Here is a 461,373-nt window from a genome sequence, read left to right on the forward strand (position 1 = left end):
TTCACAGCACGCCGAACCAGGACTCGCCACTGATGGAAGGCAAGACTCCGATCCTGGGTCTCGACGTCTGGGAACACGCCTACTACCTGAACTACCAGAACAAGCGTCCAGACTACATCTCGGCGTTCTTCAACGTCATCAACTGGGATGAAGTCGCTTCGCGTTACGCTGCTGCCAAAGGCTAGTCGCAACGCCGGCAATGCCAACGCTGCCGCAGATAACGCAGCAACGGTAAGCCGCGCCTGATAGCAGAGCCATCATCGAAAGGCCTGTTCCCCAAGTCGGGATCAGGCCTTTTTTCGTCGCATTCCCCTTTCCCACCGACACTGGCATTGACCCGGTTGAAAGGCGTTACTACGATCCGCCACGCTTTCCGAAATCTGAGGTCAGATTAGGGGGAGTTTTCTGAAATTTCACGTCGGATTGTCTGAAGGAGTTCTCTTCGACTTCCGATCTGAAACTAAAGGTAGGGACATGCCGGGCCGGCGCAGGACTCACCCCCTGTAGGAATGAGCTGCCGCCACCATGTCCGAACAAGAAACATCAACGAATGAGCTGGCTTGCGAAGAATGACTCTTTGCTGCCACCTCGTGCACATCCGAAGGCAAGGACGCCATGCGAATGCACACCAAACATTGGTCGCTATTTTTTGCCGTAGCCGTTTCCGTTACTTCCGTGGCAGCCACGGGGTGCAAGTCGATGCCAGGCTACGGTTACATGGCTCGCTGGGGTGCTCCTGAAAGCAAGGCTGCTGGCGCCTCGGAAGCTCCGAAGTACGCGGCGAACACGCCTTCTTCGACTTCAACCCCGACCCCTTCTTCGGCCCAGATGGCAAGCCGTACGGCTGTCACGCCGAATTACCTGGCCGGTGCGACGCCTTCGTCCGCTCCGACGGCCACCAGCCCATACAACTATCAGCAAGCCGCTGCCGGCGCTGCTCAAACGGCCCAGGCCTCGATGCAGCCACAACGCGGCTTCTACTCGGCAAGCCCAAGCCCGAGCCCATCGGCTCAGATGGCCAGCACCGCCGGTCCACAGTCGAGCTACAGCAACGGTGGCTATAGCCCAGCACCTCCGACCAGCAGCTATGGTACCTCGCCAGCCGCTTACACCGCCAGTGCCAACTCGGCCGCCGGTTACAACAGCACCGCTCCGGTTGGTTACTCGGCTCCACCTACCTCGTACACCCAGCCTGGCGGATCCACTTCGCAGTACAGCGGTGGTTCGAGCTACACCGGTGGACCGGCTTACCCAGCCACGCAGCCATCGAGCTACAGCGGAAGCCCAACTAGCCCAGCCGCTTCGACGGGCACCAGTGCTTATCCATCGACCTCGAGCCCTTCGGCCACTGGTTACCCAACCACCTCGACTCCACAGTCGAGCTACCCGTCGACCTCGACGCCGCAGTCGACCTATCCATCGACCAGCACTCCGACCGGTTCGGCTTACCCATCAACCAGCGGTAGCCAGTCGAGCAGTTCGTATCCTTCGACCAGCAGCTACTCCAGCACCGCTGCCCCGAATCCAAACAACTATCAGTCGATGACCAGCCCAAGCTACCAGACTGCTTCGGCAACTTCGGCTGCGGGCGCCGATTCGCACTATCGCCCAGGTGGCACTGCTGACTACAGCGGAAGCTCTTCCAGCGGCACTACTTCGCGTTACGGCAGCACCGACTCGTATCCTTCGACGTCGACATACACTCGCTAGTCTGCCGGCGAAGCTCATCGAACAACACCACGGGGGAGCGATTCATGATCGCTCCCTTTTTTTATGCGCACAGATCTCGCGATGAAGACAAGTGGTTTGGCGACTTTCGCAGGGGAACCGATCGTCCGCGTGGCGACCCAAGAAGTCTTGCCGCGCGATCCCAGGGTGGACTTACCCTGGGATTGGTCGCGGTAAGATCGAAAGCCAGACTCCGAAGAAACCTGGCTCCTTGCCCAAGACGGTTTACCGTCCGGTAGGACAAAACGACTGCTGAATCACACGGGAAAGAGTTCCCTTAATCTTCAGTGCAGTCATCTCTTTTTCAGCGGCAGCACGATCTGCGAAGGTGCCAACGCGTTTCCAGGCATGTTCCGTCGCATCAAAGACGTCGACAAAAACCTGCCTCGCCATCCCTCCCGGGGCACTCACGGAAATCCATTTTTCCGTTGCTCGGTGAATGGATTGATTCATAGCTCAATCTCCCAAGAAAATAGATGCGGTTCCTTTTCCATCGAACCGTTTCCTCCTGGCAGATCACTCAATTTCAATGAATTGAGATGGAGGTGAAAGATTTGCGGAGACCTGCAACGTAATTCCCGCACGAAACCAGCCTAAGTGCCCGGATTTTTCCCTTCAGAATGCCGATAACGGCAAACCCTCATCCGGGTAAAGTCCGTCGACCGCAGGGGGACCATCCGCGGCGACATATATCGCTCGCCGCACCTTGGCCGGACGGTCCCCACGGATCGGACAGATCCAGATATCAAAGCTGGTTGCTGGGTTTCGTTACCAGCCCAATACCATGTTAGATTCAATGGCGCGGCGGGCCTGATTCAGGTCGTTTCCGGTTTCGTTCATATACAACCGGATCGCGTGGACCTTGTCTCCTTCCGCTTTCGACAAGCACTCGCGAGCGACTACGCATGGATCGAGCGGCCCTGTTGTGAGGCCGAGTGCCGCCTTCGAGATCACCCACGACATGCGTGGACGCTTCGAGATGCGGATAATGTCATCACCGGGGTAGTTGTCGTAGACCTGGCCTTTGGCTTGGTTCTCGTCATCCGCCCAGGTGATGACGATATGTGCATTCGTTTCGACCTCGAAAAGCGCCATGGGTAAATCTCCTTTCAACGAAGATTCAAGAGAAAGAGCGAGCAGGAAAAGAACTCGGACCCCATCGTCGCCTGGTCCGACACTCGCCCTCGTCACCCATGCAGCCATTCCGCTACGACATCGCGGACCACTGGGGCGCGACTGCCGATACCAATCGGTAAGTTGTCGTGGCAGAAAGAATCATTAGCGAGGGGGACCGAAGAAGACAAAATGAGGTGGTTTCCGGCGAATTTAAAACTTCGTCGGGAAAGCGTCAAACAAATTTTGACACGGTGTTTCTCGGGAAAAAGTCTCGCAATTGCCTAGTGGTTAACTCTCTGCCGTTGTTCTCGCGAGCGGGCACATTCTGGTAGAATGGAGGCGAACAGCCTTTTGCTGGCATCCTCTGACTTTCTTTCTGCCCAATCACCTGAATCCCGAATGACCGAGCCGACTTCGCCCGAGACTCCCTCCCCTGCTCCAACGCCAACCGTTGCTCCGGCCCCGCCGCGCGAACGCCGCGTGCCGATTGCATCGATGCTGTTGATCGCGGTGCTGCTGTTTACCTTCTATGGAGTCTTCTCGTTCTTTACCAGCGACTCCGCCGCTCAGTGGAAATGGGCGGAAGTGGTCGAAGCTTTAGAGAACGACCAGAACGACCAGGCCAAGCAACTCGCCACCGAAGCCCTCGAACTGGAACCGGAAGATCCGCAGCTCCGCTTGAACGCTGCCGAGATGTACTTCCGCCTCGACGACGAGACCGAAGCTCGCAAGCAAATCGAAGAAGCGATCGCCCTCGGCAAAGAGAAACCTCAGGTCCTGCATCAGGCCGCCTTCATCCTGTCGCGTATGGGCCAACACGATGGTGCCCTCTTCCTGGCAGACAAGGTGGTTGACCTGGCAGAAACCAAGAAGACCATCCATCTGCATCAGGCTCTCAATCAGCGTGCCTACACCATCGCCATGGCGGCCGGTGACGACGAAGCTACGCCAGAGCAAATCGAACAGGGGATGAAAGACATCACACGTGCCATCGACATGTATGGCCACGAGGCGACCTATATCGACACGCTGGGCTACTTGAAGGTGTTTGCCGGTGATCCTGAAGGAGGCCTGCACGACCTGGACACGGCCATCGAGTTCTACGAGTCACGCCGCACGAAGATGCTGCAAGACCTGACTCCAGAACAGATCGAGAACATGCCCAAGAATGTTGCTTCGCTCGACAAACAGTTGAAGCAAGTTCTGTCGGTGCTCTATTCGCACCGGGCTACCGCTTATGAAAAGCTGGAAGAGCCAGAGAAGGCCCAAGAAGATCGCGACCGAGCCGACGCGTACGGGCTCGATCGCAAACGAGGCTTTTGGTAAACGAGCGTCTTAGACCGCTTCTGGCTGACGCTGTTCGATACGCTGCGTTCCGACCTGATTGTCCAACTGCATACCGAGCGTTCGTTCCAACGAGCGAACTTCTTCGAGCAGGTTATCTTCGTCTTCGGGTCGACTCGGCACCGAGAATTGCCCTGGCAGCGGATGGGGCAAGACGGCATCGCCGTTGTGGAAATAGATGCAGTTGCGACCGTTCGCTTTGGCGCGGTAAAGGGCCGCGTCAGCACGGGCCAGCAACGTTTGAGGTTCGTCTGATTCGCTGGCCTGGGCGACGCCACCACTAACGGTGACCTTCATGTCCTGCTGGACGGCCGCACGAACACGTTCGGCAAAGATCAAGGCACCGGCCAACGTGGTTGAAGGCATCAGCACGACAAATTCTTCGCCACCATACCGTGTCACCACGTCGGTTTCGCGAACGCAGTTGTCGATCAGGCTGGCGACCGCCTGCAGCACGCGATCTCCTTCCAGGTGACCGTACTCGTCGTTGATTTTCTTGAAGTGATCGACGTCGATAATGCAGAGCGAGAAGGTCAGCTCGTAGCGATCTTTCATCGCGAACAGGCTCTCCAGACTATCGTCGAGAGCCCGGCGATTGCTGAGACCGGTGAGTGGATCGGTGCGAGACTCGGTAAACGTCATCAGCAAGTTGGCTTGCTGTCGCACTTCGTCGTAGGCGTTAGCGATTTGAGCCGAGAGTCGAATCGTCGGACTGAGCATGCGCTCGGCTTCTTCGCACAGAGTTTGCCACGATTCTCCAGGCTGATCCTCGTTAGAACTCATCATGGTAATGCGTTCTTTGAAATGAGCGATGCTCGACTGGTGTGCCGACAGGTTGCGACGTACCTCCCGCGAGATTTCTTCCAATTGGCGTACGATCGCCTTGGCGCGTTTCAGTTCGCGCCGGGCGTAAGCTTGATCGGTCGATTCAGGTTTCTGATTTCGTTTGCCAAGGAAGTATCCGATCAGGGCGATTAATGCCATCGCCACTGGGGTCGGTATTCCCATAATCCAGTCTTCCATCCTGGCCTGTCCTGCACACGTTAAAGTTGGATCGAGTGATTGCTCATACTCTGTTTCTGTTCCCGCTTACTGGCGTCCTACGACCTGGTCTTTTTGCCCACCCCCTGCATGCAGAGGAAACCAAAGCCGACGACAACTGCAAACGCGATGGTCCATTCCACACTTCCCATATGCACGACAAAGTCTTCGATTTCGCGGATGACCTGAAATACGAGCTGGCGCATGGCCGAATCCCTGAGACTTGGTAACAAATAGGAAGGCAGAACGTGGTTCCACTTTTCAACGCTAGGTCACAAACGAGAGGAATGTGGAGAAAACAGCTCAGAATGCTCGGTTTAGGAAGTCCCTTTTGGGGGAGAACCAGGCAATACAAACGGCAAAACTGGCATTTCCCGCCTCGATAAGATTTTGGGCAAAAAAGCGGTTAAGAAATTGCCAGGGGGGCCTTGAGTTTCAGAACGATGGGCCTATATTTACTTATCTCAACGCGAGACAAGTTGGGGCCGTAGCTCAATTGGTTAGAGTACCGGACTGTCGATCCGGTGGTTGCGGGTTCGATCCCCGTCGGCCTCGCTTCTCTGATTTCGATCAGAAGCGAATTAAAAAAGGCAGTTGCTAAGCATTTAGCGACTGCCTTTTTTTGTGCGCGGATTGAACGTCTTCGGCACTTTCAGACCGGATAAAAACGGCGGGGGAATCGTGAAGCCCAACGACGCGGAACCGATACTACGGCGGATACTTATCGAGGCAGGCTTCGATTTCTCGAACCCTCAGTTGGCATTGGCCTGGGATGCCTTCAAGTCGTTCGCGGATTAGTCGGTCGAATGTGCATCGGATGGCCTGCTGTTCCAACGTGGGGAGTACGACGATCTAGAGCAACTGCACTGCCGATTCACCTGCGAACCGACTGATTTACTGGAGCCACTCAAGACCAATTTCTGATCTTTCGGTTTCCCAACCTTGGCCGACTACTTCGACGCCATTGAGAACCTTCACGAATTCAAGACGGCGGCTACCCACCCGACCTGGCAGTACGATCTCGAGCAACACATCGTCTCAATAGAATCACCACCTGGCGACTTCTTTTTTTTCTGCCCGTTGCGAGCCGAGGTGGCAGTCTCTTGATTCTCTCTGTAGACGACTGCTGACCAAAGTAAAGCTCCACGATGCCATTTGCTCGACTTGGGATTTGCTCCGATCCGCGTTATCGAACTCCGGCGATGGCGGTTCGATGGGATGCCGTTAAATCGTTTCAGATCCGTAGGTTGGCCCCAGAAGTGGGCTGATTATCGATCGAGTAACTCGTCGCTAGTTGGATGCTATATTCTGGAAAACAGCCGGCAATACAGCGTCCTGCCCCCTGGATCATCAATGCTACGGGTTGCCGCCATAGATTTTTTCTATGGATTGGTTCGAATTAATACCATCTATTCTGCCCGACCCTTGGAACGATAATTACTGGTGAGAAACGCGTATTCCGCAGCCTTTAACCTGAGCAGAAAAGCAGCCGATGCCCCAGGGACAGCCAACTGACTGGGAAGACCTAGCCGTTCGCGGAGCGACCGATGTCCTGGCTACCTTTGCGTCGACTGCCAGGGTGACGTTCGACCGTGGTCAGGCTCGTCGGCTATTGCATGAAGCGAAGCGAGCGATCCCAGGCACCGATCAATCGGCCTGGAGTAGCCGACTGGTTGAGGTTGGCGAGAGTGTCAATCTGAAGGTCCGAACGCTCGACGCTAGCATCGAGCGGATCATTGAGTTTGTCTACGATGGCACGCCGGTCGCTCACGGTTCGACCGACGACTCCGGCGACGTTCATTGGCGGGTCTTGATCCAGGCCAAACGTAATAAAGTCTTGATTCTTGATCCAGTAACCGACACGAAACGCTGGGTCTCGATATCGGGCCTGAAGAAGGAACTTTCGCTTACTGGCCTGGATGCGAAGTGCCGTTGGACCGTCGGACAGCCAGCCCTCGGTTGTCAGGCGGCAAATCGCCCGACCGACATTCCATCATCCGATCACGATGTCCGACCGTTCGATCGATTAGTATCGCTGTTCATTCCGGAACGCCGCGACCTTTGGATTCTGTTGATATTCTCGGCCATTGTCGGACTGCTGGCTTTGGCAACGCCAGTCGCCGTCGAAGTGCTGGTGAACACCGTGGCGTTCGGTCGCTATTTGCAGCCAGTCGTTGTTCTGGCGTTGATGCTGTTTGTGTTCCTTGCGTTCGCTGCCGCCATGCGAGCCTTGATCATCTTTGTGGCGGAAGTGTTGCAGCGTCGAATTTTCATCCGTGTTGTCGAAGACCTTGCCTATCGCCTGCCACGAGTTCAGCAAAGTGAATTCGATCACCAACACGGGCCTGAATTGACCAATCGATTTTTCGATGTCGTCACCGTTCAGAAGGCGACCTCCACCTTGCTGCTCGATGGGGTGGCGATTGTTCTGCAGACGATCATTGGGATGGCAGTTCTGGCGTTTTATCACCCGTTCCTGCTGGGGTTCGATATTGTCCTGCTCCTGCTGATCACCTTAGCCGTCTTTGGCTTGGGACGGGGTGCGGTTAAGACTTCGATCAAAGAATCGAAAGCCAAGTATGCGGTTGCGGCCTGGCTTCAGGAACTCGCACGGCATACCACCGCGTTCAAAATGAATGGTGGTCAGGCCTATGCCTTGGAGCGCGCCGACGATCTGGCGGTGCACTGGCTCGATGCTCGTAGAAATCACTTCCGCATCATCATGCGGCAGATTTTGTTTGTGCTGGGCCTGCAAGCCGTGGCGGCAACTTCGCTGCTGGGGCTGGGTGGCTGGCTGGTGATCTCTGGCGAAATGACGCTCGGGCAATTGGTCGCATCTGAACTGATCGTCATGATGATTTTGAGCTCGTTCGCCAAGCTCGGCAAGCATCTCGAGAACTTCTATGACCTGTTGGCATCGATCGACAAACTGGGGAATTTGTTTGATCTGAGTGTCGAACAGCACGATCGGCTGTTTCATCTGCGGGAAGGAGAACCAGCGAGCATGCGGTTCCGTAACATTTCCCTTTCACATAATAATCGCTCGGTGTTCTCGGACTTAAACCTGGAGATCAAGGCGGGTAGTTCCACCGCAGTTTTAGGAGACTCAGGCGTCGGCAAGTCGACCTTCCTCAGCTTGCTTTGCGGACTGCAACAGCCGAACAAAGGGGTCGTCGAGCTCGATGACATCGATATCCGCGAACTTCGCCCTGACTCGCTACGGGAGCATATATCGCTGGCGGGTGAGATTGGCATCTTCCATGGCACGATCCTCGAGAACATTCACCTGAATCGATCCCACATCAATGCCAAAGATGTGCGCGATGCATTAACCACCGTTGAACTGCTCGACGAATTCCAAGACTTGGCAGATGGCCTGAACACGATGCTGCAGACGCATGGCCGGCGACTTTCTCGCAGCCAGGCTTCGCGTTTGATGCTGGCTCGTGCGATCGTGGGACGCCCCCGAATGTTGCTCCTCGATGGAATCCTCGACGGGCTATCGGACGAGATGGCGAGCCGCATCTTTCAGCGATTGATCGGGCAAAAGAACTGGACGGTGATCGTAGGGACATCGCGAAAACGCCTGGCGGAGCAGTGTGACCAAACGATCCCCCTGGGCGATGCCAACTTTTTAAAGAATACATCGCGAAGTCCCCAGTAACATGAATCGATTCTAAGGGTTAGGTCTAGGAGTTTCCGATGAATACAAGGGGAGTTGAAGCCAAATGTCGGCCGTAGCGGAATCACGCCACGATAACTTGCCAGCACTCAAGTTGGTGCAATCGTCCCGTTGGGTTTGGCGATTGGCCAACGTCTTGCTAGCCATGCTTCTATTGAGCATCGTCGGCATGATCTTTGTGCCCTGGCAACAATCGGCGCGCGGTACCGGTCAGGTCATTGCCTATGCTCCCCAGGAACGCCAACAGGCGATCACGGCTCCGACGAAAGGAATCGTGGCTGTCATTGCTCCGGAACTTCGCGAAGGTTCGCAAGTGAAGAAGGGTGACTTGATCCTTGAAATGGAGCCCAGCGCGGCGAACCTGGTCGAGCAGTTAGAAGCTTCACTTCGCGATTTGGATGCCAAGGTCGATACGGCCGAGGTAAAGGCGGAAGTATACGGCCGAAACATTGTCGACTTCACCGAAGCGAAAGCAGCTGCCGTTTCGGCGGCCGATCAACTGGTGGAAGCGGCCAAAGCAAAGTGGGACTCCAAACGGAAGCAAGTGCCGGCCTACGAAGCGAAACGGCTTCAAGCCGAGCTGAACCTGGAACGCCAGACCAAACTGTTTGAAAGTGGTCTTCAGTCCGAGAAAGAGCTTGAGAAGCTTCAGAAAGACCTGAACGTTGCCGAGGCGGAACTGCTGTCAGTGCAGTTAGATGTCGAAGCGGCTGCAGGAGAGTTGGAAGCGAAGAAGAACGAGCGAATTCAGAAGGAACGCGAAGCGCAAACCAAAGTCGACTATGCCCATGCGATGCAGCAGGAAGCGTTGGGCCAGGTCGCAACCGCAACGAAGGAACGCCGAGATATCCAAATCAAGCTTTCCGAGTTGCAGCGATTGAACATTCGCGCCCCGCGTGACGGAACCTTGTATCGTGTGCAAGTTTTCGAGCAAGGTCAGATGTTGAAGGAAGGAGATCCGCTGTTCACGATTGTCCCGGAAACAACCCAACGGGCAGTCGAACTTTGGATATCTGGCAACGATATTCCACTGGTGCAAACCGCCGATCATGTGCGACTGCAGTTCGAGGGATGGCCGGCGGTTCAATTCGCTGGCTGGCCTTCGGTGGCAGTCGGAACGTTCGGCGGAACAGTCGCGACGGTCGATGCCACTGACGATGGAATGGGTAATTTTCGAGTACTGGTCGTGCCTGACAAGGACAGTGCCTGGCCGTCGGACCTCTACCTGAGGCAAGGCGTTCAAGCAAACGGCTGGGTCATGCTAAACCAAGTTCCCGTAGGCTATGAGATATGGCGACAACTGAACGGATTCCCTCCGACGGCCGCAGGAAGCAAGAAGGCCGACAACAAGAAGCCTCCGAAACCCAAAGTGAAGCTGCCCAAGTAGCCCGAACCGCTCGTATCGCAGGCGTCGTTACTTTGTCGCTGGCAATGCTTGCCACGGGATGCCGCTCGACCACGCCTGCCGTACCAACCTACACTGAAGCGCCGCCGACAACTGCTTCAACCGTGGCATCGCCATCTCAATCCAGCGTTTCAGCCAATTCGGTCGAGCCGCCCGATCTGCGGACGGTTTCGTTCGATGAAGAACTGAAGCCGCCGACCAATGACGCTTCTCAGCTCGAAGCGGTCCCGCTAGAAGAAATTGAACCGGCTCCGCTGAGCATGCAAGACGTGCTGATGGCGGTCGAAGCCTCGTATCCGCTGCTGACCAGTGCTTACCTTAGCCGAGACGTTGCCGCAGGCGAAAACATCGCGGCTTGGGGTGACTTCGACTTGCTGCTGAAGGCATCTTCGGAATCGCGTCCGGAAGGTTACTATCAAACCTATCGTCAGAAGGTCTCGATGGAGAAGCCGCTGTTCTCGGGCGGTTACCTGTATGGTGGTTATCGCCTGGGAGAAGGTTACTTCCCGGCCTGGTATGGTGGTCGAGAGACGAACGGCGGTGGCGAGTTCGCCGCGGGCATCGGCATTCCGTTGCTCAAAGGTCGAGCGATCGATCAACGACGTGCGCAATTATTTCAAGCCGAGATGGAGCGACAACGGGTCGAACCCGAGATACGTGCTCAGTTGATTGAGTTTACGCGTGTCGCCAGTATCTATTATTGGGATTGGGTCGCCGCTGGGATGGCTCGCGATGCCCAGCGTGGGCTGCTGGAACTCGCCCAAGAACGCGTGCAGAACATTCAGAGACGAATCGAACTTGGCGACCTGAAGTCGATTACCCGCATCACCAACGAGCAGTTGATTGCGGCTCGCGAAACGAAGCTGATCGAATCGGAACGCAAGCTGCAAAGCTCTGCGATCAAGCTTTCTCTCTTCTTCCGCGATCCTGCCGGTCAACCACTCTTGCCACACGAATCGCTGCTGCCGAATCACTTTCCGGATGAGGCCCTTCCTGCGACTCAAGAACTGGCCGAAGCAGCGGACACCGCCGTTGCCGCTTCGCCGCTGTTGGCCGACCTCGACTGGAAGATCCGCCAGGTCCGCGTCGATCTGCAGCAAGCCGAGAACTCTCTGCTGCCGAAGCTCGACGCGCAGCTTTATGCCTCGAAAGACATCGGCGAGCCAACCAGTCCCCAGGGCGAGAAAACGCCGTTCGAGTTGGAAGCCGGTATCTTTGGCGAAGTCCCTTTGCAACGTCGCGCGGCGATCGGCAAGGTGACGGCGACCGAAGCCAAGCTTCAACAGCTGTCCGCCAAACGCCAATACACGGCCGAAAAGACCGTTGCGACCGTGCAAGATGCGATCTCGGCCCTGTTGAATGCGGAAGAGAGAACCAAGCGAGCCGAACAAAACGTGCAACTTGCCGAAGAAGCCCTTCGACTGGCACGTATTCAATTCAATGCTGGCGATATCGATGTGGTCGAATTGAATATCTACGAGCAATCCGCCACCGATGCCCAACTGATCGATATTTCAGCTCAGGCGGACTTCTTCAAAGCGATCGCCGACTATCGCGCCGCATTGAACATCACCCCTTAGCAGCGAACGGCTTCACTTGAATGTGTCGTTTTCTCCCCATCCATGTTGAATTGCGTTCAGCGATTTTTGTAATCAGGACCGTTTGATTAGCGTTCCTGAAATCGTCGAAGCTTCTGTGTAGAATCTATTTGCTTCGCTGTTTTGGCTTCGATCTACCAACGATTGCTGCAGCGATGACCTGCCCATTTCTCTCCGTTGAAACGGAAAATCGCCTGCCCTATTTCTTCCGGTTCGCCATGTTGGAAGTCGACGATATGAGTGCTCGCCTATTGGCCCGGAACAATTGCCCCGGGACAGGTCAGCGAAGGCCTGTTCGATCTGTGCGACATGTCCAACACGCCACTAGGTATCGGAGGCATCACCGATAAGATCCCGACGGAACGCTTCATCGATGGGATCGGTCAGACCTCGTTCTTATTAACCGATGGAGGTCACTCCAAGCGAGACGCGGTGTTCACCTATGCCGAGAACATGCTGATGGCAATTCGCTGGATGGAGTACAAAGTTCACTTCAAAGTGTTCAAAAATGAATTCCCGCGACGCAACCTCGACCAGAGCACCGTCCATGAACTGGGCAATGAGTCCGTGGGGCTTCAACCTTTACATGGATCCATAAGAGCAAGGCAGTACTGGCCACTCTCGGTTTGAATGGGGCTTGCGTCAGGCGATGCAGAAAGCAGGCCGCCATAATGCCACGTTCGAGAAATACCCGCGCAAAGATATCGGTCTGCAAAAACCAAGTCAGGAACGCCTAGGCCTCTTCAACCGACTCGTCGACGGCTTCGTTCTTGAAGGCATCGACCGCCGTATAAATCTGGTTGATCAAAAGCTTCCGCTGCAGCGGCTTCGTCGCGAAGTCGCTGCAACCGGCCGACAAACACGACTCGCGATCGCCTGGCATAGCGTGCGCTGTCAGGGCGATGATGGGATAGGCAAAACCAAGTTTTCGCAGGTGCTCCGTGGCAGCATAACCATCCATCAGCGGCATCTGCATATCCATCAGCACCAGGTCGAAAGGCCGATCCTCTTGCAAGGCGGTCATTGCCTCGTCGATGGCCTTCTGGCCGTTTTCGACCAGGCTCACCTGACCGCCCGCTTTCTCCAGAAAATACCGGATCAGTTTTTGGTTATCCGCTCCATCTTCGGCGACCAGGACATGGATTCCGGCAAGCGGATTCTCTTGGTCCGCAACGTCGATCAACTCCCTCGGACGCGCGACTTGAATCCCTGCTTCCAGGCTCTTCCACGGTCCCTTCGGTAGTCGATCCGCTTTGCCTACCGGCAAGCGAACCGTAAAAGCGCTGCCCACGCCAAACTCGGAAGTTACTTCCAGTGTGCCACCCAGCAAGTTGGCCAGAGCATGCGAGATGCTGAGTCCCAGACCGGTGCCACCGAACTTGCGTGTCATCCCGGCACTGGCCTGCGTGAACGAGTTAAATTCTTCGATCAGCTGAAGTTGGTTCTCGTCCATGCCAATGCCGGTATCGACAACGACGAACTCGATAACCTGGGCCAGGCCATCGTACGAGACATCGAGCGCGACGCTGCCGGTCTCAGTAAACTTGATCGCATTGCCCACCAGGTTAATCAAAATCTGCCGCAGTCGCGTTGGGTCAGTCAGAATCGTCGGCGGCAGCACCGACTTGAAATGCAAATTGAACTCAAGTCCCTTGCTGCTGGCACGTTCTTCCAACGCGGTCACGACATCGTTAACGAGTTGACGTGGTTCGGCTTGAATACGTTCAATGACCATCTTGCCTGCTTCGATCTTCGACATATCGAGGATGTCGTTGATGACCGACAGTAAGTGGTTGCCATTGCGTCGGATCGACTCAAAAGCCGTTCGCCGCTGGGGTGGTGCTTTGTCGAGGCCGTCTTCGCCGAGTAATAGATCGGTGTACCCAAGGATCGCCGTCATTGGCGTGCGGATCTCGTGGCTCATGTTCGCCAGGAAGTCGCTTTTCTGGCGATTGGCCGCGTTGGCTTCTTCCGCCAGTTTCTCAGCCTTCGCGCGTTCAATCTTCAACTCGGCGACGGTCTTGCGAAGCTCTTCTTCTGCTCGCTTTTGATCGTCGATTTCCGTCAATGAACCCGCCATCCGGATTGGTCGCCCCTGTTTGTCACGAGTCGCCAGACCTCGCGTGCGGAACCAACCATACTCGCCAGATTCCTTCTTCACGCGGACCTGGATATCAAATCGTTCCCCCATTTTCAGATGCCGCTCCAATGCGGCCATGCCTTCGTCGACATCATCGGGGTGCACACGCTGGACAAAGGCCTGCAAACTAGGTTCCAGACAATCGAATTTTTCAGCCTTCAATCCGAGCAACCGTTTAAACTGATCGGAATACCAGACCACCTTGGTTTCAGGATAGAGGTCCCACAGTCCGTCCGAGGTTCCCCGGATCGCTCGTTCGAAACGGTCTTGTTGTTCGACCAGTTGTTTACGGGCTTTGTCGACTTCGGCTTGGGCTTTGACGCGTTCCGTGATGTCAAACCGCAACGAAACAAAGCCGGTGATCTTTCCGGCGGGATTCGTCAGCGGCAGCATCATCGCATCGACCCAATACAACGATCCATCTTTGGCTCGATTGCATACCTCGCCACGCCAGGTCTTTCCTGAGGCGATCGTCCGCCACATGCCGATCCAGAACTCTTTAGGATGATGGCCAGAGTTGATGATGCGATGATTTTTGCCCAGCAATTCGGCACGCGTATATTGGCTTAGCGCGCAGAAACCTTCGTTCACATCAACAATCTTCCCTGACCGGTCGGTAACCGAGATCAACATGTAAAGATCAATGATCTTCCGCCACGACTGCTTCTCTTCAATCGCTTCAAGGGCGCGTCGCTGGGCATCGATGACCGCTTGTTGAAGTTCCAGGCGATGTCGCATCACTTCGTTTTGCAAAGAGAGCATCGAATCGACCGCGAAGCCCATCGCGACCCCATAGGCCGCTAGACGCAGGACATGACAACACCACCAGGACGATTCCCAGAGTGTGGTTTGTTCCATCAACAAGTTCGCCGCACCCAGCAGCAGACAGTGCACCATAAATAACAAATCGTCGCGTTGGCGATACTTGCGAAACGCACCCCATAGCCGAAACGCTGCCAGCAGTATCAACGCGCCGCCAGCGATATTCAGCCAGATCGCGATCGGCGAAAACATTCCGTCATTCAGCATCCGAGGAACGGCGTTCGGCAGCAGGAATCCCAGCACCCCCATGGCCACCACGATGGTCGCCATTGAAAAGCAGATCGTCTTCAGGCGGCGACTCTCTTGCGGCTTATACCAGACCATTGCATACAGAGCCCCTCCGGCGAATGCACCGATCGAGTGAAGCCATACAAACGCATCACCCGACGGCAGAATGCTGTGGAGGCCATCCAGGATCGACATTGCCATCAAGCCATAAGCCAATGGCAAACTAAACGTCGTCCCACGACCCAGGCGGCGATTGATCAAAATCAACCCACTCACCATGACTCCGATGCTGGCGCCGACGGTTTCCATGACGGCATGCAGAGAGGGGTTGTAGTAAACCCAGCTTGCCATCGAAGAACTAATCGCAATGCCTAGCAGGTGAATCAACACGCTCGCGCCCAGGCACAGCAATATCCACCATACCGTTCGCCGGCGATTGGGAGGCGTGCGTTCCGGCAGACCGGTAGGAACTCCGGCTTGCTCGGCGTCAGGCCTCGGCGAGCCTACGGGCTCGGGCTGGCTGGGAAGGGTCGACATCTCTACAGGCCTACTGGTGATTCACGTCGGCGCGCTTTGGGGATCAGAAAATGGTTCCTGGTAAGCCTCAGACACCCTTGATGCCATGCGCGAAAGGGGGCCTGAATTTGTTGTTAACCGCAGTTCTCTCTACCCTGCCTCATCGGAAAGATTGTTACAAAGTGCATAGAAAGTCCGGATAACCAGAACTGCTTTCAGGCCAATATCCACCCACAGACTGTCATTTAATTCGCTCAGCCAGCTTTGCGCCAGCTTCCACCCGATCCAAGGACATAGAGCCTCCCATCGAGGCTAGCCAAGCCGGTTATCAAACGTCCGCTTCTACAGCCGGAGGCCTTCATCTGAGACAGAAGTTATCAATTCAACAACAACTTTCCCTACCTTCCCTCGCCCGTACAATCATTGCAAGCATTTACAGCATAAAGACTTAAGCTCTTTTCGATCCTTTTTGGCATGGGTCGTGCATTTCTATTGAAGTGCGTAAGCAAAGGAGACGCAGCCAGGAGAACAGGGGGTTTTCCTCTGCGAACTCATACACGAAGAGGAGAAGAATGATGAAGTCCTACATGATTGCTGCCATCGTCGCTGTCGGTTTGATTTTCGGTGTGAGCTCGTCTGCCTATGCAGGCGGACCTCACGGCGGCCACCATGGGCACCATGGCCACCACGGCGGCTATTACCAGCACGGGAACCATGTCCATCATCGTGGACATATCCACTATGCCCCCCGTCAGTCCTACTACCGATCGTATTACGCTCCGCGTTACGGCTATGGCTACGGGAATCCTTACTACTACCGCGGTAGTGGCTTCTATTACGGAAGTCCAGGTTTCTCGGTTGGCGTTCGCTTCTAATCGATAGAGACGACACACGAACTCCAACCGCTTTGAGCCCCTGGCAATACACCGCCAGGGGCTTGTTGCTGCGCGGTCCGAACTCGCTCACCCCTCGTTTTTCCGAGCTTTGGGCACTAAATTGGGATGCTTACTCGAATACGGAAGTCTGACAGATGCTGCATCTCCAATCCGAGTCGGGCCAACGGTGGCTCGACCAGGTCGAGAAGAACACCGACGTGGTGTTGATCGACCATGCCCATTGCGAAAAGAAAGCGGCCGGTACCGCACTGAATCTCATCTTTGCTTATGTCGAAGATGAAGAGCTTTGCCGCGAGATGACCTTAATCGTGAACGAAGAACTCGAGCACTTTAACATGGTGCGCGATCTCTTGAAGCGACGTGGCATTCCGTTTCGCCGTTTGAAGCCCTGTAACTACGGAGCACAGTTGCATGACCTGATTCGCAATCAGGAACCGCAACGAGCCGTCGACCGGTTGCTGGTCGCTGGCCTGATCGAAGCCCGCAGTTGCGAGCGATTCGGTTTGCTTCGCAAGCATTTACCTGACGCGGAACTGCGAGACTTCTACGACAGCTTGTTCGAGTCAGAAGCACGCCATCATGCGGTTTATGTCCGTCTGGCGAAGCATTTTGCTCCGGAAGCGGAAGTCATGCAGCGCCTCGATGAGTTGGCAGCTGCCGAAGCGGCCATCATTGCCACTGGTGACGAAAACGCCAGGGTGCATAGTTAGGCTTTTCTTCCCTAATTTACCAGCGAGTTGAAGCCGATCCCCGATTTGCTAAACTCACAATTTTTGGCCCCACCTTCGGTCGACCATTGGCAGAATGCCACGAACTAGCAGTCGCCAGGAAAGAATCCAGACTCCTCATGAGCACCGATACTGAACCTAAGTGTTCTCCTACCCATCCGGCCTTGAGCGGCTCTGAAAAAGCCATTCAGGGGCTTCGCGAGACGGGGCAGTACTTCTTTCAACGCGGTTGGTCGGTCGGCACCAGCAGCAACTACAGCGTGGTCGTCAATCGCAGCCCGCTGCAGTTGATGGTTACGGCCAGCGGCATGGACAAAGGCCGCTTGAAGCCGAACGACTTCGTTCGTTGCAACTACGACGGTAACCAGGTCGACGGCTCGAACATGCCTACCACCGATCAGCCACGCTCGTCGGCCGAAACGCTGCTGCATGTCGTGATCGCTCGTATGGAAGAAGTTGGCTCGGTGCTGCATACGCACTCGGTCTGGGGCACGCTGTTGTCGGATCACTTCGGCGCCAAAGGGGGCTTCGAGATCGAAGACTACGAAATGCTGAAGGGCCTGGCTGGCGTCAAGACCCATCAGCACGTCGAACATGTTCCAATCTTCGAGAACACCCAAGACATTCCGAAGCTGTCCGAAAAAGTCGAGAAGCGTCTGCACGACGAGTCGCAGCCACCGATCCACGGCTTTTTGATTCGGAACCATGGCCTCTATACGTGGGGTGAAGACCTGGACGAAGCTCGTCGTCATATCGAGATCTACGAGTTTCTTTTCGAGGTCCTCGGGCGTAAACTGGCAGCACAAGGCAAGCTTTGCCAATCGGTCTAAGGTTCCCGCCAAACCACTTTTCGCACACGTCACATTCATCTGAGATTCGCCTGATTGGCGAAGGGAGAGAACGGCACTATGGCCAGCATTTCCATTCCTGACGAAAACCGCACTATCACCGACGTCCAGGAAATCTGCGACTTCCTCAAGCCGTTCGGAATCTGGTACGAAAAGTGGGAAGTCGCCGGACGCATCGGCGAGAAGGCCACCAACGAAGAGATCCTGGAAGCATACAGCCCCGAGATCGAACGCCTGAAACAACAAGGCGGTTTCGTCACGGCTGACGTGATCAACGTTTCGCCAGAAACGCCGAACCTGGATGCCATGCTCGAGAAGTTCAACAAAGAACATACCCACAGTGAAGACGAAGTCCGCTTCACGGTGGAAGGCCGCGGCGTGTTCCACATCAATCCGGAAAATGGTCCGGTCTTCGCTGTCCAAGTCGAAACAGGCGACCTGATCAACGTGCCACGCGATACCCAGCACTGGTTCAACCTGTGCACTGATCGCCACATCCGCTGCATCCGTCTGTTTGAAGATCCTACCGGCTGGACTCCGCATTACATGGAAGATGGCGTGCACATCAAGTACTCGCCACTTTGCTGGGGACCAGACTACCTGGCCAAGGCCGACGATATCGATCCTGTGGTGAACGTCTAATGGCGGCACCCTGGAATGTCATCCTGCTGGATATCGAAGGAACGACTTCGAGCGTTCGCTTCGTTTACGATGTGATGTTTCCTTACGTCCTCAAGGGGCTGGACAGCTTCCTGGTGCAATCCTGGAACGATCCAGCCTTGGCACCGGTCCTCGATCAGATCGCTCAGGACGCCGGCCGCGAGAGCTTCCTCGCTTGGACGGCCGATCTGACCGACGAAGAGCAGCGCCGCGAGAAAGTCGCCACCGAGATTCGCCGCCTGATGGATGGCGACGTCAAGGCAACTGGCCTGAAGGCGTTGCAGGGCATGATCTGGAAAGATGGCTTCGAGCGGGGCGAAATGATCGCCCAGGTCTACGACGACGTCCCCCCTGCCCTGGAAACATGGACTAAGGCGGGCATGCGCGTCTACATCTATTCGTCCGGCAGCATCGCGGCCCAGAAACTGTTCTTTGGTCACAGCGAAGCAGGCAACCTGCTCCCTTACTTCTCCGGGCACTTCGATACGACCACTGGTCCGAAGAAGGAAACCAAGAGCTACGACACGATCGCCGCGGAAGTGGGCGAGGCTGCCGAGAAGATTCTGTTTATCAGCGATATCGTCACTGAACTGGATGCCGCCAAAGAAGCTGGCATGGACACTCGTCTGAGCATCCGACCTGGCAACAAACCGGTCGAAGATGGGCACACCCACGAGCCGATCGCGAGCTTTGCCCAGGTTTCCATTGGCTAGCGTTGCAGTCTCAGCAGCCTGATAATTCCGCAAATCTTGCCATGTTTTTTCGCGATCGCGGCCAACACTTGCCGCGGTCGATGCGTATCGTAGCATGACACCGCTCGACATGCGTGGGCTGATTGGGAAACAGGAACAGCCCAGGCCGCATGTCGCCAGCATCCCGGCAAGCACGGAAGAATAGGATTCTCTCTTTCGCAACGAATGCGACCTGCTTTGACGCCGCGACGACCTCTTTTGGACTCGCATCGGAAAGGCCAGCACTTATGGTTCGCTTTGTTTGCACGCTGATGGCATTCAGCCTGATCACTACGACTTCGACTCCCTCGTGGGCCGCATCGCCGGTTCAATTCGATGTCGGTTACCTAACTGCCGCTCGTGATGTTACCTCCCCCGAGTTCAAGCACGCTCGCCCAGGCTATCGCCTGCTGCAGATGGACGTGCTGATCTCGACAATGGTCGACTCCCGTATTTCGGAAGACCTGGTCGAAACGACCTTCTTCATCGAACCGCACAATCCACGGATTCAAATCGAAGACTTCTCGCCGCAGACCACGCTGCAAAGTCCCTACGCCGGCAATATCTCGACCGAGAACCGCACCGAGTTGGAACTCAACGGAAAGGTCTCGGCAAAAGACGCCATCACCCCAACGCTCGGAGGCGATGCTTCCGTCGGTGTAACCCGGAAACACTCTTCGGTCGAAAAGGTCGATGTGTTGCCGGAACTCAAACTGGTGGCCGCCAGCGGAACGATCCATCGCGGTCGGGGCGTTTTCTTTCGCTTCAATCGATCAAAGCAAACGAGCCTGGAAGGTACCACCGCGCTCGGGATCGTCGTCGCCGTGCCCGAGAACTGGTCGGCCGATACGATGACCGTTCGTTGCCGAGCGAAGATTCGCCAGCCGGTTGTCCCTGGCGGTCCGACGAAAGAGGTCGACCTGCCAGAGATTCGCTATACCGTTGCCACCTATCAAAGTGGTGACCGCTACGCTTCCCAGGTCGCCGATCGCTACATCCAGGAAGAAGCCCGTTGGCAAAGCATTCAGCGGGAATACGCCGACGAGATTCGCAATCGCCGCCACGACTCGCCGCTCGACTACCTGACTTCCATCGTGCGTCCAGACAGAGCATCCGGCAGCATTGCCGAACGGATGCAGCGTTCGCCCGAGAAGGCCTCGCGGGAACTCCCTTCGGCGGTGGTCGACGCCTACTATCGCTACCAGGAAGCGAAGTCGCTGCTCGACAGTTGCAATGGGCTCCGCCCTCTCGTCCGAGCCCAGGTCACCGACGAAACGGCGGTCGCCAACTCATCTGTTTCGATCGATACCCAAGAGAAGTAAGACACACCTTCGCGTTTCAACAGCAAAGGCCCGGCGAAGTCGATGCTTCACCGGGCCCTTCATGTTTCTTGATAGTCGTCAGCCGTTGACTTAGCTGGTGGTTTCCAGATCGAGGTACTCGACCGGAATGTTCTTGAACACCTCTTCCATGCTGGTGACGCCTTGGGCCACTTTCAGCATCGCTGCTTTACGGAAGGTGATCATGCCCATCTCTTCGGCCATCTTCTCCAACTCGTGGGTTGGATGCCGGGCAACGATCGCTTCTCGCAGCCCACGATTGACGGTCACCATCTCGAAGATCGCCGTTCGGCCGCAGTAGCCTTCATTCTCGGCCGATGGGTCAGGGCCATAGAAGTGGGTCCCCTCGCCTGGTTCAAGCAAGGATTCGATATCGGCGAACGTGTTGCCGGTCGAACCAAGCTCGTACTTCATCCGCGTTTCAGGATCGAGCGTTCGCACCAATCGCTGAGCGATCACCCCTCGTAGACAGCTTGCCAGGAAGTAAGGGTGAATGTCGAACGAAAGCATGCTTTGCACCGCACCAGTGGCGACCGGGGCATGCAGCGTGGCGAAGACCAGGTGCCCGCTGTTGGCCGCGCGAACGGCGGTGACGGCAGTCTCTTTATCGCGTATCTCGCCGACCATGATGATATCTGGCTGCTGACGAATCACGCCGCGAAGTAGTTCCGGGAAGTCGAGGCCGACCTTCGTGTTCACTTGCGACTGGCGAATGCCTGGCAGCGAGAACTCGATCGGGTCTTCCAGCGTGTTGATCTTACGACTTCCATCGTTCAGATGCTGAAGACAAGCATAAAGCGTCGTTGTCTTACCGGTGCCGGTCGGGCCAGTCACCAGGACCAATCCCGATTCCGACTGCAACATTTCCATCAACGCGTTGCGGTCGTGACGACCGAGGCCGATCTGATCGATCGACAGCAGATTGTTGGCCCGATCGAGCAAGCGGATCGTCAGGTCTTCCCCTTCCCGGGTAGGGATCAGGTTCAATCGCAGGTCGATCACCTTTTCATCGTCGCGATAGATCCAGCGTCCATCTTGCGGACGGCGACGTTCGGTGATGTCGATGCCGGCCAATGCCTTCACGTAGTTCAACAGTTGGCGACCTTCACTAGCGGCCAGCGTTGTGATGTTCTTCATCCGTCCCCACAACCGCATAGCGATCTGGTAGTGCGGTTCGCCGGCGAAGATAAACAAGTCACTGGCGCCCACCATTGCACAGTGCTCGATCAGCAACCGCATCTGGGCTTCTGGTTCGAGGTTGTCGCTGTCGATCTGGGCGAAGTCGATTCCGTGGGAGTTCTTATTGTGAGTTGACACCAGCTAGTTTCTCCGCTTCCGCAGCATTGGCCGCGCTATCAAAGACAAGATCCATACGCATCAGTTTGAAGACGTTCGCCACCGCTGGCGGAGCCGAATAGCAAACCATGCGGCCGCCATTTTCCGCGAATCGCTTATGGCAGGTCAGCAGCCAACCGATTCCGCTGGAATCGATCACCTCAGTACCTCCCAGATCGAGAAGAACGGTCAGCGTGTAGGCCTCGGGACCAAGCAGCGTCGCGATCGGTTCTTGATCGCGGGACATGCCGTCCTGGCTGACTCGTCCAGAAACGGCGATGTGTACGTGGCTGTCTTTCGTGGAAACGATCTGTAGATTCATGAGCAAGCCAAGTCTCGCTTCACCGAGTGCGAAGCGATTCGTCTAAAGGTGGTCACGTCTTGAATTCGACCAGCCTCGACAAGGCGTCAACAAGCGATCCGCGAAGATTGGCTCTTGGCGGATTCAGCACATCACGCAAGGCTTAGTCGAACGTTCGGCAAATGAGGCCACCATCGGCAAGGATGGTGGTACCTGTAATGTAGGCTCCCGCATCACTACCTAGCAACAAGGCGGGACCTACCATATCCATCGTCTCACCCCACCTCTTGACGGCGGTTCGCTCGGCGAAACGCTGTTTTTGCTCGTCGTTTAACAAGCTCATCGGCAGGTCGGTAGCAATCGGGCCAGGACAAATGCAATTCACGGTGATTCCGTAAGGCCCTAGTTCCAACGCGTGTGCTCTGGCCATACCAATGAGTGCCGCTTTCGTTCCGGAATAGAGTCCTCGCCCCGGATTCGAGGCTAGCGCCATGACACTCGAGAGATGGATGATTCGGCCCCAGTTCTTTTCCTTCATCCCCGGAACAACATGGCGGGCTAAACGCATGCACGCGGTGAAGTTGAGTTCTAACACTTCGTCCCAAACATCGTCGGTAGTTTCGGTTAAGATTTCAGGTTTGTTCGTCCCGGCATTGTTCACCAGAATGTCGATCCCCTGCAGCGATTGCAGCACGTCGATCGACATCGCATCGACCGCCGCGCGGTCTCCCATATCGCAAACGCGATACTCGATTCGGCCGCTCAGCCCCTGGGCGATCTCTTTCGCGGCGGCTTGCAGTTCCTCTTCGTGACGAGCCGTGATGCAAACATCGGCGCCGCATTCGGCAAAGGCTCGGGCAATCGCTTTACCGATCCCTTTGCTGCCTCCCGTTATCAATGCCTTGCGACCGGTCAAATCGAACAGACTTTTCACCGACATGATGCTCGCTCCTTGAAGGGCTAGGGGATGGCTTGCAGAAACTAACGTGGGTGCATGCAACGAGGTGGCTGGAAATCGCGATCAACACGACTTCCAGCCACCTCGAAGTGGATTTTCGATTCGCCAGCGATAGGCCACAAGTTCGGGCCTATCGTGGGCGAGTGGTCGTTGGGAACTACGATCCCAAAGCTTCGACGACCAGGTCGCCGACTTCGGTGGTGCTGTAGCCCATCTTGCCAGCGCTCTGGCTCTTCATCTTGGTGCCAGTCACCGTTTGAATGGCCTGCATAACGCGAGCACCAGCAGCGGGCTGACCGGTATGTTCCAGCAGCATCGCGGCAGCGCTGATCGCAGCGATTGGGTTGATCACATTCTTACCGGTGTACTTCGGTGCACTTCCACCCATCGGTTCGTACATGCTGGTACCACCGGCGTCAGGATTGATGTTACCACCAGCAGCAACCCCCATGCCACCCTGCAGGATTCCTGCCAGGTCGGTGATGATGTCGCCGAACATGTTGGTGGTGGCGATCACGTCGTAGTATTCCGGATTCTTGACCATCCACATGCAGCAAGCATCGACGTGGTTGTAATCTGGTTCGACGTCTGGATAGTCCTTGGCGACTTCCTGGAACGTGCGCCAGATCAGGTCGTGACCGAAGGTCAGCACGTTGGTCTTGGCGACCAGCGTCAGCTTCTTGCCTTTTGGGTTGTTTCGCTTTTGGGTGTATTCGAAGGCCCAACGCAACCAGCGTTCGCAACCCTTACGGGTATACATGGCGGTTTGGGTCGCTACTTCGTCCGCGGTGCCCTTCTTCAGGAAACCACCCACACCGGCGTAGAGGTCTTCGGTGTTTTCACGGACCACGACGAAGTCGATTTCCTTCGGGCCTTTGTCCTTCAAAGGCGTTTCAACGCCTGGGTACAGCTTCACAGGACGCAGGTTGATGTACTGGTCCAACTGGAAGCGGAGTTGCAGTAACAGGCCCTTTTCCAAGATGCCTGGTGCAACGTCTGGGTGACCGATCGCACCCAGGAAGATGGCGTCGAACTTCTTCAGCTCGTCGACAGCACCTTCTGGCAAGATTTCGCCCGTCTTCAGGTAATGGTCACCACCAAAGCCGAAATCGGTCTTCTCGATGGTAAATCCTTCCAGTTTGGCGACCGCGTCCATCACTTTCAGGGCTTCTGCGGTGACTTCGGGGCCGGTTCCATCTCCACCAATAACGGCAATTTTCATGTTCGGTGTCTTTTCGGTAGGTGAGGTGCTGAAGGGTTAACACGCGTCGCGTGGGGAGTCCAAAGCCCCAGTAAAGCTGGCTCTGGCGCGACCAAACCCCCAGTTTATCCGTCAATTGGAGGTGTCACAACGGGCCAAACGATTGAGCGCCGCTTAGGCAAACTGCTGCTTTCGATCGATTGGACCGCCTGGTCGACCACGCCAAAACCTGGCCTTCCCCCCCTTCTGCAAGGGTATCGATTGATCATTGACGATCCTCCACCAAAGGTCGGGGGTGAAGAACCAATGAAGAAAGAATGATTTCTGTGTTTCCTGTCAGTCAACTTTGTTGCACTGGAGTACCTGGCGCGTTTAGATTCAACGTACCCGGGCTGACGAGCCTGCCGGCCCATTCTTCCGAGCATCTTCCTTCTTTCGATCCCTTGGAGAGATCCATGAAACCTGCCCAAACGAAGACTGGCTTCACGCTGGTCGAACTGCTGGTGGTTATTGCAATCATCGGAGTCTTGATCGCCTTGCTGCTGCCTGCCGTACAACAGGCTCGAGAAGCAGCCCGTCGGATGCAGTGCACCAACCATCTCAAGCAACTTGGCCTTGCCTTGCACAACTATCACGATACGCATGGCAACTTTCCGTATGGCTATCGCCTGGGAAAGATCGGCAATCGTGACTGCTGGTTCCAGCGTCTACTTCCGTTTGTCGAGCAAAGTGCCCTGCAAGAGGTTTACGAGACTTGCATCCGCACGCCAACTGCCAGCGGCGGAAATCTCGATTCCTCAGGCTACTCGTACGTCTACACCGTTCCGGCAACCTTTCAGGGTGGACCACTCGGTTCGGCCGTGATCGATACATTTACTTGCCCGTCCGAACCAGAGAACCCGGCGTTCTGCCGAGGCAGCCAGGTCGGCAACTATGTGTTGTGCAACGGCAGCGACTTCTTCAAACGCACCAACGCCGTGCCCATTAGCACCAAGGGAATGTTCTTCCGCGAGTCGTCGGTCGGCTTTAACGACCTGATCGATGGTAGCTCGAACACGGTCATGGGAAGCGAAGCGATCATTCGCGGTGGCAATCGCCCAAACCATGTCTACGACGCCGGCGCGTACTGGCAAGGTTCTAACCATGGCGAAGGCTTCTTTTCGACGCAGCAGTCGCCGAATACCTCGCTGCCTGACTTGATCGTCCGCAGCGACACCAACAACAACGAATGCACCAGCGGCGAGTGGGACAAGATTGCTCCGTGCGAAGATGTTGGCTACGACGACGGCAACTCGAGTGGTGGCTATCGCAACTCGGCTCGAAGTTATCACCCAGGAGGCGTGAACACGGTGCTTGGTGACGGTTCGGTCCGATTCGTTCCAGAAACGATCGACCTTGGAACGTGGCGAGCCTTAGGCACCGTGAACAACGGCGAAGTCCCCGGCGATTTCTAAGCGTCACGCGTCTTTGCAAATCGAGCCGTGCGACCGCCAGCGATCAGGTACGGCTTACTGGCCTTCAATCCATTTCCCACGTCGAATACGAGAAGAGATGCTATATGTCGACCGAACCGAGAACCTCGATCGTAACGTTCCTGTTGATCGTCGCTGCCGCGATGACTGTTCATACCTCAGGCTGTTCCAGCCATGGCGATCCGAACTCGGTCCTTGTGAGCGGAACGGTCACCTTTGATGGCGAGCCGGTTTCGATCGGCAAGGTGATCCTGGAAGATGCCACCAATCCTAATGGCAAGCCGTACGCCGCTTCCATTCACGACGGCAAGTTTCAAATGACGACCAGCCCAGGCAAGAAGACAGTCCGCATCACCGCGACACGGTATGAGTCGCCTGGGAAGGTTTCCGCCACGACGCGACGCACCATCGAATCCGGAGTTCCGGGCACGATGCCGATTCAGTACGTGCCCGAGCAATACAATCGCAAGTCAGAGCTCTCGGTCCATATCACCGAGACAGGGAATGCCCCTTTGACGTTCGACCTGCAACCGTAGGTCCGTCGTTGGGGGAGGATCATAAGAGTAGCGTCCCAGCGAATTAGTTATCGCTGAAGGATATCGAAGCAGCGGTCGATTCGCGTCCGATCGGATCTTTCATGAACTGCTGGTAGCAGTCACGACAGAGCCGATAGTCGCGTTCGGCTTGATCTTCGTGCAAGGTTGGATCGGCAATGGGGTAGACGCGTTCTAACGTATCGGCGAGCGCCGAGAGGTTATCGCGATCGGTATCGTTGTAGTCGTCTTCGTCGAAGCAAGGCTCAATTTCCAAGAACGCAGTGACACGTACGACAAAGCACGGGTCACTGCTTTTGTCAAAAACTTGCTGGCAGCACTGGCAAGTAAATTGACTCATTAGAAAGGTCCTTCCGTTTTGCAGTCGAGAAGACCGCGGCAGTCGCGGCATGTTAGCATGATTTCATCCTAACCTTGGCTCAGAACGGGAAGCAATACGAGTCTGACGAATAAGCGTCATCGCCAGGCAAGCGACAAAAATCAGTTGGGAATCGACTTGACATGCTCTCCCTCAGGAGGTTCGTTTCGTGACAGCCATCGGAGCGTCGACTTGCCATCGGCGCATGAAAAAAGGCCACGGCAAATCTGCCATGGCCTTCTTTGACGATGCGAGACGCAAAGTCCGCGGCGCGACTTAATCTTCGGCCAGCGGCTCTTTCTTTTCGGTGATCGATTCGCACTGAGGAGCCATTTCGGCATTCAGTTCGATGAAGCCTTGCCATTCTTCTGGCACGTTGTCTTCGTGGAAGATCGCTTCGACCGGGCATTCCGGCACGCAAGCTTCGCAGTCGATACATTCTTCGGGATGGATGTACAGAATCTTATCCCCTTCGTAGAAGCACTCGACGGGGCACACAACAACGCAATCCGTGTACTTGCAGTTAAAGCACGGTTCGCAGACTACGTGAGTCATCCTATGTATCTCCTGGCCACTGTGGGCACTGTTGAAAACAAGTGTATCAGATCGGGGCGATTGACTTGGGGTTGCCCCGAATCGCAAGTCGCGTCTATGAAAGGTATTCGATGTCCGACCTTTCCTCCGTTTTTTATTCCTGTCTCAATAAGGTGTCAAGGCAACCCAGGCCCATTTCCCCCTTTATCCGAACGTAAAACCTGTATTGAGCTTAAGTCTCAAGTTGTTTAGATTTCCCCAGTCTCATTTGAGCATGTTTTTGACCGTTGGAGCGTCCCCAAGATGAACCCCTCTTCGACCGATTTGCAGTTGATTCGTGACTTGCTTGCGGCCCCTGCCCTGCACTGGCGAACGTTCGTCGATCGTTATGCCAGCACGGTGATTCAGGTCGTTCAGCAGTGCCGACAGTCGCAAAAGTGGACGTTAACCGCAAAAGAGATCGATCAAGTCGTTGTTGCCACGTTCGAACGATTGGCCGAAAACGACTTGGAGGTGATCCGCCGGTTCGACGGTGCCGGCAGTTTCAACACATTTCTGACGATCGCAGCGCGACGGATCATCATCCAGGAATTGCAAGATCGCGGGACCGAACAGCGTCTGCAATCGGCCCTGCGGGATGCTTCTTCCGAACGCCTGCAGATTCCCGGCGTTTCTTAGATCGAACCGAAGGCTCTCAGTGCAAGCCGCGGATCGGGGGGGACTGGTACTCGTTTCGGGCAGCCGTTTCGTACACCGAGCGATTCGGATCGTTGGCACCTGTCGGCTGATTGCTTCCCAGCGGATAGTTACTGTGCGCTGGGTACTGCGGCGATTGATACGACGGAGTCTGATACTGCGGAGTACCACTCGGATAGCCAGCCGGCGCCTGCTGAACCGGAGCATAGTTGTTCCCCGGCAAAGGCTGACCTGAAGGTAACATCTGACCGTTGACCGTAGCCGGCTGCTGATAAGGCTGCCCGGTCGGTAACGGCTGACTGCCTGGCAGAGGCTGGCCAGTTGGCAGAGGCTGTCCCGTCGGAAGGGGCTGCCCGGTCGGCATGCTCTGGCCTGCCGCACCTGCGACAAGGTTAATCTCGGGCACGTCAGGGCGATGAGGCCGTCGGAACGTTCCGGTCCCTTCGGTTAACTGATTGATGCGATAGCCAATGATCGAAACCGAGAAGTCGATTCCCGACTTCGGCAAACGGATGTCGACCTTGTAAGGAAGTGACACACCGAAGCTTGGATCGTACCGATGATTCGAGGCCAACGCCGAAGCGATCGGCTGACCGGCGGCATCGTACATATGCTGTTCAAGCACGTAGCCATACTGCTTGTCGATGACCGTAACCTTGGTGAGCTGCCCCGAGTTGGAACGAATCGTGGTGCGGATCTCGTAGTTGCCGGTCGCTGTAGGGTATGGCCCCTGGTGGAAATCGTTGGGATCGAAGTAAGCGAGCCCCATGGCCTGGGCCACCCAGCTTGGTTCGACCGGCAGCATCGTTTTGGCCGGCGAATACTGGAACTCGTCGTGGCGGGCATACATGAGGCCCGGCGAATTGAATCCGCGTCCCCAGACCCAGAACTCTTCTTCATTGCTACCGATATCGAGCAGTTGCCCCGTCAATGCGGTCTCGCCAATCATGCGAAACTTATTCGGAGGCATCATATAGATTTGGGCACGGATCGAAGGGAAGCCACTCAAACCGAGCGACGCGCCATCCGATTCCAGCGACTGGACTCGCTGGGTGTTCGTGTTGACCTGAGCCATCAACTGTTCCATCGTCGGCGGCGCATTGAAGACGACCGGCGATTGGTACAGCGGATCGATCGGTTGAACGAAACGAGGGCAGCCGGCACCACAGGCGAAGCCGACCAGCAAGATCGCGGCGATCCACTGCAGATTGAATTGTGTCACAGGCGCATCCTTGCGTTGCGTGGTTACTCGGCCGCGGGCGGATCCCCGGTTTGCAGCAGCGATGTCAACTCGTTTTGAATTTCAGCAATCCGTTGGGCGGTTGGTTCGACGACAGGAATCTTGTAGTTCCCTTCGCGTTTCAACCCGACCAGCACCAGGCGTTCGACGCCGTCGTCTCCCTTTTCGGTATCATCCAGACGCACAATCTTCCGGCGAACCATCAACAAGCCAACGACATAAGCCGCATCTTGTTGCTGTGGATCTTGCAGCAGCCGCTCGAAGTAATCGAGCATGATGTCGTGCGGAGCCCAACTGACCTTGTTCGATTGTGGATCGGGAATGGTCGCCTTCCACCAGCAGATGGCATTCTCCGGCGGACCTTCCCACGACTCTTTGCTGAAGTCGAGCCGAACGACCTCCGATCCTTCCGGAACGAGGACAGAGAAGTACAAGTCGCCCGGTCGCAGTTCGCGCTCGGTCGCGTGGCACTTTCGGGTACAGCGTTGAATGTCGAAGTCGATCATGGCAGCCATCCTGGATATAAGGGGCGGCAGATCGTACGGAAAACGTCGAGAAGACTCAAGATGGACGTCCCCGGCGTGCTATCACCTTACGATAGCACCTTTGGGTCGCCAGAGGCCTCATATTATCTAGAAGGCGGTGAAGAAGCGGTTGTCGCTGCCGCCATGGCCGATCCGCACTCGGATCTGCTTGGCACACTTGGGACAGTTTCCCACGTAGTGCGTTGCCTTCTTGTTTTGATAGATCCGGGAATAGATCCCGCAACAATCAAATTTCACCCCCAGAAAGGGGCGAGGCTTTCGGCCCTGGTCCGAATCATCGCGCGAGGGACCAGACTCAGGCTCGCTACTGATATCCAAGCGATCGTTCATGGCTTGGTTCCGTCAGTGCTCCGGGGAAATAGGCAGAGAATTCGACGCCGTTTTCTTCATCGGTCGAACGTTCATGTGGTTTTGGCTGTTTTCGTATGAACGTCCGTGGAAACTCAATCTTCGGGAATCACCACGGCTTGACCGAACCAAACCACAGTAGTAGAGTCATTCATAGCAAATACATCCCATTGCGAGCAAGATTTCCATGATTCAAAACCTTCTACTGCTGCAACTGCTGCTAAGCACCCCAGGGTGTTAGGGAAGGTTTCACGTTCGCACTACAACGAGATTACCAAAAGCCCTAAGGCCCAACGCCTTAGGGCTTTTTTTGTTGGTCTCGAGCTCAAATAATACCATGTCGATGTTTCTTCAATTCGTTCTCTTGGGAGTGGTCAGCGTGCCATGCCTCCTCCTAGTCGGGCCGGCTTGCGGCCGGCTCGTAGGACTTTTCGTTCGTTAAACCACTACCGTTCCCACAGCAAATCTAGAACAAAACCTGATCACCCATGAACGATAAATCGATCAAAATCTTCGACACGACTCTCCGCGACGGCGAACAATCTCCTGGTGCCAGCATGAACCTGGCCGAGAAGATGGAAATCGCTCAGGCCCTGGTCGACTTGGGCGTCGACATCATTGAAGCTGGTTTTCCCATCGCATCGCCAGGCGACTTTGAAGCAGTTAAAGAGATCGCCTCGAACATTCGCGGAGCCAGCATCTGCGGTCTGGCTCGCTGCAATCCCAAAGACATCGAACGTGCCTGGGAAGCTTTGAAGCATTCCAGCCAGCCGCGCATTCACGTCTTCCTGGCGACCAGCGCTATCCATCGCGAGTTCAAGTTGAAGATGACACCTGACGAAATCATCCGTCGCGGTGTCGAAGGTGTTCAGTTGGCCGCATCATTCTGCGATGACATCGAGTTCTCGCCGGAAGATGCTTCGCGTACCGAGCCTGACTTCTTGTGCCGCGTTGTCGAAGCGGCCATCGACGCTGGTGCCACCACGGTCAACATTCCCGACACCGTCGGTTACGCCACGCCAAACCACATGCACAAGATCATCACCGATCTGAAGAACCGTGTTCCGAACATCGACAAGGCGGTCATCAGCGTTCATTGCCACGACGACTTGGGCATGGCGGTCGCCAACAGCCTGGCAGCGGTCGAAGCAGGTGCCGGTCAGGTCGAATGCACGATCAACGGGATCGGCGAACGTGCCGGTAACGCTTCGCTGGAAGAGGTTGTCATGGCCTTGCGAACTCGTCACGACTATTACAACGTCAACACCGGCATCAATACGCGTCGCCTGGTTCCGACCAGCCGGTTGCTCTCGAACATCACTGGCCTTCAAGTTCAGCGAAACAAAGCGATCGTCGGTCGCAATGCATTCGCACACGAGTCCGGCATCCATCAGGATGGCATGCTGAAAGAACCAACCACCTACGAAATCATGCGTCCTGAAGACGTCGGCCTCGAAAAGACCGACCTGGTTCTCGGCAAACATAGCGGACGCGCGGCGTTGTCCGATCGAGCCAAGGCTTTGGGCTACCACCTTTCGGCCGAGCAACTTCAGATTGTCTTCGACGAGTTCAAGAAGTTGGCCGACAAGAAGAAAGACATCTACGACGGAGACATCGCGGCCTTGTGCGATCAGCAGATCCGCGGCGAAGTGCGGCAGGGCTGGGCTCTGCACAGCCTCGATGTTGCCCACGGCACCGGCAAGGCTCCCTTCGTAAAGATGACCCTGCAGCGTGGCGACGATATGAAGTCGGCTGAGATCTCGGAAGGTGACGGCCCGATCGATGCCGCTTTCTGGGCGATCGAACGGATCACCGGCGTTCCGATTACCTGCAAAGACTTCCAGGTCCGCAGTGCCACCTTGGGCCGCGATGCTCTCGGGGAAGTGACCGTCGAAATTCAGTCGGACAAGAAGATCGCGCGCGGTCGTGGCACCTCGACCGATACCGTCGAAGCAACCGTGCACGCGATTCTGGATGCCGTGAATCGAATCTGCATGACCTAACGGAACATTCGATCAACCTGCCATCGAAATGAAAACGAGCCAGACTCCAAGCAGTCCGGCTCGTTTTTTTATTGCGCACTCTAGCGCTTTCGTTGCCGAATATCGACATGCCGATGGTATCGATTATGCCGGCTATCAGTTGCCAGCGAGGGCAGAGATCCCTTACGAGCGTGTGGATCTCCGTAATCAAAGTGGTTGTTCCCAGGGCAGTGCCGTCGGACCCTAAACTTTCAATGTCTCACTATGCACCCAATTGTCAGGAGTGCTGTAGACATGGCGGAATCACCCCTGAACTTTGCACGAACCTGGTACCGGCGATGGACGAACTGAAAACGATCGTTCTCGTAGAAGACAACGAGGCAGAAGCTCGGCTCACGATGAAGTGTTTGCGTCGATCTGCGGAACTACCTATCACAATTCACCATGTCACGACGCTCGCCGAGGCGATCAAGTACTCGCGTGAAGTGACCGTCGATGCGTTCATTCTGGATCTCGGTCTGCCCGACAGTAGTGGGCTGGATGGGATCGTGCGTTTAAAGATCGCTGCGCCAGAGCCTGCGATCGTGGTGCTCACCGCTCACGATGACGAAAACGATGCACTGCGATCGGTGCGAATGGGCGCTCAGCTATTCGTACCCAAGCATGAAATCGCCGGACATATGCATGTCATGCTGCGACTGGTGCGTCAGGCAGTCGCCCGACAGAAGCAGCTTCTTGATGCGCTTGCCCAGGCCCACATCGATCCGCTGACAGCCATTGCCAATCGTCGTGGGCTCGACTCGGAGCTGGAACGCCGAATGGCGGATTTTCAGCGGCATAAAACGCCATTGTGTCTGGCGATGATTGACGTCGACCATTTCAAGCAATTCAACGATCGCTTCGGACACGAGATGGGCGATCACATCCTGAAGAAGTTGGCCGCGCAGTTGGTGAACCAGACCCGCAAGTCCGATCTTTGTACACGGTTCGGCGGCGAAGAGTTTGCGATTGTCATGCCGATGACCAAACTGGATGAAGCATTGGAGATTTCAAAACGAATCGTCCAATGCATTCCAAAGACTTTTGCCCAAGACCTGCCAGAAGATACCCAGGTGACCGTGAGCTGCGGTGTGGCCGAGTTCTTGCCTGGGGATGAGATTCGAACTCTCGTTCAACGGGCCGACACCGCGCTTTATGCCGCCAAGCAACAAGGTCGAAACCAGGTGCAACGTTATCGCTCGAACCTCGAAGTGCTCGAAGTTCCGGTGCACGTGTAACGCTAAGGCTTGCTACTTAGTTCGACCACCGCCAGGTCGGTCGAACCATCGGCTACCGTCAACGACAACGGTGTCTTTTCCTTGTAGCGATATAGATCAGGCACTTCGCTCTTGCCCCCCATCTCGGTCGGAACTTTGTCGACGACCACCGTATACTCGCCAGGGGTTATCGGATTGGTGTCGTCTTCCGTAATCGTGAAGAGTCCTTCGGCGTTGGTTGTGCCGTAATGAACTCCGGTCGCTCCTCCTTCTTTCGGACGGAGTTCGATACCCGCTTGCTCGAGCGGAATACCATCAAGAGTTACTTTGCCGGTGTACGTTTGCGAAGGTGCTTTGCCGCAACCAATCATCAGCAACGCCACCGAAGCGCATAACAACGCGCTGACTTGAGCCAACTTCATACCGATACCTTGGGGAAAGAAGAGATGGGGCGACCGCAGCTGCCATCCAGCCGCGGTAAAGGTTTACCTACGGATGCGTGTCACATACGGCTTAGTATTCGCCGATCACGTTGCCGTCGATTGGGTTGGTGAGATTGGCCCAGACCGAAGCTTCGATCGTTCCACTCACCTTCGTGACACTTCCATCCCCCAGCCCGACATTCATCGCCCCAGGATGTGGCGAACTACCGCCGCTGCTCGAGTCCCCAGCGCTGGTGTAGATCGGCGTGATCTGTGGTACCGAACAAGTTCCGGTCTTTGGATTCACCCCACGGCAAATTTGCGGTGCCCATGTTCCAGACGAGTTCGCCCAGAGGCTTGACTTGTTCGAGGTACACTGACCGTAACGTTCGCCAAAGAAGACCGTATTCGTCAGACCGTCGGTCACCATCGCAATGTTGGTGGCCCCTTCCTGATTGTTGGAAGAGACGTCGCAGAATGCCATGTAGTTCACGCCGTAGTTGCAGACGGCATGTGTCTTGTCGGGGCCGGTTGGATAGCCATAGCCCGAAGCGCCGGCGGGGCTACGCTCGGATGGGCAGCGATACGCTTCGATGATGTAGTTGTAAACTTGTCGCCCATCGACACTACTGTCCATATTGCCGCCGGCACCAACCGCCTTGTCGTAAAGCGAGTTTTGTTCCATGTAAGGCAGCAGGTGGAAGAAGAACGAGCCTGCCAGGTTATAGAACGGACCTTTCCGCTGAACGCGAGCATTCCAACCATTCGACTTGCCGCCGGCTGGTGGAAAGATTCCATAGGTATCGTGCACGTTGTGCGAAGCGATGATCAACTGCTTTACTTTGTTCGTGCACTGCATCCGCCGAGCTGCTTCACGTGCCTGTTGAACGGCAGGCAAGAGCAAGGCAATCAAGACACCGATGATGGCAATCACCACCAGAAGCTCGACGAGTGTAAAACCTCCGCGCCGGGTCATAGCAAGTCCCTTCCAAATTGTGAGAAATGAGATGAGTCGATGAGAGGGCTTTGCCTGATTTGGGCAGCAAAACCCTGAGAAGAGAAAAAGGAAAAGGGGTGCGGCTCGCGATCACGGCTACCGCACACAAGGATTTTTACACAATTCGCATTTTTTGTCGCTATACATTTCTTAGTTTCCGAGAAATGTTCGAGATACCAGCCTTTCAGAAGGGATGATAGACAACCTGAGAAGGCTAGGTGACGAAGTAGTTCCCTCCCTACGTGCTAGCACCATCTGCCATATCATCCAGCGACATACTACGTACAGAGAGTCGCCGGCAGTCATAGAAATTCGTTTCCAGTCGACGATTGCGTTTTCGTTCGGCTCCCCCTATACCTAGCAATTCGGGGCATCAATGCACTCCACTACCTCGGTATTCGGAAGTCCTTATGACAGCGTCTCCGGCCTTGTTCCAAGAGTCGATTCCTGCGGACGAGCCAGCAAAAATCGCCAAGCTCATCGAACTTCAACAGGCACTCCATCAGCGAAGCGGTGCCCCAACCAAACGTGCCCAACATCCCAAGCACCATGGGCTGTTGCATGGCGAAATGATTGTGTCCGATGCGTTTGATTCCGATCTGAAGGTGGGCCTTTTCGCACTACCGGGTCGCTATCCGATTGTCGCCCGATGCTCTAATGGACTCGCCTTCGACGACAGCCAGAAAGATGTACACGGCCTGGCGATTCGGATTCGCGGTTTGGAAAACGGACAGATTCAAGATCTGCTTGCCATCGACCAAAGCGAGTTCTTCATTCGCAACCTCGACGTCTATCAGGCACTGCTGGAAGCGAAGCTGAATGGTGGTGGCCGAGCAGGCACCTTAGGTCGGTACCTGATGGCGAGTTGGAATCCGCTTCAGTGGCGTTTTCATGACGCGAGTCTCTTGCTGAAGATTGGGCAGACGCTCGAGAGCTTTTTGGCAACCGACTATTTCAGTACAACCCCGTACCGACTCGGCCCATTGGCGGTGAAGTTCCGCATCAAGTTCGTGGTTCCGGGCGGCTTGATTATGCAAGGTGGAAGCCAGGAAGATAAACTTGGGGTTCGGTTGGCCGCTCAACTTCAGCGTGGCCCGGTCGTAGCGACGCTTTCGTTTCAGAAGCAGCAAGATCCCAAGACCGAACCAACCGAAGATCCGACCGTTCCGTGGAAGACTCCCTGGCGCGAAGTTGCCACGTTGAACTTTCATCAGGGTCAAGTTCCCAACGCAGTCGAAAACATGCAAGAGGCCGAAGAACTGGAGTTCAATCCTTGGCATTGCCTGGACGAACATCAGCCGCTGGGCGCGATCAATCGTGCACGAAAACCGATCTACGAGGCGTTGGTGAAACAGCGTAAGTCTTCGCAGCCAACTTCCTGAGATTGTCTGCGACTAGAATTCTCCCATCGAGCGGATGCAGTCCTGAACCGCCTCGGCGGAGTGACGAAACAGATGCTGCTCTTCTTCCGACAATGGCGGCCTCAAAACGCGCGTGATGCCCGCACGACCGATTACCGAGGGGAGTGACAAACAGACATCTTTTACGTCAAAGTAATCTTCGATCAATACGCTCACCGGCATCGTGTGCCGCAGGTCATAGATAATACTGTCGAGGATCATCATCGTGGCGAGGGCGATCCCATAGCTGGTGTGCCCTTTCAGCCGCGAGACTTCGTAGCCCACGTTGACCGTCTTCTGAAAGAGTTGCCGCGACGTATCGCTTGGGTAGAAGCGTTCGCCACCGGTTACCGACAAAGAGTGGGCCGCGAACTGTGTATCGCCATGTTCGCCGAGAATGTACGCACGAATATCGTCCGAATGAATTTCAAGTTCGGCCGAGAGCATCGAACGATACCGCACACTATCGAGCAGCGTGCCAGTTCCGATCACCCGATGCGGCGGAAAGCCGGAGATCTTCAGCGCGGCGTAAGTCAACGCATCGACCGGATTGCTCACGATAATCAAAATGGCATCCGGGCTCGCTTCCACCAAAGGCGGAATCCATTCTTGCAGCACGTGGAGATTGTCGGCAGCCAGTTCCGAGCGTTTCCGCGATGGGTCGCCGTAAGGTACCGACGCGGTAAAGACGATGATGTCGGAACCCTTCGAGTCAGGAATATCGCCGGCACGAATCCGCATGTTGGTATTTCGTACCGCACTGGCGTGCAAGAGATCGATCGCTTCCCCTTCCGCCTTGTCACGCGTGCGGTTCAGCAGCAAAAGCTCGCTGGCCAAAGGATTGATCGTGGCGGCAAAGGCAATCGCGGCCCCGACGCGTCCAGTACCCACTATCGTGATCTTCATAAGTCGTCATCATTTCTACGGCTCGGTGCCGAAAGTCGCTATCGCTTCGCCTCTGAAAGCACTGTTTGCTCGACGAAGGCTCGCTGAACATGCTGCACAGTTCAGTATGAGGCGGGACCTGAAATCGAACCAGGGCGACCTTGGGATTCGGGAGATGAAGATTCAGTTGCCACAAAATCGCCCCCAAGAAACATCCTCTTTCGAGCCAACGAACACTACCCCACAGAGGTACACGACATTACAATGCCGTCTGACCTGTGGAATTCGACCGGAAGGGAAGGAGAAAAGAGATGAATCTGGGAACGATGATTGTTTACGCAACGCTGTTTTTGGTGGGCAACTTCATCAGCGTGTTCTTTCTGCGGGCAGCGGTGACCGTTTTCAATAAGTTCGTGGGGGAAGCTCCCGAGAGCGAACTCGAAGTGGCGGCCGAACATGGTTTTCGAGGAGTGATCCCGAACTATGGCCGCATCGAAGAGCCGACATTCATCCCTGCGTTCGCCTTTCTCGTGACGGTCAACGTGATTCTAAACGTGGTCTGGTACATGCTAATGCCGGCGGTCCTGGCCATGCTGGATGTCGAGCGGCTGCAGGGAACGCTTTTACTGCTGGTTTACTGCGGGATCGTTTCGGCCAACATCTTGTTGTCGTCGATCCTGCTTGCTCGCTTCTTAGATACCACCGTGCCTCGCGCGCTGGCCATTTCGATCATCCAGATCGTGTTGAGCGTAGTGTTCTTCCTCATTGCAGGTACATTGGTCCTGCTGGCGATGGGCTCGTTCGGTTAAGCCTCGAACGAGCAAAGCTTGATCGCGAACGATCTTTGCCAACCAGCGACGACCGCTTAGGCAACGAAGGCTGCGTAGTAGAAGATCCAGCCAGTGACGGCGGTCAGCAGCATGCCGATCGCAGCGATGCGGCCCCAAAGGATATGCGTTTTGCTATGAGGACCGGGCAGAGGCGGACTTGGAAACTTGGCCAGGCCATGCCAGATGACATAGATCCAGAGAAACGGGGTCGGCACGGCGAACAGCAAATGAAAGTACAAAAGTCCATTGACTGTGGGCATGCCGAAGCTGGATGGTGCCGCCAGTTCTTGCCAGTCGGTGAAGAACCGCATGTCGATTTCAAACGCCAAGACCGCCAGCAAGAGCACGCTGCCGGTGACAATCTGGATCCACTTGTGCAGTTGAAACAGGCGGCGGTAGCGCACCAGATAGATGCTGACCCCCAGAATCAAAATGATGCCGAACATCGCCAGAAAGACGAAGTCGATCATCACCGATCCACGGGTTGGCAGAAACCCAGCGTTTTGAGCAAGTAGCGTCCAGACGTTCATCAATTCGCCCCGTTGCGAGCACGGAAGTAGTCAATCGAGTCGGCCGCCCGCTTTCGATTACTATCGTCACCCCGTGATGATACCACCGCAGAATTTCTTTCCCAGACCGCTTGAACTCTAAGTTTCTTGCGGAGTTACGCCAATCCGCAGCCGCTCTGCTAGCAGCCGGAATCTTGTTTTGAAAACTGACCTGTCGGCGGATAGGCCGTTTTGACATACTCTCGCCCGATTATTTCCCTGGATTTGCTTCAGCTTGAGGATGTCCATGCGCGAGTTGTCCCTATTCATTCCCTTCGCCGACTGGAACGAATCGATCCGTCAGCAGGTGGAAACGATGGCGGACGTGCTATGCGCGTTGGATCTGAAGGGTGAAGTGATCTTGCTTTCTCTCTCCGCCGACAGCCAGGACACCCCGCGGTCGCTTGACCAGCGGGAGGGCATCCGACGGGTAGAGATTCGCCGGCCAAGGACCTATTCATCGGCCCTGTTTTGCGGGACTCAGGTAGCCGAAGGCGAATTGGTCATCCACTTGCCGGCCGAGCTCAGTATTCCGGGCGTTGTGCTTCAAGGAATGCTGCAGCAGCTGATCCAGCAAGATTTAGTCATTGTTTCGACAAGTCAGAATCATGTTTCGAGAATGTCAGTCGTTTCGGACTGGCTCACTCGGCGCATGGGAGGAGCGGCACGATTGGATGTTTCGCGGTTGGTGTGGGGAGCACGCCGTGAAGCGTTAGTCCGTTTGCCACAGATTCAAGGGCTTAGCCGCGGCTTACCCTTACTGGTTGGCATGCAAGGATACCGCGTCGCCATTTGCCCTTCGAACTCGATCGGTGGCCAGCCGACTGAATCCTCCCCACTTCCCGATTGTTGGTCCTGGAAAGATTGGGCCGGGCACCGCTGGTTACAACAGCGATGGACCCAAGTCGATTTCAGCGAAGCAAGTCGTTCGCCAGATCTAATCCCTGATCTGCGTGTTGCTTTCTTCGAAGACGAATCACGACGCAAGGCGGGCTAAAAAGGTTGACGGAACCGATGGAGATTTTTTTCAGCGTCGGCGAACCGAGCGGCGATTTACATGGCGCGAATCTAATTCGTGCGTTGAAATCGCGCCGACCAGACATACAATGCGTTGGTTATGGCGGGCCGAAGATGGCCGAAGCCGGATGCCAACTGCATGAAGATCTTACGCGCTGGGCCATTATGTGGGTCCTGCGGGTGATCTTGAATTTACACAACTTCATTGGCCTCCTACTGCGGGCCAATCGATACTTTCGCGATCACAAGCCAGACGCGGTGGTGCTGATCGACTACCCTGGTTTCAACTGGTGGATTGCCCGGCGTGCCAAGGCGCACGGCATCCCGGTTTTCTATTACGGAACCCCTCAGCTATGGGCTTGGGCCGAATGGCGTGTCGGCAAGATGCGCCGCCTGGTCGACCATGCCCTGTGCAAGCTTCCGTTTGAAGAGCCTTGGTACCAGGAGCGCGATTGCAATGCGACCTATGTGGGCCATCCTTACTTCGACGAACTCGAGAATCAGCATCTCGATACTGACTTCGTTCGTCAGCAAAGCGAAAACCCACGACCGCTGGTAACGCTGCTGCCTGGTTCGCGGAGCCAGGAAGTCACGTCGAATCTGCCAATCTTCCTGGAAACGGCGAAGAAGATTCGGGCCGAGGTTCCTGGCGTGCGTTTCGCGATTGCGGCCTTTAGCGACAAGCACGCAGCCCTGGCCTTCGAACATGTTCTGGCTTCCGGAGTGGAAGCGGAAGTGCATGTCGATCTCACGCCAGAGCTGATCCATAGTGCGACTTGCTGCCTGGCTTGTAGCGGATCGGTCTCGCTGGAACTTCTTTATCACGAGAAGCCAGCGGTCATCCACTACAAGATCAGCCGATTTGCCCATTGGGTGCAAAGCCATTTCCGTAAGGTGAAATACATCACGCTGGTCAATCTGCTTTCGCGGAACGACTTGTTTTACGAAAACGGCTACTACACCTACGACCCCGATGCCGAAGGGGCCGAGCAAGTGGTCTACCCTGAGTACCTCACCTATCGCAATCGCAGCGACGACATGGCAAAGCGAATTGCGAATTGGTTGAAGGAACCAGAATCGACACGGAACACGGTCGAACAACTGCGAGCTTTAAAGCAGCGCGTCGTCGGCCAAGGTGCTTCCAGTCGTGGCGCGGACTACATCCTGTCGCATATCGAACAGGGTCAGCAATCGCCAGCTGAGAAAGCGGCCTGACTCGCAGGCCGCTGAGCCATTGGCGGAATCAAGTTAACCAATCACGAACGTCTCGCCCGGCTTCAAGATATGCGGCGTGGCGTTTGTTTCGTGGCGAATCTTGGAAGCCCATTCGACAGCATCTTGTTCGATGGGTGGCCACGTGTTGTAGTGCCCTGGAATCACGTTCTTGGGCTGCAGCATCTTCACCGCGCGGATCGAATCGGCCGGGCCCATCGTATAGAAATCGCCGATCGGCAAAACGACCGCATCGAGCGTCATATCGCCGATCAGTTTCATATCACTGAACAATGCCGTGTCGCCGGCGAAGTAAACTTTGCGATCGGCCATCTCGACGACAAAGCCGGCTGGCATGCCGCCGTAGGTTCCGTCCGGCAAGCCATTACTGTGCAGTGCCAAGGTCATGTGCACCGAACCAAACGGCATCTTCAGCGTTCCGCCCAGGTTCATTCCGATCGCTTCTTTCACTCCCTTGCCCGACAACCACGAAGCAGTCTCGACCATCGTGACGACCGGAGCGCCGGTTCGCTGCGCGACCGAGACCACGTCAAGCGTGCCATCTTCGTTCGCACCAACATGGTCCCCATGACCATGGGTCAGCAGGATGGTGTCGGCTTCGACCTTATCGGCGGCGATATCGGCGGCCGGGTTACTGGTGAAGAAGGGATCGACCAGAATCTTGTGATCCGCCGAATGGAGCGACCAGGTGCCGTGTCCGTGCCAGGTTAGCTTCAATGCCATATGAGGGTTTCTCCTTTAGAAACGGATCGCAGATTCGTACATGGCGACTTCTTGGGTACGCCCGCTGGTCTCACCACCATAGCGGACCTGACTTAAGGATGCCAAGTCCCAACCTTGTTAAGCTTTAGTGGCTTTTGCCCTACCCGCCTACGTGGTTGTGAAATAGCTGAAAAAGCTGATAATTGACCACATACCAATCATTGCACTTTACCCACCCATCACCTGAAAAGATTCCAGAGAGAGCAACGCCATGGACCAAATTGATCTGGTTCGCAGCCTGAAGTCGAAGAACAACACCAAGATCGTCATGTTTGTTGGCGATGGCCTGGGTGGGCTGCCTCACGAGCCAGGCGGCAAGACCGAACTGGAAGCTGCCCAAACGCCCAATCTCGATGCACTCGCCGCGAAAAGCGTCCAGGGCGCCAGCATCCCAGTGAAGCCAGGCATCAGCCCCGGTAGTGGCCCTGGTCACTTGGGCCTGTTCGGTTACGACCCATTGAAATTCCTGATCGGTCGTGGTGCCTTGGAAGCCACCGGCATCGGTCTGCCACTGCAAGATGGCGACGTGGCCGTTCGCTGTAACTTCTGCACCGTCGATGCCGACGGCAAGATCACCGATCGCCGCGCCGGTCGTATCCCGACCGAAGAAAGTGCTCCGCTGGCCGAAAGCCTCAACGCCATCAAGATCCCCGGCGTCGAAGTGATCGTGAAGCCAGTGAAGGAACACCGCTTCGTGGTCGTCTTCCGTGGCGGCGAAGGCCTGGGCGGTCACGTTGCCGACACCGACCCACAAGCAACCGGCGTTCTGCCGTTGGATCCAGTCGGTGCCGACGAAGCGAGCCAGAAGACGGCTGCCATCGCCAAGCAGTTCTTCGAAGAAGCGAAGAAGATGCTGAAGGATGAAAAGAAGGCTAACTGCTTGACCATGCGTGGCTTCTCGGCCAAGCCTTCGATTCCAACCTACGAAGAAGTCTACGGCCTGAAGGCGGGGGCCATCGCCGTCTATCCAATGTACAAGGGCCTGGCGAGCCTGGTCGGCATGGACATCCTGGGCAACGCTCAGTCGCTGGACGACGAACTGGAAGTCCTGAAGCAGCACTGGGAAGAGTACGACTTCTTCTTCATCCACTTCAAGTACACCGACTCGAGTGGTGAAGATGGTGATTTCGATGCCAAGGTCAAACGCACCGAAGAGTTCGATGCCCAGATTCCCAAGATCCTGGCTCTGAACCCAGACGTCTTGATCGTCACCGGCGACCACAGCACCCCATCGTTCCTGGCAAGCCATAGCTGGCATCCAGTTCCGACCATGCTGTACTCGAACTGCTGCCGTCCAGATGGTCACACAACCTTCGGCGAATCGACCGCAGCTCGTGGCGGATTGGGACACTTTGAAGCTCAGTACTTGATGACCCTGGCCATGGCCAACGCCGGTCGTCTGCAGAAGTACGGCGCGTAAGTAATTCGCAACCGCCAGCCAATCCAAGAAGGGGACGGGGAAAACCTCGTCCCTTTTTTGTGCCCTTACTCAGGCTCGAATCGAGCATCCAGCCAGTTGGCGTGATCGAGCACATCGGCACCATCGGCGAACTCGACGACCAGGGCGATACCCTTCATACCCTTCACCGAAACATCGACGTCTTTCGGAGCCTCGCCTCCGCGGACGATCGGGCTCTCGTAAGCGACCTTCCAGTCTTTTCCGGTCTGGCTGGTATAGACCTTGAAGACCACACTGCCGGCACCCTTGGTATCGTCGTCGACACCCACCTTCGCTTTGAACCGTGAATCGTCTGGTTCGACCTTGTAGGCCAATCGCGATGTCGCATGCATGCCGATCCCTTTCTGGCTGACGTAGCGATCCGACTTCAGGGTTCCCCCTTGGACGTTGCGATCCTTCTTGTAATCCCACTGGGTACTCAGGAACCCGAGATTCTTGAACCCAATCGCTTCGAGATCGCTTAGATATCGCACCCCAGAGCCAACGGGACGCAAATAGGTCACAAACATGTAAGCGTTTTCGAGCACCGATGATTTCAGTGAGACACCGCTCGGCAAGCGAACTTGCAGTCGTTCGTCGTGCAGCTTCATTTGATCGACCAGCAGCAGCGAGCCATCGCGTAGCCCGACCCAGACCCCCTGCCCTGTCAGCGGAAGATTGCCAGCCGTCTTCGCGAAAAGGATTTCACCCACACGACTCCGCTCTAAGGTCAGCAGTTTCTTGCCGACTTGAAACTCGACATCCAACGCGGTCAGCCGACGAAATGTCCCTTCAACATGATCGCCGTTGATCAGTGCCAATCGATCCCGAGTCCCTTCGTAGGCCTGAATCCGATCGAGTGCCAGTTGGGTTTGATCGACTTCAGGATGGGCCCGCAACAAGATGCCTCGCAGCGGCCGTAGCGGCAACGTGATTTCGTCCCACAGCCGAGTGTAGCCATGCAGCAAGTTCCCTTGCGTGTGCAACTCCTTCGCAACGATCCGGGTGCCATCGTCAAACAACACGACACCGTCATCTTCGATCAGTTCGGGATTACCAAAGCGGACGACCTGGCCGACATCGATCGTCGACTCGCCGTTCCAATGTTCAAGATCGGCGATCTCGCGGATGGCGACGTTGGCCGTTGGCTTTCCGATGGTAACCAGAGGTCCGGTGACAACCGATTGGGCATGGCATACCGAAGCTGCCAATACCAGACAGCACCACAACATTGTGCGAACAATCACCAGCATCACTTTTGAAAGATCGGAAGATAGTTGTTGGGAAGTTGCAGCACGATACACGCCATCGCCGTCCCATATTCAGGACAGATAAAGTCGGTCCAGAAACCTTGGGCCGTCTGTCGATCTTGCAGGACCTCGCGGATCATTCGGTAATAGCGTTCCCACCGTTGCGTGCCGACATGCCAGAAGGCCTGGGCCGCGTAGTACTGGCCATAGAAGAAGTGATTGTTACCTCGGAAGGTACTTTCCTGCGGCAGGTTGTCATCGAGGTACTTCAGGGCACGCTCGATGATTTCTCCTTCGTACAAACCGGCACTGTAAAGAGCGACCACGCCTGCGGCCGAACGTGGGAAGGCACTCGGGCCGCCGGTCAACATGTAGCTGAACCCGCCATCCGGATTCTGGCTGCGGGTGACATAGTCGACGCAGCGATCGACCGTTTCGTTCGGTACGAAGATGCCTGCGTTGCGTGCTGCGCGTAGAGCCATCATCTGGCAGACCGTGACGGAAATATCGGCTTCGCTTCGGACCGGCTGATAACGCCAACCGCCGTCGGCATTCTGCGTATCGACAATTAGCTTGATTGCCGCTCGTACCGTATCACGAAGTTCCGGCACCCCGGTCATCCCGTAGACCTCCGCCAGAAACAATGTCGCGAAACCATGGCCATACATCGGACCATGCGTTCGGGCATTAGGCAACGCAACAAAGCCGCCGCTTTGCGTATTGGCCAGCAAGTAATCGAGGCATGCAGAGATGTTGGCACCGTACGGTCCGCGATTAGGCGAACTGCCGGATGCCATGAAGGCGAGACCGGCCAGCCCGACGACCGCCGTGTTCGCCCGATAGCCATCGGAACCGAACGCTCCGCGCTGCTGCCCTTGCGTCGTCTGCCGTTCCGCCAGGTACTGCAGACCTTGGTTGATACTCAATTGAATGTCGGGCGTGATGAGTCCGCTGGAAGCACGCCGCGAAGTGCCACGCCATTCCTGGGCGGCGAGCATTGAACCAATGCTCCCGGTGCCAGCGGCAGCCAAGGCGGACTTCAACATCGTTCTGCGTGAATAGTGATCCATGGTCGCGTTGGCTTACTCCTCAAGTTCCGCCAGCTTGCGGAAATATTCCTGAGTCAGCCGTTCGTACTTCGGCAGGAACCGTTCCATCGAACTGTTCGAGATCTGTTTTCGCAAATGGGTCGGCAAGTTACCCCACGCCTTCTTGACCAGGGCGTCTTGTTCTTCCGGCGAGATCGGCATCACCTTGCGATCGCGAAGCTTGTCGGTACTGTTGCTGGAATCGTTGCTTTCTTCCTCGCCTGGCTCACCATTGCCTTCACTTGGCTGCGGCTCGCCACCGGTTTGCCCTTCCTGCATCGACTGCTGCTGCCCTTGCTGTTGGCCCTGTTGTTGACCTTGCTGCTGTCCTTGTTGTTGCTGTTGCTGGCCACCCTGCTGTTGCTGTTGGTTTTGCTGCTGGCCGCCCGACTGGCTCTGCTGCTGATTCTGCTGCTGATTCTGTTGTTGATCCTGGTTTTGGTTCTGATTCTGATTTTGCGAGTTGCTGTTGGATTGGTTCTGGTTGTTTTGCTGATCCTGTTGCTCCAGCAGCTTTTCGATCTCTTCAATGATCTTCTGCTGCATGGCAACCGTTTGCGATTCAGCCTGACCGTCGGAGATGCGTTTCTGAACTTCGCGCATCAAACCGCCGATCTTGGTCAGCGGGTCTTCTTGAACCATCTGATCGGTGCGTTCGATTCCCATGCCGCGCGGGCCGGTATTCTCATCGTCAGAAGTATCTTTCGGCTTCCCTTCTTCGCCAGTCGCCGGCTTCTCCATTTCTGGAGCTTCCTTCGCTTCGGCAGGCAAATCGAGATCGCCGAATAAGTCACTTCCCAGATCGTTGAACAACTCTTCATCCAGCGAAGACATCGCTGGATCTTCGTCGCCCGCATCCTGGGCCGAGACCGGCATACACCAGCCGCCTAGCACCAGACCTAGCACGACGACACCATAGGCGAATGGATACTTAAAGTTCATTGCCTTCCTCCTCTCCAGGAACGGTTGGCTCGAGATCGGGCAGACTGTCCGGGTCGAACATTTCTTCTTCCGTGTTCTTGATCAGGTTCAGCGTCATCTCGGAAAGACGTCCCTGCTCCGATGCCAGGCGAGCCAGTTCGGCCTGATCGTTGGCGTTCGGATTCTCGGCCATGCGTTTCCCGGCTTTTTCGGTGCGACCTTTGAGCGACTGCTGCATCAGCTTCAACAATCGCAACTGGGCCGTCTGGCTAATGCCGTCCTGACTTCCTTGTTGCTGCTGTTGATTCTGCTGGCCTTGATCTTGTTGATCCTGATTTTGTTGTTGCTGCTCGCCCTTTTTTTGCTGCTGCTCTTCTTCCATCGCAGCGACCAGTTGTTCCAACCGCTCGACCGCTTCGTCCGCCAGTGCCAAGGCCTGCCGGTCGACCTTGCTGGTGTCTAAGATCCGGGCCAGGTCGGTCGTCACCTCGGCGGTAAGCAGCAGCGAGAGGTGATACACCTCCGCCTTGGCGATCGCTTCGGCGAACGAACGAATCTCGTCGGTAATCGCTGCTTGTTCGAGCGACAGTCCCAGAATCGTTTGCTGCTGAGCCGGCGTGAGCTGACCGTCGACCGACTGGGCTTTTTCCAATCGTGTCAATTCATCGCGAATCCGCGTCTGGCGAATGATCAACAGATCGATCGACTGCTTCAGTTTGGCCGCTTGTTCGTCGGCCAGGTCTTTCTCGACTTGCTCTTGCTGCTCTTCCAATTCCTGTTGCGCATCTTCCAAGTCTTGCTGGGCCTGATCGATCTCTTCCTGCAACTGTTCTGGATCCATGTTCTGAGCATTCTTGGCTGCCTCTTCCAAACGCTCGGCAGCATCGCGAACCTTCTCGGCAGCTTTCCGCGCCGAGAGCCGTTCCAGCTTGCGTGCCAGGCGTTCGGCTTGCTGTTGCATCTGTTGGGCTTGTTCCTTCAGACGCTCGAGCTGCTTTTGCCGCGATTGCTGGCCCATCGGCGAAGCATCGTTGCGATCGGCCTGATTCTTCGCTTCAGTCGCTTTCTGCTTCAATTCCTTTTGCTGCTCTTGAAGCTCTTCCAATTCCTGCTTCGCTTCATCGAGCTTTCGCTTCAGCTCTTTCTTGTCGATCTCGCGACGGTTTTGCAGCGTGTCGAGCACATCTTCCAGCGATTTCTGGACCTGGTCTTGCGAGTCCTTGGCGGAAGACAATTTGTTTTGTTCGATCCGCTGGCCTGCTTGTCGCATTCGCTGCGAAACGGCCGAGTCACGATTTTCAGCGATGGCATCTTTCAGCGTATTCGAGACATCTTCGCTGTCTGGTTTGTTCTGCAGCATGTCTCGCATGCGTGACTGGATCTGATCCAGTTCGCCCGCGAGCCCCGTTTGCTGTTCGGCCATTTGCTTCAGGTCGGCACGTTCCTCAGGGGTCATCCGCTCGACATCTTTGCCGATCATGTCGGCCTGTTTCTCGTCAACGGCTCGCGAAAGATCTTCCTGACGATTCGCCAGTTCCCGAACATCCATCGCGAAACGGCGGAACGTATCCCACTTGTTCAAATCATTCTGCCAGTCTTGCAGTTGCCCGGCGACGTTCTCTTGTCGATCGCCCACTTCCTTGAGCTTTTCTTGGGTCTGCTGCTGCAACTTTTGCTGCTGCTCGGCTTCCTTCTCACCCGATTGGTCCGCGTCTGGTTCGGTGGCACCTTCTTCCTTCGGCTGATCCGGTTGTTCGCCGGAAGGTTCGCCTTCGCCGTTTGGCGACGAATTTTGGCCCGTTTGAGCCGTTTGGCGACGAAGCTGCGTCATCTCGTTTTCGATCGGCGTGAGTTCCTGATTGGCGATCCCTTCGATCTTCCGCTTCAGGTCCTCCAACATTTCCGTCGCATCGTGATCAGGCTTCCGGTTCTGCTTCAGCTCGTTGAGCAATTGATCGATCTTGGCCAAAGCACTTTCTTTGCCGCCGACCAGCTTGTCGCGAACGTTCTTCTGGTTCTGCTCGCCGTTCTGCAGATTCGCCATCTCTGCCGGGCCAAGCTTGGAGCCTTCGTTTAGTTGAATCTCGACACTGCGTGTCTGCTGGCGAGCGTCCTGCTGTAAGCGTCGAGCATCGGCGATCTTCGAGATGATGTCGCGTTGTTGACGATTGACGCGTTGGTCGAGTTGTTCATCGGAAATGATCGTGATCACGCGTGGCAGGCTTTTGCCAGACTGCGGACGATAGTCACTGGCCGAAACGATCAGCTCGAGCACGGTCCCTGGTACCAGCCCATCCAGCTTCGCGAAGTCGAGCGAATAGACGATCTCCAGGTCTTCGCCCTGCCCCATCGCCAGGTTACTCGGGGCCGTCTCAAACGGGATCTCTTCCGGGCCTGTATAGACCGACTCGTCGACCAGCACCGTTGCATCGGCGGGACGGGTCACCGCCAGCTTCACATCCTCGGTTCGCAAATCGTCACGAACGCCTGCCGATAGATCGAGCATCGCCGACGCGGTTAACGAAAGGTTGCGATCAGGAGCAATCCACGAGACGATCGGCGTTTTGTCAGGAATGACGCGAACTGGAAAGCGTTGCCCTTCCCCTTTCTTGAGGCCTGAATCGACCGTGACTTCGATCCAATAGTTGCCACTCTTTTCCAGAACCGGACCAACAGCAGGTTCGCTTTCCGAGCCGGGCGGCGTCGAGAAGCTCTTGCCATCTTCACCGATCACCAAGGGGAATGCCTGCGTCTCGCCGGCAGCGTCGAAGACGAACTCCGCCTGAGTGATTGTTTGATCGACCTTTCCGCGAAGCTGGAGCGAGGTTCCTGCCAAGGCGATGATGGAACGTGGCGATTCGCTTGGCAGCCAACGAGTGTACTCCGGCGGCACGAGCGTCACTTGAATGTCGGTGAACTTCGGTGGCTTGACCACATCGACCGAATACCAGGCCATCGTGTCGTCATCGCCCCCTTCGACACGGAACTCGAACGGCCGTTGGATGCCATCCAGTTGGTAAACCATCTGGTTGCTTTCCAGGTCGAGCTGCATCGGGTGAACCATCGGGCGTTCGTCCGGCTGGTAACGGACCTGAAGCTCTAACTGTTCTGGCATTCGACCATTGATGTCTTCGACCATGATGGTAGCTCGGCCACCCATCGGCACGACCAGCGGCGGGTCGACCAAGGCGAGGTTGTTATGCCGCGGCCATTCGATTGTCTTCCATGGCATCGCCAGTCGAGCGACCGCCGTCGACAACTGCCGCGGTGAAAAGAACATCACCGACAGCAACACCAAGGTCATGCCGATCGTCGCGTAGACAGCCCGCGTTGCCAGGTTGCGGTTCAAGGCAACCGACAAGTCGGTATAGGTTAGCGTGGCTGCCGTTTCATTGATTTGCTTGTGCCGAAAATAGGTCGAGCTGCCCGAGGCGTCTTGTTCGTCCTGCCCCAGAAAGAAGAGCGCACTCGAAATTCGATCGCGCATCTCTGGAAAGAACTGTTCGATCCGCTGAGCAATCTGCTGCAGCGAAGGAGCCCAACGCCAGGCCGGCAGTAGCCAAAAGTATCCGCAGAATAAGACACCGCCGAGCGTGATCAGCGAGAGAAACCAGCGTGTGCCAATATCGTCCTGGCGAAGCAGGTAATCGAACAACGCCATTCCCAACAGGAAGGCCACCGCCGCCACCACTGCCCATGCCGTCCCGCGCACGCGAACGCGCCGCATCGCCCCTCGGCGAGCTTCTTCCACGCGACGTACCACAATGTGGTCGCCAGCGGACGCGTTGGATTTAGAGGTTTCGGAAGCCATCCGTCAGTTCCTTCGGGACAAACTAGAGCAGACCCATGCGTTTTCGCAGGACCCACTCTCCAACTAATAGTGTGACGAACAACAGGGCAAGTTTCCAGGAATTCCACAGCGGCTCTGGCGGCAAAGTCTGAATCCGGACCTGCCTACCCCGCGGGAGGACATCCAACAGCTTCCCCGAGTCGAGGAACGAGAAATACTGCCCTCTCGTCGACGAGGCGGTCTGCCGAAGTTCGTCTAAGTCCATATCTAGCCGCGTCATTTCGCCTGCGACTGGTTCGACCGAAAATTGGGTCGAGGGTGGTTCGGTTTCGCCAGATTCGCCCCGCAGCAGCGGTTGAACGATCCATAGCCGATGGTCACCGGCGGTCAGGCCTGGAATGGTTGCCTCGAACAGGTCTCGATTACCCGAGACTCGCGACATCGTGATCGTCCGCGTGCGGCCGTCCGGCTTCTCGAGCGTCAACTGGACGCCGTCGTCGGCAGGCGGGGCCTGACCTTCGTCAAAGAAACGAACGCGAGCGGTGGCCGATTCTCCGGTGCGATAGTTCGAACGATCGACCGTGATTTCGACCGAGCCGTCCGAACCTAACAAGCTCGATCGCGCCAAATAGCGAATCGTCTGCATCCAGAACTCGTCGTGATAATCCCATCGCCACAGGTCATCGCTTCCCAGGAACATTACCTTGCCGCGACCAATGAACTGCTGCGTGAGAAGCGGCTGTCTTTCGCCATCGGGCCGGGTGACCTGAGCCAAGGTTTGAGCCCCCGGCTTGAGCCGCTGAATCGGCACATTCCAATAGACCTGGTCCATTCCCTGCCAAGCTGCGATCGACTCCGCAGGGGTCTGGGTGACTTGCAGTGGCAACGTGTTGAGTCCCAGTTCCGATAGCTCGACACGCAGCCGATCGGGGTAGGCCTGATCGGGATCGGAACGAGGCACATCATCCAAAGCGAACGGAAACAACGCATCGATCGGCGTTGCCCGGTAATCCCATGGCAGGAAGTACTGGCCACCCACAAAGATCAGCCCGCCCCCTTTGACTTCGACGAAGTCTCGCAGGTTCTGCAGTTGCTCGCGGCTTAGGAACGCCGAGTTCACATCTCCGACGATCACCACATCGTAAGCGAACAACTGGTCGCGCGTCGCAGGGAACGCAACTTCAGCGGTTTCGTCCTGATCGGCATACGACTGATCGGCATCTTGCAGGATGGTGGTCAGGTCGAAGGCACGTTCTGGTTCCGACAGTCCCTCATTCCGTTTTAACTGCCGCTCGAGCAACATTTTCAAATAACGGAACTGAAAGCGAGGATACGCCTGGACGTAGAGAACGCGAATCGTCGCATCGAGCACTTTGACCTTTCGTGTGACCGAAGTCTCTTCGCCGGTCATATCGCCGCTGGCCGTATCGACCTTCACGACATAATGAAAGTCGCCAATCTTGTCCGGTCGGAACTGCAACCGAACTTCGCGAGTCACACGCTCTGTGGGAAGTGTCAGATCGAATTCGTTTAGCACGACGCTGGGATTGTCCCGATCGGCAACCGACAAACGAACCGATTCTCCCTCCATCCCTTGAGCCGAAAGACGAATCGTGAAGGTTAGCGTATCGCCTACGAAGGCGACCGGATCGACGACCACTTCTTCGAGGCGAAGTTCCCGCGAAAGCTGCTGGCTACCGATTCCAATTGGGAAGACTGGAATGCCACGCAGTGCTGCCTGCTGGGCTCCTTCGGAAAGGCTAGAGCCTTCGATGGTCACGCCGTCGGAAAGAAGCACAACCGCAGCTGTCGGTCGGCCACGCTGTTGTTCCAGAATTTGTGAAAGGCTCGTTCCCAGTCGACTCACTTCGCCGGAAGGAGTGGAAGTTCGGAGGGCATCGCCGAACTGATCGTCCGGTACCGTCAGTGCGCGGCCGGAGTCACCCAGCCAATAGGATCGAACGTTATAGCGTTCACGAAGCTTCTTGAGCAGCGACTCGTTCTCTTCCAGCAGCACGGTCCGGGCTTGGTTCCACCGTGTCGGTTCGCCCAGGTTCGCCGCTTCGACGCGCGAGCGAATCAACGACTCTTCGCCTTCCGCGAAGCTATCTTGATGCGACATGCTTTGTGTGTCGTCGATCGCGATGACCAGGTCTGGCGCGTCGGTCTGGAATGGCTGCTGCTGAAGACCATACAGCATGAACAGCACGATACCGATCAGCGTCAGGCGGCCAGCCAACAGGAACGCCCATTTAGGAATCGCTCGCTGACGGTTTTCACGGCGATAAATCCAGCCGAAGAACAACACCGCCGAGATCACAATCAGCAGCGTTACCCATGCCGCCCACGGTGGTGCCCACTGCAAGGTCACTTCCATCGTGGCATCGGTTACCGGGCTCTCATCGGCCAGGGTCCACCGAACGAATTGTCGCCATGCGTCATTCATCGTGCGGCGGCCCCAAATCGAAAGGCCAGAAAACTTTCTACGAATAACAAACCGAGCACCAGAATCAACGCGTAGCGAAACAGATCGATCGACGAGGCAGCCGCGACCATCGGACTTCCGCCGGCCACGTCTGCTCCATGCTCGCCAGGCTGCAAACCAGGCGGCACGTTCTCCATGGCAACGCGACTCAGATCGCTTTCACGCGGATCTGGGTTCACAGCGAACTCGACCTGCGAGGTCGCTCCGTCCGACAGAGACTTCGAGCGATAAATCCCGACCTGATCGGTTCGATCAAACGCCCAGAATAAACGGTCGTCGCGGGCAACGGCTTCGATACGGCTCGACTGATCGTCAGGCAATGTCACTTCGATCAAGGTCGCACCCAAATTGCCTTCGACAATCCCTTCAAACACTTCGCCCAGTTGGCGATTGCGGCGATCGAACTGCGAGGCGACCGCCATGGCCAGCGACTCTTGCACCAGCGGCGGGAAGCTCGGCCACGTTGGAAACACGGTCCACGCTTCGGGCGGATCGAGCGAACGGTCGACGCTATCGGTACTGGCCGGCAAACAGAACAAAAGCACGTTGCCTCCCAACCGTGAGACCAGTTCGTCCTCCTTCAGCGCCGGATGGTATTGGCCTGAAACGATCGCCGGGTCGCCGCTGCCAAACCACAAATCGGTCCTCGCCGACGAACCTTCCGGCAGGTTGACCTGGAAATAATTCCAGACCGGCGTCGTCAACAAACCACCGGCTTGTTGGCCGCGGAATGGCTCGAGAATCGGACTTTCGTACTGGCGTGGGTCGAGGAAGTACTCGCCCCGCTTCGACGGCTGATCGAGATGCACGCCGAGCAGCGGAGCAGGATTCTCGCCAGTTGGCTGGAAAGCGGCGTTGTAACTGTCGGCCCGAACTTTATCGCCAAGGAAGATCACCAGCCCGCCCCCTCGTTCGACATAGCCTCGCAAGACGGCCGCTTCTTCTGGAGCAATTTGCGGTACGTTCGAAAGGTAGACTGCATCGTACGCCAGCAGGTCGATGTCGAGCAGCGCCGAAGCGTTCATCGTTTCGACTTTGATCGCTGAATCGATTTCACCCGAAGGATCGAGAGCCAGCTTCAAGAACTTGAGCGAAGGAACATCGCTTGCCAGGCAAAGCACACGTAGCTGTGGCTTCACTTCGACAACCACGTAGCGGTGGTTGTCGACCTTCAACAGGTCGTCTTCCAATCGGAACTCGATGGCGTGCGTTCCAGGCTTGGTGAAGACCGTGTTCATCTCGACCGATACGATTTGGTTGTCGACAAAAGGAACCATCTTCTGCGAAACCAGCCGACCATCGACGACCATTTGCAGAACCTGGCTGGGCAATTGCGAGGCGTTATCGCAGGTAATATCGACCCGGAATCGGGCTGGCTGGTTTGGCGTGAGGTAGGGCGTGACTTGTTCCGCACCAACGATCGCACTGTTGGTCGTTTGAGGCTGACCGACGTCGAGGGTTCGCATGACTGCGAGTTCCTGAATCTTCGCCAGTAGTTGTTCGCTCGACTGCGACGCCGAATCTTTCCAGGTCACGTCTCCATAGTCGGTCAGGATACAAACCTGAGATCGTCGCAGGCGTGGGAAGTCGCGGGCAGCGACACGCAGCACACCTTCGATTTCAGCCAGAGTCAGATCAAGCACAGCAACGCCAGGGTCGATATCGATCTGATCGATTTCGCGAAGGACGTCGCCTGGGTCGAACGCCGGTTCAGAGATCACGCCGCGGGCCGTTCGCCCCATGGTGATCAATGTGAACCCGTCACCTTCGCTTGCTTCGTTAACCAATTGTCGGGCCAGATCTTTTGCCCGATCGAGTCGCGTCTGACCATCTTCGCCGTACGCCATGCTGTACGACTGGTCGATCACCAGGACGGTATGCGTTGCTGAACCGGGTCCGCCGAAACCGGCAATTCCCGAGCCGCCGACGCACGACATGTCTGCCAAAGCGATCGCGAAGAAGAGCAAGATTGCACAGCGAACCAGCAACAGAAGCAGATGCTCGACCTGGATGCGGCGACGATTCTTCTTCATCGCGGCCAGCAGGAACTTCATCGCGGCCCAGTCGGTTTCACGGTAGCGACGACGATTCCACAGATGAATGAGAATCGGCGCTACGGCAGCCAATCCCCACAGAAGCATCGTCGCACTGGAAAACGCAAAAGGATTCACGAGGTTAAAACTGTTCCTGGCTAGCGCCGTTCTAAACTAAACGGGCGTTGCGGTGGTTCAAGTAATTACGCAGTACCGCATCGAACGGCATGTCGGTTCGGACCTGGGCATAGTCCATCTGGTTAGCCAACGTCTGGCTTCGCAGATCGTTCACGAACGCTTCGATTTCTTGGCGATATGCTTTGCGGACCGAGATCGGGTCGGCCAGCAGTTCCGGGAACTGTTCGAGGCCATGAAACATCGTGGGACGATCGAAGGGAAAATCGAGTTCGGCCGGGTCGAGCACATGCATCAAAATGATGTCGTGCTTGCGGAAACGGAGGTGCTTGAGGCCTGCCATGATCGAGTCGACATCGTCAAAGAAATCGCTCAGCACAATCACCAGACCACGGCGGTTCAACCGCCCGGAAAGCTCGTGCAATAGCGGACCGATCTCGGTTTTCTCTTTCGATTCGGCCGACTGCAGCACGTCGATCACTTGCTGCAATTGCACCGGGCTGCCGCTGGGTGGCACCAGCGATCGCACCTGCTGATCGAACGTCACCAGGCCGACCGCATCTTGTTGCTGCAGAATCAGCCAGGCAAACGTCGCGGCCAATGCCTGGGCGTATTCCAGCTTCGACATCGCCGCGTCAGGCCCGCGGTAACGCATGCTTTCGCTGACATCGACCACCAGATTGCAGATCAAATTCGTTTCGTCTTCGAACTGCTTGATGTAGTACTTGTCGGTTCGGCCGAGCACTTTCCAGTCGAGGTAGCGCAGATCGTCCCCCGGTGCGTAGTCGCGATGTTCGGCGAATTCGATCGAAAACCCTCGATGCGGGCTACGGTGCGAACCGGCGATCAACCCTTCCACAATATGCTTGGCCCGCAACCGCAGGCCCTGGACTTTAGCCAGCGTCTGAGGATCTAAAAGCGTCGACAAATTGGCGGTCCTCTATCGTGGTGGGCAAGTGATCGAGAAGCTGCTGCACGACGTGGTCGGTCGTGATACCTTCCGCATCGGCATTGAAACTAGTTCGGATACGATGTCGCAGAACCGGCAACGCGACCGCTTTCACGTCGTCGGTCGTCGCGAACTGGCGACCATGCAAAATGGCACGTGCCTTCGCCCCGAGCACCAGAAACTGGCTGGCACGAGGACCGGCTCCCCATTGGATATAAGGTTCCATCTTCGAGGGGACATCGTTTCCACGACGCGTCATCCGTACCAGGCGAATCGCGTACTGGGCGACCGGATCGGCGACCGGCACGCGGCGAACCACCTGCGAAAGCTCCAGGATTTCGTCACCGGTCAAAAGTGGCGAGATCTCGGTATTAATGTCGGCCGTCGTCCGCTTGACGATCTCTAACTCTTCCATTTCGGAAGGGTAATCGATCCGCACATTGAACATGAAACGGTCCAACTGCGCTTCGGGCAGCGGGTAGGTCCCCTCTTGTTCAATTGGGTTCTGCGTGGCGAGCACGAAGAAAGGTCGCGGCAACGCATGCTTGCTGCCACCGGCGGTGACCTGCTTTTCCTGCATCGATTCGAGCAGGGCCGCTTGCGTCTTCGGTGGCGTACGGTTGATTTCGTCCGCCAGGATCACATTGCTGAAGATCGGCCCCGGAATGAAACGGTAAGCCCGCTCGCCGGTCGAGCGATTCTCTTGAATGATTTCCGTTCCGGTAATATCGGAAGGCATCAAGTCGGGCGTGAACTGAATGCGATTGAAGTCGAGATGCAGCGCACTGGCCAGCGAACGCACCATCAACGTCTTCGCCAGCCCAGGCACCCCTTCCAACAAACAGTGACCGCCGGCGAAGAGGGCGATCAGAAGCTGTTCGACCACTTGCTGTTGCCCGACGATGACGCGGCCTACTTCGCGCTGCAGAAGCTCGTAAGCCTCTGCCAGTCTCGCCGCCGCGGCGGCATCGTTTTCGCTACTCATCGGTTCGTTATCCGTTTACGGTGCATCGTGGATGAATTGGTTCGTCGCAGGCTCTCATTCCTGAGAGGGCGACGCGGCTGGCGGAGGCTTGTCGTCGACAACCGGTGTGTAAACCGTCAACCTCGACGGCCCAGCAACAATCAGTTGACCGTCGCTGTAAACCAGGTTGCCACCTTCCTCGCCAAATTGACTTAAATCGATAGGTTCGGCCGCTGGAACAATGGAACCATCGTCGGCCAGTTTTGTTTCGAGTCGATAGACTTTATCGCGAGTGGGCCAATAGACCTGATCTCCAACCAGGGTGCCTCGGCCAAAGCCTCGATCGAGGTGGGCCTGATCGACCGAAGGGAACTCGGCTCGGATACGACCGGAGTCGACATGTACCCAGAAAAGCTGCTCGCCACTGACCAGCACGTCTTCGCCGGAGATACCAATCAAGTGCGTCGGGTCGAGCCCACCTGGAACGGTTTGCCAAACGAGTTGGCCGGTCGCGGCATCGAGGGCAAACAGTCGTTCGCAATCGAGCGGCATCGAAATCACCAGGCCACGCTCGACGATGCATGGATTTACATTCCGTTGCACCTGAGGATGAGCCCGTTCGAGCGATCGAGGCACCATTTCCATGCGTGGGTAACGTGTCAGCCAGAGCATTCGTCCCCGGTCGGCATTGAGCGCGGCGATCACACCGTTGTTGGTGTTGTAGTACAGTACACCGTCGACCATGGTCAGCAGATTGTGCGAGCGATGGCCGAACTCGCCATCCGCGACCAGACCGCTACCGTAAGGCTGCACCGTGCAAATCTTCTTTCGCCAAATCAGCTGTGAAGTAGTCCAGTCGAAGCAGCCGACCGCCAGTTCATCGCGGACGCCAGACTTGACCATCCCGCAGTAAAGCCGATTGCCTTGCACGATCGCTGTTCCTTCAAACGACCAGGGACCGGAAAGCTCGGTCACCGGCGGGACGCGTGCCTCGATCTTCCCTTCCTTCCGCATGTCAAACACGACCATGTCGGCAGGATTTTGGAATTGAGCTTGAACGTAGGGGACGCCGATCGCTGTTGTCCCGATCCGCGCGACCAGCTTCGTCTGATCGGAAGAGAGCGTGAAACGTGCTGGCCCTAATGCGTGAAGGAATCGCAACGCCATCCCCCGCAGCGGCGAACCTCGACGCATCCGGTCAGGCCCGAAATTGAAATCGACGCGGCGACCGGTCGTCAGGAACGCGCCATAGTCGAGATCGTTTCGCTTGAAGACCTGATTTCCGGCGACCGGAAACGATGGCAAGCCGCTATGAAGCTGAAATGCCCGAACACGGTTCTCATCGGCGACAATGACCTGATCCCCCATCACAACCGGGAAGGTACTCAGCAGCGCGTCGCCATCTTCCGCGATCAAAGGAATATCTTCCAGGGTGCGAACATCTCCGAAGCCGTTGTTGCCTGGGGCCCGCGAAAGCGACTGCACATCGAGCGTGACACTCCAGGCCGGTTCGTAGTCAGAAACCTTACGCTCCTGCATCGCTTTGGCCGTTCGGCTGTACGCACCGGCGAAGGTTGGCCAGCCGCTGCTTGGTGAAATCGCGGTCGAACCAGGATTCGTTTCAATCAGCTTCGCCAGGAATTGAGCGTAGTTGGTATTTCGTCCGCCGAGATAACCTTCCGCGGCAGGATGCAGTTGCTGCAGGAGTTCCAGTTCGACGGCGGCCCGCTGCTGGCTACCTTCCAGCCACGAGGTCAAACAAAGGCGAGCCCAGACGGCGGCCGGGTCGACATCGGTATCAGGGATGGTCGCCAGCGAGGCGGAACTGGCCGCTTCGTTGAGCAGTGCCGCGACGTGATCGCGATGTTGTTTCCAGTCGATACCACCGACAGCGACCCACATCGGTTGCCCTGCCATGGCCAGCAAGACGCCACGAGGATCTTCCGGCGTGCGAAAGCGGGGCGAGATTCGTTCCCAGGCAGTGCGTGCTTCGTTAAAACGTCCTCGTTCCAGCAGCAGGTCTCCCAGGACCAGCAAGGCCTCGTCAGTGTGGCTGCTGAGAAAGTAGTCGTTGATGGTCGCGGCGAGCACTTCTGGATCGGCGGTAGCCTTGGCGGCGTCGAGATCTTCTTTGGCAAGCGGATCGATCCGGTCGCGATACGCTTCCAGGAACTCCGGCGTCTGTCGCGAGAACTCCGCGATGCGGCGTTGCAGATATGTTTTCAGTTCGTCGTAATAGACATACTCGCTTCCCAGATCGACCTGATCTTTACCTTGCGAGATGAATTCGCTGCCGTGGCGGCTAGAGAGCCGCTCGAGCGTGTCGATCGCGTCTTGCCACTTCGCTTGTTGAAGTTGCTGATCGACTTGCGACAGAAGATTGTTGGTGTCGTTCTTCGTCTCAGGCAGTTCGACCGTCAGAGAGAACTCCGGCCGAGCGAGTAAATCGCGAACCTGCCCCGTGGCCTGCGATGCATCCAGGAGCAATAAGGGAAGGACCCAAACCAGTCCTGCGGTTCGCAATGTAAGCCACGGCCTAAAAATCATGCACTCGCTTTTCCTGACGACGGCGCTGCCATTTGTCTATCCAGTATAGAAGGCGGCATCCCCCCGGAAAAGCAAACTGCAGGCATAGTATCTCGGAAACCACCGCCAGCAGGGGGACAAGTAACGATTAGATCGACCCCACAGAGCCACTTCAGGCCGGGAAAGCTCGGAAAACTAGTCCCAAGCAGGTGGCTGGGTCGGAATTCCTTGTTCCGCCTTTTTCAGCGCGATTTCGGTCAATTGCTCAGCAGACAGTTCTTTCCGCTCGGCTGCTGGCTTCCGCAAATAGGCAACCACGATGTAAGCGAAAAATCCTGCCAAAAGAAGATATGGGACCGACATCATGAACATGATGCTGTAGGCATACGCGCTGACGTAGTTGTCGCTCAAACCATCCTTACAGGTCGGACAGGCCCAAACTATCGACGGGATCTCCCACACCGCCAGCAAAGCCGCGGCCGCGAAAGCTTTCGTCAAGTTGGATGGCAACACGTTCATCGATCAGGCAGCCGCTTCGGCAGGAAAGAACTGATATAGGAAAAGATACACCAACACCCCGGTCACGGAAACATAAAGCCAGATCGGAAAGGTCCATTTCGCGAATTTCCGATGCGCTTCGCGGCGATCTTTTAGGCCCAGGTAAATCGTGATGACAGCCAGAAACGGCACCGCGGCTGCCAGCACGACGTGCGTCAGCAGCATCGCATAGTATCCATAGCGAACGGCCGCCGGCGGATACGCAGGGAAGGTCTTGCTGTGTCCCTGCATCAAGCCGTGATAAACGAGGTAGCAGACCAGGAAGACCACCGAGACCCCAAAGCAACCCAGCATGGTCCACTTGTGCGCTTCGACCTTCCCCTGCTTGATCAGGATAAAGCCCAGCACCAATAGCAGCGTGGCGAGACCATTCAGCGACGCATTCACATGCGGCAAGATAGTTACCAGATCCACGCGTTAGTCCTTCTTCTCGTTGTCACTGCTGGGTTGTTCTGCGGACTCGGCTTTGGGCAGCATCTCGTCCAGCTTCTTTTGAAGCTCTTCCATCTGATCTTTCTGGGTGGTGCGGTAAGAACCAATCACTTTGCCTTCGCGATTCACCAGGAAGACTCGGTCGCTGTGATACTGCTCGGCGACTTCGATGTTGAAGAACTCGTCGCCGATTTGCTTGACCTTGGCGAACTCGCCTCGCAGGAAGTACCAGCGACTAGGATCGGCTTCAAAGCGTTCGGCATAACCGGCCAGTGCCGCAGGAGTATCGTTCTCTGGGTCGCATGTGATGCTGACGAGCTTCAAACCACGATCTTTGAATTCATTCCGCAGCTTGGCCTTCTCCATGTTCTGCAGAATGCAGGTGCCTGGGCACGACGTATAGAAGAAGCTCCCCAGCCAGATGTCGCCGTTAAGCGACTTGGAATTGAACGGCAGATCGAGGCTATCGCTCAGCTGAAAGCTGTCCATCGTCTGCTTCGGTTCGTCCTTCTTGGCGACCTCTTTCTCGACCGGCTCTTTTTTCGCTTCGTAAGGTTCGGCGAGAAGTTCTTTGATCATCTTCTGACAGCGGCGGAAGTCGGTGTCGTCGGTAGCCCGAAACGAACCACGCAGTTTGCCTTGCTTGTCGATCACCATCAAGCGATCGCTGTGGGTCTGTGTTTCAAACATCACCAGAAACGACTCTTCAACGATCTTCTTTAGCTTGTCCATGTCGCCGGTCAGAAAGGTCCACACGTCAGGCTCGGCCTGGAACGATTCGGCATATTGACGCAGCACCTCAGGCGTGTCGGTATCGGGATCGCAGGTAATGCTGACGAACTTCAAACCGTCGTCGGCGAACTCTTCCTGTAAGATCGCGATTTGCTGGTTCTGCATTTTGCAGATCGAAGGACACGTGGTGAAGAAAAAGCTGGCGATCCAGACGTCTCCTTCCAGCGACGTCGTATCGAACGTTTCTTCTTCCGCCGAAGTCAACTGAAAGGGTGGGATCTCGCGATCGAGCTCGACCGACGTGGTGTCGCCTGCGTGGTCGTCGACTGGAAGGTTCACCCCGCCGGGAGATCGATTCATGGCGGCCCACACCATGGTGAGTCCGAGCAGGATCAACAGGATCGCACTAACAAAAATTCCGGTTGCCGGTTTCATATCCAATCTCCTCGCCTGGTCTTCTTCGCTGCCTGGCAGGCCAAGGCGAACATCACAACAGCAAACAACACGGTAATCGTTACTCCCAGCCCCACGCCAGGCAACCAATAGTCACCCGTCGCTTCGCCACCGAGAAAACTCGGAGCGGTCTCGGCGTGCATAATCCGGCGGATCGCGCCGAGGGCATACGTCACCGGATTCAGCGTCATCACCCAGCTCAGCACCCATTGGCCCGTCGAGGTGATCGCATCGTTGGCCGGAATCGGGAAGAACGCCCCCGACAGCAGCCACATTGGCATCAGCAGCAAATTCATCACGGCATGAAAGCCTTGCGTCGAATCCATCCGCCAGGCCAACCAGAACCCGAGCGACGTCAAACCGACAGCCGCTACGACCAGGATCGCAAAGATAGCCAGGAACTGACCAACAGAAAGCGTGATGCCGACGAAGAAGCTAAGCAGCAAAAACAACATTGCCTGGCCGACCGCCAAAATCGTGCCGCCAAGCACTTTCCCCAAGACCATCGACCAGCGAGGTATGGGCGAAACCAGGACCGACTGCAGGAACCCTTCGTTGCGATCTTCAATGATCGAGATCGTTGCGAAGATCGCCGTGAACAGAACGATCAGTAAAAGAGTGCCTGGGAAGAAATAGACGGTGAAGCTTTCGTCACCTCCACCCTGCCCCGACGCTTTGAAGACGCCTGACAAACCGGTACCGAACAACAGCCAGAAAATGATCGGCTGCCCGATCGCTCCGATGATGCGATTGCGTTGTCGCAGGAAGCGAACAATTTCGCGGCGGCACAGCGACATCGCCGCGGCCACAGGACTAGGATGAGGCATCGCTTCCGAAGTCATGGTTTCACCTCTTCGGTAAACTGCCGTCCGGTCATGTGAATGAAAACATCTTCCAACGAAGGCTTGGCCAGTGTGATGGCGTCGACCTGATCGCTGGCGACCTGCATGATCGCCCGAATTGTCCCAGGCCCATCTTCGGTTTCAAGACGGACGAACTCGCTAACTTCGGTCGCAGCCAGATTTAGTTCGGTTTGGAGCCGCTCGATCAAGCCTTGCGGTTGCCGGGTTCGGATCGTGATGGTGTCCCCGCCAATCGATTCTTTTAGCGCGTCCGGTGTATCCAAGGCGACGAGCTTGCCTTGATCGAGAATCGCGATGCGGTCTGCCTTCTCTGCTTCTTCCAGCAAGTGCGATGTCAGCACGACGGTTACACCTTGATCGCTGCGAAGGAATTCGAGGTATCGCCACATCGCCTGACGCGCGGCCGGATCGAGCCCGGTGCTTGGTTCGTCGAGCAGCAGAACCTTCGGCGAATGCAGCATCCCTTTGGCCAGTTCGACGCGGCGACGCAGTCCGCCGGAAAGATCTTCGACGATGTCATGGCGACGGTCGGCAAGTTCCAACTTGCTCAGTAGCAGTTCGGTGCGATCGTGCAGCGTTTGCCCCGTCACTCCGTACAGGGCCGCTTGCTGATAAATGTTCTCTAGCACGGTCAGCTTCTTATCGAGACTCGGCATCTGAAAGACGACGCCAAGCTGCTGCCGCACTTGCTGTTTATGAGAGCGGACGCCATGCCCTAGGATGCTAATCTCGCCCTGCTGCAGCGACATTAAGGTCGACAGCAGACGAAACAACGTCGACTTACCACCGCCGTTGGGGCCGAGAAACACGAAGATCTCGCCTGGATCGATGGCCAGCGAGACCTGGTCGAGTGCCTGCCGTTTTCCATAGCGATGGGAAACGTTTTCGATGGATACGGCGCGGGGAGAGATCATTCGCAGTTCAACTTAGTGAGCAGCCGAGTCCACAGCCTGATCCGCTTCGACGTGCGGAACCGGGGCATGCAGCCAGCGGGCTTGCGAGTAATAGTCGGTGCGAAGACCGATATCCGGAATCAACATGCAGGCCAAAAACACGGCCATCATGCTGGCCGGTACCGTGAGCACCCACTTCCAGTTGGCTTCCCACAAGAGATGCATGAAGAACAGCATCACGAGTAGTGCCTTGCCGCACGAAACAGCCATCATGAAGGCCATGCTGACGTGCGGAGGAATGCTGGTTCGCCACCAATCGAAGTAAGTCAGAAACGAGCACATCGTCAGCAAGCACAAGGCCACAAAGACAATCCAGTACTTGGTATTGCCTGAGGTGGCGTGCAAGGTTTCGTCGTTGTGCAGATGCTGATCGTGCGTCGGCGGATGGGAGTGTGAATCGCTCACGGCTTCAATCTTTAAAACAGGTACAGCATCGGGAACAGGAAAATCCACACCAGGTCGACAAAGTGCCAATACAGCCCGGCGTTCTCCAGGTAATTGGCTTTTGTCGCATCGAGCGTGCCAAACAGCACGATGGCGAAGATGATCAATCCAACGATTACGTGAATGGCATGGAAGCCGGTCAGCAGGAAGTACGTGCTGGCCCACATGTTGCCGCTGGGAATGACGAACGGCAGCTTCATCCAATCCATTTCGTGGCTGATGCCATGGTTCAGCAGATGTGCATCATCGGCCAGAACGACATCCAGGAAAGCCTTCCGTTCGCGAAGTGGCTTGGCGTCGACTTCGGTCTTGGCGACGTCCTGCATCAAAGTTCCCAGCTCGACGCGTAGTTCGGTCATCTGCTCGTCGGTCAGCTTGTCGTCCCCTTCGCCTGGGTTGGTCAGCTTGCCGTTGATCTCGGCCTTTTTCGCGTCGAGCGACTTGAGCGTCTCTTCCAGCTTGGCCAGGGGAGCTTCGATTGACTTCTGTTCATTGCGAAGTCGCGTCACTTGATATTCAGACGGAGCATGATGCCAGACGGCGTAGGCCAACGAATCGAGAATGGCCTGGGCTTCCAGTGGGTTGTCGGTCTGCGTGGCCGCGCGGGCCGCATGCTGAGCGCCGCCGGTCATCATCACGTCGATGAATTGCCCGCGTGTCATGCCGTGGCCGACTTCTTCTTCCTTTTGCTCGTCGGTCAGTCCCGACTTCAATTCTTCCAGGCGAACCTTTACCGCCGAGACGTAATAGACGTCGGGCTGGTCGTAGAGACGACGATGCTCTTTGGTCGGAAAGATACCGTGGGCAAACTTCTGCTGATACTCGAAGGCCTTCACCCCAAGAAAAACACAACCCAGCGTGAACGTCACGATCAGCCACTTCTTAGCGCTGTCGGCTTGATTCTTTCGGGCCGCCTCCAGGCACAGCACAATCGCCAGGCTACTGCAGATCAGCACGAAGGTATTCAAAGCACCTAGTGGTTCGCTGAGGTAGACATCGTGCGGAGCCGGCCACGTTCCTGTTGGTGCACCAAATCGCAGCACCACGTAGGCCCCGATCAGGCCGGCGAAGAACATGATTTCGGTCGACAGAAACAACCACAAGCAAAGCTTACCCAGCGGCAATGGCAGCGCCGGATGGTACTCCAACTTGATGTGGCCGTCATGTTCGTGATGGGAGTCAGACATGCGATGTCAGTTCTTGGTTTCGAGAAACTTGTACGTTAAACGTGGGCTGGCAGCAGGACCAGCAGCGTCAATTGGATCGGCAGATAGATCAGCGAAGCGAACAGCAGTCGCCGTGCGGACTTCTCATCACGAATCACAAAGAAACGCCACGAAGCGAGCAGCATGAACGTACCGCCCAGCAGCGACAGTAGCATGTAGAGCACGTTGCCCATCGCAATCTGGCCGACGCCCGGCACGACGCTCACCAGCAGCAAGGCCATCGCACCGGAGACTGCTTGGATGCCAGCCTTCGTTCCGGTTCGATCGACGACTGACCACATCTGCATACCCCCTTGGGCATAATCTTCACGATAGAGCCAGGCGATCGCCATGAAGTGCGGGAACTGCCAGAAGAACAGAATCGCGAACAACGCCACCGCTCGAATATCGAGCACTGGATTGACGGCCAACCATCCCATGAACATCGGCAACGCACCGGCAATCGCGCCGATGGTGGTATTCCAGGGAGTCATCTGCTTCATCGGCGTGTAAATGCAGACATACAGCAGCCAGGTCAACGCACCAATCAAGGCAGGCATCAAGCCGACCGTGGCCAGCAAATACGAAACGCCAACCGAACCCAAAAAGGTTCCGAACATCGCGCTCGAATAACGTGACAACCGACCACTGGGAATCGGCCGCTGGGCGGTGCGATTCATCTGACGATCGGCGTGAACTTCCAGACACTGGTTCCACACGCAGCTACTGGCGGCGACCAACGCGGTGCCGACAATCACGTGAATCAACTTCAGAATGTCAGGCTGGCCATTGCTGGCACAGAATGCGGCGATGGTCACACAGACCAACAGCAGCACGGCAATCTTCGGCTTAGTCAGCTCGAGGTAATCGCTGAGTTGTTGACGTACCGGCGACTTGCGCTGGGTCAAAGTGGCAGGACCGCTGCTCATGCCATGGCCTCCGTGCTAGAAGAGCCTGCGACGTTGGCAGGCGACGAATTGGTTCGGCTGAAAGCCATCGGGTAACACCGTGTGCAATAGGCCAGCAAAATGACGCTGGACGCCAGGATTAACGATCCGACCGCGACGTGGCCCGTCACGATGATCGATTGCAAACCACTTTCCCACTGAACGACATAGCTGGCAAAAAGACTTCCGCCAGGCAGGAATGTCGGCCAGCCATATTTCACCGTATAGGCGGCGATGCCGAGCATGATCTGAGCGACGATCAGCAGTGCCGAAAAGCTCGCCACAAAGCGAATCCGCCGATTGGCTTCCGCGTCACGCCAGGCAACCCAGCAAAGGGTGATCGCGCTGACCGCGACCAGAAATGCCGTGATCACGTGGAAGATCAACGAGGCACGGAACGAACCATGCGTCATACCGGCCGACACATGCCGAATCAGTGACCCCAACACAATCTGCAAAAACGCGACCGCAACGAAGCCGATCGAAAGCTGCCAGTAGATCGCACTTCGCGAACCGCCGATGGGCTTCATCGCCTGGAAACGTTTCGAGGTGAAGCATTCCAGGTAAACCAGAAAGCCGAAGAACAACGGCCCCACGCAGCCATGCACACGGGCAATGGTGGTCTTATCCCAAACCACGCGGAGCCCACCCAGCACACCTTGGCTTAGGACCAGAACCAAGGCAACAATCCCCAGCAGGATCAGCGAGCGATCTCTTCGCCAGATTGCCAACACCAGGAAAGCGATGCACAACAAACCGACGGTCGAAGCCAACAGGCGATGGCCATGCTCGAGGAACAAATCGTACGGCCCGAACACCCAGGTCTGCCACGGATACAAAAACATGTTGTATCCATAGGTCGACGGCCAATCAGGCACCGCCATGCCGCTTTTGGTAGTGGTCACCAGACCGCCGATCCAGATCAGCGGAAAGGTCGCGCACACCAGCAGCAATGCCAGTCGATGTGGCCAGGGAGATTCGAGTTGCGATGGATTCGCCATGATCCTTAATGTGCCCCCGCCGTTCCCGCGTCGCCTTCTTGGGGAGGCTGCGTTTGTGGACAGAAGTCATCCGAGGCACCCGGGGTTCCGTACTCGTAAGGACCACGGTAAACGATCGGCTGGAAGTCGAAGTTACCATGTCCGGGAGGGCTTGGTGCCTGCCATTCGAGACCATTGGCTCGCCAAGGATTACGACCAGCCTTCGGTCCGAAGAAAATGCTGTAGAAGAAGTTCAGGATGAAGAAGATCTGCGAGGCGACCATCAAGATCGCACAGATCGTCATGAACTGGTTCATCGGCAGCAGCGGACGGAACGTTTCGTAGTGATACGGATCGGCCAGACGACGTGGGAAGCCCGCCGCCCCGAGGATATGCATCGTAAAGAACGTGCCGTTGAGGAAGATGAACGTGAGCAGGAAGTGCAACTTGCCCAGCGGTTCGTTCATCATGCGGCCGAACATCTTGGGGAACCAGAAATAGATTGCCCCGAACACTGCCATCGCCGTGCCGCCAAACAGCACATAGTGGAAGTGAGCCACGATGAAGTAGGTGTCGTGAATAAACACGTCGACCGGCGTGGCCGCCATGAAGATGCCCGACAGACCGCCCAGCACAAACATCGACACGAACGCCAAAGCGAACAGCATCGGCGTGGTGAACTGAATCTTGCCGCCGTAGATCGTACCGAGCCAGTTGAATGTCTTCACGGCACTTGGCAAGGCAATCATCATCGTGGCGACCATGAACGTCATACCGAGACCTGGATTCATGCCCGAGACGAACATATGGTGCCCCCACACGATAAAGCCAAGACCGGCGATACCGCAGATGGCATAGATCATCGGCTTGTAACCGAACAATGGCTTACGAGCGAAGCAGCACAGAATCTCCGAGACCATACCCATCGCCGGCAGAATCATGATGTACACCGCCGGGTGCGAATAGAACCAGAACAAGTGCTGCCACAACAGCGGCTGGCCACCACCGGCAGCCATCGCCGAGTTATTCACAACCAAACCTTCAGGAGCGAAGAAGCCGGTTCCGACCGTTCGATCCATCAACTGCATGAACCCAGCCGCGGTCAGCACTGGCAGGGCGAACGCTTGCAGCAAGGCGGTGATGAACATTCCCCAGATCGTCATCGGCAGACGCATCATCGTCATACCTGGGGCACGCATCTGAATGATGGTGGTCATGTAGTTGACCGAGCCCATCATCGAGCTGATCCCGACGCAGGTAAGCCCTAGCAGCCACATCGTCTGCGCAGGTCCACTACCGGGTGCGGACTCGGTCATCGTCGATAACGGCGGATAACTGGTCCATCCACTCGAGGCCCCGTTCCCGGCAACGAAGAAGCTTGCTCCGAAGAAGAAAAAGGCGGGCCACATGACCCAATAGCTGAGCATGTTCAGCGTTGGGAATGCCATGTCGTCGGCACCGATCATCAGCGGGATCAGGTAATTGCCGAACGCCCCGGCCAGGATCGGAATGATCACGAGGAAGGTCATCACCGTGGCATGCATGGTGAAGAGCATCGTGTAGAACTCTGGCGAGATCTGGCCACCTTCGGCCGAAAACAACATCGGCCCGATCACCGGCATGTCGCTCCAAGGCCACGCCAATTGCCAGCGAATGCCGAGCGCCAAAAGGCCGCCGATCAGGAACCAAAGCAAGGTGGAAAACAGGAACTGAATCCCGATCACCTTGTGGTCGCGCGAGAACACGTAGGTCGAAATGAATTCGCCCAGGCCGAATTCGTGCGACGAGTGCGAATGAGTTGCTTGTCCATCTGCGGTGATGCTGCTCATGTTGTGTTACTCCGCCTCCGCCAGCGTAAACTCGGACAACTCTTGATCGTCGTAGGCCTTCTTCAGCCAGGCATCGTAATCACTGCGCGACTCGACGGTGATTTGCCCCTTCATCTTGTAGTGCCCCCAGCCGCAAAGCTCGGCACACACGATGTCGAACTTGCCATCCTTCACCGGCTTGAACCAGACGTACTGCTTCATGCCAGGGACCACGTCCTGCTTTTCGCGGAAGTTCGGAAGAAAGAAGCTGTGCAGCACGTCTTCGGCGGTGATCTCGAGGACGATCTCTTCGTCACGAGGCACGTGCAATTCATTCACCAGGTAGATATCGTCTGCCGTATCGAGCTTCTGATCCGCACCTGGGTATTGGATCTTCCATTCAAACTGACGCCCCGTCACGCGGGCGATCGGCGGCTTCGGCTGCCCATTCTCGAGCATTGGTCGACGCATACGAGCCCCCGCCCAGGCATCCATCTGATAGATCGCCAGGAACAGCAGCAGGATCGCCGGAATCACCGACCACAGCACTTCCAAGTAGTGGCTACCGTGCGAGTAGAAGACCGGGCCTTCGTGATGCTTGCCGTCGTACTTCCACAGGAACCAGAACATCAAAAGACCGGTCCCAATGAACACGATGCCCGTCAATGCCAGGATGACATAGAACAGGTGGTCGATGCTCGAATTGGCGACGACGCGTTCAGGAAACCAATGACCTTCCAGCGGATACCAACCCATGGCGGACCATATAAAAATGGCCACCCCCAGGATCGGGATGCTGAGAAAAACAAGACTCCAGAATCTTCCCACCAGGGACTCTCCTACTTTCAGCCGTGGCTGACGCGTATGTCGGGCGGACCAGGCCACCCCATGCCAATCGGGTATGCGGTACTAGTTTCGGACCCGGACGTTTTCCTGCTCGTGCTCCGGCGGTTGGCTCAGGCTATCGTAAGGCAAGCCTCTGCGAACGTAATCGACAACGTGCCAGATTTCTTCTTCGCTCAACTGCTGAGCGGCAGGCATCTTGGCACCTTCGATCCCGTTACGAATTCGCCAGTAAACATCGACCGGCCGACGCCCACCGCGGAAGTTGCCCAGACGCAAGTTACGTGGGTCCAGCTTGCGTGGCGGCAATGCTCCCAAAGCCAGAAAACCTTCTAGCTGGGAGGGGTCTTTCGGGTCGTAATACTCTTCGGTCCAGTCGTCGTAGAAGTTCTCGGCGGTCTGCCCATCCCCCAGTGCCGACTGACCGTGGCACGTGGCACAGCCACCTTTGTTGAAGAACAGATCGCGACCAACAGCCAACGACTCCTTCAATTCTGATTCCGGTTTCTCGGGGACTTCGGTGACGTCTTCAAAGGCGTAGGCCCAGCCTTCGACCAAGGGAGCGAGGAAGTCTTCGTTAACCACTTCCGGATCGGTCAATTCTTCGACCGCCGAATTGAGATCGTCGGTTTCCTCTTGGATTTCTTCCGGCGACAAGCTGGCGACGTATTCTTGTTCTTCTTTGGTTCGCTGGTCGGCTGGCTTCACGACCGAGCAGTCGAGGTCCGAGAACTCCAGCAGCAAATTGCGTTCGAGTTCACCTCGCAGCGACAGGTATTTCACGTATTGCGTGAGGGCTTCGATTTCTTCTGCCGGTAGCAGTTTGAAGCTAGGCATCGCGGTACCCGGAACACCGTCCGAGATCACTCGTCTCAGATCGTCGTGGGTCGGTGGCGTGCCGGTCTTGGTCGACTTCCACTTGTACTTGCCCATGCGGAAGTCGCGTGGGTAAGGGTTGAGAAAGGCAGCCGTCGGGCCGCGACCATTGCCGGTGATGCCATGGCAATGCACACAATGCTGTCGATACAGACCACGCGGCGTGCCATCTTCTTCACTGCCGTAAGGGCCAGCCGCCATCTTGAGATGTTCGAGATCGAAAACCTGATCGATGTCTTCCACTTCCGGCACGATCGGTTCGTCCGGGGTACCAAACGAATCGGACAGAATCTTCGCGATCGGCTCGACCTGGTACTTGGGGTCCAGCGTGATGCCGAGCGTGATCTCTGCCTTGTGCATGGCGATCCGGTTCGGCTCGAACTTGGCTGGCTCGGAAGAGCATCCGACGATAACCCCGATCAGTGCGGTAAGCACCAGGCCTCCCGCCCAGTGTCGTCCGCCAAACTCAGGGGCCTGGCTGATGTGCATTGTGAGTTCCAGTTCACCGCCAGGGAATCGAGGCGGTCTCGCTGACAAAAATGGAATGTTGAAAGGTGCCTGACGCCGCTGTACCTAGTTCATTAGGTCAACCGTCAGGCGGAATTCAAATAAACGAGCGCGGTCCCAATCGAGGGCCGCGCTCCGCATGGTTTGCCTGGCAAGTTACTTCTGGAGCAACGCGAAATCGACTTCAATATCCCCCAGGTCATTCAGGCCTGGCTTGACGTCAATTTCGATCAGCCCCTTCTTATCTTTGACAACCTCGCCGCCGATTTTCATCTGCTTCAGGCTGCCGGGATTGCCGTGCCAGACCTGGAAGGTGTGCTTCCCGACTGGCAGCTTCTCGATTTTAAATTTTCCGTCTTCTCCGCTGACCGCCATGTAAGGCGATTCACGGATCACGATAAATGCATCCATCCAGGGATGAATATTGCATCCGGCACTCATCGGGTAGCGTTCTTCATCGGCGAACGTCTCTACCTGTGACTTGCCTGCCGCCAGCAAAAAATTAATGCCGGCGTTCTGGAATCCTTCGACTTTAAAGTTGTGGGGTATCGGGTCGGCGTTGACGAACTCGATCTTCTGACCTGGACGGACCAGCGACATGATCGGATCGTACAAACAGCCGGCGTTGCGGATCACAACTTTGTTCGCCCGAAGCTTTTCGTACATTGGATGAGGCTTAGGAGCCTCTTCATTGCGGCCAACGTACAGCCACAAAGCGACGTCTTGCAGTTCGCCTTTATTGCCAATCCGTAAGGCCGGATTCGCAATGGCAGCCCCACCGCAAAAACCAGCGAGTGCTGCTGGAATTGCCAGCCCAGGTGCCGGGACTGGCTTGCCTTGAACGATGAAACGTCCTTGGACGTCTCCCCATTCTTCCGCCATCAGGCCCTGAGCGAATCCGCTCAGGACCAACATGACCAATAGACTGAATCTCGCTGTCTTCATCGGGGAACTCTCCCGCGAAAGGGCTGCGTTACTTCAGGTCCCCAGCGTCAATCACCAGGTTGCCCAGATCGTTCTGGCCAGCCTTGACTTCGATTTCCAACAGACCCTTACGGTCTTTGACCTTCTTGCCACCGACCTGCATTTCCTTGACGGTGCCAGGAATCTCGTGCCAGACCTGCAGTTTGTGCTTACCGACGGGCAGGTTTTCGATGGTGAACGTACCGTCTTCCGCGCTGACAGCCATGTAAGGCAGTTCGCGAACGACGATCTTGGCGGTCATCCAAGGGTGGATCGAGCAGCTGGCATTCATTGGGTAACGTTCTTCGCTGTCGAACTTGTGTTCGAAAACGCCACCAACAGGAACCAGGTTGTTCATGCCAGCGTTGGCGAAGCCTTCCACCTTGAAGTTATGTGGAATTGGGTCCGAGTTCTTGAACTCGACTGGCTGACCAACCACGACGGCCGAGATGTGTGGTTCGTACAAGCAAGCCTTGTTGTCGATCACGACAGGCTTCTTGGTGGCTTCGGCGTACGATGGGTGAACGGCTGGAGCGTCTTGACCACGATCAAGGTAGAGCCAAACGGCAACGTTCTTCAGGCCACCATCTTCGCTGACGGTCAGCGTTTGATTGGGAAGTTTAGCGCCACAGAAACCAGCGTCCTTGGTGACTTCGTCAGCAGGGAGTGTAGCGACTTTGCCATCAACGATGAAACGGCCGGTGACCGTTCCCCATTCTTGGGCGGCGGCAGTCTGGGCCGACAACCCGATGGCAGCCAACAACATCAATCCCAGTTGCGTCGACTTCATGTGAACTCCTTTAGTTGCTTTGATTTTCTTAGTAGGTGGGGGGAAGTGAAGGCAGGCTGCGAAAAGCAAAGGAAATAGAGCGAAATTTAGTCGCTTTACGTCACATCACATTATAAACATCCGCACTGATCGTGCCCGCGATTTATGTCGCACCCGAATGAGGGGAGCGCAATCCGTTTACTTTACGCCTCTTACAGTTCCAATTCCACCCCCTTGGTGATGGTTTCAGACGGCTGTAAAAGTTCTCAAAAGCTGATAGATCCGCAGGCGACCTCAACGTGGGGCAGGAACCGCGAAGCGGCGATTAGGCAGGATATCTTCGCAGTTTGCCTGTTTTACCAGACGATCCGGCGGAAACAAGCATCACGATCTTTCATATACCGTCACTTTTTGGTCATTCCTGCCCCGAAAAACGATCAAGATGTCGGATTTCTTCCAGGATGTCCGAAATCGACGAGGTGGTGAGCAGAGTTTCTTAATTTTGGTACACTGCGTGATCCTTCCTTCCGATTGTTTTAACGCCCTAGAAGTGGCAACAGTCCTATGAACGTATTGGTCCTCGGTTCTGGCGGTCGCGAACACGCCCTGGCTTGGAAATTGTCGCAAAGCTCGCGCGTCCGCAACGTCTTCGTTGCCCCAGGGAACGCCGGTACCCAGATCGATGCCGAAAACATTGCGATTCCTGAGACCGACTTCCCTGCCCTGGTTGCGTTTGCCAAGCGAAACGACGTCGGGCTAACGGTTGTCGGACCGGAAGCTCCTCTGGTTGCCGGTGCGGTCGATTACTTCCGCGAACAAGGTCTGAAGATCTTCGGACCTAACAAAGCCGCCGCCCAGCTCGAAGGAAGCAAGGCGTTCTGCAAGCAAACCCTTCGCAGTGCCGACGTCCCGACCGCCGACTATCGCGTCTTCCGCGAAGCCGATGCGGCTGCCCGCTACATCAAAGACCGCTTCCCCCATGAAGGGGAGGATGTCAATGTGGTGATCAAGGCAGACGGCCTGGCCGCTGGCAAGGGCGTGACCGTCTGCGATACGGCGGACGAAGCCCTCGAAGCGATCGATCAGATCGGCCGCCAACGCGTCTTCGGCGATGCCGGTGCCCAGATCATTATCGAAGAACGTCTCGATGGCGAAGAAGCGAGCGTGCTGGCGATCACTGACGGCAAGACCATCCTGACGCTGCCACCAGCCCAGGACCATAAGCCAGCCTACGATGACGACCAGGGACCGAACACCGGTGGCATGGGTGCCTACTCACCGACACCACTGGTGACCCCGCAGGTCATGCAGATGCTGGAAGAGAAGGTTCTGGTTCCGACCGTGCATGGGATGAAGCGGGCCCGTAACCCATTCCAAGGCGTCCTATATGCCGGCCTGATGATGACCAACCAAGGTCCGAAGGTTCTGGAATACAACGTTCGTTTCGGCGATCCTGAATGCCAGCCGATCTTGATGCGTCTAAAGTCGGACCTGGCCGACATTCTGGAAGCCTGTGCGGAAGGTCGCCTCGATTCGATCGATCCTCCGGAATGGGATACCCGTCCGGCGGTCTGCGTGGTGATGGCCTCGGAAGGCTACCCAGGCAACTACGAAAAAGGGAAGCCAATCCGCGGTCTCGAAGAAGCAGCCAAGCTGGAAGACGTCAAAGTGTTCCATGCCGGCACCAAGTTCGAGGGGGAACAGATCGTCACCAATGGTGGCCGCGTCCTCGGCGTAACGGCGATCGGCGATACCATCTCGGCCGCCAAGCTGAAGGCCTACACCGCCGTGAAGTGCATCCGCTGGGATGGTGCCTGGTGCCGCAAAGACATCTCGGACAAGGCGCTGCGTCACTCGTAATCGAGCGCAGATAGCTCGCTGCCAAATAACCAAGGCAACGTGATTCGTCGCGTTGCCTTTTTTTGCAGGCGTTCGTCGCGACCAAACAGAGCGTCAGGTATCGCCAAAAAATTCCTGAGCGATCTTCTTGAGATAGGCGTCGTCGAACACGCCCAAGGCCCCCTCCTTCGATTCTCCTGGCTGCTGCTTCTTGCGTCCTGGCTTGGCAGACTTCGTAGGAACATCTTCGACCGGCGAAGGAGTACTCCGCTTGGTGGGCGATTCCTTCGGTGCCAATTCGTCGACATCAATATCGCCAAAGAACTCCAGCCATTCATTCACTTCCGAATCTGGAATGGCTGGTGCGGTCGGCTGCTTGGGAGGTGGCGGCTTGAGGGCTTCCTGCTGACGAATCCGCTGCCGCGTCTGCCGCATCAAGCGATACCAGCTATCGCTATCGATCGCTGTGGCTCGGCGTCTGCGAGCTGCCCGTTGCACGCGATGATCACTGGAAACAACCGTTAGCCGCTTGGGAGCATGATGATCGCGAATCAGCTCTTCGATCATTTCGTCCGCATCGGTATAGCCACTGGCAAACCGCACGGTGATCTGCTGATGGTTATAGACTCGCGGTAGGCCGGGCGGAGCTTTCGCCGAGTCGAAGACGACCACGGTCTGGGTCAGCTCTTTCGGATCGATCACGCGCAATAGCGCGTCGAGGAGTGCCCTGCGTTCCCCTTCAAAGGAACCTTCTCCATCGACAGACCCTACCAGCCCAGCGGCGAAAAGCAGATTGTATCCGTCGATAATGAGCGGCATGACAGCGGAAGCTTCTCGGCTGCAAAGGAATGGCCCTGGAAAGCACCGCGAAGTGCACTACGTTCCATCGTATCGGAACTTGGTGATTCCGCCTACGATCGTTTCGACCGCGCGTCCTGTCAGCATGACGCCTTGGAACGGGCAATTGAAGCTCTTCGAGCGATAAGCCGACGTATCGACCTTCCACGCCAGGTCAGGGTCGATGATGGTCACGTCCGCATCGGCACCTACCTGAAGCGTTCCCTTTTCGATACCCAGCACCTTCGCGGCGTTGGTCGACATGGCTCGCACGACGGTCGGCCAATCGACTTTGCCACTCTTCACCAGGTGCGTCCCAACCAGACCCAGCGCGGTCTCGAGACCAACCATCCCGAAAGGTGCTTCGGTGATCGCACACATCTTCTTTTCCGAAGAGCGGGGAGCATGCCCACTGGCGATTACGTCGATCGTGCCATCGTTCAAGCCGGCGATGCAGGCGTCGATATGGTCTTGCGAACGAAGCGGTGGATTCAGCTTCAAACTGGTGTCGAAGCCTCGCATCGCTTCGTCGGTCAATGCGAACTGATAGGCACAGATACTGGCCGAAACGCTCACGCCGCGATCTTTGGCCCGGCGCAAGATCTCGACCGTACCGCTGCACGAAATCGCCAGCAGATGGAGCTTGCCGCCAGTCGCCTCACAGATGCGAATGTCGCGCGCCGCCATCACGTCTTCCGCTTCAGCTGGCATCGGAGCGAGCCCCAGCACCGTGCTGATCGAACCATCGTGCATGACACCGTCTCGCGAAAGCTCGACCATCTCGGGCCGGTTGAGGACCGGGCGATCGAACATCAAGGTGTATTCCAACGCACGACGCAGAAGCTCGGGATTCGAGACTGGGCGTTGACCATCACTGAAAGCAATCGCCCCGGCATTATGCAGAATGCCGATTTCGGCCATCTCTTCGCCATGACGTCCGCTACTGACGCAGGCCACCGGATACACATTGCAGTGATCCGCTTCCGATGCCTGGCGGCCGAGGTACGTCACCGCGGCGGCACTATCGACCGGCGGGTTCGTTTCAGAGATCGCGGCGATCGAAGTAAAGCCCCCTGCCAGCGCGGCATAGGCAGCGGACTCGATCGTTTCGTCTTCCTCGAAACCTGGTTCGCGAATCTGGACATGCAGATCGATCAGGCCCGGGACGACCAGCTTGCCCGTCGCGTCGATCACATGGGCACTGCTATCCGCCGGGGCGTCAATCGCGGCAATGCGACCCTCCTCGATCAGCAGGTTCGTGACGCGATCGATGTTTTGGCTTGGGTCGATGACCCGACCATTTTGAATTAGCGTTCGAAGCATCTTTTCCAACATCCGCTTAAGTGGTTGCCCGGCCTTCGTTGAGGAGCCACATCGCCGCCATGCGGACCGCCAAACCATTATTCACCTGGTGCAGAATGACCGAGTGCTCGCCGTCGGCCACTTCAGGCGTAATCTCGACACCACGGTTAATCGGCCCGGGTGCCATGATCAAAATGTCGGACTTGGCCCGCTGCATACGCTTGCGATCCATGGCGTACAGCAGGGCATATTCGCGAACCGAGGGGAACGGACGCGTGTATTGCCGCTCGAACTGGATTCGCAGCAGGTTTAACACGTCGCAGCGTTCCAGGATCGAGTCGAGATCGTACGAAACCTCGACGCCAAACTCTTCCCAGCGTCGCGATACGAGCGTCGAAGGACCGCAGACGATCACATGAGCCCCAAGTTTCTGTAGGCCCCAGATATTCGACCGAGCGGTTCGGCTATGGGCGATGTCACCCACCAAGGCCACCGTCTTGCCGGCGAGGTCGCCTCGATGTTGACGGATGGTCAGAATGTCGAGCAGACCTTGCGTCGGATGCTCGTGCGGGCCGTCGCCGGCGTTGATCACACCGCAGTCGAGGTTCTCGGCCAGCATCTGCGGCGTGCCCGGGGCCTTGTGGCGACAGACAAGCGTATCGATGCACATCGACTGGATGGTCTTGGCCGTATCGAGCAGCGTTTCCCCTTTGGAGAGACTGCTGCTGGAAGCCGAGAACTCGATCACATCGGCACCCAGACGACGGGAAGCCAGCGAGAAACTGGTTCGAGTCCGGGTCGAGTCTTCAAAGAACAAATTGACGCTCGTCCGTCCCGTCAGGACCGACAACTTGGTGCGGCAATTGTTGGTGGATTCTTTGAACGCTTGAGCAACGTCGAGAAGAAGGGTGATTTCGTCCGACGATAAACTTTCCAAATCGAGCAGATGCCGCTTTGTCCAGCGGCCCTTGAAGGGCTCGAGAAAACCAGGCGTCTCCATGGAATCCCAGAAAAAGTAAGCGAATCGGGCCGGTTTCACATTGGGCCAAATTCTACGGACTATGGACCTCAGTCACAACCTGGGGAAGCCGAATTCGGGGGTAATCCCCCCAACCAAGCTGGCCCACGCCAAGACATAAAAAAAGGAGAGCTCGGTGATGATCACCGAGCTCTCCGTGACGTTGCCTAGGGAATTGGTCGCTCTCGGCTTACTCTTCGCCTGGCTTGGGCAGCGGCAGAGCTTCGGCCGGGATCAGATCGTTATCCAGTGGAGCCCGTGGGTTCTGAATTGGATCGGTCGGATCGGCCGGATCTGGTTCCGCTGGGTTCAGGTTCGCCGGAGTCGGTTCGATTGGCTCGCCAGGCGGAACGGCGGTTGGATCAGGAGCGACCGCGAATGGATCGATCCAACCACCACCGAGAGCCTTGTAGAGCGAGACCACCGAGAGGTAGATATCCCCTTCCGCATTGGCCGTCTGGTCGTCCAGTTCGGCTTGTTGCCGTTGGGCGTCCAGCAAGGTCTGGAACGGGATGATACCACCCTTGTATTGCTCTTCCGAGATCACCGCAGCCGAGCGGGCAGCCAAGGCAGCCTGACGTAAGCTGGCGGCACGACGCACCGTGTAACGGTACTGCGACAAAGCATCTTCGACTTCAGCCGCGGCGGTAACCACCGAGTTCTGATAAGCGAAGACCAGACCTCGCCAGCGAGCGCGGTTGGCTTCGATATCGCTACGAACACGACCGAAGTCGAGCAATCGCCATCGCATCGCAGGGCCCGAAGCATACGCAATACTGTCGCTGGTGAACCAACGATTGAACTTGGTCGAGTCGACGGTGAACGTTCCGGTGATCGTAAAGCGCGGATACAGTTCGGCAACCGCCACACCGATACGAGCCGCTTGGGCAGCCAATTGGCGTTCTGCCGAGCGAATATCGGGACGCTGACGAATCAGTTCGATTGGCAGACCGACGTCGATATCGGCTGGAATCGAAGGGAATCGCTGCTGTGGCGTGATCTCGGTCGACAGGTCCGTTGGTGGTTCGCCCATCAGCACCGACAGTCGGTGATAGGCCAGTTCCATTTCTTGACGCAGCAGCGGAAGACCAGCTTCGGTGCTGTACAAGTTGTATTTGGCCTGTTCCACGTCGAGCTGGCTGATCGTACCAGCGGCCAGACGATCTTCGGTGATCTTCAACGATTGACGTTGCAGTTCGATATTGCGTTCGACGAACTGGATACGACGCTGCAGGGTACGAACCTGGATGTAGTTCGCACCAACTTCGCCCTGGAGCGAAACCAGCAGGTTGTTGTGGTCTTCGATGGCGACGTCAATATCGGCATCAGCGGCCTGAATACTGCGACGCACGGAACCGAAGATATCGATTTCCCACGAAGCATCGAAACCAGCCGACCAGTAATTGAATGGAGGCGGGCTGAAGTTTGCCAGACCGAAGCTATTACCACTTCCAGATGTTTTGCGTCGCGAGTAGCTGGAGGTGCCGTCAATGTCGGGGAAGAGTCCGCCACGAACCACACCGCGAATAGCACGGGCCTCAGCAATACGCTCGGCCGCTTGCCCCAACTCGAGGTTCTGTTGAGCGGTCCGGACAATCAAGCTGGTCAGCACCGGGTCGTCGAACTTGGTCCACCACGCGACTGAGTCATTCGGCGACTGGCTTACCCCCGGTGGGAGCGGCTGAATCCACTCGCAACGGAAAGGCGCCCCGGGATCGATATTGTCCGGGCCAACCAAACAGCCACTGAGTCCCAATGCCGCCGAGGTGACAGCACCAAGCACCAGCTTGCCAATAATAACGGGAGCTTTGCTCTTAGATCTTGATTTTCGCATAACCGTTCGCAAGCTAACCTTTTAATTTCTTGATAGTCCACCTCCCAAGGAGATGACCGCCACAAACGTTATCGGTGGAATAATCGTCTGGAGTTGGAGAGTAAGTTTGCCGGCTGTACGGGTCGCTCAATCGTTAATCTTGACGATAGTGCCGATAGCACGAGTTACTTCGGTTAACCTCAATTTGCCCACCGCAAGGGTTAGTTCTGCGTCCGATTCTGGGCTGGCTAGCGTGCATGCACCTGCCTATCTTTCCTGATCCGAATTTTCTTTGGATTCGATTCAACTCGCGTAATCCAGAATGCCGATACCGAGTATTGAGACTGTGCATAAAAAAATGCGCCGACGAGATCGCTCCCCCGGTTAACAATTACTTCGCAAGGGATTGTGAAGATGAACTATCGACTTCCTTTGTTCACCTTCCCCGTGCTGGCCATCATCATGTTGGGCAGCGGCTGCAGCACTGTGCCGACTTCCGATTCGGCCGTCACGCCAGACCAGGCTCCAGCACCGCCGAACCAGCCAATGATCCTGGTCGAAATGCAATCGCCAGAAAGAGGGACGAGATCGACGCAGAAGATTCCGCTCCATGCGGCTCCGACTCTACAAGCCGCCGTCGATCAATCGCGTGTCGAAAGCAAATACAAGCGATTCCACATCGCCATCTCGCGATTCCCACAGCATCAAGGTGGTCAGCCTCAGAAGCTGATTTCGCAGTATGATCACCACGCGGGCCAGATCCCGTATGAATACGATTACCAGCTCCAAGCCGGTGACCGTGTCGTGATCGTCGAAGATGGAACTAGTTCGGTCGACGACATCTTCGGCAGCATCATGGCTCCGCTGCGGATGGCCTCGGGCAAACCGCCAGTCGACAAGTCGCCGTTCTAGAAGCGACGCACCAATTCAATCTTTCCCGGCGTGCCATAGTTCGTAAGAGCTATGGCACGCTTTTTTTATGGGAACATTGAAAAGCCGACGGGCCTAGTAAGCGACTCGCCAACGAGTGCGGAACAGCCAGACCATGGTGATGAACATAAAGAAGTTCATTCCGATCGCCAGTGCCATATAGACACCGAACCGCGCCCAGTTGCCGTCGTTGTCTTTCGCACCGTCGAGATCGACTTTCAGTGGCACGTCCCACAAAGCAGAGAACGGACTCACGACGGTAAGGTCGCGCGAGACCTGAGCGACCGCCGACAATCGAGGCTCAACCGTTCGCGTTGTGGAGGAAACCACTTCGTATTGGGTTTCGCTCGTATCCACGGGCGGGGCGAATGCCAGTTGGGCGAAGTAGTCGAACGCCAGGGTTCCGCAGAACAAAGCGATGATCACCAGGTAGGTGCACATCAAGCTATGCGATGTCTTGCGGAACATCACCGAGCAAAACAACGCCAACATCGACGTCGTGACACAAGTCACCAGAATGACCGATAAATACGCGATCACCGAAAGCCAATTGGTCCAGTAATACGGAACCATCACGCAAGCCAACAGCAGCGGCCACAGCAAAAAGCCAGTTAGCACGCTCGAAACACGGAAGCCCGCAACAAGCTTCCCCGACAAGATCATCCAGGGAGAGATCTCGGTCGTCAGCAGCAAGTCGAGCGTTTCACGTTCCCGTTCGGAAGTAATACTTCCCGCCGAGAAAACGGGCCCGACGAGCACGTTGAACAAAATCACATACGCCATATAGAAGGGAGCGTACTGCGGCTTGAAGTAAAGACAGACCGCCATCAACGGAATCGCCAGGAACATACTGATCTGAATCACCAGACGCAGCATCAAGGTTCCCTGGGCGAAGATTTCGCTGTGGATCTCTTTGTCGTAAACCGGGTTCCGGTGGTCTTCCAGAAGCTGCGTTCGCTTCGGCGGAGCAAATAAACGATCGGGAAACTGATCCCGCTGGATCACCAGCCCCACTGCTTCGCGAGCCTCTTTTTCGAGGTCGACGACATCCTTTCCTTCGCTGCCGACGTCGTTCGGGTAAAGCAGCGTCCGCGCGGTGTATAAGGACAAAAGCACGATCGTCGCACCAGCCAATGGCGGCACCGTGACCAACAACACTAACAAGCGTAGACCGCCGTTTTCGCCGAGCATCTGCCAGATGAACGCTCCGGCCAAAGCGATCGGCAAGATCAACAGATACGAAACGACCAGCGACGCCGAGGTTCTTTGAAAGAAACTACTGCACGCCACGCTGATCATGCCAAACGTCGCCACCGCCACCATCAAGATCGCGTACGCAGCGAGCAACTCGTAAAGCGAAACACCACCCAGCGGCAGGCATAACATCACGATTGGTAGCGATGTGAAGATCAGCAGCGCCAGGTGAGCGAGCGATGCGAACAGCTTGCCAATTACGATCGCCCCAGGCTTGAGCGGACTGGCCAGCAACATCTCATACGTCTTCCGTTCTTTCTCGCCGGTTAAGGTTCCGGAAGCAAAGCTCGGGGCCATCAACGAGGCCAACACGAACTGCCCCAGGAAGAACAGATCGAACAATCGCCGGGCTGCTTCCTGATCGGAAGAGAGGTCGAGACGTTCGACTTGAGGCCAGGCAAAGTAGACGATCGCCGCGAGAAGAATCTGATAAGCAAGCAGCAAAAGAAACGCACGAACCGTCCGCAGATTCACCAGCAACTCGCGCTGCAGGACTGGATTCTCGAGCAAATACATAGGAAGCGAAACCTTTGCAGGCAGCGAGAGGCTCTTGGTTCGATGACGAGGTTTGCCCATTCTACCCCTCTGGCGGAATGAAACGCTACCCTCCGGCTAAGATTCTCAAACGTCATGGGCACCCTCTTGGCTCTCGGTAAATACAAACCGGCGACTTGGTATCCGGGTCTCCAAGTTCAAGGCCTGGATTGCCGCTCAAGGAACTTTGATTCTTGCTCAAATCGATGCCTGTCTCTGCTGCGGAAAACGTTACGACAAAGACTTGTGCTTTTCGCTTGGCATTGAGGATGTTTTCGTCGCGTCCGAGATCGCTTCTCCTGCAATCGGGTTGCCTGGATTGCCTAATCGGCTCGATCTTCACACCGGAACCTATCGCGAGGAAGCTTAGTGAATGGGCAATCCCCGCTGCAGCCGCCCAATGAGTCGGCACACCCCCTTCCAACGGGGCAGTGATAACGAAATTGAGAGAAAGAAAACGTTTTATGCGGCAAAGTTGCGCATTAATCATTAGGGGAATCAACGTACCTTGAGTTGGGAATTACGGAAAACAAAGCGTAATTGCGGTACGATTCGATGCTTCGTTCGGAGACCCGACACGGTCTATCGGAAACCACTTGTCGGTTTGGAACGCTGTTTGAGTAGTAGTACGGACGTTCGTTTTTGACTTTGTCCGTCGTTTCTACTAGATCAGCCTGGAGCACAAGTTCACCATGCATCGTTCCACACGAGGTGGTTTCTCTCTGGTCGAACTTCTAGTCGTCTTCGCCGTTTTCTGTGTGTTGGTTGGCCTGCTGATGCCGGTCGTCCAGCAAGCTCGAGAAACCTCGCGCCGGATGCAGTGCACCAACAACATGAAGCAGTTGGCGATCGCACTGCACGAATATCACGACACGTTCCTTGCCTTCCCCTATCGGGAAGGCGGACTGGGTCAGCACCAACACAATGGCGGCCCGATGGCACCCTATCAGCGACAAAGCGGTTTCATCAGCTTGTTGCCGTACATGGGTAAACATGCCCTGGCCAACGAGATCGAAGCAATCGGCATGGCTCGGGTTCCCTGGGAGGAATGGAAGCCATGGCAAACGCCAATTGAACTGCTGCTTTGCCCTTCCAGCAACGAGCACTTCGCGGCCGATACTATTGCCAACTCGAACTACACGTTCTGCTCCGGCGACTCGGTCGATACCGAATCGCTCGATCCACGCGGGATCTTCGGCCTGGTGAAGCACACGACGATCGACAGTATCACCGATGGTACCAGCACAACGCTCGCTTTCTCCGAGCACCTTTTCCCGAGCCACTCGCGTGACCGAGCGAACGTGAACTACGGCAGCGAACCTGCCACGCCGGCCGAATGTGCCCTGACCTTTGATTCGTCCAACGGCTATGCGTTTTCGCACGATGCCCCAGGCAATCGCTGGACCGATGGTGGTTCGGCTTACTCGGCCATGAATACCTGTCTGCCGCCGAACAGCCCGCAATGTGCTTACGCCAGTCATGATGCCCAGGATGGTTTCTACACCGCCTCGAGCGCCCATCCTGGCGGCGTCATGGCAACCTTCGCCGATGGTTCGGTCCGTTTCATTACCGAAACGATCGATGCCGGCAACCAAGGAGCAACCTCGGTCGCAACCGGCACCAGCCCTTACGGGGTCTGGGGATCGATGGGCAGTAAGAGTGGCGCAGAATATACGCCTGGAAGCGAATGACGATGAATCGGATCTTTATCGCCACGACTTTGCTCGCAGCCACTTTGCTGCTGGGCTGCCGTGTCGACCAGGCTGGGCTGCTTCCCGGTCGCAATGCCACGCACCCAGTCACCGGGGTCATCACGCTGGCAGGACTTCCCGTCGAAGGTGCTACGGTGATGTTCTTAAGCGAGAAGCTGAAGATTACCGCGTATGGCAAGACCGACGCGACCGGGCACTATTCGCTAACAACCTACGAATCAGAAGATGGCGCTCCGGCAGGTCACTATCAGGTTTCGATCAAGAAGTCAGAGAACAAGATCGTTCAGGATAGCGAAGACCCTGCGATTCCACCGCAGACCAGCACCACCAGTCTTCTGCCGGATCAGTACGGCAACTATCAAACGTCGCAGCTTCGTGCGGTCGTCGCGGCAGGTCGCTCGAATGTGTTCAGCTATAACCTGATGCCGTAGCGGCAATCTCTCCTTCGACCAGTATCCCAACTCCCGTGGTGCCTTGCTGGTGACGATCTCGTAGAATCAGCTTTCGAGCGGCGGCCTCGGCCCCGCTCAAAAGGTGGAACAACGTTGGATCTTGGAAGGAATACACGATGGGGCCTCTCCGCGGCTTGTGGCGCGATACCTGGTGGCTGTGGTTTGTCTTTCTGGCGGCGATCGTCGGAGTCGCGTACCTGGTAACGCCATTCTTTCTGTTTCTGATCCCTGTCTTCGTGGTGATGTTTCTGTACTTCGCCTTCGTCCGCTACGACGAGAACGGGCGTAACAAAGGTGATTTATAGTTGCTCGTGGTGATCGGCTTCCCCGGTAATCGAAGGCGCGAAGATTCAAGATTGATCTTCGGGGGACGAATAACCTGAGAGATTCACCCCTGTTTTCACCTGTTGGGTTTGGTCCGAAGTTGAACTTCGGGGAAATCATCATGAATGGATATGAAAGCCTCGTCGGCATCGTTGTTGTCTTTGGCGGCATTGCCCTGCTGATTCGCCTGGCAGCGGGCGGGCTCGATCATTCCCGTGTTCGAGAATATGTCACGCGGCGAGGTGGCAAGCTCATCTCGCTGCAGTGGGCACCCTTTGGCCCTGGCTTTTTCGGCGAGAAAGACTCGCGAATCTACCAGGTCAAATACCGCGACAAAGATGGCTGCATCCACCAAGGGTATATCAAGACCTCGATGCTTAGTGGTGTCTATTTCACCGAAGACCGGATCGTCAGTCGGCCATCCAAATTCCAGAATGAAGTTCGTAACGATCCTCCTCAGTCGTCCGCTCCCGTTTCGGTCGAGGATGAAAAGGCCCGTCTTCGCAAGCGTTTAGCGGAATTGGAAGAGATGGAATAAACCCTGGTTTGTGGCGTTGGCCCAGGCGGCGTGTTAGACTCCAAAGACACACCTTGGATCTCCTGCCTGCGTTCGATGACCGAGCGTAGCCCCCTTCCCTCCCCCACAAACCTGTATGATCGCTTGCCGAACCCTTCTGCTGACGGCACTGCTGCTGGCCGCTGCCGGTCCGATTTCTGCAGCCGAGTATTTCGTTGCTCCTGATGGAGACGACGCGAACTCCGGTACGCTAGAGGCCCCCTTCGCTTCCATTCAAAACGCGCAGAACGTCGTCGCTGCTGGCGATACAGTTTGGATTCGCGGCGGCACTTATCGCATTCAACCCGATGAAATTGATTCGCAGCGTCGCATCTGGGCGCATGTGATTCATTTGCGAAAGAGTGGCGAAGAAGACAAACCGATTCGCTACTTCGCTTACCAGCAGGAACAACCGATCTTCGATTTCACCGACGTGAAACCAGAAGGACGTCGCGTCCATGCGTTCTCGGTCGATGGCTCTTGGATTCATTTGCGTGGGATCGAAGTGATCGGCGTCCAGGTCACCATGACCGGGCACACCCAATCGATCTGCTTTGCCAACAACGGCAGCCACAACATCTTCGAACGACTCAGCATGCACGATGGCCATGCGATCGGCATCTATTCGGTTCGTGGAAGCGACAACCTGTTCCTCAACTGCGATGCCTATCGCAACCACGATCCCGTTTCCCAGGGAGGCCGTGGCGGCAACGTCGATGGGTTCGGTTGCCATCCCACGCCAGGATCGACCGGCAACGTCTTTCGCGGGTGCCGTGCCTGGCTAAACAGCGACGACGGCTTCGATTGCATCACCGCGTCGGAAGCGGTTCGCTTTGAAGACTGCTGGGCGTTCTGGAATGGCTATTCGCCAGAGTTTAAGAGCCTGGCCGATGGCAATGGCTTTAAAGCGGGCGGGTACGGAACCTTGCCTGCCCATCGCCTTCCGCGCGAAATCCCGGTGCATGTCGTACAGAACTGCATGGCGGTTCGCAACAAGGCAAGCGGCTTCTATGCCAATCATCACCCAGGCGGCAGCGTCTGGGTGAACAACACCGCCTATCGCAACGGCACTAACTTCAACATGCTGTGCCGTCTGGCCAACAACACCGACGACGTCGATGGTTACGGCCATGTGCTGAAGAACAATCTTTCGTACGGCAGTCGACGCGACTTGATTAATATCGACGAAAGCAAGTGCGAACTGGAAGCGAATTCGTTCGACTTGAATCTCGAGATCAGCCCGAACGACTTTCTCGATTTGAAAGAAGATCAGCACCTGACATTGCCTCGCCAGACCGATGGCAGTTTGCCGGTGATCCGGTTTCTGCATTTGTCGCCAGAAAGCCAACTGATCGATCGCGGCGTCCCGGTTGAACTTCCTTATCAAGGCAAGGCTCCGGACCTGGGTGCCTTCGAGTCAACTGCCGACTAGTACACTCTTCCTTTCCTTCGTGCTACCCTTCAGCCCCACACCTCGCCCATGAAACGCCGCATCTTTCTCGCTGCTTCTTCCGCTGCCCTGTTGGCTCCGACGTTGGCGATGGCCCAAGACCAACCGAAGCGACGCGTTGCCGTGATTGGCCATACCGGTCGCGGTAACTACGGGCATGGCCTCGACACGATGTGGGGCAAGATCGAAGGTGCCGAGGTGGTAGCGGTTGCCGATGCCGACCCGAAGGGCCTGGCCTCGGCGATGCAGCGACTCGGCTTGAAGCAAGGCTTCGCGGACTATAACGAGATGCTGAAGACCACCAAGCCAGAGATCGTCGCGGTGGGGCCTCGTCATGCCGATCAGCATCACGATATGGTTCTGGCCGCCATCGAATCAGGTGCCCGCGGTATTTACTGTGAGAAGCCTTTCGTCCGCACGCCTGCCGAGGCCGATCGTTTGATCGCGGCGGCCGAAAAACATGGCACGAAGGTGGCGATCGCCCATCGCAATCGGTATCACCCAGCCCTCGCTCACATCGATGCCTTGATCGCGTCAGGCGAGATGGGCAAAGTGCTCGAACTTCGAGGCAAAGGGAAAGGTGACCGCCGAGGTGGTGGAGAGGACTTGTGGGTGCTCGGTTCCCACGTCGTAAACCTGTTCGCCTATTTCGGCGGCCAGCCTCAAAGCTGCTCGGCAATCATGCTGCAGGATGGCAAGCCGGTCGCTGCCAGCGATGTGAAGCATGGAGCCGAAGGGCTTGGTCCGCTCGCCGCGAATGAACTGCATGCCCAATATTTGATGGGCAATGGTGTGACCGCTTATTACGATTCGGTTGCCAACGACGGCACCGAAGGGAATGGCTACTGTTTCCAGATCATTGGCAGCAAAGGGGTGGTAACCTGGCACATCGATCGTGACCCGGTCGCGCACTTCTCTCCCGGCAATCCGTTCGATCCAACATTGCCACCACGCAAGTGGTTGCCGATTACTTCGGCCGGAGTCAACCAACCGGAAAACGATCCGAAGCTGATTCAATCGGTTCACAACCATGTTCGGGCAGGGGTCGATTTGATCGAAGCGATCGACGAAGACCGGGCTCCGATTTGCGATATCCACGAAGGAGCCACGACGATCGAGATGATTTGCGGCGTCTTCGCTTCGCACTGCCAGAATGGTCAGCGAGTCGCGTTGCCGCTGAAGAATCGCGGCAACGCGTTGGCCGAGCTTTCGTAAGCACCGTTACTTCTGTCCCTTCTGATCCCACAACGTGAAGGGATCGTCCAGACGTTTCATTTCTGCTTGCAACAGCGACTCCAGCTCTTTCCGCTGAGCCGCATAGCGAGGATCGTCTGCCAGGTTCGTTTGCTCGGCGGTTGGCTGAATACCGCTGACTTTCGCAACCTCAGGCTCGTGATGCTGCGGAAGGAACTCGTGTGGATTCTCGGCGAGATTGAAGAGCTGCGTCTCGTGCACGCCAGCACTCGGTACGTCGTACTTGATCAGCTTCCAGTCACCCTTCTTCACGCAACGCATCCCTGGTTTCTCACCGCCACAGTACACGCCATACAGCACGTCACGCACGGTTTCTTGCTCCCCGAAAAGAACCGGCTTGAAGCTCGTTCCTTCATTGCTCTTGGGTGGCTCGACTCCGGTCAAATCGCACATCGTCGCCAGGATATCGAGTAAGTAAATGTTGCCAGGGACACGTGAACCAGGCTTGATCCCAGGTCCTTTCACCAGGAAAGGAACCCGCCACGTGTGCTCGTACAAGTTCTGCTTTCCCTGCAAACCATGGCGACCAATCGCGATCCCATGATCGGCGGTGTAAAAGATGTAGGTGTTATCGAGTTCCCCCATCGCTTCCAACTTTTCGAGAACCTTTCCGATCTGAATATCGATGTTCTCGCTACAGGCGAATTCGCGTCCAACTTCATTGCGAATCGTCTGCTCGTCGCGGTTCTTCCAAACACCACTCACGTTCACTTCATCGCGCACCGCAAGATGACCGTTCTCGAACGGGTGCTTCGGCAACCAGTTCTCTGGCATCGGAGGCTGCTTGGCATTGGCGGCCGGCAATGTCTTGGGGTCGGCATGGTTGGTCGCCCCGTACTTGGCCAGCAATTCCGGTGTGCCGTCGCGTGTGTCGTGCGGATGCGAGAAACCGAAGTAGATCAAGAACGGATCGCTATCGGCCGACTTCTCGCGCTGGTCGAGGTATTCGAGAACCTGTTTGGCGTGCCAGGGGCTGCCAGATTGATCGGTGCCGCCCCGTTTCGTCGCGTCGTGAACGACCGTGAACTGCTTGTTCGCCGCGGCATAGCTGTTTCCCTGTTTACAGGTACGCATTGTGTCGTAGCCAGCTCGATTGAATACCGCGCCCATCGTGAAGTTCGCCAGGTTCGGTGGCACTAACTCCTTGCTGTTCTCGTTGGGATTCTCTTTGCGGTTCTGCTTGCTCGGAATGTGCCAAACGGTTCGCCCGCTCATCACCATATGTCGCGACGGCGTGCAGACCGCCCCAGACCACGACCCCATATGATAGGCCGCATCGAACACCATCCCTTCCGCCGCCAGACGATCGAGAACCGGCGTTTGTAGCTTGCTGTCCGGGTTATAGAACTTGAAATCGTACGGCGATTGATCGTCGGCGATGATGAACAAGATGTTCGGACGATCGGCCGCCAGGCCACTGCTGACCAGCAGCAATAGCCCCATGAGGGATGCCATCAGACGGAAAGGGAGTTTCATGACGAGGCTTTCTTCGGGAAGGTATCACGGGCAGGTTTTTTCTTTTCACTCTTCCACAAATCGATTTGGTGAAGATCATTCTTTGCCGATGGGCCGGTCGTGCTGCGGCCACGATCGACATCGGATTGCAACTGCTTTAAAAGCTTCAGTGCCGTTTCCGGCTGGCTGGCAAACTGATTGTTTGATTCGCTTAAATCATGCTGCATGTCGTAAAGCTGAACACCTCCAGCATCGTTGCTCGCTTGCTTTTCGGTCGGCGAACTCCAGCCGCCGGAACCTTTTGCCAGCAGCAGTTTCCAGTCCCCTAGTCGATACGCGAAGTGGCCGCTGACGGAGTGATGCACGACGCCGCTTCGTGTCGATTCGATCGGCTTGCCTTGGAGTGCCGGCAGAAAGCTGACGCTATCTTCGCCTGAGCCCGGCGGCATCTCGTGCCCAACCACATCGGCGACGGTCGCCAGCAAATCGGTCAGACAGATCAATTGATCGCAGCGTGCACCAGCCGAGACTTGCGCCGGCCAGCGAACGATAAAGGGCACACGATGACCACCATCCCACAAGTCCGCCTTCGAGCCTCGCATCTCGCCACTAACAAGATGTCCCTGCTTGGCCAGTTTCGGAATGCCAGCCGCTTTACTGCAACCGTTGTCGCTGCTGAAGATCACGAGCGTATTCTCGCGAAGACCATTTCGCTTGAGAGCCTTGCCGACTTCCCCCACCACATGGTCTGTCTCCATCACGAAATCACCATAATCCCCAAGCCCGCTTCTGCCCTGCCAGGCCGGCGTCGGCAAAATCGGTGTGTGAGGCGATCCGAGTGGGATGTAAAGAAAGAATGGCTCATCCGAGTTAGCGTGCTGGTCAATGTACTCGACCGACTTTCGCGTCAGACGCGGGAGCATGTTGATCGGCGGATCGTGCGCGATCACGGTGTCGTTTTCGATCACCGTCTGCATATCCCGGGCATGGTGAAAGCCGTGATAATAATCAAAGCCGCGCGACAGCGGTCCATCGGGAATCTTCGTACCAACCGGCGGCGACTTGAAGTCACTTGCCCGGTACGGCTTGCCTGATTGCGGATCGCAATACTGAAAATTCAAATGCCACTTGCCGATGATCGCAGTCTGGTAGCCCTGGTCTTTCAGAAACGAAGCGACCGTTGGGCGATCTTCCGCGATCAAGCAAGGGGCGAAGCCGGTGACGACGCCACTTTGCAGCTTCGACCGCCAACTGTATCGCCCGGTCAAAAGCCCATAACGAGTCGGCGTGCAAACGGACGATCCGCTGTGGGCATCGGTGAAGATCATCCCTTCGGCAGCTAGCCGATCGGCACAAGGCGTCGCGATCTTGCCATGTTCCGGGTTCAAACAATGGACATCGCCATAACCCAAGTCGTCGCACAAGATGACCACAATGTTGGGCCGGTCTGCTGACAGGGTCGCCCCAGGCAATAGCCCAACCATCGCCAGAAATAACCAAAGGGATCGAGTCACGCGTCTCTCACTTTATGGCTGGGCCAATCGTGGTGCGGAATGGCCTTGCGATCGAATCTTCGCCAGCAACTTTTGCAGCGAAGCAACCTTGTCGGGGTGGTCGCTGGCAACGTTCTTTCGCTGACCTGGATCTTGCTTCATGTCGTACAACTCGACCGGTTGGTCGTCGTCGCCAGGGTAGTCGTGACGCTGCTCCCAAGCCTTCCAACCTTTCGAGTTGTAGCCAGTCTTGGCATCCAGCAGCAGCCAGTCTCCTTCACGAATCGCGTATTGATTGGCGAACGTATTGTGCACCATGGCGGTCCGTACGGTCTCGCTCTTCCCTTCCAGCAACGGCAACAAGTTGTGCGAGTCCTCGGCGGCGTCGTTCGGCAGTTCATAGCCCATCACCGCGGCGAAGGTAGCCATCAGGTCGATTTGCGAAACCAGGGCATCGTTCACCTTGCCAGGTTGCGTGACGCCAGGCCAGCGAACGAGGAACGGCACATGGTGTCCCCCTTCGTAGACATCGCGTTTCAAACCTCGAAAAGGTCCCGGCGACCAGTGACCGAACTTGGCGTCTCGAGCGTAGGCATAATGCTCTGGGCCGTTGTCAGCGCTAAAAACGACGATCGTGTTGTCGGCCTGACCTGAGGCATCGAGCGCGGCGAGCAACTTGCCGACCATCGCGTCGGTCTCGACGACGAAGTCTCCGAACGGCCCTGCCTGACTGGTCCCATCGAAGGCATCGTTCGGAATGATCGGAGCATGCGGGCAAGGGAACGCGAAGTATAGGAAGAACGGTTCCTGCTCATCCTTGCGCGACTCGATATACGCAACCCCTTTTTCAGTCAACGTCGGCAGCACGGCGTAAGGATCCCATCCGGTGACCATCGGGCCTGGACGGCACTCCCAGCTTCCTTCCTTAATCTTCTTCCACTTCGACTCGTCCTTCATCGTGTCAGGCACGTCGACGACCTTGTCATTTTCAATCCAAGTGTAGGGGGGAAAGTTGATGACCGTATCGCCGAAGTAATGATCGAATCCGTGGGCCAGTGGTCCGTCGGGAATCTGCATGGTCCAATCGAAGTCTTCCGGCTGGATCCCTTTCCCGCGACGAATCGCGTCCCAGTCCCAGCCGAGGTGCCACTTCCCGATACATGCAGTCGCGTAACCTTTTTCCTTCAGCATCTCGGGCATAGTCAATCGCTCTGTCTGAAAGACCGACTTGCCGAATGCATTCACGATGCCATGAAAATCACGCCAGTGATGTCGCCCGGTCAGCAGTGCGTATCGACTTGGCGTACAGATTCCGGAGGATGAATGTCCGTCGGTGAATCGCATGCCCGAGGCGGCCAGCTTATCGAGATTCGGCGTTTGAATCTTTCCTTTCTCGGCGTAGCACGAAAGGTCGCCAAATCCAAGATCGTCGGCGTACAGGATCATGATGTTCGGCCGACTCGTTTCCGCAGCCGACAGTGAAGAAGTTGCCACCAGCAACAGCGACATCACGAAGAGAGAACGCAACATGGGAGGGACTCGACAATAGGTAGGAAATCAAGCCATGGAGGCCAGCGAGCAGTGGTCCACGGTATCAGGAAATCAGGGCCTAAGCACCCATTTCTTGAGGTTTTCAAAGACAATCAGATCCGCCAAACGTGTTAGGGCTGGTCGCGATCAGTTCGGAATGGCACCGCCGGCAAGCCATCCCCGTTAACCAGATTCACCTCGGGAAACGAAGCAAACGCGTAACGCACGGCGACAGGCTTGGGCACCTCGGCATGGGTCAAACGAACCGTGGTTCCCTCGATCGTCGCCTCGGCAGGCTTCCACTGTCGATCTTTTCCCGCAATCCAGAACGCCGTCGGTGCCTTGCCATCGGTCGTTTTTAAGCCTGCAGCATGCGAGAAATGCACGACGGCCGTCGAACCTTCGACCGTCAACTCTTCGAGCATTGGGCCTGAGTCTTCCACGCTTCCGGGCGAAAGGAGTGCTTGAGCTTTCAGCGCCAATCGCTTCCCTACGGGCCTCTTGTCGGTGGGATGAATGTTGGTCATGTGCCCCAGATCGATCGTAGTTGCCAAGGCCGTGTTGGGAAGTTCCAACAGGCGTGCCTGGGACTCGCGAATCCATGCCCAACCATGCGCGGTCGGATCTTCAACATCCTTCGTGGGACTGCTTCGCGCGATACGTCCAAAGCGTGGCAACATGACGGCCAGCATCTGGAAGTCTGGGTTATCGAATTCCTTTCGAAGAAACTTCGTCCAAACCGAAAGGGTCTCGCCATATTGCTGCATCGTCTCGATCGAGTGCGAGTTCGATTCTCCCTGGTACCAAACCATGCCACGAACGGTCAGCGGAGCTAACGGATGCAGCATCGCGTTGTAAAGAATATTCGGCCGAGTTCGCAGGTAGATGTTGTCGTCCCGTTGCCAGCGTTTGCCGGAAGCCGCTTCGCCAATCAACTTCGCCACACGGTCGTGGTCTTCGGCATCGAATGTTTCCAGCTTCGCTTGAAAATGAGGCAACTGCTTGGCCAGCGATCGCGGCATCCACCCTTCAATGGAGGAACTCCCCCAACATGTTTCGATCACGCCGACCGGCACGTCGAGGGCTTGCTGCAAATCGTAAGCGAATGTGGTCGCCACGGCACTGACCCCAGGGCCGACGATCCATTCGCATTCGCAGCTTTCGCGCGGCTCGAATGAGACGTCCTGCGTGACACGCAAACAGCGGATCGGCAGCGACTTGGCTTTCTCCGCTAAGGAATTGATCTCGGGTATCGACTTATAGCCCATCTGCATGTTGGATTGGCCCGAGCAGATCCATACTTCGCCCACCAGCACATCGCGGCACTCGATCTTTTGGCCAGCACTGGAGGCGGAAAGCACATGGGGGCCGCCCGCTGCGATCGGCTTCAGGTGCAGCATCCACTTGCCGTCGTCATCCACCTCAGCAGAAGCGGTCTGGCCGCTGAATTGCACGTCGACGGTCTCGCGAGGCGTGCCCTTTCCCCAGATGGCAACGGGCATATTTCGCTGCAAAACCATGTGATCCTGGAAGGGTGAGGCCCACGTCAAATCGGCAGATTGGACCTCGTTGTGCGCAAAAGCACACACCACCAGAAGAACCAGACAGAAAAAATTTCGTTTCATAGCAGAAATGAATCCTGGAGAGGGGTCAGCTTGGCATGTTGGGCAGGCAGGTCGTTCTTTCCGGCGTAATTCGAGGGTAAGACCCTCATGCAAACCGGGCAGATGGGGAAGTTTCTGGCGTCAAAATACCAGGTTCGAGGTAGATTAACATTCGTAAACTGCCCCCCAGTCTATTGCATCCAGGCTAAATAGCACGTAAAACTCTGCGCAGATATCCATACAAGATCGCGCACGTCGACGTCCTCTCCCGTGACGAGCCCACCTGCGAAGCCAGCCAATCTATGAGCGAAAAAATTACGATCGGAATTCATTCCGCTTCCTGGACCGAGCATTCTCGACGTGTGCTGCAAGGTCTGCTGAATTACATCGAAGAGTACCCTAACATCCAAGTTCGCGACTTCCGCTTCTCCAGCAACGACCCAGACCTGGCAGGCAATCCGCCATGGACGGGCAAGGTAGATGGCGTGATTGTTTCGGCTGGTCGTAACGCCGGTGTGACGACCTGGCTGCGACGCGGCAAGGTGCCGGTCGTGTTGGCAACCGGTGACATGATCGACTCGGGCATGGTGTCGGTCTATACCGATGTGCACTCGGTCGGTCGTCTGGCGGCAGCTCACCTCACCGACGCAGGCTTCGACCACATTGCGTACATCGGCTATCAGAAATCAGACGGTTCCAAGCGTCGCCGCGAAGGTCTGGCCGACGAGCTCGCCAAACGCGGCATCAAGCTGAAGGCGCTCGCTCTCAAAGAAGCGCCGATGGATGCTTTGGAAAACCAGCGTTACGTTTCGGAATCGACAATCGAAAAGCTGAAGACACTGCTCGAGAAGTCCCCGAAGCCGTTGGCGATTGTGGCTCTGAACGACGTGATTGGCGAATGGGTTGCCAAGTGTGCCCAAGAGCTCGGGTTCTCGATCCCAGATGAAATCGGCGTGCTCGGCGTGGGTGACTCGGAACGTGCCCGCATGGCCGATCCACCACTTTCCAGCGTGCAAACCCCTGGCGTCGAAATCGGCTACCGATGCGCATCGTTGCTGCATTCGATGATCCTAGGCAACACGCCGAAGGAAACAGTCTTCGAGGTACCGGCCCAGACGGTGATTGCCCGGCGTTCGACCGCCGGCTGGAAACGCGCCGCGGTGACCGATATCGATCGGGCAGTGAACTACATCCGCGATCACGCGTGCGATGGCATTCGCCTGAAAGATGTGGCCAGCGCCGTGCGAATTCCGATTCGCACGTTGGAAATCGAATTTAAAAAGCAAATTGGCCGCTCGATGGGGGAAGTCATTCGTGAAGTCCGCCTGGAACGGGTCAAGCAGCTTCTCGAAACGACCAACCTTTCCACGCAACGAATTGCAGCGATGGTGGGCTACAGCCACTACTCGTACCTCAACAAATTGCTGCGGGACGAATTGAATCTGACGCCAAGCCAATACCGCAAACAGCAGCGTAAGGCGAACCAGGAAAGCTAAGGCAATTCAATTGCCGGCCAGTTCCTGAGTGTCCAGCACGGCGACACGGAACGAAAACAACACCCCAGAAGCGGTCTCTACAGTTTTTCCGTAGAGGACCGCTTCATGCTTCTTGTACGTCACTCTGGCCGACAAGTTTTTGCAAAATCGTATCCCTTTTCTCCTCGGCTTTGGCGAAAATTGTCGTGCTGTGGCAGCTTCCACTTTTCAAGCCCAACAACCAGGAGAGCCCCCGATGCGATGGCGAGGACGACGAGGAAGTGACAACGTAGAAGATCGACGATCGGCTCGCGGCCCTGTGATAGCTGGTGGTGGAAGCCTGGTCGGCATTTTGCTGGTAATGGGATTGGTCTGGCTGCTGGGTGGCAATCCGCTGGCCGTGCTACAGGGTGTGCAGAACCAACAAGGTGGCGGAGGGGGAGCTCCGGCCCAGGTCGATCCGCAAGAGGACCAACGAGCTCAGTTCGTTTCCGTGGTCCTGGCCGATACCGAGGAAGTTTGGTCCGAGCAGTTTCAGCAGCTCGGCAATACCTATCGCGACCCAACCCTGGTCATGTTTCGCGATCAGGTTCAATCGGCGTGTGGCTTTCAACAAGCGGCGACTGGCCCGTTCTATTGCCCACTCGACCAGAAGGTTTACATCGACCTCAGTTTCTTCGACGAAATGGAGCAAGGGCTCGGTGCCGGCGGCGACTTCGCCCAGGCCTATGTGATTGCCCATGAAGTCGGGCATCACGTCCAGAACCTGTTGGGTGTGAGCGACAAGGTTCATCGACTGCAAAATCAGACCAGCAAAGAAGAGGCAAACGAGCTTTCGGTGCGGCTCGAACTTCAGGCTGACTTCTACGCTGGCGTGTGGGCTCACCATGCCCAACAGAACTGGAACATCTTGGAAGAGGGGGACGTGGAAGAGGCCCTCAACGCCGCGACCGCCATCGGTGACGATCGTCTGCAGCGGCAGTCGCGGGGGTTCGTTGTGCCGGAATCGTTCACGCACGGAACCTCGAAACAACGGGCCAAATGGTTCTATAAAGGGCTCAAAACCGGGGACATGGAAGCAGGCGATACCTTCAGCATTCCTTATCGAGAGCTGTAAGGCTTTGTGATACGATGGAAGGAACCTCACGTTTTCCCCTTCCCTAGCCATCCATGCCCTAGCACCATGACTCAACCACTTCGCCATCTGCTGTGCCTGTTGTTGACGGTCGTCACTTGTTCGGTCGCCGTCGCGGAAGACTCGGCCAAGTCGGCCCTCGAGACCGATATTCTGTACCTGAACGAAACAGGCCTCGACGACTACGCTCAGAAGCAGTGCCGTCTCGACATTCACTATCCCAATAAGGAAGGCTTTGCGACTGTCGTCTGGTTTCATGGAGGCGGTTTGAGCGGTGGTGACAAGAAGATTCCAAAGTACATGCTCGACCAAGGCTATGCCGTGGTGTCGGCCAACTATCGCCATCATCCGCACGTGAAGTCGCCGGTCTATATCGAAGACGCCGCAGCCGCCTTGGCGTGGACCTTCGCCAACGTCGAGAAGTACGGCGGCGATCCGAACAAGATCTTTGTCAGCGGTCACTCGGCCGGTGGCTATCTTGCCAGTATGTTGACCTTGGACAAACGCTGGATGGAAGCCCACAAGATCGACGCGGACAAGTTGGCTGGTTCGATCCCTTTCAGCGGCCACACGATCACCCACTTCACGATCCGCAAAGAACGTGGCATCGACCAGAACATCGTGGTGGTCGACGATCTGGCTCCGCTGAATCACATTCGCAACGACGCTCCGCCGATCTTACTTTTGGCTGGCGATCGCGAGTTGGAATTCCCAGGTCGCTACGAAGAAAACGCCCTGCTCTGGCGGATGCTGAACGTCGCCAAACATCCTGATGCAGAACTGTACGAGTTGGAAGGCTTCACCCATGGTAACATGGTCGAACCAGGCGTCCTGCTGATGACTTCGTTCATTCGCAAGCACAGCGAGTCGAACTAGCATGCTCGCTAGTCCTTCGAGACCGGTTCGATCCAGAGCATTAGTCCCTGGGTCGGACCTTCAGGCAGACGAAGCCCGCCGCCAGCCCGAGCGCTGACGCGATGCCGCAGCAGCACCACTTTCTCCATCGCTTCCCAACTGCTCTCTCCGTTGGAAAGTACGACTCCGCTGGTTTTGGCGAGTCCCTGGCCTTCGACGTAAGGCTTGGACCATTCACTAATGGACATTGAAAGTCCATTCGACCGGTTAATACTATGGGAAGATCTTGGCTTCGACGGGAAGTCGTGAGTGATGGCTTCACGGTTTGGATCGGTAGATTCAGCATCTACGTACACGCATCCGTAGTCCCCTACGTCGCGATCGATGCGGACAATCACCTCTGACTCTCCCGGTTCCAAATCGATAAATCCTTGGCCACCACCTTCTGGAAGGCCACTTGCCGGGATATCGCCCTTGCGAAAGCAGAGACGATAACGCTGTTCGCTTTCGGGGACGAAGATTCGCCACTGCCAACGATCCTGATTTTCTGCTGAATTAGGGATCGCTCGGGCAAAGATCTTATTGCGATCGTAGATCGTGATCTCGGTCATCTGCGATTTGTAGAACTCGGCCTCTTGCCTGGCCGCCATCATCTTGGCGTGGGCACTGCGTTCCCGTTGGATCAAATGGACCTGCGAAGCCGCCATCGCAACCAGTGCCATCAACAGAATGATTGTCGACAGCGAGAACTGCCACCGCTTGCCGGTCGCCTCCGATGGAGGCGATGGAGATCCTACGGACGATGCGCCCTCTTCAGAGAACATTTCAGGCCCTCCCATAGCCAATTGGAGCTCCTTGTTTGTCTCGCTTTAATTATTCCGTCGCCGTTTCTGCCAAATGCTTCTTCAGGAAGCGAAGGACCGGGGTTCGGTTCTCGCCTTGATAGAAGACGTCGCCGCCATGGCCACCGCCGGGTACAACAATCAATTCCAATGGCAGATTGGCATCGCCATAGACTTGTTGAATTCGCTCGGATTGATCCAGCAGGACGGTGTTGTCCTTGTCACCATGCAGCACCAGAAACGGCGGATCGTCTTGCGTAACATGGAATGCTGCCGAGGCCTGTTTGGCAAGTTCGACTTTCTGGTCCGCTCCGCCGCCGAGCAGTTTGTAAACGACCGAACCTTCTTGGTTCGCCCGGTGCGGCTGCGTTTTCGATCGTAGAATGAAGTCGGTCGCACCGTAGTAATCAACGACACAGACAACACGCGAAGACTGATCGAGATTGCCGCCAACATCACCTTCCAGTGGCTTCACATCGCCCGAGGTTCCGACCAGCGCTGCGAGATGCCCGCCGGCACTCGAACCGGCAACGGCGATTTTATCGGATGAATAGCCATACTGATCGGCGTGGGCCCGTAACCAGCGAATGGCCCCTTTGCAGTCGTGGATCTGGGCCGGGAAGGTTGCCTTATCCGTCAGGCGATACGAAATGCTGGCCACGGCGAAGCCTTCTTTGGTCAGCCATTGCAGCGGGCAACTCGCTTTGCTCCCGGCATGCCAACCGCCGCCATGGATCCACACAATCAGCGGGGCGTTCTTTTCCACCGGCAAGTAAAGATCGATCTTCAAGCTGTGCCCGTCGACGTTGGCGAACTCCAGATTTTTGATAATGCGGGATTTCTCTTCAGCACCAACAAGGGTCGGCAATAGCAGCCAGAGACCAACAATCGACAGAATCGTAAGACGATGCATGGAGTGAAATCCTTCCAGGGCAGGCAATGATGGAGCATGGGTTCGGGAGAGGACGATCATAAGGTGACCACTTTCTAATTTCCACCAATTTGGGCGAAACAAATCTCTCGCACTCCGGTTTAAGAACCGATATACTGCTAAACCAGTAGAATATACCTACCGGAGTTCGCCCCCGATGATTTTGAAAAACCAGTTCGCGCTATTGCTCTTTTTTGCGATTGCTTTGGGCTCTGCCCCGATGCTGGCTCAGTTCGCCCCAAGATTTCGGCAGCACGATACCAATCAGTCGCGTGGCTTGCGTTTGGTTCCCGCCGATTCGCGGCCCCCAGGTGCCAGCCAGGTTTCGATTGAAGTGGTCGGTAGCAAGCGAATCATTCAATCCAATGGCATACCAGATCATCAGACCGGGGCGTTCCCGAACCATGGCAATCCCAACGGTATCTCGCAGCAACAATACGCTTATCGCGTGGCCGCAAATCCGAAGCCGGCCGATCGCATCACTCCGCTAGGCATGCAGAACTTTGGGATCGGAGTGAACGGAATTCCGTTCGACCCAGGCGCCGCGGAATGGTTCCATGGCGATCCTCGCGGTGGCTGGCAGTATGAAGCCCTCTCCGGCGCGGTTCCGCTGGGCATCGATACGAACCATGCCCACGTTCAACCAACCGGTGCCTATCACTACCATGGCTTGCCCAGTGGTCTGCTGAAGAGCTTGAAAGTCGTACGTGGTCAACACTCGCCGATCGTCGGCTGGGCAGCGGATGGATTTCCGATTTATGCGCTGTATGGCTACCAGGATGCGAACAATCCCGAGAGTGAGATTGTCGAACTGAAGAGTTCTTATCGTTTGAAGCGTGGCGATCGTCCGCGTGGCAATGGCAACCCAGGCGGGCAATACGACGGAAGTTTTCTGGCGGACTACGAGTTCGTCGAAGGTGCCGGCGACCTCGACGAGTGCAACGGACGGTTTGGCGTGACGCCCGACTATCCGGAAGGGACCTATGCGTATTACCTGAGCGATCAATGGCCGGTCATTCCGCGCAACTTCCGTGGCGAACCTTCTAGCGACTTCGACCGAGGTGGTCCCGGACAACAAGGTCCACCAGGAGGTCAACGCCGTCCCGGCTTCGGTCCTCCACCGCCACGTCCCCGTCGATAATCGTCCCCGGCAGGAAGCTCTCGACCGTGAATCCAACCAAAATATTGTTTATCTGTTCCCGAAATCTATGGCGTAGTCCTACGGCAGAGCGGATCTATTGCAACGATCCGCGACTCGCGGTTCGGTCGCGCGGCCTCAGTCCAAGGGCCGCGCGACGAATCTCGCCGCAAGATTTAGACTGGGCCGATGTAATCATGGTGATGGAACAAGAACACCTTGCCCGGTTACGATCGAGCTTTCGTAATCGCCTGGTCGGGCGCACGCTGCATGTGCTCGACATCCCTGACCGCTTCCAGTTCATGGATCCACGACTGGTGAAAACGATCGAAGAGCGTGTCGAGTCGTTCCTCTCAGAGCAGAAAGCTGGCTGACGCCTACCAGGCAATCAGTTGATTACCTTGCCATCTTTCACTTCCAGCTTGAACAGCCGCGCGGCGTTTTGCCACAAGATCAGTTCGAGGCTCTTATCAGGCAGTCCGAGTCCACGGATGAACTTCAAGTAGCTCTTCATCCCGCAGATCGGCCAATCGGTGCCATAAAGCAAATAGCGAGGCTCGCCAGCATAAAGAATCATCTGGCGAATCTCTTGCAGCATGAACTGCTCGAAGCGGTCCTCGAACTCACCCAGCACCAGACCACTGATGTCGGCGTGGGCATTCTCGTTCTTATAGACCACCTCCATGCAGTCGCGAATCCAGGGATTGCCGACGTGGCAGATCACCAGCTTCAAATCAGGGAAGTCGACCGCGACATCATCGACGTGCAATGGATGCGAGTACCGCACCTTGCCCGTAGGACTGTAGGTATCGCCGCTATGGATCATCACCGGCACGTCGAATTCCATCGCCAGGTCGTAGATCACCTGAAGCCGACGATCGTGCGGATAGAACGGTTCATACCCTGGGTATAGCTTCAAGCCTTTTACTAGGCCATCAGCTAAGAAGTCGGCGATTTCGCGAAGATCGCGTTGTTGATAGTGCAGATAGCTAATGCCCGCCACGACGGCGATGTTGTCGAGATCGCGGGTCGCGTTCACCACGTCACGGGTTGCTGGCCGATGAGGTGTAATCTTGTACGAACTGAGCACCAAGGCATAGTCGACATTGTTGGCGTCCATGTCGGTTTGAAGGTTCTCGAGGCACTCGTCAATCGAACGGACTTTTTCTTCGTGATAGTTATTCAGGTGGGTGTGGCAATCAATGATCATCTTGGCTCCTCTTGGAAGATCCCAGAAGTGGCATGTTGTTACCCGCCAAGGTAAGCAAATTCCATTCCGAAGAGGAGGGAGAAAATTATCCCTTCGATCACGATAGATGAAGTCGATTTTATCTTCGCTTCATCTTCGGCTTAGGTGACCGTGGAACAATGGTGACATGCCAATCAAGATGGTCGGCAAAGAAACACCATAAAGCCACCCAAACGAACCGGGCCAACCCGATTCGATCTGCTTGCCGGCACTCCCCGCCGGCAGGCATTTTTTAAGATGCTTGCGCGAAGGATGGCCGTTCGAACAGCAGCGAGCGGTCATCCTTCCACCTGCCTGAAAACGATCGCTACTTGGCGTCGACGACCGTGCGATCTTGAGAGTCACGGTACTTCTTCAGCTCGAATGCCAACGTTGCGACTGCGGCGACAATCACCGCTACGTCGTCCGTTAAACCCACCAGCGGTAACAGATCCGGGATCCCATCCAGCGGCGAGACCAGATAAAGCACCGCGCCGATAGCAATCGCCTTCGACGTCCAACTTGCTTTCGGATCGACGACCATTCGCCATAAGGCTAAGACGTCGTCCCAGATTTTACGGACCGGGCCGCGATGCATTCCCTGCAGCTTCTCGCGCAGTTCATTGATGTCGGCCGACTTCGCCCGCTTCGCGTATTCATTCAATCGATCGTAAGCTTCTGCACTCATATTTTGTTTGCTCCTGGCACATCAGGAATCGTAGAGGTCCCTGACGCGATGTCCAGCGATGGCCTTCAGGGAATAGGCCGGGGGATCTTTCCCTGAAACTATTCGCAACTAGAGAGCCATTCTTGGGGTGTTTCCCCAAAAAATAGTTCGATCCCCGCGAAAAATTCCCCAACTGCAATCGCAGACAGGCCTTAAACAGGCTCGGCTTCACTCGCGACCATCAAACCAATCAATCGATCGAGCGAACCTTTTAACTGGAGTAGCTCGTCCAGCGAATCGGCAGGCACGCCCTCCATTAGTTTCTGAGGGATACCGGCACACTTCCCTCGCAGCTTTCGCCCTGCTGTGGTCAATGCGACTTCAACCACGCGTTCATCATCGGCGTTGCGGGCCCGAGTCACGTAGCCAAGTTGCTCGAGCCGCTTCAGAAGTGGCGTCAAGGTATTGCTGTTGAGCATCACGCGTTGCCCCACCTGCGAAACACTGCAAGGCGCGTCTTCCCACAGCACCAGCAGGACCACGTACTGCGGATAAGTCAGACCGAGCGGTTCCAGTAAGGGCTGATAGGCACGCGTCATCAGCCGCGACGCGGCGTACAGCGAAAAGCACAACTGCGAATCCAGACGTAATAAGCTGGCTTGAGAGGATTGGTTGCAGGTTTTCATCGTCACTTCCCCAAGGCTTCGCGTACGGCCGGCTCAAGTTTATCGGGCTTGGTGGTCGGAGCAAATCGCTGCAACGGCTTCCCATCGCGGCCCAGGAGAAACTTCGTGAAGTTCCACTTGATGCGACTGCCGAGCATGCCTGGCAGCTTCGATTTCAGCCATTGAAAGATCGGATGGGCTTCACCACCGTTCACCAACGTTTTCTCGAACATCGGAAAGCTAACGCCGTAGTTCAGCACACAACCTGACTCGATCGATTCGCCGTCGCCCGGCTCTTGGTTGCCGAACTGATTGCAGGGAAACCCCAGGATCACCAGCCCATCGTCCTGGTACTTCTTGTAAAGCTCTTCGAGCCCGGCATACTGCGGCGTCAAGCCACACTTGCTGGCTGTGTTGACCACGAGTACGACCTTCCCTTCGTACTGGGCCATGTCGACATCTTCGCCACGCAGCGAGTTGGCATGAAAGTCATAGAACTGCGGGTCTTCAGACGCCATGGAATCTCCTCCGAACAACATCACTGTAGTCTTCCGCGATTAAATCGCACGCGATCTAATTATCCACAAGTAGGGTTTTAAAGCAATCTAATTAGCTTGACAGATTGCCGACTCTCAGGAGATTCAAGAGCCGTGGCGTTCTGGTCAACCCCTTCAACTGACCGCCAACATGGACACTTCGTCATTGGGGGAGGCCAACCGTCCAGATTAAGCACCGATCGCCGCGTCAGTTCTCAACCGTAAAAAATGATTGGCAACTCATGCTCCAGCCCAATTTGGCAGGCAGTTTCCAGTGTGCTAAAGCCATCCTGAATGAACTGTTTTGCTTCATCCGCGACCGCAGGATCATCGGAGGCAGGCAACAATGGCTTGAGCGTCGCCAGTTCCCTGCTGATCGCCGGGATGGAACCGAACGAGTGAAAGAACTCGTAACCACCCCAAACCTGATATGGTTCGACCTGAGCGACGCGATCGAACGCCACCGGCACGAGATAGCCGTTGTGGCAGTTATGCTCGACAAGGTGCTGAAACCGTGGCGGTGGCGGTTCTTCTCGCAGCATGACCGGATGTTCGTAGTAGTTGCCTCGCGGGCTATGCTCGAAACAGGGAATCGCTTCCCGTAGATCGAGCCACTGGGCATAGGCTCTTAACGCAACGAATCCGTAGGCCGCTTGTTCCGCCAAGACAACTTCGCCGTCGTCACTCCATGCCAGATCGCAATCGAGTTGCCGAGCAGCGGCAGCGATGATCTGCTTGGCTTGACGTTTGGCTTTCCAACGTTTCCACAGTTGGACCGGCGAAAAGGAGCGTCGCGGCTTGACTGGGGTTTGGGCGTCTGAATCGTCGAGCCACGATTCCAAAGGCGAGTCGTACTCCCCTGCTTTGAATCGCCACAGCGGCATGACGTAGATATCGAGTGTCATTGGTCGCGTTGCCTCAGGGTTCTATCGAGCGCAAAAGTAAGGCCCGCCATCGGGCGGGCCTTGAATCGCTGAATTTCGCTTCGGCTTAGTAAGCGCGAGGCGTGACTCGACCTTGGACGCGGCTTGGCAGGCCCTGGATTCGCAGGAAACCTTCGGCGTCGTCCTGGTTGTAGCTACCGCCACCTTCCATCGTGGCGATTCCTTCGTCGTAGAGGCTCGTTTCGCTCGAACGGCTGTCGACGATGATGTTGCCTTTGTAAAGCTTGAAGGTCACTTCGCCGGTGCACTTCTCCATCGCGTTGGCAATGAAGGCCAGCAGGGCGTCCATCTTGGCGTTGTACCAGAAACCGTTGTAAACGTCTTCGGCGACGATCGACTTCAACTGATCACGCAGGTGAATCAGGTCGCGGTCCAAGGTCAACTGTTCGACGTTCAGCAGGGCATCGTACAGGATGGTCATGCCTGGGGCTTCGTACACGCCGCGGCTCTTCATACCGACGAAGCGGTTTTCGACCATGTCGATTCGGCCCACGCCATTACGGCCGCCGATCTCGTTCAGCTTGGTGACCATTTCCAGGGCGGTGCATTTCTCGCCATTGACGTGGGTTGGCACACCCTTCTCGACCTTGATGGTCACGGTTTCGGCCTGGTCCGGAGCTTCCTGCGGGCTGACGGTCATGCCGAAGTCGACCAGTTCAACACCGTTGACGCCGAGGTCTTCCAGTTCGCCAGCTTCATAGCTGATGTGCAGGCAGTTTTCGTCGCTGCTGTAAGGCTTGGCGGTCGAAGCCTTGACGGGGATGTTCTTTTCGTTGCAGTAGGCGATCAGTTCGGTTCGGCCTGGGAATGCCTTACGGAACTTTTCGATACGCCAAGGAGCGATCACCTTCACGGTTGGATCAAGTGCTTCGGCAGCCAACTGGAAGCGGCACTGATCGTTACCCTTACCGGTCGCACCGTGAGCATAGGCATCGGCACCCACTTCGCGGGCAACCTGCAGACACAGCTTCGAGATCAGCGGGCGAGCGATCGAGGTACCCAGCAAGTAGATCGATTCGTACTTAGCTTGCCACTGCAGCACTGGGAAGGCGAAGTCACGGCACATTTCTTCTCGACCATCGACAATCCGAGCCGACACGGCACCGCAGTCCTTGGCCTTCTGCAGAATCGCTTCGCGGTCTTCACAAGGCTGCCCCAAGTCGACGTACACGGCATGGACGTCATACCCTTCATCTTGAAGCCATCCCAAGATGACCGAAGTATCGAGACCCCCAGAGTAAGCAAGGACACAGCTTGGCATTTTGATGCTCGCAGGCGAATGGACCGTGAAACTGAAAACCGCCTCGGTTCAAAGCACCGCTGCCGAGCGGGCCAGATACCAGGCAAACCAGGAATTTCACTTCCCCTAGGAAAGTGGAGAAGCCCCTGGAACAAGAGGTTTATTCTCGACTAGGGGGTCCGTGATGGCAAGGGGCAGTTTGGGTAGCTTTCCACGTACGGCACGCCCCCCAGATGGCAACCTGAGGGGACTTATTCCGCCGGCACGTGTTCCCGCTATTTCTTTCCACCAAGTTCCAGATCGTTTTGACGGACCTCTCGCAGCTTCTTGGCCAATCGCTGCTGGAAATCGGCCACGATCTTGGCATGCTTCGGATCGCTCGCCAGGTTGTGGAACTGCCCAGGATCTTTCTCCATGTCGAACAGTTCGATCCCCCCTTTGCCGTTCTCTTGATACTGGATGAACGCCCACTTGTCGGTCCGCAGTAGGAAGCCCTTTTGCATCGGCGAGACGTTCAGCACTTCATCATAGACCGTTGCCTTCGGATCTTTTAGCAGTGGTGTGATGTCTTTGCCTTGCAGCCGCTCTGGCACGTTCAATCCACAAAGGGAGGCGGTTGTTGGATAGAGATCAAGCAGCTGCGTGAGCGAATCGCAGACGGAGGGCTTCATGCCCGGCACTTTGATGATCAGCGGAACACTGGCCGACTCTTCGTGCAGGCTCACCTTCGCCCAGAAGTCGTGCTGGCCGAGATGAAAGCCGTGATCGCTGGTGAAGATGACGATCGTATTGTCGGCCTGGCCGCTGGCCTCCAGGGCATCGAGCACCTTGCCGACCTGGGCGTCCAAAAACGAAACCGCGCCGTAGTAACCACCAACCGCCTTCTTCTGCTGCCGAACATCCATCTTCATGTTCTTGCTGGTCTTGTAGTTGATGCCCATCTTCGGGATGTCGTCCCAATCGCCAGGCACCTTCGGCGGTAGTTGCTGATCGTCGTACGGCTTGTAGTTTTCCATATACTTCCGCGGCGCGACGAACGGCACATGAGGGCGCACGAATCCAACCGCCAGAAAGAAAGGCTTGTCGGCGTTGGCATGCGTCTGGATTAGTTCGACCGCCTTGGCCGCCGTCTTGCCGTCGCTATGCACCAGATCGTCGCCGTCTGCTTCGACGACGACAAACGTGTTGCCACCCACCACCGGGCGTTTGCCGTCGGGGTTTCCTTCGAGCGTTTCGCCGTCGCCTGGGGCTTTCCATTCAGGGCCAGGCGAGTTGAAGCGTTCATTCCACGAAATCGGATCGTCAGTGCCGTCACTCCCCTCTTCGATTCCGCCTGGCACACCCATATGAAAGATCTTGCTCACGCGAGCCGTATGGTAGCCATGATCTTTAAAGTGCTGCGGCCACATCGCTCGCTCGCCAATCTGCGGTCTTGGGCTAACGTAACCAAACACGCCGGTTGCGTGAGGATAGTAGCCTGAAAGAAACGAGGCCCGGCTCGGCCCGCAATAGGTCGCATTGCAGTAGGCTCGCGTGAAACGAGTTCCTTCCCCTGCGAGTCGATCCAGATTCGGCGTCTGGCAAACCGTGTTGCCATAGCACGAAAGCGCCGTCGGTGTGAGATCGTCCGAGATGATGAACAATACGTTCATCGGACGATCGGCGGCGGACAGAGCGTTGGAAAAACAACCGAAGATGGCAGCGACAAGCAAGAGCGGACGAATCATCGAAAAGCAATCCATGGCAGGCGAACAGCGATCAGGCGGGCAAACGAAAATGGCTTTCTGTTTTCAATCTACACCAACCGAGGCTCTCTGGATTCTGTCAGGAAAAAAATCGTGCTATGCTCTGGCGAGAAACGCCTGACACCTGCACTCGCCGAGGCAACTGCGTGGAAGACACCAACGCAAACAATCCGCCAGACAATCCCTTCCAATCCCCCGCTGTTGCGGTGGAAGCGACAGAAGCGTCGAAATCTTCGAGGCTGCTTGACTTCAGGTTAGTTGCCCTTTGCATGCTGATCGGAGCGGCGTTTAAGCTGGGGCTGGTGTTCCCGATCTTTTCCATCGCCGAGCAACCCCTGGCGTTGGGAATGCATGGCGTCTCGGGCGCGATCTACGGACTGGGGATCGCACTGTTAGTCGATGCGATTGCAAGGAACCGATTCTCCCAGTTGATGCCCGGACATTGGCGTCTGATTGCACTCTCAACGACGCTCATCACCGAGGGTGCCTGGATCAGCATTTCTTATCTGCAGAGCGGACTGGAAGATAGCACCGATATGGAATCAGCCTATTCCCAGTGGGAGGCGGCTTACTTGATTTCTTTCGGCATCGGCAACTTACTGGCCGCCATCTTCTATGGCTTTGTCGTGAAGACCACGAGAGAAGGAGAAGGCTGGCGATCGTATGCGTGGATCTCGCTGACTTACTTCGGGCTTTTGACGTTGGGAGAGCCGCTCTACTTCACGGGCCTGTTGCCATCGGTGGGAATGGGTCCGTATATGCTGGCCAAGGTAATGCTCTCTGGCGTGACGCTGGTGATCATGCTGGTGAATATTGCCCTCGACCTGCGCGATCGCCGGCGACGCGATGTCTATCACTACATTGGCATCCTGCTGGTGTTGTTCTGGTGGCTGCTCTTCCCGGCAGGGATGTAAACCATTTTCCTTCGCGACGAAGAACATCAGCCGCGTTGTCGGCGGGCAAACTTTTTGCGGGCCGCTTCGATCTCGGCATAGTGCTTTTCCGCCCAGGTCCATACGCCGCAGAACGCTTCCCCCAGGCTGAAGCCAAGCGGAGTCAGTTCGTACTCGACACGCGGAGGCACTTCCGCGTAGACGGTTCGCTTCACCAGGCCATCGCATTCCATCTGCCGCAAAGTCTGCGTCAGCATCTTCTGACTGATGCCAGGTATCAGCCGGCTGAGCTCTTTGAAGCGGACGACACCGTTCTCGTCGAGAGCTTCCAAAATGAGCAGCGTCCACTTGTCCGCGACCCGTCCGATGATGTCGTTCACCAGCGCATTGACCTTAGGGTCTAGCTCGGACCAGGCCGGAGACGAAGATGTCGATGATTTTGTTTGCGACTTTTTCTCGGCCAATTCCATTACTCACTATTGGGTAAGTATCGCACTTTTCGGTGCCTTCTTTCTTTCGGTAACCGCCGCTTCTATCGTGACTGGAGAAGCCTGATTCTGTCAACCAAATTCAAGGAGTTCGCATGAAAACCAGCGGCAATACGATCTTGATCACCGGCGGAGGCACTGGCATTGGAAGGGGACTGGCCGAAGCATTCTACGAACGTGGCAACCAGGTGATCATCGCCGGCCGGCGGCAACAGCCGCTCGATGCCATGGTGGCCGATCACCCGGGCATGGCTGCTTATACGGTCGATGTCAACTCGCCGGAGTCGATCGAGCAACTTGTTTCCCAAGTGACCACCGAACACCCGGCCTTGAACGGGGTGATCAACAATTCTGGCATCATGCGTCCCGAAGACCTGACGGCCGAACCAGTCGATCTGGCGACCGCCGAGGCCACGATCACGACCAACTTGCTTGGGCCGATTCGGCTGACAGCGGCTCTCTTGCCGCACCTGAAGAAGCAAGCCGAGGCAACCGTCATGATGGTGACCTCGGGACTCGCCTTCACGCCACTCGCGCTTACGCCGACCTACAGTGCCACCAAGGCCGCGATTCATTCGTACACGATCTCGCTTCGTCAGCAACTGAAGCCAACTTCGGTTGAAGTCCTCGAGCTCGCGCCACCTTACGTGCAAACAACGCTGTTGGGCGAGCATCAGGCCAGCGATCCGAATGCGATGCCGCTCGCAGACTTCATTGCCGAGGTGATGCAGATTATCGAACATGGAGCGCCCGATGGCGAAATCCTCGTCGACCGCGTGATGCCGCTACGAACGTCCGAATCGAGTGGCAACTTCGCCGCGGTATTCCAGCAGATCAATTCCATACCGCACCATGATTAGCACCAATGTTGCGTTGACCAGGGAACTCGCCTAGGCTGATCCAACCTGGCGGTTTACTTCCTGTTCCCTGGTCGATGCAGCATGGCACCAGCGTCTACTGAGAATCCCTTCCAATCTCCGAAGGAAGCAACGCCGAAGTCACCGATGGCAGACGCGGGCGTTCGAATGACTCCTCGCTGGGTGTGGGCCTATATGGTCGGTGGGGTCCTGCTTTCGATTGCAGCCGATTACGAGACATTAGACTTTGCTCTCGACTTTAGTCCGCTTGCAGGGCTGATTTTTGTCAGCCGCGTTGTTCTTCTGGGAATCGCTGCTGGACTGGGACTGGCAGTTGGGCTGTTTGCCGCTGGAAAAAAGCAATTTGCTGCCTTACAGCCAGGTCACTGGCTTCTGCTCATATCGTTGCTTGATTCCTTGGCCAACTTCTTGACGGAAGGGGCCTTTCTTCTGGCCAATCTTGTCCCTGACATGACCAAGCAGACAGCGATTATCCTGTTGAACGTCCCCGATTTCCTGGCATACAGCCTGCAAGTCCTACTGGTCCTTTGGCTACTCAAGAGCACGCACGAAAGAGGCTATTGGAAGTGGTTTATCCTGCTGGTCTTATTGCAGATCGGCAGCCAACTCTTTTTCTCGGTCTTGCTATTCACGCCCAGCATCGCCAGTGATTTTTTCGTCACCGAGCCGACAAATCCGATCCATTGGCTGCTGCGACAGATCCATTCCAGTGATTACCTGATCGGTGCTGCTCTCGCTGTTCTTATGCTCGTCGGAATTGCCCGCGACACCTATTGGAGCGTCCCGCGCGATCGCTATCACTACCTGGGCCTTGTCATCCCAATCTGCCTCGCGTTACTTGTCCTGGCCGCTAACAATCTTGTTTAACCCTCGTCACTCTTCAGAATGGCGGCGAGTCCTTCGCGATAGCTGCCGTGCAACGGGTGAAACCCAAGTTCGTCGACGAGCTTCTGGTTGCTCATCTTTCGATCGGACTGGGCACGCCGGCCTGCGGGTGAATCGGGATTAGGCTCTTCGAATGTCGGCTCTGGTGCTTGGAGCAGGCGGGCCACTTCCCGGTAGTAATCGCGACGATCGACCGGCGTTCCGTCGCTGACGATATAAACCGGCGAGACAACCTCGGCATCGGCCGCCAATTGAATGGCCGCGACGCAGTCGTCGACATGGATCAAGTTCAAAGCACCGCCGCCTGGGGCTGGAATCGGTTTGCCGGCTTGAATGTCGGCCGAACGAGGAATCCGATCAGGGCCATAGATTCCGGCCATTCGCAAGATCACGCTTCGCTGCGACCAGACGGGATGGTTTCGCAAATAGCTCTCGGCTTCGACGAAGGCTTTGCCGCCTGGTCGAGCCGGATCGCAAGGCGTGCTCTCGTCGACCGTCTGTCCCTCGGCATCGCCATAGACACCAGTCGTGCTGACGAACACCAAGCGTCGCGTCGACTCGGGAAGAGTCTCCAGGACATTTTTCAGACCCTCGGCGTAAACTTGTTCGCGGGTTGCCTCTCCTTTCGGATCGAATCCAACGGCGAAAACCACCGTGTCAGCCTCTGGCAAGTGGCGCAAAGTTTCCGGCTTAGTGACATCAGCCAAAATAGGTAGCCAACCAGCGTTTTCAAACTGTCGGGCTCGCCCTTGCTGCCGAGTCGTTGCGAAAACCTTATCCCCCGCTAATTGCCATGCAGCCGCCAGCGGTCGACCTACATAGCCACATCCGACAACCATTCGCGTGCGTGTGGACATTTCGCCTAAACTCCTCCAGCTACGGGATGCTGGCAATCGCTAAATCGTGACAAATTCACCGCTTCTGACGTTTTTACCAATTCCAACAAGACCCTACCAAAGCCTTGCGGAGTTAACTACTATGGAGCTGTTATATTGTGAACGCAGCGCCCCACGAGACTTAGTGCCACCTCGGCTGCTGGTGACCAAGAGCGTGACAAGCTCTTGATCGGATTCCTAGAATAAGACCGAACCCCGATGCGTTTCCCGCGTATTCGAGGTTGTCAAATCAGAATCCAAAGGGCAAATCATGAATTATCGGAACACAACTTCTCTTTCTTTTGCTTCTGGCAGCCAGGTAGCTACCATCCGAAAATTCTCATTGGTTTGCGTTCTCGTTCTTTGCTTGCCGATCTTCGCAAGTGCTCAAGACAAGGCCACCCCTGAGATTCAGCGGACGGCCCACTTTTCAGAGATCCTGACGGGCGACGCTCCTCATAATGTCGCCGACCTGCGATCGATGGAGAGCCAGATCCAGCAAACGACCAAAAAAGGAATGAACGCCACCGTCGGCGTGATCGTCGGACCGGCTCAAGGTTCTGGCGTGATCGTCACCGAAGATGGCTTGATCCTGACAGCCGGCCACGTGATCGGCGAGCCTGGCCGCGATGTGACAGTTATTTTGAACGATGGACGTCGCGTCAAAGGAGTAACACTGGGGATGGACCGTAGCATCGACTCCGGTGCCATCCAGATTACCACGCCAGGCAAATATGCTCACCTGAATGTCCGTGCCACCGCGAACCTTCGCGAAGGGGAATGGGTACTGGTGATGGGACATGCTGGCGGGATTGTGAAAGATCGCCGCCCTGCCCTGCGAATTGGCCGCGTTCTGGCCAGCAGCCAAGATGTCATCGCCACCGATGCCACGCTGGTTGGCGGCGACAGCGGCGGACCTTTGCTCGATATTCAAGGCAACGTGATCGGGATTAACAGCCGCATCGGCAACCGCATCACGGCCAATCTTCACGTTCCTGCCTCGCAGTACCTCGAAAACATCGACCGACTGAAGAAGTCGGAGGTGTGGGGTCGCTTGGGCGGAACGCAACCATATTTGGGTGTACGTTGTGAACCTGACCGACAGGACGTTGTTGTCACACGCGTCACCCCGGATTCCCCGGCAGCTTTGGCGGGAATCCAAGAAGGAGATCAGATCTTACGATTCAACAGTCGTGCGATCAGTTCTTTCGATGATTTGAAGCTGATGGTGAATCAGTATTCTCCGGGCGATCGCGTAAAGGTACGGATACGGCGCGGCTCGGGCGACGTTATTACTCTTGAAGTTGAACTTGCAGACCGTCGCAAGTTGGACACGAACTAGAGGGAACACTAGCTTCGATATGGGCACGCACATGATATCAGTGCCCACCGTACCAATAGGCGACGAAACAACGGAGTGAGCACATGCCCCGGTTTCGTTTGAATTCCTTGCTGTCCTTGGCCATCGTAGCTCCCCTGGCGATCGCGGTTTTTGCCCCGACTCCAGTCAGCGCCCAGGTCTTTGAAAGTGACGGCATCGCGATGCGTTTCATGAAACGCGTCCACCAACGCAGCAGCAGTGAAGTCTTAGGAGCTTTTCACTCGGTGGTGCAAAACGTTCGGTCCGCCACGGTCGAACTGAAGCGTGATGGCAAACGGGTTGCCATGGGCGGGATCGTCGATTCGACCGGCCTGATCGTCACCAAAGGGAGCCTTGTCAATACATTCGGCGGCAAGACGCCTCTCGTGGCCGAACTGGCCAATGGCGACCAATACCTGGTGAACGAGATCGCCGCGGTCGACAAAGAAAACGACCTGGCCCTGGTTCGCATTGAAGCCCGCAACTTGCCGGTCATGGAACTGGCCAGCGGCAACAAGCCTGGCGTTGGCAGCCTTTTGGCAACCGCTGGACTCGGTGAAGAACCAGTCGCGATCGGCGTGTATGGCCTGACTCCGCATGCGGTTGAAATGAAGAACGCAATGCTTGGCGTGATGCTTTCGCGCGATCCTGGCCCGGCTCGGGTCGATATGGTCGTCGAGAAAAGTGCCGCCGCAACCGCAGGGATCCTGGCTCAAGACGTCATCCTGTCGATCAATGACCAACTTATCGATACCGGGACGCACTTGATTGAACTGGTGCGGACTTACGAGCCTGGCGATTCGCTGCGAGTCAAACTGAAGCGTTCCGAAGAAGAGATGAACCTGAACGTGATCCTGGGCGAATGGGTCGCTGGCCCGAACCAGGCCCGGCACGAGTTCCAAAACCATCTCGGTGGCGAACTTAGCCAACGGCGTAGCGGCTTCCCTTCGGTCTTCCAGCACGACAGCTATCTGCAGCCAGAACAGTGCGGTGGTCCGATCGTGAACCTCGACGGTCAGGTCGTCGGCCTGAACATCGCTCGAGCGGGTCGCGTGGCGACGTTTGCCATTCCGGCGGACGACTTGTCGCGAAGCGTGACCAAGATGCTGTCGGCCGCTGGGGCGACCAGCAAAGGGGAATACGTTCAGTCCCGCTTGAGTGCCAAGCCGGTGATCTCGGACGAACAGTTGGATCCGGGCGAAACTCGCTGGATTCCTCGCGAAACGTCGAACTAATCGGGTCTGCGGCCCTCGACTTCTTCCCCACCAGGGACCAAACGAGGTAAAATGGCTATTGGCCCCTTAGATGCCAGTAGCCTATCGGGCCGAGCCCAACTACCTTGGGGCAGATTCGCTCTGCTGGGCGAAGACGTTTTCCGCAGCACCCCCACGACTTGATCGACGTTTCCATGCAAGACAAGCTGAACGAACTCCGCGACACCCTTTCTGAACTGCAACGCGAACTGCGTGGTGTCGACCAACTGGACGACGAAACCAAGCGTCACCTCGAAGGTGTGATGGAGTCGATCAACGATGCTCTCCATCGTGAAGACACCGAAGCCCTGAGTCATCCATCGCTCCGCGAAACTCTTGCGCAGCGTAACGACCAGATCGAGGAAAGCAGCTACCCGAACCTGACGAAGGTGCTGACCAACCTGGCCGACATCCTCGGTAACAGCGGGCTGTAAGCGTTCGCGATCCGATAACAATCAAGGCTCGGCGACCTCAATATTGGCCGATGCCTTGATCGGTTCGACTCGTCACTTCGCACGCGAACCACTCTTGGGCAATCGCTTTGCCAATTGGCTCTCTGCCTGGGGGCGACATGAATCCCTTCTGGCTTCCCCTCACATGCGGCGATGGCATCCCAGTTGCGCCGTGCCTTGCGTCCGCACCGCATCGGCTCGACCAAATTTCTTAGATTTCTGAAATTTGTTCGAACCTCCATCGCGATCGACGGGTTTAATCATCATGTAGGCTGTGGGTACTTCACGGCCAGCGAACTGCCCTCCCCCAAGGCACTCCTCCTTTAATCCATTCGGAAAGCTCCATCCATGCACATGCTTCGTTCAGCATTAGGATCGCGCTGCGCGCATCCCTACCGTTTTGCGATGACGGGCACCTTGTTCTTCCTAGTCGCGATGACACTGACTGGCTGTGGATCGGCGATTGATACCGGCGGCCGGAAAGCAGTCACCGGCGATGTCACCTTGGATGGTGTGCCGATTGTTGAAGGTTCGATTCGCTTTGAACCGCAATCTGGAACCACGGCGACTGGTGCCATGATTGTCGATGGCAAATACGAGATCCCCGCCGACAAAGGCCTTCTGCCCGGCAGCTACCGCGTTTATATCAACGCCCTGGAACCGGTCGAAGACAATCGTTCGGCCGACGACATGATGAACAACCCAGGCCCGCCGCGGAAAGAACTGATTCCAGCGAAATACAACAAGAAGAGCGAGCTTACAGCAGACGTCTCGGAGCCTGGACCGAACAAGCTCGACTTCTTGATCACCCAATAGCGTTTTCATCGCATTGGCCCCTTAAACGCTACGATCGCTGTCGATGCATTCCACGGTTTTGGTTCCCCATCATTCCATCTCGTTTTCCCCAAGGAACAGTTCCATGTCCGTTTCTCTTCTGCCGGGTCGCCGCGGGTTCACGCTCGTTGAACTGCTCGTGGTGATCGCCATTATTGGCGTATTGATTGCCTTGCTGCTGCCGGCCGTGCAACAGGCTCGCGAGGCGGCTCGTCGTATCCAGTGCAGTGGCAACCTCAAACAACTGGGGCTGGCCATGCACAACTATCACGATGTGGTGAACTCGCTACCTATTGGCTACATCGGCGACACCACCGGAGATGGCTGGGTGAAAGGCGTTCTGCCCTACATCGAACAAAACGCGATGTACGATCAATGGACCGAAAGCCAGAACTACAACACCGGAACCAATCAGTCGAACGTCTGCCAGATCCGAATCGACCTGATGAGTTGCCCCAGCGATACCGAGACGCAGTGGTACAACAGCATTCCGCAGTACAACTATGCCGTGAACCTCGGCAACACGTCTTCGCTTCGCGTCACCCCGCTAAACGGCGTCACGTTCGCCTCGGGACCGTTCCACAACGAGAACAGTGCTTCGGGTACCTGCAAGACATATGGTCTGCGAGATGTTGTCGACGGGACCAGCAACACCTTGATGCTGATGGAAGTTCGCCAAGGTCTCGAGAGCCAGGACCTTCGCGGGCTGACCTGGTGGGGACCAGGTTCCGGCGTGACAGCCCATTACGCCCCAAACACCACTTCGCCAGACGCACTGAACAGCGGCTTCTGCAAGTCGAACCCGACGCGGGGCATGCCTTGTCAGGGTTACACGGCGATTGCCGATGCCAGCAATCCGTTGATCTTCTCGTCGCGAAGCCAACACCCAGGCGGCGTTCAAGTAGCACTGTGCGATGGCTCGGTCCGATTCATGCCGGAAACGATCGACATCACTGTCTGGCGTGGCCTCAGCACGATGCAGAATGGAGAAGTCATCACCGTTCCATAACGAATGCCATCGATTGTTGATGTTCAAAATAAGAAAGGAGTGCCTGCATTCGCGAGCACTCCTTTTTTGTTTCTTGGATCGCTTTCGATCGGATCTTAGTTCGCGAAAGGATTGTCGCTCGTCGATTCCGGCTTCGGCATGTCGTCGTTTTGTCGCAAGCGTTCCGCATAGTAGAAAAGCACTGCGTACGCAGCCGAGATCCACATGATCGAGAAAACTACGCCAACAAGACAAAGCAGCATACCCCCGATAAAAATCAAGATCGAGAGTAACATGATTACAAACAGCGTCAGCTCATGACCATTGGTCATATGCCAACTTTCCTTCAGGGAATCAAGCGTCGACAGTTTCCGATCGATTACTAGATACTCGACAAATGCAAATTTAATCGCCAGATAGATCCCAGGCACAACCAGTAGCAAAAAACCCAGCATGATGAGGATCACCTTCACGAATCCTGCCGCGACGGCGGGAATATAGTTCCGCTGAAACGCTGCAAATAGATCGCCCAATTCAAACTGCTGGCCGCGGGCCGGCAGCAAGAACACATAAGCAAGTCCGGTACTGACCGGAATACTGATGAAGATGGTATAGGCCGTGCCTAACAACAGCACACCAAGCGAGGGCTCGAAGCCTGCCGCATTAAACGCGTTGTCGAGGTAGTCGCCGACCGCTCGGATGACCATGGAAAGGATCGTCAACCCCAGCAGCAACCAGAAGTGCTCTCCCATCAGCTTTCCGCCTTGGGCGAAAGAATCGAGAGCGGTGCCATCGCACAGAAAACCAGGACCAACCTGAGCATTGGTCGTGGCCGTGCGAATCTCTGGGGCCATCGGCGAGGAGAATGGATTCGATTCGTTCGTTTCGTCATGACTCACAGAAGATACCTCTTGATTGCAGACCTCTCGATTCGCAGGCCCGCTAATGTAACCACGAGGTACCAGCGATTCAATTCCGTCGTCGACAGAAACTCGAATATGCTTCGTCGGCGACTACTTGCCGCCGAGTGACATCAAGTGCGAATAGGTTCGCAGGTACATTACCCCGTCCGAGATCGAAGGAGTCGACTCGCTTCCTTCGCCGAGTGACGTTTCGCCCAAAACTTCCAGATTGGTGTCGGCCGAAACGACGACGAGGCTTCCTTCTTCCGAGATGCAGAAGAGGCGATCCCCGACCAAGACCGGCGAACCGTAATAGTTGCCGCCGATTCGCTTCTGCCCCAGCACCTTGCCGGTGGCGGCATCCAGACAGCTCACGATTCCCTTGTCGTACCAGACAAACAGTTTGCCTTCGTACGCCACAGGGGTCGGCACATAGCTTGCCTGGCGAGCCATTTTCCAAACTAGCTTTGGCTCACCACCATTCGGATCGACGGCGCTTATTGTATTACCGCCACCGCCAGAACCGCTGGAGCCCAGCACCAGGTTGCCGGCCACCACTGGGGACGAGACGCTTCGCATGTTGAAGACTTTTTCGCTCCAAAGCTGCTTGCCGGTTTCAGGATCGTGCCCTGCGATGCCATGAGCACTGCTGTTGCAGATCAGCATCTTCTGGCCATCTTTCCCTTCGTACAGGCAAGGAACCGAGTACGCCGCCACGTCGCTTTCTCGTTCGACTTCCCAAACGCGTTCGCCCGTCTTGCGATCGAAGGCGACCAGTCGACTTTTGCCGATCGGACGACCACGCAGCTTGCCCTCATCGCCGAGTTGCATCAGCGAAATGATGACCTTGTCGTCCAGCACGATCGGCGAAGTCCCGAAGCCATGCTGACTGACCCAAGGGCCGAGATCGATTCGCCACGAGGTTTCGCCATCGTGGTTCAATGCCATCAAGATTGTTTGTTCGTCGTCGGCCCAGGCCACATACAAATGCATATCGTCGACAGCGGGCGAACAGGACGCATAGCTGCTCTTGGAATGGAGATGGCTTGCCCCTGCGGCGAACTCTTTTTGCCAAATCGTTTTGCCGGTCTGGGCATCGAGACACAGCACGTATCGCAGCCCGCTATCGGGATCGGCGCTCATCAGAAAGACGCGATTTCCCCAAATGCTTGGCGACGAGTGCCCCAGGCCTGGCAGCTTCACCTTCCAATTGAAATCTGACGGCTGCGGAGCGGAAGGAATATCGGCCGCCGGAGCGATGCCACTGCCATTGGGCCCACGGAAGCGGGTCCACTGCTGAGCAGAGAGCGAGGAAGTAGTGACAGCCAATACCAAAGCGGCAAGCAGGAGGCGACTTGTCGACATAGATTCGATTCCGAACGGAAAAGGCGGGAGCTGGGGAAGGGACGTTCGCCCTTGATGGTAATCGGTTTTGGGTCGACTTTCCACGCCGAAAGCGGGGCCTACCAAAAGAACCAGCGGCCAACTGCCAATTTCAGCCGAATCGCCTAGCGAGAATCGAGCTTCGCGATCCACTGGACCACCCGCTGGTCCATCCAGCGACGATCCGGAGCAAGGCTCTTCGGTGCGATGAAGCCAAGATGGCCACCGCCGCGCGTGATTTCGAGTTCCACGCTACTCGAGCGTGGGTTGCGCGAAAAGATCTCGACCGGCACGACACTGTCGTCGTCGGCCGTCAGAATGAGACCTGGGAATTGAATCTTCGGCAGCACCGAGGCGGAACTGGCGGTCTTATAGTAGTGATCGGCCGATTCGAATCCACACTGCGGCGCGGTGAAGACCGTATCAAAATCGACGATTCGACCTGGCTTCTGCTGGAAACGAAAGCCGCCGTAGAAGTCTTTGTCATTGGCGATCCGGCCTTCGACCATTCGCACCAGACGACGCGAGAAGTCCCAGTCGTATAGCCGATTGAAACCACGCGAGATGTTCTGGCAGCAATAAGCCAGATCGATCGGCGGAGCCACCGCCATCACACTGTCGACGCCTCCCATCCGGGAATTGCCGATTTCGCCCGCAAGCTTCAGCACGATGTTCGCCCCCATGCTGAACCCGCACAGGGTCATCGGCGAGCCCATGCACAAGGCGCTGATGGCCTCGACACACTGGGCGATGTCTTCCGAGCAGCCGGCGTGAAATGGTCGCTTCGCCAGATGCTCACCGGCACCGCATCCACGGAGATCGACGCGGAAAGTTCGGATCCCCAGCGAATTGAGCTTATGGGCGATTCGCACCAGGTAACCACTGCTGTGGCAGCCACCCAGACCATGAATCAGCAAGACAGTTCGCCGACCCGGCTTCCAGGTTTTGGGACAATCGTCATGCAACACGATCTGATCACCGTCTTCAAACAGCACAAAATGCTGCCGAGCTGCGTAACCAATATCGTGTCCATGCCAGTACGCACCGAGGATCGTCTGCGCATGAGAATTGCGCAACAATGGATGAGGTCGGAACGGCCTCACCGAGGTCAGTATATAAGAAGATCTGGCCAGCATTTTTCAGCCGCAGGGTTTTACCCTGCCATCCATGCATTTCGTTTTACTAGCGCTGAATTTGGTACTCTTCGATCTTTCGATAGAGTGTCGCCCGGCTTGTTCCCAATAATTTTACGGCTTCCGGGATGTTCCCTCCAGTTCTGGAGAGGGCTTCTTCTATCAGTTTCTTTTCCCAGAAGTCAAACCTTAACGACTCGGGCTCGCTTAGACCAGCATCGCGAAGACCTAAATCGTGCGGCTGGATCGACTCGCCATCGGCCAAAACCACACTGCTGTCGATCACATTCCGCAACTGGCGAACGTTGCCTGGCCAGTTGTAGTCGGCAAGCTTGCTCTTCGCCCCATCGGACAGGGTCAATAATGGCCGACCATGCGACTTGCGGAAGTGTTCGAGAAAGTGGTCAGCCAGAAGAAGAATATCGGTCCCCCGTTCCCGTAACGGAGGAATGTATAGCTCAAATACGCTCAAACGATAATAGAGATCTTCCCGAAACCGTTTCTCGCGAACGAATTCCGCCAAATCTCGGTTAGTCGCCGCGATCACTCGAACGTCAACACTGACTTCCTTAGTCGCCCCCAAAGGCAAAAATGGGTGCCCTTCCAAGATCCGCAGCAGTTTGGCCTGACCATCGAGGGTTAATTCGCCCACTTCGTCGAGAAACAAAGTTCCCGTATCGGCTTGTTGGAAAAAGCCAATATGATCCGCGTCGGCCCCAGTGAACGCTCCCTTCTTGTGGCCAAACAGCTGACTCTCGATCAGGTTCTCTGGCAATGCGGCGCAGTTCACACTGAGCATTGGCCGATCGGCCCGGTTCGAAGCTTTGTGCAGCGCTCGGGCCACCAGTTCCTTACCGCTACCACTTTCGCCCCGGACGAGAACACAGCCGCCAGCCTTCGATATGCGAGCAATTTTCTGCTTTAGTTCGCCCAAGGCTGGGCTTTCGCCGATAAGCTCGTCAAATGCGGCCGATTTATCGACCAGTTGCTGGTAGCTGGCCTGCAGTTGGGTCACTTTCCAGGCCCTCAGCAAGGCAATCGTCAGAATGTTGCCAACCGAGATCGCGAAGTCGAGCTCGTTATGCCAGAACCGCTCGCGTTCGCGGTAGAGGTGCAACGCCCCAAATGTCTTCTTGTTATGAATCAGCGGAACGCAGATCGCGTCGGCAAAATGTGTCAATTTTTTGCTGGTTTCGCCAGGGGCTTCGTTGGCGATCCAGACGGCATTCCCCTTCTTGGTCACCACTTCGGTCAATGCTTCGCTGAGCGGAGCTGGCCCCTCGGTATCCTCTGGGTAGATTCGTTTCGCCTTTAGCTTGCCGTCGTCGCTCAGCCATAAAAATCCGACTACGACCGCCTTGGTCTGCTCTTTTACCATTTCCAAAGTGACTTGGACGATGGTATTTGGGTCGTCTTCGCCCAACAAACGGATGGCGAACTGGTGTAGCAGCAACAACCGCTGAGCCTGCTGATAGTCCTTCAGTTCTTTCAGGGCAATCAGATTGGTGTCTTGCGGATTGACCGGCATGTTGCGGACGATGGTCTGCGTGATGCTGGGGGGCAATTCATCGTGCGATGTGGGGGGCTGGGCACTATGGTTAAAGGTAAACTCAGTGTCCCCAACTTTTAATCGCGATCCATCTTTCAGTTCGGCCTCTTGGACCGGCTGGTCGTTCAGATAGCTGCCGTTGCGGCTTTCTCGGTCCTGAACGTACCACTTTCCGGTCTTGAAATAGACGGCTGCGTGGACCCGCGAGCAGAGGGGATCGGTTAGCGTGACATCACACTCCAGCCCTCGTCCGATGAGGTTGTCGCGCGAGGCCTCTAGGGGAAAGTTCTTTCCCGGACCGTTGCCCGAAATCATCTTAAGGTAGCTATAAATCGCCATCAGCTTGGCCGAGACTTCCCCGTATTACCCCACTTACGGTATGTGACCGTGGAGTTTGCGACTAAACTTTGCACCTGACTTATCTTACGGAATTTACGCTTCAACCTGCCAGTCGGGTCACGAAAAACGGTAGGGAAAAGCCAGGAATTGATCCGTAAACCAGCCAACTTTTGTGGGTTGTTGGACGTATCGATAGAAGATTGTCGATCCTAGAGGGTAGCCAGCATTCACCTTGAGTGGAGTTGCCCAGACCGATACGATAGTGGATACCCTTCCTGCATACCCCCAAATCTGCTAATCGCTCAAACTACGCTCACGTCTTGCGATAAGGAAATATCATGGCAAACGTTCGACGGAATTGGACACACTTGCGCCATCCCGCGTTCTTCCTATTTACCGTAATTGCTACATTTGCCGCACTGGTCGCAGCCTCCTTGGCTCCCAAGGACGCGCCTGCTCAAGGGCCGCTAGCAGGTCAGAACCGGCACCTGCCAGAACGTCACATCTCGCGGATGGTTTCGCGACTGCTCCTTCGCGATCATCTCTCGAACATGCCGCTGGACGATACGATCTCGCAGCGTGCCTTCGACAAGTTCCTGAAATTCTGGGATCCGCTGAAGTTGTACTTCACCCAGCAGGACGTCGCTGAATTCGCCGTGAACCGTAACTTGCTGGACGACCAGATCCGTAGCGGCAACACCGAGTTCGCCCACAAAGTCTACGATCGCTTCATCCAACGTACCTTGCAGCGTGTCGAAACGATCGACAAGTTGCTGGCCGAACATGACTTCAACTTCGACGAAGAGGAAGTGTTCGTGACCGATGGCGATAAAGTCGATTACCCAGCCAACGACGCCGAAGCGACCGATCGCTGGCGTAAACGTCTGAAGTACGACCTGTTGTCGCAAATGGCTGATGGCAAGACCTTGGAAGAAGCCAAGGAACGAATCGGCAAGCGTTATCACAGCTACGCTCGTCGAATCGCTCAGACCAGCGAAGACGAACTGTTGGAAGTCTACCTGACTTCGATCACTTCGTCGTACGATCCGCACACCACCTACATGTCGCCAGGCACCCTGGAGAACTTCAACATCCAGATGCGATTGAACCTGGAAGGCATCGGGGCTGCCCTGCTGTCGGAAGATGGCTACTGCAAGGTCTCGAAGGTCATCCCAGGTGGTGCGGCTGACAAGCACGGCAAAAAGAACGCCGAAGAAAAGCTGGAACCAGAAGACGTGATCGTCAGCGTGGGCCAAGGCACCGATGGTGAAATGGTCGACGTGGTCGATATGAAGCTGAACGACGTGGTCGATCTGATTCGCGGTAAGGCCAACTCGATTGTTCGCCTGGGCGTGAAGAAGAAGGGTAAAGGCGAAACCAAGATCTACAACATCACCCGCGCCAAGGTCGCCCTGACCGACAGCGAAGCTCGTGGTGAAGTGATCGACGCCACCACGCCAGATGGTCGCAAGATGAAGATCGGCTGGATCGACCTGCCATCGTTCTACTTGGACATGGAAGCCGCTCGCTCAGGCAACCCGAACGTCAAGCGAAGCACGATCGACGTGGCTCGCCTGCTGGCTGACTTCCGCACCAAGGGTGTTGAAGCGGTTGTGCTCGACCTGCGACGCAACGGTGGTGGTAGCCTCACCGAAGCGATCGACCTGACCGGTTTGTTCATCGACGAAGGTCCGGTTGTTCAGGTCAAAGATGCCGAGAACAACGTCCATCCTTACAAGGACATCAACCGCGGCATGCTGTGGGATGGCCCACTGGTCGTTTTGACCAGCAAGATGAGTGCTAGTGCCAGCGAAATTCTGGCCGGTGCCATCCAGGACTACGGTCGTGGTATCGTTGTCGGTGACGAACAAACCCACGGTAAGGGTACCGTTCAAACGCTGCTCGATCTGGGTCGCGAAGAACTGATGGGTGCCAACCCGGTCAATCCTCCATCGCTGGGTGCGTTGAAGATCACGCTGCAGAAGTTCTATCGCCCTAGCGGCAAGAGCACGCAGCTCAAGGGTGTTGAAGCCGACGTCCCACTGCCAGCGTTGACCGCCAACATGGACATCGCCGAAGGTGACCTCGATTACCCGGTTCCGTTCGATACGGTCCGCACGACCGAGTTCCCCAAGAGCAATGCCAACGCGGCTCCGATCGTGACCGAACTGAATCGCCTGTCGCAGCAGCGTGTGCAGTCTTCCGAAGACTTCGCCAAGCTGAATAAGATGATTGGCACCTACCTGGAACAGAAAGACAAGAAACAGGTCGATCTGAACCAGAAGAAGTTCATGGCGGAATACGAAGCCCTGAGCGAACGCGAAAAGGAAATCGAAAGCCTCGTGAACTCCGAGGATAAAGACCCGAACGAGATCGTCGATCGCGATTACTACTTCGACGAAGTCATTCGGATCACCGAAGACTACGTCAAGCTGCTCGAGCAGCAGAAGGTCGCCGCGAACAACTAGGTTCGCCCGACGATCGCCATCTCTCGAAACGCGAAAAGGCCCTGGTAACTCAGGGCCTTTTTTCATGCGCGTGTTATGCGATCTTCTTTTTGGCGGACACCGGAAAATTCCTTTCGGCGATCGCCTATTCATTTGGTAAACTTTGGCCACCTCCTTCGCGCCGTCCTGGCCCCCTTCCTGCGACTACCTTCCTGAATTGTTGACCGGGAGCGATCCTTGAGCCCACCCAAGCCCGTTGTCCTTTGTTTCATGGCCCATCCTGACGACGCCGAGATCTTGTGCGGGGGCGCTCTGATTCGCCTTGCATCGCTGGGCTGGGAGGTGCACATCGCGACTTCGGCCAATGGCGACTGCGGCTCCGATAAGCTTCCCCCCGAAGAAATCGCCGCGATTCGCCTTCAGGAAGGAATCGATGCGGCCACGCTGATCGGCGGCACCTATCACTCGCTGGCCGAACCGGACGTAAATGTGGTCTTCAGCCAAGAGACCAACCGCAAAGCAATCGACCTCTTTCGCCAGATCGGCCCGCACCTGGTCATCACGCACCCGCGCGAAGACTATATGCTCGATCACGAACAAACGCATCTTTTGGCTCGCAGCGCCGCGTTCAGCTTTCCGATTCCGAACGCTTCGACACTGCCCTTGCCGGCCGATGCCCATATTCCGCACCTCTACTACGCCGATCCGATCGAAGGCAAGAATCCGTACACCGGCGAGGTGGTCACACCAACGGTGACAATCGATGTGTCGGAGGTGATTGAGACCAAAGCCGAGATGCTGGCCTGCCATGCTTCGCAGCGTGATTGGTTACGAGCCCATCACGGCATGGACGAATACATCGACGCCATGAAGCGGCATTCCGCCGAACGTGGCGAGCTGATCCATAAGCCCTACGCCGAGTCGTTTCGGCAACATCGCGGACATGCGTTTCCGCAGAACGACTTGCTCGCAGAACTTCTCCCCTGATGGCGCCTCCACTGACAACCTCCCTCCTCCAGACGCAAGGAATCGACGATGGCCCGACCGATTAGCAAAGTGGCACCGCAGTGGTGGGACTACACAACGCTGGACGAACACCTGTTGGCCGACGCCGCCAAACTGACTGCTGATGACCTGCTACAGCTCTCGCGTCCCGGCTTCGAGGTTCGCATTTTCGATACGCTGGAAGAGCTTTACTGCGCCGAAGCCCTGGAATACATCGAAGCCTGGCAGCAGAGCACGCCTGACAATCCTTGCGGCATCTGTGGTCCGATTGGCCCGACCGAACAGTTGCCGCTTGTCGCTCGAATGGTCAACGCCCTGGGGCTCGACCTCAAGAAGCACGACGCTCATTTCTGGGGCATGGACGAATGGGTCGATGCGAACGACATTCCAGTCGCGGTCGACTTTCCTTTGTCATTCGCCAAAGCCGACAAAGACCTTTGCTTTGACCGTATCGATTCCAAGCTGGCGATTCCGGAAGCGAATCTGCACTTCCCAACCGGTGACCTCGATGCGTACTCCAACTCTTACGACGACATCCGCTGCGTCGTGATGCAAGGAGGCCAGGGCGAAGTCAAACACTGGGCCTTCAACGACCCACCCAAACGCGAAGGAGAATACGTCGACGCTCCGCCGCCGCCAGAAGTTTACCGAGCCCTCGGGACGCGCGTGACCGACTTGCATCCGATGACCGTCATTCAAAACGCTCGTACGAGCGGTGGCGGCTACGTACCAATGGTCCCAACTCGGGCCTGCACGGTCGGACCGAAAGAAACCTGGAAAGCAGAACGCGTTTCGATCTGGCACCCAGGGCATCACGATAATCCGTTCGGCATTCGGCTGTCCGCCTTGATGATCAGCAAAGGGATCGCCGACACCAGCGTTCCGATGTCACTGCTGGCCGATCACCCGAGCGTTACGTTCAGTTACTATCGTGGTGGCATCGGTGTAGTTGAAACGGAAATGCACTAAAGCACTTCGGTCCACCAACAAAGGTTGAGCAATCATCGCGACCTCTGCGATGGTTGCTCATGCCAATTGAACCTGACTTCGAATCAGTCCAACTCTTTGTCGACAAGCGTTCATGGAAATCAGCAACCCAAGCCCCGAAACCGACTCCAATGACGAGCAGCATTTGAGGATGCTGTCGATCTTTTATTACGTGATGGCGGCGTTCGACGTTCTGGGCTTGATCGTGTTGGGAATTCAGTTGCTGTTCGTCTTCGCATTTACTTCGGGAGGACCGCAGCCGGAAGCGATGCGTCCCTTTGGCGCGGTCTTCATGCTCTTCATCCTGGTACTGATGGGCATCAACCTGGTCATGATCGTCGGCAATTTACTGATTGCGATGCTGCTTCCCAAACGCCGGAACTACACCGCTTGCATGGTGGTAGCTGGTGCCACCTGTCTAATGTTTCCCCTGGGAACGGTCCTGGGCGTCTTTACCATTCTGGTTTTAATGCGACCGAGTGTGCAGCAATCGTTCGACCACGGTTATTAACCGCAACACTCGCAAACCGAGCCAATCACCGGTTTTATCCGTAGATAAGCCGCATTCGCATTGTCGCGCCCGGCATCTGTTGCCCAAAATGGCATGAGAGTTGCACCTTCGCAACTTACAACAATCACATGCCGTAACGAGGATGCGGACCATGGGGGTGATCAGCGACTTTAAGAAGTTTGCGCTGCGGGGAAACTTGATGGACATGGCCGTCGGCTTCACGGTTGGCGCCGCGTTTACATCGGTCGCCAAAAGCCTGGTGAGCGATGTCATCATGCCTCCCCTAGGCTACCTGCTGGGCAGCAGCGATTTCTCCGACTTGTTCATTGTGTTGAACCAAAAAGATCCGGATCAAACGATCACGACGCTGGCCCAGGCCCAAGCCGCTGGTCTGACGACGATCAACTACGGACTGTTCATCAACAATATCATCTCGTTTTTGCTCGTCGCCTTCGCCATGTTTCTGCTCATCCGCATGGTGAACCAGCTCGATAAGAGGCTGGAAGACACATTCGGTGGCCAGAAGCCGGAACCTGGCGACCCCGAAAACAAGAAGTGTCCTTATTGCTTGTCGACGATTCCTTACCGGGCAACGCGTTGTGCTCATTGCACAGCCGAGCTTCCGGCACTGGAACCAGGGCAAGGCGCGGCAACCTAACAACCATGTCACCCGTTTTTGAGTTTAACATAGGACCATGGCACCCATTAAGATTTTCAACACGACACCGGCAACGTATGGGCAAGACTACGAACGCGGCTGGATCGGCTTTAACCATGCCGGCAGTTGGTTCTCGAAGGGTATTGCCCAGGTTCAACAGTGGAAACAGATTTCCGACGTCACGGTTTCGCACGTCTTTGTGGTAACCGGCGAAGACGAATGCGTCGAAGCGGCCTATCCTAAGGGAGTTGTCCGTTCGAAGTTGAGCGTCGAGTACTGGCCCAAGGAAGACCGCTACGTTATCTTCCGCAAGCCTAAGGGTTTGACTCCGGAAGTCGCCGATCGAATCGCCGAGACAGCGGAAAAACAACTCGGGACCGACTTCGACTATACCACCACGGCCAACCTGGCGATGCAGAAGAACTTCTTCGGCTGGATCGTCAATTGGCTGACCTCGGAAGAAGCGAACCGGGCGGTCGATTCACTCATTGAAGATGACAGCCGCTGGCTCTGCAGCGCACTGGGTGCATACTGTTTGAAGTCGCAGCCAGAGTATGACGGCACCGGTGTTCTCGAACAGCAGCCAGGCATGATCACGCCTCAGGAACTATTCGAGTCGGACGACCTGTTCGAACCGGTTGCCCGCACCGACGGTAGTATCGCGCCGGTCCGCGTCAACTAAAGAGCGATCATGAACGATATCTGGATAACGTCCGCCATCATGACGGTCGTGCTGATTGGGTTTGCAGCAGGAATAAGGATCCTCGTTCGCAAGCTGCTCAGCGGGACCTACAAGGCGGGCGAAATCGTCGATCCTTATCGTCCCCGCAACTTCTCGCTGCCGGACCCGCTGCGGGTGGAGTTCGCTGGCGAGAAGTCAACAACGCTGCGTGGAAGATTCTGGCAAGGGTCCAGTGACAAAGCGATTGTCGTCGTGCATGGTATCGATGGCCCTTCGCTCGAAATGATGCCGCACGTATCGTACTTATTCCGCGCTGGTTATAGCGTGCTGCTGTACGACAACCGTGGGCGTGGTGATAGCGAAGGGGGATTTTCGACCCTCGGCTTTCTCGAGTGGCGCGACGTGCTACATGCCGTCGATTGGATTCGCCGCCAGCCAGGAGTCGACCCGCGACTGGTCGGACTGCATGGACTTTCGCTCGGCGCCGCGTGCGTAATTATGGCTGCCGCGAAAGATCGCGATATCCGTGGTGTGCTGGCCGAAAGTCCCTTCGTCTCCATGACCATCATGCTAGGACATGTCGCGAACAAGCTGACCCGCGTTCCTCGCAAGCTGATTGGGGGTTTTCTACGGACCATCGTCGACTGGTCGCTCGGTACGAGACTGCGTCTGGTGGAACCTCGCACGGCGGTCAAACAGATCTCGCCTCGGCCGATCTTCATTATCGATGCGGAGGAAGATCAGCTTTTCCCAGAGAACACCTCGCAAACCGTTTACGATACGGCAGGACCTCCCAAGACATTTTGGAAAGTAAGCGGGGCATCTCACGCGAACTGTTGGCATACCCGTCCTGAAGAGTACGAACAGCGCGCGATCGAGTTTTGGGAGGAAGTCTTTCAGGGCGATCTGGCCGCTGGCAGCGACGAAGATGCCGAAACGCAACACGAAGCGATCTCCGCCGAAGAAGACGCCACCAAGCGGCATTCCCTGAAAAGCTACTCTTCCGAATGAATCGCCTGACGGGTTCGCTCGGGGTCTTTCGCCATTCGAAGCCGCCACAGAAGTTCTTCGATCGTGACCGAGCGGACTTCATCTCCCAGCTTCTCTTGAGACCAATGCGCGACGACATGCCCACGCCGGGCTCCTCGTCGTTCGGCACCTTGCTGCCGCACTTCTTCCTCCTCTGGCTGGTCGGCATTACGAAACCACGACCACGCATGAACGATTGTCCAAGCGAGCTGATCTTCGGGCTTGGTTGCGGCCGTCAGATCGCGACGAACCATCGCCGCGACTTCGCTGGGTGAACCGGTGTTGGGCCGATTGCTTTGTGCCCACAAGGCATAGCGGCAAGTCATCACCGGCAGTTGGCTGCCCTGGCCGTTGTCGACCCAGAATACTCTTCCCTCGCCTCCTTCGTAGGGCGAGTACTCGATCGCGATCATCCCGACCAGGTCTGGCATGCGTCTGGCCAACGTTTGATAGGCACGCTGTGCCTTTTCGCTATCGATATCCCAGACCAGCAGACTCAGCACACGGGTATCGGTCGCCTTCATCCAGGCCGCCAGTCGGATGGCGTATTGATCGAGTAGATCTGCTTCGTCGCGTCGTCGTCCGAAGCAATCCGGAAAGATGTATCCGCCGCCGAACTCGACCAGCGAGACATTCCGTTTTCGTGTTCGAGCGAGGTAGTCGGCAACCACCGGCGCCGCTTGAGCGAGCGGAATCGTCGGGGTCGTCCAGGAAAACGGCAACCAGCCATGGGTCGGGTCGTCCCAGAACTCACGACGCGAGGTCTCGGTGAGATCGCCGAGTGCCCATTGAACGTTGTCGCCGTCGCTCATCACCATCGCATGGCATGGCCCCTGCCACGACCAATCGATCTTCGCAGGATCGATGCCCCCGACCTGCGGCAGTTTTTGTTCGTCGTAGGCAACCGACAGTAGAGGAATCCCATGGGCCCAGTCCGAGACCGTCAGGACGTGACCATATTCCGAGAACTGACGAACCTGGGCACCTTCGTCTCCGGCATTCCAGCCAAGCACACTGCTAAGGGGCTTCAGCCAACTTAAGATCTGTGGAACAGGCTTCGCCTGACCATGGATAACCAGACAGCGATGGGCAATGGAAAGCTCGCGCATGAACGGCTTGCGCGGGTCCTGAGCCAGAATCAAACTTCGATTGAATTGATCGCGATACGTTTCAAAGCACTCCGCCAACGAAATCTGCCGGGCATCGGCGAGCTTCTCGAAGCCGAGCTCGCGGACTTGTTCTTCCAAGCTTTCGTCAACCAGAATCGCTCCTAACACACCGCATAGCGCCGTGGCGACGTTGACCGATTCGTCGGACTTGTCGCGGACCTGGTGCTCGGCTCCTTCGGACCGATCGAGCCGCATCAAGACGTAGCCCTTCACCAGATTTCGCTGCTGACAGCGAGCCAACAACTTCCACACATCGAGCTGCCCTTGGTCGACGATGCCAGTCCGCTCGATCGTTTCTCGATACCAACGCCGGTAAGCCGGATGATTGGTTTCGATCCAGATCAGCTCGTCCGATCGTCCTTCGTTGACGGCCTGAGCGGCAAGCCCCGAAAGCGATTGCAGCAACATTGAAAGAGCCCCGAAGGTTCCTTGCGATTGCTGGCCATCTTCGCCATGCACCACCGGCAGGTCTTCGATCGGAGTGGTGCGAATAACGGAGGCCGGCCTCTTTTGAATTGGCCACCAGCGGACCAGGGCATCGTCGCCAGATGATGCCGCAGCCACTTCCGCTTCGGCGATCGAATCGAAAAACGGCAAGCTGCCGAAAGCGAGCAGAGATGCCAGGAAGTGGCGACGATCGATCGCGGGAATCGACTGCATAGAACTCACAAGGTCGAGAACAAAGTCAGAGGAAGCCTGGTCTTCGGCTGAAAGTGCCGATTGCAAGCATGAATCACCAGCTCCCTAGTTTACTTTGCAGACGACTGAACGATCAGGGAGCCTGATACAGATTTGCGATAGAAAGATTTCGGCCGACTAAGCGGTGGGTTCGGCCGAACGGCTGTCGAGAGCTTCCGCAATGATCATGTCGGCCAGTTCGCGCGTCATCCGCTTGGTATCGCGGTTCTGGGTCACGTGCCGGGTCACGTACGCCCCTTCAATGATCAGGCAGAGCTTTCGCGAAAGGTCCTCTGGCTGCTCAACGCCACAGTTCCGAGCCAACTGCGTGATGAACACCTCGACGGTCATCTTGTTACGGGCGGCGGCCTGAAAGACCGGTTCTTGCGGCAAAGGGAACTCCATGGCGGCACGAACAAAGAAACAGCCATGAAATTTTTCGTCGTCGAGGAACATATCGACGAGATCGAAAATCGAGCGAAGTTGCCCTTCCGGTGTCGGACCACCTCGCTCCCAGACGACCTTCTGGCACATCGAATAAAGCCAGTCCCCTTTTTCGTCGAGCGCGGCTAACAAGAGGTCGTCTTTCGACTCGAAGTGTTTATAAAACGCGGTCTTACTGATACCTACGTCGGTCAGAATCTGGTCGATACCGACATTGCGAAAGCCATCGCGATAGAAGCGGTTACTCGCGGCCTCGATCAAGCGGTCCCGAGTTGGCACTTTGACCATAATTTCCCCCTTAGCACTTTTGCCCGACTCATAGGTGTACCACGAGTCAACCAGAAGTGTACCAGAAGTAAACGCGATGAATCCCCTCCTTCCCCGATAATGTCGTGTCTTGGCACTGGCCGCCGAGATGAACCAACAACCACTCGCTCATTCGACTAAACGAAAAGGCATCCGATCATGGCACGAACATTCACCTTCCTTTACGCGATCCTTGGCTACTTGGGCTTCCTGGCAATTGCCGCGTACTTCATGGCGTTTCTCGCAGGCATCCTGGTTCCCGTGACCATCGATACACCTTCGAGCCTTCCTCTGGCCGGCGCGATCGCTATCGACGTTGCCCTGATCTTGTTGTTTGCTGGTCAACATTCGATCATGGCGAGGCCAGGATTTAAGCAGATGTGGACAAAGATTGTCCCAGCACCGATGGAGCGAGCCACCTACGTTTTCGCTTCGATCGTGGTGTTGGCGATTGTTATGGGCTGCTGGCAAGGGATCGACATCGTGATCTGGGAAGTCCAGAACCCAGCGATGCGGACCTTGCTATGGGCGTTGTACCTGATCGGTTTCACGATGGTGCCGGTCGTCACCTTGATGATCAATCACTTCGATCTGTTCGGACTGCGTCAGGCCTGGCTGCACATGAAAGAACGCGAATACAGCCCGCTGCCATTTTGTACTCCCCTGCTCTACAGCATCGTTCGTCACCCGCTGTACCTGGCTTGGACGGCAGCCTTCTGGTTCACGCCGACAATGACCGCTGGCCACTTGTTGTTTGCCGTCGGCATGACCGCCTACATGGGCCTGGCCGCGATTGTCGAAGAACGTGACCTGGTCGAGTTCCATGGCGACGACTACCGCGAGTATCAACAGACCGTGCCGATGTTCATCCCGCGCCTTTTCGGTCGCAAGCCAGGCAAGGAAACGCTGGTTGCCTAACCACCTTGGTGAAAGACGATCCGCGGAACTATGATGAACCGCTGGCGGACCTGTGTGTCTTAGCCAGCGGTTCTTTCTTTTGTCACCCTGCGATTGCCCTTCATGATCGAATACAACATCGAGCCGGATCTTTCAGTCGACGAGTACCTGGATGTGCTTCTACGTTCCACCCTGGCTGAACGTCGTCCTGCCAACGATCGTGAGAAGCTGAGCAAGATGGTCGCCAATGCCGACATCCTGGTGACTGCCCGCAGCGAAGGCCGATTGATAGGAATCGCACGCAGCATGTCCGACTTTGCCCATGCAACGTACCTGGCCGATCTGGCGGTGGATGAAGCATTCCAGAAGCAGGGCATCGGCAAAGAGTTAATCTCGCGAACCCATGAAGCAGCCGGCAAGCATACGATTCTGCTTCTGTTGGCAGCACCGAAGGCGGCCAGCTATTACCCGCACATTGGTATGGAAAAGCACGACTCGTGCTGGATCATTCCGCGCAGCTAAGAGTCAAAGCGGCAACGATCAAGTCAGCGGGATCTCGAGTCCGTCGTAGGCGAGTTCCATCCCTTCGGGCAACCAATGATTGGTTCGCTCGTGTTCCAGTCGGCAAGAGATATGGGTGAAGTAGGTTTGCTTCGCCCCGATCTTCTGCGCCGCTTCCACCGCCTCTTCGACCGAGAAGTGAGTCGGATGCGGGTCTGGCCGCAGGGCATCGAGTACCAAGACGTCGAGCCCCTGCAACTTCTCCCAGCTTTCATCCGGGATCTTGTTGGTGTCGGTGCAATAGGCAACGTTACCAACGCGAAAGCCGAGCACCTCGAACTTGGGCCCATGCTGCAGGCGAATCGGAATGATCTCGCTGCCAAGGGCTTCGAATGGAGTCGTCCCGATCTCTCGCATGTCGAGCGCCGGCCGCGACCCGATATGGGTTTGGACCTCGTTGCTGAAGGCGTAGTCGTACACCTTACGAATCTTGGCGTCGACGTTCGGTTCGCAATAGATAGGAACCGCGTGCCCCAAATAGAACTGAAAGAGCCGCACGTCATCAAGACCGAACAAGTGATCGGCGTGGCTGTGCGTAAATGCCACGGCATGGATGATGCCAATCCCGTTGTTCAAAAGCTGCGTCCGCAGATCTGGCGGCGTGTCGATCAGCAGGTTCCCCCCCGGCAGGCCAAATATCACGCTGCAGCGGAGGCGTTTGTTCTTGGGATTCGTGCTCTGACAGACATCGCATCCACAGCCAACCACTGGCACTCCCATCGAAGTTCCGGTCCCAAGAAACAGGAGCCGCCCAGCAATGTCGCGCGTGACAATATCTTTCTTGGGTGAACTGGGAGGAGGCGACTGGCTCATTCTAGGTCTTTCGGGTGGACGTTGGCTGGCCTGAGAATCGCAAATGGCAGCAGCCGACGCAACCCCCAGACAGGCGCGTGCCCAACGCAAGCGTAACCTCGTGGTGTCAAAATGCTTCTAAGAGAGAAGGAACCGAGACTGGCGCCAGACTGCCACCTTGTTTACCACCATTTCGCAGCGCGAAACTTCACGAAATCTACGCTAGATGGGTAAGCGAGAGTGATCCTCGAGCGAATATCATGGTAGCAAGCTGTGCAGGCACCAGCCTCCAAGCGCGGTTGACCCCCTTCAACAATCCCTATAATCTACGAGATGGGAAGGGTTTGCGCGCACGATTCAGTTGCGGCGGTGTCTACAAATCAGGTCTTGTTTCGCCTCAGCTAGTGCTTTTTTTCATCCCCACCCCAGGTGATATTCTGCGATGGAGATTTTGGAACAGATTTGGGAAAAGATCAGCCTCTTTTTCGGCGGTCTTCTTAGCGGCTTCGAACGGTTGATCACGTCGACCTTCGGATCTTCTAACGCCCGATATATCAAGAAGATACAGGGGCTCGTTGATGCCATCAACGAACTGGAACCCAAGTACGAAGCCCTCTCGGAAGAAGAGCTTCGTGACCAGACCCGTCTCTTCAAGCAACGTCTCGCTTCGGGCGAAACGCTCGACGACATCCTTGTCGAAGCGTTCGCTGTCTGCCGAGAAGCAGGCAAACGCTTCCTCGGGATGCGGCATTACGACGTGCAGCTCATTGGTGGTATCGTTCTGCACCGCGGCAACGTGGCAGAAATGGTCACCGGTGAAGGTAAGACGCTTGTCGCTACACTTCCGGCGTACCTGAACGCTCTGGAAGGTAAAGGCGTCTTCGTCGTGACGGTGAACGATTATCTCGCTCGCCGCGATATGGAATGGATGGCACCGCTTTATCGCGGCATGGGCCTGACCGTGAACGCCATCCAGAACGACATGTCGGTTCGCGACCGCCAGCAAGCCTATAACTGCGATATCACCTACGGTACGAACAACGAATTTGGCTTCGATTATCTCCGCGATAACATGCGGGGCGCCGCGCGCGGGGACGATCGCTTCCCGAAAGAATACCAACAGTCGCAAGGCCGTTTGCATTACGCCATCATCGACGAAGTCGACAATATTCTGATCGACGAAGCCCGAACTCCGCTCATCATCAGCGGTCCGGCTAACGTCAGCAAAGACAAATATGGCGACGCGGATCGCATCGCTCGGACGTTGAAGAAAGACCTGCACTTCGTCGTCAACGAGAAAGACCGCACCACCAACCTGACCGAAGATGGTGTTCGCGAAGCAGAACGCCTGGCCGGGGTCGAGAGCTTCTACACTTCGGGCAACATGGAGTGGCCGCACCTGATCGACAACTCCCTGCGAGCCCATTACCTGTACAACCTCGACGTCGACTACGTGGTCGAAGATGGCAAGATCGTCATCATCGACGTTCACACGGGTCGTAAGATGGAAGGCCGTCAGTGGAGTGACGGTATGCACCAGGCCGTCGAAGCCAAAGAAGGCGTGAAGATCAAAGAGGAGACGCAGACCCTCGCGACGATCACCCTGCAGAACTTCTTCAAGCTGTTCGACAAGCTCTCGGGTATGACCGGTACCGCTTTGACCGAAGCGGGCGAGCTCTGGAAGATCTATAAGCTGGACGTGATCGCCATTCCGACCAATCGGCACATGCAGCGCATCACGTACACCGACGTCATCTTCATGACCGAGCAAGAGAAGTACGAAGCCGTTGCCGACGAGATTGAACGCACCAACAAGTGGGACGTCGTCATGTTCAAGAACGGCGACGAACTGTGGGGCGATATCCTGGAAGAAGCCGACGCTTCGATTAAAATTCACCCGAAGGGTCAGAAGCAGCCGACCTCGGTCGATCGCAGCAAGATCAAAGCAATCCAATACAAAGGCCGCCCTGTCCTGGTCGGTACTGTCAGCATCGAAAAGAGCGAACGTCTTTCGCGACTGCTCGACAAACGCGGTATCAAGCACGACCTGCTCAATGCCAAGCAGCACAAGCGCGAAGCCGACATCGTTGCCCAGGCCGGTCGAATCGGCGCCGTCACCATCGCCACCAACATGGCAGGTCGTGGTACCGACATTATCCTGGGTGGTAACCCGGAAACGATGGCATGGGCTCAGCTTCAGCATAAATACCCAACCCGTCTGGAAGTCCCGCAAGAAGAATGGGACACGCTGGTCAGCGAGATCGAACAGCGCGAACAGATGAAGACCATGGGTAAGAAGGTCAAGGAACTGGGCGGCTTGCATGTGCTCGGTACCGAACGACACGAATCACGTCGTATCGACCTTCAGCTTCGCGGTCGTTGTGGTCGTCAGGGTGACCCAGGTAGCTCGCGGTTCTTCCTCTCGCTGGAAGACGATCTGATGCGAATCTACTTTGGCGACTGGGCGAAGAACTTCATCCAACGCATGCCGGCCGCCATGCGGCCGCAGCCGGGCGACGCGATCGAAAGCAAAATGATCATGCGTCGCATCGAGGGTGCCCAGAAGAAGCGCGAAGAACAAAACTTCGAAGCTCGTAAGAACCTGCTCGAATACGACGAGGTGATGGACGAGCAACGCAAGCGTGTTTACACCTTCCGCCAGTTGATCCTGGAAGGTGGCGACAGCCGTGACCTGATCATGGACATGGTTGGCGAACAGGTCGAATACCACGTTCGCATGTTCATGGAAAAAGACTTCGGCGTCGAAACGTTCGCAAAGTGGGCCGGTAGCGAACTGGCTTGCGAACTGCAGACCCGCGACCTGCGTGGCCTCGACTTCCCCGCTGCCGAATCGTATGCCAAGGACGTTGCCCAGCGTGCCGCCGAATCGAACATCATGGCTTCGATCGACGAGAACCTGCCCGACAGTGAAGACGAGTCGGAATGGAACTGGGGCGCGATGGCTCGCTTCGCCAATGGTATGTGGAAGCTGAACCTCAACGATCGCGATCTGAAGAAGATCGGCCGTGGTCAGGTCGACGAGTTCCTCGTTGCCAAAGCCCACGAAGCGATCGACAAGATTGACCTGAGCGATGGCGAGAAGTTCCTGGATAAGGACTTCGGCCTGAACACGCTGAATCACTGGTGCCACTACAAGTTCGGTTTCAACATCGACATCGAACAACTTCGCGACAAGGCAACCCCAGCCGTTGTCCAGCAGGTCCAGCAGAAGGCGATCGAAGTCTACGACCACAAAGAAGCGGTCTATCCGGTTCTGACTGGCCTGTACAAGTTCAGCGACAAGAGCGGCGGCCATGCTCGCCTCGATCGCGAAGGCCTGCTCAACTGGGCCGGCAGTCGCTTCGAGACCCCACTCGACACCGAGGAATTCAAGAGCAAGCAGCGAGAAGAAATTCAGCAGCTCCTCATCCCGCTCAGCGAGAAGCACAAGAACGTCGCTCGCGAGAAGATGCGTGTTGTCGAAGATAAAGTGGAACAGCTTTACCAGGACCACCAGGAAGACCAGACCTTGTCGGTCATCAGCGGTGGCAACGGCAAGCTCGGGTCGCTGAAGGCTTGGATCCAGACCAACATCTCGGCCGACATTCCGGAAGAAGAACTGGAACAGCTCGACAAAGAACAACTCGAAGCACGCCTGCTGCGAGAAGTTTACGAGCGTTACCGTCCAGAAATGACCCGCATGGAACGGAGCGTCCTGCTCGAACTGATCGACACCGCCTGGAAGGATCACCTGCTGGCGATGGACCATCTTCGTTCGGCCGTCAGCTTCGTCGGTTATGCCCAGGTCGACTCGAAGGTTGAATTCAAACGCGAAGGTATGCGTTTGTTCGAGCAGATGTGGCGCAGCGTGGGCGAACGTGTTACCGACCTGGTCTTCAAGGTTGAAAACTTGAATGAAGAGTTTGTCAGCTCGACCTGGAAGGAATCGGAAGCACGTCACGACTCGGTAGCTGGCTTGGGAGATATGGCTCGCGAACAAGAGCAGGCCATCTCGAACACGCAAGGCGAAGTCGAAGTGACCGCTCCGATTCGAAACGTCGGCGAAAAGATCCGCCGTAACGATCCATGTCCATGTGGCAGCGGCAAGAAGTACAAGGCCTGCTGTATGAAGCAGGACTCGGCAACGTAAGCCCAGCAGGGCAACTTTCCTCGTCCCAACCGCGGGACGAGGTTCCATGCGAAGTGTGGCAATTTCGGGACGGATCCCATGCTCACCTGGCTACTGAATCTGACTTACCTCTGCCTGATTGCCGCCCTTTCTCCGTATTTGCTGTGGGCTGCATTCACCAAGGGTAAGTACCGTGAAGGCTTCACTCAGAAGTTCCTGGGACGCGTTCCGTCGCGTCATGAAGACTCGCCGCAGCACCTCTGGCTGCACGCCGTCAGCGTAGGCGAAGTCAACTTGCTGGCTCCCTTGATCGCGGAGCTTCAGAAGCAACATGCCGACACCACGTTTCATATCACCACGACCACCAAGGCTGGCTTTGACCTGGCCCTGACCAAGTACGCCGACCACACGGTCAGCTATGCTCCGCTCGATTTCTCATGGGCGGTAGACCAAGCCTATCGTCGCATTCAACCCGACGCGGTTCTGTTGGTCGAACTCGAGATGTGGCCGAACCTGATTCGTTTCGCCAACCGTCACGGCGCCAAGATCGCCGTCGTGAATGGTCGCCTTAGCGAAAAGAGCCATCGTGGCTATCGAAAGCTTTCGTGGCTCGTCCGACCACTCTTGAAACGACTCGACTGGATCGGTGCCCAGGATCAATCGTATGCCCTGCGGTTCTGCGAACTGGGAGCCGACGTCGATCGCGTCCAGGTCACAGGATCGATCAAATTCGATGGCATCACGCCCGACCGCAACAATCCTCAGACCAATCAGTTTCGGGAACTGGCCGGCCTTCGCCCTGGCGACCTCGTCTGGCTGGCCGGCAGCACGCAGAATGGCGAAGAGCCAACAATCCTTCAGGCCTATCAATCAGCTCGGCAGCAGCTCCCTAACCTGAAGCTGCTTTTGGTTCCGCGGCACCCCCATCGCTTCGATGAAGTTGCTCAGCTCTTGGAAGTGAGCCGCGAGACCTTCGCCCGCCGCAGTCAACTTTCTGTTCCCGCGTCGCACGAAACTTCGATCCTGTTGGTCGATAGCGTGGGGGAACTTTCGGCCTGGTGGGGTCTGGCCGACATTGCGTTCGTCGGTGGTAGTTTAGGCAATCGAGGCGGTCAGAACATGATCGAACCGGCAGCCTACGGAGCGGCCGTCGCGGTTGGCCCCAACACCTGGAACTTCAAAGATGTCGTCGAGCGGCTTCGGTCTGCGGAAGCGTTGACCGTGGTCGAAGACGCACAGTCTTTGGCGTCGTTTGTCGTAAAGGCTGCGACAGACGAAGGTTGGCGTCACAATCAAGGGGCTCGGGCCCGCGATGTGGTCCTCGCGCAACAAGGCGCAACCGAGAGAACTGTGCAAGGCCTGATGCCTTTGCTCGAGCGTCCAACGATCGTCAAATTTCGCACGGCAGCCTAGTCGCTGGCCTCGCCAGAACGACTGTAACCACACCTCCCAGCGGGAACTGGTCTCACCCACGGGAAATTGCTTTCCAGTAAGCACGTTTCAGCGGATTTACCCGGTTGTTCGCTATCTTCTCTTGTCCCTATAATGCCCTATTCGCCAATGGTCTGAGACGAAGTGTTGGCGTATCCATTCCTCCCCGCGCAGCAGCGCTGCCCTGTATCTCAGGAGAATTTATCGGTGGCTTCCGGAAAGTATTTGTTCACTAGCGAATCGGTCAGCATGGGTCACCCAGACAAGATGGCCGATCAGATTTCGGACGGCATCTTGGACGCTTTGCTCGCTCAAGACCCTTACAGCCGCGTGGCCTGCGAAACGATGGTCACCACCGGTGTGGCAATTGTTGCTGGTGAAATCACCACCCAGGCTCGTATCGACTATCAGGACGTCATCCGCCAGGTCATTCGTGACATCGGTTACACCAGCGACGACATGGGCTTCAATGCTGATACGTGTGCCGTCATGGTGACCCTGGACCGTCAAAGCCCAGACATCGCTCAAGGCGTGAACGATGACTCGGCCAAGGGGAAGGAAATTGGCGCTGGCGACCAGGGCCTGATGTTTGGCTACGCTTGTAACCACACCCCGGAACTGATGCCGCTGCCGGTCGCTCTGTCGCACCGCATCCTCAATCGCCTGACCGAAGCTCGCCAGAACGGTGAAGTCAACTGGCTTCGTCCGGACAGCAAGAGCCAAGTCACCGTCGAATTCGATGGCGATCGCCCAATCGGTATTCACACCGTCGTTGTTTCGACTCAGCACTCGGCCGAGGTCGACAACGCCACGATCCGCGATTTCGTCATCGAGAAGGTCGTTAAGCCTTGCTTGCCAGAAGAATTTCTGGACGACGACATCGTCTATCACATCAACCCAACCGGCAAGTTCGTCGTTGGTGGCCCCATGGGCGACTGCGGCCTGACTGGTCGTAAGATCATCGTCGACACCTACGGCGGCTGGGGCCGTCACGGTGGTGGTGCTTTCAGTGGCAAGGACTCGACCAAGGTCGACCGTAGTGCCGCTTACATGGGCCGCTACGTTGCCAAAAACATCGTCGCTGCCGGCTTGGCCGAACGCTGCGAAGTTCAGTTGGCTTACGCCATCGGCGTGACCGATCCGGTCAGCGTCCATATCGACACCTTCGGTACCGGTAAGGTCGACGACGAAAAGATCGCCGAAATCGTCAAGGAAACCTTCCCACTCAGCCCTGGCGGCATCATCGAATACCTCGACCTGCGTCGACCAATCTTCCGCGCTACCGCGGCAGGTGGTCACTTCGGTCGCGATGAATTCCCATGGGAAGCAACCGACAAGGCGGAAGAGCTGGCAAAGCTGGCTGGCGTCACCGTTTCGGCTTAGTACTTTCCGTAGCCGATTCCGCATTGCGAGAATTTTGGGTTCCTGTCACACTTCGCGACAGGAACCCTTTTTTTGCGCATTGCAGCAGGAAATTTTCGGCATGGAACGCCACAACACCCCCGTTTCGCCCGAGCTTCGTGGGATTTGCCTTTCGCTGGCAGTCGGTGGTACCGCCTTGCTAGCCACCGTTTCGCTGGTCGCTTGTGGCATTCGTTTGTCGACCGAAGGACTGGGCTTTCTATCGAGCGGCCCTGCCCTGGCAATTACCTTGCTGACCGCAGCGTGGTGTGCTTCGATCCGCGCCGCCTGGCTGGTCGCGGCCCCGAAAGACCTGGGCGACAAGTTCCATGCCCTGATCGGAGTCGCTCCGTTTTGCTGTGCGATCTTGTTGGCTCGCTCGGTGACTTTCCAACCAATCACGGCTTACGCCACCTTCCTGCTTTGGTTTGCCGCACTCGCCCAAGAGGGCATCACGTTATCGCTGTTTGTTTCGACGCTCTATGGCGACAAGATCTCGCCTTGGCTCCAAGCAGCAACCGAGAAGCTGCAAACGAAAACAGAAACCGTCGCGGAAGAAGCTCCGGCAGCGACCGAACCTGCCATGGAACCAACGCCAGAACCGGCCGCACCTGTCCTGCACGTTGCTTCGCTGGAAGCGGAAGAGCCCGTCGAAGAAGCTTTGGAAGAAGAATCGCTCGACCTGCCACTCAACGTCACCCAACAATTGACGCGTGGAGTCGAGTTCGGCCAGGAACAGATCCATGGCCTTGTTCGGGCAACCTTCACACCTGGGCAACGCCATGCCTATTTGCATGTCGGCTTCTGCCCTCCTCTGCCGGCAGTGCCTCATGTCGAACTGCATCAACTGGAAGGGCCTGAGGTTCAGATCAAGCCGGGTCAGGTTCTTTCCAACGGCGTTCGCTTCGACTTGAAGCTACGCGACGCCTCGACCGTCGAAGCCCTTCCCGTTTTCGAATTCATGGCCTTCTGCCCGATCGATACGGAAAAGAAGATGCGTGAAGCCTGCTAGGCTCGCGGCAGTTTCCTATCGCGGTTGATTCTGCAGCATCGCTTTGCGCCGCAGATCCTTTTGCTCGAGATGAATCGCAGCGAACACCAGCATTCCCAGCACTGCCGGAACGAGCAGTGCCGGATTGCTGACATAGCACGCGAAGCCAAACGCCGCGACGCCCTGAGCCAGCCCCAGAATGCGTCCCCAAAAGGGATAGGCAGCTCCCGGCTCTCGCAGGCCAATGCCTACCAGCAGCATCAGAAATCCACAGACGCATAACGCGACATAGGTTCCCTGAACGGTGGCGGCCCGAGTCGGATCAATCGGCCGGTACGAGACCGCAATGATCTGACGAACCACCGAGATCATCAGCACCGATGCGATGATCTGAAACATTCCGATCGCATAGCAGATGATGGTCCCAAGAAAGATGTGCCCTTCCGGAAAGGTCGCCGCCGTTCTCTTGCGCGTCGGTGCAGGTCGAACTCGGATCTGCAGATTCAGCGGTTTAGGGTCATCGACCAGCACGGCCGGAACAAGTTCGGATTCGTGAATCGATTCCGCATCGTCATTCATGAACCATCTCCCTTCCCGCAGCCGACCGGCATCAGCAAGGCTCGTCGTTATCGAAACATGCGAGCGTTATCCGAGTTCAACAAAACGATCAGCGTGAAGATCGCATAGCCGCCATACACGAGACAGATCGGGCTCATCCCGACCAGGCTCACGACTCCAAAGAAAGCAGCGATCACGGCCAGAACGATCGATAAGATGCGTCCCCATTCGCGGCGACACTGCACACCGTAGCCCGCCAAGATCACCGGCAAGCCGAGCAGCGCCGTGACGACGCCAAAGGCGATCACGAAGACGGTGATTAACCCCATCGCCGCTTTGCCTTCGGCATTGAAGTTGGGGTCTTCGTTGGCGACGGCAATCATCATTTGCGAAAAGCCGGCCCCGAAGATAATTGTGCACGCACCACACGCGAGCTGAAGTCCACCGAAAACATAGTTGATAATGGCGACCGCCAGAATTAAACCAGAGTTTCCTTCGCCCGGCGGGCGATGCATTTGCTGGGATGCCGTGGGCGACTTGAACGGATCGTCATTGACCTGAGACACGATCGAATTCCTGCGAATGAGTGAGGAGGTAGCCAGGCACGAGGTGGCCGCGATTCTATCATGTCGTTCGTCTACCATCCATTTATCTTGATTTCAGATGTCATTTCACGAATTTTCCACGAAGAATATCACGATGTCGGCCACTTGAGGAAGTTTCGGCGCGTGATGTGCCCTGCGTCCCTTGTAAGTCTTTGCACGTTTCCAATAATGACGTGCAGCCCTAAACCATGTCTCGCGGACATGCGATAGAAGCCCAACGAATCTCGGAGAGCAACATGGCGTCGCAACAGGAACTGATTGATCAACTCAACGCCGCTGGCCAAACTGAAATGGCACAGTATCTGGCAGTATGTGATGAAGGGACCGCGGCGAAGCTGGCTTCCCAGCTTCAGCAAGTCGACCTTCAAGAGCTGCCGGAACTTACCAGTGGTGGCGACAACGCCGAATCGCCGCGCGACTATACCAAGCTTCATCCCCCGAAAGCCGTTCGCCTGAAGGACCAGAACAGTGCCAAACTGGCCGAGGCCCGGGAAGTGGGCGAGAAACTTCTCAGCGAAGGCAAAGTCGCAGCCCTGCTGGTCGCCGGCGGCCAAGGCTCGCGACTCGGTTTCGAGCACCCGAAGGGGATGTTCCCGATTGGTCCCGTTTCCGGCAAAACGCTGTTCCAGATACACCTGGAAAAGATCGTCGCCCGCAGCCGCCGTTATGGCAAACCGATTCCGCTGTACCTGATGACCAGCCCGGCAACGCATGAAGAAACGATCGAGTTTCTCGAGCAACACGACCGCTTCGGCCTGCCCAAGGAAGACCTGCACATCTTCTGCCAGGGAACGATGCCGGCGATCGACTTGGAAACCAAACAGCTTCTGCTGGCTGAGCCAGACGCCTTGGCCCTCAGCCCGGATGGGCACGGCGGCATGCTCGACGCTTTGGTTAAAAGCGGCTGCCTGTCCGACATGAAACAGCGCGGCATCGAACAGATCTATTACTTCCAGGTCGATAATCCCCTGGCCGACGTGGGCGAACCAGAATTCCTCGGTCTGCATCACCTGGCCGAGAGCGAAATGTCGACGCAGGTTGTCTCGAAGAAGCTGCCGGAAGAAAAGCTCGGCATCCTGGCTGAACTCGATGGTCAACTGCAACTGGTCGAGTACAGCGAACTCCCCGCCGAGCAAGCAGCGGAAACGATCGAAGATGGTACGCTGAAGCATTGGGCCGGCAACATTGCCGTGCATGGCGTGAAGACATCGTTCCTGGAACGGATGTCAACCCTCGCCGGTAGCTTGCCGTGGCATAAGGCGATCAAGAAGGTCCCGTTCGTCAGCCCGGCCGGCGACGTCGTTTCGCCAACGGAACCGAACGCGATCAAGTTCGAGCGATTCATCTTCGACCTGCTTCCGCAAGCCAACGCACCCATGGTCGTCGAAGTCGATCCGGCTCAAAGGTTTGCCCCGGTGAAGAATGCCGATGGTGCCCCTTCCGACACACCGCAGGCCGCCAAAGAAGCTTTGTGTGCTGTTTATCGCGGATGGCTGACCGAATGCGGAGTCGATTGCCCAGCCAACCGCCAGGTCGAAATCAGCCCGCTGGCCGCATTGGATGCGGGCCAATTGAAAGCGAAACTAGCCGCCCAGCCAGAGTTGGCACAAGCGAATCTCATCGAAGCGTAAGGAACGCATCATGCTGCACGCAATTGTGATGGCCGGAGGATCCGGCACGCGATTCTGGCCTGCCAGTCGCAACGCTCAACCGAAACAGCTTCTCCGCATGACCGGAGAAGCGTCGATGATCCAGGCCACCTGTTCGCGCATGGGTGACCTGGTCAGTCCCGAGCGGCTTTATATTTTCACGGCTCAGCATCTGGTCGAACCGATCGCGGAACAGTTGCCGCAGATCCCTCCCAATTCGATCGTGGGTGAACCTTACAAACGCGACACCGCGCCCTGCATTGGCCTTGCCGCGCTGCTGGTTCTAAAGAATGACCCCGACGCGACGATGGTCGTGATGCCGTCCGATCACGTCATCTCGCCCGAATCGGTCTACCGCGAATCGATTCAGGCCGCCGCCAACCTGGTGGAAGCCGATCCTGAAACGATCGTCACCTTCGGCATCACGCCAACCTACGCGGCGGAAACGTTCGGCTACATCGAACGAGGCAAGCCGCTGGATGCCACCGGCATCAAGGCGTTTGAGGTTGCTCGCTTCCGCGAAAAGCCGAAGGGGGAAGTCGCTCAGGAATACTTCGACTCGGGCAACTTCTACTGGAACGCCGGTATCTTCATCTGGAAAGCCAAGACGGTTCTCGATGCCCTCAAAAAGCACGAACCAGAAATGCTTGATCACTTGCAGAAGATTGCCGATGCCTGGGGCACACCGCAGCAAGCGGAAGTGTTCGATCAGGAATTCGAGGCGATCCAAGGCAAGTCGATCGACTACGCCGTGATGGAACATCACGAGAAGATCGTCGTTGTCGAAGCCCCCTTCAACTGGGACGACGTTGGCAACTGGCAGAGCATGGCTCGCCTGCACGGGCAAGACGAAGCAGGCAACACGCACCTCGGCGAAGTCCTGGCGATCGACTCGAATGGCTGCATTGTCCGGGGTGAAGATGGCCACTTGATCGTGACGCTGGGTACCGACGAGTTGATCATTGTCCATACCCCGGACGCAACCTTGGTTGCCGACAAGTCGCGGGAAGAAGACATCCGCGAAGTCGTCAAGAAGCTTCAGTCTGGGGAACTGCGGCGTTACCTGTAACGTCGATCACGCATGAGCAACCAGCTTCCCTCGATTCCAGACAAAGGACGCATCGCCGCGGTCGACTACGGCACGGTTCGGATTGGTATTGCCATCACCGATCCGGAACGCGTCTTGTCGAGTCCGCTGGAAAACTACAACCGCCGCAGTCCTTCTAAAGACGCTCAGTACTTCAAGGAACTTGCCGAGCTCGAACGGGTCGTCATGTTCGTTGTCGGCTTGCCGGTGCACATGAGCGGCGACGAAAGCCAGAAGTCGTTCGAGGCTCGCCAGTTTGGCAAGTGGCTCTTCGAGACGACCGGCGTGCCGGTGACCTTTTACGACGAACGCTTCACCACGAGCATGGCCAAAGACTTGCTCCAGGGAGCAGGTCTGACGAAGAAACGTCGCAAGGCTCGGCTCGACATGCTCTCGGCCCAGATTCTTCTCACCGCATTCCTGGAAAACCCCGAGCGAGCCCTCGGCAGCGTCTCAGGCCTGGAAGATTAATCGAATCCATGAGCATTGGCGAATTTCTACTGGTGATCGTGGCGATGCTCTCGCCATTTCTGCTAATCGGGATTCCGATTTGGGTGCTGTGGGTCGGCATCGATAACATCGGCCTGGGCACTTTGCGAAAGTGCTTCCAGAAAATCGATCTGCACGAAACGCCTCAGCCGGGCGACGTGACCTTTACCTACCACACCTATCGCGGCATTCTGGTCTGGTCGATTCAGGAAGAACACACCATCTGGGCCGAGCCCGCCGAAGCCCGCAAACTGCTCGGACGTCTGCTCCGCTTCAACCTGACGATGGGCATGCTCGGGGCCGGCATGGTTTTTATTCCGCTGCTGGCGATCGGCAACTACCTTGCCCAACGAAGATCAATCTCGAAGCAAGTGAGAGCCCTCGATCGCTCTGAGAGTTCTTAGGGAGTAGCGATTACTTCGCTGGCGACAATGCCGCGACCGGATAGCTTGTCATCACGCCGACCGGTAAGTGAACCTCGTTCCCTTTTCGCACTGCCTCGGCCTCGATGCGTTCAATTGCCCGATCGAACTGCTTCAGGTCGGATGCCATGAGAATCGCTCCGCCAGGCTGCACGAGGATCAAGTAGCCCGCGCCGCTGGGGTTCGGTTTCCAGAACGTGACCCACATACAGCAAACAGGATTGCTTTTGCATTCGTATTGCGTTGCCAGCGGCGTACCGAGCGCCTTCTGCAAGCGAACGAAACGCCCTTCCAAGTTAGGCTCTTGTTTCTGATCGGTCGCGATGCCGTATGACCAGCGGTAGAGCGACTCATCCGCCAGGCAGCTTGCTGACAAAAGCAAAACGAGAACCGGCGCTAAGCAGTTGCGATGCATGAGAAGACTCCTGTGGCTAAGGTGGGGAGTCCTCTTATTGTCCAGCGAAGAACCGCTAGAAGCAACGCATTTGACCGGAGCGAGTGTTACGCTTCCCCTTCGGTCGGCACGAAGTCTTTTCCGCTTCGCGAGGCGAGGATCACCAGTAGCAAGCCGAGCCCCATGATCGCTGCCGAGAAAGCAAACGGGGCCAGGATGTTGAGCTTCAGCAGCGGAATGCCCAGTGCTGATCCAACGATGCGAGCCAACGAATTCACGCTTTGCCCCAGGCCAAGGATGCCACCTTGCTTGCCTGGATCGCTCCGGCGCGAGATGAACGAGTTGATCGACGGCATCATGAAACCGAAACCAGCCACCACCACCGCCAAGGCCCCTAGCAGCATGCCGACCGACTGGTCCTGCGTTGCTTTCAAGATCAGCAGCATGCCGACGATCATCAGCACACAGCCAAACGACGCGAGAACGCCTTCGCTGATTCGACCAGCCACGCGGCGAACGATACCACCTTGAACCAAGGCCAGCGTGAAGCCGATATAGGCATAGGTCAAACAGACCTGGCCAAACGTAAACTGAAACGGCTGCGATTCGCGTTCGCGGCCTTTGAGCAGCATCGAAAGTGTTGTTTCGAAGTTAGCGAACGAGAACACCACCACAAACAACGCGACCAGCAGCAGCATGATCGATGGGACCGACAAGGCATCCCGTAAACCAGTCACCGACAGGTTCTGCTTGACCGCCGAAGGACTGTGCGACGAGCGGCTTTCTGGCAGCTTGAAATAGGCCAGCATCAACGCGACGAACGACAAGCCGGCAGCGGCATATCCGGGCCAAGGACCTGGGTTACCGCTTCCGCTAGGCACAGCCAGGTAACCAAAGAGCGGCCCAAAGGTGAACCCCAGCCCGAAAGCCATCCCGATCAAAGCCATCCCCTTGGGACGCTCTTCCAGGGTGGTCGTGTCGGCAATGTAGGCCTGGGCGGTCGAGATGGTCGCCCCCGCAATCCCGGCACCGATTCGCGAGATGAACAAGACCGTCAGCGACTGCATGACCGTTCCGATACCGAACAGCGTATAAAAAACGACGCTCCCAAGCAGACCGATCATCAGCACCGGGCGGCGACCAATGCGATCAGAGAGCCTTCCCCAGAGGGGAGCGAAGATGAACTGCATGGCCGAGAAGCTGGCCATCAGCATCCCGATAATCCATCCAGCCTCGTCGACGACAAACTGGTCGGCGTAAATTGGCAACAACGGAAGAACCATGCCGAAGCCCAACAAGTCGATAAAGACTGTCAGGAACACAATTCCACGGGCCGCCTTGTTGGCAGGCGAGCTTTGAGTCGTGGCATCGGAAGACGACATGCAGTTCTCCGGTAGGGCGAAAGCTGGGGGACGGAAACTTCCTATTTTAGCCCGAATTCCCGTTACCGTGTTAGGCGGGTATAGTCCCTGGAAATGCCCGGGTGGTTTCAGCCAGAGAGACGCTCTAAGATTCAACTATGCAAAAGAATACCCCCCAACAACGCGAATCCTTTCGCTGCGATAGTCCAGAGAATCTTGCTGAGTTTCAGTTGGCCAGACTGAACGAAATGCTCGCCGCGATTCTGCCTCATAATGCGTTTTACGCCGAGAAATTCGCCGATGTGAAGCTGCCGCTCACCTCGCTCGACCAGCTTGCCAACCTCCCGTTCACGTTCAAAGACGAACTGATCGGCAGCCACGAAAATGGCGACCTGGCGAACAACCGAACCTACGGCATCGAACAATATGTCCGGTTCCATCGCACCAGCGGCACGCGGGGGCGTCCGATGGTGGTTCTCGATACCGAGGAGGACTGGCAATGGTGGCTCGATGCGTGGCAGTACGTACTCGATGCGGCGGAGATCAATAGCTCGGACCGCTGCTTCTTCGCGTTCAGCTTCGGACCATTCATCGGCTTCTGGAGCGCCTTCGACGCGGTCACCAAACGGGGCTGCCTGGCGATCCCAAGCGGCGGTCTCAGCACAATCAGTCGGCTGGAGTTAATCCAGCACAACCAGGCAACCGTGGTCTTCTGCACGCCAACCTATGCCTTGCATATGGCGGAAGTTGCTCAGCAAAACCATATCAACCTGGCCGACCTGGGCGTGCGTCGTTTGGTGCTGGCCGGCGAACCAGGGGGCTCGATTCCAGAGATCCGCGAGTGCATTGAAACGGCCTGGAACGCCAAAGTGATCGACCATAGCGGGGCGACCGAAGTTGGCGCGTGGGGCTTTTCAAATGCCGATCAAACCGGCGTCTGCATTAACGAAGCCTTCTTCCTGCCCGAGTTCATCTCGCTGGATACCGGTACTGCGGCCGGCGAAGGGGAACTATCGGAGTTGATCCTAACGACGCTGGGTCGTTACGGCTCGCCCGTGATTCGGTACCGCACCGGCGACCTGGTTCGTCCAAGCTGGAACAACGCCGGCCCCTGCAACTTCGTGCTGTTGGAAGGTGGCGTGCTGGGTCGTACCGACGACATGCTCATCATTCGAGGCGTGAACGTTTTCCCCACGTCGATCGAACAGATCCTCCGCAGTTTCCCGGAAGTGGTCGAGTATCGTTTGACCGCCGTGAAACGAGGAGCGATGGATGCCATTTCGGTTGAGGTCGAAGACCGCAAGCAAGAGCCGGAACGGATCGCCCAGGAACTTCACTTGCGGCTTGGCCTGAAGGTCGAAGTAACACTGGTCGAATCGGGAAGTTTGCCTCGCTTTGAAGGCAAAGGCCGACGTTTTATCGATTCGCGAAAGGGCTAAAACAATGAGCGCACAACCCACTGCCTTGGCCCTGCTACCGGATGGCCGTCTGAAGATCGACTGGAGCGACGACACGAAGCGAGTTTATCGCCCGCGTGACCTGCGTGACTCGAGCCCCGATGCGCTCACACGTGAAAAGCATTCCGCCCAGTCCAGCAAGCCAACCAACGAACTGACGGTGCTCAGCGCGGAAGAGTTAGCACCGCTATCGATCAAAGGGATGAATCCGGTTGGGCATTATGCCTACCAGATCGTCTTCAGCGACGGGCACGACTCGGGCATTTTTACGTTCGAGTATCTTTACCAGCTTGGCGAGCCTTACGCCGAGTAGCCGCGAGCCTTGCGGCCAGCTTTAGAAGTCGGGATCGAAGTTCAGATCCAAGTTGAAGTCGTGCTGGAACGAGTCGACGAAGTTGCCATGCACGTAAACCTGCATGCAAACCGACAGCAGCATGAACGCCCCGACGACCAGCAGAAAGATCCCATAAGGATTGATGGTCTGCCGTGCGTGTTGACGGGCAGCCTGAACAAGCGAGAGCTCTAGCTGACGCCAACCGCCCAAGTCTTGGCGAGGCCCGACCGATTTGATCAGGACGTTACGCGTGCCGTAGTCCTCTTCCATGATCAGATGCAACTGCAAGCTCGGCAGGAACAAGGTCTCACCGGCCCAGCGAGCCGTCGGATCGAGCCCGTCAGCCACTTCCCGCAGTAACGGTCGCATGTTCTTGATCGTCGTGTTGTAAACGACGATCCGTGGTCGCCGAATCAGATTGAAGAACGTGACCATCAGGAAATAAAGGAAGAGCATCATCGGCCAGGCGTACGCGCCGTAGTAGCTGGCTGACCAACTGGGCATCATCAATGCCAAGGGACCGATCATTGCCAGACCACTCAGACCAATCGCTAAAGCCAGCGTATCCCGGCCGCCGGAAGTGATGAATGGGCCGCGACGTAGGTTGATGAATCCGATTAACGCGAGATATGCCGCCAACGGGCAGATAGCGATTGCCAATCGAACCGGGTCACTCGTTAAATCGCCAGCCATGCTCGGTCCTCAAAGAGTCGTTACGTGCGGACTCATTTTAGGTTGGGCAGGCGCGTGAGGTCAATTGACCGGAGCGAGGCCCTCTCGCCAGATCGAGGGGGAGAGGACCATCGCAAATTGCCCCAAGATTTTTTTTAGGCAACCAGTTCGACGTTGTTGATGCCGTGCTCTTTGCACAAACGATAGACATCCGCGAGATGATCAAAGCGGCACGCCGCTCCGGCGAAGATACGAACATGCGTGTCGGTGCACAGCGTGCCACAGCACAGCTTGTTGAGCAGATCCTGCAGGATGATGCTCTTCCCGCCAACAAACGTTTTCCCCGTTGGGGACAACACCACATCCAAGCGTTCCGCCAAGGATGTACCTGCTAAATGAAAATGTCGAGGTGCGATCATCGTCTTCGTTCGCCAGTCCTCAAAGGGTCAAGATGCCAATGTCCGTATGACCCAAAGCTTGCCTGAGAAGTTCACGCAGAGATCCGCGTGGCCGTCTTCTTAACTTCGGGCTCAGCGACTAGTGCATTTATTGTGCCAAATGCCTATCGCCGACTGATGACATAACCTTCAACGACTACCGGACGAACTCCTTGTTCCTTGGAATTATGTTTGTGAAACGCCCCGTCCGAGGTAAACCCTGCGAACAGCGAGCGAACCGCCTCACCTGCCATCCTGGCGAGCAGCATCGTTGCCCCGATGACTACCATCAGTAAAGTCGCCGCAACCGCCATAAACATAGCTATAGCGGCAGCAACAAGCCAAATCACGGTCTCTACGACGTTAGGCTGTCGGTAGTTCATGGTTGTAGATTTCTTTCTTGAATCCCATATCAGCGATACATGAAGTTCTGATGCTACTTCGGGTGAATCGTTTCGTTCTTGGGGTGAAAGTCAATCCAGACCATCGGGCGGCAAGATGCAGAGCATCGATAAGTGCCTTATGCCCAACTGTTTGGGCTCGAACTACTTGTGGGACTTTCTTAGTAGTGTCACAATGCCAGTCGTTGCCAACGCCCAGCAATATAACACCGCACCACCCACCTGGGTTTCAGGAAAAGCAAAAATTGCACATTTCCTGAAAAACATGAAGGTAATTTGCGGCACCCTTAAAGGCCGAGTGGCGGAACTGGCAGACGCACAGGACTTAAAATCCTGCGAGGGGTAACCCTCGTGCGGGTTCGATCCCCGCCTCGGCCACTGATCTCGAATCGATTTCGAGTTATTTGAAATTGCCTTGATGGCGGTTCAAACGACAGCTGAAAATTCTGGATGACCCTCCCCTGCCAGGACTGCAATTGGCAGTCCGGAGATCTAAATAGTTGCCCGCCTGGTCAACAGATGACCACCCGCAGGCAGATGGGCTAACGAACCACCCTGCCGCACCGCCCCACCGATCTGGTGGAATAAGGAAGCTTGCCTTGGCCGCGACCGTTTCTCCGGAGCCTTGGTTCCCTGCTGATCAGCCGATTCGGATTGGTGCGTTGATCTTCCCCGACATGGACCAAATGGATCTGACCGGGCCGTATTCTGTGCTCTGCCGGCTGACATCGCTTCCGGTTCAACTTTTTTGGAAAACCAAGGAATCGATCCGCGATCAGTCGGGGCTGCGACTATCGCCAGATGCCAGTTTGGCAGAGGCGGAACCGCTCGACCTCCTTCTTGTGCCTGGCGGCTATGGTCAACAGGCATTGATGAATGACGATGCGGTGCTGGAGTTTGTTGCCCGGCAATCGGTCGCGGCACGGCTGACCTTTTCGGTCTGCACTGGCTCTTTGATCTGCGGAGCAGCGGGTTTGCTCCAAGGGAAGAAGGCGACGACGCACTGGACCGCCCTCCATTTGCTGAAGTACTTCGGCGCGATACCGACCAACGAACGGGTCGTCGTCGACGGCGATCTCGTCACCGCAGCGGGGCTGACCTCTGGAATCGATGGGGCCCTCCGCGTGGCTGCGATGTTGCGAGGGGAAGAAGTGGCTCGTCAGATTCAACTGGCGATTCAATATGCTCCGGAGCCCCCTTTCTCGTCCGGTTCTCCGGAAGTCGCATCGCCTGAAACGCTGGCCCATGTTCGCGAACAAACCAGCGGAATCACTTCGCAGCGGCTGGCAACCGCGATTGAGGTCGCTCGGCGACTTGGGATTGACGTAAGCGACACCGCTTAGCAAGGCACAACTTCCGAACTGGTCGACGGTTGCGGCGGTTTTTCGCCAGGGCATGGTGAACTAGAATGCAGCCTCGCAACCATACTCCCCTGCTCCGTTGAATCGCCCACGACCATGCCGACTGCCGAATCCCTCCGTGATCTTCGCTTCGAGAATTTAAGCCAGGCAGTCGCCGAGACCGAGTCGCTGCTGGAAACTGGTTACGAGCGCCGAGGCAAATGGACGCTCGGTCAGGCCTGTCGGCATCTGCGGGTGGTTCAAGACTGTAGCATTGATGGCTATCCGTGGTATTTCGGGCTGTTCGCCTTTATGCGGCCATTTGTGCGGCCCTTCCTTCTGCCGCGGATCATGGCGGGTAACTCGCCGATTGGTGTGCCGACCACATCCATCTTCGTTCCTGGGGAGGATGCTGACGATGCGACCGAAGCCTCTTTATATAAAGAGAGCGTCGCGCGATTGGAGAATCACACCGCTCCTTTCCATCCACATCCTGGGTTCGGACGTTTAAACCATGCCGACATGCTGCGGGTTTATACCACCCACGCGGCCCATCACCTGCGTTTTCTGGAACCACGGACCTGAACGAAGGACGTCCCAAGCGATGCGGTCTCCCGAAGAAGCCCTCCGCCAGATCGAGCTGCGGCAGCAAGAGATTGAGGCGGAACTGGCCCGCGTCCGAGCCGGTTTCTCTCCAGATGCTCCGGCAGAGCTGAAAGAAGCGGAATTGCTGGAAGAATGGGATCAGCTTGCCCGACGGGCCGAGTCGATCTCTCGTCAGAAGAGCGAAGGGTGATGGTTACCTCTTCGAGCCTGATTCCGGTTGTCCCATGGTAACAATTTCAACTGTTACCTTAATAAACTAGGTAAGCTCGCCCCTTCTCACTCGCGCCTGATCGTATACAATCCAAGCTATCAAATTAGTTCCTTCGCTTATTGGCATCTTAGCTCGACTGAGCCCCGCACCTTCGCGGAGCCTACGTCACCCCCACTGGCTTGTTCCGAAATCGGGACTCGACCAGAACGCTTTCTTTGCGCGGTGACAGGCATAGACGAGAAACGAGACGTTCGACGGATGACGACCGAAACACTTAAGAAAACACCACTATACGACTGGCACGCTGCGAACGGGGGACGAATGGTCGACTTTACCGGCTGGTCGATGCCGGTTCAGTACACTTCGATCATTAACGAGCACAACGCCACCCGAAACGCAGTCGGCTTGTTCGACGTTTCTCACATGGCCCGTTTTCGCTTTGACGGTGCCAACGCCCTCGCCTTCATTGATGGTCTGGTGACTCGCAAAGTCGCCGACCTGAAGCCAGGCCGCATTCGCTATGGCCTTGTCTGCAAAGAAGACGGCGGCATTCTCGACGACATTCTTACCTATCACCTTCAAGACAGCGAAGGCAAATCGTATGTCTGGATGGTGGTCAACGCCGGCAATCGCGAGAAGATCGCAGCCTGGATTCAAGAGCGTCTGCCAGCCGATGTTACCTTCACCGATTACACCGAGCAAACGGCGATGATCGCCGTGCAAGGTCCCAAGGCGATGGCGATCGCTCAGGAATACATCGAAGGGGATATCAGCGACCTGAAGTATTACCAGGGACGCGAAGCGAACATCCTCAGCCACCCAGGTCTCGTGAGCCGCACCGGTTACACCGGCGAAGATGGGGTCGAGCTCACGGTTCCGGCCGAGAACGCCATCAAGACCTGGGAAGCCCTGCATGTCGCCGCCGCGGAAGTGGGTGGCCATGCGGTTGGCTTGGGTGCCCGCGACACGCTGCGTCTGGAAGCGGCGATGCCGCTTTACGGTCACGAGCTATCTGAAGAAATCACGCCGCTGCAAGCCGGCCTTGGTTTTGCCCTTTCGTGGGATCACGAATTCATCGGCAAGACCGCTCTGGAAGCGATCGATCAAAACACGTTGCCAGTCCGAGTCGGTCTGGAGATGCAAGATCGCCGCGTTCCTCGCGAACACTATCCACTGTATTCCGGCGATCAGCAGATCGGCGAAGTCACCAGTGGTTCGCAATCGCCAACGTTGAGTTCGCCGATTGCCATGGGATATGTCGCTCCGCAGTTCGCCGCGGAAGGCACGCTGGTCGATGTCGACGTGCGTGGTAAACGACATGCCGCAAAAGTGGTTCCTCTTCCCTTCTACAAACGGAAGTAGTCGAGTCCACTGGCTCGATTCCCTCCGTTTCCTTCATCGCATTTTATTCGCAGGTTAGTTAGGAGTTTCCCGATCATGTCCACGGACAATTTGCTTTTCGCCAAGACGCACGAATGGGTCAAAGTGGAAGAATCGGACGGCGCGAAGATTGCCACGGTTGGTATCAGTGCTCATGCGATTGAAGCCCTGAACGACCTGGTCTATCTGGAATTGCCAGAAGTCGGCAAAGAAGTCACCGCCGGCGAATCGTTCGGTGAAATCGAATCGGTGAAGGCGGTTAGCGATATCTACGCTCCGGTTAGCGGTGAAGTGGTGGAAGCCAATACCGCTTTGCCGGACAACCTGGATTCGCTGCACCAAGACGCTTACGACAATGGTTGGATCGCCAAGATCAAGATCAGCGACGATTCGGCCCTGGCCAGCCTGATGGATAAGGCCGGCTACGAAAAGATGTGTGCCGAAGAAGGCTAAGCAGGCTGTTGGTTTCCCTCGCAAGTTCCCGGGCCTCGACGCTCGGGAACGGAACGCCTCTTTTAATTCTGGAACAGATTGGATGACCTATCTCTACAACACGCCGGACGACCAGGCAGCCATGCTGAAGTCGATCGGGGTCGAATCGATCGAAGAGCTGTTCGCTACCATTCCTAGCGACCTTCGTCTGAAACGCGACCTGGACTTGCCGCCGATGATGGGCGAGTTGGAACTGACGCAGCATATTTCGGCCTTGGCCGCCAAGAACGCTTCGCCAGCGACACATGCCTGCTTCCTGGGTGGCGGTAGCTACGATCACTTCGTTCCGGCTGTCGTCGATGCGTTGGCATCGCGTGGCGAGTTCTACACTTCGTACACGCCTTACCAGCCGGAAGTTTCCCAAGGCAATCTGCAGGCCATGTTTGAATATCAAACATTGATCTGCGATCTGACCGGAATGGATCTTTCCAACGCCAGTCTCTATGACGGCGGTTCCGCGTTGGCCGAAGCGGTCATCATGGCGTTGAACACCGGCAAGCGTGGCGAGAAGGTCGTCGTGCTGGGAACCGTTCATCCAGAATACCGTCAGATTCTGCAAACCTATTTCACGCACCTCGGTATTGAAATCATCGAGATCCCGTGCGTGGATGGTGTCGCCGATCTGGCCAAGGTTGAAGAGACCGTCAACTCAGATACCAACTGCGTCGTCGTTCAATCGCCGAACTTCTTTGGTGGTATCGAAGACGTCGCCGCGATCGCCGAGATCGCCCACAAGAACGACGCCGTCGTGATCCAAAGCTTCGACCCCATCAGCCTCGGCCTGCTGAAGCGTCCTGGCGACTTGGGTGCCGACATCGCCGTTGCCGAGGGACACTCGCTCGGTTCGCCGATGCAGTATGGTGGTCCTTACCTCGGTATCATGGCTTGCAACGAACAGTTCGTTCGCCGCCTGCCAGGCCGTATCGTGGGTCAGACAGAAGACCGTCGCGGCAAACGCTGCTGGGTCCTCACGCTGCAAACTCGCGAACAGCATATCCGTCGCGAAAAGGCGACCAGCAATATCTGCACCAACCAAGGTCTGTTTGCCCTGCGAGCCTCGATCTACATGGCACTGCTCGGCCCAGGTGGCATGAAGCAAGCCGCGACGCTCTGCACGCAGAAAGCTCATTACGCTCAAACCAAGCTGAGCGAAGTCGAACGACTGGAGCCCGTGTTCAGCAGCAACCCGTTCTTCAAAGAATTCGTGCTTCGCGATACGCAAGGCAACGTCGAAGGACTGCTGGCCGAAGCTCGCGAAGCAGGCTTCCTCGGCGGGATTCCACTGGGACAGTTCTTCCCTGAAATGGATGACTGCTTCCTGGTGTGTGTCACCGAAAAACGCACCAAGTCGGAAATCGACGCTCTGGCCCGAACTTTCTCCCTCATTCATTCCGGGGGTTCCACGATCCATGCGTAACCAACAAGCTACTCAACTGCTTTCCGAACTTTCGCGTCCTGGTCGTACGGCGGTTAGCTGGCCGGCCTGCGATGTACCAGAGCAGCCTCTGGAAGACCTGATTCCCTCGAACTTCCTGGCCAGCGAAGCCCTGAAGTTGCCGGAACTGACCGAAGGGGAAGTCGTTCGTCACTACACGAACCTGTCGACCAAGAACATGTCGGTCGACACGCATTACTATCCGCTCGGTTCGTGCACGATGAAGTACAACCCGAAGCGCAACGAGCGTCTGGCTTCGATGCCAGGCATCGTCGACTTGCATCCGTACCAAGATGAATCGACGCTGCAGGGCATGCTGCAATTGCTGTTCGAGCTGCAAGGGATCTTCTCGGAGATCTCGGGCCTGCCCGCTTGCTCACTGCAACCAGCCGCCGGCGCCCATGGCGAACTCGCGGCCTTGATGGTGGCTGCCAAGTACTTCAAGAGCATCGGCGAAGACCGCAAGGTTGTGCTGGCTCCGGACAGTTCGCACGGCACCAACCCGGCCAGCGCTCAAATGGCTGGCTTCAAAGCGGTCAGCATCAAAAGCGATCCGAATGGTGGCGTCGATATGGAAGACTTCCGCAAGAAGTTGACCGACGACATCGCCGTGCTGATGATCACCAACCCGAGCACGCTCGGCTTGTTTGAAAAGAACATTCGAGAGATCGCCGACGCGGTTCACGAAAAGGGTGGCCTCATCTACTTGGATGGTGCCAACATGAATGCCATTCTCGGCATCGCTCGTCCAGGCGACTTCGGTGCCGACATGATGCATTACAACCCCCACAAGACCTTCAGCGGTCCGCATGGCGGTGGTGGTCCTGGCGCCGGTCCGATCTGTGTGACCGAAGCTCTGGAACCATTCCTACCATCGCCAGTGGTGACCAAGAACGGCGACACCTACAAGCTCGAGTTCGATCGTCCTCAATCGATCGGCCGCGTGCGTAGCTTCTTCGGAAACGTCGGCGTGCTGGTGCGTGCTTACTGCTACATCCTTTCGCACGGCCCAGTCGGTCTGCGTCAGGTTTCCGAAAACGCCGTGCTCAACGCCAACTATCTGCTGAGCAAGGTGAAGCACTTCCTGCCGGTGCCACGTGGCGAACGCTGCATGCACGAGTTCGTCGCTTCCGCTTCCAAGCTGAAGCAGGAACGAGGCATCACGGCCATGGACATCGGTAAGCGGCTGCTGGACTACGGCTTCCATGCCCCGACGGTCTACTTCCCGTTGACCATTCCAGAAGCGATCATGGTGGAACCGACGGAAACCGAGAGCAAGGAAACACTCGACGCCTTTGTCGAGACCCTGTTCAAGATTACCGAAGAAGATGCGGCGCTGTTGCACGACGCACCGCACACCACGCCGATCAGCCGGCCCAACGAAGTCCAAGCTGCCCGCAGCCCATGTCTTCGAGCCGACTTCTGCAGCACCTAATTTCGGCAAACGCCCGAATTCAAACTTTGCCATGCCCACCTTTGCGTGGGCATGTTGCATGTACGGACCTGACGATCGATGAACGAGATGCGCTTAATCCTGGATCCGCCTGCTCGGGGCAGTTGGAACATGGCGATCGATGAAGCCATTCTGCGAAATGCCGAGCAGTTCGGTATGCCGACGCTCCGCTTTTATCGGTGGGAACAACCCACCCTTTCGCTGGGATACTTTCAAAAGTACGAGGATCGCTGGCAGCACGAAGCGAGTCGCGAGGCGACGTGTGTCCGCCGGGCCAGCGGCGGGGGAGCGATCATGCATGATCGCGAACTGACCTACAGCTTTGTCGCCCCCGTCAAAGATTCGCGATCCGACGAGTACACACGCTGGTTCGATCTCTTCCACGAAACGCTGATCGAAGTTTTAGCATCGTGGCGCATAAGTGCACATTTGAGTGGCACTCCCCAGCCTGGATCGCACGATGATCCGTTTCTCTGTTTTCAGCGGCGACACGAGGTCGATGTCATCGTCAAGGACTTCAAAATCTGTGGTAGCGCCCAAAGGCGACATCAAGCGGCCATTTTGCAACATGGCAGTGTCCTTTTGCATCAATCCGCAGCGGCCCCCGAACTGCCGGGTTTGGTCGACCTAACTGGTCAGAAAATAACCGAAGACCAGCTGATCGAGGCGTGGAGCGAAGCCCTAAAGAACAAGTTTGCGAGAAGTTATGTGGACATTCCACTCACTAAGGAGGAATTAAGCTCCGCCCAGGCGATTGAGATCGAAAAGTTCCAAGCCAATGGGTGGACCCATAAGAGATAGTCAATGCAACAGAAAACTCCATTGCCTGCTGGCTAATGGGGTACTATGCTTATTTAAGGGAACCCAACGGAATGCCGATAACAGAGTAATGGTTCGGCACCCAAATTAAGTTTCCTAGCACTTTTCTGACGGGTGTCCGCACCCCAAAACAAACCAGTTGCAAACCGTTTCCGAACGGTTATTGTGATAAGACTCATCTGTCGCCATCAGCAACCCGCGATATTTTCCTGAAATCCCAGTCCTGGCGCGCTGATTGCACTACTATCGACACAGACCTTCGGTCGGCTCGGTGAATCCCAAGATCATCCTTTTCAATCGCCATTATTGAGTTTCTCAAAATGTGGGATTAGCCGTTGCACAGGAAGGATTTAAATATGCAAGTCATGCTACAAGTGATCCGAGGACCAAGTGCCGGCAAGGAGTTTAAACTCCCAGTCGACAACTTCGTCATCGGACGAGGTGACGGATGTCATCTCAAGCCCAAAAGCGACATGGTAAGTCGCAAACACTGTGCGCTCGCGATTCGTGATTCCAAGCTGTTTCTGGAAGACTTCGGAAGCAAAAATGGCACTTACGTCAACGGCGAGCGTGTCGAGGGCACCATCGAGTTGAAGATGGGAGATGAACTCCGCGTCGGACCGCTCGATTTCCTGATTTTGATCGATCATACTCTGGGCGCTGCCAAGCGTTCCAAGGTTAGCAGCGTCAAAGAAGCTGCCAGCCGCGTGGCCCAATCCGCTGACATGAGCAACGACGTTGCCAGTTGGCTGGAAGAAGCAGACGAAGAAGAACGTAGCCATCGTCTCGAGAACCCCGAGACTCGCCAGTTCCGCGTAGACGAAACCCGAACCGTTTCGCTCGACGAACTTCGCGAACTGGAAGAAGAACTGGCTGCTGAAGGTGAAGAAGGTGGCGACTCCAAGACCAAGTCTGGGTTGCTCGGTATGTTCGGTTCCAAGAAGAAGAACTACGGCAAGCTTCCTAAAATGGAATCTTCTGCTGCCAAAGATAGCCAGGCTGCCGCCAACGACGCGATCCGTCGTTTGATGGACAACCGCCGCTAATCTGGTCTGTGACCTACGCTTCGTTTTCAACACATAAGCCGCTCTGGCACCCAGAGCGGCTTTTTTTATTACCTTGGCTTGCCGATGTCGGCCATCTTCTACTTTCTGGGTCGTTGATCCCAAGATCTGCCGCTAAGCTGGGAATAACTGGTCAATTCTCCGCACTTTTCTTTTCCTGCGAAACCAAACCAATCGCTTCGGGGTAGTACTATGCAGAGTGGATCTGATCAGTCCAGGAGCGCCCCTTTGACGAATTTCAGCCTGCTAGTCGACCAATGCATGGAAGGTGACCAGAGCGCCGTCTCTGAGTTCGTACGTCGATTTCGAAACCAGGTGTACCTGCTTTGCTATCGAATGCTCGGAGAGCATCACGAGGCGGAGGACATGGCCCAGGAAACTTTCCTGCGTGTATTCCGAAACCTGCATCGCTGGGACCGCACGCGTCCGATTGAACCTTGGATCCTGACAATCGCCGGCAACCGCTGTCGAACCCACCTGGCTCAACGCAACCGCCGACCAATCGCTTGCGAGACCCAGGATCATGTCGAGGATCACCGTGGTATCGATCATCGCGGTCAACTACTGGCCGAAGAAGTTCAACTGGCCCTGACTCACGTCCGCGAAGAATACCGCACTGCGTTTCTCTTGTTCCACGATCACCAAATGAGCTACGGCGAGATCGCGGAACAAATGGAATGCCCCCTCGGAACGGTCAAGACTTGGGTTCACCGAGCCCGTCGCGAGTTAGTTCAACGGCTCATCAACCGAGGAGTTACTCAGGAATATCGCGACAGTCAGCTATCGAAATCGACCGAAGAAAAGTAAGTAAGTTGTACCGCGGGTCCATTTGCTCAGGAACATTTCCGTGACATTTGAAGAGTTTGAAAACACGCTGCAGGATTGGCTCGACGAAGGACGCCTCGACGAGGCGGACGCTTTGGTAGCCATGGCCTGTGAGGCAGATCGGCCTCAGTGCGAAGAACTCTTGTTCGCTTATCGTTCCCTGTTCGCTGGGCTGGCCGCTTCCGCTCCAGGAGAACTCACGGCATCCCCTCAGCCGCAATCGACCGTCGCAGAAGTTCCGGCCGTTAATCGCTGGAGCCAGGCTTCTCTGCCCGGGCTCGCTTTGGCATTGGCACTTTGCCTGACGTTGATTGCGTTTGTCCCAGGCATGCTCCCGGAATTCGGCAACGATCAGGTCGCCCCTGTCGATGCTCTGACCACGACAACGGTCACACCACCGGAACTTCCTCGCCCCATCGAATCGACACGACCGATCGAGCAGCGTGAATTCGCTCGGCTGACGACAGTTTCGTTTGCCCCGATTGCTCGCAGCATGGCCTCGCAAACCGACATGGCGTTCAAGTCGCTCAATCAGTTCGGCGGAAGCGTCGCGGTCGACTTCAACCCGATCGACGATCAGTTGGCCGTCTATCAGGAAGCGGCCCCGCTAATCGATACCCTGACGCGAAGTTTGATGCCAGGCACCCATTCGCTCACCAATGCCTTCTCGATCCTGCAGGAAACGACCGACTCGACTCCCGCCATCCAGGTCGATCCCGCCGCTCCGGCTCCTCTGGAAGCCGCTGAGAACGCCTCGGTCATCTAAATCTCAGGTGACCTATCTCTAGGCGGCCTCTCGCCATTACTGAGCCCTTTGCGGCCAGCACCCCCTCCTTTGTGTGACACCTACAATCCCGCGCTACTACCACTAAAGGGTAATTTCTACTCACAAGTTTTTGTTTTATTCTTTACATGTTACTTGGTCCCCAAAGTAACGAATCTATGCTTTCCTATTGGATTCATCCCTAATCCCCCTTCATCTCCATTGGAGCCCTCAGTCATGCACGCAACTCTAGCGCGCCGTGGTGCGCGGTCTGGCTTCACGCTGGTCGAACTGCTGGTGGTTATTGCCATCATCGGTGTCTTGATTGCCCTGCTCTTGCCCGCCGTCCAACAGGCCCGCGAAGCAGCCCGTCGTGGTCAATGCCTCAACAACATGAAGCAGCTTGCCCTGGCAATGCACAACTTCCACGACACCAACAACACCTTCCCGAAGAACGCCTACGGCCCGAACGCTGGCGTCACGTGGGATGGCTGGCACTTGTTTAGCGCCAACTACAAGTTGCTGCCGTTCATCGAACAGAATTCGCTGTACGACCAGTTCAACCTGAGTGGTACCTGGAACGACAATCGCACCGGTCCGATGAACGTTCGCCTGCAAGCCTTCCTCTGCCCTTCCGCCTTGGAAGCTCCTAGCTCGAGCACGATTGACTGGGGTGGTCCTGGCTCGAACTATGCCTGGAGCTCCGGCAGCACGCCGAACACGGCTCATGCGTGTACGCGTAACGGCTGCAATGGCATGCTGACCACCAAAGACGAAACCAAGATGGCAGAAGTCACCGACGGTTTGTCGAACACGATCTTCTGCTCGGAGATCTTGTCAGGCGACGGCGTGGCGAATTCGCCGAAGTATCCGTACGACATCCTCTACACCGGCGACGATTCCCCTTACAACAGCATCGCCAACAAAGACTTCCCAACCCAGGCCGAAATCGACGGCATTGGGTCTTCGGTGAACTCGAGCCCTTCGGGCGAACGTAGCAACAACGGTACGCTCTGGGCCTGGTACTCGCATGGTCAGTCGATCTTCAACACGGCGACTCCACCGAATTGGAAGTATCCATCGTCCGGCGGCAACTGTTGCCCCGGTGGCGCCCACGACTGGGGTAAAGGTTTCATCGGCGCACGTAGCCTGCACCCAGGCGGCGTGAACGTGGCGATGGGTGACGGTTCGGTTCGATTTGTTCCAGAAACCGTCAACCTGCTCACCTGGCAGCGCATGGGCAATGCACGTGACGGTCAGGTCTACGAACTTCCTTAGTCGCAGCGTCATCTTCGCCTTTCACCTTCTGGGGTCCGATCGGGCCCCAGATCTCTTTCCCACCAGCCACACTCGGAGATGCAAATGTCGTTTGCACCTGCCTTCCTTTTGAAATCAACCTGGTTGCCATTGCTGCTGGCGATAGCCCTGGTCGGCTGCTCGCAGACCAGCCAGAAAGAACGCAGCATTCCTTTGAAGGGCTCAGTCTCGCTGAACGAAGCCCGGACGCTGTTGCAGAACTATTCCAAAGGAGCTCCCCTGACCAGCGAAGCGGAATCGTTTGATTCGCTCGTCGAAGGGGTTCGGAAAGACAATCCCGAAGCGGCCGATACCCTGGCCGAAGCCTTCAAGAAGATCCGCGAGAACCCAGGTTCGCGAGCCAAGGTCGCCAAAGAGGCTCTCGCGAAACTGCCAGAACCACCGAAGCCTGAACCAGCCACGGAAGCGGAAACCCCTTAGTTTCCAGCGGTTCTCTCAGCCAAATTCTCTCGACGCCACACGTTTTTGCGTGTGGCTTTTCTTTTGGTCCCCGCCCTCTTTAGGCCAGAAATTCCCCGCTGGTGGCACGCATGCATACTTTGCGCAGCCCCATAGGTCCTGCTAACCGTAATAACCTGCACAACCTGCAGGCTTTACGGAATGTTGCAAAGTTACCACATCAGACTCCGATAGGTTGAGTATTCCCAACGCATCCTCCCCAACCATCCAAGTCAACGGAGCTTACCATCGTGGCCAAAGCAAAAACGACGACCCGCAAGACGACGACCTCGAAGGCTGCCACCAAGACCTCGACCAAGGCTGCCAAGACGAGCAAGCCCAAAGCTGGTGACCAGGAAGTAACGATGGAACGTCGCCGAACCGATCGCCGCAGCAAGGCCGCTGCTGAAAAGACGACGAAGCAGGATGTCGTGGAAGAAAAGACCGAAACGGGCGAACCCAAGATGGAACGTCGTGCTAAGGTCAACCGTCGCCGCCAGATCGATCCAACGACCTGCGAACGCGACTACACCAATGACGAAATCGAATTTATGCAAGCTCTGGATGCTTACAAGCGTTCCAGCGGCCGTATGTTCCCGACCTGCAGCGAGATTCTGGAAGTGATCCGCGGTCTGGGTTACAGCCGTGGCGGAAACAGCCTGCCTGAAGAAGAAGCTGTGGAAGTGGAAGCGACCGAGCGAACGCCTGCGTTCTCGGACGAAGTTCCAGCGATCGAAGACTAAAAGCTTCGAACATCGAACCAACGTTGCTAGCGGTTTGGGGAGGTCTTGTCGGCCTCCCTGAATCTTTTCTTGAGAGAATTCGTATTGATTGAGGAAGAAGTCGCCATTATTCTCCCCCGACTCACAAAGAAACCGTCGCCTGATTTCAGGATAATGGGGTTGATGACGTGCATCGACAAACGACTCTTCACCAACAATTGATGCCCTTCGCGACTTTCGCTTCTCTCCTCGTAGCTAGCGCTGGCTGCCAGATGGCAGCTTCTGGCTACAACGTTGCTGGCGTGCGCGCCGCTGAAGAAGGTCAGCCTCAGGTTGCCGTCACTCAGTTCCAGAAGGCACTTGGGCACGATCCAACGAATCCTGATGCCTATTACAACCTGGCGGCCACCTATCATCAGATGGGGAAGCAGTCGAACGACCGCAACATGATGCACCAGGCCGAAGCACTCTATAACCAGTGCCTGGACCTGGATGCCAACCACACCGAATGCCACCGCGGCCTGGCCGTGCTGTTGATCGACACCCAGCGCAGCGACAGCGCGTTCACCTTGATGGAACGTTGGGAGCAGCGTTCGCCGCAGATGGCCGATCCGAAAATCGAACTGGCTCGGCTCTATCAAGAGTTCGGTGACAAAGAGAACGCTAAGAATCAGCTCAATCAGGCCCTGGCAGTCGATGCGAACAACCCTCGAGCCTGGGCTGCCTTGGGGAGCCTGCGAGAACAATCGGGCGAACTGGGTCAAGCCTTGGCCAACTATCAGCGTTCGTACCAGTTAAACAATCTGGATAGTGGCGTTGGCTCGCGGATCGCATCCCTGCAGCGTCAGGGAATTCAGAGCGAATACTCGACCCTCTCGCCTGCCATGGGCACTCAGCTTGCGAACCAGCCGAACACGCGCCAGCGATATTAATGTGTACTGACGCGCAGCCTGGGCCGCTTTGGGCACAATTTGCCAGCTTCTTCGAGGGATCACTTCACCACGGCCTGAACCGCTGGTGCTCTTTCGTATCCCTCTGACATACCCAGATTTGCGCACCGTAGGTCCATTTCTGTACAGGCGGCATGGGGGCCGCTTCTATCGAAGTGGAATTCCTCGTAAAATCTGGGTTTACTTGCTATCCCCCGGTTTCCTCAGGGATGTCTCTCGGGAGACAACCTTGGTCCAAGCCGGTGCCCTTCCCCATTGAGCCGACAGTCATGCCAGAACGCGTATACAATTTTTCCGCCGGTCCTGCTGTGATGCCCCTCCCTGTGCTTGAAGAAGCCCAACGCGATCTGGTCGCGCTGCCAGGCGTGGGTAGTTCGGTGATGGAGTTGAGCCACCGCGGCAAGACCTACATGGATATCCACGCGGATGCCAAGGCCCGATTGGTCTCGCTGCTGAACATTCCAGACACGCATGACGTGCTGTTCCTGCAAGGTGGATCGCGTCTGCAGTTCTCGATGATCCCGATCAACCTGCTCAAAGGTACCGACAAGACGGCCGATTACATCGTGACCGGTAGCTGGGGTCAGAAAGCCCTGGAAGAAGCCGTCAAGGAAGGCAAGACGAACGTTGCCTGGAACGGCAAGTCGTGCAACTTCAACACGCTGCCAACCGCCGCTGACTTGAACCTGACTTCGGACGCCGCTTACGTCCACATCACTTCCAACGAAACGATCCAGGGCGTTCAATTCGCCAGCGAACCAGAAGTGGGCAACGTGCCACTGGTCTCGGACCTTTCGTCCGACTTCATGAGCCGTCCGGTCGACATCTCGAAGTACGGTTTGATCTACGCTTGTGCCCAGAAGAACGCTGGTCCTGCCGGCGTGACGGTCGTGATCATTCGCAAGGACCTGATGGCACACGCCAGCAGCGACCTGCCAGGTTATCTGGTGTACCGTAACCATGCCGAGAACGACTCGATGTGGAATACGCCTCCGACCTTCGGCATCTACCTGCTGGGCCTGGTCTGCAAGTGGCTGCAAGAAGACATGGGCGGCCTGGAGAAGGTCCAAGCGATCAACGAAGCCAAAGCGAAGCTGCTGTACGATGCCGTCGATCAGTCGAACGGTTTCTACATTGGCCACGCCGTTCCAGAAGTCCGCTCGAAGATGAACGTCACGTTCAAGCTGGCAGACGAAGCTTTGGAAAAGAAATTCCTGGCTGAAGCCAACGAAGTCGGCCTGACCCAGTTGGGCGGTCACCGCAGCGTCGGTGGCGTTCGTGCTTCGATCTACAACGCGATGCCAGTGGAAGGCGTCGAGAAACTTCGCGACTTCATGCTCAAGTTCATGAAGTAAACGCCCCCAAACCATCCCTTACTTCGCTGGCAAACCCTCAACCGCCAAAGAAACGCATCATGCCCAAAGTCATTGTTCTCGATACGCTCGCACAGGAAGGTCTCGATCTATTGGATCAAGCCCCCGGGATTGAATACGAAGTTCGCACCGGCCTGAAAGGCGAAGAGCTGCGAAGTGCCCTCAACGAATTCGATGGGGCCATCTGTCGTAGTGGAGTGAAGATCACCGCCGAGTCGCTGGAAGGTAACACCAACCTGAAAGTGATCGCTCGTGCTGGGGTCGGTACCGACAACATCGACTCGAAGGCCGCGGCTCGACATGGCATCGTGGTGATGAATACCCCCAGCGGTAACACCATCAGCACGGCCGAACATGCCTTCTGCTTGATGATGGCTCTTTCGCGTAATGTCCCGGCCGCGCACCAAAGCCTGGCCGAAGGTCGCTGGGACCGAAAGAAGTACATGGGAACCCAGTTGGCCGACAAGACCCTTGGTGTGGTCGGTCTGGGTCGTATCGGAATGGAAGTCGCCAAGCGTGCTCTCGCCTTCGAGATGCGCGTGATCGCTTACGATCCATTCGTTAGCCCGGAACGTGCCGCGGAACTGGGTATCCAGCTCTCGCCGACCGTTCCAGAAATGCTGCCGCACATCGACTACCTGACCGTGCACACGCCGCTGACGCCTGAAACCAAGGACATGATCAATGCCGAATCGATCAAAACCTTGAAGCCAGGTGCCCGGGTAATCAACTGTGCTCGTGGTGGTATCTACAACGAAGAAGCCCTGGTCGAAGGCCTGAAGTCGGGCCACCTGGGTGGCGTTGCGTTGGACGTGTACGCCGAAGAGCCATGCACTGACAGCCCGCTGTTCGGTATGGAGAATGTCGTCTGCACGCCACACTTAGGTGCGAGCACCGAAGAAGCTCAGACCCAGGTCGCCGTCGAAGCGGTTCAGTTGGTGACCAACTACCTGACCACCGGCGAGATTCGTCACGCCGTCAATGTTGCTCCGCTCGATCCCAAGACGCTGGAAAACATCCGCGGCTATCTGGACGTCGCGTACCGCCTTGGTCTGCTGGCCGCCCAGGTGCATGCCGGTGGCGTCAAGTCGGTCAAGCTGAGCTATCGTGGCGAAGTCGCCAACAAGAGCCCCAAGCTGCTGACCGCTTCGTTCTGTGCCGGCTTCCTGGCGAAGGCCCTGGAAGACGAACCGAACATCATCAACGCCGAAATGCTGCTTCTCGATCGTGGCGTCGAGCTGTCGACCGAAACCAGCACCGACACCGGCAGTTTCACCAGCAGCATCACCGCGACGATCGAAGAGGGCAACAAGACCCACCAGGTCGGCGGTACCCTGTTCGGTAACAATATGCCACGTCTGATCTTGCTGGATGGACAGCGTCTGGAAGCTTACCTGGACGGCACGATGTTCATCTTCGCCCACAACGATGTCCCTGGCATCATTGGCCGCGTCGGTACGATCTTCGGCAACCACAACGTCAACATCGCCCAGATGGCGGTCGGACGTTCCAGCAATCAGCCTGGCGGTGCCGTGGGCGTGTTGAACCTGGATGGCCTGCCGAGCGAAGAATCGGTCAAGGAAGTGATGTCGAGCGATCACATCACGAGCTGCAAAGTGATCGAACTGCCAGCCGCTGGCGAGATGCCAACCTGGATGCGATAACTTCGCAATAATCGTCCCAATCGGAATAACCGGTACGATGCAGAATCGTACCGGTTTTCTTTGCGCGAAGTGGAATTGAACGCGTCGGCCAACGAATTACTCTGAGACGTTGAACACCCACTTTCGTCCTCCGAGTTCGAGCGAACCCTTTGTCCGAGTTGATCTTACTGACGCTACTTGCCAGCCAATCCAGTGGTTGGGATCAACTGATTTGGCTGACCTGGCTGGTCCCACTGACCGCGGTCGTTGCCTATCCGCTGATCGCCCGGCGATTATTGTCGCTGGATGAACTGACGCTTCGCCAGAAGCAGCAGCTACTGCGTGCCTTACCCGAAGGCGACCAGCAGTGGGCCAGCCAACTGCGCGTATGGGATACCGGCGAACGGATCTGCAACGCAGCCGTATTGGGCTGCGTACCAGGCTTCTCGTTCGTCATGGTCAGCGACGCCCTATTCCGGCATCTTTCTCCCCACGGAGCCGCGGCGATCGTTGCCCATGAAGTCGGTCATATGCGACTGTGGCACGTACCGATCCGGCTGAGTATTGTCTTTGCCGGCGGTTTGCTGGGCATGGCCATGGTTCACCAGCTGGAAGGAATTGAGGGCTGGCAGGCGTTGATTCAGATGGCCGTGGTGATCGGCACGATTGGATATATGTCCGTGATGCTGCACATGGTCGCCCCGCTACTGGAATTTCAGGCCGACTTCTTTGCGGTCGACCTCCTTTCGTCCCGCAACGGAACCCGGCTGCAGAATGCCCGCGTATTGATCCGGGCACTTTCGCAACTGACACTTCTCTCGGGCTTGCGGCCCGATCAAAAGTCATGGCTTTATCCGAGCTTCGAGCAGCGTCGCCGAGCCCTGCTAGGGCTTCATCTTTCGCCTTGCCTGCGGAATGGGCTGCGATTGTTTCTAATCGCGGTCTCTCTTAGCCAGCTTACGCTGATTGTGTTTTGTATCTGCCTGTTGGCAGGTTCTTAGCCAACTACGGAAAAGATTTCCGCGCTGGACTCGGTTTTCGGTTTTGACGCTGTCGCCCTGTTTTTCGATAATCGGGGACGTCTCGCATCCCCTGGCGGCCATCCAAGCTGAAGATCATCCACCGTGAATCTACTTCGCAAATACTTTCTCCTCGGCGCGATCCCCGCGCTGATCGCGGTGGGCCTGGCAACGATTCTGGACTACCAGATCACCCAGACCTTGCTCCAGGAACAGATCGACCAGACACTCAACGCCAAGCTCGAGGCCAAACGTCAGGAAGTGCGTCTGTTCATGGACGAGCATCTTTCGCTGCTAAAAGCGTTGAGTATCTCGCCGCAGATCGCCGACGGTAAGATTCCTCAAATCGTCGATTACTTGAAGATCCAGGAATCGGTCGTCCGTCCGAGTGTTGAAGGGCTGTTCTATGTCGAACTCGACGGAACCGTCCACGCCACCGATGGCTCGATGTTCGATGTCTCGGACCGGCTGTACTTTCCCGATCTGTTGGGTGGTAAACAGGTCATCACCCGCATCCTGAAAAGCCGCTCGTCTGGTAACGACGTGGTGCTGCTGATCAATCCGGTCCACGCCCTGGATGGCACCTTGAAGGGAGCGGTCAGCCTGACGATCCCGGAATCGAACATGGTGTCGTTCGTCCATTCGATGGAAGTCGATCGAGGTGGCTTCTATGCGTTGGTCGACCACGAGAACCGCCTGATCGCCGCGACCGAAAAAGCCGACTTCCTCCGCAATCGACCGATGCATCCTGGTAAAGAACTGGTCACCGATTCGCATGGCGTTCAGTACCTGGTCTCGCTGTCGGAGATTCCAGAAACCTCTTGGCACCTGATCGCGGCCATTCCTGAAGCGGAAGTGAAATCGATTTATAATCGCATGGCCTGGTCAAAGGTGACCGCGGTTTGCTGTGGCATTACGGTAGCCGTGATCCTGGCGTTGTTCTTCAGCGAGCGTGCATTGCGTCCGCTTCAGCAGATGATTCAAGCGATCCGCCGGTATGCTCGCGGCGACCGAACGGCTCGCGTTTCCGAGAAAACTCGCGGCGAGTATGCGATTCTGGCCGACTCGTTCAACAACCTCGCCGACGAACTCGACGCGGCGCAGCGTCAGCAGGAAGAACATCTTCGCACGATCGAAGCCAGCGAAGACCGTTTCCGGCGCTTGTTCGACGGGGCGGCCGACGCGATCTTTCTCCGCAACCTCGAAGGGACCATTCTGGATGCCAACCAGGAAGCCTGCCGCAGCCTCGGCTATGAACGCCACGAACTGATCGGCCGTACCGTGGCCGATATCGACACCAAGTGGACGCGGCAAGATGCCAACCGGCTCTGGAACCAGTTGGCACGCGAAGGGGGACGCTACCATCCCCTGGTCGAACGCATGCATCGTCGCAAGGATGGCAGCACCTTTCCCGTTGAAATCCGTTTGACGTTGATCGAGCGCGAAGGAGAGGCTTACGTGATGTCGGCGGCCCGAGATGCCACGCTACGGAAGGCTGCCGAAAATCAGTTACAGGAAGCGAAAGAGTTCGCCGAGAAGATGATCAACGCGACGCCGGGGCTCATCTATATCTTCGATTTGACAACGCAGTCGATCGTCTTCATCAACGATAACGTCCAGAAGCAGCTTGGCTATTCGCGCGAATACATCGAAGAACTGGGTGCCAATTTCTATGGCCAGGTCATCCACCCCGAAGACCTCCCGCGGCTAAAGATCGCCCAGGATGTCTGGAAAGAAGAAGATGGCGAGCCACTCGTCCGTCGCGATAACTTTCGCCTGGCCGACACCGACGGAAACTGGGTCTGGTTTGAATTCCATCGCGTCGTGTTTCAAAAAGACAAGGATGGAAACGCAACCCAGATCATGGGCATCGCGACCAACATCTCGGACCGCGTGCGAGCTGAACAGCAACTGGTCTGGGAAAAAGCACTTCTCGATCAAGTGATGGAAACGAGCGTGGCCGCGATCATGGTGCTGGATGCCGAAGCGAATGTTCGCTTCATGAACACAGCCCTCGAGAAAACACTGCGTATCGGTCGTGATGAGGTTTTAGGAAAGAACGTGCTGAAGCTCGACTGGGAAGTGTACGACATGGCAGGCCGGCCGCTTGCCCCAGAGCATCGTCCTTTCGCGACGATTAAACGCACCTTACAACCGATTTACGATGCCCGTTACCGTGTCCAGTTCGGTGAAGATGCCTACACGATCATCTCGAATAATGGTGCTCCGCTGTTTGACGAAAATGGCGAGTTCGACGGCGTCGTGTTCGCTTTGACAGACATCACCGAGCGGATTGAATCGGAAAAGCTTCGCGACTCGCTGATTCGTGACCTCGAGGCCACCAACACCGAGCTCAAGCAGTTCACCTATACGGTCTCGCACGACTTGAAATCGCCGCTGATCACCATCAAGGGATTCCTCGGGATCCTGGGTGAAGACATCCAGTCTGGCGACAAAGCGGCGATCGACGAAGACCTTTCGATCATTGGATCGGCCGCCGATGGCATGAAACAACTTCTGGACGACCTGCTCGAGCTTTCGCGCATCGGCCGAAACCTGAAATCACGAACCGAGATTTCACTGGATGATGTCGTACGCGAGGCGATCACGTTATTGGCAGGCGAAATCGAAACGCGCGAAGCGGATATCCAGAGCCACGTCGAAGGGGTAACGATCTACGCCGATCCAGTGCAGATCCGACAGTTGCTCCAGAACCTGATCGACAACGGCATCAAACACAACCGCAAGCCGAACCCACAAGTGACGATCACGGCACGGAAAGACGAAGATGAGTTTGTCACGGTTGAAATCACCGACAACGGTCCTGGTGTGGCCTTAGAATACCAGGAACGAATTTTCCAGTTGTTCGACAAGCTCGATCCCGAATCAGACGGAACCGGCATCGGCCTGGCCATCGTCAAACGCATTGTCGATTTCCATGGAGGAACGATTGCGTTGCATTCCGATGGCCAGGGAAATGGCTGCACCTTTACGATTCGACTTCCAACCAGCGAACCGGAACCAAGTCCGCTGTTCGATCTGCAAGACAGTCAGAAGTCGACTTCTTCCTCGTAGGCGGTGAACTACTTGCCTTCCGCCAAGGCATGGCGAATTGCGGCAGGCTTGTCGGTGGTAATCGAATCGAAACCGAGCGAGGCGTAACGCTTGGCCTGGGCTTCATCGTTCACTGTCCACACGTGACACTCGACCCCTGCATCGCGGATCTGTTTGACAAATTCGACCGTCACGACTTCATCCCGGGCCTGCGTCCCCAAACCGGTCGCCTTCGTTTCCCGAAGCGTGTTGAGGACAGACTTAACGCTGGGACTCCACTTGCCGGTCTCAGGGTTCTGCTTGTAGCTGGTCAGCCAGTTCGCTTTGTACTGTGGCATCTTTTCGCGACATTGCTTCACCACTTCGTCGTCGAAGCAGATGATGACGATCTGTTCTGGCTTCAGGCTCGACTTCTCCAAACCAACCCGCAGCGGCTCGACGATCTCAGGACCGCACTTCACTTCAACCAGGATTTTGCCGTTTTGGGGCACAGTCGCCAGGACTTCCTCCAACAGTGGAATGCGCTCACCTGAGAACTTGTCGTTCTTCCAGGCACCCACTTCCAATGCTCGCAGTTGTTCCAGCGTCGCATCGGCAGGCTTCAGTTCGGCGGCACCGCCGGTGGTTCGCTTAGTTGTCTTATCGTGCATACAGACAATGTGGCCATCTTTGGTCAGATAGAAATCCCCTTCGATGGCGTCGGCCTTCTGCTTCCAGGCTTCCTGGAACGAAGCCAACGTATTCTCGGGAGCGTCAAACGAGGCCCCACGATGCGCTACGATCATTTGAGCCTCACTCGTCGCGACCATGCTTGATCCTACCAGTGCCACCGCCACCAAAAACTTACCTACTTGCATCGTCCGTTTGATCCCTTGAAGGTTGAATCGAAGTTAGCCACCTCATGGTTGGGTGGGTGAATTATAAACCACGAGATATTGCGTCTCTTGCCCCCAACAGGCCAAGCGTGACGGCAACCGGCCAGAGACCTCTATTATCTGCCAGACTTCATCTTTCCTTAACAGCCCATCGCCGCGAATCCGCCTTTTCAGCCAGCTGGTTCATAGGTCGGTTCACCACATCACGGGCCGTCGAAACGCCCTTCCGATCGACGTCTGTCGTCAGGTCAGCGAGCCCCTACTCCCCTTTGCGGGGATCCACACAGTAAGCCGAAGAGCCAATTTGGGCTCCTCTGGCAAGGCTAACTTGGCCCCAATACGGACCTCGGTTTGGGTCCAAGTCTCAGCCTTTTAGACACCAAGTTCCCCGCCGCCGCTTGCCAGTAACTCTTGATCATTTATCGATTTAAAAACACACAGAACTTGCCGAGTAAGTCGAAACCGAGGGGACCAGGAAGGCACGAACACCTATCTGTCAGATTGCCAATTCCCCTCGATCGAATCGGGCTGATTTGACAGCCAGACACTGCCTGTTGATGCCTTCTTTGCGCCCTGCATTTTTGGGCCCGCCACACGACCTAGGTTATTGGCAACGACCATTGAGTGCCGTTTTGAACGACTAACCACCACTGGAATTGATGCAGAACGCAGGGCAGATTCAATGAGCATTGGAAAGAAGATTCTCGGAATAAGTTTAGCTGGGCCGATTGCCTGCGCGATCATCATCGTGCTGATCGTCGTTATCAACGGGTCTCATCTCGACAAGACCGTGTTGAGCGAGGCCGAGAACATGGCACGGACCCAGTGCAATGCGGCCGCCAGCAACGTTCGGATTTTGCTCGAATCGCAGAACGCACTCACCAGTCAGCAACTGCACGCCACGATTCAATTCAGCGAAGAGCTGATGCAGCAAAAAGGCAACCTGACGCTGCAGGACGACAGCCTCGAATGGAACTGTAAGAATCAATTCACGGGCGATACCCAGGCCACCGAACTTCCGATGATGACCATCGACGGTCAGTCGTTGGGCCAGGTTCGCAATCTCGATCAACATGTTCCCTTTGTCGATGAAGTCGCCAAATGGTCTGGCGGCACGTGTACCATCTTCCAGCGTTTGAACGAATCTGGCGACATGCTTCGCGTGGCGACCAACGTTGTTGCGAAGGATGGCAACCGGGCAATTGGCACGTTCATTCCAGCTACGAATCCCGATGGCGCAAGCAACCCGGTCGTCGCGAAATTGATCTCGGGCGAACCTTATTACGGACGTGCATTCGTGGTCGACAAGTGGTACTCGACTGCCTATCACCCGGTGAAAGATCACGCTGGCAAAGTGATTGGCGCGTTATACGTGGGCCTGCTGCAAGAGGAAGCCGCCGATCTGCCCGAAGGTTTACAGAAGCTGCACTTGGGCGATAGCGGCTATGTGTTCGTGGTGAAAGGGACCGGCAAAGATAAGGGAACTTACCTGGTCTCGAAGGGTGGTGCCCGGGATGGCGAAAATATTCTCGACACCGTCGATGCCGACGGCAAACCTTGCATTCGCGAAATGATCGATAAGTCGCTGGCCGCTGAGCCGGGAGAAGTTGTTCTGCACGAATACTTCTGGCAGAACCCAGGCGAAGAGCATGCTCGTGAAAAGCTGGCGGCGTTATTCTATTACGAGCCATGGGACTGGGTCGTCGGTATCAGCACCTATAAAGATGACTTCCGCGCGTCGGCTATGAGCGCCCGCAGTTCGTTGAACTGGATGCTGGTGTACGTTGTGGTGGGTGCCTTGGTGGTCGTCGGTGCGATTTCGATCTTTGTGGCCTATGCATCGAAGGTGCTGGTGAAGCCTTTGACCATTGTGACCGATTCGCTTCGCGATATCGCTCAGGGAGAAGGCGACCTGACGATGCGGCTCGACATTCAATCGAAGGACGAAATTGGCGAGCTGGCGACGTGGTTCAATGTCTTTATGGACAAGCTGCAGGGCATCATCAGCCGAGTCGCGAGTACCGCCTCGTCGCTATCGAAGACATCCGGCGAGATGCTAACAACCGCAGAGGAACTTTCGACTGGTGCCAACGAAGCGAAGGGACGCAGCACCAGCGTGGCCGCCGCTTCGGAAGAAATGGCAACCACGATGACCAACATGGCACAATCGATTCACGAATTGACCGACAACATCTCTTCGGTCGGCCATGCTGTCGAAGAGCTGACCAGTTCCATTGGCGATATCTCGAAGAATACCGAGACCGCCTCGGCGGTGGCCGTCAATGCGGCGACCCTGGCTGAAGAAAGTAATGTGAAGATCAACAAGCTAGGCGCCGCTGCCGCGGCAATCGGCCAGATCGTGGGTGTGATCGAAGATATCGCCGAGCAAACCAACCTGCTCGCCTTGAACGCCACCATTGAAGCCTCACGAGCTGGTGAAGCAGGAAAAGGCTTTGCCGTGGTGGCCACCGAGGTGAAAGAGCTGGCTCACCAGACGACCGAAGCGATCGATGACATTCGTAAGACCGTCAACGACATCCAGTCGTCGAGCACCGACGCCGTGAAATCGATTGGAGCAATCACCGATGTGATTGAACAGATTCGCGAAGCCAGCCTTTCGATCGCCACGGCGGTCGAAGAGCAAAGTCTCACGACCAAGCAGATTTCGTCGAACTTGAACCAGACAGCGACCTCGGCAACTTCGATTTCGTCTGGCGTGAACGACTCGGCCGTGGCCAGTCGTGAAATTACCGAAAACGTCAACGGCGTCGATGAAGCAACGCGTCGCACGGCAACCGGTGCGGCAACCACACGAAGCTATGGCGATAGTCTGGCCCAGTATGCCAACGAAATCGACGAACTTGTCGGCGGCTTCAAAGTTTAAGCCGACGTCGGAAGAACACGCGACAGAAACGCCGGCGCTGGCAGCCGGCGTTTTTCGCTTTGTTGAGCCGATTGATACCGAAGAGGTGCGTCCTACATGCCAAACAGCATCAGGTAACCAGCCGTGGTGCGGGCCTGATAGCGACTGGTCTGGTATTCGTAGCCAGCCGTCGCGTAACGAGTTTGCGGCACGGCATACGAAGAGTAATGAGGCGTCGAACTTCGACGGATGCGGAAACGCTGACCTGCTTGCAGTTCAAGGGAAGTTCCCAGCAGCAAGACGGCAGCACAAATAATCATCACTACGCGGCGGCGAATCATTACCTAACCCTTGGAAGAATTGGGGAGTGAAAAAGTCAGATTTCACTCTAATTCCCCTAGGCACTTGGCTCAATCGAAACCGCGTCGTTTGCCCGAATAAGTTGCCCAACCCGATCTTGGACCAGCCTATTCCCTACAAACGTTCCAGAGCTTCCCCCCAGACAGAAGTCAGATCCGGCTCACTTGCCGTTTAGAAGAACATCTGAATCTGTGATCGCAGCACCGTCTGGCCACTTTCGCCTGGTTCGTCCTGCAGGAAGCCTGTGTTCGGGGCCGAGAACGGAACTTCGTCGAAAGCGTGCAGCGCCTCCATCGTGAACTTCAGCCCGTGACGGTGGAAGTACCAGTTAAACCCGACCGACATGATGTTCAGCGTACTTTGATTCACCGGCATCAGGTTGTATCCGACATCGGTATAACCATCGAACCAGATATGTTCGTACCGGGCGAATGGCTCGAAGTGATTGGGGATCACCTGGTACGAGATCTGACAGAGGCCGCCATACTGATTGATCTCAGGCCCGTCGTTCTTCGAGTGACGACCGACCAGCGAACCGAACGCCGCAAAGCCATGGTTCTCGTACGTCAGCTCTCCGGCGTAGGAAATGAAACCGGACTGATTATTCGCCGGCACCGAGTCGCCATGTTCGCCTGCTTCCCAGAACATCGAAGTGCGAAGAAACAGCGCCGGCCCTTCGTCGGGCCATGAAGTGAAGTCACCATACTGTGCCCACTCGCCGAAAAACTTGATGTCGAAGCTGGCCGACAAAGCAATGTCGGTGTAGTCCTGATAAAAGTCTTTGTTCACAGCGGAGGAACCGGAATTGCGACCGTCGTTCAAAAAGGCCATCCAGCGGTAACCTTCGTTTTGCTTCGACAGCGACATCCCTTCCAGCACGCCGGAAGCAAACACGCTGTTGTAGTACGAACGCTCGACACCTAGCTGCCGGGTATAGCTGACTTCCATTTCTCGCAGGAAGCCTGGGTCGCGAAAACGTCCTGCTTGCAGCACCAGTCCGTTGTCGAACTCGTAGATGATCTTGCCTTCTTCCAGGAACTCGGTGCCACTGGCTCGGCTGGCTTGCAAGATGTACCAATACTTCAGTTGCGGCGTGATGAAGTTGCCCGAGAACAAGATCGGAGCTCGTTCGATCACAAAGCCGGACTCAAAGTCGTCGCCGGTAGTAACGTTTCGCCAGTCCGAGTATTGCCGGAACTGGAGCAGCCCGCGAATCTTGAGCGAGTAGTTCTTGTCGCACGTGCGAAGATAAAAACCATTGTCGTAACCGACACACTTCGAGAAAGGGCAGACCGGTGGCTCTGGCGAGACACAAGGATAGAACTCGATCGGTTCGACGGGGCCAGGGTCGGGATGCGACTCGGCGATCCTCGCTTCCAACTCGGTGATTCGCTGGTACAACGCATCGATCTCGGCACTCAGTTCCGCGTCAATCGCTCGGAGAGGTTGCGACGGCTGCGTGATGCCTTGCCCCAGCAGCGCGTCCGCCCCGGCGAGAAATAACATCCCCACCGCGGCTGAAACGATGCCGCATTGAAACCAGAGTCTCATCTTCTGCTACCCCTGAAGATCCACGTCGATGCCCTGGCGGTCGAATGTCCACCTCAAGACTTATGTGTGCCGATCGATCCTTCTCTGTCAGGTTCTGCTTTCGGCGTTGGCGCAAAGGGCGTTGCACCATGGGCATCGATCGAGCCGGCGGATGTGGGTAAGCGCATCGGCTAATCCAGACAACCGTCACGACCGTTCGCGTGCGTCCGAGCTTCTGCCAAAGAATGAGGGCAAGTCGTTTGCCAACCCTGAATCATCTGCTGCGGAAGTAGAGCCTCTGGCAGCAAATTCCAGTAGATCGCTACCTAATTGCGTTCGGCTGGATCGATCTTCGTTTTCCCTTGGGCGACCTGCTCGGCGAGAAACTGGGCTAGGGTATTGATCGTGAAATCGTCGATCCAGGGGTCGACGAACTGGCAACCAAGCCATTTCTCGAGTTCCCCGACCAGCACGAGAAATTGCATGGAGTCGAGCCCGACATCCATCAGCTTTTCATCGAAGCGAATCTTCTCCGGCTCGACCTGAAGGTGCTTGGCCAAATAATTCGCTACCCACTGACGAATCTCTTCGGCAGAACGAGGATTCGGTTTCGACGGCTCAGCAGCAGCGGACATGGGCTTCTGTTTTCAGAGAAAGGAACGCGAACAGGCCATAGCGATTTGTAGATTATAGCGCAGCTCTGTTTCAGGCAACAAGCATGCCTTGGCGAGCCCGCATCACGGCAGGGAAGTGGCATGATGTCTTCCACAGGCCTGCGCGTATTACTACATCGCCCCTGGTAAAACCTGGGGCGCGATATAGACTGATTCGCAACCTCGTGCCGGAAAACCATTGTATCGATTCGCTTGCGAGAAGCACTTTCGCCAGAAGACCGACGCCCGCTTCATGACGCAGAAAACCACTTCGGACCGCATTTCAGAGATCGCTACCAACGGCAACGGGCGCTATGCCTCGCGTCCCCTGCTGCTGATTCTGTTTCAACTGCTACTGATCGTTCTGGTCGTCCGCGAGTTTGAAATTGAAAAGGGACGAGGTCTGGCCGAACTGTTTTACCTGGTGCTGGGGGGCTTTGTTCTTTATGCGATTTTGCCTCTGAGCATGCGTCTCCCCGGCTTCTTGCTACTTTCACTGGTGGCATGTATCCAGGTGGTGGGCTGGGTCGGAACGGCCTGGATTTGGGGGCTGGGCGGGGTGTTGATTGGCATCTGTCACTTGCCGGTTCCGTTCTTCTTGCGTGCCCTGCTCTTGGTTGGCGGTGGCGCGACCTTGGCATGGTGTCGATCGACCGAAGACCAATTGTTCTGGGCGATCCTGGGCTCGATGTTCATGTTTCGGCTGCTCGTCTACGTGCGGCAACGAACGCGCACCTCGGCGCCGCTTTCGATGCACTTGTCGTACTTCTTCATGCTGCCCAATGCCAGCTTTCCATTTTATCCGATCGTCGACTATCAAACGTTTTGCGATAGCTGGTTCAATCGGCCAGGCATCGAAATCGCCCAACGCGGCATTAACTGGATTGCTCGCGGAATGATGCACTTGCTGCTGTATCGCGGCATCAAATATTTCCTGCTTCCTTCGCCCGAAGATGTCCGCACGGTCAGCGATGTGGGACTGTTTCTGGTTACCAACTACATGTTGTATTTGCGGATCTCTGGCTCGTTTCACATCATCACTGGCATCTTGCATCTGTTCGGATTCAACCTTCCCCGCACACACGAGAACTACTTTCTGGCGTCCAGTTTCATCGATATCTGGCGTCGCATTAACATTTATTGGAAGGTCTTCCTGGAGCGTCAGTTCTTTTATCCCGCCTTCTTTCACCTGCGCCGGTTTGGCGATCGCACGGCAATTGTCGGGGCGATCGCGTTTGTGTTCGTCGTAACGTGGGCACTGCATTCGTACCAGGTTTTCTGGCTGGTGGGCGAATTTCCGATCAGCGTCAACGAAGCAGGCTTATGGCTGATTGCCGGGATCGTTGTCGCCGTTAATGGTCTGCTCGATTACAACCGAGCGGCCCGACCAGCCGCGAAGCCGACGACCGCTCCCCTGCTCCGCTCGCTACGTCATTGCTTGCAAGTGATGGGCGTCTTCCTGACAGTCGCGACGTTTTGGGCCTGCTGGACCGTGCCTGGTTTCTTCCAGTGGATCGGTTTGTTGGCTTCGACGAATACCGACTTCTGGCAAGGTCTCGGCAGCGTGTGTCTGATCGTGGTGGCAACGATCGTCAGCGGAACCTTTCTGCACTGGCAGTTTGCCGGAAAGCCCGCAATACAGAACAAGTCTGCCCCATCTGACACCACGGCCTGGCGAGCGCCCGCTGTGGTATCCGCGGCGATGGCGGCACTGTTGCTGATCGGAATGCCTTGGTTCGCGGATCAGTTTGATCTGCGAACTCGCGAGAAAATCGTCAATATGCAGCGCGAAATGCTCACCGCAGCGGAAGTCTCGCGCGATGTTCAGGGTTATTACGAACAGTTGGCCAATGTCAACTTCCAGTCCGATCCACTAGTCCGCGGAGGCACTCCGCGTCCGGCTGGTGAAGCGGTGATCTTCGAGGAGATTACTCGCCCTCGCGACGACTTGCTGGAAATGGAAATGATTCCCGGTTGGCGAGGCACATTGGTCGACAAACCAATTGAGATCAACAGCCATGGCATGCGGAACCCGCCGGTTTCCCACCGAAAAGCTCCCAACACGTATCGCATTGCCGTGGTCGGTTCGAGCGTGACGATGGGCTACGGGGTCGAAGAACAAGAGACGTTCGTCCGCTTGCTTGAGCAGAAAATCAATGCGGCAATGCCGAAAGATAGCCCGCAGGTCGAACTGCTGAACTTTGGCATCGGCCGATACTATGCGCTGCACACCGCTGCCGCGTTGCGAGCCAAAGTTTTCGACTTCCAGCCCGATGCCATCTGGTACGTTGCCCACCAGGGCGAATTTCAGGGGCCACCCCGCCACATCGCTCAGTTTCAGCAGAAAGGACACTCGCTCCTTTACTCATGTCTCGACGAGATCCTCGACGAAGCTGGTATCACCAGCCAAACATCGCAGGGCGCGGTCGAAGTCTTGCTGCAAGCGCGTGCCGAAGCGATCACGGAATGCATCTATTCCGGCATCAACCAAGACTGCCGAGAGCGTGAGATCTTGCCCGTCTGGATCTATCTGCCGATCCCCGAAATCCTGGAAGAAACCGCATCCGATGATGCGATCGTCGGTGTCGCAGAGCGTTCGGGCATGGTCACCCTCGACTTGCGAAAGTGGGCCGAAGGAATTGACTCGAAGACGTTGAAGATCGGATCCGCCGATCATCATTTGAATGCCGCTGGGCATTCCGTTGCGGCTGAAGCGATCTGGCGAGCCATTCAATCGAAGCCGTCCGCGCTGCCGGTTTTTTCAAGCGAACGTCCCTAATCGCCCCCTCTTCAAGCGAAACGCGGTCTCCCTCATCTGAGACACGGCTGCGCAAATTTATATCACGTGTCGTATGACCGTGCATGCAGCTTGGGCAGCCGCGTCCGGTCGTATTATCACGTTCGGGCAAACCCATGGAGATTTACAAAGGCCAAGTTTAATCGACGAGGTCACTCGGAATCTTACCCTGGGCAAATGTATGATTTCGCGGGAAAGACCGTCAAAACGGTGCCCGAAGGCCTCTGGACACCGCCTGGTGGGGATGATGAGAAGCGGCTATCAATTCGCACCATCGCGGTTGCTATTCTGCGCCATTTTGTTCATTTGGCACTTCAATTGCGTCTCGACATCAACCCTCAGAAGATCCGTTGCGGCCCACGGCAGACGACCAATCCACTTACCGCCGCAAAGTTTGCCAGCTCGACGTCACGCTTTCATTCCACACCCCCCATTTACGAAGGATTTACGAATGAACAACCGAAAAGGTTTCACGCTTGTGGAACTTTTGGTGGTCATTGCCATCATCGGTGTCTTAATTGCTCTGTTGCTCCCCGCTGTGCAGCAAGCACGTGAAGCAGCTCGCCGTGCCCACTGCAACAACAACTTGAAGCAGATCGGCCTGGCGTGCCACATGTACCACGACACGCATCAGAAGCTTCCCCCCAGCTTCATCGACGCTCACGACAAGTCGGGCTTCGCCTGGTCGTTTTTTGTGCTGCCTTACCTGGAACAAGACAACTTGTACCAGCGTGTTAATTCGTCGAAAAACACGTTCCAGGACATCCTGGACAACGATCTGGAAGTCGCTCAGACGTCGCTCAACGCATTCCTCTGTCCATCCGATCCAGGTGGTAGCTTGAATGACAATCGTCCTTTCATGATCGACGGCACCGCTCAAGACATCGCCAAGTCGAACTACCCAGGCTGTGCCGGTACACTCGGCAGCAAAGGGATGCTCAGTGGCTCGATTGGCGTCAAGTTCAAAGAAGTGACCGACGGTCTGAGTAACACGATCATGGTCGGCGAACGTCGCAGCCCAGAAGCAGCCTACGCTTCGCTGTGGATGGGTGAACGCACCAAAAAAAGTGGTGACGGTATCGTCAACACCGACGCGATCCAGGCCTATGGCTCGTACCGCATTGGTGACGGCGAATCGGTGACCGCCGGCAAGAAGCCAGACAGTGCGTTCTCAAGCATGCACCCAGGTGGCGTTCAGTTCGTCTTCGGGGATGGCTCGGTCCATTTCCTCAGCGAAAACATCGACTGGCTTCCATTCGCTTCGACGCTGAAGGAACAATTCGGTACGTTCAACAAGCTGTGTGCCATGTCGGACGGCCAGGCCATCGAAGAATTCTAAACTGCCGCGGTCCCTGCGGACCTGCTAACGCCAGGGCAGCAAATCCTCTGCGTGATGTTTCCTTCGTTGCTTCTACGAGAACATCACGCAGTTGCCATTGGCGGTTTATCATCATCTATTGATTTCATTCACCGTTCCGAGGACACCATGCGCAAAGACTACCAGCTGGAGCCTCCGCTGAAGTTTGTCGCCTACGTCTACGTAGCAGCCCTTCTGCTGATTCTTGGCTGCTACAACGATGGACTAAGCGATTACGAGCGGGCCGAGCAGAAGAAAACCCAGGCCAAAGATCAGCTTGAAGCGATCGGGGCCAAGTTTGAATTGAAGAACTTCCCTCAAGGCGATGCCTGGGCAATTGATCTCAGCGGTCAAACGCTGAACGACGAGACCTTCGAGCAGCTTGCTTCGCTCGGCTACATCGTTGAACTCGACTTGAGCAACACCAACTGCAACGACGATCATCTGGGCGTCATCAACGACACTTCGATTCGTTATGTGCTGATGAAACTCGACGTCAGCAACACCGAGATTTCGGATCATGGAATGGAAAAGCTCAAAGAGATGTATCTGCTGAAAAGCATGAACGTGAATGGGACCGATGTCACCAACAGCGGCATCAAAACGCTGAAGGATGCGTTCCCATTGGTTCAGGTTCAGAAATAAGAGGCTGTCGGCGCCGGGGCAGATGGCGTCGCCGAATCCGACGGGTTCCGGTCTGACGAATTGACAGGCCAGAACCTCGTTCGGAACCTGATTGCTCTGAGCGACTCAGATCGAACCCGCCTGATGGACATCGACCGCGTCCTGGCTCACTTCTTCCTCCTGCGGCGTGGACATCTCGTTGCGAGGCAGCGCGAGTGTAAACGAAGCTCCTGAGCCGACACCTTCGCTCTGAACAGTCAATGAGCCACCCAGTTCTTTTGCCGTTAAGGCCCCGCTGTGCAGACCGAAGCCATGGCCATCTTTCTTGGTGGTAAAGCCATGCGTGAACATCTTCGGCATATGCTCCGGTGCGATGCCGACGCCATTGTCGATGACCTGCACCACCACGGTATCGGCATCGCGGGCACGCACGCGAAGGCGGATCCAGCGTTTGCCCTGGCATTTACAGACCGATTGCTTGGCGTTCTTAACCAGGTTCACCAGGATTTGCAGAACCTTGTTCTTATCGGTAATCACCTGCGGTAGCATTTCAATCTCACGAATGACCTCGATCTCGTGCTTTTTCATCGAGGCTTCGTTGATCTTGACTGCATCGTCGAGCAAACGTTCCAGGTCGACCGGTTCTTGCAGATTCGTAACCTTGGCGAAGGCCTGTTGTGTATTCACGATCTGCTTGACGTGATCGACATGTCCGTCGAGACAGGCCAGTTCTCCCAAGACTTCCTCGGTCTCTTTGCTCATCAAATCGGCCAGGCGATCGAGGAACTCTGGAAGCTTCTTACCACGGGGATCATTGGCGAAGAACGCTCCTAAGTCGTCTTGGTGTTCGCCCATCAACTGACAGGCTTGCTTCAGTGCCGCAGCCCGACGCGTTTTCAGCTTGCCAATGACAACTTGCGTCGAGACGTTAATGCTGTTCAGAACATTTCCCACGTTATGCAGCACGCTCGTCGCCATTTCAGCCATGCCCGCCTGGCGAGAAGCCGAGGCCAGCTCGCTGAACAGACGCTCACGTTCTTCCTGAGTCACTTTGTGGCACTGGAACTCGCGCTGCAACTTCTGCTGCGTCACCGTCAGCACAATCTTTTCCTGATTCAACTCGTGCGCTACGGTATCGAGTTCTTCCACCTGGTTACAAATATGGGTCGAAACTCGCTTGCCCATCTTCCAGAACACGATCGACAAGGTCAAGGCACACAAACAGATAACCGACCACACAATCACCACGGCACTCACGAAGTGGGTACCGAGTCGTTCCGACAGCAGCACGCTGGCGTGATCGATTTGTTCCTGCTCGACATTCAACGCGGCGATTGCGTCTTGCAACTCTTGCAGCAATGCTCGCTTCTCTCGCTGAAGATCGGTCAGTTGAGCCTGCAAAATGACAAGGCCATTCTCCTGGGCGTTTCGCAAATCGCTATCAGACGCACGCTCGAACAGCGCTTGTTCAATCTCGTAGACTAGTTTCCGCAGCTCTGGCTTCACCACGCTCGATTTGATCCGCAACAATCGTGGACGAATCTGATTCTGCACTCGGTCTTCCAGTTCCGATCGGTCGACTTCTGCCGCCAACTGCAGAATTGCCAGCTGCAACTGGGCCAGGTCTCCTTCCAAATGCGAAGCCCGCGACGCTCGAATGGCCGACTTGGCCAACTGCGACACATGCTCGAAGTTGCTTTCCGCTTGGGCGGCCCGGCGAAATTCAAGAATCGCGTCGAGTCGCTCGTGCCCCTTTTCATGTTCGATCTCGGAACGCAGCTCGCTGGTCAGATATTGAAGCCGGTTCAACTTCTCTTCCGCGGCAAAGCGAGTCAGACGCTGCCGGAGTTGCCACTGCGATGTCCGGTCATGCCACGCACGCAAGCGGTTTGTCGAGATTTCGAGGTCTGTTTCATGATCGGAAAGTGCTGACGAATGAGCTAACTCGTTGGCACTCCGCGAAGCCGCCTCAAGTTCTTTCAACCACCGAGGACGAGCCTCGGTGCGTGGCAATTCGCCGACATCCGCCAGCTTGGTGGTTGCATCACGGTTAATCCCCACGAGCGCACGCTGAATGGCAATACGGCAATTGAGTAAACGCGTTTCCAGGTGGGCCGAACTGGCGTGGATCGAATAGGTGTAGGCCACCAGTACCGTGATGATCCCCAGCATGCCGAAACCGGCGATCAATGCCAGTTGGCTCAATCTCCGGACGCGCAATTGAGCGATTTCCGCCGAGTTCACTTTCGATCCGGGACGTGACGATTTATTACTGATCATCCCAATCGCTCCAGTCCATGGGAAGGATTTTCTGGCCTTGAATGACAGTCGGCCAAACCATATTGCTGGCCTGATGATCCTTGCGGCTTAAGTGGAGTGGGACTCCCAGCCCAAGTTCAAAGTCACCCATCTGGTCGAAGGCCTCCACAATTTTTTCTCGGGTCAACTTACCTTCGATCGACTGCATCGACCGCAGCAATAAGCGTCCGGCGATGTACCCTTCGAGGGAACCAAACGAGAGCGGCTCGTCTGGCTGAAACTTCTGCATCGCCCGGCGATACTCGAGCGCGATAGGTGTATCACCCTCATAATGCGGAACCACTTGCGTCACCACGACACCCTCGCTCAATTTGCCGAGCGAGTTAAGCAATGGATCGACACCGACGAACGACACGTTCAAGAACCTGGGCTCGAAACTATTCGCCTTCGATAGTCGAATGAACTCGGCACAAGGCGCGTACGCGCCGATCATGATCACGGCCTTTGGCGTGGGGGAATGAACCAGCAGATCGGCCAGCGCCGATTCGACCGCTTGTGAATTACGTGCATACCGACCATGGGCAATTTCGGCCTGAGTGATCTCAGGACGAATGCTTTGGATCGCGGCCAGACCACCGTAGTAGCCATCGTCGCCATAGCTATCGTCCTGGGTAAAGAAGGCAATCTCGCTCGGTTTGATTCCAGCTTGCACAAGCCCTTTCACCATTGCCGCGGTCTCTTCTGCATAGCTGGCGCGGTAGTTCACCACGTAGCGATCGGGTGGCGATTTTCGCAGCAAGCTCGCACCGGTGAACGGTGCCACAAACGGAATACGATGTTCATTCGCCAAAGGCACCGCCACGACCGCCGTTGGCGTACCAACGTTCCCAATGATCGCCATCACATTCTCGTTACCGATCAATTGCAACATGTTGTTGCGACAGTTGCGTGGCTCATAGGCATCGTCCAGAGCGATCAGCTGGACCATTCGACCATTCACGCCTTCCTGGCTGTTGATCTCTTGAAAGGCAGCATTCACTCCGGCGCGCATATCGAGCCCCAGTCGGGCGGTCGGTCCCGACAAGGCGGTCGACATACCGATCACGATGTCTTCCTCGGCTTGGACCAAACCAATCGGCATCGCCTGCCACACAAAGGCGGTGGCGATCGCAATCGAAAATAGGTTTTGAAAGACTCGGCCGTTCATTCTTACAAGTATCCAAGGCTCATGGCTGCGGCTTACGCAGGCACAGGGGTTTCTTCTTTCGACATCGACGTGGTGGTCTGACGCAATTCACGAATCTGGACCGTCTTCTTGACGGGGCGCGATCGCATAAACTCTTGCAGCCGCTCCAGAATCACGGGACTTACGTAGCGTCCGCGAGCCAGTAGCACCTCGCCATCTTCAGTACAGAGATTCGATTCCAGCAGCATGCCATCCTCGAGCTGACCAATTTGAATCTCGCGAATGACGTAGTCGACACCGATCATGTCGCGCAGCAGTTCGATGATATCGGGATCGTATTGCCCCTTCTTGCCGGACAACATCGCCACGGCACGGCTCTCTTCCATGCCTGCTTCGGTCAAGGCATCAAAGTCGAGCAGTAGCTTTAAGATCCTCGCTCCAACAGGTATCGCTTCCCCAGACACGTTGTCCTTAGGAGAGCCGGTACCATCGAAAGCTTTGGCCTGGTAAGCGACAATTTTGGCGACGCTCTTCAGCCGTGGAATCTTGTTGATCAACCGGCTCGCCACGGCCGCCTGACTATCGAGCTGATCACGCTCGGCATTGGTTAACGACTCACCACTCGCCGCACGCACCAGAAGGGACTCTGGCACCGACATGCTTCCGATCGGAAACAACATCGCTGCCAACTCCACTTCCCAGGCCTCGACTTCTGGCATCAACGGGGCGAAGCGTTTCGCCAACGAGCGAATGCGGCCAGTGCGACCAAACGCGACCGGGTTGTTCAGCGAAAGCAGCTCGGTCAGCACGCCCACGCTGCCACCAAGCGTCTTCGTCAGCACGCTTCGTTCCGACGTAATCAGGCGAAACTGTTCGATTCCGGCGTCAATCAGTGGCGTCAGGTTTTCGATCGGACAAGGCTTAGTCGCGAACCGAAACACCTCGCCGCTGTTCACTGCTTCGATCGCCGTGGCCTGACCGGCGTCGCCTGTCAACATGATCCGGATCGTGTCCCGATTCTGTTGCTTCGCCAGCGATAAGAACTCGGCTCCATCCATTTCAGGCATCTGCATGTCCGAAACAACCACGGCAAACGGCCCCTGATCGGCCATCATCGCCAAAGCGTCTTCGCCACTGACCGCCGTGAAGACGTCGTACTTCTTTCGTAGTTGCCGGTTCAAACCGCGTAGTAAGTTTGGGTCGTCGTCGACAAACAGAACACGCTTATTCATGTCGTCCCCCTTTGCTGACCATTACCCGAACGCGGTCTCGCCATCGATCGACATGATCAGCCAGGCCTAAACCATCCAGCCATTCGAGATCAAGTTGCGTATCGACTTCTATCGGGTTCTGTAGCGTGGTTTCATTCACCAACACGTTGGCCACATGGACGGCAACCAACGGATTGAACTCTTCCGTCTCCATTTCACGCGGCTTGGCATGAAAGGCCACGGCCTCGACAATCGGTTGCGGCAGTCCCCACAAAGCCAACAAGTGCGCCCCGACCAGAAGATGCGTGGTGCCAAAATATTGGTCTTCAGACTCGTACAGATCGTGCTGGAGTTCAACGACATCGCGATGCATCTGTTCGTAAATCTCTGGCATTCGTGAAGCGAGCAGTAGTTGCCCGACATCGTGCACGAATCCAGCCATCTGCGAATCGTCGACCATCTGCTTGGGAGCCTCCAGATCTTCGGCGATCATCTCGGCGACCTGGCCAACTGCCATGGCATGATCCGAGAAAGCCCCCATCGAAAACAGACTCTCGTTTTTCACGTCGAACTGCGAGAAGATCCCCACGGTCAGCACCACTGGCCGCAAGACATTCAATCCCAATAACGCCGCGGCCTGGGCTGGGCTTTCCACTCGGCGTTTTAAACTGAAGAAGGATGAGTTGACCAGTTGCAACAGCTTGGTACTCATTGCCACATCTTGCGAGATCAAATCGGCGATCGTCCGCAAACAGGCATCGGTCGACTGAAGTTCGTCGACCACCTTCGCGTAAATCTGCGGTGCACTTGGCAAGCTTCGCGTCTGCGAGATCAATGCCTTCAATTTCTCGTTAGAAAGCCGATCGCGCAGTGCACACGAACGCGACACGGCCTGAAACAATTCGACCGGGTCGCAAGGCTTGGTGAAGTATTGATGCGTTCGCGAAACGGAAAGCTGCAAGCTCTCTTCGTCCGACTGGCCCGAGAGCATCACTCGCACAATATCGGGATATTTGTCGCCCACATATTTCAGAAGCTGTGCCCCAGTGATGCGTGGCATTTGCATGTCGGTGACGATGACATCGAGCTTTCGTTTTCGCAGAATCGAGACCGCTTCTTCGGCGCCGTTGGCAAACAGCAGTGCCCACTGACCACGAAACTGGCGCAGTGTCCGGCGTAAGCCAGACAGCACATTCGGCTCGTCATCGACGAAAAGAATCGTTCTCATCACCTTCCCTCCTAGACACTCATTCCACGAGGCCGGCGGTCGATGGACTCCACAGGCAGACGAATTCGGAAGGTGGTCCCTCGGCCTTGAGCAGTGAACACTTCAATCGTTCCACCATGCTTGTCGACGACCACGCTCCGGGCAATCGCCAGGCCTTGCCCGGTCCCCTTGCCGACCCCCTTGGTCGTGAAAAACGGATCAAATATGCGACCTTGAATTTCTGCCGGGATGCCGGTCCCGGTATCGCTGAAGTCGATCTGTGCCCAGCCATCGCTATACGACGTTTGAATGGTGATCGTCCCCTTATTCTTCGATTGCTTGCCGTTGGCATCGGCAATCGCATGGGCTGCGTTGACGATCAAATTCAGAAAGACCTGGTTAAGCTTTCCGACCAGGCAAGGAATCCGCGGCATCTCTGCGGTGAAATCGGTCTGCACGTCCGCGACATATTTCCATTCGTTACGCGACACGGTGATCGAAGTCGTCAATGCCGCGTGGATATCAACTAACGTCTTCTCTTCATCGCCAGGGTGCGAAAACTCTTTCATTGCCTGAACGATTGATGCCACACGGGCAATCCCATCTAGCGTTTGCGAGAACGTGTCAGGGGCTTCGCTCAATATGAAATCGATGTCGGCGTCTTCCAGGACCTTGCGAATATCTTTCACCAGGTCTGGCAGGTAATTCGTCGTTTCGCAAGCCGAGTGCAACGACTGTAGTTTGTCGAGTGCCAACGTCAGGTCTTCAAACGAATCGCGCAGGAAACGAACATTGTCTCCGACGTACTGCGTGGGCGTGTTGATCTCGTGAGCGATTCCGGCGGCAAGCTGGCCGACCGATTCCAGCTTTTGCGCCTGGGCCAGGTTACATTGCAATTGCCGATGCTCGGTCAAGTCACGCACGATGGCAATAAAGAACTGCCGTTCGCTGCTACGAAAATGCCCGACGGTCCATTGGGCGGGAAAGACCGATCGATTCACCCGTGTGGAATCGAGTTCGATCGATGCCGTCTTGCGGGATTCGGTCAGCTTGAAGGCGTCGCGGACGCTTGCGGCAGCGCAGGGATTCTGGTCGTGCAGCAAGGTCTGCACCTTGGTCCCCAGAACGTCCTTCGCTTCGAAACCAAACAACTCGCAAGCGGCGTTATTGACCGACTCGATGTTACCTTCGGCGTCAAATGTAATAATTCCGTCCGGGGCGGTATCCAGAATGTTTCGTAGTCGCTGTTCCCGTTCTTTGAGGGCAATCGTGCCTTCATCAAGACGATCTTCCAGTTCGCCCAGGTGAGCCCGCAGCTTCTCCGATAGCCGACGCTTCTCGACCAGAGCCGAGGCCATTTGGCACACTTCAGCATTATCGAATGGCTTCTTCAGCACCAACCAGCGATCGTTCGCCCCCAACCGCTCGACGACGTCCGACCACGAATAGTCGGCATAGGCGGTGCAGATCACGACATGCAATTGCGGGTCGACCTGCCAGAGATGCTCGATGGTTTCCAGGCCGTCCCAACCAGGCGGCATCCGCATGTCAACAAACGCCAATGAGAAAGGCGAGCCGTCACTGAGTGCCTGCTTTAGTTTCTCGAGACCTTCTTCCCCTTGCTGCGCGGCGTCGAGTAGAAATCGAGGCTTGATCTCCGGCGACGACACCGGCACTCCGAAAAGCTCGGCGCTGAGATCCGACAAGGCTTCGTCCGCTTCGCTACTCTCGAGCACTTTTCGAAAATCGGCATGGATCGCCGGGTTGTCGTCGATCACGAGAATGCGCGACAGCGTTTTCTCTTGCAAAACATCACTTATCACTGGACCAGCCCCTCCAGCTATTGGTTATCTGCCCTAAGGTGACGACGTACCTCGTCATCAGTAAACGTAGTTCTGATTGCCAGACTTTCCGGCCAGACACTGTGCGGGATACCGAAGTCAAGGGATTCGGCACGATCCCCTCTCAGGGCAATTCGACGTGCCTCGCATCGGTCGCAAGTCCCACAAAGTCAACAAGAACGGACGCACCAAGCACTTGCAACTGAACGCCTACTTTCAGCACAGATGATCTAGCCAATTCACATCCCGAACCCGGCCATCCACAGCATTCCAGCGACACCCTAAAGAAAGTGCGCCCACCGAGAACCAGCCCACCGTAAGACAAGAAACAAAAAAGGCCGCATCGCTGCGGTTTCAGCCCCCCAGGAGACGATGGAACGAAGGCGCAAATCACTCTACATGAACACGTCTGGTACGGCACTTACCACTCCGGTCGGCACGGACCTAGGCCCGGTTCCGCCGGCGGATACACTGATAGGTGCCCCCGGTGCGGCTATGCATGTCACCGACAAACGATAACCCGGCCTGGATATAAGACTACGACCGGAAATTGCTGATCGGTGCCGGTAGCCTGGCATGGTGTTTTGGGTGCGCCCCATCGACCATCAGGCGATGGGAGAACAACGGCACAATCCCCAAGCCGCTAAAGATGAATTGCTGAACGCATTGGGATGCCGAGGATATCCGCGAATGAATACGGCCATCGTATCCTCGATGTGAATAACAATAATAACTCGGAGTTTGCAGAACCATAACGATGTCAAGCGAGAACATCATTCATCACATGGCGCGTGACATATCTCAGGGGATAACTGTGTTTGTCCCGAACTGGCCATACCCTAACGAGCCAGCCGACGAATACTTCGATACGATTCGCGCTGCGTTTGGGGAATCGCCCACTGAGGCATCTGTTATTGCTGCCTACATATCTGGTAATGCAGCGGCGGCAATGCAACGTAGTCTGAATGAGGACTTGGAGACCGACCTTGTCTCCCCGGAAATTGCAAAGCAGTTGACGGAGAGGGTAATCATTAACAATTTTGGTCGGGACGCTTTGGCCTGAATGCGACCAAATTGGTTCGGGTAGCCGGCTGATCCTTGGCGAACGATTCGCGCTGGTGCTGTGGTTATCGCGTGCCTACCACGCCCCGCACGGATCGGCCCGACGAAAGGCAAGGGAATCGTGGCGGGTAGCTACGGCGACGAATCGCGGAAGTTCGCCCATATGCTGGACGTAGCGAAACGCGAACTCAACCTGCCCGCGAACAAGCCGCCAATCCCAAGCACTTGTATGTCCGCGCCCAAAGGGCGGCGGTTCAAGCAGCCTGAACTGTAGCGTCTGCGGTCGCTCTGGGACGCTCTAAAATCTGGCCAGTGGCCTGAAAGTCACCCTGTTGCGATGGACGGCATTCTTCCTGCCTTATCCACTTCGTCGCAATCACATAAAAAACAATGGCTTACGGCAAATCAGCGCATAAAAAAGCCGCATCGCTGCGGCTTTAGGCACCCCCTAGGGGAGTCGAACCCCTGTTTTCGGGCTGAGAACCCGACGTCCTGGGCCACTAGACGAAGGGGGCGTGGTGGTGCTGTTTGGTATCGGTTGGCTGGCTGCAAATACAACAGCCAAGGGAACCAAAAGAGACTTAACCAAGTTATAACGGTTTTTCGCCTGTGTCTAGGGGCCGTCTGGCCCTTCGAGTTTGCCTGGTTTGAATCTTCATCCAAGTCGTCAGACACACATGGCGGCCAGCAGGTTCAGGCACGGCGTTCTTTTCATTCGCTCTCACCAGGCGAGGTCTTAATCTTTCCGATCTCAGCCGCGATGTAGCTTTCGGCGACGGCCGTATCGAGAAGCAATTGGCCTACGTGATAGGTCACCATCGGTAAGATCGCCAGAGGATTGGCGGTGTAGAACTCGGTAGCGATTGCCAGGCCAATCATCAACGTTTTCTGGCTACCGGCAAAGGCGATGGCGATCTCTTCCTGGCGTGGCAACCGGAGCTGACGAGAGATACCAATTCCCAACAGCAGCGTTCCGAAATGAAGCCCCAAGACCAGGGCGATCATCACGGCGAACGAGAGGATCGTCGGCATCTGATCGGTCGGTAAATTACGGAGCTTCAGCCCACAACTGATGCATCCCAGCAGCACCATACACAGCACGCCAAGCTGAGCGAAAATCCCGAGCGTAAACTTGTTTCGTGTCGCCCAATGGCCTGCGTGCGGGACCAGTCGAGCCAACTGCCCGGCCAGCATCGGCAGCATCACCAAGAGCAGCAGCGACGTCATCATCGAAACGAGTGAGAGCCCGCCCGACGCGTCATTAGGCCAAACTGTAATCGTGATCTGACTGCCTGTGGTCCACAGCAGCCAGAACGGAGTGATCAGAAAGCAAAGCGAGTTGGTCACGATGGTCACGATCAAAGCGACCGAGTCGTTCCCCCCTGCCCTCCGTGTCCAGACCGCCGCCGAAGCCAGCGTGCAAGGGATCGCGGCCATCAAGTTGATGCCGATGGCGAAGTCGCCGAAGGTCAGCAGCGAAACGATCCAGGCGAGAACCGGCAACAGACCGGCATTGATAAACGTGGCTAGCATCGCCGCCTTGGGACGCTGAACCGCCTTATGCAGGTCTCCAAACGCCAGCGGGAAGGCCATCAGGAACAAAACCGTCACCACGATCGTGTTGCGAAGGAGCTTCAGCTCGGGCAAGACACGAAGGCTTGGGGAAAACGTAAACCCTGATACCACAACCAGTAGCAGCGCAGCGAGAAACCAATATCGGCGAAAAATTGATCGCACTGGGGACTCGCTTCCTGATTTCCTGAGAGAGGGTTGCCGGGCCGACTGTTTTGCCTAACCGATCTATCTGCCGATCGGGGTTGCGGTTAGAATCGAAGATCGGTTTGCACTTAACCTCGGTACCTGGGGTAGTCTATCCGATTTCAGCCCTTCCAACGAAGGCTCTGAAGGAGACCAGCTCAGGACCAAAGTCTTTATTTTGCATAATGTTGCGTTATTGGACAGCGGGCGAATCCCACGGTAAAACCCTTCTCGCCATGATCGACGGCTTTCCGGCCGGACTTTCGATCGACGAAGAACCCATCAATCGCGAGCTGGCTCGACGCCAGGGCGGGTATGGCCGCGGCGGTCGACAGCGGATCGAGACCGACAAGGTCGAGGTCATGACCGGGATCTGGAAAGGCCTGACGCTCGGCAGCCCAATCGCTCTGCAAGTGATCAATCGCGACTACAAACTGGAACGCCTGGACGATCTTCCTCGTCCGCGTCCTGGCCACGGCGACCTGACCGGTGCGATCAAGTACCTCGGTCCGATCCGGGCCATTCTCGAACGTGCCAGTGCTCGCGAGACGGCGGTTCGCGTGGCCGCCGGTGCGTTGGCCAAGCAACTGCTCGCCGAGTTCGGCATCCAGGTCTACGGCTTCGTGGACGAACTGGGGGGCGTCGCGATCGATCGTCCCAAGAACGTCGACGATGTCGATGCGATGGTTACCAAGCGCGACGAGAGCATCATTTACTCGCTCAACCCCGAACAAGATCCGCAGTTCAAAGAACTGATCGACAAGACCGGCAAGGCAGGCGATACGCTCGGCGGAATTGTCGAAGTGCGCGTCGTGGGGGCCCCGTTCGGTCTGGGTACACATGCCCAGTGGGAACGCAAGCTCGACGGCAAGCTGGCTCAAGCAGTCATGGCCGTTCAAGCGATCAAGGGTGTCGAGATCGGAATGGGCTTCGAGGCAGCGCGTCTGCCAGGCTCGCAGGTTCACGATCCGATTCACTACGACGCCTCGCAGCTAGATACACCAAGCCTGGGTTACACACGGCCGACCAACAACGCCGGTGGCCTGGAAGCAGGCATGACCAACGGTCAAACGATCGTGGTGCGTGCCGCCAAGAAGCCGATCAGCACGCTGCGAAAGCCGCTGGAATCGGTCAACCTGGAAACCAAAGAGACCGACGCCGCGTCGTACGAACGTAGCGATGTTTGTGCGGTTTCAGCCGCCAGTGTGATTGTCGAAAGCGTCGTTGCTTTCGAGATCGCGGTGGCGATGGTCGACAAGTTCGGTGGTGACAGCCTCGAGGAAATGAAGGCCCGTTACCAACTGTTTCAAGAGATGGCTCGGAAGCGTTAATCCGCGGCCCACAACGTATTCGCACGCCAACCAAGGATGTTCGGCATGCATGAATCAACCAGACGCCTGCTTTGCCGGTTCGCATTCCTGTTGGGATGCGTCTTGCCGACAATTTGTACGCTCAGTTGGATCATGTATCGCCAGTCCACGTGGAGCGTCGATTCGGTCGAAGCTCGTCTGACCGATCTGATCGGCCTGAAGTGCCAGATCGCGAAATACTACAACCCCAAGCCATCGAAGTGGGTCTTTGAAGACGTCCGCCTTGAACGGGCCGGCACCGATGCGGTGACCATCCCGGTACTGAAAGCGGAGCTGGTCGACGATACCTGGCAGCTTTCGGCCGACGAAGCCGAAGTCGACTTCACCTCTCGAGTCCGCCTCTGGGAAACGCTCCAGGAAGGCATCCTACTCGATCGCTCCGGCGGACATTCCTTGCGACTTTGCGTCGGCACCATTCGCTTCCGCGACAGCTCGCTGCCGACGTTTCATCAGCTCGACGTGAAGCATCATCCTCACGCGCAGCCGGCACTCACCAGCAGCATGCTCGTCGGCAACGAGATCGACGCTCCGCCGCTGGTCGCGAATCTCGACACGTCACATCCACAGCACTGGAAGGTGTTTCTCGCGACTACTTTCGAGAAGCCAATCGATACCTACCCACTACGCGAAGCCTTGCCTGACCTGGCTGGGCTTGGTCCCGATGCCCGGTTCGCTGGGCAGATTACGATGGAACTGAACCATCCAACGCCGCACTTGGAGCTGGCCGGAAAGTTCGAGCAAATCGATCTGCAAACAGCGCTCGCCAGCAATCAGCAGCTTGGTTCGGGCAGCGCCGAACTGCACTTCCAACGCGTCGTCATTCGTGACAACGCTTTCATCGAGGGACGTGGCGGGATCTGGTCTTACAACGGCTGGCTTTCCCGCAGCATGGTCGACCGGGCCATCGAGCACCTCAAGGTTCGCGTGGTCCCAACCTTCCACCAGCAAGACATGGTGGCCTATCACAAGATGGCGATCGGCTTCGAGCTTGATCATGGCCGAATGAAACTGACCGGGCTCTGCAGCTACGACATGAACGACATGCCGGTCGGAACGATGTTGGCCGGTCTGGAACAACCGCTGGTACTGGAAAGTGAAGTAGAACGCCTGCCAGCGACCAACCTGGTGAGCGTTTTCCACGACAACAACTCGTCGACGATTCCTGCCTCGCAGCCTTCGGTTGATTGGGCTCGCTGGTTCACGGTGCCGATGTTGGCCGAACAGCCTAGCGGTACACGGCGATAGTCGTTCGCGTATAGTAAGAGCCCCAGCGGGGCGACACCTGCTGACCGAATCTCGGTTGATGTCGCTCCGCTGGGGCTCTCGTTGTTCTTGCCATTAGCCAGGGGCGAATTCCCCTGGCGTCTCTTGAACGAAGACTACGGGGCGTTGGCCAGCCCGGTGTCGTCCTTGGGTTCTGGCAGGTCGGTCTTGATGACCACTTCTTTGATCTCGTTCTCGTCGACCACCGACAGCTTCGAGAGCTGGAATCGCAGTGCGACCAGCCCCAAACCAATCCAGTTGGCGGCGACGAAACCCATCACCATGATTTCACTTCCCTTACCGCCACTACCGTACGAGTGCAGACCAACCGCGTCGCCACCTTTGAATAGCGGCAACAAGAAGTTCACCCCGTACCAACTTCCGACGATTGCCGAGAAGCCGATGATCGTTCCCACGACCAGGCCGAAGTTGTTGAACCAGCCAGCGAACCGGGCATGCAGAATCGCGACGTAGATCAACAGCGTCACCAACGCCCAGACTTCCTTCGGATCCCAGCCCCAGAAGCGGCCCCAGGAAACGTCGGCCCAGATACCACCCAGAATCGTTCCGGTAGCCAACAGCAGCACGGCGACCTGGATCGCTCGGTAACATTGCTGTCCCAGCGTGAAGCACTCTTCAGGCGGACGATAGCTCATCTGCGGTCCATGAGCATGGGCAGGTGCCAGGCCTTCATTCAGCGGGCTGGCCATGACCGGAGCACGATACTTGCCGAACATGTAGTAGCCCAGGGCCAACCAACCGAGGCCCCATGCCAGGATCCCTGCCCCGTAGCTGGCCACGATGGTCAGCACGTGAATGGTCAGCCAGACGTTCGAGCGAAGCACCGGCTGAAGCGGCGAGAACTCGGTATTGAGCACGCGGGAAGAACCGGTGTCGACAATCGGAGCAATCGAAGCGACGCACAGCAAAAACGTTCCGCACGCAGCGGCGGCCAGACCGTAGTAGTTACGCTGATAGGTTTTCGAGAACCGATCGCCCAAGTTCTTATCGACGACGAACCAGTCGTAAACGCAGAACAGCGGCAGAGCCACGGCAGCCACCAGCAGACGCGGGATGTACCACAAGCTCAAGGCGAGAACTAAGACTTTCACCAGGAAGAAGATCGATGCATAGATCGGACCATGCGCACTCGACTGTTCCCAGAAGTCGGTCAGGTTGATGATCGGGCGATTGCCGTCGTAAACCGGCTGCATCGTCATGAAGTTGAACATGCCGATCATGACCGGAACTCGAATCAGCGTCGAGCACCAATTGAAGATGCTCCAGACGCTCGGTGCGAACATCTCGAGTTGACTACGTTCCAGCGGAGCAGCTTCCCAGGTGTAAGGAATCGCCGTCGCACGCCAGGCACCCAAGCGACCTCGTTCGATCAGTGGCAAAATCAGGAACACCAGGCCCAACGTACAAACAACCCACGGCACGAAAATGACTGTTTCGTACATGTTGGTCACTGGTGCCCAACCAGTCACGATGACTCGCATGTAGAAGCCGTAACTCGACCAGATGATGCCCAGCACCAAAAACAGCACGCCGGTCCAGAACATTGGCTTCCGCATCACGGCGAATGCCAGACCAAAACCGATGGTCGCGATGAACGTGAAGACCCAGGCATACATGAATGGGTCCATCGTGTTGTAGCGAACTTCGGTCGCGATTCGATAGCTTCCGGCCGGCGGATACGCGGTATAGGCGAGGATGCCTGGATCGCGTTGGTCGGCCCCGATCGTTTCTTCCAACACAGCCACGCGTTGTTCGGTGTCGACGTCGCCCAGACGCTGCAAGCTCTGCGAAAGCTTCTCCATCGGAGCACGAGCGTCTTTGCCTTCCAGGTAGGCCTGCTTGGTCGCCTTCCAGTTGGCCCGCACGGACTGGATCAGCGACATGTCGTATTGATCGAGCACCGCATCGGAACCATACAGCACGGTCGTCAAACCGAGCCATGGCTGCGACAGGTCTTTCGGGTCACGCGACTTGCTCAGTGCGAAAGGGTTGAGCGAAGGAACGATCTGCACATGATTCCCGCTGCGATCCATGGCCGTCGACGAAGTCTGAGCGGCGGCGTTGGCGTTTTCGTAGAGACCCAAGTGGGTTTCCAATGCCATGTGTTCCAGCTCTCGCACACGAACCAGCATCGACTGGAACATGGGCTTGATGTTGTCGTACTCGTCGTCGGTTAGCGTGGTGCTGTCGTTCACATTGTCACGCTGCTGCTCGAGGATGTCGGCCATGTTTCGGGCTGCATCCTGAAAACGCTGGACGATCGGCTCGGCTTCTTCAACGGTCGGTGGATGATCAGGCAGTACGATGTCAGGCGAGTCGTCCTGCAGCAAGGCGACTGGTTCAACCCAGGCGTCACGCGACAGTTCATACAATTCGTCGTACGAGTCGAGCAGTTCCTTCGAGGCGATGCTCAATGGATGGGTGCCACCAAACTGCTGTAGCGTTTGCAACTGACCACGCAGCGGGCGTTCTTCACCAGGCTCTCCAAAGATCACCTTACCAGCGGCGTAGACCTGACCGATGAAACGATCTCGCTGGCCTGGGGCAGGCAGCGGACTGGTCGAGACAATATCCTTCAGCGGATCGAGCGTCACTTCCCGGAACACTCCGTAGCGGAACAGCAGTTCCCGCCAGATATGGGTGTCCATCGCGGTCTCGGTCAGTTCACCTTGCGGCATCTGTTCCTGACGACGCTTCTCCATGTCTTGCAGGTATTCGCGAAGCTTGACCGACGTCGCAATCTCGTGCGGCGAAACGAAGTTCAGCTTGATGCTGTTCGGACTGTTGATCGGCAGATCGAGTTCCTTACGAACGTCTTCTCGGCCGAGGTAAATGAACGGAACGCGTTCCCACTTCTCGGGACGGACCAGCCAATCGTAAAGCAACTGGCTGGGCGTGAACTTGCGTTCTTTGCCTTCTGGAAAGATCTCGAGCGCGCCGGCTAGTTCGGGGCTCTTCAGCTCTTCGGCAGTGTAGTAGTCGACCAGATTGAACTTTGGCTTCGACTTGTTGAAGTCGGTGATCTTCTGGGTGACCTGGCGGGCATACGCATCCATCGGCTTCACGCGGCCGTGATGATAGACCGGGATCTGTCGCCAGATATCATCCGGAAAGGGCTCGGCGGCGTTGACCGTGCTGCTTGCCAGCAAACTGCCACACAGCACCAGGGCTGCGATCCAGGTCGTTTGAAGGATACTGTTTTTCATTGCATTACCAGTCATTATCGCGAAACCACTTCTGACTCGATCTTGGCCGGATGAGCTTTCGCTCGGGCCTCGGGATCGGTCGAACGTTTTGTCTTGAAGAAATAGGCACGCATGTAGAACATGCACGCGATACCCCCGATCACGAACAAACAGCCCCAATAACGGAGCGCTGTGCCCGGATCGTAATTGACCGAGAAGACCGACTTATAGACTTCTGGGTCGTTGCTGCGGCTTGGCACGAACTCGCGATACTGCGGCGTGCCGGCCAGGTAAGGACCATCGAACGATTCCTGGAAGATACGCAGATCGCGTCGACCAGCCGGTTCGGTGAAGTCGTCCGGAGCGTTCATCGTGATCCAGATATCACGCTTCAAAAGTGCGGTCTGCGTGAATAACAAATCGCCACTCTTCGCGTCGACAGCCAGTCCGTCCGGCTTGCTCATCAGCGAAGCTTCGTGCCGAGCTGGCTCACGCGATTTGCCTTTCAAATCATACGCATAGATCACCGTGTTGATCTCTTGCGGCTTGCTGCGATCGAGGCTGGGATCGCTCAGGTTCTTGCGAGCCAACGGATCGATGCCGTTCGGCGTATCGTCACTCCAGAACAGCGTCTGGCGGTCGGTATCGATCGCCAGACTGTTGGGGTGCCCCTTCCTGGTGTAGGTGTAAACGTACGACACGCGTGGCTCTTCGGTCGATGACTTGCCGATCGCGTTGTTGGTAACATCGGTGAAGTAAATCTGCTTGGCCGACGGATCGACCACCAGACTGGTGACCACACCGGTTCCCTTCAGCCATTCGACATCCATTTCGGTTCCGTCGGTCTTCATGCGACCGATCGACTTGGTAGCCGGATTGCCAAAGTAAACCCAGTCGGCCTGGGAATCGACGGCCAGGCCACGCGGCGAACGCTCGAACATCGAAATCGCACGCAGACTACCGCCAGCGATATCGGCCTGCATCAACACATCGACATCACCACGAGCCAGGCGGTTAGGCTGTTTCGACAGCCACCACAGCTTGCCTCCATCGACGTCGATGACCAGGTTCCGCGGATTCTTGCCTGCCGAGCGAATCAGTTCCGAGGCAGGCTCGGACGCGTCACCCAGATTCTTGGCGTAGATGGCCTGTGACTTCTCGGTATCGTCGATCCAATACAGAAACTCTCCGTGACGTCCCACGTAGGTTGGATTGCGGGAAGCAGGCACATCGATCTTTTCCATCTGATCGCTGCCTTGCTTCAGCATCATCACGTATCGGTCGTGTAGTCGATCGATGTACTGAACATCGCTCGAATAATGCGACGGCTGCGAGGTACCAGGATCGAGGCGGCGTTCAAATTGATCGAGATGAATGCGGAAACCGATCGGGTACGACTGAATCGGCATCGAGAGCTTCACCTGGCGATCGCCCACTTTTACGGTGCGCTGCGTCGAGCCTTCACCGAGGCCGACGTCAGGTTCATTCATGTGAGCCCGGAGCCAGAACTCTTCCGATTCCCCATCGACGGTCAAACGGACCTTCGCGGCCGGAGTATTGCCCATCGGCCCCGAGACACCAAAGGCAACCGGCATCGGCTGAGGCTTCGGCTTATCAGAAGGGACGAAGCTTTTGACATACATCTTGAGCGTGGCGAATGGCATCTTGAATGCATCGACCGCACTGGCTTCGGTTCCCTTCTCATTGAGTTCACCCGAAGCGACGACCGACTTGCGATTCCAATAGCGATAGAAAACTCGCTTCGACTCGGGGGCATCGGGATCGGTCGCATCTTTGGCAACGCCTTGGATCACATCGATTCGCGAACCAGCTTCCCCACCACGCATCAACTCGGCGACGTCTTTCTCGCCGAAGTCGTACCAGTAGTGGCCATAGACATCCGACTCGAAGCCCTGCATGTTCATCTGCGGCATGTTCGCCAGCAGCGTCAACTGATCGACCTTTTTGTCTCCCTCGAAGATGTCGACCACGACGGTCGGATTGCGTGGCTCGGCACCTTCCTCTTCTGGTACTTCGACCCAGGCAAACTCTTGCCCGTCGACCTGATCGAGCTGGGCCGTCGGGTAGTAGGCTTTGATTTGATACTTGAGGTCGCTTCCTTCCAGCGACTGCGGTTCTTTCTGCAAGTTCTCTTGAACCTGGATCACCGTCTTCTTGCCACCGGCGTACAGTATCAGCTGGCCGCTTTCACCAATCGAACCCTCTTCCGGAACGCACTCGAGGAAGGCTTCCGTCGCGGCGCGATTGCCGGCCATGTGGAAGGTCATGTAGCCACCGCCGCTGCGCTGGCTATCGCCGATGCCGTACTTGTACTTCGGCTGCTGTGGTGCCTTGAAGACCGACATGCGAATCGGAATCCATTGCTCACCGACCGGCTTCATCGTTCCGTCCGACGCGCGTTCGGTGGTCTTGGGCATGCTCATCATCAACTGCACGGTCGGCGTGTTTTCCCACCAGTTGCAGTCGGCATAGTAGTCCAGCACTTCCAACTTCACGTCGTCCCGGTTAAACAAGACGTTGCCGGCACGATTTCGCATCGAGGAGTACAAAACCGGTTTGAACCAGCGAGCCAACTCTGGTTCGGCCACTTTCCAGTTGGCGAAGCCGTCGTCGTAGGCAGACCAGTTGAACATCCCTGGTTCGAAGTCGATCGTGTGCCGTTCGATCGTGGCTGGATCGGCCATCACCAGGGGATTCGACTGAGGACTGTCATCGACTCGCAGATCGAAGTAGTAAGCATTGTCGAACGCAAGCTCTGACGAAGCGTGTTCCCACACGTGAACCTGAGCGTCGATCCCCTTGGTTCGGCTAATGGCACCGCTCAGCAGCAACATCAGCAAACCGATGTGCGTGATCACGAAGCCGGTCTGATGCCGTTTCCAGGGATAACGAATCGCTGCCGCGCAGAAGATGTTGATCGCCAGCAGGCCGTAGATCAGTCCGAACCACCACGAGCGGTAGACGTAGAACTGCACCACGTCAGTATTGAAGGTTGCTTCGACGAAGGTTGCGTATATCAACGCAATCGCCATCGCACTCAGCAGCACCACGGCCAAGCTAAGGGAAGCGGCAAACTCGTAGATGTGAAGCAGCACCCGGATCGCTAGTGGTTGATCTGGGGAGACAAGTTTGGGTCTTGCCACGTTCTATTCCATGGAGGTCAGGAAGCACGCCAACGCCAGCGCACCGGCAGGCTCGTGGTTTCGGGAATCCGAATAGGAAGGATCTTCACCCTTAGCCACGGCAGCGGCACCACGTTCGCGGCTTCGTATGTTTATCGGGGGTTGAACACCGGGAAGCGGGGCCCGATCTTCAGGTATCATTTGGCTAAAACGTCTCGTTAGCGAACGACTTACGCATAAGCGGATGTCGTTCGCTGACGAGACTATTCTCTATTATAGCGCCCCGCCCCCGGACGGATACATGGTCTTTGGGGTGGGATGGCCCAGAAGGACCGATCCGAGGTTCCGATTTTGCCGTTCTGGGACTTCGGGCAGAAACGAAAACAGCCGTGGATCGAATTGGCTCGAGCCACGGCTGTGTGAATTTCGATTTTTTCCGCGACGAATCGCTTACGGAAGCATGCTCAGCACGCCATCCATCAGGGTGCTGCTCAGAGCGTAAGGCTCGTTGTAGCTCCACATGTTCCACATCAGGTCGGTGACCATCAGGCCGCAACCGATCATCAGAACCGCAGTAAGCCCCAGGCTCAGGACGTTCATCAGCGAGTAAGGGACTTCCGCCGGAGCTGCTGCAACCGGAGCCGCTGCCCTGGAACTAGTACCAGCCATCGCTGGCTCGTCCGCCTCCAGGCCATCGCCTGCATCGCCCAGACCACCGAAGTCGCCCCCTTCCAGGGTCGAACTACCGAACAGGCCCGATTCCGATGACATCGAGTCGGAATCGAGGGCAATCACCTGCGATCCGCTGTCGTCGTCTTCCAGGTCCCCTTCAATCGGCGTCAGCATGAAGTCGGCTTCGGCACCACCGCCAAGGGCTTCGATACCGTCGTCGTCATCGCCGGCACTTGCTGCCACGGCGACTTCTTCGGCGTCGTCCGCACTGATCAGTTCCAGTCCGCTGTCGCCGCTCGAAAGCGAGAACTCGCTGTCGTCTTCCGAATCAGAAGCCAAGCCAACGCCGCTGTCGTCGTCGATCAGATTGATTTCGCTGCCATCGTCTGCCGAGACTTCGTCGTCAGCCAGCCCCAGTTCGCTTTCACTCACCAGCAGGTCCATGCTGCTGTCTTCGTCATCTTCGATGTCGAGCGTCAGCTCCCCGCTGCTGTCATTATCTTCCAGACCGATCCCGCTGGTGCCGAGGTCGAGCGAGTCATCTTCCAGACCAAGGCTCAAACCGCTGCCGGTACCTTCCGGATCGGATGGTTCCGAACCGAGGTCAATGTTCGCGTCGCTGCCGTCGTCGACCAAGCTCAGCTCTTCGTCGTCGTCATCCGCCAGGCTGAATTCTTCTTCGTCAACAGGCTTATTGATCGACGAGCCTTCCAGAATGTCGGAACCTTCTCCCAGCGAAAGACTGCTGAGGTTTGATTCGGCGGCAGGGTCGATGCTGCTGGACGAGTCGCCCAAACCGATATCGCTATCCAGGTTGAGCGAGCTATCGGAGTCATCGCTGATGATATTGGACGATCCGGCATCGCCGTCGCCTACGTCCGAGATCAAAAGGCTGTCCATCGAGCCGGACGAGCCTTCTTCAGGATCCGAAATGCCGCTCAGTTCGAACTCCTGGCTTTCGCTGTCGCTGCTGCCTGCGTCCGAGAAGCCAATACCTTCCTCGGCCATGATCGAGCGAGCTTTATCGAGTTCGTCTTCCTTGAACTTCCAGCTGGAACCGTCACGAAAGGCACGAACCTTACCACGTTCGCGCAGATCTTGAATCGTCTCTTCGGAAACGCCCAGCTTGGCGGCAAAGTCAGAAAGCGGAATATAGTCGGCCATGATGGCTCCCAAAGGTACCAACCTCGTAGAGAGCCACAGACCAACGCGGCGCCCTACGACTGATTGAGCAATGTGCGAATCTCACGCGGGCTAGGAGTGCCCCCGTTGAATTCCTCGATGAGTAAATCCCATTGTAAGTTGCGAACGCTGCGCAGGGAAACTTTTCCGTTGTTTCCATCGACGTGATATACGGCCATCACCCTCGTCTCAGGGTCGACCATAATCATCAACTGGCCACCGTCATCCGACTTCGCTGAATGCACGACCAAACCGGCCGAGACCGGTAGCCCGGCATGCTTCTGGGCAAATACAGATGAGGTATCACGGAAAAGTTCTACGCAGAGCATCACAGCGACCATTACCACAGCCGCCGAGAGGATCGACTTCCACATAAATCACCTAGATTACGCGATTTACGGAATCGGACCTCTATGACCTATTCTAGAAGCCCATTTCCGAGATGCAACTATTTATCTGACGGTTGGTTAGGGAGATATGGGGGACTTCAACACCCGGTCGGGTGGAAAGCAAGCCCAACAGGCCCTATTTTCCGAAGAGTCGGGAGTTTACCAGCGGGCCGGAAACCGACAAACAGCGATATCGATGCATTGACGGCGGCGGGGGAAATCTCTGCGAGAAAACCACCATTTCGGGGAGAACGCTCGCAAGTAGATCGCGTTGGCGAATGGGCGAGAAAAAACTTAGTCAAGAAAGAACATCGGCCGACGGACTAATCCGTCGGCCGAACATTCATTTCCCCCCCGGGATTTAATTCAAACACACTTACGTGCGTTGTCTTTTTAGGTAAGTCCGCTGTAAAGCGGAGGTTATCGAGGTGTCATTTGCCCCGACGCTAAGAGTTATCGGCAGTCGGAGCGATCGTATTGAAGCTCTTTTAGGTTGAATCTCGAAAATTCCAACGGAGCCCCGCAACCCTCCCTTTCTACCCAGACCTACACCTGCAGGAAACGACTTGGAATTTTGTCTGATCTGTTGAGGGTCGAAATGTCGATTCTAACGATTAACGCGAGTTTCCCTATTGTTCCGCCTCCTACCCCGGGACGAGCGGTGCCATATCGAGAAGGAGTTCGATTGTGCAACAGACGGACGCCCCCAAGATTTCCCAGTCGATTGCCGCAAAGCTTGGTTGGCCGATTCTGATCGGTTCCGCCCTGACGGTTCTCTTTTATGGTGCCATTCACTTTGGCGTCATTCCCCAACATTCCCTGCTGCGATATGTCACCGCTCACCCGGTTGAATACGCGGAAGTCGGAATGTTCATGGTGGGTGTCGCCGCCTTACTGCTGAAGGCAGGCCAGCTTGTCGGTGAATTCCGTTCGCTGAGCCAGGTCGACCTGCCACCGCAGGAAAATGGCCGTAACAAGATTGAACATGCCCCAGCTTTGCTGGAATGCCTTTATCAATTGCCGGAGTCGCTCCATCCGACACTGCTGTTTCAGCGGTTGTCGAAAGGACTTCGCCATGTCCACGCCAGCCAGACCGCGGCCGGCCTGCAGGACGAAATGAAGTACCTGGCCGATATCGACCAGGAAAAATGCGAGCATGACTACTCGATGGTTCGGATCGTGATCTGGGCCACCCCAATGCTCGGCTTCTTGGGTACCGTTATCGGTATCACGCTGGCCCTGGGTAATCTGTCGCCGGAAGCCCTGGTGAATGAGCCCAAGGTCGCAATGGAAAGCCTGCTGCAAGGCTTGAGCGTCGCGTTCGATACGACGGCACTCGCGTTGACCTTGAGCATTGGCTTGATGTTCGCCCAGTTCGTGGTTGGTCGCATCGAGTCGGAAATCTTGAGCAGTGTCGACCAACTGGCCGCCGACGAGCTGACCGCACGATTCGAGACCGAAGGCAGTGCCACTGATCCAAGCGTGTTGGCCGTGAAGAAGATGGCTGAACGCACCATTCAAACAACGCAAGACCTGGTCGTTCGCCAGACCGAACTATGGCGAGATACCGTGTCGACCGCTCATCAGCATTGGCAACGCCTGCTGACGACCAGCACCGATCAAATGGAAACCGCCCTGCACAATGCGTTGTCGGAATCGCTGAAGACGCATGCGGAAGCCTTGGCCTCGGCCCAGCAGCATTCGATGCAGCAATCGTCGGAACAACTCAATGGTGTGATCGACGCGTTGTACCAGGTCAGTTCGTCGATTCATTCCCAGCATGAACAGATGACCGAGCAAGGCACGATTCTATTGAAGGTGGTCGAAGCAACGGGCGAAGTCGCGAGCCTCGAAGAGTCGCTCAATCGCAACCTCGCTTCGCTCGCCGGCAAGCAGCACTTTGAAGAAACAGTGCAAAGCCTGGCAGCGACCATCCACCTGCTTAACTCGCGTATGTCCGGCACCGGACATAACGCGGTTCAACTCGATCGCAAGGACAAAGGTCAAGCCGCGTGAGTCGACGTCGTTCAGCACGACATACGGTCGAGATCTCGCTGTTCCCCTTTCTGGCCGTCCTGATCTGCACCATGGGAGCACTAATCGTGCTGTTTGTGGTGATGGTCTTGCAGGCCCGAACGGAAGCAGTCGCGGTCGAACTGCCGGCCCTTTCGGTCCCGGCTCCGGTGGAAGAACCAGAGCCGACGGTGGAAACTCCTGCTCCTCAACCGCAGGTTGACTACACCGATAAGATGGCCGAACTTCAACAACTGCGCGAGCAGCGTCTCGCTCAGTTGAAAGATGTCCGCCTGCAGTTGTCCGGTCTCGAAGACCATAGCCATCGCTTGACCGAGAAGATCAAGCGTCTGCGGGGTGATATTGCCGTGCTGGAAGGTGAAACCAGCAACGTTACGGGCAGTGCCGACGACTTTGAAACTCAGAAACAACGACTTCAGCAAGAGCTGAACCAGGCCCTGTCCGAACTGGATAAGGCCAAGAAAGATGCGGAAGGTCGCAAGCCAGCTTATGCCCTTGTTCCTTACGACGGCCGCAGCGGCACACGTCGACAACCTATCTACATCGAGTGCACCGCCGATCGCGTTATCATTCAGCCGGAAGGCATCGGCCTGACCGGTAACGATTTCCAAGAGCCCCTTGGCCCTGGCAATCCGCTGGCGGCTTCGCTGCGCACGATTCGTGAATACCGACAATCACAAGGTGTGCCTGGCCAAGGCAACCCTTACCCACTCTTGATCGTTCGCCCAGGCGGCGCCGAGTCGTATGCCGCGGCCCGGGAAGCCTTGGAAGGGTGGGACGACGAGTTTGGTTATGAACTGGTCGACGACGATACCGAACTGGCTTACCCGCCTGCCGACCGCATGCTGGGCAAGCGTCTGATCGAAACGGTTGAACTGGCCCGCCGCCGCAAGATTGCCATCATCATGGCAGCACCCAAGAAGTATGGCCGCGTGGAAGATCAGTACCTGGTCGCCAGCCGCAACGGCGGATTCCGCTCTGCCGGCGGCGACAGCGACGAACCGTTCCTCGAGAACCGTTTCGTCGAAGGTGGCAACGGCACCAGTAGCGTCGAAGGAGAACAATTCGGCGGGACCGGTCAGATGGGTACCGGCAAGGCAAACAACCTGCAGGAAGGCAGCCAGCCTCCGATGGACCAGCAGGCCAATGGCCCTGGCTTCTATCCACAGCAAGCTCCTCCAGAACAAAAGACCGCCGATGGCCGGCAGGGCTCGCCATACGCTCAACCACCAGGGCCTCAGGCACCACAGAATGTTTCTGGCGGAACCGGCGGCACGCGTTCGTCCACCAAGCCGATCGCTGCAACGCGAGGCGGCAACTGGGCATTACCAAACGCTGGCCCCAAGAGCACTGCCATCACCCGCCCGGTCACCCTGGTGATTAGCGGTCAGCAGATGACATTGGTTCAAGAACGTGGCGTGCTGGGTCCTGCTGAAACCGTTCCGGTGGACGCCGACATGAAGGCCGCGACCGAGAAACTGGTTCGCTTGATCCATACTCGTATCGATAGCTGGGGCATCGCCGGCCGAAACTTCTACTGGAAGCCAGTGCTGGAAGTGACCATCGAACCAGGCGGAGAGCCTGCGACTCAACAGCTCGAGACTTTGTTGTACGGTTCCGGTATCGAGGTGAAACGCAAGTGAGACGTCCTGCGAAGAAGTCGAGCGGCGATCAGAACGCCCCTTCCCTCGATTCGTTTCTCGACGTGGTCACCAACCTCGTTGGCATTCTGATCATTTTGATCATGGTCGTGGGGATCACCGCGCGAGATGCCATCGTCGATGCCGCCGCAGGCAAGACCGAGTCGGTCGAACCGCCCACTCTTTCGATCCCTGCCCGGTCCGCGACTGCCCCGGTGGAACTCGCCCCGCCAACGCCACCTGAACCCCAGGGCCCTTCGCTAGAAGAACTGAAGGGTGTCGCCCAGGACATCGCTTCGATCCAGAACCAGATCATGCAGGCCCAAGAGCAGGCCAAGCTGGCGTTTGAAGAACGCAACCAACTGCAACTCTTTTTGACTTCGGCCGAATCGACGCTGGATCAAAAGCAAAGCGAGCTTTCCGACAGCAAGCAACGAGAGGTCATGCAACAGCGCGAACTGCTTCAGATCACGCAGCAGCTCGAGCAGATGTACGATCAAATCGAAAGCATCCACCAATATCAACCGGAAGTGAAAGAGCTGGCTCACTATCCGACGCCGCTGGCCAAAACGGTATTCGGTCAGGAAGAACACTTTCGGTTGAAGAATGGACGAATCTCGTACGTACCGATGGAGCGTCTCGTGGAAGCGATGAAGAACGATGCACGCAACCATCTCGATCGCGCTCGCCGGGACGGCAAAGCGGTTTCGCGCGTCGGCCCGATGAATGGCTTCATCATGGAATATACGTTGGTGAATCGTTCGTACGAAATGGATACAGCACTTGGCACCGCAACCCGCGGCGGTGTCGAGTTGCTGAACTTCACCCTCGAGCCAGAATCGGAAGACGTCGGCTTCCCTGTCGAAGAAGCCTTGCGACCTGGTTCACGATTCCGCGACATCATCGCGTCGCTCGATCCAGGCCGCACGACGATCACGGTCTGGACGTATCCTGACAGCTACGCCAGTTTCCGCTCGGTCCGTGACGATCTGTATGAGATCGGTTTCACCACGGCGGCGCGTCCTCTGCCGAAAGACTACCCAATCGGGGGCAGCCCAAGCGGCTCGCGTTCGTCCGCTCAGTAGTTGCTGGCTTACAAGTCGTAGCGGAATCGCCTGGGATTCCGCTACAAAAATGGCGTTCGGACATTAAGGTCTCGTCTGGTTTGCGGCAGGCGCCCGACTGACCTTCGCTAGACAATGATCTACAATGATTGCTTTGCGAGCCGCCTCTTTCCCCATCTTCTGGCATGAATCCGACCCCGCAGCAACTCATTGAATGGGACAAGCACTACGTTTGGCACGCCTTCACCCAGATGGCCAGTTACGATCCGCTGATCATTGAATCGGCGGAAGGGTGCGAACTGATCGACCTCGACGGTCGACGATTAATCGACGGCGTCAGCAGCATGTGGTGCAATGTGCATGGCCACCGCCACCCGGTCATCGACGCGGCAATCGTCGCGCAGATGGGCAAGGTTGCCCACGTGACGAATCTTGGCTGCTCGAACAGCACGACGATTCGTTTAGCAAAGCGTCTGGCCGATCTTACGCCTGGCGATCTCGATCACGTCTTCTTCTGCAGCGACGGCGCTTCGGCCTTGGAAGTTGCGATCAAGCTTGCCTTTCAGTACTGGCATCAATGCGACAACCCTCAGCCAGGCAAGACGAAATATATCGGCTTCGAAGACGCCTATCATGGCGACACGATCGGCACAATCAGCGTCGGCGGTGTCGACAAATTCAACTCGGTGTTCAAGCCGCTAATGTTCCCGGTGCATCGCCTGCCGATCCCTGACCGGCGGACCCCTTCGCTGGAAACAAGCTGCGAGCATCACCTGCAGATTCTCGAAGACACGCTGGCTGAGCATCACGAGTCGATCGCGGCTGTCGTGATCGAACCTCTCGTGCTGGGTGCCGCCGGAATGATCGTCCAGCCGCATGGCTACCTGCGCGGCGTGCGTGAACTGACTCGCAAGTACAACGTGCTGCTGATTGCCGACGAAGTTGCGGTCGGGCTCGGCCGGACCGGGACGATGTTTGGCTGCCAGCAGGAAGAGGTCGTGCCTGATATTCTTTGCCTTGGCAAGGGCTTGACGGGCGGCTATCTGCCGATGAGCGCCGCGATTGCTTCCACCGAAATCTGGAACGCTTACCTCGGCGACTTTTCTGAAGCGAAGCAGCTTTGTCACGGGCACACGTTCGGCGGCAATCCATTAAGTGCCGCGGCCGCATTGGCCACCCTCGACTTGTTCGATCAGGAAGAAACACTTGCCGGATCGCCTGCCAAGATCGAGCGAATTGCTGGTCACTTGCAAACCCTTGCCAACCATCCGCATGTCGGCGATGTCCGGCAATACGGTATGATTGCCGCAGTGGAACTGGTGAAAGATCGCACCACCGGCGAACCATTTCCATGGACAGAACGCCATGGGCACCAGGTTTGTCAGTACGCGTTGAACCATGGCCTTTGGATTCGTCCGCTGGGCAACGTCTTGGTAATCATGCCCCCCCTGGCCATCTCTCTCGAGCAGATCGATACGATCTGTCAGGTGATCAGCGATGGTATCGACTTCGTGACTCGCAACAAGGCAGATGGAAATGAGTGAACCTCGTTACCTGCTGATTCAGATTCGAGATGCCGACGATCCGATTCGTCACCAAGAGGTCGATTGCTTCGCTGCTGCCCTCGATTGTTCGCGGGACGCGATCACAGTATTCGACCTACTCAAGCAGTCGCTTCAGCCAGCTGATTTAGCGGATATCGATATGGTGATGATCGGTGGTTCGGGCCGATACAGCGTGACCAGCGATGCCCCGTGGATGCAGGTCGCGCTAGGGAGCCTTCAGCGACTGCTGGATGCCGGAAAGCCGACCTTCGCGTCATGCTGGGGTTTTCAAGCCTTGGCCCGGGCAGCTGGCGGGACGGTGATTCACGATCTGCCGCATGCGGAACTAGGAAGCAATCCGGTCTATCTGACCGAAGCTGGACGGCTCGATCCCATCTTCTCGCAACTGCCCCTTCGCTTTCTCGCGTACATGGGACACGAAGATCGCGTCATCGAAATGCCACCAGCAACGACCCTGCTGGCCAGCAACGACAACGTGGCCCAACAGGCATTCCGGTTCGACGATCGGCCAATCTATTGCACGCAGTTCCATCCCGAGCTGACACTCGACTCATTGATGGATCGCATTGCCGCGTATCCGGAATATTGCGAGAGGATTGCGAAGATTCCGTACGAGGTTTTCCGCCAACAATGCCACGCTGCCACCGAGAGCGAGACGCTACTCCGCGTCTTTCGCGATCACTTTCTAGGCAAGTAATTCGCGCACTGGTTCGTCCGTACACGAACTCTCCCCCGCGCAGAGGGCCCCTGGTTTCACGCCCCGTCTACGACAAAGTCGGAATAACCTGCAACATCGCTACAAAGCTCAGTTGGTTACGGGTAACCCCGCCATACGCTGGCAACGTCTCACTTGCTGCTGACCTAAGCTTTGACTCAGAACGTATTTTGATCCATTCGCGCGCCGAAGGGCCAAAAAGAAGACGATGTTTGCAACCAGACACACGGGCAGTCCGTCTCCAACGGCGGAAGTGTCGAAGAAATTCGGTTACGGCGGAGTGAATGAATTCATCACTCCGTTGATTGTGCTTGTATGGGGTTGCCTCATCGCGGTGGGGTTTATTGCCCTGCTCTTTTATCACAACACGCCGGGAACACGAAGTGATTCTAATCCGGTGTGGCAAGTGAATCGCCTGATCGAGTTAGATCCGTCGCGGGCCAACTTGCTGGTCTTTATTCACCCGCAATGTCCTTGCTCGACCGCTACGATGGGCGAATTAGCCAGGATTCAAGCGGCCTGTGGCAGCAACGTGTTAACCCACCTGATTTTGTATCAACCTGACAATGAAAAGTGGTCGACCGCTTCGATGATGGCCCAGGCAATCGAAATCCCGAACCTACATATCCTCGCTGATCCCAAAGGCAATTTAGCCAAGCAATTCGGCGCCGAGACTTCTGGGCATGCCATGCTGTTTGCGCCGGATGGTCATCGGATCTTCAGCGGCGGCATAACGGCCGGTCGAGGCTGCGAGGGAGACAACCCAGGCAGGCAAGCTGTCATCAGCTACGTCAACCAACACCAGGTGTTCTGCGACAAGGCGAGCGTTTACGGATGTCCGATTGTTGAAGGCCTGACAGCGAAGCGGACGGAAACCAAGGAACCTGCTCGTGCAATTGAGTGAAGATCGCCCGATCAATGATCGCGCACGCGAGCTGCTCGAAGAGCACCGCGATGCGATTTATCGGCGAACCGATCGCATGTTTGCCTGGCTGATGCTATTTCAATGGCTTGCCGGGATCGTGCTGGCGGTTTGGATCTCACCCTATTCTTGGGCGGGTCGCTCATTCTTTGTTCACCCTCACCTGTGGTCCGCTGTATTTTTGGGTGGGCTATTAAGCAGCCTCCCGATCTTCCTGGCGTATTTCCTCCCAGGACGTAACATCACCCGACTAACGATCGCGGTGGCCCAAGGTTTATATTCGGCACTGCTGATTCACCTGATGGGTGGACGGATTGAAGCACACTTCCACGTCTTTGGTTCGCTGGCGTTTCTTGCCTTCTACCGCGACTGGAAAGTGCTTTCCGCCGCGACGCTGGTGATTGCGACCGATCACCTGGTTCGGGGCATATTCTGGCCGGAATCGATCTATGGCATCTCGATGTTTGGCTGGCGCCGCTCGATCGAACATATTGGCTGGGTCGCATTCGAGGACGTGTTCCTCTTCTATTCGATCTGGATCAGTTGTCGCGAGATGACGATCATCGCTAACCGCCGTGCTGAAATGGAGCGAATGCAGACGGAAGTCGAACGCGAGGTGACTGACCGTACCCGGGAAATCGAACTGCAGCGACTTGTCTTGCAGGAATCGCACGAGCGTCTGGAACGGCAAACCGTCGAACTGAAGAAAGCGATCGAAGCCAGCGAAGGGGCGAACCGCGCTAAGAGTGCGTTCCTGGCGAACATGAGCCACGAAATCCGCACGCCTTTAACAGCGATCCTGGGCTTTGCCGATGTCTTGCTCGAATCAGGCGATCTGAAGCAAGCACCGCCAGAACGTGTCGATGCCATCGAAACAATTCGTCGGAACGGCTCGCACTTGATCTCGCTGATCAACGACGTGCTCGATCTTTCCAAGATTGAAGCGGGTAAATTCCAGGTCGAGAACCTCCCTTGTTCACTGCATCGATTGCTTTGCGATCTGCGGCACCTGATGCTCGTTCGAGCGGAAGAGAAGAAGCTGGCGATCAACATCCAATACGAGACCGCCATCCCTGACATGATTCTGACCGACCCAACCCGGTTGCGTCAGATCGTCATGAACCTGCTGAGCAACTCGATCAAGTTCACGCAAGAAGGCGAAATCAACCTGAAGGTCTCGTTGATCGGCAAGAGTGACCAGCGGCAAATTCAGATCGATGTCAGCGATACAGGCATTGGCATCTCGGACGAAATGCGAGATCGCTTGTTCCAGCCATTCACCCAGGCCGACGGATCGATGTCACGCCGATTCGGTGGAACTGGTTTGGGTCTGACCATCAGTCGCCACTTTGCCAAGCTCTTGGGCGGCGACTTGTCGATTGTCGACACATCGCAGCGTGGCTCAACGTTCCGCCTCGTGATCGATCCAGGTCCGCTGCATGACGCGACGTTCGATCAACCTGAAATGCTACAGAAGCCCCCTACCGCAAAACCAAAGGCCGAGCCAACTCCGAAAAATGTTCTGGAAGGTTTGCGAATTCTGCTCGTCGAAGACGGCCCCGATAATCAGCGATTGATTTCGTTCTTACTGAAGAAGGCAGGTGCCCAGGTCGAACTGGCCGAGAACGGCGAGCAGGGCTACATGCGGGTTCACGAGTCGGACGATCCGTTCGACATCATCCTGATGGACATGCAAATGCCGATCATGGATGGCTACACGGCTACCTCGAAACTGCGTGCCGATGGATATCAGGTGCCAATCATCGCCCTGACCGCCCATGCCATGGCGGAAGATCGGAACCGCTGCATTGAAGCTGGCTGCACCGACTATTCGACCAAGCCAATCGATCGCACCAAGCTGATCGAATTAATTCGCTTCCACGTTCAGCCGACGTGGGCCAACCCGTAGTCTTCTCGCTACGACGCAGGCCGGGCACTTCTTCGTGCCACGAAATAAGCCACCGGCAAGCCCATCAAGATCGTCAGGATGCTGAGCATCGTCGTCGGCAACTGAGGCTCATCTGCCTGGAGCCCCGATAGGTCTTGCATTACACCGCTGGCCAAAATCCAGGTGACCATCACCAGGTACAAGATGGGTGGCAGGGGATAAAGCGGCATTCGGTAAGGATGTGGCAAGTCGGTCCTTCTTCGCAAGACGAACACACTCGAAACGACCAGGCCAGAGATCACTGCCAGTCCGATGGCGGTGTAATTCAAGATGGAAAGAAAGGGGCCAGACCAGATCATCACGATCGCGGTCAAACCTTGCACCAGGATTGCCGCGACCGGTGTTTGGCGATGGGCATGCAGTTGGGCTGCGAACTTCGGAAAGGCTCCGTCATGCGCCATGGCGAACGCGATCCGTGGCCCCGACAACATGTAAGCACTCACCGAGGCCAACATGCCAAGGCCCAGCAAAATCGAAACCACGTCAGCGACTTGCGTCCCAAAGAGCCTTTGAGCGGCAAGCTGCGCGACGGGGATCACTTCCGGATAACTCAACTGCGTCATCTCGTGAGGATCGAGCGCGTAAACGTAGGTTAAATTCACTAGCAAGTACAACAGCATCACCGAGGCACATCCGGCGATCAGGCTTCGCGGCAGCAAACGCTCGGGATCGCGGACTTCGCCGGCGACGTAAGCAGCGGCGTTCCATCCGGTGTAGGCGTAGCTGACGTAGATCAATCCAACACCCAGCGTGAAGAACTCGCTGGAGTCAGGCAGATGGCTGGCCTGGAAGTGCGACCAGTCGCCACTGCCGAAGGTACAGCCAATGATGACCAAGGCAACGAGAAAGCTGAGCTTCAGCAGCGTCGAAGCGACTTGCATGCCGCTGCTCTCGCGATGCCCCAGGCAATGAACCATCAGCAGAAAGATCACAAACAGCGTCGCCAAGGTTGGTTCGAGGTACTGGGTGAAGCCACCGAAGTCGAATCCCTGAGTCAGCGGAATTGAAAGATAGTTCGCCGCGAGTCTGCCGACAACCGCCGTGGGTGCCGCGAAACCGAGGACAAATGTCGCCCAGCCAACAACGATCCCGGCCGAGCGTCCGAACGCTTCTCGCACGAACAGATAGTCGCTGCCAGCGCGAGGCAACATCGTGGCGAGTTCCGCAATCGTGACGGTGCCACACAAAGCGAGGATGCCGCCGAGCGTCCAGATGAACATCAAGCCGGCCGGGTTAGCAGTATCGTGAAGGGTGAAGCCGGAGGATGTCAGAATCCCGGCCCCAACCATGCTGGCCACGACGAGAAAATAAGCCGCCCAGAAACCGAACTTCCGAGGTTGGTCCGGATGCGAAGTCGAGTCCTCTTCCTGAGGAGGCGGCGCGTCGTTTACCACTTGATTGTTACGCTGTCGTTGACTTTCAGGCCGAGAAACTTCGCCGCACTATCACCAATCAACGAAAGCTCCAGGCAACCACTGTTGCCCAGGATTGCAACGTACGTCATTTCGGGCTGATCGTGATCGGCCGGATAGATACCTAACGTTGTGTGGCCGCTGCATTCAATCGAAGTGCGATCGTCCCCGGGCACGTCCACTAACTGGTCGTGCGTCAGATCGGTAATTGCGTCGCCTGACTCCGATATGGAGACGACTTTTCCGGAGATACGACTCGCCACGACTACAAATTCCTGATGTGGGGAAGAGAGGAATATTGCGAGCGATTCTAGCTATCTTCACTCAATTCGCCAAGCATCTTGTCACGGCTTATGGCGGACAACCTGCCAATCTCCGCTATTCATGCGTGATCTTAACGGGTCCTCCCGCCCCAAACCCATACTTATGGGCCGCATCCCCTTGAACGATCGCCAGCTCCAATTGCCCGGTCGAACCAAACAGGGCCACTAACGAGCCCGGGTCACGATCGCCGTAGGTCGACACCACGCCGGTCACGGATTGCCCCAGCGCATCGATCCGGATCGATCGGAGGTTCCATTCTTCAGGAATGTCTTCGGCGAAGATATTGGTCACCATGTTGCCGAACGAATCAGCGTAGACGAATTGACCATCGATCGTCTGGCCATCGCGTGTGGCCAGGATGTTGGCCGTGGTCACCGGCGAAACCAAGGGCATGGTCAACGCTTCGCCAAGACTCTCAAGCGGAATGCCTCGCACCAGATGTGCGGCAGCCGGAGCCATAATATCGCGACCGTGGAACGTGCTCGAACGACGCGGTCCGAAGTAGACCTCGTTGTTGAGATACACAGCTGCTTTGACCGGATAGCGCGAGGCAACGACATCGAACAAACCATTGTCGGGCCCGATGACCACTTGCCCATGGATGATGGCCGCCACGATCTTGCGATCGGTCCCGACGCCTGGGTCGACCACGCAAACATGCACCGTTCCATCAGGAAACGATTCGATCGCGCGGAGCATCGTCCAACTGGCATGCCGCACATCTTGAGGTGGTACGGCGTGCGTCACGTCGACAATCATGGCTTCACGAGCCACCATGTGCGCGGCCACTTTCATCTCGGCCACGTAGAACGAGTCGCCATGAAAATCGGTCGTCAGAGCAATGATTCCGCCAGGAGCAAACATGATGTGGACTCATCCGCGGGATAGAAGTCGTGGCCCTTGCCAGAGGAAGCCACCTTTCGGGAATTATACCTTATGGTATTTCGCGAGCGACGATCGACCACAACGCCGATCGTCATTGCAGAGAATGCGGTAGATATGCCAGTCGTTTTTCACGACGCTGCTGCCTGGCGAAAAAGAACGAGCCGCTCGCTTGAATGCGACACTCTGCCAAACATACCGCATCGGACGATAAACCCGACGCGGCTTTGATGACCCTTCGAGATCGCAACTAGACACTCTATCAACCAGAATGCCTTGAAACCGGATTACATATCCTTGACCAACTCGATGCACTTGGCACGGAACGTGCCGGGATCGATGTTGGGGTTCTTCTTCTTGGCCTGACCGATCAACGCGCCGACAGCCTTCTGGATTCCGTTCTTCAGGTCTTCGACCGCCTTGGGGTTGGCTTCCAGGACTTCGCGAGCCAGGTCATCGATGGCCGAGTCGTCGACCTTTTCGATACCCATTTCAGCCATGATGGTCGGGGCGTCTTTGTCGCTTTCCAGCATCTGGGTGAAGACGTCTTTGGCACGTGTCGTGTCGATCTCTTTGTTCATGATCGCCTTCAGCAGCGTTGCCAAACGCTCGGCAGTGATCGGGAACTGATCGAACTCAAGGTCGCGTTCCTTCAACACTCGCAGCACGTCCTGCTGCACCCAGTTGCTCGACATCTTGGCGTCACCCGTCTTGAGGGCGAGTGCTTCGTAGTAGTCGACAGCGATCTGACCTTGGTTCACGATCACGTCGGCGTCGTATTCAGGAATGCCGTAGCCATCGTGCAGTCGATCGCGAATCGCCATCGGCAGTTCGCACAAAGCAGTCTGAATCGCTTCGACTTCTTCTGCGGTCGTGGTCACCGGCGCGAGGTCGGGATCGGGGAAATAGCGATAATCGCTCGACTCTTCCTTCTCGCGTTGCGGACGAGTGATCTGAGCGGCATCGTCCCAACCACGCGTCGTCTTGGGAGCATCCTTGATCGTCTTGCCGGTTTCCTGCCACTCGTCGAACTGACGCGTCGCTTCATAAGCGATGGCCCGTTCGACGGCACGGAAGCTGTTCATGTTTTTGATTTCGACGATCGGCGTGGCGACCTTCTTCGGCTCTTCCGACTTGATATGCAAGTTCACGTTCGCGTCGACACGCAGGCTACCTTCCTGCATGTTACAGTCCGAAACCCCGAGGTAAGTCAAAATCAACTTCAGCTCGTTGAGGTACGCCTTCGCTTCCAGCGGCGAACGCATGTCAGGCTGGCTCACGATTTCCAGCAGCGGCGTGCCGGTACGATTCAAGTCGATTCGCGTGTCCGCCTTACCGGCGACTTCATCGTGCATCGACTTGCCGGCATCTTCTTCGAGGTGGGCACGAATGATGCCAACCTTCTTCGGCTCGAACTGCCCCTTCGGATCGCGGATCAGCAGGAAGCCATCTTCCGACATCGGCAGATCGAACTGGCTGATCTGGTAACCCTTAGGAAGGTCGGGATAGTAATAGTTCTTGCGATCCCACTTGGTGAAGCGAGGCACGTTCAAGTTCAGTGCACAGGCAGTCTTCAAAGCCAACTGAAAGGCTTCGCGATTCATCACCGGCAGCGAGCCTGGCATGCCCAAGCAGACGGGACAGGTCTGCGTATTTGGCGAAGCACCAAACGTGGTACTGCAGCGACAGAAGAGCTTGGTCTTCGTCTGCAACTGCACGTGAACTTCCAGCCCAATGATGATGTCGTATTGGTCGCTCATGACTTTTCCTGATCTGCTACCTGATGCTCGATTGCCGAGCCAAGCTTCGTCCGCCCATCCGGGCTCTTCCACTTTTTCGCGTCGTTGGAACTTGATCGCGTCGAACTCTACATCGATGGCGACTTGGAGTGCCAGTCGGTTGCCTTCTGGAACATGTACGCCGCACGCAGCAGTCGATCTTCTTCCAAGGCTGGGGCCTGCATGTGGACGCCGACCGGCAGTCCCTCACTGGTCATCCCGCATGGAACCGAGATGGCCGGAATGCCTGCCAGGTTCGCGGTCACGGTGTACAAGTCTTCCAGGTACATCGCCAGCGGATCGTTGGTCTTCGATCCTGCGGCGAAGGCGGGATTCGGCGCGGTAGGTCCCATGATGATGTCGACCGACTTGAAAGCCTTGTCGTAGTCTTCGCGGATCAAACGACGAACCTTCAAGGCCTTCAGGTAATAGGCTTCGTAGTAACCTGCGCTCAGCGTGTACGTACCGAGCATGATGCGTCGTTTGACTTCAGGACCGAAGCCTTCGGCGCGGCTCTTACGATACATACGGATCAGCGGGGTATCGAGCTTCTTCAACTCCGCTTCTTTGCCGGCGGCTCGCAAGGCGTCTTCTTCCGCCTTCAACTCTTCCAGCATGGTCGCTTCATCGCAGCGATGACCATAGTGGGCACTATCGAAGCGAGCGAGATTACTCGAAGCTTCGCTCGGGGCGATGATGTAATAGGTCGCGATGCCGTACTTGTTATGTGGCAGCGAGATATCGACGACCTTCGCACCCATCGATTCGTAAACGGCGACCGCTTCGCGAACTGCCTTTTCGACTTCGCCGTTGAGTCCTTCGCCGAAGTGTTCTTTCACCAGACCGATTCGCAGGCCTTCCAGCGGCTTGTCGACCGTCTGGGTGAACAGCGGGCAAGGAACATTGGCCGACGTCGAATCGTTCGGGTCGTAACCGCTCATCGCTTCCAGGAACAACGCGGTGTCTTCCGCGGTGCGAGCCATCGGACCAATCTGGTCCAGGCTGCTGGCGAAGGCGATCAAGCCGAATCGGCTAACGCGTCCATAGGTTGGCTTCAAACCGACAACACCGCAGAACGAAGCCGGCTGGCGAATCGAACCACCGGTGTCGGTACCGATCGAAAGTGGAACCATGCGTGCCGCCAGACATGCGGCAGCACCACCTGACGACCCCCCTGGCACGAGGCTGGTATTCCAAGGATTGCGAGTCTTGCCAAGGGCCGAGTTCTCGGTCGACCCCCCCATGGCGAACTCGTCCATGTTGGTCTTGCCGATGATGACGGCGTCGGCTTGCTCCAGCTTCTTGACGACGGTGCTGCTGTAAGGGGGCACGAAGTTCTCGAGCATCTTCGAAGCACAGGTCGTCACTTCCCCTTCGGTGCAGAGGAGATCTTTGACGGCGACCGGCACGCCTGCGAGCATACCGACCGCCTCGCCTGCCTTACGCTTCTTGTCGACTTCTTCCGCCTTGGCCAAAGCCTTGTCGTCCATAACCTTCAAGAAGGCACCGACCTCGCCGTCGTGTTTGCGAATTTGCTCCAGACAGGCCTTGGTGACCTCAACCGAGGTAACTTCGCCCGATTCGAGCTGAGACAACAACTGGGTGGCGGACGCTTCGTACAAAGCCATCGTGCGTTTTGCCTTTTCTATCCGTCAGAGGTGCGAACGAGCCGCGTTTGCAAGTGGATATCACCGGACTATGCCAGTGCCGCATAAGCAGTTAAGTCTGCCAGACGACTATGATGGCGGAATTGGCCCGTGTTGACTAGTCGTCGTTGCGACATAGTTTAAGACGCCGAGGCGTCAAAAGAGCGTAGCAGCAAGGAAGAAGCCTGCGGCGAGAAGGTGACCCGATCGATCAGACGCAGCACCGTAGCGCTACCGATATCGAAGGTCAGATTGATTCGCAAGCAATGGAGACGGCGACTAGTCGCCCAGCACAGCCGGCACGCGGAAGCATTCGCTGTCGCTCTTGGGTGCGTTGGCCAAAGCAGCCTCGCGAGGTAGCGACTGATGCGGTACGTCTTCCGCAAAAACGTTGTACTGCTCGACGGCGTGAGCCATTGGCTCGACGTCGTCCGTGTTTACTTCGTTCAAAAGTTCGACGTAGTTGACGATCTGGCTCATCTGCTCGGTCATCTTCGTTAGTTCGTCTTCCGACAAACGAAGGCGGGCCAGCAGCGAAACCTTCTCAACATCTTCTCGAGTCAACGAGGACATCGAACTTCTCCTGAATGATGCAGTGCCAGAACCCTCTCAGGCGAGAACTGCCTCCCAGCAGGAAGCAGCCGATCTCGAAGCCATCTTGGGGTATGCCTGCTGGATTGTCCAGCAGAGCCGGCAAAGACTAGCGGCCGCGTTCTTCCGAAGGAAGCTTGAAGGGGCGATGACGCACAACCTTCTTCACGTAACCGCTGCGGATGCACTGGGTGCAAACCTTCAGCTTCTTGTGTTCACCATCAGGCATCACAGCCTTGGCGGTCTGCAGGTTCGGTTTGAACTTGCGACGGGTGATACCCGTGATCTTGGTACCGACACCGCCCAGGTACTTCGCCTTACCGCGGAGGGTAACCTTATTTCCCATGCTGTGGCCCTTGCCACAAATTTCACACACGTTGGCCATTGCCAGCGACTCCTAGACGGTCGTCGATTGCTTGATACGAAACGGACCAGTTTACCGATTGACCCCTACTTACGCAAGGCACTGGCCCTGCGAACGGTCAATTTGGTAACTACTTGGGCATAGGGTACTTGCGGCAGACTTCCAGAATTTCTTCCAGCACCAGGCCATTCGTGCCGATGCCGTCACCGCTGTAAATCGTCGATTCTCCGGTCCAACTGGTGAAGGTTCCGCCCGCTTCTTCCATGATCGGCTGCAAAGCAGCAGCGTCCCAGATGCTCATCATCGGATCGATCATGCAGACGGCGCGGCCCGTCGCAACCAGCATATACCCGAAGCAATCGCCCCAAGTCCTGGTGACAAAAGATCTTTCTTCAAGCTCCAAGAAGCCTTGAACGGCGTTTCGCTTGTTGAAAGTACTGACCTGCGAAGTCACCATTACGCCATCTTTCAACGACGCAGTTTTGTTGACTTGAGCCTTCACAGGATCGTGGCCTGGCTTTTCGTACCATGCTCCCTGGCCTTCAGCGGCCGAGATCATTTCGTCCAGACCAGGAATGTAGACCACCCCCAGACGCGATTTGCCATCTTTTTCGACGCCAATCATCGTGCCGAAAAGCGGAACGCCAGCAATGAATGCTTTGGTACCGTCAATCGGGTCGACAATCCAGTTATATCCGGTGGTACCTTCTTCGCTGCCGAATTCCTCGCCGATGATTCCATCGTTGGGGAAGGCTTCTTTAAGCCCTTGGCGGATAATCTTTTCCGCATTCTGGTCAGCGACCGTAACCGGCGACTCGTCCTCTTTCTTTTCGAAAGCCAAGTCGGCACGCTGGAAGTGCTCCAGAGTGCTTTTACCAGCAACACGAGCCAGACGGCGGGCCGTTTCAAGACGCTTTTCGAGATCGGTTTGTGAGGTGCTCATGGACATGAGAATAGAACGGTGTCGCGCGGGGAACAAGCCCCCGCCACGACTTCACCGAACCTTAAACACAATCGCGATCCCTGCAACGCCTTAGGCGTGGTGGGCCCGGCTGGTCGCGTGAGGAGCTCCGACACCGATCGACTCGGTATGAGCCGGTGTCATCGCCACTTCCGCCACGCTCGATTCTTCCTCAACCGTCTCCAAAGCCGGGGCCTGGATCAGGTGAGCAATCTTGATCGATTCCAACTGAGTACGTGCGGTTGCGGTTACATCTTTGAGTGCCTGCTGAAGGTTCACTTGCGTGTGATCTTCAGGAGCAGCTGGCAGAGGCAACTTCGAGTCGAGCGGCCCTTCAATCGCTTCGATCACGTCGAGCAACGAGATTTCGTCTGGCGTGCGGATCAGCATGTATCCACCATCAACGCCCCGCGTGCTACGCAGCACGCCGTGATTAACCAGACTACGGAGAACTTGGAGCAGAAAACGCTCCGGCATTTCGCCCTTGGCAGCAATCTGGCTGCAAGGAACGGGGGTATCCGAGTCGGATACCGCGAGTTGCATGGTCGCCTGCAAAGCATACGCGACGGTTCGAGAAAGTTTCATTCCACTGCCCTCTTGTTAAATGGAACGATCGTAAATTCAAACACACGAATGTCGGCCCTCTGGAACCTATCCCGATTCCAGTCAGCTCGACAAACAACACCTCATTGCATCAAAGTCCAACGATTTAACGCGACGCGAAACGTGTTTTCAGCCTAAACGTGTCGCAGCCTCAGAGAAGCTTAGATCACGTCTTGTTACCAAAGGGGGGAGAAATTGACGAACACAAATCGACTATTTCACCCGCAGTGCAAAACGAGAATTCACAAGCGATATTGCTTACACCCCGAATGCGGTAAAACAAAAGCTACACCCAAAATATGGGGGTTTCAATAGAAATCACTGCGGTAAAGGCCATTTTGCCGGAAATTATTCGACACCTATAGACGAAATGCCCAACAACTGCCCACAAAAGCACTTAGAACGGAGACTGTTAGCCCACTAAAAATTGAAATCTGCGGACTTTTGGTTATTCCGTACCACCCAATCCCCTGGGAACAAGAATATGGGGATGGAAAACTGCCAACTGGGGGCCCACCGGACAAGGGGACCTAAGCTCCGGCTTCAGTAGAATCGGCCGGTTTCGATGTCTCGGGATAGGCGGTCAGAGAGTGCCAGAGCATCAAAGCGGCTCCGCAGACTAGTAGTGCATCGGCGATGTTGAAGTTCGGCCAGACCCACTCGTGGTTGTACTGGAACAGAATAAAGTCGCGAACCGCCGGTTGGCCCCAGATACCGAGACGATCGTACAAGTTGCCGAAGATCCCGCCGGTGATCAGGCCCAGGGCGATCGTCAGCATCAAGTCCTGGGCCGCCTTGAAGGCGAACAACCAGCACAGGATTCCGATCGCAGCGACGACCGAAAAGATGGCGAAGAGCGAGGTATACCCCTGCCCTAGCCCAAAGAGCGCTCCTTGGTTGAGCGATGTCTGAAAGCCGACGTATGGCTCGAGCAGCCAGTAATAGCGATTCTGTCCTGGCATTCCCAGCCAGGCGAACACAGCCGCTTTGCTCCACAAGTCAACGCCACAGCCAACAATGGCCAGCCCGAAGAACCATACATAACGGTTGATCGGAACAGCGGTGGAAGGGCTATCCACGGGCTTCTTGGTCTCGCTCGCTGGCACAGTCGATGCAGTAGTGGGTGAAGGGGATGGCATTGAGTCGCGATTTCTTGATGCGGTGTCCACATTCAACGCAAGCACCATACTCGCCTGATTCGATTCTTGCCAGGGCAGAATCGATTTCGACCAGTGTATCTTGCTCGGCGGCCAACAGGTTCAGCGAGAACTCTTGTTCGTAGTTATCCGAGCCAATATCGGCCATGTGGATCGGCATTTTCGACAGATCGCCGGCCGCTTCGCTGCGTGTTCGATTTAATGCCGATTCGGCCAGATGATTGGTGTCGCCCACCAACCGGGCTCGTAGAAGCCGGAGCTTGTCGTGATATGGTTTCGACTCTTCCGCGGTGTAGGCACCTTTGCCTGCGTGTGTGCTTCCCATGGTGATTCTCTCTGATCCTCAAGCCAGTGAAATCCAGCGACACGTGCCGCGAGGGCAGACTTGCCAGTGTAAAGCTTGGCCGAAGATATGGTCAAACTTTATCCACAACTTTCCCCACCTCTGTGGAAATCACACGCAGCTTCGCCCTACAGGGGATAGCCAACCTCTTGGATCACTTTCTTCACGTCTTTCCATTCCGACTCCGGTGCAAGCGATTGCCACTGCTCTTCGGAAAGTGGCTGGTGCTCGAAGACCTGCTGGACGATCGCGGGTTCGATTTCCACTTCGAAGTTTTCTTCCAACCACCCAGTAAACGCCCCCGCATCCATCATCAGCTGCCCCATCAAGTAATCGGAACCATCTCCGCTCATTGAGTCAGGGAGTTCGATATCGCCCGTTTTCCAGATCGAATCCCCTTTTTCACGCCAGATGAAGAACGTCGTGTGGGCAACACTAAAGGCAGGTTCGTCGAGGGTCGATTGAAAGACCTCTGGAACGCTTTCCAGCAATCCAGCCCACAATTGGGGAGGATCGGTTCGATACGGGCTCATGACCGATTCATGATCAAACCCGACGATACAACATCCCTGGGGTGTAAAGTGGCAGAAAACCTCGTCGCCGGAGCCATTCTTAAAAGCTCCCATCTCCTCTTTCTTGTCCCATTGCGGATGATACTCGAACGTGAAGTCCCCGTACTCAAGGCCGACAACCTGACAGAGCGTGGCCATTTGCTGCAAACGCTGACGAAAGGCGTCGATTTCAGGCAAACCAGAGAGAATTCGAGGCGCGACCATCAGACATGTTCCGAGGAAGATTTGAGGAGACTGAGTGGGATGACGAATGAGCCAGCGATTGCACCAGATAGCTTACCCATCCCCCATTTGAATTGCACTCCTGCGTAATCGACTGCTTCCGAGCGTCATTGATCCTGGTCATCTGCGCGTTTTTACTTGCCCTGATCACGGTTTTTGCCGAAGTTGTCTGATATTTTTCCTTGCGAACCGTTCTTTTCGGAGGACGCTCTACTTCGGTAGAATCGCCAACGTGTTCTAATCTCAAGGAAACACAATCATTCGGGCATACTGCGGCGCGGCGACGCGTCTCCCGTCACCACCGAAACCTCCTGACCCCAAGCAACTGTTAGCGTGACCACCACCTCAGCCGTGTTCCAACGCTGCATCTCGCCCGAGTGCGGCAGTACGTACGACGTTTCCCAAACCCTTGTTGCCTGTCCTGCTTGCGGCGATCTGCTCGATATCGCCTACGACTGGGACCGCGTTGCTCCTCCCAAGACCTGGAAGGACATCGAAGCCAACTGGGCCAAACGCACCAATCCGCTCAACTTCAGCGGTGTGTGGCGTTTTCGTTCGCTCTTCCCTTTCGCCTCGGACGAACAAATCGTCACGCTGGGCGAAGGTCAGACGCTGCTGCAGCAGACCGACCATGTCGGCAAGTTCGTCGGACTCGATTCCGGCAAGCTGCATCTGCAGTACGAAGGGATGAACCCCAGTGGCAGCTTCAAAGACAACGGCATGACCGCTGCGTTCACCCATGCCCGGATGGTGGGTGCCAAGCGTGCTGCCTGTGCGTCAACCGGTAACACCAGCGCTTCGCTGGCCATGTACTGCAGCGTCACTCGCTTGATGAAGGCCGTCATCTTTATCGGCAGCGGCAAGATCTCGTACGGCAAGCTGTCCCAAGCACTCGACTATGGTGCGTTAACCCTACAGATCGCCGGCGACTTCGACGACGCCATGGCCCGCGTGAAAGAAGTCAGCAAGGACATGGGAATCTATCTGGTCAACAGCGTGAATCCTTTCCGCCTGGAAGGCCAGAAGTCGGTCATGTTCCGCGTGCTGGAAGCCTTGCAGTGGGAACCGCCAGATTGGATCGTTGTTCCTGGCGGCAACCTTGGCAACAGCAGTGCCTTCGGCAAGGCCTTCGCCGAACTAAAAGAGCTGGGTCTGATCTCGCGAATTCCACGTCTGGCGGTCATCAATGCCAGTGGTGCCGATACGCTCGATCAGCTGTACAACGTCCACAACGTTCGCTGGAACGACGGTAACTATCCTCGCGACACCATCGGCGAATACTACGCCAAGATGGACGCCGAGCAGCGCAAGGCTTCGACCTTGGCCAGTGCGATTGAAATCAATCGTCCGGTCAACTTGCACAAGTGCTTGCGGGCGTTGAACGACTGCGACGGCGTTGTTCGCCAGGTCTCGGATCAAGAGATCATGGATGCCAAGAGCCAGGTCGGTGGTGGTGGTATGGGCTGCGAACCGGCCAGTGCCGCGAGCGTGGCCGGTGCCAAGATCCTGCGGGAACAAGGGGTCATCGCCCCGAGCGATCGCGTGGTCTGCATCCTGACCGGTCACTTGCTGAAAGACCCGACCGCGACGGTCGCCTATCACACGACCGACCAAGAGAACTTCAATAAAGTGCTCGGCAGTCGAGGTGTCAAACGAGCGACGTTCGCTAACCGCGCCGTGGCCGTGAAGAACGACATGAACGACATCGTCCAGGCCATTCAGCTTTACGGCTAATCTGGGCCGTCAGATCCACACGGGTGCGAGTCCGCTTGATATCTCGCACCCGCCAGGTGGTTGGGCACGGGGCCGTAAATTCGCCCCCAATCCTCGGTTGCCCGGTCTTTTGTAGAATAGTGTTCTGCTTTCCGGTGCGATCGCCTCTGCCGCTCGCACCTCTACCTTTGCATTTTCCGCACGAAAGTAATTCGCCATGGCTACTCGTATCGCCATCAACGGAGCTGCCGGACGCATGGGGCAACGCCTGGTTGCCTTGGGCAGCCAAGATAAGTCGCTCGATATCGTCGCCTGCTTTGAACACGCAGGGCATGCCAAGTTTGGTCAAGATGCCGGTGTCGTGGCAGGCATTGGCGAGTTGGGCGTTCCGCTGCAGGAAGAGACCGACGCTCAGTATTCCGCAATCATTGACTTCTCGGTTCCCGCCGGAGCCCATGCCGCCGTCGAGCGTGCTGTGAATGCCAAGGCAGCCCTGGTAATGGCGACGACCGGTCTGGAAGAAGAACACCAGGCTAAGATTCGCGAAGCCGCCAACGTGATTCCCGTCGTCTGGGCTCCGAGCATGAGCACGACGGTCAACTTGACCATGAAGCTGTGCGAGATCGCCGCGGAAGCCCTGAAAGACATTCCTGGCGGGGCCGATGTCGAAGTCCTGGAACGCCACCATCGCTTTAAGGAAGACAGCCCGAGCGGTACGGCCCTGCGTTTTGGTGAACTGATCGCCGCGAAGATGGGCATTACCGAGTTCGTCCATGGTCGCGAAGGCCGCCCAGGCGCACGCCCTCATAACGAGATCGCCTACCACGCAATCCGCACCGGCGACAACCCAGGCGAACACACCATCATCTTTGGCCTGCTTGGTGAAACGATTGAAATGACCGTTCGCGCCAGCAACCGCGATTGCTATGCGACGGGTGCGCTGCAAGCTGCCAAGTTCGCTGCCGGCAAGCCGGCTGGCCTCTACAACATGAACGACGTATTGGGTCTGTAATGTTCTGCTCGATTGATCGATTCTTCAGCGCGGTGCTTCTGGCGACCGCGCTGTTTGCCGCTCCGGCTTTTGCACAAACGCCTCTGCCACATGCGCACGCTCATAACGACTATTACCACAAGCGTCCCTTGCTCGACGCCTTGGACCACGGCTTTTGCAATGTCGAGGCCGACATCTATCTGGTTCAAGGGCAACTGTTGGTTGGGCACGAACGCTGGGAACTGCGAACCAATCGTTCGCTGGCCTCGCTCTACCTCGACCCGCTCAAAGAACGGATCGCCGCGAACGGAGGCCACGTCTATGAAACTCCGAAGCCCTTTATTCTGATGATCGACATCAAGACGAACGGCGAAGAGGTCTACGCCGCTCTCGAGAAGCTTCTCGCTCAATACGATTTCATCTCGGTAACCGAAGATGGCAAGCATCAAGAGAAAGCCGTGACCGTCGTGATCAGCGGCGCGCGTCCGAAGAAATCGGTCGCCGAGGCCAACCCACGTCACGTCGGGCTCGATGGTCGCTTGTCCGACTTGAACACCAACTGGCCTGCCGAGCTGATGCCGGTAATCAGCGACAAGTGGGGCAGTCACTTCAAGTGGAAAGGCCAAGGCCCGATGCCGGAAGCCGAACAAGCCAAGCTGAAAGAGATCGTCGAGAAAACGCACGCCAAAGGTCGCAAGCTTCGCTTCTGGGGCACCCCGGAAGATCCGAAGTTCTGGGCAGTGCTTCAATCGTCAGGCGTCGACTTGATCGGCACCGACGACCTGGAGAAGCTGAGCGAGTTCTTGAGCAGCAGCGACTCCAGCACGCCAGAGTAGTCGACGGAGTGAACGATGGCGATCATTCACACGCTTGGTGTTGTTTGTGCCTCGAACGCCGCGTTGGCAAGTCAGATCGCTCGACATTACGCTTCGCTGACGATCTCAATCCCAGGGATCGCCGACATCGCTTGCGAAGCATCGATTCATGAAATCGGGAAGCACCATCTGGTCGAGGTCTTCCCGGTTGGCATGGGCGTTGGCCTACCACCAGGGCATTATCCTTCTCGCCCCGAACTGCTTGAGCCAGCGAACGTCGTGGCGATTCGCGAGGCCCTCTATCTTCCGTTGAAAAGCTTCCCTGGCTTTCGCTACGCACGGTTCGATGTCGAAGCGGCCGGTCAGATGATGAGCCAGCTCGAAGGCGAAGAGATCGAAGTCTTGTATCCCCACACGATCTTTCACGTCGACCTGGCGACTCGCTACACGAGCAACCTTGCACCAAACTGTTTATGCAGGAATATCGCCTGGTCGTCACTGGTTGAAATCGACTCATTCCGGTGACCATTGCGCCGCATTTTCACAGAACAGCACGCAAGCTGAGGTAATTGAAACCAGTTTTCGTGCCAATTGTAGTTCCTTTTGCCAGAGAAACGCCTCGGTTTTGGTTTTGCCTCTTAATGGCATAAGGCTTGCACTGCCTCTTTTAGACGGAAACCCAACTTGAGAAGGAGAATAACGATGACCCCACTACCTCAAAAGGCCATCGCCAAGGCAATTCTCAACAACCACGGACAAACGTACGCACACCAGGCTGGCATTCGTTTACGCGATGCCCCTGCCCCGTTGTTTCAACTGCTAAGTGCCTCGGTTTTAATGAGCTCTCCGGTCGAGAATGACAAAGCGCTCCAGGCGACCGCTGCACTCCGAAAGGCAGCCCTCGATACACCGAAAAAGATGGCGGAAGCCTCGCGCGAGACGCGAGCCGAAGTGATCGGCACGCACGGCTACCAGCAGCTCAACCTGCAAGGCTCGAAGCAACTTGGAAAGACCGCCGAGTTTTTGCTGCGGCGATACTATGGCGATCTAAGACAGCTTCGAGCTGAAGCGGGGCACGATGTCGCGATGGAACACCGCTTATTGCGGCAGTTCAATGGCGTCGGCAAAGCAGGCGCGGACATCTTCCTGCGCGAGATCCAAGGACTTTGGCACGAAGTCTATCCCTATGTTGACGCCCGCGTGATGACGGCCGCTCGAAAGCTGAATCTACCAGGCGACGCATTTCGCTTGTCGCGGTTAGTGGCGCGGGTCGACTTCCCGCGGCTCGTCGCCGGGATCGATCGGATTGGCCAGTCCGACCATCCCAATCGACTGATCGCAGAAATGGGATAGGCTTGTCGTCACGGCTTACTTCACCCAGCCAGCGGCGCGGATCCCAGTGCCCTCGACGCCGTTCAGAGAGTCTCCCAGGTCAGCCCGGATCGGTTCTGCCAGCTTCTTCAAGCGAGCGACGACATCCGGATGCTGACCGGCGACGTTCTTGGTTTCGCCTGGATCGCTGCTGAGATCGAATAGGCTCAGATCGATTTCTTCTACACGGCCACCATGGCGACTAGCGATCCCACGGATGCCGCTCTGCGTGATCGATTGGGCCTGATTGTTTCCCCAGTTCGAAGGCTTGCCCCCCTTGCCTGGTTCGCCGGCTGGCGTGATGTAGGGATGGGGGAAGTGCAACTTCCATTTGCCGCTGCGGACTGCCTGAAGTTCAGTACCAGCGTAAAAGAACAACGCTTCATGCGGTGACTTTGCACCCGTTTTCGTCAGAACGTCGGTCACGTCGAGGCCGTCGATCTTTTTCGTTGGCATCTGACCGCCGACAATCCGAGCGAGCGTCGGCAGAAGATCGATCGCCATAATCGGTTGGTCGCAAACCTTGTCCGCTGGGATATGCCCTGGCCAACGCATGATGCACGGAACGCGAACGCCCCCTTCAAACGTCGTCAGCTTTCCTTCGCGAAATGGTCCGGCATCGCCAGCATGTTCGCCATAACTTGGCCACGGTCCGTTATCGCTGAAGAAGATCACGATCGTGTCGTCGGTCAGCTTCAAGCGATCGAGCGTTCGCATCAGCTGCCCCACCGACCAGTCGAGCTCTTCGATCACATCGCCATACAAACCACGTTCGCTGCGTCCACGGAAACTCTCCGACGCAAAGATCGGCACGTGCGGCATGATCTGTGGAAGATACAAGAAGAACGGACGATCTTGATTCCGTTCGATAAACGAAATCGCTTTCTCGGTGATTCGACGCGTGAACAAACTTTGATCCGGGTCGAGCTCGATGACCTTCTCCCCTTCGTACAGTGGAAACGGTGGCATCTCGTCGGCAAGCACCGGGTGGTACTTCGTATTGTCATTCGAGTAAGGCGTGCCGAACCATTCGTCGAAACCGTTGCGTGTCGGCCAGAAATCGAGGACCGTGCCCAGGTGCCACTTCCCCATACCGGCAGTCGCATAGCCAAGATCTTTGAACATCTCAGGCAGCAGGTACTCGTCGGGATGAATCCCGTTCTTACTGGTATGGTTCAAAGCGCCCTGTAGACTGACTCGGTTTGGGTAACAGCCACTCATGAAGGCGGCTCGGCTCGCGGTGCAGACCGGTTGAGCAACATAAAAGCTGGTGAAGCGAGTTCCCTGACCAGCCAGTCTATCGAGGTTCGGCGTGCTGAGGCCTTTCGCTCCCTGGCTGCTCATGTCGGCAAAGCCCATGTCGTCTGGCACGATCAAGATGACATTCGGCAATCGGTCTGGCTTGCCTTCGGCAAAGCTAGAGGCCGCCAACAAACACAGCATCGACAAGGCACAGAAAGAACGCAGCATGGGTAGAGCTCGAGAATGGGGCGAGGAAAAAGCATGGCTTAGTCCCTGGGGCGGGACGGGGAAGGCCCTCATTCTGGAATCTCAGTACCGGTGAGTCAACGAATCGCCCTGTTTTTCAACGGTTCGGCTCGAAATCGAGGGCACCGCGCATGAACAAAGCGGACCGAGCGACTTTTCCTGTCTTCTGCCAGATACCAGGAAAGGTGCTCGAGTCCGCTTGATGCTGATCGAATTGATCGCAGGTCAATCGTCTAGCGACGGCCGCCTGATTGCAGATTCATCTTACGGCGGTCTTCTGCCGACATACCGTTTTGCGGCTTCAGTTCTTCGCCATCCAGTTTGATGTCGAGGTTTGGACTGTTGGCCGCGATATCGACTTCTAGTTTCGACTCCGAGTTGTGCTCTGGTGGCACGAACTGAAACAAGATCGGCTTCGATTCTGGAATCCGTTCGGTTGGCTCGGTCTGGCCGATCACCTTTTCGGCGGTCACCTTCACCAGGCGTTTGCCAGGCGAAGTCATCACCGTGAATTTGCCATTGGAGATCTCGGCGCTGGCAAAATGCCCTTCGCCAATAGGCTGAAATTCGATGTAGCCCTTTTCAATTGGCTCTCCGTTCCAGCTTGCCGTTCCTTGAATCGCCACCTTGCCGTCACCGTTGCAGCCGACGAGGCCCCCGGTAAGCAGCAGGGCCACCAGGCTCAGGCTGCGTAGTGTGGTAGTTGCCATGACTAATGAACTCCGAATTTGATGAGGGGCGTCTGTGGGGTTAGGTGCCGTGTCGATTAGAAGTCCGACAAAACTTCGCCGCCGTTTCGGGTTCCCAGCCCACGCCAGACCGTCAGGTTGACCGTTTCAGGCATGAAGCGGACCGAGCCATCCGACATGGCGACATTCACGCCGCCTGGATGCCAGCTTCGTGGAGCGACCACGTTGGCCCCCCAGTCCCAGTCGGCATGGGCGGTGCACTTGGCACCCAGGTTGCCGCCCAAGTTCAAATGGCAACGATTGGTGCGATCGTTGGCGTCGGCGTTTGGCGTCAGATAGGTCGTGAAACCAGCACCCATCGCAACCTGAGTACGGCCGATGCTGCTCCAGTAATCTTCTTCGGCTGGGGTGATCACTTCCGAAAACAACAGCGTGTTCGAGAGACCATCGGTGGCGTCACGCAGACCGGCCTGCCTCTCAGGAACGAACATGCCAGCCGTACCGGCATAGCCATCGACTTCGTTCCAAGGTGCGATGCCCGAGTTGAAGTTCGCATCGCCATAGCACACCACATAGTTGTGCAACGAGTTCTGCCAGTTGTCGGAACCTTCTTCCTGAATTTTCGAGTCGTCCGAGGGGCACAACATCGAGTCGAGCAGTTGCATACGAGCGTAGCTGCGAACCGAGGCACCGCCGTTGATCTTTTCGTTCAGGTTCAATTCTTCGTACATCGCGTTTTCTTCGATGAACGGCAGAATGAAGCAGTACCACGAGTACGAGTCGCGACCCCAATCCGAGTTGCGGTAGCTTCCGCCTGGCAATTTGCCGTAGGTGTCGTGATGGTTGTGCATCGCCAAGGCGAGTTGTTTTTGCTGATTGGTGCACTGCATACGACGAGCTGCCTCACGTGCTTGCTGCACCGCGGGAAGCAACAATGCGATCAACACGCCAATGATGGCGATGACCACTAACAGTTCGACCAGAGTGAAACCGCGACGCGAAACACGTCGATTCCAGGTTTTTGTGGAGGCGCACATGGGATTGAACCTTTTGGATAAGAGGAGGCTGAATCACGTCCAAGATTTATGAGGCGCTTAGTACGTGATTCATAAGGTCCGCTTATGCAGACCTCGATACGACAGGGAAGTTAAAAACGATACGGATAAGTCGTCAGATCGCATTGCGGGAATCAAGACAAGATAAGATCAACGACAAGGAGGCTGTCTTGCCGATTAAGTCTCGCTTACCGCGCCAAGCGATTTCTGAAGAATATCACCGGTTGCGGCAAAACCCAATGAAACATTATTCATACAGTCCTTACTAATTTACATGTACATCCATAAGGCCTTTTGTTAAAAAGCTAAGAGTAGCCGCCCGATTCCCCCAATGCTGGGTTGGCCATCCACTTGCCGCTCTCCACTCTTCTGGGGAAGAATGCGTCTTTCTTCTCCACTACCTCCGACCTTTCTCGCTTCAACGGAAAACTGCCCCCATGGCTCGCCCCTTCCTTGCCTGGCTGCTGGTTGTTGTTTTTGCTCCAACGCTGTACGCGGCCGATCGACCCAACGTGTTATTTATTGCCGTCGACGACCTTCGACCGGAACTGGGTTGTTACGGGAAGTCGCATATGGTGACCCCCAATATCGACCGTTTAGCCGGTCAGGGAACACTCTTCGAGCGGGCTTATTGCATGGTCCCGACCTGCGGAGCCTCACGAGCAGCCCTTTTGACCAGCATTCGTCCGGCGCGAGATCGCTTCATCACGCACCTTGCTTCGGCCGAGGAAGAAGTGCCGAACATCACTACGCTGAACACTTGGTTCAAAGACGCGGGCTACCACACCGTTTCTAACGGCAAGATCTTCCATCACCCGCAAGACAACGAGCATGGCTGGTCCGAAAAGCCCTGGCGTCCCAAGGGTCCGACCTTCAAGCTGAAAGAAAGCATCGCCGCGACGAAGACCACCACCAAAGGTTATGGTCCTCCGGTTGAAGCAGCCGATGTTCCGGACGACTTCTATCGCGATGGCAAGCTGGCTCGCAAGTCGATCGAAGACTTGCAGCGTTTGAAAGAGCAAGACAAGCCATTCTTCCTGGCGGTTGGTTTCTTCAAGCCCCATCTGCCGTTCGTCGCGCCACAGAAATACTGGGACTTGTACGATGCCGAGAAGATCGATCTTCCGGAAACATACCATCGTCCTAAGAATGCGCCTGATGCTGCGATTCACAGCTCAGGCGAGTTGCGCGCTTACGCCGGAATCCCTAAGAAAGGACCCGTCAGCGACGAAACCGCCAAGAGCATGATCCATGGTTACTACGCGTGCGTCAGCTATACCGATGCCAACATCGGACGGCTGCTGGACGAACTCGACCGTTTGGAACTGTCCGACAACACCATCGTGGTGTTGTGGGGCGATCATGGCTGGAACCTGGGCGAGCATACGTTGTGGTGCAAACATTCCTGCTTTGAAACTTCGATGCACGCTCCGCTGATCGTGAAGGTGCCCGGTAAGTACGCCGGCCAAAAGACGGCGGCCCTGACCGAGTTCATCGACATCTACCCTTCGCTGTGCGAATTGTGCGGACTCGATACCCCACAACATTGCCAGGGAACCAGCTTCGTTCCGCTGCTGAAAGATCCCACCGCGGCCGGCAAGCCGTTTGCGATTGGCCGGTTCCTGGCAGGCGACACCATCCGCACCGTCGGCTATCGCTACACCGAGTACTCGACCCAGCAGAACGGCGTACACGCAACGATGCTGTACGACGAGAAGAGCGATCCGGCGGAAGACAACAACATCGTTAAGCAAGCCAAACTAAGCTCGCAGGTCGATCAGCTTTCCGAGCAATTGCAGAAGAATATGGGCAAACCCACCAAGCCTTAGAACTCGGGCCCCTCGCTAGAGGTTGCTTCCGATTGGCAGCAACCTCTAGCCTAGCCCTGCACTTTGGGGAGAGTCAAAAATCTCGCTTTTTCTACGAACCGCAACCCCTGAAATTCCATCAGGTTTCTTCCGGTCGTAACGGTTTGCTGGCCATTTTGGGATGTTAATCACCGTAATCACTCTGCTGCGCACATCCGGCAGGCCTCAATCGTTCTAAGGTTTGAGAAACCCGCGATAACACGCCGTATGCGGCGACAAGACTCCGATACTCTCACTGCGAAAACGCTACACCATGTTTGGTTTGATCTCGACACGCCTTCACTCTTGGCTTCATAAATCGGAACACGAGGCAAAAGCACGTCAAGCTGCGCAGCAGTTGCACGAGGCACGAGCGATTGTCGATGCACTGCACCGCTCGAATGCGGTGATTGAATTCAATCTGGATGGCTCAATCATCACAGCGAACGAGTTGTTCTTGCAGACGATGGGATACTCGCTGCCTGAGATCGTCGGCAAGCACCATCGGATGTTCGTGACGCCAGAGTATGCGGTCAGCGAAGAGTATCGGCAATTCTGGGATAAGCTGCGGACCGGAGCCGACTTTCCCGGACGCTTTCTTCGGGTGGCCAAAGATGGTTCGGAAGTCTATATCCAGGCGAGTTACAATCCGGTCTACGATATCAACGGCAACCTCTGCAAGATCGTCAAGTTCGCCACTGACGTCACCCAGCAGGTTGAAGCCCACCAAAAGGCAACTCGTCTGCAAAACATGCTGGAGAGACTGCCGCTGAACATCATGTTCGCGGACCTCGACATGGTGATCCGCTACGTCAATCCCGCGTCGCGTCAGACCTTCCAGAAGATCGCTCACTTGCTACCGGCTAAGCCCGACAATATCGTTGGTTCTCCGCTGAGTATCTTCCATACCAACCCCCAGGTTCAACACAACATTCTCAGCGATCCTGGCAACTTGCCGTTGACCACCCAGTTCCGTCTCGGCCCGGAGATGATTCGCCTGAACGTGAGCGCTATCTACGATGCCGACGGAAAGTACATTGGCCCGATGGCGTGCTGGGAAATCGAAACCGAAAAGACCGAAATTCGCGGTCGCGTGAATAGCCTGGCCGAAGTCGGCAATTCGGTCGCGACCAGCGTCAGCGAAATGGCGATCGCCATGGACGAAATTGGCCTGCGAATCACTCGCAACGCGGAACTGGCCGAAGACACGAATCACCAGGTTTCCGATGCCGGATCATGGATCCGACAACTCTCAGAATCGAGCCAGGAGATTGGCGGCATCATCGGCACCATTCAAGAGTTGGCCGAACAAACCAATCTGCTCGCCTTGAACGCCACCATCGAGTCGGCCCGGGCTGGCGAAGCAGGTCGCGGGTTCGCGGTCGTCGCCAACGAAGTGAAGTCGCTCGCCAACAGCACCTCGGACGCGACCAAGAACATCGCTGAACGTATCAATAGCATTCGTGACAACATCAATCGGGTGGTCGACACGAACACGCATATCACTGGTTCGATTTCGGAAGTGAATCAGAACAGCAACACGATCGCCGCCGCAGTGGAAGAGCAAAACGCGATCGTCCAAGGCATGAAACAAACGGCTGACGAACTGGTGATGCTGGCGGACGAACTCAAGAAACTGTAACCGGGACCGCGAACCACCCCGAACCTCTTCCCCCCACCTCCGGTCTGGTACATTCAAACAGAATGGTCACCAGCAGGAAGGGAGGGAAGTTCGATGGAATTGGCTGAAGTACTCGACGCTCTGCGTCCACTTGCCGCGAACTCTTCTCTTCCAATGCACGAAGTATTGGAAGGACTCTGCCTGGAGTTCACCGACGCGTGCGACATCTTTGTGGTGGATCAGCGGCGGATTGAATCACTGCGTCAACGTACGCCCGCTACTGCTGCTCGGCATCTTGTCGCTCAGTTCCAGAAACTCGACCAGCAACGTTCTGCCGTCCTGCATGGCTTGCGCCATTGGTGCCATGCAATGGAGATGACGGTCGAGCCCAGCCTGACCGGAATCTGGCAGGTCGATCGTAACGGCGGCATGTCCACGATCGACGTTGGCCATTGTCTAACGCGGCTTCTGCAACGCCAATCATCAGCAGAAGCCCTTCAGTCGCTCGCCCAGGGGCTGCACTTCGAGAAGCTCAGTCGATCGGAAGCGAAGCGTTTGATCGAGATTCCTGAGGCACCGCACCAAACGCCCGTTCGCAAGAGGTCAGACGCAGAAACGATTTCGCACTGGTCGGCTCAGTTCGAGCCACTCTTCACCGAGAGCTACGCCAAGCGAATGGCCCGGTATCGTCGAAAGAATCCGTGGTTCGATTTGTGTGAGCGGCTGCGCGAACGCCTGGGCAACGAGAACGTCGGCCCCGAGATCTGCAGCAAGAAGCCGGTCCTCTGGATCGAGTTTCGCGATGGCTTCGATCAACTGAGGTTTCATTACGGCGGCCACTATTGGAAGCGGCTGTTGAATCGCTACGGCTCGCTGGAAGGAATCGAGGAGCAGATCGTCCACCAGTTCAACCGGCTTGATGCAGCACGAACGCAAACGATTGAAACACTGGAAACGTTGCTGGCAGAATTAGGCTGCCAGAAAGATCGGTTTCATTGGAATCGATCTGGATGGTGGTATGGCACCACGCACCAGCAGTTCCACTTCGATCCAGGGACGAGCCTGACGCGGCGGCTTTATCGCCACGCACCGGTCGAGTTTCTGAATCGTTGGTTTCAGGAGCAAGGGCTCGACGACGAGATCACGCCTTCCAAGATCGAAGCCGCTATGGCTCAGCCGAAGCAAACGATCGGTGAGCGGATGTTGCCACCACAACCGTTTGAAAAGGGACCACAGCTCGACGAGTTGGACGCCTTGGATTTCGAGGCAATCGATCGCATCGCGGCGCACTACATCGAAGCATTTCGCCAAGAGGCCCAATTGGAAAAGGTGCGGCGTCCGCTGTTCACGCTTCCACCGATGAGCTTCTGGGAACTGCCGCAGTGGTATGCACGGGGACGTGACACGTGGGTTGACGACGCGTGGTGGATCAATCAGGCCCGGACGCACTGGCACCGCTGGGAAGCCGAGTCCAAACGTCGCAAACGCCAGCCTCCTTTGGATCAGATGGTCGCGTTCATCTTGCTGGCCTACGGTGACGACAAACCGCGGGAAGCATTGGCCGACTACTACCCGGAAGGAAGCTTCTATCATCCGGAAGCGATCGACGATGGTTTGTCGTGGGCGATGGAAGGGGAACTCCCTTGGTCGATGTTCGACTACGACGAAAGTATCTTTCCGGTTCAACTCGGCAAGCTTCCCCCTGTCTTGGCACGTAAACGGGTCACGGAGTTCCGCGAAGAAAAACGTCAGGCGGAACCACGAGAGTTGTTCGACGAAGATGGTCCGTTGCGTCTGATCGCTGCTCTCGATTTTGTTTCCGCGCATGAGTGGATGACGCCCAACGAGATCACCGCGGTTCACCAGATTTGTCTGCAGTGGGCAACGGCGACCGACGACATGACTCGCTTCTGGTTTCATGCTCCGCTGCAAATCGCGGCGAACTTTGGTTGGCGTGACGTAGTGGAACGCCTGGCTCAAAATCCTTCGGTCGCCACCTCGCTGACGACCGGCGAACTGGGGCGTTGGTATCAGGCCGACTTCGTCTTGTGGGGAAGCCTCGTTTTGCCAGGGAGCTATATCGCTCGCTGGTCGGCGCGGCTGTTGCAACTGGATGAAGAAGCGGAAGCGGCCGTCGAGGTGCAGCGGATCCAAAAGGATCTGTTCCGAGGCAGCAACCGGAAGCTGTTTCCTAATCCGGAAGAAACCTTGCAGACGCTGATGGAAGGGCAAACGCGCGGGCAACGTCAACAGAAGCTGGCCGCAGCGGTCGCCTGGCATCGGTGCCGCGAAGCAGGCCTCCGTTAAACCGGTCTCCCAGACGACGGGCTTCCCCCAAAAGCGACGTTTTCCTTTATACTGACCTGTGATGGGGCGTGGTACGTTCCCAGCAGTCGAGCCTGTTTCCCTGCGAATTTCTATGGCGAAGTGTGACGAAGGCTATCTGTGCGATGTGTGCGGAAAGCCGGTTGAACGTTTGTTCGAGAGCGACTTGTATCTGCGATACGTGATCGGCATGCTCGATCCCGAGGTGCTGCATACCACGCCGGAACGCCATGTGAAATGCAATCCCGCGTTGGCCCAGTTTGTCGTACACGAGAAGTTCGCTCCGGTCGAATGTGCTGGTGACTTCGACAAACGGAATCTCGACGCCAGCTTCGTGCAGCAGCGCGAAACTCTGGTGACGCGTGGCTACGAACGGCTACGCGAACTGGCTCGACTCGACCTGCCGATCGTCGACTACCCGCTGCCCGAATTCCGCGGCAAGTACGTGCGATAAGCTCTCTCTTTACCGATCTCCCTGATAAAGACCTCCTGGAATGAAATACTTCTTCTACGATCAAGAAACCCAAGAAGGCATCGATGCGGACGACGCCGCTGAAGGCACCGAAGTGGAAATCGTCGCGGCTTGGAACGCGTTAACGCCCACCCCTGGCTCGTTTCTCGGAATCTTCGAGACCGACGACAAGCCGACCCTACAGTTCATGTGGGAAGAAGAAGAGGATGGTTTCGACAAGCCTTGGCTCGACATTCCGGTTCCCGATCGCCAAGGCTCTTATCGCAAGATCGTCACGCGGGAAGAGGCAGCCCAACTGCTGAAGCAAACGATCGAGGGATCCGATCCGACGAAGATCCCTGGTTTAGATTTTGAAGCCTGGTAGCGACGAACGCTACGAGACGAACTGCTTCGCCAGCAATAGTGCCCCTTGCACGACCACCGCTTCGCCAAGCTGCGCCGGCACTAGTTGATAGCTGCCGGCCAGCGGCGGGAAGACATAGGTCGCGACCTGATCTTCCAGCGGCGTCCGAAACAACTTCTCGGGCATCAGCGACACGCCGCCGCCAAGGATTACAACCTCAGGGGCCAACAGCGTGATGACCTGGGCGATTGCCCAGCCGAGCGTCTCGACCGCGTCGCGTAGGACCACTTCACAGATGGCATTCCCTGTCAGGGCTGCGTCGGCAATGTCACGGGTCGTCAGCTTTTCGAGATCGCCCTGGCAGCGAGCCAACAGGTCGCGGCAATCGTCGTCCTGTTCTTCCGGGGCGATATTCTTGATCCACTGGCGAACTTCGTTCGAGATGCCAAAGCCAGACGATTCCGCTTCGACCGTGTTGCCAGGTTCGGAATGCAACACGCCGGGTCGCAGATGCCCGATCTCGGCGAAGGCGGGGCGACTGCCACCCATCAGCTGTCCCTGGTGGACATAACCGCCACCGATTCCACTGCCGATGGTCACGTAGAACGAGCTTTCTTTGCCCTGCCCTGCCCCGAGCGTCGCTTCTGCCAGGGCTGCCGTATCGCAGTCGTTGCGAATGACTGCCGGCAAACCGAATTGCTCCTGGCACCAGGCCACCATCGGAAACCGATCCCAGCCCTCGACCTGATGACTGGTGGTAATCACTCCAGCCGTCGCATCGAGCGGTCCACCGAACCCAAGGCCAATTGCGGCGATGGAATACTCGGTCTGGAGCGCACGAATCATGCGCTGCAGTTGCTGCTGAATACCGGCGGCACCTTTGGCCGGAACGATCTCTTCCCGGAGCGAAACGATCGTTTTCAGCGAGTCGGCATCGGCCAGGGCAACTTGAAGCTTGGTGCCTCCGATTTCAACGCCGATCACATTCATTTGGCGTAACGACCTTCGTCGTTGATCCGGGCAAAGACATCGTTCAGCACCCAGTGGAAGATCGCCAGATGAATGCTCTCGACCATGCCCATATCGTCCAGCGGCACATGGAAGCTGTGCTGAGCCATGTCGCGGAGCTTACCGCCGCCGTAACCAGTCAGGCCAAGAGTTTTCAGGCCATGCCGATTCGACCAGTCGACCGCCTTCAATACGTTATCGCTGTTGCCGCTGCCGCTGATTGCCAGGACGACGTCTCCTTCCTGACCGTAGTTCATTACCTGCTGCAGGAAGATCTGGTCGTAACCGATGTCGTTGCCCACCGCCATGATCCAGCCGACGTTGTCGGTCAGGCTCAGCACCTTCAAGCGGCGGAGCGATTCGTCGCCGAGATCTTTCTCGCGGAGCGAACTTTTCCCGAGGTCTTCGGCCATGTGGCTGGCGTTACAACCACTGCCGCCATTGCCGAAGATGTAAACGAAGTTGCCGCTCTCGTAGGCGTCGTAGATCAGGTCGGCCCACTTGGTGATTTGCGATTGATCGAGCTTGTCGAGTTCGGCCTTGAAGCGATCGATGTAAGCCGCGATATCGAGAGATGCTCCGAGCATTAGTCGTCCTTTTCCGTGTCCAGCGCTTCCGACTTGGGGTGATATAACAATGCCACCGGAAGCATGATGAGGAGGGTGAATCCAAACAAATAGCAGCGTGGCATGTTTCCCCAGATCAGAACCTGATCGAAGATCGAATACAAGAACCCCGACAGAAAGATCGCCAGCCAGTTGGCTCGCGACATTTCGGCGATCACTTGTCCCTTCTGATCCTCGGGAGCCTTGGCCTGCAGATAAACTTGAATCGGAACCGAGAACATACCAGTGAAGATTCCCAGCAAGATCAGCACCGGCAAACTTCCCCACAATCCGAGAAGCTGACCATGCTGTCCGCCTGGCAAGGCCATCAGGGCGAGACAGCCGATGATGCCCCATGCTCCAATCTTCACCAATTTGAATTCGATCTTGCCGCTGGAAAGCACGCCTGCGAGCATGCAGCCCAGACCGATCCCCAGACCAATCGCCCCGCCGAGCCAACTGGTCCGCGTATCGCTTAGTTCCAATTGAACCTTGCCCAGCGAGTTGACCGCCTGCTGCACGATGCCGGCACAAAGCCAAAACATGCACGAGGCCAACAACGCCTTCAGGATCGCATGATCCCGCAGGAAGAGCTTGCGAGTCTTCTTGGGAATGCCGGCGGCCTGGGGCGTAAACTTCGCATCGGGTGTGGCTGGCGGCGTGTGCCGCATCGGGAGCGTCGTCAGCGTACCGACAACCGCCACACCAACACACACGGTCGAGGCGATCCACAAGTTGTTGGGCAACCAATCGCACAGAATGCCGGCCAGAACCGTGCCGAAGATGATCGCCAGGAAGGTGGTCATCAGGAACACGCCGTTCACCTTCGGCAAATCGCGACCATGAAACAGCTCGGGCAAGATTCCATATTTGGCGGGAGCAAACAGCGTGCTTTGAAAACCCATGAAGGCCAGGACGAACATCAGCCCGGTCATGCCGAGTTCGTCGTACCAATAAAACGCGGCCACGCCCATCGCCATAGCAACGATCTCGAGCACTTTCGAGATGAAGATGATGGTCGACTTGCTGAACTTATCGGCGAGAAACCCAGTGGGGCCCGCGAACAGCACGAACGGGGCAGCGAAGACCACCATGGCCAAGCCCTGATAGTCGGTGCCATCTTTTTCTTGAAGGACCTGATTGACCGCCATCAACAGTAACAACTGCTTGAAGATGTTGTCGTTGAAGGCGCCAAAGAACTGCGTCGCAGTCGCCGACCAGAACGACGGATCGCCAGACAGGTGATCCGGAATTAGCGGCGCGGTGGCGCCTTCTAAAGTCGATTCGTAGTTGTTGGAGGATGCGTCCATAGGTTGGCATTATCAACGTTTCACACGAATGATCCTAGGCGAGTGCCCACAGATTTCGCGACGAAACGGCCGCGAGAAGGCAAGTTTTCAACAGAATTCCTTCGCATCGTCCGCCCGTGGGGCGGGATCGTTTTAGTAGTCCATCATGAAGCGGATGCCGAGCGCCGTGAAGTCTCCGCCGGTGTAGCCGCCGGATGAATAGTGGTCGTTGATGCTGCCATGGATCAAGTTCATGATCACCTTCGAGTGCGACGTCCAGTACCAGTTGAGGGCCAACGCCAGGTTCTCTTGCTGGCCACCATGGACCTCTTCGTCGCTCAGGTCGAGATACGAAAGCCGAGCCGCGACCTGCCACGCCCCCCATCCTTGGGCGATGCCTCCGTTGTAGCGATCGACCAGGAAGAAATCTTCCAGCGGTTGAATTCGACCGACACGGCCCGCCTGGCGATCCCACGGCGCATACTCGCCGGTCAGGAAGTAGGCGACCTGAACGTAGCCTCCGTGGAAGAACAAATCAGGATCGGACTGCCGATCCACCCACGCATCGAGGAACTCGCCGGTGACCTGCAAAGAACCGACGTTGACGACCATTTCCAGCCCGAGCACGTCGTAACCTTCCGCCCCAATCAAGTTGCCGGTATCGAGCCAGTTGGACGAGGTCTGAAGTTCAGGCCGGGTACGAAATCGGGCGAAGTTCTGAGGTGACGACGACGCGTTGAAACTTGGATCGGTCTGCACGTACATGTCCGAGATGCCCAGATGCAAGTAGCCACGGCCACCGGAAGTCTCGTCGTACCAGGGCGTCCCTGAGATTCGCCCGACGTAGCAGTATTGGAGATGATCGTCGACGTACGTTCCGACGGCCTGGACGTCGGAGCTTTCAAAGATGCCGGCTTGCCAGTTCAAGCTTTCGCTTTGACTATATCCGTACGACTGCACACCAATCCGGCGAATGTTTGGGTTCAAGGCGTTTACCGCCAACGGTCGTTCCAGAAAGAACGCGTTGGTACTGCTGTTCCATGCATCGAGCCCGACCGGGCGTTTCTGATTGCCGATCAATACCGTCTGAAAGATCGGCAAGTCGTTGAAGCCCAGATACATGTCACGCATCGAAGGGGAGTTGGGACTGGTGAAGTCCATGTCCAACCGATAGACGCCGGTCGGCGAGATGTTCCCTTGGGTTCCCAGGCGAATGCGACGGAAGAGAATCCGATCCTGGACCTCGCTGCCGCTGCCAGGGTTTTCCAGGTAGTCGATTCCCCGCGACGCTTCCGGGAAGAAGATGCCGTCGATATGCAGCCGGCCGAAGACCGACACCGTAGGTCGGCTCGACGCTTTGCGTTCTTGCTCCTGCTTCAGGTAGCTCTCGACGACCTTCTCGATCTTGGCGTTCTCGGCGGCGTCTTCAATTTCGGCAGTCGTTGCTTCGCGAGCTTCCAGCGTCTGGACGTCTTGCTCTAGCTTATCGATCCGGGCCGACAGGTCGCTCTCGGGGAAATCTTCGGCGCAGAGCGACATGGGGAACCCCATCCCGATTAGCAACCAAACCCAGACTTTCGCGAGCCGCCACATGGCTTTCCATTAATTCATGCAGGAATGCCGACGAACGACCTCGGCTTCGATCGCATCGCTTAACAAAACCAGCATATAGGATGGAATGCCAATCTCGGCCATTCGCGGCGACCTGCCCAAAAGTGGCGAATCGAGCGGGTCGCAAGCCTTCCGGCGATGCCAGCATTGCTGGCAAAACCGTGGCGTTGAACGCTCGACAGGTGAACATGCCGCTGAGTGGCAAGCGCATAAAAAAACGCGGCCCACGAAGGAGCCGCGTTTCGATATCTGTTTGGCGAGAGAGCGGAACTAGCTCTTTTCGCTGTCCAAGGCGATCAGTTCGTCTTGCGAAGCCATCGCTCGGATTTCTTCGGTGATCTTCATGCTGCAGTACTTAGGACCGCACATGCTGCAGAAGTGAGCGCTCTTGAAGGTGTCTTGCGGCAAGGTCTGGTCGTGGTAGGCCTTGGCCGTTTCAGGATCGAGCGACAGGCGGAACTGCTCGTTCCAATCGAACGAGAAGCGAGCCTTGCTCAAGGCGTCGTCGCGATCACGCGAACCAGGACGATGACGAGCCACGTCGGCAGCGTGGGCAGCGATCTTGTAAGCGATCACGCCTTGCTTGACGTCGTCGGCTTCTGGCAGACCCAGGTGTTCCTTCGGCGTGACGTAGCACAGCATCGCGGCACCATGCCAACCAGCCAGAGCAGCACCGATGGCGCTGGTGATGTGGTCGTAGCCTGGGGCGATGTCGGTCACCAGCGGGCCGAGGACGTAGAACGGAGCGCCGTCGCAGACTTCCTGCTGACGCTTCATGTTCATTTCGATCTGATCCATTGGCACGTGCCCAGGACCTTCGACCATGACCTGGGTGCCGTTGGCGCGACCACGACGGGTCAGTTCGCCCAGCACGTCCAGTTCCGAGAACTGTGCGTCGTCGGAAGCGTCGGCCAACGAACCAGGACGCAGGCTATCGCCCAAGCTCCAGGTCACGTCGTACTGACGCATGATGTCGCACAAATCGTCGAAAGCAGTGTACAGCGGGTTCTGCTTGCGGTGAGCCATCATCCACTTGGCAATCAGCGAACCACCACGGCTGACGATGCCGGTGACGCGATGCGTGGTCAGATGGAGGTGTTCCAGCAGGATGCCACAGTGGATCGTCATGTAGTCGACCCCCTGCTTCGCCTGGTGCTCGACCATGTCCAGGAAGTGCTGCGGGGTCATGTCCTCGATCGTGCCGCCCAGCTCTTCCAGCATCTGGTACATCGGCACGGTACCGATCGGTACCGGGCTCTTCTCGATGATCTGCTTACGGATCTCGTCGATGTTCTTGCCGGTCGACAGATCCATCACGGTGTCGGCACCATGATGCACGGCGACGTGCAGCTTTTCGAGTTCGCCACCCAGATCGCTGGTCACGGCGCTGTTGCCGATGTTGGCGTTGATCTTGCACTTGGCAGCCAGACCAATCCCCATCGGTTCGAGCACACCTTGAAGGTGGACTTTGTTAGCCGGGATCACCATGCGACCGGAAGCGACTTCGTCCCGAACCAACTCAGGAGAGATGTTCTCCCGCTTGGCCACATACTCCATCTCCGGGGTGATCGTCCCCTCTTTCGCTGCAAGCAGTTGCGTCGACATGAAATTCAGAATCCTCGTTCAGGCCGCCGGCCTGTTTTGCGTGACGCGGTTTTGTGTCGTAACCGCTGGATTATCAATGGCTTTCGCTCTACGAATCATGGTATCGAGTCCCCCTACCGTGTCAATCTGGTAGCAGCGTAATCGTGGGGGCGGCAGCGTGGTTTTCGCCGCAAAATCAAAGGGTCTTCAAGTACTCAAGCACCGCTGATTTCTCCTCTTCGGTCAACGCGTTGGGGTAGTCATGACCTGCCGCACTTTTCCCTAAACGAGTCGTATTAAATACCTCGCGCCGCTCCATCGCCGAGAGTCCCTTGGGGAACTCGTCCAGGGCTTCGGCATCGATCCCCATCCGTTGATGATCATACGAACTGCCGGACCACCGCCAGATCTTCGGTCGCTGGTCCGGATGCAGCAAATGCCACAGCGTCGGGACCGATCCATTATGCAGATAAGGTGCCGTCGCCCAGACACCATCCAGCGGAGGTGCCACGTAGCCTTCCGGGTCGGCAATCAGCCCTTCCTGCTGGCCATAACTGTTAAACCAACTGTCGCCATATCCTTGGCGATGGGCAGGAGTTAGCGAATCGAACCGGGCTCGATCGGTCTTAATTTCATCGATCGGAATCATCCGTTCCGGGTAGTCGGCCTGATCGCCGTAAGTCCCATGGCACTCACTGCATTGTCGGTTGAAAACGATCCGCCCAGCTTCCGCTTTGGTGGCATCGACCTTGCCGGGGTACTTGGGTGCTTCGAGCGAAGATAAATAGGCGTAAACGTCTCGAAAATCGGCCTCGCGGTCGCGGAAGGCTTGGGCGTCATTCTCACGAACAAGCGTGAACTGCAGCAGCCCGCGATGCCCCTTCGGGGCGAAGCCATCGAGATAGATGTTTTCCTTCTTGGCGAAGTGCCACCAGGGAGGTGGTTCCATGTCGTGATGCAACATTTTGGGGAAGCTCGCCCCCGGAACCACGTTCAAATCGGCATCGCGTAGCGACATCAGCGCCACGCCAAAATTCACCGCATTCGTGGTCCCTTTGTTCTCGCCAAGGGGGAAGACCAGCGAGCTGTAGTCCCCGGGGATCAGCTTCTTGCCCAGCATCGCTTTGGTCAGCCGAATCTCGTCGGTGATGCCGGCGAAGTCGAAACGATTGTTGGGGAGGCCAGGGATCGTCTTCCCTTCCATCTGCCCACCATGGCACGAGAAGCAGTTGAGCGTCCACTCTCCCTTTTTATCGACAACATACTGCAGTGGCTTCGTGGGGTCTTCTGGTCGACCTGTCAGGCCATAGCGATCGAACGCCATCTGGCGGCGTTCCTCCGGCGTAGCCTTCTCGGCCTGGCTCTTCAGTGGCTCGGGCCAGACTCGCCAAACGTTGTCGAAGGTTTCCTGATCGAAGTATCGCGGGAGATACGGTGTATTGACCAGATGCTCGTAACCCGCCTGAGGATCGCCGGCTGGCCCTTCGGCCAGGACGAACGGCGACCAGGCCAGAAGCATCAGGAGTGAAAAGATTCGCCGTGTCATTCGTGAGCTCGAAGCATATTCGGGAAAATCGACTCGTCGTTTGTATCCGAAAGAGAACCGCACCTTCCCTGCCGGCACAACCAAGAGTTCGATTATAGAAAATCGAACCAGTCGGCGGCCAGTCACTCGTTTGCCACCCCTTGCCAGCATTCGACTAGGCCAGGACATTACACTGCTTGTTGGGGGAAGAACACCGTGATCGACAATCTAGCGTCTGACCAAGCCGATGTGGCCATTGTGGGTGGTGGCGCTGCCGGTCTGTTCGCCGCGATCTGGGCGGCTCGAACCAATCGCCAGCGACGCATTGTCATTCTCGACGGGGCACGCCGCATCGGTGCCAAGATCCTCATTGCTGGTGGCGGTCGCTGTAACGTGACCAACGAAAAGGTCACCCCGCGCGACTACTGGGGCAGTTCTACCAACGCGATCAAGAAGATCTTGGGCCGTTTCCCCCAGCCGCAAACGATCGAATTCTTTGCCGAGCTCGGCGTTCGTCTGAAACGCGAACCGACTGGCAAACTCTTTCCCACCACCGACAAGGCCAAGACCGTTCTGGACGGGCTGCTTTCGGAAGTGGAACGCTTGGGGGTCGAGATCCGCCTCGGGCATCGCATCGAAAACATTAAGTCGATTACGGCCGAACCCGCACAGCCTTCTTTTGAACTGAATGGTCCCTGGGGACACTTGGTTACCTCGAAGGTGGTGCTGGCAACCGGTGGTAAGAGCGTCCCCAAGACCGGCAGCGATGGGCATGGTCTCGAACTGGTCCGTCGACTAGGACACGACCTGACACCGCAGATCTTCCCAGCCCTGGTTCCGCTTCAGTTGGCCGACTCCGATCCGCTGACGCAGCTTTCAGGCATCGCCCTTCCGGTTCGCTTGGAACTGAACGAAACCAGCGGCAAGCGCATCGAGACGATCGAAGGGGACATGCTGCTGACCCACAAAGGGCTTTCTGGCCCGGCGGTTCTCGACATGAGCCGCCACTGGATCGCCGCTTCGACCGATCGCCCGGTCTGCCTGACGGCAAGCTGGTTGCCCGATCACTCGGCCGACAGCCTCCAGGCCGAACTCCAAGCCCTGGGTAGACGATCGGTACGAGCGATGCTGCGCGAGCGTTTGCCCGATCGATTGGTCGAGCATCTGCTGCACTTCGCGGAAGTTCCGGCCGAGCAAACCGGCGTCGACCTGACCCGGGTTCAGCGAAAGAACCTGGTGACCGGGCTTACCGCCTATCCTTTGAACGTGAGCGGAACACTCGGCTTTAAAGTGGCCGAAGTCACGGCTGGCGGGGTCCCTCTGGCGCAGATCGATCTAAAGACCATGCAGTCGCGCGTCTGCCCTGGCCTGCATCTTTGTGGCGAGATCTGCGATGTCGATGGCCGGATTGGCGGGTTCAATTTTCAGTGGGCCTGGTCAAGCGGCTACGTCGTTGGAGTTTCCGTTTGAATTTGGAGGTGCCCTGCCATCGAAGTTCCCGATAGAATAGGCAGCACCCTGCTCGATTGATTTCTCCTGAGGACCTCCTGCCATGCGATCGCTGTTTCTGCTTGCCCTGGTTTTGCTGTTTGCCGGATGCCATTCCAGCGAAACGCCAGCGTCAACCAGTTCGGTGGCCGATACCGCTCCGACGCAGGATCAACTGGCCACCGAAGCGATGATCACCAATGCTGGCGGCCGGATCGAAACCGATGAAGCCGGCGGAATCACGCTGGTCGACTTCGCCGGTAAGCCGATCGATGCCAACCTGATGAAGCGGATCGGCACGCTGCCGCGACTGCAAAAGCTTCTGCTGCGGGGCTGCCCACTCACTGACGATATGTTCGCCAAGCTCGGCACGCCGGCCAGTGTGCAGGTTCTCGACCTGCGTGAGACCAGCGTCAGTGGTGCCTCGCTCCAGCAGATCGGCAAGTTCCCTGCCCTCAAGAATCTCCAGTTCCGCGGCAATGCGATCTCGGACAATCAGTTGATCTATCTGGCAGGTCTCTCGAACCTGAAGGTCTTGGGACTGGATGAAACAGCCGTCGAAGGAATGACGCTCGAACAATTAAAAGGGCTAAAGCAGTTGGAAGAGCTGTTCCTGTTCGGCACGCCCTTTCGGGAAGCCAGTCTTCCTGGCCTCGCTCATTTGCCGAAGCTGAAAAAAATTCGCCTCCGCCGGACGATGATCAATGGTCATGGACTGGAGAAACTGGACGAGCTGACCGCCCTGGAAGACCTCGACGTCAGCGAAACCGACTTCGATGACCAGGCAGTCGAGCATCTGGCTGCGTTTAAGAACCTGAAGCGACTGAACCTGTGGGCGACCAAAATCAGCAATGATGCTGTTCCGAAAGTGGCCGAGATGACCTCGCTGGAATGGTTGAATCTCGACCGCAATGCGATTGGCGATGTCCACATCGGCGAGCTGACCAACCTGGAAAACCTGACTTGGCTGCATCTTGGTTCGACCTCGCTCTCGGACGAGGGACTGATGCAGCTTGCGCCTATGACGCACCTCAAAAATCTGATCGTGACCCGGACCGCGGTTACCGATGAGGGTGCCGCCAAGGTTGCGGCCAAGATGCCTGAAACCGAGCTCCAGCATATCTACATCCCGGAAAACTGAGGCCGAATGCCGATCAGTCCTGGCGATCTGGGCATTCTCGCTCCCCCCTGCCCAACCAGCGGAGCCACTACAACCGGAACAAGCGGCTTTCAGGTAACGGATGTCCGAATTGCGACCCGTTTTCCCAGTTTGCCGTCTCCGTCTATGTAAAAGTTTCGATGCTATAGTTTCACAAACCGACTGGGAGTTGAGAGGCGCAATTGCTGCGCAGGGCGCGACGGTCGGTTCTCATCGTGAAAAGCAATCAAGACGATAAGTTCGGGGACAGGTCGGGCTTACCAGATCTCTCTCTGACCGTGGATTTTGACGAAACGCCAGGGAAGTATGACCGTTATCGAAACGATCTCGAAGCAACTACAAGGAAACGTCAAGGACGTGATGTCGGTCAAGGTTCACACCGCGACCGTGGGCACGCACGTAAATATCGTTGCCGATCTGATGGCTCGATATGCCTTGCGACGCGTTGTTGTGGTCGACAATACCAAGAAAGTAGTCGGTGTGGTCTCGCAGCGCGACATCGTTCGCGCGCTGATCACTTCTATGAAGACAGAAGAGACCGAAGACATTCAACACAAGCGTGTCGAAGAGTTGATCTCGGTTGAACGTCCCATCACTGTGGGCCCAGAAATCCCTTTGGCCCGCGCCGCCTACGTGTTGGCGACGAACAAGATTGGCTGCTTGCCGGTCGTCGATCCTGAACTGACTTTGATCGGCGTGCTCTCGATTTCCGACATCATTCAGTTCCTGGCTGAAGACAACGTCGAAGGCATGGAAACCGCCTTCCAGATGTACTCGCCGAAGAACGACGCCAAGACACGCAGCCCGGCTTATGTCCGGAAGATGAATGGCGACCTGGTAATCCCGCTGAAGAACATCGAGAACAAGCGAGCCCGGATGGACTACGCGGTGCTCGGTTATGATCCGCCGACCGGTCGCATTCTGATCAAATTCGTGCGTGCCAATGCCGACGAAGCGATCGCCACCAAGGTCCAGGACGATAACTTGATCATCCCGGCCAAGGGGTTTGTACGGCACTTCAGCTTGATCGGGAAAGTGGCCGCGTTCGACGTGACCGACCACAACCAGAGCAAGTTCCTGGTGCTCTCGCCGAAGAATGCCGCCTCGGGCGCTGTAAACGCAGTGGGGACGACCTAAGCCGTCCCCTGGGCTTGCTTACGGTTCGTACGACAGGTTCGGAGCAAGCCACTTCTCCATATCTTTCAGTGGCATGCCTTTGCGCTTGGCATAGTCTTCGACCTGATCGCGTCCCAGTTGATGGATCGCGAAGTAACGCGCGGCCGGGTGGGCGAAGTACATACCGCACACACTGGCTGCCGGCATCATCGCCAGGCTCTCGGTCAGTTCAATCCCGGTTTCCTGTTCGGCGTTCAACAAACGGAACAGCGTCCACTTTTCGGTATGGTCGGGCTGAGCCGGATAACCTGGAGCTGGACGGATGCCGCGATAATCTTCCTTGATCAGTTCTTCGTTCGACAAGTTTTCCTCGGCACCAAACTTCCACTCGCGACGAGCTTCCTTGTGCAGACACTCGGCGAACGCTTCCGCCAGACGATCGGCCAAGGCCTTCGCCATGATCGAGTTGTAATCGTCGTGATCGGCGTCGAATTTGGCGGCCAGTTCGCTACAGCCGATTCCGGTCGTCACCGCGAAGGCACCGAGGTAGTCGCGACGTCCACTGCCAACCGGAGCGATGTAATCGGACAACGCCCGGAAGTCGGACTGACCTTTGCGTTCCCATTGTTGACGCAGCGTGAAGAAGCGTTCGATTTCTTTCTCAGGATCGTTCGGGTCATAGATAATGATGTCGTCACCGTCGGACGCTGCTGGCCAGAAACCAAAGATCCCGTTTGCCGTGAACAGCTTCTCCGAGATGATCTGATCCAACAGGACATTGGCATCGTGGAACAGCTTCTTCGCCTCTTCGCCGACGTATTCATCCTCAAAGATCTTCGGGTACTTACCCTTCAGTTCCCACGAGTTGAAGAACGGCGACCAGTCGATGAACTCGCGAAGCTTCTCAAGCGGGAAGTCTCGCAGCGTCTTCGATCCGGTGAACGATGGAGTCGAAATATCGATGTTCGCCCAGTCGGTCTCGAAGTGCTTTTCGCGAGCTGTCTTCAGCGGAACTAGCGTGATGGCTTGACGCTTGCGATACGACTCGGCCAGTTCGGTTTGCAGTTTGCGATTCTTTTCCAAAAACGCCGGTGAGTTGTCCTTGCTGAGCAGTTGATCGACGACACCGACGCTTCGCGATGCGTCGAGCACATGCACGACCGCACCTTCGTAAACCGGAGCAATCTTCACGGCGGTATGCTTGGCACTGGTCGTCGCCCCACCAATCAGCAGCGGAATGTTCATCCCGGCCGATTGCATTTCTTCCGCGACATGGACCATTTCGTCGAGGCTCGGGGTGATTAAGCCTGACAAGCCGATCACGTCGACGCCATGCTCTTTGGCGGCGGCCAGAATCTTGTCGCAGTGGACCATCACCCCCATGTCGATGATCTCGTAGTTATTACAGCCCAGCACTACGCCGACGATGTTCTTGCCGATGTCGTGGACGTCTCCCTTGACGGTTGCCATCAAGATCTTGCCACGGGCACTCACGTCGGTCGTGCCGAGCTCTTCCTTTTCTTTCTCCATGTAAGGAAGCAAATAAGCGACCGCCTTCTTCATCACGCGGGCACTCTTGACCACCTGGGGCAGGAACATCTTGCCGGCGCCGAACAGGTCGCCCACGATGTTCATCCCGTCCATCAACGGACCTTCAATGATGTGCAGACAGCGTTCCGCTTGCTGGCGAGCTTCTTCCGTATCTTCTTCGATGTACCGGTCGATCCCCTTCACCAGCGAGTGAGCCAAGCGTTCGCGAACCGGAGCTTCTCGCCACGCCAGGTCTTCCACCTTCGGGCCAGCACCCTTCTGATGCTTGACCGTTTCAGCGAAGTCGACCAGACGTTCCGTCGCATCGGGACGCTTGTTGAAGAGTACGTCTTCAATCAGTTCTCGCAGGTCCGCAGGCACTTCGTCGTACACGGCCAACTGGCCTGCGTTGACGATCCCCATATCCAGGCCAGCCTTGATCGCGTGATACAGGAATACGGCGTGGATCGCTTCACGCACCACGTCGTTGCCGCGGAACGAGAACGACACGTTACTCACACCGCCTGAGATCTTCGCTCCGGGGCAGACTTGTTTGATCTTACGAGTCGCTTCGATGAAGTTGATCGCGTAGTCGTTGTGCTCTTCGATACCGGTGGCGACCGTCAAGATGTTCGGGTCGAAGATGATATCGGTCGGATCGAATTCCAGCTTCTCGACCAACAGGTCGTAGGCTCGTTTGCAGATCTCAACTTTGCGTTCCAGTTCGACCGCCTGACCAACTTCGTCGAATGCCATCACCACCACGGCGGCACCGTAATCGCGGCAGAGTCGGGCCTTGTTCAGGAACTCCTCTTCCCCTTCCTTCAAGCTGATCGAGTTGACGATCGACTTGCCCTGGACGCAGCGCAGACCGGCCTCGATAACCGACCACTTCGAGCTGTCGATCATGATCGGCACTTTGCAGATATCTGGCTCTGCGGCGATCAGGTTCAAATAACGGGCCATGGCCGCTTCGCCGTCCAACAGCGCATCGTCCATGTTGACGTCGATCACGTTGGCGCCGCTTTCGACCTGTTGCAACGCAACTTCAATCGCGTCTTCGTACAGCTCTTCGCGAATGAGTCGAGCGAACCGCCGCGAACCAGTCACGTTGGTTCGTTCGCCGATCATCACGAAGTTGGTGGTGGGTGTGATCGTGAACGGTTCCTGACCGCTCAAACGAGTCAGCTCTGGCTGTTGGTGCAATCCGCGCGGAGCGTAGTCACGCATCACGTCGGCAATCGCCTTGATGTGCTGCGGCGTGCTTCCACAGCAACCACCGACGATGTTCAGCCAGCCATGCTCGGCGAACTCACGAATGGTCGACGCCATTTGATCTGGGGTTTGATCGTATTCCCCCATTTCGTTCGGCAAACCAGCGTTCGGATGGCAACTGATATAGCACGAAGCGATCGACGACAATTCCTGGACGTACGGACGCATCAACTCGGCACCTAAGGCGCAGTTGATACCCACGCTGAGCATGGGGAAGTGCGAGATCGAATTCCAGAACGCTTCGACCGTCTGTCCGGACAACGTACGCCCCGAAGCATCGGTGATCGTTACCGAGGTCATCACCGGCAGTTCGATTCCCTTTTCGCGATAGTATTTCTCGATCGCAAAAAGGCACGCTTTCAGGTTCAGCGTGTCGAAGGTCGTTTCCGGGAACAGGATATCGACGCCTGCATCGACCATCGCGTCGATCTGCACCAGGTACGAAGCGACCAGTTGATCGAAAGTCACGTCGCGGAAGCCAGGGTCTTCGATCCGTCGCGAGATCGACGCCGTTTTACTGGTTGGCCCGATCGAGCCGGCCACGTAGCGGCGGTTGTCGGGATCGCGGTCGTTGAATTCGTCGACCACCTTTTTGGCCAGCTTCACGGCGGCCACGTTGATATCGGTTGCCAGTGCGTCGCTCAACGAGAACTCGTCCATGGCGATCGGCGTCGCTCCGAACGTGTTCGTTTCGATGATGTGGGCCCCAGCTTCCAGAAACTGGCGATGGATGCCTTCAATAATGTCGGGCTTCGTCAGACAGAGAAGGTCGCTGAAGTTTCGCAGGTCCTTCTCAGCATCGGCGAACTGCTTTCCCCGGACATCCTCTTCGGTCAGCTTGAACTTCTGAATCATGGTCCCCATGGCACCATCGAGAATCAGAATTCGCTTTTGGATGTCGTCGAAGATTTGGTGCTGGCGGCCGGCGAATCGGGGACCTGGCATGAGTGGATTCCAGAAGACTGAAAGACCTGTCACAGCTTGGGGTTATTGCTGTCAGATAGCATGCTGCCTGATAGCGTCCCCAACTATGGCGGAAGGGATTTCTATAGTTCAAACCTGCTAAATATCCCAGATTTCCGGCTTCGTCACAACCAGCGTTCAATTGCCACTAATCGTCAAAGCTTGCCTAGCCCCGATTTCCGATTTTTCTTATCTAGAGCTAAAGACCGCTACAAACCGAACCGATGGATAGGACAACGGGCCACAACCAGCGCGTGGCCCCTGTGCGTCGATCTCAACGTCAGGCAAGGAAGCCGAAACGATGACGAAACCATTGGGAAACCCCAAATCACGTGAAAACCAAGACACTCAGGGCACCTTTTACGGACACCCCGTCGTGATCCGTGTGAAGGACCTGACCTGGGAACCTCCGGTTGAAGAACAACCGGCCGGCACCCAGGACTGGGTTTCCAACCTGCTTGGGGAAGACCCGACCGCCGATCTGGCGGAAGAAAGCCTTCTGGTCGAAGCGCCAACCGCTCCGATCATGCCTCCTCAACCTGCTGCCGTGGCTCCTGCTCCGGTGGAAGTTGCCTCTGCCCCGGTGGCTTCGGACTCGGCCGTTGCGCCGAGCTACATTCATCACCGTGGAGAAGAAACGCGACAGGCTCGTCGCGAATCGATCCTGAGTGGTCAGTGGAGGAATCGGATCTACCTGGCCGGCATGGCCGTCTCGCTGCTGGTGGCCAGTGCCTGGTTGCTCTCGGGCGACGACGACAGCATCCCACCGGTCGACGACGTCGATCAGGGATTGTTCGTTTCGACCGGCGAATTGGGAAGTGCTCCGAGCTGGGACGCGACTTCCGGGACCGACGCGGACAACGAGACCATTACCGTCTCGCCACTCGACACCGCCATTCCGATGGTGGCCAGCAAGCCCGACCGCACCGAGTTGACCAACCCAACGATGGGCAATCCATCGCAAGATACGCAGATGACGAACATCGCTTCTGGTTACGAACCAGAAGGCTCGATCGCGCCACCTTACAACAATCCAGCCTCGAACCATCAACTTCCACCTGAGCCAATGGCTCCGGAAGACGAGTACTACCAGTTCCGTCCTGAAGGGATGGAATCGGCTCCGACCGGTGCTGGTTCGTATTCGCCAAGTTTCAATCCAGCCACCGACGAAGACTACACCCCACAATTCGATGGTCGTCCGTCCGCTTCGCCTGGCATGCCATCCGGCGGCCCCTCGCTGGAATTGAACGCTCCGGCTACCTCGCAGTACTCGGTTCCTAATGGCGATCCAGGTCGTCACTGGATGCAGGAGCCAACCGGCGGCTATGCCTACGAAGATGGCAAGTTGACCCAGCGAACCGCAGCCACCAATCCTGCGACTTCACAGCCGCAAATGCCACAGATCCATGAAGGGTATCAGCCGCAGCCAGGCATGCCGATGATTGGCACGCCAACGCAGCCAACCTATTCGCAGACCGCTCCGCAGAGCCCATCGCAGGGTGGCTTCGGGTTTACCCCTTACGAAAATCGCGAAGCGACTCCTCCAGGGGCCCGCCTGGGTAGCGTCGATCTCGATTCGGATATTCGGTAATGAGCCAGCTCGACCGCGCCTTTATTCGCGCCTACACGTCGGAAACAACCAGCACAGCGGCAGACGCCGTGCCCCCAACGTCGGATGCAGTTATGAATAAGACTCAAACTTCTCAGCAAACGTCTTCGACTCCGGTTCGCACGATGTCGCGTAAGCCGACTCTCAGCGAATTGCAGCACTGGAAGAACCAAGGAATCCGCATCGACATGCCGGGCTCGCCACTGGTGGGCTCGTACGACGAGTCGGCCGCTGCCGCCAACCTGGAAGATGGCCAGTCGCAAGACGAGTTCGAGATGGCCGCGAAGAACACCGCCGCCGTGGCCGAAGCGCTCGATCGCTTGATGTCGCGAGCCGGTCGCAAGCATACACCAGTGCATCCTGTTTCGGCCTCGACACCGAAACCGCAGCCCCAGCCAGCCGCTCAAATGCCGGCTCCTTCGATTGAGATCGAACCGTGGGAACCGGCACCGCTGACCGAACCCGTCACTGAAGAAATCGAACAGCCGGCCACGGTCGCCTTCGTCGCCCCTGAAGAAGAAGCGATCGACGAAGCTCCGGTTGAGGAATCAACCGGAACGATCGAGGGCGCTGCTCCTACAGAACCAGCACCGGTCAGCGCGACCTATCGTCAGCGTCGATTGGCTCATCCCAAATGGGAAGCCGATTCGCTGAACTGGCCAGAAGAGATCGACATGATTCTGGATTTGCACCAGGATCAGTGGCTCGGCCTGGCCGAAGGCATTTCGTCGAGCGTCAAGTCGATGGCTCTCGTATCGCTGGGCGAAGGTTGTGGTTGCACTACGCTGACCATCTGCCTGGCCAAAGTTATGGTCGAACAAAATCGCCGCGTCCTGATCATTGACGAAGGGGAAGGCAGCGAAAGCTTGTCTGCCCGTCTCGGTCTGCAGGCTGACGCATTGCCGGTCGATGCGCACGCTTCCGACAATTTGTACGAAGCGATGATTCAGTCGGCCGCTCAGCCGATTGCCGTGCTGCCAGCCGGCTATCGTGCCCTGGGCGATCTTTCGACCAGCCAACTGCAGCAGTTCGCCAAAGACTTCGACGTCGTGCTGTGGGATGGTGGCGACCGCCCGGAAGTTTGGCAACGCCTTGCTTTGATGCACAGCGTGCTGATCGTTCGCGATGCCCGCGGAACCCACGACCACGAGCTGGGACAAATTCTGCCGAAGCTCGAACAACGTAAGATCAACGTGGTCGGTATCGCTGATAACTTCTGGCGATAACGTTCGTCGTGGCTAAATCAACGGGGCGAAAGAGACACTCTCGATGTACGAAGCGTACTGGAAACTGAAAACTCGCCCGTTCGAGAACACCTACTCGGAACTGTTCTACTATCCTTCCGAGTCGGCTCAGGCCGCGCTGTTGAAACTTCGCTACGCGGTCGAAAATCGTCGCGGAGCCGCGATCCTGGCCGGAGCTTGTGGGCTGGGTAAGAGCCTGCTGGTGCGAACCTTAATGGTTCAACTGCCGGAGCAGTTTTCGCCAAAAGTCCATCTCGTCTTTCCGAAGCTTTCGAGCAACGACTTGATTCCCTATTTGCTGCTGAACCTGGGTCAGGGCAACCCGGAGGGTACCGCGCATCGTAACCCTAGCGAAACGATCTGGCAGCTTCAGCAGTTTCTGGCCGAGAATACCAGGGCCGGCAACCATGCAGTGATTGTCGTCGACGATGCCCACCTGCTGAGCGATCACGCTTCGCTGGAAACCTTGCGGCTGCTCACCAATTTTGAAACCGATGGCAAGCTCGACCTGACCCTCATCCTGGCCGGACAAACGACCGTCATTCCAGCGGTCGAACGCTTCCCTTCGCTCGAAAGTCGGATCGGTGTGAAATCGCTGATGCGGAACTTCACGCCGGATGAGACGGCAGCATACGTCACGCATCGACTTCGCGTGGCAGGCTCGCAGGCAGAGATCTTCGCTCCCAATGCTTTGGAGCGATTGTTTCATATCACTCGGGGAAATCCGCGTGAGATCAACCGGCTGTGCGACCTTGCCCTGCTGATTGGTTATGCCGAGGAAATCCGCCAGATCGATGCCAACCAGCTCGAATCAATTCACGAAGAACTGGTCACCGTCGTTCCGGAATAGGCCTACCGCCAGGCTGGCGATCGAGCCGCTGCCGATTAGAATCAAGCAGCGTGAACGATTCTAACTCGCCAAGTCCGTCCTCCCCTGCTCCGTCGTGGTCGATCACGATGCTGCTGGGGCTTGCCCTGGCACTGCTGACGGCGATCGTTCGCTGGTCTTACCTGGCCGAAAGTTTGTGGGTCGACGAACTGCATACGGCTTGGGTCGTTACTGATTCGGTAACCGACATCCCCCAGCGAGCCGCCATGGGCAATCAAGCGGCGTTGTACTTCTACCTGCCGTGGGCCTTCACGCAACTGGCCGGGCTGCACGAGTGGTCGCTCCGCTTTCCTTCGTTTCTGGGTGGGCTTGTCGCGGTCGCGTTGGTCACGATGACCGCTCATCGCTGGACGCACGACGCAGGGATCGCCTTGGCTTCGGGACTGGTCGGCGTGATCGATGTCGACTGGAACTTCTTCGGAACGGAAGCACGCGTCTACGCCGTCGCCCAAGCGATCGCCATCTTGCAAGCCATCGTCGCCTGGCAGATCTTACAGCATAACCAGAAACGCGACTGGGCTTACCTGGTCGGTCTGACCGTGGTGAACTTCTACTTTCACTACAGCACGTTGCTGTTTGGACTGTGCCTGGCTTTGGCAATCCTGATCTTGGCGAACGATCGCGCGACGCGAATTCGGTTGCTGGTGGCAGCGAGTTGTGTTGCGGCTCTTTGTGCGATCAGTGTGCCCCACCTGATGACGATCTTCCAACGTCGCGAGAACTGGGCAAGGTTCATCACGGCCGACAATCCTAATGAATGGCTGCGTTGGCAAACGGCCCTGGCAGTACTGCTACCGATTGGAATCGCGGCGCTGCTAAGTTGGTGGTGGAAACGCGAGTCCCAGCCGGGTTCAGAAGGGAAGCGAATCGCACTGGTTGCCTTCGTGCTGATCGTCCCGATCGTGGTGGCCTGGGCGAGCACCGCCGGCGGCGTGGCGGCATTGTTTTACGGTCGCTATTTGATCTCGGCAGAAAGCACGATTCCGTTGCTGGTCGCGGCGTTGGCGGCAGTCGTCTCGCCCAAGTGGCTGCGTGCCGGAGTGCTGGTGGTCGCGGTCGCGATCGTCTGGCAATGGCGAATGCCTACCGTTCTGCGTAGCGAAGACTGGCAGACTATCACCCAGGCCGTAGCCGCCGACATCGAAGCGAATCAGTCACCAACCGACGTGGTGATTTCGTCCGGTTTGATCGAAACCGATATTCTGTTGGACGAAGCCGCGACTTCACCGGCCTGGGAAACGTACGCCCGGCTTCCGATCGAGTCGCTTTACGCTTTGCCCAGTCACGATGGGAACGACTTCGGTTTGACCTATTCCGACGCTGGTCAACCGACGCCGCGTTACCTGGCAGAATCGAACCCCAAGGCACGGATTGTCCTTTTGATCCGCGGAGGGGAAGCGTACGCGGATCAGGTCACGGCGACGCTGCTGCAGTCATTGCCAAACCGCCAATACCAAATCAAGAAGCCAGAAACGCAAACAGCACTCGTCCAATGGCGAGTGCTGTTACCGCAGAATTAGACTGGTTTGAAAGCGTTGGCTTAGGAAGCGTCGAGAGTTGTTTCGATTTGCTTCAATGCTTCGTCCAGACGATTCAGATCGACCGCATCGATACCGTTGAACTGCGGGTCTTCCATCTTCTTGAGCATCTCGCCCAATCGAACGCGAACCGCTTCCAACTGCTTGGCATCGGGTTCGACACGAATGACCTGGTCACGAGGCGGAGCGAAACGGCGATCGAGTTGCTGCTGCATTTCGCCCAGCATTTCTTCGTGGCGAGCACGCATCGCTTCGACACGTTCAGTGATGTCCGAAAATGGATCGAAGCCCTCACGAGGGCGTGGAGCACGAGCGTGAATCCGTGGCATGTTCTCCAGACCTGGGATCCGAGCCGGGCCGGCATCGGCGACTTCGCGAACATGGTTAAGTCGAGCGAACGCTTCGGCGTCTTTCTTCTTCAGTTCGTCTTCACCTGCCGCTTCGACCGTCTTCTGCTTTCCGTTGGGCAGATCCCAAGTCACGCTGATATGGCCATTGCGGGAAGTCCGAGTAACCGTTCGCTGACCATTCTCCGAAATGTCGATGGTCTTTTCTCCATTCACGTTCGAAATCTGAACGGACTGCTGAACCTGACCATCCGGAATTTGCCGCTCGACTTCAAACTCGTCGCCAATGATTCGATTCGGACCGATACGACGCTTCAGAATGGCAATCGCCTCTTTGGCGAGATGACTGGCCGTTTGATTGCCACTGGCGGCAAGTCGCTGGAGCGAAGACAACGCCATGGTGGCGGTCTCTTCTTCAGGCGAGCCGGCGAACAGCTTTAACAGATCGACCGAGCGACTGGCAACTTCACCACTGCCGGTGACAGCGGCACGTTCGATCGCAGGGACGGCATCTTTACCGAACTTCGCCAATTCAGTCGCCGCTTGCTGGCGCTGGGCAAACTGATCAGCGTCCAACTTCCGAACCCAATGACGAATGAGCTGATCGCGATCGACACCTTCTTCGACAGGATCGGCGGCTCCGGTCGACACCATGCCGATCAACAGGAACAGTACTCCGAATAGTCGTAGCGATACCGCAGGCAGACTCATTTTCAGGCCTTCGTGGACTCGGTGAGAGACAACATGGTGTGAGGACAAAGGTAGGACGATCCCCGAAATATAAAGCATTCAACGCTCGAACGCACGCGAACCTTTACGCACGTTTTCGGGAAATGGTTGACGCTATCGGGCTGGAAATTCCTCGATTTTCCGGGGATTACTGCCGGTTTGAATCAACGCTACCAGAAGTTTTGGTCAAGATTGACCAAACTTTGATCACAAATATTTGGTGATAGCAGTGCAATTCTGATGTGGCGACTGCACATTGTTCTGGCGATATCCCGGGCCAATCACGGTCAACGAACAATCGGCCGGCGCCGCCTAGTTGGAATCGGTCGATGGGCGAGCGTACAGGTTCAAATTCTCGCGGTCCCCGATAATCGAAAAGACCTGCCGGATCTGATCGAATCCGTTGCTCAGCACAAAGCCAGGATCGCGGCCAAAGCTCTTCGCGCCCAAGATATAAAAGTTGGGCTCCGGATGATGGACCGTCGCCGCGGTGTGCGATTCATTCGCGTAGCTCGTTTCGATCTGCAATTCACGCAGCATATCAAGGTTCGGGCGAAAACCGACATTCGCCACGATCCGGTCGAACGTATGCACGCCCGAGTGCTTCCCTTCCAGCGTGACATGGAAATGATCGTTCCGCGGTTCGTAATGAACAGCCTTGATCGTCGTTTCGGGCCAATGATCAATGTGCCCGTCATCCTCACATGCAAGTCGATTCGCCTCGGCAATCAACTTATTGCGTTCCGGCAGGTTATCGTTGGGCGGCAATGCAACCGGCCCGCTCTCGCCTTTCGGCTCGCGCGTGATCCAGGTCACGTGCGTTTCCATCGATTCGCGAGCGAGCTTGCTTAGCAGGCACACGTTGGAAGCGGCGAGGTAGCCGGCACCGATGACCAGCGTTTGCTGGTTCGCGAAATGCTGAGCATCGCTGCCTTCCAGATCGAGCACCCCGCAATGGATATGATCGCGGGCGGCGAGTTCCCCGAGCGCCGGATTGCCGCCAGAGCCGATGTAGTTTGCCTGACCGTAAACACCACTACAGTCGAGAACCACTTCGCTCTCGAACAGGTGTTGATGCCCATCGGCATCTTCCACCAACGTCACCAGGGGCGTTTCAGCACGTTGCTCGCGATCTTCGCTGTCTTCGGTCTTGATCTTCTCTTTCCGGGCGATCGAAATGACCTTGTGGTTCAGCTTGAAGCAATCGGCCACCAGGTCAGTTTGCGACAGTGGCTTCAGATACTGCTCCAGCAGTTGGCGACCGGTTAGCAGTTGGTCGTCGGCTGGCGGCTGATAGTTTTCGTCCTGGGCTTGCAGGGCCGACTTTCCTAACGGAGTGCTGTTCTGCCCGAAGGGAGTAAACAGAGGCACGTGGCCCCACTTCTGCAGGTTGGCCCCTACTTCACCGGAATCGAACACGATGACTTCGTAGCCGAGGAAGCGAGCATAAAGTGCGGCTTCGATGCCAATCGGGCCGGCACCGACAACGATCACGCGAGCAGGAGTATCTACTGCCATAAGAGAATGGTTTCCGAGGGATCCACAAAGTTGCCTACCACCCACGCAAGAGGATTTGGGGCGGTCTTCTGGTGACGATTATACGGAAGATTCCGGTCTCTACGCCCTGCTGCGCCAGGGAAACAAAAAAAACTATACGGTTTCGCGAGGTGCGCATTCCACTCCTTTGGCGTGACCTACATTTTCCCCGGGGCAGTGTTGATTAATTTGCATCGGATAACGCGTTTTCCCCAACCGCATCGATGCGGATTTGGAACAGACTCAGGGCAGAACATGTACCAACGCACACTTCGAGTACTTGTCGTTGACGACTCGAAACTGATTCAGACTTTGATTTGCGATCTGCTGGAAGAATTGCCAGACATCGACGTGGTCGGGACTGCATCAGATGGGAAGGAAGCGGTTCGACTCGCAAAATCACTGAAGCCGGACGTTATCACGCTCGACGTTCAAATGCCAAAGATGGACGGGCTCGAAACGCTCGACGCCATTCTGTCGGACCAGGCGATCCCGGTGATCATGGTCAGTGCTACGACGCAGTTGGGCGGCCAGATCACTCTGGAAGCGCTCGATCGTGGTGCGATCGATTACATCGCCAAGCCGGAAGGGCTGAAGGAAGCGGAAACCACGCTGCGAACCGAACTGGTTCGTAAGATTCGCCTGGTTGCCGATACCGATGTCAAAAAGGTTCTGTCCATCCGCCGCGAACGTGCCGCCAAGCGCAAAGAACGTCGTGGCAAGCTTAGTCTGAACCAGGAAGTCAAAACGACGCCACCACCGGTGGCACCGGCTGACCTCAAGGCTTCGGACAAGTGTATCGCCCTCGGTATCTCGACCGGCGGTCCTCCCGCCCTGGCCTCGATGTTTGAAGTGCTGCCGACGGGCCTTCCACCTATCGTCATCGTGCAGCACATGCCGGCGAACTTCACCAAGGCTTTCGCCGGACGCTTGAACTCGCTATCACGCGTCCAGGTCAAAGAAGCGGAAACGGGCGACATTCTCGTTCCGGGACATGCGTACCTGGCCCCAGGCGGCATGCACTTGGAAGTCCAGAAACATGGCCGCGACGGTGGTAAGCTGCTGGTTCGCGAAGGGGACTATGTCAGCGGTCACCGTCCTTCGGTCGACGTGATGATGACTTCAGCCGTAAAGATTTACAAAGACCGATTGCTCGGCATTATTATGACCGGCATGGGTCGTGACGGATCGGATGGCTGCAAAGAAATCCGTGCCGCCGGCGGTTTCGTGCTGGGACAAGACGAAGCAACTTCGGACGTCTATGGCATGAATAAAGTTGCCTACACCGAAGGCAACGTTGATCGCCAGTTCTCGCTGGACGATGCAGCGACCACGATCGCTACGCAAGTTCGACGCATGTGGGGTTCGGCCGCGGTTTCTTGAACCGTCGGCCTAAGCCCGATTCACCCGGAAGGGATGCAGATCAATCAGAGCCTGCTCCCCTCGCATCAACTGCGCGAGGACCACGGCCGTCGCTGGCGAAAGATGCAATCCGCTGCGATAGTGCCCGGCCGCCAGGAAGACATTCTCGAGCCCTGGCAACTTTCCGATATACGGAATCCGATCGACGCTGGCGGGCCTTAGCCCAGACCAGCTCTTCACAACCTTGGCATCGTGCAGCCGAGGAACCCACTGCCGAGCAAATTCGGTCAGGTCTGCAATCGCTTCTTCGGTATTCGATTTGTCGAAGCCTGCTTCTTCCACTGTGGCACCAACCAGCACCAGGCCATCGCGGCGCGGTACCAGGTAACGGATACCTTCGTTAATGGGAGCCTCAAAGAATCGCTCGCCGGCATCCAACAGCACCATCTGCCCTCGAATTGGTTCGATCTCTGGTCGTTGCATCCGACCGGGAAAATCTCCTTGATCAAGAACATGATCGGCGACCAACTGCGACCAGGCCCCGGTTGCCAGGCAGGTCGCCCCAGGTGAAATCGTCTCTTCCGCCGTGCTGACCGATTGAAGCCGTTCGCCGTCGAAGTTCCAGGTCTGAATCTCGGTGTTCTCGACGATTTCGACCCCTTGCTGGCGACATGCCGTTGCGAGCGCTTGCAAGTGCCGCGGATTTCGGACCACGGCTTCGCCAGGCAGATACATGGCCTCCAGAATCGAATGGCTCACCTGGAGATGGGGGAACCGCTGAGCGATCTGGCCGACCTCGAGCTTTTCGGCCTCGACGCCTTCTTCTTCATATTGAACGCGAGCCATCCGCAGCGAAGCCGCCTCGCCAGGGTCGCGAGCCAGATAGATGCCGCCGGTGATCTCGAATTCGTTGTCGATACCGGTCTCTTCCCGAAGCTGGGCAGACCACTGGGGAAAGAGTCGATGGCTGAGCCCACGAAGTTGCTCCTGAGGATCCCAGGCATGCTGCTGATTCGCCGGTGGTAGCAAGCCAGCACCGGCCCACGATGCTTCGCGACCGACTTCCCCCTTATCGACCAGGGTCACATGGTCGCCACGGCGCGCGAGTTCCAGGGCAAGCGAGAGCCCGATGACTCCGCCACCCACGATCAGAAAATCAGGACAATTCGACGAGAACGCCGGCACCGCAGCACACCTTGCAAGCAAGTGGTTGATAGCCCTGGCTTCGTTGCTCGATCGAGCCAGGTCCAATGTCGCCTACAAGTTGGCGTCGGTCGGAATGGAATTCGCTTCCGCTTCCAGGACTCGCTTCAGCAGCATCGGCGAGACTTTGCCACGGAAGCGAACTTTGCCATTAATTTCGACCACCGGGACACACGTGTTAAATTTCTGAACCAATTCAGGCTCGTGATCGATATCGACCAGACGAATGTCCGACACGAAATTTCGGACGAGCACCTCTGCGTCATCGCACAGATGACATCCTTGCCGCGTATAGATCACGACTGCCGCATCGTATTGAGGGTGAGAAGTTGGGTTCACCAGTGGATTGCCTTATGAAGATTCGTTGAAGCTTCGATTCCTGACTTCCCCCGACGTGCCCTACAAACTAGCGTAGGGACTCCATTTTTCCCATTGGTTATGGGGGGACAGAATAGGAAAGATTCAATTCAGCGAAATTCCCCTTGGATCGTTGTTCAGGGGAGTTCGACTCTGTAGTCTATACCTTGAATCAGTCTACTGACTTTCCCTAACCTAGGGAATGATTGGCCTTTGCGAGACGAATGTCCAGGCCGCAATTACTCGCCAAGTTCCTTATATCCCTGCCCCGTTTCAGGTTCGCATGCCCCCAGTCGTCGACTCTGATCGATTCATCGAGCTGATCGGTAAGAGCAAGCTCGTCCAACCTCCTGCCATCGAGCAGGCCTTGGAAGAACTGCGCGCAGCTCACGACGGCGAGATCCCCAAGGACCTGGACGTTCTGCAAGAGTTCTTTGTTGGCAAGAACCTGCTGACCAATTGGCACTGCGAGAAGCTCCGCAACGGGAAATACAAGGGTTTCTACCTCTCGAAATACCGGTTGCTGAAGCACTTGGGCACCGGTGGGATGAGCAGCGTCTACCTGGCCGAGCACATCCTGATGAATCGAAAGGTTGCCATCAAAGTGCTGCCGCGCCGCCGCGTGAACGACGCCTCGTACCTGGCTCGCTTCCATTTAGAAGCCCAGGCCGCCGCCTACCTCGACCATCCGAACATTGTCCGAGCCTTCGATGTCGATAACGAGGACGACACCCATTACATCGTGATGGAATACGTCCCTGGCAGCGACCTGCAGCAACTCGTTCGCGCCAATGGTCCGGTCCCTTTTGAGGCGGCCGCAGATTATATCGCCCAGGCTGCCGACGGATTGCAGCACGCCCACGACAAAGGAGTCGTACACCGCGATATCAAACCAGCCAACTTGCTGCGAGATGACCGGGGTGTCGTCAAGATTCTGGATATGGGCCTCGCTCGGCTGAAAGATGACGACTCGGCCTCGCTGACAATCGCCCACGAAGAAAACGTTCTGGGAACGGCCGACTACCTCGCTCCGGAACAAGCGGTCAACAGCCATAAGGTCGATCATCGTGTCGATATATATAGTCTCGGCTGCTCTCTCTATTATCTGTTGACGGGGCATCCTCCCTTTCCTGAGGGAAGTTTGGCCCAGCGGATCGCCAAGCATCAGAGCGTGATGCCCGAGAAGATCAAGAAGTCTCGGCCGAACTGCCCCCCTTCTCTGCAGCGCATCTGCGAGAAGATGATCGCCAAAGATCCCAACGACCGATTTGCCCATGCTTCGGAAGTTGCCGCCGAACTGCGAAGCTGGATGGAATCGCGGGGCCAAGAGCCGACCCTCGTTGACGAAAAGCCTGGCTCGGCTGTCCTTTCCAAGGCCGCTGTAGAGGCTGCCAACCGTTCGCGAGCCGTTCAGCAGTCGAACCGTAAGGGTCCATCGCACTCATCCTCGGACGATGTCGACGACTTATTGCCGCCAGATCTGCGCGAATCCCCTTCCTCCAGCAACTTCGATCCTGCCATCGGCGACACCATTGCGGATCGCTCAAACGATACGTCGCCTCGCCCACGACCGAAGCCGCCGGAAGCGAATTCGTCGGAATCGCTGCCAGTCGCCAAGCCGCTGGAGGGCGACGACCTGAACGAGTTCCGCTCGGTGGAGATGTCGTCGACCTCGAGTTCGTCGCTGTTCGACTCGAAAGAATTCACGGGCGAAGATCCGTTCGCCATGGATGTGCCTACCTCGGAAGTCGCAGGTTCGCTTTTAGTGTCCTCCGCCACGCTACGTCAGCAAGCGGAAGAACGCCAGGCGGCTGTTGATGCGAAACGCAGCCGAGCCGCGTCGAACGCGAATAGTGGTGGCTCGGCACTGAACACAACGATTCAAGGCATCCCTGCGATCATTTGGATCGTCGTTTCGATTCTCTTTATGTTGATTGGCATTCTGATCGCCATCAGCTATCAAACCGCCGAAGAAAACTCGGAACCAACCGATCCCAAAAAGGGTCGTCTGGAAGGACGGCTTTGGGATTCGCCCGGCCGAACACCCCGAGTTACCGGATAGCAAATACTGCCAAAGAAGTATCTTGACAGCCCCTTTTGCGCTCGCCTTGCAGGGGTCAGTCCCCTTCGGCGGCCTGAACTGGACACGCCTAAGTCATTTACATAAAGCCACTTATGTAAATCGCTTGAAATCTCTTCGGACCGCGACGTAGGATAAGGTAGAAGACTAGAGGCTCACTCGGGCCTTCCTACAGAAGCGATGTGAAATGGAATTCGCCGTTCCGCGAGTCGCAGGACGATCGACACCAATCAACACCACGAGCGACACCTTATCGGTCGCCCGACAGGCCAGACTAAGAGAATTCCATGGCACGCATGTCTTATCGAGGCATTACGCATACGAAAGTGGCGAAGACGAAAGTCGCGTCGCGAGATTTTCGTTTGCCGACGCAAGCTTCGCGACGCCGTGGAGGTGAGGCCGCTCGCACAACGAAGACGTGCGGGTACTTTGCTCCGCCGGAAGATTGGCACGAACCAACCGGTGAAACCGGCCAGAGCTACAAGTTCATCTATCAGTCGCCTGGTGAAGGCTTTCGGCACGTTTTGACCGAAGAAGAGATCCGCACTCGGCTCAACGAACTTCCTTCCTGGATGATCGAAGGGCTGGAAGTGGTTCAACTGAGTCGCCTGACGCGAAAGAAGCTGAGCTTCCCATGCTACGGCATGCAGTGGGGTGCGGCGATCTACCTGTACCCGATGGACGAGTCGCTGATCGAGTATTTCCCTCACCCGCCACGGCCGGAACAATTGGTGGAAGCCAACATGTTTGGTGCGAACTGGGAAGAAGATGCCGATGGATACTGGCGACTCGAGTGGACCGAAGAGACGATCAAGGACTTCTACCTGAATAACGTCCTGGTACACGAGTTGGGGCACCTACTCGATACGCGCAACAACAGCTATGTCGCTCGCGAGCGATACGCCGAGTGGTTCGCAATCGAATATGGCTATCGTCCCAGCCGTCGCAAGCAGTTGGCGAAGCGAGCCACCCAAAAGGTCGTCCGCCGCCATCATCGCACCTAAGCTCGATCGATGGGCTAAGCTCTTAAATAAGTGCCGATGTAGTTTGGGCTTACGCGGTCCAGACTGCGGGATTTAACGCGTTTTTGGGTACAAACGCCCGAATGTCACGTTCATTCCTAATGCATCGACTTTGGGTTATCGTTACTATGGCCTGCAGGCAGACACGATTCCCGGCTTCCCCTCGTTTCCAGAGATCAGATAGGGCCTGAAATTGAATTCCTTCAAATCCCTAACGACCGTCGCGATCGCCGTTCTTCTGGCTGGTCAGCTTGTTTCCAGCATTCTGGCCGCTCCGAACGACGAGCAGAAGATGCAATTGCAAGCGTTGAAGCTCGATATCCGCAAGACATCGAACTACCTAAAGCGGGGTATGGTCACCGAATCGGTCGAGCTCGTGCGTGACATTCAGTCGCGTATGGAAAAGCTGGGTACCTCCGGCGATGCCGAAGTAGCCGCAGAACTACAAAGCCTGGCCGAGTCGTTGGCAGCTTCGCATGGCTTTCTCGAAATTGAAGGGTACACCCTTAAACCACTCGGGGCCCCGGCACCTGGAGCTGCCCCTGCAATGATGGCCAATGCCCCGGCAGGCTTTGGCACTCCGGTCCCACCGGCTGGCGCACCAACACCGCTGCCAACCGCGTTCCCTTCTGCCAACCTGAGCTTCACCAAGCATATCGCTCCGATCATTGTCGCACGCTGTGGCAACTGTCACGTAACTGGCAGTCGCGGTGGCTTCGGCGCGCCGACCTTCGCCGCGTTGATGAAGGGCCCGGCCGAAGGGGTTGTGATCTTCCCCGGCGACGACATTGGTAGCCGCTTCATCGAAACGATTGAATCTGGCGACATGCCTCGCGGTGGCGGGAAAGTTCAGCCTGCTGAACTGGCAGCGCTGAAGACCTGGATTAAAGAAGGTGCCAAGTTCGACGGTACCGACCCGAACGCTCCGCTGAGCCAATCCGCCCCGGCACCCACCCCAGCCGAAATGGTTCGCCTGGAAGTGACCGAAGCGTCCGGCAGTGAAAAAGTGAGCTTCAGCATGGATGTGGCCGGCGTGCTGGCCAATCGCTGCGTTAGCTGCCATAGCGGGAACAACCCACGGGGTGGCCTCGGCATGGAGAACTTCGCTCGCTTCATTCGTGGTGGCGACAGCGGTGCTCCGTTCCTGCCTGGCAAACCTCAGGAAAGCATGCTGGTTCGTTTGATCAAAGCAACTGGCAACGAACGAATGCCACGCAATGGTGCTCCGTTAACTGCCGACGAAATCGCCAAGATCGAAACTTGGATTCAGGAAGGTGGCAAGTTCGATGGTGCTTCGGCCCAAGATGACTCGATGCAGCGAACGCATCAGATTGCCCTCGCCAAGAAGGCAACGCACGATCAACTCGCCGCCATGCGAGCCGAAAGCAGCCAGCAGAAGTGGGACCTTGGCATGCCGAACGTGAAGTCGGCCAAGGTCGATTCGCCAAACTTCCTGGCATACGGCACGATGGGGGAAGAATCGCTGAAGGAATATGTCGCCACCGCCGACAAGGCAGCCGACAAGGTTCGTGGCCTGATGAAGATTCCGGCCAGCACTCCGATCGTGAAGGGCAAGATGACCCTTTACTTCTTCAAACAGCGTTACGACTACGCCGAGTTCGGCAACATGATCGAACGCCGCGACCTGCCAGCTGACTGGAAAGGTCACTACCGCTACGATGTGACCGATGCCTATGGTTCGATTCAGGTTCCGGCAGAAGATGGCTACGACTTGAACGTTTTGCTGGGCCAGCTCGTCGCTTCGTCGCATGTGGCTTCGCTTGGTAATGGCACCGTGCCCGAATGGTTCTCCGATGGCGTCGGCCGGGTAATCGCTTCGCGGATCAGCAAGAGCGATCCGCGCGTAGTGGCTTGGGACAACCAGCTCGAAGGCGCGTTCGCTTCGATGAGCAAGCCGGACGACTTCGTGAAGAATCGTATGTCGCCGGAACAGAATTCGGTGGTCAGTTACGCCTTCCTGAAAGCGATCATGGGACGCGGCAATTCGTTCGACGCCTTGATGAACTCGCTTCGCCAGGGGCAAGACTTCGACGCCTCGTTCCAGTCTGCCTTCGGCATGGATCCCTCGAAGCTGGCGGCTGCCTGGTCGATGTCGGGACGCCGCTAAACCTGCTGGCCTGACCAAACGATCGAACAAAAAAACGGGATGCCAATTGGCATCCCGTTTTGCATTTCTTAACTGATCGAACTAAGTGGCGACTTAGTGATGGTGGTGATGCTCCAGGGTACCGTTGTACGGCGTGCCTTCGATTTCGAGTACGACCATGGCCTTGGTGTCTTCGTCTTCAATCAAAGCGAACAAGTCCGCGTCGGCCGACTCGAATGTGGCAGTCGTCGTTTCCCCTTCCTTGCGAACAGCAGGGATCTCGTACGGCTTGGTATCCTCGCCGACGGTAATGTTCACCGTGATCGCTTCGGCTGGAATTGCCACTTCTTCCTTGGCATCGGCGTCCAGGACATAGAACGTCAGCAACTTGGCTTCGTCGTCGTGGGCCCATTCCAGGTGATACTTTTCGTCACCCAGCTCGATGAGGTGACCGCCGTGAGGACCTTCGTCATGGCTATGGCCACCATGCTCGTGTCCGTGGTCGTCGTGGTCATGATCACCATGGTCATGATCGTGGCCATGTTCGCCGCTGGTGTCGTCCGCGGCTTTCTCGCTATTGCAACCGCTTAGCGTGAAGGGAACCGCCAGCGCGCATAGGACCAAAAGAAACTTCCCGATCTTCATAATGCCAGACTCCTGTAGTGGCAACGATGGATATCAAACAGGCAAGTCGCCTGGGCAGAGCGAACTTTCCGCCTCTCCCGTTTTCTACGCGGGAAAACATCGATTATTCGGCAGAAAAACTTCCGCGCCAATCACAGACGCCCAAATCGGACGTCTGGTCGCCTCCTAAAGATCGAGCCCTTCGACGGTTGTCACCGTCTTGTTGAGCTGCAGGGCGAAAGGCTGAATGAACTGAGGATCGCCCCCGGCACGCTGGCAAGCGGCAAAAACTTTGGTCGCTTGTTCGTCGTCGCCATCGAAGAAAAGCAGCACCGCCACGCAGAAAAGATACTTCGGATTTTCTGGGTCGGTCACCGCACGCCGGGCATTGGCCTCGATGATCGAGGACTTCGCCAGGCCGTTATTGCCCAGCATGCCCTGCAAAGTCAGCGAAGTATCGACCACCTTCGGGTCTTGCTGGATGGCTCGTTCGATTGCTTCAACAGCTTCATCCGGGCGATTGGTCGCCAAGTAAGCCAACCCCTTTCGCAGGTACGCTTCGGCAAAACCAGGTGCAGCCGCGATGGCATCTTTGTAGCGGCCCAAAGCTTCCTGGTATCGCTGCTGAGCGAACAAATTGTCTCCCGACTCGATGAAGTGAGCCGCCCGCTGAATCGCTTGCGGCGAAGGCTGTTCGATTACGACCGGCTTGGCGGACTCTACCGTCGACGAAGTCGGCAGCGGTGTCACGATCGAATCAAACGTTCCGGTTCGTTGTGGCTGGATGGCGAAATCACGCGGCAACCCCATGAACTGCTTCATGGCTTGCGGGCCATAGTTCAACTCGGCGGGTTCGGTTGGCGGCAGGTAGTATTCCAAATACTGATCGCCCGGGCGGTAGTAAGTTCCGTAAGGGTAGATGGTCGAATAGCCTCCGCCGTAGGCGAACGGATAGGCATAAGGATTCACGTAACCGTAAGGAGGCGGCAGAACGCCGATCGATAATCCGGCCCCGTACCAGTTGCCACCGTAGTACGGATAGTTTCCGCCCCAGTTGCCTCCCCAATTCCCGCCGCCACCATGATGGTAGTGATGTCCGCCATGGTTACCGCCGGAATGGTGCGAACCGCTCCAACCTGGACTGGTAACATCGGCATAACCACCTCGGCCAACCGAGATGTTGCCGCGGCTTTTGTATTGGTACTGCCCCAGTCCTTGGGCTTGCGCGGTGGTCGCCACAGCTAAAATTGTGAGACCGACCAGGTAAGTTAAGGTGCGCACTGCAATTTCTCCATCACATTAGAAAGCGATCTTTTGTATTATCTGCCCGATTTCGAAGAAGGGCAAAAGAAAAACCAGCTTTTCGTCCCGACTTACGCCTTCGTTCTGCTGAACAGAATCGGCTCAGCTCTTTCAAACGAGGGGGCTAAGAAATTACACTGAGCTTCTAAGGGATTTCCCTTTATTCATCGATATCGCCTGTTGAATGCATGCCGTGACCAAGTCTGACCTCGACGATTTTCTCGATATCCTGAAGCAACTGGTTCGGCACCCGGCCGTGGTCGGCTCCGAACATGCTTTCTTCCGCTATCTGCAACGAGAACTGGAAGAAACGCACGCCACCGTCACCTTGTACGAAGGCCTGCTGGTCGCGAGCGGGTCGAACCCGGATCGGATGCATATCTCGGCCCACGTCGATCGTCACGGGCTGATCTGTACCGGACCGAACGAGTTTCAATACGCCGCCTTCGTCGCTCGCAACCGTGGCGACTTGTTGGGGGATTCGGTCTCGGAACAAACCTTCCAGACCATCGCCGAACGTTTCCACGAGCGATTTGTGCAGGCCTATGTGCCTTGGAGCGGAACCTACCTGGGCAAAGGGACCATCAAACGGTCCTACCTTTGCGAACGTCGCGGGAACCTGGTGTTCGAGGTGGAAGGGCTTGATCACGTTTTGCCTGGCACGCCGGTCGCCTACCAGGATCGCCTGTCGGTGAACTATGGCCGGGTCTCGGCTCAACTCGACAACGTGCTGACGACCGCCATGCTGGTCTACTTGTTCCGTCATGGCTTCCAAGGCACGGTCCTCTTTACCGCCCAGGAAGAAGCAGGCCGAAGCTGGCGTTTCCTTTTGGAATGGTTCCGACGTTGCGGGATCGAAACGCAAGACCTATTGGTGCTCGATACGAGCCCCTTCCCAGACATCCCGACCGCCGACGCCCAGCAAGTGGTGCTGCGTCGTCGCGATACAAACGCCATCTTCAATCCGCAGATGGTCGACAAGTTGGAAGCCGCGTGCAACAAGTTCGGCATTCGGTATAGCTTCAAAGACGAATACATCGCGAGGCAGAACGAAATCCGAGTCGCGGAAGGCAAGTCACCGACGTCGCTCGGTAGCACGGAACTCGGTCGCGTCGCGTCCGCTTCTGGCGGAACGATTCAAGGGGCGACCCTGCAGGTGCCCACGACCGGTTATCACACGCCGGAAGAATCGGCGGCGTTGTCGTCGATCGAAGCGATGCTCGACGTTCTGTGCGAAGTCGCACTGGAAGACTGAGTCTGACCGGTCAACCGATTACGGATGACCTCGAATGTTGCCAAGAATTCAGGGTCGGTCTTTCGCAGAATGTTGAGATACTCTTCCGAGGTCGCCTCGGCGGCGGCTTGTTCCGCGGCGGAAGTCTGGCCCATTTCCGACAGGCAGATCGCCTTGCCGGCGTAGCCGAATGCCTTCGCTTCGACCTGAATGACCGGCTGCGTGGCCATTTGCTCAAAGACTCGCAGGGCTTCGCGGTACCGCTGTTGATTGAGCAGCAAGACCGCTTCCTGCTTCATCGCCTTCAGGCCCCACATGCGATTCTCGTCACTCACTTCCATGGGGAAGTGGCGATAAACGCTGGCGAAGTACTCAGGCCGCTGATCGGGGCCGCGGTTCTTATTCTTGAACATCGCGAAGTCGAACTGCTCGCTGGCCGTCAGACCAACTTTGGCCAAGGGTTGCTCTTGCTGCTCTTGAGGCACTTCCAACAGGTTTGGCTGCTTCGAGGCCACTGCCAGCGTTCCACCCACCACCAGGCAAACCAGCACCACGCCGCCAATCGCGACGAAGCGTTTGCTCCACGAGGGGCGACGATAGACCGTCATGGCGGATGTCTTCATCACATCGGAGAGATCTTTCAGGCCATCGCTACGGATGGCGGAAAGGGACGCCAGTTCCGCAATCGACCAGTCGGAAGGATCGCTGCCGAAAGCGTCGGTCCCCAGGCTCTTCTGAACTTCGCGAAGCTCTCGCAGCAGATCCGAGGCGTTCTGGTAACGATCGTCTGGCTTCTTGGCCAGCATCTTATGGATCACACGAGACAATGCCGGCGGGACGCCTCCCCGAACCTTCTCGAGTCGTTCCGGCTCGGTGTTCAAGTGCTTCACGGCAACCGTCAGCGGATTGTCGCCTTCGAATGGAGGTCGTCCGGCCAGCAGCTGATAACAGGTCACCCCCAGCGAGTAGATATCGCTGCGTTGATCCAGCACCTTGCCTTCGGCTTGCTCTGGACTCATGTAGAGCGGCGTCCCCATGGTGATCCCGACCTGGGTCAGGTTCATCCCGTCGGCCCCTGGGGCAATCACTCGGGCGAGACCGAAGTCGGCCACCTTCACTTCACCGGTCGCGGTGATCAAGATGTTCTCGGGCTTGATGTCGCGATGCACGATCCCCTGCTCTGCCGCCTTGTAAAGCGCGGCGGAAACCTGTCGCAGGATCGCGCCGACCAGCTTGACCTCGAGCGTGCCTTGTTTGTTGAGCAGTTGTTTCAGGTTCTGCCCGGGAACATATTCCTGAGCGATGAAGTGCAGGCCATCGGCGTTGCCCACTTCGTAGATCTGCACGATGCTGGCATGGGTCAGTGCGGCAGCCGCTTGGGCTTCGCGATGAAAGCGACGGACATAGGCGTCGTCTTTGGCGAGCTCCGGCAGAAGAATCTTGACGGCGACGTTTCGCTTCAGGCTTTGTTGCTCGGCCAGAAAGACCTCGGCCATCGCCCCACGCCCCAGACGACGAAGGACTCGATAATCCCCGACGGAGCGTCCGGCTAAATCGAGTTCCGACGCGGCATCACCGTTGCTGTTCTTCAGTTCCGTCACTGCGTGTCTCAAAGGGGCATCGCGGATAAAGGTCCGAGGCTGCGGAATTTTAGAACGTCTTCGCTGCCGAGGCCAATGGTTTTACCTCGCAAGGAGGCCGATTGATTCGTCGATCTCAACCAGTTTTAAGTATCGACCCCCTTTCGATGCTTGGCAACCGATCTGTCATCAGGACGGAATCATTTCCCTGCCTATGCTTCCAAGTCTTCTAAACCCTTCTTCTGCTGGGTGGGTCGAGGCAAACGGGCATCGAGCCATTGCTGATCGACGAAGTCCCCCAGAAGTCGCCGCAGGCAACTCACCAGGGCATGCCGTACCTCATCTTGATATTCGGGGTGAGAACCGACGATCTCGACCTGGGAAAAACCATTCCAGCCGAGCCATAACCCCCAATCAAAACGCACGGCGGACTCGTTGACGCGATACATGACTCGCGCTGCCCAGAACCCACCATAGCTGTCGCGGAAATCGATCCAGGCCCGATCCTCGGCGCGCATCGTCTCTGGCCGAGTCGGCCAGCCGAGCAGAACCATCATCATTCCCACCACCAACATCACCATCGAGGCCAAAACACCGCTCGATGTCAGGTCCAAGCTGGTCCCTGGCAAATACGTGTAAGTCATCAAGACCTGGGCCGAGGCGAGGCACAGTGCAGTGCATCCGAAACGGGTCGGTCCGTTGTTCAACACCCCTGCCAGGATCAAAACCGCCAGGAAGGTACCCCAAACAGGACCTGGGTTCATGTGCCCAGTCCCCGCCGAGAACCAGGCCCGCCAGACCGGCAGGGACAGCACCACCCAAAAGAGCACCACCACCAATTGCCACAGAAGCGTCTGAGAGCGTTTCGCACCAATTTGGGATAGTTGTGGGCAAAACAGCGTCATGGCCGCCAGATAACGCCACTGCTCGTCGTTGACGGGGATCTGCAGCCCATGCAGCGTGCCGATTACCACTTCGCTGCCAAAAAGTGCGACCCAGGCCAAAAAACACCACCCCCAGGGGGCAAGCAGTGTAGTTCCTCTCAGGCCGGACCGTCCCCGCAGCAAGATCACGCATCCCACGATACCCACGAGCAAGGCCGCGATGGCAGGCAGCCAGCCAGGATCGAGTTGCCATTGGGCCAGAAGCATCGGTACGCGCGATTCCAAGGGAGTTTTCTGGGAAGTGTTTCCTGCCCGTCATTCTAACGAATCGAGCCGTAAGGGTGCATTTTCATCGGTTTGGAACGATTGTTCCGGTCAGGGATAGTTGAACGACCACGGAAGCAGCAACGACGAGGCAAATTTTTTCGATGTTGCGTTTGCACAACGCGAAACGCGTGGCATGTTTCGGCAGTGCAACAAATACTCCCTCACTAAACTCCCCAACCGTAAGGAAACAGAAACATGATTCGTCTTGCCATTGCTTCGTGCTTTGTCGTTCTCTCGGCCGCTGGAACCGCTTCGGCCGGCATTTGGGACGCCATGACCGTCAGCTATCCAACCTCGCATACGCACGTCAGCAGCGAATACGTTGCCGCCATGGGCGCCGCTGGCTGCGGTTGCAACCAGGGTACCTACGCCGGCTCCAGCTGCTCGACCGGCAACTGTGCCGATCTGTGGAGCAACTACTGTGCTCCTCGCCCAGTTTCGAGCTGCCGACCTAAGCTGCACACTCGTTACCACTGGTTTGGCTCGCCATCGTGTGGCTGCGAAGTCGAAACGACCATGCCTTGTTGCGGCGACTACCCCATGTGCGGCTGTAACCATGGTCGCATGGTAAAAGGCTGCGGCCATGCCTGCACCAGCTGCCTGGGCATGAACCTGCGTGGCTTCTGGAACAAATGCAACGACTGCGGCATGTCGGGCTGCGACACCTGCGGTAGCACCACCGAAATCATCAACCTGGAACAATCGATGGAACACAACGTTCCGCAGGTTGCCCCAGCCATCGAACCAACCCCGGCCGCTGCACCGGCCAAGCCAGAAGCGAAAGAAGCTCGCCTTCTGCCATCGCTGCAAGCTCTGCTGCCGCGAAACTAACGCTCTCACGAAAAACGCGATGGCTCGACCAAGCTACCTGGGGAGTGTGGTTTGCCTATGAGCCCAAGCGTCTTGCGGGCGGATCCTGGATGGGGATCTGCCCGCATATTTTTGCTAGCCGCTTCAGATCGAACAAACGATGGTAGGTGCTAGCACGAAAATACCAGATTTTCAGTCCAGAACTTCTTCAGAACCGGACGATAAGTATTACTGATCGAACACCGGGAGGACGGGACGCAGGATGCGGCCCCGTGAGATCAAAGGTCAAAGTAGGCGATGGATCGACTACTTCTGGCCTTTTTTAATGCGCTTCTCGCACTCGCCAGGATTTTGCTTGCCACCCCCCAAATGGCAAATTAAAATCACCCTCTAACTGGTGAAGGAACACCCCCTGATTTGCCACGACGGCTATGGCCAGTTTTTATGTTTGGGGGAAAGCAGAAATGCCCACGAAGACTCTTGCGATTGCATCGTTGATGTTGCTGGGAATGGTGGCTTATTCATCTCTTTCGGCTCAGGAAGCCGAGCCCACCACCAAGTCGGATTTCAAAGGCCGTCTGCCGGCCTACTGGGGCGATATCGTCACCAATGATCAGCGCGCCAAAATCTACGAGATCCAAAAGGAATACGACTCGCAGATCGACAAGCTGAAGGCAGAAATCGAAAAGCTGGAAGATGCCATGAAGAAGGAATTCGCCAGCGTTCTGACCAAACCGCAGCTCGACCGCATCAAGGAAATGGCAGCCGAAGAAGAACTGCGTCGCCAGAAGAACGAAGCCGCCAAAAAAGCTGCCGCCGCGGCCGCAGCCAGCAACTAAGGCGTGCCGATGCGAACCAGGCAGCCTACCCGCCGGCAGGCTGCTTCCATCTTAGGTGCAACAGCGGAAATGCATTCCCCTGCCCATCCACTTCGCTTCGGCCGAACCGCTCGAAGCCGAGAGCTTCATAAAAAACGATCGCCTGAGGATTCTGTTCGTTGACGTCGACTTCGTCCACTTTTTGTACCTGGACCGCGTAGTCGACTAGCAGACGCCCAATCCCTTGCCGGAAGAAATCGGGATGCACGAATAGCATCTCGATTCGATTTTCAGCCGTACCAATGAACCCTGCGATGCGGCCCTCCGGCGAACGCACGCTCGCCAAGGTGACCGCAGGAAAGTAATGGTCGCGGATCAGTGGTCGCAGCTCGTTGATCTTGGCTTCCGGCAGAAAATCGTGCGTGGCCCGGACCGATGCTTCCCATAGTTCGATCAGTTGATCGTACTCGTCCTGGCAAACCGGCGTGATCGCCTGCGATCCTTCACGCTGCGACATGGGCTTAACCGTTCAATCGATACTGCTGAAAGAAGTTCCAGATCTCGGCATTCGCATCGAGATTGTGCGTGGTAGGGCCCAGCAGATCGAGCCGGCTTTCCTTGCCCGGCCAGGTATGCCCACCCCCATGAATTTTGAGCAGCACGACCTCGGCCGAGCCTGGTCCAGTCGCCGCATAGGTGTACTTCTCGATGGATGTCCCGTCGTCGACGGTCGCCGGAAGATGCTCGACCGTCGGCGTTGTGTTGGCATGATTGGCGGCTACCCAATTTTCAATCGCGTGATCGACCGAGAAGAAATCGAGCTTCGATTTGCTTCGAGGACCAACGCCACCTTCCCAGCGAACAAACTGATCGTCGGTGCCATGCATGTGCAGCACCGGAACCGGTCGACTCGGACTACAGGTATCGTTCCCCATCGTGCCGCCCACCGGGGCAATCGCGGCGAAGCGATCAGCCAGCCGGTCGCCCAGCAGGTACGACATCATTCCGCCGTTGGACATACCGGTCGCATAGATGCGTGCCGGATCGACAACCAATCGCTGCGGTAGATCAGCCAACAGTTCTTCCACAAAGTGGATGTCGTCGACTTCTTCACGTTTGGCGTAGCCGCAGCACATGCCGGCGTTCCAGGTCTTCATCGTAGGAAGCCGACCGGTGCCATTGGGAAACACCGCGACGAATCCGGCGGTATCGCCGTAGTCGTTCATTTCGCAGAAACGCACCATCGTCGGGGCGTTTGACAGGCCACCATGGAAGATGAAGACAACTGGCCAGCCGTCAACCGGCTCTTCAACTTGTGTCGGAATGTAGACCCAGAATTCTCGCTCACGTCCGTCGACATCGATCGTCAAACGATGCCGTCCCGGAGGCAGGGCTTTAATCGGTGTGGTTGCCATGGACTCTTTCTTGATCGCTACTAAGCAGGCTGTTTCTTGGCGTCGAGAACGGCCCGTTGCAGTTGCTGCATGGTGACAATCCCCACAGCCAGGCCGCTGCGGCTGACGACTTTCGCCATCAATTCTCCGGAAGCATGCAGCTGGGTGATCGCCGAAATACAGGTATCGCTCGCCTTAATCTCTGGCAGCGGGTGATAGTTGCAGATGTCTTCGCCGTTGCCCATGTACAAGTCGCAAATGCGAATGTATCCAATGGGGATCGTACGCTTCCCTTCCGTTTCGACAATAGGAATGACCGACAGCTGCTTCCGCTTGGCGACCCGCAGGATGTTGTTCACCTTGGAACCAATCTTGGCGGTCCATACTCGAGAAAGAGGGGTCGAGACCGAGGTCACGCGGCGATTGGCGACTCCAAACACTCCCTGGGCGACACGCCGTTGGGCTTTATTCAAAATGCCAAACTCGCCTCCTTCTTCCAGGAAGTCTTCCAGTTCAGTACGTGCCAACGCCAGGCGAACTGTTTCCGGCGATTCCCCCAGAAGCTGCTGCAGTGCTCGCCCCAAAATCCACAGCAAAGCCGAGCAAGGCGCGAACAGCACGGTGAACAAGAAGAAGATCCAACCGGTGCGCTGCAACAAAAAGTTGGGAGCCCGATAGAAGAAGTACTTCGGCAACAACTCGCCATAAACAAACAGAACCGGGGCCATCACCAGTGGCAACACCATTTCCGCCGTCCCGCTGCCAGGGAAGACATCTTGCGTGAACAGCACGATCGACAACGACACCATGTAGTTGGCCAAGTTGTTGCCAATCAGGGTGGTCGCCACAAACAGCGCCGGATGGTTGGTCAGGAACAACAAGAACCGAGACAGCCAGTTTCCACCCAGACCATCGAGGACCAATCGCACGCGCGTGACGCGATAGAACCCTGTCTCTGAGCCGCTAAAGAACGCACTTAACAGCACGCCGAGGAAGAACAATATGGCAACAGTCATCATCCTATTAACTCTCCTCCGGTAGAAGCGTTAAACGGACGAGGATGTGTCCCTCGGAATATTGCTCGATCACCTCGAAGTGGAACGAGCCCCAGTTAATTTCGTCTTCCACTTCCGGGATGCGTTCCAGTTCTTCCTGCAGAATCCCGTTGATCGTGGCATGCCGTGTTTCGGGAAGCTCTCGATCGAAATGCTTCGACAAACGTCGAACGCTGGTCATGCCAGAAACCAGGTAAACCCCAGGCTCGACTTCTTCAAACGTCTTGCGTTGCAAGATCCGCTCGCTGCGTCCATGCGAGTACGAGAAGATCGTCTCCATCAGGTCGCGAAGCGTGATCACACCGATCGTTTCGCCCAGTTCGTTGACGACGGCGGCAACTTCATTTTCGGTCGACAGCATCTGTTGAAAGACTTCGGACGCCTTGGCACACCACGGGAAAACGAGTACTTCCTGGGCGAATGCTTCGAGGTTTTCTTCCGGCAACTCGGTCGCGTCGATCAGGTTGATCGCGCTGACCACGTCATCCCCTTGCTCGTCGGCGATCAGCAGATAGCCGCTCGGAGTCATCTCGCTGTCGAGGTCTTTGAGCGAAACCGGCGGCTGAAACATCTTGAATCGCATACGTGGCCGCATCATTTCCTGGGCCAGCGAATCGGACAGACTGACGATCCCTCGCAGGGCCATCTCTTCCTGTTCGAGCACAGTGCTGCTTTGCATCGACATCTGGATCGCACGTTCGAGGTCCGATACCTGCATGTACGGTTCCGCCTCGAAACGGGGCCAGATCAATCGCTGCGACAGCGTGCTCACGCCCCGCATGATCGGCCGAATCGGGTCGACCATCCGCACGGCAAAGGCGATTGGAACCGCGAGCAGTGCGGCCAGTGTCGGAGCTCGCAGCACGGCGAGACTCTTGGGCAACATTTCGCTGAAGAAGATGATCACCAGCAGCGAGACCGACGAGAAGATCGTCGCGTAGGTGGTCCCAGCCATGTCGGTCAGGCGAATCCCCACGATCGAAGCGACCGCGAAGTAGGCCACGTTGATCATCAGGTTCCAGAACAGCACCGCCGAGAGAAGTCGATCTGGATCGTTCAGCAATGCCGCGGCAGCGCGCTGCGCGGTGGTTCCACGACGGAATCGCTTTCGGTCTTCCAGCTTCAGATAGAAGAACGCCGCTTCCGAAGCGGAGAACATTCCAGAGGCGGCGACCAACAGCAGCATTGCCACCAACCAAGGTGCAATGGCCACAATGACGTCCAACCCGCCGCTCCTTTCCGACTACATAATCCTGGTGCGAATCTACGACCTCCATGCGGGGAGGCGTGACTAATCTTCGTCGTTGCCCGACCGTCGACCAACTTCGATATCGAAGTCACTGAGGGCCGGAATCATCATGGCAATCGTGGTGAAACCGTAGGCAACGGCGGTGGCAATCGCCACTTCAAATCCCTTGCCCAGCAGGAAGCTGACAATCGCGAAGAACGAAATGCCGGGGAGCAATAACGTCGCCATCAAGATTGCCGGCGACGGATTGCGGTGCCCGATCGCCACGTACAAGCCCAAGCCACCCCCGGCGACAAATCCCAAAAACGGGAAGAGCTGGAAGTGGAACGACTCTGTAAAGCTGATCATCAGCAAGATACACGTTATCACGCCGAGAAACAAAAAGAAGACCGTCCCCAAACTCACACCAATGGCAGTTCGGCTGTTGGCGTAGGTCATCCCGCAGTGCAGCCCCAGCATCGTGACGAAGAAATTCATCACCGTCAGGCCGGCGAACAGAAACAGAAAGCTATCCAGTTGCATCGCCCCGGCGAACCACAGATATCCGGTCACCAACAGCGGAGCCAGAATCATTTCGCGGGTCACCCACATGACGCCCCACAGCTTGCCGAACGTGAATTCTTTCGGGGTCAGGTCAGTCACCAGTAATAAGTCGAGAGCTTGCCCGTCCCGTTCGTTGGTGACCGAAGTTACCGCCAGAGCGTTCACAATCACCAGGCTGATCAGGTACAGCGGAACCACGCCCCAGGCGATCGGCGGAATGGTCGTCCCGAGTTGATCGCCTCGATAAACGGCGGTGCCCGAAGCGACCATCGCGTACAGCATATAGGTTGCCGCAGCCGCCAACATCAAGTACACAAACTTGATGATCAGCACCTTGCGGCCATAGGCCCAGGTCTGCGTCTCGCGCCACAGAATCGGGTTTTCCCAGACTTTGCGGTGGTCTTGTTTGACTTCGGTGGTGCGGGCATCGACATGCCCGGAGCGAAGTTTCTCGTTGGAAGCGTTCTGCGTGGAGGCCGCGTCGATTTTGGCCATGTCGTGCTCGGCGCCCCAGATGCTTTCTTCAAGCTGCTGGGCTTCCATATCCTTACCACGACGAGTCTCACGCGATGGGTTCCAGACACGCACCAGGGCAATCGCGATGCCGTTCATCACGACAATCCCGATCGTCATGATCACCACGTGCAGGCCAATAATCCCACCAATCGCCGCCAGATTGCCCGCCGACGAAGGAAACGGATTGGCCGCTTCCATCACCGCCCAGATCGGATTCATCGCCGTGCCCCATTGGGCGGCAGAAATCCCGAACAAGCGATCAAAGAGAACTCGCTGCGAAACCACCACGCTGAAACCAAGCAGCACGGTGATCAACATCGCGGTCAAAGCCAACGTCTGGAAGGTCTTTTCACGCCACAACGCAATGGTGCTGCCGATGCTTCCAGCCGCCAGGGCGGTGATGAAGGTCACCAGCAAGACGCGTAGGACCTGACCGGTCGAGACACCGCCGAACAAAAACAGGGCACAAAAGACCGGGGCCGCCGCCATGATCAGCGCGAAAACATTGATCAAACTGGCCAGCATCTTACCGAGAACCAGCTCGGAATTATTCAAACGGGTCATCAGCAGCAAGATCAGCGTCTTGCGGTCTTTTTCCTGGGCGACCGCACCGGCAGCGCTAAATGCCGCAAAGAAAATCACCAGGCATAGCTGGATCGGAGCCAGAATATGAAAGATGCTCGCTCCAAAGCGGGCCATATCTCCAACGCTGGCAATGACTTGCGTCCCCGCCAAGACAAGCCAGGCGGTGCACATTAATAGAAACAGAGCCGCCACATAGACAGCTCGGTAGACGTAAAACTTGCTGCGACGCGGAGTTACCGCCGCTTCGCGAGTAAAAACCGGACCAATAAACAAGTCCAGACTCCCAAAGGGGTTACGCACATGCCAGAAAAGGATCCATTATAACACGAGCCGCTTAAGCGAAACCCATCACAACTTTCCCAGGTTCAATTTAAGCGAATCTTCCTATTCCGGAGGGCGGCTTAAACTCACCTTCTCTCCTCCATATTACTTGCTCGTAACTTTTTTGGTTCGTCGGGCCATTTTTAGACAATAACCGATCCGGCTTATTCCTCTTATCTACAGAGCTGTCGCGGAACGCTCGCGGCACTAGGAATTACAAGGCTTTGACTTCACCTGCTTCTCACCGGCTTAACGAAGCCGACATCGCCGCACTGCATCAGTTGCATGCGGAAGAGCTGCGCAGGTTCCTGATCGGTGTGGTCGGTGAAGTCAACTTGGCCCAAGACATCGTGCAGATCGCTTTCCGCAAGTTGCTGGAAGTCGGGCACGAGACCCAAGCCGAGAGCCGCAAAGCCTGGCTGTTTCAGGTTGCTTACCGCGAAGCCCTCGATCATCGCAGGCGAAACGCGACGCAGAAACGCATTCTGCAGCAACTGCACCAACAGCCTCGCACTGCCCCGGAAAGTCCCGCGGCAGACGACTCGATCGTCCGCCAAGAGACCGCCGAGTCGGTCCGGCAAGCGATCGAGCAGCTTTCGCCAGATCTACAGCAGATTGTGCGAATGCGAATTTACGACGACAAGACATTCGCCCAGATTGCCGAGGAACTTGGCATCCCCCTCGGAACCGCACTGGGCCGAATGCGAAACGCCATGAACCGGCTCCGCGAAAAGCTGGCTCGGGCATAAGGCGAAGATTAACCCCCAATCGGGCATCGATTCATGAATTCTCACGTCAACCAGAACGATCCTTCGGCGGACGACGACCGCTTCTTCAAGGCGGTACGCTACCTCCTCGACGAGATGTCGCCCACGGAAGCGGAACGGTTCGAGTCGCAACTGGCAGAAGACCAGTCGCTGCGAGAGCTTCTGGCCGAAGCGGTCCTGCTGACGGAAACCACTTACCAGACGATTGTGCCTCAAACCGTTCCAATGGAGCCCGTCCAGGTCGCCTCACCGCAAGATGCGGCTCCTTGGAACGGCTATGTGTGGGGCATTCTTGTCACGCTGGCCGCCAGCTTGGTTGTAGCAGTCACGCTGGGAATCTCGCACTTCGGCGGCGAAACTTCGTCCGATCTTACCGCCCTTTCCCCCAACGACATGAAAGACGTTCAGGTCGCGGCCGCCTGGGTCGAAAACATCGAGTCGCAAACGACCGATCTGGATGGCTTGTGGGAAGAACCACTCACCGACGAAACCGACTCGCTCGACCAGCTTCTCGCCGGTTCTACCGACAGCCCACCATCGTGGATGCTGAAGGCGTTGGCCGCCCAACAAGAAGACGATCCTATCGCTCCAGCGATGTAAGTTCCCTCGAAACATGATTTGCTTTTGCTCATGAAGAATGCCTCGTTCCTGCCACGATCTTTCGCCTCCCTCGGCCTTGCATTGCTAGGCACGATGTTGATGGCGTCGTTAACGATCGCCCAGGAAAAGACCGAACAGAGAAACACTCCCCCGGTTCGCTCGCGAACAACCCCTGTCACGTCCAGTATTTCTCCGAACACGCTGCCACCACGCCAGGTCGCTCAAGGAGCGGAAAGCAGCGACTGGAAGATCACCGCCGAAGAACGCAAGCGTCGCGAAGAAGCTGCGTTGGCGTTTGCTCGCAAACATCATCCGGCGCTCGAGAAACTTCTGCGTCAGTTGCGTGGTATGGATCAGAAGGAATACGGCAAAGCGGTCCGCGAGTTGTATCGCGTCAGCGAACGACTCGGCCAGATGGAAGAACGCAACCCGTACCTGTACGACATCCAGCTGCAACTGTGGAAAGCGAGTAGCAGCGCGACGCTGTTGGCGGCTCGCTTGCAGTTGAATCCCGGCGATGAAGATCTTCGCGACGAACTTCGCAAGGCACTCGAGCACAAGCTCGCCACGCAGAAACGCGTCAGCGAAGAAGAACTGCGTCGAGCCGAAATTCGGGTCGAACGTTTGAAACAAAATCTTCAGCGACTCGACCAGGAAGGTTCAGCGCTGATTGAACGCCAGATGCGTCAACTCGATCCCAATCGCAAAGCGGATCGCAAGTAAGTCGCTTCACCCACAAAGCCCCTATTCATCTCGTCCCATCACTCAACCACGCGAAGGATAGCAACCCCATGCACGCCACGTTCGCTCGCCACATGCTGGTAACGCTGACCGCTTTTGCGTTGTCCGCTTCCGCTGCTCGGCTGCATGCCGAAACGTTGACTGGCACCCAGTCAGGCGCCGAGATCTCGCCCAGCATCATCGACCGCTACACACCGGCCGACGTGACCGAGACGCCTGACTTTCAGAAGCATGTGATTCCGCTGCTGGGACGCTTGGGCTGCAATGGCCGTAGTTGCCATGGTTCGTTCCAGGGACGGGGTGGCTTCATACTGTCGCTGTTCGGTTACGACTTCAAGGCAGACCATGCCGCGATGACCGCAGGGGACGCCCCGCGTGTTGACCTCGAAAAGATCGACAACAGCCTGATCATCGCCAAGCCAACCGACGAGGACATGCACGAAGGTGGCCAGCGATTTGAAATAGATAGCTGGGAGCACCGCGTGCTGCACAACTGGATCAAGTCCGGGGCGAAGTTCGACGAAAAGAGCGTCGCCGTGCTCGATCACCTCGACGTTTCGCCAGAAGAGATCGTCTTTAACAACGCGTCGCAACAGGCTCCGCTCACGGTGATTGCCGTTTGGGCCGATGGCTCGCGTGAAGATGTCACCCCGCTCTGCCGCTTCACCACCAACGACGAAGCTGTCGCCGCGATCGACGAGAACGGCAAGGTCAGCAGTGGCGAGCCAGGCGACACGCACGTCGTCGTCGCTTACGACAAAGCAGTGGTTGCCATCCCAGTGATTCGCCCGGTCAGCAAGCTGATCGGCGACAACTACCCCGCCGTTCCCACCCCAACCAAGATCGACCAACTGGTCGTGCAGAAACTGCGTAAACTGGGTGTCGTGCCAAGTGACATCTCGTCGGACGAACAGTTCCTCCGTCGCGTGAGCCTCGACATCGCCGGCACGCTGCCAACTCCGAAAGAAATCGATCAGTTCCTGGCCGATCAAGATCCGGAGAAGCGAGCCAAGAAGGTCGATCAGCTTCTCGAAACGCCTGCCTACGTTGCCAAGATGACCACGCTGCTGTGCGACATCACCGGCAACAACGATCAACAATTGGTCAACGTTTCGCCGATGCGAACCGGCCCCGCCCAGGAATGGTACGACTGGATCTACGACCGCGTCGCCAAGAACGAATCGTACGACAAGATCGCGGCCGGCATCATCCTGGCTCGCAGCCGCCTGGAAGGGGAAAGCTATCGCGAGTACTGCGAAGAAATGAGCGACATGTATCGTGATGGCGGCACGTTCGCCGATCGCGAGTATATGACGCACTATTGGGCTCGTCGCGAGTTCCGTCAGCCAGAAGAACGTGCAATTGCGTTTGCCTACGCCTTCATGGGCGTTCGCATCCAGTGTGCCCAGTGCCACAAGCATCCATTCGATGTCTGGTCGAAGGATGACTTCGACGAATTCAAGACGTTCTTCACCGGTGCCCGATTCACGGCTCAGCCACCACGGTTCGATGCCGAAGCGTTCGCTGAATACACCAAGATGATCGAAGAACTCGACATCGACAAAGAACTGCGGGGCAACCAGCAGCGTCGCGAGTTCGCCAAGAAGCTGCAGAACGGCAAGACCGTTCCTTTCCCGGAACTGGTCGTCACGCCAGTTCGATCGGCCAACGCGAACAAGAACGCCAAGAATAAGAAGAACCGCAACGGCATCGCCGCCCGTTCGCCAGAAGCTCGCGTTTTGGGTGAAGAAGCGATCGACCTTCGCGACTACGAAGACGTTCGCGAGCCAGTCATGGATTGGCTCAAAGAACAAGATAATCCGTACTTTGCTCGTGCGATCGTCAACCGCATCTGGGCAACGTACTTCAGTGTTGGCATCGTTCACCCAACCGACGACTTGAGTCTGGGCAATCCGCCGAGCAACGAACCGCTGCTCGACTACCTGGCCAAGGGCTTTATCGCCAACAACTACGACCTGAAATGGGTTCATCGCGAGATCGCGACCAGCCGAACCTATCAACTGTCGTGGACACCGAACGAAACCAATCGTCTCGATACCCGTAACTTCAGCCGTGCGATTCCTCGCCGCCTGCCTGCCGAAGTCGCTTACGACATCATCCAACAGGCCATCACCGGCGATAAGGGCATGGAGAATTACCTGACTGACATCGACAACCGGGCGATCGCCATCCCTGGCACGCGGATCAATGGCAGTGCTTCCTACCCGCTGCAGATCTTCGGTCGTAGCGAACGGGCCAGCAACTGCGATTGCGACCGGAGCGAAGAAGCAACGCTGCTGCAAACAGTCTTCCTGCAGAACGACTTCAGCCTGCACAGCTCGATGGCGAACGGTAACAGTTGGATCGGTGAAGTCGAGAAGTCGATGAATCCGAAGCTTGATAAGCGTTCGACTCAGTCGCAGCAGATCCAAGCCCAGATTAAACGACTGTACGAAATGATGGGCAAGGGCCGCGATGCAGTCCAACGCCTGGAAGCCAACAGCAACAAGGAAAAAGTGGCGGAAGTTCGCGAACGCCTGGCTGCGGGAAAGCGACGCCTGGAAGTTCTGCGGAAGCAACTCGCCAAAGCGAAAGCCAGCGAAGAAGAAGTCGCCCAGGCAGTTCCTTCCTCGTTTGAATCCCCCGCCCAGATGGTCACCCAGGCCTACCTGCGGACCCTTAGCCGTCAGCCAAACGAAAAAGAGATGACCATTTCGCTGTCTCACTTGAAAGAGGCAGACGATCCGGTCGACGGTTTGCATGACCTGATGTGGGCTCTGCTCAATACGAAAGAGTTCATCGTCAACCACTAGTCGGTTTGAACCGGTCGGTCTGCAGCAGGCCGGCCGGGCCCCGCGATAACCTCGACATGCCTCCGCCAGCGCCGGCATGCCCCGTAACTTTCGACGAAATCAAAACACCCAAAATCGAGCTCGTAAGGATCACTGGTTATGCCGATCAATCAAACGTGTGACGGAGTACGCCGCCGCGACTTCCTGAAAGTCGGTGTTATGGGCGGTATCGGGATGAACCTGGCTTCCTACATGTCGATGGCCGAAGCAGGTGCCATCGCCGGCAGTGGCAAGGCGAAAGCAGGCATCTTCGTTAACCTGAACGGTGGCCCAACGCATATCGACACATTCGATCCGAAGCCAAACGCTCCGAGCGAATACCGTGGTGAGTTCAACCCAATCAAGACGAACGTGCCGGGTATCGAGATCAGCGAGCACCTGCCCAAGCTGGCCCAACAGGCCGACAAGTACGTGATTCTGCGTGGGGTTTCGCATACGCTGGCTGCCCATCAACTGGGTACCGAATACGTCAACACCGGAACGCGACCGATCGCTTCGCTGCAGTACCCAGCGTACGGTTCGATCGTTACGAAGGAGCTCGATTCGCCGGAAGATCTACCACCATTCGTGGCCATTCCACGAAGCTCGCATTCGGCGGGCTACCTGGGCGTGAAATACGCTCCACTGGCCACCAACAGTACGCCCAAGCCTGGTCAGGCTTATTCAGTGCGCGGGATAAGCCTGACCGGCGGGCTGACTATCGACACCGTCGAACGTCGCCATAAACTGCTGGCCCAGTTGGATCAGACGTTTGCCGGTTTTGAATCGGACGATCAACTGCTGGACGGCCTGGATCGCTTCAGCCATCAGGCCCACGCGATCATCACCTCGAAGCGTGCTCGCGATGCCTTCGATGTCGCCCAGGAAAGCCCTGCGTTCGCCAAGGACTTTGAAGCCGACGACTTCAGCATGAGCTGCTTGCTGGCGATTCGCTTGATTGAAAGTGGCGTTCGCTTCGTCACCATTACCAATGGTGGCTGGGACACCCACACCGAGAACTTCACCCGCTTGAAAGATAACCTGCTGCCAAAGCTGGACAACGGCCTGGCCGCACTCTTCAATGGACTACATACCCGTGGCTTGCTCGATTCGACCGGTGTCTTTGTGACCGGCGAATTCGGTCGTACGCCGAAGATCAATGGCCGTGGTGGTCGCGATCACTACCCCCGCTGCATGACCATGCTGATGGCTGGCGGTGGGGTTCGTGGTGGTCAGGTGATCGGCGAGAGCGACGAGAAAGCCACGCTGCCCAAGGATGGAGAAGGAATCAAGCCAGACGATGCCGCGGCTTCGTTCTTCTACAACCTCGGTATCGACCACACCAAGGAATACCACACCAACACCGGTCGCCCGATCACGATCGTGCGCGACGGCAAGGTCATTCGCCAGCTCTTCTCGTAAGAGAACGGCTGGCCGCCCCCGCTTCTGACTTTGTTACTTTTCCCTTCCCTATCGGAGTCCCGATCGTTATGTCCCGTTGTCACACCCTGTTGATGTTCGCCCTGGTGGCGATCCTGTCTGTTGGTACCGCCCTGGGTGCCGACGAAGCCAAGCCCAAAAAGAAGAAGCAGGAAGGGGGCAAAGCTGCCCAAGCCGGCATCTTCGCTCGCGTCCAGAAGCTGGATCTGACCGCCGAACAAAAGGAACAGGTCGCCGCGATCCAGAAGGAATTCGGCCCCAAACTGCAAGAGCTGACTAAGGCCGTTGGGCTGACCAAAGAAGACCGCCAAGCCCGAATGGCTGCCATGAAGGAAGGCAACGAAAAGGGTCTCAAGGGCAAAGAACTGCGCGAATTCGTCGAGGCCAAGGCTCCGCTGACCGACGAGCAGAAAGAAGCCCAGAAGGCCGTCAACGAGCTGAACGGCAAGATCCGTGAGAAGCTGGCCGGCGTACTGACCGAAGAACAGAAAAAAGAACTCGGTCTGGGCGGCAAGAAGAAGGGCCCAGGTCCGAACAAGAAGAAGAAGCCTGAATAGGCTCTTCCCCGAACCATTGCCTGACCGACGATGGCTAAATGTCGCAGTCGTTCAGGGTCGATCCCCAGGCGGACCGGACACGTTTCGGTCCGCTTTTTCGTTTCTTGGGCTTAATATTCCCAAGAACTGACAAAATCGGACCGAAACCGAGGTTGTCGGGGCGGCCCCCCGTTGGCGATGATTTCCCTCGACGCGTAACCTAAACTATTCCATGAATTTCCTTCGCCACTTCCTCAAGCGATTCGCTATGCCCACCCCGTGGAAAAACCAGGGACTCGGACTGATTGTGTTGCTGGTCCTGATCGGGCTGGCCATGATCTACGTCCCTGGCTGGGTTGCCGGAATCATTCGCGAAGGAAACGACCTGGGGACAGTCGGCAAATGGATCTACTTCTCGATCGTCGGTCTCGGTGCGGCAATCTTGCTCGGCCTGGCTGGCTGGGGAATTTGGAAGCTGGTCCATGCCAAGATCCGCAAAGATCATCGCCGCGAGATGCGAAGCCGCAGCCCTCACGAGCTAACCGCCGATCAACGTCGCTCGGAACTACAAGAGAACCTGGAAAGTATCAACGACCTTCGCGGCGAAATGTCCGATGGTGATTTCCGCGAACTGATCGATCCGATGATCGACCGTATCGAAGCCAAGCTCGAAGGAGGCAATCTCGAGATCATTGCCTTCGGCACCATCTCGAGCGGGAAGTCATCGCTCCTCAACGCCCTGGCCGGACGCGATGCGTTCAGCACCGACGTGGTCGGCGGCACGACGGTTCGTCGCAACCAGGTCGAATGGCCTGGCAACAACAAGATTCAATTGATCGACACGCCGGGACTGGGCGAAGTCGATGGCAGCCTGCACCAAGAGATCGCCACCCATTCGGCCGAAGATGCCGATGTCGTCCTGCTGGTGGTCGATGGCCCGCTGCGGCATAGCGAGTTCGAGCTCCTTGAACTGCTCGCCAAAATGGACAAACGGGTGCTGATCTGCCTCAATAAAGAAGACTGGTTCACCGATAGCGACAAAGCGAAGCTGCTTCAGCAGATCACCCAGCAAACCAAAGACCTGGTTCAACCAGAAGACATCCTCTCGGTTCGTTCGCGAACGACCAAGCGACGTCGAATCCGCGTGCTGCCCGACAATACCGAAATCGAAGAAGAAGTCGAAGTACCGCTCAGCATCGAAACACTTGCCCGGCGGATGCTGCAGGTCGTCAAGAAAGATGGTACCGACCTTTTGCTGGCCAACCTGTTGATGCAATCGCGTGGCCTCGTCGAGAAGGCTCGGCTCGAGGTGGAAGCCGCAATCGATCGCCAGGCGAATCAGTTGATCAATCGCTATATGTGGGCTTCTGGCGGAGCAGGTGCTCTGGCCAATCCCCTCCCCGTCCCGATGGTCGACCTGGCTGCCGGCGTGGCAATTTCGACGAAGATGGTCATCGATTTGGCGAAGGTATATCGTCAGGATGTCGACCTCGATGTGGCGGTCAACTTGCTCGGTCAATTAGGAAAGCAGTTGATTGGATACCTTGGCGTGCAGATGGCCGCCCCGATCGTGACAATGGCCTTTGCCTCGCTGCTGAAGACCGTCCCCGGCATCGGCACCATCCCTGGTATGCTGCTCAACGGCATTGTGATGGCGATCGTGACCCGTTGGATCGGCAACGTTTTCATGATCTATTTCAAGAATGGTATGCAGGAACCGGAAGGTGGCCTGGCGGGTCTGGCTCGTCGGGAATGGGCAAAAGTAACCAACACCGAAAACCTGCGTAAACTGGTTCAGGAAGCCCGCGAACGTTATGTCGAACGAAAGTAACGACAACCCAACCTCCGAACTGCCCACGTCGTCGGCCCCACCGACCGATCAGGCTCCTGCTGTGGATTCAGCAAGCAGCGATGCGCTTCACGCGGATGATCGCCGCTACCTGGATGCCTTGCAGTCGGTTCGTCATACGCTCGATCGATTCCGCGGCTGTAGCGAGCAGGAAAAGGAACTTCTGCGGCGCGACTTATCGCAGCTGCAAACGATGGAAACCAAGCTGACCAGCGGCCGCGTCGAGATCGTCGTCTTCGGCGAAATTTCGACTGGCAAGTCTGCCTTGATCAACGCTTTGGTCGGCAAAGCGGTCACCCAGGTCGATATCCAAGGTGGTTGGACGAAAGAAGTCTGGCACGTGGCCTGGGATGGCGCTGGCTATCGCATTCCTGGCCTGGCAGACAGCGAAGTCGTGCTGATCGACACGCCAGGGATCAACGAAGTCGGTGGCGCCGACCGTGGCGAAATGGCCCAAGATACCGCTCGCCAGGCCGATGTGATCCTGTTTGTCATCGACTCTGACTTGAACGAGACGGAGTATTCCGCACTGGTCGCCTTGGCTTCGGTCAACAAGCCAATCATCGTCGTCCTCAACAAGATCGACCTTTACTCTCCCCGCGAACAAGAACGGCTGGACGAGATCCTGGAACAACGTCTTTCCGGGATCATCGCCAAGGAAAGCATCGTCGAAACTTCGGCCCAGCCAAAAGAAGTCGAGTACATCATCCAACAGGCCGATGGCACCGAACGGAGCGAATGGCGGAATCCTCCGCCTAAGGTCGAAGACCTGAAGTTGCGTCTGCTGGAAGTGCTGGAAGAAGATGGCTTGGGTCTGCTGGCTTTGAACGCCGCGATGTACGCCGCCGACAAGTCGGACCGGGTCGCTTCGTTGAAAGTGAAGATCCGCGATCATCGAGCGAACCAAACGATCTGGAGTTTTGCCGTCGTCAAAGCGACCGCCGTCGCAGTGAACCCGTTGCCGGTGTACGACGTGATCGGCGGCAGCGCCGTGGATGTCGCCATGCTGCGAGCATTGGCACACATCTATGGGATCGAGATGACCTGGTCGAACATCGAGAAACTGGTGACCAGTATTCTTCAAGCGGCTGGCTGGGCGATCACAGCGGAACTCGGCACCCATGCCATAAGCTCGGTCGTGAAAACGCTAACTCTAGGCTGGGGCACCGTGTTGACAGCCCTGCCGCAAGGTGGTGCGGCTGGTTATGGTTCGTACATTGTTGGCAAGGCGGCGAAGTATTACTTCGAGCATGGTGCCAGCTGGGGCGATGAAGGCCCTAAGACCGTCGTCAAACGAATCCTGGAAGAGACTGACAAGAAGTCGGTCGTGCAAGGTTTGAAAGACGAGATCCAGAAGAAGCTGCATCTCAATCGACACGCCGGTGGCGGCAACCAAGCCCGTCGTTAGTTACCGTTTGGGATAGCGTTGCTCCACTTCTTCGATACCTCGCTGGATCAATTGCTCCAGCACATCGCGATCGACCTCCGCCAGCTTGCGGATATATAAGCATCCCTTACCTGTTTTATGCGTCCCTAACTGGGCCAACAGATCGGCATGTTGCAGAATATCGCAAGATAGATAGATGCTGATCTGCCCTTTTCGGGGTGCGAAGCCAAGAATGGGAGAATCCCCTTCGCGGCCCGACTCGTATTTGTAGTGATACGAACCAAACCCAATGATGCTGGGCCCCCACATGATGGCGCGTTCGCCGGTTGCGGCCCGCATCATTTTCATTAACTGCTTGCAATCTTTCTTCTGCTGCGAGTCTGCCAGTGTGTCGATAAACTTCGCAGCACTCTCCTTGGTTGGTTGGGTCTTATTTTCCGACATCGCTTCCCAAACTCCGTCACGGCTGATCCCATCGTCGGTAACGTCTACGCCACCGATCCGAGGTCAGGTTTACCGTTCGCAATCCCGCAGTGGCAAACAACGACCCCAGGAGGAATCAAGATACCCCCTCGGAAACGCCAATTCCAATCATTTTCACGGACGACAGATCTTTCGTCGCAACGGGAACCGACCAGCAACGTTCGTTATACTGAACCGACGCTTGGAACCGATCGACGCGATATACCCCAAGAGGAGGTCACACCATGATGCAACTCGGATTCGTCAGTGCCATTTTGCCAGAAGCAAACCTGGAAACCGTCTTTGAAAAGGGCGCGGCCTATGGCTATGACTGCGTCGAAATGATGTGCTGGCCCGACCAGGGACCCAGCCGGAAGTATGGGGGCATTACCCATATCGATGTCGCCAACATCAGCGTGGCCAAGGTAGCCGAAATCAAAGCGTTGATTCAGAAGTATGGAGTAAGCATCAGCGCACTCGGCTATTACCCGAACCCTCTTTCTCCGCGAGAAGAAGAAGCTTCCCTCGCCGCCGGTCATATCCGCCGAGTGATCACCGCCGCCGCCGAGCTTGGCATCGGACGCATCAACACCTTCATCGGTCGCGACTGGACGAAGTCGGTGGAAGACAACTGGCCTCGCATGCTGGAGATCTGGGGGCCGTTGGTCGAATTCGCGCAAAGCCATCAGGTACGGATCGGCATCGAGAACTGTCCCATGCTGTTCACGAAAGATGAATGGCCCGGCGGAAAGAACCTCGCTATTTCGCCCGCAATCTGGCGGAAGCTATTCACCGATTTGCCGAGCCATAGCCTGGGCTTGAACTACGATCCGTCGCATCTAGTATGGCAACAGATCGACTATTTGTTCCCCTTACGAGAGTTCGCCAGTCGACTGGTGCATGTGCACGCCAAAGATGTTCGGGTCGACTACCACGCGCTGAACGATGTCGGAACGTTTGCCTTGCCGACGGCGTTTCATGTTGACAAATTGCCAGGACTGGGCGAAGTCGACTGGGGTGCTTTTGTCGCGGCACTCGGCGCGGCAGGCTACAACGGCCCGGTCTGTGTGGAAGTGGAAGACCCTGCCTACGAAGGCTCGCTCGAAGACCGTTACCTGGCACTCAAGCAAAGCAGCCATTACCTGCGTAACTTTATTCCGCAGCGATAACTCCACGGACGCTCCCCCATCACTGCAAAGGATTACCCATATGTCATATCGCTACGAAGACCTCGCGAAGATGATCGACCATTCGCTACTTCACCCCACGATGACCGACGCCGAGCTAGAAGCCGGATGTCAGGCCGCCGCGAAGTATGGGGTCGCTTCGGTGTGCATCAAACCGTATTACGTTGCCCGGGCTGCCGAATTGCTGCAAGGCACCGGCGTATTGGTCGGCACGGTGATTGGTTTCCCGCATGGCAGTAACCTGACCGAAGTGAAGCGATACGAAACTGAACTGGCCTGTTGCGATGGCGCCGTCGAAGTTGACATGGTGATCAACGTCGGCAAAGCGATCAGTGGCGATTGGCAATACGTACAGAACGATATTCAAGCGGTCTGTGACGAAGCCCATAAGCATGGGGCCAAGGTCAAAGTCATCATCGAGAATGACTACCTGAATCAAGGTGGCGCCGGTCTCGATAGCGATGCCTTGAAGCAGAAGCTTTGCCAGATCTGCGAAGCGGCCGGAGCCGACTGGGTGAAGACATCCACAGGATTCGGCTTCGTGAAACAACCGGACGGAGCCTACAACTACCTTGGTGCGACCGAACACGATCTGCAACTGATGCGAGCGACTTGCTCGCCCGCCGTGGAAGTGAAAGCGGCTGGTGGTGTACGCGATCTGCCAGGATTGATTCGCGTGAAACAGCTCGGCGCGTCACGCTGCGGAGCAAGTGCCACGGCCGCGATTCTCGACGCGTACGATGCCGACAATCTAGACAGCACCGCGGAAGGACAACTGGGAGGCGGTGGCTATTAAGTCATCGACCTGACGTTTCGGATGGCCCGTCTGAATTTGCTAATCCTGGGTCTGCTTTTGACGGCTGCGATGCCGGCGGCTGGCAGTGCGCAGTCGACCTTCGTCAGCGACGTTCCGCTGGGGATCGACTGGATCATTGTGCCGGACGACAACCCACAGTCCGCGGCGAAAGTTCAGCTCGGGAAGCAGCTTTTCTTTGATCCTCGGCTGAGTGGCAATGGCACGACCAGTTGTGCGACCTGCCACGATCCGAACCAAGGGTGGGCCGACAATCAGCGTTTTACGGCCGGGGCACATGGCGAACCCACCGTGCGCAATGTTCCCAGCATCGTGAACGTTGGTTTGCATCGTACGTTCTTCTGGGATGGCCGGGCCCGGTCGTTGGAAGAACAGGCACTTTCGCCTCTGCAGAATCAGATCGAGATGGATATCGATCTCGGCGTGCTGGAAGATCGCTTGAAATCGATCGCCGGTTATCGCCAGCAGTTCGAGGCGATCTTTCCGGATGGTGTGACCGCCCAAAATGTGGCTCGCAGCCTGGCGGCGTTTCAGCGAACGATCGTCGCGGGCGAGACCCCGTACGATCGCTTCCGTGGCGGGCACGCCGATGCGCTGGATGGCGAAATAGGCGTCGGCAGCGGCTTGTTCTTTGGCAAAGCGAACTGCGGTAACTGCCATATCGCCAAGGTCTATACCGACCACCAGTTCCACAACATTGGCACCGGACTCGCTTCGCTGCCGCAAGATCGTGGCCTCGCGGACCAAACAGGCCGCCAGGAAGACGTCGGCAAGTTTCGCACGCCCCTGCTTCGCGATCTGGCGTTAACCGCGCCGTACTTTCACGATGGCAGCAAGGCGACGCTGGAAGAAGTGGTCGACTTCTATAGCGAGGGAGGCGGCAAGAACCCGAACCTCGATTCGCACATCGTTCCGCTGAAACTGACGCCCGAAGAAAAGAAAGCCCTGGTGACGTTCCTACGCGAGGGCCTTCGCAGCAAGCAGTATCCGCAGGTCGAGAAGCCTGAACTGCCGGAGTAAACGACGTTACTTCTGCGAGTCGTCCAGGCACTCGAGTTCGGTATAGAACATCGCGGCCGGATTGATGCGGTGGGCTTCGAGGAAAGCTTCTCGCTCTTGAACCACTCTGGTCTGGGCGACCTGGGGCAAGACGATCCCCCAGATGCCCGCCATCACCAACGTGATCGCTGCCAAAGCAATCCAACCTCGGAAGTTACTATCCTTAGCCACCAGCAGCCTCTGGGAAGACGATCTTAAACGCCACGTAAGCCATCGCCAGGGTCAGAATCAGGTTCAAAGTTTGACCGCAAACGTACAGTACCAGCGGTTTGCCACCATGGAACTGATGGGCCAACTGACGGAAGTTCAAGTCGATACCAATGCAAACAAATGCCAGGCAGAACAACCACCCTCGCAGCCCTTTGGTAACGGAAGTGGTCGCTCCGACGAGCATCTCGCCTTGATCCGACGACGCGTAAAGAACCGAAGCGATAATCGACGCCGCGATGAAGCCGAGCACGAACTTGGGGAAACGCTTCCAGATTTCGCCGAGGCCGATCTTCGGAGCTTCGCCCCCTTCGGTTTCAACGCGAGTCGTCCAATAAGCAGCCACCCCAAAGGCAACAACGCCAATCAAGATGTTCTGAATCATCTTCACCGTTGCGGCAACTTCCAGGGCGGTCTCGCCGAGCAAGCCACCTGCCACGGCAACGGCCCCGGTCGCATCGATCGTGCCACCAATCCAAGCTCCACCGACCACCTGATCGAGTCCCATCACTTCAATCAACGGTGGCATCACAACCATCATCGCGGCCGTGAAGCAGAGCGAGAGACCAATCGCGACCGAGAGTTCTTCCTTCTTGGCGTTACATGCCGCGGCAGTCGCAATCGCCGCCGAGACACCACACACCGACATATCGGCCGAGATAGTCATGTTCAGCGACGCCGATTTCATCTTCAGCACACGTTGGCCAAACCAGAAGGTCGAGATCAGCACGATCGGTGTCACCACCCAGGCAATCATGATCCCTGGCATGCCAAGTTCCATCAGGCGGCTGAAGAGCACTTCGGCCCCCAACAGCACGAGGCCTGTCTTAATGTACAGCTCGGTACGCATAGCGGCCTCGCCCATGGCGCCAAATGCCGACTTGCCAATCGTGTTGCCGATGATCAATCCGACCAGCAGCGCCCACAGCGCGTACTCGAGGTTGTAGTTCTTAATGGTCGCCTGTCCCGCCAGCAGGTAAGAGAGCCCCGCCAGCGCAAACAAAATGAGGAAGCCACCAATAAAGGCTCCTGGCTTGGCGAATGGTCGCATCACTGGGGCCATGGCGGTCATAAAGACTCCCAGGATCAACACCGCGCCCAAGATGCCTGGCCAGGTCGTCTTCGGCTTCTCGGCCGTCCCCACGAAGGACTCGACGGGGTTCGCCTTCCATCCGCCGGGCTTGTCGACCCAACCCTTCAGCGGGCTGGTGATGGCGGTGACCTGGTCCCCTTCCACCTTCGGTTTGCCCATAACCAAGGCGGCCGTAAAGCACATGGCCAGCAGCAAGATACCGACAATGATGGCGATCACATCCTCGGTGAGGCCTGGCTTGACGCTAACAGGTTCTACGGCTGCATCCGAGTCGTTCATGGTGGGTATCGATCGAGGAAGGCGTAAAAGGCGGGAAAAAAGGAGCTACTGGGAAATATAACCAAACCCGTAGGACTTCCCAACCCAACCCCCATATCACCGTAGTCTTCGGCGTCGATCACCACCTAGAAGAAATAGATCGTAGGAAATTGAGAAGATGAATGCGGTCTCAATGGCAAAGAATCTCTCGGAGATCGCTGCAAGGGATGCCTCGAATGGAGTAGAATACGTCATGGCCAATCCCCCTCGCCAGGCTTATGGGATTTCCGCACATGGCCTTTGGACCATTTGCGAGGGAAAGTAGCTTTGTTTTCTGGTTCGGTCAGGAGGCCCTTCGTAGGCAGCGCATGGTTCCCGATGAGACTGCCCTCAGCAACTTGAAGGACAACGAGCGCGTTGTGCTCTATCCTTCGTATGCCTATCCGGCGCCGGACGAGAGCGGCTGGATTTTGCAGGTGCATGGAACTGTCTTCGAGGCAGTTCCCGAGAATCTTGCGCGCAAAATCATGATCCGCCTGCTGGCCCGTATGATGGGGGCGAACCAGGAACAACTCGAGACCAGCATCTTTCGCCAGCGGATCCTTGGCTTCACCGTCTATCAACACGGCGGCAAGCAGATCGCTGTGAAGGTTGGCGATAAGGTCTATCAACTGCGCGACAAGTCCAAGAAGAATGGTCAGTTCCGGGGGAATATCTTCATCCCCAAGGAAGACGTCGACACGCTGGCCATGACCCTTGGGGCGACCCGGCATGTTAGGTATGCGATCCACTCGAAGCATGATGTGGCCACCCCGCTGGAAGGCCTCGTCCGGCTGATCGACGACCAAGGTGTCTCGGTTATCTCCGATATTGACGACACGGTGAAACATACCCAGGTCTCGACCCGCAAAGACATGCTGGCCAATACCTTCTTGCACGAGTTCGCCACCGTGCCAGGCATGGTCGAGCTGTACCAGAAATGGGAAGAGCAAGGCGCCGCGTTCCATTACGTGACCAGCAGCCCCTGGCAATTATTCGAGCCGCTGTCCGACTTGTTCCGCGAGAAAGGCCTGCCGGAAGGATCGTTCCACATGAAGAGCGTCCGTTTCCGCGACCCAACCGTGCTGCAGCTTTTCATTGCCCGCCGTTGGGGCAAGCGCAAGGCGATCAAGCAATTGCTGAAGACGTTCCCAGGCCGCAAGTTCGTGATGGTGGGTGATTCTGGCGAGAAAGACCCGGAAACCTACGGGGTGATGGCTCGCAAGTATCCAGACCAGATCGCACGGATCTTCATTCGTGATCTGGGAGGCAAGAAGTCGTCACCGCAGCGATTTGCCAAAGCATTTCGCCGGGTACCAGAAGAGAAATGGAAGTGCTTTACCTGCGCTTCAGAATTGCAGGATTACGACATTCCCGAAACGGCGCCGACCAGCAGCGCCGAATAGCGACTTCTCCAAGCGACGGCAAATGTCGCTTACGACTGGGTGTAACCCAGCGAAGTGATGATCTCGTACATTTCTTCGTACGTGATGAACCGGCGACGATTGCGAAGCTTGTATTGATCGATGGCCAAAGCCAACTCTTGAGCTTTCGGCGACAACCCCTCGTGACTGTTGGTGAACTGACGGCGTTCGAACACCGGCGTTTCTCCTGGCGGTCGAGTGCTACGTCGATCGACAAAGGGAGCGGTCGTCACAGTGGCAGCTTGGTTCATCATGGACATCTCCGACGGTCTGTCGTTTTTCTAAGCGTTCTCGGAAGCTATTTCCGGGGGTGGTCTTGAAAAACCTAGATTGCTCGTCCGCCAAGTCAAACGTCCATGAACCGACACGACATGCAATGCGGGGGTCACCGATTCCCTAACCTGCATAATCGATACAACCGTTAGCCTTCAGCAAGGCAACGCGGAAATGGCGCAAGTTCGCCCCACTCCAACGTAGCAGCGCTTTTAGCGCCGCATCGCCTGTTGGGCTTGCTGCCGGTAGACGGGCATCTGGCCGACCAACTGAATCGCTGGGGCATATTGCGGGTCGGTTTGCAGAGCCTGGTTCGCCGCATACTCTGCTCGGGCCAGACGCCCAGCCGCTAGTTCGCATTCCGCCCAGACACACAACAGGTCGGCCGGCAGCGGGGTGCCATCGGCAATCTCGGCCAACGAGTCAGCGGCTTCGAGATTCCGTCCGAGGTCTCGATACGCGAGGGCCTGTTCGATGCCGACTTCGCTTGGCAATCGCTGCCCGAACTCGGCCTGCTCGACCAGAGAAATACATGCCAGCGATTGCCCTGGCTGTCCGAGGCGGCGATAGGTCGACGCTAACTTGAGCTGCACATCGCGATCAGGCCCCTCGCTATGCGTGGCGGCTCGGATGTAAGAAAGCTTTGCGCCGTCGAGGTCCCCGCGCAGTACTGCGAGGTCGCCTTGAAGCTGCCACGCCGGGGCATGCTTCGGATCGCATTCGATCGACTTATTGGCTGCGATGTGGGCTCGGGTCGGTTCGCCGGAGTCGAGGTACATTCGGCCCAGTCGAGCATGCAGTGTCGGATCGTCGTTGGCCAGAGGAAGCGTGTCTTCGATTTCTTTGATCGCTTCGGCCTGCTTGCCGGTCTTCCAGAGGGTCTCGGCATAGTGAACGCGGGCCTGCAAATCGTAAGGGGCGTTTTGCTTTGCTTCCGCCAGATACTTCTCGGCGTTCTCCCAGTCGTCGCGATGCATCGCTTGGACACCGCGCTGGGTAAGCTGCCGTGCTTGCACAACCCGGTCGTGAGAAGCCTTGGCCTGGCTGAAAGTGCTACATCCACTCAGCAGTGCTAGCATACAAAGTCCCAGGACGATTTCGCTTCCGCGAAATGCACCAGGGCGTGCTTCCTGCGAGGATGGCTTCAAGATCATAAGGCTTCCAGCGATTCCGTTCGCTGCTTTGGACCAACTGGCAGAGACTACCAAACCGTCTCCGTTCGTCCTAGATCAGGCTCGGCAGTCTGGCTCAACCGCCGATAGGCAAATAGGCCGAACGCGTTAAAATACGGGAAATAGAACAGTTACCGCCAAGGCAGCATGCCCTGGTCACTCCCCCCTCTTACGCACCGAAGGCTGCCGTGGTTGCCACTTACGACAATTTGGGCGTCAAGTTTTCGTACCCAGAAAACTGGCGAGTCACCGAAGATCAAACCAACGCCTGGCCGCGCAGCGTGTCGGTTCATAGCCCGACTGAAGCCTTCTGGACGCTGATGATCTATGAACCAGGCACCGAACTGGAAGCCCTGGTCGACGCGGTTCGCGATGCGCTGAGCGAAGAATACACCGATTTCGAGTCGGTCCCAGCCACGCAAACCCTGGAAGAAGTCGAACTGATCGGCTGCGATCTGAACTTCTACTGCCTCGACTTCCTGGTCCAGGCCAAGATCCGCGCCCTAATGCTGGGTGTACGTCCTTGTGTGATCCTTTACCAAGGGGAAGATCGCGAATTTGAAGAACTCGATCCGGTGTTCAATGCGATCACGTACGACCTGATTCGCTCGTAAGCGAATACTGGAAATCGCACCTTTGGGTTAACTATAATCGACTCTGTTGGCGGATCCTTCCATCTACGATTCTCAACTGAGGAGAGCCTCTCGATGTCGATTTCCACCGATCTCCATGACGATACGATGCAGAAAATCGGGGAAACCTCGGGGCTGGTCTGGTCGTATCTTGCCACCGAAGGTCCTGTCACCATCACCAAGCTGACCAAAGAAGTGGGCGAAAAGAAAGACATCGTCCTGCAGGCGGTCGGCTGGTTGGCCCGCGAGAACAAGCTGTTCTTCTTTGAAAAGGGCCGCAACAAGCTGATCGGCCTGATTGACGAACATTCGTCGAGCGAAGCTTAGAACCGCCGGCTCGATCTCGGCAGAGTTATCGGCCGGAAAGCTTCTGGACGACGTTGGCCTAGTTGGCCACGTCGTCGTAAATCGGTAGATGCCGGTGATACACTTCCAGCGAAAGAAGGTTCATCGTCGTCACATAGATGCGACCGGCGAAGCCACCCCACCGATCAGGTACCTGTCCTTTGGGGTCCCAGCTTCCGGCCGTGGGGCCTTCCAACTCCTGGGTTTGCTCCAGCATGACATGTAGCTTGCTGTCCCACGCTTCCCAGTGCTCGCCCCGCATGTGGAACATGACCTGGGTGGCATAGTACCAGTAATAGGTATCTCGCAACGGCATCTGAGGCGTACCAATCGACGGCAGGTTCTCTTTCAAATAGTCGGCACTGTCTTGCAAGATGCGGCTATCACGACGATTACCCAGATAAAGCTGAATCAACGCCCCAACCGCCGTCATCGTCTGCGTTGGCACGCGTCCATGTCGCTGTTGATCGGTGTCCGGGGCATGCGGATTGTAAACGTAAACCGCTCGGCCATTGCGTCGCGATTCGGCCGACGCCAGCCAGCGGCGAATGCCATCGAACGTGCCAGGATCGACCCGCAGGCCTGCCAGCTGCCCACTCTTGAGGGCCAACGTCATCCAGCCGGTTACCGAGGTATCGGTGCCATGTCCTGGCGTATATCGCCAGCCGCCAAGCTGCCGATCTTGCGACGCTTCAATGAAGTCGAGTGACTTCTGTGCGGCGACACGTAAGTTTTCGTCTTGCGTCATCCCATACGCTTCGCAGAGCGACAAAGCCGCGATCGCGTGACTGTAGAGCCGGCAGCTCGAGTTCGACGCGGCATCCATTTCGATATACAAATCGCCGTTAGCCTTCTGGTTTTCGACCAGGAACATCACACCATTGCGAACTTCATCTTCGTACTTGTCGCTCAGGTGATCGTAGCCAGCGCCGAGAAACGCCAACAGTGCCAAGCCGGTTGCGGCGGTATCGGAGTTGAGGGTCGCTAGTTCGTCCTGATAGATCGGGAAGTTCTCAGGGTGAACGGCTGCGAAGCCACGCAAGCTCCATCGTCCGTCGGCCGATTGATGTCGTGCCAGGAAGGCTAAGCCACGTTCGATTGCTTCCTCCGTTTCGCGGCTAGGCCGGACTGCTCCGTCCCCTGCCCCGCCCCCTTTTCGCATCGCTCGACGGCTGAAGGCTTCGGTAGGAACCGCCGCTTTGGTACTTAGCAGCGGACCTCGTCGACCGGGCGAACGAACCGGAAGGTTGGCCATGTTCGTGGTGATTTGTGGAGCGTCGCTCGTTCGGCGACGTCCGATGAATCCGGGCTGGGCCGACGTTCCGATCGGGGCCCCGGCCAGATCGTTCACGCCTGGGCGTCCCGATGGCATGGCAGGTCCGCCGAGGTCACGCCGTCGGATCTCCGGCACATTGCCAACGCCGGGCAAGTTCCCCACCAGATCGCCTCCGCCGGCAGGCATACCGCCACCAGTTCCGCCAGGGATCCCCTCCGCACTCGCTTGCGTTCCGACCATCGGCCCGGCAGCAGGCGTTCGTCCACGTCCACTTGGTAGGCCCTGGGTTCCAGAAGCCATCTCGGCCAGCGATTCACCGTCATTCCCCCGGTTTCCGGTCCCGCGCGAGAGGGCCGAGAAATCGGTCCCCACGTTCGCTCCAGGCGAACCAACATCCGCGGCGCCGACCTGCCCGTTACCGAACTCATCGTTCGCGTTGCCGGCGGCCTTACCAAGATTCATCGAAGGAGTCGAGAACTGGCCGGAAGCCAACGCATCGGCATTGGCGGCCGCTTGATTACCGTTAGCTGGTCCCTGGAATTCGATCCGCGAGCTAGGGCCGACCATTGCCTGCGCTCCGGTGGCCGGCGAGCGACCGATCGAAGGATTCGACAGATCGCTGGTCACGATCCCTTCGTCACGCGAGGCAGCACTGCGGGTCGCCCCGTGACGTTCGACCATCTCGGCCGTTCGATCCGCGGTGGCTGGCTTCGCCCAAAGTTGACCAGGGTTCACGGCATTCGCCGCCACGCCATCGCCACCAACATCTTGACGTGCGATCGATCCGGCGGCTGGTCGAAGCTGCGAACTGTTGGCCTGCCCCACCGTCGGTCGAGGAAGGTTCTCGCTGATGTTCGTCCGAATCGTCGGCATGTTGCTGGATGCGGCGTTGCGAGCCAGATCGTTACTCGAAGCGGACGGCGCGATCTGCTGGTCGTTCTGCTGCTGGCTACGCGTTAGCGCCATGCTGGCGGCCATTGCCGTCGACGTTGGTGATTGAACCGATGCCCGCGGCTGATTGGCCGGGTTGGCGGCTTCCTGACGGGCCAGGTCGGCAGCATTGGCCTGGGCTCGAACACGCTGCGGATTGTTTCGCTGGACGTCGATAGCGTCGGCCTGGGTGCGAGCCGGATTGTTGGCTTGCATCTGCTGACGCTGGATTTCTTGAGCCTGGCTAGGAGAAAGCTGCGGCATGTCGGCGGCTGTGCTTCGACGCTGCACTTCGGTCGCTCGCTGTACGGCATCTTGAATGTTCGATTCCTGCCGCTGCATTTCCAGGGCCTGGGCGGCTCGCTGAGCGGCAGCTTGGGCGGCGGATAGCTCTACCTGGCGATCCTCTTGCTGCTGGACTTCGATCTGCTGAGCCTGTTCCACTTCGCGCTGCATTTCGCGCGACTGCTTGGACAGCTCGGAGGGAAGTTCTTTCAGCGATTCCTGTTTCGGCTGCTCGACTTGCTGATCACGCTTTTGAATCTTCTCTGGCTCGACTTCCCGCGGAAGCTCTTCCTGCGAGATGTCGTTCTCTTTCATCTTGGGCTGTTCGTGCTCGATCTTTTCCTGCTCGAGCGGGTCGACTTGCGCTTCGGCCTGTTTGGTTTCGATCGGCTGTTCGTACTCTTTTTCCGATTCGCGATCTTCGTTGATCTGGGCCGGGCTGTAGTCAGGGATGACCACTGGTTGCCGCTTGGGGCTTTTCTCGCGATTCTCGTTTAGCGCGGTGTCGTTCACGTTACCGACATCGATCGCGACCATGCCGAGAAACATGCTCAGATGCAGTACCAGGCTCAGCACGATCGAAAGCTGAATGCCGCGTCGAACGCTGCCCAGATCGAGTAGCGGAATGATCGCCAGCCCGACGAGCCAGGCAACCGCAGCCGCCAGAATGTAGGTCTGGGCGTTGTAGTACCACAGCTCGTGTTCCCAGTCGAACAGCAGATAGCTGGCCGCACCGAAGTAGAGCATGAAGAACGTGTACGCAGTGTACACCGGCCAGGCCTTTTCCTCGGTGGAAACGGTCGGTGGGCGAGGTTCGTCAGATCTCCAGATTTGGGCCATAAGGTTTCCGCTGAGCTCCTGAATGGTCGGAGCAGTTGCTACTTAGTTTGGCTCAATGGCGGCGGTGCTAATCGAGTAGTTACTGAGCTTTGCCTTGTTGCAGGCATTCATCACTTGGACACTGAATTCGATCTTACTGTTTTTATCGGCTCGGATGATGACCGAACTCTCTGGATTGTCGGCGGCGGTTTGTTCCAGCAAGGCTTCAATCTCTTCGATCGAACGTTGATCCCCCCGGACAAAAAAGCGACCTTCTTCGTCGATGTTGATAAACAGCTCGCGTGGCTGCGAAATCAACGGCTGTGCTTCGCTAGCAGTCGGCAGGATGACATCCAGCTTGTAATCTTCTTCATCAAAGCGAGTCATCACCATAAAGAAGATCAGCAGCAGAAACACGATATCAATCAACGGAGTGATATCGAGCATCGACCGAGCGCGACCGCGATTTAGTTTGACTGACACCAGTGGCTACTCTGCAAGGAACGATGGACGAAAGGAATCCACGACGGCAAGCGGACGATATCAAGTTCGCCCGCGATCGATCATTGCGACCTCGGCAAGACCTGGGGCGAGGAACCTTCCAGCGGTCCTCCCGGAGCGGTTCCGTGCGGAACGTCCTTCGGCCGAGCGCTGGTAGCGGAGGGCGTATCGTACGTGCGATGCTTGGCTCGCAGCTTGCCTTCGTAGTGCTCGAAACCAGGAATCAGGTCGAACAACACTTCGTCCATTTCATGAAATAACGCCACGATGCGGCTCTCAAAATACTGCGCGAAGATCATCGCGGGAATCGCAATCGTCAAACCACCGAGGGTGGTCACCAGGGCCACGAAGATACCGCCTGCCAACTGGTCGGCCCGGTCGGCTCCGATCTCGAGCTGGGTCGTTTTATAGAACGTCCAGATGATCCCCCAGACCGTTCCCATCAGCCCCAGCAGCGGTGCAACGCTTCCCATCAGCGAGATCCAGCGGACATTGCCATACAGTCGATCCGCTTCGCGCTCGGTGGCTTCTGCCACGGCGTGTTCCACTTCCGACTGCGGCCGACCAATCCGGTGCAGCATTGCTTTAACCACATTGGCCATCGCCGAAGGATACTTCTTGCAAAGTCGATATGCTTCGCGTGGGTCGAGACCTTTTTCGCTGAGTCGAAGCTGCGATAGTTCCCGCTGTAGCTTATAAGGCAGAATGCGTCCGCGTCGCAGAGCGAACAAGCGTTCGAGCGTCAACGCAACGACGATCACCGACATGACGCCGAGCGGGATCATCATCTTGCCGCCGCGCAGGACGAGGCTGACCAGTGTGAGTGAGTCGGTGTCGCTCAAGCGCTGTTCGATGATGGCAGGAGCTTCTTCCGGCTCAGGCTCGCCTGCGGCAGGGCCGGCATCTTGAGCCCAGATAGCAGACGACATCGCCAGCCAGGTAAGCAGCACGAGCGAAAAGCCAGTGGCACGTTTCATAAGGGTTCGCGTTTCTTGCGAGGATGAATCATTCATATCGAACGGTCGCTTCGCCTCTTGCAGGCGTTTAAAGTTTCGCCAGGGCATCCAGCCGGGCTTGAGCCAGTTTCGCTTCGGGTGCCTGCGGGTATCGCTCGACAACCATCGTGTAGAACTTTTTGGCTTCTTCAATGAATTCCGCTTTCTTGGCCGCCGCTGCCTCGCGGATCTGCACTTCGTTGCAGCGTCCCACTTCATAGGCACACTTGGCTTGCCATGGCTTTACGCTGTCGAGCGATTGTTCTCCGCCGAAGCCGAAGACCACCCGTTTGAACTGCCCCAAGGCATCTTCGTACTTCTTTTGCTCGAAGTAGATTTCACCCAGCATGAAGCGGGCCCGAGCACCTGCCAGGCCGCGTGACTGCTCGGCAGCTTTCTCGAAATCGGCGATCGCCTGCGGCGTCTTGCGTTCGTTATAGGCGGCCCAGCCTAGCTCGTAATAGGCTTCGCCCAGCAGCGGCGAGTCAGGCAACTGATCGACCAACTGCGAGAACCACTTTCGCGATTCCGCCCACAGCTTCTGCTGGCTGGCCGATTGGCCGGCATGCAAAAACAAGAGCGAACGCATTTCGTCGCTGGAGAGGCGTTTCGGATCGACGCGACCGTAGCTATCCAAGGCAGTGTCGAACGCTTTGTCTTTGAAGAAGCATTCCCCCTGCATGAAGATCGCATCGGATGCGAGCGGGCCATTAGGATACTTCATCATCTGCTGGCCGAAGCCATCCAATGCCTGCTGCGTCTTGCCTTGCTGATACAACGACCACGACTGCTTGTAGATCGCCTTCTCGCCGATCTCGGCCGACTGGGCCTGATTCGCGGACCGGGTATACCAGGTCTCGGCTTCGGCGTAATCCTCTTTTCCGTAGAACGCTTCGCCAACGTGGTACATCGCTTCCGGTGCCAGCGGGCTTTCAGGATGCGCCTTGGCAAGTTGCTGGAAGGTCGCTACGGCGGCGTCTCCTTTGTTTTGCGCTCGTTGAGCCCAAGCCAACTCGTACAGCACCTTATCGTCGCTGGCGAAGTTCGGGTTCTGCTGATGCAAGGTAGTAAAGACCTTCTCTGCTTCAGCCGGGTTCTTACTGTCGACCAGACTCACCCCTTTCAGGTACTCCGCTTCCTGACGCTGGCCAGGGTCGGTGCTCTTGGCGATGACCGTGTTCAAGTCGTCGATTGCTTCTTTCAGCTTTCCTTCGGTTCGCCGCGCGATCGCTCGACCGGTGTAGGCATCAACAATCAGTTCATGCTTGGGATGGCTGGTGATCAACGCACTGAATGCCTGATCGGCCTTCGCCGGGCTAGGCTGCTTCAGGAAGGCCCAGGCCTGGCCGTACAACGCATGCGGAACCAACGCCGACTGCGGCGACTTGGCCAGCACTTCGGCATAAGCGGCAGCCGCTTCGGGATAACGCTCGGCAGCGAAAAGGAACTCGCCTAGTCGGAAGTTGACCTGATCGAGAATCTGACTGTTCGGGTACGAGGTGAAGACCGACTGAGCCTGACCAATGGCGGCTTCGTTCTGGCCGAGAGCGAACAGCGTGCGAGCGAGCATCAGTCGAGCTTCGTCGGCCTGGGCCCATTTGCTGGAAGCTTTTACCGAGGCTTCCAGCGTTGCCTTGGCTTTCTCGAACTGCTCTTGCTGGTACGCACTGGCCCCGACCAGGTAATTGGCCTGAGCGAGCAGTTCTGGATCTTTCAACGTCGATTGAATCGCGGCGACCGTCGTTTCGACATCGGCGTACTTGTTCTGAAGGTATTGCGTCAAAGCCAAACGCATCTGCCAGCGAGCGGCCTCCGGGCGGCCTTTGCCATCTTTCAGAAGTATCTTGAGGGCCTGCTCTGCTTCGGCCAGTTTATCGGTCTGCAGCTTGGCTTCCGCACCGACGTACATGGCATCGAGACGCGATTCATCCTGCGGATAATTCTTGGCGAACTGATCCGACAGCGCGGACGCCTTCGCGAAGTCGCGTGTTTCGAGCGAAGCGAACGCGGCATTGTATAACGCTTGTGGAGCTTCGACCGCTTGCGGGTGATCTTTGGCGATGCTCTCGTACAGCGCGATCGATTCCTGACGGCGGTTTGGCTGTTCGTAGATTGCGTCGGCCAGGTCCATCTTCAAGTCGACCTGGAACTCGCTATCCTTCGCCTTCGGCAGCAGGGCTTTGGCCAGGTTCTCGGCTTCGGCTGGCTTGCCTTGCTGCAGGTAAACCCGCGTCAGCCAGTGAGCGGCTTCGACTTCGTACTTACCTCCCTGACGCCCAGCCGCTGCCAGCCAGCGTGCGGCATCGTCGAGACGACCAGCACGGTAGAAACAGCGTCCCGCCAGCATCGTCGATTCAGGAGCATAGGCCGACTTCGGAAAGGTCAGCGGGATCTGAGCGTACGCGTTGCCCGCCTTCAGCAGTTCGTCCCGCTGCAAGGCACAGAAGGCAAGACGGTACATCGCATGGTCGGCCAATTCAAAGCCTTGCTTCTTCGAGGCAGCCTCGAACAACTTCTCCGCAGCTTCAAACTGATTTTGCTGTAGCAGGGTCTCCCCTTTTCGCATCGTGACTTCGGTCGCCAACGGATTGTTTCCGTAGCTCGTCAGGAACTGATCGAAGGTCTTCTGGGCGTCGGGATACTTTTGCAGTTCTTCCTGAGTGACCCCTTTGGCGTAGAGGGCATCCGGGGCGAGCGGGCTTTGGGGATACGCTTTGACGAGTGCTTCGTACGCGGCGATCGAAGGCTCTTTCTGCCCAGACAAGTACAGCGATTCGCCGAGGAAATATTGAGCCTGATCGGCGAACTCGGTTTTCGGGAACTCTTTCAGCAATGCGGTGAACCGCTCGGCGGCATCTTTATACTTGGCGGAATTGCCATTCTGTGCCCAGGCATAGTTGGCCGAAGCGAGATTCAACATCGCTTCTTCTCGGAAGTCGGCCTGGGGATACTTCTTCAAGACCGTCTCGAAGTTGGCGGTGGCATCCGAAAACTTCTTCAGCTGTAACTGGCAGACGGCCAGGTAGTTCTGTGCTTTGGCGGCGAGCGGATCGTTGGGGAACTTCTCGACGAACTTCTTCCATTCGTCGGCGGCCAACTCGAACTCGCCCGCATTCTGGTAGTTGACGACGTCGGAAAAGAAGAGGGCCGCTTCGCGCGAGGACTCTTGGCCGACTGCGGGCAATCCGCAAATCAGTACCAGCAACAAGGCGACGCTAACAACGCGTCCAGCGAGATGCTTCCGCGGGGCTCCCTGAGGTGCGCTTCGTGCGGACAGGGAAACTTGGCCTGGGAACAGAGACAGCATGGAACAACGGTCCTCGTTATGGTTCAGCACGATGCAGGCAGTTGGGGTGGGTCTTGGTGGCTATCTATCCACTTCCATTGTGACGGAAATTCCGGGAAGTTTCATTATTCCGCCTCGGTAAACCATTTCTAAAGCTAAATTTGCGTGCCGAAAAGGAGTTTGCAGCAAATTTGAGCGCATTGTCGATCATGATAGAAGGAGTCGCCGAACCACCCAAGGGAAAACGTTGTAACATGACCAATGGCTTCTCTTCCGTGTGAAGTCGCGACATGGCGTGCCTGGCAGGTAATACTCGGCCCAGCTTTCTAGGGAGCTGCCTTCCCCCTAAGGTTCGCGTCACTGGGGCATACGCACTACGCAAGATTTCGAGGATGGATCGCGCAACGCGGTCTTTGAGCAAAGCAATTCACGAATGGCAACTTCTCTTATCACTGGCGGCGCTGGCTTCATTGGATCGCATTTGGCGGAAGCCTTGCTCGATGCTGGCCACCAGGTGATCGTCGTCGACGACGAATCGACCGGCTCGAAGAAGAACATCGAACCCCTCTTGGATCATCCCAGCTTTCGCTTCGTGCATGGCACCGTTTCTGATCGCGACCTAGTGAAGGACCTGGTCAATCAGTCGGACGAAGTTTACCACCTGGCGGCTGCGGTTGGTGTGGCCTTGATCAATCAAGAGCCGATTCAGACGATCGAACGCAATATTTATCCGACCGAACTGCTGCTGGCCGAAGTGCAGCGACGTCACGCCGAAGGAGACAACGTGCGGCTCTTTTTGGCCAGCACGTCCGAGGTCTACGGCAAAAACCCGAAAGATAAGTGGACTGAAGAAGACGATTTGGTCTTCGGAGCCACAACCCGACCACGCTGGAGCTATGGGGCGTCGAAGGCGATCGACGAGTTCCTGGCACTGGCCTATTGGTACCAAAAGCAGACTCCAGTCGTGATTGGCCGCTTCTTCAATGTGGTGGGGCCGCGACAGACTGGGGCCTATGGGATGGTTCTACCTCGCTTCGTCGATGCCGCTTTGGCGGGCAAATCGCCGACGGTTCACCATGATGGCAGCCAGATTCGCTGTTTTGCCCATGTTGCGGACGTGGTGGGTGCCGTTATCCAACTGATGCGCACCGATGCCGCCGTGGGTCAGGTCTTTAATATCGGAAGCGACCGCCCGGTGACCATTCTGGAACTCGCCAAGATGGTGATCTCGCAGGTCAATCCGGAACTGGAAGTGACCTTCCAAACTTATGAAGAGGCCTACAGTTCCAACTTCGAGGACATCAACCGCCGGGTGCCAGACCTGACGAAGATCAAGAACTGCATCGACTACGCTCCGCAGTTCACCCTGGAAGACATCGTCGCTGACGTGATTCGGCACCAGAAGGGCTAGTTTCGACGAAATCGGCCGCCACGCCACTACAATTGGGGGCATGCGAAGCCGCAATGGTCAAATTGCTTGACCTGCCGGGCGATTCCCGGTGGAATATCCTTTTGCGACGCAATATACTTAAACAGCTGGAATATCAACGAGTTCCAGCGATTCTATCGCCAGCTAGTCGACACGCAACTTATCTCCATTCGCTCGCATGGGCCGCCGTTCGGCCAGTGAGAAAGGTACCTGGTTTCAGCTTTGGGCAAGCTGAGAGTTCAGGCGCAACCAACAGGACGCACTCCGTATGTGGAATACTCCCAAACCGCTGTCTGCGATGAAAGCGCGCGGGCTGACGCTCGTGGAAATGTTGATGGCGACCGCCCTCACGTTGATCATGTTCGCCGCCGTGGCTCAGATCTTCGGCATGATGGGGGCCAGCATGCGAGACGCCCGAGCCACCATCGAGCTGTCCGGCAACTTGCGAACTGTCGCCAATACGCTGCAGCAAGATCTCGACAATATCTCGGTCGACGTGCTGCCTTGGGTACAGCCAGGAGCGAACCAAGGCTACTTCGAGATCATCGAAGGTCCAGATCGTGAAGTCGACTTCGCCACGCTGAGTGTTGTGCCCGCGGTGACCGATTCCGGTTCGATGTGCGGCGACGCCGACGACATCATCTGCTTCACCGCTTACAGTAAAGACCAACCCTTCACCGGTCGCATTTACGGCACTCTGGCGACACGCCCCGCCGCGAATATCACTCCCGCTCGCCCAGAGAAGTTCTACATCGATACGTCGTCGGGCAACTTTAGCACGATTGAATCGCACTATGCAGAAGTGGTCTACTTCACCAAGTTGACCTCGGCCGACGACCGAAACTTGGAAGCGACCGATACCCCAGACTATCGCGACGCGACGGAAACAGTCACGCTCTACCGCCGCGTGTTCCTGATTCGCCCTGATATCTTGATTGGTGACTCAACCGGTTTTACCGGCCTTCAGACTTCCAATGCGTTGTCGAATGCGGAAGCTCGTAACTACTACGATCTTTCGCTTCGCAACGGCACAGGTGCCAACAATCGCTGGCAGACGAACTCACTGGAAGATCTGCAAAGCCGCGAGAACCGAATTGGCCGTGCCTTCGTGGCTGCCACGGCTTTCCCACACGTGTTTCAACCCGCCAGTCTGCAGACTTTTGAGCAGCTCAACAGTTCGCTGGGTGCCGGCAACTTGCTGAACCGTACCGGCGAAGATGTGATCCTGGCGAAGACCCTCGCGTTTGACGTGAAGGTCTACGACCCACGGGCCGTCGTGCTGGAAGAACTCTCAGCCGGTACCATCGCGGTCACACCCAACGATATCGGCTACAACGGGACGGACGCCACGAACTACAGCACCACCGATTACATGACCGGTACGTTTGTCGACTTGAACTGGCAGAGCCGAGCTAACGCGGTTGCCGGTTCTGGCAGCGTGTTGGGTGGCACCCCGACCACCAAGTCGATGCTGAACAGCGTTGCGGTCAATTCGGCTTCGCTGTACGGAACGGCTCCGACGACGTTTGCTGCCCTGCAGTCGAGCTTCCCTGGCATTCCTTCCCGCCTGACGCCAGCCACGCCGGGCGTTCCTGCTGCGGCTGGTGCTGGTCCCGATCTGACGCTCACCTATGCCTACTACGACACGTGGCCGTTTCTGTACGAGATGGACGGGATCGATCAGGATGGCGACGGCGTGGTGGATGAAGGCACCAACGGCTTTGACGACGACGGCGATGGCGTGGTCGACGACAAGTACGCCACCGACTTTAACAGCGACGGCGACACCTCAGACGCCGGAGAAGCCAGCGAACTGGAAACCTCGCCTCCGTATACAGTGCCGCTGCGAGGCGTTTCGGTCATGATTCGGGCGATCGAGCCGGCGACGCGCCAGGTCCGTCAAGACACCGTGGTGGCTGACTTCATTCCGGAATAACCCAGACTAAGACAACTCGATCTTCAACGATGGCGGGCACACTCATCGAAGCGTGCCCGCTCTTTTTTTATGACGCCAGAACCTCACATCATTCGCTTGAACGGCCCTTGGGAAATGCTCGCTGGATTGCCAGACGAGGCAGCACGGGTCAAACTTCCTGCCGATTGGCCACAGATCGTTGACGCAGTCCAGCAAGGCCCTGTCGTCTTACAACGTTGGTTTCATCGACCGACCGGCATCGACGATGGCAGCCAGGTTCAACTGCGGCTAGAGAACTTCCCGTTCGGGGGCACCGTGTCGGTCAACGATGTCAGTCTCGGGGCTTTTCCAGCGTTGGAAGAGCAAGCAATGGCGATCGAGATGCATCTCGAGGTGCGCAACTGCCTGACAATCACGGCCGGCACAATGGCCGACCTGGAAGGTATTACGACGATTCCGCTGGTTTCGCTGGCGATTCTTCCGGCGAGCTAGTATCGCCATCACCATCGCTCTTTGGCGGCAGCTTGATCGGCTCCGGGCGAGCATCGATCAGCGCGATGATCGTCTGGCCAGCCTTCGGCACAAAACTATCGTCGGCCGTCACCATCCGCAAGCGGTTGGTTTCCGTAATGACAAACAGCAGCGTGGCCGACTCGCCATGCGTCTGCTGGAAGTCGTGGTAGGTGAACTCTTCGGTGATCGACGTCTTCTTGAACTGCGCACCAGCGGTCACGCGTCGAGCGATCTTATAGAAGTCGAGCCCGTGCCCGAAGATCACGCGGCCACGCAAGTGATCCGACACCGACTGCCGCTTGCCAGAACCAGAGTCCCAAGGACTAAGCTGGAACACTTCTTTACGTCCGAACAGGTGCGTAAACTCCATACACGCGAGCGAGTTGACCTCGTCATTCGGTGTCGCGGCCAGCAGTCGACCGACACCACCAAGATTGAGTTCTTCACTGACGAAGTCGGACAGAATACTCGCACACTGGGCGGAGAGTCCCTGCATACGAGCGGCGGTGATATTACGAAAGTTGGTATCGACCAGCACCACATGGAAGCCGGCGTTCTTGATCATCACGGCCAGTTCGCGGATCCAGCGATCCGCCCCGGCGATCAGCACCCCCTGGGGTGCCGGGCTGGCCAAGCCAAGCCAACGCGAAACAGGCGAAGCCGTGAGACCGTAGAAGGTCACCGTACCGACAATCACCATAAAGACGACCGGCACGACCAGTTCGCCTTCGTTCAGGCTTCCGATCTGCTTCAGGTCGAGGTTTTCAGCATGGTGGGTCAACTCGAACGAGAAAATCGAACCGACCGCAGCCGCCACGATCCCGCGCGGAGCCATGAAGCAGAGAAACGTCTTTTCTCGCCAGTTCAAACCACTGCCGAAGGTCGACAGGAAGACCGAAGCCGGACGCACCACCACAATCAGTAGCGCGACAAACAGCAGGCCAACCCAGCCCACTTCGACCAGCGTCGATAGCGGAATACGAGCCGCCAGAACGATGAACAAGCACGAGATCAACAGAACGCGGAGGTTCTCTTTGAACTCGAAGATATGACGCACCGGAATCTGCTTTTGATTGGCCATCAACAGACCGAGCACGGTCACCGTTAACAGACCTGATTCCGATTGAATGTAATTCGAGGCCGCGAACACCAGCAGCAAGACCGCCAGAATGAACGCGTTATGTAGGAAGTCGGGAATCCAATAGCTCTTCAGCGAGAAGATCATCATGTAGGCGGTCAGCACACCCAGCACCACGCCGACCAGAATGGTCATGGCGATCGACCAAATTGGCGTCACCCAGGTCGCCCCTTCGCCCGTCTTCATGATGAACTCGAACACGAGAACCGCCAGGACGGCCCCGATCGGGTCGATCACGATCCCTTCCCACTTGGCCAGCGAACCAATCTTTCGAGAAGGCCTGATATGACTTAATAGCGGCCCGACCACTGTCGGACCGGTCACCACCACAATCGCCCCTACCACCGCGGCAATCGCCGGCGAGAGTCCCACGACGAAGTAGGCCGCCAGCGAGGCTAACCCCCACACGATGAGCGCACCAATGGTCACCAGCCCGCCTAAGGCTGGCCCCACTTCGCGAAGTTCCGCAAAGCGCAGGCTCATGCCCCCTTCAAACAGAATGACGGCGACCGAAAGCGAGACGATTGGGAATAAAACTTCCCTTCCGATGATCTCATCCGGGCCTTGAGGCAAAAAGCTTGCCAAAAACCCAAATGCTAACAGCAGCAGAATGGAGGGGAGTCGCAATCGCCAGGCGAGCCACTGCGCGCTGATGCCCAGGGCCAAAATACCGGCAAAATAAAGCAGGTAGAGCTTTTCTTCCACAACACCATCTCCCGATCGCCGGCGCAATAGAGGGCGCTGGCATCCCCACGGACCTTTAACCTACCTTACGCCCCGCCCAGAGCAAACCCCGCGGATCTTCCCAAACCCTAATCATTTCTTTAGGTTAGAGACTTCTACCTATTGGCCCGATTAGGTCCTTTTATTCCCGCCCAGGAACTACACGTCATGCCTTTTGCCGCTCGCTTTTCCGTCAAAGCTCCGTTTTTGTCGATCTTGCTGCTTGCCTTGATCGGGAGTGGCGTTGCTCCGCAGACCACGGCCTGGGGTCAAACGCCGGGACTGACGCCGGAAGAAATCGAAGATGGCTGGATCTCGCTATTCGATGGCGAAACCCTCTTCGGATGGAAAGCCATGGCCAAGAATGACTGGAAAGTGGTCGACGGTACCATTCAGGTCACCAGCGGCGATGTCGGTTTACTCTGCACGACGACCCAGTTCGCTGACTTCGACCTGAAGGTCGATTTTAAAGCGGACAAGGACACCAACAGCGGGATCTTCCTGCGGTCGAGCCCCAAGCCGAAGAGCCCGTCCTACGACTGCTATGAACTGAACATCGCCCCTCCTAGCAACTCGTTCCCTACCGGCAGCCTGGTGGCTCGGGAAAAGGTGACACCGGAATGTGAACCTGGCGAGTGGCATACCTTCGAGGTCCGCTGCCAGGGTCCGCTGATCGAAGTGAAGCTGGACGGCGAAGTTGTTTCGACGCTCGAAGACCGAGATTACCTGGGCAAAGGTTTCATTGGCTTGCAGCATAACGGCGGCAAGGTTCAGTTCCGTAACATTGCCTTGAAACCGCTCGGGCTGAAATCGATCTTCAACGGCAAAGACCTCAGCGGCTGGAAGTCGTACCCGGAATACGCCACCAAGTTCAGCGTCACGGAAGAAGGCGAGATCCATGCCGAGAACGGCCCTGGCCAGCTCGAGACGGAAGGCGTGTACGCCAACTTCGTTTTGCAGATGGATGCCAAGACCAACGCCGAAAACCTGAACTCAGGTCTCTTCTTCCGCAGCATCCCTGGCGAAAAGATGAATGGCTACGAAAGCCAGATCCACAACGGCATTGAAGGTGACGATCCGACCAAGCCGCTCGATAGCGGAACCGGAGCGATCTTCCGCCGCTGTGTCGCCCGGAAAGTGGTGAGCAAAGACAAAGAGTGGCTCACCAAGACGCTGATCGCCGAAGGTGCCCACATCTCGGTCTGGGTGAACGGTTACCAGGTGACCGATTGGACCGACGACCGCAAGCCAGACGCCAACCCTCGCAAAGGCCAACGCCTGGAAGCGGGCACGATCATCCTGCAAGGGCACGACCCCACGACTGACGTTCTGTTTAAGAACTTCGAGATTCAAGAACTGCCAGAACGCTGGCCTTTGAATCGCGTAAGCGAGTAGCGTCCCAAGAAAAAGCCCACGATCACGTGGGCTTTTTTTATGAATGGGTTTCGAGCGGATGGCTCGAGTATTGCAGTTCGTACTACGTAATCGAAACCAGCTTTCGCAGTTCTTTCGGCAGTGGGAAGTGCACTTCTTCTTCGCGGATCGAACGGGTTTCGATCGTGGCGTCGAACTTCTCGACCAAGTAATCGAGGCATTCCTGAACGACATCTTCCGGAGCACTCGCGCCGGCGGTCACCAGAACGTTTTCCACGCCTTCGAACCATTCGCGCTGTATGTCACTGGCGCCATCGATCAGGTAGCCAGAGATGCCTGACTCTTTGGCCAGTTCTTTCAGACGCTGGCTGTTCGAGCTGTTCTGGCTTCCCAATACCAGCACCAGCTGCGCTTCCGATCCCAAGATCCGCACGGCTTCCTGGCGGTTCTGGGTGGCATAGCAGATGTCGGCCTTCGGTGGGCCTTTGATTTCGGGGAAGCGGGCCTTCAGCCGATTGATGATGCGTGTCGCGTCGTCGACCGACAGCGTCGTCTGCGTCAGGTAAGCCAGCTTTTCAGGATCGGCGATCTCAAGCTTGTCGACATCTTCTTCGGTCTCGACCAGGACGATCGCTTCCGGCGCTTCGCCCATGGTGCCGATCACTTCGTCGTGACCTTCGTGACCAATCAAGCAGATGGTGTAACCCAGCTTGGCAAACTTGATCGCTTCCAGATGGACCTTGGTCACCAGCGGGCAGGTCGCATCGATCGCCGTCAGATCGCGATCTTTGGCCGCCTTGCGGATCTCGGGCGAGACGCCGTGAGCGCTGAACAGCAAGATCGACTTCGGAGGGACCTCTTCCAGGTCGTCCACAAAGATCGCGCCCTTCTTTTTGAAGGTTTCGACCACGTATTTGTTGTGGACGATCTCGTGATAGACGTAGACCGGCGCACCAAACGACTTGAGGGCCAAATCGAGGCACTCGATGGCCATGTTCACCCCGGCACAAAAGCCGCGTGGACTTGCTAAAATCACTTTCATGGGTCTGAGATCCTCCTCCATACCTTGCATCTTACCGCAACCCTTCTAGAGGGAATAGAGCGGCGGTCGCTGGCCAATGCCAGCACCCATCAGGGAATCGGCCTTTCTTTGGTGGGTAAATTCCCGCAAAATTGGAAGTTTGCGATCGCCCCCAGGACAGCAACCGACGGCCAACCTTTCCGGATAACGCGTGACTCCTTTCTTATATCAACTGGTGAATTACGGTCCCCAAGCCAGTTGGCAAACGCCCAGCACGAAGGACGCCTACGCCTATTGCCAGGATTTCACGGCCTCTTCGTACGAGAACTTCTCGGTTATCAGCTGGTTCCTTCCGACCGAATTGCACCCCCATTTTGCGGCCATTTACTCTTATTGCCGCTGGGCAGATAACCTGGCCGACGAGATCGCTGACGATGCCGAAGGCCTGACCCTATTGGCCTGGTGGGAAGAACAGCTCGAGTCATGCTATCAACAGGAAGCCCACCACCCGGTCTTTGTGGCCCTGAAACGTACGATCCACGAGTTCAAGATTCCGATCACCCCGCTTCGCAATCTGCTGATCGCCTTCCGGCAAGACAAAACCAAGAAGCGTTATGCGACCTATCGCGACCTGTTGGCTTACTGCCGCAATTCGGCCGATCCGGTCGGCCGGCTGGTAATGTACCTCGGGCGATGCTACACCCCTGAAGCGGTCGTTTATTCCGACCGCATCTGCACCGGGCTGCAATTGGCGAACTTCTGGCAAGATGTTCGTCGCGACTTCGAGATGGGACGTATCTATATCCCGGCCGAAGACTTCCAGCAGTTTGGTCTTTCCATCGACGACATGCCGAAGTGTGCTGAAGACGATGCCTTCCAACAATTGATTGAATACCAGGTCCGCCGAGCCGACCAACTGCTGGCCGCTGGCGAGCCGATCGTTGATTACTTCCCTTCGAACTTGAAGGTTGATATCGCCTTGTTCGTTCGTGGCGGTCAGGCCATCTTGAAGCAGATTCGCCAGCACGAATTCGATACCTGGAACCATCGCCCGAAGGTCAGTAAGGCGACCAAGGCGAAGCTGCTCATGCGTTCCTGGTGGGACATTCATGTGCGGAAGAAGCCGTTTGGCAGTCATGCCTACGAGGTGCCGGCATGACACCAACCCTCGCTGACAGTTATGCCCTGTGCCGACAGCATTCGCGCCAGTCGCGATCGAACTTCCTGCTATCGTTTTGGTTTTTGCCGCGTGCGAAACGTCAGGCGATGTACGCCTTGTATGCGTTCTTCCGTCACACCGACGACCTGGCCGATGCCGAAGGAACCGATCAGTCGATCCAGCTCCTAGCCTGGCGGCAACAACTCGAAGCGGCGCTGGCCGACGACTACCTGGATGCCCGTTTGCCCGCATTGGTCGACACGGTTCGGCGATACGAGATTCCACCGCAGTACCTGTTCGAGTCGATCGATGGCGTGGAAAGCGACCTGACCCGCACCCGCTTCGCCGACTTTCCGGAACTGAAGCATTACTGCTACCAGGTTGCCTCGGCGATTGGCCTAAGCTGCTTGCCGATCTGGGGCATCCGGCCCAACTTCAATCGTGAGGCAGCGATCGCTGCCGGCATCGCGTTTCAGCTGACGAACATCCTCCGCGACATCCGTGAAGACGCCCAGCGTGGCCGCATCTATTTGCCGCAAGACGAACTGGCCCAGTTCGATGTTTCTGAGCAATCGCTGCTGGAAGGAACGCTGTCGCCCGGGTTCGAGCCGATGATGCGATTCCAGATCGAGCGAGCCGAAAGTCTCTTCGCCCAGGCCCAGGATTTGTGCAGCGATTTGCAACCCGAAGGCCGGAGCATCTACGATGCGATGACCGAGACGTATCATCACCTGTTGGTTCAGATTGCTCGGCAACCTACGGAAGTTCTTCGCCGTAGGATCCAAGTCGGGTCGTGGCGAAAGGTCACCTTGCTGGCCCGACTGGCCATGTCGCGAATGCCGCTCGGTTCGCGGCGAACCTTATCGACGGAGGGAACCTGATGGACATGAACGCCATGCGAGGCCAACGCGTCGCGATCGTCGGAGGCGGCCTGGCCGGGATCGCCGCGGCGGAAGCGTTGTCTCGTTTCCCGTTCGAGATCCATCTGTTCGAGGCGAAGCGTTCGCTCGGGGGTCGCGCCGGAGCGTATCGCGATTCAGACCATCCCTCGCTGATCGATCGCTGCCAGCATGTGGCAATGGGCTGCTGCACCAACTTCCTGGGGCTTTGCGAACGCCTTGATTTGAAGTCGTGCTTTCGTCGTGATACGAAGCTGCACTTCATCGATCGCGAAGGACGCGTTCATCCGTTCTCGGGCAGTAGCTGGCTCCCTGCTCCACTGCATCTGGCATCGGCATTTCGCCGGCAGAAGTATCTTTCGCGTCCAGATCAGAAGCGGATCGCGGCCGCCTTGTGGGAGATGGCGCCTCCTTCGGCACTTAAAAAGTATCACAACTACAAGATGTACGACTGGCTGAAAGAACAGTTTCAGTCGGAAGAAGCGATCAGCCGTTTCTGGGAGATCGTGTTAGTCAGTGCGTTGGGGGCTCCGCTGAGTGAAGTCTCGTTTTCGGCGTCGCGGAAGGTATTCGTCGATGGCTTTCTGCGGAATCGTCAGGCGTACCAGATCTACGTCCCGCGGATTCCCCTGCAAGATGTCTTCGACGTGCAAGCGGCTCAGCGTCTCGGCGAAAAGGGCGTGCAGTTTCATCGGCAAACGACCGTGCGTCAGGTCGCTTATTTCAACTCTCGGTTCAACGTTCGCGTTGGCCAGGGAGGCGAAGGAACCTACGAGAACTTCATTGCGGCCGTCCCGTGGCATCAATCGCCGAAGCTGTTCTCGACTGTGCTGAAGAACCTCATCCCGAAGCTCGACAACGTGGACGAGATCGACTCGTCACCAATTTCAAGCGTTCATCTTTGGCTCGATTCTCCCCTGACGAAGCTGCCGCATGCCGTGCTGCTCGACCGAACCAGCCAGTGGGTCTTCAACCATGGGCCCCGCCAACTGAAAGACACGACCGGCTATTACTACCAGGTCGTCATCAGTGCCTCGCAAGATTTGGCCGGCATCAAGCAGGAAGAACTGGTTCGCAAAGTTCTGGCGGAATTGGTCTCAGCCTTCCATGTGCCGCAGTCCCCTTACCTGCTCGATCAGCAGGTGGTTACCGAGAAGCAAGCGGTCTTCTCGGCCACGCCCGACCTCGAACGCCTTCGCCCGTCGCAAGGGACGATCTTGCCTGGCCTCGCCTTGGCAGGCGACTGGACGAAGACTGGCTGGCCTTCGACGATGGAAGGAGCGGTCCGTAGCGGCTACCTCGCGGCGGAAGCCATTCTGCGGAAATATGGCTATCACCAGCCCGTGATGGACGCCGATCTGCCAACCAGCTTGCTCTCGAAAATGCTCTGGGGGCTGAGTAATAACGACGACAGCCGTTAGCTTCTGATTTCTTCTGCGGTTCTATCCTGCTGGGAGCTTTGTTTCCAGGCAACTCGAAAGGACCGCTATGTTTCTCGCTCGTATATTTCTGGCCGTCGTTGGCGTCGCTTACATGTTCCTTGGAGTATGGTGCGCGTCGGCTCCAGGGCAGACCTCGAACTCGGTCGGGTTCGACCTGCAGAAAGGGAGCGGCCAGTCCGAATTCTTCGTGGTGTACGGAGGTGTCGAGCTTGCGTGGGGATTGATTTTCCTGCTGCCGCTCATAATGCACGATGCCACGCGTCCGCTATTGATTGGCTGCGTTTTGATCCACGGTTTATCGGTGATCTTCCGAGCGATCAGCTTCGGAATTTTCTCCGACATCGGCACGACGACCTATGTTTTGGCCGCTGTCGAGTGGGTGATCTTCCTTGCCTCGGCCGGACTTCTGGCTTACGTCGGCTTCGGTACGAAAACCACCTAAACTAGGAAGAGGCCGGCTTAGTCGTTCTCACGCACGGCGAAGTCAAGCTGCGGAACGACTCCTTCGAGAAAGCCAGCCAACTTGTCGCTGGCTTTGTTGGCCATTGAATTCAGGTTCCACATATCTTTGATGCTGCCCGGCCGATTGAAAATGGTCGCGGCAGCGGCACCGATCATACCGGAGGTGGTCTTCTGACCCATCAGCTTTTCCAGATCCTTGGGAAGTGGCTGATCGACCGTATCGGAAATGATCCGCACCGAAAGCATCTTCGTATCTTTTTCCTGGCAGACCTGAGCAATCGCGAGCGTCTCCATCTCGACCGCCACCACGCCGTGCTCTTCCCCCAGTTGCCGCTTCTCTTCAACTGTTCTGATAATCCGGTCGACCGTCAGCAGCTTTCCACTCGCCAGGCCTTGGGTCGCTTCGATTTGTTCTGAGGTCAGGTTCAAGGGGATGGCAACTTCGCTCCCTTCGATATCGCGGACGCCGTTTGCCATAACGACATGTCCTCGTTTCAGCTCCGAAATGAGGCCCCCAGCGAACCCGGCTGAGACAATCCACTTTGGTTGAATGATATCGATGACGTCACGTACCGCCGCTCCGGCAGCCTTCCGGCCGACACCTGATTCGACGATGCCAATGACATGCGGACCGAGCTTGCCCACCGTGACCGTTTTCCCTTCCATCTTCACCGGAGTGGCCGACTGAAGCCGCTCTTTGAAACCGGCCGATTCAATCCCCAAGGCAAACACCACCACCACATCTGGCTTCGGAATATCTTCCGGCGCGACCTCGGCCGTGTTGTGCTCGGCAAGCTGCTTAGTCACCAGGTCGCGAACCACAGTCTGGCCTTGTTGTCGAAGAAAGTTGGAAACGAGGTAGCGTAAGAGCATGATGGTCCAGGATGATGGTCAGAGGGAATTGGCAGGCCCAGGCAGGGCTACTTCGTGCGAAAACAGGGCCAAACGCCGAGGAAATCGGCCTCGTTTGCGGGATTCGCCCCTTCGCGAAGGTGGCCTGAGGGATCTACAATACCAGCTTCGCTTAAACAGCAGGTCGATTGCAAGGTGATTGAATGTCGGAGTGTCGTTATCAATATGACGTGATTGTCGTGGGAGCCGGGCACGCAGGTACCGAGGCCGCCCTGGCGGCTGCACGCCTGGGTGCGAAGACCGCTCTGCTGACAACCAACCTCGACACGGTCGCCCAGATGAGTTGTAACCCAGCGATCGGCGGGATCGCGAAGGGTCAGATTGTGCGCGAAATCGACGCCATGGGTGGTGTCATGGGGCAAGCGATCGACGCAACCGGCATTCAGTTTCGCTTGCTCAATCGCCGCAAAGGCCCGGCGATGCACAGCCCTCGAGCGCAAGCCGACAAGAAGGCTTACCAGTGGTGGGTGAAGTTGGCGGTCGAAGACCAGCCGAATCTCGACTTGTGCCAAGAGATCGTCAGCGATCTGGTTACCGAAACCGTTGACGGCAAGCAGCGAATCACTGGCGTCAGCGTGCACGGGGGTGCCATCTATGCCGCGACTCGCGTAGTGCTGACCACCGGTACGTTTCTCGCGGCGATCATGCACATCGGCGAATCGAAAACGCCTGGCGGTCGTGGTGGCGAAGGAACCAGCAGCGGCATCAGCAATGCTTTGAATCGCCTCGGCTTTCGGCTCGATCGCTTCAAGACCGGCACGCCGGCACGCTTGAATTTCAACTCGATCGATTTCGATAAAACCGAACTGCAGCCCGGGGATGAAGATCCTCAGCCATTCTCGTATCTGACCGAGAAACTGACGCTCGAGCAGATGCCGTGTCATATCACGTACACCAACGAAAAAGTCCACGACTTGATCCGGGCCAACTTGCATCGGGCCCCGATGTATAGTGGCCAGATCGATTCACGCGGACCACGGTATTGCCCGAGCATCGAAGACAAAGTAGTCCGTTTCGCCGACAAAGATCGGCATCAGCTCTTTCTGGAGCCAGAAGGCCACAACACCCGCGAAGTGTATGTGAACGGCATCTCGACCAGCCTTCCACGCGACGTCCAGGACGAGATGTTCAAGCTGATCCCTGGGCTCGAAAACGCCCAGATCATGCGATATGGCTACGCCGTCGAGTACGATTTCTGCCCGCCCGACCAGTTGTGGCCTTCGCTGCAAACCAAGGAAGTGACCGGACTCTATTTCGCCGGTCAGATCAACGGAACGACCGGCTACGAAGAAGCTGCCGCCCAAGGGCTGATGGCGGGAATCAATGCTGCCCTGGAAGGTCGCGGGGAAGAGCCGCTGATTCTTGGTCGCGAGCAGGCTTACATCGGCGTGCTGATCGACGACTTGGTGACGTGCGGCGTCGACGAACCTTACCGTATGTTCACCAGCCGGGCCGAGCACCGCTTGATGCTTCGCCAAGACAACGCCGATCGCCGCCTGACGCCACTGGCGAACGAGCGGGGACTGATCACTGCGCAGCGTTGGGCTGCCTTTTCAAGCAAGTTGGAGCAGATCGATTCCGCCCTGGAAACGCTCTCGACGACCAGGCACCAGGGGACGCTCCTCTCGAATATCCTCCGCCGTAACGACTCGACCTGGGAACAAGTCTGCGAATTGGCACCGCAATTATCCGGTATCTCGGACGAAGCCTCGCTGCAGGTCACCTACGACCTTCGGTACGAAGGCTACGTTGCCCGGCAACAGGTCGAGATCGAGCGTCAAAAACGGCTCTCGTACAAGCGAATTCCAGAATCGTTCGATTTTACGCGGCTTACCCAGATGCGGACCGAAGCCCGTGAGAAGCTGGGACGAGTTCGCCCGACGACGGTCGCCCAGGCCGAACGGATCAGCGGCATCACCCCTTCTGACATCGCCCTGCTGCTGGTTTATCTTGACGGGCGGATGGGGTCGAAGACCTCCTAACCTGGGGATTCCCACGGCGTTGCTATCAGTAGCATGCCACCAAAAACCGCCCTAAATTCAGAGCGGTTCGCTCTTGCATCTTCCCAGATTGTGATTAGGCAAAATATTGGCCAGCCGACCCCTTTGTGCTGCAAAGTGTTGTCCTGGTTAAGTTTGCGCATTCGACATCAATCTTGACGTGGCAATCTGGGACGATATAATTCCGACATCTGGCAAATTCGGTAAATGGGGTATATCCGGACGAACAGCGGAAATACTCATTTATCGTGGGGTGCAGCGATTACACACCTTCCAGAAAATCAGAGTTTTAAACGGGATGTACTCGTTTGACACGGATGCGCAGAGCGCGAGGATGCTCAACATACTTGGCGGCCCTCAACAGCCACTCATCGCATTGGTTGCCAAACACGCTAGGGATAGGATGACAGCAAATGAAAACAGTCTTTACGACCGGTGAAGCGGCGAAGATCTGCAAGGTCAGCCAACAGACCATTATTCGTTGCTTCGACTCGGGGCAGTTGAAAGGATTTCGCGTCCCCGGCAGCCGGTTTCGACGCATCCCGCGTGATCAGTTGTACAACTTCATGCGAGAGAACGGCATTCCGACCGACGCTCTCGAGAGTGGCAAGCGTAAGGCCCTGATCGTTGACGACGACGTCGATCTGGTAGAACTGCTGGTCGACGCCTTCGAACGCGATGGTCGTTTTGAGCTGCGAACCGCCAACAACGGCTTCGACGCCGGTATGCTGGTCAAGGAATTTCACCCAGACATCGTCGTGCTGGACATCATGCTTCCCGATATCAACGGTAAGGAAGTCTGCCAGCGGGTCCGCATGGACAAGACGATGGAAGACGTCAAAATCCTCTGCATCTCAGGCATGATCGAGCAAGACAAGGTCGCCGACCTGATGGCTTGCGGTGCCAACGAGTTCATGCAGAAGCCATTCTCGGTGGAAGCCCTGGTCGACAAGGCTTGCCACATGCTGGATATGGAATCGGTCAACTCTTAGACCGCCCTTCCCTGTTCCTGGCACATCTCTTCACCGCGCAAGTCGGACTCCCGTTGCTTGCGCGGTGCCGTGTGTCGTTGACCATACTTGCGACTGCTTCTCCACGCGCCGCCCCTGTTTCTTCGGCGGCTTGTTGACTTCTGCCTGCTAGCAGTTATTCTGACTGCCTTAAACCACCCGCCAGAGGTGGCCGCGATCGCGACGTCACATCACTCCTCTTTCCTCTGAACAAACCATGGCGAATCTTCGATTTGTGCTTCTGCTGCTTGGCGTGATGCTCTGCTTTAACTCGTGGCGCGAATTCAGTCTCTATTCGACAGGCACTTCGGAACCAGAAACCGTCCAGCTGGAAGCACTCGGCTCGAACGAGGACATCAGTAACATCCACCTGACGGTGACCGATTTCATTTTTGCGGATGAATATGTCTTTGAAGAGGAAGAGGACACCGGCAAGGTTACGCGAGCCTGGATTCCACTGCTGCTGGAAGGGGACATGCAGGAACTGAAGCAGCCGAAGTATCCGGTCGTCGCTCGCGTGAGTGGTCTTAAAGGAAACGAACAAAAGCTTCAAAGCGTCTTCCAACGCCACCAACTCACCGGCGTCGTGGTCAGCAACATCGCGGGACTGAAGTCAGACGAGAAGCAACTGATGAGCACGATCGTCCCTGGCAGCGATCTCAGCAAGGCAGTGATCTTCGATGTTGATCGCTCGTTTCCTACGGCTGGCTCGATCGCTGGCTTCTTCTTTGGCGGACTCGCGCTGGTCGGCGTCTTTGTCTGGTGGCAGTTCTTCAGCGGCCGGTAATCGGCGAAGGACAGAGAATTTCACCCGCTCACTGCGCCAATCGCGCTCGCTTCCTGGGGCCGAAAGCAGGGAAATCAGGCGAGATCCTTCTCGAAACAGGGCCTTGGCGAACTGCAAGGCCCCCTCTAGCGAATTAATTTGACCCTCCACATTCATGGGCCATATTTCAGATGGCTTTGCAATGAAGCACTGCCCTGCGGACCGCTTCGTTTGCCGAGGCGGCCCGCCGAATCGCGCCGTGATCGAGCGCGCTCGTCTTCGCCCCTGCTCTTCTCGTGGAGTCTCTTTCCATGCATTGGCTATCCGACTTTCGTTTGATTTTGGTCGTCGCGGTATCGGCTGGTTGGTATGGCTATCAAGAGGCAACGCTGTGGTGGGACTGCGGCGGTCAGCCTCAAGAGGTAACCCTGTTTGAACTGACGCAAGAGAGCGTTAACAGTGGCAATCGCCACGTATGCATCTACGACTATGAACTGGCGGAGGACTACGTTTATCTCGATGAAGACGAGGACGGCGAGTTCGAGGAAATTGAAATCCCACTGGTGACGCTGCAGGGCAACTTTACCAAACGCCCGGTCATTGCCCGCTATTATTGCCCGCCCGGCGCGACCGAGTATCTCTTCGACGACCCGCTCGTGGGCGTCGTCACCAGTGGCGTGAAAGGGATCGATATCGAAACACGTTCACTTCTGAAGTCGAGATTTCCAGATGTCTCGTTCGACGATCCGTTGGTGATCGAAGTGAATCGCTCGCTTCCCAGTCCCCTCCTCTTTGTGCCGGCCCTGGGCGTCGGCCTGGCCAGTATTGGCTGGGGCTGCCTGGTGGGACTTCGCAGCATGGTTGCTTGAACCCGCGTTCGCGACGATTCCGAAACGTTTCGTTTTTTGGCTGACAGCAATCAAGAGAGTTTTGAGCCGGTTTCTCAGCGAGAACCGCTGAAACACGTAGGATTCCAGGTGGAATCGCACTAAGATAGGGCACTTCAAACCAGATTGATTGTTGCCTCTTGATTGCTCTCCTGGCATGACTTCTCGCGAAATCGATTCCTCGTCTTCCCAATCGTCGTCCGATCAGGACGAGCGTCGTTTGCGTAACGAGAAGCTGCAAAGCCTACGACGCCTGGCGTATGGTGCCAGTCACGAGATCAACAATCCCCTGGCCAATATCGCCAGCCGTGCCCAAGCACTTCTCAATGGCGAGACCGATCCGAATCGACGGCACGAACTCGCGACCATTTACGCGCAAGCGATGCGTGGTCACGAGATGATTGCCGACTTGATGCTCTTCGCTCGGCCATCGCAGCCCCAACTTGCCGATTGCCGACTCAGCGAAATTGCCCAGGCCTGCTTCCACCAAATGAACGAAGCGGCCCGGCAACAGCAAACCTTGCTGAAACTGGAAACTCCCCATCCCGAAATTCGCTTGAAAGCCGACGCTAATCAATTGGTGCTGGCTCTTTGTGCGATCGTTCGCAACGGACTAGAAGCCCTCAAGCAAGACGGGCAGATCGAAATAAGCCTTGCCCAGGCCGACCACATGGCCATCGTTTCGGTTCAGGACGATGGTCCTGGCATTCCGGACGAAATGGCCGAGTTGGTATTCGATCCTTTCCATAGCGGACGTGAAGCTGGTCGAGGCCTTGGATTTGGCCTCACCAAATGCTGGACGATTGCCCACGCCCATGGCGGCGATGTTTACATCGACACCGCCTACGGCCCAGGGGCTCGGATCGTTCTCGAGATTCCAATTTCACCAAGTTCCACAAGCCCTAACGAGTAGCTGGATGGATCCGCATCCCTTTGGATGGTTGAGTCTTGTTCCTCCGTTGGTTGCCATTTTTCTGGCGATCTTAACTCGACGGACGTTGTTATCCCTTCTCGTTGGCATCGTGGTTGGTGCGGTGATCCTGCACCATGGCAATCCGATCGCTGGCCTGCAGTCGGCATGGGTCGACTACCTGTGGGCCAAGCTGATCGACGAAGATAAACGCCAGGTGTATACCTTCACGCTGCTGACCGGCGGCATGATTGGCGTCATTTCAGCATCGGGTGGCATGCGAGGCCTGGTGAACTTGATCGTTCGTTTCGCCGACACCCGCCTGAAAGGGCAACTCACCGGCTGGCTGATGGGGTTGGCCATCTTCTTCGACGACTACGCCAACATGCTGCTGCTGGGCGGAACGCTGAAAGAAGTGACCGATCGCCTGAAGATCTCGCGCGAGAAGTTGGCGTATATCGTCGACTCGACCGCCGCCCCGGTGGCCGGCCTGGCGTTGATCTCGACATGGGTCGCGACCGAAATCAGTTTCATCGATGAAGGCATCAAGCTGATCGATGGCGACGCCAAGCCCGACGCGTTCCTGCTGTTCGTCCAAAGCATTCCCTACCGCTTTTACACCTGGTGGGCGCTGCTGCTGGTGCCGCTGATCGCGATCACTCGCCGCGACTTCGGCCCGATGCTCAAGGCTGAGATCGACATGCTCAGTTCGCAAAAGCCTTCCAACGAAGAAGTCGCCTCCGCCGAACAACTGCCCGAAAGCTCCAGTTGGCTGAATGCCGTTATCCCAGTGCTGACCATGCTGGTGGTCGTGGTCGGCGTGCTGTATCAAACTGGCTATGCAGCCGCGATGGGGGAAGGTGAACCACCGTCGCTGCTGGAAATCATTGGCAATGGCAACTCGTACAAAGCACTCGTCTACGGTTCCGCGGCCAGCCTCGTGGTGGCCTTGCTGCTGATCGCTCCGCAGCGGCTTCTTTCCGCTTCGCAGTTTGTGACCGCGATCCTCAAAGGCTTCTACGCGATGATGCCAGCCCTGTTGATCTTGTGGTTTGCGGCGGCGCTGGCAGCCCAGACCGAAGGGCCGAAGTTCGACGAGGATAGGCAGATGACTCAGAATGGCTTGAACACGGCCGGTTATCTGGAACAGGTACTCAAGCCAAGTCTGCCGATCGAGATGCTGCCGACGACCATCTTCCTGCTCGCCGCCGCGGTGGCATTTTCGACCGGCACAAGCTGGGGCACGATGGGCATCCTGGTGCCGCTTTCCGTTTCGCTCACTGCCGCGATGCTGACGGCCGGTGGCCAGGCTCTCGATATCGCCGATCCGATTTTGTTATCGGTGGTCGGAAGCGTTCTGGCCGGAGCGATCTTCGGTGATCACTGCTCGCCGATCTCGGACACGACAATTCTTTCTTCGCAAAGCTGTGGCTGTCATCACATGGCCCACGTACGCACGCAGATGCCGTACGCACTTCTGGGCGCCGGACTTTCGGTCGTGATGGGCACGGTGCCGGTGGCGTTTGGCGTGCCGGTTTGGTTGTGTCATGTCCTGGGAGTGGCTGCGTTGATCGCCACGCTTTTCCTGATTGGCAAAGTCCCAGAGCAGATCCTGCAAGAGGCCGATGCCCTGCGAGCCAACGAGACCGCCGAGTGACCGATCTCCCCTATTCGTTCGCAGACGATTTGGGAAACATGTTGCAATTCTTACAACGATCGCCAGACGAAAGGTGATGGTGTCATGCTGGCACCAGGCAATCGCTAACGTAACTTTCGATTTCTTCGATCGACTTGAAACCTCGATTGCCGCTGGACTTAAGCGGTTATGCTGGCAGTGCCGTCTGGCGATGCTGTCAGGGACATTTGGCGAATTGTTTGCCTTCTCGGCATAGAGGTTGCACTATGGAAGTGCGTTCCCCAAATGACCCTGTTAAAGAAATGAGGCTTTACGATGTTCAGGAAGACCACGCTTGCCGCCTGCGTTATGTTTGCGGCTCCTGCGGCGATTTATGCCCAGGCACCAACTTGGAAGTGGGTCGACGCCACGTACAACGAAGGTCACCCAATCACCCAGATGGCCGCCCCTGGCGACCTGAAAGATCCGAACGCGATCGCCCTTTCGTCCTCGAATGGTACCGCCGACCAGACCAGGACGATCCAGCGAACTTCCGCCATGCAAAACATTGGCGGGCAGCCAACGCCAGCCCAGCGAAATTCCACCGTGCGGACTTACGTTGGCGAACCGATTCAGTCGTTGAATCCGACTGCATACACGCCGCCAAGCTCGCAGGAAACGATCGTGCAGTATTCCAACGAGCCACGAACGGTCATCTACGACAACCCCCAACCGCTGCAGCAGCAGACTACTGTTCAGCGTGTTGAATACAACAGCTACCCAACCGAGTCGACCTACTACGTCGAACCTGTCCAGCCGAATGCGTGGCATACGATCAACAACTCGGTGCAGCGAGTTCAGTACAACACGCCTGCGGCTTACTCAACGCCGGTCTACAGCACCACGGGCACCCCAGTAACCGTTTATCGCCCGGTTACTCAGGTGACCTACAACAATCCGCCCGTCGGTACCGCTCCTGTCCTGAGTCCACCGATTGTGTCGGCCCCGATTGCCGTTCCTCCGGCCGCGGTCTACCCGGTTGATCGCACATCGTTCCGCCCGGTGTTGCCGATCTTCTCGATGAGTGACAACTCGTACGTGGGCCGGGGCCTGTTGGGCCAGCCAAAGGTTTACACCGAAGGCCAACCAATCCGCAACAGTCTTCGCTACGTCCTCCCATAACCATCCAATTCCCAGGAGGGCAATTAAGGGCGTTCCCATTTCGGAACGCCCTTTTTTGGTTCTTGCCTCGCATATATTCCGCCACGAAAAAAGGGTGCCACTGGGGCACCCTTCTGTTTTTGACAGTGGCTGGCGAACAACCTCAGTTGGTCATGCCCAAGCGGCGTAGCTCTTCGACCACGCCGGCCACAATTCGGGCCACGTCGTCTGGATTAGCATCGGTCTGACCGGCTGGGCAGCCACCGACCGGTTCGTCGACAAAGCCTTCGGCAGAAAGGAGACACTGCAGTTCTTTCCGCAGGATCTCGACTCCCATCTTCTGGCTGTCCGACTGCGGCTGACGACCACTGCCTGGCTTGAACCCACGCAGGGCGAGTGCAGCCCGGAAACCTTCTGGGAACTCGCAGTTTTGAATCATCGCGTCGAACAAGGTCAGCAGGCGATATTGCAAGTCGCGAGCTTCTTCAATTCGGCCCAACAGCGTCAGGTCGTACAGGCGACGCGTGATCTCAGGCACCACGCCACTGGTCGCGTTCGTTCCACCATCGCAGCCAATTAGCAGCATCGGCATCAGGGCGGCATCCCAACCGGTCATGAAGCTGAAATCAGGACGCAACGGGCGGACCGCCGAGATCATTCGCATCATGTGCGGCAGATCGCCTGACGAGTCTTTAATCGCCACGATCTTCGGGCATTCCTCAGCCAGCCGCTGGACGGTTGGCACGTCGATCGGCGACGCGAACATCGGAATGTTGTACAGCGTGACATCGATCGGCGTGTTGTCGCCGATCTCTTTGAAGTAAGCGTAAACGGCCGAAGGGCTCAGCTTGTAATAGAACGGCGAAACGATCGCGACCGCTCGGCAGCCCATCTCGTGATACGCCTCGCAGGCCCGGAGCGTTTCTTTGACATTCGCTTCCGCCGCACCAGCCAAAATCGGGACTCGCCCGCGGGCCTGATCGGCGATGATGGCAATGATCCGTCGACGTTCTTCCACGGTGAACCGGAGGAACTCACCCGTCGAGCCATTTGGGTAGAGCCCGTGAACTCCCTTGGCAATCAACCAATCGACGTAACGTCGCAGTTCTGGTTCGTTGATGTCGCCAGAAGCGTCCAGAGGCACGATGTTCGGGGTAAAAATGCCGGAAAGTCGCGTCGATTGAGGGGCCATTGGCACGTTCCAAGGGGCATGGGGAAGGCGAGGCGGTGGGAAACTGGTTAGAATCTACAGGCCGTGCATGTCGCCGGAAACCGTTGATTCCACAAAACTAGCATAGTCCGCAGTCGAGGGCGCGTCAGCCACTCTCCTGCCTGCCTCTCTTATCGTCATCTAGCCATCGTGTCTCGTAAGAAACGTACCGAACGCTCAGAACCTTCCCAGTCTCTTGTGGGGGATGCCTCGCTGTGCGTCTGGCTATTGATCGCCGGTGCCGTGATTTACGCGTACTGGTACTTCTCGCTGGCGATGCCATGGCCTGCCCCTGGGCCGGGCGAAACGCCCTATCACCCCACACGAGGCGATCTGGTTCGCGATGGCTTATTGCTGTTGCCCGAACTGCTTAGCCTGTGGTGGGGCGGCGGCGAGATGCCTTTGGGAATCTTCGACCGCGTGGGCATCCTGGCAGGCGTCGTAGCGATGCTGCTCTTCGCGTATGCCCTGGGCGAGTTCCTGCTGTGCCGACTTAAACTGCTGAAGTTTTTCGGCCGAATCGATGGCGCCGTTTTGCGTCTGGGCATCGGCCTCACGCTGCTCTCGTGGTCGACCTGCATCCTTGGCCTTTGTGGCCTGCTGCAACGTCCGCTGGCCATCGTGCTTTCGCTGGCGATCTTGTTTGTCTCGCTGGGGACTGCCTGGAAAAAACAACTGGCTCGTGGAAGCGATCCGAGCGAAGCGACAGCCCCCTCGTCGGTTGCCGATTTCGAATCGCGCTGGTGGCTGCTCGCCACGGCGCCGCTGCTGCTGTTCATCGTGGGCGTGTCGATCGTGCCACCTTACGAATATGACGTCGTCGAGTATCACCTGGAGGTTCCCAAGCAGTGGTACCAGGCAGGCGAAGTCAGCGTCTTACCAGGCAACGTCTATAGCGGGATGCCGATGGGCGCGGAGATGTGGGCTTTGCTCTCGATGATCTTCGTGCCGAGCGAATCGGCCTGGTTCTACGGAGCGCTAATTGGCAAGACCGTGATGGGGCTTTTCACCGTCTTTATCGCTGGCCTGCTTTATGGTGCTGGTAAACGGCTGGTAGGCCCTTGGTGCGGAAGAGCCGCCGCGTTGTCGGCGATCGCCGTTCCCTGGCTGACTTATCAAAGTGGAACCGGACTGGTTGATGGTGTCTGGGCCTTTTTCACGCTGGCCGCGGCCTACCCGGTTTTGATCGTGATGACGACCGACAACGAAAAACGCTCGGCGCTACCTTTAGATGGGCTGGCCATTCTGTCGGGCTTGATGGCGGGCATGGCGTTCGGCGTGAAGTACCCTGCCCTGCTGCTGGCGATTGTTCCGGTATTTGGCCTGTGGGTCTACGCCGCGCGGACCGATTGGAAAGTTCTTGGCCTTCAGGTCGCTGCTGTTTTAGTGATGACCGCACCATGGCTGGTGAAGAATACGATTGATACTGGCAACCCGGTTTACCCGCTCGCTGGAAATCTGTTCCCGACCGACATCCGTACCGCAGATCAAATCGCGCAGTGGAATCAGGCACATCAGGTTCCCACGAATGCCGAGGGAAGCCGCTACTCGATCTCGCAACTGATGCATGGCGTCACCACGTTGATCGGTGGCAGCCCCTGGGCTGGACTGGCCATCGTTCCGCTGGCGATCTGCGGACTATTTTCGCCTCAGCGGCGACTCGTCGTTCCGGTGGTGATTTTACTGGCCGTCTGCTGGTTGGTTTGGTGGGGGATGTCGCATCGCCTGGAACGCTTTTTGATTCCTGCCATTCCTTTGGGGTGCTTGTTGGCCGGGATCGGAGCCGAGATGGTCGCCCCGTATGCCTTGGGACGCTATGCCCTGCGGGCCTGGCTGGGGCTGGGCTTGCTAGTCGGCTTTGTCCTGGTAAATCAAAGCCAAGCCATCAAGCTCGATCCGCGGATCTTCGTTTCGCTGGAATCGCTGGCGAATTCTCACACCGCGCAAGGCGTGCAGTGGCTCAACGAGCACGTTCCGCCTGGCGATGCGGTTCTGGCAACGGGCGATGCTGCGTTGTTCTATTTAGAGCCGCCGGTGATGTATCACACCTGCTTCGACGATCCACCCTTCCAACCGCTGGTGAAGATGACCGCCGACGAGCGTCGTGCGTGGCTCGCCGAGCGAGATATTGGCTGGCTGTATGTTCATTGGGGCGAGATCGAACGTTTCCGCAGTCTCGGCAATTACGGCTTTCCTCGTGATGTAACCCGAGAGTTCTTTTCTGAGATGGAAAATCAGGGGATTATCGAGGTGACCGAGTTCCAAACTGGCAATCCCGACGCCCCCACGGTCGTCATTTATCGCGTGCATGAAACGAACCAGCCATAGGTCTGACTTGCTCCATTTGGCGATCTGGCATAGGCTGACGATTCCAATGCACTAATTCTCCCCCTAGTTCGCAATCAATTAGTCATGATGGATGGATCCTACTCACTCGCCCGAGATCGGCGGCCCGGACAAGATGAAGCCGGCCTTAACGGCGATGCCCCTTCTTTGACAACCGCTATCGAGCGGACCTCGAACTGGTTGCTTTCGCAGCAAGCCGACGAAGGTTATTGGTGCGCCGAATTGGAAGGGGATTCGATTCTGCAGAGCGAATTCCTTCTGCTGTTGGCGTGGGCTCGTCGCGAGAAAAGCGACATCGCTCAGCGCGTCTCGAAGCAGTTGCTCGCCCAACAACGGGCCGATGGCACCTGGGCCCAGTACCCGGAAGGTAAGCTCGACATCAGTTCGTGCGTGAAGGCTTACTTCGCCCTGAAGCTGACCGGGCACGAGCCGACCGCCGATTACATGGTCAAAGCTCGTGACGCGATCCTGGAAGCAGGCGGGGCCGACGCCGTGAACAGCTTCACGCGTTTGTACCTCGCGCTGCTGGGTCAGATTCCGCTAGAGATCTGCCCGGCGATTCCGCCCGAGATGATCCTGCTGCCGAACTGGTTCCCCCTGAACATTTATCGAATGAGCAGCTGGTCGCGGACGATCTTCATTCCGCTGGCGATCTGCTGGGCCTTGCGTCCGGTCGTCGATCGCTCGGAAGAATGCTCGATCCAGGAACTGTTCATCAACCAGCCCGAGAACTGGCCGGAACTGCGTTGCCCGGGGCAAGAGAAAGCGACCGGCCTGTTCACGTGGGATGGCTTCTTCCGCACCGCCGATAAAGGTTTAAAGACGCTGGAAGCGTATCGTCTGCGTCCGCTTCGCAAACGAGCCCTCAAGGCGTGCGAACAGTGGATCCTGGCCCGCATGCCGAAGAGCGATGGCCTGGGTGCGATCTTCCCGCCGATCTTGTGGAGCATCGTCGCCTTCAAAGCGTTGGGCTACGACGACAACGATCCTGCTGTGCTTTCGTGCTGGAGCGAGATCGACAAGCTGATGCTACACGACGACGAGAACCAGACCACGCGGATTCAGCCTTGCAAGAGCCCGGTTTGGGATACAACAATCACGCTTCGTGCGATGGCCGCCGCCGGCCACGGCAGCGATGCCCCACGAATGCGAAAGTCGATTGACTGGATTCTGTCGAAAGAAGTTCGCGACAAGGGTGACTGGACCAACAATGTCCGCTGTGCCCCAGGCGGCTGGTTCTTTGAATTCAACAACGAGTTCTACCCAGACCTCGACGACACCGCGATGGCCTTGATGGCGCTGCAGGAACAACTTGGCGAGGCGGGAGTCGCCCTGGAAGTTCATCCAGGGCAATCGTGGGAAAACACCACGATCGTCACGACCTCGAACAAAGTCGCGGCGGAAGACGCCGTTGGCCAGGCCATGCTGCTCGACAAGGTCACCAGTGCCACCAAGCGAGCGTTGGCCTGGAGTGCCGAGATGCAGAACCATGACGGAGGCTGGGGTGCATTCGATAAGAACAACGACGCCGAGTTCCTCTGCAAGGTTCCCTTCGCCGATCACAACGCAATGATCGATCCAAGCTGGCCCGACTTGTCGGCACGCGTGATCGAATCGTTCGGACAACTGGGCGTTCATCACCAGAGCCGCGGCAAGCTGGGGGATGTCGTTCGCAAAGCGGTCGACTACATTCGCGACAATCAATATGAAGACGGTTCGTGGTATGGTCGCTGGGGCGTGAACTACATCTACGGTACCTGGCAATGCCTGGTTGGCCTGGCCGCAGTCGGTATCTCGCTCGACGATCCGATGATCCAAAAGGGAGCCGAGTGGCTGATCGGTTGTCAGCAACAATCGGGCGCGTGGGGCGAGACCTGCGACAGCTACGAGAACCCGAACCTGAAAGGGATCGGCACGCCGACTCCTTCGCAGACGGCGTGGGCCATCCTCGGACTGATTGCTGCCGGCCAGGAAGATAGCGAGGCGGTCCGCAAAGGCGTTCGCTACTTGCTGCAAACGCAGAAGGAAGATGGTACCTGGGACGAAGAGCCTTACACTGGCACCGGCTTCCCACGCGTGTTCTACCTGCGTTATCACTATTACCGCATCTATTTCCCTCTGTTGGCTTTGGCCACGTGGGCCAAGAAATCTAACAGCACCGAGGGTTCGCGATGAGTGTCCCAGTTTCCCAAATGTGGACCGTCGCTTCGTACGTCCTCAAACAAAAGATCCTCGGTCGCAAACGCTATCCGCTGGTCTTGATGCTCGAGCCCCTGTTTCGCTGCAACCTGGCCTGCGCCGGCTGCGGCAAGATTCAGTTTCCGGTCGAGATCTTGCGGAAGCAGTTGACCCCGGAGCAGTGCTTTCAGGCCGTCGACGAATGTGGAGCACCGATCGTTTCGATCCCGGGTGGTGAACCACTGCTCCATCCGCAGATGCCAGAGATCGTCGAAGGTCTGGTCAAGCGCAAGAAGTACATATACCTCTGTACCAACGCGCTGCGTCTGGAAAAGGCGCTGCCACAGTTCAAGCCGAGCAAGTACCTGACCTTCTCGGTCCATATGGATGGTCCGCGCGAAGAGCACGACCATGCCGTCTGCCGCGAAGGAACGTACGACATCGCCGTCAGCGCGATCAAAGCGGCCTTGAAACAAGGCTTCCGTGTCACCACGAACACCACCCTGTTCGACGGAGCCCAGCCAGAACGAATTCGTGGCTTCTTCGACGAGATGATGGAACTGGGCGTCGAAGGGATGATGCTTTCGCCAGGATACAGCTACGAGAAAGCCCCTGACCAGGAACACTTCCTGAAGCGGAATCAAACGTACCACTTGTTCCGGAATATCTTGTCGTCGCCCAAGAAGCTTTGGCAGTTCAACCAGAGCCCACTCTTCATCGAGTTCCTCAAGGGGAATTACGACCTGGAATGTACCCCCTGGGGCAACCCAACGTACAACATCTTCGGCTGGCAGAAGCCTTGCTACCTGGTCGACGAAGGTCACACCAAGACATTCGCCGAACTGCTGGAAGCGGTCGAGTGGGACAACTATGGCACTCGCAGCGGCAACCCCAAGTGTGCCAACTGCATGGTGCATAGTGGCTATGAACCGAGTGCCGTCGACGCGACGTTCTCCTCGCTGAAAGGCTTGTTGAAGACCGCTCGACTGACGATGTTCGGCGCACCGAAAACAAATCGTCCGCTGCCGCAGTTGGAAAGCGATGATCGGATCGACGATGCCGAGTCGCCGCAGCGACCCGATCGAAAACAAACCGAGTTGCCGGTCTTGCAGTAACGGCAATTGTCGCCAATTTACGCGACAAGCACTGAAGTTTCCTCGATCGAATCGGCGATCGAGGTATTTTCTGAAACAATCGCGATCGCCAGTTACCAGGCGTTGTGTTTCTCAGTTGGGCTGAAGTCCTGACCTTCAACCCGGAGAGATCCGCATGACGCGACTCGACTCGCGTGGGCAGCTTTTACTGATGCTGTCCACGCCTCTTAATCGCACGCAGTACCTCGGCTATGGTTTTCTGCTGATTGGCCTGAAGTATCTCGTCGAGACGATACTGGTTCGCGTAGTGACCGGTAAGTTCTTTTCAATCTTCGAGTTCTTCAATCCAGTCCTGACGACGCGCATCGAAGACTTCGCCGACTATCCGATCTTGGCCTGGGGGATCTTCCTCTGGTCGTTGCCGTTCCTCGGTTTGGCGTTGAACCTGTCCGTTCGACGAGCGATCGACAGCGACGGCATCAGCCCGTGGATGTCGCTGCTCATTCTGGTCCCAGGGCTCAACGTCGTTTTGGTGATCGTCCTGGCTTTGACACCTTCCGACCCGCGACGTGCCTATCCCAACGAATTCGCCGACGATCAGGACGACCTGATCCATCACGAAACCTCGGTCGTTACGGCAATTGTGGTTGGGCTCGGTATCGGGGCGATGATGATGGCGGTGAGCGTGCTTTATTTGAAGACTTACGGCAGCGGACTATTCGTCGCGACACCGATCGTCATGGGAGCAACGACCAGTTTCTTCTACAACCGCCGTAAACTTCGATCGCTGGGAGCTTCCGTTGGAATTGGTGGACTGGTGATCGTGATCGGCTCGGTCGCCCTGCTCCTGTTCGCCCTGGAAGGTGCCGTTTGCATTGTGATGGCGTTGCCACTGATCGTGCCGCTGGGGGTGATCGGCGGGCTGATCGGAATGTTGATTGCCCAGGTCGCCATCGAAGACGATCAGTTCCCGCACATCTCGGCCGTGGTGATCTGCTTGCCGATCTTCGCGGGCATTGAAACCTACCTGAATCAATCTCGCGAAACGGTCGTGATGACTTCGATCGAGATCGACGCCCCGCCAGAGAAAGTCTGGGAAAGCGTCGTCGCATTTCCCGACATCGATTCGCCGCCGCCATGGTACTTCCATCTCGGCATCGCGACGCCGCTTCGGGCCCGGATCGAAGGGCATGGGCCAGGAGCGATTCGCTACTGCGAGTTCACCACGGGAACGTTCGTCGAGCCGATCACCCAGTGGGATCGACCGCGTCGCCTTGCTTTCCAGGTCACCGAGCAGCCAGATCCGCTGATCGAAATGAGCCCGATCGGTCACATCCATCCGCCGCACCTCGATGGCTACATGCAGAGCAATCGAGGTGAGTTCCGACTGATTGAGCTGCCCAACGGACGAACGCGTTTAGAGGGTCGTACCTGGTACGAACTGAAGATGTTCCCTCAGGCGTTCTGGATGCTTTGGAGCGATGCCATCGTCCATCGCATCCATCAACGCGTGCTCGAACATATTCGAGACCAGGCCGAACCAGCCTGACGTTAAGCCGCCAGGCGAATCGGGCCCTTGGGACTACGCAGATCGAACAAGCCGAAGATGTCTTCCTTCGAGAAACCGATCTTCGGGGGCTCTTCGGTCTGGCTGAACAACGCGTTGAACAACTCGCGTTTTTCCTCCAGCACCTTGTTGATGCGGTCTTCAATCGTGCCGACTGCCAGGTAGCGACTGATTGTCACGGCACCGGCCGCACCGATGCGGTGAGCCCGGTTGATCGCCTGGTCTTCAATGGCCGGGTTCCACCAGCGATCGAACAGAAAGACGTACTCGCAGAACTGCAAGTTCAGCCCCACGCTACCGGCGCCGTAGCTCATCAGAATGACATGCTTCGAGGGATCGTGCTTGAACTGGTCGATCACCCCTTCCCGCTGCTTGTGCGGAACCTTGCCGTGATATTCGAGCGGGCCGAAAGGCTCGACATGCTTACGAATCTGCTGGATCGTTCGCGTCCATTGGCTGAAGAGAATCGCCTTCTTGCCACTGGCCGCGACTTCTTCGAGATCGGCCTTCAACTGATCCATCTTCGCACTCTCACCGCTGATTGGCTCGAAGTTGCAAATCTGCTTTAAGCGAAGCACTAACTCGAAGACATGCTGCACCGTCAGCTCTTGGCCCATGTCTTCCAGACGAACGATACCTTCCTTCTCGGCGATTTCGTAAGCCTCTTGCTGGGCCGGCGACAAATGCAGTTCCGCATCGCGATAAAGTCGCGGCGGCATGTCGGTCATCACCAGGTCTTTCGTGCGGCGAATGATGTACTCGCCGGCCGTCGAACTCATCGACTTGATGTCCATCCCCTTGGTCAACAGGCCTGGTGCCAAAAACTCGAAGACCCCGACCAGGTCGTCGGTGCTGTTTTCGATGGGCGTACCGGTCAGTGCCCAGCTTCGGGTACGAGGAATGTTCTTAGCGATCTCAGCGGTAGTGCTGTTCGAGTTCTTGATGCGCTGCGCTTCATCCAGAACAACCAGATCGAAATGCAAACCACCTTCTTCGCCCACCAGGTCATGGTCGCGCATCAGCAGTTCGTAGTTGGCGATCTTGATCGGTGTCTGGTTATCACGCCACAACCAACTTCGCTTGGCCGAATCCCCTTCGATCACACTGATCGGGATCTCAGGTGCCCAGAGGTTAAACTCTCGTTTCCAGTTGCTCACCAGCGGCTTGGGGCAAACCAGCAGCACGTTGCGGATCTCGCCGGCACGTAGCAGCATCCGCATCGTGCTGATCGACTGCATCGTTTTGCCGAGTCCCATTTCGTCCGCCATCACCGCGGCATGCCGAGGGTACAGAAACGCGATCCCTTCAAACTGGTAAGGGAACGGCTCGAATGGGAACTCGAGCGCACCGCTCGAGACCAACGATTCGAGCGATGGCTGCAGCAAATAGTACAACCGATCTTCCAGCTTGATCACGTCGCCAGGCGGGCGAATGTGCGTGATGCGTTTGGGTTTCGGCTTCTTGGTCGGCGGTTCGGTTCCTTCTTCGCCCTCAGGCTGGTCGCCCCCTCCCTTTTTCGGAGGAGCCTTCTTTTCCAGTGCTTGCAGCCACGCGGGTGCTTCAGGAAAGACAAAACTCTTGACCGGGACTTTGGTCGCGTTGCAGCTCAGAGTAACCGCTTTGGGGCGTGCAGCTTTCAGGTTTTCGGAGGTGATGGTGATCTGCGGGGCACGCGCCAATGCAGGCGTCCAACCGAGAGAGAGAACCTCGGTCTTGATATTGAGATCGAGTGATGTGGTATCGAGGTGTTGAGTCATTTCGCTTTCACGACGCCTCGACGGCCGAGGCCGACTTGGCTGGAAGTTGGTGCGCAGGACAGACCCTCGGTTTCGCCTCGCTGAAATTTCGAGCGAGGCGAAAAAATTTGAGGGGGGGGGAAATTCTCGTCAGGGCTTCGGTCTACTTGGCCACTCCATGGGCTTCTTCGATCGCTTCGTGGATTCGCGTGAAGGGCTCGTTCAAGTCGAGATCGATCGACTTTTCTCGCCACAACTGCTCAAGCACGGCACAATCGGCTTCGTGACTGGCACTGACGGCAACTTCATAGCTGCCAAGCTTGATGGAGCGAATGTGGGGGGGAGCCACCGCCACCTGGGCGGCAACGGAACCATATGCGGAGGAGGACTCCATGCCAGCGGCTTCCTCTTTTCCAACGGGGGGAATCAGGATCACCGGGATGTCGGCATGGTCGCGAAGTGACAGCACGTGTTCGCTATCGGTACAAATCGCGAGGGCCGGGGTTTTAAGCTTTGCCAGCAGTGCTCCGCCGATTTGCTCTCCGTACAGGTAGGGCTTCAGCGTCGGTCCGTACAGAATTTCCTGAGCTCGGTTCGCTTTTACCGGCGCAGTGCAATGAAATTCCAACGGTCTTCCCGCCAGATTCAAAACCAAGAGTCCACCAAATAGTGCACCTGGGGTATGCTCCACCACGGACAAAAACCCGAGGGTGGGCACTGATTTCTCGTTCCGGTTCGACATAGGCACTCCATCTTGCCCATTTGCATATCATGACAGCGTATCGTGTTGGGGCGGCGTGGGCGCGCGGCCCATTGCTTTGAATCGGTGCGAAGAAAGGGGTGACTTTAACAATCGTAACGGCGGTTATCCTGCCGCTAGCTATGGCAGCTATTCACGAAATGCTCGACAGGCGATAGCGTCGGCGACTATACTGACTTACTTGACCCACCTGGAGAAGAATCAAACTATGTCGCTCGACCCGAAAGATCTTTCCACTCTCTTCACCCACGTCGACGTCAGCTCCAACCCAGCTCCCATGCAGCAGACCATTCAACAGAATGAAACCAACACGTTGCTGAAGCGGATGATTGAGCTTCAGGAACGCCAGACTCTGCTGATGGAAGAACTCCTCCAGCAGCAGGTCCACACGCAAAAGCAACGCACTGCCGAGCTTAATGCATGGCGCAAGGCGCATCCGGAGTTGGCCGAGAAATGCCGAATGGCAGCCGAAGCACTGAGTAAGGTCCATGCCGACTTCCTCGATACGCTGGCCAGTGAAGTGGACGATACTGCCGAGGATATGATCGACAGCGAATTCATGTTAAGCGAGTTCGTCGATCGCTTTGGGCCACGCATTGCCCACCTGAATGGTGTCCTGCAGATGCTCGCTCAACTGGGTGCCCCAGCCCAGGCGATCAAGACCAATGCTCCGTGATTCGGAGTGATTAGGCTCCGACGCCATCCGCGCCAGTCGACTTAAAACCTGCCCTTTCGCAGGTTTTTTAATGCGCGAAAAAATTACTGGAGTCACCAAAGGTTGTCAGAACAAGTTTTTCTCGGTACGATCCGTAAAGTCACATCCCTCTGCTCGATCGACGGTCGAGACCTTCGTCCGCGACGAGTCCTTTCTTCCCATTCCTTCTTGGCTTGAATTGGAACTATGGCAAGCGACACGCTGACCCCTGAAGTCGAAGCGGCGGTGAAGGCCGCCAAGGACCGCCTCGATGCTCACACGTACGAGATCGTGCAGTGGCATTTTCACGAGTCGACCGGCTGCCCTTTCTGGCTCGAAAAGAAGAAAGAGTTCAACTTCGATCCGCTGACCGAAGTGAAGACCTTCGACGACCTAAAGAAGTTTCCGCTGTTTGAAGACGAATGGCTGCGTGGCGGTCCGGTCCGTCGCTGGGTGCCGCAAGCATTTGCCGACAAGCCGATCTACGTCTTTGAAACGGGCGGCACCACCGGCATTCCGAAGAGCCGTATCGCCATCGACGACTTCCGCACCGACTACTCGCTGTTCAGCGAAACGCTGCCGGACCAATACTTCCCGAAAGGTGCCAACTGGTTGATGCTTGGCCCATCGGGTCCGCGTCGTCTGCGTTTGGCGGTCGAACATCTCGCTCAGGTTCGCGGCGGCATCTCGTTCTGCATCGACCTCGACCCACGCTGGGTAATCAAGCTGATCAAGAAGGGGCAGATGGATCAGTTGGAAGCGTACAAGAAGCACTGCATCGACCAGGCCATCACCATTCTGACCGCCGGTCACGATGTGAAGTGCATGTTCGGTACTCCGAAGCTGATCGAATCGCTCTGCCTTGGCCTCGAAGAAAAGGGAACGACCCTGGCCGAAGTCGGCATCACCGGTATCTTCAGCGGCGGCACCGAGTTCACTCCGCAGTGGACCCGTTACTGTATTGAAGAACTGTTTGGTGGCGGTCCGGAAGAAAGCGGCATCTACATGACGCCAACCTACGGCAACACACTGATGGGGCTGGCCTGCAGCAAGCCAGTCACTCCGGATGATGGCTACAAGATTTCGTACTACGCACCACAGCCGCGTGCGGTGACCGAAGTCGTTTCGTTCGACGATCCGAACGAACCAGTGCCTTACGGCGACACCGGCCGCGTCAAGCTGACCACGCTGACCAAAGAGTTCTTCGTGCCAGGCTTCCTGGAACGGGACGAAGGCGAACGTGAAATGCCGTATATGCAGTACCCATGGGAAGGTGTCAGCGGCGTTCGTCCGTTCCACGGCTTCGCCAGCAGCACCACCGTCGGCGTGTACTAAACGCCTGACTGCTACCCCGCCACAGAGAACGATCGCACTGCGTTGTTCTCTGTGGCCATTTCCGAACGAACACTCGCATTCCTCGAATTATCTCGGACGCCAATCATGTTGAATATTCCAGCCATCCGTTGGGGCAAGCCCTACGACTCGCTCGAGAAGGAAGACGTCGTTCACTTCAGCACCGGCGAACCAATCGCCCGACTGAGCCAGGTCGGCGGTGGGATCCTGAAACGCGATATGCGATTCGCCCAGAAGGCCCGCGAAGCCTTGCTGCAGTTCACGCCGGCCGAGATTCTCGAGAAGCTGGCCGTTGCCGGTAAGCTGTACCTGGAAGCGGAATTGCCGATTGGCGATGGCACGCAAACGCCAGAAGAGTTCGTCCATGCCCAAAGCGCCACAACCGGTTTGCCGGAACACATGTGCCGGGCCAACATGACGAAGAATGCGTTCGTTCTGCAAAACATGAATCAGATCCTCGACTCGCTCACGCGTGGCCTGGATCTCGATATCCTGGCACGTGGCTATGGTAAAGAACCAGGCCGCGACGTCATGCTCAGCTATCAAGCTCAAAGTCCGGTACTTGGCGCCGTGCTGCCCTCCAATTCACCAGGGGTGCATACCCTGTGGATCCCGGCCGTCGCGCTTCAACTTGGTCTGGTTCTGAAACCAGGTGGAAAGGAGCCATGGACGCCGTACCGGATTTTCTCTGCCATGGTCGAAGCAGGTTTGCCTGCGGAAGCCTTCAGCTTGTACCCTGGTGCCGGTGGCGATGTCGGCTCGGCGTTGCTTTCTTCGGTCGACCGCTCGATGGTCTTCGGTGGCCAGCAGACGATCGATCAATACGCCGGCAACCCGAAGGTTCAGCCACACGGTCCTGGCTTCAGCAAGATCTTGCTGGGCGACGACGTCGTGGACGATTGGCCACAGTACCTCGACCTGATGGTGCAGAGCGTGTTCGCGAATAGCGGCCGAAGCTGCATCAATGCGTCGGGCATCTGGGCTTCGCGTCATACCAAGGAGATCGCTCAGGCCATCGCCGAAAAGATCGGCCCGACCGAGATCAAAGATCCAACCGACGACGAAGCTTCGCTCGCCGCGTTCACCATGCCAGGCATGGCTCCGGCCGTGTGGGGCATGATCGAATCGGATCTGGCCGAAGATGGCGTCACCGATTACACCGCACCTTACGGTGATCGCCTTGTCCAGATGGAACGCTGCGATTACTTGAAGCCGATGGTCATCCATGCTGAAACCCCTGAGAAGCAGGTCGCCTCGAAGGAATACATGTTCCCCTTCGTGTCGGTCGTTGAATGCCCTCAGGAAGAGATGATCAAGAAGATAGGCTACTCGCTCATCTGCACCGCGATCACGGCAGACGAAAAGTTTGCTCGCGACCTGGTCAACGCGACGCACATCGACCGATTGAACATCGGCCCGATTCCAACGCACAAGGTTGACTGGCTGCAGCCACACGAGGGGAACATTATCGAGTTCCTGTTCCGCAGCCGAGCCTACCAGGCCGCTCCGGTTCAAGTCGCGGCAACGTAGATCGAAAATTGGCCTCTTGCCTCGGTCGATGAGCCTTTTCCGCTTGTCGACCGTAGTAAGAGGGAGCGCGGGCGCACGGTTCACCCCCTCATCCTTCCCCTCTCCTACGCGGACGTCGGCGAGGGAACCGGTTTGAAACAGGATCTCGAGGCATGATTCCATTCGACTTCCAGCCACGCACACGGATTGTGTTTGGCCCGGATAGCCTTCAGCAACTCGGCCCGTTGGCTCGCGAGCTTGGCGCATCGACCGCCCTGGTGGTCAGCGATCCAGGCGTGATTCATGCCGGACACACCCAGAAGGGTCTCGACTGCCTGGAAGCAGCCGGTGTGAAAGCCGTGCTGTTCGATGGCGTTCAAGAGAACCCCAGCACCGTCAACGTCGCCGCCGGTGTCGCCTTCGCCAAGGAGCACAAGCCTGACCTGATTGTCGGCTTGGGGGGCGGCAGTGCGATGGACTGTGCCAAGGGTATCAACTTTCTGCTGACCAACGGCGGAGAGATGAAGGACTACTGGGGCGTCGGCAAAGCAACCCAAGAAATGCTGCCGATGATCGCCGTTCCGACCACGGCGGGAACCGGAAGCGAAGCCCAATCGTTCGCCCTGATCACCGATGCAGAAACGCACGTGAAGATGGCTTGCGGCGATAAAAAAGCGGCGTGCCGAATTGCCCTGCTCGACCCTCAGCTCACGATCACGCAGCCGCGCACCGTGACCGCGCTAACGGGGATCGATGCGATTAGCCACGCGCTGGAAACCTTTGTCACCAAAAAGCGGAACGAAGTCAGCCTGGCCTTCAGCCGAGAAGCCTGGCGACTGCTGGCCGCGAACTATACCAAGGTTCTGGCCGAACCTGAAAACCTGGAAGCTCGCGGAGCGATGCAGCTCGGAGCCTGTTTTGCCGGGATGGCCATCGAGAACTCGATGCTGGGTGCTGCCCATGCATTGGCCAATCCTTTGACAGCCCACTATGGCGTCGTCCATGGTCAGGCCGTCGCCGTCATGTTGCCATCGGTGATCCGCTACAACGGCGAAGCCTTCAACGTGATGTACCGCGACCTGCTATCCGTTCCGGTCGATGTGCCTGGGTATCCCTCCGTCGAACAGGGGGCGTACGGTTTGGCAGATCTGGTGCAGTCGTGGGTCGATCAGGCTGGGCTGGCGACCAATTTGAGTCAACTGTCGATCAATGGCGAGAAACTCGCTGCCTTGTCGACCGATGCCGCCAAGCAATGGACCGGGCACTTTAACCCGCGCGAAGTCGACGCCGGAGAGTTCTCGAAGCTGTACCAGGCGGCCATGCAATAACGAGCCGAAGTGTGCCTTCGGCCACGTCCCTGACTAGAATAGGGGCAACGGTTTTCCATTTTCCTCCTTCCCAAGGCTATTCCTATGAAACGCATTTGGATGCCAGCGATTGCCGCTCTCGGTTGCATGCTGCTCGCAGTTGCCGGCGCGTCCGCGGACTGGCCTCTGTATCGTGGCGATCCGCTCGCCCAGGGCGTTGCGAAAGAAGCCCTGCCGGACGATCTGGAAGTGAAGTGGGAGTTTACCGTCCCAGACGGAGCGTTCGAGGCGACACCGATCGTCGAAGGCGGAATCGTTTACATTGGCGATCTCGACGGCCGCGTCTATGCCTTGAACCTGAAAGATGGCTCGAAGGTTTGGACCTATGAAGGCAACGTCGATCAGTTGTCTGGCTTCATGGGTTCGCCAGCATTCCGCGACGGGCGAATCTATGTCGGCGACATCGATGGCGTGCTGCACTGCCTCGATGCGAAGACGGGCGAGAAGCTTTGGGAGTTTGCCGCTGGTCTCGAAATCAACGGCAGTGTGAACTTCTATAAAGACAAGATCTTGATTGGCTCGCAAGACGCCAATCTTTATTGCCTGAACCTGGATGGCAAGCTGGCCTGGAAGGTTCAAATCGACGATCAGATCCGCTGCATGCCAACCGTGGTCGAGAACCGCGGTTTTGTCGCTGGCTGCGACAGCAAGTTGCACGTGATCGATCTTGATAAAGGTGAAGCGATCGGCTCGGTTCCGATCGACGGCCCAACGGGGTCGGCTCCGGCGGTTCGCGGTGAGGTTGCTTACTTCGGTACCGAAGCAGGCTCGTTCTTCGCGATCGACTGGAAAGAGCTGAAGGTTCTGTGGCAGTACCAAGATCCACGTAATCGTCAGCAGATTCGTACCAGTGCCGCGGTTTTGCCCGACCAGGTACTGTTCGGATCGTTCAGTAAGAACCTGGTTTCGCTTGACCTAGAAACGGGCAAAGAACAATGGACCTTCAAGGCCCGCGGCAAGATCAACAGTTCCCCGGTCGTGGCCGGCAAACGCGTTTACTTCGGCTCGGCCGATAGCCGCGTGCGTGCGGTCGACCTGGCTAGTGGCGAGGAAGTCTGGCAATACGAAGCGGCCAGCGGATTCCCAGCCGGCCCAGCGGTTTCGGACGGTTGCTTGTTAATTGCCACCGAGCGGGGCGTGGTTTACTGCTTCGGTAAGAAGAGTTAGCCCTGCCCTCTCCGTCGAAGTTCCTCCGTACACGATTCGTTAGAAACACCCTTTCGCTAAAGCCAGCCAACGGCAAGTTTCCCTTAGCAGAAAGCAAGACAGATTCATGGCGACCGAGTCCACCAAGACCGAAGTCGGTAGTTATTTCATCTCAAACTATCCTCCCTTCTCGCAGTGGAGCGAAGACTACGCGGACGATCTGAACACCGCGATGCACTCGGCTCCGCGCGAAGGAGTGCCGTTGGGCTTGTACCTGCACGTTCCTTTCTGCCGGAAGCGTTGCAAGTTCTGCTATTTCCGCGTCTACACCGACAAGAACGCCAACGAAGTCGAAACGTACGTCTCGGCCCTGGTCAAAGAAATCGAACTGGTCAGCCAGACCGAAGCGATGGGGGGACGACCTTTCCGCTTTGTTTACTTTGGTGGCGGTACCCCATCGTTCCTCAGCCCGAAGCAGTTGAAGCGATTGGAAGATCGCCTGCGAACGAGTATCAGCTGGGATCAAGCGGAAGAAGTCACCTTCGAGTGCGAACCCGGCACGTTGCGTGAATCGAAAGTCAAAGCCCTGCGCGACATGGGCGTGACTCGCTTAAGCCTGGGTGTTGAAAACTTCTTCGATAACATCCTGGAAGAGAATGGCCGTGCTCACCTTTCCAAGGAAGTTTACACCGCTTGGGAATGGATCGAAGCCGCCAACTTCCCCAACGTTAACATCGACCTGATCGCCGGCATGGTGGGCGAAACGTGGGATACCTGGAAAGAGAACATCCGCAAGGTGCTCGAGTTCTCGCCAGAAAGCGTGACCATCTATCAGATGGAATTGCCGTTCAACACGGTCTATTCGCAAGACATCCTGGGCAACAAGATCGAAACGCCTGTCGCCGATTGGCCGATGAAGCGGGCCTGGGTCAGCTATGCCTTCGACGAACTGGCCAAGGCTGGCTACAGCGTTTCCAGTGCGTACACCATGGTCAAAGACCCAAGCAAGGTGAACTTCAGCTACCGCGACAATCTGTTCGGTGGTAGCGACTTGCTGGCGACCGGTGTGGCCAGCTTCGGTCATATCAGTGGCGTTCACTACCAGAACAAGACCGAGTGGGGCGACTACACCAGTTCGCTGCTGGAACACAACGAACTGCCGCTCAAGCGTGCCTATCGCCCAACGCCAGAACAGTTGCTGATTCGTGAAACGATCTTGCTGATGAAGCGAGGTTACCTTGAAGCCGATTACTTCCGTCAGAAGTTCGGAGTCGAGATCCTGGATAAGTGGTCCGATATCTGGAAGCAGTACCAGGAAGAAGGTCTGCTGACGGTCGATGGCGACCGAATCGAATTGACTCGCGACGGTTTGTTGCGGGCCGACGGTTTGCTGCCGCCATTCTTCGAACCCCAATTCCAGGGCGTGCGATACACCTAATGAGCGACTCTTTGGTCTTCATGATGGGGAAATTTGAAGCCAAATTCCCCACCGATCGGCAATACACGAAGAACCACTGCTGGGCCATCCCCAGTGGAAATGGCTATCAGTTTGGCTTTACGGCTTATGCCGTACGTTTGCTGCAGGATGTCTATTTCCTCGAGTGGCAGGTTGACGAAGGTGCTACAATTGCGGAAGGTCAAGAGATCGGCTTTATCGAAAGCAGTAAGGCCGAAAGCGAGCTCTACCCTCCTATTCCCGGTGTTCTGTCGCGGTTGAACCCCGAGTTGATGAACGACCCTTCTCGAATTAACGTCGATATGTACGGCGAGGGTTGGCTTTACGAGATCGAGGGAAGCGGCGAAAAACTGCTCGATCCCGAGCAATATATCGAACACCTCGCGTCGGTCTGGGAAATCACCCAGCGGACCATCAAGGGACAATTGAACGAGTAACCCCATGCCCAAACGTTTGACGGTCGTCGTCAGCCAAGGCCAGAGCAACAATCCCGCCAAGCGCAAGCTGGAGGAGGATATCGTTGCCGCGCTGCTGTTTGAGCCCGGGATCGAAGTCACGATCGTCCCCCATTTGTACGACTTGAAAAACGATGGCCCCGGCATGCTCGGTCTGCAGGCCATCACCACTGACTTCGTCGTATTGAGTTGGCTGTACGAACGAGCCACGCGTTGGACGCTCGATCGCAACAACATCCGCGGCAAGGCAGGCACCTCGCTGCTAGTGCACGAGTCGGACGAAGATGAAGACGACCTGCTCGACGAGCCAGAGGACAGCGACAAGCTGCGTGTTCTCGATAGCCGACCGATTCCCAACCGGATGATCTACTGCGTCGACCTGCGAGTCTCGAACAAGCTCGAAGACTACGTTGACGAAGTGAAGCGAATTCATCGGGAAATCTCGACCCAAGTCGTCGAACTGGGCGGCCTCGGCGGGTCCCCTTCCCCTACGCCACAACAGCTGGCACGGGTCGCTATTCCGACCAACGACACGGCCCTGAAAGAAGGTGGCGAACTCGAAAAGCCAATCGATATCATCGAGCCGCTGCGAATCGAGGAAGACGCCAAACGTCGCTGGTATCCGGTCATCGATTACAGTCGCTGCACGAACTGCATGGAGTGCATCGACTTCTGCTTGTTCGGTGTGTATGGCGTCGATGGGGTCGAGACCATTCTGGTCGAGATGCCCGACAACTGCCGTAAAGGTTGCCCCGCATGCAGCCGCGTCTGCCCAGAGAATGCCATCATCTTCCCACAGCATAAAACGCCAACCATCGCCGGCAGCGATGAAGTGGCAGGCGGTGGCCTGAAGATCGATCTGTCGCAGCTCTTTGGCAAGCCGAAGGAAGATGACAAGTCGATCGATACGGCCGTTCGCGAACGAGACGAGCAACTGCTGCTCGCTGGTCGAGAAGCAGTCGGCACTAACGTCGGCGTTCCGAAACGCCAGGCCGATAACGACGATCGCGAAAAAGATGAGCTCGACAATCTGATCGACGCGGTCGACGAGCTCGATATCTAAAGCGAAGGCTTTCGCGGTACTTCTCTGCATTCGCCAGGCGAGTTAGGCGAATGCCTGACTGTCTAACCACGGCCCCTGCAAGCCGTTGCGCGAACATACTCCTCAGCGCTAAGCAACTAAACTCAGAATTCCTTGACATTGCTCCGTTTTTCAATAATATCATGGGATATCACTTCCAGGGGCAACAAGGTCGCTCGATCTCCCTCGTTGGTCCTGCCCGTCCTGCATCCCCCCCACTCGCGATCTTCGTTTTTCAGTCTTCCTAAGGAACAGTCGGATGCGTTTCCAATCTCGCCGCGGTTTTACCCTGGTCGAACTGCTGGTTGTCATCGCCATCATTGGCGTACTGATCGCTTTGCTTTTGCCTGCCGTGCAACAGGCTCGCGAAGCGGCTCGACGGATGCAGTGCACCAACAACTTGAAGCAGCAGACCTTGGGCCTGCATGGCTTTCACGATACGTTCGGCAACTTCCCCGCCGGCTATGGCTACAACGATCGCAGTAAGGCGGGTCGCTACATCAAGGCTTGGGCCTGGGGTGCTCGCATTCTGCCGTTCATTGAAGAGAAGAACCTTTACGATCAACTTCAGGTGGGCAGCCGCGAGTTCGACGAAGTACTGCCCGGGACAAATTCAGCTTCGTGGCCGGCCGATATGGTCGCCGCGATCCGCACGCCTGTCTCGACTTACCTCTGCCCTAGTGATCCCGATCCTAATCTGATTAACGAATCGGCATCGTTCAGTCACTCGGGCGGGCCTGCTTCCACTAAGCCGGCACGCAGCAACTATGCCGGCGTCTACGGGATTTATCAGTCGCACTGGGATACTAATCCTCAAACCCAAGAGCCACGTGAAAAGCATGGCATGATGGTTGCCCAGTACGGCACCAAGCTACGCGACGTGACCGACGGCACGAGCAACACGTTCATCTTGGGCGAACGTGGCACTTCGCATAATGCGGCCTACTGGGTCGGTGTTGGTGGTGTGCAAGACGAAGAAAACTGGTCAACCGCGAAGGTGGTTGGTCGCGCGTCGCTGTTGAAACTGAATGGTCCGCTGAACAGCAGCCTGCGTTACTATTCGATTTTCTCGAGCTTTCATCCTGGCGGAGCGAATTTCTCGTGTGCCGACGGAAGCGTGAAGTTCATTCCAGACACCATCGACTTCAATCGTGGTCTGACTTATTCCGGCGACGCCGTGAACAGCAGCACGCTGTGGAAGGATATCGATAAGAACACCCTGGGTGTGTACCAGAAACTGGGTTGCCGCGACGACGGCGCCGTGCTCGGCGAATTCTAGTCGACCAACCATGAACTCTCGGCGAAAGCGAACCAAACGGCTACTTTCGCCGGGATGGTTTCTGAATACCTAACTATCCAAACCCAGGGAATCTCTTCAATGCAATTTCAACCCATGGCTGGCATCCTATTGCTGGCCGTAAGCTGTCTGATCGGTTGTTCCGGTAACGGGCTTTGTACGCTACACGGCGTGGTCACCATCGATGGCAAGCCGGCCCCGGAAGGGACAATGCTCGAGTTCCAGTCGCTAAGCGAAGGTGGCTCGACTGCGTATGGCACCACAGACGCACAGGGCAACTACGAAGCGATGTTCTCGTTCAATCAGTCCGGCATTCAACCGGGCGAGCATGTCGTGCGATTGATGCCTGCCGAAGTGACGGTGTTCGCCGATGATGGTACGCGGCTGCCTGCCAGCCAGAATCCCTTGAAGAAGTTGCCGGCAAGGTACTTCACCGAAATCGAAAAGATCTCGGTCAGCTCCGGCAGCAACACGATCGACTTCGAGCTGGAAACCGACAAATAGAAACCGCCCTGGCACTAGTTAGTTGCGGTAGTCGTTGTGGCATGCCGAGCACGATGCTTTCACCTTCTTGAGCGTGGCTGTTGCCTCGCTCTTTTGGCCGGATTCGATTTGCTGCTTCAGCGACTTGGCCAAGCCCTCGGACTCGGCAAGCATCTTGCGAAACTTCGCGTCGTACTGATCTTCGTTCAACAGTCGACGCGTCTCGTATAAGCCTTCTTGCAGCAGCAGTGCCTGCTGGGCGGGTGCTAGATCGGCATGCTCGGCGGGAGCTTTCCAGCCTGCCTGTTCGCACAGCACGAGGCTATCGTAGATTCGATCGAGCTTGGCCATCGCCGCGGCAACCGATTCGACTTCCGCGACTTCCACCAGCATCGGCAGCGGAGTCGTCTCAGGGATCGGCTGAAACTGGGTGATCTCTTTCCAAAGCCCACCATAGTCGGAACTTGTCCCGGCGCTTCGCATGAAGTCGAGGGCCTGGTTCTCAGTCAGCTCTTCCGCTTCATAGCAGGCAACCGCCGCGGCGGCGGGCCCACGATGCTTACCATGATGGCAATGGAAGAAGATCTTATCCTGCTGGAAGTCTTTCATCACTCGCTTTAAAGCGGCCTGGGCGTCGTCGGAGATTCCGTCGTAACCGATCGGCACATGAACGTAACGCATTCCATATTTGCGAGCAGTCTTTACATCGGGGATCGCTCCATCCACCGAGACAATCACATTGATGCCCAACTCCTTGAGCGTCTTGAAGCCTTCTTCGCCGTGCGGCTGGCTGCCGCTGACGACATGGGGTGAGACCTTCAATACGTTGTCGATGCCAGGCATGTGTTCGCCATGCGGTAGCTTCGATGGGTCTTGAGCCCACAGATTGCTGGCGACGAAGAGAAGCAGAAGAGAGATAGCCAAACGCATCGAATCATTTCCAACAAGCGAAGTGCAGGCCCGGCAGTGGCATCACGATTCGAGCTATGCCGGTAATCGCCTGCGAACGCCCTCAGTCTAGTAAGTGCGTTGGCGCGAAGCAAACCAAAGAGGCAGCGTTCACGGCACGACGTCATCCCGGTGAAAGCGGCCGCGAAACTAGTTCGGCGCGTCGACTTTCAACTGCACCAGGTTCGCCGGAGCCGCCGACGCATCGGCACCTTCAGCCGGGATAGTGGGCTGCCAGTTTTCCATTTGAAAATGCTTCGTGTAGGCACCGTAGTCATGGAAGGCGTATTTCTTCAGCAGCCAGTAGACCCAGCTTTTCTCGGGAATCTCGTTGCCGGGATTGTACTGCGATGGATTCGACTTCAGCGCGTCGAGTTCCTCATACGCTTCTTTGCGGACCGTGGTGTCTTTCGCTTCATGCTCTTTGGCGAAGTCGGAAAGCAAGTCCGGCCGTTCGAGGATGATACAGCCGCGCGTGTTCTTGGCAGCCAGTTCGCGGAAGTCGCGTAAATACTCCGATTCATTGAAGACCTGACGCAGCGGTCGTTCGTCGTGGATCGATTCCTTGGCGAACTGAATCACCGGGCAAGGTTCGATATCGCCGTAGGGGCTGATGTGATGCGTGAAGCCAGTCGCAGCCGGGCACAACGCGTTGCCGTCGGCATCGTGGTAGGCGTCGATGATCGCAATCGGTTTCTTGACGCGCATTTCGACCACAAACTTGCGGACAGCCAACTGCTGCTGCGGCGTAAGAGCGAGGTCTGGGTTCGGCACCGGACCGACCACGCGGTAACCGTGGTACCAGCAATAAAACACGCCCATCTCGATCAGTCGATCGATCCATTCCTCCCGCAGCAGATCATCAAAGTTCGATTGGCACAAGCTGGTACACACGCCGGTCAACAGTTTGTTGTTGACGCAGTTGTGGATCCCTTCCATCGACTTGCTGTAAACGCCGCCGCGGCCACGACGAACATCGCTGATGATCTCGGTACCTTCGATACTGATCAGCGGCGTCACGTTGCCCAGCTTGCGAAGCTCTTTGGCGACTTCGTCAGTGATGAAGTGCCCGTTGGTGAAGACCTGGAAATAGGCATCCTGGTGTCGGCGGAATATCTCCAGAATGTCGGCATGCATGAACGGTTCGCCACCGAGGATCCCGAAGAACGCATTCCCCATCGCCTTGGCTTCGTTCAGCATCCGATCCATCGCGTCGAGATCGATCTTCGATTGCTTGGCCGAAACATCGACCCAACATCCCTGACATCGCAAGTTGCAGCTATTGATGACCGAGATATACAAGAAAGGGGGAAAGAACTCGCCTCGCTTGAGGCGCGCCTTGTGCTTTTGAACCGAGCGCAATCCCTTGAATCCCATCAGCCACATGAACTTGGCGACGAGTCGTTTGTCGGTTTCCAGGAGAGCTCGTTTCGCGAGGCGGAGATACATGCAGGTACCTTGGGAGGTTCGGGCGGTGACTGGCAGCGGTTTATTCTAACCGACTGGACGGTAAAAGTCAGCGGAAAGGGTCGATCGGATGGACACCCCGCGCCCTCCCATTTAGTATGCACAGACCAGCTTACGACCTCTGTGAAGCCGAAATTGACTCTGCATGATCGATCCTGCCCGTGTCCGACATTGCTATGAACTAGCCAAGCAAGACTTGCTCAGCGAGCGAGATCCTTCGGGGCACTGGATCGGCGAACTCTCGACCTCCGCCCTTTCGACCGCCACAGCCGTCAGTGCGCTGCAGTTAGCCCTGATCAACGGCTCGGCATCCAGCCGTGCTGATGCGTCGCTCATTCGCGGGGGTGTCGACTACCTGCTGGCGAACCAAAACAGCGATGGTGGCTGGGGTGATACGGACCTCAGTTACTCGAATATTGCCACCACAATGCTGGCGGTCGCGGCCCTCACTTTGACGGGCGATGCCGAGAAACACCCAAGTGTCCTGTCGGCTGCCAAGGCGTATATCGATGAGAAAGGTGGGATTCCCGGATTGCGTGCTCGCTACGGCAAAGACAAAACTTTCGCCGTTCCGATTCTGACCAACTATGCCTTGGCGCGGCTGGTCAGCTGGAAGAAGGTTTCGCCCCTCCCATTTGAAGCGGCCGTTTTCCCACAATCGTTTTACAAGTTCATCAAGCTGCCGGTCGTCAGCTACGCGATCCCTGCCCTGGTCGGCATCGGCCAGGCCAAGTTCTATCACGATAAACCGTGGAACCCGCTGATCCGCGGCATTCGCTCGGCCGCCTTCAAGCCAGCGGCAAAAGTGCTGACGAAGATGCAGCCTGAAAGTGGCGGCTACCTGGAAGCGATCCCGCTGACCAGCTTCGTCGTGATGAGCCTCGCCGCGACCGCTCGGGCCAACAGCGAAGTCGCCCAGAATGGCTTGCGGTTCATTCGCGATTCGGTCCGGCCAGACGGCAGTTGGCCGATCGATACCAACCTGGCGACCTGGGTTACGACCCTTTCGATCAACGCCCTTTCAGTGCTGGAAGACGACAACAGTCATCTCACGCCGGAATGCCTGGACTGGCTGCTCGCGTGCCAGACCAAGACGATTCATCCCTTCACCGGAGCCGCCCCAGGGGCTTGGGGCTGGACCGACTTAAGTGGCAGCGTTCCCGATGCCGACGATACGCCAGGAGCACTGCTGGCCCTCAAGTACTTCTACGAGCGTGGCGACTGCGACGACGCGACCAAAGAGCAGATCTTGCAGGCAGCCCACAACGGATGTCGCTGGCTGATGGATCTTCAGAACAGCGACGGCGGCTGGCCCACCTTCTGCAAAGGCTGGGGCACCCAACCATTCGATCGCAGCGGCAGCGACATCACCGCCCACGCGATGCGCGGAATCGCGGCTTGGGCAAGCGATTTGCCCGAAGCGCAGCGTCGGCTGGACCAAGGCCAAAAGTACCTGGAGCGGATGCAACAGCACGACGCCTGGCTGCCACTGTGGTTTGGTAACCAGGATCGAACCGAAGAAGATAATCCAATCTATGGCACCGTGAAGGTGCTGAACTACTTCCGCGATATCGCTGCTTCCCCGGTCAATATTGGCGAATCAGATCGCCAAGCCGCAACAAAGGCTCTCAAATGGCTTGCGAGCCAGCAGAATGCTGACGGTGGTTTTGGGGGTGGAAAGGCGATTTCTGATCGCACCCAGGGGCAGTACGAGAGCAGCGTCGAAGAGACGGCGCTGGCCATTGAGGGCTTGCTCTGCGACAATAAGGGAACGGAAAACAGCCCTGCCTGGGAAAAAGCGGTCGATTGGTTATGCCGTCGAGTGGAAGAAAATTCCCATGGTGAATGTTCTCCAATTGGTTTTTACTTCTCTAAGCTGTGGTATTATGAAAAGCTCTACCCGCGAATCATGACGGTCAGTGCTCTGGCCCATGCTTGTCGAGCGATAGAATCTTCAGTGCGCGAAAATCCCACCAGCGTCAGCGGAAACAGAGACTGAGATAACTAGCGTTGCCTATGCCTTCCCACTCCCAGCCTGAATCAGACCGCGGCGACAAGAAGCGCGTCTCCCGTCGTCGCAAAACGGCTCATTTGAAGCAAGTTCCCGATCGTCTTGCCCTGCGCGAAGAGATCCGTGATCGCTGCTACCAGGTTTGCGAGAACCTCGACAAATCACGTCCTCTCTCCAAGGACGAAATGGAGCAGCTGACCCGGGCCCTGCTGCAAGAGATGAACCTGCCCGAGTCCTATATTGGCTGGACGATGGTGATGATGACCTCCGCCTTCTGGCGTGACCAGGTCTCCGCGATTCCGCCTGAACGTCGCCTCTTCCTGCTGCCTCACTGCTTGAAGCATGCCGAAGGGTGCCCGGCCGAATACGACCAGTTCGGTCTCGACTGCAAAACATGCGGCGCATGCAGCATCGCCGATTATCGGGGGCAGGCCGAAGAGCTTGGCTACCGCGTGCTCGTCGCGGAAGGCTCGCCGATCGTGATGAAGATCCTGGTCAGCGGCTATGTCGACGCGGTGGTTGGGGTCGCCTGCTTGAACGTGCTGGAAAAGGCGTTCGACAAGATCTTGCTGGCTGGCATTCCCTGCATGGCGGTTCCGCTGCATTCCAGCGATTGCCGAAACACATCGGTCGACGAGAAGTGGGTCTTCGACATGATCCACCTGCCGCATCGCGAACCTCAGCAGAAAACAGCAACCTATGTCCACCTGATGCGTGCCGCTCAAGACATGTTCGCGCCGCAGAACTTGAACCGATTGATCGCCCCGCAGCGACAAACGCCCAAGACCGCCGAAGCGAACCTGATCGACCTGCCCAACCTCGATCCGATTGCCGCGACCGAGCGTCTGGCGATCGACTTCGTCGGACGTGGCGGTAAGTACTCGCGACCGTTCACCACGCTGGCCGTTTACGATGCGTTAACCGGCGGGCATGGCACCACTGCCGACGGTGCGGCCCATGTCGCGAACTATTCCGACTCCGTGAAACGCGCGGCCCTGGCGATTGAAACGTTCCACAAGGCCTCGCTCGTCCACGACGATATCGAAGACGACGACGAGTTCCGCTATGGCGAGCCGACCGTGCATCGCCAGTTCGGTGTTTCCACTGGAATCAACCTGGGTGACTACATGATCGGGCTCGGCTATCGCCTGGTCAGCCGCGAAGTCAAAACGCTGGGCGCGGAAGTGGTGGCGAAGATCGTCGATCAACTGGCCGAAGCCCACATGCGATTGTCCGAAGGGCAAGGCGCCGAACTGATGTGGCGTGACTCGACCAGCAAAGAGTTGACTCCGATCGACGCCCTGAAAATATATGCCCTGAAGACTTCGCCGGCGTTCGAGGCAGCCTTGCACTGCGGCATCGCTTTGGCTCAAACCAAAGACGACTACCGCGATCAGATGCGCAAGTTTGCCCGGCACGTGGGGGTCGCATTCCAGATCTTGAACGACCTGAAGGACTGGTTCGGAGATTCCGACAACAAGCTTTCAGCCGGCAACGACATCATCGGCGGACGTCCGACCGTGCTGTGGGCCCTGGCACTGCAAAGCCTGAAAGAAGATCGCAAGAACGAACTCATTCAAATTGCGAACGATCCAGACCTGACTGCGACCGCCAAAATCCAGCGAGTGCGAACCCTTTACCTCGAAGGAGGCGTTTTCGACGCCGCGGAGCAGCTCGTAGAAAAATATCGAGCGAAAGCGGAAGAAATCGCCGACGAAATCGAACCGGAAGCCTTCCGACGATTGTTGTACTATCTGGTGGATTCCATTCTGGAAACCGCTGATGATCACAAGCCGACGATTGTCATCCCGACAACTTCGTTGGAGTTCCCCTTAGCCGCGCCAACTTCGTAGCCCCACCGTTCGACCAGTCTGTTGGCCACCTCAAGTGACTTCCCTTTTCATGAAAAAGGATTTGATGTGGATCCCTGTCGCCATACGATGCCTGAGCTTAGCGAACTGATTGCCCTGTTCTACGATCGGGCAGAAGAACTGGGGCAATTTGAAGAGGTCTCGGCCCAGCAGACCCCGCCTCCTTTCCATCAGTTGCTGGCTCACAACGAGCACATGACCGTCACCGTCGAGCAGTTTCATGGCTGCAACGTCGACGTCAAAGTGCTCGAAAAACGAACCGACGGCCAGTACTACTCGCGGAAGATTTTGCTCACGCGGCAAAGCGATGGCAAAGTGGTTCAGTACGGGATCGTTCGTCTGAACTGCGAGTTCCTCGACGACGAACCCGCCAACGAAATCAAAAGCGAACGCATTCCGCTGGGACGCGTGCTGATCGAGCACAATGTCTTAAGAGAAGTGCAACTGACTTGCCTCTGGCACGTTCAGCCCGCAGGCGAACTGCAAGAGCTGATGGCCCTCGAGCCGAACGAAACCGTTTATGGTCGTACGGCTTTGATTTATTGCAACGGCGAGCCTGCCGTCGAACTGCTGGAAATCGTCACGCGCGACTAAGCAACTGGCTTTCGCAGCGATTGCAGTTTTGCTGAGACCGCCTTCCAGGCAACATCTTGTGGAAGGCTACCTTCTTTGGCGGCCAGAGCCGATGTAACGCCGGCCGCTTCTCCCATGGCCACCGCATTGCCAGTCACTCGATAGCTGGCATGCGCGAAGAAGTCGCCACTGATGCAGCGTCCAGCCATCATCAACCCATCGACATCGGCGGCAATCAATGCCCGCAGCGGAATGTCGAACGGCTTTGCTTTCACGCCACCAGAACCATAGGCCGCTTTCTTGTTCGCTTCCTTGGTCGCGGCATGAATATCGACACTGAACTCGCTGCGGCAGATCGCATCTTCATGCCGAGCCCCAAGGCGAACGTCATCGACCGTCACGAAGTAGCGTCCCTTGATGCGGCGACCGTCGCGCACACCGATCTGTTCGGCCGTCGTTACCAGGCGACAATCACTCCACGCTCCACCCAGGTTCTTTAACCCTTGGCAGATTTCGTATAACTCGCGACGCGAACGAATCGTCGCGGCGGTCACCTCCGCCGCATCGAAGGGGCGGACACCATACTCGTGATTCATCATCACCGCAGCAACGCTCCCCCCCATGTACCATAGCGTTGGCTTGGCATAGGAAGGATCGTGACCTGCTTTCTGGATGAATTCGCGGAACTCGTCTTTGGTCTGACCACCTTTCAAACGATCGAACTGCTGCAACGCTTCCGGACTGGCGGTGATGATTCCCATCATCGACATCGGCTGGCAGGGACAATCTTGATCGCGTCCGAACTCCCAACCGCAGCCTGCCAAGGCACCGACATCGCCGTCGCCGGTCGTATCAACAACCGTATGGGCTCGCCAGGCCTGACGACCTGATTTCGATTCGGTGATCACGCCACGCACGCGATTCGAGGCATCTTTCTCGACCGCCACAATCCGCGTGTGATACTGGACCTTGATCTTGTTTTCGTCGCACATCTGTTCGAGCAACACTTTCATGCTCTCGATGTCGTAGATGTAATTCTTCGGGCCGCTCGGGCGAAAGGCGTCCATCTCTTCGAGGCGCCGTGGAAGCTCGGCATTCAAGCCAGGCTTCTCGGCATCCATCACGTACGAGAGCATCCCGCTGGTCCACACACCGCCGAGGCAACCATGCGCTTCCAGGATCTGCACCGAAGCACCGGTTCGGGCAGCGCTGATGGCGGCTGCGATGCCGGCTGGTCCGCCACCGCAAACGAGAACGTCGGTGGTTCCTGCGATGGGAGTGTCGCGCTGCGGCTCGGTTACGTGGCCAGGCGTTTCCTTCTGGTTGTCAGCGGCGTGCAAAGCAGTCGGCAACAAAACACCAGAAACAGAAGCGGCCAAGAGTTGACGACGGGAAAGGGAATTCGACATGAGGAGCCTCGCAGCAAGGTCGGTTGGGGCAGGCGAAGAACTGAAAGGAAGGAATCACCAAATGATCATGTTTTTAGTGTACCACCGCCAGAGTGGTTTCTCCAACGAAACCAATGAGGCACAAGCAGAAAGAAACGGCCGGAAAAGTTGCTATATCTCGTATGGCATCGCGCCACCGAGACGTTTAGAATAGGCCAATAGTTGTTCAACCAACTGTCTTTTCAACGTGTTTTGCCCGCCCCACTCAAGCTCGAAGGCCGCACACCCATGAGATACATGGTCTGGCTACTGGTCGTAGCCCTAATCATTCTCCGCCAGGACCTCTGGCTTTGGGACAATGGCACCTTAGTGTTCGGATTTATGCCGATCACACTTCTTTGGCAAGGCGGCATTTCCATTGGCGCCGCATGTGTCTGGTTCCTGGCGACGATCTTCGCCTGGCCTACCGACCTAATCGAAGAAGTTGAAAAGCAATCGGAGGGAGGCGAGTAATGGTACCATTGATTGTCATCTGTATTTATCTTGCCCTGCTGTTGGGCTTGGGCATCTTCGCGAGCACCTTGTTTCGCGGTTCCAGTAAAGACTACATGCTGGCCAGTCACTCGATTGGTCCGTTCTTGCTGTTGATGAGCCTCTTCGGCACCACGATGACCGCATTCGCCCTGGTCGGTTCGACGGGCGAAGCGTATGCAGAAGGTGTTGGCGTGTATGGTTTGCTGGCTTCTTCCAGCGGTATCATCCACTCGCTTTGCTTCTTTGTGCTGGGCATCAAACTGTGGTCGCTTGGTAAGAAGTATGGCTACACGACGCAGATTCAATACTTCCGCGATCGCCTCCAGAGCGACAAAATCGGCATCCTGATGTTCCCGATCCTGGTCGGCCTGGTCGTTCCTTACCTGCTGATCGGCGTGATGTCGTCCGGCACCGTCGTCAGCGCGGTGACCCAGGGCGCATTCCGCAACGAATTTTTCGCCACCCACGATTACGGCGTTCCGCCGGCACTGGGCAGTTTGGTGATTTCGATCGTCGTGCTGGTCTATGTTTTCTTCGGCGGTATGCGAGGTACGGCGTGGGCCAACGCATTCCAAACGATGGTCTTCATGGTGCTAGGTATCATCACCTTCTGGATCATTTCGAGCGAACTGGGCGGGCTGCAAGCTGCCTCGCAAGCGGTCGCTGAGAAGCATCCTTCCAAGCTCATCCGCGACGTCGCCCAGCAAGACCTAGACACCTACGAGTCGGACCTCGCCAAATGGCGTACGCTGGCGGAATACAACTACGCCGCCAACGAAGCAGGCACGTTGAAGCTGACCGACGAGCAGAAGCAAGAAGCCGTGGGTGCCTACAAAGGCCCCAAGATCGGTAACTGGAAGGCTCGTGCAGAAGCCACCTTCGCTGCCAAGAACAACCTGCTGAACCTTTCGACCTTGGATAAAAACAAGGCGTACGTGATGCAGGACGACCGCTTCATGCCAGAAGAAGTCCCTTCTTCCTGGAGCGTGGCGATTCTGTCGGGTGAAGAACTGAATCATGTTCCTCGCAACGAAGCCGCCTCGGAGCGTGCGTTCACCGACGAGACCTATAGCAAGAACATTGGCCACCCCGATGACGACCTCGATCCGAACGATCCGAGCAAGGGCAAGAAGTGGACTCGCAAGCGTGCGGAAGGCGTTTACAAGGCCACCAAGTGGTCGCCAGAAAAGCCTCACGGCATGCACTATCTCGAGTTCATCTCGTACATGTTCGTTCCGCTGTCGGTCGGCATGTTCCCGCACTTGTTCCAGCACTGGCTGACCGCCAAGAGTGCTTCCAGCTTCAAGCTGCCGGTGGTGCTGCACCCGTTGTTCATCGCCATCGTCTGGATTCCTTGCGTGCTGGTCGGTGTCTGGGCGACCTCCGCCATGAACGGCCCTGCCCCGATGATTCCTCCGCACTTCAACCAGAATGCGGTGCTCTCGAAGATGGTGAGCGACATGAGTACGCCGCTGCTTTCCGGGCTGCTGATCGCGGGCGTGTTAGCGGCAATCATGTCGTCGCTCGACAGCCAGTTCCTCTGCATTGGTACCATGTTCACCGAAGACATCGTGGTCCATTACGGCGGCAAAGATCGCTTCACCGACAAGCAGGTCGTGATCATCGCTCGCTGCTTCATCATCGCGATCGTGGCGGTGACGTATGGGCTCAGTTTGTTAGAACCGCGAAGTGTGTTCTCTCTCGGCGTTTGGACGTTCGCTGGGTTCTCGAGCATGTTCCCGCTGGTCTTCGCTTCGCTTTACTGGAAGCGGCTGACCAAGCCAGGGGCTTACGCTTGTGTGATCTCGGCTTTCGCGATGTGGTGTTACTTCTTCTACGACTCGGACTTTGCCGGCAACACCCAGTACACGGTGCTTCACATGAACCCAGCCGCAACGATGGTGATTGGCTCGGCCATCGCTATGGTGGTGGTTTCGCTGGTTACACGACCACCAAGTGAAGAGCACCTGAAACGCTTCTTCCCCGAGAAGAGCTAACCTCAGGCCAACGCTTAATGACCAACCATTACCAGCGAGAACGTCTGTCTGACTTTCAGAGTCGGACAGCGTTCTCGCTCGGTAATCTTCTGTCGCATCCCAGGGGTCACGGCCGATATCTTCCGACTCATCCGTTTGCCGATGACGCGGACCTTCTAGCAGAACTCGATCTGACGCCCGCCGATTGCCGCAATGTCGATGCCTGGTGGGAACTTCACGAAGACGCCTGCCTCATTCAGGCGTATACCTTCGGACATGTCACGCCGGCAGGCCCAGGCCTTTATGCCTATCGCCAGAAAGCTCCGCCCCACTTCGTCACGCTGATCGTGGTGCTGGAATGCGAGTCGATCGATCGTGCCATGTTGGAGCAGGCCATGGCGTGCATTGCGAAACTTGGCTTCCCGAGAGATCTAATCTTTGACCTCTCGCCGGGCAGCGCCCCGATTCGGATTGAGGCGTTTTAGCGGTCGGTGGCTAGACTCGACTCACAGTCATGTTGTCGCGATGGATGATTTCGTCGTAGGGATGAACTCCGAGAATCCCTTCGATCTGATCGCTGCGGCTTCCGAGAATCTGCCCCACTTCTTCCGACGTGTAATTGGTCAGCCCCCGAGCGATCTCTTGCCCTTGGGCATTGCAGACGCGGACGACGTCTCCTTTGCCAAACGAACCGCGAACTTCGGTCACACCGATCGGCAGCAGACTCTTACCCTTTTCACCCAGGGCACGCGCGGCGCCATCGTCGACCATCAGATCGCCACGAGGTTGAACCGAATAGCCAATCCAACGCTTGCGTGGCGTGACTGCTTTGCCTTGAGCCAGAAACAGCGTGCCGATCTCTTCGCCGGCGATCAACTTGGTCAGCACGTCTGGGATTCGTCCCGAAGCGATGATCATGTTCTCGCCGGTCGAGGTCACCATGCGAGCCGCTTCCAGCTTGCTGGCCATGCCCCCCTTCGAGTGACCGGTCTTCTTATCGCGGGCAAATGAAAGGACTTCTTCGTCCAGCTTCGGCACCACCGACAGCAGCTTCGATTCGGGCAGTTCCGGCGAACCGTTGTACAAACCCTGCACGTCCGAAAGCAAAATCAGCAACGGAGCACGAATCAGATTGGTAACGCGTGCCGCCAGGCGATCGTTGTCGCCGAAGGTGAGCATCAGTTCTTCAACCGCCACAGTGTCATTCTCGTTGATAATCGGAATGGCACCGAAGTCGAGCACGCTGAGCAGTGTGTTGCGAATGTTCAAGTAGCGCGTGCGATCGTCGAGATCTTCGGCGGTCAGCAGCACTTGGGCCGCATGCCGACCGTTATCACGCAGGGCCCGGTCGTAGATCTCGATCAACTTGGCCTGACCGACGGCAGCGACGGCCTGCAGCCGAGCAAGGTCGGTCGGCCGCTTGGTGAGCCCCAGCTGGCTCATCCCGGCCCCGACAGCCCCACTTGAAACCAGCACGACCCGTCGACCCGTTGCCGCAAGCTCGGCTAACTGCCTACCCAGTTGGGTGATTTGCTCTTCGTTTAAGACTCCCTGATCGGTCGTCAGGACGCGCGTCCCAACTTTGACGACGATGGTATGAGCGGAAGTCGTGATTTCCTGCCGCAGCAAGTCGGTCATAGTGGCGAGGTTTCAAGGAAAAAATGAGAGGGCCAGTACGGATATCTTAGAGCCTGACGGTCAGCTTGCCATGGGGGATTGCCGCTAGAGCCCCGGAGAGACCGCCTGACGTAAGTTCAGGCCGTAAAGTCGTTGGCAGCGGTGCCATCGGTCATAAACCAGCACCCATCGTGATGGGGGAATCCGAGAGTTCGAATAGTTGACGGTTGAGGATTCAGGGATGCGTCTTTACAATATCTTCGTGCTTGCTGTTTCCGGCCCACGCCCCTCTCGCATCCCAGTGAGGTTGCGAGTCTCTGCAAACTCGGCAGGATTGAACTGAGATTCTATGAGTGAACTCTTCCACGAATGTGGTATCGCGGCGATCTATCACCTTCCTGGCCTTGGAGAAAGCCCTCTCTGCCCTGATCAAGGACCGGAAGAAGTTTCGCGAATCATGCCGCGAATGCTTTTGGATATCCAGAATCGCGGGCAATTGGCGGCTGGCTTCACGACCTTCAATCCCAAACGAAACCAACTGATCACGACTCACCGAGACATCGGTACCGTGCAGGAAGTGTTTCGATTGTCGCACCGCGGCAAGAGCGAGTCGCTGATGCGGGAATTCGCGGGCCGGGCTGCCATCGGACACGTTCGCTACGCGACCTGTGGCCAGGACGACAAGAGCTACGCCCAGCCTTTCGAGCGGCACCATCTGGTGAAGCACAAGTGGTTCAGCTTCGCATTCAACGGACAGCTGTCGAACTATAGCGAGCTTCGTGATCGCCTGCTGGCCGACGACGACCATCACCTGAGCCGCGAAACCGACACCGAAATCATCATGCACGAGATCAGCCGGGAAATGACCGGCGAGAAACGAATCTCGATGCTCGAAGCCTTGCGGCGTGCCGCCCCCCGTTTCGATGGGGCCTACAGCATGGTCATGCTGAACGCCTACGGCGAGATGCTGGTCGCTCGTGATCCTTACGGCATCAAGCCACTGTGCTACGCCGTTCAGGGATCGCTGTTTGCCGCCGCGAGCGAAAGTGTCGCCCTGATCAACATCGGCTTCGAAGAAGACGAAATCAAGAACGTCGAACCAGGCCACGCAGTAACGATCACCGATGGCAAGGTCGAAGTTCACGAGTTCATCGAACCAAAGCGAACGGCTCACTGTTTCTTCGAGTGGATCTACTTCGCCAACGTCGCCAGCACGCTCGACGGGCAAAGTGTCTACGTAAGTCGAACCAATCTGGGCGAAGAACTGGCCGCCATCGAACAGGAACGAAACGAGATTCCACTCGACGATGGCGATACGATCGTTGTCCCGGTGCCGGACACCAGCAAGGCAGCCGCCGACGCAATGGCTTTCAAACTGGGCATTCCTTCCCGCGAAGGCCTGATCCGCAATCGCTACTCCGGCCGAACCTTCATCGAAAGCGGCAGCAAACGCCGTCGGGCCGCGGAAATCAAATACACGCCGCTGCGAGAAGTCCTGGAAGGCAAACGGATCTTCCTGGTGGAAGACTCGATCGTTCGTAGCACCACGATGAAGGTGCTGATCAATCGCCTGCGAGAACGAGGCGGCGCCAAGGAAATCCATGTCCGTGTCGCTTGCCCGCCAATCATAGCTCCGTGCTTCTACGGTATCGACATGTCGACGATCAGCGAGTTGTTCGCTCCCAAGTTCATGGGCGACAGCTATTTGCTGACGGAAGAAATGCAAGACGCCATGGCCGAACAACTCGGTGCGGACTCGCTGCGGTACCTGCCGGTTGATTCGATCGCTCGAGCGGTCAACTTCCCTGGCGACAAGCTTTGCCAGGCCTGCATTACCGGCGAATATCCAACGCCGGGTGGCGAACGCCTTTACCAGATCGCCCTGGAATCGAAGGACGAAGTCGTCGAAGAAGGCAGCCGAACCTACGAACGTCGCCAGGAAGAACACGCCGCGACTTCGACCGGTGCCTAACGCATTGCGTTAGCAACACGCTGATAAACCAAGAGCCCAGGCCGCCGATCGACCTGGGCTCTTGTTGTTTCGAATGAGAACGGGTGGCAAACGCTAAGCGACTGATTCCTGCTTCACGAACTGACTGCGAAAGACATCCATCTCGTTCTTCCGCATGCGTCGCTCGAAGTGGGTTCGATAGTCGAGGTCGTGTTCGGCTGGCGATTCGTCGACGTCGATCGGCCCTTGAAGCTTCGTCACCTTGTGCAGGGACTCGACCGCCATCTCGAAGTAATCGAGCACGTCGGTCCAGAAATGCAGCTTGCCACCAACTCGCAGCACGCGTTCGATCTGCTGACAGAATTCTTCGTTCATCAACCGCCGACGGTGATGCCGAGCCTTCCACCAAGGATCCGGGAAGTACACATGGACTGCTTCCAACGATTCGGCCGGAATCGTTTCGCGGAAGATCTTTTGCCCGTCGCCATGGAACATGACGGCGTTGGTCCGCCCTTCTTTGGCCAGCTTATAGCCAGCGAAGCGAGCGTACTTGAAGGCGATTTCGATCCCCAGGAAGTTGTGCCCCGGGGTCATGCCCGAGGCATTCTTCATGAACAAACCCTTGCCGGTCCCCACTTCCACTTCCAGCGGTTGCTGTGTTGGAAAGTAAGACTGCAGGTCTGGCTGCGTCTCGAGCGCCTCTGGCGTGAAAAAGTGCTTCGAGAAATCGACGTCAGGATTCAGTTTCGGAAGTGCTTTACGGCCCATGACAATTCGTGAAGTAAGGGTCTAAAAACGGAACTCGTCGCGCTGCCGGGGATCGAACTGGTAAGCTCGCTCTCGGGCCAGAACCGCGGAGTAGGTTGTATCAGGAATAATGCGGGAAAGCAGAGCCATCACGGCCATGCCAAACAGGAAACCGCCGATATGCGCCCACCAGGCGACACCGGCGTCCATTCCCAAGTGCAGGGCGCCGATGCCTTCGATCACCTGCCAGCCGATCCAGATGCCCAGCACCGCAATCGCCGGCAAATCGACCGTCATGAAGATGATAATCAAAAACAGGAAGCAGCGGATTTGTGCTCGTGGGTACGTCACCGCGTAAGCCCCCAGCGTCACGGCAACCGCTCCGCTGGCACCCACCGTCGGAAGCAGTGCAGCAATCCCACTGACGGCCGCCCAGTGAGCCAACGCCGCACACGCGCCACCGAACAAATAAAACAACAAATACGGCACATGCCCCAGGCGATCTTCGACGTTGTTGCCAAAGATCCACAGGAACCACATGTTGCCCAGCAGGTGGGCAAAACCAGCGTGCAGGAACATCGACGTGAAGATCGTGGTCGACACCGCCGACAAATTGGCCGACAAGTTCACACGCGTTTCGACGCCGCTTTGCTCGAGCACTTCTCGAGCCTCTGGGGAATCGCCCAGAAGGTCGCGCAGATCGAGATCGATCGCAGGGCCACCTTGCACTGCCGACGTAAATCGAGCCGGCACAAAGCCGTAGCGAGTGAACGCCAGGTTATGCTCGACCGGATCGAGCCCCAGCATCGCCAGAAAGATAATGCTGTTCACCACAATCAAGCCGACGGTCACGATCGGCCAGCGGCGCGTCGGATTTTCGTCGATCAGCGGGAACAGCATGGGGATTTACCAGCGGAGATTCGGCTAAGCAGTCGAGGCCGCACCCCAGCGTGTGCTAGATCGCATCCGGAAGTGGAATGCCCCGAATCACCCCTTCGGCCACCATCGTGGTACCGACGAAGCTCTGGAAGTTGCAAACCAGCATGCGGTTCGGACGATAGCGAGTCTGCTTCAGAATGCAAACCAAGCGATCGCCGGGGCGGACGATGCCACGGAATTTGACTTCATCCAGTCCGCCAAAACCCATCCGCTTGCCTGGCATCAGATCGTGCGTGACGACATACCAAGTACTGACCTGGGCTGCCATTTCGCACATCAGTACGCCCGGCATCAGCGGCATACCAGGCATGTGACCACGCACCCAGAACGCATCTTCAGCGATATCAAGGTAGCCAGCGCAGATGCCCGCTTCCCCGTCGTCGTAGACGATGCCGGAGAGCTGTTCCATCTCGTAGCGTTGAGGATTCGTCTTGCGCACCCCTTCGAGATCCGCAACTACGTTATCGAAATCGATCGACGCAGGATCGAGAATCAAGTCTTCTCGCGCCACCGTGAATCCTTCAACTACCGATAAGGAACAATTGGACTTTGCCAAAACAAACCGACCCGTTCGTCCGGGCCGGCAACAGCTAACTTGTCTACCAAGACGATTAGGTCTTGATACCCTTGCGTTTGTTCTTGCGAGCCTTCGCATTCGCAGGACGGGCACCGTGGTTGGCTTTCTTCAGCTTACGATGTGGCTTGGCCATGGTTTGATTACCTTATGCAGGGTATTTCAGTGAATATTTCAGAGCGAACCCAAGGGTCCGCGCCGGATTGTGAAGCACAATCTATTCAGTATAGCGATTTAGGGACGGTGGAAAAGCCCTAATGGGTTTCGCAGCGGACGGCAAGACGGGATTAACCAATCGCCCGCAAGGTATTAAGCAGCAATGGCTTAGCGTCCGTGAAACGTTTCGTCACGGGCTTCTTTCGTTTGGGGAACCTCGCGCGGCGAATCCTTCAAGGGGTTCGATTTCGGCTCGTCCGGGATGGAAGAGAGCATTCGCCCCCGAGGCCGTTCACGCGGCTTGACAGGCTCGTCATCTACTTCTGGCAACGGTTTGCGGAAATAGGTCACCAGCTTCAGCAGACACGGCAGCACCACCAACGAGGTAAACAAACAGCAGGCCACGCCGATGGTTAGCACCCGACCGAGGCTAGCCAAACCGCGGTGCTCGGCCAGCATCAGCGCTCCGAAACCAATCATCGTGGTCAACGACGTGATGATCACCCCGGTCGCGGTCGAAGCCCCCAGCAGATAGCCCTTCCCTTGTCGGCGGAAGTCGTGCACCACGTGGACGCCGTCGTCGATGCCGATCCCCAGGATCAGCGGCAACACGATCATATTGGCAGGGTTCAAAGGAATGTCGGCGAAGCCCTGGATCCCGAACAGCATCAGCATCCCGAACGCCACCGGTGTCAACGCCAGCAAGGTATGCGTCAGGCTGCGGAAGTCGATCAACAGAATGATCATCACCGCGATCAGGGAGTAGATCGCCGCATGGATGTAGCTCAATTGCATCTGCCGCGAAGCGTGGAACGTCTGCAGCGGCTGGCCGGTCACCTTCGGATCGACCGATTCGACCTGGCGAACGAAGCCTTCCAAGGCGTCCATATCCCAGATACTGGCGTTGGGATAGATTCGCAGCAAAAGCTGGTTGTTCTTCCCGACGAAACGGGTGACCAGGGCTTCGGGCAGATCGCTCGCCGTGGGCGGATCCGGGTTCGAGATTGCCGCCAGCGAGTGAAGCCACTGCAACAGTTCCCCTGCGTTTCGTTGCTGGAACTGCGAGATGATCGCTCGGTACTTCGGCTCCGGCATCCCTCGCAGCAGTTCGCGAATCTGAGCAATCCGGCGATAGGTATGCTGCGAGGATGGTTCGTCCGGGGAAAGCAGTCGCTGCGAGTCGGCCAACACCTGACCGAGGTGCGCGGCTTGCGGGACCGAGATGTTCGGCACGTTTTCCGGGATTTGCTGCAAACGATGGTTCAGATCACCGATGATTTCGAGCTTTTGCGGCGAGCTGTCGGGCATCAGCGAGGCAATTTCTTCGACGCGATTCACCGTAGGTAAGGCCTCGAATTCCTTCTTTCGTTCGAGCAGCGTCTCGCGATCTTCGGCGATCGACAACGCAAACCAGACGCTACGATCGGTATCGCTCAGCAGTTTCTCTTCCCACTGAACGCTTTCAAGCCCCTTGGGCTGCAGGTTCAACAGGTTGTGATCGTAGCGCAGCTTCGGCACGCCCACGGCAATCAAGGCGATCCCAATCAGCGAGACGAGCAGCGTCATCTTGGGCGTCTTAAGCAGCGGCAATACCCACCAGTCGAGGTGTAGCGGCTTGGGCAGCTGAAAACGGCTGCGATGGCGATCGGCCAGGTGAATCGAGGCCGGCAATACCGTCATCGAGGCGAGTAAACAAACCAGTAGACCACCGCCGGCGATGATGCCCAGTTCGGCGACACCCGTGAAGTCGGTAAGCGAAGCGGTGAAGAACGCGACCGCGGTGGTTAAACCACCAGTGACGATCCCAGGACCAATATCTCGGGCTGTCTGCACGAGGGCTTCGCCGGTCTTCTTGTCTTCGGCTTCCTTCAAGTAACGAGCCACGTAGTGCACGCCGAAGTCGATCCCGAGACCAATCAGGATCACGCCGAACGAGACGCTCAAGATATTCAAATGCCCGACGAAAAGCGTGGCGAAGCCAACCGACATGGCAATGCCGATGAGCAGCGCGACCACCGCCAGCAGCGGATGCCGGAGGCCACCGAACGAGGCCATAAACAGGAAAGCAACCCCCACCAGGCTGATGACGCTGGCCTGGGTCATGTCGACCTGACTGCGTTCCATTTCGTCGTTTTCCATGACGGGAAGTCCGGTCAGCCCGAACTTCAGTCGTGGGTATTTCTTCTGGAAGCGATCGAGGATCGAGCGTAGTTCAGCGATCGCCTCTTTGCCCTGGGCCAGTTCGGACTGGTTTTTCACGAGCCGCAATAAGATCAGGCCAAGCTGGCCTTCATTCGCCAGGAAATAGTCGGAGTCGATCTGGCTCATCGCGCTCAGCGAGTCGTTCGGCGGAACGAGCATCGAGCCTTGCGCTTCCCCCTGCCCCATCGCGGCGAGAAGATTGCTGGCGAGCTTGTCGAGTTGTTGCCGGGCATTCTCCGCCATCATCTGAGCCTGAGGGGCTTCCGGCTGACGCGAAGCAAAGAGAAGCTGCTGATTCAAATCGTACGCCATCTGAGCGACGCTGATTGAATCCCATTGCCCCTGCATTAGCGGCCACATGCGATGCAACTGCTGGTCGATCTTGGACAGATCGGCTTCCGGTAGGAAGTGGAGGCCTTTCTCGCGAACCTTGCTCAGGCCTCGCTCGTGCAGCACGGCATAGAACGACTGGTTCTCGGCCGAGAGCTGGGTGTAAAGATCTTCCAGAGCCGGCACGATTTCTTCACGGCTAGGGCCTTCAATGATGACCACGACATCGTCATCAGCGCTGAACTGGTCGAGGTATTCACGCCACAACCGATTGAAACTGCTGTGCTTGTTGATCAGATCGAGGCGACTTGTTTTGAAGCCGAGATGATTGGTGGCGTAGAAAACGCACGACCCCGCGACGAGGAATGCCACCAGCAGCACCACGATCGGATACCGCACAACAAGACGCGTGCCCCAAGCCAACGGCTTGGACATCAGCGACTGTTCGTCGGACGTTTCAGTATGAGAAGGCATATGCCTGATTGGCAGCGTGCCTCGTAACGATGCACGTCCACCCGCTTTATTTACGTAGGGAAATGGTCAGGGGTCGCGGAATCTTACGCAAACCGATAATCGGCGCTAAGAGCGAAGGAGAGAATCGATGCCTGCTAGCACTAGCAGTACCAGCACGACGGCAACAAGCGGTCGGTCACTTCCCTGAAAGCCCGACCGCGTAGTTCGCCGGCCCAAAGACCGGCCAGCGGCTAACTAAGGCCGAACCACTTCGAGATCGAAGGGCCGCTGAAAGAATCGAGTGCGGACTTTTCGTCCTTGTGAATGTCGATCACTTTGCCGATCTTCATGATCTGGAATACTTCCAGAATGTTACCGGTCACATTGCAGACCTTGAACTTGATCTTGGCGTTCTTGCAGTTCTTGTTCAGCAGGATCAGCTTGCCGATCATGGCCGAAGACATGTATTCGATCGCGCGAAAGTTCAGGATCAGCTTCTTGGCCGTCGCGGCCTCGAGGATCAACTGTTCGAATTCCTTTCCAACGCGATCGATCGCGGTTTCGTCCAGGATAGAAGACTGGATAAACTCGGCAACGACCACATCCTGGACGTCGCGAACTTTGAGGTAATGGTATTTGATCGCCATTGCGTGGGCTTTCTAGAAATCGAGCGATGATAACGAATCGAAATATGGGAATCCCTAGGGGTATAGATAAGAACCGCCCGTGAGGTCCAAAGAGCTAGCCCTCTCCAGATTTACCGATTATCCCTGTCTCTTCCGGGAAAGCAAAGCATAATCTGAGTGGCCAATCACTTTATGGCCCGATCGGAGGGGTCCGAGCCGTCCGAATCCATAAAATCAATCCCCCGACGGTCGCCGCCAGGGCACAGCCAGCCAACCCCAAATAGGCCGACTGTAAATCGGAGTTCTCACCCACCATTCCGGCGGCAAGCGCTCCGAGACCATTTCCCATGGCAAACGAGACACCGTAGCAAAGACTTCGGCGAGATCGCGGCGTGTATTTAGCAATCAGGCTATTAAATACTGGCTGATGCATAAAAAAGGTCATCACCCAGGCCGCCACGCACCACCACTTCCATTCGGGCGAAGCAAAACTCATCCCGATTAAGAATGGGATCGTCCCGGCACAGATGATTGTGAGTTGCAGTTCCAATCGATGCGGCTTGGCGATCTGCCCAGCCATGAACTGGCCGAAGCACCCCAAAATCAGCGAGCTGGCCGCCAAGACATTCCCGCCAATCTCACCTTCGGTATGAAACCCGAGAACCTGGGCATCCGACAGAAAGCGAGGCAGGAAACTCATCACGCCGTGATACGAAAGGCCAATGCAGCTCGAAATGACCAGCAGCACCCCGAAGCTTCCCCATTGCCCCTGATCTTCGGCAGTGGGCTGTCCCGAACGCGTGAAAACCCGCTCGGGCGATTGAAGGGTCAGATAGACGAACACAGCCCCGATCGAAAACGACATCGCCGCGAGCACGCCATAAAAGACCTGCCACGAGTGCGTCAGCGAAAGAACCGCGGCGGCGATCAGCGGGACACCGCCAATCCCCAGCGAACCAAACACGCCATGCCATCCCAACACCTTGGGCAGTGTCTGCGGGGTTGTTTCATGGGAAAGAAGCGCCAGGCCGGCCGGATGATAGATGCTTCCCATCACACCCATTAAGAACATCGAGACGAACAGCATCGACAGCCCGGGCAAAGAAATTGCCATAAGACAGGTCACGCCGCCGCCGATCAGGTAAAGGGCCAGCATCCGCTTGGCACCAATGTGGTCGACCAACCAACCGGCGAGCAAAGCTCCGACACCCCACGGGAAGCGCCAGACCGTTTGCAACCAGCCAGTGGTCGCAGGACCAACGTCGTACTGGGTGGCAATCGACTGCTCGACACAGGGGAGCGAACCTTCCAGCACATGCACCATGGCATGCGCCGCACAGACCGACAGAATTAGGATCAGGAACGTACTTCCGACACGCTTCACCCGGCGCTAACCTCTGCCAGTCGAGCCAGCGTCTTTTCCGCGGCTCCGCTATCGATGGCAATTTCAGCCAATCGAGCGCACTCGCTTAACGAATCGTTCTTGCCAATAGTCCACAAGGCTGCGGCAGCGTTAACCACCACAATGTCGCGTGCCCCGCCCTTCTCGCCCGCGAGAACCCGGCGAATCATGGCCGCACTTTCTTCGGGTCCGTCGACCAGCATGTCTTCTTTGCCGCGACGCTCGATACCGAACTCTTCCGGCTGCCAGACAATCTGAACCAGACCGGCCGGGGTAGCGATGGTGACGTCGGTCGCGTCGCTGATCGTCACTTCGTCCATGCCATCGCGGCCGGTAACGAACACCGCCTTGGTCGTCCCCAACTTGTGCAGGGCACTCGCCAGTAGTTCGCGGTATTCCGGCCGTCCGACCCCGAGCAGTTGGTAAGGAGCATTGGCTGGATTGCAGAGCGGGCCGAGCAGATTGAAAATCGTTGGCACACCAAGGCTCTTTCGCACGCCAGCAACGTGCTTCATCGAGCCATGCATCAGTGGGGCGAAACAGAAGCAGATTCCGACTTCCTCCAGGCAGCGTTCGATGGTCGCCACATCGGCTTCGATATTCACGCCAAGTCGCGAAAGCACGTCGGCACTACCCGACTTGCTGGTCACGCTGCGGTTGCCATGCTTGGCGACCGGCACCCCAGCCGCGGCAATCACCAGGGCGGTGGCGGTACTGATATTGAAGGTCCCGCTCCGGTCCCCCCCGGTTCCACACGTATCGATAAAGTCAGCGACCGGGGCCTTGATTTGAACCATATGGTTCCGCATGGCGGTTGCCGCACCGGCGATTTCGTCGACGCAGGGCCCCTTGTCATTGAGCGCCAGAAGCAGCGCGGCGATGTCGTCGTCTCCCCAGGCCCCCTCCATCATCTGGCCAATGGCAGACGCCATTTCTTCCAGCGACAGATCGTTTCCGGCCTGAACTTTCGTGATGACTTCTAATTGCGACAACCGACTCACTCCCAGAGCTTGATTCTGATGCCCGACCCAAACCCGCTTATTTTAGTCGCCAACGCCCCCGGGTCCTACCCACGATGCATCTGCCGCTGGAAGACGAAACTTGCTATAACAACAGGGGATATCGATCGATCTTGGCTCATCGACGCTTGCCGGTTGGCTTTACATGATCGAGAACCCCACGGGGCACCCGATTTGGTCCAGGGATTCCGCCTGTGAAAAGGCTGGGGCCCAACCGACCCGGCGCATGCCACCCAAATCCGTTGCACACACCTTGAAGGCCAGGAGGTCCCGCCCATCATGTCCAGGAAGGTAATTATCGATTGCGACCCAGGGATCGACGATGCTGTGGCATTGATGATTGCCCTGTTCGATCCTCGCCTGGACGTCCTTGCGGTAACCTCGACCGCCGGCAACGTCAACGCGGACCAGGCCTTTACCAATCTTCAGGCCCTGATCGAGTGCCTCGATCCCCCGCGTCGCCCTCGTATTGCCATGGGAGCCGGCCCCCGTTCCGCTCCACCGGTCGACTCGACTTTTCTGCATGGCAGTGATGGTCTCGGCGAAATCCATCTCGATGTCGCCAAGCTGCATCAAACCCACCCGGCGGAAAAACTGATCGGCGACGAAGTCCGGGCCTATCCCGAAGAAGTGACCATCTTGTGCCTCGGTCCGATGACCAACGTGGCGAACTGCCTCCAGCGCGATCCGCTGTTCGCTTCGCAGGTAGGACAAATTGTCATCATGGGCGGTTCGCTCAGCGGCGTCGGAAACGTCACGCCTTGTGCTGAATTCAATTGCCATTTCGATGCCGAAAGTGCTCGACGGGTCCTGCACTCGAAGACCACCAAGACCTTGGTCCCGATCGATGTCACCAGCCAGGTAACCTTCGGAATCGACCTGCTGGAGAATATTCCGAAAGGAAACTCGCGCGTCGCGAACCTTCTGAACCAGATTCTGCCCTACTCGTTCCGTTCGCATCGCCGACATCTCGCCCAGGAAGGGATCTGCCTGAACGACGCGGTGGCCCTGGTCGCCCTGCTTCAGCCAGAACTTTTTGAGACCATTCCGCTGGCGTGCGATGTTGAGACGCAAGGTGATTTGACGCTGGGTGCGACCGTGTTCGATCGTCGCATCGTCCGGACTTGGACTCCCAACATGGAAGTCGCAAGCACGGTCGATGTGAACAGTGTGAAAGATTGCATCCTCCGCGGCATCATTCAGGCCGCGCGCGAAACAGCCGAGTAATCGCTTACTCGGCTGTTATCGATGCTTGAATGGGAAGGCATTCGCTTAGTTCTCGAACCGGTTTCGAGCAGCGAGGCGAACCGACTTTTCGATGAACTTGCCATCGCGATAGATCTCGACCCGGATGTCTTCATCCAACGGGCAGAGGCTGACAATGTTGATCAGTTGCAGGTCGTCTTCCACTTCCTGCCCATAGAACTTGGTGATGATATCGCCGACCTGGATCTTGGCCGCTTCGGCCGGCGAACCTGCCGTAACACCACTTACCTTGGCCCCGCGAGCACGGAACAGGCCAATCTTGGCGGCGGCTGCGGCATCAAAATCGGCATCCATGCGGACACCAAAAAACGCCCGAGCGACCTGACCTTTCTCGATCAGTTGTTCGGCGACGCCCAATGCAGCGTGGATCGGAATCGCGAAGCCGATGCCATCGTTTCCGCCTGAGTTGCTGGCGATGGCAGTATTCAAACCGATCACTTCGCCGCGAAGATTGATCAGCGGTCCGCCGCTGTTGCCAGGGTTGATGGCGGCATCGGTCTGAAAGAAGTTCTGGAGCTTCAGCCCCTGACGTCCCAGTTGGAGGTTCCGTCGTCCCACCGCGCTGATGATGCCGTAGGTAACCGTCTGGCTCAAACCGAAAGGGCTGCCGACGGCAAAGACCTTTTCGCCGACTTCGACCATCGAGCTGTCGCCCACTTCGGCCGGGATCAAACGTTCGGCGACCACTTCGACCACCGCGACGTCGGTATCGCGATCGGTAAGAACACGTTTCGCTTTGATCAAGCGGCCATCTTCCAGGTAGATCTGAATGCGTTCCAGTGGAGCCTGGTTGATGACGTGACGATTGGTCATCACGAAGTAGCTGTCGTTATGCTTGAAGATAATGCCCGCCCCGGCTTCATCGACTTCGCTCGAAGCGGAAAAACCATTGCCGGCGGTGGTGGTTTCAATATGGACGATCGACGGGCGAACGAAGCGAACAACCTTCTTCAAGTGGTTCAGCTCGCGTTGCAACATGTCGGCTTCCGCCAGGATTTCGTCTCGCATCGCCGATCGATCGGAATCGAACTGGGCCAGGTCTTGCCCGGCGACGGCGGTACTGATCAGCAAGAGTAGCGAGAGAGAGAACAAAGGTCGCATAGCATCGATACCAAAACCGGGGGAGTTGTGGTGATGCGAACCATCATGGCACGCACCTCACTACTTAGATCGTGCTAGCACCATGGGTGATAAAAGAAAAACGGGACGAGTTTTACCTCGTCCCGTGGAAAGTATGCGGGTTGTGACGACCGTGCGTTAGTTAACGGCTTGGGTGTCGTCGGTCTGGGCCCAGCTCACGCCATCAGGGCCGAGCTCTTCCAGTTCGCGCTGGCACTTGATGCACAGCGTGGCATACGGAAGGGCCTGCAGACGGGCAATCGGGATCGAGGTTGTGCAACCTTCGCATTCACCGTACTTGCCTTCTTTGATTCGCTCCAGGGCGGTGTCGATGCTGGCAAGTTCGCGACTTTCGACTTCGGCCAACTGCGAACTGAGTTCGTCCTGAACCGAATCGAGGGCAAAGTCGACGACGTCACCTGAGGTCTGCTCGAGCTCTTTCAACAGACTCAAGTCCCCAGCGAGGGCCTTGCGGAGCGCATCTCGACGACGAAGGAGAATCTCCTTCATTTTGCTGATAAACTCGTCTCTTGACCGTGCCATGTTGTCACCTTGAGAGCAGGAAAGTCGTATTTTTAGCGATTCGTTTCGCCCCTGCCTAGTATTTGAATGGACCGCATATTTCGCGATGAAATCCGAAACCGTCGGCCCCCCTGATCGGCGGGCAAATTCTACCTTCGTCTGACGTAACGAAACTATAGTACGCTGCCAGGATAGTTACGAATAAAAATTTCCACAGATTACGGATACCCATATCCGTTATAGAAATTGTCCTAACCTAAGCTGACATAGCAACTTATCAACTACCGCAATGCAGCTTGTCATTCCGACCGCTCCTTCGGAAGTCCCTCTGTTTTTCATCTCAAGACACTTTCCTCTTGCGAAAATGAGGTTGACACGCTTAAGGCGAGCTTTCTGCGGCGCAATCCGATCATCGACATTTTCTAAGTAAAACCCTATTCAATTTGCATGGGTGAGCTCTTTTTGACCCTGCAAAAGTACCGTGGAAGAACTTTGACCGCCGGGTGCCTGTGACCTATATCCCTTAGCGAAATAGGCGATTACCTAACGGGCAGCTTAGCTAGGTGTGCGCCAGATAGCAGGCTTTGATATGGCCTTGTCCCGTTGGTGATCTCCACGAAATCGAAATATTGCTATGGTCCAAAACAACCTCGCCCCCCCTTCTAAACGCGACTCCAAGCTCTTGGGGAAGGCCAACGCTCCGTTGGTCCTGAAGGTGGAAGGTACGGAACGCGACGGTCAGATCATCCGTATCCATGCGCCCAAGTGCCTGATCGGGTCGGCCCAAGACTGTCAATTGCGTCTAATCGCGGCCGACGTTCAACCAAAGCACTGTGTTATCTATCGCGGTCCAACCGGGATGGTCGTCAAATCGTGGACCCGCGACACGCGTGTGAACGGCACGACCATTTCCGAAGCCTGGCTCCGCATTGGTGATCAACTGAGCCTCGGCAGCTTAAGCTTCGAAGTCCTGGCCGATCAGCTTAACGAAACAACCACGCCGGTCGAAGCCAGGCTGCCGGTCAGCCAGTCGCACAAAGCGCTCCGCCGCCGCTCAAATCGCCGGATTCGCAACCTGTTGGATATGGTTCGCCAGCAGAAAGACTCGTTCCAGTCGCTGCAGGCAAAGCTCGACGAAGCCCAGACCCTGGTCGACTCGTTGCTCGCCCGTGAATCGGAAACCGAACAAACTTCGCTCGTGCAAAACGAACAGCTTCGAGCCGATCGTCGACAGCTACGCCAGACCAAACACAATCGCGTTCGCGGATTGCTGTCGCAGGTCCGAGAACTGACGCAAGGCAATGGCAAGCTGCAAGCCGAACTGCGCGAGCAACTCGAGATCAAGCAAAACCAGCTCAACGAACTTCGCCAGCAATTGGCGGCATCGGACGATGCCACCGAAGCGGAACGCTCGCAGCAGCGTCGACTGGAAGCCGACTTGTCTGAAGCGAAGCAGATGATCGGGCATCTCAAAGAACAAGCAACCGAGCTGACCGCTCGCGAAGAGCAACTGCGTGGCCAATGGCAGTCGACGCGAAAGCTTGCCAACGCCCGTGTAAAATCGATCCTCGCTCACCTGCGTCAAACACGCGAACAAGTCGCTCAAGCACCGGAAGACGAAGAAGATGCCAATGGCGCCGTGTCGCGTCTGACCGAACTTCGTTTGGCTTACGACGAAGCTTCGCGCGAACTGCAAGAGAATCGCAGTTCGTTGAAAGAAGCGGAAAGCGAACTTGCCTGGTCGCAGGAAGAGCTGCAAGACCGCGAAGGTCAGGTCAAAGATCTGAACAGCAAAATCGCCGACATGGAACTGCAGTTGGCGAAGGCTCAACAGGCCTGCGAGCTTGCCGAGAACCAGGAAGATCATTCCGATTTCGAGGCCGAAGTCAACCAGCTTCAACAAAACTTGGAAGATGCATCGCTTCGCGGTGACGATCTCCAGATGCAACTCGATGAACTGCGTCAGCAGAACCAAGATCTGCACGAGACGATCGTTCAGCAGAAGCAAATCGAAGCGGACTGGAAAGACCAACTGGAAGAGGCTCGCCAGCAGTGCCTTTCGATGCGTCGCCAATTGGAAGAAGAACGTCGTAACGCCGCCAGCCCGCATCCGGCGGACGAATCGCACACGCACGACGACCAAGAAGAAGCGGCGATGGATCACCTTCGTTCGATGGGGATCTTGCGCGAAACACCGAGTCATGACGAGTTCCAGCGACCAGATCCTCAGCCATCGCATGAAGAACGAAAGATCGATCCGAAGACCGGCCTGACCAGTTATCCCAACTTCCACTTTCCAGAAGACGAAGAACTGGAAGATACGGACGATGAGCCAGCCTACACACCGCCGGAACCTCCCAAGCAGGAAGCTCACTCCGACGACGATGTGTCGATCGACGACTACATGCAAAGCTTGCTCGCGCGAATGCGAGCCAAGCATTCGGGCGAACCGGAATCGCAGCCGAAGGTTGAAGCGAAAGATAAGCCGGGGGCCAAGTACGTGCCGGTGGAAGAAAGGGAAGAAGAACATGCTTCGCTGATCACGCGGGAAGAGTTCATTCCTTCGCGATCCGCTCCGGAACAAACGTCCGACATTCGCCGCCTACGCGAACTGGCCAACGAACAAGCCAAGGCCGCCATCGACTCGGCCACGCTCAATCGTTGGGAACTGCTGTGCAAGTCGAAGCTGGCCGTTTCGCTGGTCGCTTTGATCGCAGGTTTGTTTTTGAACTACCTATCGCCAAGCTACCTCAGCACAGCGTTCGCCGGAGCTTGCATGGCCTACGTGGTGACCGTTTTCTGGTGGCTGCAATCGGCAGTCATTTATCAGCACGTGAAGAAACATCGCCGCGAGCGGATGGAAAAACGACTGAGCGACGAAATCGTATCGTCGCAAGAGTTGGCCCATCATGGTGAATTCCAACTCCCGTCAGAGCCGACAAAAGAAGATCTCGCAACCTGACGCGAATCGATTCTTCAAAACTGAAAGCCGCCCATCGAGGCGGCTTTTTTGTTGTGGCTATCGAGCGAATCCAGCGTTCGCCAAACTTAGGTTCCACGAGCAAAGCCAAACCATTCGATCTGCTTTCGCTGGCAGAACTGCAACTGGTGCTCTTCTGCCCAAGGCTGCAGCCATACGCCAATCGTTTCAAGTTGCTGCTGTTCGATCCCTTGCGGCATGACGAACACGCGGCTGCGATCGAGTTGCGGCAAGCGGTCGAGGTAAGCCAGCACTTCGTCGCAATCAGGCTGCCGATCGATGACGAACTTCAACTGATAAGGAAACTCGTCGAGCAGCCGACGAACGACATCGATCTGGTCGCGGGTCTGTTCGTGACGACGGTGCCACCGAGGATGCTCGTCCGGGTTCGGTGCGGAATTGGAAAGCTTCGGGCTGATCGACATCAAATCGCATGGGAGCGGCAAATGAAGCGTGCCAGCCGTTTCGATGGTGATGTGCCGCCCTGAGTGACGGATCCCTTCGCACAGCGGAATCATTTCCGCAAACAGCATTGGCTCGCCACCCGTCAGCACGACGTGATCGACATGTAGCAGTTCGATCCGGCCGAGGATCTCGGCCACGGAAAGGTCTTCCCCTTCCGGGTTCCAGGAAGCATGGGGAGTATCGCAGAACCAACAGCGCAGATTACAGCCGCTGGCCCGGACGAAGGTACTGGGCACTCCGGTGAGCAGCCCTTCCCCTTGGATCGATCGATAGATTTCAGCAATACGCACGCAAACTAACCGAGACGCAACTCTGCTTGAGGGCCGACTTTCCCTTTCAGGATGCTCTGGCCGCGAGATATACGAAGCTTCGCCAGCCCCCTGGTACGATGCCGGTGCCTGGCGAGAATCTCTCAGAATACCCATAAAGAGCCCCCAGCGCAGGCCGAGTTCGGCAGACCGTAGGCGGAATTGATGAATTTCCGCGCGAAATCCGCCAGGAAACGGCCGTTTGACAACCGGCTCTAGCCTTCGCTGAGATTTGCCCCCAAAATAGCAGTTTACCAATCAGCCAGGAGTTAAGACCGTGTCAGAAGAGAATCGCGGGCTTCTCGAAACCTTCGAGAACCAGCACCCCCAACGAGACTACGAAATCGAAATCAGCGTGCCTGAGTTCACCTCGGTCTGTCCGAAGACTGGTCAGCCCGATTTCGGCACGATCATTATCACGTACATCCCGGAAGCATTGTGCGTCGAGCTGAAAAGCCTGAAGATGTACATGCAGGCCTACCGCAATCAGGGGATCTTCTACGAAAACGTAACCAACGTGATCCTGAACGACCTGGTAAGCTGCCTCGAACCACGCTGGATGCAGATCCGAGCCGAGTTCACACCGCGTGGCGGTATCAGTTCGACGATCACGGTCGAACACTACAGCGAAACGCCACCAGATGAACTAACCGTCATCTAGGCGAATGGCAAATCCTGGCCCTTGCTTGTCCATCGGGAGAACACCATGAAACATGCGAATCGCAGTTGTCGAATGTGGATCCTCTCGATGGCCTGCTTGCTGGTCGGTTGCCAACAAACGTCTCCGCAACAAGACTACGCCACCGAGGCGCTAGGCCTGACCAGCGAATTGACCGAAAGCGGTATGCGTTGGGGCCAAGAGATGCGGCCCTGGTTCGAAGGCGAAAAGGTCGACATCGAAGCGGCCAAACGTTCTCATGAAAAAGCGTTGCAAGACGTCAAGAATGTTCGGCGGAAGATCAACGCGCTGACCGTTCCGAGTGACCCTGACTCGCAAGCGTTCGCTCAGAAGCTGCAAGCTTATCTCGATTGGCAAGTCGAACTATTCGATACCGAGTTTCGCTCGTATTGCGAGGCAGCCGAGCAGGAAAACCCAGGCTCGCCAGAAACACGTCAAGAGATCGCCATGCGTTTGACGTCGGTCTATCAAGACGAACTGCAACGCAAGCAGCAGCTCTCGACAGCGGTCCGCAAACTGGGACTGAACATTAGCCCGTAACGGTCTGATTTTAGCCCGACAGCGATGCGTTCGGCACACGATGTCAGGCGACATCGTCTTCCATCAGGGCTCTTGCGACATGCCGACGGGGCATTCACAATACGACTTGCCGTATAAAAAGCATTAACGCCCTAGAGAATCTTTACGCGACACGAGCTGGATTAGCGCCATGACTGCCAAGCCCCAAGTTATTTTGACCGGTTTCGCTGACGAATCTGCCAACCAGAAGACCGCCGAGCAGCAGTTCAGTGCCTTCGCAGCGTTGGGTCTGGAATACTACAGCATCCGCTTCATCGACGTTGGCAATGGCATCAAGAATGTCATGGACCTGACCAAGGCTGAGATCTCGAAGCTGCGAACGATGGAAGGCGAATATGGCCTGAACGTTTCGTCGCTCGGTTCGCCGATCGGCAAGGTCAAGCTGCAGGATGTCGAAGACGGTACCAAGAACCGCTATGTTCCGTTCGAGAAATACCTGGCCAAAGACGTCAACAAGGCCTGCGAACTGGCGCATGCGTTCGAGACCAAGCTGATCCGTGGCTTCTCGTTCTATCACCCGAAGGGAACCGATCCGAAAGATCACATCTCGCAGGCCGTCGATCAACTCGGTCAAATTGCCGAAGCGTGCCATCGCAGCGACCTGACGTTCGGTCTGGAAGTTGAAGCGAACCTGATCGGTCAGAACGGCGACATCCTGGCCGAGATTCACAAGAAGGTGAATCACCCAGCGATGATGCTGATCTTCGATGCCGGCAACCTCGTTTGCCAGGGCTACACGCCAGACGAAGTATACGACCAGTACATCGCCATGAAGCCAGGCATGGGCTGGATGCACGTTAAAGATTACAAGATCACCAAGCCAGTCGGCGAAAAGGGTCACATCGACGAAGACGCACTGAAGAACTTCGTTCCTTCCGACCTGGGCGACAGTGCCTACGAACGCATCATGCGTGACTTCGCTTCGTCGATTCCGAAGCTGGAAAAGAAGCTGAAGAAGCGTGGCATCCCAGGCGTGTTCGTCGACCTCGAACCACACGTCAAAGGTGGCGGTCAGTTCGGTGGTTTCAGCGGACCAGACGGTTTCGGCGTGGCTCTGCGTGGCTTCTGCCGCGTGCTCGATTTCGCTGGAGTCGATTACCACCTTCGCGACTTCGACGACATCATCGCTGCCCGCGGTTTTTAGTCCGCGATGCTTTGCAAATTGTGACAACTCACGAAGACAGGTTCCCCGGGAGCCTGTCTTTTTTTAGAGCAGCAGAAAGGGCCCGGAATGTCTCGCGAGCGAATCACGATTGGTGGCTGTCCGAAGTGTGGATCGGCTCTGCTGACCTGCCAGCACAATCACTTCCAGAATGATGAACTCGAAATTCATTCGTGGGAGCACAAGTGCCCCGACTGTGGTTTCCGCCAGACCGAAGCGTTCCGCAGCGACGACGAAGACGAACCATTCGATCCGGTGGAAGCGAGCCAGTGCCCCTTCTGTCAGCGTCTCGCCAACGATACGCCAGACGGCTAGTTCTTGAGCGTTCGACTAAGCAGCCAACCGCCAATCGCCAGCAATGCGACATTGCCTAGCCAGACCGCACTGGCAGGCCACTGGCCATCTTTCGCCCGATCGACCCCCAAGGCCATCAGCGGGTAATACAGCAGCAGCACCGGTAAGAACGCAGCAAAGAAGCTGGTGATGAAATCGCTGCTACGTTGGCGGATCGCCAGGGGAATGCCCAGCATCGCAAAGAACAAACAGCTAAAGCCATTCGCCCAGCGACGATGGGGCTCGGTCTTGAGGCGATTGATCTGCGAGGCCGACCAGTTCTTTTCCTTCGACCAATAGATCCACGTCGGATCGTCCTCGGCGGGTGCCTGACCGGTCACCAGGCAGGCCGCTCCTTTCGCAGCTAAGACCTGGGCGACCTGGCGATGATAGGTCGCCATCTTCTCGCGCCAGTAAGGAAGTCGTCGCATCGGTTGATGCGAGGCATCTCGAATCCCTTCGACCGCAGTCGCGTCGTCCAGTGGAATCGAGGTAACGAACTGCCCTGGATGTTCGAACCGTTTTCCTTCCGGGCCAGTTGAATTGATGCAACTGTCGGTCAGCGTTACCACGACCCGTTTGTTTTCAGGGTCGGACTTCAGCTTGGCACTTGTGGCCGAGATAGTCACCATGCCCTGTTCGCCAGGATTGTTAATCGAGATCTCGGGGCGTATCAGCAGATCCCCTTCGACATCACGGACGAGAATCGAAAACTGATCGCTGTGGAACGACTTCTTGGTATTCAGCACCCCGTATACGATTTCGTCGATCGATTGCATAACGACTCGTCGCAGTCCAAGGTGCCCCCAGGAAACCGCCACGTCGTTCAGCCAGACACAAAACAGAGACAGCACCAGGGCAATGAACAAACCCGGTGCGATCAACGACATCGGCGAGATGCCTGCCGCTTTGATCGCGTTGAACTCGTTGCTAGCACTCATTCGGCCGTAGACATTGCAGACAGCGAACAGCATCGTGCCTGGGATGGCGAATCGCAGAGCGTTGGGCAGTAGATAAGGAATCGCTTTGAGCAGCGGAACGAGTCCGAGCCCTTCTTTGACCGCCTGTTGCCCGAGACCGATGAACAGTAGTAGCCCGGTCAGCGAGCAGAGGGCCAGTAAAAAGACCTTTACCAGCTCTTCGACGACATAGCGTTGTAGTATACCCATCGCGATCGAAATCCATTTCGATCCGGTCCCGACACCATGCCGGGGTAAGAATCGGCCCATACTGTAGCAATATTGGCCAGATCGGAAAACGACAATCGCCGGCGGAAGCCCGTACGCGGCGAGAAGTTCTTAGGTCAGATCGACGCGAGAATCATCTTCCAGTGGGTTCTTCGACCCTTTCTGCCCTCGAATCTGCGACATCAACGAGCCGATCGACATCAGGAAGTGCTTCGAGGAACTGTAGTATTCCCCTTTCTTCATCTCGCTGTCCGCGCGTTCGCCCAGTTGTCGAACGCTCTCCCAGTCGATCGTCCATTGATTCGACTCGGCCGCGTCGCAAAGCTCGTCGTACATGATCTTCAGATTGAGGGATGTGTTCGAGTCGGCCTGACAGGTGGTCTCGGAGTAAGGACCTTTGCCAAAGCGAAACCGCTTCTTGACCGGCAAGGGAATCAGTTCGCCGGTGAACTTGTAGACCAGCGATAAGATGGTGACCATCACACCGACCAAGGCCGAGGCCAACGCGTATAACGGCTGCCCCAGGTAATGAGCCAGGCCGGCTCCCGCAAACAGCAGGAAGATTGCCAGCAGCAAAGTCCGCGGTATCTTCCGCGCCTGACGTTCGACCGGCGGAGGGGGAAGGTCTTCTTCTTCGATCAGGGGGTCATTCTTACACGGATCGTTCACCAACTTCTCGTCGGTTACCTTCGCCACGATCACAGTAATATTGTCCGGACCACCCCGCAGGTTAGCGAGGTCGATCATCAACTGGGCGGCTTTGGGGGGATCGAGCGAGTGCAGGATCAGGGCGATCTCTTGGTCGGTCACCGGCCCCGAGGCACCATCGCTGCACATCATGAACGTATCCCCCACTTCCAGAGGAAACGCTCCTTCCAGGTCGACTTCGACTTCGGGCGAAGGGCCCAGCGAACGAGTGATGACGTTCTTCGGAATTGCCGCGTAGACGTCCGACGAGTATTCCTTGCCGGCGGTGGCCGCTTTGATTTCCCACGCCATGCTGTGATCGAACGTCAACTGCTCGAGCTTGTCGCCACGCAAGCGATAGATCCGGCTGTCCCCCACGTGCCCGAGCACGGCCCCTTGGGGCAGCAGAAGCAAGCAACTGCAGGTCGTTCCCATCTTATGGAACGCCGCGTTGGACTCGCCTCGGCGGTTGATGATCATGTTGGCTTCTTCGATGGCCGAAGTAAGGGCCATCGCAGGCTTCTTGTCGAGATACTTCTTATAGAGGTGCCGAACCTGCTCGACCGCGATTTCGCTAGCAAGTTCGCCGGCGGCATGGGCCCCCATGCCATCGGCAACGATAAACAGGTGCCCGCGTCGTTGCCAGTCTTCCCAGGTTTGCGAGAGTGCCACCCCGAAGTGGTCCTGATTGTTGGATCGGCGCATACCGATGTCGCTCATGGCGGCGACATGGAGACATCCGGCCCAGTCATGCTTTTCACTCTGGGGCATACCAGCAGAAACCTACTCGATTCTCGTTTGATGGGGTCAAATCCACGAGATCCGTCGCGCAACGCTGGTCGGCGACGTTCCTAATCTTCCCTAGATTCTTCGACGCCGCGTGGGCCAAGCCTGCAATAACGTCAACAAAGTTGTTTAAGGAGCCTTCGATAATAAACGCAGCCGCTAGCTGGGGCAACTTGGCAATGGATAAGGAATTATGGATTTCTAACCTGAAACGATCCACCCTCACTACGGATTCGCAACTACCCGAATTTTTCTGCGCTGGTGGTCGGAAAATGGTCTGGGGAAAGCTATCTGGCCATGGATTTAAGAGATCGCTATACTCCCGCCCCACAACTTCCCCACGATTCAGGATAGCTCATGGGGCCATTTTTCCCACTAAATACAACCGTTTTTCGACACATCGGTGTGCTGGCATTGCTAATCGCGATCCTGGCCTCGTCTGGCTGTGTGCGCCGGCGTTTCAGCGTTCGGACCAATCCGCCTGGGGCCGTGCTGTACGTCGATAACCAGGAAATTGGCGTCACGCCGGTAGCGACCGACTATACCTATTACGGGACACGTGAAATCCGTCTGGAAAAGGACGGGTACGAACCAGTCGTCCAACTGCACGAATTCAAGACACCTTGGTATCAGTACCCAGGGCTCGACTTCGTGAGCGAGAACCTCGTCCCCTGGGAAATCCGTGACCAGCGCGAGCTCGATTTCGAGATGGTCCCGCTCCGAATCATTCCACCAGAAGAACTACGTGCCCGGGCCGAACAGCTGCGAGCCAACGCTCAAGCTGGCTACATGACGCCCCTCGCACCACCGCAGCAAGCTCCGGTCCCGTCGATGGTTGTCCCACCAACCTCGCAACGCGTTCCCTACTGGGAGCAACCAGGGCAAACGTTGCCACCCCCAGCCGAGCAAGTTCCGCCACCAAGTTCTGGCATGAACAGCTTGCCTTCCGGTGGCTACGAACTGCCGCCACTCCCCTCGTCCGGCTACTAACCGGCTCGAATTTGACGGCATAACATCGAACCAACCTCGTCAGCCAGGGCTTCAACACCCTGGCTTTCTTTATGCTGGGACTCAGCCGTCGCCACTCCCCCGCTCTGCGGAGTCCAAGATCCGAAACGGTGAGATCCAAGAGAAGCCGTTCTGCCTGCTTTCCCTTGAGAGACTCCGTCAGACGCCAATGCGTGGCGCTTGCAGGATAGGCAATCCTTCTTCTAGGCCATGGATTGCCGCCGCCAGAGTTCGAGCCAGGCTTATTTGATGCCAGACTGATTGCGGTTCAGAGCACCCTTCACGCCGATACGACCTGGGTCGCGGGCGATCTTGTCGACGAACACGCGGGCATCTTCCACGATCGGACGCAGCCGAACCGAGAGTTCCCGAATGTTGGCTGCCGCGTCGTTCAGGTTCTGATACAGATGCGGATCGTTGATCAGTTGGCCCAGCGAGCCTTCCGATTCATTAACCTTCCGCCCGAACTGAGCGAGTTGCGCTACCAGGATGTTGAGGTTCTCGGTGCTGTTCTCGAGGTTGGCGACCAACTGTTCGCCACGTTCGCCCAATGGCTCGGTGAAGCCTTCCAGGTTCTCGAGATTACGATCGGCCCGCCCTGCGACGACACGCAGCTGGTCGATCAGCTTACGCGACTCCTGAATGGTAACCGGCAAGCCTTCGAGGGCTTCTTTCAACTGATTGTTCAATTCCTGATCACCCACCAGGTTCTGCACCCCAGCCAAAGCTGAGTCGAACCGATCGAGGGCACCTTCGGTCTTCACCATGATGCGTCCGACCTGATCGTCGTTTTCTTCGATCAAGCGATTCGCGTTGGCGGCGAAGCGGCTCACATTGCTGCCGGCATCTTCCAGCGTAGCAATCGCCGAAAGCAACGAGTCTTCCAGATTGACGAGCACCTTCAGCGGATTCGAGGCGACCGAACCATTGATCTTCGCTCCGTCCGGCAGCGGCTGATTCGGCAGCCCTGGTCGATCGGTCGGCACAAATTCGAGCGCGGCGTCGCCGAGCAACGATTCCGACACGATGCGGCAGACTTCGTTCTCGTGCGGCATGTATTCTTGTTCGACTTTCAAGGTGACCAGCACCTTGCGATCGTCTTGCAGTTTGACATTGCTTACGCGGCCGATCAGGATGCCGCTGGTTCGTACCGGCGTATCGATCGTCACGCCCGGTGCCGTATCGAAGACAACGTAGACTGTTTCTTTATCCGACAAAAACTGCGGCTGCTCGCCCAGCAAAAAGAATAGGATCCCGGTCAGCAGCATTGCCACCAGCATCACAAATCCGACTCGAAATTGGAGTACGCGGTCGTCCATGACACTTGCTCACTTCGGCTAGTCGCCGATGAAGGCTCCCATTTCTTCGATACGTTGGCCCGCTTCTCCCCGGACGAATTGAATCACGCGTTGATCGGAACAGTCTTCGACATCTTCCGGCCGTCCGTCGTACAGGATCTGTGGTTCGGCTTCTTTCAGCCGCGTGGCCGGATACATCATGATCATCCGGTCGGCGACCTTCTGGGCCGTTCGCATGTCGTGCGTCACGACGATACTGGTCACCGGATACTTGCTGCGGGTTCGCAAAATCAACTCGTTAATCACGTCGCTCATGATCGGGTCGAGACCGGTGGTCGGTTCGTCGTACAACACGACGTCTGGCTTCAAGACCAATGCCCGAGCCAGGCCCACCCGTTTTCTCATCCCGCCAGAGAGTTCCGCCGGTTTTTTCCAAACCACCGACTCTGGCAAACCAACTTCACGCAAACGGTTAAATACAATCTCGCGGATCTCGGACAGCGGTTTGTTGGTGTGCTGCTTCAAAGGAAACGCCACGTTCTGACCGATGGTCATGCTGTCGAACAGCGCCGCATTCTGGAATACGAATCCAAATCGAATTCGTTCCTGGGTCATCTGCTTGTCGTTCAAAGTATTGATGTCGCGGCCATCGAAGATCACTTCGCCTTGGGTTGGCTGGATCAATCCGATCAGCGACTTCAGAAGCACCGTCTTCCCGCAACCGCTCTCGCCGATCAGGGCCAACGTTTGCCCGCGAGGAATGCTCAGGCCAATGTCGCGCAGCACGGTCTGCCCGCCGAACTGAACGAGCAGGTCGTTCACTTCGATCAAGGGCTGGGCATCGTCGGCTTCGAGGCGGGCATGCATCATTTAGCCACCTCCAATCGAAACCATCTGGTCTGGCCAAAGCGTCATGTAAACGCGTTCGAGGCCTATGTTCAGCACCAGGTCGATAATCAGGATCATCACGAACGAATACACAAAGGCCGCCGTCGCCGCTTTGCCGACCCCTTCCGCACCTGCGGTGCAGTAGAAGCCCTGGTGGCAACTGACCAGCGCGATCACGCCGCCAAAGAAGATGCTTTTAAACAGCCCGCAGAAGATATCCCACGAGCCGACAAAGATCTGGGAGTTATACAGGTAAAAGTGCTTGTCGATACCGATGATGATCACGCTATAGAAATAGCCCCCGACGAACCCCATAAAGTCCGCCATCACGGTTAACGCCGGTATCAATAAAAGCATTGCCAGAACGCGTGGCACTACCAGGTAATGGATCGGGTTGGCCCCCATCGAGGTCAATGCATCGATCTGCTCGGTAACGCGCATCGTGCCCAGTTCCGCCGCCATCGCACTGCCGACTCGGCCTGCCAGCATCGTGGCTGCCAGCACCGGTCCTAGTTCGCGAACGAGCGACATGTTGATCACGGCACCGAGGCGTGTTTCAAGACCCAGTTCGCGGAACTGGTAATAGCTTTGCACGGCCAGAACCATACCAATGAAGGTACCGGTCAGGGCAACCACCGGCAGGCTCATCACGCCAACCTGGTAGAAGCTAGGCAGCAAAGTTTCTCGTTTCGGCAAGCGACCGAACGTCCATAGAATCGTCCGCCACGCGAACAGCGTCAACTCGCCAATCGAGGTGACACAATCGATCGCTACACCACCCCAGTCAGCCAGCCAGTTGAACATGGCCAATTGAAGGGCAGCCAGCGCCGATTCTGGTTCGTGCTGCTGATCGTCGTTCGAGTTGGGAACTGTCCCGGATACCAAAACCGCGTCTCTTTCCGTGCTAGCAAGCAATGCGCAGCTATTCCGTGCCGCGTCGTCATCTTCTTCATCGTCGTTACCACCCTTGATCCTTCAGTAAGTTGTAACGATTAGAGAAAATATTCGCACGTAGATGCTGTCAAATGTGCTAGCAGGTCGAAGCCCAGTCGGCCTCAGATCGCGACGTCATCGAGGGCCAGTTCGGCCGACATTTTCGGGCGAATGATCATCGTGATCTCGTTGCCGACGTCGTTGAAGGCGACTTCATCCATGAACGTCCTGATGAGGAACAAACCTCGCCCACTGGGACGCGTGAGCTGGGCGGGATCGTCGGGGTCGAAGTACTGCTGCCCGACATCGAAGCCAACACCTTCGTCCCGAATCACAAAGCGGACTTCGTCACGGCGACAAGTCAGGGTGAAGTGAACGACACGATCTTTGAACGGGGCGATTTCCTGACGGCGATGGGCCTCGAGATAGAACCGCTCGGGATCGGCCGCCCACAGGTCCGATTCCAGCTGCAAGTTGCCGTGGAACATCGCATTGCGAAATGCTTCGTCCAAAGCAACGCCCAGTCGCACTAGTTCGTTTTCCGAGACATGGCGAAACTTCTGCAGATAGTTCTGCACGTGGCCGGTGACGGCTCCGATCAGGTTGGCATCGTTGGCCAGCGTAAACTGCGAGGTGGTCTCGTTCCAGCACTCGTCAAAACGTCGAGCCATCCGGTCGTGGTGCGCCGACGATAGAACATGGATCAGCGTCGACGCCAATTTGTGGATCAGATCTTTCTTCGGGACGAAACTAGAGGCTCCGTTTCGCAGGGCTTCCGCGGCGATCTCTTCACTACCGTGGGCGGTCATCAGCACGCAGGGAATGAAGGGGTAATCGACCTGCATCGTTTTCACCAGATCGAGCCCATCCATGCCTGGCATGCGTAGGTCGGTCAGCACGACGTCGGGGTCTTCGCCGGCAATCATCTCCAGCGCTTCTTCACCACTTTCGGCGAAGTGAACAGTCAAGTTGCCGCAGTTGTTCTTCTGCAGAACGCCCCCGACCAGCGCACGGTCCACGGCCGTGTCGTCGACGACAAGGATCGTGATTTCGTCGTACCCCGAAACGAAGATTCCTCCGCTGCGAGGCTGGGCTGTTTGATCAGAAAAAATTTGCACGGTCTCCGCCAACAGCTTGTCTTTCCATTCAAAGTGGCGACATCATGAGCCCGCGCCTGTCGAAAAGAAAGGAGGCGTCGAGGCTAAGCTGCTAAGGCTATCGTTGACCGATGCAAGCTATGTTCAGAGCGTGTAAATTTCCGATGAATCCAGCTTAGAACGAGACACTGGCGCGGATCAGGAACGTGTCCGATGGTTTGAACTTCGAGCCGTCGGACTCGTATTCCAGTTCCCGACCAAAGACGTAACCAGCTTCAATCGCGGGACTAAAGCCGCCTGGGTTGCGACGTTCCCAACCCAGCAGCAAGCGAAAGTCGCGAAGCGTCAACTGGTCGCTCGTTCCATTGCGATCGACCCCATACGTACCACCGCCGAACTCGCCGGCAACATAGGCCCAGTTCTCACCCAGACTCGGGAACCACTGCAGGCGGTGCGAAATTCGTGGACGAGGGACCGAAGCTTCGATCTCCCAGTTGTCGTTCGGCTTCCAGGTGAAACCGACTACCGGTAAGACTGGAATATCGTCGCGGCCAGTTGCTGCGATCCCGAACTGCCACGAGAACTTCTCGGAGCGTTTCCAGTTGTACATCCCAAAGGCATTGAACTGAAACGCGTCACTGGCATCGGCGTGGCCATCCGTGGCGAAAGTTGGCGAGATACCGACGACAAGCTGCGATCCACTTTCAAATGGCTTGATAAAACCAAGGCTCAGCGAGCCACGATACAAATCGGACGGAAGATCGAAACCGCTCGGGCCATTGAGCGAAACCCAATCGAAACCGGGCGTCAGGCTGCCATACATGCCCCCCCAGATCGGTAGCGGTGCCATGAAACTGGCCGACGTATCGATCGACGTAATCCCCAGGCCATCGTTGCCTCCGCCACCCAAATAAGTGAACGTGGCCGATCCCTTCCGTGGCACCATCAACTGCCAGACCCCGGAATCGACCACCGACGGCGGAGCGTAATTGTTGGGGACTTCGGTTTCGATATATGGGCCACCTTCTTGAACTTCGATCTCGCCTTCAGCCGGGCGATAACCAACTGGCTCGGCCTGTGGCTGGCCATAGCCTTGGGCAAAGGCCAACGAAGTCCAGGCCATCGCCAGGCAGCAAAAGAAGATTGTTCGAATGATCATGGGGTGCTCGCTCGTCGTTGCTGGCTGGGGGAAAGTCCCCAATGCAAGTGGATTTGCATCTCCGCTTACCATGCACGCCAGATACTGTTGGAATCACCATCCACCAGGGATGGGCTGCTAGCAAAGCATGGCACAGCCGCACAGACCGGGACCTTCTACGATATCGCCCGAGGTCAGATCAAGGTGAAATCGCTTCGGCCACACATTAATTGCCATTTTCCAACTGCATTTACTTGCTGGAACAGCGCAGTTTCAAAATAGGCAATATTCCGCCGCTATCTTTCTCGGAACGCAGGAGCATGACACGAATTGCGCCCCAATTGGAACTCTGACACCCCGGCTAACTGACAGTGACCTAAGCTTTCCGAGTGCTGTCGCAGGATGGCATACCCACCCAAAATCAACCACTTCCACGCAAAGGCTCTACACCATGTGCAACTCGCATCCCACTTCGCGACGCACCTTCGTCCAAAACGTAGCCATGGCGGCTGGTGCCGTCAGCCTGAGTCCGTTTGCTTCGCTGGCCGGTGCCGCCGAACCAGCCGACCGTGATCCGAATGCCATCCTCGAACAACTCGTTGCCGGCAATCAGCGTTTTGTCGAAGGCAAGACCAAGGTTCCACCACGTACGCCAGAAGAATTTGCCCGCAACGCTCAAGGTCAGGCCCCACCAGCGATCATCCTGGGCTGTGCCGATTCGCGTGTTCCGCCAGAAATTGTCTTCGATCAACCAATCGGCGGACTGTTCGTCTTGCGTGTCGCCGGCAACATTGTCGGTTCCGGTCCAATCCTGCTGGGTAGCGTCGAATTCGCCGTCGCTGAACTGGGCGCTCGCGTGGTCGTCGTCATGGGTCACAGTTCGTGCGGTGCCTGCCGTGCGGCGATCGACCACATCGATAATAACGATGCCCTGCCAGGAGCAATCGAAGGCATGGTCGACTACATTCGCCCGGTCGTTCGCGAAGTGAAGGGCAAACCAGGCGACAAGCTGGTCAACGTGACCAAGGCCAACGCGCTTTACAATGCCAAGAAACTGGCCAAGACCGGCGAGATTCTGCCGGGCTTCGTCGATAGCGGCAAGGTGAAGATGGTCGGTGCTTACTACGACCTGGCCAGTGGCAAAGTTGAATTCCTCGGCTAAGCTTCGCTGGCCGCTGACATCTGAAAACCACGAAGTTGGGAACCGCTATGCTGGTTCCCAATTTCGCATATTCCGATGCAAAATGTCACACTCCAGATACTCTTCGCCGTACGGTTTGAATCCGTACTTCGCATAGAAGCCGATCTTATCGACTTGGGCATGCAGAAAGACTTTCGTTCGTCCCTGGGCGGCCAGATCTTTCATCACAAAGTCGCACAGGCGTCCCCCGACCCCGCTGCCACGCAGCGATCGACGAACCGCAAACCGCGATAGTCGTGATTCTTCCTCGTACCGCAGTACGCGTGTTGTGGCGACAACACATCCTTCGCGAACCACTACGTAATGATCGCCGGTCGGATCGTGGATGTCGTATTCCTCGGAGTCCGGCACGTTCTGTTCCACCACGAACACCTCGCGCCGTAGCGTCATCGCCAGATTGGCGAGGTCGCTAAAGAAAGGAACTCGCAGAATGATCTCGCTGGGCAAAACGTTGACCCTCCTCAGCACACCGAATCGTTGTCTTCTCGAACGATTCAGTGTAACGCCAAGTGGCCCGGCAGACAGCCTGCGGTCGGGCTACTTCGTCAGCTCCAGGTTGACCAGATTGCTGCCGGCCTCGACCTCACGGGTCAATTCGCTGGTGGTCGGCTTGCTGTATTTCTCTGGCAGCAAATGCTTGCGAGTCACTGGTTTCGCCGACGCATTCGGCTTGTAGTTGGGATCGTCTTCGGTCAACGACCCTCCTTCGGCCGCTTCCCGCTTCACCACGGTGATGGTGTAGCTACCAGGCTCGGTACCGCCAGGGATCTTCGACGAACTGAGGTGATAGACACCTTCCGCATTCGTTTTTCCGACCGCGGCAAAGCCTGACTTCGATCGAAAGGTAACCGTGGCACCTTCGACCGGGACACCATCGTAGGTGACGTTTCCTTCCACGGCGGCGGCACCAGATGGAAGGCTATTCGCATTGCAACCAACCAGAGCAATCGCGACGACAAGCATCCAATAGGGTGTGGAGAGAGTGGAAGTGTGCATGGTGAGCCCTTGGGAAAAGATACCATCAGATTCCCTGGCAAGCCGATCACCCGCCAGGGCGTGACTAAGACCGCTGTGAAGAAGCTTACGAACCGGTGTTAGTTTCACCGCCCGCTTTGCTTCCCAGGGCACCCCAGACACCATAAGGGCTTCGACCGCCAGTCGATTCGGCCAGGCTCAAGTCGCCCGTATCGATTGTTTCCGCAACGAAGTGGGTCGAACCATCGGCACGCAGCGTCATCACACCGCCCGGATGATTACTGTTGGGCGAGATCAACGACGTCACGCTGTCACCACTGCCGTCGCTTCCTTCGACACACGCTGGCGAGTTCGGTGGCAACACAGTATGAAAACCGGCTCGCTCGGCCTGACCGTCAGCAAACCACCAACCACCACGCCCCTTCACAGAGCCCGCATCCAGATAGAAACGTCCGTCCGATTCGGCCAGGCAGTTCAGCGGGCTGGTCGACAGATCGCTCACGCCGGTGGTCACACCTTGTGTCACGGGAATCTGCCCGCCACGAGTGCCCAGGTTGAACTCGTTCACTTTGCGTTCGCTCATAGCGATCGTGTTGCTGGTACCGTCGGTGATGTCGCGGAACGAGCTTCCATCACGCTTGGCAAACAACCCTCGCACGCGCGTCGCATTGATCGTGTTAGCAATCGAGTCGCCCAGGCTGAAGCGGTAGTTAAACGTATTGCGTCGCGATCCGCTGTAGTTATCGGAAGGACAGCTATAGGCGACCGGGGCAACTTCCCACGGACCCCAGACTTCCCAGGTATTGCCGCCGTAAGGAGGCTTCGTCGAGTCGCCCGACGAGATGGCATCGAACATGGCGTTTTGCTCGATGAACGGCAGCAACGGAATCAAACCATTCAAACGACCATTGTTTTGCGTCGAACCGGAGGTCGTCCCCGTTGCGCGTGGCACGAAACTGCCATGTGTGTCGTGGTAGTTATGCAGCGCCAGGCCAATTTGCTTCAAGTTGTTCGAGCAATGCATACGTCGGGCCGCTTCACGAGCTTGCTGGACGGCGGGCAAAAGCAAGGCAATGAGAACGCCGATGATCGCGATGACGACCAGTAATTCGACGAGAGTAAACGCAGTTCGAGCCTGTCGCATGGATGGGGTTCCTGAAGGCGGGGTGATCGGGGGGGGGGACTGGCGACGAAGAAATAAATCAGAATTACTTAGAATCTTGTCGCATCCCAATCTTAGCCTTCAATTGGACTGACTCAAGCACAAATGCCGCAACATCGGTAGCTTATCTGCACTAATTCCATTTTTGGCGAATTTCACGGGGAAGTGTCGCAAGTGCCCCCATGTTGCGACAAAGAATCGCAACGATCGTCGATTTCCTTTGCAGACCAACGATCGTTACCGCTACCGACGGGGTAAGTAGACCTAAAAGAACACTTAGGCGAGGGCTGACTTCAACTGGGCAACAACCGCCCCTGGGTCGCTTGCCTTGGCCACGCATCCGGAAACGGCGATCCGTTTGATACCGGCTTCGGCGACCAGTGCGGCATTGGTGGGATCGATGCCGCCGATGGCGAACCCCGGCAAGGTGATCTCGGTGGCAACCTCGCGAATCAGATCGAGACCGGGGAACTGCTCGAATGATTTCGTTGTGCTCGGAAAGGTTGGTCCGATGCCGATGTAGTCGGCTCCGTCGCGCACCGCCTGCTGAGCCTGAGCGAGAGAATGGGTCGAAACGCCGACAAGCTTGCCGGTTCCCAACACGGAACGCACCTGACTGACGGTCAGTTCTTCCTGCCCCACGTGTACACCATCGGCCCCGGTTACTTTCGCCAGGTCGGCTCGATCGTTGAAGATCATCTTGGTCGCCGTGTTCGCCGTTCGCTTTCGCAGCAGTTCGCCCCGCGCGACCAACGTTCGATCGTCAATCGATTTATCGCGAAGCTGAATCACGTCGACGCCGGCGTCGACCAACGCCCCTGCCAAACGATCGAAGGCATCAACGCTCGCCTGGCCATCGATCAGAACGTAGACAGATGGTTCCGCAAACTGACGGGCCGCGGTGACGGTGGTCAGCACCATCTTTTCCAGCGAATATGAAAGATAGCGGGCACGCTCCAGCGAAGCCGCTGCTTCACCGTCGATTAACTTCGCATGTTCTTCCAAGCTGCGAAGGGCTTGTTGCAATCGCTTGAAGTTCGCCGTCAGCAAGTCGCTCCAACCGTGACGGGTATGTTCGAGTTTGCCTTGGATCGTCGTGCCGACGTCTCCGAAGGTGTCGCGCGATTGAATCGATGCCAGGCGATCGAACTTCTGGAGGGTACTGTCTAGCTCATGTCGCAGCGACTTAAGTTGCTCCGTCAGGAAGCGATCGTTCTGCCCATAACGGACAAAGTCTTCGATGACACGCAAACCTTCGCTAGCTCGATTGGCAGCCGCGTCGAGCGTTCTTCCTAGCGAAATGTCCATCGATGGTGGTAAGCCGCGATCGTTCGGATTGTGGGAGTCGGACATAAAATCGCCGATCGTAGGGATAATTCAGGTCGAGCTAGCAGTGTCGTTTATGCTGGTTTTTCGGCCGATCCAGCGAGCTTCTTTCGTAGAATGACCGGCTGGTAACGATTGCCGGATGAACCCAGTTTATCTAAGTGAAAGCACTCTGCCGACTTACCTTGCTCCACCATGTTTCTGAAGTTACAATTCCCCGGCGTTTCCTAGCGGGGGAGTGCGTGATCTCACAGCTGCTTACCGCACCATCAGGAATAGTAAGGATGCTATCAACGCCATGGATTACCTGCCTGTGGCCTGGGCTCAGCGAGCTTTGGGTACGTGGGCGCTGGACTGGGCTGGTCTGGGCTCTAGGATTCACGTTGCTACTCAATGCGGCGTTGGTTTCCAAAGGAGTCTGGCCGGAGCTAGGAAACGTCTGGGTCCGTAGCGGACTCTGGTATTTGGTCCTTGGCTTCTGGCTAACAAATAGTGTTTGGATGGGGTTCCGAATTGCCTCTGGCAGTTGGGATGCCATCGATACCTCGATCGACCAGCTCTACCAAAGCGCCCAGACTACCTATTTAAAAGGTCAGTGGTACCAAGCCGAGGCAGTATTACTAAGGTTACTCCGGCGCGAGCCGGGAGATGCCGAGGCGCTGCTAATGCTGGCAACGCTGAAGCGGCATACGAAGCAATACGACGAAGCGCGAGAGGCCCTCGACAAACTCGAGCGACTCGATGCCAGCCGACGCTGGTGGTTTGAAATCCACCGCGAGAAGCAGCTTCTGAAAGAAAGAGAAGAAGCGGAAACGGAAGCCCAAGCCACGTCATCCAAGACGAAGGCAGACAACCTGGGTGAACAAAACGCGGAGAGAGGCGGACCCAGCCTACCGGAAGCCGCGTAATTGTGAGACAACATAGAGTTGGTAGGACAGTAGGTGATGCAGTCGCCAACTCGATATGAGGACGGATGACCATGTACGAACGATTTACAGATCGTGCTCGCAAGGTGATGCAGCTGGCCAATCAAGAGGCTCAGCGGTTCAACCATGAATATATCGGAACCGAGCACATCCTCTTGGGACTGATCAAAGAGGGTAGCGGTGTCGCTGCTAACGTTTTAAAGACGTTGGAAGTTGACCTGCGGAAGATTCGACTCGAAGTCGAAAAGCTCGTCCAGTCTGGTCCCGATATGGTGACCATGGGCAAGCTTCCGCAAACCCCGCGGGCCAAGAAAGTCATCGAATACTCGATGGAAGAGGCTCGCAATCTGAACCATAACTACGTCGGCACCGAGCATATCTTGCTGGGCCTGCTCCGCGAACAAGAAGGCGTCGCCGCTCAGGTTCTGATGAACCTTGGCCTGAAGCTGGAAGACGTTCGCGAAGAAGTCCTCAATTTGCTTGGCCACGGCATGGAAGGTGACAGCAGCCGAGAAGGCCGCGGCGAACCAGGCGGAGTTTCCGACCCCGGTGGCGCTTCGGGCAAAGGCAGCAAGAGCAAGACCCCTGCCCTGGACAGCTTTGGTCGCGACCTGACCGAACTGGCCAAGCAAGGCAAGCTTGATCCTGTCATCGGCCGTCAACGCGAAATCGAACGAGCCATTCAGGTTCTCTGCCGCCGTACCAAGAACAACCCGGTTCTGCTGGGTGAAGCTGGTGTCGGTAAGACCGCCATCGTCGAAGGCTTCGCACAGCGAGTCATCGACGGCGATGTGCCAGAACTGTTGGCCGAAAAGCGAATCGTCGTACTCGACCTGGCGATGATGGTCGCCGGCACCAAGTACCGCGGTCAATTTGAAGAACGTATCAAGGCCGTGATGAACGAAGTTCGTCGTGCCAAGAATACGATTCTCTTCATCGACGAACTCCACACCCTGGTGGGTGCCGGTGGTGCGGAAGGTGCAATTGACGCCGCCAACGTGTTGAAGCCAGCTTTGGCTCGTGGCGAAATCCAGTGCATCGGTGCGACCACCCTCGACGAGTACCGCAAGTACATCGAAAAGGACGCCGCCCTGGCCCGTCGTTTCCAAGAGATCCAGGTCGATCCTGCCTCGAAGGAAGAAACGGCCGAGATCCTCAAGGGTCTGCGCGATCGTTACGAAGAACATCACAACGTTCAGATCACCGACGACGCCATTGTTGCCGCGGCCGAATACTCGGATCGCTACATCACCGGTCGTTGCTTGCCAGATAAGGCCATCGACGTGATCGACGAAGCAGGTGCTCGCGTGCGGCTTCGCGTGATGACTCGTCCGCCAGATCTCAAAGAGATCGACGAAGAAGTCGAAACGCTCAATCGCAAGAAAGAGCAGGCCGTTGCCGACCAAGACTTCGAAAAGGCTGCTTCGCTCCGCGATCAAGCCGACAAGCTAAAGAAAAAGAAAGAAGACATCGTCAAAGAATGGCAGGCCAAGAGCCGCCAGAAAGATGGCGTTGTCGATGAAGAAGTCATCGCTGAAGTTGTCAGCAAGATGACTGGCATTCCGCTGACCCGTATGTCGACCGAAGACAGCATGCGGCTGATGCAGATGGAAGCCGAACTTCATAAGAAGGTCATCAGCCAGGACGACGCCATCAAGGCGGTCTCGAAGGCTGTTCGCCGTAGCCGTAGCGGTCTGAAAGATCCGAAGCGTCCAACCGGCTGCTTCGTCTTCGCAGGGCCAACCGGTGTCGGTAAGACCTTGCTGGCCAAGGCCCTCGCCGAATTCATGTTCGGTGATGCCGACGCCCTGATTCAAATCGACATGTCCGAGTACATGGAGAAGCACAACGTCAGCCGTCTGATCGGTGCCCCTCCCGGATACGTTGGTTACGAAGAAGGTGGTCAGCTGACCGAAAAGATCCGACGTCGTCCGTACGCCGTGGTCCTGCTCGATGAAATCGAAAAGGCTCACCCGGACGTCTTCAACATGCTGCTTCAAGTGATGGAAGAAGGCCGCCTGACCGATAGCTTCGGTCGTAACGTCGACTTCCGGAACGTGATCTTGATCATGACCACCAACGCCGGTGCGTCGGCAATCAAGAACGAATCGGCTTTCGGTTTCCAGGCTCCAGACGAAGGTGCCGAGTACGAAAGCATGAAGCACCGTGTCCAGGAAGAAATCGCCAAGGTGTTCCGACCGGAATTTATCAACCGTGTCGACCAGACGATCATCTTCCATCACCTGACCAAGGACGACCTGAAGGAAGTGATCGACCTGGAACTGTCGAAGGTTCGCGAACGTCTGGAAGAACGAGGCTACAACCTGGTTCTGACCGACGCCGCCAAAGAGCTGATCATCAAACGCAGCCATCAGTCGGACAAAGACCAAGACTTTGGTGCTCGTCCGCTGCGTCGTGCGATCGAAAACTCGATCGAAGATCCGCTCTCGGAAGAACTGCTCAAGGGCGAGTTCCAAGGCATGGATACGATCACGGTCGATGCCATCATGAACGACGAAGGCAAAGCTGTTCGCCTCGACTTCAAAGGCTCGCTCCAGCAGCCTGAAGCGGAAGAAACCGTCGCTGCCGGTAGCGGTGGCGAAGGTGAATCGAGCGAAGAAGCTTAGTCGCGGATCGTTCTGAATCCCAAAAAACGAAAAGCCCTGCGTTTCACGTCGCAGGGCTTTTTTCGTGCCTACAACAAAGACAAGCCGTTACCATTATGGCCTTTATGGGCGAACGTTGACCGGCCCTATGGTGTCATTTTCCCTTGGCTTTCGGCCGTTTCTTCCGAAGATGAAAGCGATTTTATCTTCGCTTCAGGAGCAGTTTAGGTTGGCCTCGTACCTTTAAAGCACACACGATCAATTACCGTGCTTTGAAGGAGAAAGCCATGTTCCAATTAATTCCTGTCGTGCATGCCATCGCTTTTGCTACCGGGGCCATTCTGATCCTGCTGAGCGCGATGTCGGTATCGCATTCGTCCGCCAAGCCCGTGCGACACCAGTCGTTGACGAGCCAGGTGTTCACCAAAGAGGTGTAATCCTTAAAAGAACTGCGGCATTAATCTTGCCTTCGAGGAAAACTCGCGTGCGGGGTAGATCGTCGTTAAGATAGCCCACAGCAGAAACTGCTCATCAGAACGAGACCTGATCACGCATGACCTCGAACAACCCTTTTCAGTCGCCGACGCCTACTGCTGAGCCTGGCCCCAAGGGGAATAGCTCGCGTCAGTCGGCATTGGTCTCGCTTCGCCTGGCGATCGTCATGCTGACCGCGGCAGGCCTGGTGAACTATCACGCGTACGATACGATGGCCATGGGGCCGCACGTCTCGCTTTTCGGCCTGATGATCATGATGCGTGTCTTCCAACTGGTGCTGGTTGGCTTGCTCGTCATCGGATGCTGGTTGCTGTTGTTGCCAACCCTGGAAGTGATCGCAGAACGCCTGAGAAGCTGGTTTGCGAAACATGTCGACGCGGAGACATGGAACGAGGCCCTTTACCGCAGCCTCGCCCCCGCAGCGATCCTAGCCCTGCCAGGAAGCATCTTGTGGATCGTCTGGGTGATCGGCTTCTATTACCTGAAGGCTCCGTTCCTGCTGATCTCGTACGCCGTCGGAATTCCGGCCCATCTATTGGCGGCGTGCATCTACGTGCCGCTTCTGTATCGCTGGTATCATCTCTGGCGATACCAGCCGGCCCCGTCCGAGAGCGGTTCGGTCAGCTAACTGAAAGAACGGCTCAGGGATGGCTTACTCGTTCGACGAGTCCACCAAAATCCCTCGCAGACCGAGCAGACCAGACATGTTGTGCTGGATGTAATCGATCCGCACTTCCCATTCTTCGAGCCCGCGACGGAAGCCTCCCCAAGCCTGTTCCGGGCATGGCAGAAAGATCGCATTGTCAGGCGTCACCTGGCACCGCTGCTGAAACGAAGCCATCCGCTTCAAAGCCGCCAGATATTCATCCGTATCAAGCTGCTTGAATTTTGCCAGGCGAATCATTGCCGCCATCGCTTCGGCTCGGCATCCGGTCGGCGTCGAACGAGGTGGATCGTAGAACGAACCGATCCAGTCGTCGTAAGCCGCTTCCTTCTTTTGCAGTGCGCAAATCGAATTCGCAATTCGCTGGGCATGCTTCAGAAACTTCGGCTCGTCCGTTTGTGGAGCCATTTCTTCCAGCCCCATCAACAGCCAGTGATCGTGCGGCAAGTCGGCATCCGACTTATCAGCATCGCGGACATCGATCAGCCAGTTGGTGCCACGCTTGGCCGTTTCGAGCCAAGGCCCCTTCGGATCGACCTTCGCCAGGCGAGCCAACGCCAAGATCGCTTCGCCAGGGTAATAGATCGATTCGTGCGGAAACAGGTCTGGCTCGCCGTAGTAGTACTGCGAGATGAAGTGACCATCCGGCTCTTGCAGAAAGACCAGGAAGCGAGCGTAGGCCCGGGCCTCGTCCAGAATCTGCTCGTCGCCGGTCACCTCGTACTCACGCAGCAGCGACAACACCATCAGTGCAGCCCCTCCGAGCTTCGCTCCTTCGTCCGGTTCAACAATGGCGAGGAAGTCGGCGGCCTTATCTTTTTCGAGTGGTCCGCTGGTGTGGTTTTTCCGCAAGTAATCGATCGCCCGCCGGGCACCTTCCAGAAAGATCTGCGATTCCGGCAGCTTGCCGGTGGTTCGCATCGACTCGTCGTTGACTGCCTTCTGCAGTTCCAACATCGCAATGCAGGTCCCGGCATGCCGCAGCAAGTTGTAGTCGTCGTTATTTCGGTTCAGTTCCGGTTCGTAACTGTAGTCGAACATTCCATTCAGCTTCATGTGCCGCATCAGGAAGTCGCCACCTGCCTCGGCAGCCGCCATCAGTTCTTCCGGAGAAGTCCCCAATTTGCGGCGATTGCCGAAGTAGAGCTCGACAGGCGAGCCATCTTCCGCTTCGATCCAGCTTTGATAGTCGTACGGCCGAACGCCGCTCGTCAGCGATTCTGCGTCTTCGTCCCCTGCCCCATCGAGAAAACCAGCAGGCATGAACAAGACCGAGTCTTTCGCGAACCAAGGACCATACGGCAAAGCCGCCACCCGCAGTGGATGAGGATTGTCGATCTTGGCCGGATCGGTTTCGGTCGTGGCGATGTCGATCCGCAGTCGGCCGGCGGCCAGTTCGGCAAAGGTCGCTTTCGATCGCAGATCATCCGCCGCAGCGACTACCGCTTTCTCCACACTCTTCGCGTGGCCAATGCCCATCAAGGCTGGCAACGTCGGTCGCGTCAGGGCCAGAAAAACAATGGTCTGCGGCTCGGTGTCGGAACCTGCTTGTTCGGAAGCAACATCGCCGGAGGTGATCTCCGACAAACGCTCTCGGGCCATCTTTAGCAGCGTGCCTGGCTGGACCGAGCGCTCGTTCGATGCGGAATCAGCCTCCGCCGAGGCCCAATTGGCCAGAAACGAGACAAGCACCAGGGAACCAATTCCCATCCACCAGGCAGTACGATTTCGCATATTGAATGTCACTTTCCTGCTTGCTTGCAGCCGAGGATCGGCTGCAGGCTTGCTTCGGAAATATTGCGTTATTGAAGTGATAAAGACGTATCCACCTGACTGTAGGTTCCCCCGCTGTCGGCACCTCCGTCGGCGATCGATTGCCGGGAGAATGGCCCCAGGGCCAGGCCAGTATAAGCCTGACAATCGTTACGATCGCTACCAGAATCGCTCGAACGACGCCCAATCCCTGGCCAAAACGGACCAGCACGGTCGCAAAAAGAAATCGCATCGAGATCCCTTGGACATCGATGCGATTTGATAGTTTGTCGGTGTGAATGGTCTCGACGCCAGATTATGGCAGAGCGACCGTCTTCAAGACGGTTGGCTGCCCTTCGGCCTGGGTGATGATGACAGCCGACTTGTCATTCAGCTTGTCGAGCTGGACCACGCCTTTCCAATCTTCAATGGTTTCGTACTGCTGACCAGCAACGCCACCACCACGAACTGGCTCGGTGAGACCATCTTCGCGTTCGATGTCTTCGGTGCTGACCTTCATCACGCCACGAGCACTGTTGGCCAACAACAGATACTGCTTGCCACTCTTTTCATAAACGATCATGTCGAGCGGACGATTGCGGTTACCCAGTTCGGCGACGGTGGTGCCGCGATACGCTTTTTCCTGCGGCTTGGTAACAGCCGACAGTGGGAACTTGACCAGCGGAGTGCAGGTGAAACCGGCTAACAGGTGAGGTTCGCCGTTGATGGTGAAAGGCACGAAGACCCGAGCGACGGCGTCATCTTCATAGCGACCGTGAGCCGCATGATAGATTTCGATTGGCATCGCCACGCCAGATTCCTGGAACGGATAGGCAACCGAGTGAACGGCGGCCGAGGCTTCGCCAGTCGTACGACCAGTCACGATGACCTGGTTGTCGACATAGGCCAGATCGGTGATCGATTCGTCACGCGGGTTACCACGACGACGGCCTTCCCCCACCACCTTATCTTCCGGAGCGTTGGTCAACGCGGCGGTTGCTCGAGAAACCTTATCCAGCGCGACCGGGGTCAGCTTGTCGCCGTCGACACGGAAGATCTTACCCTGACCACCTTGCGATGCGGAAAGGTAGATCACGCCGGTATCGGGATTCACGGCCAGATCGGCAACTTGAATATCATCGGGAATGGTCAGCGAAAAGTTGCTCGGGGTTTCAACCTTCTGGCTGTCGACCTTGATCGCAACCAATGTAGCGGCCTTCGGATCGCCAACAATCAGCACATTATCTGGGGCGAAAGCCAACGGGCCAGCCGATTTCAGATTCACTTCGCCCATCGAGAAACCGGGCAAATCAATCGCATAAACAGCACTGGCACAAAGCGTGATCGCTACACTGCATGCCGCAACCAACGACGAACGTCGCATGAGCATCTCCTAGTTCGGATATAGACGGGGGGGACGGACAGATCCTAAATCCGCGCAACCTCTAGTTGAACGGGTCGCCGGGAGAGATGCAAGGAGATTCGCCGGCGACCTTACCAGAACGACCGCCAATCCATCGACCAGCGACGATTCGTTTGCCGAACAGGCAGGCCAGAAACTAGCCTTCGGCGTCGCTTGAGAACGTACCGACCAGTTCGCCCTGGGTCACGGTGAACGAGAGGTTAGCGTCTTCCATGCTTGCCGCCGGGACAAGTTGCTCGTCGACTTGTTCCAACAAGATTCGGATTCCGGCTTCGTCGGTCACCTTGGCCTGAACGAGAAACAAGTTGCCGGCGACGGTGCCATCGGCCAGGAAATGAAGATCGAGCATCCCCATCTCTTCGCCGATTAAGTCTTGCAGCAGAAAGCGTTCGGAGCTGGCGGTGCGGAAGATACGGATGAACTTTGCATTCATAGGGGAAATTGCCTTTACCAGAACGATTCTTTTTTGGTCAGTTTCTTTGTGGGCTTCTTCTTGGGTGCTTCGTCGGCCGATTCTTCCGCCGTTTCTTCGCCGCCAAACCATTGGTTCCACAGCCCCGAAAGCGACTTGGTCGATTTGTAATACCGAGCCCCAGTCCCAGGCACGCTGGCTGAAACATACTTCCGCCCGTTGGAACTCATGCCGGCTCGCAGGCCTTTCATGCCGAACGAAAAACCGACGCCTGACTTGCTCAAGTTAATTCGCAGCGGTCCGAAGGTGTACGACTTGCGAAATGAAAACCCCATGACGAGTTCTCCCGAAACGATCGACGATGCCAGCATGCCACGCTTGTCAGCATAGCCCGATCACGACGTAGTCACAATCACCGCGATCCCAGGCCAAAAACCCGAAACGAAGTTGCCTTTTTTTGGCGAACAAGAGAGGATGTCGCTACGCCGCTTCCCTTCTATTTTGCCGTGAACAACGCGAGAGAACTTCGATGCGATTTTCCACTTCCTGGCTGGGGTTCGTGATCTTTGGGGCCTGCCTCGTATCGACCGCCTCGACCAGCATGGCAGAAGAAACGCCTGCCGAAGCAGACCTGAGCGTGCGATCGCAGTTCACCTTTGGAGTCATGGGTGCCAGCCGGCCGAGCAAGTTCCTTCCCGAAGAGACCATCTACGTGCGGAACGAAGTCCAAGGCGTCACCATCGACCCCAAGACCAGACAGTGCAGCCTGACGCTCGACTTCACGGTCCAAGACTCGGACCGCACCGAAATCAAACGAATGACCCAGCACGAGAAGAAGCAGTTGCCGATGGGTGGCGGCTACTTCACCGGAGCACTCTTCTTCAAGATTCCGGAGCTGAGGAAAGGGAGCTACATCCTCGAAATCCGCGTGCAAGACAATCTCTCGAAGGCGACCGCGAAGATCGACCTTCCGTTCGAGGTCGCGGCAATCGATGCCTTCGGTGCAAAGAACGTGCTACTCACCCAGGACCGTCAGAAACGAATCTTCACCAACAGTTACTGCTCGACCGGCGAGTCGATTTACCTTCATGCCGACATCGTGAATTACGAAGCCCGCGAGAATCAGGTCGATCTGATGTTCGAGATCAAACTGGTCGACGAAGCTGGTACGACGATCGTCGAGAAGAGCTACACCGAACAGAGACAACCACCTCAGTCACGGTTCGGCGAAGCGAAGGTTGCCTACACCCTCAATGCCGAGGTCTTCACTTCCCGGCCTGGGAAGTTTCATATCGTTCTGATCGCTCACGATCTGTTGGCCGGCACTTACGACCAGGTCCAAGTGCCGCTTTTCGTCAGCGATCCCTTTCAGGATTTTGCCGCACCCTAACCACATCACTGCGAAGTTTCACCTGAAATGTCGCAGCCATCTTTTCTGCCATCAGGGAGGACTCTCATGCTTTGCCATCGAGCCGCCGGTACCGTTTTGATCTTCGCGTACTTCTTACCGCTCGCCGCGATCAAGGCGGAGGAAAAACCAGCAGACGCTGACAAACCTTGGGCTCAATTCGATTGCCGATTTGCAGCCGGTCCCTGGAAGCAAGCTCCGGCAAGCAACCAATTTGAAAAAGGCCAATCGTTCGAGTTGATCTACCGAGTCGCGGTCGATCCAGCCGCCCCCGAGGCAACACTAGCGCACGTCGCCGTTAGCCAGTGCATTTCGACCGAGGCAGGAAAGACGTTGGTGTGCTATTCCAACGACGACATTGGCGACTCGCTGCAGATTGGGCAAGACGCCACGGTTCGCACCAGACGTTTCTCGACTGACGAACTTCCGCAGGGAAAATATGTGATGTCGGTTAGCTGTACCGATCTGTTAACGGAGCAATCGATTGATCGAGATCTTCCCTTCGAGGTGATCGCAAAACGTCCACAGCCTGAGACTTTTGTGCGCATCACCCCGGAAGACAATCGCGTTGTTTTTATGGCAGGCGAAACGATCACCCTCGGTGGAAAAGTGAAAACGATTCGGACCTCATTCGATCCATCAGGCATTCTCTGCCGGCGGACTTCTCAAGATCTGGAAACCGGTAAAGAAGTCGTTTGGGAAACGAACGACGAAGAGTGGCATCTTCAACGATCCGGTTCCGGTCGCACCGATAAGGACGGCCAAATGGTCGTTGATCAGGAAATTGGTCTTTCGATCAATACCGTTTTGAACCAGCCTGGAAAGTTCAAAATCACCTGGGAAGTTATTGATCGTGTCTACAAGAATCGCGATAAGCTGACCCTGACGATCGTGGTCCTCGATCCATTTGCGGGCGAAATGTTACCCCAAAATACAGCCGTGGGTGGCCAGAACTAGGAACGACGCTAGGTTTACCACCGGCGTGTGGTTTGCTATTTTGGCAGTTTCCCCCTGGCGTAAATCGCCACACGAAATCTTTTCGTACCCACTTTGACCCCCTGTTGCCAGGAAACCCTCATGGCCTACGAAGTAACTCTGATCACCGGCGACGGTACCGGTCCCGAATTGGCGGAAGCTGCCCGCAAGTGCGTCGATGCGACTGGCGTCGAAATCAACTGGGATGTCCAGGAAGCCGGCATCGACGTGATGGAAAAGACCGGAACCCCAATCCCGGACTCGACCATCGAAAGCGTTCGCCGCACCCGCTGTGCTTTGAAGGCTCCGATCACGACGCCGGTCGGTACTGGCTTCCGTAGCATCAACGTCTACCTGCGTCAGGAACTGGGCTTGTTCGCTTGCATTCGCCCTTGCAAGTACTACCCCGGTGTTCGCAGCTACTTCAGCGAAGTCGGCGTCGACATCGTCATCGTTCGCGAAAACACCGAAGACCTTTACGCCGGTGTCGAATTCGAGAAGGGCAAGCCTGAAACCGAAAAGCTGATCGACTTCATCAACGGTCTTCCTTCGGATCGCAAGATCAAAACGAAGGCCGACGAAACGGGCGTCTCAATCAAGCCAATCAGTGTCAGCGGTACCGAACGGATCGTTCGTTGTGCGTTTGAATACGCTCAGAAGAACGGCCGCAAGAAGGTGACCGCCGTCCACAAGGCGAACATCATGAAGTACTCGGACGGCTTGTACCTGGCCACGGCCACCGAAGTCGCCAAGGACTACCCAGATATCGAGTTCGAAGAACGTATCGTCGACAACATGTGCATGCAGCTGGTCCAGAAGCCGGAACTGTACGATGTGATCGTGCTGCCTAACCTGTACGGCGATATCCTCAGCGACCTGGGTGCCGGTCTGGTCGGCGGCCTGGGTGTTGCCCCAGGTGCCAACATCGGTCCTGAAGGTGCCGTGTTTGAAGCGACCCATGGTTCGGCTCCGAAGTATAAGGGCCAGAACAAGGTCAACCCAACCGCATTGATCCTGTCTGGCATGCTGATGCTTCAGCACATGGGCGAACTCGACGCTGCCAAGCGTTTGGAACAAGCCGTTGCCGACGTCATTAAGGAAGGCAAGGACGTGACCTACGACCTGAAGCCAAACCGTGACGACCCGACCGCGGTTGGTACCCAGGAAATGGCTGCCGCCATCTGTGCCAAGCTGCAAGGCTAAGCCTCGCTCGCTTGCGGAATTCACGAAAGGGACAGACCACTTTGGTTTGTCCCTTTCTTATTGGTACATCCAACGATTGAATCGATCGCCCATGCTCACCGCCCGAGACTTCAAGCAAATCGTCAGTGGTCGCCGAAAAGGAATCGGCGCGTCTCTGCTGCGCGGCCTCATGTGGGGCACTTCGCTGGTTTACGGCATTGGTGTCGGCATCCGCAATCGCCAGTTCGATACCGGATCGAAGCCGGCCGAAACGGTCGACGTTCCGGTGATCAGTGTCGGCAACTTGACCCTGGGCGGCACCGGCAAGACACCAATGGTGGCCTGGCTAGCGCGTTGGTTTCGTGAACGTTGCATTCGCGTGACACTTATCAGCCGAGGCTACGGCGCTGAAGAAGGTTCGCAGAACGACGAGGCGAAAGAACTGGAAGAACTGCTGCCTGACGTTCCCCATCTGCAGAATCCCGATCGAGTCGCCGCCGCCAAAGTCGCTTCCGAGGAACTCGCCGCGCAGGTTCTTTTGCTCGACGATGCCTTTCAGCATCGCCGCATTGCCCGCGATCTCGACATCGTCTTGATCGATGCCACGGAACCGTTCGGGTATGGTTACCTGTTTCCGCGTGGCACGCTTCGCGAACCGGTCCAGGCCCTCTACCGCGCGAGCCTGATCGTGATTACCCGGGGCGACATGGTCTCGGCTGAAGAACTTCAGGCCATCAAAGACAAGATCCACTCGATGGAAGTGACCGCACCGATCGTCGACATGCGGCATTGCCCCAGCACGCTCCGCAGCGCCAGCGGCAAGACCGAACCGATCGATCACCTGCAAGGGAAGAAGGTTCTCGCCTTCTGCGGTATCGGCAACCCAGGCGGTTTCCGACATACGCTGACCGACGCCGGCATGGAAGTGGTCGAGCTCCGCGAGTTCGACGACCACCACGACTACGATCGGGCCGACATCAACTCGCTGGAGCACTGGGCGATTCAAAACGACGAGATCGCCGCGGTCGTCTGCACGCACAAAGACCTGGTGAAGATCGGACTCGACCGCTTCATGGACAAGCCGCTCTGGGCGCTAACCATTGAAGCCAAAATGGTCGAAGGCAAGGACAAGCTCGAGACGCTGCTCGAAGCCCTTCTCGCCAAGATCCCGGAAGACCCTTACGCCGACTTCTAACGCACGTCTTGCAAGTGGAAGGCCGAGTTCGCCGACAACAGCTGCGGTTCGCCATCTTGCAGCTTGATGAGGGTGACGCCGCAGTTGTCGAGATGGATCATTCGCATGTACTTCAGCGGCGTCTTGTACAGCGACGCGATCATCACGCGAATCACGATGTAGTGAGCCACCACCAGAATTCTCTTGCCGAGATTGTCGTGCAGCAACTGCGTTAGCTTGGGAACCGCGCGGTTGGCGACGTCGGTGGCCGATTCGCCCCCTGGATAAGGATAGATCGAAGGATCGTCCAGATGCTTGCGGTACTCTTCCGGCTCGGTCTTCTCGATGTCGTGCCAGTCGCGATTCAACCAACGACCGACATCCGCTTCGATGATCTCTGGCACGGTGACAATCGAATGATCTGGTGCGATGATGCCGGCCGTTTCCTGGGCTCGCTTCATCGGACTCGAATAGACCGCGTCAAACGGATACCCGCTGAGGAACTCGCCAGTCGCAGCCGCCTGACGCCGACCAATGTCGGCCAAAGGACCATCGACGCCATTTCCTTGCAGGATGCTCGGACAATTCAAATTGAACTCGGTCGCCCCATGACGAACCAGGAACATCCAACAGGTATCAGCAGAGATTTCGTTGCTCATGGTGTCTCTTGAAAACAGGCATCCGCGGAAACAGCGTCTTTCGGAATCAGTTCGATTTCGACCAATTGATCGACCAGGGTCTTCCATCGCTCGGCAGTCATTTGCCCGAAGGTAGGTTGATCGACAATGGTCAACTTTCGAATCGCTTTGGCTCCAAAGTCTAGCACGCCGGCGGTTAACTCAGGATTGAGCGATTGCAAATGTTCGTTCGTTTTGCGAGGTTCGTTCAGATAAGTTTGCCAGCCCTTGCGTGTGGCCTGCGTCATCGCGGCAACCAGCTCGGCATCTTCCTTGGCTAACTTATCCGATGTGATCAACAGGCTGGCGTAAGGGTTGTAGCCGATGGCCCGGATCGGCAACACACGAACGTTCGCCCCTTCTTCTTTCGCCAGGAATGGTTCGCTGAATTCGTACGCCTGCTGGGCGAAGTTCTTGTCGCGTAGGAATGCCGCGATGCTGCCATCGTAAGGAACGATCCGCACCTTAGTCAGCGGCACATGTTTTTTCAGATACTCGGAGAAGGCCCGCCCGCTGCTCATCGCCAGGGTGACATTCTTCAACTCTTCCAGCGTCTTGATCCCGGACTCTTCGTGTACCAGAAAGCAACGAGGACTCTGATCGATCGCGGCGAAGGTCGCCACGACGTTGGCTCCCTGGGCTCGGCCGAGAGGGACCTGGTCGGCCGTGGCGACACCAAACGAAACCGCTCCGCGTGCGACTTGCTGGATCACGGGCGATCCGGGCCCGCCAGGGATGATCTCGACGTCGAGGCCTTCTTCTTCGTAGAAGCCATTCAGCTTGGCAGCATAAAACCCACCATGCTCGGCCTCCGGAAACCAGTTCAATGCCAACTGAACTTTGCGAAGCCCCTCGGGCGTTTTGCCGCCGGCAGTTGGCGAATCGGCAGACTCGCTTCCACAGCCTGTCGCCAGCATCAGCAAACAACCAACCATCAGGGCGATCGAGTAACGCGACACGTTTAACCTTCCCAAACCCAGCGCCGCAGAAACAAGCGGCCCAGAACTGTAACCGAGGTGAAAACAACGACGCCCAACAGCGTACTGCAAATCGTACCGGCAAACAGACTCGCGGTGCTAATCTGATTTTGGGAAACGAGAATGAAATAGCCGAGCCCTTGGTGCCCGCTCGAATGCCCGGCAAAGAACTCGCCCACGATCGCTCCGACGACCGCCAGCCCAGCACTCGTTTTCATACCGGTTAACAAATAGCGAATTGCCCCAGGGAACTGCAGCTTCCACAGAATCTGCCAGCGGCTCGCCTTGTTCAATCGAAACAAGTCGAGCAACCCCCGATCGACCGCAATCAGCCCGGTCGTGGTACTGGTGATGATCGGAAAGAGCGAGATCATCGTCGTCACCACGATCACACTCAACGCGCCATATCCGCAGATCGCAATCACCAGCGGAGCGACCGCCACGATCGGGACCGTTTGAAAGAAGATCGCGTACGGATAACCACTCTGTCGAATGATCGCCGACTGCGAGAATAGCAGCGACACCACCACCCCCAGCACGACTGAAATGGCAAACCCACTAACGGCGACCATTCCGGTTCGCAGCGTGTAACCGAGCAAGGCTTCTTTCTTTTGCCACATCGTGCGAGCCACTTCGCCAGGTCCCGGCAAAATGTAAGGCTCCAGCCCGCTGACGCGGATGATCACTTCCCACAGGATGATCGTCACCACCAACACCAGCAGCGGCAGCACGATCGTCCGCCAACTGAAACGATCTTCACTCATACCAGCGTGACTCCCGCGAGCTTCGCGATGACCTCTCCGCAGAAACGGGCGAAGTCGGGATCGTTTCGTAGTAATGGTTTGCGAGGATATTCAAACGGAACTTCGAGGTCCGCCACAATTCGTCCTGGCCGAGCGTGCATTACCAGAATTCGTTGACTCAGGAACACCGCCTCGGGAACGTTGTGGGTGACGAACAAGCTGGTCCAATTTTGCTGATACCAAAGCTCAAGCAATTGTTCGTTCAGTTGATTGCGTAGCAGGTCGTCGAGCGCGGCGAACGGTTCATCCAGCAGCAAGACATTTGGCTGAGTAACCATGGCCCGGGCCAGCGAGACTCGCATCCGCATCCCGCCGGAAAGCATCCGGGGGAACTTTCGAAAGTCCTCTTTCCGTAGCCCGACCATTTCGATCGCCTGATCGATTGTCCGCCGCTGCTCTGCAGTGACTGGCCCCCGCAGTTCCAATGGAAGACGCACATTCTCTTGAGCGGTCCGCCAGGGGATAAGATTGGCATCCTGGAAAACGAACGCACACTGGCTGTGCTCGGAATCGCTGAGCGTCACCTCGCCCCGTGATGGGTCGTCGACCCCCGCCACCATCCGCAGCAGCGTCGATTTGCCACAGCCTGAAGGTCCCACCAGCGAGACGAACTGCCCGGCCGGGATTTCGAGTCGATCGATCGCGACGACCACCGACTCCGGCGTAAATTGCTTCTCAATGTCGCGAAACTGAATTGCGGACACAGGTGTTCAACCTTGCAGGCTAGTTAGTTTTTTTCTACCAAAATTCGACTTTGTTGCTATAGAAGCTGTCACTCCCCGTTTTACCGAGGAAGCAGCCTTTGACTGACCCAACCATACCAACTGGGGGAACCCCCAGAACGGTCGAATAAATCTTTACTTCGACGACGTCCCTTCATACGATTACTAATTGAGCCTTCCAGGCAGCGCGGCTACAACCCCCTCCCATAAACCGAGTCGCGTTCCAACCACCCCCACAAACTACCTCTGCCAAGTTTCTCTCATGCCGTGAGCTTAGCACTCTCTCGCATGGGCCGTCCCTGATACTTGGTTCCTGCCTGACGAAACCTATGCACCGAATCTCTACCCTCGCTTTGTTTGCTTCGCTGATTGCTATCAGCGCCAGCGACGCTGCAGAGACGAAATCGCAAGTGCCCGACTTCGCGAAGATCCAACCGATCCTCGAAAGCTACTGCTACGATTGCCACGGCTATGGATCCGATGAAGGGGGCGTCACGCTCGATCATCTCGAGACCATGACTCCGCAGGAACGCGAATCGGCCCAGAAGACCTGGTTGGCCGTTTGGCGTAATCTGCGTGCCCAAACCATGCCGCCAGCCGACGAAAAGCAGCCGACTCAAGAGGAATCGGAAATGGTCGGTCGTTGGATTGAGTCGCAAGTCTTCAAGCTCGACCCTGCCAAGCCAGACCCAGGTCGCGTAACGATCCGTCGCTTGAACCGTGACGAGTATCGCTACACGATCGAAGACTTGTTCGGCTATCGCTTCAATGTCAACGAATCGTTCCCGCCAGACGATACCGGCTATGGGTTCGATACCATCGGCGACGTCCTTTCGATCTCGCCTCTGATGACCGAGAAATACTTCGACGCCGCCCAGGAAATCGTCAAAGCGGTGGTCCTGGTCGACAAGAAGCCTGAGTGGAAGTACAAGCGGATCTTCATGGACGGACCTCCACCGGAAGATGCCGAGAAGCAGAAGGCTTACGCCCGCAAGATCTTGAAGCAGTACGGCTCGAAAGCGTTCCGCCGTCCGATCGACGAACGAACACTCGACCGCCTGGTTGCGATCCAGCAGCACATCAGTTCGCTGGAAGGCCAATCGTTCGAGTACAGCGTTGCTCAGGCGATGGCGGCGATGTTGATTTCTCCCCAGTTCCTCTTCCGGGCCGAGATCCAACCAGAACCGAACAACCCAGGCGAGATCGTCCCGATTGACGAGTACAGCCTGGCGTCGCGACTTTCCTACTTCCTGTGGTGTTCGCTGCCTGACGACGAGCTCACGAAGCTCGCCTCGGAACGGAAGCTTCGCGAGAACCTGCATGCCCAGGTCGATCGCATGCTCGACGATCCAAAGTCGGAACGTTTCACCACCCGCTTCGTCGGTCAGTGGCTTCAGGCCCAGGACGTCGAAGCGATCAGCATCGATGCTCGCCGAGCCTTGGGCGTGAAGGACCTGGGAGACGCCAACCGCGTCTTCAGCCGGACCGTTCGCCAGGCGATGCGAAAAGAAACCGAGATGCTGTTCGAGTACATCCTGAAGGAAAATCGACCTGCGACCGAACTGCTGACCGCCGACTACACGTTCCTCAACAAGCCACTCGCCAAGTTCTATGGTCTGGAAGAAATCAAAGACCTGGAAGATGGCAAGCTGAAGAAAGTCACTTTGCCGAAGGATAGCAAGCGTGGCGGGATTCTGACTCAGGGCACCTTCCTGGTAGTCAGCTCGAACCCGACGCGGACCTCGCCGGTGAAACGTGGCTTGTTCGTGCTCGACAACATTCTCGGCACGCCGCCTCCCCCTGCTCCGCCGAATGTCCCCGCCCTGGAAGCCATTCGCCAGAGGGGAAAGAAGTTGACGATGCGGGAACAGATGGAACTGCACCGGAGCGAAGCCCTGTGCAATTCGTGCCACTCGCGCATGGACCCACTCGGGCTGGCCTTGGAAAAGTACAGCTACATTGGCCAATACCGCGACAGCGACGACGGCCAACCGATCGAAACCAGTGGCAAGCTAATGACCGGCGAGAAGTTCTCCGACGTCCAGCAGCTTTCCCAGGTCTTGGCCAGCGAACGAAAAATCGATTTTTACCGCTGTTTGACCGAAAAGCTCCTCACCTTTGCCTTGGGCCGGGGTTTGGAATATTACGACACGCCTACCGTCGATTCGATTGTCGATCAGATGCAATCCAACGATGGCAAGCTTCGTCAGATGCTCCACACCTTGGTTGATAGTGCCCCCTTCCAGAAGCGTCGCGGCGACGGCAGCCTGCTGTCGTCGGCCGAATGATCCTGCCAGCACCCACGCGCCAAAAAGGAATTGATGCCATGACAATGCAATCCACCCGCCGCCATTTCCTCAGGGGACTCGGTTTGGCTGTGGCTTTGCCTGCGATGGAAAGCTTGATGCCGAACATCGCCCAGGCCGCCAGCAAGCCGGCAACCACCGCCGCTGGTGATCCGCTACGCTCTGCCTTTCTGTATGTGCCTAATGGCGTGAACGTCTCGAAGTGGTTCCCTGAAGGAACCGGCAGCCAGTACAAGCTGAACGAGACCATGCAGCCACTTCAGAACCTGCGAAGCGACTTCCAAGTCTTAAGCGGCCTGGCTCACACGCACGGCTTTGCCAATGGCGACGGCGCTGGCGACCATGCCCGTGCCCACTCGACCTTCTTGACCGGGGCTCGCCCGAAGAAGACCGCCGGGGCCGATATCCAGGTGGGCGTTTCGATCGACCAGGAAATGGCCAAGCACCTTGGCAGCTCGACCCGACTTCCATCGCTCGAACTTTCGTGCGACGGGGCCCGTAAATCGGGTGCTTGTGACTCCGGCTATTCGTGTGCCTACCAGTTCAATCTGTCGTGGCGTACCGAAAACACCCCGATGACCGCCGAGTCGAACCCACGTCTGGTGTTCGAACGTCTCTTCGGTCGTGGAACCGGTGACGAGCGTCAAAAGAACTTCGATCGCCGTATGTCGGAACGCCGCTCGGTGCTCGACTTCGTGATGACCGAAACGAAGTCGATGTCGTCGAAGCTTGGCCGCAACGACGTTCACAAGCTGGACGAATACCTGACCGGCGTTCGCGAAATTGAAAAGCGAATCGAAAACGCCGAACAGTTCCGTGACCTGCCGCAGGTCGAGATGGAAGCCCCGTCGGGCATCCCGAAGGATTACGCTCAGCACATCCGTTTGATGTTCGACCTGTTGGCCCTGTCGTTCCAGACCGACTCGACCCGTGTCGCTTCGTTCATGCTGGCTCACGACGGCAGCAATCGCAACTTCAAGGAAATTGGCGTGTCGGAAGGGCATCACAGCCTTTCGCATCACCAGAACAAGCCGGAAACGCTGGAGAAGATCGCCAAGGTCGACAAGTTCTATGTCAGCCATCTGGCCTACTTCCTCGAGAAGCTGAAGGGCTTGAAAGATCCTTCCGGTGCCTCGATCCTGGACAACTCGATGATTGTCTATGGTAGCGGACTGTGCGACGGCAACCGCCACAACCACGACAACCTGCCGCTGATCCTGGCTGGTAAGGGTGGCGGGGCGCTGCAGACCGATCGCCACATCCAGCTGGAAGCGAAACAGCGTACGCCAATGGCAAACCTGTTCGTGTCGATGATGGACAAGATGGGCATTCAAGATCCTGATTTCGGCGACTCGACCGGCTCGCTCGATATCATCTAAAAGCCGAACGCATCGAACTCGATGAATTCATAAGTGCCGCTGGCCCCGCTAGCGGCACTTTTTTTGTCGACCTTGGTCCTCAATCTGACGAATCGTCCCACATCGGCCTTGTAAATTTTGCAAAACAGTTGATAGACTCTCCCTCGCGCACCAAATACCTATGGGATGCGTAAAGGATCGACCGGCACCGATTGATGGCCGGTCTCTGATGCTTCTGCGACAAGGAGGTCGCGGTGCTCAACCGACGTCCACTCAAGCACAAATTGATGATTGGCAGCGGCCTGCTGCTGGGACTGGTTCTCGCCTTGTTCGCGGTTACCATCACCGGCGGTCTGTCGTACCGGCAAGTAGCGCGCGACATTAGTGCCCGCTCGGCCGAGCTTCCGCTGGCAATCGACTTCTCGCTGACGGTGACCGAGCTTCGTCACACGCTGAACCAGGCGAAACACTCGAAGCGGTTCGGCTTCCACGACACGCAGCTCGATCTGACCCTCATCCGCGAAGACTTCCGCACTAAGTTCCTCTCGGTGCAAGAAGCCCTCCGGCGTTACGAAGAGCAACTCAACCGCAGCTTTGCCGGCGACAGCGATATCGGCGACGACTCGGACGAACGAAACACAATCGGCGAGATACATGGCTCGCTGCACAAGCTGGACGACATCTACCAGAACGCCGACTGGTTCCTAAACGAGATCAAGAACGAAGAACTCTCCGGTGAAGTCGATCACCTGCACATGCTGGCTAAGAAGCTGCCTAGTTTTCTGATCGAAGACATGCAGCAGCTTAAAGATGAAGTCCGAGGCCAATACCGCCTTTGGATTTCCGCTTCAGCCGTGGTGATGGCGCTAACGGTCTTTGCGATTGTCTTCGCTGGCTATGCCAGTTGGCGCTGGCTGTTCAGTCCGCTTCGCACCCTGATGGATGGTTCGCGAAGGGTTGCCAACGGCGACTTCGATCACCGTATTCAACTCGATGGCCATGCCGAACTGGCGATCCTGGCGGATGCGATGAACGCCATGACGCACCGTTTCCAGGCGATCGAATCGAACCTGAACGATCAGGTTCAAGACCGCACACGCCAGGTCGTGCGGAGCGAACAACTTGCCAGCGTTGGCTTCCTGGCTGCGGGCGTCGCTCACGAAATCAACAACCCGCTCGCTTCGATTGCTTTCTGTGCCGAGTCGCTACGCTCGCGCATCAATGAAGGCATCGACGATTCGGATAACGAAACGACCCATTTCCGGGATTGCGACGTAACCGTATTGCAGACCTATCTCGGAATGATTGAGGAAGAGGCCTTTCGCTGCAAGGAGATTACCGAACGTTTGCTCGACTTCTCGCGTCTGGGAGATGTCGAGAAGACGGAAACTGACGTTCGCGATTTGGTGCAAGGCGTGATCGACATGGTCCGGCACCTGGGCAAGTATCGCGAAAAGAATTTGATCTTCGAGGACGACCAGGTCGCCCTCGCACCGGTCAACGGACCGGAAATCAAACAAGTGGTTCTTAACCTGATTACCAACGCACTCGACAGCATCGACCCAGGCGGAACCGTCCTGGTGAAGATCAGCGAAGATCGAGAGCAGGTCAAAGTCACGGTGAAAGATGACGGCTGTGGCATGACCGATGAAGTTCGTCGCCACTTGTTTGAACCGTTTTTTACCCGCCGCCGGGATGGCCAAGGGACAGGACTGGGGCTCTCCATTTCGTATCGTATCGTGAGCGATCACGGTGGTCAGATCGATGCATGGAGCGAAGGGCCAGGCCTCGGAAGTGAATTTAGTTTTACGCTGCCATGCAGGGAAGCAAGTAAGCGCAATGAGCGAAGACACCAAGCAGCCTGAATCGCTGAAGATTCTGTTTGCCGACGATGAGAAGTCTCTCCAGAAGCTGATGAGCCTAGAGCTCCCCCGGCTGGGACACACGGTCACGGTCTGCCCTGACGGCATTACCGCGATTGCTGCGCTGGAGAAAGAAGACTTCGACTGCATTCTCGTCGATCTCGATATGCCTGGCAAAAGCGGTATCGATGTGATCGAGAAGGCGAAGGAATTTTCGCCCGAGACCGAAGCCATCATCCTGACCGGCAAGTCGTCGACCGAGAGCGCGATCGCCGCGGTCCGCTTCAAAGTCTATGCCTATCTCACCAAGCCTTGCCGCTTGATGGAATTGAAGACCTTGCTGGAAGGGGTTGCCAAGAAGCGTGAGCAAGATCGCAAGATCAAGGCGCTCACCAGCCGGCTCGACCGCATCGAAGGCAAGTCGAAGCTGATCGGCGACTCGGGAGCGATGGAGATCGTTAACAAGATGATCGCCAAGGTCGCGCCGTCGAACTCGGCCGTGCTGATCCGTGGCGAAACGGGCACCGGTAAAGAACTGGTTGCCAAAGCCATTCACGATCAAAGCCTGCGGCATTCCCAGCCATTCGTGGCGGTTAACTGTGGGGCATTGCCTGAGAATCTGATCGAAAGTGAACTGTTCGGTCATCGCAAGGGCGCGTTCACCGGGGCGGAAGAGACCCGAATCGGTCTGTTCGAGGTCGCTCATGGTGGCTCGCTGTTTCTCGACGAAATCGGCGAGTTGCCCAAGTCGCTGCAAGCGAAGCTGTTGCGTGTACTCGAAACGGGCGAGATCCGCCGCGTGGGTGAAAACAGCTCGATCAAGGTCGATGTCCGAATCATCAGCGCGACCCACCGTCACCTGGAAGACATGGTTCGCGAAGGGGACTTCCGCGAAGACTTGATGTTCCGCATCAACACCTTCGAAATTCAGTTGCCGCCTCTGCGAGAACGCACCGAAGACATTCCACTTTTGGCCGAGCACATCAGTCGCCGGTTCTGGCCAACGATCCCGATGACGCATACCGTCTTCGCGACCGAAACCATCCATGCCTTGAAGTCGCACTCGTGGCCAGGAAATGTCCGCGAACTGGCGAACGTGGTCGAACATGCGACGATTTTGTGCGAAGAGCTGCCGATCCATCCGCAGCACTTGCCTCGCCGCTTCAACGAACAGGCCACCGTCGGTCCGCCACAACTACGAGCGGTCATGGGTCCGATGTCGCTTCGTGAACTGGAAATGCAAGCCATCCACGAGGCACTCGATCGGCACGAAGGTAACAAGCCACAAGCGGCCGAAGAACTCGGCATCAGCCTGAAGACGCTCTACAACAAGCTGAACCAGGCCACCGCCAGCGAGAAGTCGGCTTGAGCCGATCGCCAGATCTGTAAAAACTTCGAGGCCAGACGTGATTCACGCTGGCCTCGTTTGTTTTCTTGGCGATGATCCGCCCATCGATCGCGTTCAAGTCTCTTAGAACTTACGCACGACACCGATCACCACGCCCCGCACCTTGGCGTTCTTCACGTAGATTGGCTCCATCGTGCTGTTGGCAGGCTGCAAACGGATACGGTTCTTTTCGGGGAACCAATACTTGAGCGTCGCCTCGCCGTCGTCGGTTTCTGCCACGACGATATCGCCGGTCCGAGCCGAGTCTTGCTGCTTCACCACGACGTAGTCCCCGTCGTCGATGTGCGCTTCGGTCATCGAATCGCCTGAGACTTCCAGCACAAAGTGATCGTGGCGATTAAACATTGTGCCAAAGTCGACCCGATCGGTCTGGCTGATCGCTTCGTGCAGGACGCCTGCCGCGATCCGGCCTGCCAGTGGCAAACCGACTTCTTCTTCAACTTCGGCTCGCAGCTGGATGGCTCGCGACATGTTCTTTTCACGCGAGATAAGCCCTTTACGCTCCAGGGCTTTTAGATGACAGACCACGCCGTTGGGCGAGCTGATCTCGAACTGTTCGCCGATTTCCCGAACGGTAGGTCCGTAGCCGCGAGACTGGATCTTGTCGCGAATGAAGAGAAAGACGTCTTTTTGTCGCTTGGTGAGAGCATCGGTTGCCGACTGCGAACTTGCCATGTTCAGGGATCCTGATCCGTCGCGCTAATTCCCCTTCCAGCATGGAAAGGCGATGTCGGAATTAGAGCCTAGCCCCCCGCTGTACATATGTCAACTCCTATAAGGCGCACCGTCTGGCGATTTTTTTGCCACACCCCCAAACGTGACGTAGTGTTCAGTTGCCTTCTTCCCGTGAATCCGGGGCACCTTGCGCAATGGATTCCTCACGTCCCCCTTTTCTGGTCGATCCTTCCGCTCACAGGATAGGTGCCATGCTCCCCAAAATCGTATGCTTTCTTCGTTCGGAAGATGGCCCGACTTCGGTCGAATACGCCATCCTACTGGCGATGATCTTGATGGCCGTTATCGGCTCGATCACCTTCATTGGTACGCTTACCAAAGATAGCTTCAATTACTCGAAGACAGAAATCGAACGCACCTTCCCAGATCTGGGCGTCTAAGAAAAAAGGTGCCCCCGATTTCGCTCGAGGCCACCTCTATTTGATTCTCTGGTTCTAAACCAGGTTCGCTTACAAAGGCTGTCCATTCCAGCGAACGAACGCTTCCATCGCGAAGTACTCGGGCAGGCCAATCTTGTTGTAAGAATCTGCCGTACCCATGTTGCGGTCTTCGGCTCGCTCCCAGAACTCGCGTGGGTCGGTCCCGGGAAACAAGGCACTGTCCTTCTGACTTTCGTGCATGAAGATCGCCTGACGCTTCTTCAGCATGTCGGTTGGCGACAGCGGAACGCAGATCTCGATTTCGTGCAGCGGGTATTCCTGCCACGCTCCACGATACAGCAAAGCTTCCGGCCGGCTCCCCGTTTCCGCTTCGATCTCGAGCAGGGCGTTGAAGATCGCCATCGCACAAACGCGGTGCGTTCCGTGCGGATCGGACAGGTCGCCCGCGATGTAAACCTGTTCAGGCTGAACTTTCAGGATCAGCTCTTTTACGATCCGAACGTCCTCGGGGCCCAGAGGGTTCTTGGCTACCTTTCCGGTCTGATAGAACGGGAGATCAAGGAAGTGCAAATGTTCTTCCTGGCAGCCTGCCTTCAAGGCCCCGGCAATGGCTTCGCTGCGGCGAATCAAGCCTTTGATCGTCAACACGGCGTCGATGTCTGGCTCGCCAGGCGGCTTCGTTTTAAGCGACTCGGAAACCTGCTGTTCGACTTCGGCCGACTTCTGCTGGTCGATTCCGAACAAGCGGTTGTACTGCGTGACGAAATCGGCGAAACGCTGAGCATCGTGGTCAAATACCGCGATATTACCGCTGGTCATGTAAGCGACGTGGGCCTCGTGGCCATCGTCGACCAGGCGAATCAACGTGCCGCCCATGCTGATCACGTCGTCGTCCGGGTGCGGACTGAAGCAGATCGCTTTCTTCTTTTCTTTGCCGGCCGGATGGTACTCGATGGTATCCATCATCCAGCGGAACACACGGTGAGCCAGGCTTGGTGCCGGACCATGATGACGCAGCAACTGGTGCAAGTTGAACTTGCGGAAGTCGTCGTCGTCGAGCTTCAGCAATGCCTTACCGGTCTGTTCGCACAGCCAGAGCACGGCACGCTTGATCATCGTCTGGTCCCATTCGACCTGACCTTCGGTCCACGGCGTCGAGAACGCCGTCAACTTGCTGGCCGCTGCCGAGTCGACAAAGAACGACGTGTCGCGATGTTCCTGCAGGATGGTCGCCGGCACGCGATTCGAGATCGGACCTTCGATCGTTTCGCGAATGATCGAAGCCTTCCCTTGACCCAACGCCATTAGCAAGATCTTGCGTGCCTCGAGGATCGTACCGATCCCCATGGTGATGGCCTGGTGTGGGACGTTCTCTTCGTGGAAGAAGTCGGATGCAGCTCCCCGACGAGTGATCGGGTCGAGCGTGCAGAGTCGCGTGCGGCTGTTGCGGATACTGAAAGGCTCGTTAAAGCCGATGTGTCCGTTCGAGCCAATTCCCAGCAGCATCAGGTCGATGCCGCCTGCTTCGCGAATCTTGTTTTCGAAGTCTTCGCAATAGGCATCAACCTCGTCCAAGGGGATGGTGCCATCAGGGATGTGAATATTCTCCGACGGAATATTTACATGCTGAAAGAAAACCTCGTGCATCGTGCGGTGATAACTTTGCAGTTGGTCATGCTTCAAGCCGTAATACTCGTCCAGGTTGAAGGTAATGACGTTGGACAAGTCCAACCCTTCCTCCTGATGCATGCGAACCAGTTCTCGATAGACACCCATGGGTGTGGAACCGGTTGGAAGCCCGAGCACGGCCGTGGCTTTTTGAGCCTGTCGTTCGCGAATAATTGCGGCGACGATTTCAGCGACGTGGCGAGAGAGGGCTTCGCTGGTGGAAAAAACAGAGCAAGGTAGAGCGGTTGACTGGATCGACATCACAGGTCGATCAGCGGTTCGTTCAGTCATGATTCTCGTTGTTCAGGTTGTAGGAAAACGAAGGTGTCACCCCCGTTTGAGTAAAAATCTCGAACCGAATCGGCAAGTATGAACGATCGCGTCTGGGTTGAATAGGTAGCCCGTCACCGGCGAATCGGAATTTGATGCAAAAAAGCTACAATCCGCGGGACTTATTTAGGGAGACTCCTGGCGAAACCCCACTATATTTGAAGAAGTCGAAAAATTTCGTTTTTGCCTTGGCTCATCCCCTACTTCCAAGGCGACCGTTTCGGCTCAAGCCTTTTCACCAAAACGAGTTCCTCAAGCCCACCTCAAACTAATGCCGTGCGCCAATCGCTTTCTTTGCTTTGTTACCAGTTTTTTGGCCCTTTGGGTTGGACTGGGCGTTGTCTCGGCCGCTGAAACTCAGGCTCTCGAGGATCGACTTCAGATCCTGTTCCTGGGGGACAATGGCCATCACCAACCGGCGAAACGATTTGTCGAACTTCAGCCGGCGATGGAAGCCCGTGGAATCGATCTGAAGTACACCGATTCGCTGGCAGATATCACGCCAGAAACGCTTGCAAAATTTGACGGGTTGATGATCTACGCCAACACCGAGCGTATCGATCCGGCGACCGAAGCCGCCTTGATTCAGTATGTCGAAGATGGTCACGGCCTGATTCCGCTGCACTGTGCTTCGTACTGCTTCTTGAACTCGCCGAAATATATTGCCCTGGTGGGTGCCCAGTTCAAGAGCCACGGCACCGGGACTTTCCGCACCAAGATCGCCGAAGCGCAGCATCCGCTGATGAAGGGTTTTGAAGGGTTTGAAAGTTGGGACGAAACGTACGTCCATACCAAGCACAACGAAAAGAACCGCACCGTGCTCACCTATCGCATGGGTGATCACGAACAAGAGCCATGGACCTGGGTTCGCGAGCAAGGTAAAGGCCGCGTCTTCTATACCGCTTGGGGGCACGATCAACGTACTTGGACCAACCCTGGTTTCCAAAACTTGGTCGAGCGCGGCGTTCGCTGGGCTGTCGGTAGCGATCCAAGCGTTGTGCCTGCCTTCCCTCCGAAAGTCGAAGGACTGGTGACTGCCTTCGATCGTCCGATGGAAGTGCCGAAAGCCCAGAAGCCTAACACCGACGTTAAACCATTCGACTACGTTGACGTCGGTGCCAAGATTCCGAACTACACTGCTGGTGCCAACTGGGGCACGCAAGCCAAACCGCTGAACTTGATGCAGAAGCCATTGGCTCCTGAAGAATCGGAAAAGCATCTGGTGCTGCCAGAAGGTTTTGAAGCGAAGCTATTCGCTTCGGAAGAAATCTTCGACGGTGGCAAGCCGATCGCTATGACCTGGGACGCCAAGGGACGTCTCTGGATGTGCATGACGCTCGACTATCCGAACGAACTGCACACCTCCGGCCCAGGTCGCGACCGAATCGTCGTTTGTGAAGACACCGATGGCGACCTGAGAGCGGACAAGGTCACCACCTTCGCCGAGGGGCTCAGCATTCCGACTTCGATCGCCTTCCACGACGGTGGCGTGATCGTGCAGAACGGTCGCGAAACGCTGTGGCTGAAAGACACCAACGGCGACGACGTGGCCGACGAAAAGAAGGTAATGTTCACCGGCTGGAACATGCGTGACACTCACGGCGGTGTGAGCAACTTCCAGTATGGCCACGACAACTGGATCTGGGGCATGCAGGGCTACAACGACTCGCACCCTGTCGTGCAAGGAGTCGAACAGCCTGGCTTCCGCAACGGCTTCTTCCGCTTCAAGCCCGATGGCAGCAAGCTGGAATTCATTCGCTCGACCAACAACAATACCTGGGGCCTCGGCATCAGCGAAGAAGGTATCATCTTCGGTTCGACCGCCAACCACTGCCCTAGCGTCTACATGCCAATCCCGAACCGCTATTACGAAAAGGTTCGTGGCTGGACAGCTCGCCTGGTGTTGGACTCGATGGCCGATAGCCACAAGTTCGATCCAATCACCGACAAGGTGCGTCAGGTTGATCATCACGGCGGATACACGGCTGGTGCCGGTCACTCGCTGTATACGGCTCGTAACTATCCAGAACCATTCTGGAACCGCGTCGCGTTCGTTAACGGTCCGACAGGTCACTTGACCGGTGCGTTTGTTATCTCGCGAGATGGCAGCGGCTTCCATTCGACCAGTCCGTTCAACCTGGTTGCTTCGGACGACGAATGGACAGCTCCGATTCAAAGCGAAGTCGGCCCTGACGGCAACGTCTGGGTACTCGACTGGTACAACTACATCGTGCAGCACAACCCGACGCCGCATGGCTTCCAAACGGGCAAAGGTGCGGCGTACGAAACCGACCTGCGTGACAAGCGTCATGGTCGTATCTATCGCATTGTTTACACCGGCGAAGGTGCCCGTCCTGATCAGGCCTGGCAGAAAGACCTGACCAAGGCGAGCCCGGAAGAACTGGTCGCCACGCTGAAGAGCGATAACCTGTTGTGGCGTCGTCACGCTCAACAGATCCTGGTGGAACGTGCCAATCTAGATGTCGTGCCTGGCCTGATCGCCTTGCTGCAAGACGACACGATGGATGACATCGGCTTGAACGTCGGTGCAATCCATGCTCTGTGGACGCTCGATGGTCTGGGTGCGTTGGAAGATCCGAACAGCGATGCCGCCAAGGCTGTCTATGCTGCCCTGCAGCACACCGCCCCAGGCGTTCGTCGCAATGCCGTTCAGGTTCTGCCGAACGCCGACGAAAGCACCGCCGCGATCTTAAAGAGTGGCGTGCTGAACGATGTCGATCCTCAGGTTCGCCTGATGACGTTGCTCGCCCTGGCCGACTTGCCAGCCAGCGATGCCGCAGCCGCCGATATCCTGGCGATGATCTCGCTGCCTGAAAACACTCAGGACCGCTGGATTCCAGACGCCGCGACCTCGGCCTCGGCCAACCAGGGAGCCAGCTTCCTGAAGGCGGTCGCCAAAGCGGACAAGATCGCTCCGGAAACGCAGCGTCTGGTGGCGATTGTCACGGAACATTACGCCCGCGGTGGCCCGGTCGATTCGATCGCCGAGCTACTGCCTGCGGTCGATAAAGCCCAGCCAGAAGTTGCCGACGCGATTGTCAGCGGCCTGGCCAAGGGCTGGCCCAAAGATGCGAAGCCGCAAGTCACGGATCAACTGGACGAGTCGTTGGCCAGCCTCGCTCAGAAGCTGCCGAACTCGACCCGTGGTCAGTTGATTCGAATGGCGGTCAGCTGGGGCAGCGACCGCCTGACTTCGCAGCTTCAAGACCTGGTCGATAGCTCGCTCGAGAGCATCGAGTCAGGCGAACTGAACGCTCGTCAGACCCAGCAGTTGGCCAAGGAAATCATCGAGCTGAACGTGCAGATGGATCCACCGGTCGAAGCGGAACTGCTTAACACCGTTGGTCCTCAAACGTCGGCCGAAGTGACCCAGGCCATCCTGCTCGCTTTGAAGTCGAGCGAAAACGATTCGCTGGGTGAATACCTTCTGGATATTCTTCCGACGCTGACCCCATCGGGGCGCAAAGATGCCATCGGCGTGATGCTGGGACGGCCTGCTTGGACCAGCGACCTGCTGTCGGCCCTCGACAAAGGTTCGATCCAGTTGAACGAACTGGCACTCGATCAGCGTCAATCGCTGGCTCAACATCCTGACAAAGAACTGCGTAAGAAAGCCGAAGCGTTGTTCGCTCGCGGTGGTGCGTTGCCAAGTGCCGACCGCCAGAAGGTGATCAAGGAACTATGGGCCACCACCGAAGCCAAGGGGGATCCCGCCGCCGGCAAACTGGTCTTCAAGCGCGAATGCTCGAAGTGCCATATCCACAGCGGCGAAGGCTCGAAAATCGGTCCCGACCTGACCGGGATGGCCGTTCATCCGAAGTCGCAGTTGCTAACTGAAATCCTCGATCCAAACCGCAGCGTCGAATCGAACTACCGCACCTACATGGTCGCCACCCTAGACGGCCGCGTGCTGAGCGGTTTGCTCGCTTCGGAAAGCCGGACCGCGATCGAACTGGTCGACGCCGAAGGCAAGCAGCAATCGATCCTGCGGGAAGACATCGAAGAACTTCGTGGCACTCCGCAGTCGCTGATGCCGGTTGGTTTCGAGAAGCAGATTAAGCCGGAAGAGTTTGTCGACCTGCTCGCCTTCCTGACCAATCGGGGCAAGTTCGTGCCGATCTCGCTCGACAAGGTCGCCACGGCGGTCAGCACCGAGGGGATGTTCATCTCGAAGGATTCGCCAATTGAAACCTTGGCGTTCGATACCTGGGAACCGAAGACCTTCGAGGGAGTCCCGTTCCAGCTGATCGATCCTCAGGGAACGAGCAAGCCGAACGTGATCCTACTGAATGGTCCGTCCGGGTACCTGCCACCAAAGATGCCTAAGGGAGTCTCTCTGCCGTGCAACATGCCGGTCAAAGCGATCCATATCCTGGGTGGTGTCGCCGGCTGGGCCTCGCCTTACGGCGAAAAGGGTTCGACCTCGATGATCGTCCGGATCACGTACGAAGATGGCACGACCGAAGACCATCCACTGCGAAACGGCATCGAGATCGCGGACTATATCCGCCGGGTCGACGTGCCAGGGTCAAAGTTCGCCTTTGACCTGAATGGTCGCCAGGTCCGCTACCTGGCGGTGAGCCCGAAGGAAGCCAAACCGGTCAAATCAATCGATCTGGTGAAAGGAACCGACTCGACCGCCCCGGTCATCATGGCCGTGACCGTCGAAGCCGCTGAGTAACCTAAGTTGTTACTGTAGCGGATGTTTCAGCAAATCCCCCGTGGTCGATCGCTGGTCGCATGGGGGATTTTTCGTTCGCAAGATCCTTTGTCCGGCCAATCGCAGCCACAAGCCGCTTGGAATCTGTCATTGGGGGTTGCGATATCGGGTGAGCACCTATAAAATCTTGGGTTTCCACTCGGCAGAAATTTCAGGTTAAGGGCACCAGCGGCCTGTAAACCTCTGAGTCATATCGAGTTTGGCCGCGTCAGCATGCGGCTCAAAGTACGCCCGAAAGAGAATTATGAGACCAGCCAACCGCTCCAAAGCCCGCAAGCGTGCCAAGACCAAGGCCCGTGTATCCAAGAAGGATCCGATTTTCGTCGATGGCAAACGTCCACGTCCCATGTTTGTGGACTACAAGGACGTGGAGTTGCTGAAGAAGCTGACCAACCGCCATGGCCGCATCGTTGGTCGCCGTAAGAGCGGCTGCACCGCAGTGAGCCAGCACGCGGTTACCCAGGCGATCAAGCGTGCCCGCTTCATGGCACTGCTGGCCTACGTCAAGGACTAGTTCTCGGTACCGAGAACCCTTGCCAGGCCAATCAGCCACGGCTAACAAATCAAATAAGCCTGCTTTTTCACGAAAGCAGGCTTTTTCTATGCGCTTCCCCCATTGGCCTCGTATTGATTCACGCCTCGAACTGCCAACAATGGGGCAAGGAGTCCTTCATGTCGCAAACGTTTCAGACCACTCGCCGCGTCGAATTTCGAGATACCGACGCCGCCGGGATCGTGCACTTCTCGGCATTCCTCTTCTACATGGAACAGGTCGAGCACGAATTCCTACGTTCGCTGAGCCTCAGCGTCCATCACCCGCTGGATGAGTACTCGATGAGTTGGCCACGTGTTTCGGTCCACTGCGACTACAAAGGCCCCGCCAAGTTTGAAGAAGTGCTCGATGCCTCGTTGGCCGTTACCCGGCTCGGCTCGCGTAGCGTGACCTATCGCACCCGATTCCATCGCGACTCGGTCCTGCTGGCCGAAGGCTCGATCACGGCAGTCTGCTGCCAGGTTCAACCAGGACTGCCGCCCAAGAGCATGGACATTCCGGAGTGGTTCAAAGAGAAGCTGCTGCCGTTCGTCGACTCGTCTGCCTCCACTTAGAACTGACCGCATGTTTTCCTACCACGAACAACTCACTCTGCGACTGGCCGCCGGCCTGGGCGAAGTGGACGAAGCGACTCGCACTCGGCATAGCCGTTTCTTACTTGGCAAGCAGCAGCCCGATGGCGGATTCGCTGGCCGAGAAGGAGCGAGTGACCTCTATTACACCAGCTTCGGCCTGCGCAGCCTCGCGATCCTGGGCGAACTGCATGGAAGCGTCGCCGAACATGCCGCCGAGTTCCTGACGACGCGACTGGCCGGTCATGAATCGGTCGTCGACTTCATGTCGCTGATATACAGTGCCAAGCTGCTGGAAACGGCCGCCGGTATCGATATCTTTACAGATGCCTCCGCCGACTGGCGACGTAGCGTAGCCGATACGCTCAACGCGCTTCGCCGCGACGATGGCGGCTACGCCAAAGGCCCCGAGGGGATGGCCAGCAGCACCTACCATACATTCCTGGTGCTGCTTTGCTTGCAACTGATTCAGCAGCCGATTCAACAACCCGAGTCAATGGTCACGTTTCTGCTGTCGCAGGAATCGGACGAAGGCGGCTTCCGCGAGATCCGAGCGAGCAAGCGCGCCGGCACCAATCCGACCGCCGCCGCGATCGGAGCCCTGCGCATCCTCGATAGCCTGACCGAAGAGATCATTGACGGCACGCTCGACTTCCTGGTCGATATGCAGAACGACGAAGGAGGCTTGCGAGCCAACACGCGGATTCCGATTGCCGACGTACTGAGCACCTTCACCGGCATGCTCACACTGACCGATCTGGAAGCCCTCGACGAGATCGATCAGAACGACGCCCTCACGTACGTTCGCAGCCTGGAACAAGACAACGGCGGCTTCTTCGGAGCGGCCTGGGACGAGGTTGCAGACGTCGAATACACCTTCTATGGTTTGGGCAGCCTCGCACTGCTGCATGTACCTAGTCACTTCACCCTGGATTAATCGATCATGGCGGACCTCGTAATCGAGCACCTGGCGAAGGAGTACCCGACCCGGGCCGAATCGCTGCAGGTGCTGCAAGACATCTCGCTCTCGCTTTCCTCTGGTGAAAGTGCCGCAATCCTTGGCCCCAGCGGCTGTGGCAAGAGCACCCTGCTCTATTGCATCGGCACGCTCGAAGCACCTTCGTCCGGCAAGGTGACCCTCGACGGGCAAGATCCGTTTGCCCTTAACGAGACTGACCTCGCCCGCTTTCGCAGCGAGAACATCGGCTTTATCTTTCAGGACCATCATCTGCTGCCGCAGTTGACTGTGCTCGAGAATGTCCTCGTTCCCACGCTGGCCGAAGGCAGCTCTTCGCCGCAGCAGATCGAACGCGCCAAGATGCTGATCGAACGGGTAGGCCTCAGTCAACGGATCGAACACCGCTCGGCGGAACTCTCAGGCGGTGAACGCCAACGTGTCGCGGTCGCTCGTAGCTTGATCCACCAACCCAAGCTGCTGCTGGCGGACGAACCGACTGGTAACCTCGATAAAACCAACGCCGAATCGATTGGCAACCTGCTGCTGGAACTGCAAAAGGAAGAAGGCTCGATCCTGCTGGTGGTCACCCACAGCCAGGAACTCGCCACGATCTTCCAGCGGCAATACATGCTCGACGACGGAAAGCTGCAATCGCAAAGCTCCGTCCAACCCTCCTAACGCCAAGAGAGGCCTTTCCGATGAATCGTTGGCGTCTGGTTGTTCGCAGTACCTGGCAATTCTGGCAAACCAATCTGGCTGTGCTTTTGGGCGTGGCCGCCGCGACCGCGGTGCTTACTGGTGCGCTGATCATTGGCGATTCGGTTCGTGGCAGCCTTCGCGATCTGGCGTTGTCTCGCCTCGGATCGATTCATGAAATCTTGTTGGCCGACCGCTTCTTCCGTCCGGAGATCGCTCAGCAGATCACCACCGAAAACGCCAGCACCACCGCGGTGCCAATTGTTCTGATGCAAGGCACGCTGCAAACGATCGCGCCCAATCCTGGCGATCCTACCAAGGTCGCTGGAAACCTTGCCGTGCTCGGAATCGATGAAGCTTTCTGGCAACTAGGCGAGGTCCCTGGCTGGAAGCCGATCCCGCTGGCTCGCGACGAGATCATCCTCAACCAACCACTTGCCGACGAACTGATGGTTCAAGCAGGCGACCTGGTCACGCTGCGTTTGCCAGGCGGCAACGATGTTCCAGCCGACAGTCCCTTGGGTCGCAAGACTGCTGAAACGCAAAGCCTTCCTCGCCTGACCGTCAAGGCGGTGATTCCGGCCGAAGGTCTCGGTCGCTTCGGGATGCACCCTACGCAGCAGTTGCCAATGAATGCGTTCGCATCGCGAGAGGCACTGCAAGCTGCTCTGCAGCAAGACGATCGCGTCAACGCCGTGATGATTAGCCATCCCGACAAAGTAACGCTCGATCTTTCCAAGCTGGAACTAACGCTCGCCGATTACAACTTTGAACTCGCCCAGGTCGACCAGAAGTTCAAGCCGGCCGACGGCGACGACGAAACGATCTACGACTACTGGCAACTCACCAGCAGCCGCATGATCTTCGGCAAGACCGCCTCGCAGACTTTGCTGGAAGCGTTCCCTGATCAAGCCGAAACGACACTGACTTACCTCGCCACATCGATCGGCAAGGGAGACCTCCCAAGCGAAACCGATCCAGACTCGATTCCTTATTCCACGGTCACGGCACTCGACTTCGGCAAACTTGCTTATCCACTGCTTGACCAGGATGGCAAGCCGATCGCTCAGGTTGGCGAAGACGAAGTCGTGTTGAACTCGTGGGCCGCCAGTCGCCTGGATGCGAAGGTGGGCGATACGATCTATCTGCAATACTTCGAGCCAGAAAGCTCGCATGGCGTTGCCAAGGAAACCGGCCATACGTTCCGACTCGCCGCGATCACGCCGCTAACTGAGCCAACCCAGCCATTCCGACGTCGTCGTCCGCCAGTTTTCGATCAAGCCCCGACCACTGCCAACGATCCCGACTACACGCCAGTTGTCGAGGGAATTACCGATCAAGACTCGATCGACGACTGGGATCCTCCGTTCCCTTACGATAATTCGCGCATCGGCCGCGAAGACGAAGACTATTGGGACAACTATCGAACGACACCGAAGCTGTTTATGCCGCTGGCAACCGGACAGAAGCTGTGGGGCAGCCGCTTCGGCGAAGTCACAGCGATCCGCTTCCAAGGCACCAAGTACGAAGAAGCCGATCTGCAAGCGAAGCTCGAAGCAGCCCTGGCACCGAAGCGAGACGAACTCGGCTTCCGCGTGCTGACCGTTCGCGCCGACGCCTTACGTGCTGCCAGCGGAACGACACCATTCAATGTGCTGTTCATGGGCTTCTCGATGTTCATCATCGCCTCGGCGTTGATGCTCGTCTCGCTGCTCTTTCGCCTCGGTCTGGAACAACGAAGCGGGCAGATCGGATTGCTGCAGGCCATTGGCTTGAGTCGCAAAGTTACCCAGGGGATGTTGATGCGCGAGGCGGGTCTGGTTTCGCTGGCTGGCAGTGTCGCTGGGGTTCTGATTGGCATTGGCTACGCCTGGCTGATGCTGGTCGGACTACGAACCTGGTGGCTGGGTGCCGTCGTCACGCCATTCCTCGAACTGCATCTCGACAATCCAACGAGCCTGATCATCGGCCTGGTGAGTGGAACACTCGTTTGCCTGCTGACCATTTATGTGGGGATGCGCGGGCTGAAGAAGCTTTCGATTCGTGGACTGCTGCAAGGCTCGACTACCGATACGCAGCAAACCTACGGCAAGCGAAGTCGCTGGGCACTTTGGGCCGGAATCGCCGCGGCATTCAGTGCCGTTGGCCTGTCAGTTCTCGCAACGGGGCTTGGCGGCGAAGCCCAAGCCGGCGCGTTCTTCGGTTCGGGTGCCATGGTTTTGACTGCTTGCTTGATGCTGCTATGGCACGCCCTGCGAGGCGGCCTGGGCTCCGGCAACGCGAGCAGTTTTTCGCTGGGGCAACTCTCGCTGAGCAATGCTGCCCGAAACCCTGGCCGAAGCACATTGACCGTTGGGTTGATTGGCTCGGCAGCGTTCTTGATCGTTGCGATCGGTGCCTTTCGACTCGCCCCCACCGACCGCTGTGCTGGCGGCATGAACCTGATCGCCGAAAGTTCGCAGCCCCTTTATCACAATCTGAATACTGTCGAAGGTCGCATCGACACGGGCTTCAGCGAGAAAGAGGAGTCAGTCCTCGCTGGCTCGACCGTGCTTTCGCTGCGGGTTCAACCAGGTGAAGACGCAAGCTGCTTGAACCTTTATCAATCCAACAGTCCCCGCGTGCTGGGCGTGACGCCGGGGATGGTCGATTACTACGATCAGACCGACGTCACCTCGTTCGAGTGGGCTGGCTCGGCAGCGACGGACGAAGGAGAACGAAAGAACCCGTGGCACGTGCTCGATCAAGTTGCCAACGGAGATGATGCCCCGATTCCGGTCGTGCTCGACAAGAACACGGCGATGTATGCGTTGCACTTGTACAGCGGCGTCGGCGAGCAGTTCACCACCACTGACGACGACGGCCGCGAAACGAAGTACGTCGTCGCCGGGCTGCTTTCCAACAGTATCTTCCAAGGCAACCTGCTGGTTAGCGAAGCCAACTTCCTGGATCGATATCCCGACGTGAGCGGCTACGAGATGTTCCTGATTCGCACACCGGAAGGGAAGCAAACCGAGGTCGCACAGACCCTGGAAACGCGTTTGGCAGACCAAGGCTTCGATACGGTTTCTGCCGAACAGCAACTCACCAGTTTGCTGGCGGTTCAAAATACCTACCTGTCCACCTTCCAAAGCCTGGGAGCCCTCGGCCTTTTATTGGGAACGTTCGGGCTGGCTGCTGTTCAACTGCGAACGATCCTGGAACGTCGCTCGGAACTGGCCCTGCTCCGGGCCGCCGGTTTCGCCAACGGTCGACTTCAATCGCTGGTCATGCGCGAGACGATGGTCTTGCTGCTGGGCGGCTTATTGACCGGGGTAATCTCGGCCCTGGTCACGGTCGTGCCACACATGCTGTTTGGCGATGCCTCGGTGCCGATCGTTTCCCTGGGGGGCATGCTGGGAACGATTTTGATTGTGGGAATCCTCAGCAGCAGTCTGGCCGTGCGATCTGCCCTGAAGGGCGACATCGTCCCTGCCCTACGAGGAAGCTGATTCCACTTCCCCGGCCCATCAACATCTCGCCAACAACCGTTTGGCTCGTTAGAATGGCGAAAAGTCGTTCTAACAAGTATTTTGACGCTCCCCCTCGGACCAACCCTGGAGATTACCTTTCCATGTCGCACTTCCTACTCATTATCGCTGGTATCGCGCTCACGGCGTTGTCTTGGGGGAGCTATGGCCCAGTGCTGCATGAAGGACAACATCACCTGGGTAACGATCGCATCAAGCCACTGATCTGCGTCGGCCTGGCTTACCTGGTGATCGCTGTGATTTTGCCGAGTGCGTTTCTGCTCGCTCAAGGCAAGTTCACCACCGATTGGACCTTCAGCGGTTTCTCGTGGAGCTTTGCTGCTGGCACCGCTGGTACCTTTGGCGCGTTTGGCATCATCCTGGCACTGACCAATGGTGGTAAGCCTTGGATTGTGATGCCGCTGGTGTTTGGCTTTGCACCGATCGTCACCACCATCATTTCGCTGGCCACAAAGAACCTGTGGGCCCAAGCGAGCCCGATCTTCTATGCCGGTATCATCCTGGTGGTTGCCGGTGCGGTTACCGTGTTGGTCTTCGCTCCGAAGGGAGCTCCACCGGTGAAGACCGATCATGCCGCCAAGGCAGTGAAGTCGACCGAGCCTGGCAACACGCCGCCAGCCGCCGAAGATCACTCGGAAACCAAGTAGGCCATCTCAGGAAATAGCTCCCGATGACCGATTCGGTACTCAGCCCGCAATCCCAGATGGAGGCCATCGACTTGCAGATGGCCCATCTGTGGATGGTGCGCACGTTTCTGAAACATGCCGAAGAAACCGAAGAGGACGACGAACTGCAAGAAGTCGCCCGAACGCTGTACGATTATATGCTGGCTCTCGGCCCTGCAGCCCAAGCCGGCGATACGACAGCCTATCTGAAACAGGCCAAGAAGAAGTTCAGCAAGCTTCGCAAAGCGTGCGAACTGTTCGAGGAAATCCAGCCAGAGATCTCGGACCACACCAACTTCAAAATGGCAGCAATCAGTTGCCGACAGGTGATTCAGCAGGTCGAAGCGATCTTGAACGCTAGCACTTCGCCCGCCTCGTAGCCGGTTCTCTATTTGCCCCGCTATCAATTCTCGATATAACAGAGGCCCGATGGTCTCTGCCCCGGCACCCCAAGGATGGGATTTGCCCGGCGATTTACGAATAAAATGCCGCGTCAAGGAAGACGAGCCGTGAGCCTCCCCCCGCTCTTGCAAGCGTTCAAATCGATGCGTCCCGCCAAGGTTCTGGTCCTGGGGGATATGATCCTGGACCGCTATACCTACGGCAACGCCCAACGAATCAGCCAGGAATCGCCGGTCATCGTTCTGCATGCCGACGATCAGGAACTGCGTCTGGGTGGCGCGGCCAACGTCTGCAATATGCTGCGTGGCCTCGACTGCCACGTGGTCGCCGCTGGCGTGCATGGACGTGACGAATCAGGCACCCAGATGATCGAGCTCGCCCAGAAGTCGGGCATCGATACCCGTTTGATTGCCTGCGATGCTTCGCGCCCCACCACGCTCAAAGAGCGATTCGTCGGCCGAGCCGGCTCGCGTCATCCGAGCCAGATCTTGCGTGTCGACCACGAAAAGACCGAAGCCATTGGCGATTGGCTGGTCGAGAAGATCTATTCCGGCATTGAAAATCAGATCGAAGACTTCGACGTCATTCTGATTTCCGACTATGCCAAGGGGGTCTGCACACCCAAGCTGCTGCAGAAGGTGATTGCCCTCGCCAACGAACACAACATTCCTACGCTGGTCGATCCAATGCGTGGGCACGACTACGAACGCTATCGCGGGGCCACCCTGCTGAAGGCGAACCGTATCGAGACCGAACTGGCGACCGGCGTTTCGCTGAAGACCGTTCCGGATGCCGCTGCCGCTGGTAGCCAGCTTTGCCAACAACTCGATTTGCAAGACGTGATCGTTACGCTCGATCGCGACGGCATGGCATTGGTCAATCGCGATGGCAGCTCGTGCCACTTCCCGACCCAAGCCCGCAGTGTGTACGACATCACCGGTGCCGGCGACATGGTCCTGGCGATGCTGGGGGCCTGCATTGGCAGTGGCCTCGATCGCGAGAACTCGGTTCGCTTGTCGAACGTGGCGGCTGGCCTTGAAGTTGAAAAATCAGGCGTCGCGGTGATTCCGCTGTCCGAGATCGAAGCAGAACTTCGCACCGATCTACTACCGGGCCAAAAGAAGATTGTTACACACGCTCAAATCGCCACGATTGCCGAAGAGCATCGTCGCCGCGGCGAGAAGATTGTCTTCACCAATGGCTGCTTCGACCTGCTTCACTTTGGCCATGTGACGAACCTGACCGAAGCCTCGAAGATGGGCGAAGTGCTGGTCGTTGGTTTGAATAGCGACGACAGCGTCTCGAAGCTGAAAGGTCCGACGCGACCAATCATCAGCGAAACCGAACGCTCGGCGATGCTGGCCGCGTTGTCGTGCGTTGACTACGTGGTCGTCTTCGGCGAAGACACCCCGTACGACTTGATCAAAGCGGTTCGCCCTGACGTGCTGGTCAAAGGTGGCCACTATATCCCTGAAGAAATCCCAGGCTACGACATCTTGCAGCAGTACGGCGGCGAGATTCGTCTGGTCGATATTGTTGGTGGTTTTTCGACGACCGACATCATTCAAAAGGTAGCCGCGAACGAACCCATTCGTCGCACGGCCGCCTGAGGACAGCTCATGCCTGGTATCCGAAACATCGCAGTCGTACTTCCCAACTGGATTGGCGACGTCGTCATGGCCACGCCAACGCTGCGTGCCATTCGCGAAGGCCTGACGCGTGGCGATCGCCTGGTCGGGATCATGCGTCCCTACGTGGCCAAGGTGCTGGAAGGTACAGACTTCCTCGACGATACAATCTTGTGGGCCAAGAAGACGGACGATCCGAAGCAACGCTTCTGGAATGTCGTGAAGCAGTTTCGTCAGCAACGTTTCGATCAGGCCATTTTGCTACCCAACTCGCTGAGCTCGGCCGGTCTTGCCTGGCTGGGTGGCGCGAAAGAACGTGTCGGTTACCGCCGCTACGGCCGAGGTCCTTTGCTGACGCATAACCTTCTGCCGCCGGCCGTCGATGGCAAGCGTGTTCCCGTTTCCGCGGTCGATTACTATGTCGCCCTGGCGGAACTGGCAGGCTACGAGGTGCGTTCGCGAAACTGCGAACTCGGCACCACGCCGCAAGATGATTCGACCGCGAGAAAGATCTGGCGCGATTTCCATTTCTTTGAACGACGCGTGATCGTCTTCAATACCGGCGGAGCGTACGGCGGAGCGAAACATTGGCCGGTGGAATACTATCAACAGCTTGCCAAGCGTCTGGTTGCCGACAAACGAAATGCGGTCCTAATGATTTGTGGTCCCAGCGAACGCGAAGCGGTCGCGGCCATCGAACGGGAAGTGAACCATCCGGCGGTTCGTAGCCTGGCAGAACACACGCCGACGATCGGTTTAAGCAAGGCAGTCATTCGGCATGCCTCGTTAATGATTACGACCGACTCTGGTCCACGCCATTTCGCCGCGGCGTTCAATGTTCCTTCGGTGGCGATCTTCGGTCCGACCGATCCGCGATGGGCCGAGAACTATAACCCCAACGAATTGATTCTTTCGGCAGGTGCCGAGTGCAGTCCTTGCGCCAAACGCGAGTGCCCTTTGAAGCACCATCGCTGCATGCGAGACCTGGCGGTCGATCATGTGCTGAGTGCGGCGACGCGTCAGCTTGATTGGCAAACCGATCGTTCTCAGGCCGCTTAGTTGGTCGGCTCGCCGACACGCAGATCGTTTCGCACGTTGACTTCACTATCGATGGAGCGGACAACTTCTTGAGCGAGTTGCTTCTGATAGAACGTAGTCACGTCGCCCCGTAAGCAAACCGTGTTGTCTTCAAGTTCCACAACGATGAAGCGAAGGCGGGGAACTGAACTAGCGGCCAACGCTGTGGCCACTCGCGAGCGTATATCTTTCATCGAGGAACTGATCATCCGTAAATCCTCATGAGACCATTCCATGGGCAGGGATACCCTGGGCAGGCGAATAAAGAGAGAAGTGCAAAGGGATCGCCGCAGCTTAATCCGTCGCGCTGTGTTCCTCAAAGGCAGCGATCCACCCCATTAGTTGTAGGACTAGGGCAAGAAATGGTCAAGCTATTCCGCGGGGATCTTCCCCACTCGGCGCAAATGAGCAATGACCTGATCAGCTAACTGATCGACGCCGAAATCACCACCCTGTAGATGCACTTCTGGATTGACCGGATTCTCGTACGGGTCGTCGATACCGGTCATTCCCTTCAACAAGCCTGCCCGAGCCTTTTTATAAAGCCCCTTCGGATCTCGCTGCTCGCAGACATCCAGTGGCGTATCGACGTAGACCTCGATGAAGTCGCCGCTTCTTCCGCTCCCCTCGACAATCCGACGAACTTGCAGACGATCGAGGCGATAGGGACTGACAAACGCGGTCAGCACCAATACCCCAGCCTGGCAGAATAAGTTCGAGACTTCACCGATTCGGCGGATGTTCTCGGAACGATCTTCAGCGTCGAACCCCAAGCCGAAGCGTTTGGCCAGATGCGGCGGATACTTCTTCTCGAGAATCTCAGGGCTCGCGTTTAACCCATGCCGGACATTATCGCCATCCAGTAGAAAGGTATGGATGCCCATCGCATTCAACTTGCCATCGACCGCGTTGGCAACGGTGCTTTTGCCACTGCCACTCAGCCCGGTAAACCAAATCACACCACCACCATGTCCGTTCAGCTTTTCTCGATCGGCTCGGGAAACGTGGTGATCGTGCCAGGTGATTTCAACTTTTTCCATTGGGTGCGTCACGATTGGGGGAAGATGGGAAAGCTAGAGCCAGATTCTTCCTGACCCTTCAGGAGTAAACGCTCATTCCTCGATTCTAGCAAGTTCGCACAAATTCGCAGACAGCACGTTGCTCGGGCAACTCCAAACCAGGAAGAACAATGCTTCGCGGCACCACCGTCCCACGGGATGATTGGCCATGTAGCCTGCCCCTTTAGCAGAGCTGAGCGCGGCCTGGGTAATTCGCAGCACGAGGCTGTTGGCTCGCGATCGAATCTGAAGCGGGTCGCATTGATCGTCGCCAGAAGCGGCAGCGATCAAATCGTTCTTCAGCGACTCGAGTTCTGCCTCGAAGTGCTCGGTTGGTTCGGCGAACTCGACCCGTTTCTCGCGTTGCTCGGCCAGAAAACGATACGCTGCCAGCGAAAGCCCCACGGCAAGTGTTGATGTTTCCAGGCCCCCTGTGTTGGCACCCTTTCCTTTTTTCATGACGTCTTCGCGCGGTCCATCCAAGACCCATTCGGTCGGGCAGAAGACTTGTTCGAACTGAACCGGTCCGGTCTGGCTCGCAGAAAGTCCAACCAGCTCGGCCGGGTCCCCCAATTTAATCCCAATCCCTTTAGCAGGAATCGCCATCAAGAGTTGCCGTCCATCTTCCAGCGAGGCACCAACGACTAAAGTGTCCGCCTTCTTGGCACCGGTTACCCAAGGGCTGTAACCCTCCAGCACAAAGCCGCCATCGACTTCCTTGGCCAGCAAAGCAGGCTTACCAAGATGCTGCCGACTGGTGGTTAGGTGCGAGATACCCACCGTTGCGAACGTTTTACCGGAAAGCAGCCCCGGCAGCAGCATCCGCTTGAGACCGCTGTTCTCGCTGCTGGCGATCCGGCGACACGCCCCTGTTCGCTGCGTAATGACGAAGGTTGTCGTGAGACAGCCGGCCGACAACTCGAGGTATCCGCGGACAACATCCTCGGGCGACCACCCGAGACCGCCATCCTCTTGAGCGACGAACCAGCGGAAGACACCCATGCGTGCACAAATTTGTAGCTGCTCGTGGGGCCAGTCATGGGCCGTAGGCAGGAAATTGGCTAATTGACTTAGCTGCGCGCAAAGTGCCTCAAGATTAGGTGAATCGGGTGTGATGATTTCGTTAGACGACATTTGATAGTTCCCCTCGTTCACGGCTAAGACAGCAATGCTGGCGGCTTGGCACCCAGTTTGCTTCGAGAAAGTTTCTTCCCGATCATTGCTCACTTCATCATTTCAATCGCCCCCACAATAACAAGTTAGCGGTGGTTAAGGATGGTGCTTCTGGAAAGAAATCACGACCACGTCGTCGGTTAACTCAGGCATAAAACTCCTGTTCATTGGTGGGTGATCGCCGCCCAACGCTTAGTCCCTGAGGGGGCGTCCGTCCGGCACACAACTCTATCACGCAGATTCGTACCAAGCTGTTCCGCTCATGGACGCATCGTTTTAGTCGAAGCGATGTCGTCCCGATTTGACTTGGCAATGCCTTATTGGTTAATCCCTTAGTGCGACGCAAACGGCGTCGTTGGCAATGCAGCAGGAGGATGGTAAAGGCTGCTCCCTGTTCAGGTTGGCCTTCCCACAGAATCGACTCTCACCGTAAGCTACGCCAAGCTGGCAAGCTGCGAAGAGAATGATGGATCACGAACGATGGAATTCGGATGCTGGCATCGATTTCCTCCGATAAAGACTCCTTTGCGATCGCATGCAGGGGTCGCGTGTTGGTTTTCAACTCGCTACATTGCCAGTGTGCATCGAACCTGAAGCCCTTGTATTTTCATACCAGTTAGGTGACCGCGATGAGCCAGGCTGAAATGACAAGAACTGAAGACGAAAACGTGACGGCACCTGTCGAACTCTCCGCTGAAAAGTTGCACGAGAAGTGCATGGCATTGGCCAACAACTTGTGGTGGACTTGGCAGCCCGACGTCTTCAACTTGTTCCGCGATCTCGACCCGATCCGTTGGCGTCAACTCGACCACAACCCGATCGCTCTGCTACGAGAATTTACGCCAGACCGGCTGGAAACACGTGTCGCCGAAATGGTGCTCTACAGCCGTATCAACCACGCCTATCGTCGGTTGAAGGAATACATGTCCAGTAGCACTCCATGGGCCGATACCCATGCCGGCGTGCTCGGATCGAAGCCGGTCGCTTACTTCTCGGCCGAATTCGGTATCCACGAATCGATTCAGATTTACTCAGGCGGTCTCGGCGTTTTGTCGGGCGACCATATCAAGAGTGCCAGTGGCCTGGGCGTGCCGCTGGTGGCGATCGGCCTCTTCTACGATCAGGGCTATTTCAAGCAGCACCTGAACGAAGAAGGCTATCAGATGGAAGAGTATCAAGACACCAAAGTCGAGAACCTTCCGATGAAGCATGCCGTCGATCCTGAAGGCAAGCCAATCACCGTCACCGTCGAACTGAAGGGTGGCAAGCTGCTGGCCAAGGTTTGGCAGATGAATGTCGGTCGCGTGCCACTGTTCCTGCTGGACTGCGATGTCGACGGCAATAGCCCGGAAGATCGCGAATTGACCAGCCGTCTGTATGGTGGTGACGAACGTACCCGTATCCGTCAGGAAATGGTGCTCGGCGTTGGTGGTATCAAGGCTTTGAAGGCATTGGGCATCACCCCTGGCGTGTACCACCTGAACGAAGGCCACAGCGCATTCGCCACGCTGGAAGCCGTTCGAGATCACATGCACGAAGATGGCATGAGCTTCGACGACGCCCTTCGTGAAGTTGCCAAGCGAACGGTCTTCACCACGCACACGCCGGTCCCTGCCGGTCACGACCGCTTCGACGCCGGACTGATCGAAGAACACCTCGGACACCTCCGAGAGTCGATCAGCATCTCGCACGAACAGTTGATGGGCTTGGGTCGTGTCGACACTAACAATCAGCACGAAACGTTCTGCATGACGGTGCTTGGTCTGAAGGCTTCGCGTCGTGCCAATGCCGTGAGCCAACTGCACGGACACGTTTCCCGCAGCATGTGGGCTCACCTCTGGCCATGGCGTGTTGAAGAAGAAATTCCGATCGGGCACATCACCAACGGCGTTCACATTCCATCGTGGATCGCCTGGCAGATGCAACAGCTTTACGATCGCCACTTCCCAAGTGGCTGGTATCACCACATGGGCGAGCCAGATGCCTGGCAGTTCATCCATGAAGTTGATCCTGGCGAACTGTGGGAAACCCACGCCACGCTGAAGAACCTGCTGCTGCAGTTCGTTCGTCGTCGTATCTCGCGTCAATGTCGCCGTCGTGGTGAAAGCGATGATGCAGTGGAACGAGCACGAACCGTGCTGGATCCGAACGTCCTGACGATCGGGTTCGCACGTCGTTTCGCCACTTACAAACGAGCCGACTTGTTCTTGACCGACGTCGATCGCCTTGTCGAAATGATGAGCGATCCAAAGCGTCCGGTTCAGTTTATCTTTGCTGGTAAGGCTCACCCGAAAGATGAGCCAGGCAAGGCGAAGATCAAGAAGATCCAGAACCTGCGTCACGATCCGCAGTTCCGCGACAAGATTGTCTTCATTGAAGACTACGATATCAACGTTTGCCGTCACATGATCCAAGGTGTGGACGTCTGGTTGAACAACCCACGTCAGCCTCTGGAAGCTTCGGGTACTTCGGGCCAAAAGGTCGTCCTCAACGGTGGCTTGAATTGCTCGATCCTCGACGGTTGGTGGGCGGAAGCTTACGACGGCCGTAACGGCTTCGCCATCGGTACCGGTCGCACCCATACCGATACGGCCAAGCAGGATGCCCGTGACGCCGAGGACCTTTACAAGGTGCTCGAAAACGAAGTCATTCCGCTGTACTACGACCGCGATGTCGACGGTCTGCCACGCGACTGGATCAAACGGATGATGTACAGCATCAGCACCCTGGCTTGGCGATTTAGTGCTCACCGCATGGTCGCCGACTACACGAAGCTGTGCTACGTACCAGCCGCTGGCGGTCTCAGCAGCCAGATGCCTACCTAGTCATCAGCCCTGAAAAGCTTGTGAGAACAACGAAAAGGACCTGGATTCCAGGTCCTTTTTTTATTGCGCGAAAAAGGGATGACGCTTGCATCAATTCATCGGAATTCGACCTGACACGCCCCATCTCGCTTGCCATAATAGATGCTTCCGGCTGGCAACTTACCCCCCAACGGCTCCGGCATAGATCTGGGGCGATGGGCCATCCGGCGTGGCGAACCCGCGCGCCACACCCTCCAACAACACCACGATTTTCTCATTCATTTATCTTCTCTATCTCGTGCGATATGGGCATGGTGAGCCTTATGACTTTCGAACATTGGAAACGGGCCTGGCTATTTATCCCTCTATTGCTCCTGCTGGCGCTCCCTTGCTCGGCAGAAGCAGGCAAGTTCAAAGTGGGGGACGTCGTCCAGGTATGGGACGACTTCGGCAAAGAATGGAATAACGGCACCGTCACCGGCGTCAACCGTCGGGGCGAGCTTCAAGTTGAAACGGCCAGGCATGGCAGTCTGCGTCGCGAAGTCTACAATCCGCGCGCAGTTCGTTTCGCTTACGAAGACGGTGCGATTGGTCCGGCTCGCAACTGGACCGATGCCACCGGTTCATTCAAAGTGATGGCCGCTCCGCTGGGAGTCTATGGCGACACGCTGAAGATCCGTAAAGAAGATATGACCGAGTTGGAAGTTCCAATCTCCAAGCTGAGCGAATCGGACCAAAGTTATATCGAACGCATGCGCCGCGAACTGGGTGGCGCTGCCGCTCCAACACCTGAAAACTTGCCGATGGAAAACTACGGCGACGTCGAAGGGGCTCGCTTCGCTTTGGCGCTGCAGGCCAACGGTGGACGCATCGCGCTGCTGCCAGACCCGATCCCACCTTACCTTCAACTGAAAGAAGGGGGTACGGCTTTCGGTCGCATTGGTGACGGCTTTGACGGCGAAGAGTTCGGCGTGATCATTCCGGTGGGTGGACCAGAATCGCTGGTGCTCGCCTCGGGTGAATGCCATCCGCGCTGGTCGCACAGTAAGGTCGATCCTTTCACGCGGCTGCTCTGGGTTTCGATCGCCGACCGCAAGATCATCAACCAACAGAAGCTGCCTCCCGACGAGTACGTGCTGGACTATCATCCCCCTTCGCATCGCCTGTTGACCTACAGCTTTGTCGACGGTGGCAACGCCAACAACGACAAGAAGATTGCTCTGGCGATCTGGGAAGTGCTGCCCACCGACGAGATCGTCAAACCGGTCGCCCGCTGGGAAGCTTACCCCGACGAACGAAGCTGGGACAATCCTTGGGCCAAGATCATCGACGGGCAGATCGTGCTGCAGCGTTGGAACAAGTCGGAATACGTCGCCTGGAACGTTGACGAAAAATCGATCGCATATCGCCTTCGCCAGGAATCACGAAGCGACTCGCTCCCGTCGTTCAGCGGTGGTAAGCGTTATGCGTTTCTGCCCGATCAAAGCAGTATCCGCGTATTCGACCCAACGACCGGCGTCATGCTGACGTCGCTCCCAGCCCCGAACGGGGCCAAAGCGGTCGCCATTAGTGAAGATGGCAAGCGTGCCGCCGTGCTCGATCGCAACCAACTGGCCGTGTGGGATCTGACCGACGCCAACAGCGAGCCAACCTATTACCACGCCGACGACATCGGCCGGGCCTGGGTCGACAGCATGTTCTGGCTGGGGACCGACAAGCTGATGGTGAAGACGAATCGCGAGATGCTGCTGTTCAGCATTCCGCAGCGAGTGGTCGTCTGGAGCTACCAGTTCGAGCACACCACCAAGCATGGCAACGGTGAGCGTCCGCTGGTGCACGTGGTGAACGACCACCTTGTGTATGGTGCTTCGGTTCGCGATAACAACCGCAACGAAGGTCTCGCCGTTGGTAACGTTAAACTGCCCGGTCCAAAGGTGGCCGAAGTGTTCGGTGCCATTGACCGGGAAGACCTGGAAGTCATCAAGCCAGGCGAGCATGTCCGTCTGGAAGTTCGTTGCGGCGACGACTTGAATCGCGACGTTTATTTCAGCCTGGTCGAGAAGATCGAGAAGAACAACTGGATCCTCGACAACGAAAATCCAACCGTGACCATGTACGCCGATATGAAGCGGGGTAAGACCCAGTCGGCCACCTACGAAATCGTCGATCACTTCAACCGATCCCAAGGAACCGAGTCGGTCACGTACACCCCCAACGAGTATTCGCTGAAGATTGTGCGAGGCTCCGACGTGCTGTGGAGCAGTTTCATGGGAGGCGGTTTACCGGATCGCTTCACGATCTTTGGTGACGCGTCGATTCAAGAGATCGTCAACAAGTGGGAAGTCCCCAGCGTGAGTTTCTTCTCGCGGGCCGACATCCCGGCGCGCGTGATTCACAAAGACTATCGCCGCGGGCTCGGTACGACGCAGATCACCACGCGTGGTCTGATCCCAGGCGAACTGAAGCCGCCACCAGAACCAGCCGGTGGTGCCGATGGCAACAAGTCGAAGACCGAAGAAAGCGACGACGATGCTCCCTGGTCGAAGCCAGAAACCTCGTCAGACGACGCCCCTTGGTCCACGCCTGGCAAATCGACCGGTTCCGCTCCGTGATTTGATTTCCAGAAGCCTTCGCTTCACAACTCTGATCACACGGATCGCCCTAACAGAAAAAGGTTGGCCGCGAGCTTCTTCGCAGCCAACCTTTCTTCTTTCTTGTTGCCGTCTGATCGAAGAGTCGTCGTGCGTTACGGTTTGACGATCAGTTGACCAATCCGTTTGCCGGTGTTGTTTCCCAGCGTGTGCCAGTCGTTGATGTCGGGAAAGCCATCGATGAAGATCTGCATGAACCGTTGCCAGTCGTTGGGATGCAGCGTCAGACAGCCATCCGAGAATCTAGCGCTGTAGAAACCATTGTGCACGTTGATTCCGGAAGAGATCGTCTTGCCCGGGTTATCGCTTTTCACCGTGACCGAACTTCGAGCATTCACCAACAGACCTGGCCGAACTCCCTGCTCTTTCACCACCAGGTCGGCTGCCGTTTGCTTCGCTTTGTTGCCACCTTGATGAAAGCCGATATGCAACGGGTAGGTGCCGTCGATCACGTGCCCTTTGATCGTCATGTCGTCTGGCCAGATCGAACCGCGAAACGTCCCGGTCACGCCGCCAGACAAGACAAAGCTTGACTCGTAAGTACCGCCATACGTTGGTGCGAAACCTCCTTGGCGTTTGGTCTTCTGCGGGAACTTATTGTCATGCTGAACGGTCAACGTGATTGCGCCGGCAATCGCTCTTGGTGGTGGAGGCGCGGCGGCACCGACCACGGCGATCATCGCCTTCCAGGTCTTGCCACCGACGTCGATGCGCTGATCGGCCTGGGCCATGCCGACGCGACGAACCTGAAACTGCGTGATCGCTTTGACGGTACTCGACTGCGAAGCGATCCGAGCGATCACCCCATCGACACCGCCAGGGCTGAAGGCAGGTACATTCAACTTTCGAGCAATATCGGTCAGCATCCGCTGAACCGTTTTCACGTCGGTGGCATGGTTTACCGCTCCACTCTCATAACTTCCGACGGACGCGGCGATCTGCCACATAGCATGTTTCCTCAAGCAAGTTGCACCTTCTGGTGACCTGATTAACGTCCCAAGGCGGGTTCGGTTGCTTCGAATCCCCAAAAGTTATCCAACTTTTCTAGTGACGCCTGATCAGCGCAGCTTGAAGTAGCGAAAAACTGGCCTCTTTCCGCAGATCTGACTGTAATTGCCGACTGCGAAGAACGCGGCGGAGGTGGCCAAGAAATTACCAGAGCCTCCGATTGCCGAGGCTGGATGCCTGATCGACCAGCAAGTCTGAGCGTTACGAGTGCAATCTTCCACACGCGCACTCAAGAACCAGTACCGATGTCGCCGATGCCACCACCAGCAATCGTCTGTGCGATCGAGATCGGTAATCCGCGACAAGTGAGATCACCGCGCGATTCATCCCCGTTGAAAGCGGCTAAGGGAAAGTCGTTGGAATGCTATCGATAACATGGCATGAATATCGGATGAACCTCGCGAGATGGCTTCGAATCGACCACCTGCCAGGACGTAATTGGTGTATTGTTTGCACCTCGTTTCCGCTTTCCTGAAAGAGATCTCGGCTGAAAATTGGCGACCCTCGATTCATGGTCCATATTTTCAAGTAGCCCCTGCCCCCGGGACGCTGCAGGAAAGATCGGAATCGTTTTGATTCGTCGTTAATGAGTTCCTAGCTAGAAGTCGAACCCATGGGCCAGTTTCATATCGCCATCACGCATCAGGCTAAGCCTGGCAAAGAAGTCGAATACGAAGCAGCGCTGCGCGAGTTCGCCAAGAAGTCGCTCGACGAACCAGGCGTATCAGGTGTGTTGCTCCTCGCTCCGGTACCTGGGTCTCTGGGCAAAGAGTATGGCATCCTCCGCACATTCGACAGTCAGGAATCTTGCGACGCCTTCTATCACTCGGAAAGCTACCGAGAGTTCCATCGTCGCACGCGACCATTGGTGGCCGATGATGCCAAGCGTCATCGACTCGATGGGCTGGAAGGTTTCTTTCGCGATCCGAAAACAAGTCCGCCGCGTTGGAAGATGTTTGTTGTGACCTGGCTGGGCGTCTATCCGAGTGCCCTGCTCTTCTCGATGACGATCCCACCGATGATCGGCTTCATGCACGACCTTCTGATCCGAGCGATCGTGAACGTGGCCGTTGTCGCGTCGCTGGCGTGGGTGATCATGCCGTTTCTTACCAAGCTGTTCCGCCCATGGCTTTACCCCGACGGACCGAAGCCAGTGATCCAAGACTTCGCGAGCACGCATCGTCCGCTGGGACTTCCCGAGCAAGAAGCCGTTCCGGGCTAGAACCTGTCCCCCCTCTGTTGAGCCATTTCGATCATTTGGCAATTTTATCTGTTGCAACACAATACGGGACACCGTATAACTACACCCATGAGCAGCAAACATGACAACACGCGAAACGGATTGGCCAACGAGATCGGCAAGCGAACTTCGTTCAACTGTCCTCGTCAGGAAGCCTATCTGAACCTGATGCGAACGCATGCCCTGCTTTCGACTCAGGTTTCGCGACTGCTCAAAGAGCACGGCCTGACCGACCCGCAATACAATGCCCTCCGCATTTTGCGTGGCGAAGGCAAGCCGATGCAGACCTATCAGATCGCGGAACGGATGATCTCGCTGCAGACCGACATCTCTCGGCTAGTCGAACGAATGGTGGCTGCCGGGCTTGTCGATCGCAATCGCAGCGAAGACGATCGCCGCGTGGTGTGGGTCTCGCTCACCGAGAAGGGACAATCGATACTCCAAGAGCTCGATGCTCCCATCAATCAACTGCACGAATCGCAATTCCAGGACCTCACCCAAAAGGAACTGAACTCGCTTAGCGAGCTGTTGTTTCGTGCTCGAAGATGACCTCCGGTCTCTCAATTGAATTTTTTTAACTCAATATCTGTTGCAACTCACTTTTTCAAACTGAAGGATTTTGAACCATGGCTAACATTCTCGCAAACACCGACGGCGGACTGATCACGGCAGACAACAGCGTGTTGGTTTTCATTGACCACCAACCGCAGATGTCGTTTGGTGTCAGCAGCGGTATCGACCGTCAACTGCTGATGAACAATGTCTTGATGCTGGCCAAGGGTGCCAAAGAGTTTGGTGTCCCTACCATTCTGACGACGGTCGAAACAGAGTCGTTCAGTGGTCCCATGTGGCCGCAACTGCTCGATATCTTCCCGAACCAGCAGCCAATCGAACGCACCGGGATGAATTCGTGGGATACGCCTGCGTTCCGCGATGCCATCAAAGCGACCGGTAAGAAGAATGTCATCCTGAGCGGCTTATGGACCGAGGTCTGCATTACCTGGCCGACGCTGAACATGCTGGCCGAAGGGTACAACATCTACGTCGTCGAAGACGCCTCGGCCGGAACTTCGCCGGCAGCACATGAAGCAGCTCTTTCCCGCATGGTTCAAGCAGGTGCGGTTCGGATGACATCGGTCGCAACCGTCCTCGAGTTCCAACGTGACTGGGCTCATCGCGAACATTACGACGCCTTGATGAATATCTTCCGCGAACATGGCGGGGCATACGGTGTGGGGATCGAGTACGCTTACACCATGGTCCACAAAGCCTCGCCGGCCCGAAAAGTTCTGGCCTAGTCCAGGCTGTTAATCAGCGGCCAGGGATCCAAGCACTTCCCTGGCCTGGCGTTGGCGAAATTGTCTTCGCATTCACGGAAAAGGGAAACGCATGAACCGCGTCCATGTTGCCATCACGCACGAAGCCCGTCCTGGTCGAGAAGCGGATTACGAAACCGCTCTACGAGAGTTCGCTCGCGACTCGCTTCACGAACCAGGCACTGCAGGCGTCCTTTTGTTGGCGCCGGTCCCAGGCTCGGTTGGCTGTGAGTACGGTATCTTGCGTTCCTTTGAAGATCAGGCCTCGTGCGATGCGTTTTATCGCTCGGAACGTTTTCGCAACTTTCACGAACGCACCAAATCGATGGTGGTGGAAGAAGCGACGCGTCGCAAGATCGATGGGCTCGAGATGTTCTTCCGTGACCCGAAGAAGAGTCCGCCGCGTTGGAAGATGGCCATCATTACCTGGTTGGGCGTCTTTCCTAGTGTGCTGTTCTGGGGAATCGTGCTGCCCCCAGTTCTCGACAACCTCCACAGCCTGTTCGCAACCGCGGTGGCAACCATGTTTGTCACCGTCACGTTGGCTTGGGTTGTGATGCCAGTACTGACTCGTTTCTTTGCTCCCTGGCTGCATCCGCCAGTTACTCATATTGGGATATTGGACCATGACCCCGCAACTGATTCTTCAACACGGTAAGATCACGACGCTCGATCCATCTCAGCCGGAAGTGACCGCCGTGGCGATCACCGACGGCAAAGTCTCAGCCTTGGGAAGCGATTCAGAGATCCTCCCGATGGCAGACTCTCAGACCAAAGTCATCGACCTGAATCAGCGACGAGTCATTCCCGGTCTGAACGACTCGCACTTACACGTCATTCGCGCCGGCTTGTATTACAACCTGGAACTTCGCTGGGACGGCGTGCCAACCGTCGCCCAGGCCCTCGAACAGCTTCGAGTTCAAGCCGAGAATACGCCGCCGCCGCAATGGGTTCGCATCATCGGCGGCTGGAACGAGTTTCAATTCGCCGAAGGTCGCATGCCCACCCTCGACGAGATCAACCAGGCCGCCCCCGATACTCCGGTATTCGTCCTGCACCTTTACGATTCGGCCATGCTCAACAAGGCGGCCCTTCGGGCACTTGGTTTCGACAAAACAACGCCGAATCCACCCGGCGGCCTGATTGCTCGTGACCGTCAAGGCAATCCTACCGGACTGCTGATTGCCGAGCCGAGTGCGTTGATTCTTTACTCGACGATCGCCAACGCCCCAAAGCTTTCGTACGAAGACCAATTGAATTCCACCCGGCAGTACATGCGCGAGCTCAATCGGTTCGGGGTGACCAGTGTTTCCGACGCAGGCGGCGGCGGGCAGAACTATCCCGATGATTACGCCGTGGTGAAAAAGCTGGATGACGATGGGCATCTGACGCTGCGGATTGCTTATAGCCTGTTTGCCCAGAAACCGGGAGAAGAACTGAATGACTATCGTCGCTGGCTGGGCATGACTCGCCCAGGTGCCGGCAGCGACTTGCTGAAGGTCAACGGCGCGGGCGAGAACCTCGTTTGGAGTGCCGCCGACTTCGAGAACTTCCTCCAGCCGCGACCGGATCTTCGTCCGACGATGGAACACGAGCTGGAAGCGGTTGTTCGCACGCTGGCCGAATCGAAGTGGCCTTGGCGAATCCATGCGACTTACGACGAATCGATCGGACGCTTTCTCGACATCTTCGAACGGGTCCATCGCGACACACCAATCGATCAGTTGCGTTGGTTCATCGATCATGCCGAAACGGTTTCCGATCAGAACCTCGAACGTATCGCGGCCATGGGAGGCGGGATCGCCACCCAGCACCGGATGGCGTACCAAGGCGAGTACTACATTCGCCGCTACGGGGCCGAGTCGGTGAAACGAAAGCCGCCGCTGCGTAAGATGCTGCAGATGGGACTGCCAGTCGGTGCAGGGACCGACGGAACTCGTGTTGCGAGTTACCATCCATGGACATGCTTGTGGTGGATGGTGACCTCGAAAACGGTCGGCGGCACGGTCATGCATGACGAAAGTGATCGCCTGTCGCGAGAAGAAGCGTTGCGACTCTATACCGCGGGAAGTGCCTGGTTCAGCCATGACGACGACAAGAAAGGCACCTTGAGTGTTGGCCACTATGGCGACCTGGCCGTGCTGAGCGACGACTACTTCTCGGTCGAAGAGGACGCAATCCGCGGACTCGAAAGTGTGATGACAGTGGTCGGCGGCAAAGTGGTCTATGGGAATGAAGAGTTCCGTTCCCTGGCGCCACCACCGCCAGCGGTCAGTCCCGATTGGTCGCCGGTAGCTCGCTTCGGCGGCTACGACAACTCGCAACCAGCACCGCCGCAACATCAACACCAACCGATCATGGCGGCCGATGGTCGAGTCTGGTCGAGCGGCTGTGGCTGCGGCATCTAGTTCTGAAGAGCGGTTTAGCGTGAAGCTCACCCCTCCTTACGGGAGTACAGCGACAAGATCCACTCCTCTATCAATGCAATTTCATGGCTGATTTTCACGCTAACTGACAAACAGCCATTGTCCATTCCCAAAGTGGGCATAAACTGAAAATATTCGCGCGAATATTTATTTTTATTGCCCGCTGCACAAGGACGCCCCGTCATGCAAAGAAGAGGTTTCACGCTGGTCGAGCTATTGGTGGTGATCGCCATCATTGGTGTGTTGATCGCTTTGCTGCTGCCGGCAGTCCAACAAGCTCGTGAGGCAGCCCGTCGTATGAGCTGCAGCAACAACCTGAAACAGATCGGGTTGGCTCTGCACAACTATCACGACACCTTCAACACGTTCCCACCTTCGTCGATCGCCGGCGCGGCCAACACAGGCGCGCACGGCCCGACCGCCTGGGTTTCGTTGTTGCCCTTCATGGAACAAGGTGCTCTGTTCAATCAGATAAAGACCACCTCGAACAATTTCCGCATGACCTTCTGGCTGGGGTCGACCGGATCGAGTCCGTTGCGAGCGATCTTGAAAGACATCTCGGTCGACGGTTACTGGTGCCCTTCGAGTCCACTCCCTCGTTTTGAAACGGCTGGTCCTTCGGGCGATACCGTTTCGATCCAGCAGACCGACTACATCCTGATCGCTGGTAGCGACAACCATATCACCACCGATCATGCGGCAACGAACAGTAGCTACATCTCGGATGGTGGTGTGTTCCGTAACTTCGTCGGAACTTCGTTCCGCGACATCACGGATGGCACGTCGAACACGTTCTGCATCGCTGAACAATCTGGCTTCACCACCGACGGCAGCAACAAGACCTTTGATGGGCGTGGCCATCCGGTGAGTGGCTGGTACATGGGCGCTAAGATCACGGCCCGGCCGAATGGCACCGACGGATCGTGGGGCGCAGATACGCGTTGTTGGAACATCACGACGGTTCGTCAGGGAATCGGCACCAGTGTCATCGGTGGCAACTGGGCCAAGGCCGATGCCTGCAACACGCCCATTCAATCGGCTCACCCAGGTGGTGCGTTGGTCATTGTGTCGGATGCCTCGATTCGCTTTCTGCCTGAAACGCTCGACGTGAATGTTGGCAAGAACCTGGCCGATCGCGACGATGGCAACGTGGTCCAACTGCCGTAAGGCAATGCGTTTGAACTCGTAAGTGACGCAAGTGGCCGCGTCACTTACGAGGCATTCTTCACATCACCTCGCCCCCTGCTCTTCCAATCTGAGTCGTCATGTCCAAGTTCCTTCTGCTTGCTTCTGCCTTGTTGTTGATTGTCGGTTGTGGCCCCGCAGGCCCGCACATGGTCACCGTAACGGGCAATGTCACCAGGGATGGCAAGCCTGTCCAAGGCGGCTCGATCTCGTTTGAAAACCCGGCGACCGGTTACGCCAGCCGCAGCGACGTCGGCAACGGTACCTATCAGGTTTCGATTCCGACCGGGGAATACCAGGTCGCCGTCGAGCCTTCGATGGTCGAAGTTGCTTCCAAGAATCCGAACTCACCACCGATGAAGAAGTACGACAATAGCATCCCAGCCAAGTACCACTCGGTGCGGACATCGGAACTGAAGGCTTCGGTTTCGGACTCGCAAACCAGCTTCGACTTCGACCTGAAGAACTAGTTGGAAGAACTCGTCAGCCTTCTGCTTGTCTGCTAGAACAGCGGCATGGCAAAACGATCTCAATACGTTGCATTCATGCGTGGGCTGAACCTCGGGCGACGCCGGCTTTCAATGGATCAGTTGCGTGGTCACTTCGAAGAGCTGGGTTACGACGAGGTCGAGACCTACATCGCCAGCGGCAACGTCATCTTTCAGACGGCTAAGAAAAGCGACGCCAAACTGGCGAGCGAAATCGCCGATCACCTACAGCACTCGCTCGGGTACGAAGTTGACACCTTCGTCCGAACCGCGGCCGAGGTTCGCGAGATCGCTGTAGCCGAGATCTTTCCGCAGCAGAACGACGACGGCTGGAACATGCACGTTTCGTTTCTCGCGAAACCTCTGCCGCCGAAGACCACCAAAGCCTTGGAAGCGATCGAGACGGATGAAGACCTCTTCCGTGTGGTTGGTCGCGAGATCTTCTGGTTACGCTATGGCAAGATGTCCGATTCCGAGGTGTGGAATCTGCCCGAGATGAAAGCCTTGAGACTGCCGACCAGTACCATGCGAAACATGAACACGGTTCGGAAGCTGCACGCAAAGTATCTGGCGTAGTTGTCGCCCGCTAAGGCGACAACATTGAAACGGCCTCGGTCACAATCGGTCGGGCCGAAAGATCGAAGAACGAGTCAAGCGTCACCAGCACCAGCATGATGACGCCAACGGCCAGCTTACCGACCGTCCCCATGATGCGCCCGACGAATGCTCCTTTGCCGATCGCCCAGCGTTCTTCGTGTGTCTTCTCGCTGCTATGTTCCCCAGCCCAAGCACCCCCGAATGCTCCCAAAGCGCCACCCAGCAGCGCGCCGATCATGGTTCCGATCACCGGGACAAAGCTCAGCATGATCGCGCCGGTCAAACTTCCGACAAATGCCCCAACCAGCGAAAGCACGATCCCCCAGCGACTTCCCCCTTGCTTGGCAGCTCCGGCGGCACCTGCGAGGAACTCGAGCACTTCGCCAAGGATCGCCAACACGGCCATTACGATCACCACGGTCCAACTGACACGCGGGTAATATTCAGCCGGCAGGAAGTAGGCGTAGAGAAAGGTAAACAGCAACAAGATCCAGTTGCCAGGCAGAGTAATCAGGGTCGATACCCAGGCCGTCATATTGGCCAACAGCAACAAGGTCGCGGCAACGTAAACCATGGAGACATCCTCGGAACAAAACAACAATGGAGGCGTTATTCTATTCGCGAAAGATGTGCCAGTATCGGGGGCCAAAAAGAAAAAAACAGGCTGACCTGATGAAGTTCAAGCCAGCCTGTTCGCCCCATGTTGACTTACGGACAGTTCGATTTACGGCATCTTGAACGACCGGCCATCCGCGATGTGCCCCATGCGGGCCTGAACTTCGACATCGATACCATACGCCAGATTGATCACACTGCCGTCACCAAACAACGCGTTGTACCCCCCTGGGTGCGCCGAGCCGTAGGCCACGGTCGATACGATGGACGGAAGATCGGGACCGCTAAGCATGTCGGCACGACCGATAGTGTCCTGGTCCCAGCCGCACGCATAGCCTTCGTTATCATTCGCAGGATTTTGGCCGATCGTCGAAACCGCCATCCGCTTTTCCCCCACAAACAGCGTCGTCGACGAGCCGTCGGGGATCCCAGAGAAAGTCAACAGGCCAGTGTTTCGAGGACCATCGGGATGCCAGTACTCGGTACGCTTGATGAAGCCGTATCCATTCGAGATCGAGCGGAAACCGGCGTTATTCAGGGCGTTGTCGTCCGGGTATTTGCTCGGCAAGATGTTCTTCAACTCGTGAGGGCGATCCGAAGCACAACAGGCGGTGTAATCGTTCTTACCAACTTCATACATGCCGGAAGGCGCCCCCACGTCGACACTGCGGTAAAGGCTGGGGGTGATGTTACGCGGGGTGGCCGCGGCGGCTCGGCGACTGGGGCAATAGAAGGTGGGAATCACGGCACCATAGATCCGGATGCCTCGTTCTTCAACGGTCCCGTGATTGTCACCCAGGTAGACATTCATCTGATCCAGGTAAGGCAGAATCTGATACATCCAGCCTGCTTCCTGCTTGATGCCGACTTCGGGACTTCCTCCCGACTGTCCCCAATCGACATTGAACGTCGGAAAGTGCTGCCACCCGCGTCCACCTGCTGGAAAGTGCTGGTGCGTGTCGTGATGATTGTGGATTGCCAGGCCGATCTGACGCATATGGTTGGCACACTGCGTTCGTCGTGCCGCTTCTCGGGCCGATTGCACCGCCGGCAATAACAAAGCAACCAACACCCCGATGATGGCGATCACCACCAACAGTTCGACCAGGGTGAAACCTCGATAGTTTTTCATGGAACAACATCCTGAATAGATGATGGAATGACAAGTTCGACACGATAGAAAAAGGCCGCGGCCACCCTGGGGCGAAGCGCGGCCTTTCTAAGTCACTGAAGATGCCCCAACTCGAATCGCCTATGACTTGGGAGCCTCGGCGAGATCGATTTTCAGGTCTTTTGTGCTGGAGCTAATGTCAAACACAAACGGGGAGGAAGTCGGACCATACTTCCCCTTCCAGGCATCGTCGCTGGCCATGCCATCTTTGGACATACTGGTCATACGCACTGCCACGCGGTACTTTCCCGGAGGAATGCCGTTCCCCATGTTGCCGGTTACGGTGAACTTGCCATCTTCCGATGCGTTCGCACCATGGGCCGCTTCGTCTTTCATCTCGCCCGATTCGTCGAGCGGCACGAAGACCAACGCAACGTTGTTCACTCCTTCTTCGTAATTCGGGACTGGGATTGGTTGGCCGTTTTCGACGACCTGCCCCGATACTTTTACCTGGTTTCCGCCGCTGCCACAGCCACTGAAGACAAGTCCTGCCAGGGCGATCAACGCCATGCTTAGAATGGAATACTTTTGTTTCACGTGATGGTTCCTCCCATTGTGGAATATTCTGGAATCCGCGCACTTCAGACCTTCATGATTACGGGTCTTTGTACGAACGGCCGTCGGCGACGTGGGACATGCGAACCAGCACCACAACGTCGACACCGTACGGAATCTGTCGAACACTTCCATCCCCAAACAAGGCATTGAATCCGCTAGGATGGGCCGAACCGAACGCGTCGGTGTAAGGAACATTTGGCGCATCTGGCCCTGGCAGACGTCCGGCCAAGGCGACCGAGTCGTTGTCCCAGCCACTCACCCAGCCGTTGTCGTCGTTGCCAGGATTCTGGCCGATATATCCGACCTGCATTCGCTTCTCGCCAATGAAGAGAGTCGTCGACGAACCATCGGAGATCCCACTGAAGGTGAGCGTACCGGTCTTACCGCCACTCCAGTACTCAGTCCGTTTCGCCCAACCATAGCCGTTGCTGATATCGTTGAAGCCGACGTTGTAGAGCGAAGTCGAGTCGTCCGAGAACTGGCTCGGCATCGTGGTGTTCAGCTCTCGCGGACGCGAGTCTCGGCAGCATGCGGTGTAGTCCGACTTGCCGATCTCGTGCGTGCCGGAAGGGACCGTCATCGCGACGTTCTTATATTTGCTTTGGCGATACGACTGGGGCGTCGGCGCGGCGGCCCGGCGACTGGGGCAGTAATAGGTTTGAATCACTGCTTCGGCGATGCGATGGCCTCGTT

General features: G+C 56.7%; 394 protein-coding genes and 3 tRNA genes (2 of these 397 only partly in view). 212 read left to right on the plus strand and 185 right to left on the minus strand.

The features are described 5' to 3' along the window. A protein-coding gene (locus ABD890_RS06420; protein WP_345087030.1) for a superoxide dismutase crosses the window boundary here: on the plus strand, positions 1-185 show its end. The gene continues 424 nt to the left of window position 1, outside the view; only the last 185 of its 609 coding nucleotides appear in the window; the start codon falls outside the window, past its left edge; it ends in the stop codon at positions 183-185. 436 nt (positions 186-621) lie between these two features. Next, entirely contained in the window at positions 622-1,710 is a 1,089-nt protein-coding gene (locus ABD890_RS06425) for a hypothetical protein (RefSeq protein ID WP_345087032.1), read from the plus strand. A gap of 243 nt (positions 1,711-1,953) precedes the next feature. Here ABD890_RS06425 and ABD890_RS06430 read toward each other — a convergent pair whose 3' ends face one another. Both ABD890_RS06430 and ABD890_RS06435 read right to left on the minus strand, forming a co-directional pair. Next, a complete protein-coding gene (locus ABD890_RS06430) occupies positions 1,954-2,181 on the minus strand; it encodes a hypothetical protein (RefSeq protein WP_345087034.1) in 228 nt (75 codons plus the stop codon). A gap of 315 nt (positions 2,182-2,496) precedes the next feature. Next, positions 2,497-2,823 carry a DUF6793 family protein gene (locus ABD890_RS06435; RefSeq protein WP_345087035.1) on the minus strand — a complete coding sequence of 109 codons (327 nt, stop codon included), beginning with the start codon at positions 2,821-2,823 and terminating at the stop codon, positions 2,497-2,499. Between the two features lie 420 nt (positions 2,824-3,243). Here ABD890_RS06435 and ABD890_RS06440 point away from each other — a divergent pair, with 420 nt between their 5' ends. Then, the gene (locus tag ABD890_RS06440) at positions 3,244-4,170 is read left to right on the plus strand and encodes a tetratricopeptide repeat protein (protein WP_345087036.1); all 927 of its coding nucleotides are present in this window, start codon (positions 3,244-3,246) and stop codon (positions 4,168-4,170) included. Positions 4,171-4,179: 9 nt separating this feature from the next. On the opposite strand, the gene ABD890_RS06445 is transcribed toward ABD890_RS06440, so the two are convergent. Both ABD890_RS06445 and ABD890_RS06450 read right to left on the minus strand, forming a co-directional pair. Then, positions 4,180-5,211: a GGDEF domain-containing protein gene (locus tag ABD890_RS06445; protein WP_345087039.1), complete on the minus strand. Its 1,032-nt coding sequence runs from the start codon at positions 5,209-5,211 to the stop codon at positions 4,180-4,182. A 77-nt stretch (positions 5,212-5,288) separates the two neighbouring features. Then, positions 5,289-5,435, minus strand: a complete 147-nt coding sequence (locus ABD890_RS06450) for a hypothetical protein (protein WP_345087040.1) — start codon at positions 5,433-5,435, stop codon at positions 5,289-5,291. Positions 5,436-5,710: 275 nt separating this feature from the next. Here ABD890_RS06450 and ABD890_RS06455 point away from each other — a divergent pair. The 5 genes from ABD890_RS06455 to ABD890_RS06475 all read left to right on the plus strand — a co-directional run bounded on the left by ABD890_RS06455 (position 5,711) and on the right by ABD890_RS06475 (position 12,544). Next, positions 5,711-5,784 (plus strand) — tRNA-Asp (locus ABD890_RS06455). Between the two features lie 937 nt (positions 5,785-6,721). Next, on the plus strand, positions 6,722-8,893 hold the full coding sequence (locus ABD890_RS06460; protein ID WP_345087042.1) for a peptidase domain-containing ABC transporter: 2,172 nt from the start codon (positions 6,722-6,724) through the stop codon (positions 8,891-8,893). Positions 8,894-8,957: 64 nt separating this feature from the next. After that, positions 8,958-10,298, plus strand: a complete 1,341-nt coding sequence (locus ABD890_RS06465; RefSeq protein ID WP_345087044.1) for an HlyD family secretion protein — start codon at positions 8,958-8,960, stop codon at positions 10,296-10,298. A 122-nt stretch (positions 10,299-10,420) separates the two neighbouring features. After that, positions 10,421-11,896: a TolC family protein gene (locus ABD890_RS06470; protein ID WP_345087046.1), complete on the plus strand. Its 1,476-nt coding sequence runs from the start codon at positions 10,421-10,423 to the stop codon at positions 11,894-11,896. A gap of 258 nt (positions 11,897-12,154) precedes the next feature. Then, on the plus strand, positions 12,155-12,544 hold the full coding sequence (locus tag ABD890_RS06475; protein ID WP_345087048.1) for an alkaline phosphatase family protein: 390 nt from the start codon (positions 12,155-12,157) through the stop codon (positions 12,542-12,544). 103 nt (positions 12,545-12,647) lie between these two features. Here the strand turns inward: ABD890_RS06475 and ABD890_RS06480 are convergent, their stop codons facing one another. Further along, positions 12,648-15,641: a PAS domain-containing protein gene (locus tag ABD890_RS06480; RefSeq protein ID WP_345087050.1), complete on the minus strand. Its 2,994-nt coding sequence runs from the start codon at positions 15,639-15,641 to the stop codon at positions 12,648-12,650. Positions 15,642-16,192: 551 nt separating this feature from the next. Between ABD890_RS06480 and ABD890_RS06485 the strand changes: the two genes are divergently transcribed. The 6 genes from ABD890_RS06485 (at position 16,193) to ABD890_RS06510 (ending at position 20,805) form a co-directional block, all read left to right on the plus strand. After that, the gene (locus tag ABD890_RS06485) at positions 16,193-16,495 is read left to right on the plus strand and encodes a hypothetical protein (protein WP_345087052.1); all 303 of its coding nucleotides are present in this window, start codon (positions 16,193-16,195) and stop codon (positions 16,493-16,495) included. A 155-nt stretch (positions 16,496-16,650) separates the two neighbouring features. Next, a complete protein-coding gene (locus tag ABD890_RS06490; protein ID WP_345087054.1) occupies positions 16,651-17,226 on the plus strand; it encodes a MiaE family protein in 576 nt (191 codons plus the stop codon). 137 nt (positions 17,227-17,363) lie between these two features. After that, positions 17,364-18,074, plus strand: coding sequence for a methylthioribulose 1-phosphate dehydratase (gene mtnB / locus ABD890_RS06495; RefSeq protein ID WP_345087056.1), 711 nt, complete (start codon positions 17,364-17,366; stop codon positions 18,072-18,074). A 78-nt stretch (positions 18,075-18,152) separates the two neighbouring features. Continuing rightward, positions 18,153-18,734, plus strand: coding sequence for a 1,2-dihydroxy-3-keto-5-methylthiopentene dioxygenase (locus ABD890_RS06500; RefSeq protein WP_345087058.1), 582 nt, complete (start codon positions 18,153-18,155; stop codon positions 18,732-18,734). Further along, positions 18,734-19,465, plus strand: a complete 732-nt coding sequence (mtnC, locus tag ABD890_RS06505; protein WP_345087060.1) for an acireductone synthase — start codon at positions 18,734-18,736, stop codon at positions 19,463-19,465. The genes ABD890_RS06500 and mtnC overlap by 1 nt, the downstream gene beginning before the upstream one ends. A 266-nt stretch (positions 19,466-19,731) precedes the next feature. Beyond that, positions 19,732-20,805, plus strand: coding sequence for a hypothetical protein (locus tag ABD890_RS06510; RefSeq protein ID WP_345087062.1), 1,074 nt, complete (start codon positions 19,732-19,734; stop codon positions 20,803-20,805). A gap of 90 nt (positions 20,806-20,895) precedes the next feature. On the opposite strand, the gene ABD890_RS06515 is transcribed toward ABD890_RS06510, so the two are convergent. The 4 genes from ABD890_RS06515 to ABD890_RS06530 all read right to left on the minus strand — a co-directional run bounded on the left by ABD890_RS06515 (position 20,896) and on the right by ABD890_RS06530 (position 24,639). Further along, a complete protein-coding gene (locus tag ABD890_RS06515) occupies positions 20,896-22,140 on the minus strand; it encodes a GspE/PulE family protein (RefSeq protein WP_345087064.1) in 1,245 nt (414 codons plus the stop codon). Then, positions 22,124-22,480, minus strand: coding sequence for an STAS domain-containing protein (locus tag ABD890_RS06520; RefSeq protein ID WP_345087066.1), 357 nt, complete (start codon positions 22,478-22,480; stop codon positions 22,124-22,126). The genes ABD890_RS06515 and ABD890_RS06520 overlap by 17 nt, the downstream gene beginning before the upstream one ends. 142 nt (positions 22,481-22,622) lie before the next feature. Beyond that, positions 22,623-23,399 carry an SDR family NAD(P)-dependent oxidoreductase gene (locus ABD890_RS06525; protein WP_345087068.1) on the minus strand — a complete coding sequence of 259 codons (777 nt, stop codon included), beginning with the start codon at positions 23,397-23,399 and terminating at the stop codon, positions 22,623-22,625. Between the two features lie 175 nt (positions 23,400-23,574). Further along, positions 23,575-24,639, minus strand: coding sequence for a 3-isopropylmalate dehydrogenase (locus ABD890_RS06530; RefSeq protein ID WP_345087070.1), 1,065 nt, complete (start codon positions 24,637-24,639; stop codon positions 23,575-23,577). A 434-nt stretch (positions 24,640-25,073) separates the two neighbouring features. On the opposite strand from ABD890_RS06530, the gene ABD890_RS06535 reads away from it, so the two are divergent. Together ABD890_RS06535 and ABD890_RS06540 are read left to right on the plus strand one after the other, a co-directional pair. Beyond that, the gene (locus ABD890_RS06535) at positions 25,074-26,072 is read left to right on the plus strand and encodes a DUF1559 family PulG-like putative transporter (RefSeq protein ID WP_345087072.1); all 999 of its coding nucleotides are present in this window, start codon (positions 25,074-25,076) and stop codon (positions 26,070-26,072) included. Between the two features lie 104 nt (positions 26,073-26,176). Further along, positions 26,177-26,626: a hypothetical protein gene (locus tag ABD890_RS06540; protein WP_345087074.1), complete on the plus strand. Its 450-nt coding sequence runs from the start codon at positions 26,177-26,179 to the stop codon at positions 26,624-26,626. Positions 26,627-26,669: 43 nt separating this feature from the next. Here ABD890_RS06540 and ABD890_RS06545 read toward each other — a convergent pair whose 3' ends face one another. Together ABD890_RS06545 and ABD890_RS06550 are read right to left on the minus strand one after the other, a co-directional pair. Further along, positions 26,670-26,984, minus strand: a complete 315-nt coding sequence (locus tag ABD890_RS06545) for a hypothetical protein (protein ID WP_345087076.1) — start codon at positions 26,982-26,984, stop codon at positions 26,670-26,672. Positions 26,985-27,278: 294 nt separating this feature from the next. Next, positions 27,279-27,557, minus strand: a complete 279-nt coding sequence (locus ABD890_RS06550; protein WP_345087078.1) for a ferredoxin family protein — start codon at positions 27,555-27,557, stop codon at positions 27,279-27,281. Positions 27,558-27,839: 282 nt separating this feature from the next. Here ABD890_RS06550 and ABD890_RS06555 point away from each other — a divergent pair, with 282 nt between their 5' ends. Continuing rightward, on the plus strand, positions 27,840-28,214 hold the full coding sequence (locus ABD890_RS06555; protein ID WP_345087080.1) for an RNA polymerase sigma factor: 375 nt from the start codon (positions 27,840-27,842) through the stop codon (positions 28,212-28,214). 16 nt (positions 28,215-28,230) lie between these two features. On the opposite strand, the gene ABD890_RS06560 is transcribed toward ABD890_RS06555, so the two are convergent. From ABD890_RS06560 to ABD890_RS06570, 3 genes are all read right to left on the minus strand, one after another. Next, positions 28,231-29,454, minus strand: coding sequence for a hypothetical protein (locus ABD890_RS06560; RefSeq protein WP_345087082.1), 1,224 nt, complete (start codon positions 29,452-29,454; stop codon positions 28,231-28,233). Positions 29,455-29,477: 23 nt separating this feature from the next. Beyond that, on the minus strand, positions 29,478-29,978 hold the full coding sequence (locus ABD890_RS06565) for a hypothetical protein (protein WP_345087084.1): 501 nt from the start codon (positions 29,976-29,978) through the stop codon (positions 29,478-29,480). Between the two features lie 126 nt (positions 29,979-30,104). After that, complete coding sequence (locus ABD890_RS06570; RefSeq protein WP_345087086.1) at positions 30,105-30,347, minus strand: hypothetical protein; 243 nt, start codon at positions 30,345-30,347, stop codon at positions 30,105-30,107. Between the two features lie 506 nt (positions 30,348-30,853). Between ABD890_RS06570 and ABD890_RS06575 the strand changes: the two genes are divergently transcribed. Continuing rightward, positions 30,854-32,368: a 2-isopropylmalate synthase gene (locus ABD890_RS06575; RefSeq protein ID WP_345087088.1), complete on the plus strand. Its 1,515-nt coding sequence runs from the start codon at positions 30,854-30,856 to the stop codon at positions 32,366-32,368. 317 nt (positions 32,369-32,685) lie between these two features. Then, entirely contained in the window at positions 32,686-33,624 is a 939-nt protein-coding gene (locus tag ABD890_RS06580; protein WP_345087090.1) for a GGDEF domain-containing response regulator, read from the plus strand. A gap of 2 nt (positions 33,625-33,626) precedes the next feature. Here ABD890_RS06580 and ABD890_RS06585 read toward each other — a convergent pair whose 3' ends face one another. Then, positions 33,627-34,025: a carboxypeptidase-like regulatory domain-containing protein gene (locus tag ABD890_RS06585; RefSeq protein WP_345087092.1), complete on the minus strand. Its 399-nt coding sequence runs from the start codon at positions 34,023-34,025 to the stop codon at positions 33,627-33,629. 91 nt (positions 34,026-34,116) lie between these two features. Continuing rightward, entirely contained in the window at positions 34,117-35,001 is an 885-nt protein-coding gene (locus ABD890_RS06590) for a DUF1559 family PulG-like putative transporter (protein ID WP_345087094.1), read from the minus strand. Between the two features lie 431 nt (positions 35,002-35,432). Between ABD890_RS06590 and ABD890_RS06595 the strand changes: the two genes are divergently transcribed. After that, the gene (locus ABD890_RS06595) at positions 35,433-36,404 is read left to right on the plus strand and encodes a catalase family protein (RefSeq protein WP_345087096.1); all 972 of its coding nucleotides are present in this window, start codon (positions 35,433-35,435) and stop codon (positions 36,402-36,404) included. A gap of 12 nt (positions 36,405-36,416) precedes the next feature. Here the strand turns inward: ABD890_RS06595 and ABD890_RS06600 are convergent, their stop codons facing one another. Then, entirely contained in the window at positions 36,417-37,328 is a 912-nt protein-coding gene (locus tag ABD890_RS06600; protein ID WP_345087098.1) for a lactate/malate dehydrogenase family protein, read from the minus strand. Between the two features lie 290 nt (positions 37,329-37,618). Between ABD890_RS06600 and ABD890_RS06605 the strand changes: the two genes are divergently transcribed. Next, complete coding sequence (locus ABD890_RS06605; protein ID WP_345087100.1) at positions 37,619-38,116, plus strand: hypothetical protein; 498 nt, start codon at positions 37,619-37,621, stop codon at positions 38,114-38,116. A 56-nt stretch (positions 38,117-38,172) separates the two neighbouring features. Here ABD890_RS06605 and ABD890_RS06610 read toward each other — a convergent pair whose 3' ends face one another. Beyond that, positions 38,173-38,667, minus strand: coding sequence for a DUF420 domain-containing protein (locus ABD890_RS06610; RefSeq protein WP_345087102.1), 495 nt, complete (start codon positions 38,665-38,667; stop codon positions 38,173-38,175). A gap of 265 nt (positions 38,668-38,932) precedes the next feature. Here ABD890_RS06610 and ABD890_RS06615 point away from each other — a divergent pair, with 265 nt between their 5' ends. Both ABD890_RS06615 and lpxB read left to right on the plus strand, forming a co-directional pair. After that, the gene (locus ABD890_RS06615; RefSeq protein ID WP_345087104.1) at positions 38,933-39,682 is read left to right on the plus strand and encodes a hypothetical protein; all 750 of its coding nucleotides are present in this window, start codon (positions 38,933-38,935) and stop codon (positions 39,680-39,682) included. Positions 39,683-39,699: 17 nt separating this feature from the next. After that, complete coding sequence (lpxB, locus tag ABD890_RS06620) at positions 39,700-40,917, plus strand: lipid-A-disaccharide synthase (RefSeq protein ID WP_345087106.1); 1,218 nt, start codon at positions 39,700-39,702, stop codon at positions 40,915-40,917. Between the two features lie 33 nt (positions 40,918-40,950). On the opposite strand, the gene ABD890_RS06625 is transcribed toward lpxB, so the two are convergent. Continuing rightward, a complete protein-coding gene (locus ABD890_RS06625; RefSeq protein WP_345087108.1) occupies positions 40,951-41,658 on the minus strand; it encodes a metal-dependent hydrolase in 708 nt (235 codons plus the stop codon). A 250-nt stretch (positions 41,659-41,908) separates the two neighbouring features. Here ABD890_RS06625 and ABD890_RS06630 point away from each other — a divergent pair, with 250 nt between their 5' ends. Continuing rightward, positions 41,909-43,117, plus strand: a complete 1,209-nt coding sequence (locus ABD890_RS06630) for a 2,3-bisphosphoglycerate-independent phosphoglycerate mutase (protein ID WP_345087110.1) — start codon at positions 41,909-41,911, stop codon at positions 43,115-43,117. 65 nt (positions 43,118-43,182) lie between these two features. Here ABD890_RS06630 and ABD890_RS06635 read toward each other — a convergent pair whose 3' ends face one another. From ABD890_RS06635 to ABD890_RS06745, 23 genes are all read right to left on the minus strand, one after another. After that, complete coding sequence (locus tag ABD890_RS06635; RefSeq protein WP_345087112.1) at positions 43,183-44,382, minus strand: NPCBM/NEW2 domain-containing protein; 1,200 nt, start codon at positions 44,380-44,382, stop codon at positions 43,183-43,185. Positions 44,383-44,387: 5 nt separating this feature from the next. Next, the gene (locus tag ABD890_RS06640; protein ID WP_345087114.1) at positions 44,388-45,431 is read right to left on the minus strand and encodes a prenyltransferase/squalene oxidase repeat-containing protein; all 1,044 of its coding nucleotides are present in this window, start codon (positions 45,429-45,431) and stop codon (positions 44,388-44,390) included. Between the two features lie 36 nt (positions 45,432-45,467). Continuing rightward, positions 45,468-46,415 carry a hypothetical protein gene (locus tag ABD890_RS06645; RefSeq protein ID WP_345087116.1) on the minus strand — a complete coding sequence of 316 codons (948 nt, stop codon included), beginning with the start codon at positions 46,413-46,415 and terminating at the stop codon, positions 45,468-45,470. Then, a complete protein-coding gene (locus tag ABD890_RS06650) occupies positions 46,405-50,205 on the minus strand; it encodes a coiled-coil domain-containing protein (protein ID WP_345087118.1) in 3,801 nt (1,266 codons plus the stop codon). The genes ABD890_RS06645 and ABD890_RS06650 overlap by 11 nt, the downstream gene beginning before the upstream one ends. 22 nt (positions 50,206-50,227) lie before the next feature. Further along, on the minus strand, positions 50,228-52,630 hold the full coding sequence (locus tag ABD890_RS06655; protein WP_345087120.1) for a hypothetical protein: 2,403 nt from the start codon (positions 52,628-52,630) through the stop codon (positions 50,228-50,230). Further along, positions 52,627-54,840, minus strand: coding sequence for a BatA domain-containing protein (locus ABD890_RS06660; protein WP_345087122.1), 2,214 nt, complete (start codon positions 54,838-54,840; stop codon positions 52,627-52,629). Before ABD890_RS06660 ends, ABD890_RS06655 begins: the two co-directional genes overlap by 4 nt. Positions 54,841-54,871: 31 nt before the next feature. Further along, entirely contained in the window at positions 54,872-55,765 is an 894-nt protein-coding gene (locus ABD890_RS06665; protein WP_345087124.1) for a DUF58 domain-containing protein, read from the minus strand. Next, positions 55,731-56,771 carry an AAA family ATPase gene (locus tag ABD890_RS06670; protein ID WP_345087126.1) on the minus strand — a complete coding sequence of 347 codons (1,041 nt, stop codon included), beginning with the start codon at positions 56,769-56,771 and terminating at the stop codon, positions 55,731-55,733. The genes ABD890_RS06665 and ABD890_RS06670 overlap by 35 nt, the downstream gene beginning before the upstream one ends. Before the next feature lie 54 nt (positions 56,772-56,825). After that, a complete protein-coding gene (locus ABD890_RS06675; RefSeq protein ID WP_345087128.1) occupies positions 56,826-59,297 on the minus strand; it encodes an outer membrane protein assembly factor BamB family protein in 2,472 nt (823 codons plus the stop codon). 174 nt (positions 59,298-59,471) lie between these two features. Continuing rightward, positions 59,472-59,789, minus strand: coding sequence for a hypothetical protein (locus ABD890_RS06680; protein WP_345087130.1), 318 nt, complete (start codon positions 59,787-59,789; stop codon positions 59,472-59,474). Between the two features lie 9 nt (positions 59,790-59,798). After that, entirely contained in the window at positions 59,799-60,248 is a 450-nt protein-coding gene (locus tag ABD890_RS06685) for a DUF420 domain-containing protein (RefSeq protein WP_345087132.1), read from the minus strand. A gap of 3 nt (positions 60,249-60,251) precedes the next feature. Beyond that, entirely contained in the window at positions 60,252-61,433 is a 1,182-nt protein-coding gene (locus tag ABD890_RS06690; protein ID WP_345087134.1) for an SCO family protein, read from the minus strand. Then, positions 61,430-62,293, minus strand: a complete 864-nt coding sequence (locus ABD890_RS06695; protein ID WP_345087136.1) for an ABC transporter permease — start codon at positions 62,291-62,293, stop codon at positions 61,430-61,432. The genes ABD890_RS06690 and ABD890_RS06695 overlap by 4 nt, the downstream gene beginning before the upstream one ends. After that, positions 62,290-63,228 carry an ABC transporter ATP-binding protein gene (locus ABD890_RS06700; RefSeq protein ID WP_345087138.1) on the minus strand — a complete coding sequence of 313 codons (939 nt, stop codon included), beginning with the start codon at positions 63,226-63,228 and terminating at the stop codon, positions 62,290-62,292. Before ABD890_RS06700 ends, ABD890_RS06695 begins: the two co-directional genes overlap by 4 nt. Positions 63,229-63,240: 12 nt before the next feature. Further along, entirely contained in the window at positions 63,241-63,672 is a 432-nt protein-coding gene (locus tag ABD890_RS06705) for a cytochrome C oxidase subunit IV family protein (protein WP_345087140.1), read from the minus strand. Between the two features lie 11 nt (positions 63,673-63,683). Continuing rightward, a complete protein-coding gene (locus tag ABD890_RS06710) occupies positions 63,684-64,898 on the minus strand; it encodes a cytochrome c oxidase subunit 3 (protein ID WP_345087142.1) in 1,215 nt (404 codons plus the stop codon). Positions 64,899-64,933: 35 nt separating this feature from the next. Further along, positions 64,934-65,845: a heme o synthase gene (cyoE, locus tag ABD890_RS06715; protein ID WP_345087144.1), complete on the minus strand. Its 912-nt coding sequence runs from the start codon at positions 65,843-65,845 to the stop codon at positions 64,934-64,936. Continuing rightward, on the minus strand, positions 65,842-66,864 hold the full coding sequence (locus tag ABD890_RS06720; RefSeq protein ID WP_345087146.1) for a COX15/CtaA family protein: 1,023 nt from the start codon (positions 66,862-66,864) through the stop codon (positions 65,842-65,844). Before ABD890_RS06720 ends, cyoE begins: the two co-directional genes overlap by 4 nt. A 5-nt stretch (positions 66,865-66,869) precedes the next feature. Next, entirely contained in the window at positions 66,870-68,672 is a 1,803-nt protein-coding gene (locus ABD890_RS06725; RefSeq protein WP_345087148.1) for a cytochrome c oxidase subunit I, read from the minus strand. A gap of 6 nt (positions 68,673-68,678) precedes the next feature. Next, the gene (coxB, locus tag ABD890_RS06730) at positions 68,679-69,431 is read right to left on the minus strand and encodes a cytochrome c oxidase subunit II (RefSeq protein WP_345087150.1); all 753 of its coding nucleotides are present in this window, start codon (positions 69,429-69,431) and stop codon (positions 68,679-68,681) included. A gap of 129 nt (positions 69,432-69,560) precedes the next feature. Next, positions 69,561-70,859, minus strand: a complete 1,299-nt coding sequence (locus ABD890_RS06735) for a c-type cytochrome (protein ID WP_345087152.1) — start codon at positions 70,857-70,859, stop codon at positions 69,561-69,563. Positions 70,860-71,033: 174 nt separating this feature from the next. After that, positions 71,034-71,822, minus strand: a complete 789-nt coding sequence (locus tag ABD890_RS06740) for a cupredoxin domain-containing protein (RefSeq protein ID WP_345087154.1) — start codon at positions 71,820-71,822, stop codon at positions 71,034-71,036. 28 nt (positions 71,823-71,850) lie between these two features. Continuing rightward, positions 71,851-72,630, minus strand: coding sequence for a hypothetical protein (locus tag ABD890_RS06745; RefSeq protein ID WP_345087156.1), 780 nt, complete (start codon positions 72,628-72,630; stop codon positions 71,851-71,853). Positions 72,631-73,173: 543 nt separating this feature from the next. Here ABD890_RS06745 and purD point away from each other — a divergent pair. After that, positions 73,174-74,469, plus strand: a complete 1,296-nt coding sequence (purD, locus tag ABD890_RS06750) for a phosphoribosylamine--glycine ligase (RefSeq protein WP_345087158.1) — start codon at positions 73,174-73,176, stop codon at positions 74,467-74,469. A 93-nt stretch (positions 74,470-74,562) separates the two neighbouring features. Here the strand turns inward: purD and ABD890_RS06755 are convergent, their stop codons facing one another. From ABD890_RS06755 to ABD890_RS06770, 4 genes are all read right to left on the minus strand, one after another. Further along, a complete protein-coding gene (locus tag ABD890_RS06755; protein WP_345087160.1) occupies positions 74,563-75,267 on the minus strand; it encodes an NYN domain-containing protein in 705 nt (234 codons plus the stop codon). Positions 75,268-75,324: 57 nt separating this feature from the next. Continuing rightward, the gene (locus ABD890_RS06760; RefSeq protein ID WP_345087162.1) at positions 75,325-76,608 is read right to left on the minus strand and encodes a dihydroorotase; all 1,284 of its coding nucleotides are present in this window, start codon (positions 76,606-76,608) and stop codon (positions 75,325-75,327) included. 16 nt (positions 76,609-76,624) lie between these two features. Continuing rightward, positions 76,625-77,587: an aspartate carbamoyltransferase catalytic subunit gene (locus tag ABD890_RS06765; RefSeq protein WP_345087164.1), complete on the minus strand. Its 963-nt coding sequence runs from the start codon at positions 77,585-77,587 to the stop codon at positions 76,625-76,627. Between the two features lie 208 nt (positions 77,588-77,795). Next, on the minus strand, positions 77,796-79,439 hold the full coding sequence (locus tag ABD890_RS06770; RefSeq protein ID WP_345087166.1) for an efflux transporter outer membrane subunit: 1,644 nt from the start codon (positions 79,437-79,439) through the stop codon (positions 77,796-77,798). Positions 79,440-79,832: 393 nt separating this feature from the next. Between ABD890_RS06770 and ABD890_RS06775 the strand changes: the two genes are divergently transcribed. Beyond that, the gene (locus ABD890_RS06775) at positions 79,833-80,330 is read left to right on the plus strand and encodes a hypothetical protein (RefSeq protein WP_345087168.1); all 498 of its coding nucleotides are present in this window, start codon (positions 79,833-79,835) and stop codon (positions 80,328-80,330) included. Positions 80,331-80,423: 93 nt separating this feature from the next. Here ABD890_RS06775 and ABD890_RS06780 read toward each other — a convergent pair whose 3' ends face one another. Then, entirely contained in the window at positions 80,424-82,118 is a 1,695-nt protein-coding gene (locus ABD890_RS06780) for an ABC transporter permease (RefSeq protein ID WP_345090848.1), read from the minus strand. Between the two features lie 710 nt (positions 82,119-82,828). Here ABD890_RS06780 and ABD890_RS06785 point away from each other — a divergent pair. The 6 genes from ABD890_RS06785 (at position 82,829) to ABD890_RS06810 (ending at position 87,845) form a co-directional block, all read left to right on the plus strand. Beyond that, complete coding sequence (locus ABD890_RS06785; RefSeq protein ID WP_345087170.1) at positions 82,829-83,827, plus strand: DUF1559 family PulG-like putative transporter; 999 nt, start codon at positions 82,829-82,831, stop codon at positions 83,825-83,827. A 2-nt stretch (positions 83,828-83,829) separates the two neighbouring features. Continuing rightward, positions 83,830-84,279 (plus strand): carboxypeptidase-like regulatory domain-containing protein, encoded by a 450-nt coding sequence (locus tag ABD890_RS06790; protein ID WP_345087172.1) that lies wholly within the window; start codon positions 83,830-83,832, stop codon positions 84,277-84,279. Between the two features lie 137 nt (positions 84,280-84,416). Further along, complete coding sequence (locus tag ABD890_RS06795; RefSeq protein WP_345087174.1) at positions 84,417-84,605, plus strand: hypothetical protein; 189 nt, start codon at positions 84,417-84,419, stop codon at positions 84,603-84,605. Between the two features lie 140 nt (positions 84,606-84,745). Continuing rightward, complete coding sequence (locus ABD890_RS06800) at positions 84,746-85,162, plus strand: hypothetical protein (RefSeq protein WP_345087176.1); 417 nt, start codon at positions 84,746-84,748, stop codon at positions 85,160-85,162. Between the two features lie 115 nt (positions 85,163-85,277). After that, positions 85,278-86,612: a right-handed parallel beta-helix repeat-containing protein gene (locus ABD890_RS06805; protein ID WP_345087178.1), complete on the plus strand. Its 1,335-nt coding sequence runs from the start codon at positions 85,278-85,280 to the stop codon at positions 86,610-86,612. Positions 86,613-86,660: 48 nt separating this feature from the next. Then, positions 86,661-87,845 (plus strand): Gfo/Idh/MocA family protein, encoded by a 1,185-nt coding sequence (locus ABD890_RS06810; RefSeq protein ID WP_345087181.1) that lies wholly within the window; start codon positions 86,661-86,663, stop codon positions 87,843-87,845. A 6-nt stretch (positions 87,846-87,851) separates the two neighbouring features. Here ABD890_RS06810 and ABD890_RS06815 read toward each other — a convergent pair whose 3' ends face one another. The 4 genes from ABD890_RS06815 to ABD890_RS06830 all read right to left on the minus strand — a co-directional run bounded on the left by ABD890_RS06815 (position 87,852) and on the right by ABD890_RS06830 (position 93,987). Continuing rightward, the gene (locus ABD890_RS06815) at positions 87,852-89,360 is read right to left on the minus strand and encodes a sulfatase family protein (protein WP_345087183.1); all 1,509 of its coding nucleotides are present in this window, start codon (positions 89,358-89,360) and stop codon (positions 87,852-87,854) included. Beyond that, positions 89,357-90,853: a sulfatase family protein gene (locus tag ABD890_RS06820; RefSeq protein WP_345087185.1), complete on the minus strand. Its 1,497-nt coding sequence runs from the start codon at positions 90,851-90,853 to the stop codon at positions 89,357-89,359. Before ABD890_RS06820 ends, ABD890_RS06815 begins: the two co-directional genes overlap by 4 nt. Before the next feature lie 12 nt (positions 90,854-90,865). Beyond that, positions 90,866-92,362 carry a sulfatase family protein gene (locus ABD890_RS06825; protein ID WP_345087187.1) on the minus strand — a complete coding sequence of 499 codons (1,497 nt, stop codon included), beginning with the start codon at positions 92,360-92,362 and terminating at the stop codon, positions 90,866-90,868. A gap of 131 nt (positions 92,363-92,493) precedes the next feature. After that, positions 92,494-93,987: a sialate O-acetylesterase gene (locus ABD890_RS06830; RefSeq protein ID WP_345087189.1), complete on the minus strand. Its 1,494-nt coding sequence runs from the start codon at positions 93,985-93,987 to the stop codon at positions 92,494-92,496. Positions 93,988-94,268: 281 nt separating this feature from the next. Here ABD890_RS06830 and ABD890_RS06835 point away from each other — a divergent pair, with 281 nt between their 5' ends. The 3 genes from ABD890_RS06835 to ABD890_RS06845 all read left to right on the plus strand — a co-directional run bounded on the left by ABD890_RS06835 (position 94,269) and on the right by ABD890_RS06845 (position 97,452). Continuing rightward, a complete protein-coding gene (locus tag ABD890_RS06835; protein ID WP_345087191.1) occupies positions 94,269-95,462 on the plus strand; it encodes a substrate-binding domain-containing protein in 1,194 nt (397 codons plus the stop codon). Positions 95,463-95,697: 235 nt separating this feature from the next. Continuing rightward, a complete protein-coding gene (gene ypfJ, locus ABD890_RS06840; protein WP_345087193.1) occupies positions 95,698-96,558 on the plus strand; it encodes a KPN_02809 family neutral zinc metallopeptidase in 861 nt (286 codons plus the stop codon). 66 nt (positions 96,559-96,624) lie between these two features. Beyond that, a complete protein-coding gene (locus ABD890_RS06845; RefSeq protein WP_345087195.1) occupies positions 96,625-97,452 on the plus strand; it encodes an alpha/beta hydrolase in 828 nt (275 codons plus the stop codon). Between the two features lie 8 nt (positions 97,453-97,460). Here ABD890_RS06845 and ABD890_RS06850 read toward each other — a convergent pair whose 3' ends face one another. Together ABD890_RS06850 and ABD890_RS06855 are read right to left on the minus strand one after the other, a co-directional pair. Continuing rightward, positions 97,461-98,255 carry a hypothetical protein gene (locus ABD890_RS06850; protein ID WP_345087197.1) on the minus strand — a complete coding sequence of 265 codons (795 nt, stop codon included), beginning with the start codon at positions 98,253-98,255 and terminating at the stop codon, positions 97,461-97,463. A gap of 49 nt (positions 98,256-98,304) precedes the next feature. Beyond that, complete coding sequence (locus tag ABD890_RS06855) at positions 98,305-99,186, minus strand: alpha/beta hydrolase fold domain-containing protein (protein ID WP_345087199.1); 882 nt, start codon at positions 99,184-99,186, stop codon at positions 98,305-98,307. Positions 99,187-99,361: 175 nt separating this feature from the next. Between ABD890_RS06855 and ABD890_RS06860 the strand changes: the two genes are divergently transcribed. Both ABD890_RS06860 and ABD890_RS06865 read left to right on the plus strand, forming a co-directional pair. Beyond that, positions 99,362-100,345: a YHYH protein gene (locus ABD890_RS06860; RefSeq protein ID WP_345087201.1), complete on the plus strand. Its 984-nt coding sequence runs from the start codon at positions 99,362-99,364 to the stop codon at positions 100,343-100,345. A 194-nt stretch (positions 100,346-100,539) separates the two neighbouring features. Then, complete coding sequence (locus ABD890_RS06865) at positions 100,540-100,716, plus strand: hypothetical protein (protein WP_345087203.1); 177 nt, start codon at positions 100,540-100,542, stop codon at positions 100,714-100,716. A gap of 14 nt (positions 100,717-100,730) precedes the next feature. Here the strand turns inward: ABD890_RS06865 and ABD890_RS06870 are convergent, their stop codons facing one another. The 7 genes from ABD890_RS06870 to ABD890_RS06900 form a co-directional block, all read right to left on the minus strand. Next, positions 100,731-101,552: an amidohydrolase family protein gene (locus ABD890_RS06870; RefSeq protein ID WP_345087204.1), complete on the minus strand. Its 822-nt coding sequence runs from the start codon at positions 101,550-101,552 to the stop codon at positions 100,731-100,733. A gap of 346 nt (positions 101,553-101,898) precedes the next feature. Next, complete coding sequence (locus tag ABD890_RS06875) at positions 101,899-102,258, minus strand: YkvA family protein (RefSeq protein WP_345087206.1); 360 nt, start codon at positions 102,256-102,258, stop codon at positions 101,899-101,901. Positions 102,259-102,449: 191 nt separating this feature from the next. Continuing rightward, entirely contained in the window at positions 102,450-102,923 is a 474-nt protein-coding gene (locus tag ABD890_RS06880) for a MarR family winged helix-turn-helix transcriptional regulator (protein ID WP_345087208.1), read from the minus strand. A 2-nt stretch (positions 102,924-102,925) separates the two neighbouring features. Continuing rightward, complete coding sequence (locus tag ABD890_RS06885; protein ID WP_345087210.1) at positions 102,926-103,420, minus strand: glutathione peroxidase; 495 nt, start codon at positions 103,418-103,420, stop codon at positions 102,926-102,928. A gap of 233 nt (positions 103,421-103,653) precedes the next feature. Continuing rightward, positions 103,654-104,343 (minus strand): hypothetical protein, encoded by a 690-nt coding sequence (locus ABD890_RS06890; RefSeq protein WP_345087212.1) that lies wholly within the window; start codon positions 104,341-104,343, stop codon positions 103,654-103,656. An 85-nt stretch (positions 104,344-104,428) separates the two neighbouring features. Further along, the gene (locus tag ABD890_RS06895) at positions 104,429-105,643 is read right to left on the minus strand and encodes an argininosuccinate synthase (RefSeq protein WP_345087214.1); all 1,215 of its coding nucleotides are present in this window, start codon (positions 105,641-105,643) and stop codon (positions 104,429-104,431) included. A 254-nt stretch (positions 105,644-105,897) separates the two neighbouring features. Beyond that, the gene (locus tag ABD890_RS06900; protein WP_373355940.1) at positions 105,898-107,349 is read right to left on the minus strand and encodes a sulfatase; all 1,452 of its coding nucleotides are present in this window, start codon (positions 107,347-107,349) and stop codon (positions 105,898-105,900) included. A gap of 164 nt (positions 107,350-107,513) precedes the next feature. Here ABD890_RS06900 and ABD890_RS06905 point away from each other — a divergent pair, with 164 nt between their 5' ends. After that, entirely contained in the window at positions 107,514-108,281 is a 768-nt protein-coding gene (locus tag ABD890_RS06905) for a hypothetical protein (protein WP_345087216.1), read from the plus strand. A gap of 26 nt (positions 108,282-108,307) precedes the next feature. On the opposite strand, the gene ABD890_RS06910 is transcribed toward ABD890_RS06905, so the two are convergent. Further along, entirely contained in the window at positions 108,308-108,640 is a 333-nt protein-coding gene (locus tag ABD890_RS06910; RefSeq protein ID WP_345087218.1) for a winged helix-turn-helix transcriptional regulator, read from the minus strand. Between the two features lie 203 nt (positions 108,641-108,843). Between ABD890_RS06910 and ABD890_RS06915 the strand changes: the two genes are divergently transcribed. Then, positions 108,844-109,608, plus strand: coding sequence for an SDR family oxidoreductase (locus ABD890_RS06915; protein WP_345087220.1), 765 nt, complete (start codon positions 108,844-108,846; stop codon positions 109,606-109,608). Positions 109,609-109,752: 144 nt separating this feature from the next. After that, positions 109,753-110,493, plus strand: coding sequence for a hypothetical protein (locus ABD890_RS06920; RefSeq protein WP_345087222.1), 741 nt, complete (start codon positions 109,753-109,755; stop codon positions 110,491-110,493). Here ABD890_RS06920 and ABD890_RS06925 read toward each other — a convergent pair. Then, on the minus strand, positions 110,490-111,368 hold the full coding sequence (locus tag ABD890_RS06925; protein WP_345087224.1) for an SDR family oxidoreductase: 879 nt from the start codon (positions 111,366-111,368) through the stop codon (positions 110,490-110,492). The two genes, ABD890_RS06920 and ABD890_RS06925, sit on opposite strands and share 4 nt — an antisense overlap. Positions 111,369-111,729: 361 nt before the next feature. Between ABD890_RS06925 and ABD890_RS06930 the strand changes: the two genes are divergently transcribed. From ABD890_RS06930 to ABD890_RS06950, 5 genes are all read left to right on the plus strand, one after another. Then, positions 111,730-112,728, plus strand: a complete 999-nt coding sequence (locus tag ABD890_RS06930; RefSeq protein WP_345087226.1) for a S1C family serine protease — start codon at positions 111,730-111,732, stop codon at positions 112,726-112,728. Positions 112,729-112,811: 83 nt separating this feature from the next. After that, entirely contained in the window at positions 112,812-113,981 is a 1,170-nt protein-coding gene (locus tag ABD890_RS06935; RefSeq protein ID WP_345087227.1) for a PDZ domain-containing protein, read from the plus strand. Positions 113,982-114,154: 173 nt separating this feature from the next. Next, positions 114,155-114,433, plus strand: a complete 279-nt coding sequence (locus ABD890_RS06940) for a DUF4404 family protein (RefSeq protein WP_345087229.1) — start codon at positions 114,155-114,157, stop codon at positions 114,431-114,433. A 423-nt stretch (positions 114,434-114,856) separates the two neighbouring features. Then, a complete protein-coding gene (locus tag ABD890_RS06945) occupies positions 114,857-115,267 on the plus strand; it encodes a hypothetical protein (RefSeq protein ID WP_345087231.1) in 411 nt (136 codons plus the stop codon). Positions 115,268-115,370: 103 nt separating this feature from the next. Continuing rightward, positions 115,371-116,294 carry a DUF1559 family PulG-like putative transporter gene (locus ABD890_RS06950; protein ID WP_345087233.1) on the plus strand — a complete coding sequence of 308 codons (924 nt, stop codon included), beginning with the start codon at positions 115,371-115,373 and terminating at the stop codon, positions 116,292-116,294. Between the two features lie 95 nt (positions 116,295-116,389). Here ABD890_RS06950 and ABD890_RS06955 read toward each other — a convergent pair whose 3' ends face one another. The 4 genes from ABD890_RS06955 to ABD890_RS06970 form a co-directional block, all read right to left on the minus strand. Further along, on the minus strand, positions 116,390-117,172 hold the full coding sequence (locus ABD890_RS06955) for a hypothetical protein (RefSeq protein ID WP_345087235.1): 783 nt from the start codon (positions 117,170-117,172) through the stop codon (positions 116,390-116,392). A gap of 114 nt (positions 117,173-117,286) precedes the next feature. After that, positions 117,287-118,540, minus strand: a complete 1,254-nt coding sequence (locus ABD890_RS06960) for an outer membrane protein assembly factor BamB family protein (RefSeq protein ID WP_345087237.1) — start codon at positions 118,538-118,540, stop codon at positions 117,287-117,289. 143 nt (positions 118,541-118,683) lie between these two features. Further along, complete coding sequence (locus tag ABD890_RS06965) at positions 118,684-119,637, minus strand: YheT family hydrolase (protein ID WP_345087239.1); 954 nt, start codon at positions 119,635-119,637, stop codon at positions 118,684-118,686. Between the two features lie 103 nt (positions 119,638-119,740). Then, positions 119,741-121,579, minus strand: coding sequence for a sigma 54-interacting transcriptional regulator (locus ABD890_RS06970; protein WP_345087242.1), 1,839 nt, complete (start codon positions 121,577-121,579; stop codon positions 119,741-119,743). Between the two features lie 338 nt (positions 121,580-121,917). Between ABD890_RS06970 and ABD890_RS06975 the strand changes: the two genes are divergently transcribed. The 7 genes from ABD890_RS06975 to ABD890_RS07005 all read left to right on the plus strand — a co-directional run bounded on the left by ABD890_RS06975 (position 121,918) and on the right by ABD890_RS07005 (position 128,880). Beyond that, entirely contained in the window at positions 121,918-124,047 is a 2,130-nt protein-coding gene (locus tag ABD890_RS06975) for a carboxy terminal-processing peptidase (protein WP_345087245.1), read from the plus strand. Positions 124,048-124,263: 216 nt separating this feature from the next. Then, positions 124,264-125,013, plus strand: coding sequence for a PIG-L deacetylase family protein (locus tag ABD890_RS06980; protein WP_345087247.1), 750 nt, complete (start codon positions 124,264-124,266; stop codon positions 125,011-125,013). A gap of 48 nt (positions 125,014-125,061) precedes the next feature. Beyond that, complete coding sequence (locus ABD890_RS06985; RefSeq protein ID WP_345087249.1) at positions 125,062-126,000, plus strand: sugar phosphate isomerase family; 939 nt, start codon at positions 125,062-125,064, stop codon at positions 125,998-126,000. A gap of 112 nt (positions 126,001-126,112) precedes the next feature. Next, positions 126,113-126,529 (plus strand): hypothetical protein, encoded by a 417-nt coding sequence (locus tag ABD890_RS06990; protein WP_345087251.1) that lies wholly within the window; start codon positions 126,113-126,115, stop codon positions 126,527-126,529. A gap of 151 nt (positions 126,530-126,680) precedes the next feature. After that, positions 126,681-127,187, plus strand: a complete 507-nt coding sequence (gene mscL / locus ABD890_RS06995; RefSeq protein WP_345087253.1) for a large conductance mechanosensitive channel protein MscL — start codon at positions 126,681-126,683, stop codon at positions 127,185-127,187. Positions 127,188-127,224: 37 nt separating this feature from the next. Continuing rightward, the gene (locus tag ABD890_RS07000; RefSeq protein WP_345087255.1) at positions 127,225-127,869 is read left to right on the plus strand and encodes a hypothetical protein; all 645 of its coding nucleotides are present in this window, start codon (positions 127,225-127,227) and stop codon (positions 127,867-127,869) included. A 9-nt stretch (positions 127,870-127,878) separates the two neighbouring features. Continuing rightward, positions 127,879-128,880, plus strand: coding sequence for an alpha/beta hydrolase (locus ABD890_RS07005; RefSeq protein WP_345087257.1), 1,002 nt, complete (start codon positions 127,879-127,881; stop codon positions 128,878-128,880). Here the strand turns inward: ABD890_RS07005 and ABD890_RS07010 are convergent. Both ABD890_RS07010 and ABD890_RS07015 read right to left on the minus strand, forming a co-directional pair. Continuing rightward, positions 128,865-130,727 carry a hypothetical protein gene (locus ABD890_RS07010; RefSeq protein ID WP_345087259.1) on the minus strand — a complete coding sequence of 621 codons (1,863 nt, stop codon included), beginning with the start codon at positions 130,725-130,727 and terminating at the stop codon, positions 128,865-128,867. The genes ABD890_RS07005 and ABD890_RS07010 overlap by 16 nt on opposite strands. Positions 130,728-130,883: 156 nt before the next feature. Beyond that, a complete protein-coding gene (locus ABD890_RS07015; RefSeq protein WP_345087261.1) occupies positions 130,884-131,477 on the minus strand; it encodes a TetR/AcrR family transcriptional regulator in 594 nt (197 codons plus the stop codon). 177 nt (positions 131,478-131,654) lie between these two features. Between ABD890_RS07015 and mddA the strand changes: the two genes are divergently transcribed. Then, positions 131,655-132,413 carry a methanethiol S-methyltransferase gene (mddA, locus tag ABD890_RS07020; RefSeq protein WP_345087263.1) on the plus strand — a complete coding sequence of 253 codons (759 nt, stop codon included), beginning with the start codon at positions 131,655-131,657 and terminating at the stop codon, positions 132,411-132,413. Between the two features lie 102 nt (positions 132,414-132,515). Further along, a complete protein-coding gene (locus ABD890_RS07025; protein ID WP_345087265.1) occupies positions 132,516-132,914 on the plus strand; it encodes a GNAT family N-acetyltransferase in 399 nt (132 codons plus the stop codon). 18 nt (positions 132,915-132,932) lie between these two features. On the opposite strand, the gene ABD890_RS07030 is transcribed toward ABD890_RS07025, so the two are convergent. Then, a complete protein-coding gene (locus ABD890_RS07030; RefSeq protein ID WP_345087267.1) occupies positions 132,933-133,766 on the minus strand; it encodes an MBL fold metallo-hydrolase in 834 nt (277 codons plus the stop codon). A 421-nt stretch (positions 133,767-134,187) separates the two neighbouring features. Here ABD890_RS07030 and secA point away from each other — a divergent pair, with 421 nt between their 5' ends. The 4 genes from secA to ABD890_RS07050 all read left to right on the plus strand — a co-directional run bounded on the left by secA (position 134,188) and on the right by ABD890_RS07050 (position 141,718). After that, on the plus strand, positions 134,188-137,895 hold the full coding sequence (gene secA / locus ABD890_RS07035) for a preprotein translocase subunit SecA (RefSeq protein WP_345087269.1): 3,708 nt from the start codon (positions 134,188-134,190) through the stop codon (positions 137,893-137,895). 78 nt (positions 137,896-137,973) lie between these two features. Beyond that, positions 137,974-139,287, plus strand: coding sequence for a 3-deoxy-D-manno-octulosonic acid transferase (locus tag ABD890_RS07040; RefSeq protein WP_345087271.1), 1,314 nt, complete (start codon positions 137,974-137,976; stop codon positions 139,285-139,287). 225 nt (positions 139,288-139,512) lie between these two features. Further along, positions 139,513-140,688 carry a methionine adenosyltransferase gene (gene metK, locus ABD890_RS07045; RefSeq protein WP_345087273.1) on the plus strand — a complete coding sequence of 392 codons (1,176 nt, stop codon included), beginning with the start codon at positions 139,513-139,515 and terminating at the stop codon, positions 140,686-140,688. A gap of 100 nt (positions 140,689-140,788) precedes the next feature. After that, the gene (locus ABD890_RS07050) at positions 140,789-141,718 is read left to right on the plus strand and encodes a hypothetical protein (RefSeq protein WP_345087275.1); all 930 of its coding nucleotides are present in this window, start codon (positions 140,789-140,791) and stop codon (positions 141,716-141,718) included. Between the two features lie 15 nt (positions 141,719-141,733). Here ABD890_RS07050 and ABD890_RS07055 read toward each other — a convergent pair whose 3' ends face one another. Together ABD890_RS07055 and ABD890_RS07060 are read right to left on the minus strand one after the other, a co-directional pair. Further along, on the minus strand, positions 141,734-142,276 hold the full coding sequence (locus ABD890_RS07055; protein ID WP_345087277.1) for a hypothetical protein: 543 nt from the start codon (positions 142,274-142,276) through the stop codon (positions 141,734-141,736). A 47-nt stretch (positions 142,277-142,323) separates the two neighbouring features. Beyond that, positions 142,324-142,821 carry a hypothetical protein gene (locus ABD890_RS07060; protein WP_345087279.1) on the minus strand — a complete coding sequence of 166 codons (498 nt, stop codon included), beginning with the start codon at positions 142,819-142,821 and terminating at the stop codon, positions 142,324-142,326. Positions 142,822-143,096: 275 nt separating this feature from the next. Here ABD890_RS07060 and ABD890_RS07065 point away from each other — a divergent pair, with 275 nt between their 5' ends. The 4 genes from ABD890_RS07065 to ABD890_RS07080 are packed head-to-tail and all read left to right on the plus strand — an operon-like array spanning position 143,097 to position 146,489. After that, on the plus strand, positions 143,097-144,491 hold the full coding sequence (locus ABD890_RS07065; protein WP_345087281.1) for a UTP--glucose-1-phosphate uridylyltransferase: 1,395 nt from the start codon (positions 143,097-143,099) through the stop codon (positions 144,489-144,491). Between the two features lie 10 nt (positions 144,492-144,501). Next, entirely contained in the window at positions 144,502-145,578 is a 1,077-nt protein-coding gene (locus ABD890_RS07070; protein ID WP_345087283.1) for a mannose-1-phosphate guanylyltransferase, read from the plus strand. Between the two features lie 12 nt (positions 145,579-145,590). Then, positions 145,591-146,067 (plus strand): Holliday junction resolvase RuvX, encoded by a 477-nt coding sequence (gene ruvX / locus ABD890_RS07075; RefSeq protein ID WP_345087285.1) that lies wholly within the window; start codon positions 145,591-145,593, stop codon positions 146,065-146,067. A gap of 8 nt (positions 146,068-146,075) precedes the next feature. After that, entirely contained in the window at positions 146,076-146,489 is a 414-nt protein-coding gene (locus tag ABD890_RS07080; protein WP_345087288.1) for a hypothetical protein, read from the plus strand. Between the two features lie 10 nt (positions 146,490-146,499). On the opposite strand, the gene ABD890_RS07085 is transcribed toward ABD890_RS07080, so the two are convergent. Together ABD890_RS07085 and ABD890_RS07090 are read right to left on the minus strand one after the other, a co-directional pair. Continuing rightward, positions 146,500-146,922 (minus strand): hypothetical protein, encoded by a 423-nt coding sequence (locus ABD890_RS07085; protein ID WP_345087290.1) that lies wholly within the window; start codon positions 146,920-146,922, stop codon positions 146,500-146,502. 86 nt (positions 146,923-147,008) lie between these two features. Further along, positions 147,009-148,283, minus strand: coding sequence for an MFS transporter (locus tag ABD890_RS07090; RefSeq protein WP_345087292.1), 1,275 nt, complete (start codon positions 148,281-148,283; stop codon positions 147,009-147,011). 137 nt (positions 148,284-148,420) lie between these two features. Between ABD890_RS07090 and ABD890_RS07095 the strand changes: the two genes are divergently transcribed. Further along, complete coding sequence (locus ABD890_RS07095; protein WP_345087294.1) at positions 148,421-149,701, plus strand: phenylacetate--CoA ligase family protein; 1,281 nt, start codon at positions 148,421-148,423, stop codon at positions 149,699-149,701. A 4-nt stretch (positions 149,702-149,705) separates the two neighbouring features. Further along, positions 149,706-150,032 (plus strand): gamma-butyrobetaine hydroxylase-like domain-containing protein, encoded by a 327-nt coding sequence (locus ABD890_RS07100; RefSeq protein ID WP_345087296.1) that lies wholly within the window; start codon positions 149,706-149,708, stop codon positions 150,030-150,032. A gap of 21 nt (positions 150,033-150,053) precedes the next feature. Here the strand turns inward: ABD890_RS07100 and ABD890_RS07105 are convergent, their stop codons facing one another. From ABD890_RS07105 to ABD890_RS07115, 3 genes are all read right to left on the minus strand, one after another. Continuing rightward, positions 150,054-150,746: a hypothetical protein gene (locus ABD890_RS07105; RefSeq protein ID WP_345087298.1), complete on the minus strand. Its 693-nt coding sequence runs from the start codon at positions 150,744-150,746 to the stop codon at positions 150,054-150,056. 134 nt (positions 150,747-150,880) lie between these two features. Continuing rightward, a complete protein-coding gene (locus tag ABD890_RS07110) occupies positions 150,881-151,144 on the minus strand; it encodes a hypothetical protein (RefSeq protein WP_345087300.1) in 264 nt (87 codons plus the stop codon). Between the two features lie 143 nt (positions 151,145-151,287). Then, positions 151,288-151,545, minus strand: coding sequence for a hypothetical protein (locus tag ABD890_RS07115; protein WP_345087302.1), 258 nt, complete (start codon positions 151,543-151,545; stop codon positions 151,288-151,290). A gap of 310 nt (positions 151,546-151,855) precedes the next feature. Between ABD890_RS07115 and ABD890_RS07120 the strand changes: the two genes are divergently transcribed. The 20 genes from ABD890_RS07120 to ABD890_RS07220 all read left to right on the plus strand — a co-directional run bounded on the left by ABD890_RS07120 (position 151,856) and on the right by ABD890_RS07220 (position 172,488). Next, positions 151,856-151,941 (plus strand) — tRNA-Leu (locus tag ABD890_RS07120). A 221-nt stretch (positions 151,942-152,162) separates the two neighbouring features. Continuing rightward, positions 152,163-152,906, plus strand: a complete 744-nt coding sequence (locus ABD890_RS07125) for a DJ-1/PfpI family protein (protein WP_345087303.1) — start codon at positions 152,163-152,165, stop codon at positions 152,904-152,906. Positions 152,907-153,020: 114 nt separating this feature from the next. Continuing rightward, complete coding sequence (locus ABD890_RS07130; protein WP_345087305.1) at positions 153,021-153,488, plus strand: DUF1569 domain-containing protein; 468 nt, start codon at positions 153,021-153,023, stop codon at positions 153,486-153,488. A gap of 19 nt (positions 153,489-153,507) precedes the next feature. Next, the gene (locus ABD890_RS07135; protein ID WP_345087307.1) at positions 153,508-153,699 is read left to right on the plus strand and encodes a hypothetical protein; all 192 of its coding nucleotides are present in this window, start codon (positions 153,508-153,510) and stop codon (positions 153,697-153,699) included. A 279-nt stretch (positions 153,700-153,978) separates the two neighbouring features. Then, positions 153,979-155,082, plus strand: coding sequence for a glycine cleavage system aminomethyltransferase GcvT (gene gcvT / locus ABD890_RS07140; RefSeq protein WP_345087309.1), 1,104 nt, complete (start codon positions 153,979-153,981; stop codon positions 155,080-155,082). A gap of 75 nt (positions 155,083-155,157) precedes the next feature. Continuing rightward, positions 155,158-155,553 (plus strand): glycine cleavage system protein GcvH, encoded by a 396-nt coding sequence (gcvH, locus tag ABD890_RS07145; protein WP_345087311.1) that lies wholly within the window; start codon positions 155,158-155,160, stop codon positions 155,551-155,553. 82 nt (positions 155,554-155,635) lie between these two features. Continuing rightward, positions 155,636-157,009, plus strand: a complete 1,374-nt coding sequence (gene gcvPA, locus ABD890_RS07150) for an aminomethyl-transferring glycine dehydrogenase subunit GcvPA (RefSeq protein ID WP_345087314.1) — start codon at positions 155,636-155,638, stop codon at positions 157,007-157,009. Further along, complete coding sequence (gene gcvPB / locus ABD890_RS07155; protein WP_345087315.1) at positions 157,002-158,462, plus strand: aminomethyl-transferring glycine dehydrogenase subunit GcvPB; 1,461 nt, start codon at positions 157,002-157,004, stop codon at positions 158,460-158,462. Before gcvPA ends, gcvPB begins: the two co-directional genes overlap by 8 nt. 174 nt (positions 158,463-158,636) lie before the next feature. Beyond that, a complete protein-coding gene (locus ABD890_RS07165; RefSeq protein ID WP_425548479.1) occupies positions 158,637-159,281 on the plus strand; it encodes a lipoate--protein ligase family protein in 645 nt (214 codons plus the stop codon). A gap of 374 nt (positions 159,282-159,655) precedes the next feature. Continuing rightward, positions 159,656-160,345, plus strand: a complete 690-nt coding sequence (locus ABD890_RS07170) for an FHA domain-containing protein (protein ID WP_345087317.1) — start codon at positions 159,656-159,658, stop codon at positions 160,343-160,345. Between the two features lie 279 nt (positions 160,346-160,624). Further along, positions 160,625-161,170: an RNA polymerase sigma factor gene (locus ABD890_RS07175; RefSeq protein WP_345090857.1), complete on the plus strand. Its 546-nt coding sequence runs from the start codon at positions 160,625-160,627 to the stop codon at positions 161,168-161,170. 40 nt (positions 161,171-161,210) lie between these two features. Next, positions 161,211-161,954, plus strand: coding sequence for a hypothetical protein (locus tag ABD890_RS07180; RefSeq protein WP_345087319.1), 744 nt, complete (start codon positions 161,211-161,213; stop codon positions 161,952-161,954). Between the two features lie 234 nt (positions 161,955-162,188). After that, positions 162,189-163,229: a DUF1559 family PulG-like putative transporter gene (locus tag ABD890_RS07185; RefSeq protein WP_345087321.1), complete on the plus strand. Its 1,041-nt coding sequence runs from the start codon at positions 162,189-162,191 to the stop codon at positions 163,227-163,229. 84 nt (positions 163,230-163,313) lie between these two features. Further along, entirely contained in the window at positions 163,314-163,688 is a 375-nt protein-coding gene (locus ABD890_RS07190) for a hypothetical protein (protein WP_345087323.1), read from the plus strand. 269 nt (positions 163,689-163,957) lie between these two features. Beyond that, the gene (locus ABD890_RS07195) at positions 163,958-164,449 is read left to right on the plus strand and encodes a hypothetical protein (protein WP_345087325.1); all 492 of its coding nucleotides are present in this window, start codon (positions 163,958-163,960) and stop codon (positions 164,447-164,449) included. A 251-nt stretch (positions 164,450-164,700) separates the two neighbouring features. After that, positions 164,701-165,360 carry a tetratricopeptide repeat protein gene (locus ABD890_RS07200; protein ID WP_345087327.1) on the plus strand — a complete coding sequence of 220 codons (660 nt, stop codon included), beginning with the start codon at positions 164,701-164,703 and terminating at the stop codon, positions 165,358-165,360. Positions 165,361-165,647: 287 nt separating this feature from the next. Next, positions 165,648-166,733, plus strand: coding sequence for a 3-phosphoserine/phosphohydroxythreonine transaminase (gene serC, locus ABD890_RS07205; protein WP_345087329.1), 1,086 nt, complete (start codon positions 165,648-165,650; stop codon positions 166,731-166,733). A gap of 59 nt (positions 166,734-166,792) precedes the next feature. Continuing rightward, complete coding sequence (serA, locus tag ABD890_RS07210; protein WP_345087331.1) at positions 166,793-168,415, plus strand: phosphoglycerate dehydrogenase; 1,623 nt, start codon at positions 166,793-166,795, stop codon at positions 168,413-168,415. A gap of 149 nt (positions 168,416-168,564) precedes the next feature. After that, positions 168,565-169,395 (plus strand): M48 family metalloprotease, encoded by an 831-nt coding sequence (locus tag ABD890_RS07215; RefSeq protein ID WP_345087333.1) that lies wholly within the window; start codon positions 168,565-168,567, stop codon positions 169,393-169,395. A gap of 123 nt (positions 169,396-169,518) precedes the next feature. Further along, complete coding sequence (locus tag ABD890_RS07220) at positions 169,519-172,488, plus strand: PAS domain S-box protein (RefSeq protein ID WP_345087335.1); 2,970 nt, start codon at positions 169,519-169,521, stop codon at positions 172,486-172,488. 8 nt (positions 172,489-172,496) lie between these two features. On the opposite strand, the gene ABD890_RS07225 is transcribed toward ABD890_RS07220, so the two are convergent. Continuing rightward, complete coding sequence (locus ABD890_RS07225) at positions 172,497-173,276, minus strand: glycerophosphodiester phosphodiesterase (RefSeq protein ID WP_345087337.1); 780 nt, start codon at positions 173,274-173,276, stop codon at positions 172,497-172,499. 748 nt (positions 173,277-174,024) lie between these two features. On the opposite strand from ABD890_RS07225, the gene ABD890_RS07230 reads away from it, so the two are divergent. Then, positions 174,025-176,226 carry a methyl-accepting chemotaxis protein gene (locus ABD890_RS07230; RefSeq protein WP_345087339.1) on the plus strand — a complete coding sequence of 734 codons (2,202 nt, stop codon included), beginning with the start codon at positions 174,025-174,027 and terminating at the stop codon, positions 176,224-176,226. A 92-nt stretch (positions 176,227-176,318) separates the two neighbouring features. Here ABD890_RS07230 and ABD890_RS07235 read toward each other — a convergent pair whose 3' ends face one another. From ABD890_RS07235 to ABD890_RS07245, 3 genes are all read right to left on the minus strand, one after another. Then, a complete protein-coding gene (locus ABD890_RS07235) occupies positions 176,319-176,546 on the minus strand; it encodes a hypothetical protein (RefSeq protein ID WP_345087341.1) in 228 nt (75 codons plus the stop codon). Between the two features lie 190 nt (positions 176,547-176,736). After that, positions 176,737-178,116, minus strand: coding sequence for a hypothetical protein (locus tag ABD890_RS07240; protein ID WP_345087343.1), 1,380 nt, complete (start codon positions 178,114-178,116; stop codon positions 176,737-176,739). Positions 178,117-178,421: 305 nt separating this feature from the next. After that, positions 178,422-178,730 carry an acyl carrier protein gene (locus ABD890_RS07245; protein WP_345087345.1) on the minus strand — a complete coding sequence of 103 codons (309 nt, stop codon included), beginning with the start codon at positions 178,728-178,730 and terminating at the stop codon, positions 178,422-178,424. A gap of 217 nt (positions 178,731-178,947) precedes the next feature. Between ABD890_RS07245 and ABD890_RS07250 the strand changes: the two genes are divergently transcribed. The 3 genes from ABD890_RS07250 to ABD890_RS07260 all read left to right on the plus strand — a co-directional run bounded on the left by ABD890_RS07250 (position 178,948) and on the right by ABD890_RS07260 (position 183,547). Beyond that, positions 178,948-181,527, plus strand: coding sequence for an SGNH/GDSL hydrolase family protein (locus ABD890_RS07250; RefSeq protein WP_345087347.1), 2,580 nt, complete (start codon positions 178,948-178,950; stop codon positions 181,525-181,527). Between the two features lie 469 nt (positions 181,528-181,996). Further along, positions 181,997-182,884, plus strand: a complete 888-nt coding sequence (locus ABD890_RS07255; RefSeq protein WP_345087349.1) for a DUF1559 family PulG-like putative transporter — start codon at positions 181,997-181,999, stop codon at positions 182,882-182,884. A 147-nt stretch (positions 182,885-183,031) separates the two neighbouring features. Continuing rightward, a complete protein-coding gene (locus tag ABD890_RS07260) occupies positions 183,032-183,547 on the plus strand; it encodes a hypothetical protein (protein WP_345087351.1) in 516 nt (171 codons plus the stop codon). Positions 183,548-183,652: 105 nt separating this feature from the next. On the opposite strand, the gene ABD890_RS07265 is transcribed toward ABD890_RS07260, so the two are convergent. The 7 genes from ABD890_RS07265 to ABD890_RS07295 form a co-directional block, all read right to left on the minus strand. Next, on the minus strand, positions 183,653-185,806 hold the full coding sequence (locus ABD890_RS07265; protein ID WP_345087353.1) for an ATP-binding protein: 2,154 nt from the start codon (positions 185,804-185,806) through the stop codon (positions 183,653-183,655). After that, positions 185,796-186,992: an ABC transporter substrate-binding protein gene (locus ABD890_RS07270; protein WP_345087355.1), complete on the minus strand. Its 1,197-nt coding sequence runs from the start codon at positions 186,990-186,992 to the stop codon at positions 185,796-185,798. The genes ABD890_RS07265 and ABD890_RS07270 overlap by 11 nt, the downstream gene beginning before the upstream one ends. Positions 186,993-187,024: 32 nt before the next feature. Then, complete coding sequence (locus ABD890_RS07275) at positions 187,025-188,203, minus strand: HD domain-containing phosphohydrolase (protein ID WP_345087357.1); 1,179 nt, start codon at positions 188,201-188,203, stop codon at positions 187,025-187,027. After that, entirely contained in the window at positions 188,196-189,410 is a 1,215-nt protein-coding gene (locus ABD890_RS07280; protein WP_345087359.1) for an HDOD domain-containing protein, read from the minus strand. The genes ABD890_RS07275 and ABD890_RS07280 overlap by 8 nt, the downstream gene beginning before the upstream one ends. A gap of 11 nt (positions 189,411-189,421) precedes the next feature. Continuing rightward, positions 189,422-191,212: a hybrid sensor histidine kinase/response regulator gene (locus ABD890_RS07285; protein WP_345087361.1), complete on the minus strand. Its 1,791-nt coding sequence runs from the start codon at positions 191,210-191,212 to the stop codon at positions 189,422-189,424. Positions 191,213-192,734: 1,522 nt separating this feature from the next. Continuing rightward, positions 192,735-192,807 (minus strand) — tRNA-Glu (locus ABD890_RS07290). Between the two features lie 196 nt (positions 192,808-193,003). Then, positions 193,004-194,029: a bile acid:sodium symporter family protein gene (locus ABD890_RS07295; protein ID WP_345087364.1), complete on the minus strand. Its 1,026-nt coding sequence runs from the start codon at positions 194,027-194,029 to the stop codon at positions 193,004-193,006. Between the two features lie 206 nt (positions 194,030-194,235). Here ABD890_RS07295 and aroC point away from each other — a divergent pair, with 206 nt between their 5' ends. Further along, positions 194,236-195,381 (plus strand): chorismate synthase, encoded by a 1,146-nt coding sequence (gene aroC, locus ABD890_RS07300; protein ID WP_345087366.1) that lies wholly within the window; start codon positions 194,236-194,238, stop codon positions 195,379-195,381. Positions 195,382-195,426: 45 nt separating this feature from the next. Next, complete coding sequence (locus ABD890_RS07305; RefSeq protein WP_345087368.1) at positions 195,427-196,665, plus strand: hypothetical protein; 1,239 nt, start codon at positions 195,427-195,429, stop codon at positions 196,663-196,665. 134 nt (positions 196,666-196,799) lie between these two features. Here the strand turns inward: ABD890_RS07305 and ABD890_RS07310 are convergent, their stop codons facing one another. The 4 genes from ABD890_RS07310 to ABD890_RS07325 all read right to left on the minus strand — a co-directional run bounded on the left by ABD890_RS07310 (position 196,800) and on the right by ABD890_RS07325 (position 205,260). Next, positions 196,800-199,910, minus strand: coding sequence for a cytochrome c biogenesis protein (locus tag ABD890_RS07310; protein WP_345087370.1), 3,111 nt, complete (start codon positions 199,908-199,910; stop codon positions 196,800-196,802). A 14-nt stretch (positions 199,911-199,924) separates the two neighbouring features. After that, complete coding sequence (locus tag ABD890_RS07315; protein ID WP_345087372.1) at positions 199,925-203,053, minus strand: hypothetical protein; 3,129 nt, start codon at positions 203,051-203,053, stop codon at positions 199,925-199,927. A 429-nt stretch (positions 203,054-203,482) separates the two neighbouring features. Continuing rightward, complete coding sequence (locus ABD890_RS07320) at positions 203,483-204,868, minus strand: helix-turn-helix domain-containing protein (protein ID WP_345087374.1); 1,386 nt, start codon at positions 204,866-204,868, stop codon at positions 203,483-203,485. 53 nt (positions 204,869-204,921) lie between these two features. Further along, complete coding sequence (locus ABD890_RS07325; protein WP_345087376.1) at positions 204,922-205,260, minus strand: hypothetical protein; 339 nt, start codon at positions 205,258-205,260, stop codon at positions 204,922-204,924. 702 nt (positions 205,261-205,962) lie between these two features. Between ABD890_RS07325 and ABD890_RS07330 the strand changes: the two genes are divergently transcribed. The 7 genes from ABD890_RS07330 (at position 205,963) to ABD890_RS07360 (ending at position 215,124) form a co-directional block, all read left to right on the plus strand. Beyond that, the gene (locus ABD890_RS07330; protein ID WP_345087378.1) at positions 205,963-207,291 is read left to right on the plus strand and encodes a MotA/TolQ/ExbB proton channel family protein; all 1,329 of its coding nucleotides are present in this window, start codon (positions 205,963-205,965) and stop codon (positions 207,289-207,291) included. Next, on the plus strand, positions 207,288-208,952 hold the full coding sequence (locus ABD890_RS07335; RefSeq protein ID WP_345087380.1) for a hypothetical protein: 1,665 nt from the start codon (positions 207,288-207,290) through the stop codon (positions 208,950-208,952). The genes ABD890_RS07330 and ABD890_RS07335 overlap by 4 nt, the downstream gene beginning before the upstream one ends. Further along, complete coding sequence (locus ABD890_RS07340) at positions 208,949-210,034, plus strand: hypothetical protein (RefSeq protein ID WP_345087382.1); 1,086 nt, start codon at positions 208,949-208,951, stop codon at positions 210,032-210,034. The genes ABD890_RS07335 and ABD890_RS07340 overlap by 4 nt, the downstream gene beginning before the upstream one ends. Before the next feature lie 164 nt (positions 210,035-210,198). Continuing rightward, complete coding sequence (bioA, locus tag ABD890_RS07345) at positions 210,199-211,557, plus strand: adenosylmethionine--8-amino-7-oxononanoate transaminase (RefSeq protein ID WP_345087384.1); 1,359 nt, start codon at positions 210,199-210,201, stop codon at positions 211,555-211,557. Next, positions 211,550-212,275: a type 1 glutamine amidotransferase gene (locus ABD890_RS07350; RefSeq protein WP_345087386.1), complete on the plus strand. Its 726-nt coding sequence runs from the start codon at positions 211,550-211,552 to the stop codon at positions 212,273-212,275. Before bioA ends, ABD890_RS07350 begins: the two co-directional genes overlap by 8 nt. Positions 212,276-212,546: 271 nt before the next feature. Beyond that, positions 212,547-213,197 carry a thioredoxin domain-containing protein gene (locus tag ABD890_RS07355; RefSeq protein WP_345087388.1) on the plus strand — a complete coding sequence of 217 codons (651 nt, stop codon included), beginning with the start codon at positions 212,547-212,549 and terminating at the stop codon, positions 213,195-213,197. Further along, positions 213,184-215,124, plus strand: a complete 1,941-nt coding sequence (locus tag ABD890_RS07360; RefSeq protein WP_345087390.1) for an ATP-binding protein — start codon at positions 213,184-213,186, stop codon at positions 215,122-215,124. Before ABD890_RS07355 ends, ABD890_RS07360 begins: the two co-directional genes overlap by 14 nt. A gap of 8 nt (positions 215,125-215,132) precedes the next feature. Here ABD890_RS07360 and ABD890_RS07365 read toward each other — a convergent pair whose 3' ends face one another. The 12 genes from ABD890_RS07365 to ABD890_RS07420 all read right to left on the minus strand — a co-directional run bounded on the left by ABD890_RS07365 (position 215,133) and on the right by ABD890_RS07420 (position 226,000). Then, on the minus strand, positions 215,133-216,557 hold the full coding sequence (locus ABD890_RS07365) for an APC family permease (protein ID WP_345087392.1): 1,425 nt from the start codon (positions 216,555-216,557) through the stop codon (positions 215,133-215,135). Continuing rightward, positions 216,551-216,838: an adenosylmethionine-8-amino-7-oxononanoate aminotransferase gene (locus ABD890_RS07370; RefSeq protein ID WP_345087394.1), complete on the minus strand. Its 288-nt coding sequence runs from the start codon at positions 216,836-216,838 to the stop codon at positions 216,551-216,553. The genes ABD890_RS07365 and ABD890_RS07370 overlap by 7 nt, the downstream gene beginning before the upstream one ends. 115 nt (positions 216,839-216,953) lie before the next feature. Beyond that, positions 216,954-217,763 (minus strand): SAM hydrolase/SAM-dependent halogenase family protein, encoded by an 810-nt coding sequence (locus tag ABD890_RS07375; RefSeq protein ID WP_345087396.1) that lies wholly within the window; start codon positions 217,761-217,763, stop codon positions 216,954-216,956. A 305-nt stretch (positions 217,764-218,068) separates the two neighbouring features. Then, positions 218,069-219,541, minus strand: coding sequence for an Asp-tRNA(Asn)/Glu-tRNA(Gln) amidotransferase subunit GatB (gene gatB, locus ABD890_RS07380; RefSeq protein WP_345087398.1), 1,473 nt, complete (start codon positions 219,539-219,541; stop codon positions 218,069-218,071). Between the two features lie 107 nt (positions 219,542-219,648). Continuing rightward, positions 219,649-221,187, minus strand: a complete 1,539-nt coding sequence (gene gatA, locus ABD890_RS07385; RefSeq protein WP_345087400.1) for an Asp-tRNA(Asn)/Glu-tRNA(Gln) amidotransferase subunit GatA — start codon at positions 221,185-221,187, stop codon at positions 219,649-219,651. A 297-nt stretch (positions 221,188-221,484) separates the two neighbouring features. After that, the gene (gatC, locus tag ABD890_RS07390) at positions 221,485-221,778 is read right to left on the minus strand and encodes an Asp-tRNA(Asn)/Glu-tRNA(Gln) amidotransferase subunit GatC (protein ID WP_345087402.1); all 294 of its coding nucleotides are present in this window, start codon (positions 221,776-221,778) and stop codon (positions 221,485-221,487) included. A gap of 127 nt (positions 221,779-221,905) precedes the next feature. Next, complete coding sequence (gene rpmB / locus ABD890_RS07395) at positions 221,906-222,181, minus strand: 50S ribosomal protein L28 (RefSeq protein WP_105329255.1); 276 nt, start codon at positions 222,179-222,181, stop codon at positions 221,906-221,908. A gap of 109 nt (positions 222,182-222,290) precedes the next feature. Next, the gene (hisN, locus tag ABD890_RS07400; RefSeq protein ID WP_345087406.1) at positions 222,291-223,109 is read right to left on the minus strand and encodes a histidinol-phosphatase; all 819 of its coding nucleotides are present in this window, start codon (positions 223,107-223,109) and stop codon (positions 222,291-222,293) included. Between the two features lie 84 nt (positions 223,110-223,193). Next, on the minus strand, positions 223,194-223,706 hold the full coding sequence (locus ABD890_RS07405; protein ID WP_345087408.1) for an RrF2 family transcriptional regulator: 513 nt from the start codon (positions 223,704-223,706) through the stop codon (positions 223,194-223,196). Positions 223,707-224,254: 548 nt separating this feature from the next. Beyond that, entirely contained in the window at positions 224,255-224,803 is a 549-nt protein-coding gene (locus ABD890_RS07410) for a signal peptidase II (RefSeq protein WP_345087410.1), read from the minus strand. Then, positions 224,796-225,206 carry a TraR/DksA family transcriptional regulator gene (locus tag ABD890_RS07415; RefSeq protein ID WP_345087412.1) on the minus strand — a complete coding sequence of 137 codons (411 nt, stop codon included), beginning with the start codon at positions 225,204-225,206 and terminating at the stop codon, positions 224,796-224,798. The genes ABD890_RS07410 and ABD890_RS07415 overlap by 8 nt, the downstream gene beginning before the upstream one ends. Before the next feature lie 146 nt (positions 225,207-225,352). Further along, positions 225,353-226,000, minus strand: a complete 648-nt coding sequence (locus tag ABD890_RS07420) for a hypothetical protein (RefSeq protein WP_345087415.1) — start codon at positions 225,998-226,000, stop codon at positions 225,353-225,355. Between the two features lie 351 nt (positions 226,001-226,351). On the opposite strand from ABD890_RS07420, the gene thrC reads away from it, so the two are divergent. From thrC to ABD890_RS07445, 5 genes are all read left to right on the plus strand, one after another. Further along, a complete protein-coding gene (thrC, locus tag ABD890_RS07425) occupies positions 226,352-227,752 on the plus strand; it encodes a threonine synthase (RefSeq protein WP_345087417.1) in 1,401 nt (466 codons plus the stop codon). A 196-nt stretch (positions 227,753-227,948) separates the two neighbouring features. After that, on the plus strand, positions 227,949-228,743 hold the full coding sequence (dapB, locus tag ABD890_RS07430) for a 4-hydroxy-tetrahydrodipicolinate reductase (RefSeq protein WP_345087419.1): 795 nt from the start codon (positions 227,949-227,951) through the stop codon (positions 228,741-228,743). Continuing rightward, entirely contained in the window at positions 228,743-229,558 is an 816-nt protein-coding gene (locus ABD890_RS07435) for a phosphatidylinositol-specific phospholipase C/glycerophosphodiester phosphodiesterase family protein (protein ID WP_345087420.1), read from the plus strand. Before dapB ends, ABD890_RS07435 begins: the two co-directional genes overlap by 1 nt. 15 nt (positions 229,559-229,573) lie before the next feature. Further along, on the plus strand, positions 229,574-230,062 hold the full coding sequence (locus ABD890_RS07440; RefSeq protein WP_345087422.1) for a hypothetical protein: 489 nt from the start codon (positions 229,574-229,576) through the stop codon (positions 230,060-230,062). Positions 230,063-230,239: 177 nt separating this feature from the next. Further along, positions 230,240-230,890, plus strand: a complete 651-nt coding sequence (locus ABD890_RS07445) for an HhH-GDP family DNA glycosylase (RefSeq protein WP_345087424.1) — start codon at positions 230,240-230,242, stop codon at positions 230,888-230,890. Between the two features lie 15 nt (positions 230,891-230,905). On the opposite strand, the gene ABD890_RS07450 is transcribed toward ABD890_RS07445, so the two are convergent. The 3 genes from ABD890_RS07450 to ABD890_RS07460 all read right to left on the minus strand — a co-directional run bounded on the left by ABD890_RS07450 (position 230,906) and on the right by ABD890_RS07460 (position 234,122). Beyond that, positions 230,906-232,378, minus strand: coding sequence for a sulfatase-like hydrolase/transferase (locus ABD890_RS07450; RefSeq protein ID WP_345087426.1), 1,473 nt, complete (start codon positions 232,376-232,378; stop codon positions 230,906-230,908). A gap of 251 nt (positions 232,379-232,629) precedes the next feature. Next, a complete protein-coding gene (locus tag ABD890_RS07455; RefSeq protein WP_345087428.1) occupies positions 232,630-233,106 on the minus strand; it encodes a hypothetical protein in 477 nt (158 codons plus the stop codon). A 56-nt stretch (positions 233,107-233,162) separates the two neighbouring features. After that, positions 233,163-234,122, minus strand: coding sequence for a DUF1559 family PulG-like putative transporter (locus tag ABD890_RS07460; RefSeq protein WP_345087430.1), 960 nt, complete (start codon positions 234,120-234,122; stop codon positions 233,163-233,165). Positions 234,123-234,577: 455 nt separating this feature from the next. On the opposite strand from ABD890_RS07460, the gene ABD890_RS07465 reads away from it, so the two are divergent. From ABD890_RS07465 to ABD890_RS07485, 5 genes are all read left to right on the plus strand, one after another. Beyond that, positions 234,578-235,969: a sulfatase gene (locus tag ABD890_RS07465; protein WP_345087432.1), complete on the plus strand. Its 1,392-nt coding sequence runs from the start codon at positions 234,578-234,580 to the stop codon at positions 235,967-235,969. A gap of 292 nt (positions 235,970-236,261) precedes the next feature. Next, positions 236,262-237,629 (plus strand): methyl-accepting chemotaxis protein, encoded by a 1,368-nt coding sequence (locus tag ABD890_RS07470; protein WP_345087434.1) that lies wholly within the window; start codon positions 236,262-236,264, stop codon positions 237,627-237,629. A 93-nt stretch (positions 237,630-237,722) separates the two neighbouring features. Continuing rightward, complete coding sequence (locus ABD890_RS07475) at positions 237,723-239,915, plus strand: hypothetical protein (protein ID WP_345087436.1); 2,193 nt, start codon at positions 237,723-237,725, stop codon at positions 239,913-239,915. A 112-nt stretch (positions 239,916-240,027) separates the two neighbouring features. Then, entirely contained in the window at positions 240,028-240,387 is a 360-nt protein-coding gene (locus ABD890_RS07480) for a hypothetical protein (RefSeq protein ID WP_345087438.1), read from the plus strand. 40 nt (positions 240,388-240,427) lie between these two features. Continuing rightward, positions 240,428-240,769, plus strand: a complete 342-nt coding sequence (locus ABD890_RS07485) for a hypothetical protein (RefSeq protein ID WP_345087440.1) — start codon at positions 240,428-240,430, stop codon at positions 240,767-240,769. 9 nt (positions 240,770-240,778) lie between these two features. Here ABD890_RS07485 and ABD890_RS07490 read toward each other — a convergent pair whose 3' ends face one another. From ABD890_RS07490 to ABD890_RS07515, 6 genes are all read right to left on the minus strand, one after another. After that, a complete protein-coding gene (locus ABD890_RS07490) occupies positions 240,779-241,738 on the minus strand; it encodes an ROK family protein (RefSeq protein ID WP_345087442.1) in 960 nt (319 codons plus the stop codon). After that, positions 241,735-242,343, minus strand: a complete 609-nt coding sequence (locus tag ABD890_RS07495) for a D-sedoheptulose-7-phosphate isomerase (protein ID WP_345087444.1) — start codon at positions 242,341-242,343, stop codon at positions 241,735-241,737. Before ABD890_RS07495 ends, ABD890_RS07490 begins: the two co-directional genes overlap by 4 nt. Next, on the minus strand, positions 242,343-243,671 hold the full coding sequence (locus ABD890_RS07500) for an MFS transporter (RefSeq protein WP_345087446.1): 1,329 nt from the start codon (positions 243,669-243,671) through the stop codon (positions 242,343-242,345). The genes ABD890_RS07495 and ABD890_RS07500 overlap by 1 nt, the downstream gene beginning before the upstream one ends. A gap of 132 nt (positions 243,672-243,803) precedes the next feature. Beyond that, positions 243,804-245,189, minus strand: a complete 1,386-nt coding sequence (locus tag ABD890_RS07505) for an OprO/OprP family phosphate-selective porin (protein WP_345087448.1) — start codon at positions 245,187-245,189, stop codon at positions 243,804-243,806. Positions 245,190-245,531: 342 nt separating this feature from the next. Next, the gene (thiC, locus tag ABD890_RS07510) at positions 245,532-246,866 is read right to left on the minus strand and encodes a phosphomethylpyrimidine synthase ThiC (protein WP_345087450.1); all 1,335 of its coding nucleotides are present in this window, start codon (positions 246,864-246,866) and stop codon (positions 245,532-245,534) included. Positions 246,867-247,041: 175 nt separating this feature from the next. Beyond that, a complete protein-coding gene (locus ABD890_RS07515) occupies positions 247,042-248,391 on the minus strand; it encodes a c-type cytochrome (protein WP_345087452.1) in 1,350 nt (449 codons plus the stop codon). A gap of 195 nt (positions 248,392-248,586) precedes the next feature. On the opposite strand from ABD890_RS07515, the gene ABD890_RS07520 reads away from it, so the two are divergent. From ABD890_RS07520 to ABD890_RS07530, 3 genes are all read left to right on the plus strand, one after another. After that, the gene (locus ABD890_RS07520; RefSeq protein ID WP_345087454.1) at positions 248,587-249,840 is read left to right on the plus strand and encodes a BaiN/RdsA family NAD(P)/FAD-dependent oxidoreductase; all 1,254 of its coding nucleotides are present in this window, start codon (positions 248,587-248,589) and stop codon (positions 249,838-249,840) included. 82 nt (positions 249,841-249,922) lie between these two features. Next, positions 249,923-250,999, plus strand: coding sequence for a leucine-rich repeat domain-containing protein (locus tag ABD890_RS07525; protein WP_345087456.1), 1,077 nt, complete (start codon positions 249,923-249,925; stop codon positions 250,997-250,999). A gap of 324 nt (positions 251,000-251,323) precedes the next feature. Further along, positions 251,324-252,154 carry a CBS domain-containing protein gene (locus ABD890_RS07530; protein ID WP_345087458.1) on the plus strand — a complete coding sequence of 277 codons (831 nt, stop codon included), beginning with the start codon at positions 251,324-251,326 and terminating at the stop codon, positions 252,152-252,154. Between the two features lie 18 nt (positions 252,155-252,172). On the opposite strand, the gene metH is transcribed toward ABD890_RS07530, so the two are convergent. Beyond that, positions 252,173-255,883, minus strand: coding sequence for a methionine synthase (gene metH / locus ABD890_RS07535; RefSeq protein WP_345087460.1), 3,711 nt, complete (start codon positions 255,881-255,883; stop codon positions 252,173-252,175). Positions 255,884-256,202: 319 nt separating this feature from the next. Between metH and ABD890_RS07540 the strand changes: the two genes are divergently transcribed. The 4 genes from ABD890_RS07540 (at position 256,203) to ABD890_RS07555 (ending at position 261,163) form a co-directional block, all read left to right on the plus strand. Then, the gene (locus ABD890_RS07540; RefSeq protein ID WP_345087462.1) at positions 256,203-257,492 is read left to right on the plus strand and encodes a hypothetical protein; all 1,290 of its coding nucleotides are present in this window, start codon (positions 256,203-256,205) and stop codon (positions 257,490-257,492) included. A 92-nt stretch (positions 257,493-257,584) separates the two neighbouring features. After that, the gene (locus ABD890_RS07545; protein ID WP_345087464.1) at positions 257,585-258,736 is read left to right on the plus strand and encodes a hypothetical protein; all 1,152 of its coding nucleotides are present in this window, start codon (positions 257,585-257,587) and stop codon (positions 258,734-258,736) included. Positions 258,737-258,779: 43 nt separating this feature from the next. Continuing rightward, complete coding sequence (locus ABD890_RS07550) at positions 258,780-259,604, plus strand: ExeA family protein (RefSeq protein WP_345087467.1); 825 nt, start codon at positions 258,780-258,782, stop codon at positions 259,602-259,604. A 50-nt stretch (positions 259,605-259,654) separates the two neighbouring features. Beyond that, a complete protein-coding gene (locus ABD890_RS07555; RefSeq protein WP_345087469.1) occupies positions 259,655-261,163 on the plus strand; it encodes a glycosyltransferase family 39 protein in 1,509 nt (502 codons plus the stop codon). Positions 261,164-261,183: 20 nt separating this feature from the next. On the opposite strand, the gene ABD890_RS07560 is transcribed toward ABD890_RS07555, so the two are convergent. Next, a complete protein-coding gene (locus ABD890_RS07560; RefSeq protein ID WP_345087471.1) occupies positions 261,184-262,239 on the minus strand; it encodes a hypothetical protein in 1,056 nt (351 codons plus the stop codon). A 330-nt stretch (positions 262,240-262,569) separates the two neighbouring features. Beyond that, on the minus strand, positions 262,570-263,775 hold the full coding sequence (locus tag ABD890_RS07565; RefSeq protein ID WP_345087473.1) for an NAD(P)-binding domain-containing protein: 1,206 nt from the start codon (positions 263,773-263,775) through the stop codon (positions 262,570-262,572). 273 nt (positions 263,776-264,048) lie between these two features. On the opposite strand from ABD890_RS07565, the gene ABD890_RS07570 reads away from it, so the two are divergent. Next, on the plus strand, positions 264,049-265,176 hold the full coding sequence (locus ABD890_RS07570; protein ID WP_345087475.1) for a protein-glutamate methylesterase/protein-glutamine glutaminase: 1,128 nt from the start codon (positions 264,049-264,051) through the stop codon (positions 265,174-265,176). 9 nt (positions 265,177-265,185) lie between these two features. Here ABD890_RS07570 and thiO read toward each other — a convergent pair whose 3' ends face one another. Together thiO and ABD890_RS07580 are read right to left on the minus strand one after the other, a co-directional pair. Next, a complete protein-coding gene (thiO, locus tag ABD890_RS07575) occupies positions 265,186-266,340 on the minus strand; it encodes a glycine oxidase ThiO (protein WP_345087478.1) in 1,155 nt (384 codons plus the stop codon). 72 nt (positions 266,341-266,412) lie between these two features. Further along, positions 266,413-266,697: a glutaredoxin family protein gene (locus ABD890_RS07580; protein ID WP_345087480.1), complete on the minus strand. Its 285-nt coding sequence runs from the start codon at positions 266,695-266,697 to the stop codon at positions 266,413-266,415. A gap of 301 nt (positions 266,698-266,998) precedes the next feature. Between ABD890_RS07580 and ABD890_RS07585 the strand changes: the two genes are divergently transcribed. The 3 genes from ABD890_RS07585 (at position 266,999) to ABD890_RS07595 (ending at position 271,945) form a co-directional block, all read left to right on the plus strand. Next, on the plus strand, positions 266,999-268,777 hold the full coding sequence (locus ABD890_RS07585; protein WP_345087482.1) for a serine/threonine protein kinase: 1,779 nt from the start codon (positions 266,999-267,001) through the stop codon (positions 268,775-268,777). A 305-nt stretch (positions 268,778-269,082) separates the two neighbouring features. Then, the gene (locus tag ABD890_RS07590) at positions 269,083-269,799 is read left to right on the plus strand and encodes a hypothetical protein (RefSeq protein WP_345087484.1); all 717 of its coding nucleotides are present in this window, start codon (positions 269,083-269,085) and stop codon (positions 269,797-269,799) included. 211 nt (positions 269,800-270,010) lie between these two features. Further along, on the plus strand, positions 270,011-271,945 hold the full coding sequence (locus ABD890_RS07595) for a c-type cytochrome domain-containing protein (protein WP_345087486.1): 1,935 nt from the start codon (positions 270,011-270,013) through the stop codon (positions 271,943-271,945). 93 nt (positions 271,946-272,038) lie between these two features. Here ABD890_RS07595 and ABD890_RS07600 read toward each other — a convergent pair whose 3' ends face one another. Together ABD890_RS07600 and ABD890_RS07605 are read right to left on the minus strand one after the other, a co-directional pair. Next, positions 272,039-272,569, minus strand: coding sequence for a hypothetical protein (locus tag ABD890_RS07600; protein ID WP_345087488.1), 531 nt, complete (start codon positions 272,567-272,569; stop codon positions 272,039-272,041). 165 nt (positions 272,570-272,734) lie between these two features. After that, a complete protein-coding gene (locus tag ABD890_RS07605; RefSeq protein WP_345087490.1) occupies positions 272,735-273,829 on the minus strand; it encodes a tetratricopeptide repeat protein in 1,095 nt (364 codons plus the stop codon). A gap of 205 nt (positions 273,830-274,034) precedes the next feature. Here ABD890_RS07605 and ABD890_RS07610 point away from each other — a divergent pair, with 205 nt between their 5' ends. After that, the gene (locus ABD890_RS07610; RefSeq protein WP_345087492.1) at positions 274,035-275,105 is read left to right on the plus strand and encodes a peptidase M42; all 1,071 of its coding nucleotides are present in this window, start codon (positions 274,035-274,037) and stop codon (positions 275,103-275,105) included. Here ABD890_RS07610 and ABD890_RS07615 read toward each other — a convergent pair. Then, positions 275,024-276,685, minus strand: coding sequence for a serine/threonine protein kinase (locus tag ABD890_RS07615; RefSeq protein WP_345087494.1), 1,662 nt, complete (start codon positions 276,683-276,685; stop codon positions 275,024-275,026). The genes ABD890_RS07610 and ABD890_RS07615 overlap by 82 nt on opposite strands. Before the next feature lie 191 nt (positions 276,686-276,876). Continuing rightward, positions 276,877-277,833: a hypothetical protein gene (locus ABD890_RS07620; protein ID WP_345087496.1), complete on the minus strand. Its 957-nt coding sequence runs from the start codon at positions 277,831-277,833 to the stop codon at positions 276,877-276,879. A 237-nt stretch (positions 277,834-278,070) separates the two neighbouring features. Here ABD890_RS07620 and ABD890_RS07625 point away from each other — a divergent pair, with 237 nt between their 5' ends. Together ABD890_RS07625 and ABD890_RS07630 are read left to right on the plus strand one after the other, a co-directional pair. Then, positions 278,071-278,706: a hypothetical protein gene (locus tag ABD890_RS07625; RefSeq protein WP_345087498.1), complete on the plus strand. Its 636-nt coding sequence runs from the start codon at positions 278,071-278,073 to the stop codon at positions 278,704-278,706. A gap of 443 nt (positions 278,707-279,149) precedes the next feature. Further along, positions 279,150-279,524 (plus strand): hypothetical protein, encoded by a 375-nt coding sequence (locus tag ABD890_RS07630; protein ID WP_345087500.1) that lies wholly within the window; start codon positions 279,150-279,152, stop codon positions 279,522-279,524. Between the two features lie 25 nt (positions 279,525-279,549). Here ABD890_RS07630 and ABD890_RS07635 read toward each other — a convergent pair whose 3' ends face one another. From ABD890_RS07635 to ABD890_RS07655, 5 genes are all read right to left on the minus strand, one after another. Further along, a complete protein-coding gene (locus ABD890_RS07635) occupies positions 279,550-280,020 on the minus strand; it encodes a GNAT family N-acetyltransferase (RefSeq protein ID WP_345087502.1) in 471 nt (156 codons plus the stop codon). Between the two features lie 4 nt (positions 280,021-280,024). Then, the gene (locus ABD890_RS07640; protein WP_345087504.1) at positions 280,025-280,918 is read right to left on the minus strand and encodes an extracellular catalytic domain type 1 short-chain-length polyhydroxyalkanoate depolymerase; all 894 of its coding nucleotides are present in this window, start codon (positions 280,916-280,918) and stop codon (positions 280,025-280,027) included. A 20-nt stretch (positions 280,919-280,938) separates the two neighbouring features. Continuing rightward, positions 280,939-281,916, minus strand: coding sequence for a CNNM domain-containing protein (locus tag ABD890_RS07645; protein WP_345087506.1), 978 nt, complete (start codon positions 281,914-281,916; stop codon positions 280,939-280,941). A 4-nt stretch (positions 281,917-281,920) separates the two neighbouring features. Beyond that, entirely contained in the window at positions 281,921-283,177 is a 1,257-nt protein-coding gene (locus ABD890_RS07650; protein ID WP_345087508.1) for a CNNM domain-containing protein, read from the minus strand. 66 nt (positions 283,178-283,243) lie between these two features. Beyond that, positions 283,244-285,118, minus strand: coding sequence for an ABC transporter permease (locus ABD890_RS07655; protein ID WP_345087510.1), 1,875 nt, complete (start codon positions 285,116-285,118; stop codon positions 283,244-283,246). Between the two features lie 272 nt (positions 285,119-285,390). On the opposite strand from ABD890_RS07655, the gene ABD890_RS07660 reads away from it, so the two are divergent. The 8 genes from ABD890_RS07660 to ABD890_RS07695 all read left to right on the plus strand — a co-directional run bounded on the left by ABD890_RS07660 (position 285,391) and on the right by ABD890_RS07695 (position 295,338). After that, positions 285,391-285,915 carry an RNA polymerase sigma factor gene (locus tag ABD890_RS07660; protein ID WP_345087512.1) on the plus strand — a complete coding sequence of 175 codons (525 nt, stop codon included), beginning with the start codon at positions 285,391-285,393 and terminating at the stop codon, positions 285,913-285,915. Between the two features lie 33 nt (positions 285,916-285,948). Then, entirely contained in the window at positions 285,949-286,533 is a 585-nt protein-coding gene (locus ABD890_RS07665; RefSeq protein ID WP_345087514.1) for a hypothetical protein, read from the plus strand. A gap of 99 nt (positions 286,534-286,632) precedes the next feature. After that, positions 286,633-287,256 carry a hypothetical protein gene (locus tag ABD890_RS07670; RefSeq protein ID WP_345087515.1) on the plus strand — a complete coding sequence of 208 codons (624 nt, stop codon included), beginning with the start codon at positions 286,633-286,635 and terminating at the stop codon, positions 287,254-287,256. Positions 287,257-287,324: 68 nt separating this feature from the next. Further along, a complete protein-coding gene (locus ABD890_RS07675) occupies positions 287,325-290,087 on the plus strand; it encodes a DUF1549 domain-containing protein (protein ID WP_345087517.1) in 2,763 nt (920 codons plus the stop codon). Between the two features lie 138 nt (positions 290,088-290,225). After that, the gene (locus ABD890_RS07680) at positions 290,226-291,527 is read left to right on the plus strand and encodes a DUF1501 domain-containing protein (RefSeq protein ID WP_345087519.1); all 1,302 of its coding nucleotides are present in this window, start codon (positions 290,226-290,228) and stop codon (positions 291,525-291,527) included. Positions 291,528-291,595: 68 nt separating this feature from the next. Then, positions 291,596-292,102 carry a hypothetical protein gene (locus tag ABD890_RS07685; RefSeq protein WP_345087521.1) on the plus strand — a complete coding sequence of 169 codons (507 nt, stop codon included), beginning with the start codon at positions 291,596-291,598 and terminating at the stop codon, positions 292,100-292,102. 247 nt (positions 292,103-292,349) lie between these two features. After that, positions 292,350-293,912, plus strand: coding sequence for a YcjF family protein (locus tag ABD890_RS07690; protein ID WP_345087523.1), 1,563 nt, complete (start codon positions 292,350-292,352; stop codon positions 293,910-293,912). After that, complete coding sequence (locus ABD890_RS07695) at positions 293,896-295,338, plus strand: YcjF family protein (protein WP_345087525.1); 1,443 nt, start codon at positions 293,896-293,898, stop codon at positions 295,336-295,338. The genes ABD890_RS07690 and ABD890_RS07695 overlap by 17 nt, the downstream gene beginning before the upstream one ends. Here the strand turns inward: ABD890_RS07695 and ABD890_RS07700 are convergent, their stop codons facing one another. Continuing rightward, on the minus strand, positions 295,339-295,761 hold the full coding sequence (locus ABD890_RS07700; RefSeq protein ID WP_345087526.1) for a DUF1801 domain-containing protein: 423 nt from the start codon (positions 295,759-295,761) through the stop codon (positions 295,339-295,341). It lies immediately after the preceding gene. A gap of 263 nt (positions 295,762-296,024) precedes the next feature. On the opposite strand from ABD890_RS07700, the gene ABD890_RS07705 reads away from it, so the two are divergent. The 3 genes from ABD890_RS07705 to ABD890_RS07715 are packed head-to-tail and all read left to right on the plus strand — an operon-like array spanning position 296,025 to position 298,800. Next, on the plus strand, positions 296,025-296,948 hold the full coding sequence (locus ABD890_RS07705) for a sugar phosphate isomerase/epimerase family protein (RefSeq protein WP_345087528.1): 924 nt from the start codon (positions 296,025-296,027) through the stop codon (positions 296,946-296,948). A 40-nt stretch (positions 296,949-296,988) separates the two neighbouring features. Then, positions 296,989-297,762: a deoxyribose-phosphate aldolase gene (deoC, locus tag ABD890_RS07710; RefSeq protein WP_345087530.1), complete on the plus strand. Its 774-nt coding sequence runs from the start codon at positions 296,989-296,991 to the stop codon at positions 297,760-297,762. A 21-nt stretch (positions 297,763-297,783) separates the two neighbouring features. Next, positions 297,784-298,800: a cytochrome-c peroxidase gene (locus tag ABD890_RS07715; protein WP_345087532.1), complete on the plus strand. Its 1,017-nt coding sequence runs from the start codon at positions 297,784-297,786 to the stop codon at positions 298,798-298,800. 6 nt (positions 298,801-298,806) lie between these two features. Here ABD890_RS07715 and ABD890_RS07720 read toward each other — a convergent pair whose 3' ends face one another. Both ABD890_RS07720 and ABD890_RS07725 read right to left on the minus strand, forming a co-directional pair. Next, positions 298,807-299,010, minus strand: coding sequence for a hypothetical protein (locus ABD890_RS07720; RefSeq protein ID WP_345087534.1), 204 nt, complete (start codon positions 299,008-299,010; stop codon positions 298,807-298,809). After that, positions 299,003-300,418 (minus strand): YeiH family protein, encoded by a 1,416-nt coding sequence (locus ABD890_RS07725; RefSeq protein WP_345087536.1) that lies wholly within the window; start codon positions 300,416-300,418, stop codon positions 299,003-299,005. Before ABD890_RS07725 ends, ABD890_RS07720 begins: the two co-directional genes overlap by 8 nt. Before the next feature lie 347 nt (positions 300,419-300,765). Between ABD890_RS07725 and ABD890_RS07730 the strand changes: the two genes are divergently transcribed. Further along, complete coding sequence (locus ABD890_RS07730) at positions 300,766-301,842, plus strand: App1 family protein (protein ID WP_345087538.1); 1,077 nt, start codon at positions 300,766-300,768, stop codon at positions 301,840-301,842. Positions 301,843-301,871: 29 nt separating this feature from the next. On the opposite strand, the gene ABD890_RS07735 is transcribed toward ABD890_RS07730, so the two are convergent. Both ABD890_RS07735 and ABD890_RS07740 read right to left on the minus strand, forming a co-directional pair. Beyond that, a complete protein-coding gene (locus ABD890_RS07735) occupies positions 301,872-302,114 on the minus strand; it encodes a hypothetical protein (protein ID WP_345087539.1) in 243 nt (80 codons plus the stop codon). A gap of 231 nt (positions 302,115-302,345) precedes the next feature. Then, the gene (locus tag ABD890_RS07740) at positions 302,346-303,287 is read right to left on the minus strand and encodes a tetratricopeptide repeat protein (protein ID WP_345087541.1); all 942 of its coding nucleotides are present in this window, start codon (positions 303,285-303,287) and stop codon (positions 302,346-302,348) included. A gap of 206 nt (positions 303,288-303,493) precedes the next feature. On the opposite strand from ABD890_RS07740, the gene ABD890_RS07745 reads away from it, so the two are divergent. Both ABD890_RS07745 and ABD890_RS07750 read left to right on the plus strand, forming a co-directional pair. Beyond that, a complete protein-coding gene (locus ABD890_RS07745) occupies positions 303,494-303,919 on the plus strand; it encodes a hypothetical protein (RefSeq protein WP_345087543.1) in 426 nt (141 codons plus the stop codon). Positions 303,920-304,012: 93 nt separating this feature from the next. Further along, positions 304,013-304,264: a winged helix-turn-helix domain-containing protein gene (locus tag ABD890_RS07750; RefSeq protein ID WP_345087545.1), complete on the plus strand. Its 252-nt coding sequence runs from the start codon at positions 304,013-304,015 to the stop codon at positions 304,262-304,264. Positions 304,265-304,322: 58 nt separating this feature from the next. On the opposite strand, the gene ABD890_RS07755 is transcribed toward ABD890_RS07750, so the two are convergent. From ABD890_RS07755 to ABD890_RS07770, 4 genes are all read right to left on the minus strand, one after another. Beyond that, positions 304,323-307,613 (minus strand): hypothetical protein, encoded by a 3,291-nt coding sequence (locus ABD890_RS07755; RefSeq protein WP_345087547.1) that lies wholly within the window; start codon positions 307,611-307,613, stop codon positions 304,323-304,325. Between the two features lie 42 nt (positions 307,614-307,655). After that, positions 307,656-308,075 carry an ExbD/TolR family protein gene (locus tag ABD890_RS07760; RefSeq protein WP_345087549.1) on the minus strand — a complete coding sequence of 140 codons (420 nt, stop codon included), beginning with the start codon at positions 308,073-308,075 and terminating at the stop codon, positions 307,656-307,658. A gap of 80 nt (positions 308,076-308,155) precedes the next feature. Beyond that, positions 308,156-309,070, minus strand: coding sequence for a MotA/TolQ/ExbB proton channel family protein (locus ABD890_RS07765; protein WP_345087551.1), 915 nt, complete (start codon positions 309,068-309,070; stop codon positions 308,156-308,158). Positions 309,071-309,137: 67 nt separating this feature from the next. Beyond that, the gene (locus ABD890_RS07770) at positions 309,138-312,395 is read right to left on the minus strand and encodes a tetratricopeptide repeat protein (RefSeq protein ID WP_345087553.1); all 3,258 of its coding nucleotides are present in this window, start codon (positions 312,393-312,395) and stop codon (positions 309,138-309,140) included. 412 nt (positions 312,396-312,807) lie between these two features. Here ABD890_RS07770 and ABD890_RS07775 point away from each other — a divergent pair, with 412 nt between their 5' ends. The 3 genes from ABD890_RS07775 (at position 312,808) to ABD890_RS07785 (ending at position 316,210) form a co-directional block, all read left to right on the plus strand. Next, positions 312,808-313,785 carry an NAD-dependent epimerase/dehydratase family protein gene (locus ABD890_RS07775; RefSeq protein ID WP_345087555.1) on the plus strand — a complete coding sequence of 326 codons (978 nt, stop codon included), beginning with the start codon at positions 312,808-312,810 and terminating at the stop codon, positions 313,783-313,785. A gap of 286 nt (positions 313,786-314,071) precedes the next feature. Further along, entirely contained in the window at positions 314,072-315,739 is a 1,668-nt protein-coding gene (locus ABD890_RS07780; protein WP_345087557.1) for a PulJ/GspJ family protein, read from the plus strand. A gap of 69 nt (positions 315,740-315,808) precedes the next feature. Then, on the plus strand, positions 315,809-316,210 hold the full coding sequence (locus ABD890_RS07785; RefSeq protein WP_345087559.1) for a hypothetical protein: 402 nt from the start codon (positions 315,809-315,811) through the stop codon (positions 316,208-316,210). Here the strand turns inward: ABD890_RS07785 and ABD890_RS07790 are convergent. Next, the gene (locus ABD890_RS07790; RefSeq protein ID WP_345087563.1) at positions 316,164-318,074 is read right to left on the minus strand and encodes a cation:proton antiporter; all 1,911 of its coding nucleotides are present in this window, start codon (positions 318,072-318,074) and stop codon (positions 316,164-316,166) included. The two genes, ABD890_RS07785 and ABD890_RS07790, sit on opposite strands and share 47 nt — an antisense overlap. Before the next feature lie 186 nt (positions 318,075-318,260). Between ABD890_RS07790 and ABD890_RS07795 the strand changes: the two genes are divergently transcribed. Further along, complete coding sequence (locus tag ABD890_RS07795) at positions 318,261-319,487, plus strand: 3-keto-disaccharide hydrolase (protein WP_345087565.1); 1,227 nt, start codon at positions 318,261-318,263, stop codon at positions 319,485-319,487. Between the two features lie 82 nt (positions 319,488-319,569). On the opposite strand, the gene ispH is transcribed toward ABD890_RS07795, so the two are convergent. Next, complete coding sequence (ispH, locus tag ABD890_RS07800; RefSeq protein ID WP_345087567.1) at positions 319,570-320,508, minus strand: 4-hydroxy-3-methylbut-2-enyl diphosphate reductase; 939 nt, start codon at positions 320,506-320,508, stop codon at positions 319,570-319,572. Positions 320,509-320,698: 190 nt separating this feature from the next. Between ispH and hpnC the strand changes: the two genes are divergently transcribed. The 4 genes from hpnC to ABD890_RS07820 all read left to right on the plus strand — a co-directional run bounded on the left by hpnC (position 320,699) and on the right by ABD890_RS07820 (position 324,429). Beyond that, entirely contained in the window at positions 320,699-321,646 is a 948-nt protein-coding gene (gene hpnC / locus ABD890_RS07805) for a squalene synthase HpnC (RefSeq protein ID WP_345087568.1), read from the plus strand. After that, complete coding sequence (locus ABD890_RS07810; protein ID WP_345087570.1) at positions 321,643-322,527, plus strand: phytoene/squalene synthase family protein; 885 nt, start codon at positions 321,643-321,645, stop codon at positions 322,525-322,527. Before hpnC ends, ABD890_RS07810 begins: the two co-directional genes overlap by 4 nt. Then, positions 322,527-323,966, plus strand: a complete 1,440-nt coding sequence (gene hpnE, locus ABD890_RS07815; protein ID WP_345087572.1) for a hydroxysqualene dehydroxylase HpnE — start codon at positions 322,527-322,529, stop codon at positions 323,964-323,966. Before ABD890_RS07810 ends, hpnE begins: the two co-directional genes overlap by 1 nt. A 67-nt stretch (positions 323,967-324,033) precedes the next feature. Continuing rightward, positions 324,034-324,429, plus strand: coding sequence for a hypothetical protein (locus ABD890_RS07820; protein WP_345087574.1), 396 nt, complete (start codon positions 324,034-324,036; stop codon positions 324,427-324,429). Between the two features lie 17 nt (positions 324,430-324,446). Here the strand turns inward: ABD890_RS07820 and ABD890_RS07825 are convergent, their stop codons facing one another. After that, positions 324,447-325,322 carry a phosphorylase family protein gene (locus ABD890_RS07825; protein WP_345087576.1) on the minus strand — a complete coding sequence of 292 codons (876 nt, stop codon included), beginning with the start codon at positions 325,320-325,322 and terminating at the stop codon, positions 324,447-324,449. Positions 325,323-325,504: 182 nt separating this feature from the next. On the opposite strand from ABD890_RS07825, the gene mnmG reads away from it, so the two are divergent. The 7 genes from mnmG to ABD890_RS07860 all read left to right on the plus strand — a co-directional run bounded on the left by mnmG (position 325,505) and on the right by ABD890_RS07860 (position 333,731). Beyond that, positions 325,505-327,343 carry a tRNA uridine-5-carboxymethylaminomethyl(34) synthesis enzyme MnmG gene (gene mnmG / locus ABD890_RS07830; RefSeq protein ID WP_345087578.1) on the plus strand — a complete coding sequence of 613 codons (1,839 nt, stop codon included), beginning with the start codon at positions 325,505-325,507 and terminating at the stop codon, positions 327,341-327,343. A 431-nt stretch (positions 327,344-327,774) separates the two neighbouring features. Further along, positions 327,775-328,353, plus strand: coding sequence for a response regulator (locus tag ABD890_RS07835; protein ID WP_345087579.1), 579 nt, complete (start codon positions 327,775-327,777; stop codon positions 328,351-328,353). Between the two features lie 235 nt (positions 328,354-328,588). Then, the gene (locus tag ABD890_RS07840; RefSeq protein ID WP_345087581.1) at positions 328,589-329,158 is read left to right on the plus strand and encodes a hypothetical protein; all 570 of its coding nucleotides are present in this window, start codon (positions 328,589-328,591) and stop codon (positions 329,156-329,158) included. A gap of 290 nt (positions 329,159-329,448) precedes the next feature. Continuing rightward, on the plus strand, positions 329,449-330,006 hold the full coding sequence (locus ABD890_RS07845; RefSeq protein ID WP_345087583.1) for a hypothetical protein: 558 nt from the start codon (positions 329,449-329,451) through the stop codon (positions 330,004-330,006). Between the two features lie 175 nt (positions 330,007-330,181). Continuing rightward, positions 330,182-330,937, plus strand: a complete 756-nt coding sequence (locus ABD890_RS07850) for a sensor histidine kinase (protein ID WP_345087585.1) — start codon at positions 330,182-330,184, stop codon at positions 330,935-330,937. Positions 330,938-330,941: 4 nt separating this feature from the next. Next, positions 330,942-332,591, plus strand: a complete 1,650-nt coding sequence (locus ABD890_RS07855) for a Na+/H+ antiporter NhaC family protein (protein ID WP_345087587.1) — start codon at positions 330,942-330,944, stop codon at positions 332,589-332,591. 294 nt (positions 332,592-332,885) lie between these two features. Next, the gene (locus ABD890_RS07860; protein ID WP_345087589.1) at positions 332,886-333,731 is read left to right on the plus strand and encodes a hypothetical protein; all 846 of its coding nucleotides are present in this window, start codon (positions 332,886-332,888) and stop codon (positions 333,729-333,731) included. A 142-nt stretch (positions 333,732-333,873) separates the two neighbouring features. Here ABD890_RS07860 and ABD890_RS07865 read toward each other — a convergent pair whose 3' ends face one another. Next, complete coding sequence (locus tag ABD890_RS07865) at positions 333,874-334,902, minus strand: dihydrodipicolinate synthase family protein (RefSeq protein WP_345087591.1); 1,029 nt, start codon at positions 334,900-334,902, stop codon at positions 333,874-333,876. A 168-nt stretch (positions 334,903-335,070) separates the two neighbouring features. Between ABD890_RS07865 and ABD890_RS07870 the strand changes: the two genes are divergently transcribed. The 4 genes from ABD890_RS07870 (at position 335,071) to ABD890_RS07885 (ending at position 342,087) form a co-directional block, all read left to right on the plus strand. After that, positions 335,071-337,248 (plus strand): DUF8201 family protein, encoded by a 2,178-nt coding sequence (locus ABD890_RS07870; protein WP_345087593.1) that lies wholly within the window; start codon positions 335,071-335,073, stop codon positions 337,246-337,248. A gap of 165 nt (positions 337,249-337,413) precedes the next feature. Then, positions 337,414-339,441, plus strand: a complete 2,028-nt coding sequence (locus ABD890_RS07875; RefSeq protein WP_345087595.1) for a terpene cyclase/mutase family protein — start codon at positions 337,414-337,416, stop codon at positions 339,439-339,441. Next, on the plus strand, positions 339,438-340,559 hold the full coding sequence (hpnH, locus tag ABD890_RS07880) for an adenosyl-hopene transferase HpnH (RefSeq protein WP_345087597.1): 1,122 nt from the start codon (positions 339,438-339,440) through the stop codon (positions 340,557-340,559). Before ABD890_RS07875 ends, hpnH begins: the two co-directional genes overlap by 4 nt. 154 nt (positions 340,560-340,713) lie before the next feature. Then, positions 340,714-342,087: an SRPBCC family protein gene (locus tag ABD890_RS07885; RefSeq protein ID WP_345087599.1), complete on the plus strand. Its 1,374-nt coding sequence runs from the start codon at positions 340,714-340,716 to the stop codon at positions 342,085-342,087. Between the two features lie 2 nt (positions 342,088-342,089). Here ABD890_RS07885 and ABD890_RS07890 read toward each other — a convergent pair whose 3' ends face one another. After that, a complete protein-coding gene (locus tag ABD890_RS07890) occupies positions 342,090-343,862 on the minus strand; it encodes a DEAD/DEAH box helicase (RefSeq protein WP_345087601.1) in 1,773 nt (590 codons plus the stop codon). Positions 343,863-344,004: 142 nt separating this feature from the next. Then, a complete protein-coding gene (locus tag ABD890_RS07895) occupies positions 344,005-344,469 on the minus strand; it encodes a hypothetical protein (RefSeq protein ID WP_345087603.1) in 465 nt (154 codons plus the stop codon). Between the two features lie 340 nt (positions 344,470-344,809). Between ABD890_RS07895 and ABD890_RS07900 the strand changes: the two genes are divergently transcribed. The 10 genes from ABD890_RS07900 (at position 344,810) to ABD890_RS07945 (ending at position 355,463) form a co-directional block, all read left to right on the plus strand. After that, positions 344,810-345,277: a hypothetical protein gene (locus tag ABD890_RS07900; RefSeq protein ID WP_345087604.1), complete on the plus strand. Its 468-nt coding sequence runs from the start codon at positions 344,810-344,812 to the stop codon at positions 345,275-345,277. A 225-nt stretch (positions 345,278-345,502) separates the two neighbouring features. Then, the gene (locus ABD890_RS07905) at positions 345,503-346,630 is read left to right on the plus strand and encodes a phenylacetate--CoA ligase family protein (RefSeq protein WP_345087606.1); all 1,128 of its coding nucleotides are present in this window, start codon (positions 345,503-345,505) and stop codon (positions 346,628-346,630) included. Between the two features lie 105 nt (positions 346,631-346,735). Next, on the plus strand, positions 346,736-348,178 hold the full coding sequence (locus tag ABD890_RS07910) for an aldehyde dehydrogenase family protein (RefSeq protein ID WP_345087608.1): 1,443 nt from the start codon (positions 346,736-346,738) through the stop codon (positions 348,176-348,178). A 152-nt stretch (positions 348,179-348,330) separates the two neighbouring features. Continuing rightward, on the plus strand, positions 348,331-349,485 hold the full coding sequence (locus ABD890_RS07915) for an iron-containing alcohol dehydrogenase (protein ID WP_345087610.1): 1,155 nt from the start codon (positions 348,331-348,333) through the stop codon (positions 349,483-349,485). 84 nt (positions 349,486-349,569) lie between these two features. Beyond that, on the plus strand, positions 349,570-350,691 hold the full coding sequence (locus ABD890_RS07920; protein ID WP_345087612.1) for an outer membrane protein assembly factor BamB family protein: 1,122 nt from the start codon (positions 349,570-349,572) through the stop codon (positions 350,689-350,691). 106 nt (positions 350,692-350,797) lie between these two features. Continuing rightward, a complete protein-coding gene (locus ABD890_RS07925) occupies positions 350,798-352,108 on the plus strand; it encodes a coproporphyrinogen-III oxidase family protein (RefSeq protein WP_345087613.1) in 1,311 nt (436 codons plus the stop codon). After that, positions 352,108-352,563, plus strand: coding sequence for a glycine cleavage system protein H (locus ABD890_RS07930; protein ID WP_345087615.1), 456 nt, complete (start codon positions 352,108-352,110; stop codon positions 352,561-352,563). The genes ABD890_RS07925 and ABD890_RS07930 overlap by 1 nt, the downstream gene beginning before the upstream one ends. Before the next feature lie 4 nt (positions 352,564-352,567). Further along, positions 352,568-353,644: an ATP-binding protein gene (locus ABD890_RS07935; protein ID WP_345087617.1), complete on the plus strand. Its 1,077-nt coding sequence runs from the start codon at positions 352,568-352,570 to the stop codon at positions 353,642-353,644. A 277-nt stretch (positions 353,645-353,921) separates the two neighbouring features. Continuing rightward, entirely contained in the window at positions 353,922-354,941 is a 1,020-nt protein-coding gene (locus ABD890_RS07940) for a DUF1559 family PulG-like putative transporter (protein WP_345087618.1), read from the plus strand. Positions 354,942-355,040: 99 nt separating this feature from the next. Next, a complete protein-coding gene (locus tag ABD890_RS07945) occupies positions 355,041-355,463 on the plus strand; it encodes a hypothetical protein (RefSeq protein ID WP_345087619.1) in 423 nt (140 codons plus the stop codon). Between the two features lie 18 nt (positions 355,464-355,481). Here ABD890_RS07945 and ABD890_RS07950 read toward each other — a convergent pair whose 3' ends face one another. Beyond that, positions 355,482-356,372, minus strand: a complete 891-nt coding sequence (locus ABD890_RS07950; RefSeq protein ID WP_345087620.1) for a cytochrome c — start codon at positions 356,370-356,372, stop codon at positions 355,482-355,484. A gap of 168 nt (positions 356,373-356,540) precedes the next feature. Beyond that, positions 356,541-357,839, minus strand: coding sequence for a radical SAM protein (locus ABD890_RS07955; RefSeq protein ID WP_345087621.1), 1,299 nt, complete (start codon positions 357,837-357,839; stop codon positions 356,541-356,543). Positions 357,840-358,002: 163 nt separating this feature from the next. Here ABD890_RS07955 and ABD890_RS07960 point away from each other — a divergent pair, with 163 nt between their 5' ends. From ABD890_RS07960 to ABD890_RS07970, 3 genes are all read left to right on the plus strand, one after another. Then, a complete protein-coding gene (locus ABD890_RS07960) occupies positions 358,003-359,856 on the plus strand; it encodes a prenyltransferase/squalene oxidase repeat-containing protein (RefSeq protein WP_345087623.1) in 1,854 nt (617 codons plus the stop codon). A 17-nt stretch (positions 359,857-359,873) separates the two neighbouring features. After that, positions 359,874-361,721, plus strand: a complete 1,848-nt coding sequence (locus tag ABD890_RS07965; RefSeq protein ID WP_345087625.1) for a polyprenyl synthetase family protein — start codon at positions 359,874-359,876, stop codon at positions 361,719-361,721. 66 nt (positions 361,722-361,787) lie between these two features. Beyond that, positions 361,788-362,333 (plus strand): hypothetical protein, encoded by a 546-nt coding sequence (locus tag ABD890_RS07970; RefSeq protein ID WP_345087627.1) that lies wholly within the window; start codon positions 361,788-361,790, stop codon positions 362,331-362,333. Here the strand turns inward: ABD890_RS07970 and ABD890_RS07975 are convergent. Beyond that, entirely contained in the window at positions 362,330-363,721 is a 1,392-nt protein-coding gene (locus ABD890_RS07975; protein ID WP_345087629.1) for an FAD-dependent oxidoreductase, read from the minus strand. The genes ABD890_RS07970 and ABD890_RS07975 overlap by 4 nt on opposite strands. Before the next feature lie 267 nt (positions 363,722-363,988). Here ABD890_RS07975 and ABD890_RS07980 point away from each other — a divergent pair, with 267 nt between their 5' ends. From ABD890_RS07980 to ABD890_RS07990, 3 genes are read left to right on the plus strand one after another with little or no spacing between them, the layout of a single operon-like run. Then, entirely contained in the window at positions 363,989-364,213 is a 225-nt protein-coding gene (locus ABD890_RS07980) for a DUF3311 domain-containing protein (RefSeq protein ID WP_345087631.1), read from the plus strand. Beyond that, positions 364,213-366,231 carry a sodium:solute symporter family protein gene (locus ABD890_RS07985; RefSeq protein WP_345087633.1) on the plus strand — a complete coding sequence of 673 codons (2,019 nt, stop codon included), beginning with the start codon at positions 364,213-364,215 and terminating at the stop codon, positions 366,229-366,231. Before ABD890_RS07980 ends, ABD890_RS07985 begins: the two co-directional genes overlap by 1 nt. Positions 366,232-366,248: 17 nt before the next feature. Further along, positions 366,249-366,695 (plus strand): hypothetical protein, encoded by a 447-nt coding sequence (locus ABD890_RS07990; protein WP_345087635.1) that lies wholly within the window; start codon positions 366,249-366,251, stop codon positions 366,693-366,695. A gap of 10 nt (positions 366,696-366,705) precedes the next feature. On the opposite strand, the gene proB is transcribed toward ABD890_RS07990, so the two are convergent. Further along, positions 366,706-367,848 carry a glutamate 5-kinase gene (gene proB, locus ABD890_RS07995; protein WP_345087637.1) on the minus strand — a complete coding sequence of 381 codons (1,143 nt, stop codon included), beginning with the start codon at positions 367,846-367,848 and terminating at the stop codon, positions 366,706-366,708. Between the two features lie 328 nt (positions 367,849-368,176). On the opposite strand from proB, the gene ABD890_RS08000 reads away from it, so the two are divergent. Beyond that, a complete protein-coding gene (locus tag ABD890_RS08000) occupies positions 368,177-369,799 on the plus strand; it encodes an amidophosphoribosyltransferase (RefSeq protein ID WP_345087639.1) in 1,623 nt (540 codons plus the stop codon). 93 nt (positions 369,800-369,892) lie between these two features. Here the strand turns inward: ABD890_RS08000 and trmB are convergent, their stop codons facing one another. The 8 genes from trmB to trpD form a co-directional block, all read right to left on the minus strand. After that, positions 369,893-370,546 carry a tRNA (guanosine(46)-N7)-methyltransferase TrmB gene (gene trmB, locus ABD890_RS08005; protein WP_345087642.1) on the minus strand — a complete coding sequence of 218 codons (654 nt, stop codon included), beginning with the start codon at positions 370,544-370,546 and terminating at the stop codon, positions 369,893-369,895. A gap of 21 nt (positions 370,547-370,567) precedes the next feature. Further along, positions 370,568-371,425 carry a rhomboid family intramembrane serine protease gene (locus tag ABD890_RS08010; protein ID WP_345087644.1) on the minus strand — a complete coding sequence of 286 codons (858 nt, stop codon included), beginning with the start codon at positions 371,423-371,425 and terminating at the stop codon, positions 370,568-370,570. A gap of 55 nt (positions 371,426-371,480) precedes the next feature. Further along, on the minus strand, positions 371,481-371,975 hold the full coding sequence (locus ABD890_RS08015; protein WP_345087646.1) for a 3-hydroxyacyl-ACP dehydratase FabZ family protein: 495 nt from the start codon (positions 371,973-371,975) through the stop codon (positions 371,481-371,483). Between the two features lie 100 nt (positions 371,976-372,075). Then, on the minus strand, positions 372,076-372,174 hold the full coding sequence (locus ABD890_RS25505) for a 50S ribosomal protein bL37 (RefSeq protein ID WP_373355884.1): 99 nt from the start codon (positions 372,172-372,174) through the stop codon (positions 372,076-372,078). A gap of 188 nt (positions 372,175-372,362) precedes the next feature. Continuing rightward, complete coding sequence (locus ABD890_RS08020; protein ID WP_345087648.1) at positions 372,363-375,200, minus strand: MMPL family transporter; 2,838 nt, start codon at positions 375,198-375,200, stop codon at positions 372,363-372,365. Between the two features lie 230 nt (positions 375,201-375,430). Further along, the gene (locus tag ABD890_RS08025) at positions 375,431-375,826 is read right to left on the minus strand and encodes an STAS domain-containing protein (RefSeq protein ID WP_345087650.1); all 396 of its coding nucleotides are present in this window, start codon (positions 375,824-375,826) and stop codon (positions 375,431-375,433) included. Between the two features lie 169 nt (positions 375,827-375,995). Beyond that, positions 375,996-377,189 carry an MFS transporter gene (locus tag ABD890_RS08030; protein ID WP_345087652.1) on the minus strand — a complete coding sequence of 398 codons (1,194 nt, stop codon included), beginning with the start codon at positions 377,187-377,189 and terminating at the stop codon, positions 375,996-375,998. After that, positions 377,186-378,199 (minus strand): anthranilate phosphoribosyltransferase, encoded by a 1,014-nt coding sequence (trpD, locus tag ABD890_RS08035; RefSeq protein ID WP_345087654.1) that lies wholly within the window; start codon positions 378,197-378,199, stop codon positions 377,186-377,188. Before trpD ends, ABD890_RS08030 begins: the two co-directional genes overlap by 4 nt. A gap of 306 nt (positions 378,200-378,505) precedes the next feature. Here trpD and ABD890_RS08040 point away from each other — a divergent pair, with 306 nt between their 5' ends. Next, complete coding sequence (locus ABD890_RS08040; protein WP_345087656.1) at positions 378,506-379,453, plus strand: nucleoside hydrolase; 948 nt, start codon at positions 378,506-378,508, stop codon at positions 379,451-379,453. Positions 379,454-379,498: 45 nt separating this feature from the next. Here the strand turns inward: ABD890_RS08040 and ABD890_RS08045 are convergent, their stop codons facing one another. Continuing rightward, positions 379,499-380,593 (minus strand): S1C family serine protease, encoded by a 1,095-nt coding sequence (locus ABD890_RS08045; RefSeq protein WP_345087658.1) that lies wholly within the window; start codon positions 380,591-380,593, stop codon positions 379,499-379,501. A 156-nt stretch (positions 380,594-380,749) separates the two neighbouring features. Beyond that, on the minus strand, positions 380,750-381,121 hold the full coding sequence (locus ABD890_RS08050; protein ID WP_345087660.1) for a TraR/DksA family transcriptional regulator: 372 nt from the start codon (positions 381,119-381,121) through the stop codon (positions 380,750-380,752). Positions 381,122-381,767: 646 nt separating this feature from the next. On the opposite strand from ABD890_RS08050, the gene ABD890_RS08055 reads away from it, so the two are divergent. Then, positions 381,768-384,095 (plus strand): FHA domain-containing protein, encoded by a 2,328-nt coding sequence (locus ABD890_RS08055; RefSeq protein ID WP_345087662.1) that lies wholly within the window; start codon positions 381,768-381,770, stop codon positions 384,093-384,095. Positions 384,096-384,181: 86 nt separating this feature from the next. Here ABD890_RS08055 and ABD890_RS08060 read toward each other — a convergent pair whose 3' ends face one another. Next, positions 384,182-384,868, minus strand: a complete 687-nt coding sequence (locus ABD890_RS08060; protein WP_345087664.1) for a 7-carboxy-7-deazaguanine synthase QueE — start codon at positions 384,866-384,868, stop codon at positions 384,182-384,184. Between the two features lie 295 nt (positions 384,869-385,163). Between ABD890_RS08060 and queF the strand changes: the two genes are divergently transcribed. From queF to ABD890_RS08080, 4 genes are all read left to right on the plus strand, one after another. Further along, a complete protein-coding gene (queF, locus tag ABD890_RS08065) occupies positions 385,164-385,547 on the plus strand; it encodes a preQ(1) synthase (protein WP_345087666.1) in 384 nt (127 codons plus the stop codon). 45 nt (positions 385,548-385,592) lie between these two features. Further along, complete coding sequence (locus ABD890_RS08070; RefSeq protein ID WP_345087667.1) at positions 385,593-386,105, plus strand: hypothetical protein; 513 nt, start codon at positions 385,593-385,595, stop codon at positions 386,103-386,105. Positions 386,106-386,274: 169 nt separating this feature from the next. Further along, positions 386,275-387,288: a sugar phosphate isomerase/epimerase family protein gene (locus ABD890_RS08075; protein WP_345087669.1), complete on the plus strand. Its 1,014-nt coding sequence runs from the start codon at positions 386,275-386,277 to the stop codon at positions 387,286-387,288. 87 nt (positions 387,289-387,375) lie between these two features. Continuing rightward, complete coding sequence (locus tag ABD890_RS08080) at positions 387,376-387,621, plus strand: hypothetical protein (RefSeq protein ID WP_345087672.1); 246 nt, start codon at positions 387,376-387,378, stop codon at positions 387,619-387,621. Here ABD890_RS08080 and ABD890_RS08085 read toward each other — a convergent pair. Together ABD890_RS08085 and ABD890_RS08090 are read right to left on the minus strand one after the other, a co-directional pair. Then, complete coding sequence (locus tag ABD890_RS08085; protein ID WP_345087674.1) at positions 387,618-388,808, minus strand: LptF/LptG family permease; 1,191 nt, start codon at positions 388,806-388,808, stop codon at positions 387,618-387,620. The genes ABD890_RS08080 and ABD890_RS08085 overlap by 4 nt on opposite strands. A 129-nt stretch (positions 388,809-388,937) precedes the next feature. Beyond that, positions 388,938-390,284: a PP2C family protein-serine/threonine phosphatase gene (locus ABD890_RS08090; RefSeq protein ID WP_345087676.1), complete on the minus strand. Its 1,347-nt coding sequence runs from the start codon at positions 390,282-390,284 to the stop codon at positions 388,938-388,940. Positions 390,285-390,656: 372 nt separating this feature from the next. On the opposite strand from ABD890_RS08090, the gene ABD890_RS08095 reads away from it, so the two are divergent. Next, a complete protein-coding gene (locus ABD890_RS08095) occupies positions 390,657-391,289 on the plus strand; it encodes a PEGA domain-containing protein (protein ID WP_345087678.1) in 633 nt (210 codons plus the stop codon). Between the two features lie 260 nt (positions 391,290-391,549). Here the strand turns inward: ABD890_RS08095 and ABD890_RS08100 are convergent, their stop codons facing one another. The 5 genes from ABD890_RS08100 to ABD890_RS08120 all read right to left on the minus strand — a co-directional run bounded on the left by ABD890_RS08100 (position 391,550) and on the right by ABD890_RS08120 (position 396,682). After that, positions 391,550-392,626, minus strand: coding sequence for an MlaD family protein (locus tag ABD890_RS08100; RefSeq protein ID WP_345087680.1), 1,077 nt, complete (start codon positions 392,624-392,626; stop codon positions 391,550-391,552). 18 nt (positions 392,627-392,644) lie between these two features. Next, positions 392,645-393,472 (minus strand): ABC transporter ATP-binding protein, encoded by an 828-nt coding sequence (locus tag ABD890_RS08105; protein WP_345090860.1) that lies wholly within the window; start codon positions 393,470-393,472, stop codon positions 392,645-392,647. Between the two features lie 3 nt (positions 393,473-393,475). Next, positions 393,476-394,297, minus strand: coding sequence for an MlaE family ABC transporter permease (locus tag ABD890_RS08110; RefSeq protein ID WP_345090863.1), 822 nt, complete (start codon positions 394,295-394,297; stop codon positions 393,476-393,478). 251 nt (positions 394,298-394,548) lie between these two features. Continuing rightward, complete coding sequence (locus ABD890_RS08115) at positions 394,549-395,544, minus strand: response regulator (RefSeq protein WP_345087682.1); 996 nt, start codon at positions 395,542-395,544, stop codon at positions 394,549-394,551. Positions 395,545-395,698: 154 nt separating this feature from the next. Continuing rightward, positions 395,699-396,682 carry a DUF6268 family outer membrane beta-barrel protein gene (locus ABD890_RS08120; RefSeq protein WP_345087684.1) on the minus strand — a complete coding sequence of 328 codons (984 nt, stop codon included), beginning with the start codon at positions 396,680-396,682 and terminating at the stop codon, positions 395,699-395,701. A 430-nt stretch (positions 396,683-397,112) separates the two neighbouring features. Here ABD890_RS08120 and ABD890_RS08125 point away from each other — a divergent pair, with 430 nt between their 5' ends. Further along, positions 397,113-397,823: a carbonic anhydrase gene (locus ABD890_RS08125; protein WP_345087686.1), complete on the plus strand. Its 711-nt coding sequence runs from the start codon at positions 397,113-397,115 to the stop codon at positions 397,821-397,823. A gap of 45 nt (positions 397,824-397,868) precedes the next feature. Here the strand turns inward: ABD890_RS08125 and ABD890_RS08130 are convergent, their stop codons facing one another. The 4 genes from ABD890_RS08130 to thiE all read right to left on the minus strand — a co-directional run bounded on the left by ABD890_RS08130 (position 397,869) and on the right by thiE (position 401,352). After that, positions 397,869-398,309: a GNAT family N-acetyltransferase gene (locus ABD890_RS08130; RefSeq protein ID WP_345087688.1), complete on the minus strand. Its 441-nt coding sequence runs from the start codon at positions 398,307-398,309 to the stop codon at positions 397,869-397,871. A 90-nt stretch (positions 398,310-398,399) separates the two neighbouring features. Continuing rightward, on the minus strand, positions 398,400-398,858 hold the full coding sequence (locus tag ABD890_RS08135) for a carboxypeptidase-like regulatory domain-containing protein (protein WP_345087690.1): 459 nt from the start codon (positions 398,856-398,858) through the stop codon (positions 398,400-398,402). Between the two features lie 85 nt (positions 398,859-398,943). Further along, a complete protein-coding gene (locus tag ABD890_RS08140) occupies positions 398,944-399,981 on the minus strand; it encodes a DUF1559 family PulG-like putative transporter (RefSeq protein WP_345087692.1) in 1,038 nt (345 codons plus the stop codon). 294 nt (positions 399,982-400,275) lie between these two features. Continuing rightward, positions 400,276-401,352, minus strand: a complete 1,077-nt coding sequence (thiE, locus tag ABD890_RS08145; protein ID WP_345087694.1) for a thiamine phosphate synthase — start codon at positions 401,350-401,352, stop codon at positions 400,276-400,278. Positions 401,353-401,825: 473 nt separating this feature from the next. Here thiE and ABD890_RS08150 point away from each other — a divergent pair, with 473 nt between their 5' ends. The 4 genes from ABD890_RS08150 to ABD890_RS08165 all read left to right on the plus strand — a co-directional run bounded on the left by ABD890_RS08150 (position 401,826) and on the right by ABD890_RS08165 (position 405,980). Next, complete coding sequence (locus tag ABD890_RS08150) at positions 401,826-402,233, plus strand: tetratricopeptide repeat protein (RefSeq protein ID WP_345087696.1); 408 nt, start codon at positions 401,826-401,828, stop codon at positions 402,231-402,233. A 71-nt stretch (positions 402,234-402,304) separates the two neighbouring features. After that, positions 402,305-404,878, plus strand: coding sequence for an ATP-dependent Clp protease ATP-binding subunit (locus ABD890_RS08155; RefSeq protein ID WP_345087698.1), 2,574 nt, complete (start codon positions 402,305-402,307; stop codon positions 404,876-404,878). Positions 404,879-405,144: 266 nt separating this feature from the next. Next, positions 405,145-405,294, plus strand: a complete 150-nt coding sequence (locus ABD890_RS08160; protein ID WP_345087701.1) for a hypothetical protein — start codon at positions 405,145-405,147, stop codon at positions 405,292-405,294. A gap of 116 nt (positions 405,295-405,410) precedes the next feature. Continuing rightward, a complete protein-coding gene (locus ABD890_RS08165; RefSeq protein WP_345087703.1) occupies positions 405,411-405,980 on the plus strand; it encodes a hypothetical protein in 570 nt (189 codons plus the stop codon). A 24-nt stretch (positions 405,981-406,004) separates the two neighbouring features. Here ABD890_RS08165 and ABD890_RS08170 read toward each other — a convergent pair whose 3' ends face one another. The 4 genes from ABD890_RS08170 to ABD890_RS08185 all read right to left on the minus strand — a co-directional run bounded on the left by ABD890_RS08170 (position 406,005) and on the right by ABD890_RS08185 (position 409,938). Further along, positions 406,005-407,750: a prenyltransferase/squalene oxidase repeat-containing protein gene (locus ABD890_RS08170; RefSeq protein ID WP_345087705.1), complete on the minus strand. Its 1,746-nt coding sequence runs from the start codon at positions 407,748-407,750 to the stop codon at positions 406,005-406,007. Between the two features lie 334 nt (positions 407,751-408,084). Further along, complete coding sequence (locus tag ABD890_RS08175; protein ID WP_345087707.1) at positions 408,085-409,152, minus strand: hypothetical protein; 1,068 nt, start codon at positions 409,150-409,152, stop codon at positions 408,085-408,087. Between the two features lie 175 nt (positions 409,153-409,327). Next, a complete protein-coding gene (locus ABD890_RS08180) occupies positions 409,328-409,624 on the minus strand; it encodes a hypothetical protein (protein ID WP_345087709.1) in 297 nt (98 codons plus the stop codon). Positions 409,625-409,638: 14 nt separating this feature from the next. Next, positions 409,639-409,938: a DUF4236 domain-containing protein gene (locus ABD890_RS08185; RefSeq protein WP_345087711.1), complete on the minus strand. Its 300-nt coding sequence runs from the start codon at positions 409,936-409,938 to the stop codon at positions 409,639-409,641. A gap of 194 nt (positions 409,939-410,132) precedes the next feature. On the opposite strand from ABD890_RS08185, the gene ABD890_RS08190 reads away from it, so the two are divergent. The 4 genes from ABD890_RS08190 (at position 410,133) to lpxK (ending at position 414,363) form a co-directional block, all read left to right on the plus strand. Next, entirely contained in the window at positions 410,133-410,993 is an 861-nt protein-coding gene (locus ABD890_RS08190; RefSeq protein WP_345087713.1) for a hypothetical protein, read from the plus strand. A 66-nt stretch (positions 410,994-411,059) separates the two neighbouring features. After that, entirely contained in the window at positions 411,060-411,968 is a 909-nt protein-coding gene (locus ABD890_RS08195) for a hypothetical protein (protein WP_345087715.1), read from the plus strand. Between the two features lie 120 nt (positions 411,969-412,088). After that, the gene (locus ABD890_RS08200; protein ID WP_345087717.1) at positions 412,089-413,189 is read left to right on the plus strand and encodes an isocitrate/isopropylmalate dehydrogenase family protein; all 1,101 of its coding nucleotides are present in this window, start codon (positions 412,089-412,091) and stop codon (positions 413,187-413,189) included. Between the two features lie 91 nt (positions 413,190-413,280). Then, a complete protein-coding gene (gene lpxK / locus ABD890_RS08205; RefSeq protein ID WP_345087719.1) occupies positions 413,281-414,363 on the plus strand; it encodes a tetraacyldisaccharide 4'-kinase in 1,083 nt (360 codons plus the stop codon). Here the strand turns inward: lpxK and ABD890_RS08210 are convergent. From ABD890_RS08210 to ABD890_RS08225, 4 genes are read right to left on the minus strand one after another with little or no spacing between them, the layout of a single operon-like run. Continuing rightward, entirely contained in the window at positions 414,360-415,001 is a 642-nt protein-coding gene (locus tag ABD890_RS08210; protein WP_345087721.1) for a histidine phosphatase family protein, read from the minus strand. The genes lpxK and ABD890_RS08210 overlap by 4 nt on opposite strands. After that, positions 414,998-415,978: an ABC transporter substrate-binding protein gene (locus ABD890_RS08215; RefSeq protein ID WP_345087723.1), complete on the minus strand. Its 981-nt coding sequence runs from the start codon at positions 415,976-415,978 to the stop codon at positions 414,998-415,000. Before ABD890_RS08215 ends, ABD890_RS08210 begins: the two co-directional genes overlap by 4 nt. Positions 415,979-415,980: 2 nt before the next feature. Further along, positions 415,981-416,760 (minus strand): ABC transporter permease, encoded by a 780-nt coding sequence (locus ABD890_RS08220; RefSeq protein ID WP_345087725.1) that lies wholly within the window; start codon positions 416,758-416,760, stop codon positions 415,981-415,983. Further along, a complete protein-coding gene (locus ABD890_RS08225) occupies positions 416,757-417,503 on the minus strand; it encodes an ABC transporter ATP-binding protein (RefSeq protein ID WP_345087727.1) in 747 nt (248 codons plus the stop codon). The genes ABD890_RS08220 and ABD890_RS08225 overlap by 4 nt, the downstream gene beginning before the upstream one ends. A gap of 347 nt (positions 417,504-417,850) precedes the next feature. Between ABD890_RS08225 and ABD890_RS08230 the strand changes: the two genes are divergently transcribed. The 4 genes from ABD890_RS08230 (at position 417,851) to ABD890_RS08245 (ending at position 424,416) form a co-directional block, all read left to right on the plus strand. After that, positions 417,851-419,809 (plus strand): DUF1592 domain-containing protein, encoded by a 1,959-nt coding sequence (locus ABD890_RS08230; protein ID WP_345087729.1) that lies wholly within the window; start codon positions 417,851-417,853, stop codon positions 419,807-419,809. A 38-nt stretch (positions 419,810-419,847) separates the two neighbouring features. After that, positions 419,848-421,206 (plus strand): DUF1552 domain-containing protein, encoded by a 1,359-nt coding sequence (locus tag ABD890_RS08235; RefSeq protein WP_345087731.1) that lies wholly within the window; start codon positions 419,848-419,850, stop codon positions 421,204-421,206. 233 nt (positions 421,207-421,439) lie between these two features. Further along, positions 421,440-423,050 carry a sensor histidine kinase gene (locus ABD890_RS08240; protein WP_345087733.1) on the plus strand — a complete coding sequence of 537 codons (1,611 nt, stop codon included), beginning with the start codon at positions 421,440-421,442 and terminating at the stop codon, positions 423,048-423,050. A 4-nt stretch (positions 423,051-423,054) separates the two neighbouring features. Then, positions 423,055-424,416: a sigma-54-dependent transcriptional regulator gene (locus ABD890_RS08245; protein WP_345090865.1), complete on the plus strand. Its 1,362-nt coding sequence runs from the start codon at positions 423,055-423,057 to the stop codon at positions 424,414-424,416. Between the two features lie 102 nt (positions 424,417-424,518). On the opposite strand, the gene lexA is transcribed toward ABD890_RS08245, so the two are convergent. Continuing rightward, a complete protein-coding gene (gene lexA, locus ABD890_RS08250; RefSeq protein WP_345087735.1) occupies positions 424,519-425,130 on the minus strand; it encodes a transcriptional repressor LexA in 612 nt (203 codons plus the stop codon). Between the two features lie 251 nt (positions 425,131-425,381). Here lexA and ABD890_RS08255 point away from each other — a divergent pair, with 251 nt between their 5' ends. Next, the gene (locus tag ABD890_RS08255) at positions 425,382-425,570 is read left to right on the plus strand and encodes a Flp family type IVb pilin (protein ID WP_345087737.1); all 189 of its coding nucleotides are present in this window, start codon (positions 425,382-425,384) and stop codon (positions 425,568-425,570) included. Between the two features lie 69 nt (positions 425,571-425,639). Here the strand turns inward: ABD890_RS08255 and nagB are convergent, their stop codons facing one another. Next, entirely contained in the window at positions 425,640-427,529 is a 1,890-nt protein-coding gene (gene nagB, locus ABD890_RS08260) for a glucosamine-6-phosphate deaminase (protein WP_345087739.1), read from the minus strand. A gap of 310 nt (positions 427,530-427,839) precedes the next feature. On the opposite strand from nagB, the gene ABD890_RS08265 reads away from it, so the two are divergent. From ABD890_RS08265 to waaF, 10 genes are all read left to right on the plus strand, one after another. Then, complete coding sequence (locus tag ABD890_RS08265) at positions 427,840-432,270, plus strand: PVC-type heme-binding CxxCH protein (RefSeq protein ID WP_425548470.1); 4,431 nt, start codon at positions 427,840-427,842, stop codon at positions 432,268-432,270. A gap of 283 nt (positions 432,271-432,553) precedes the next feature. Beyond that, positions 432,554-432,823: a 30S ribosomal protein S18 gene (gene rpsR, locus ABD890_RS08270; RefSeq protein WP_105329446.1), complete on the plus strand. Its 270-nt coding sequence runs from the start codon at positions 432,554-432,556 to the stop codon at positions 432,821-432,823. A 158-nt stretch (positions 432,824-432,981) separates the two neighbouring features. Beyond that, positions 432,982-433,416, plus strand: a complete 435-nt coding sequence (locus ABD890_RS08275; RefSeq protein WP_345087746.1) for an acyl-CoA thioesterase — start codon at positions 432,982-432,984, stop codon at positions 433,414-433,416. A gap of 10 nt (positions 433,417-433,426) precedes the next feature. After that, positions 433,427-434,371 (plus strand): prenyltransferase/squalene oxidase repeat-containing protein, encoded by a 945-nt coding sequence (locus ABD890_RS08280; protein ID WP_345087748.1) that lies wholly within the window; start codon positions 433,427-433,429, stop codon positions 434,369-434,371. A gap of 6 nt (positions 434,372-434,377) precedes the next feature. Further along, positions 434,378-435,070, plus strand: coding sequence for an ABC transporter ATP-binding protein (locus tag ABD890_RS08285; RefSeq protein ID WP_345087750.1), 693 nt, complete (start codon positions 434,378-434,380; stop codon positions 435,068-435,070). 20 nt (positions 435,071-435,090) lie between these two features. Beyond that, entirely contained in the window at positions 435,091-438,579 is a 3,489-nt protein-coding gene (locus ABD890_RS08290) for an FtsX-like permease family protein (RefSeq protein ID WP_345087752.1), read from the plus strand. A 122-nt stretch (positions 438,580-438,701) separates the two neighbouring features. Next, complete coding sequence (locus tag ABD890_RS08295; RefSeq protein WP_345087754.1) at positions 438,702-439,265, plus strand: hypothetical protein; 564 nt, start codon at positions 438,702-438,704, stop codon at positions 439,263-439,265. A 23-nt stretch (positions 439,266-439,288) separates the two neighbouring features. Then, positions 439,289-439,663: an amidohydrolase gene (locus ABD890_RS08300; RefSeq protein WP_345087757.1), complete on the plus strand. Its 375-nt coding sequence runs from the start codon at positions 439,289-439,291 to the stop codon at positions 439,661-439,663. Between the two features lie 129 nt (positions 439,664-439,792). Then, a complete protein-coding gene (rfaE2, locus tag ABD890_RS08305) occupies positions 439,793-441,295 on the plus strand; it encodes a D-glycero-beta-D-manno-heptose 1-phosphate adenylyltransferase (RefSeq protein ID WP_345087760.1) in 1,503 nt (500 codons plus the stop codon). A gap of 9 nt (positions 441,296-441,304) precedes the next feature. After that, the gene (gene waaF, locus ABD890_RS08310; RefSeq protein ID WP_345087762.1) at positions 441,305-442,372 is read left to right on the plus strand and encodes a lipopolysaccharide heptosyltransferase II; all 1,068 of its coding nucleotides are present in this window, start codon (positions 441,305-441,307) and stop codon (positions 442,370-442,372) included. Here the strand turns inward: waaF and ABD890_RS08315 are convergent. The 3 genes from ABD890_RS08315 to ABD890_RS08325 form a co-directional block, all read right to left on the minus strand. Then, the gene (locus ABD890_RS08315) at positions 442,369-442,599 is read right to left on the minus strand and encodes a BON domain-containing protein (RefSeq protein WP_345087764.1); all 231 of its coding nucleotides are present in this window, start codon (positions 442,597-442,599) and stop codon (positions 442,369-442,371) included. The two genes, waaF and ABD890_RS08315, sit on opposite strands and share 4 nt — an antisense overlap. A gap of 162 nt (positions 442,600-442,761) precedes the next feature. Continuing rightward, positions 442,762-443,430, minus strand: coding sequence for an adenylyl-sulfate kinase (cysC, locus tag ABD890_RS08320; RefSeq protein ID WP_345087766.1), 669 nt, complete (start codon positions 443,428-443,430; stop codon positions 442,762-442,764). A gap of 72 nt (positions 443,431-443,502) precedes the next feature. Then, positions 443,503-444,582 (minus strand): acyl-CoA dehydrogenase family protein, encoded by a 1,080-nt coding sequence (locus ABD890_RS08325; protein WP_345087768.1) that lies wholly within the window; start codon positions 444,580-444,582, stop codon positions 443,503-443,505. Between the two features lie 668 nt (positions 444,583-445,250). Here ABD890_RS08325 and glgP point away from each other — a divergent pair. Together glgP and ABD890_RS08335 are read left to right on the plus strand one after the other, a co-directional pair. Further along, complete coding sequence (gene glgP / locus ABD890_RS08330; protein WP_345087770.1) at positions 445,251-447,446, plus strand: alpha-glucan family phosphorylase; 2,196 nt, start codon at positions 445,251-445,253, stop codon at positions 447,444-447,446. A gap of 302 nt (positions 447,447-447,748) precedes the next feature. Then, a complete protein-coding gene (locus ABD890_RS08335; protein ID WP_345087772.1) occupies positions 447,749-450,037 on the plus strand; it encodes an SHD1 domain-containing protein in 2,289 nt (762 codons plus the stop codon). Positions 450,038-450,171: 134 nt separating this feature from the next. Here ABD890_RS08335 and ABD890_RS08340 read toward each other — a convergent pair whose 3' ends face one another. Further along, positions 450,172-451,023, minus strand: a complete 852-nt coding sequence (locus ABD890_RS08340) for a hypothetical protein (RefSeq protein WP_345087774.1) — start codon at positions 451,021-451,023, stop codon at positions 450,172-450,174. A 674-nt stretch (positions 451,024-451,697) separates the two neighbouring features. Between ABD890_RS08340 and ABD890_RS08345 the strand changes: the two genes are divergently transcribed. From ABD890_RS08345 to ABD890_RS08380, 8 genes are all read left to right on the plus strand, one after another. After that, a complete protein-coding gene (locus tag ABD890_RS08345) occupies positions 451,698-452,306 on the plus strand; it encodes an antibiotic biosynthesis monooxygenase (RefSeq protein ID WP_345087776.1) in 609 nt (202 codons plus the stop codon). A gap of 87 nt (positions 452,307-452,393) precedes the next feature. Next, a complete protein-coding gene (locus ABD890_RS08350) occupies positions 452,394-452,873 on the plus strand; it encodes a MarR family winged helix-turn-helix transcriptional regulator (RefSeq protein WP_345087778.1) in 480 nt (159 codons plus the stop codon). 77 nt (positions 452,874-452,950) lie between these two features. Continuing rightward, a complete protein-coding gene (locus tag ABD890_RS08355; protein WP_345087780.1) occupies positions 452,951-453,622 on the plus strand; it encodes a hydrolase in 672 nt (223 codons plus the stop codon). A gap of 91 nt (positions 453,623-453,713) precedes the next feature. Next, positions 453,714-454,298, plus strand: a complete 585-nt coding sequence (locus ABD890_RS08360) for an antibiotic biosynthesis monooxygenase (RefSeq protein WP_345087782.1) — start codon at positions 453,714-453,716, stop codon at positions 454,296-454,298. Next, positions 454,267-456,048 (plus strand): amidohydrolase, encoded by a 1,782-nt coding sequence (locus ABD890_RS08365; RefSeq protein WP_345087784.1) that lies wholly within the window; start codon positions 454,267-454,269, stop codon positions 456,046-456,048. The genes ABD890_RS08360 and ABD890_RS08365 overlap by 32 nt, the downstream gene beginning before the upstream one ends. 201 nt (positions 456,049-456,249) lie before the next feature. Then, positions 456,250-457,233 carry a DUF1559 family PulG-like putative transporter gene (locus ABD890_RS08370; protein WP_345087786.1) on the plus strand — a complete coding sequence of 328 codons (984 nt, stop codon included), beginning with the start codon at positions 456,250-456,252 and terminating at the stop codon, positions 457,231-457,233. 98 nt (positions 457,234-457,331) lie between these two features. Then, positions 457,332-457,721, plus strand: coding sequence for a hypothetical protein (locus ABD890_RS08375; RefSeq protein WP_345087788.1), 390 nt, complete (start codon positions 457,332-457,334; stop codon positions 457,719-457,721). 45 nt (positions 457,722-457,766) lie between these two features. After that, on the plus strand, positions 457,767-458,315 hold the full coding sequence (locus ABD890_RS08380; RefSeq protein WP_345087790.1) for a DUF1697 domain-containing protein: 549 nt from the start codon (positions 457,767-457,769) through the stop codon (positions 458,313-458,315). A 10-nt stretch (positions 458,316-458,325) separates the two neighbouring features. Here ABD890_RS08380 and ABD890_RS08385 read toward each other — a convergent pair whose 3' ends face one another. The 4 genes from ABD890_RS08385 to ABD890_RS08400 form a co-directional block, all read right to left on the minus strand. Next, on the minus strand, positions 458,326-458,910 hold the full coding sequence (locus ABD890_RS08385; protein WP_345087792.1) for a DUF456 domain-containing protein: 585 nt from the start codon (positions 458,908-458,910) through the stop codon (positions 458,326-458,328). Positions 458,911-459,060: 150 nt separating this feature from the next. Next, the gene (locus tag ABD890_RS08390; RefSeq protein WP_345087794.1) at positions 459,061-460,083 is read right to left on the minus strand and encodes a DUF1559 family PulG-like putative transporter; all 1,023 of its coding nucleotides are present in this window, start codon (positions 460,081-460,083) and stop codon (positions 459,061-459,063) included. A 120-nt stretch (positions 460,084-460,203) separates the two neighbouring features. After that, positions 460,204-460,659: a peptidase associated/transthyretin-like domain-containing protein gene (locus ABD890_RS08395; RefSeq protein WP_345087796.1), complete on the minus strand. Its 456-nt coding sequence runs from the start codon at positions 460,657-460,659 to the stop codon at positions 460,204-460,206. A 58-nt stretch (positions 460,660-460,717) separates the two neighbouring features. Continuing rightward, positions 460,718-461,373: the 3' portion of a DUF1559 family PulG-like putative transporter gene (locus ABD890_RS08400; protein WP_345087798.1), read on the minus strand. 370 nt of this gene lie beyond the right edge of the window; the window shows 656 of its 1,026 coding nt (coding positions 371-1,026); its start codon lies beyond the right edge, outside the window; it ends in the stop codon at positions 460,718-460,720.

This window comes from Bremerella cremea (genome assembly GCF_039541315.1).
In the GTDB taxonomy this organism is placed as follows: Bacteria; Planctomycetota; Planctomycetia; order Pirellulales; family Pirellulaceae; genus Bremerella; species Bremerella cremea.

Excerpts from the sequence above, each read along its gene's own strand:
- ABD890_RS06725 (WP_345087148.1), bottom strand. The coding sequence starts at position 68,672 with ATGAGCAGCATCACCGCAGATGGACAAGCAACTCATTCGCACTCGTCG.
- ABD890_RS07005 (WP_345087257.1), top strand. The coding sequence starts at position 127,879 with ATGAACGATATCTGGATAACGTCCGCCATCATGACGGTCGTGCTGATT.
- ABD890_RS06480 (WP_345087050.1), bottom strand. The coding sequence starts at position 15,641 with ATGTCGACCCTTCCCAGCCAGCCCGAGCCCGTAGGCTCGCCGAGGCCT.
- ABD890_RS06435 (WP_345087035.1), bottom strand. The coding sequence starts at position 2,823 with ATGGCGCTTTTCGAGGTCGAAACGAATGCACATATCGTCATCACCTGG.
- ABD890_RS06805 (WP_345087178.1), top strand. The coding sequence starts at position 85,278 with ATGATCGCTTGCCGAACCCTTCTGCTGACGGCACTGCTGCTGGCCGCT.
- ABD890_RS07930 (WP_345087615.1), top strand. The coding sequence starts at position 352,108 with ATGAGCGACTCTTTGGTCTTCATGATGGGGAAATTTGAAGCCAAATTC.
- ABD890_RS25505 (WP_373355884.1), bottom strand. The coding sequence starts at position 372,174 with ATGGCCAAGCCACATCGTAAGCTGAAGAAAGCCAACCACGGTGCCCGT.
- ABD890_RS07185 (WP_345087321.1), top strand. The coding sequence starts at position 162,189 with ATGCACGCAACTCTAGCGCGCCGTGGTGCGCGGTCTGGCTTCACGCTG.
- ABD890_RS06700 (WP_345087138.1), bottom strand. The coding sequence starts at position 63,228 with ATGATCTCTCCCCGCGCCGTATCCATCGAAAACGTTTCCCATCGCTAT.
- ABD890_RS06790 (WP_345087172.1), top strand. The coding sequence starts at position 83,830 with ATGAATCGGATCTTTATCGCCACGACTTTGCTCGCAGCCACTTTGCTG.
- mnmG (WP_345087578.1), top strand. The coding sequence starts at position 325,505 with ATGTCGGAGTGTCGTTATCAATATGACGTGATTGTCGTGGGAGCCGGG.
- ABD890_RS07665 (WP_345087514.1), top strand. The coding sequence starts at position 285,949 with ATGAATTCTCACGTCAACCAGAACGATCCTTCGGCGGACGACGACCGC.
- ABD890_RS07755 (WP_345087547.1), bottom strand. The coding sequence starts at position 307,613 with ATGGCCCAAATCTGGAGATCTGACGAACCTCGCCCACCGACCGTTTCC.
- ABD890_RS06895 (WP_345087214.1), bottom strand. The coding sequence starts at position 105,643 with ATGCCAAGCTGTGTCCTTGCTTACTCTGGGGGTCTCGATACTTCGGTC.
- ABD890_RS08185 (WP_345087711.1), bottom strand. The coding sequence starts at position 409,938 with ATGGGGTTTTCATTTCGCAAGTCGTACACCTTCGGACCGCTGCGAATT.
- ABD890_RS07545 (WP_345087464.1), top strand. The coding sequence starts at position 257,585 with ATGAATAAGACTCAAACTTCTCAGCAAACGTCTTCGACTCCGGTTCGC.
- ABD890_RS08385 (WP_345087792.1), bottom strand. The coding sequence starts at position 458,910 with ATGGTTTACGTTGCCGCGACCTTGTTGCTGTTGGCCAATATGACGGCC.
- ispH (WP_345087567.1), bottom strand. The coding sequence starts at position 320,508 with ATGAAAGTGATTTTAGCAAGTCCACGCGGCTTTTGTGCCGGGGTGAAC.
- ABD890_RS07240 (WP_345087343.1), bottom strand. The coding sequence starts at position 178,116 with ATGAGACTCTGGTTTCAATGCGGCATCGTTTCAGCCGCGGTGGGGATG.
- deoC (WP_345087530.1), top strand. The coding sequence starts at position 296,989 with ATGTCATATCGCTACGAAGACCTCGCGAAGATGATCGACCATTCGCTA.
- ABD890_RS08375 (WP_345087788.1), top strand. The coding sequence starts at position 457,332 with ATGTCCAAGTTCCTTCTGCTTGCTTCTGCCTTGTTGTTGATTGTCGGT.
- ABD890_RS07200 (WP_345087327.1), top strand. The coding sequence starts at position 164,701 with ATGGCAGCTTCTGGCTACAACGTTGCTGGCGTGCGCGCCGCTGAAGAA.
- ABD890_RS07890 (WP_345087601.1), bottom strand. The coding sequence starts at position 343,862 with ATGACTCAACACCTCGATACCACATCACTCGATCTCAATATCAAGACC.
- ABD890_RS06800 (WP_345087176.1), top strand. The coding sequence starts at position 84,746 with ATGAATGGATATGAAAGCCTCGTCGGCATCGTTGTTGTCTTTGGCGGC.
- ABD890_RS07765 (WP_345087551.1), bottom strand. The coding sequence starts at position 309,070 with ATGAAACGTGCCACTGGCTTTTCGCTCGTGCTGCTTACCTGGCTGGCG.
- ABD890_RS07675 (WP_345087517.1), top strand. The coding sequence starts at position 287,325 with ATGCACGCCACGTTCGCTCGCCACATGCTGGTAACGCTGACCGCTTTT.
- ABD890_RS06490 (WP_345087054.1), top strand. The coding sequence starts at position 16,651 with ATGCTGCATCTCCAATCCGAGTCGGGCCAACGGTGGCTCGACCAGGTC.
- ABD890_RS08155 (WP_345087698.1), top strand. The coding sequence starts at position 402,305 with ATGTACGAACGATTTACAGATCGTGCTCGCAAGGTGATGCAGCTGGCC.
- glgP (WP_345087770.1), top strand. The coding sequence starts at position 445,251 with ATGAGCCAGGCTGAAATGACAAGAACTGAAGACGAAAACGTGACGGCA.
- ABD890_RS07845 (WP_345087583.1), top strand. The coding sequence starts at position 329,449 with ATGCATTGGCTATCCGACTTTCGTTTGATTTTGGTCGTCGCGGTATCG.
- ABD890_RS08190 (WP_345087713.1), top strand. The coding sequence starts at position 410,133 with ATGCGATTTTCCACTTCCTGGCTGGGGTTCGTGATCTTTGGGGCCTGC.
- ABD890_RS06430 (WP_345087034.1), bottom strand. The coding sequence starts at position 2,181 with ATGAATCAATCCATTCACCGAGCAACGGAAAAATGGATTTCCGTGAGT.
- ABD890_RS08350 (WP_345087778.1), top strand. The coding sequence starts at position 452,394 with ATGAGCAGCAAACATGACAACACGCGAAACGGATTGGCCAACGAGATC.
- ABD890_RS07685 (WP_345087521.1), top strand. The coding sequence starts at position 291,596 with ATGTCCCGTTGTCACACCCTGTTGATGTTCGCCCTGGTGGCGATCCTG.
- thiC (WP_345087450.1), bottom strand. The coding sequence starts at position 246,866 with ATGTCGACGCAACTGCTTGCAGCGAAAGAGGGGACGATCACCCCGGAG.
- ABD890_RS07270 (WP_345087355.1), bottom strand. The coding sequence starts at position 186,992 with ATGAACGGCCGAGTCTTTCAAAACCTATTTTCGATTGCGATCGCCACC.
- lpxK (WP_345087719.1), top strand. The coding sequence starts at position 413,281 with ATGCTCACCGCCCGAGACTTCAAGCAAATCGTCAGTGGTCGCCGAAAA.
- serC (WP_345087329.1), top strand. The coding sequence starts at position 165,648 with ATGCCAGAACGCGTATACAATTTTTCCGCCGGTCCTGCTGTGATGCCC.
- ABD890_RS08045 (WP_345087658.1), bottom strand. The coding sequence starts at position 380,593 with ATGCGACCTTTGTTCTCTCTCTCGCTACTCTTGCTGATCAGTACCGCC.
- purD (WP_345087158.1), top strand. The coding sequence starts at position 73,174 with ATGAACGTATTGGTCCTCGGTTCTGGCGGTCGCGAACACGCCCTGGCT.
- ABD890_RS07780 (WP_345087557.1), top strand. The coding sequence starts at position 314,072 with ATGTGGAATACTCCCAAACCGCTGTCTGCGATGAAAGCGCGCGGGCTG.
- ABD890_RS07245 (WP_345087345.1), bottom strand. The coding sequence starts at position 178,730 with ATGTCCGCTGCTGCTGAGCCGTCGAAACCGAATCCTCGTTCTGCCGAA.
- ABD890_RS07550 (WP_345087467.1), top strand. The coding sequence starts at position 258,780 with ATGTACGAAGCGTACTGGAAACTGAAAACTCGCCCGTTCGAGAACACC.
- ABD890_RS06610 (WP_345087102.1), bottom strand. The coding sequence starts at position 38,667 with ATGAACGTCTGGACGCTACTTGCTCAAAACGCTGGGTTTCTGCCAACC.
- ABD890_RS07000 (WP_345087255.1), top strand. The coding sequence starts at position 127,225 with ATGGCACCCATTAAGATTTTCAACACGACACCGGCAACGTATGGGCAA.
- ABD890_RS07975 (WP_345087629.1), bottom strand. The coding sequence starts at position 363,721 with ATGTCGAATTCCCTTTCCCGTCGTCAACTCTTGGCCGCTTCTGTTTCT.
- ABD890_RS07440 (WP_345087422.1), top strand. The coding sequence starts at position 229,574 with ATGGCGATCATTCACACGCTTGGTGTTGTTTGTGCCTCGAACGCCGCG.
- ABD890_RS06940 (WP_345087229.1), top strand. The coding sequence starts at position 114,155 with ATGCAAGACAAGCTGAACGAACTCCGCGACACCCTTTCTGAACTGCAA.
- ABD890_RS08090 (WP_345087676.1), bottom strand. The coding sequence starts at position 390,284 with ATGCCCCAGAGTGAAAAGCATGACTGGGCCGGATGTCTCCATGTCGCC.
- lpxB (WP_345087106.1), top strand. The coding sequence starts at position 39,700 with ATGGAGATTTTTTTCAGCGTCGGCGAACCGAGCGGCGATTTACATGGC.
- ABD890_RS07070 (WP_345087283.1), top strand. The coding sequence starts at position 144,502 with ATGCTGCACGCAATTGTGATGGCCGGAGGATCCGGCACGCGATTCTGG.
- ABD890_RS06525 (WP_345087068.1), bottom strand. The coding sequence starts at position 23,399 with ATGTCGGTGAAAAGTCTGTTCGATTTGACCGGTCGCAAGGCATTGATA.
- ABD890_RS07795 (WP_345087565.1), top strand. The coding sequence starts at position 318,261 with ATGCCTTTTGCCGCTCGCTTTTCCGTCAAAGCTCCGTTTTTGTCGATC.
- ABD890_RS08325 (WP_345087768.1), bottom strand. The coding sequence starts at position 444,582 with ATGTCGTCTAACGAAATCATCACACCCGATTCACCTAATCTTGAGGCA.
- ABD890_RS07715 (WP_345087532.1), top strand. The coding sequence starts at position 297,784 with ATGGCCCGTCTGAATTTGCTAATCCTGGGTCTGCTTTTGACGGCTGCG.
- ABD890_RS07645 (WP_345087506.1), bottom strand. The coding sequence starts at position 281,916 with ATGATGACTGTTGCCATATTGTTCTTCCTCGGCGTGCTGTTAAGTGCG.
- ABD890_RS06530 (WP_345087070.1), bottom strand. The coding sequence starts at position 24,639 with ATGAAAATTGCCGTTATTGGTGGAGATGGAACCGGCCCCGAAGTCACC.
- ABD890_RS08120 (WP_345087684.1), bottom strand. The coding sequence starts at position 396,682 with ATGATCATTCGAACAATCTTCTTTTGCTGCCTGGCGATGGCCTGGACT.
- ABD890_RS06850 (WP_345087197.1), bottom strand. The coding sequence starts at position 98,255 with ATGTTCTCTGAAGAGGGCGCATCGTCCGTAGGATCTCCATCGCCTCCA.
- ABD890_RS08195 (WP_345087715.1), top strand. The coding sequence starts at position 411,060 with ATGCTTTGCCATCGAGCCGCCGGTACCGTTTTGATCTTCGCGTACTTC.
- ABD890_RS08390 (WP_345087794.1), bottom strand. The coding sequence starts at position 460,083 with ATGAAAAACTATCGAGGTTTCACCCTGGTCGAACTGTTGGTGGTGATC.
- ABD890_RS07135 (WP_345087307.1), top strand. The coding sequence starts at position 153,508 with ATGCGGTCTCCCGAAGAAGCCCTCCGCCAGATCGAGCTGCGGCAGCAA.
- ABD890_RS08160 (WP_345087701.1), top strand. The coding sequence starts at position 405,145 with ATGTTCCAATTAATTCCTGTCGTGCATGCCATCGCTTTTGCTACCGGG.
- ABD890_RS08235 (WP_345087731.1), top strand. The coding sequence starts at position 419,848 with ATGACAATGCAATCCACCCGCCGCCATTTCCTCAGGGGACTCGGTTTG.
- ABD890_RS06880 (WP_345087208.1), bottom strand. The coding sequence starts at position 102,923 with ATGAAAACCTGCAACCAATCCTCTCAAGCCAGCTTATTACGTCTGGAT.
- gatC (WP_345087402.1), bottom strand. The coding sequence starts at position 221,778 with ATGTCCTCGTTGACTCGAGAAGATGTTGAGAAGGTTTCGCTGCTGGCC.
- ABD890_RS07940 (WP_345087618.1), top strand. The coding sequence starts at position 353,922 with ATGCGTTTCCAATCTCGCCGCGGTTTTACCCTGGTCGAACTGCTGGTT.
- thiE (WP_345087694.1), bottom strand. The coding sequence starts at position 401,352 with ATGTCCGACTCCCACAATCCGAACGATCGCGGCTTACCACCATCGATG.
- ABD890_RS07450 (WP_345087426.1), bottom strand. The coding sequence starts at position 232,378 with ATGCTGCGTTCTTTCTGTGCCTTGTCGATGCTGTGTTTGTTGGCGGCC.
- serA (WP_345087331.1), top strand. The coding sequence starts at position 166,793 with ATGCCCAAAGTCATTGTTCTCGATACGCTCGCACAGGAAGGTCTCGAT.
- ABD890_RS07265 (WP_345087353.1), bottom strand. The coding sequence starts at position 185,806 with ATGATCAGTAATAAATCGTCACGTCCCGGATCGAAAGTGAACTCGGCG.
- ABD890_RS07165 (WP_425548479.1), top strand. The coding sequence starts at position 158,637 with ATGCCGACGCTCCGCTTTTATCGGTGGGAACAACCCACCCTTTCGCTG.
- ABD890_RS07570 (WP_345087475.1), top strand. The coding sequence starts at position 264,049 with ATGTACCAACGCACACTTCGAGTACTTGTCGTTGACGACTCGAAACTG.
- ABD890_RS07515 (WP_345087452.1), bottom strand. The coding sequence starts at position 248,391 with ATGACACGGCGAATCTTTTCACTCCTGATGCTTCTGGCCTGGTCGCCG.
- ABD890_RS07310 (WP_345087370.1), bottom strand. The coding sequence starts at position 199,910 with ATGAAAAACAGTATCCTTCAAACGACCTGGATCGCAGCCCTGGTGCTG.
- ABD890_RS08080 (WP_345087672.1), top strand. The coding sequence starts at position 387,376 with ATGTCTCGCGAGCGAATCACGATTGGTGGCTGTCCGAAGTGTGGATCG.
- ABD890_RS06845 (WP_345087195.1), top strand. The coding sequence starts at position 96,625 with ATGACTCAACCACTTCGCCATCTGCTGTGCCTGTTGTTGACGGTCGTC.
- ABD890_RS07865 (WP_345087591.1), bottom strand. The coding sequence starts at position 334,902 with ATGGCCCCTCAATCGACGCGACTTTCCGGCATTTTTACCCCGAACATC.
- proB (WP_345087637.1), bottom strand. The coding sequence starts at position 367,848 with ATGACCGACTTGCTGCGGCAGGAAATCACGACTTCCGCTCATACCATC.
- ABD890_RS07730 (WP_345087538.1), top strand. The coding sequence starts at position 300,766 with ATGGTTCCCGATGAGACTGCCCTCAGCAACTTGAAGGACAACGAGCGC.
- ABD890_RS08295 (WP_345087754.1), top strand. The coding sequence starts at position 438,702 with ATGTCGCACTTCCTACTCATTATCGCTGGTATCGCGCTCACGGCGTTG.
- ABD890_RS07050 (WP_345087275.1), top strand. The coding sequence starts at position 140,789 with ATGGAACGCCACAACACCCCCGTTTCGCCCGAGCTTCGTGGGATTTGC.
- ABD890_RS06690 (WP_345087134.1), bottom strand. The coding sequence starts at position 61,433 with ATGAAACCGGCAACCGGAATTTTTGTTAGTGCGATCCTGTTGATCCTG.
- ABD890_RS06605 (WP_345087100.1), top strand. The coding sequence starts at position 37,619 with ATGAATCTGGGAACGATGATTGTTTACGCAACGCTGTTTTTGGTGGGC.
- ABD890_RS08105 (WP_345090860.1), bottom strand. The coding sequence starts at position 393,472 with ATGCATGCCCGCCTCGAAGCCGACGATGCCCAGCCCTTGATCGAAGTG.
- ABD890_RS06650 (WP_345087118.1), bottom strand. The coding sequence starts at position 50,205 with ATGGCTTCCGAAACCTCTAAATCCAACGCGTCCGCTGGCGACCACATT.
- gcvPA (WP_345087314.1), top strand. The coding sequence starts at position 155,636 with ATGACCTATCTCTACAACACGCCGGACGACCAGGCAGCCATGCTGAAG.
- ABD890_RS06590 (WP_345087094.1), bottom strand. The coding sequence starts at position 35,001 with ATGACCCGGCGCGGAGGTTTTACACTCGTCGAGCTTCTGGTGGTGATT.
- ABD890_RS07810 (WP_345087570.1), top strand. The coding sequence starts at position 321,643 with ATGACACCAACCCTCGCTGACAGTTATGCCCTGTGCCGACAGCATTCG.
- ABD890_RS06615 (WP_345087104.1), top strand. The coding sequence starts at position 38,933 with ATGCGCGAGTTGTCCCTATTCATTCCCTTCGCCGACTGGAACGAATCG.
- ABD890_RS07415 (WP_345087412.1), bottom strand. The coding sequence starts at position 225,206 with ATGGGAAGCACACACGCAGGCAAAGGTGCCTACACCGCGGAAGAGTCG.
- ABD890_RS07460 (WP_345087430.1), bottom strand. The coding sequence starts at position 234,122 with ATGTGCGCCTCCACAAAAACCTGGAATCGACGTGTTTCGCGTCGCGGT.
- ABD890_RS07955 (WP_345087621.1), bottom strand. The coding sequence starts at position 357,839 with ATGTATCTCCGCCTCGCGAAACGAGCTCTCCTGGAAACCGACAAACGA.
- gcvT (WP_345087309.1), top strand. The coding sequence starts at position 153,979 with ATGACGACCGAAACACTTAAGAAAACACCACTATACGACTGGCACGCT.
- ABD890_RS07695 (WP_345087525.1), top strand. The coding sequence starts at position 293,896 with ATGTCGAACGAAAGTAACGACAACCCAACCTCCGAACTGCCCACGTCG.
- aroC (WP_345087366.1), top strand. The coding sequence starts at position 194,236 with ATGTTGCGTTATTGGACAGCGGGCGAATCCCACGGTAAAACCCTTCTC.
- ABD890_RS08365 (WP_345087784.1), top strand. The coding sequence starts at position 454,267 with ATGACCCCGCAACTGATTCTTCAACACGGTAAGATCACGACGCTCGAT.
- ABD890_RS06815 (WP_345087183.1), bottom strand. The coding sequence starts at position 89,360 with ATGAAACTCCCTTTCCGTCTGATGGCATCCCTCATGGGGCTATTGCTG.
- mtnC (WP_345087060.1), top strand. The coding sequence starts at position 18,734 with ATGGCGGCACCCTGGAATGTCATCCTGCTGGATATCGAAGGAACGACT.
- ypfJ (WP_345087193.1), top strand. The coding sequence starts at position 95,698 with ATGCGATGGCGAGGACGACGAGGAAGTGACAACGTAGAAGATCGACGA.
- ABD890_RS07945 (WP_345087619.1), top strand. The coding sequence starts at position 355,041 with ATGCAATTTCAACCCATGGCTGGCATCCTATTGCTGGCCGTAAGCTGT.
- ABD890_RS08085 (WP_345087674.1), bottom strand. The coding sequence starts at position 388,808 with ATGGGTATACTACAACGCTATGTCGTCGAAGAGCTGGTAAAGGTCTTT.
- ABD890_RS08255 (WP_345087737.1), top strand. The coding sequence starts at position 425,382 with ATGCTCCCCAAAATCGTATGCTTTCTTCGTTCGGAAGATGGCCCGACT.
- ABD890_RS08300 (WP_345087757.1), top strand. The coding sequence starts at position 439,289 with ATGACCGATTCGGTACTCAGCCCGCAATCCCAGATGGAGGCCATCGAC.
- ABD890_RS07095 (WP_345087294.1), top strand. The coding sequence starts at position 148,421 with ATGCAAAAGAATACCCCCCAACAACGCGAATCCTTTCGCTGCGATAGT.
- ABD890_RS06810 (WP_345087181.1), top strand. The coding sequence starts at position 86,661 with ATGAAACGCCGCATCTTTCTCGCTGCTTCTTCCGCTGCCCTGTTGGCT.
- cyoE (WP_345087144.1), bottom strand. The coding sequence starts at position 65,845 with ATGAGCAGCGGTCCTGCCACTTTGACCCAGCGCAAGTCGCCGGTACGT.
- ABD890_RS06500 (WP_345087058.1), top strand. The coding sequence starts at position 18,153 with ATGGCCAGCATTTCCATTCCTGACGAAAACCGCACTATCACCGACGTC.
- ABD890_RS07085 (WP_345087290.1), bottom strand. The coding sequence starts at position 146,922 with ATGCATCGCAACTGCTTAGCGCCGGTTCTCGTTTTGCTTTTGTCAGCA.
- ABD890_RS06645 (WP_345087116.1), bottom strand. The coding sequence starts at position 46,415 with ATGAACTTTAAGTATCCATTCGCCTATGGTGTCGTCGTGCTAGGTCTG.
- ABD890_RS07825 (WP_345087576.1), bottom strand. The coding sequence starts at position 325,322 with ATGCTCTTACGCTACCTCGTTTCCAACTTTCTTCGACAACAAGGCCAG.
- ABD890_RS07935 (WP_345087617.1), top strand. The coding sequence starts at position 352,568 with ATGCCCAAACGTTTGACGGTCGTCGTCAGCCAAGGCCAGAGCAACAAT.
- ABD890_RS06735 (WP_345087152.1), bottom strand. The coding sequence starts at position 70,859 with ATGCACATCAGCCAGGCCCCTGAGTTTGGCGGACGACACTGGGCGGGA.
- hpnE (WP_345087572.1), top strand. The coding sequence starts at position 322,527 with ATGGACATGAACGCCATGCGAGGCCAACGCGTCGCGATCGTCGGAGGC.
- ABD890_RS07915 (WP_345087610.1), top strand. The coding sequence starts at position 348,331 with ATGATTCCATTCGACTTCCAGCCACGCACACGGATTGTGTTTGGCCCG.
- ABD890_RS06440 (WP_345087036.1), top strand. The coding sequence starts at position 3,244 with ATGACCGAGCCGACTTCGCCCGAGACTCCCTCCCCTGCTCCAACGCCA.
- ABD890_RS07485 (WP_345087440.1), top strand. The coding sequence starts at position 240,428 with ATGAAATACTTCTTCTACGATCAAGAAACCCAAGAAGGCATCGATGCG.
- ABD890_RS06755 (WP_345087160.1), bottom strand. The coding sequence starts at position 75,267 with ATGCCGCTCATTATCGACGGATACAATCTGCTTTTCGCCGCTGGGCTG.
- ABD890_RS06985 (WP_345087249.1), top strand. The coding sequence starts at position 125,062 with ATGGCCCGACCGATTAGCAAAGTGGCACCGCAGTGGTGGGACTACACA.
- ABD890_RS07785 (WP_345087559.1), top strand. The coding sequence starts at position 315,809 with ATGACGCCAGAACCTCACATCATTCGCTTGAACGGCCCTTGGGAAATG.
- ABD890_RS07100 (WP_345087296.1), top strand. The coding sequence starts at position 149,706 with ATGAGCGCACAACCCACTGCCTTGGCCCTGCTACCGGATGGCCGTCTG.
- ABD890_RS06945 (WP_345087231.1), top strand. The coding sequence starts at position 114,857 with ATGACGGGCACCTTGTTCTTCCTAGTCGCGATGACACTGACTGGCTGT.
- ABD890_RS08055 (WP_345087662.1), top strand. The coding sequence starts at position 381,768 with ATGGTCCAAAACAACCTCGCCCCCCCTTCTAAACGCGACTCCAAGCTC.
- ABD890_RS06830 (WP_345087189.1), bottom strand. The coding sequence starts at position 93,987 with ATGAAACGAAATTTTTTCTGTCTGGTTCTTCTGGTGGTGTGTGCTTTT.
- ABD890_RS07630 (WP_345087500.1), top strand. The coding sequence starts at position 279,150 with ATGCCCACGAAGACTCTTGCGATTGCATCGTTGATGTTGCTGGGAATG.
- ABD890_RS06585 (WP_345087092.1), bottom strand. The coding sequence starts at position 34,025 with ATGAAGTTGGCTCAAGTCAGCGCGTTGTTATGCGCTTCGGTGGCGTTG.
- ABD890_RS06510 (WP_345087062.1), top strand. The coding sequence starts at position 19,732 with ATGGTTCGCTTTGTTTGCACGCTGATGGCATTCAGCCTGATCACTACG.
- ABD890_RS06600 (WP_345087098.1), bottom strand. The coding sequence starts at position 37,328 with ATGAAGATCACGATAGTGGGTACTGGACGCGTCGGGGCCGCGATTGCC.
- dapB (WP_345087419.1), top strand. The coding sequence starts at position 227,949 with ATGGCTACTCGTATCGCCATCAACGGAGCTGCCGGACGCATGGGGCAA.
- ABD890_RS06485 (WP_345087052.1), top strand. The coding sequence starts at position 16,193 with ATGATGAAGTCCTACATGATTGCTGCCATCGTCGCTGTCGGTTTGATT.
- ABD890_RS07725 (WP_345087536.1), bottom strand. The coding sequence starts at position 300,418 with ATGAACGACTCGGATGCAGCCGTAGAACCTGTTAGCGTCAAGCCAGGC.
- ABD890_RS07610 (WP_345087492.1), top strand. The coding sequence starts at position 274,035 with ATGCATGCCGTGACCAAGTCTGACCTCGACGATTTTCTCGATATCCTG.
- ABD890_RS07190 (WP_345087323.1), top strand. The coding sequence starts at position 163,314 with ATGTCGTTTGCACCTGCCTTCCTTTTGAAATCAACCTGGTTGCCATTG.
- ABD890_RS06745 (WP_345087156.1), bottom strand. The coding sequence starts at position 72,630 with ATGAAGTCGACGCAACTGGGATTGATGTTGTTGGCTGCCATCGGGTTG.
- nagB (WP_345087739.1), bottom strand. The coding sequence starts at position 427,529 with ATGACTGAACGAACCGCTGATCGACCTGTGATGTCGATCCAGTCAACC.
- ABD890_RS07025 (WP_345087265.1), top strand. The coding sequence starts at position 132,516 with ATGATCGAATACAACATCGAGCCGGATCTTTCAGTCGACGAGTACCTG.
- ABD890_RS06915 (WP_345087220.1), top strand. The coding sequence starts at position 108,844 with ATGAAAACCAGCGGCAATACGATCTTGATCACCGGCGGAGGCACTGGC.
- ABD890_RS06765 (WP_345087164.1), bottom strand. The coding sequence starts at position 77,587 with ATGGAGACGCCTGGTTTTCTCGAGCCCTTCAAGGGCCGCTGGACAAAG.
- mddA (WP_345087263.1), top strand. The coding sequence starts at position 131,655 with ATGGCACGAACATTCACCTTCCTTTACGCGATCCTTGGCTACTTGGGC.
- ABD890_RS07960 (WP_345087623.1), top strand. The coding sequence starts at position 358,003 with ATGATCGATCCTGCCCGTGTCCGACATTGCTATGAACTAGCCAAGCAA.
- ABD890_RS08315 (WP_345087764.1), bottom strand. The coding sequence starts at position 442,599 with ATGATCAGTTCCTCGATGAAAGATATACGCTCGCGAGTGGCCACAGCG.
- ABD890_RS07565 (WP_345087473.1), bottom strand. The coding sequence starts at position 263,775 with ATGGCAGTAGATACTCCTGCTCGCGTGATCGTTGTCGGTGCCGGCCCG.
- ABD890_RS08275 (WP_345087746.1), top strand. The coding sequence starts at position 432,982 with ATGTCGCAAACGTTTCAGACCACTCGCCGCGTCGAATTTCGAGATACC.
- ABD890_RS07375 (WP_345087396.1), bottom strand. The coding sequence starts at position 217,763 with ATGTTTGCTCCTGGCGGAATCATTGCTCTGACGACCGATTTTCATGGC.
- ABD890_RS07320 (WP_345087374.1), bottom strand. The coding sequence starts at position 204,868 with ATGGCCGACTATATTCCGCTTTCTGACTTTGCCGCCAAGCTGGGCGTT.
- ABD890_RS06425 (WP_345087032.1), top strand. The coding sequence starts at position 622 with ATGCACACCAAACATTGGTCGCTATTTTTTGCCGTAGCCGTTTCCGTT.
- ABD890_RS07235 (WP_345087341.1), bottom strand. The coding sequence starts at position 176,546 with ATGATTCGCCGCCGCGTAGTGATGATTATTTGTGCTGCCGTCTTGCTG.
- secA (WP_345087269.1), top strand. The coding sequence starts at position 134,188 with ATGGAGATTTTGGAACAGATTTGGGAAAAGATCAGCCTCTTTTTCGGC.
- ruvX (WP_345087285.1), top strand. The coding sequence starts at position 145,591 with ATGAGCAACCAGCTTCCCTCGATTCCAGACAAAGGACGCATCGCCGCG.
- ABD890_RS07470 (WP_345087434.1), top strand. The coding sequence starts at position 236,262 with ATGTTTGGTTTGATCTCGACACGCCTTCACTCTTGGCTTCATAAATCG.
- ABD890_RS07255 (WP_345087349.1), top strand. The coding sequence starts at position 181,997 with ATGAACAACCGAAAAGGTTTCACGCTTGTGGAACTTTTGGTGGTCATT.
- ABD890_RS07540 (WP_345087462.1), top strand. The coding sequence starts at position 256,203 with ATGACGAAACCATTGGGAAACCCCAAATCACGTGAAAACCAAGACACT.
- ABD890_RS06760 (WP_345087162.1), bottom strand. The coding sequence starts at position 76,608 with ATGCTTCGAACGCTAATTCAAAATGGTCGGGTCATCGACCCAAGCCAA.
- ABD890_RS07920 (WP_345087612.1), top strand. The coding sequence starts at position 349,570 with ATGAAACGCATTTGGATGCCAGCGATTGCCGCTCTCGGTTGCATGCTG.
- ABD890_RS06640 (WP_345087114.1), bottom strand. The coding sequence starts at position 45,431 with ATGTTGAAGTCCGCCTTGGCTGCCGCTGGCACCGGGAGCATTGGTTCA.
- ABD890_RS06540 (WP_345087074.1), top strand. The coding sequence starts at position 26,177 with ATGTCGACCGAACCGAGAACCTCGATCGTAACGTTCCTGTTGATCGTC.
- ABD890_RS07260 (WP_345087351.1), top strand. The coding sequence starts at position 183,032 with ATGCGCAAAGACTACCAGCTGGAGCCTCCGCTGAAGTTTGTCGCCTAC.
- ABD890_RS07170 (WP_345087317.1), top strand. The coding sequence starts at position 159,656 with ATGCAAGTCATGCTACAAGTGATCCGAGGACCAAGTGCCGGCAAGGAG.
- ABD890_RS08010 (WP_345087644.1), bottom strand. The coding sequence starts at position 371,425 with ATGCTGTTCCCGCTGATCGACGAAAATCCGACGCGCCGCTGGCCGATC.
- ABD890_RS07850 (WP_345087585.1), top strand. The coding sequence starts at position 330,182 with ATGACTTCTCGCGAAATCGATTCCTCGTCTTCCCAATCGTCGTCCGAT.
- ABD890_RS07905 (WP_345087606.1), top strand. The coding sequence starts at position 345,503 with ATGGCAAGCGACACGCTGACCCCTGAAGTCGAAGCGGCGGTGAAGGCC.
- ABD890_RS07640 (WP_345087504.1), bottom strand. The coding sequence starts at position 280,918 with ATGGCAACCACACCGATTAAAGCCCTGCCTCCGGGACGGCATCGTTTG.
- ABD890_RS08360 (WP_345087782.1), top strand. The coding sequence starts at position 453,714 with ATGAACCGCGTCCATGTTGCCATCACGCACGAAGCCCGTCCTGGTCGA.
- ABD890_RS06935 (WP_345087227.1), top strand. The coding sequence starts at position 112,812 with ATGCCCCGGTTTCGTTTGAATTCCTTGCTGTCCTTGGCCATCGTAGCT.
- ABD890_RS06655 (WP_345087120.1), bottom strand. The coding sequence starts at position 52,630 with ATGAATGACGCATGGCGACAATTCGTTCGGTGGACCCTGGCCGATGAG.
- ABD890_RS07985 (WP_345087633.1), top strand. The coding sequence starts at position 364,213 with ATGGTACCATTGATTGTCATCTGTATTTATCTTGCCCTGCTGTTGGGC.
- ABD890_RS06950 (WP_345087233.1), top strand. The coding sequence starts at position 115,371 with ATGTCCGTTTCTCTTCTGCCGGGTCGCCGCGGGTTCACGCTCGTTGAA.
- ABD890_RS06465 (WP_345087044.1), top strand. The coding sequence starts at position 8,958 with ATGTCGGCCGTAGCGGAATCACGCCACGATAACTTGCCAGCACTCAAG.
- ABD890_RS07525 (WP_345087456.1), top strand. The coding sequence starts at position 249,923 with ATGCGATCGCTGTTTCTGCTTGCCCTGGTTTTGCTGTTTGCCGGATGC.
- ABD890_RS07480 (WP_345087438.1), top strand. The coding sequence starts at position 240,028 with ATGGCGAAGTGTGACGAAGGCTATCTGTGCGATGTGTGCGGAAAGCCG.
- ABD890_RS07280 (WP_345087359.1), bottom strand. The coding sequence starts at position 189,410 with ATGAGAACGATTCTTTTCGTCGATGACGAGCCGAATGTGCTGTCTGGC.
- ABD890_RS07490 (WP_345087442.1), bottom strand. The coding sequence starts at position 241,738 with ATGAATGTGATCGGCGTTGAAATCGGAGGCACCAAGCTTCAAGTTGCC.
- ABD890_RS06960 (WP_345087237.1), bottom strand. The coding sequence starts at position 118,540 with ATGTCGACAAGTCGCCTCCTGCTTGCCGCTTTGGTATTGGCTGTCACT.
- ABD890_RS06670 (WP_345087126.1), bottom strand. The coding sequence starts at position 56,771 with ATGAGTAGCGAAAACGATGCCGCCGCGGCGGCGAGACTGGCAGAGGCT.
- bioA (WP_345087384.1), top strand. The coding sequence starts at position 210,199 with ATGAATCCGACCCCGCAGCAACTCATTGAATGGGACAAGCACTACGTT.
- ABD890_RS07625 (WP_345087498.1), top strand. The coding sequence starts at position 278,071 with ATGATTCGTCTTGCCATTGCTTCGTGCTTTGTCGTTCTCTCGGCCGCT.
- ABD890_RS06920 (WP_345087222.1), top strand. The coding sequence starts at position 109,753 with ATGGCAGACGCGGGCGTTCGAATGACTCCTCGCTGGGTGTGGGCCTAT.
- ABD890_RS06875 (WP_345087206.1), bottom strand. The coding sequence starts at position 102,258 with ATGAGTGCAGAAGCTTACGATCGATTGAATGAATACGCGAAGCGGGCG.
- ABD890_RS07500 (WP_345087446.1), bottom strand. The coding sequence starts at position 243,671 with ATGGACGCATCCTCCAACAACTACGAATCGACTTTAGAAGGCGCCACC.
- ABD890_RS07275 (WP_345087357.1), bottom strand. The coding sequence starts at position 188,203 with ATGAATAAGCGTGTTCTGTTTGTCGACGACGACCCAAACTTACTACGC.
- ABD890_RS07990 (WP_345087635.1), top strand. The coding sequence starts at position 366,249 with ATGACCAACCATTACCAGCGAGAACGTCTGTCTGACTTTCAGAGTCGG.
- ABD890_RS06925 (WP_345087224.1), bottom strand. The coding sequence starts at position 111,368 with ATGTCCACACGCACGCGAATGGTTGTCGGATGTGGCTATGTAGGTCGA.
- ABD890_RS07230 (WP_345087339.1), top strand. The coding sequence starts at position 174,025 with ATGAGCATTGGAAAGAAGATTCTCGGAATAAGTTTAGCTGGGCCGATT.
- ABD890_RS08210 (WP_345087721.1), bottom strand. The coding sequence starts at position 415,001 with ATGAGCAACGAAATCTCTGCTGATACCTGTTGGATGTTCCTGGTTCGT.
- ABD890_RS07175 (WP_345090857.1), top strand. The coding sequence starts at position 160,625 with ATGGAAGGTGACCAGAGCGCCGTCTCTGAGTTCGTACGTCGATTTCGA.
- ABD890_RS08345 (WP_345087776.1), top strand. The coding sequence starts at position 451,698 with ATGGGCCAGTTTCATATCGCCATCACGCATCAGGCTAAGCCTGGCAAA.
- ABD890_RS07130 (WP_345087305.1), top strand. The coding sequence starts at position 153,021 with ATGCCGACTGCCGAATCCCTCCGTGATCTTCGCTTCGAGAATTTAAGC.
- ABD890_RS08200 (WP_345087717.1), top strand. The coding sequence starts at position 412,089 with ATGGCCTACGAAGTAACTCTGATCACCGGCGACGGTACCGGTCCCGAA.
- ABD890_RS06545 (WP_345087076.1), bottom strand. The coding sequence starts at position 26,984 with ATGAGTCAATTTACTTGCCAGTGCTGCCAGCAAGTTTTTGACAAAAGC.
- ABD890_RS06450 (WP_345087040.1), bottom strand. The coding sequence starts at position 5,435 with ATGCGCCAGCTCGTATTTCAGGTCATCCGCGAAATCGAAGACTTTGTC.
- rpmB (WP_105329255.1), bottom strand. The coding sequence starts at position 222,181 with ATGGCCAACGTGTGTGAAATTTGTGGCAAGGGCCACAGCATGGGAAAT.
- ABD890_RS07700 (WP_345087526.1), bottom strand. The coding sequence starts at position 295,761 with ATGTCGGAAAATAAGACCCAACCAACCAAGGAGAGTGCTGCGAAGTTT.
- ABD890_RS06970 (WP_345087242.1), bottom strand. The coding sequence starts at position 121,579 with ATGGCGATTTATAGCTACCTTAAGATGATTTCGGGCAACGGTCCGGGA.
- ABD890_RS06835 (WP_345087191.1), top strand. The coding sequence starts at position 94,269 with ATGAGCGAAAAAATTACGATCGGAATTCATTCCGCTTCCTGGACCGAG.
- ABD890_RS08000 (WP_345087639.1), top strand. The coding sequence starts at position 368,177 with ATGAGTGAACTCTTCCACGAATGTGGTATCGCGGCGATCTATCACCTT.
- ABD890_RS07585 (WP_345087482.1), top strand. The coding sequence starts at position 266,999 with ATGCCCCCAGTCGTCGACTCTGATCGATTCATCGAGCTGATCGGTAAG.
- ABD890_RS06990 (WP_345087251.1), top strand. The coding sequence starts at position 126,113 with ATGGAAATCAGCAACCCAAGCCCCGAAACCGACTCCAATGACGAGCAG.
- ABD890_RS06625 (WP_345087108.1), bottom strand. The coding sequence starts at position 41,658 with ATGGCATTGAAGCTAACCTGGCACGGACACGGCACCTGGTCGCTCCAT.
- ABD890_RS07840 (WP_345087581.1), top strand. The coding sequence starts at position 328,589 with ATGGCGAATCTTCGATTTGTGCTTCTGCTGCTTGGCGTGATGCTCTGC.
- ABD890_RS07690 (WP_345087523.1), top strand. The coding sequence starts at position 292,350 with ATGCCCACCCCGTGGAAAAACCAGGGACTCGGACTGATTGTGTTGCTG.
- ABD890_RS06630 (WP_345087110.1), top strand. The coding sequence starts at position 41,909 with ATGGACCAAATTGATCTGGTTCGCAGCCTGAAGTCGAAGAACAACACC.
- ABD890_RS07305 (WP_345087368.1), top strand. The coding sequence starts at position 195,427 with ATGCATGAATCAACCAGACGCCTGCTTTGCCGGTTCGCATTCCTGTTG.
- ABD890_RS06795 (WP_345087174.1), top strand. The coding sequence starts at position 84,417 with ATGGGGCCTCTCCGCGGCTTGTGGCGCGATACCTGGTGGCTGTGGTTT.
- ABD890_RS08180 (WP_345087709.1), bottom strand. The coding sequence starts at position 409,624 with ATGAATGCAAAGTTCATCCGTATCTTCCGCACCGCCAGCTCCGAACGC.
- ABD890_RS08335 (WP_345087772.1), top strand. The coding sequence starts at position 447,749 with ATGACTTTCGAACATTGGAAACGGGCCTGGCTATTTATCCCTCTATTG.
- ABD890_RS07110 (WP_345087300.1), bottom strand. The coding sequence starts at position 151,144 with ATGATCGCACCTCGACATTTTCATTTAGCAGGTACATCCTTGGCGGAA.
- ABD890_RS07900 (WP_345087604.1), top strand. The coding sequence starts at position 344,810 with ATGTCGCTCGACCCGAAAGATCTTTCCACTCTCTTCACCCACGTCGAC.
- ABD890_RS07030 (WP_345087267.1), bottom strand. The coding sequence starts at position 133,766 with ATGAGCCAGTCGCCTCCTCCCAGTTCACCCAAGAAAGATATTGTCACG.
- ABD890_RS07015 (WP_345087261.1), bottom strand. The coding sequence starts at position 131,477 with ATGGTCAAAGTGCCAACTCGGGACCGCTTGATCGAGGCCGCGAGTAAC.
- ABD890_RS06550 (WP_345087078.1), bottom strand. The coding sequence starts at position 27,557 with ATGACTCACGTAGTCTGCGAACCGTGCTTTAACTGCAAGTACACGGAT.
- ABD890_RS07680 (WP_345087519.1), top strand. The coding sequence starts at position 290,226 with ATGCCGATCAATCAAACGTGTGACGGAGTACGCCGCCGCGACTTCCTG.
- ABD890_RS08355 (WP_345087780.1), top strand. The coding sequence starts at position 452,951 with ATGGCTAACATTCTCGCAAACACCGACGGCGGACTGATCACGGCAGAC.
- gcvPB (WP_345087315.1), top strand. The coding sequence starts at position 157,002 with ATGCGTAACCAACAAGCTACTCAACTGCTTTCCGAACTTTCGCGTCCT.
- lexA (WP_345087735.1), bottom strand. The coding sequence starts at position 425,130 with ATGGCAAGTTCGCAGTCGGCAACCGATGCTCTCACCAAGCGACAAAAA.
- ABD890_RS06575 (WP_345087088.1), top strand. The coding sequence starts at position 30,854 with ATGAACGATAAATCGATCAAAATCTTCGACACGACTCTCCGCGACGGC.
- rpsR (WP_105329446.1), top strand. The coding sequence starts at position 432,554 with ATGAGACCAGCCAACCGCTCCAAAGCCCGCAAGCGTGCCAAGACCAAG.
- ABD890_RS08020 (WP_345087648.1), bottom strand. The coding sequence starts at position 375,200 with ATGCCTTCTCATACTGAAACGTCCGACGAACAGTCGCTGATGTCCAAG.
- ABD890_RS06770 (WP_345087166.1), bottom strand. The coding sequence starts at position 79,439 with ATGCGAAAATCAAGATCTAAGAGCAAAGCTCCCGTTATTATTGGCAAG.
- ABD890_RS06675 (WP_345087128.1), bottom strand. The coding sequence starts at position 59,297 with ATGATTTTTAGGCCGTGGCTTACATTGCGAACCGCAGGACTGGTTTGG.
- ABD890_RS08170 (WP_345087705.1), bottom strand. The coding sequence starts at position 407,750 with ATGCGAAATCGTACTGCCTGGTGGATGGGAATTGGTTCCCTGGTGCTT.
- ABD890_RS08340 (WP_345087774.1), bottom strand. The coding sequence starts at position 451,023 with ATGTGGCAGATCGCCGCGTCCGTCGGAAGTTATGAGAGTGGAGCGGTA.
- ABD890_RS06695 (WP_345087136.1), bottom strand. The coding sequence starts at position 62,293 with ATGACTTCGGAAGCGATGCCTCATCCTAGTCCTGTGGCCGCGGCGATG.
- ABD890_RS07705 (WP_345087528.1), top strand. The coding sequence starts at position 296,025 with ATGATGCAACTCGGATTCGTCAGTGCCATTTTGCCAGAAGCAAACCTG.
- ABD890_RS06565 (WP_345087084.1), bottom strand. The coding sequence starts at position 29,978 with ATGATCGACTTCGACATTCAACGCTGTACCCGAAAGTGCCACGCGACC.
- ABD890_RS08095 (WP_345087678.1), top strand. The coding sequence starts at position 390,657 with ATGGGGCCATTTTTCCCACTAAATACAACCGTTTTTCGACACATCGGT.
- ABD890_RS08100 (WP_345087680.1), bottom strand. The coding sequence starts at position 392,626 with ATGGACGACCGCGTACTCCAATTTCGAGTCGGATTTGTGATGCTGGTG.
- ABD890_RS07010 (WP_345087259.1), bottom strand. The coding sequence starts at position 130,727 with ATGCAGTCGATTCCCGCGATCGATCGTCGCCACTTCCTGGCATCTCTG.
- ABD890_RS07855 (WP_345087587.1), top strand. The coding sequence starts at position 330,942 with ATGGATCCGCATCCCTTTGGATGGTTGAGTCTTGTTCCTCCGTTGGTT.
- ABD890_RS07635 (WP_345087502.1), bottom strand. The coding sequence starts at position 280,020 with ATGTCGCAGCGTGAAGGATCGCAGGCGATCACGCCGGTTTGCCAGGAC.
- mscL (WP_345087253.1), top strand. The coding sequence starts at position 126,681 with ATGGGGGTGATCAGCGACTTTAAGAAGTTTGCGCTGCGGGGAAACTTG.
- ABD890_RS07420 (WP_345087415.1), bottom strand. The coding sequence starts at position 226,000 with ATGGTCGCGCCTCGAATTCTCTCTGGTTTGCCTGAAATCGACGCCTTT.
- ABD890_RS08175 (WP_345087707.1), bottom strand. The coding sequence starts at position 409,152 with ATGCGACGTTCGTCGTTGGTTGCGGCATGCAGTGTAGCGATCACGCTT.
- ABD890_RS07770 (WP_345087553.1), bottom strand. The coding sequence starts at position 312,395 with ATGCTGTCTCTGTTCCCAGGCCAAGTTTCCCTGTCCGCACGAAGCGCA.
- ABD890_RS06975 (WP_345087245.1), top strand. The coding sequence starts at position 121,918 with ATGGCAAACGTTCGACGGAATTGGACACACTTGCGCCATCCCGCGTTC.
- ABD890_RS07455 (WP_345087428.1), bottom strand. The coding sequence starts at position 233,106 with ATGGCAACTACCACACTACGCAGCCTGAGCCTGGTGGCCCTGCTGCTT.
- ABD890_RS07860 (WP_345087589.1), top strand. The coding sequence starts at position 332,886 with ATGTTCAGGAAGACCACGCTTGCCGCCTGCGTTATGTTTGCGGCTCCT.
- ABD890_RS08290 (WP_345087752.1), top strand. The coding sequence starts at position 435,091 with ATGAATCGTTGGCGTCTGGTTGTTCGCAGTACCTGGCAATTCTGGCAA.
- ABD890_RS06570 (WP_345087086.1), bottom strand. The coding sequence starts at position 30,347 with ATGAACGATCGCTTGGATATCAGTAGCGAGCCTGAGTCTGGTCCCTCG.
- ABD890_RS08380 (WP_345087790.1), top strand. The coding sequence starts at position 457,767 with ATGGCAAAACGATCTCAATACGTTGCATTCATGCGTGGGCTGAACCTC.
- ABD890_RS08070 (WP_345087667.1), top strand. The coding sequence starts at position 385,593 with ATGAAACATGCGAATCGCAGTTGTCGAATGTGGATCCTCTCGATGGCC.
- ABD890_RS08265 (WP_425548470.1), top strand. The coding sequence starts at position 427,840 with ATGCCGTGCGCCAATCGCTTTCTTTGCTTTGTTACCAGTTTTTTGGCC.
- ABD890_RS07910 (WP_345087608.1), top strand. The coding sequence starts at position 346,736 with ATGTTGAATATTCCAGCCATCCGTTGGGGCAAGCCCTACGACTCGCTC.
- ABD890_RS06900 (WP_373355940.1), bottom strand. The coding sequence starts at position 107,349 with ATGATTCGTCCGCTCTTGCTTGTCGCTGCCATCTTCGGTTGTTTTTCC.
- cysC (WP_345087766.1), bottom strand. The coding sequence starts at position 443,430 with ATGGAAAAAGTTGAAATCACCTGGCACGATCACCACGTTTCCCGAGCC.
- ABD890_RS06445 (WP_345087039.1), bottom strand. The coding sequence starts at position 5,211 with ATGGAAGACTGGATTATGGGAATACCGACCCCAGTGGCGATGGCATTA.
- ABD890_RS07670 (WP_345087515.1), top strand. The coding sequence starts at position 286,633 with ATGGCGTCGTTAACGATCGCCCAGGAAAAGACCGAACAGAGAAACACT.
- ABD890_RS07775 (WP_345087555.1), top strand. The coding sequence starts at position 312,808 with ATGGCAACTTCTCTTATCACTGGCGGCGCTGGCTTCATTGGATCGCAT.
- ABD890_RS08110 (WP_345090863.1), bottom strand. The coding sequence starts at position 394,297 with ATGTTCAACTGGCTGGCTGACTGGGGTGGTGTAGCGATCGATTGTGTC.
- ABD890_RS07735 (WP_345087539.1), bottom strand. The coding sequence starts at position 302,114 with ATGATGAACCAAGCTGCCACTGTGACGACCGCTCCCTTTGTCGATCGA.
- ABD890_RS08230 (WP_345087729.1), top strand. The coding sequence starts at position 417,851 with ATGCACCGAATCTCTACCCTCGCTTTGTTTGCTTCGCTGATTGCTATC.
- hisN (WP_345087406.1), bottom strand. The coding sequence starts at position 223,109 with ATGTCCATGAGCACCTCACAAACCGATCTCGAAAAGCGTCTTGAAACG.
- ABD890_RS07530 (WP_345087458.1), top strand. The coding sequence starts at position 251,324 with ATGACCGTTATCGAAACGATCTCGAAGCAACTACAAGGAAACGTCAAG.
- ABD890_RS07835 (WP_345087579.1), top strand. The coding sequence starts at position 327,775 with ATGAAAACAGTCTTTACGACCGGTGAAGCGGCGAAGATCTGCAAGGTC.
- gatA (WP_345087400.1), bottom strand. The coding sequence starts at position 221,187 with ATGGCTTTGTACGAAGCGTCCGCCACCCAGTTGTTGTCTCAGCTCGAA.
- ABD890_RS08050 (WP_345087660.1), bottom strand. The coding sequence starts at position 381,121 with ATGAAGGAGATTCTCCTTCGTCGTCGAGATGCGCTCCGCAAGGCCCTC.
- ABD890_RS07750 (WP_345087545.1), top strand. The coding sequence starts at position 304,013 with ATGTCGATTTCCACCGATCTCCATGACGATACGATGCAGAAAATCGGG.
- ABD890_RS07435 (WP_345087420.1), top strand. The coding sequence starts at position 228,743 with ATGTTCTGCTCGATTGATCGATTCTTCAGCGCGGTGCTTCTGGCGACC.
- ABD890_RS07590 (WP_345087484.1), top strand. The coding sequence starts at position 269,083 with ATGGCACGCATGTCTTATCGAGGCATTACGCATACGAAAGTGGCGAAG.
- ABD890_RS06780 (WP_345090848.1), bottom strand. The coding sequence starts at position 82,118 with ATGTATTTGCTCGAGAATCCAGTCCTGCAGCGCGAGTTGCTGGTGAAT.
- ABD890_RS08125 (WP_345087686.1), top strand. The coding sequence starts at position 397,113 with ATGTGCAACTCGCATCCCACTTCGCGACGCACCTTCGTCCAAAACGTA.
- ABD890_RS06710 (WP_345087142.1), bottom strand. The coding sequence starts at position 64,898 with ATGTCTGACTCCCATCACGAACATGACGGCCACATCAAGTTGGAGTAC.
- ABD890_RS06720 (WP_345087146.1), bottom strand. The coding sequence starts at position 66,864 with ATGGCGAATCCATCGCAACTCGAATCTCCCTGGCCACATCGACTGGCA.
- ABD890_RS07965 (WP_345087625.1), top strand. The coding sequence starts at position 359,874 with ATGCCTTCCCACTCCCAGCCTGAATCAGACCGCGGCGACAAGAAGCGC.
- ABD890_RS07600 (WP_345087488.1), bottom strand. The coding sequence starts at position 272,569 with ATGAAGATCGGGAAGTTTCTTTTGGTCCTATGCGCGCTGGCGGTTCCC.
- ABD890_RS07065 (WP_345087281.1), top strand. The coding sequence starts at position 143,097 with ATGGCGTCGCAACAGGAACTGATTGATCAACTCAACGCCGCTGGCCAA.
- ABD890_RS07350 (WP_345087386.1), top strand. The coding sequence starts at position 211,550 with ATGAGTGAACCTCGTTACCTGCTGATTCAGATTCGAGATGCCGACGAT.
- ABD890_RS07225 (WP_345087337.1), bottom strand. The coding sequence starts at position 173,276 with ATGGTCGCGACGAGTGAGGCTCAAATGATCGTAGCGCATCGTGGGGCC.
- ABD890_RS07495 (WP_345087444.1), bottom strand. The coding sequence starts at position 242,343 with ATGCTCGGAGCATCTCTCGATATCGCGGCTTACATCGATCGCTTCAAG.
- ABD890_RS06535 (WP_345087072.1), top strand. The coding sequence starts at position 25,074 with ATGAAACCTGCCCAAACGAAGACTGGCTTCACGCTGGTCGAACTGCTG.
- ABD890_RS07560 (WP_345087471.1), bottom strand. The coding sequence starts at position 262,239 with ATGAGTCTGCCTGCGGTATCGCTACGACTATTCGGAGTACTGTTCCTG.
- ABD890_RS06595 (WP_345087096.1), top strand. The coding sequence starts at position 35,433 with ATGACAGCGTCTCCGGCCTTGTTCCAAGAGTCGATTCCTGCGGACGAG.
- ABD890_RS07105 (WP_345087298.1), bottom strand. The coding sequence starts at position 150,746 with ATGGCTGGCGATTTAACGAGTGACCCGGTTCGATTGGCAATCGCTATC.
- ABD890_RS07080 (WP_345087288.1), top strand. The coding sequence starts at position 146,076 with ATGAGCATTGGCGAATTTCTACTGGTGATCGTGGCGATGCTCTCGCCA.
- ABD890_RS07465 (WP_345087432.1), top strand. The coding sequence starts at position 234,578 with ATGGCTCGCCCCTTCCTTGCCTGGCTGCTGGTTGTTGTTTTTGCTCCA.
- trmB (WP_345087642.1), bottom strand. The coding sequence starts at position 370,546 with ATGGGCCGTAAAGCACTTCCGAAACTGAATCCTGACGTCGATTTCTCG.
- ABD890_RS07325 (WP_345087376.1), bottom strand. The coding sequence starts at position 205,260 with ATGTGGAAGTCGATCCTCTCGGCGGCTGTGGTAATGGTCGCTGTGATG.
- ABD890_RS06865 (WP_345087203.1), top strand. The coding sequence starts at position 100,540 with ATGGTGATGGAACAAGAACACCTTGCCCGGTTACGATCGAGCTTTCGT.
- ABD890_RS08370 (WP_345087786.1), top strand. The coding sequence starts at position 456,250 with ATGCAAAGAAGAGGTTTCACGCTGGTCGAGCTATTGGTGGTGATCGCC.
- ABD890_RS06555 (WP_345087080.1), top strand. The coding sequence starts at position 27,840 with ATGAACCCCTCTTCGACCGATTTGCAGTTGATTCGTGACTTGCTTGCG.
- ABD890_RS07740 (WP_345087541.1), bottom strand. The coding sequence starts at position 303,287 with ATGATCTTGAAGCCATCCTCGCAGGAAGCACGCCCTGGTGCATTTCGC.
- ABD890_RS07055 (WP_345087277.1), bottom strand. The coding sequence starts at position 142,276 with ATGAATGACGATGCGGAATCGATTCACGAATCCGAACTTGTTCCGGCC.
- ABD890_RS07980 (WP_345087631.1), top strand. The coding sequence starts at position 363,989 with ATGAGATACATGGTCTGGCTACTGGTCGTAGCCCTAATCATTCTCCGC.
- waaF (WP_345087762.1), top strand. The coding sequence starts at position 441,305 with ATGCCTGGTATCCGAAACATCGCAGTCGTACTTCCCAACTGGATTGGC.
- mtnB (WP_345087056.1), top strand. The coding sequence starts at position 17,364 with ATGAGCACCGATACTGAACCTAAGTGTTCTCCTACCCATCCGGCCTTG.
- ABD890_RS06580 (WP_345087090.1), top strand. The coding sequence starts at position 32,686 with ATGGACGAACTGAAAACGATCGTTCTCGTAGAAGACAACGAGGCAGAA.
- ABD890_RS08140 (WP_345087692.1), bottom strand. The coding sequence starts at position 399,981 with ATGCGACAGGCTCGAACTGCGTTTACTCTCGTCGAATTACTGGTCGTC.
- ABD890_RS08150 (WP_345087696.1), top strand. The coding sequence starts at position 401,826 with ATGGGGTTCCGAATTGCCTCTGGCAGTTGGGATGCCATCGATACCTCG.
- ABD890_RS06855 (WP_345087199.1), bottom strand. The coding sequence starts at position 99,186 with ATGCATCGTCTTACGATTCTGTCGATTGTTGGTCTCTGGCTGCTATTG.
- ABD890_RS07885 (WP_345087599.1), top strand. The coding sequence starts at position 340,714 with ATGACGCGACTCGACTCGCGTGGGCAGCTTTTACTGATGCTGTCCACG.
- ABD890_RS08280 (WP_345087748.1), top strand. The coding sequence starts at position 433,427 with ATGTTTTCCTACCACGAACAACTCACTCTGCGACTGGCCGCCGGCCTG.
- hpnH (WP_345087597.1), top strand. The coding sequence starts at position 339,438 with ATGAGTGTCCCAGTTTCCCAAATGTGGACCGTCGCTTCGTACGTCCTC.
- ABD890_RS07090 (WP_345087292.1), bottom strand. The coding sequence starts at position 148,283 with ATGTCGTCTTCCGATGCCACGACTCAAAGCTCGCCTGCCAACAAGGCG.
- ABD890_RS08220 (WP_345087725.1), bottom strand. The coding sequence starts at position 416,760 with ATGAGTGAAGATCGTTTCAGTTGGCGGACGATCGTGCTGCCGCTGCTG.
- ABD890_RS07505 (WP_345087448.1), bottom strand. The coding sequence starts at position 245,189 with ATGTCGCTCTGCGCCGAAGATTTCCCCGAGAGCGACCTGTCGGCCCGG.
- ABD890_RS07820 (WP_345087574.1), top strand. The coding sequence starts at position 324,034 with ATGTTTCTCGCTCGTATATTTCTGGCCGTCGTTGGCGTCGCTTACATG.
- ABD890_RS08135 (WP_345087690.1), bottom strand. The coding sequence starts at position 398,858 with ATGCACACTTCCACTCTCTCCACACCCTATTGGATGCTTGTCGTCGCG.
- ABD890_RS07445 (WP_345087424.1), top strand. The coding sequence starts at position 230,240 with ATGACCCCACTACCTCAAAAGGCCATCGCCAAGGCAATTCTCAACAAC.
- ABD890_RS07115 (WP_345087302.1), bottom strand. The coding sequence starts at position 151,545 with ATGAACTACCGACAGCCTAACGTCGTAGAGACCGTGATTTGGCTTGTT.
- ABD890_RS06885 (WP_345087210.1), bottom strand. The coding sequence starts at position 103,420 with ATGGCGTCTGAAGACCCGCAGTTCTATGACTTTCATGCCAACTCGCTG.
- ABD890_RS06740 (WP_345087154.1), bottom strand. The coding sequence starts at position 71,822 with ATGAAGACAGCGAGATTCAGTCTATTGGTCATGTTGGTCCTGAGCGGA.
- ABD890_RS07405 (WP_345087408.1), bottom strand. The coding sequence starts at position 223,706 with ATGAAACTTTCTCGAACCGTCGCGTATGCTTTGCAGGCGACCATGCAA.
- ABD890_RS06890 (WP_345087212.1), bottom strand. The coding sequence starts at position 104,343 with ATGACACTCGATATCTACGTCATGCCGCTGTGGCGATTCAAAGCAGGG.
- ABD890_RS08285 (WP_345087750.1), top strand. The coding sequence starts at position 434,378 with ATGGCGGACCTCGTAATCGAGCACCTGGCGAAGGAGTACCCGACCCGG.
- ABD890_RS08040 (WP_345087656.1), top strand. The coding sequence starts at position 378,506 with ATGTCCAGGAAGGTAATTATCGATTGCGACCCAGGGATCGACGATGCT.
- ABD890_RS06460 (WP_345087042.1), top strand. The coding sequence starts at position 6,722 with ATGCCCCAGGGACAGCCAACTGACTGGGAAGACCTAGCCGTTCGCGGA.
- ABD890_RS07475 (WP_345087436.1), top strand. The coding sequence starts at position 237,723 with ATGGAATTGGCTGAAGTACTCGACGCTCTGCGTCCACTTGCCGCGAAC.
- ABD890_RS06775 (WP_345087168.1), top strand. The coding sequence starts at position 79,833 with ATGAACTATCGACTTCCTTTGTTCACCTTCCCCGTGCTGGCCATCATC.
- ABD890_RS07950 (WP_345087620.1), bottom strand. The coding sequence starts at position 356,372 with ATGCGTTTGGCTATCTCTCTTCTGCTTCTCTTCGTCGCCAGCAATCTG.
- ABD890_RS06870 (WP_345087204.1), bottom strand. The coding sequence starts at position 101,552 with ATGATCATTGATTGCCACACCCACCTGAATAACTATCACGAAGAAAAA.
- ABD890_RS06520 (WP_345087066.1), bottom strand. The coding sequence starts at position 22,480 with ATGAATCTACAGATCGTTTCCACGAAAGACAGCCACGTACACATCGCC.
- ABD890_RS07925 (WP_345087613.1), top strand. The coding sequence starts at position 350,798 with ATGGCGACCGAGTCCACCAAGACCGAAGTCGGTAGTTATTTCATCTCA.
- gatB (WP_345087398.1), bottom strand. The coding sequence starts at position 219,541 with ATGAGCGACCAATACGACATCATCATTGGGCTGGAAGTTCACGTGCAG.
- ABD890_RS06860 (WP_345087201.1), top strand. The coding sequence starts at position 99,362 with ATGATTTTGAAAAACCAGTTCGCGCTATTGCTCTTTTTTGCGATTGCT.
- gcvH (WP_345087311.1), top strand. The coding sequence starts at position 155,158 with ATGTCCACGGACAATTTGCTTTTCGCCAAGACGCACGAATGGGTCAAA.
- metH (WP_345087460.1), bottom strand. The coding sequence starts at position 255,883 with ATGCCAGGTCCCCGATTCGCCGGCCGCCAGCACCAAATCTTCGACGAC.
- ABD890_RS08165 (WP_345087703.1), top strand. The coding sequence starts at position 405,411 with ATGACCTCGAACAACCCTTTTCAGTCGCCGACGCCTACTGCTGAGCCT.
- ABD890_RS06785 (WP_345087170.1), top strand. The coding sequence starts at position 82,829 with ATGCATCGTTCCACACGAGGTGGTTTCTCTCTGGTCGAACTTCTAGTC.
- ABD890_RS06825 (WP_345087187.1), bottom strand. The coding sequence starts at position 92,362 with ATGTTGCGTTCTCTCTTCGTGATGTCGCTGTTGCTGGTGGCAACTTCT.
- ABD890_RS08075 (WP_345087669.1), top strand. The coding sequence starts at position 386,275 with ATGACTGCCAAGCCCCAAGTTATTTTGACCGGTTTCGCTGACGAATCT.
- ABD890_RS08025 (WP_345087650.1), bottom strand. The coding sequence starts at position 375,826 with ATGGCGATCAAATACCATTACCTCAAAGTTCGCGACGTCCAGGATGTG.
- ABD890_RS07040 (WP_345087271.1), top strand. The coding sequence starts at position 137,974 with ATGCTCACCTGGCTACTGAATCTGACTTACCTCTGCCTGATTGCCGCC.